The following is a 455,235-nucleotide window of genomic DNA, read 5'->3' on the forward strand; positions in this document are numbered from 1 at the left end:
ATCGCCCCGAGGACTTCCCGATGCTGCGCGGGCAGGATACGCTGCGCGGCATCATCGAACGACACGAATACCGATAAGGCTTTTATGATTTCGCCACGCTGGCTGCTGCCCGCCCTTCTCGTCTCCAGCGCCGCCGTGGCGGCCGATCCCGGTCCCTTGCGCGACACCATGTACGTGCGCGGCGGCTTCAATGCCTGGGGCCTCGATCACGCCCTGCAGTTCAAGGGTAAAGGGATCTACCAGGCCGACATCCTGGTCAGTCCCGGCAACCACGGCTTCAAGCTGGGCAGCCGCGACTGGGCGCGCGAGTGGGTGCCAGGCGTGCGCGCCAGCGTCGCCGTCAAGCCGGACCAGCCGCTGCGCCTGGTCACCCAGGCCGGACCGGAAGCCACGCTGTTCGTGCGCAGCACCGGCACCTACCGCTTCACGCTCGACGCCGGCAAACCCGACGCGCCGGTGCTGCGCATCGTGCGCCTGCTTGATCGCAAGAATGGTCCGGCGCCCGATCCGCACGCGGGCCGCTCGCGCGTGGCCTCGCTGACCTTCCCGACCTGGGACGGCAAGCAGGAAACGGCGCGCTTCTCGGTCGTGGACCCGGAAGCCCCGCTGCGCAGCTACACCCATTCGACGACGATGACCTTGCGCGACCCAGTGGCGCAGCACGCAAGCTATGCCGAGAGCGCGGGGTTGCCCTACCTGCGCAGCGGGAACCTGGCCTTCGACGCCCTGTTCGCGCTCGCTACCAGCGAGATGCGCCAGGATGCGGTGAGCGAAATCCGCGACGGCAACTACAACGCCGGCGCGGCGATTCCGTGCGAGTGCTTCGAGACCGGCGAAAAATGGCATTACGTGTGGACGCGCGACCTGTCGTATGCGGCCGATCTGGGCCTGGCCTTGCTCGATCCGCAGCGGGTGCGCAATTCGCTCGACTTCAAGCTGGCCGCTTACCGTGCGGGTGTACCCAAGGCGCCGCAGGTGGCCGGCACGCCGGACGGCCTGCAGATCGTGCAGGACACCGGCAGCGGCGGCAGCTGGCCGGTCAGCACCGACCGGGTCAGCTGGGCCTTCGCGGCCGAGGAGACCCTGCGCATGCTGCCTGCAAAGGAGCGCGCCGCCTTCGCCGCGCGCGCCCTTGCCGCCCTGACGAACACGATCGAGATCGACCGCATCGCCGCCTTCGACGCGCGCGACGGCCTGTACACGGGCGAACAATCCTTCCTCGACTGGCGCGACCAGAGCTACGCCGGCTGGATCACCGACGACCTGGCCTCGATGGCCGGCAGCAAATCGGTCTCGACCAACGCCGCACACTACCAGGCGCTCAGGCTGACGGCGCGCCTGGCCCGGGAAGCCGGCGACATCGCGCGCGCTACGCGTTACGACACCTGGGCCGCGCAGCTGAAGACGGCGATCAACACGCGCCTCTGGCTGCCGGACGCCGGCATGTACAGCAGCCTCACCGCCGCCCACTTCGACGACGCGCCGCTGCACAAGTTCGACTGGCTGGGTCAATCGCTCGCCATCCTGACCGGCATCGCCAGCGAGGAACAGGCGCGCAGCATCCTGGCGCGCTACCCGCACGGACCGATGGGACCGCCCGTGATCTGGCCGCAGCAGCAGGGCGTACCGGTGTATCACAACCGTGCGATGTGGCCTTTCGTGACGGGCTACGGCCTGAAGGCCGCTGCCTCGATCGGCAACGCGGCGGTCGCCGACGCCGCCTACGATTCGCTGATGCGCGGCGCGGCGCTGAACGTGTCGAATATGGAGAATCTCGAGTGGCTGAGCGGGCAGCCGCTGCTGCTTGATGAGAAGAATCCCCACTTGATCGGCCCCGTCATCAATTCACGGCGCCAGTTATGGTCGGTCGGGGCCTATCTCGGCATGGTGATCGAGAACGTCTTCGGCGTGTCGGCGCTCGATGAAGGCCTCCGGCTGCGGCCTTTCGTGACAAGCAAACTGCGGCGCGAGACCTTTGCGGGAACGAGCCAGGCCACGCTGCACGAGCTGCGCCTGCACGGTGCGCGCGTCAGCGTGCGCCTGCTGCTGCCGGCCGCCAGCCGGGAACAGGGACATCACGAAGTGGAAAAGGTGCTGCTCAACGGCGCCCCGAGCGGCGCCACGATCCCGTGGAGCGCGCTGCGCGACGGCGACGTGATCGAGATCGTGCTCGGCGCCGTCATCAAGGGCGACAGTGGCATCCGCCGCGTGAGCGCCAATCCCTATGTCGAAGCGCCGGCCGTCTTCGGTCCGCGCGAGCCCGTCATCGACACGCTGGAACGCGACGCAAGCGGCCATGCGCAACTGCGGTTCAAGGCAAGCGGCGCCGGCGCCGTGTATCACGTCTACCGCGACGGCAAGCTGGTGGCCGCGAGCATCAAGGCCGGCGCGTGGCGCGACCCGCAGCCGGAACCATCCGCCTGCTACGCCGTCGAGGCCGAATTCACGGCCTCCGGCAACCGCAGCCACCACAGCGTCCCGCGCTGCGTTGGCCCGGCGACGGAGATCGGCGTGACCGATGCGCGCGTGTCCTCGAACCGGAAGCCAGGCGGCGCCGGCAGGCCGCGCCTGGCCGGCTGGGGCGCCCCGCAAGACCGCCTGGAAGTACGCGACGTGCGCATCGAACAGGCGGGCACCTATGCTTTCCAGCTGCGCTACCGGAACGAGGCGAACCAGATCAATCTCGGCATCAGCGGCGGCGTGAAATGGATGACGATCGAGGACGCGGCGGGACGCGCCGTGGCGCAGGGCGTGGTCCAGCTGCCGCACACGAAGCCGGGAGGATCACCGCGGCTGTCGACGCCCCTGAGCGCGCGCCTGCAACCGGGCGCCTACCACCTGCGCCTGAGCGATTTTTATAACATGAGCTACCTGGAGAGCAATGCGAGCTTCACAGGGACCGGCGGCCCAACGGGACCGTCGAACCGCGTTGATCTTTACGGGGTGCGGATGATGCGCGTGCAGTGAGCGAGGCCATTATGCGCCGGCTCTTTCGTTGGCAGCAGCATAACGTAGGGGTCATGGTGGCCAATGGCCGCCATGACGGTTTCACCGGGCTCTCCGAAGTGAAACCGCCGTTGAGGCCATTGGCCTCAACGGCCCCACGCGGGATACGTGACTTCAAGATCGTCGATTACGGCATCGGAGCCGATACGTATCACCGCGTGGGCTCGGAGAGCCCGGTGAACCCGTCCTAGAGGCCATTGGCCTCTAGGACCCCATACGGTGCACAACGGCTAACGTAACAGTTCTCGTACCGACGTGACGCAGTTGTCACGACCCCGGCACCGATTCCGGCGGTCCGGCAGGCTTGAGCAGCTTCAGCCTCCCCTCCACCACCCGAAACTCCAGCGGCATGTTCATGTGCGTGACCTCACCATCGGTCGCCACCTTGATGCGCCGCCGCGGCGACAGCCGCGCGTGCTTCACCGTCAGCCGCTTGAACGAAAACGCGATCACGTTCTCCGCCTCGCCCAGCCGTCCCAGCGCGCCGCGCAGCAGCAGGCCGAGCATGCCGAGCTTGCCGACCGAGCGCGGTGCGATCGCGGCCAGCTCGCCTTCTTCGAGCGTCGTCGCCAGGGGCTCCATGCCGACCTGCTCCATTTGCAGCCGATTGTTCCCGACAAAGAGCGTGGGCGTGCGCAGCTTGCGGTTGATGCCTTCGGTGTCGAGCGTGATACGCAGCGGCCGGTGGCGGCCGAGCGCCGTCTTCAGGGCCGAGAGGATCGCTACCACGCGGCTGCGGCCGTACTGGCGCTTGTCGTGCTCGCGCGCTTCGAGCAGCTGCGGATACAGGCCGACGCTGGCGTTGACGAGGAAGATGCGGTCGTTGACCATTCCGATCTGGACCGGCGTGACGCGCGCATCGAGCAGCGCACGCACGGCCTCGCTCAGGTCTTCGGGAATGCCGTGGGTGCGGCCGAAATAATTGAAGGTCCCCTGCGGCAGCACGCCGAACAGGCAGCCCTGCTGCACCGCCTCGTGCGCCACCGTGTTGATGGTGCCGTCGCCGCCGGCCGCGACGACGACGCCCTCGTTGTCCTTCGCCTGCGTCGCCATGCGGCGCGCGATCTCGCCCAGTTTCGCGGGATCGTCGACGACTTCGAGATGACAGGTGCGGCCCGCCTCCTGCAGCACGTTGCGGATGGTCGATTCGCGCAGCTCGGTTTCGGAATGGCCGGAGCCGGCGTTCATGACGACGTAGAAGGCTGCGTGCGGACCGGGTTCGGCGGAGTACATGGACGTCAGGCTGCTCTCGAGGATGATTGAATTGACAATCTCATCCTACCATTGCCCAGAACGCCATGCTGCACCGCAGCCGGGAGGAAATACCAGCGCTTACTCGTCAGTGGTCGGCCAATGGTCCGGGTCTTGCAACAGCTGGTACATCACATACGCATCGACAAAGCCCAGCCGCTTGTGGCGGAACGCCTTCGGCAGCGTCCCGACGATCGAAAAGCCGAGCTTCTTCCACAGCATGACGGCCGCCGTATTCGTGCTGACGACGTAGTTGAACTGCATCGCGAGGTAGCCCTGGCTGCGCGCCTCGTCGAGGCTGTGCTCCCCGAGCAGGCGGCCGACGCCGACGCCCTGCGCCGCCGGGCTGACCATGTAGGAGGCGTTGGCGACGTGGCCGCCGCGCCCGGTCTGGTTCGGCACCACGCGGTACATGCCGAGCACGCGCTCGCCGAGCGTGGCGACGCGGCTGGTCACGCCGTTCCCGAGCCAGTACATCTGCGCGTTCTCACGCGTGACCTCGGGACCGAAGGGATAGGTCTCGCCGGCGCTGACGTGGGCGCTGAAGATATGCCACATGGCGTCGAAATCGGCGCTGGTGGCGGGACGGATCTGGATGTCTTTCACGGCTGCTCAATACTTGATGAATCGATAAACAAGCTGGCGATTCTAGCACTCGGGTTCGCGAGTTCAGCGTCCGATACGGAAATCGACCGCGCCGGGCCGTCCCGGCAGGTTCAGGGTCGACGCCGCGCGCGGCGCTTCCGCCACCACCGCCCCGCGCCGCACCACGGCCCGCCGCGCCGCGCGCAGGCGGATCGCCTCCACGGGATCGGATGCGTCGAGCAGCACGAAGTCGGCATTGCAGCCGGGTGCGATGCCATAGCCCTCCACTCCGAGGATGCGCGCCGGGGTCTCGGTCACGGCCAGGAAGCACTGGCGCATGGCCGCCTGCCCCGTCATCTGCGCCACGTGCAGGCCCATGTGCGCCACTTCCAGCATGTCGCCGGAACCGAGGCCGTACCACGGGTCCATCACGCAGTCGTGGCCGAAGGCGACGTCGATGCCGGCCGCCAGCAGCTCCGGCACACGCGTCATGCCGCGCCGCTTCGGGTAGGTATCGTGGCGGCCCTGCAGCGTGATGTTAATTAAAGGGTTCGCGATCGCGGCCACACCGGACTCCTTCATCAGCGGCAGCAGCTTGCTTACATAGTAATTGTCCATCGAGTGCATCGAGGTCAGGTGCGAGCCGGCGACGCGTCCCTGCAGGCCGAGGCGCCAGGTTTCGTATGCGAGCGTCTCGATGTGGCGCGATAGCGGATCGTCGGTCTCGTCGCAGTGCATGTCCACGCGCAGCCCTTTGTCCGCCGCGAACTCGCACAGCAGGCGCACCGATTCCGCTCCCTGCGCCATGGTGCGCTCGAAATGGGGAATGCCGCCGACCACGTCCACGCCCATGGCGATGGCCCGCTTCAGGTTGTCGAAGGCGCTCGGACTGCGCAGCAGGCCGTCCTGCGGAAAGGCGACCAGCTGCAGGTCGAGGTAGGGCGCGACCGTGCGCTTCACCTCCAGCAAGGCTTCCACCGCGAGCAGGCGGTCGTCGCAGATGTCGACGTGGGTGCGGATCGCCAGCAGGCCGCGCGCCACGGCCCAGTCGCAATAATGCAACGCCCGCTCGAGCAAGGCTTCCTGCTCCAGCTGCGGTTTCAGCTCGCCCCACAGCGCAATGCCTTCAAGCAAGGTGCCAGATTCGTTGACGCGCGGCAGGCCATAGCTGAGCGTGGAATCCATGTGAAAGTGGGCGTCGACAAAAGGCGGCGTGAGCAGGTCGCCGCCCGCATCGATTTCGCGTATCCCTTGCGCAGACAGGCGCGGCTCGACGGCGACGATGCGTTCATCCAACACTCCGATGTCGATCCCGGGGCGGCCGTCGGGCAGGCTGGCATTGCGAATGACAAGATCCATGGACGCTCCTGTTCAGAACGACCAATTGTAGCGATTTCGCTTCATTTGGCGTGTTGTTTAGCGTGTCAATTTGTAACGGTGCTGCAACGCAATATTACCCTGATGACATAGTGGCAAATTTCGCTTTGCAGCGCTCCGGAACGGCACTACACTAGTTATGTTGCAGTGCGCCATAAACGACAAGCCAAACGATAAGCCGAACGATAAGGAAATACCGATGACCTCACTTCCAGAACAGTTCTCCGCAGCCCGCCTTGCCCAGCTCGACAATGGATTCAAGCTGATGAGCAGCTTCAGCGACCAGGCCTTTGACCGTACCAGCCGCGTCCTCGCCCTCCAGTTCGAGGCTTCGCGCACCGCCATCGAACAATCCTCCAATGCCCTGCGCCAGCTGCTCGAAGTACGCGACCCGCGCGACCTGCTCGCCCTGGGTGCCCAGTCCCAGCACAACCTGCGCACCCTGTTCGACTATAGCCGCGAACTGTTCAGCGTCGCCGCCGGCGCCGGCTCGGCCCCGCTGCGCAGCTACAGCGTCGACGCGCTGAACGCCATCGCCACGGCGAATGCCGCTGCGGCGCAACAAACCGTCGATGCGGCGGTGGCCAGCATCACGCCGGCTGCAGCCGTGCCGGAAGCCCTTGCCGAGAGCATCCCGGTGGTCACTTCCGACGTCGAACCGGAAGCCGAACCCACCGCCATCGCCAAGGCCGCCAGCGAAGTGCTGGACGTGCCGGTCGCGCCGCCGCACCCGGTCGCCGCCAGCGTCCCGGTCGAAGTCTCGGTCGAGATCGAACTGCCGAAGGTCGAACCGGTCGATGCGACGCCGCCGGTCGTGATCCCAAGCACCACCAAGGTCACGGAAATCCGCGGCACCAAGGGCCGCCGCAAGCAGAACTGACGGCGCTTCCCAGGCGCGCAGCAGGCGCGTCTCAAAGACAGTAAACTGGCGGGCTTCGGCCCGCTTTCTTTTTTGTCCCGCGCGGGCGCCAACGCAAGGAATCGTAATGAGTTTAGCGAGCCTGGTCGGCGGCTTTGTGCTGCGCCACTGGAAAGCCTATGCATCGTCGGGCGTGATGCTGATCGGCGTCGCCATCTGCACCGTCTGGATACCGCGCAAGGTCGGCGCCATGATCGACGGCCTGGCTGCGCACTCCCTTTCCAGCCAGGACCTGACCGTCGGCATCCTGCAGCTGCTCGCACTGGGCGTGGCGATCTACGTCCTGCGCGTGAGCTGGCGCATCCGCCTGTATTCGGCCGCCTACCGTCTCGGCGTCGAACTGCGCACGCGTTTATATGCGCGCCTGTCGAACCAGGGCCCGGCCTTCTACCAGAAGCAGCGCACCGGCGACCTGATGGCGCTGGCCACCAACGACATCGACGCCATCGAAATGGCCGCCGGCGAAGCGATGCTGGCCGGCTTCGACGGCACGCTGACGCTGGTCATGGTGCTGGGCGTGATGCTGCTCGGCGTCGACTACCGCCTGGCCCTGATCGCACTGCTGCCCTTCCCGCTCATGGGCCTGGCCTTCTGGTACATCTCGCGCCATATCCACACGGCGGAAACGGATTCCTTGAAACGCTTTTCGGCGCTGAACGACCACGTGCAGGAGTCGCTGTCCGGCGTGCGTACCGTGCGCGCTCTGGGCCTGGAAGCGCGCAGCAGCCAGCAGTTTTCCGAACTGGCCGGCAAGGCGGCCGATGCCAGCCTGAGTGCGCAGAAATGGGAAGCGGCCTACGAGCCGGCCGTCGGCCTGACCCTCACCGCGGCGAGCACCTTAACCCTTGGATTGGGCGGCTACCTTGTCTGGCATAACCAGCTCACCATCGGCGCCTTGACCAGTTTTACGATGTACCTCGGCCAGCTGATCTGGCCGATGTTCGCGGCCGGCTGGGTGCTGTCCCTGATCGAACGCGGACGGGCAGGCCTGGCGCGCCTGCAGCCGATGCTGGACGCGCCGCTGACCGTGGAAGACGAAGGCACGCTGACCCAAATCGAAGACGGCCCGCTGGTGCTGCGCGATGTGCGTTTCAGCTATGGCGGCGCGGAGCGTCCTGCGCTCGATGGCGTCTCGGTGGCGCTGCGCCCGGGGATGACGCTCGGCCTGGTCGGCCCGACCGGTTCCGGCAAGTCGACGCTGCTGCGCGTGCTGCTGCGCCAGGCGACGCCGCAGGCGGGCACGGTGACCTGGGGCGGCCACCCGCTCGACAGCTATCAACTCTCGGCGCTGCGCGCCGCCACCAGCTGGGTACCGCAGGAATCCTTCCTGTTCTCGGCCAGCATCGCCGAGAACATCGCCCTGGCCCGCCCCGGCGCCAGCCGCAAGGAAGTCGAGGAAGCGGCCGACATGGCGGCCATCCACGACGACATCCTGCGCTTCCCGCAGGGCTACGACACGCCGGTGGGCGAAAAGGGCATCACGCTCTCGGGCGGCCAGCGCCAGCGCGTGGCGATCGCCCGTTCGCTGCTGGCCGAGAGCTCGCTGCTGCTGCTGGACGACGCCCTGTCCGCGGTCGACACCGGCACCGAGACGCGCATCCTCGAACATTTGGCCGAACTGCGCGCCGCGCGCCCCGAACTCACCGCCATCATCGCCAGCCACCGCCTGTCGGCCGTCGTGAATGCCGACCTGATCGTCGTGCTGAAGGACGGCCGCATCGTCGAATCGGGCGACCACGACGCCCTCATCGCTTTGGACGGCTGGTATGCCAGCCAGTGGCGCTACCAACAACTGGAGGCCAGCCTTGACGCAGCCTGATGTAAAAGAAAAAGCCGGCCGCGCCCAGGTCACGCAGGCCGCCTCCCTGCTGCGCCGCGCCGCCTGGCCGGACCGCAGGCAACTGGTGCTGGCGACCCTGTGGCTGATGCTGTCGGCCTTCCTGGAGGTGATCGGCCCGATCCTCGGCAAAGCCCTGATCGACGAGCACCTGGTGCCGCGTCACGCCGACTGGACGCGCATGGCCCTGCTGCTGGGCGGCGTGCTGGTGACCGGCTGGGCCGCAAGCTGGCTGCGCTACCTGCAGCTGATCCGCCTGTCCGGCATGGCGATGCGCTCGGTGCGGCGCCTGCGCGAATGGGTGTACGGCCACGTGATGCGCCTGCCGATGGCCTTTTTCGATCGCGCCATCACGGGTCAACTGGTCAGCCGCGTGACCAACGACACCGAAGCGGTCAAGACCCTGTACATCCAGGTGCTGTTCGTGCTGCTCGATTCGACCATCGTCCTGGTCGGCACCATGATCGCCATGGCCTGGCTCGACTGGCGCCTGATGCTGATCGTGCTGGCCCTGCTGCCGGCGGTCCTGATCATCGTCTGGCTCTACCAGCGCCTGTCGGCGCCGGCGGTGACGCGTGCGCGCGCCCTGCGCAGCGACATCAACGGCCAGATGGCCGAATCGATCGGCGGCATGACCGTGCTCCAGGCCAGCAACGCCGCCGGCCGCTTCGGCGAGCGCTTCGCCTCCACCAACGACAAGCACTACCACGCGCGCCTGTCCGAACTGAAGGCCAACGCGTTTCTCTTGCGCCCGGCACTGGACCTGCTGAACGTGATCCTGCTGGCGGTCGTCATCTTCAGCTTCGGCCAGCGCAGCATCGGCGCCGTCGAAGTCGGCATCCTGTACGCCTTCATCAGCTACATCGCGCGCGTGGTCGAGCCTCTCATCCAGATCACGATGCAGTTCAGCGGCCTGCAGCAGGCGGTGGTCGCGACCGCACGTGTGGCCGGCCTGCTGGACGAAGCCGGCGCCGCCGAACACTTGTCTGGCCGTGCGGCCGGATCACGCCTGGAAGCGCGTCCCGACGCCCCCGCCGTGCGCGTGCGCGACCTGAGTTTCGCGTATGTGCCGGGCCAGAACGTCCTGCACGACATCAACCTCGACATCCCCCAAGGCGCCTTCTTCGGCATCGTCGGCCACACCGGCAGCGGCAAGTCCACCTTGTTGTCGCTGCTGCTGCGCTACTACCCGGCCGAAAACGGCCGCATCGAGATCTGCGGCGAACCGATCGCCGGCATCGACAACGAACGCTTCCGCAACGAAGTCGGCCTGGTGCCGCAGGATCCCTTCATCCTGGCGGCATCGGCGCGCGAGAACATCGACATGGGGCGGGGGCTGTCGCTCGACCGCATCGAAGCCGCTGCCCGCGCAGCGCATGCGCATGACTTCATCGCGGCGCTGGAACAGGGGTACGAGACTTCGCTGGGCGAAGGCGGCTCGCGTTTGTCGTCGGGCCAGAAGCAGCTGATCGCGATCGCCCGCGCGCTCGCCGGCGAGCCGCGCATCCTGTTATTGGACGAAGCGACCTCGCGCATCGACAGCGCGACCGAGCAGATCGTGCAGGAGGCGCTGGACGAGTTGCGCGGGCATGTGACGATCATCGCGATTGCGCATCGGCTCTCCACCATTCGGGATGCGGACCGGATCGTGGTGCTGAATCATGGGCGGATTACGGAATCCGGCGCGCATGAGGAGCTGATGCGGATCGAGGGGGGCTTGTATCAGCGCTTGTATTTGTTGCAGCAGTTGGCGGTGTAAGCAAAAAGGACGCATATGTAGTTGAACGGGCAATAATTGAACGCCAACATTGCCCTTTCGACGTGGCATTTTTGCGATACCTGGTCAAAAAAAACGATGTTTCTGTCTTGCAACAAGAATATAATGACAGATGGGCGCGCGTACGTACGCGATACCGACCACCCCATCGAGGACATCTATGCCGGCAGCACGCAAGACCAGACAGCCACGCCGTCGCAGCGCGACGCTAGTGGCCTCGTTGTTGCTGGCGGCGCCCCTGCTGGCGGCCTCCCCTGCCTGGGCCGACGCCACGCCGAGCCTGACCGAGCGCCTGGCCGACATCCGCGAAATCAACCGTTTCACGCCTGAACGTGCTCTGCCGATGCTGCTCAAGATCGAGGCGGAGGCGCGTGCCGCTTCGGTCGAAGAGACGGGCGAGATGCTGGCGCAGCTGTGCGTCGCCTACCAGAAGGTGGGCAAGCAGGAACTGGCGCTGGCCACCTGCGACGAGCTGATCGCCTTCGGCCGCGCGCACAAGGACAATGGCGCGCTGGCCAAGGGCCTGGTGCGCAAGGGCTACATCAAATACGACCAGAACGACCTGGTGGCATCGCATGACCTGGTCTGGGAAGCGGAGCGCCTCGCGAATACGACCGACGACGTCGAACTGCGCGTGCGCGTCGGCGTGTCGGCCGCCGAGTCCTTCGCCGAGGACGGCAACTTCCCGCATGCGCTGGAGAAGATGCAGGCGACGCTGGCCTATACGCGCCAGCATGGCGGGCCGGTCCACCTGGTCATCGTGCTCAATTCGCTGGCGCGCCTGTACCGCCAGATGCGCGAGTACGACAAGGGCTTCGAGGCGCTCGACGAGGCGCTGGTCGCGGCCGAGAAGGCGAATTCGCCGGGCCGCCTGGCGACCCTGAAAGGCACCGAATACGGCCTGGCGGTCGAATCCGGGCAGCTGGAACGCGCGCTGAAGGCGCAGACGGCGGCCCTGGCGCTCGAGCGTCAGATCGGCGCGCACGCGATGGCCGCGCGCTCGCTGATCAACCTGTCGGATTGCTACCTGCGCATGCGCGACTACGCACACGCGGCGGCCTATGCAAACCAGGCGATTGCGGCGTCGGCAGCCATCAATTACGAAAACGGCGTGGCGACGGCCCGCATCAACCTGGGCCAGGCCTATCTGGCCACAGGCCGCCTGGCCGAGGGCAAGCGCAGCTTCGAGGCGGGCCTGGCGTCCTACGAAAAAAGCGGCGACAAGCCCGAACTGCAGACCGTGCTGGCCGAATACGGCGAGGCGCTGGAGCGCGCGGGCGATTATGCCGGTGCGGTCAAGGCTTATCACCGCGAACGCGGCCTGTCGAACGAGCTGTTCGAGAAGCGGCGCCAGAAGGCGATGCTCGAGCTGCAGCAAAAATACGACGCCGACAAGAAGCAGCGCCAGATCGAACTGCTGGAGCGCGAGAACCAGGTCAAGTCGGTCGAGATCGACAACCGCCGCCTGCAGCAGCGCGTCTGGTGGCTGCTGGCCGTGGTGTTCGCGCTGGCCTCGGTCGTGGTCGGCCTCCTGTACCGCAAGGTGCGCCATGCGAATGCGCAGCTGTACCTGAAGAACCAGGAGCTGAAGCAGCAGAGCGTGCGCGACCCCTTGACGGGCCTGTACAACCGCCGCCACTTCCAGGACTTCATGCGCAATCACCGCGCCGACGAGAAGCGCGGCGCCGGCACCTCGGGCGAGGAGATGGTCAGCGCGCTGTTCCTGATGGACGTCGACCACTTCAAGCACATCAACGACACCTGGGGCCACGGCGCCGGCGACGCGGTGCTGATCAGGATCGCCGAGAGCCTGCGCGAGATCCTGCGCGAGACCGACATGATCGTGCGCTGGGGCGGCGAGGAGTTTCTCGCCTTCCTGCCGGCGATCCCGAAGAGCGGCCTGGACGAAGTGGCGCGCCGCCTGCTGAACGGCATCAGCGAGACCAGCATCGAGTTCCAGGGCACGACGCTGAACGTCAACGTTTCGATCGGCTACGCGCCCTACCCGCTGGCGCCGGGCGGCAAGCCGCTGCCGTGGGAGCGCGCGGTCAACCTGGTCGACATGGCGCTGTACATGGCCAAGGGGCATGGACGCAACCGCGCGTATGGCGTGCGCGGGTTTGCGAACTTCGGGAAGACCTCGATGGAAGAGATCGAGCAGAACCTGGAGCAGGCCTGGCGCGCGGGGTTTGTCGAGATGGCGATCGTGACGGGCGGGTATCCGGATTTACGCGCTAGTGCGTAGGGTGGACGGGTCTCCCGTCCACGCGTTCAACGGTCGCACGACCCTTCGCAAACGCATTTCATCCGCTTATTCCCACCACAATCCCATCTCCGCAGGCCCGGCCCAATCCGACGGATATAGCCCCTCCCGCACATACCTGCTGAAACTCGAATACGGCCACAACGATGCATGTGGCACATGCCCATGCTTTACCGGGTTGATGTGTATGTAATCGATATGCCTCTCGAAGTCCGCCTCATCCCTGATCTGATGCTCCCAGAACCGCCGTTGCCAGATAGCCGATTCACCTCGTCGCTTCATGCAAGTCGACATGAGCTCGGAGCCGGCTCGATCACGGCAAACGTATGAGACATGGTGCTTAATTTCCCGCCAACGTTGCGAAAAATTGTTATCGCCATCAGGCAAGGTCCAGATACAGTGAAGATGGTCGGGGAGCTGAACCCAGGCGTCGATCGTAAAGGGCCGTCGTGCCCGCACCGCGCAGATCGCTTGACGCGTTGCACTTAATACGTCAGCTTCGCACAGGATAGGACGTCGCCGCCATGCGACGAGCGTGAAGAAGAAGGTGGTGCCTGCGCGGGCGCGACGAAATCGGGACATCGCGTGATCGTAATGCGGCAGATGTCGCGCACGTTAATCCGGCGAGACGGCGAATGAGGTCGATCAAATGCTGGCAGACGGCGCGGCGACGCAGATGTCTGTTGAACGCGTGGACGGGTGACCCGTCCACCCTACAGCGACTTGCCTCGCAGGCGTTGCGGTTCGCCCTTCCATGCGACGACGGCGACGAACAGTGCGGCCGCGATGCAGCTCCAGCAGACCGTGACGAACTGGCCGTAAGGCGCCAGTAGTACCGGGCCGCCGATCAGTGCGGCCAGGAAGATGCCGTACACGACCCAGCCTTGCCAGACGAGCGGCAGGCCCCATCCCCAGCCGCGCGCTGCGGGACGCACGGGGAACCAGTACTGTTTTGTCATCGCGCCGCGTCCTGCATCTTCTCGCCGGCCTGCTCGACCTTCTCGCCGACCTTGCCGGTCGCCTTCTGCAATCCACGGCCGGCTTCCTCGGTCGCGTCCTTGATCTTTTCGCGCGCTTCCTCGGTGCGTTCGGCGAGCTGGCGCCGTTCTTCCTCGGCGCGTTCGGCCAGTTTTTTCGCGGCCTCGTCCGCCTTTTCCAGCGGGGCGCGCAGTTCGCGGGCGACCTTGTCGCCGGCTTCGTCGACGGCCTTGCCGGCCTTTTGCGCCGGGCCCATGCCGTCTTCCTCGCGCGTGCAGCCGGCCGCCAGGGCCAGGACCAGCAGCGCAGTGAACATGCTCGTCGTCTTCATGCTTTGCTCCTGTGATCGTGTTTGCAACAGCATACACCCGGCGGCACCGCTCAGCGCGTTACCTCATCAGCGCGGCGGTGTTCTGGCGCGCGGGTGTCGATCTCATCTTTCATGGCGCGTGTCTCGTCGTCCTCGCCCCAGCGCTTGGTGAACGCGCGCAGCCTTGTGCGGGCACGCTCGTAGGAGGATGAGGCCATGGCCGCCGCGATGCCCGGTTTCGCCTCGCGCCAGGCCTTGTCGCGCTGGCGCTTGCGGGTGCAGGCGGCGCTGGCCTCGTTGAGCGCCTTCTGCACCTTCTGCAGCTGCTCGGGCGTGGCCTTGGTCTTGCGCAGGGCGATCAGTTCGCTCTGGGCGTCGCGCGCCTTGCACTCGGCCGCCAGCGCGATCGCCTTGTCCATCTGGGCTTCGATGCGGCGGTTCGAGGGTTTCGCGATCAGCCAGATCGCCCACAGCGCGGCCAGCGCCAGCAGCCACCAGCGCAGGCGCACCGGCTCGCGCTTGGGCGGCGGCGTGCCGGTCGTGGGACCACTGCGTGGCGGCGGCGGTGGCGGTGGAACCGGCGGCGGTGGCGGTGGAGCCGGCCGCGGCGGCGGTGGCGGCACCTGTGGAGCCGCTGTCGGCGGCGCGGCCGGCGCAGGCGCCTGCGCGGCGACTGGCTGAACCGGCTCCGCCGGAACGTCGACACGCGCTGGCGTGGGCGCAACCGGCGGCTGCACCGGCGCCGCCGCCGGCGGCACATGCGTCACACGCTCCCCCTGCGGAGCTCCGCAATACGGACAGAACTTCACCCGGCGCGGCAGGCTGTGCCCGCACGCGGCCTGGATGCAGCGGACCATGGCGTCGTCTTGCAAAACCGTCCCCCGCTATTTCGGATCCGGAACGCCGTCGTCCGGATCGGGTATCGATGGCGACTCGGCTACGCCGGCAAGGCCGGGAATGTCGGCTACCGTCCCCCACTTGCCGGTCTTCGGGTCCTGCGCCATGTTCCAGGCGCGCGTGCCGAGGTCGATCTCGCCGCGCGCCAGCTGCCGCGCCACCTCGTCGAGCGCGAACGGCCCGCGCTGGGCGCCCGCCACGAACAATTTATAGCGCTCGCTCGAGGACGCGGGCAGCGGATCGGGAATCGGCACCGTGGTCGAGCCCAGGCCGCGCACCTCCAGCGCCGCTGCGGCGCGCGCCTCGCTGGCCAGGATCTCGGGCTTGACGATGCGCTTGTCGATCGGGCGCTCGACTTCCCAGCTGTAGGCGTCGTGGGCCGAATCGGGCACGACTTCGGTCCAGACCGCGATCGCCGCCAGCGCCGCGTCCACGGCGGCGTTGGAAAGCGTCGGATCGAGCGACTGTGCGCGGCGCAACCAGGCCTCGAACAGGCGGCGCGCCGTGATGTTCGGCAGCGACGGCGACGGCAGCTGGGCGCCGGTTTCGTCCATCTCGAGGCGCGGCTCGTACACGCGCAGCTGGTAGTGGCGCATCAGCGCGGCCAGCAGCAGCAACTGGTGCGGACCCAGTCCCGTCAGACGGTTGCGCACGGCGGCGATCACCTGCTCGCGGTAATACGGCGGCAGGCCGTTCGAGCGGATCGCATACTCGTTCCCGATCTGCAGCCATTCGCCCGAACCCGGTTCGACCTCGAACAGGTATTGCCCGCGCGGCTGGAAGGCGGCTTCGCGGTCGCCCATGTCTCCCTTGCGGCGAATGACGCCGAGCGCGATCGCCTGCAGGAACCACTCGTAATCGTCGGCCAGGCGATTCAGCTCGTCCATCGAGGGCGAGATCGGGTGGCGGAAACGGGTCGAGTCGAAGTGCAGGTGGGTCGGGATCTTCGGGTTCTCGATCTGGTACGAGGCGCGCCAGGTCGGCAGGCCGCGCAGGATCGTCATCGGGAAGCCCGACAGCTCGATGTAGCAGACCGCGCGCCCCGGAATGCCGGTGTTCACCACCGAGACCAGGTCGCCGTGAAAATACCCGGTCGGCACGGCGGCTCGGATCTCCGCTTCCATCCGGCGCCAGGCCGCTACGTCGCCGACGCCGATGAAGCACTTGAACTGGTCGGCATTCGGCGTGAACTCGGCCGAGAAGCGCGCGTTCACCCAGGGCATGGCACTGCGAATCCATTCGGCGAAGACGCGCTGGCGTTCCTGCGGTGTCATCGCATTCAGACGCTCGAGCAGCGGGTCGACGGGTTCGCCCTGCAACTCGCTATTGGACAGCTGGGTCTGCGCGCGCCTGAACAGTTTCAATAACAACTCGGCGCGGGTGCGCTCGTCGCCCAGCTGCGGGAACAGTTTTCCCGAGCCGCCGAATTCGAGCAGCACTTCTTCGCTCCAGGCACTGACGTCGCCGGTCAGGCGCACCGGCGCCGGCTGCAGGTCGCCGGCCAGCTTGATGTAGGTGGCGTGCTCCTGGCGCGCATCCGCGCGCAGCTGGCTGATGCGGCCGTCGACCGCGCGCAGGATGTCCTGCACGTGGCGCCGCCCTTCCTGGAATTCGCCGGCGATGCCGCTCCACTGCGCATTGCCGTATTCGTCGGTCGACTGCGGCTCGCCCAGCCAGGACGACATGCCGCGCATGACCTCGATCGCCTGTCCGGCGCTGACCGCCAGCAGGTGGAAGCGCAGGTAGTCGGCGATGTCGCGCTTTAAGTGGGCCATGACTTCGCGCGCCTGCGCGTCCTTGCCGAACAGGCGGCCGGCCGCCTGCGACAGGTTGTTCAGCGATTCCTCGACCTGGCGCGTCCGCAGCGCATCGCGGATGTCGCGGTAACGGCGGCCATTGCGCTCGGCGTGGGCCAGGTCGCGCTGCTGCAGGCGCGACTTGACCTGTTCCAGCAGCGACAGCACGAATTCGAGCCCGCCCTGCTTGCGGTCGTCGAGCAGCGCATACAGGCGCTCGCGCACCCGCGCCTTCAGGCCATTCGTCAGTTCGATCGTGTGGCGCTTGATGCGGTCTTCGCTGGTCTCGGCGCTGGCGCCAGCTTCGCGGATGGCGTCGCGTTCCAGGTTCGGCAGCAGCTCGGCCACGCGTTCCCTCCACTGCGGCACGTCGAAGGCGGCCATGATGCGGTCCATCTCGAGATTCACCTTGCTCTCGACGCGCTCCAGCAGCGAGCGCCCTTCCTTGTCGCGCAACAGGAGGCCTGTGAGTGCGTATTCCTGGAAGGGCGTGACGTCCACCGTCCCCTTCTTAAAATCGGGGAATTCGTCGAAGGGCAGTTCGCGCATGTCCATGTGCTCGCGCATGAAGCCGTCGCGCTCCTGGTCGCCGGCGCGGCGCGCCAATGCACCGTCGCGCCCGACCAGGCCGAAGAATTCCTTCACCATCAGCGCCGCCAGTTCATACGCCCGGATGTCTTCGCGCAGGCTTTGCTGGGTGTCGAGCACGGACTGGCCGAAAGCCGAATACACCTTCGAGTAGGACAGGCGCATGTCGCCGAAGCGGCTTTCCGGCACGCGCGGGTTGTAGGGGCCAAGCTTGTGCTGCTGCTGGTTGACCGCAACCGAGCGCTTGCGGTTGGCGAAATCGGCCGAGGCGAAATCCTCGAACAGGGTATCGGCCACCATCTGGTAGACGTCCTTCACGTCTTGCGTCGCCTTGTTGGCCAGGTTGGCCGTGTCGACGAAATACACGTCGTCGAAGGGCGCGCCGCGACCCGTGATGCTGTCCGGGTCCATCCATTTTACCTGCGCGTTCATGTCGCGCATGGTGGTCTCCAGCTCCATCATGGTCGCGTAGGCATTCGCCTCGGTGCGCTCCTTGTTGGCCTTGGCGAAACCGGAAGGCATGAACATCACCAGGTCGACCTGGCTGTCGGCCACTTCCTGGCGCGCGATGGCTTTGGCCATCCAGCCCAGGTCGATCGCGCTGCCGGCGCCGGTGCCGCCCGCATTCGAGCCGATGACGACGATGCGGAACTTGGAGGTGTCGACCTGCAGGCCCAGTCTCTGGTAATTCTCCTTGCGCTCGATGCCGGCGTTACTGCCCAGGTAGTTCAGCGCACCCTTGATGCGGCCGCGCAGCTTCGGGTACTTGTCGAACAGGTACAGCCGAGCCACGGCGCGGATCTGCCCTGCGCCTTTCGACGGGTCGATGCCGAGCGAACGCAGTTTTTTCGGACGCAGCGGCATCCACTTCTCGATCAGGGGAAAGCGCGCCAGGCTGTCGTCGGACTCGTGGTATTGAGGGAGATCGAGCGGCTCCACGAGCCGCTCTTCGTCGGTGAGTTTCACCAGTTCGTACCAGGGATCGGTGCGCTGCGACTTGCCCTCGTCGATGACGGCGTTCGAATCGAGGTCGAAGTGGAGGAAGCGCGCCACCGGAAAATCGGCGAGCGATTCGACGCGGGTCGGATGGTGGCGGTTCCAGACGGCCGACAGGATGCGCCGACGGATGCGCATCATGACTTCCATGCCGGTACCTCCGGCGCCGATGAACAGCGTCGGACGCAGGTCGACCTTCAGTTCGGACTTGCGGTTGATCTGGTTTGGGGTGGGGATGTCTGCCATGGCGGTTCCAGTTATTCCAAAATCAACGGCGGCCGATGACGAGCGCTGCGACCAGCGCCACGACGCCGATCACCACCAGCGGCGCGGTGACGCCAAACGTCAGGTACTTGCTCGCGTTGACGACGGCCAGTACGACGGCGGCCGAGATGAAGGCCAGGCCGACGAACAGCATCCAGCCGGCGCTGCCCGCAGTGGACGGCGCCACCCGGCGCACGACCATGTGGTGCACGTAGGCGTTACGCACGAAGAAGTACACGACCAGCAGCACCAGGAACACGGCGCCGCCGATCATCACGTCGCGTGTGGAGGTGTCGGTGGCGGGCGGCAGCGCGCCGGGCACCACCTCCACCGGACCGGTAGCCGTTTCGGGCGTGGTCTTCGGCCGTGGGTCGTCGGGCGCGGCTTTGTCTGCGGGGAGCTTGAATCCGGGATCGGTCTGGGCTTGCATCGTGTTTTATCCTTGAAATCAGCGGCCGAGCCGGACCTGCGCACCTTCGCGCAGGTCGATCAGCTGGTGGCCGAACAGGGTGGTCTTCAGGCGCGCGACTTCGTTGCCCGCCTTGTCGTAAATCGGTTGCACCGTGCCGGTGCGCGCATGCATGGTGCGCTGCTCGTCCTCGACCGTCACCAGCGCGCGGCGCGGACGCATCCAGGCATAAGCCGCCGCTGCGCCTGCCGCCAGCAGCGCCAGCAGGGCGCCGCCCGCGGCCAGCAGCGGGCCGGAGCCGTAATGCACGCGCACTTCGATCGGCAGCACGGCGGTCGACGCCTGCACCTGCGCGGGCGGCGTAAAAATGTCGGGCAGCGGATCGCCGGGGAACAGTTCGCGCATGCGCTCGCGGAAGCCGCCGGAAAGCGCAAGCTGCTGGTCCGCCAGGTGCACTTCGATCGTCCCCGGCAGCACATAGGCCGAGCCGGCAGCCTTGAAGGCTTCCATCGACCATTTGCCGGGCAGTTGCGCCACCGGCAGCTGCAGGGTCGATCCCAGCGGCTGCGGTTTGCCTGGCGCCAGCGCGGCGACCCGCGTGCTGCCCAGCGTGACGGGACGGTTCTCGCCGCCCAGCTTCGAGCGCGCGCTCAGGTTCGCGCTGACGATGGTGTACGGGTACATCGTGTTCTCGAGATGCCAGGCTATCTTCGCATTCGGCGAACGCGCATCCGGTGCCACGTCGGCGCGCAGCACGCCGTTCTGGCCCATGGCGAAGCTGACGCCTGGTGCGTTCTCGACCTTGCGCGGCACCAGGCGCACCGTATCGCGATCCAGCGGTTTCAAACGCGCAGGCGGTTCGGTGATGATGCGGCGCACCGCGCCCGCTGCCAGCAGCTGGTCCAGCGCGCGCGCCCCGCCCTCGCCGATGGCGAAGGCGTACACCATCAGGCCGTTGGCGCTGTAGTGCTGTCCCTTTACCGGCATGCGCAGCGGGAAGGCGAGCGCGGTGCGGATCTTGTCGCCCTGGTGGATCAGCCCGTAGAACTCGCGGTTGCGCTGGGCGGTCGCCTGGTCGTTGTTCGGGCTGTTGCGGTTGTTGGTCACAAGCCAGACGATGCCGTCGCGGCCGCCCAGCGCCTGGGTCATGGCGGCGCCGACGGCTTCGCCGAGATCGGTATCGGCCAGCGCGCCGCCGGCCTTGCGCGCGGTGTCGAGGTCCGCCAGTGCGCGCGACACTGCCGTGCGCGCGCCCTTGTCGACCGTGGTCGAGACCAGCGCGCGCGGCGACGGCGCGTTCGGCTGCGACTGATTGAATGCGGCCAGCACCAGGGCGTCGCCCGGCTGCGTGACGCTGAGCGCCAGTTCGGTCACCAGCGGCTTGAATTGCGATTGCGGGTCGCTGTAGAACGGCTCCATCCAGCCCGAGTTCTGCACGAGGAAGACGTGCGGCGTGGCGCCGGCCACGGCCGCGGCGCACAGCAGCAGGAACAGCGCGAGGATGCGGAGGAAGGCCACCATCACGTCACGGCTTCCAGGCGCCAGCCGCGCACCGCGTTCCAGTCCGGATGGTGCAGCCACAGGGCGCCGGCGTACACGAAGGGCACGCATTCGAGCGGCCGCGCCAGGCGCGCGACTTCGTCGAGGATCAGGTTGCGCTTGCCGATCCATTCGATCGTCGTGCGCGCGATCGTGCGGCCGGCCAGCGCTTCCTCGGCGCGTCCGGTGTAGGCGTGGAAGCGCAGCACCAGTCCGCTCGGCTGGCTGCGGTTGTTGTTAAAACTGCGCAGCAGCGGCAGCACCAGGGTGTCGTCCTGCGCCGCGTCTTCGACGTGCTCGGCCGACCAGGGTTGATCCAGCACCGGATGGCCGCGCCGGAACAGGAAGTTGGCAAAACCCAGGCGGCCGCCGTCGATCGGTTCGACCTGCGGATTCTCGGCGCCCAGTTCGAGGAAGGAATAGGCCTGGCCGTCGTGCCCGATGTGCCACAGGCGGCCGTCGCGGCTTTGCGTGGGACCGCCGAAATCGAGCTTCGGGGTCCAGCCGCGCGGCCACGGCGTCCAGCGCGGCGCTTCGCCCGGACGCCAGACCAGTTGCCCTTGCGGGTGCAGCCAGAACAGGCGGTTGTCGTAGCCGATCGGCCGCATCCAGCCCGAGGTGGGCGCATCCGGGCATTCCCAGGTGGTGCCGTTGACGAAGTCGAGCTGGGCGTCGAGCAGGGTCAGCACGCCGTCCTCGACATACAGGCAGCCGACCTGGCGCCGCATCACGCCGGGACTCGAGGCCAGGCGGCCCTCGAACAATACTTCGAGGCGGTAGCTTTCGTTGACCGGATTGATCCACAGGCGCGACAGGCCGCTGTCGAGCGGCACGATGCCGACTTCGCCGCGCGCCGGATTCAGCGCGGGCAGCCAGTTGTAGCTGCCGCTATTGAAGCGCAGCTCGCTGCCGGCTTCCTCGGCGCCCATCACGTGCCAGAGCTGGGCCAGCGGGTCCCAGTACTGCAGCACGCCGCGCGCCGGGGCCAGCGCCAGCAATCTCTGTTCGGGAAAGCCGTAGCTGCCGGCGATGAAGACGCAATGGGCGTTCGGCGGCGCCGGCATCGACAGCTCCGCGCGGTTCACAAACGGCGCGGCGGTCCGCCCCTCCAGGCGGTCGCCCAGGGCCAGCGAGGTGACCGGCAAGCCGTGCGGCACGTGGCGCGGCAGGGCCTGGTCGCTGGCGGCGCCCCACCAGTCGGGCTGGTGCTGAACGCGGCCTTGCAGGCGTTCGAGCGGCGCGCCGCAGGTCGGGCAAAAGCTGAAACCCTCCGGGTAGATGCCGGCGTGGGTGCAGGCGGTCGGGAGCGAAGCGCCCAGCAGATGGGCGACATCGGGCAGCCGGCCGCGCGCATGCGCCTGCCAGTCGATCGGCCCCAGGCCTTGCGTGGCCTGGAGCGCGAACTGTCCGCTTGCCTCGTCTTCCAGCCAGGTGCTGGTAGGCGTGTCCCATCGTGTTGCCATCGTGCTGCGCCGCTCCCGGAAGTAAGTGAGATATGCATGCCGCCCGGGTACCGCGGGGCGTCATTGCTGTCTAAATCATAACTGCCCCGGCTCTTGCGCGGCGCGCCGTTCGCCCGGTAGCGCCAGCCGGCACCGCCGGGCTCGGATAACGCGCCATCGGGGCGGGAACGGATATGAAAACCGTATAATGGCGGGTCCATCCGTGCCCTCCTCCGCCATGACCGCTTCCGCCCTCGCCCCCACGCCCGACCTGCCCGCGCAGGCCGTCGACGCCGCCGCCGACCACCTGAAAAACATCCTCGGCGTCGCCATCGAACACGGCCCGGACCAGCGCGCGCTGGTGGTCTACGACACCCGCACGGGCCTGGCGCGCGCATTGGTGCAAGCCTACCGGCGCAACCTGCCGCAAGCCGACTTCCTCGACTTCGACGAGGTCGCTCCAGGCGAGGTGCTGGCGCGCTTCCACCAGCTGGCGCCGAAGGACCTGGTGGTGCTGGTCCAGTCGACCAACTTCAGGCTGGAGGCTTTTCGGATTCGCGTCGAGCTGTTCAAGCTGGGGCTGAAAGTGGTCGAGCACGTGCACCTGTCGCGCATGCCGGGGGCGCAGAGCGAGCATTACATCGAGGCCCTGGCCTATGACCCAAGCTACTTCCGCGGGGTCGGCCGGGCCCTGAAAGCGCGCATCGACGCGGCGCCAGAAGCCCGCGTGTGCGGCGGCGGCGAAACCCTCACCTTCGCATCCAGCTTCGAGCCGGCCAAGCTGAACATCGGCGACTACAGCGAGATGCACAACGTCGGCGGCCAGTTCCCGATCGGCGAAGTGTTTACCGAGGCGCTCGACCTGGAAGCCGTAAACGGCCGCGCCCAGATCCACGTGTTCGGCGACACCAGCTACCGCTCGAACCATCCGCAGGTGCCGGTGACGATCGTCGTCGAGCGCGGGCGCGTGGTGGCGGCCGAGAACGCGACGCCGGAATTCCAGGAAGTGCTCGACATCATCCGGCGCGACGAAGGCGAAGTCTGGGTGCGCGAACTCGGCTTCGGCATGAACCGCGCCTTCAGCCGCGCGCGCCGCGTCGACGACATCGGCACCTACGAGCGCATGTGCGGCATCCACCTGTCGCTGGGCGCCAAGCACGGCGTGTATCCGAAACCCGGTTTCAAGAGAAAGGATGCGCGCTACCACATCGACGTGTTCGTCGTGACGGATGCCGTGTACCTGGGCGAGGAGCGGGTCTACGCGGACGGTGGCTGGACCGTCTGATTTAAGGAATTTGACGAACGCGACGCCAACGTGGCAGGATTGTTAGCTGAACAAACATAATAAATTGTCGGGAATCGAATGAAAGAGCAGCTCTCGAAGCGCGTAGCCGAGATCCAGGCGATCAGCGCCGTGCCGAAAATCCTGGAGACGGTCGCCGCCATGACCGGCCTGCGCTTCGTCTGCATCGCCCACGTTACAGACGACTCCTGGATCGCCTGCGCGGTGCTCGACAGGCTCGATTTCGGCCTCGTGCCGGGCGCCCAGCTCGACGTGACGACCACGCTGTGCGAGGAAGTGCGCGACACCGCGCGCGCCGTGATCATCGACAGCGTGCGTGACAGCGACCAGTACCGCGCTCACCACACGCCGCGCATCTACGGCTTCGAAAGTTATTTTTCGATCCCCATCTTCCGCACCGACGGCAGCTATTTCGGCACCCTGTGCGGGCTCGATCCGGAACCGGCGCGCCTGACCGACAGTACGGTCGCCGCGACGATGCACCTGTTCGCCGAACTGGTCTCGAAGCAGCTCGACGCCGACACCGAGCTGGTTGCCGCGCGCGCCGAACTGCTGGGCGAGCGCGAAACGGCGGAATTGCGCGAGCAGTTCATCGCCGTCCTGGGACACGACCTGCGTACCCCGCTCGGCTCGATCCTGCTCGGCACCGAAGTGCTGGCCCTGAAACACCCCGATCCCGCGTCGAAGCCGGTGGTCGAGCGCATCCGCCGCAGCGCCGTGCGCATGGCCGCGCTGGTCGACGACGTGGTCGATTTCACGCGCGGGCGCATGGGCAGCGGCATCACGCTGCGCCTGCGCGACGCCGCCATCGGCGCCACGCTCGAACAGGTGGTCGACGAAATGTGCGGCCTGTACCCGCTGCGCACCATCGAAGCGACGATCGCCCCGGACCTGCGCCTGCGCTGCGATCCCGAACGCATCGCCCAGCTGCTCTCGAACCTGCTCAAGAACGCGCTGGTGCACGGCGGCGAACACACGCCGGTGCGCGTCAGCGCGGCGCTGGACGACGACGAATTCGTGCTGTCGGTCGCCAACGCCGGTCCTGAACTGCCGCGCAGCGTGATCGCCGGCCTGTTCAAGCCCTACTGGCGCGCGGCCTCGCGTTCCGGCAGCGAAGGGCTCGGCCTGGGCCTGTACATCGTCGACCAGATCGCGCGCGCCCATGGCGGCTCGATCGACGTCAGCTCCACGGGCGGCACGACCGCCTTCGTCTTCCGGCTGGGCGCGGCCTTGCCGGACCATCCACCGACCGACCTGCTGACCCATGCTGACTGCTGAACAACGCGCCCGGTACGAACGCGACGGCTTCCTCGTCCTCCCCGGTTTCAAGTCGCCCGACCAGATCGCGGCGCTGCGGGCACGCGCCGAAGCCATCGTCGAGGCCTTCGACCCGAACGAATCGCACGCCATCTTCACCACGCGCGACCAGGAGCGCGCGAGCGACGCCTGGTTTCTCGGCTCGGACAATACTGTCCGCTGCTTCTTCGAAGAGGAAGCCTTCGGGCCGGACGGCCAGCTGCGCCAGGCCAAGGCGCTCTCGATCAACAAGATCGGCCATGCGATGCACGACCTCGATCCGGTGTTCTCCGCATTCACGCGCGACCCGAAACTGGCGGCCGTGGCGCGCGATCTCGGCCTGGAACGGCCGCAGGTCTGGCAGTCGATGTACATCTTCAAGCAGCCGGGCATCGGCGGCGAAGTGCGCTGGCACCAGGACGCGACCTTCTTCGACACCGATCCGATCAGCGTGACTACCTTCTGGTTCGCGCTGGAAGACGCGACGGTGGATAACGGCTGCCTGTGGGCGGAGCCGGGCGGGCATCGCGGCCCCTTGCGCGAACGCTTCCTGCGCGAAGGCGATGCGATCAGGATGGAGAAACTGGATGCGACGCCGTGGCCGGATGACAGCACCGCCGTGCCGCTCGAAGCGGCGGCGGGGACGCTGGTGTGTTTTCACGGGCTGCTGCCGCATTACAGTGCGCCGAACCGGTCGCCGGTATCGCGGCATGCGTTTACCCTGCATGCGACGGATGCAGGGACGATGTATTCGCCGCAGAACTGGATTCAGCGGGATGGCAGTTTGCCGGTGCGTGGGTTTGAATAAGTCGGTATCCGTGCTGGCGCTGTAACGCGTGGAGTCGGGACTCCACCCTACGAATACCATTGAATCGTAGGGTGGAGTCCTGACTCCACGCGTTTACTGACTCACGCAAACCCGCACTGCGCCAGCGCCCGCGTCAGGTCCGCCTTGAACACCCCGTAATCGATCGCCTTCTCGACGAAGTCGCCCGCCCCCAGCATGCGCGTACGCACGCGGTCCACCTCATCGCGCGAACTCGAGAGCACGATGACGGGAACATCGGACAGGAAGGGTTTGGAGGAGATTTCTTTCAGCACTTCGAAGCCGTCCACCTTCGGCAGCTTCAGGTCGAGCAGGACCAGGTCGAAGTCGTGCGCACGGTGCAGCTCGCGCAGCGCTTCTTCTCCGTCCGAAACCACGACGACATCGTGCTCCACGGCGCAGCCCTGCAAGACGCGCCGGGTCAGGGCGACGTCCAGGGGCAAGTCATCGACGATCAGCGCTTTTTTAACCATCCTCCCATCGTACAGGAATACGGCAATGTGTCGAGAATTAACATTGTTGATATTCACTTTCTTTTAGTAATAGCCCGTTGTGACATCGCGACGAAAACGACGACTGTCATAGCCGCACCTTGCAAGCCAAAGGTGTGCATCCGACCCGCCCCGGGCCGCGTATATAGTCATAGACCCGTCACGCGAAAACCGTTCGCCGGGCGGGGCGCAAGCAATCATCAAACGAGCCTGTTTACCGGAGAACGAGATGAGACCAATGCAGAAGTATTCCTTGTGGGCAGCTGCCCTGTTGACGGGAAGCGCGCTGCTTGCGCTGTCCGTGCCGGCCGGCGCCTCGAGCCACCGTGAAGCACCCTTCCTGACCACCGCACCGAAGGTCGACGGTACCGACTTCTACCTGTTCCGCAGCTATGCGCCGGGACGCGCCGGCTATGTGACGATGATCGCGAACTTCATCCCCTTCCAGGACGCCTATGGCGGCCCGAACTTCTTCCAGTTCGACCAGAACGCGCTCTACCAGATCCGCGTCGACAACAACGGCGACGCCAGGGAAGACATCAGCTTCCAGCTGCGCTTCAAGAACACCTCGAAACGCACCGCGCTGAACATCGGCGGCCAGCAGGTCCTGATCCCCCTGATCAACTCCTCGACAATCAGCGGCGTCAATCCGGCCGCGCTGAACGTGCGCGAGACCTACACCATCGACATGGTGCGCAGCAGCCGCCAGGGCCTCACGCGCACGCGGCTGGCCGCGGCCAACGGCGCCACCGAATTCGACAAGCCGGTCGACAACATCGGCGACAAGGTGTTTGGCGGCCCCGGCGGCTACGAAGCCTATGCCAACCAGCACATCTACGATGTCGCCGTGCCGGGCTGCGGCACCGGCCGCGTGTTCGTCGGCCAGCGCCGCGAATCGTTCTACATCGCGGTCGGCAAGATCTTCGACCTGTTCAACCTGAATCCGCTCGGCCCCGAGGCCGGCGGCAACGAGAACGACCTCGACGACAAGAACGTCAGCAGCATCGCACTGGAAATGCCGATCGGCTGCCTCGCCGCCCCGGGCGAACCGGTGATCGGCGCCTACGCGACGGCCAGCGTGCGTCAGGGACGCCTGCTAGACCGCAGTCCGGCTTCGGGCATCAACAACCTCTCCCGTGAAGCCGGTCCCTGGGTGCAGGTATCGCGCCTGGGCATGCCGCTGGTGAACGAAGTCATCATCGGGCTGGACGACAAGGACCGCTTCAACGCCTCCAGGCCGAGGGACGATGCCCAGTTCGCCACCTACGTCACCAATCCGGTGCTGCCGGCGGTGGTCGAGAGCCTGTTCCCGGCAGCCAGGGCGCCGACCAATTTTCCGCGCACCGACCTGGTCACCGTGTTCCTGAAGGGTTTGCCGGGCGTGAACCAGCCCAGGAATGTCGTCGCCTCCGAAATGATGCGCCTGAATACCGGCATCGCGCCGACCGCCCAGGCAGCGCAGAATCCGCTCGGCGTGGCCGGCGGCGACAACGCCGGCTTTCCGAACGGACGCCGCCCGGGCGACGACGTCGTCGACATCGAACTGCGCGTGGCGATGGGCGCGCTGTGCGCACTCAGCGGCAGCGGCGACGCGCTCGGCGTCGGCTGCGGGCCAGGCGATGCTCCGGCCGGCGCCCTGCCCCTGACCGATGGCGTGCGCCTGAACGCCGGCAGCTACAAGGCGGCCTTCCCCTACCTGAACACGCCGCTGCCGGGCAACCAGCCGTGACGCCATGTGCGGCAGGCGCCTGCGGTCCCTACATCAGCCTGACCCAGCCGCCCTTGTAGAGAATCGGCCCGCTCGGCCCGTCCGGGTTGGCCGAACCGCCCTTCGGCTCGAGGCTGACCGCGAGCACTGCGACGTCGGCGCCGATCGCATTTGCGGGCAGCGGCAGGGTCAGTTCGCGCTTCGCTCCGAGCACGCCCAGCGAACGCGGCTTGCCCGCGCGCGGCACCGCCCACAACTGCAAGACCTGCTGCGCCGTCAGCGGCACATCCGCCACCACCTTCACCGTCATCAGCCCGCGCGTGCGGTCGGCCGTCACGACCAGGGCGGGACGCTGCTGCGCATCGAGCAGGCTGGCGATGTCGCTCATGCGCGCCGTGTCGGGACGATCGAGCAGCACCGTCGCCAGCAGCAGCGCGGCCAGCGCGGACGAGGCCAGCCCGAGGGTACGCCACAGCGCCAGCGAACCGTGGCGCCAGAACTGCCAGCGCGGCGCTGCCTGCCAGTGCAGGCGCGCTTCGATCGCGCGCCAGACGCGCCGGTCGGGCGCCACCGGCGGCGCGAATTCGGCCATGGCGCCGAGGCGCTCGCTCCATTCGCGGGTGGTGCGGCGCAGGGCGGCATCGTCCTGCATCAGGCGCTCGAAACGGCGCCGCGCGCCGCCGCGCAGCGTGCCCAGCACGTATTCGGACGCGAGCCGCTCGCGCAGGGCTTCGTTGCCGCGCAGGTTCATGCGGCGCCTCGTGCGCTGAGACAGTCATGCAGGCGCGCCAGGCTGCGCCGGATCCAGGTTTTCACAGTGCCGAGCGGCAGGGTCAATTTATTGGCGACGTCGCTGTACGAGAGGTCGTGGAAAAAGGCCATGCCGATCACTTCGCGGTGCCGTGCTTCGAGCGCCGCCATGCAATCGGCCAGCGCCTGCGCCTCGCTGCTCGTCTGCAGGCGCTCGGCCGGCGTCGCCGCCAGGTCGGCCAGCGAAGCCAGCGCGGCGCTGTCGAGCGCATCGTCCTCGCCCGTGCTGCGTCTGTGCCGCAGGACGTCGAAGGCGCGGTTGCGCACGATCGCCGTCATCCAGGTCATCGGCGCCGACAGCGCGCTCTCGTAGTCGACCGCGTGATGCCAGATCGCGACGAAGCTCTCCTGCAGCACCTCTTCCGCCAGCTCGCGCCGGCCGAGGATGCGCAGCGCCAGGCCGTACAGCCGCGGCGCGCTGGCCTCGTAGAGCGCGCGGAAAGCCAGGCGGTCGCGCCGCGCAGCGCCATGCAGCCAGGCGCGCAATTGCGCCGGATCGGCCTGTGTCGGCGGAGTACTCAATGCAGATCCTTGCATGGATTCATGGCCGTGGCCGAGGTATTAACGCGAAGCAAAATACCATATTTACAGCCGCGCACGCTTGCCATAAAAAATATTGAATCCGATAAGCCCCGGTTCACGTATATGCCCTTACAGCCAGCGCCGAACGCAAGCATTCAATCGCGCGCCACGACTGCAACATACTCAATATCCTCAAATCGCGAACTTAAGCGAAACTTAAACAATACAATTTATCGGAGAGCGAGATGCGACAAGTGCACAAGAAATCCCTATGGACGGCAGCCATTTTGACGGGAACGGCGCTCGCTGCGCTGTCCGGTCCAGCAATTGCTTCGAGTCACCGCGAAGCGCCGTTTTTGACGAATTCACCAAAAGTCGACGGCACCGACTTCTACATGTTCCGCAGCTACGCGCCGGGGCGCAGCGGCTTCGTGACGATGATCGCGAATTTCATTCCCTTCCAGGATCCGCAAGGCGGCCCGAACTTCTACCAGTTCGACCAGAACGCCCTCTACGAAATCCACGTTGACAACAATGGCGACGCCAAGGAAGACATTACCTTTCAGGTGCGCTTCAAGAACACGTCCAAGCGCACCGCCCTCAACATCGGCGGCAAGCAGGTTCTGATCCCCCTGATCAATTCGTCGACCATCAGCGGCGTCAACCCGGCCTCCCTGAACGTGCGCGAGACCTACACCATCGACATGGTCAAGGGCGACCGCCGCAGCGGCACCCGCACCCGCCTGGCCGGCACAAGCGGCGCCACCGAATTCGACAAGCCGGTCGACAACATCGGCGACAAGGTCTTCGGCGGCACGGGCGGCTACGAGACCTACGCCAACCAGCACATCTACGACATCAACGTGCCCGGCTGCGGCACCGGCCGCGTGTTCGTCGGCCAGCGCAAGGAGCCCTTCTATATCGCGGTCGGCAAGATCTTCGACCTGTTCAACCTGAACCCGCTCGGACCTGAAGCGGCCGGCAACAAGAACGACCTGGAGAACAAGAACGTCAGCACGATCGCGCTCGAACTGCCGGTGGGCTGCCTGGCGACCAGCGCCGATCCGGTGATCGGCGCCTATGCCACGGCCAGCGTGCGCCAGGCGCGCCTGGTCAATCCGAACCCGGCCTCAGGCATCAACACCGCCGTCAAGGAAGGCGGCGCCTGGACCCAGGTGTCGCGCCTGGGCATGCCGCTCGTGAACGAAGTCATCATCGGCATGGACGACAAGGACCGCTTCAACACCTCCAAGCCGAAGGACGACGCCCAGTGGGCCAACTACGTCACCAATCCGGTGCTGCCGGCCGTGGTCGAGACCCTGTTCCCATCGGCCAAGGCGCCGACCAACTTCCCGCGTACCGACCTGGTGACCGCCTTCCTGAAGGGGATCCCCGGCGTGAACCAGCCGAAGAACGTGGTCGCCTCCGAGATGCTGCGCCTGAATACCAGCATCGAACCGACCGCCCAGGCGTCGCAGAATCCGCTCGGCGTCGCCGCGGGCGACAATGCCGGTTTCCCGAACGGGCGCCGCCCGGCGGACGACATCGTCGACGTCGAGCTGCGTGTCGCGATGGGCGCGCTGTGCGTGCTGACCGGAGCCAACGATGCGCTCGGCGTCGGCTGCAAGCCGGCCGATGCCCCGGCCGGCGGCCTGTCGCTGACCGACGGCGTGCGCAAGGATGCGAACAGCTTCAAGGCGGCCTTCCCCTACCTGAACACGCCGCTGCCGGGCAACCAGTAAGGAGAGATGCCATGTCTACCTCTCCTTACCTGCGCCTGGCCGCGGCCCTGGGCACGGCCCTGGCACTGAGCGCCTGCGGCGGCAGTCACCACCACGACGGCAAGGACGGCCAGTCCGGCACCGACAAGCCGCCGGTGGCTGCGAACGACTCGTTCTTCGACTACGTGATGGCACGTGTCGGCACGCTGATCGATAACGAGGAACCGGCATCCATCGACGGCGTGACCGAGACCAAGCCCGAGGACACCGAGCCGAAACCGGTCGGCTGATCCGGCGTTTTGCGTGCGGGGCGGCCAGCCGTCCCGCGCGTTTTCTGGAGTACGCATGCTCGGCAAGATCATCGTTTCACTCGCCTGCGCCGCTGCCGTGACGGCCGCCGGCGCGGCGCCTTATATTCCCGCCAGCGGCGCGCAGGTACTCGAACGCCTGCCCGGCGGCCTCGATCCCGCGCGGCGCCAGCTGCAAGGCCTGCGCACGGCCCTCGCCGCCAATCCCCGCAACCTGGACCTGGCAACGGCGCTGGCCCAGCGCTACATCGAACAAAGCCGGCGCGACGGAGACCCGCGCTATCTGGGCTATGCCGAGGCGGCGCTGGCGCCCTGGTGGAGGCAGCCGGAGCCGCCCTCTTCCGTGCTGGTGCTGCGCGCGACGCTGCGCCAGAGCACCCACCAGTTCGGCCCGGCCCTGGCCGACCTCGACACCGTCCTGAAACGCGATAGCGGCAACGCCCAGGCCTGGCTGACGCGCGCCACGGTGCAGCTGGTGACGGGCGACGCGGCAGGCGCGCGCGCCAGCTGCATGCGCCTGTATTCGCGTGCGCCCGAACTGGTGGTGCAGGCCTGCCTGGCCAGCGTGGGCAGCGTCAGCGGCCAGGCCGCGGCCAGCTACGAACGCCTGCTCCAAACGTTTGACTCCCGTGCCGGCAGCCCGGCGCCGCTGCGCGCGTGGGTGGCGACCCTGCTCGGAGAAATGGCCGCGCGCCTGGGCCGGCCGGATGCGACCGAAGCCCACTTCCGCGCAGCGCTCGCCCTCGACCCGCAGGACAGCTACCTGCTGGCCGCCTATGCCGACTTCCTGCTCGAGCGCGGCCGCGCGCCCGAGGTCATCACGCTCCTGAAAGACAAGACCCAGGCCGACGCGCTGCTGCTGCGCCAGGCCATCGCCCTGAAGACGGCGGGCCGGCCCGACGCCGCCCGCGCGACGGCCGAACTGGCGGCGCGCTTCGATGCCGCCATGCTTCGGCGCGACAACGTGCACCAGCGCGAACAGGCGCGCTTCGAACTGGCCGTGCGCGGCGACGCCGCCGCGGCCGTGCGCCTGGCCAAGCTGAATTGGGCAGTGCAGAAGGAACCGGCCGACCTGCGCATCCTCGCGCAGGCGGCCCTGGCCGGCGGCGACGCCGAGGCGCAGGCGCTGGTGCGCGCCTGGCTGAAGAAGAGCCGCATCGAAGACGCAAGCCTTGCCGCAATCGTGGCCCGCTTCGGGAGCGCAGCATGATCGCGCGCTGTCTCCTGCTGGCGATACTGTTCCTCGGCTGCGCCCTGCCCGCGCAGGCGCACAAGGCCAGCGACAGTTACCTCAGCCTTGCCGTGCAGGGCGAACGCATCGAGGGCCAGTGGGACATCGCCCTGCGCGACCTCGAGATGGCCGTCGGGCTCGACGCCGACGGCGACGCGGCGATTACCTGGGACGAAGTGCGGACACGCCACGAGGCGATCGCCGCCTACGCCCTGGCGCGCCTGCATTTGTCCAGCGAGGGCGCGGCCTGCCCGCTGCGCGTGACCGGGCACCTGGTCGACACCCATACCGACGGCGCCTATGCGGTGCTGCGCCTGCAAGGCGCGTGTGCGAAGCCGGTCGCGGCGCTGGGCGTCGATTACGGCCTGCTGTTCGACATCGACCCGCAGCACAAGGGCCTGCTGCGCCTGACCCACGGCGCCGCGACCAGCACGGCCATCTTCGCGCCCGACGCGTCCAGCCAGATGCTGCAGCTGGCCGCGCCCTCGCGCTGGCGCCAGTTCGCCGACTACGTGCGCCACGGCGTCTGGCACATCTGGATCGGCTTCGACCACATCCTGTTCCTGGTGTCGCTGCTGCTGCCGGCGGTGCTGGTGCGCGACGGCGGCCACTGGCGCGAACGCGAGACGCTGCGCGCCTCCATCGTCGACGTGCTGAAGATCGTCACCGCCTTTACGCTGGCGCACTCGCTGACACTGAGTTTGGCCGCGCTGGGCGCCCTGAGCCTGCCCTCGCGCCTGGTCGAATCGGCGATCGCGGCCTCGGTGATGCTGGCGGCCCTGAACAACCTGTGGCCGCTGGCGCACCGCTGGCGCGCGCTGGTCGCCTTCGGCTTCGGCCTGATCCACGGCTTCGGCTTCGCCAGCGTGCTGGCCGACCTCGGGCTGCCGCAAGGCGCCTTGGTGCTGTCGCTGGTCGGCTTCAACGTCGGCGTCGAACTGGGCCAGCTGGCGATCGTCGCCGCCTTCCTGCCGCTGGCCTACCTGCTGCGGCGCGGCGCGTTCTACCGGCGCGTGGTGCTGGGCGGCGGCTCGGCCCTGATCGCGCTGCTGGCCATGGTGTGGCTGGCCGAGCGCGCGCTCGACCTGAAACTGCTGGCCTGAGCTCCTGGCGCCCCTGCCAGCCGGCCCATCCGTGTGGCATATGCATCATGTATCAGGATTTTTACAATTCGGCATCGGATTGCTGGAAAGATACGCTTAGAATACTTTTTCCTAATTCCATATAAAAACAGGGGAAACATGATCCGTTTGCCAATCGCCTTGGCCGCGCTGTGCCTCAGCGTGTCCGCTTTCGCGGCCGAGCCATTCGACGACAAGTTCCGCCAGCTCGACGAGCTGCTGCCGACGGCGTCCACCATCCGCACCGCTTCCGGTGCACCCGGCCACGCCTACTGGCAGCAGCGCGCGGACTACACGATCCGCGCCACGCTCGACGAAGCGAACCGTTCGATCCGCGGCGCCGAAACGATCACCTACCATAACAATTCCCCGGACACCCTCAATTACCTGTGGGTGCAGCTCGACCAGAACATCTACAAGCCGAACTCGGACGCGCGCATGTCGGCCACCTCGGTTTCGCGCGAGGCCTGGGCCAAGCCGCGCAGCCCGGAAGAAGGCATGAAGTTCGACGCCCTGCGCACGACCTTCGAAGGTCTGAGCTTCGACGGCGGCTTCAACATCACCAATGTGAAGTCGGGCAGCCGCAAGCTGGCCTACGTCATCAACCGCACGATGATGCGCATCGACCTGCCGCAGCCCCTGAAACCGGGCCAGCGCTTCTCCTTCGACGTCGAGTGGAACTACAAGATCAACGAGCAGAAGGTGCTCGGCGGCCGCTCGGGCTTCGAGAAGTTCGACGACAAGAACGACCTGTTCGAGATCGCCCAGTGGTTCCCGCGCATGGCGGCCTATTACGACGTCTACGGCTGGCAGCACAAGCAGTTCCTGGGCGCCGGCGAATTCACGCTGGAGTTCGGCGACTACGACGTCGAGATCACGGTCCCGTCCGACCACATCGTCGCCTCGACCGGCGTGCTGCAAAATCCCGGCTCGGTCCTGAGCTCGGCCCAGCGCGAGCGCCTGGAGCGCGCGAAGAAGTCGAACAAGCCGGTGATCATCGTCACCCAGGCCGAGGCCGAAGCGGCCGAGAAGACCCGCGCCACCACGAATAAAACCTGGCACTTCAAGGCGAAGAACGTGCGCGATTTCGCGTTCGCCTCGAGCCGCAAGTTCATCTGGGACGCGCAAGGCATCAAGAGCGGCGACACCGACGTGATGGCCATGTCCTACTATCCGAAGGAAGGCAATCCGCTGTGGGAGAAGTACTCGACCCAAGCCGTCGTCCACACCATCGAACAGTACAACAAGTATTCCTTCGACTACCCGTACCCGACCGCGATTTCGGTGAACGGTCCGGTGGGCGGCATGGAATACCCGATGATCTCGTTCAACGGCCCGCGTCCGACCAAGGACAAGAAGACCGGCGAACTCACCTACGGCAAGCGCACCAAGTATGGCCTGATCGGCGTGATCATCCACGAAGTCGGCCACAACTACTTCCCGATGATCGTCAACTCCGACGAGCGCCAGTGGACCTGGATGGACGAGGGCCTGAACTCCTTCGTGCAGACCCTGGCCCAGGAAGCCTGGGAAGAGCAGTGGCCGGAAATGCGCGGCGAACCGCGCCTGATCACCGACTACATGAAGAGCCGTAACCAGGTGCCGATCATGACCAACTCGGAGTCGCTCCTCCAGTTCGGCAACAACGCCTACGCCAAGCCGGCCGCCGCGCTGACCGTGCTGCGCGAGACGGTGCTGGGCCGCGAACTGTTCGACTTCGCTTTCCGCGAATACGCACAGCGCTGGAAGTTCAAGCGCCCGACCCCGGCCGACTTCTTCCGCACCATGGAAGACGCCTCGGGAACGGACCTCGACTGGTTCTGGCGCGGCTGGTTCTACACCACCGACCCGGTGGACGTGAGCATCGACGGCATCAGCGAGTACACCGTCAGCACCCAGAATCCGGAAATCGAAAAGGCATGGCGCAAGAAGCTCAAGGACGCCGAGCCGATGTCGCTGACCGACCAGCGCAACAAGGGCATGCCGCGCCGCGTCGACGCGCATCCTGAACTGAAGGACTTCTACAACGAGCACGACGACTTCACCGTCACGAATGCCGACCGCAACAAGTTCAACGAGTCGCAGGAAAAGCTGGAAGACTGGGAAAAGGCCCTGCTCGCGTCGGGCAAGCACCTGTACCTGGTGGACTTCACCAACGTCGGCGGCCTGGTGACGCCGCTCGTGCTGGAGATCCAGCTCGCCAGCGGCAAGAAGTACATCGAGCGCATTCCGGCCGAAGTGTGGCGCTACTCGCCGAAGAAGATCACGAAGCTGATCGTCACCGACGAGCCGATGACCGGCCTGACCCAGGATCCGTTCTGGGAAACCGCCGACATCGACCAGAGCAACAACGCCTGGCCGCGCAAGGCGACTCCGTCGCGCCTGGAGCTGTTCAAGTCCGAACGTGGTCAGGGCAATGACATGATGAAGGACTTCAATGCCAAGTTGAAGACCAAGGAAGAGAAGGCGGCTGAAGGCACCAAGCAGGAAAAGGATACGGTGCCGAAGGTGCAGTAATGCTTTTGTAGGGTGGGCACTCTGTGCCCACGCGGTACGGCTGTTCGAGCTGTGATACCGCGTGGGCATGGAATGCCCACCCTACGTTACAGCCGGTAGCTGCGCCAAAAGCGTGGCTGCCGGTTTCGTTTTTTTCAGAACAGGTAACACAAACATGATGATGAAGCAGCTCGCCCGCCTTTGTGCGCTGACCCTGGCCCTGTCCACCGGCGCCCACGCCGCCGACCCATTCGACGACAAGTTCCGCCAGCTCGACGAGCTGCTGCCGACGCCGTCCACGACCCGCAGCGCCTCCGGCGCCCCGGGCCACGCCTACTGGCAGCAGCGCGCCGACTACAAGCTGCGCGCGCGGCTCGACGAAACCAAACGCGCCATCACGGGCGCGGGCACCATCACCTATTACAACAATTCGCCCGACACCCTGCATTACCTGTGGGTGCAGCTGGACCAGAACATGTTCCGCCCCGATTCGGACAACCGCAACATCTCGACCCTGCCCTCGCGCGAAGCCTGGCAGAAGACCGGCCCCGAAGGCGTGAAGTTCGACGCGCTGCGCGCCAACTTCGACAGCCGCGCCTTCGACGGCGGCATCCAGGTGGCGAACGTGAAAGCGCTTGGTGGCGGCGCGCTGCACACCGTCGTCAACAAGACGATGATGCGCATCGACCTGCCGCAGCCTCTGAAGCCGGGCGCGCGCTTCTCGTTCGCGCTCGAGTGGCGCTTCAACGTCCCGGAAGCGAACATCGTCGGCCGCCGCACCGGCTACGAGCGCTTCGATAAAGAGGACAAGAACGACATCTTCGAAGTGGCCCAGTGGTTCCCGCGCATGGCGGCCTACTACGACATCAAGGGCTGGCAAAACAAGCAGTACGTGGGCGACGGCGAATTCACGCTGGAGTTCGGCGACTACGACGTCGAGCTCACGGTCCCGGCCGACCACATCGTCGCCTCCACCGGCGAACTGCAGAATCCGAACGAAGTCCTGAGCGCCGCCCAGCGCGAGCGCCTGGCGCGGGCCCGCACCGCCGGCAAGCCGGTCGTGATCGTCACCCAGGCCGAGGCCGAGGCCAACGAGAAGGACCGCGCGACCAGCACGAAGACCTGGCGCTACAAGGCGAAGAACGTGCGCGATTTCGCCTTCGCCTCGAGCCGCAAGTTCATCTGGGATGCGCAGGGCATCCAGAGCGGCGCCAACAAGGTCATGGCGATGTCCTACTATCCGAAGGAAGGCAACCCGCTGTGGGAGAAGTATTCGACCCAGGCCGTGATCCACACCATCGAGCAGTACAGCAAGTACTCCTTCGATTACCCGTACCCGACCGCGATTTCCGTGAACGGCCCAGTGGGCGGCATGGAATACCCGATGATCTCGTTCAACGGCGGCCGGCCGACCAAGGACAAGAAAACCGGCGAGCTGACTTATTCGAAGGCGACCAAGTATGGCCTGATCAGCGTGATCATCCACGAGGTCGGCCACAACTATTACCCGATGATCGTCAACTCGGACGAGCGCCAGTGGACCTGGATGGACGAGGGCCTGAACTCCTTCCTGCAGTTCCTGGCCGAGGAAGCCTGGGAAGAAAACTACCCGTCGCGCCGCGGCGAAGCGCGCGACATCACCGACTATATGCGGAGTAAAAACCAGACCCCGATCATGACCAATTCGGAGTCGGTCCTGCAGCGCGGCCCGAACGCCTACGGCAAGCCGGCCACCGCCCTGAACATCCTGCGCGAGACGGTGCTCGGACGCGAACTGTTCGACTTTGCCTTCAAGGAATACGGCCGCCGCTGGAAGTTCAAGCGCCCGACCCCGGCGGACCTGTTCCGCACGATGGAAGACGCTTCCGGCACGGACCTCGACTGGTTCTGGCGCGGCTGGTTCTACACGACCGACGCCGTGGACGTCAGCGTGGACGGCATCAGCGAGTACACGGTCAGCACCCAGGATCCGGAAATCGAAAAGTCATGGCGTCGCAAACTGCGCGACGCGGAGCCGATGTCGCTCACCGAGCAGCGCAACAAGGGCACGCCGCGCCGCGTCGACGCGCATCCTGAACTGAAAGACTTCTACAACGAGCACGATGACTTCACCGTAACGAATGCGGACCGCAACAAGTACCAGGAAAGCCAGGACAAGCTGGAAGACTGGGAAAAGGCCCTGCTCTCTTCCGGCAAGCACCTGTACCTGGTGGACTTCAGCAACGTCGGCGGCCTCGTCACCCCACTGGTGCTGGAGATCCAGCTCGCCAGCGGCAAGAAGTATGTCGAGCGCATCCCGGCCGAAGTCTGGCGCTATTCGCCGAAGAAGATCACGAAGCTGATCGTCACCGACGAGCCGATGACGGGCCTGACCCAGGATCCGTTCTGGGAGACGGCCGACATCAACGTCGACAACAACGCCTGGCCGCGCAAGCTGACGCCGTCGCGCCTGGAGCTGTTCAAGACCCAGCGTCCGCAGAACGACATGATGAAGGACTTCAATGCGCCACTGAAGAAGCCTGACGCGGCAATCAAGGAAGCGAAATGATGCTGCGTTTGAAAACCGCGTTCGCGGCCGTCCTGCTGCTGGCCAGCGCGGCGGTATCTGCGCACCGCTTCCACGCGGGGATGACCGACGTCTCCTTCAATGCCCGCACCGGCAATACCGAGATCGTCCACACCTACATGGCGCACGACATCGAGGCCTTGCTGGCCAATTTGTACGGGCGCCAGTTCGACCTGAACGACGAGGAAGACCAGGATGCGCTGCGCAAATACGTCGAGAACCGATTCTGGATCGCCGGCCAGGACAAGGTCAAACTGAAGCTGCGCTGGGTCGGCATGACGGCCGACGCCGAGAAGGTCACCGTGTTCCAGGAGATCGAACAGACCCCGCTGTGGAAGGCGGGCGCCATCCATGACACGGTCTTGATAGACTTCATTGCCGAGCAGGTCAATACCGTCAATCTCAATGAAGGCAATGCCGTGCGCACGCTGACCTTCGACCGCAACAACCTGGAACAGCCTGCGCGCTGAGTCATCAATGTTTTCGATCCGCCCCATCCCGTGCGCGCTGGCCGCGCTGTTTGCCGCCTCCCCCGTTCTCGCCGACGACCTCGTGCTCCAGCGCGTGCTGGTCGAAGGCTCGCGCCTGTCCCAGCTCGGCATCGCCGATTCGGCCAACGCCGGCAGCGTCGGCCAGAAGGAGCTGGCGGCGCGTCCCGCCTACCGTCCCGGCGAAATGCTGGAAGCGATGCCAGGCCTGATCGCCAGCCAGCACAGCGGAGAAGGCAAAGCCAACCAGTTCTACCTGCGCGGTTTCAATCTCGACCACGGCACCGACCTCGCCACCTGGGTCGACGGCATGCCCGTCAACCAGCGCAGCCATGCGCACGGCCAGGGCTGGACCGACGTCAACTTCCTGATCCCGGAACTGGTCGGCCGCCTCGACTACCGCAAGGGCCCGTATTCCGCACGCGACAGCGACTTCGCCTCGGCCGGCAGCGCCGAGATCAGCTACGCCAACCGGCTGGCGAAGGACATCGCCAGCATCACGCTGGGCCAGGACGGTTTCAAGCGCGCCATGATCGCCGGCTCGCCCGAGCTGCTGGGCGGTACCCTGCTCTACGCGCTGGAAGCGCTGGACAACGAAGGACCCTGGACCCGGCCCGACGACTACCGCAAGCGCAACGGCATGCTGCGCTACAGCCGTGGCTACGCCAACAACGGCTGGAGTGTCACCGCCATGGCTTACCGCGGCAAGTGGAACGCGACCGACCAGATCCCGCTGCGCGCGGTGGAAGACGGCACGCTGGGCCGTTTCGATGCGATCGACGACAGCGATGGCGGCAATGCGCGCCGCTACAGCCTGTCGGGGATCTGGCGCCAGACCGGGCAGGAGTCCGCATCGAAAGTCAGCGCCTACGTGATCCGTAACCAGCTCGACCTGTATTCGAACTTCACCTACTTCATGAATGACCCGGTCAATGGCGACCAGTTCGCCCAGCCGGACCGGCGCGTTACCAGCGGCCTGGATGCGACGCACACGCTGCACGTGCACCGCGGCGAGACCATGGCCTCGGACCTGACGGTCGGCGCCCGTCTCCAGAACGACAACATCTTCAACGGCCTGTACGACACGCGCGCGCGCGAACGCATCCGCACCACGCGCGAAGACCACGTCGTCGAGACCAGCGGCGGCGTCTTCATCGAAAGCGCGACGCGCTGGAACGAGGTCGTGCGCACGCTGGCCGGCGTGCGTGCGAACCGCTACCGCTTCGACGTGAAGAGCGACCTGGCCGCCAATTCCGGCCGCGCCAGCGACACGCAAGTAAGCCCCTCGTTCAGCCTGATCGTCGCGCCGCTCGCCTCGACCGAGTTCTACCTGAACTACGGCCACGGCTTCCACAGCAACGACGCGCGCGGCACGGTCGCGGCGATCGATCCGAAGACGCTCGATCCGCTCGAACGCGCGCCGGGCCTGGTGCGCTCGCGCGGCATGGAACTGGGCATGCGCACGGAAGCGATTCCGAAGATGCAGACGGCGATCTCCCTGTACCGCCTCGACTTCGACTCCGAGCTGACCTATATCGGCGACGCCGGCATGACCGAAGCGGGCGATGCCAGCCGCCGTACCGGCATCGAGTTCTCGAATTATTGGCGCCCCCTGAAATGGCTGGCGGTGGACTTCGATGCGGCTTATGCGCGGGCGCGCTCGCGTAACGGCGACCGGATTCCGGGCGCCGTCGAGGGCGTAGGCCAGCTGGCGCTCAGCGTCGATAAAGTCGGTCCGTGGTCGGGCGCACTGCGCCTGCGCTACTTCGGTCCGCGTCCGCTCATCGAGGACAACAGCGTGCGTTCGCAGGGCAGCGCCACGCTCAACGGACGGATCGGCTACAAGGTGGGCAAGAACCTGCAGCTGGAACTCGAAGGGTTTAATCTGACCAACCGGCGCGATTCGGCCATCGACTACTACTATGCCTCGCAGCTGGCCGGCGAGTTGTCGCCGCGCGACGATATCCACTTCCACCCGATCGAGCCGCGCTCGTTCCGTTTGACGCTCACCAAGACCTGGTGATCATCGCGGCCGGTTTTCACCGCCCCCTGTGAAAACTGCTACGCTAGCGGGCATGACACCGAACGAACTGCCCTATACCGATCCGTCCCGCCTTGCCGAAGCCCTGCTCGGCAATGGCTATGCACTGCTGCGCCCACAGGACGTCGCGCGTCTGGCCGGCTGCACGCTGGCCGACCTCGACGCCCTCGTGCCGAGCTGGGACCACCTGGAACTGGATAACTATCTGAAGGACGGCGGCCGCTACCGGCGCCGCCGTCACTCCTGCTTCATCGACGACGGCAAGAGCCTGAACCTGACGCCGCACCGCGCGCACTGGCAGCCGGTCGAGTACAACGCCCTGCACGGCGGCATGCATCGCCTGTTCGCGCCGATCGACCCGGCCACCGTCGCCCAGCCGGCCTGGCAACAGCTGGTGCGTTCGCTCGGCGCGGTCTGCTCGCAGGCCAAGCCTGCCAAACCCTGGTATGTGGAAGCGCACCAGTTCCGCATCGATACCGCCGACGGCATCGGCCGCCCGACGCCGGAAGGCGCGCACCGCGACGGCGTCGATTTCGTTGCCGTGATTTTGATCGGCCGCACCGGCATCAAGGGCGGCGAGACGCGCGTGTTCGACGCCCACGGTCCGCGTGGCCAGCGTTTTACCATGCTCGAGCCGTGGACGCTGCTGCTGCTGGACGATGCTGCGGTGATTCATGAGTCGACGCCGATTCAGCCTCTGGGTGAGCATGGTTACCGCGATACCCTGGTACTGACCTGGCGCGCAGGGGCGTTCCAGGGTGAGGGTGCCTGAGCGATCGTAGGGTGGGCACTCTGTGCCCACGCGGTTCGTGCATTTGCGTTCACCTGCGATGGTGCGAATCATGCGCCTGTACCGCGTGGGCACAGGGCGCCCACCCTACAGTGCGCTTGCGTCCAGAACCAAAAAAAACGCCCGCGTACCTTGCGGTAGCGGGCGGCAATCCAGAATTTCGGAGAAAAACTGGAGGAGACGGGTCCACTATAGCGCGCTTTATGGTGCGTCGCAATACAGTAAAACTACCGGAAAGCTGGGATTACTCCCCCTGATTTCGTAGGCCTGCTCTGACGGCCTATCCTGTATGCCTGAGTTTATGACGCACTGCATCATCGCTGTGCGGAAATGTAGCGCGGTGCATGAAGTTGAAGCACTCGGGCCTCCGCCACTCCTCACCCGCCCTTTTCCGGTGCATCCGGTTTCGCGTCCGCCGGGCAAACGCCTTCTCCGTGTTTTTCCACCTCTGTCGTTTTTTGATCGCGCGCCAGCGCCGCTGCCATCGCACGGCTGGAGGGCGTCACCGTATGGGACGGCACGCGTCCGCTGGCGGCGATGCTGCCGCGTTCCGGCTCGGGGTGAACGGCGGCCCTGGCCGGCAAGGCGCTTGCGGTGCGTGCCGTATCGGCCGGCGCGGCGCAGCGGGGGGATGGGGCGGCAGTCGCGCCAGCTGTTGCGGGCGCTTGTGCAGCGCACCCTGGCAAGCCGGTGCAGACGGCGGCGATCAGCAGCGGCATGTTCATGGAGGCCTCCACGCGTTGTTCGATCGAGACGGCCATTGTAGTCTTCTGCGCTCAGGGCAGCGGCAGCAGCACGTCGCGCGCCGCCTTCACGAGCGCGGCGCCCATGCGTTCGACGCGCTGCGGCTGGATGCGCCAGGCATGCCAGTAGAGCGCCACGTCGACCGGCAGCTGCGGCGCCAGGTCGACCATGCTGCCGTCTTCCAGCATGTGCGCGCACTGTTCGAGCGGCAGCATGCCGTAGCCGAAGCCGAGCCGGATCGCCTGCACGTAGGGGTCGCTGGCGGGCACGTAATGGCAGGGATAGCTGCCCTCCGGCAGGCCGAGGTGCTCGAGCAGGAAAGCCGACTGCAGCGAATCCTTGCGGTCGAAGACGACGACCGGCGCCTGCGTGGCCGCGTCGCGGGTCAGGCCGTCGGGGAAGCGGCGCCGTGCGAAATCGCTGGCCGCCACCATCCGGTAGCGCATCAGGCCGAGCGGCGTCGCGGTGCAGCCGTGCATCGGCTGGGCCTTGCCCGAGATGCAGGCCACGACACGCCCCTCTTCCAGCAAGGCGAAGGTATGGCCCTGGTTGTCGAGCACGAAGTCGACCAGCAGGTCTTCCGCGGCGAGGATGGGGCCGAGCGCCGGCAGCAGCCAGGTGGCGAGCGTATCGTTGTTGACGGCGAGGGCGACGCGCGCCGGTCCCTTGTCTATACCCATCTCGGCCAGGAATTCGGCTTCGAGGAGCTCGCTGCGGCGCAGGTACTGCAGCAGGCGCATGCCGGGAATGGTCGGCCGGCAGGGTCGGCTGCGCACCAGCAGTGGGGTGCCGAGTTCCTGTTCCAGCGTCGAGATGCGCTGGGAGACGGCCGAGGGCGTGAGGCCCAGCCGGCTGGCGGCCAGTTCCAGGCTGCCGGTATCGACGGCGGTGGTGAAGGCGATACTGCGGCGCGGATCGATGTGCATGATTAAGCAGAATTTAATGAGCTTTAATACTCGTAAATATAATTGAATCGGCAGGTGCTGCTTGGGAAAATGTCGGCTTCCCTGTGATGGAGTCCGCATGTTTTCCCAACAAATCTTCCTGCAAGGGCTGGGCCTGGGCGCCAGCCTGATCATGGCCATCGGCGCCCAGAACGCCCACGTGATCCGCACCGGCGTGCGCGGCGAGCACGTGCTGGCCACCGTCCTCACCTGCATCGCCATCGACGTCGCACTGATCGGGCTGGGCATGGCGGGACTGGGCGCACTGATCGCGGCCTCCCCTGTGCTGCTCGCGCTGGCCCGGTTTGGCGGCGCGGCCTTCCTTGCCTGGTATGGCTGGCGCTGCTGGAAAAGCAGCCTGCGTGGCGGCACGGCGCTGACGCTGTCCGGCCAGGACAGCGCCATCAGCCTGCGGCGCGCGCTGGCCATCGTGCTGGCATTGTCTCTGCTGAACCCGCACGTCTGGCTCGACACCGTCGTGCTGCTCGGCGCCGTCGGCAGCAGCCTGGCCGGCGAGCAGCGCGGCGCCTTCGCGGCCGGCGCCATGACGGCCTCGGTGCTGTGGTTCAGCGTCCTCGGTCTCGGTGCGCGGCGCTTCGCCGGGGTGCTCGGGCGGCCCGCCGTCTGGCGCGCGGTCGAGGCCCTGACCGGTACGCTGATGCTGTTCCTGGCCCTGCTCCTGCTGCGCGGCGCCTGAAGGAGGGCGGGACGGCACGGCGGAGCTTGAAATCGCGTCAACTTTTTGTGCCTTTTGATAAACTCCTGCATTGCGCTCAAGGCAACCGCCTTGCCAGACAATGGAATGGAATCCCAGCACATGCCCTCCCCGACCCCACGCCCATCTGCCCTCGCCTGCTCGGCCCTCCTGCTGCTCGCTCTCCTGTCCGGCTGCGGCAAGGACGAGGACAAGAAGAACGCGCCGGCCACCCCGGCGCTGACCGTGACCACGGCGCGCCCAAGCACGGCCAGCCTGCCGCTCAAGCTGAGCGCGAACGGCAACGTCGCGGCCTGGCAGGAAGCGGTGATCGGCAGCGAGTCGAACGGCTTGCGCCTGCTGGAAGTACGCGTGAACGTGGGCGACGTGGTGAAAAAGGGCGAAGTGCTGGCCGTGTTCTCGGCCGATACCGTGAATGCCGACGTCGAGCAGGCGCGCGCGGCGCTGCAGGAAGCGCAGGCGAATGCGGCCGAAGCCGACGCGAACGCCAAGCGCGCCCAATCCCTCAAGAGTTCCGGCGCGATGAGCGAGCAGCAGGTGACGCAGTACGTCACCGCGGCGCGCACGGCACAAGCGCGCGTGGCGGCCTCGAAAGCCACGCTCACCCAGCAGCAGCTGCGCCTGAAGTACACGCAGGTGCTGGCGCCCGACAGCGGCATCATCTCGGCGCGCAACGCCACCGTCGGCGCCGTGGTCGGCGTCGGCACGGAGCTGTTCCGCCTGATCCGCCAGGGCCGCCTGGAATGGCGCGCCGAACTGCCGGCATCCGATATCGGCCGCGTCAAGCCGGGCGCGCGCGTGCGCGTGAAAGGCGCGAACGGCAGCGAGGTGCTGGGCAAGGTGCGCACCGTCGCGCCGACGGTCGATGCGCAAACGCGCACCACGCTGGTCTACGTCGACCTGCCGCCGAACCTGTCGGGCAGCGCGCCCCTGAAGGCGGGCATGTTCGCGGGCGGCGAATTCGAACTCGGCGCCTCGAACGCGCTGACCGTGCCGCAGCAGGCGATCGCCGTGCGCGACGGTTTCAGCTACGTGTTCCGCCTGAACCCGGACAGCCGCGTCAGCCAGGTCAAGATCGGCACCGGACGCCGCCTGGGCCAGCGCATCGAAGTGGTATCGGGCCTGGCGCCGGACGCGCAGATCGTGATCGAGGGCGCGGGCTTCCTCAACGATGGCGATCTGGTGAAGAACGTGCCGGCGCAGCCGGCCAAGGTCGCGGCGCGCTGAGGACGGGACCATGAATTTTTCCGCCCTTTCGATCCGCAATCCGATTCCCGCGATCCTGCTGTTCGCGCTGCTGACGCTGGCCGGTCTGCTCGCCTTCAAAGCCAATAAAGTCCAGTTCTTCCCCGATATCGAGCTGCCGATCGTGACCGTCACCGCCACGCTCGACGGCGCCGCGCCGGCCCAGCTGGAAACCGAGGTCGCGCGCAAGATCGAGGATTCGGTCGCCACGCTGCAGGGCGTGAAAAACATCTATACGAAGGTGCTCGACGGCGTGGCCACGATCACCGTCGAATTCATCCTCGAGAAGAACCTGTCGGACGCGGAAAACGACGTGCGCGGCGCCGTTTCGCAGGTGCGCGCCGACATGCCGCCCGAGATGCGCGAGCCGAGCGTGACCAAGGCGGCCACCGCGGGCCGCTCGATCCTCACCTTCACCGCTTCCGCCAAAAACACCAACGCCCTGGACGACCAGGAGCTTTCCTGGTTCGTCGACAACACGGTGTCCAAGCGCCTGCTCAGCGTGCCCGGCCTCGGCGCGGTGAAGCGCGTGGGCGGCGTCGACCGCGAAGTGCGGGTCGAACTCAATGATGCGCGCATGGCCGCGCTGCGGGTGTCGGCGCTGGACGTGTCGCGCCAGCTGCGCAACGTGCAGAGGGAAGCGCCGGGCGGGCGCGGCGACGTCAGCGGCGCCGAGCAGTCGGTGCGCACGCTGGCCACCGTGGGCAGCGCGCAGGAACTGGCGCGCATGGACATTCCGCTGCCGGACGGGCGCCGCGTGCGCCTGGACGAAGTCGCGACCGTGATCGATACGGTGTCCGAGCCGCGCTCGCTGGCCGAGCAGGATGGAAAAAAAGTGGTCGGCTTCGAAGTCTTCCGCACGCGCGGCGCCAGCGAGACCGAGATCGCCGAAGGCGCGCGCGCCGCGGTGGCCGAACTGCAGAAGGCGCATCCGAACGTGGTGCTCAAGGAAGTGGTCGACAACGCCGAGCCGGTGCAGGAAAACTTCGACGCCTCGATGGAGATGCTGTACGAAGGCGCGGTGCTGGCGGTGCTGGTGGTGTGGTGGTTCCTGCGCGACTGGCGCGCCACCTTCGTCGCCGCCGCCGCGCTGCCGCTGTCGGTGATTCCGGCCTTCCTCGGCCAGTACCTGTTCGGCTACACGCTGAACATGGTAACCTTGTTGTCGCTGGCGCTGGTGGTCGGGGTGCTGGTCGACGACGCGATCGTCGAGATCGAAAACATCGCGCGCCACCTGCACATGGGGAAAACGCCGATGCAGGCGGCGCTGGAAGCGGCCGACGAAATCGGCATGGCCGTGATCGCGACGACCTTCTCGCTGGTCGCCGTGTTCCTGCCGACCGCCTTCATGGGCGGCATTCCGGGGCGCTTTTTTAAACAGTTCGGCTGGACGGCGGTGCTGGCGATTCTCGCTTCGCTGGTGGTGGCGCGCCTGCTGACGCCGATGATGGCGGCCTACATCATGAAACCCGCCAAGCCGCACGTCGAAGAAGACGGCGCGCTGATGAGGCGCTACATGAAGACCATGCAGTGGTGCCTGCGCCACCGCCGCATCACGGCAATCGCCTCGATGCTGTTCTTCGCCGCCTCGATTTCTCTGGTGCCGCTGCTGCCGACCGGCTTCGTGCCGGCGGCCGACCGCGGCCAGACCATCGTCAACGTCGAGCTGCCGCCCGGCTCCACCCTGAACCAGACCCACGCCGTGGCCGAGCAGGCGCGCCTGGCGGCAATGCGCGTGCCCGGCGTGAAAAGCGTGTTCAGCTCGATCGGCGGCGGGTCCAGCGGCGACGCCTTTGCGCCCGGCGCCTCGGCCGAAGCGCGCCGCGCGGTGCTGACGGTGACGACCTCGCACCGCAGCGACCGCGACGAATCGCTGTCCGAGCTGGAGCGCCAGATCCGGACACAGTTGTCCGGCATTCCGGGCGCGCGTTTTAGCGTCGGCCAGGCCGACACCGGCGGCAAGCTGCAGCTCGTCTTGCGCAGCGAAGACCCCCAGGCGCTGGCCGTCGCCGCCCGCCGCGCCGAGCGCGAACTGCGCGGCCTGCAGGGCATCGGCAACGTCAGCTCGAGCGCCTCGCTGGTGCGTCCCGAAATCATCGTGCGCCCCGATTTCGCCCGCGCGGCGGACCTGGGCGTGACGGCCGCCGCGATCGGCGAGACGGTGCGCGTGGCCACCGCCGGCGACTACGAGCAGTCGCTGGCGAAGATGAATCTGTCGGAACGCCAGGTGCCGATCCGGGTGAAGCTGCCCGACGCCGTGCGCGCCGACCTCGACGCCATCGGCCGCCTGACCGTGCCGGGCAAGAACGGGCCGGTGCTGCTCTCGACGGTAGCCGACATCACGATGGAAAGCGGCCCGGCCGAGATCAACCGTCTCAACCGCAGCCGCAACGTCACGCTCGACGTGGAACTGGGCGGGCGCTCGCTGGGCGACGTCAACAAGGAAGCGCGCGCCCTGCCCGCCTTCCAGCAGCTGCCGGCCTCGGTGCAGATCGCGGAACTGGGCGACGCCCAGGAAATGCAGGCGCTGTTCGCCAGCTTCGGCGTGGCGATGGCGATCGGCGTACTGTGCATCTACGGCGTGCTGGTGCTGCTGTTCCACGACTTCATGCAGCCGATCACGATTCTCGCCGCGCTGCCGCTGTCGATCGGCGGCGCCTTCATCGCCCTCCTGATCACCAGCAGCGCGCTGTCGATGCCGACCATGATCGGCCTGATCATGCTGATGGGGATCGTGACCAAGAACTCGATCCTGCTGGTCGACTACGCGATCCTGGCGCGCGAGGCCGGCATGGCCCGCTTCGAGGCGCTGGTCGACGCCTGCCACAAGCGCAGCCGGCCGATCATCATGACGACCATCGCGATGGGTGCGGGCATGCTGCCGCTGGCGCTGGGGCTGTCGGGCGATCCGAGTTTCCGGTCGCCGATGGCGATTGCGGTGATCGGGGGCTTGATTACCTCGACCTTGTTGAGCTTGCTGGTGGTGCCTGCGGTGTTCACGTATGTGGACGATTTCAAGAACTGGATGAATCGTGGGGTGCACCGGTTGAGGAAGCATCCGAAGGAGCCGGTGCGCAAGGCGGAGCCGACGGCGATGAAATAAGGTCGTGGCTACATTGACGGTGCAAACGCGTAGGCATGCCCACCCTACGTCATGCCTCAGCCCGTGGCCGGTGTGTAACGTAGGGTGGGCATGCCCACGCGTTACGGCGTATCCACACCGTCGGCGCCCGCTCAAACCACCGCACCAAACAAAAACGCCGGCACGAATGCCGGCGTTTTCATTTGCTACACAAAGCTCAGAAGATGAGCGCGAGCAGGATGATGATGGGAATCGGAACCCCGATCAGCCACAAAAGAATCGAACGCATACCGTCCTCCTTGATTTAACGATGGGACACATGGGCCACGCCGTCGCGCAGCTTGCCGCCCAGGGTGGCGCACCAGCTGGCCACAAAAGCGCCGATCAGCAGCGCAACCGTCAGCCAGAGCGCCGTACCGGCAGCCGCCTTGCGGGCGGTGTCGGCGGCTTCCTTGGCCGTGGCCTTGGCTTTCGCGGCGGCAGCGGCGCTGCGGGCATAGACGTCGTCGACGCGCTTCTCGGCCGTAGCCTGGTCGAGACCGGTACGGGCGGCGATGCGGCTGGCGAGATAGGCGCGGTCGTCGGCGGCCAGGCTGCCGTTCTTCACGCTGTTGGCGAGGATACGCATGGTTTCCTGGCGCAGGTCGGCGCTGCCGCCGGTCGTGTCGGGCTTGTCGGTGCGCAGCATCATGTCCGAGAAATAGTCGAGCGGATTGCCGCCGGCGCTGTCGCCGTTGTCCTTGGCCGCTGCCGCAGTGGCCGCTGCGCCGCTGGCCATGGTCGCCTTGGCCACGCCGGCGCCGGCGTCGACCGCGGTTCCCGTCATCTTGGCGATCACGCCCGAGAACAGGGCGGCAGCCAGCATGGTCGACACGGCCCAGGTCAGGAAGCCATGTGCGGTATCGCGGAAATAGACTTCGTCGGTGTGCAGGCTCGTCCACTTGGTGCGCAGGCGTCCCGCCATGTAGCCGCCGATGGCCGAGGCCGCCAGCTGGGTCAGCGTGAGCCAGAGGATGGCGCCGATGCCGAAGGCCACGCCGCTGTTGTCGGACCACGGGGACGCGGCCGACAGGCCGAGGCCGGAGCCCAGCAGGTACAGGACGAGCGACAGCGCCGTCGCTGCCGCCGCGCCGGCCAGGATCGCGCCCCAGGAAACGCCTGAGCGCGCCGCTTCGACCGCATCGACACCCTGCGTAGGGACGTGCGCAGCCGAACTCGTTGATTGAGCTTGCATAATTTACCCTCGGATTATTGTTATTGGAACCGGACCCCGGCCGAGCGTCGTGTCGGCCGGGATTTCCGGAGAAGCGCTACCGATCAGTAGTCGCGACGACGGCTGCCGCCGAGCAGCTTGGCCAGGATGTAGCCGGCGCCCAGGGCGATTGCCACGGCGGTGCCCGGCTTGTTGCGCACGTATTCGCGACCCGAATCAGCCAGTTGCTGGTAGGTGTCGTTCATTTGCGCGGAACGGTTGCTGAACTGTTCCGATGCGCCGCTGAGCAGGCCGCTCAGCTTGTCGACGCCGGCGTGAGCCGAAGACACGACGCGCTCGACCATCGGCTGGGCTGCCTCGGCGGCCTTGTCGATCGACTTGTGCATCTCTTCCGGCTTCATCGAGGCCATCATGCCCTGGCTCGAGGACGAATCGCTGCCCGAGCTGGCTCCGGTCGAACCGCCCTGCGCACCCGAGGACGACGAACCGCCAGTCGAACCCGAACCGCCCGTGACGGACGAGCTGCCCAGTGCGCCGGTGCCCGACGACGAGCCCGACGAGCCCGACGACGAGCTGCCCATGGCGCCAGACGAACCAGCGCTCGACGAGCCGCCCTGCGCGCCCGACGAACCTGCGCTCGACGAGCCGCCCTGCGCGCCCGACGAACCTGCGCTCGACGCGCCGCCCGATGCACCCGACGAACCGGTGTTGGCCGAACCGGACAGCGACGAACCCGTGATGGTGGAGTTCGACGAGCCCGAGCTCGACGACGAACCGACCGACGACGATCCCATCGACGACGAGCCGCTCGCGCCGCTCGACGAACCACTCATGCCGCCGCTGCTGCCCGCTGCGCTCGAGCCCATGTTGCCGGAGCTGCTGGCATTGCTGGCGCCGCTGCTCGAACCCGTGGATGGGCTCGCGCTCTGCGACGAGCTGCCCGACAGGCTGCCCGAGGAGCCGCTGCTGCTCTTGTTCAGGCTGCTCGACTTGTCGTCCTTGCCCATGCTGTTGCCGCTTTTGCTGGCGTCAACGCCTTTTCCCTCGCTCGACTTCTGATTATCCATGACTTTTGTCCTTGTAAAATGTAGACCAACGCGGAATAGACCGGTACCCGACCCCACCACATTCTTCCTCGATTCCGCTCGAAACAAAACGGAGGCGCGAAAATGAACTGCGCTACATCAATGGATCAATCGGATCATGCCTTCGGTCAATGATTTGCATCGACGACCTCGGGCAAGCTCAAAAGTTCCTCAACCAGCCACGTCACTTTCGCAACCCGTTTTGCAAGAGTACGCCACTGAGGCGTACCGCACGATTGCAGCTGTCGGGTTACCGCATCGCGATACAAAAAATATAACGTCTGGGGTAGCGGGACCGTGCGTTGACTAACAGAGACACCGGATCGGGGACGTTCGGCGCGAAATAGCGCCCGTTGCGCGGTGTTTCAGTGAATAGAGGAAATTAAAACGGACTGCGAGCAAGATCTCGCTGGATACAGAAAAACTGGCGAAAAAGCGCCGGACGAAAAAAAAGCCCAGCGTGAAGCTGGGCTTTTTTGTAAATCCTTGGTGCCGCTGACCGGAATCGAACTGGTGACCTTCGCATTACGAATGCGCTGCTCTACCGACTGAGCTACAGCGGCTCTACGCCGGGCGATCCCGACGAAGAGCCGTATTCTAGCAAACAACCCGGCGAACTTGCTAGTCCGACTCGGCAATTTCACCAGGAATTTGCCAAAATATTACTTACTCAGCGTGATAGCGGGTGACCAGCTCGACTTCTTCCTTCGAACCGAGGAAGACCGGCACACGCTGGTGCAGTTTCGAAGGCTGGATCTCCATGATGCGCTGGGTGCCGTCGGTGGCGGCGCCGCCGGCCTGTTCGACGATCATCGCCATCGGGTTCGCTTCGTACATCAGGCGCAGCTTGCCCGGCTGCGAAGGGTCGCGCATGTCGGCCGGATACATGAAGACGCCGCCGCGGTTCAGGATGCGGTGCACATCGGCAACCATCGAGGCGATCCAGCGCATATTGAAATCCTTGGCGCGCGCACCAGTCTTACCGGCCAGCATTTCGTCGACATAGCGCTGCACCGGCGGGTGCCAGTGACGCTTGTTCGACATGTTGATCGCGAACTCTTTCGTCGAGGTCGGGATCTGCATATTGCTCTGGGTGCGGACCCACGAACCCATTTCGCGGTCGAGCGTGAAGCAGTGCACGCCGTCGCCGGTGGTCAGCACCAGCATGGTCTGCGGGCCGTAGACGGCATAGCCGGCGGCCACCTGCGCCGTGCCCGGCTGCAGGAAGGCTTCTTCGGTCGGCTCGCCCATGCCTTCCGGCGCCTTTAGCACCGAGAAGATGGTGCCGATCGAGACATTGACGTCGATGTTCGAGGAGCCGTCCAGCGGATCGAAGAGCAGCATGTATTCGCCCTTCGGATAGCGGTTCGGAATCGGGTGGATGCTTTCCATCTCTTCCGACGCCATCGCCGCCAGGTGGCCGCCCCATTCGTTCGCTTCCAGCAGGATCTCGTTCGAGATCACGTCCAGCTTCTTCTGGACTTCGCCCTGGATGTTCTCGGTGTCGGCGCTGCCGAGGATGTCGCCCAGCGCGCCCTTGCTGACTTCGTAGCTGATGCGCTTGCAGGCGCGGGCCACGACCTCGATCAGGAGGCGCAGCTCGGCCGGGATGGTGTTGTGGAGGCGTTGCTCTTCCACGAGGTGTTGCGTGAGACTGACGCGTTTCATGAACTTCCTTTTTGGATTGAATACTTGTAATTAATTGGCCAGAGCCTTGCCGACCACTTCGCGCACGTCGTTCGACAGGCGTTGCTGGCCGGCGACCTGCTGCAGCGCCTTCTTCATATGCTCCTGCAGCTCCGGCGTGTAACGACGCCAGCGGTCCATCGCGCGGGCCAGGCGGCTCGCCACTTGCGGGTTCAGGCCGTCGAGCGTGATCACCTGCTCGGCCCAGAAGGCATAGCCGCTGCCGTCCGGGGCGTGGAATTGCACCGGGTTGCCGGCGCAGAAACTGGAAATCAGGCTGCGCGCGCGGTTCGGGTTGCGCAGGTTGAATGCCGGATGGCGCATCAGGCCGCGCACGGCGGCCACGTCGGTGGTTGCGGCGGAGGCCTGCAGCATGAACCATTTGTCGATGACCAGGGCTTCGTCCTCGAATTCATCGTAGAAGCGCTGCAGGGCCGCATCCGCGCCCGGTGCGCGGGCGTGGATCAGCGCGCTCAGCGCGGCGACGCGGTCGGTCATGTTGCCGGCTTCGTCGAACTGCTTCTGGGCCAGCGCCAGGCCCTCTTCGTCCTGCGCCGCGGTCAGATAGGCCAGGCACAGGTTTTTGAGGGCGCGCTTGCCGATCGACAGCGCATCCGGGCTGTACTCGCCCGGGGTCTGGTTCGCTTCGTACTGCGCCAGCAATTCCGTGCGCAGGCGGGCGCCGATGTTGGCGCGCATGAACTGGCGCGCCAGGTGGATCGACAGCGGGTTCACGACCTCGATCTGCTCGGCCACCATGCCTTCCGAGGGCAGCAGCAGCGCCTGTTCGCGGAAGGAAGGGTCGAGCGTCTCGTCGCTCAGCATCTTGCCCATCGCCAGCAGGAAGGTGTCGTCCAGCATCAGGGGCGCGCCGACGCCGGCTTCGCCCGTCAGTTTCAGCAAGCGGCCCATGGCCAGGCGCTGGCCGGCTTCCCAGCGGTTCACGGCATCGCTGTCGTGATTGAACAGGTGCAGCAGGTCGGCGTCGCCATAGTTGTAGTCGAGGATGATCGGTGCGGAAAAGTCGCGCAGGATCGACGGGGTCGGCTGCTCCGGTACGTTCTCGAAGACAAAGGTTTGCTCGCTCTCCGTCAGCTCCAGCACGGTGGTGCTGCCGAGATGCTCGCCGCCGATGGTGAGCGGCAGGTCGCGCCCATCGGCGCCCAGCAGGCCGACGGCGATCGGAATGTGGAAGGGGAACTTGCTGGTCTGGCCAGGGGTTGCCGGGCAGGACTGGAAGAAGGTGATCGTATAGGTACGGGCAATGTCGTCGTAGCGGGTTTCGGCGCGCACGACCGGGGTGCCGGCCTGGCTGTACCAGCGCTCGAACAGGGAGAGGTCGCGGCCGTTCGCATCAGCCATGGCGCGGCGGAAATCGTCGCAGGTGACGGCCTGGCCGTCATGGCGCTCGAAATACAGGTCCATGCCCTTTCTGAAGCCGTCGCGGCCCAGCAGGGTCTGGTACATGCGCACGACTTCGGCGCCCTTCTCGTACACGGTCACCGTATAAAAGTTATTAATTTCGACAAACGAGTCGGGACGCACTGGGTGGGCCATCGGGCCCGCGTCTTCCGGGAACTGGGCCTGGCGCAAGGTGCGCACCTGGTCGATGCGGCCGACGGCACGGCCGGTCTCGGTGCCGATCATGTCGGCCGAGAATTCCTGGTCGCGGAACACCGTCAGGCCTTCCTTCAGCGACAGCTGGAACCAGTCGCGGCAGGTCACGCGGTTGCCGGTCCAGTTGTGGAAGTATTCGTGGCCGACCACGGCTTCGATGCCCTGGAAGTCGATGTCGGTGGCGACGCGCGGATTGGCCAGCACGAACTTCGTGTTGAAGATGTTCAGGCCCTTGTTTTCCATCGCGCCCATGTTGAAGTCGCCGACGGCGACGATCATGAAGCGGTCCAGGTCGAGTTCGAGGTTCCAGCGCTCCTCGTCCCAGCGGATGCTGTTCTTCAGCGACTGCATCGCGTAGTCGGTCTTGTCGAGGTTGCCCTCTTCCACCCAGACCTGCAGCAGGGCGTCACGGCCGTCGGCCAGGCGGAAAGTTTCTTCCTGGCAGACCAGGCGCGCGGCAACCAGCGCGAACAGGTAAGACGGCTTCTTGAACGGGTCTTCCCACTTGGCGTAGTGGCGGCCGTCGCCGAGATCGCCCTCTTCGACCAGGTTACCGTTCGACAGCAGCACCGGATACTTGTCCTTGTCGGCGCGCAGCATGACGGTGAAGACGGCCATGACGTCCGGACGGTCCGGGAAATAAGTAATCGCGCGGAAGCCTTCGGCCTCGCACTGGGTATAAAAACTGCCGTTCGAGGTGTACAGGCCGTTCAGGGTGGTGTTCTGTTCCGGCACGCAGATCGTCTCGATCTCGAGCGTGACCTCTTCCGGGGTGTCGGGAATGGTCAGCAGGCTGCCTTCGATGCGGTAATCCTGTTCGCTCAGGGTGTTGCCGTTCATGCGCAGCGCCACCAGTTCCAGGTTCTCGCCGTAGAGCTCGATTTCGCGCTGGGCGCTGTCGGGATTGCGCCGCAGCGTCATCCGGTTGGCGACGATGGTGCGCGCGGGATCGAGGTCGAAGCCGAGCTCGACGGTGTCCACGAGGTAGCTGGGCGGGGTGTAATCTTTCCTGTAAATCGTCTGGGGCGTGTCGGTGCGCATGGGATTGTCCGAAAAATACAGTCGAAGAAGGGGCCTTATTTTACCAACAAGATTTCACCGGGCACGCGCGATTTCGGTGTGGCGAAATGTGTCCGCATGTGCAGAGGGTAACCAGGTGTAAATTAATCTGCGAAAATTGATGAAAAGGCGCAGTCTGACGCTAGGCAAAGACCATCTAAAAAATCGGAGAGAAAACGAAATGAAACGCTTGATTGCAGCAGGCATGGCGCTCACGGCGCTGTTGCTGGGCGGGTGTGCCAGCACCATCCGCTCGGACGTGACGACCTTCCACCAGTGGCCGGCCCAGCTCGAGGACAAGAGCTATGTCTTCGAGGCGCCGCCGAGCTTCGACAATACGCTGGAATACCAGAGCTACCAGAACCTGGTGCGCGGGCAACTGGCCCAGCTCGGCTTCAACGAGGCCAACACGGGGGCGGCCGCGCTGAAGGTCGGCATGCGCTTCACCACCACCGACGTGCCGGTGCGCGTGATCCAGCCGGTGACGCCGATGTTCTACGACTACCCCTACTACCGTTTCGGCCCGCGCTACTATTCGCGCTTCGGTCCGCGCGGCCGCCTAGCGGGCTGGTACCACCCGTTCTACGATCCGTTCTGGAGCCCTTTCCCGTCTTACGAGGTCTCGATCGAGCACCAGTACCGGCGCGAGCTGCAGGTGTCGATCAAGGACAAGACGGACAAACGCCTGTTCGACGTTACCGTGCATAACATGAGCCGCGAGCTGTCGACGCCCGTGGTGATGCCGGCGCTGGTGCAGAGTGCGTTTACGGGATTCCCGGGGCCGAATGGCCAGGCGCGGCGGATCGAGTTGCAGCGCAAGGATGGTTAAATCAAATGCCGGCGAGAAGCCGGCATTTTTTATTCCTGCGGCGGTTGCGTAACGTAGGGTGGGCTCTCCGAGCCCACGCGGTACGGGCGTATCCATTCACCCGCGGCCGCGAATCACCGCTCGCGAAATCGGCAAACATTCGAACGGTATGCGATCGTTTTTTTGGATGCCGCGCGGGCGACAATTTACCGATTACGGTGAACGGAGACGTGCGTACCGCGTGGGCGCGGAGCGCCCACGCTACGAAAAATACGCCTCGGAAGCAAACGTAATCACAATAATCAGCAACACCGCCAGCAGCAACACAATCAACAAACGCCCGAACTTCGGCGCGCCGACCGTGTCCGGCTCCTGCGGCTCGTTATCGTCGCTGAACTCCCTCATGGCAGCAGGATGGTCGAGCCGGTGGTGCGGCGCGCCTCGAGCGCGGTGTGGGCGGCGGGGGCGTCGGCCAGCGGGAAGCGCTGGCGGATGTCGATCTTCACTTTGCCGCTCTCGACCATGCGGAACAGGTCGTCCGCGCGCTCTTCCAGCTCCGGACGGGTGGACACATACGCCGCCAGAGAAGGCCGCGTGATGTAGAGCGAGCCGCGCGAAGCCAGCTCGTTCATCGAGAACGGCGGCACGGCGCCCGAGGAATTGCCGAAGCTGACCATCAAGCCGCGCGGCTGCAGGCAGTCGAGCGAGCGGATGAAGGTGTCCTTGCCGACCGAGTCGTAGACGACCGGCACCTTCTTGCCACCGGTGATCTCCAGCACGCGCGCCACGATGTCTTCCTCGTTGTAGTTGATCACGTGGGCGGCGCCCGCCGCCAGCGCCAGCTCCGCCTTTTCCTTGGACCCGACGGTGCCGATGAGGTTCACGCCGAGCGCCCGCGCCCACTGGCAGGCGATCAGGCCGACGCCGCCGGCGGCCGCATGGAACAGGATGGTCTGGCCCGGCTGTACCTGGTACGTGCCATGGAACAGGTACTGGACCGTCAGGCCCTGCAGCATCATGGCCGCGCCGGTCTCGAAGTCGATACCATCCGGCAGTTTCACGAGAATGTCGGCCGGCATCGTGCGCAATTCGCTATAGGCGCCGTTCGGACGACCGGCATAGGCGACGCGGTCGCCCGGCTGCACGTGGGTCACGCCCTCGCCCACCGCCTCGACCACGCCCGCTCCTTCCTGGCCCAGGCCCGAAGGCAAGGGCATCGGGTACAGGCCGGTACGGAAATACACGTCGATGAAGTTCAGGCCGATCGCATGCTGGCGCACGCGCGCCTCGCCGGGGCCCGGTTCGCCCACCTCGACGTCGACGTATTCCAGTACTTCGGGCCCGCCGGTGCGGGTCATGCGGATTGCCTTGGCCATCATGCTGTGGTCTCCCTATTGGTTGAGATGAGGCGGCCCAGTACCAGCCGGGCCGTGGATACGTTGGTCGCGCAGGCGACGTCGTGGACGTCGCAGGCGCGCACCAGGGCGTTGATGTCGGGTTCGTGCGGCTGCGGCGTCATCGGATCGCGCAGGAAGATCACGCAATCGATCTCGCCGGTGACGAGGCGGGCGCCGATCTGCAGGTCGCCGCCGAAGGGGCCGGAATGCATGCATTCGACGGCCAAGCCGAGCTCGTTGATCAGGCGCGAACCCGTGGTGCCGGTGGCGACCAGGTTGCAGCCGGCCAGGAAGTCGCGGTATTCGCCGGCGAAGGCGATCATGTCGTCCTTCTTCTTGTCGTGGGCGATGAGGGCGATGCGTGGTTTCATGGTCTCTTTCCTATTTTTTCAGGGACAGCAGCGCAATGCCCGCCAGCACCAGGCCGGTGCCGAGCAGCTGCACCGCCGTGAGCGGCTCGCCCAGCACCAGGAAGCCCAGGAACAGCGTCGACACCGGGCCGATCATGCCGGCCTGCGAGGCGGTCGCCGCGCCGATGCGCTGCACCGCCGCCATGGTCATGAACACCGGGAGGATAGTACAGAAAACGCCGTTCACGAGCGAGAGGCCATACACGGGCAGCGGCTGCACCAGCAATTCGACAGGCCGCAGGATGAAGAATTGCGCCAGGCAGGCCACGCTGGAAACGCACATCGCATAGGCCACCAGGCGCAGCGAACCGATGCGGCGCACCATCTCGCCCGAGCCGAGCAGGTAAAAAGCGTAGCTGAGCGCCGAGCCGAGCACGAACAGCGCACCGAGGATGGTATTGGCCGCTTCGCCGCCGGCCAGGTCGTGCAGGAAGACCAGCACGATGCCGCAATACGACAGCGCCAGCGCGCCCCACTCGGCCGCGCCGATGCGGCGTTTGAAGAACGTGGCCGTGATCACCAGCACGAAGGTCGGCGTCAGGAACAGGATCAGCCGCTCGAGGCCGACCGAGATGTATTGCAGGCCGAGGAAATCCAGGTAGCTCGACAGGTAATAGCCGATCAGGCCGAGCCCGGTGATGCGCCAGCGGTCCGCCGGGCTGAGCGGCGCTTCGGTGCGCATCTTCCAGAGCGCGACGGCAGCAAACACCGGAAGCGAGAACAGCATCCTGAACGCGATCAATGTCACTGCATCGATGTGGTATCGGTACAGCAGTTTGGCGACCACGGCCTTCGTCGAAAACAAGACCGCACCGCCAATCGCGATCGCGAGGCCGGCGATATAGGCCGGACGTGGCAGGGAGGGGGCAGTGGCGGCGGATTCAGGCTGGCTCATCCGACGATTGTACGTCGTCGTACGGAATCGAGCTCGGCAGGGGCCTGGAACGCAAGGGCGCGCCGCCGGTCCAACCTCGGCAATCTCGATCAACGAGGAGGAACAATGCTGAACTGGAGCATGGGGCGGCTGCCCGGCCGGGGAGCACCTGGATGACGGCCCTGATCCGCGTCGACACCCAGCCCGGCCGCGAACGCCCGCTCGTCATCGCCTGCCTGGCGATGCTGGTGGCGCTCTGCTGGGCCTGCCTCGTGTTTCGCGCCCTGCGCATCGCCACGCTCGAGCCGGTCGTGCTCCCGGCCGGCCCACTGCCCGACAATGGGCTCGGCGCGGCCCCGCTGCCCTACCGCGCGCCGGAACTGCTGCTGCTATTGGCGATGTGGGGTGCGATGCTGTCGGCGATCACCCTGCCGGCAGCCACGCCGGTCATCCTGCTGTTCGCCCGCATCAACCGGCTGGCGCAGACGGTGCGCTTCCCGAACATCGGCACCTTCTTCTTCGTCCTCGGCTACCTGGCCGCCTGGAGCGGCTTCGGCGCCGTCGCCACGCTGGCGCAATGGGCGCTGCACGACGCCGGCGCGCTCGACGCCGGCATGGCCATCGTCAACCCGAGCGTCTGCGGCCTGGCCCTGGTCGCGGCCGGAACCTACCAGTGGACGCCGGCCAAGCACCGCTGCCTGCAGCACTGCCGGGCGCCGCTCTCCTTTGTCGTGGCGGGCTGGCGGCCGGGCCTGCCGGGCGCGCTGGGCATGGGTATTACGCACGGCCTGCATTGCATCGGCTGCTGCTGGCTGCTGATGCTGCTGCTGTTCGCCGCCGGGGTGACCAACCTGGGTGCCCTGCTCGCCCTGGCGGGCCTGATACTGGCCGAAAAGCTGCTGCCGCGCGGCCCCGTGGTGGCCTGTATCAGCGGCCTGGTGCTTGTTGCGTGGGGGACACTGTTGCTGTTTCCATAAGGGCGATGGGGCCTTGGCGGGCGGGTGCGCATGTTAAAATGTCGGCCACTCTTGCATACCGTCTAAGGAATTCTCGACATGGCTGGACACAGCAAATGGGCCAACATCAAGCACAAGAAAGCCGCCACTGACGCCAAGCGCGGCAAGATCTGGACCCGACTGATCAAGGAAATCACGGTCGCCGCACGCATGGGCGGCGGCGATATCGACGCCAACCCGCGCCTGCGCCTGGCGGTCGACAAGGCGGCCGACGCCAACATGCCGAAGGACAACGTCACGCGCGCGATCCAGCGTGGCTCGGGTAGCCTGGAAGGCGTGGACTACGAAGAGATCCGCTACGAAGGCTACGGCATCGGCGGCGCGGCGATCATCGTCGACTGCATGACCGACAACCGCGTGCGTACCGTGGCCGAAGTGCGCCATGCCTTCAGCAAGTTCGGCGGCAACATGGGTACCGAGGGTTCGGTCGCCTTCATGTTCAAGCACACCGGCCAGTTCCTGTTCGCGCCGGGCGTGGAAGAGGACAAGCTGATGGAAGCGGCGCTGGAAGCCGGCGCCGATGACGTGGTGCAGGACGAGGAAGGCGGCTTCGAAGTGCTGTGCGATCCGTTCGCCTTCTCGAGCGTCAAGGATGCACTGGAAAAGGCCGGCTTCAAGGCCGAGGTGGCCGAAGTCATCATGAAGCCTGCAACCGAGACCGTGTTTACCGGCGAAGACGCGATCAAGATGCAGAAACTGCTCGACGCGCTGGAAAACCTGGACGACGTGCAGGAAATCTATACCAACGCCGTCATCGAAGAATAAGGCTTGCGCCCCATGAAGATCCTGGTAGTCGGCTCCGGTGGCCGCGAACACGCCCTGGCCTGGAAACTGGCCCAATCCGAACGCGTCCAGATGGTGTACGTCGCGCCGGGCAACGGCGGCACCGCCGCCGACTCGCGCCTGGTGAATGTCGAGATCACGGACCCGGCCGCGCTGGCCGATTTCGTCGTGGCCGAACACATCGCGCTGACCCTGGTCGGCCCGGAAGCCCCGCTGGCCGCCGGCATCGTCAACCTGTTCCGCGCACGCGGCCTGAAAATCTTCGGGCCCACGCGCGAAGCGGCGCAACTGGAAAGCTCGAAAGACTTCGCCAAGGCCTTCATGCAGCGCCACGGCATCCCGACCGCGAAGTACCAGAGTTTCTCGGATGCCGCGCAAGCCCACGCCTACGTCGACGCCAACGGCGCGCCGATCGTCATCAAGGCCGACGGCCTGGCGGCAGGCAAAGGCGTCGTTGTCGCCATGTCGCTCGAGGAAGCGCATGCGGCGGTCGACCACATGCTGTCCGATAACGCCTTCGGCGACGCCGGCGCGCGCATCGTGATCGAGGAATTCCTGGCCGGCGAAGAAGCCAGCTTCATCGTCATGTGCGACGGCAAGCACGTCCTGCCGATGGCCACCTCGCAAGACCACAAGCGCCTGAAGGACCAGGACCAGGGCCCGAACACGGGCGGCATGGGCGCCTATTCTCCGGCGCCGATCGTGACTCCGGCGATGCATGCGCGCGTGATGCGCGAGATCATCAACCCGACCATCCAGGGCATGGCCAAGGACGGCATCCAGTTCACCGGCTTCCTGTACGCCGGCCTGATGATCGATGCCGACGGCAATCCGCGTACGCTGGAATTCAACTGCCGCATGGGCGACCCGGAAACCCAGCCGATCATGGCGCGCCTGAAAAGCGACTACGTGACGGTGCTGGAACACGCCTGCAACGGCACGCTCGACCAGGTCGAACTCGAATGGGACCGCCGCACGGCAGTCGGTGTGGTGATGGCAGCCGCCGGTTATCCGGACAGCCCGCGCAAGGGCGACGCCATCGAAGGCATCCCGGCCGAGACGCCTGAGTGCGTGACCTTCCATGCCGGCACCCAGGTGGTGGGCGGCACGCTGCAGACCAATGGCGGGCGCGTGCTGTGCGTCGTGGGGCTGGGCGACAGCGTCAAGATGGCGCAGAAGCAGGCCTACGAGGGCGTCGACAAGATCCGTTTCGATGGTGCGCAGTTCCGGCGTGACATCGGGTGGCGTGGAGTCAAATAAGCGCGTTTCGATTTCGGAAGCGTTGTAATGCGTGGAGTCGGGACTCCACCCTACGGTAGGGTGGAGTCCCGACTCCACGCGTTTACACCATTCGCACTGCGGCGCAGTGTACAATCCCCCACTTATTTTTCCGTCACCACGCATTTCAATGTCCACGCCCTCCCCATCCGCCATCAAAGCCTGGCTGCTCGACCTGCAGCAACGCATCGTCGCGGGACTGGAAGCGGTGGACGGCAAGCCTTTCCTGCGCGACAGCTGGGAACGCCCGGAAGGCGGCGGCGGGATCTCGCGCCTGATCGAGGAAGGCAATGTGCTGGAACGCGGCGGCGTGAATTTCTCGCACGTGACCGGGACCAACCTGCCGCCGTCGGCGGCGGCAAGCCGTCCCGAGCTGGCCGGCCGCGCCTGGGAAGCGATGGGCGTGTCGCTGGTGCTGCACCCGCGTAATCCCTACGCGCCGACGGTGCACATGAACGTGCGCTTCTTCGAAGCCACGGCCGAAGGGAAAGACCCGGTCTGGTGGTTCGGCGGCGGCATGGACCTGACGCCCTACTACGGCAACATCGACGACGCCCGCCACTTCCACCAGGTCTGCCACGATGCGCTCGCGCCCTACGGCGAGGGCCTGTACCCGCGCTTCAAGAAGTGGTGCGACGAGTACTTTTATATTAAACACCGCAAGGAAGCGCGCGGGGTCGGCGGCATTTTCTTCGACGACTTCAACGAGCTGCCTTTCGACGAAGCCTTCGCCATGGTGCGCAGCGCCGGCGACGCCTTCCTCGACGCTTATCTGCCGATCCTGGAGCGCCGCAAGGACACGCCTTACGGCGAACGCGAACGCGACTTCCAGGCCTACCGCCGCGGCCGCTATGTCGAGTTCAACCTCGTGTGGGACCGCGGCACCCATTTCGGCTTGCAGTCGGGCGGACGCACCGAGGCGATCCTGATGTCGCTGCCGCCGATCGTAAAATGGCGCTACGACTGGCATCCGGAACCGGGCAGCCCTGAAGCGGTGCTGTATTCGGACTTCCTGCCGCACCGCGACTGGCTACGCAGTGAGTAAATGCGTGACCGCATGCATCGCCCTGCTCGGGGGCAGCTTCGATCCTGTCCACCACGGCCACGTCGCGCTGGCGCGGCTGTTCTGCGCGCTGCTGCAGCCGAGCGAGCTGCGCGTGCTGCCTGCGAAACCCTGGCAAAAAGCGTCGCTGCAGGCCAGCGACGACGACCGCGTGGCGATGCTGGAACGGGCATTCGAAGACACCGGCTTGCCGGTCGTAATCGACCAGCGTGAACTGGTGCGCGGTACGGCCACCTATACGGTCGAGACCCTGCGCGGCTTGCGCGCGGAACTGGGGCCGCAGGCGTCGATCGTCTTCCTGATGGGGGCCGACCAGCTGCAAAACCTCGACAGCTGGCGCGAATGGCAGCAGCTGTTCGAACTGGCCAACATCGGGGTGGCGGCGCGGCCGGGCTACACCCTGGATCAACAAGCGCTGCCGCCGGCGGTAGCGCGTGAACTGGCGCCGCGGCTGGCGCCGCCCGAACAAGTGCGCACCACGGCTGCCGGCCTGGTGTGCCTGGCGCATACCCTGGCGGTCGACATCTCGGCTACCCAGGTACGCGCCCTGCTGCACGGAGCGGGCGAGCCGCGTACAGACGTGAACTCGCTGGTGCCGTCGGTAGTGCTAGACTATATTCAACAACATCATTTATACAAGAACTAATGGATATCAAAAAACTGCAAACGGTCGTCGTCGACGCCCTCGAAGACGTCAAGGGCCAGGAGATCATGCTGTTCGACACGACCGGGCTGACCAGCCTGTTCGACCGGATTGCGGTCGTTTCGGGTACGTCGAACCGCCAGACGAAGGCGCTGGCCGCCTCGGTGCGCGACAAGGTCAAGGAAGCAGGCGGCGACGTCGTCGGCATGGAAGGCGAGGACACCGGTGAATGGGTGCTGGTCGACCTGGGCGACATGATCGTCCACATCATGCAGCCGGCGATCCGCCAGTACTACCGCCTCGAGGAAATCTGGGGCGAGAAGCCGGTCAAGCTGGGCGCGGCCAAGCGCAAGTCGACCCCGGAAGCGGCGGAAGCTGCCGAGCCGAAAACGAAATCGAAGCACCTGGCGGCGAACCAGGATGCGCCGGAAGTCAAGCCGGTCAACGAGCGCAAGCCTGCTGCGAAGAAGGCCGCAGCGACCAAGACTGCCGCTGCGAAAGCGCCTGCGAAGAAAGCGGCAGCGAAAGCCGTCGGCAAGACCGTGCGCGTCGCCCCCAGCAAGACCGAGATCGCCGCCGTCGAGGCGACCAAGGCCAAGCCGCCGAAGCGCACGCCGAAAGTTGCCTCCGCAGCCGAAGGCGCCGCACCGGCCAAGAAGGTCATCAAGCGCGTTACCAAGAAGGTTGCAGAGTAATTTTCCAGCTGAGTTTCAATGCAACTGATCATCGCCGCGGTCGGCCATAAAATGCCGGCCTGGATCGAAACCGGCTTCGCCGAGTACACGAAGCGCATGCCGCCCGAGCTGCGCATCGTGCTCAAGGAAATCAAGCCGGTCGAACGGTCCGGCAGCAAGACGGCCGCCACCGCGATGGCGCTCGAACGCGAGCGCATTGAGGCGGCACTGCCGAAAGGCGTACGCATCATCGCGCTCGACGAGCGCGGCAAGGACCTGACCAGCGTCGGCCTGTCCCAGCAATTGCAGGCCTGGCAGCAGGATGGCCGCGACACCGCCTTTCTGATCGGCGGCGCCGACGGCCTCGATCCGGAACTCAAGGCCCGGGCCGAAGGTCTGATCCGTATTTCCAGCATGACCTTGCCGCACGGGGTAGTACGGGTCATGCTGGCGGAGCAGCTCTACCGGGCCTGGACCATTACCCAGAACCATCCGTACCACCGCGTCTGACGGCATTTATCTTATGAAAGTCCTCGACAAGAAAATCTACCTCGCCTCGAAAAGCCCGCGGCGGCGGGAACTGCTGCGCCAGGTCGGCGTGGACTTCGACCTGCTGATGCTGCGCAGCGACCCTGCGCGCGGCGCCGTCGACGTCACCGAAGACGTGCACCCGGGCGAGCCGGCCCACGATTACGTGGTGCGCGTGGCGCTCGAAAAAGGCGCTTTCGCCTGGCGCGTGCTGCAGCAGCGCCGCCAGCCGCTGCGCCCGGTGTTGACGGCCGACACGACCGTCACGGTGGACGACGAGATCCTCGGCAAACCGGCCGACCCGGCCGAGGCGGCAGCGATGCTGGAACGCCTGTCGGGCCGCACCCACCAGGTCCTGACCACGGTCGCCGTGCACTTCACCGACATGGCCGAACACGTGACGCAGGTGTCGAACGTGCGGTTTACCAAACTCACGCCGCAGGCCATCCGCGCCTATTGCGCCACGCCGGAACCCTACGACAAGGCCGGCGCCTACGGCATCCAGGGCCTGGGCGCGCTGTTCATCGAGCACATCGAAGGCAGCCACTCGGGCATCATGGGCCTGCCCCTGTTCGAAACGGCCGCGCTGCTGCGCAAGGCCGGCGTCGTCATCTGATTCAGGCCAGGGCGCCGCAACGGCGCCTTGTCCGTGCACCCTGAACAGCCGCAAGCGCGGCTGCGTCGCCTTCCCTTTTCCGTTTTTACCAGCGCCTTGCGCGCCAAGCAGGCACGACTGTGGCGTCCGCGCATCGATTGCAAAAATATAAATATATTTTTTTAACATTCGATATCGTGCGCGCGGCCGCACTCGTATGCTTCTTGTCATAAAGCTGTCATCGATCTCGTGTAATGCGAGACGACTGGCCGAGGTCTCGTCCGAGCGGTGACAGCCCAAAAAAATCAAAGGGGCTTGGATGTCAAACTATCAAATTTCAATCAATCGCCATGCGATTGCGCATGCGCTCGCAACCGTGATCGCCCTGCTGGTGGCCGCCAGCCTGCTGGGACAGATTGCCCGCTTCGAGTTCGGACACGATTACGTGTATGGCCTGGTGCATCTGTTCAATGTGGACGGCGAACGTAACATTCCCACCTTCTTCACGGTGCTGCTGGCCGCGCTGGCAGCCGTGCTGCTGGTGGTGATCGGCCTGGCCAGCCGCGAACGCGAAAAGAACGACAGCCGCTACTGGTTCGCGCTGGCCGCCGGTTTCGTTTTCCTCGGCTACGACGAAGCCTTCCAGGTCCACGAGCAGATGGTCGCGCCGATGCGCCAGCTGATGGGCAATACCAACCTGGGCGTGTTCTATTTCGGCTGGGTCGTGCCGGGCATCCTCGGCGTGTGCGCGCTGGCCCTGTTCTTCCTGAAATTCCTGCTGCGCCTGCCGGCCACGACGCGCCGCTGGCTGCTGTTCGCCGGTGCGCTGTACGTCGGCGGCTGCATCGGCATGGAACTGCTCGATGGCAAATATATCGAAGCCTATGGCGAAAACATGACCTACAGCGTGCTGGTGACGATCGAGGAAGCGCTCGAGATGTCGGGCCTGGCCACCCTCATCCATACCCTGCTCGGGCATATCGCCGAAGCCAGCGCCAGGGTCGAGTTCCGCATCGACGCCGCTGCCCAGCCTAGCCTGGTCGCCCAGCCGGAATTCAACTAAGCCTGTTTTACAGGCGCCTTCCCTGCGCGCCGGCCGCCAACGCGGCCGGCGTTGCCGTTTACGCCTGCCCCGAAGATGACCCGGCGGCGGTGGCCGCCTCTCCACGCGCCACACCCCAGCGTGTATCATGACACTCTGAACAATATTCCCCGGCGCAGCGCTCATGAACGAAGACATCCTCATCAATATCACCCCGCAGGAAACGCGCGTGGCGCTGGTCCTGCAGGGCGCGGTGCAGGAGTTGCATATCGAGCGCACGCTGACGCGCGGACTGGCCGGGAACGTCTATTCGGGCAAGGTCGTGCGCGTGCTGCCGGGCATGCAGTCGGCCTTCATCGACATCGGCCTCGAGCGCGCGGCCTTCCTGCACGTCGCCGACATCTGGGAAGCGCGCCCGCACGACAATTCGAACACGCCGCCCACGCCCATCGAAAAGCTGCTGTACGACGGCCAGGTGCTGACGGTGCAGGTGATCAAGGATCCGATCGGCACCAAGGGCGCGCGCCTGTCGACCCAGATCTCGATCGCCGGACGCATGCTGGTCTACCTGCCGCAGGACAACCACATCGGCATCTCGCAAAAGATCGAGAAGGAAGCCGACCGCGAACTGCTGCGCACGCGCATGGCGGGCCTGCTGCCGCCCGAAGAAAAGGGTGGCTACATCGTGCGCACCCAGGCCGAGGAAGCGCTCGATTCCGACCTCGCCGCCGACATCGATTACCTGCGCAAGACCTGGGGCGCGATCCAGCACGGCGCGCGTACCCGTCCGGCCACGAGCCTGCTGTACCAGGACCTGAACCTGGCCCAGCGCGTGCTGCGCGATTTCGTGCACGACGAGACGGCGACGATCCAGGTCGATTCGCGCGAAAACCACGCCATGCTCGTCGAGTTCGCCAAAATCTACACGCCGAGCGTGCTGGCGCGCCTGCAGCATTACACGGGCGAGCGGCCGCTGTTCGACCTCTATGGGGTCGAGGAAGAAATCCTGCGCGCGCTGGGCCGGCGCGTCGACCTCAAGAGCGGCGGCTACCTGATCGTCGACCAGACCGAGGCGATGACGACCATCGACGTGAATACCGGCGGGTATGTGGGCGGCCGCAATTTCGCGGATACGATCTTTAAAACCAACCTGGAAGCGGCGCACGCGATCGCGCGCCAGCTGCGCCTGCGCAACCTGGGCGGCATCATCATCCTCGACTTCATCGACATGGAAAACAACGAGCACCGCAACGCCGTGCTCGCCGAGCTGAAGAAGACGCTGGCACGCGACCGTACCAAGGTGTCGGTGAGCGGCTTCTCGGCCCTGGGTCTGGTCGAAATGACGAGGAAGCGCACGCGCGAATCGCTCGCCCACATCCTGTGCGAGCCCTGCCCGGCCTGCGCCGGCAAGGGGCAGGTGAAAACCTCGCGCACGATCTGCTACGAGATCCTGCGCGAACTGCTGCGCGAAGCGAAGCAGTTCAATCCGCGCGAATTCCGCATCCTGGCCTCGCAGGAAGTGGTGGACCTATTCCTCGAAGAAGAGTCGCAGCACCTGGCGATGCTGGGCGACTTCATCGGCAAGAAGATTTCGCTGCAGGTGGAAAAAGGTTACCACCAGGAACAGTACGACGTGATCCTGATGTAGGAGCATGCCGGCGCCGGCACAGGAGAAATCGACGCTGCCCATGCGTGAACCAAAGGGCGCGGCGAGGTTCAAACTCCTATTGGGATGTCCCGGCGGCGCTACTGCAACAGTCCGAAGGTCTTGAATTGTTTGCAGATCGCTTCTTTTTGTTGACTCGGCCGCTGAATCTGGCTTAGCGTTTCGCAGCCAGCTATTCGTGTCAAAGCGTTCTCCGCAGCCAGCCAAACTGCTTTCGATCATGCCTACAACACCATCCGGCCGCAGCAGCGAGGCGCATGGCCAGCGCCAATCCAGGCAGCCTGAATCACACGACGCGCATGACGGGCTCGCTGTCGACGACGAGCGCGAAGCGCCGATGCTGCGCCTGACCCAGGACCAGATGCTGGTCAACCAGGCCCTGGTGGAAAAAATCTTTGCCTGCGAGCGGGCCGAAATCGCCCTGCGCCAATCGGAACAGAAACTGCACGACCTGCTCGCGCACCAGCACGCCACACGCGAGGACGAACGCAAGCAGATTTCCCGCCGCCTGCATGATTCGCTGGCCCAGAACCTGCTGGCGCTACGCATGGACATCGTCATGATGCACCAGCAAACGACCGGCAAGCATTACCGCCTGCGCGACCGCATCGGCGCCGCGCTCGACAATGTCGACGTCACGCTGCGCTCGGTGAAGGAATTGCTGGGAGAATTGCGGCCGGCCTGCCTCGAACTCGGCTTGCTGGCGACCATCGAAATGGAACTGCGCAAGTTCTCGCGCGCCAGCGGCATCGCCTACGACCTGCGCGCCCATCCCGGGCTGGGCGAGCTGGTGCTGAACGAAGAGGAAGTGCTGACCGTGCACCGGGTGTTGCAGGAAGCGCTGAACAACGTGTGCCGGCATTCGCTGGCCAGCCGGGTCATCGTGCAGCTCGAGACCGGGGCCGGCACGCTGGCCATGACGATCACCGACAACGGCATCGGCTTCGACCAGGCCGCGCCGCGCAAGCCGAACAGCTTCGGCCTGCTCGACCTGGTCGAGCGCGTCGCCGCCCACCGCGGCCACCTGGTCGTGAGCGGTGCGCGCGGACACGGCACCGAAGTGCGCCTGCAGCTTCCCCTCAGCCAGGCCTGCGCGAACGATCCGGTCTAGCGCCGATCGGATAGAACATGCATTGACATCATCTATCCACCGGCCGGAACGTGGCGGCCGATTGCCGGTCGGCGTGCCTTTGCTCATGACTGCTGAACGCTGATGCCCATACCGACCGAGCTGCTCGTGAAGATGACCGGCAGGCTCACACCCGACGATGGTCCCGCGACTGCGGAGGCGGCGCTGCACGTGTGGCGTACGCTGTTTCGCAAACTCGCACCCCTGCTCGGCCCCCTGAGCACGGAACTGATGTTCGCGCGCAGCCTGGCGGCGCGGCACCCCGCCTTCCCCTGGCTGCCCCAGCTCGCGCCCGACGCCGAGCAGGCCGCCTTCGCACGCTTTGCACCCAGTCTCGACGCGCGTTCCCCGGACGACATCGCGGCAGCCAATCGCGCCCTGCTGGAAACGTTCACATCCGCGCTGGCCGACCTGATCGGCATGCAGCTGGCCGTACGCCTGCTGCATGCGGCCTTTCCCGACGACGATGCCAAAAAGAATACTTTGGAGAAAACGGCATGACCGACAAAATCGACCTGCGCGTGCTGGACAGTGGCGTCCCTGGACTCGACACCATCCTTGGTGGCGGCCTGCCCGAGTTATCGTTCAACATCATCGGCGGCGCGCCCGGCAGCGGCAAGACCACCTTCGCCCAGCAGATGATGTTCGGCATGGCAACGCCCCAGCGCAAGGCGCTTTTCTTTACCGCCATGGGCGAGCCGCCGGTCAAGATGCTGCGCTACCAGCAACAGTTCGATTTCTTTGACTTCGACAAGATAGGCAACGAAGTCAACTTCATCAGCCTGGCCGCCTCGGTCGAAAAGGGCAACTACGATGTCGTGCTGACCGAGATCCTGGAGGCGGTGCGCCAGCATGCGCCGGCGCTGGTGTTCTTCGATTCCTTCCGCTCCTTCATCCAGGGCGCGCGCGGCGACCAGCAGGAAGCGGCGGCGCTGCAGATCTTCGTGCAGCGCCTGGTGTCGCACATGACCAGCTGGAACGCGACCAGTTTCCTGATCGGCGAATACCTGGCCGAGGAAGCGGACCAGAACCCGATCTTCACCGTGGCCGACGGCATCTTCTGGCTGACCCAGCACGTGGAACGCAACGCGATGTCGCGCAAGATCCAGGTGGTCAAGATGCGTGGCCAGAAGCAGCGCTCGGGCCTGCACGCCTTCCGCATCGACCGCGGCGGCGTCCAGGTGTTCCCGCGCATCATTCCGGAAATGGCGCCGCAGCGTCCCGCACCGCTGGCCACGAGCGAGCGCCTGTCCTCGGGCGTGCCGGTCCTCGACGAGATGCTCGGGGGCGGCATCCCGCCCGGCTACTCGGTGCTGCTGGTCGGCCCGGCCGGTTCCGGCAAGAGCATCCTGTCCACCGAATTCCTGGATGCAGGTGCGCAAAACGGCGAAACCGGCGTGGTGGCCCTGTTCGAGCGCGCGCCTGATCAGATCATGAATCCCAAGCTGAAGGCCATGGTCGACGCCGGCCAGGTCGGCATGGTGACGGTCCGTGCGCTCGACGTGTCGATCGACGAGATCCTGTATGAACTGATGAACGAGATCGACGCGCGCAAGGCCACCCGCCTGGTGCTCGATTCGCTGACCGGTTTCGAGATGGCCCTCTCGCCCGAGTACCGCGACGACTTCCGCGAGTCGCTGTACCGCATGGCGACGGTGCTGAATGCGAAAGGCGTCACCGTCGTCATGACCAGCGAGCTGGAAGACCGCTACGGCGAACTGCGCTTCAGCCCCTACGGCAGCGCGATCCTGGTCGACGCCGTCATCATGCAGCGTTTCGTCGAATGGGAATCCGAACTGCACACGGTCATCTCCGTCATCAAGGTCCGCGGCAGCAAGCACAGCCGCCAGATCCGCATCTTCGAGATTACCGACGATGGCGTACGCATCAGCGCCACGCCGGCGCCCTTCGAGGGCGTGCTGACCGGGTGCACGCAGGGGCGCACCGGCTGAGCCGTCACCCTGGCCATTGCACAACGCCAGCCTGCGCGCTGGCGTTTTTATTGGGCGATCGGTGCGGCTGCGTTCTGAAAGAACAAGATTTCAAGTCTGAAAACGGTTCATTTCAGTTTGCAAACACATTTGCACAATTTTTCGTTCTTACCGGAAATGCCGATTTGTCGGGATTTTTTACATGTATTTACGAGACTTGATTGAAGTTCCTGTAATCAATTGATTCTTAAGACTAATGTTTTCAGGCACGAGGATTGCTTTACCTAAAGTACCCCTGCCCCCATGACATTTTGTCGAGAGAGTAATAATGAAATTTGTTAAACAACTGATCTGCGCCGCAGCCGTCGTTCTCGGCTCCACCGGTGCCGCAATGGCCGAGCCAGTACTCAACAATTGGGTCTTCAATCCGGTCGGCGGCGGCTTCGCCACGGGCCAGAAGATCAACGAATACCTGGACATCAACGGCAACGCCTTCATCCAGCTGAGCCGGACCGGTGCCACTTCCTTTTCGTTCAAGGAAACCGCCGTGTTCAACATCATTCAGGCGGACAGCAACGGCAAACTGTTCCCGCTGAAATACCGCGGCGGCAATATCACGGCCACCTTCGAGGCCTCCGGCAGCGGCACCTTCAGCGGCGCCTTCAGCTTCAGCAGCGGCACCATCCGCATGTACCAGAATCCGGTCAATGACAAGTACGCCGGCACGGACGGCTTCTACGGGGCCAATCTGGGCGAGATGATCGCCGAGTTCAACGTGCTGGAGGGCGGCGGCGGACTGGTCGATGCCAAGGGCAGCCCGGTGCGCAACGGGCAGGTCAGCGTCTTTGCCGAAGCGGCACCGGGCAAGCTCGACGCCGGGTACTTCTTCAACAGCGCCGGCCGCGACCTGTCGACTTCCTCGGTCCTGGCTTTCGCCTTCACCAACGCCAACACGGTCGGCTCGCCGACCAAGCGCCTGGTGAGCGAAGTGGCCTGCCAGTTCGCCGGCTTCAACGGCCCAGGCTGCACCACCGGAACCTATCGCAATCGTCCGGGCGAGTACTTCTTCCTCGGTACGAATGGCCAGTTCAAGCTGGCCGAAGTGAAAGAAGTGCCGGAGCCGGGCTCGATCGCCCTGTTCGGCATCGCCCTGCTGGCGGCGGGTGCGGTGTCGCGCAAGCGCAAGGCGGCGCAGCAGTAAGCATCGAACTCCGACGCGAAAAGAGCGGCCATCGGCCGCTCTTTTTGTATGTCTTTGCTATTGCGCTTCGCCGTGCTCTCCCTTGTGGGATCGATATTCGAGATGACCGTCGCGCAATTTGAGGCGCCGCACGCCGGGCAGCCCGATCAGGTCGCGGTCGTGGCAGGCCATGACGACCGTGGTCCCCTGCTCCATCAGGGTCGGGATCAGCGCGATCACCTGCTCGCGCGCCGCGCCGTCGAGGTTCGCGGTCGGCTCGTCCAGCAGCAGCAGGCGCGGCTGCAGCACGCGCGCGCGCGCCAGCGCCACGCGCTGCTTCTCGCCGCCCGACAGCCTGGCCGGGTCGGTCTCGCGCAGGTAGGCCACGCCGGCCCAGTCCATCGCCGCTTCCACGACGGCCGCCACGCGCGCCCTGGGCTCGCCGCGCGCCACGAGGCCATAGCCGATGTTCTGCGCGACGCTGGTCGAAAACATGACCGGATGCTGGTGCACATAGACGATGGCGCGGCGCAGTGCTTGCGGATAAGGATGCAGCGACACCGGCTTGCCGTCGAATTCGACCGCCCCCGCCTGCACCGGTTCGAGTCCCGCCAGCGCGCGCAGCAGCGTGCTTTTTCCCACGCCGTTGGCGCCGGTCAGCACGTAGGCGCTGGCGGCGTCCAGGGTCAGCTCGCCGATGTCGAACAGCAGGCGCTCGCCATGGCGCTTGACCAGGCCGCGTACCGTGAGCAGGGCGCTCATGTGCGCCCTCCCGCCGTGTGGGCTTCGCCCTGCAGCAGCATCAATGCGCCATTCATCAGCAGCGCCAGCGCGACCAGCACGATGCCCAGCGCAATCCCTTGCGCGAACTCGCCCTTGCTGGTCTCCAGCGCGATGGCCGTGGTGATGGTGCGCGTCTCGCCTTCGATGTTCCCGCCTACCATCAGGGCGCAGCCGACTTCCGAGATCACGCGTCCGAAGCCGCTGATCACGGCCGCCATCACGCCGTAGCGCGCCTCGTGCAGGACGGTGGTCATGATGCGCCAGCGCGAGGCGCCCAAGGCGCGCGCCGTCTCCGCATAGCGCGCATCGAGCGCCTGCACCGCCGCCAGCGTAAAAGCCAGCAGCACCGGCAGGCCGACCACGAACTGGCCCGCGATGATGCCGGACTGCGAGAACAGCCACTCCAGGGGGCCGAGCGGCCCGCGGCGCGACAGCAGCAGATACAGCAGGAGGCCGATCAGGACCGTCGGCAAGGATAATGCGCACTGCGCCAGCCAGATGGCGATGCGGCGCCCCGGGAAGCGGTGCATGGCGATCGCGTAGCCCAGCAGGACGGCCGGCGGCGTGGCCAGCAGCAGGCCGATGATGCTGGTCTTGAGGGAGACCCAGATGATGCGCCACAGGGCCGCATCGCCCGAGAACAGCAGCCCGAAGGCATGCGCCGTGGCGTCGAACAGCGACATTCAGGCCGAACGTGGCACGGGGGGCAGCTCGAGCAGTTCGGGCTCGAACACGAGCCGCTCCTGCCCGGCCAGCAGCAGGAAGTGCTTGCCGGTGCAGCGCGCCAGCAGCGACATGCCGACCTTTTCCGCCACCATGTGTCCCATCTGCGTGGTGCCCGAGCGCGACAGCAGGAAGGGAATGCCCATCTGCGCGCCCTTGATCACCATCTCGGACGTCAACCTGCCGGTCGTATAGAACACCTTGTCCTCGCCGCGCATCCCCTCCAGCCACATCAGGCCGGCGATGGCGTCGACCGCGTTGTGACGGCCTACGTCCTCGACGAAATACAGCAGCTCGCCCGTGTTCGAGAACAGCGCGCAGCCGTGCACCGAACCGGCCTGTTTATAGATCGACTGCTGGGTGCGGATGGTGTCGACGATGCGGTAGACGACGGATTGGGTCAGGCGCGCACTATCATCCAGGGAAATAGTCTCGACCTCATCCATTAATCCGCCAAATACCGACCCCTGCCCGCAGCCGGTGGTGACGACCTTTTTCGCGGTGCGCTCTTCCACGTCGGCGATGCCGCTGCGGGTGACGACCGCCACCGCATCGACCGACCAGTCGACCTGCACCGAGACCACGTCTTCGATGCTGCGCACCAGGCGCTGGTTGCGCAGGTAGCCAAGGGTCAGGGCTTCCGGCGCGCCGCCCAGCGTCATCAGGGTGACCAGCTCGCGCTTGTCCACGTACACCGTCAGCGGGCGCTCGGCCGGAATCGAGATCGTCGACGCGCGGCCCCGCTCGTCCAGCGCGCTCACCTCGTGGGTTAGGTGGGCGCGTGCATCGGAGAGGAGCGGTCTGTAGCGTGGCAAGTCTTGTTGGTTCATGTTGCCGATTGTGCCATGCCGGCGAGGATTTGGCCGCCACCGTAGCTGCTCTGGTGTGCGACCTCCCCGCCCGGCGTGACCTTGATCGCGCAGTACTTGAACTCCGGGATCTTGCCGAAGGGGTCGAGCGCGGCGTTCGTGAGGCGGTTGATCGCCGCCTCGTAGTAGCAGAAGGGCACGAAGATCGCGCCCACGGGCGAGCTGTCGTCGGCGCGCGCATACAGCACCACTTCGCCGCGGCGCGAGGCGATCGTGATCGGCGCGCCCGGTTTCACTCCCATGCGCTCCAGGTCGAGCGGGTGCACCAGCGCCACCGGATCGGGCTCGATCGCATCCAGCACGGTGGCGCGGCGGGTCATGCTGCCGGTGTGCCAGTGCTCGAGCTGGCGGCCCGTGATCAGCACCATCGGGTACTCGCTGTCGGGACGCTCGTCGGCCGGAATGATGTCGGCCGGGACGAAGCGCGCCCTGCCCCCTTCGCGCGGGAACAGCTCGGTGAACACGACCGGCTGGCCGATGTCGCCCTCGTTCATGCACGGGTAGACGACGGCGCCGTTCTTTTCCAGGCGCTCCCAGGTGATGCCGCCGATGGAAGGCATGGTGTGGCGCATCTCGTCGAACACTTCCGACACGTGGCCGTAGTTCCACGGCAGGCCGAGGCGGTTGGCGATCTGCTGGATGATCCACAGGTCCTGCTTGGCTTCGCCGGGCGGGTCGATCGCCTGGCGGCCCAGCTGGACCAGGCGGTCGGTATTCGTGAACGTGCCGGTCTTCTCGGGGAAGGCGGAGGCCGGCAGGATCACGTCGGCGAGATACGCCGTCTCGGTCAAAAAGATGTCCTGCACCACCAGGTGCTCCAGCGCGGCCAGCGCGGCGCGCGCGTGATTCGCGTCCGGGTCGGACATGGCCGGGTTCTCGCCCATGATGTACATGCCGCGGATCTGGCCGTGGTCGATCGCGTCCATGATCTCGACCACCGTCAGGCCCGGCTTCGGATCGAGCTTCGTACCCCAGGCCTGCTCGAATTTTTCGCGCGCCTGCGCGTTGTCGACGCGCTGGTAGTCCGGCAGCATCATCGGGATCAGGCCGGCGTCGGAGGCGCCCTGCACGTTGTTCTGGCCGCGCAGCGGATGCAGGCCGGTGCCGGGACGGCCGATCTGGCCCGTCATCAGCGACAGCGCGATCAGGCAGCGCGCATTGTCGGTGCCGTGGATGTGCTGCGAGACGCCCATGCCCCACAGGATCATCGATCCCTTCGAGGTCGCGTACAGGCGCGCCACGTAGCGGATGGTCTCGGCATCGATGCCGCAGATCGGCGCCATCGCTTCCGGACTGTACTCGGCGACGTTCTTTTCCAGCTCTTCGTAGCCGATCGTGCGGCTGGCGATGAAGGCTTCATCGACCAGGCGTTCGCTCACGATCACGTGCATCATCGCGTTCAGCAGCGCGACGTCGGTGTCGGGCTTGAACTGCAGGTAGCGGTGCGCGTGGCGGGCGAGCTCCGAGCGGCGCGGATCGAGCACGATCAGCTTGGCGCCTGTGCGCACGGCATTCTTGATCCAGGTGGCGGCGACCGGGTGGTTCACGGTCGGATTGGCGCCGATGATGACGATGACCTCGGCGCGGGTGACGTCCATCACCGGGTTCGACACGGCGCCCGAGCCGATCCCTTCCAGCAGGGCCGAGACCGAGGAGGCGTGACACAGGCGCGTGCAGTGGTCGACGTTGTTCGTGCCGAAGCCGGTACGCACCAGCTTCTGGAACAGATACGCTTCCTCGTTGCTGCCCTTGGCCGAGCCGAAGCCGGCCAGCGCGGCGCCGCCGTGCGTGTCGCGGATCTGGGCCAGCTTGCCGCCGGCCAGTTCTAAAGCTTCTTCCCACGTCGCTTCGCGGAACACATCGAGTACGCGATCCGGGTCCATCACGAAGTCGCCTGTCTTCGGCACGCCGGCGCGGCGGATCAGCGGTCTCGTGAGGCGATGCGGATGGTGCGCATAATCGAAGCCGTAGCGGCCCTTCACGCACAGGCGGCCGAGATTGGCCGGGCCGTTGCGGCCCTCCACGTACAGGATCTTGTTGTCCTTGACGTTGTAGGTCAGCTGGCAGCCGACGCCGCAATACGGACAGACCGAATCGACCTGCTTATCCGGGATGTTCAGCGCCACTTCGCGCGCCGGCATCAGGGCACCGGTCGGGCAGGCCTGCACGCATTCGCCGCAGGCCACGCAGGTGGAGTTGCCCATCGGGTCGTCCTGGTCGAACACGATCTTCGCGTTCTCGCCACGGAAGGCCAAGCCGATGACGTCGTTCACCTGTTCGTCGCGGCAGGCGCGCACGCAGCGCGTGCACTGGATGCAGGCGTCGAGATTCACCGTGATCGCGGCGTGGGTGGCATCAACCTGCGGCTGGCGGCGCGTCGAAGTGAAACGCGGCTTGCCGACGCCGAGCTTTTCGGCCCACAGGTCGACTTCGTTCTTGCGGGTGTACTCGGCTTCCGGCATGTCGGCCAGCAGCAGTTCGAGCACCATCTTCTGCGCGGCGGTCGCGCGGGTGCTGTCGGTGCTGACCTTCATGCCCTGGCTCGGATGGCGGCAGCAGGACGGCGCCAGCGTGCGTTCGCCGTTGATCTCGACCATGCAGGAGCGGCAGTTGCCGACGGCCTCGAAGCCTTCCTTGTAGCACAGGCGCGGGATCTCGATGCCTTCGCGGCCGGCGACCTCGATCAGGGTCTCGTGCGGCAGCGCTTCGACGGCGCGGCCATTGAGTTCGAATGTGATGGTTTGGATCGGAGCGTTCATGATTTGACTGTCTCCAGCTCGTGCGGGAAGTATTTGATGACGCAATCGAAAGGATTTGGCGCCGCCTGGCCGAGGCCGCAGATCGAGGCGTCGCGCATCACCTGCGACAGTTCGCCCAGCAGCGGCACGTCCCACACCGGCTTGTTGATGATGTCGAGTGCTTTCGCGGTGCCGTTGCGGCAGGGCGTGCACTGGCCGCAGGACTCGTCCTTGAAGAAGGCCAGCGTATTGCGGGCGGCGGCGGTGGCCGTATCGTGCTGCGACAGCACGACCACGGCGGCCGAGCCGATGAAGCAGCCATAGGGCTGCAGGGTGTCGAAGTCGAGCGGGATGTCGCCCATCGCGGTCGGCAGGATGCCGCCCGAGGCGCCGCCCGGCAGGTAGGCATAGAAGCTGTGGCCGTCCTGCATGCCGCCGCAGTACTCATCGATCAGTTCCGTGATCGTGATGCCAGCCGGGGCCAGCTTGACGCCCGGTTCCTTGACGCGGCCCGAGACCGAGAACGAACGCAGGCCGCGCCGCCCGTTGCGGCCGAAGCTGGCGAACCATTCTCCGCCGCGCTCCAGGATCTCGCGCACCCAGTGCAGGGACTCGAAATTGTGTTCCAGCGTAGGCCGGCCGAACAGGCCCACTTGCGCCACATAAGGCGGACGCAATCTCGGCATGCCGCGCTTGCCCTCGATCGATTCGATCATGGCCGACTCTTCGCCGCAGATATACGCTCCAGCGCCGCGGCGCAAATGGATCGGCGGCATGCCCTGCACTGGCGGGTCAAGCCGCAGCTTTTCCAGCTCGGCTTCCAGCATGGCGCGGCAGCCGTGGTATTCGTCGCGCAGGTAGATGTAGATGGCCTCGATGCCGACCGCCCAGGCGGCGATCAGGGCGCCTTCCAGGAAGCGGTGCGGGTCGCGCTCGAGGTAGACGCGGTCCTTGAACGTGCCGGGCTCGCCTTCGTCGATGTTAATCGCCATCAGGCGCGGGCCGGGCTCGGCGCGCACGATGCGCCACTTGCGGCCCAGCGGGAAGCCGGCGCCGCCGAGGCCGCGCAGGCCGGAGGCTTCCAGCGTCTTGATCACGTCTTCGACTTCGTGCTGACCGGCGACGCAGGCGCGCAGCAGCTGGTAGCCGCCACCCTCGCGGTAGGCCGCGTAATCGGCATGGGTCGTCACCGCATCGGTCGTGATGCCGGCGGCGGCCTTGGCCACGACGGCATCAAGCGTCGCGTTGGGAATCGCATGCTGCCCCACCATCGCTGCCGGCGCCTGTTCGCAGCGGCCGACGCACGGGGCTTCCAGCAGGCGTACTTCGCGGCCCAGCAGGGCCGGCAGTTTCGCCAGCAGCTCACGCGCGCCCGCCATCTCGCAGGACAGGCCGGCGCAGACGCGCACCGTCAGCGCCGCCGGGGCGGCCTCGCCTTCCTTGACCACGTCGAAGTGGTGGTAGAAGGTGGCGACCTCGTAGACCTCGGTCTGCGCCAGGCGCATTTCCTGCGCCAGCGCGGCCAGGTGTGCGCTCGAGAGGCAGCCGAAATGGTCCTGGATCTTGTGCAGGTGCTGGATCAAAAGGTCGCGCTGGCGCGATTCGGCGCCGAGCAGGGCCTGGACGTCGGCGAGGGCCTGCGGCTCGACGCGGCGGCCCTTCGGGGCTTCGCGCTTGCGCTGGCGGCTGGCGCCGGCGTTGGCGACGGCGATCGGGATGATGGGGTGGTTCATGGTTCGTCCCAGGTTGTGATCTGTGTTGCGTTGGTTTGTTGTGTGGTATGCGAGCGGTGATACCGCGTGGGCACAGAGTGCCCACCCTACAAAACCGGGCAGTCGTAGGGTGGGCACTCCGTGCCCACGCAGTACGACACCCGAACAGCGATTACTTGAAAAGCACCGACGCCTTCTGCAGCGTCACCCACACGCCGAACATCAGCGGAATGCCCACTGCCAGCCAGGCAAAGGCCGTCACCAGCGGGCTGCTGGCCACGGCGCTGCCGCCGCTGCCGCCGCGCGCGGCGTTTACCGTGCTGATGTCGCGCTCCTGCGCCAGCTTCTTTTCGTGCGCCAGTTCGGCATCGGTCATGAAGTGCTTGTCTGCCAGCGGACGGATCATGGCGTTGAGCACGATACCGACGACGATGAGGCCTGCCAGGACGTACATCGTCACGTCATAAGCTTGCGCCTTCGGCACGCCGTGCGCAATCTGGTACTCGCGGATGTAGTTGATCAGGACCGGACCCAGCACGCCTGCGGCGGCCCAGGCCGTCAGCAGGCGGCCGTGGATCGCGCCCACCATCTGGGTGCCGAACAGGTCGGCCAGGTAGGCCGGCACGGTCGCGAAGCCGCCGCCGTACATCGACAGGATGATGCAGATGAAGCCGACGAACAAGGCCAGCTGGCCGGCGTGCGCCATCGACGGGATCGCCGCATACAGGAAGAAGCCGAGGATCAGGAACACGAAATAGGTTGCCTTGCGGCCGATGAAGTCCGAGCACGAGGCCCAGGCGAAGCGGCCGCCGATGTTGAACAGCGACAGGAGGCCGGTGAAGCCGGCGGCGATTGCCGCGATCTGGCTCTTCTGCGCCGCGTCGAGTTCGTTGAACCCGAGGTCGACGCCGATCAGCCTGCCGCCGAAGACTTCCTGCAGCAGCGGCGAAGCCATGCCCAGGATGCCGATGCCGGCCGAGACGTTCAGGAACAGCACGCCCCAGATCAGCCAGAACTGCGGGATGCCCCAGACGCGGCTGGCGTGCACGTGGCGCGTGGTGACCATGGTGTTGGTGCTCTTCGCCGGCGGGGTCCAGCCTTCCGGCTTCCAGCCGTTGGCGGGCACGCGGTAGGCCAGTGCGCCGGCAATCATGAACACGAAGTAGATCGCGGCCAGGGCCAGGAAGGTTTCCCACACGCCGACCGAGGTCGGCGTAGCAAAATGCTTCATCAGCTTGTCGGCCAGCGGGGCGCCGATCATGGCGCCGCCGCCGAAGCCCATGATGGCCATGCCGGTCGCCATGCCGCGGCGATCCGGGAACCATTTGATCAGGGTCGAGACGGGCGAGATGTAGCCGAGACCGAGGCCGATCCCGCCGATCACGCCGGAACCGAGCCACATCAGCCAGATCTGGTGGCTGTAGATGCCGAAAGCGGAAATCACCAGGCCGCCGCACCAGCACAGGGCCGAGACGACGCCGGCCTTGCGCGGGCCCGCATGCTCGAGCCAGCCGCCGAACAGCCAGGCGGCGAGGCCCAGGAAGAGGAAGAAGATCGTGAAGATCCAGCCCAGCATCGAGATCTTCCAGTCGCAGGTGGTCGAGAAGATCTCGGCCATGAAGCCCATCTCGGGCGCGCAGGCGACCGATTCGGTGATGCCGATCGCTTTCGACAGCGGCAGCCAGAACACCGAGAAGCCGTAGGCCATGCCGATGCACAAGTGGATCGCCAGCGCCGCGGGCGGCACCAGCCAGCGGTTGAAGCCGGCGCCCGCGATCGTGCGCTCCTTATCTAAAAAACTGAACAAACCCATTGTCCCCTCCGTTTTATAAGTATGTAATATGCTTTTTAAAGCATATCTATTGGGCATCTTTTATTGCCTGCCGAGGGTAACATGATGTTTTTGACAGCGAAATAGGCTATTTTCAGCATATGCTCACCGTTCATATCCGGCCCCACTGGGAAATCAGCGTCAAGGGAGAGGCGCCGCTCGACACGGCCGACCTGCTCGGCCTACTGCTCTCGATCCAGGACACGGGTTCGATCGCGCAGGCCGCCAAAAGTGTCGGCCTGTCCTACCGTTACGCCTGGGGCTTGCTGCGCTCGGCGGAAAGCCTGTTCGGCGAACAATTGCTGCAAACCGGACGCGGGCGCGGCACGGCGCTCACGCCGCTGGCGCAGAAACTGGTCTGGGCCGACCGCCGCATCGCCGCGCGCCTCTCGCCCACCCTGCACAGCCTGGCCTCGGAACTGGAAGCGGAACTCGCGCGCATCACGGCGAATAAGCTGCGCACGCTGCGCATGGATGCCAGCCACGGCTTCGCGGTCGCCGCGCTGACCGGCTGCATCGACCGCGACGCCCTGCCGCTCGACCTGCGTTACCGCACCAGCACGGATGCCGTGGCGGCACTGGCGCGGCGCGAATGCGACCTGGCGGGCTTTCACATTCCGCAGGGCCGCTTCGAAGCGCAGACGGTCGCCTGGTATCTGCGCTGGCTCGATCCGAACCAGCATTGCCTGGTGCGCGTCGCGGGCCGCCAGCAAGGCCTGATCATGGCGCGCGGCAATCCGCTCGGCCTGCGCGGGCTGGCCGACCTGGCGCGTCCGGAAGTGCGCTTCGTGAACCGCCAGGCCGGCTCCGGCACGCGCATGCTGCTGGAGATGATGCTGGCCGCCGATGGCCCGCCGCTCGAATCGATCAACGGCTACAACAGCGCCGAGTTCACGCATTCGGCGGTGGCCGCCTACATCGCCAGCGGCATGGCCGACGCCGGCATCGGCATGCGCGCCGCCGCCGCCCAGTTCAAGCTCGATTTCCTGCCGCTGGTGCGCGAGCACTATTATTTCGCGCTGCGCCAGGATGCCGTCGACGAGCCTGCCATGCGCCAGTTGCTCGAACTGATGCGCGATCCTGCGTACCACAAGCTGGTCAATGCCCTGCCCGGCTACGACGCTACCGGCACGGGCGAACTGGTGTCGATCGCCGAGGCCTTCTCACTGCCGTCCTGAGCCACCGTTGTTTCCCGGCAGTCCGTTCTGTGCCGGGGATGCGACGGGCTCCGCTCTCGTCATGGTGTCTCCTGCGCTCCCTCAAATAAGCGACCTCGTCCATCGTTAGGCTGGAGTCTTTGCCCTGCGGCGCGCAGGGAAAAGGACGCCATGCCCGACAGATACTTCATCACGCTCGGCGCCGCCACCACGGCGGGGGGCAAGGTCGTATCGGGCAGCCGCTTCGAGACGATCGATGGCGTACCGCTGGCGGTCGAAGGCGATGTCTGCTGGTGCCCGCGCTGCCTGTCGGAAGGCGTGATCCAGCCCGACGGACCGCGCCTGCACGAAGCCATCGACGGCCGCCTGGCCGCCCTGCACGACGACCTGTGCATCTGCAAGTGCACGCCGCCGCCGCGCCTGATTGCCGTCCAGGCCCTGATGTGCCAATCGGTCGACGGCGACTGGTATGCCGGCCAGGTCGCCGCGGCCGCGCAAAAGGTGGCCGACGCCAACGCCGCCGCCATCCCGCCTCCGCCGGACGACTACCTTCCGCTCGCGCTGGTCGACATCGACACGCGGGAGCCCCTGGTCAGCCGCCCTTACCGGCTCGCGCTGCCGACCCGGGTGGTCGAGGGCACGCTCGACCAGAACGGCTGGACCGAGCCCCTGAGCGCGGCCGAACGCGAGGCGGTCCGCACCGGGCGCGCCGAAACGAGCATCGCCTGATCCCTGTTGCATGCCGAGGAGTTTGTCCATGCAGGCCACCTATGTTCCCGGAACACCGAACCCCTGGTTCCCCCGCCACAAGTATCACGGCATTCCCGTCGGCAGGAACGTCAAGTCGGTGACGGAATGCACGCTGCTTCACTGCGTCGGGCCGGCGGCCACGGTGGAGCGGGCGGTTGCCGTTCCGATCCTGACGCCAGAACATTTGTGGGGCACCTTCCAGGCCGAGGCCGAGGAGATTCTCAAGGTGAACGGCAGTTTCGAGGGCAACGACCGCGAGCGGAACAAGCGTATCAACGCGGCCTACGCCAAATTGTGGCTGGCCGATCACCGCTTCCAGTGGGCGGGGCTGGCGGCATTCGCGTCGAAGCAGGTGGGGTGCGGGTTGCTACATTCGGCCGAGGTCAGCGACAAGAACCGCCGCGTGCGCGAGCTGGTGCAGCGGGCCTTCGCTGCGTATCCCGGCGCAGGAGCGTCCACGATGGTGCAGTCCGGTACGCAGGCCGCGGCACAGTACATGTACCGGAAACTGGGCTTCGGGAATGCACACCTGTTTCTGGATATTTATCCGCTGCACAGGTTTTTCATGGAACGGGGGTGGGAGGAATTTAATACTTATCTCGCCAAGCGGCAGAACGATAAGTATCCGGTGCATTGGGCGGTGGACGGGAACACGCTAACGTTCGGTACACGTTTCAACGAAATCGTGCAGGGATTCAAATACATCGAGATGGGAAGCATCCGTGAAAGCGTTGACCAGATCGCGCGGCATGAGCAGGTGAACATCCTGCAAAAGATCATGTACAACGATCCTGTTCTCCAAAGGCTGCTTGCCATGAATCAGTATGCTTGGGCGACCGGATTTCCAACTGGTGACTACGAAGAGATCAAGTTGACCCTGTCAGCAGAGTGCAGGGCCAAAATCGGTTTCACGTCTTGGTTCTCCCGGAATAAGAATGCGGAGCTGTGGGTGGTCGAGCAACGCATGCAGTTCGTGCTGGGCGCCGCCAGACAATTTCACGCACTCCTACACGGCCCCGAACGGCCCTACGTCGAGGCGTCGATTCGCGCAATTGCCGCAGGAGGAGGCGTAGCATGAGGCGCCGCTATTGGCTCCCCGCTGTATTGGCTGGTCTCGCCATCGTTACCGCTTGGTGGCAATCTCGTGGTCCTGTACCAACCGTTCTAAGGTTTACCCTCGGCCAAACCTTCGATGAGGTCGTCAGGAGCTCCAGCTATCCCGCGATGGACCACGCCAACCGGCCTGCCGACGACCCTGATAAAGACCTACAATTTGGAGCGATCTGGGTCACGGAACCGGCAGTCATTATCCGTTTCACCGACCCGAAACACGGATTCACGCTGCCGCCCACAAAATTTGCTGCGCTCTCTTTCTCGAAGAACAAGGCATCCTCGCTTGCCACGTCGCCGATGCTCGAAGCCTTGCCCTTCGACGAAGCCGTTGCAATACTCGAAAACCTGCAGAACCAGTTCAAGGCAGGCGGCTGGGAACCCTGGGAGAAAAACGACAGTGTTTGGTTCGACCTGTCCCCGACGGGCAGGAAGCGTTTACATGCAAGGATGTTCGAACCAGGCTACGCACAGGAGACAACCCTCCGCATCCCCAAGCTGTATGGCATGACCTTCCGGCTGAAGTGCAATGAAGGCTGCGGGACAGGCGAGCCGCCCTACCTGTTCCTCATCGATATCGGACTCAGCGATGACGTATTTGGATGGATGCCTGGCCACCCGACGCAATCTCAGGCGGTCGCTGTCAACAGCGGTGTGAAATGAAGACCTGGCTGCCTCGCATCGTCGTACTGGCCGGCCTTATCGCTGCTGCCATCTGGTGGCATTCGCCTACGCCCGAGCCGACCGTCCTGGCCTTCCGCCTCGGCCAGACTTTCGAACAAGTCGTCAGGGACTCTACGGCTGCATGCACGCATGTTCGAATCGGCCTACTCGCAGGAGGCAACGCTCCGCGTCTCCAAGCTGTACGGCATGATCTTCCGCCTGAAATGCAGCGAAGGCTGCTGGACGAAGGAACCGCCGTATCTGTTTCTCATCGATATTGGATTAGGCAGCGATGTCCATGGCCGGGAGCCCGGCGAGCCGAGGAGGTGGGAGCAACCCGAGAATGCGCTCACCGGAAGCGCCGTGCAATGAGCAAGCGCTATCTCCGCCGCTTCTTCCAGTTGTAATCCGCCCCCGTCACATCCACCCCCGGATGCCCCACCAGGTCCGGGTGTTCCGAACACATCGTGATGAAGCGCACGCCCTCGCCTTCGCGCTGGCGGCGCCGCAAGTCTTCCATGAAGCCCATCGCCTTGACCATCTCGTCGGTGCCGAAAGCCTGGGCGTGCGGACTGCTGGCGGTTTCCTCAATAATTGTCCAATACACCATATACATATGCCGCTCCACCTGTGATTTTGACGAAATTGGCGAACAGACAATAATGTCACCAATTTGGGCGCGCCTGTAAACACGAAGCACGCTATTTCGTTGAAGATAGCATATATTTAGCAGAGGAAATGGATGTAATGGCAAAAAGTAGGACTAGTCCGAAATGTGTCTTATATGTTAGCCGATTCACATAACAGCCTGCGTTGGACCGTTAGTCTAGGGCCTGTCTCATTACTCGCAGGTATTTCTCATGAACATCGACAAGCAGATCCAGCCTGAGACCGCAACCGAGCTGGCGCTTTGGGGCGGACTCGAATGCACGGTCAACCGTGTACGCGACAATTACTTCAGCCAGATGGACCGCAATGGCCACGCCGACCGGGTCGAAGACATCGAACGTTTCGCTTCCCTCGGCATCAAGGCAATCCGTTATCCCGTGCTCTGGGAGCGCACCGCACCGAACGGCATCGAAAGTGCCGACTGGTCGTGGGCCGACGCCCGCCTGCCCGCGCTGCAGCGCCTGGGCGTGACGCCGATCGTAGGCCTGATCCACCATGGCAGCGGTCCCGAACACACGAGCCTGGTCGATCCAGCCTTCCCCGAAAAGCTCGCCGAGTACGCCGGCGCGGTAGCCCAGCGCTACCCCTGGGCCGAGTACTACACCCCCGTCAACGAAATACTGACGACGGCGCGCTTTTCCGGTCTGGCCGGCGTCTGGTACCCGCATGGGAAAAGCCATACGACCTTCATCCGTGCCCTGCTCAATCAGTGCAAGGCCACGGTGCTGTCGATGCGCGCGATCCGCGCCGTGAATCCGGACGCGAAACTGGTGCAGACCGACGACTTGTCGAAGACCTACAGCACGCCCGAGATGGCCTGGCTGGCGAACTTCTTCAACGAACGGCGCTGGCTGGCCTGGGACATCCTGTGCGGCAAAGTCGATCCCGAACACAAGCTGTGGGGCTACCTGCTTGAGTCCGGCGCCACGCCTGAAGAACTGCTCTGGTTCCGCGAGAATACCTGCCCGCCCGACGTCATCGGCGTCAACTACTACATCACCAGCGAACGCTGGCTCGATCATCGTGTCGAGCGCTATCCGCAATCGCATTGCCACGAGTACGACGGCGTCCTGCACGCCGACATCGAGACCCCGCGCGCGCTGGCCACACCGACGCCGGGCATCGGCCCGCTGCTGATGGAAACCTGGGAGCGCTACGGCCTGCCGATCGCCATCACCGAAGCCCACATCGACGCCAACCGCGAAGACCAGCTGCGCTGGCTGCTCGAAATCTGGAATGCGGCGCAGAAAGCCAAGACCCAGGGTGCCGACGTGCGCGCCGTCACGGTCTGGGCCCTGCTCGGCTCCTACGACTGGAACTGCCTGGTGACCGAATGCCGCGGCTACTACGAGCCGGGTCCGTTCGACGTGCGCGGCCCGCAGCCGCGGCCGACGGCGGTGGCCAAGCTGATGCGCGAACTGGCCAGCGGCCGGCCGCTGACGAACCCCGTGCTGCAAGGCCAGGGCTGGTGGCGCCGGCCGGGACGCTTCCTGTGCAAGCCGGTCGCCACGCGCACGGCGGTGGCCGACATCGCGGTGCGCAGCCAGTTCAAGTCGAACCACGTGCAGCCGATCCTGATCACGGGCGCCACCGGCACCCTCGGTTCCGCCTTTGCGCGCATCTGCGAAAAGCGCAATCTCGCGCACCACGTGCTGACGCGCCAGGAGATGGACATCACCGATCCGGCCTCGGTCGAAGCGGCGATCCAGCGCTTCAAACCCTGGGCGATCATCAACGCAGGCGGCTATGTGCGCGTCGACGAAGCCGAGCTTGATGTCGAAGGCTGCATGAACGGGAACACCCATGGACCGACCGTGCTGGCCCTGGCCTGCATCCGCCACGCGCTGCGCTTCATGACCTTCTCGAGCGACCTGGTGTTCGACGGCGGCAAGGGCACGCCCTACGTCGAATCCGACCCGGTGGCGCCGCTCGGCGTGTACGGCCGCAGCAAGGCCGAATCCGAACGCCGCGTGCTGGAAGCCGACCCGCAGGCGCTGGTGATCCGCACCAGTTCCTTCTTCGGCCCCTGGGACAAGCACAACTTCGTCACCCAGGCCCTGGCTGCATTGAAGTCGGGCCAGCCGTTCACGGCCTCGAACGACCTGGTGGTGACGCCGACCTATGTGCCGGACCTGGTGAACGTCAGCCTCGATTTGCTGATCGACCGCGAGCGCGGCATCTGGCACCTGAGTAACGGCGAAGCCGTGACCTGGGCCGAGCTGGCGCGCAAGGCCTGCGAGGTGGCCGGGGTCGATCCGAAGACTTTACAGGAACGTCCGGCGACCGAACTCGGTTACGTGGCCGTGCGGCCGCACTACTCGGCCCTGGGCAGCGAGCGCGGCATGCTGCTGCCGTCACTGGACGACGCGCTGGCGCGCTACATCAAGGCGCTGGAAGAGCATGCGGCGGACGACGGGGAGATGGTGGGGGAAGCGGCGCATTACGCGAGCTGACGCGCGTGTGAGGCCCCGCATGGTTGCGGGGCTGATTCACCGTTGTACCGCGTGGAGTCGGGACTCCGGTGAAACCGTCATCGAGGCCATTGGCCTCGATGACCCCTACGTATAGCAATGAATCGTAGGGTGGAGTCCTGACTCCACGCGCTTTCGTGCGTCAAACTACCCGAATGCCTATCGCGCCAACATCGGCGCCAACTCCTTCCACACGATCGGCGCCTCCATCCGCTCGAGACAATTGTGATGCCCCAGCGGACACTCCCGCTGCCGGCAAGGCGAGCAATCCAGGCGCAGCGACAAGGCCCGCGCCATGTCCGAAAACGGCGGCGCATGCTCCGGATCGGTCGGCCCATACAGCGCCACCACCGGCCGGTTCAGACTCGACGCAATGTGCAGCAGCCCCGAGTCGTTCGCCACCACCGCCGCCGCGCGCGCGATCAGCGCGATCGCCTCATCGAGCTGGGTCTGGCCCGCAAGGTTCAGCATGGCCGGCGCCGCGGCGCCCGCATGCGCAAGCACGTCATCGCAGGTCTCGCGGTCCTTGGGCGAGCCAAGCAGCGCAATCTGCGCATCGCCATGCTGCGCCAGGATCGCCTGCGCCAACGCTCCGAAGTGGCGCGGCGGCCAGCGCTTGGCCGGGCCGAATTCGGCGCCTGGCGCGAACACGACCAGCGGGCGCCCCGCATCGACGCCGTGACCTGCACAGGCCGCGGCGATGCGTTCATCCGGCACCTGCAAACGCGGCCGCGGCGCGGGAGCGAGCGGCGCGTCCGGCGATAACGCGAGCGCCGCATAGAACGGCACCATCGGCCGCGGCGGCGTGTCGTCCAGGTGCATGACGTTCACCAGGCCGTAGCGCATTTCTCCCTTGTAGCCGACCCGGCGCGCGATCCCGGCCAGCCAGGGAATCAGCGCATACTTCAGGGTATTCGGCAGCACATAGGCGTCAAGATAGCCGCGCGCGCGCAGCACGCGGGCGTACTTCCAGCGCTCGCGCAGCTGCAGCGCCTTGTGCCGGAACGGCGTCTCGAGCACCGTGTCGACTTCCGGCGCGGCGCGCCAGACCGGCGCCACCGAAGGCGGCGACAGGACGTCGATCGGGCGCTCCGGATGCCGGGCCTTCAGCCGCTGCAGCAAAGGCTGCGCCATCACGGCGTCGCCGATCCAGTTCGGCGAGATGACCAGCGTGCGCCCGTCCTTCATTGCTCGGCCGCCGTGGCCGCGAACTGCAGGCGGTACAGGTTGGCGTACATGCCGCCCAGGGCCAGCAGCTCGTCGTGGGTGCCCTGCTCGACGATGCGGCCGCCCTCCATCGCCACGATGCGGTCGGCGCGCTCGATGGTCGACAGGCGGTGTGCGATCACGATCGTGGTGCGGCCCGCCATCAGGGTGTCGAGCGCGGCCTGCACGGCGCGTTCGGATTCGTTGTCGAGGGCGGAGGTGGCCTCATCCAGGATCAGGATCGGTGCGTCCTTGTAGATCGCGCGCGCGATCGCCACGCGCTGGCGTTGGCCGCCCGACAGGCGCATGCCGTTCTCGCCGATCATCGATTCGACGCCGTCCGGCAGGCGCGCCACCACGTCGGTCAGGTGCGCGGCCTTGATCGCCGCGGCCAGGCGCTCGTAGTCGATGCGCTCGACGCCATAGGCGATGTTGGCCGCCAGCGTGTCGTCGAACAGCACCACGTTCTGGCTCACCATCGCCAGCTGCGCGCGCAGGCTGCTCAGCTTGATGTCGCGGTAGGGCACGCCGTCGAGCAGGATGCGCCCGCCTTCCGGATCGTAGAAGCGCGTGACCAGGTTGACGAAGGTGGATTTGCCGCCGCCCGAGACGCCGACCAGGGCCACCGTCTGGCCGGGCTGGATGTCGAGCGAGACGTCGTTCAGCGCTAGGCCGGCCGCGTTCGGATAGCGGAAGCGCACATTCTCCAGGCTCAGCTGCCCTTTTACTTGCGCCAGTTCGCGCGTGCCGGTGTCTTCCTCGACGGGCGAGTCGATCATCTCGAACACGGTTTCGGCGGCCGCGATCCCGCGCTGCATCGGGCCGTTCACTTCGGCCAGCGATTTCAGGGGCGTCAGCAGCATCAGCATCATCGTCACGAACTGGGTGAACTCGCCGACCGTCATGTTGGCGCGGATCGCCAGCACCACCACCAGCGACAGCGTCATCGAGGTGGCGATCTGCGTGATCGGCGTGGTGGCGGCAAAGGCGACCGTGCTGCGTTGCGAGAAGCCGCGCAGCGCCTCGCTGCGCGTGTCGAAGCGGCGCCGCTCGTAGCGCTCGCCCGAGAACACGCGGATCACCTGGTGCCCGCGCGCGGCCTCTTCGACCACCTGCGTCATCTCGGCGGTGACGCGCTGGTTCTCGCGGTGCATGTGGCGCAGGCGCTTGGTGGTCGTGCGCACGATGACGGCGGTCAGCGGCATGACGATGATGGCGACCAGGGTCAGCCGCCAGTTCAGGTAAAGCAAGGTACCCAGCAAACCGGCCACCACCAGCACGTCGCGCACGCAGGCGATGAAGACGGAGTTGATCATGTCGACCACCTGGCGCACGTCGCCGATCACGGTGTTGATGATCTTGCCGGTCGACTCTTCGTGGAAGCGCGCCACCGGCAGGCGCAGCAGGCGGTCGAACAGCTGCGCGCGGATGTCGTTCAGCACGCGGCTGATGACCCAGTTGTTCAGGTAGGCGGTGGCGAAGGTGCCGATCCCGCGCAGGACAAAAATCGAGATCAGGACGGCGGGAATCCACCACAGCGAAAATTCGACCTTGTTCTTGAAGCCCTTGTCCAGCAGGAGCTGGAGCGCCTTGCCCAGCAGCGGCTGGGTGGCGGCGGTAAGCGCCATCGCCAGCAGCGCCATGTAGGCGCGGCTGCGGTAGGGTTTGATGAACGCCCACAGGCGTTTGACGATCGTACTGTTTTCCATAAAGTCTTTCGATTCGGGCCTTTAGCGTGGCGCACCCCAGGCGCGCACCTGCGCGGCCACCGCCTGCGGCGTGATCGCGCGCATGCAGGCGCAGGCGGCGGGATCGGCGCATGCGGCGCATGGCTGCGGCGCGACCAGCACCGCGGCTTGCGCGCCGAGCGCGCCCCAGCGCGCCGGATCGATCGGTTTGATCGGCGGGAACAAGCCCAGGGTCGGCCGGCCCAGGGCGGCGGACAGGTGCAGCGGCCCGGTGCCGCTCGCCACCAGGCCGTCGCAGGCGCCGATCAGGGCGACCAGGCCGTCCAGACTGAGCGCTCCGCACAGGTTACTGACGTTTGGCAGCGCCAGCAAGTCCGGCGCGTCGCGCGCGATCAGCGTGCCTTCGGCCGGGCTGCCGGTCACGAATAGCCGGATATCCGGGCTTGTCGCCAGCTCGCGGGCCAGTTCGGTGTAGTGGTCGAGCGGCCACTCGCGGCCGTTGCCGTTCGATTTCGGGTGCAGGATCACGTGCCGCTTGCCCGGTTCCAGCAAGGCGTCGACGGCGGGATCGCGCGGCGCCGCCAGGCCGTACAGGGCCGGGATCTCGGCAAGGGACGGCAGGTAATCGATGCCGAGCGGGCGCAGCAAGGCGAAGTTCAGCTGCGCCTCGTGCAGCTCCGACTTCACGCGGCTGAAGTGGGCCAGCCGGTTGCAGGTGAACCAGTGGTAGACCCGGTGGCTGGTGCCGACCCGGTTCGGCACCCGTGCGCGGCGCGCGGCCTTGGCCAGGCGCCGGTCCGGATAGGCGAAGATCACGGTGTCGTAGCCGCCCTGTTTAAAAAAGGCCTCCAGCTCGCCGGCCTCCTCGACCGCAATCACGCGGTCCAGAAAACGGCAGTGGCGCATCGCCGGCGCGACATAGGCGCGGCACAGCAGGTCGACCTGCGCCTGGGGGAAGCGCGCCTTCAGGTAGCCGGCCAGCGGCAGGGTCAGGACGACGTCGCCGATGTTGTCGGTACGGCAGATCAGGATACGTTCAAGTGCGGGGCGCATGGGAACCTGAAAAAGCAGAGGGTGCGGCCTGCGCCGCCAGGCAGAACCCGGCCAGCACGCAGACCATGGTCGCGTAGAACGCCTGGGTCCTCATCAGCCAGAACATCACGTCGGTGAGACCAAAGGCGACGAAGAGGATCACGAGCAGCATGCCGGCCAGCGCGGGCGCCGCGGCGGCCTGCGGGCCATGGTGCAGCATACGCGAAAAGAAGGCGAACGGCCCGGCGTAGGCCAGCAACAGGAAAACCAGGTCGAGCAGGCCGCCGGTGGCGAGCGTGTGCAGCACGTCGTTGTGAGCACTGCTGTAGGTGAGCGCCATGGTGTCCTGCAGGCGTCCTTCCTGGTGCAATGCCCGCATGGTGGGCTGGAAATTCTCGCGGCCGACGCCGAGCCACGGATGCTCGGCGATCATCATGCCGGCGGCCTGCCACAGTTCGAGGCGGGTGCCGACATTCGTGCTGGCATCGTGGACGCTGTAATAACGCTCGACGTCGGACACGGCGTCCGCCACCCGTTGCGCGATGCCGGTCTGCGGCACCAGATAACCGGCCGCGCAAGCCAGCAGCACCAGACCGACCACCCAGCGCATCGTGTTGCCGTGCATGCGGCTGCCGTATTTGAGCATCGGCCACAGCACCAGCAGGAAAGCGAGCCAGGCGCCGCGCGAACCGGAGAAGGTCGCGGCCAGCATGCCGCACAGCAGGGCCAGCGGCGGCAGCCAGGCCAGGCGCGTGCCGCGAAACTCGGACAGCGCGCAGAAGGACATGACGCCCATCGCCACCGCCAGGTCGCCATAGGTGATCGCGTGGTGGGTGATGCCCGTGACCCGCTCTTCGTGCAGCACCAGGAACTGCCAGCCGCCCTGGACGGCCGCGACGATCGTGCCAATGCACATGCCGATCCAGAACAGGCGGATGTTCGGGCGCAGGATGCCGACGAAGCCGATGCAGGCCAGCGCGAACAGCAGCCGCGAGGGCCCGTCCATGACCTTGATCGAATGGCCGAACCAGAGCATGCGCAGCAGCGTGACCAGCACGAAGCCGCCGAAGCCGATGAAGAGATAGCGGAGCGCACGCGCGTGCGTGCGATGAAAGTCCGCCAGGCCGCGCCGCACCAGCAGGCCGAGCGAGAGCAGCACCAGCAACAGGGCCAGGTGCACGCCGAAATTGGTGGTGAGCGCGGTGGCCGGCAGCAGCAGCATGAGCCAGCTTGCCCAGGTAGTGGCGCGGTCGTTCGCGCGCGCGGGCGCTGCCGGTCTTGTTGTGTCCATCGTCATTGAGCGGCGCCGGGCGCGGCGTGTGGAGAAGGCCGGATTATAGTCGAAGCGCCCGTGCGCAGGGCCTGCACGTCAATACTCGACCGCCACGTCCTTCGCTCCCAGCGTCAGCTCGAGCGCCTGCTTGAGCGCGTCCGACGGCGCCACGCGCCATTCGTCGCCCAGCTGCACGATGCAGTCCACGTTCTGCGGCTTGATGCGCAGGCTGACCGGCAGCCCGTCCGGGTTCTTATACGGCGCCAGCACTTCGGCCAGCTTCGCGGTGCTGGCCGTGCAGGCCAGGTCCATCTCCAGCTTGTGGCCGTAGTGGATGCGCGAAGCGGCGATGTCGAACACTTTTTCGGCCGTGATGCGCAGGCCGCCGTTGAAGCGGTCTTCCGACACCTTACCGACCACCATCAGGAATTCGTCTTCCTTGAAAATGTTCTTGTTGGCCTCGAACACCTCGTTGTAGACCGTGACCTCGACCACGCCGGTCTTGTCGTCGAGCGTGACGATCAGGATCTTGCCGCGCTGGGTCATCTGGGTGCGCACCCCGGTGATCACGCCGCACAGCATGCGCGGATCGCGCGAGGGTTCCAGGTCCTTCAGCTTGGTCTTGGCGAAGCGCCGCACTTCCTGGGCGTAGGAATCGAACATGTGGCCCGACAGGTAGTAGCCGAGCGCGATCTTCTCTTCGGCCAGCTTCTGGCGGTCGGTCCAGGGCGTCGCCTTGACGTATTCCGGCGGCGCCACCAGGTCCGAATCGTCGCCGCCGAACAGGCTGACCTGGTTGGCGGCGGCCGCTTCCTGGCCCGCCACTTCCATCGCGAAGCTGACGGAAGCCAGCAGGATCGCGCGGTCGACGCCGAAGCAATCCATGGCGCCGGAACGGATCAGGGACTCGATGGTGCGGCGGTTGATCTGCTTGCGGTCGACGCGCTTGCAGAAGTCGAACAGGTCCTTGAACTTGCCACCCTCCTTGCGCGCGGCGATGATCGCCTCGATCGCGCCCTGCCCCGCGCCCTTCACGCCGCCCAGGCCGTAGCGGATGTTCGACACCTGCTTGCCGGTGACGGACTTCGGCTCGCCTTCCGGCGTGAAGCGGTAGTGCGATTCGTTGACGTCGGGCGGCAGCAGCGTGAGCTTGCAGACATCGATCGCATCCTCGACCAGGATCTTGATCTTGTCCGTGTCTTCCATCGCCAGCGACATGTTGGCTGCCATGAAGGCGGCCGTATGGTGCACCTTCAGGTAGGCGGTATGGTAGGACAGCAGCGCGTAGGCGGCGGCGTGCGATTTATTAAAACCGTAGCCCGCGAACTTTTCCATCAAGTCGAAGATTTCGTCCGCCTTTTCTGTCGACAGGCCGTCCTTGGCGGCGCCGGCGCGGAAGATCTCGCGGTGCTCGGCCATCTCTTCGGCCTTCTTCTTACCCATCGCGCGGCGCAGCATGTCGGCGCCGCCCAGCGAGTAGCCGCCGACGATCTGCGCCATCTGCATGACCTGCTCCTGGTAGACCATGATGCCGTAGGTCTCGGACAGGATCGACTCGGTGCGCGGATCGGGATAATCGAACTTCTCGCCGTGCTTGCGCTTGCAGAAGTCGGGAATCAGGTCCATCGGGCCCGGACGATACAGCGCCACCAGTGCAATGATGTCCTCGAAGCGGTCGGGACGCGCATCCTTCAGCATGCCCTGCATGCCGCGCGACTCCAGCTGGAAGATTGCGACCGTCTTCGCATCCGACAGCAGCTTATACGACGGCCGGTCGTTCAGCGGCAGCGTCTCCAGGTTGAACTCCGCGTCCGCCGGATCGAGCGCGCGGATGTAGTTCACGGCGCGGTCGAGGATCGTCAGCGTGGTCAGGCCCAGGAAGTCGAACTTCACCAGGCCGACGGCCTCGACGTCGTCCTTGTCGTACTGCGAGACCACGCCGGCGTCGCCGCCCTGGGTGTACAGGGGGCAGAAGTCGGTCAGTTTGCCCGGCGCGATCAGCACGCCGCCGGCGTGCATGCCGATGTTACGGGTGATGCCCTCGACCTGCTGCGCCAGGTCCAGCACCTGTTTCACTTCTTCCTCGTTCTCGAGACGCTCCTTGAGCAGCGGCTCCTCTTCGATCGCTTCGGCGATCGAGACCGGTTTGCCCGGCTTGAACGGGATCAGTTTCGAGATGCCGTCGCAGAAGTTGTAGCCGTAGTCGAGCACGCGGCCGACGTCGCGGATCGCGCCCTTGGCCGCCATGGTACCGAAGGTGGCGATCTGCGAGACCGCGTCGCGGCCATATAAATCCTTCACGTGCTGGATCACCAGTTCGCGCTTTTCCTGGCAGAAGTCGATGTCGAAGTCGGGCATCGAGACGCGTTCAGGATTCAGGAAGCGCTCGAACAGCAAGTTATATTTCAACGGATCCAGGTCCGTGATCTTCAGCGCGTACGCGACCAGCGAGCCCGCACCCGAGCCGCGGCCCGGGCCGATCGGCACGCCGTTGTTCTTGCCCCACTGGATGAACTCCGCAACGATCAGGAAGTAGCCCGGGAACTTCATCTTGATGATGGTCTGGTTCTCGAACTCGAGGCGCGCCTCGTAGCGCGGGCGTTCGGCCTCGCGCTTGGCGGGATCGGGGAACAGCTGCAGCAGGCGCTCTTCCAGGCCCTTCTTGGTTTCGGCGACGAGGAACTCGTCGATGGTCATGCCCGGCGGCGTCGGGAAGTCCGGCAGCTGCGGTTTGCCCAGCGTGAGCACGACGTTGCAGCGCTTGGCGATTTCGACCGAATTGGCGAGCGCGCCCGGCAGGTCGGCGAACAACTCGGCCATCTCGGCCTGCGTTTTAAAGCGCATCTCCTCGTTGAAGCGGCGCACGCGCTTGGCGTTAGCCAGCATCTCGCCCTCGGCGATACAGGTGCGCGCCTCGTGGGCGATGAATTCGTCCTTGCTGATGAACTGCACCGGGTGGGTCGCCACCACCGGCAGGCCGAGGCGGCCGGCCAGCGCCACCGAATGGCGCACGGCCTGTTCCTGGTTCGCTTGCCCGGCGCGCTGGATCTCGATATAGAAGTGGCCCGGGAAGATGCTTGCCCAGCGGTGCGCATTGCGCTCGGCGCGCTCGATGTCGCCGTTGTCGATGGCTTGCCCGACGTCGCCGAAGCAGGCGCCGGAGAGCACGATCAGGGCGTTCGACTGCGGCACGTCCGGCTCCAGCGTCGAGACGGAAGTCGCCAGCGCTTCCAGCCACTCGGCGCGGATTTCGGCCCGGCCCTTGTACTGGTTGGTGAGCCAGGCTTTCGACAGCAGCTCGCACAGCTGCAGGTAGCCGGTGCGGTTCTTCGCCAGGATCAGGAGGCGCGAGGGCTTGTCGCGGTTGTCGTCGTTGGTGATCCAGGCATCGACCCCGACGATCGGCTTGATCCCCTTGCCGCGCGCCGCCTTGTAGAAGCGCACCATGCAGAACATGTTGGCCAGGTCGGTGACGGCGAGCGCCGGTTGCTTGTCCTTGGCGGCGGCGCCGACCAGGTCGTCGATGCGCACCAGGCCGTCCACGATCGAGTATTCGGAGTGGACGCGCAGGTGGGTGAAAGTCGGGGAAGTCATACCGTATTTTAACCCGGCGGCGGCTCATCGGCAGCGCTGGCGGGCGTAGTTGCAATCAGACAACAGCACGCCGCGGGGGGGCGCCTCTTATAATAGTGTCCATGCCATTTGCAACTTCTTCCCTGCCCCGATGACGCTGCCGCCCGCGCGCGAAACCGCGTCCACCACCCTGCTCGACGTGCTGACGGCCGATGCCGCCGCAGGCACGATCGCCGTGCTGCCGCCGCCCCTTCCCGTCGCGCTGCCGGCGAGCACGCCAATCGCCCGCGCCGGCCTCGCCGCGCCCCTGATGCTGGCTGCACGCCTGGTGCTGCGCCGGCCGTGGGCTCGCCAGCTCGCGCTGCGCATCCTGAAACGCTTCCCCGGCCTGTACGCACGCGCCTACCAGGCGATGATGGCGTCCGGCGGCGCGCCGCCCGCTCCCGCAGCGGCCGATCCCGGCCAGGCCGACACCCTGTCGCCGCGCGCGAATGCGATCCTGCGCACCTTGCGCCGCCTGCAGGACGCGCCGCAGCGCCCTGCCGGCGCGCGTCCGCGCCTGGCTTTTGTTGCGCCGATGCCGCCCGAGCGCACCGGCGTCGCCACCTATTCGGTCGAGCTGCTGGCCGAACTGAGCGCCCACTTCGAGATCGAGCTCGTGGTCGCCCAGCCCGAGGTGGCGCTGCCGCCCGCGCTGGCCAACCTGCCGGTGCGCCAGGCCGCCTGGTTCGCCGAACACGGCGCCGAGTACGATCAGGTGCTCTACCAGTTCGGCAACAGCCCCTTCCACAGCCACATGTTCGCCCTGCTGGCGCGCCATCCTGGCGTGGTGGTGCTGCACGACTTCTTCCTCGGCGGCGCGCTGGTGCATGCCCAGATGAGCGGCGCCGACCCGCGCGCCTGGGGCGACGCCCTGCTGCATTCGCACGGCTACGCCGCCGTGCGCGCCACGCAGACGGGGCAAGGACGGGCCCAGGCCCACAAGGACTGGCCGGCCAGCCTGCCGGTGCTGGAAAACGCGACCCGGGTCATCGTCCATTCGCAGCATGCGCGCCAGCTGGCCGCCGACTGGTTCGGCCCCGCCATCACGGCCAGGATCGACGTGATTCCCCATCCGCGCACGCCGCCGGCGCACATTGACCGCGCGGCCGCCCGCGCCGCCCTTGGCATCGATGCCGACACCTTCCTGGTCTGCAGCTTCGGCTTCGTCGCGCCGAATAAACTGACCCACGAGCTGCTGCGCGCCTGGACCGGCTCCAGCCTGCACCTCGATCGCCGCTGCGAGCTGGTGCTGGCCGGCGCCAACCACGACAGCCCGTATGGCGTCGAGGTCGAGGCGCTGATCCGCGGCGCCGGGCCGGACGCCAACATCCGCATCGCCGGCTGGCTCGACGCCGAGGCGTACCGCCAGTACCTGCAGGCCGCCGACGTCGGCGTGCAGCTGCGCACGAATGCGCACGGCGAAAGCTCGGGCGCGGTCCTCGACTGCATGAACTACTGCTTGCCGACGATCGTCAACGCCAACGGTTCGATGGCCGAGTTCCCGCCGGAAGCCGTCTGGCGCCTGCCGGATGCCTTCGAGGTGCCGGAACTGAGCGCGGCGCTGGAAACCCTGCGCGCCGATGCGGCACTGCGTACGGCCCTCGGCCAGGGTGCCGTCAAGCTGCTCGACGCCCGATTCCGCCCCGCCCGCTGCGCCGGGCTGTACCTCTCGACGCTGGCAGCGGCCCGTGCGGCCACCGCGGTGCGGGACGCGGCCTGGCGCGCGGCGCTGGCGAATGACGCCGCGCTGCAAAGCGTCGCCGCGACGCTGGCCGAACAGGAAGACACGGCGCGGCGCCAGCTGCTGGTCGACGTCAGCGCCTGGGCCGCGCCTGGCGCCGTTCCCGATCCGCTGGCCGCACGCCAGCTGACGGAACTGCTGGCACAGGCGCACGCCGGCCTGCGCGTCGAACCGGTGCGCCTCGATACCGGCGGTGCCAGTCCCCGCTGGCGCCTGGCGCGCGGCGCCGCCGGACGCCTGCTGGGCCTGGGCTGGACGGCGCAGGAAGAGCCGGTCGCCGATGTCCACGCCGGCGACATCTTCTATGCGCCCGACGCGGCATCAACAGCCGTGGCCGCGGCCTTCGACGCCGGCCTGCTGGCCGCCTGGCGCAGCCGCGGCGTCAGTATCCAGCTGCTGGTGCGCGGCGCGGACGATGGCGCCTTGCCGCCCGCGGCCGCCGCAGCGGACCGCCTGCTGTGCCCATCGGAGGCGATTGCACAACAGTTGGCAGCGGAACTGGCCAAATGAAGGCCGTCCGAGGCCGTTGCTGCCAGCGCGACAATTTCCGCGCGGGCGCGACCGTCTTATAATAGCGGTTGACCAGAATTGAGCTACTTGGTAATCATGCAAACCACCACCATTGACACGACTGCGGCAAGCGCGGCGCCGGCGACGGGCCCCTACGTCAACATCGCCGCCTACAAATTCGTCAGCTTCGACGACACCGAAGAAAAGCGCCCGGAGTTCCAGGCGATCTGCGCGGATCTGAAGCTGCGCGGCACCATCCTGCTGACGCCGGAAGGCATCAACATGTTCCTGTCCGGCCTGCCGGACGACATCAAGGCGTATCTCGCCTGGCTGCGCCGCGACCCGCGCTTCGCCGACATCGAAGTCAAATACAGCTATTCGGAAGAGCAGTCGCACAAGCGCATGCTGGTGAAGATCAAGAAGGAGATCATCACCATGCGCATGCCGCTGATCAAGCCGGAGCTGGGCCGCGCCCCGTCGGTCGAAGCGGCCACGCTCAAGCGCTGGCTCGACCAGGGCCACGACGACCAGGGCAAGCCGGTCGTGATGGTCGACACCCGCAACGACTTCGAGGTCGACGTCGGCACCTTCGACAATACGGTCGACTACCGCATCGCCAAGTTCACCGAGTTCCCGGAAGTGATCGCTGCCCACAAGGACGACTTCGCCGGCAAGACCGTGGTCACCTTCTGCACCGGCGGCATCCGCTGCGAAAAGGCGGCGATCCACATGCAGAACATCGGCTACGACAACGTCTACCAGCTCGAAGGCGGCATCCTCAAGTACTTCGAGGAAGTCGGCGGCGCCCACTATCGCGGAGACTGCTTCGTCTTCGACTACCGCACCGCGCTCAATCCGAAGCTCGAACCGACCGTCACCACCCAGTGCTTCGCCTGCCGCGCCGTGGTCACGCCGCGCGAGCAGCTGTCGCCGCAGTATGTGTATGGGGTGTCGTGTCCGCATTGCGCGCAATCCGCGGGAAGCGGCCAATGAGCGCTCTGGCCGGACAACGCATCGCCATCCTTGTTCCCTGTTATAACGAAGCCCTGACGATCGGCACGATCGTCAGGGATTTCCGCGCCTGCCTGCCGCAAGCCGAGGTCTACGTCTTCGATAACAACTCGAAGGACGACACGGCCGCGATCGCCCGCGCAGCGGGGGCGACGGTGCGCAGCGTCCCCTTGCAGGGCAAGGGCAATGTGATCCGCCGCATGTTCGCCGACGTCGAAGCCGACATCTACATCATGGTCGATGGCGACGACACCTACGACGCCTCAGTGGCGCCGCAGATGGCGCAGCGCCTGGTCGACGAAGGCCTGGACATGCTGGTCGGTTCGCGCGTGACCGACGAGCAGGAAGCCTATCGCTTCGGCCACCGTTTCGGCAACCGGATGCTGACCGGCTGCGTGGCGACCCTGTTCGGCCGCAGCTTCTCGGACATGCTGTCGGGCTACCGCGTGTTCTCGCGCCGCTACGTGAAGTCCTTCGCCGCCCACGCGACCGGCTTCGAAACCGAGACCGAACTGACGGTGCATGCGCTGGAATTGCGCATGCCGGTGGGTGAAGTCGAAACGCGTTATAAATCGCGTCCGGAAGGCTCGTCTAGCAAGCTGTCGACCTACCGCGACGGCGCGCGCATCCTCTTGATGATCGTGCGCCTGTTCAAGACCGAAAAGCCGCTGACCTTCTTCTCGGCGGGCGCCGCGCTGTGCGTGCTGCTGGCCTTCGTGCTGGCCATTCCGATCTTCGAAACCTATCTGCAGACCGGACTCGTGCCGCGCATGCCGACCGCGCTCCTGTGCACCGCGCTGACCCTGTTCGGGATCATCCTGCTGTCCTGCGGCCTGATCCTGGACACGGTCACGAAGGGCCGGATCGAGCAGAAGCGCTTCGCCTACCTGGCCGTGCCCGCCCCGGTGCGCAGCAATGGGTAAGGCGCCGCGCCAGTTCGCCAGCTTCGCGCTGGTCGGGGTCGCTGGCCTGGTCGTCGACATCGTGGTGCTGTATGCCTGCCTGTCGATCGGCCTGGGCTACTATGGCGGCCGCGTGTGCTCGTTCCTGGCCGCCGTCTGGGCCACATGGGAACTCAACCGGCGGTACACCTTCGCCGGCGGCGCAACCAACGCGCCGCGCCCGCAATGGTGGCGCTACCTGCTGGCCATGCTCGGCGGCGGCGTCGTCAACTACCTGGCCTACAGCGCGGTCGTCTCGCTCGCGCCTGGCCTGCCCTTCCTCCCAGTCGTGGCCGTGGCCGCCGGCTCTCTGGCCGGCATGTTCGTGAATTTTTCGAGCGCCAAGTTCCTTGTGTTTAAGAAATAAGCGAGCGCCGAGCTCGCTGTGATAATGGAGAACGGATGAATCCGCCCAAACCGGCCAGCCTGCCCCGCCGCCTGTGGCAGGGCCTGGACAAGCCTACCCTGCAAGACCGCGCCATGTGGATCGTGCCCCTGCTGTTCGGGCTGATTTCCGTGCTGCTGCGCCAGGACGACAACTGGGACCTGCGCAACTACCACCTGTACAACCCGTTCGCCTGGCTCAACGGCAAGATCGGCTTCGACCTGGCGCCGGCGCAGATGCAGAGCTACTTCAACCCGACGCTGGACCTGCTGTACTACGGCCTGGTCCATGCACTGCCGGGGCCGTTGGCCGGCTTCGTCATGGGCGCCCTGCATGGCCTGAACTTCGTCCTGCTGCTGCTGATCGGACGCGCGCTGCTGCCGCAGCAGCAGCCGCACCGCGGCCGGCTGGCCCTGCTGCTGGCGCTGGCCGGCATGTTCGGCGCCGGCTTCGTGTCCCAGATCGGCAACACGATGGGCGACAACATGACCGCCCTGTTCATCCTCGGCGCGCTGCTGGTCCTGCTGCGTCGCTGGCAGGTGCTCGCGGCGGCCGGCCTCGCCCTGCTGGGCGCGGGCCTGCTCGCCGGACTGGGCACCGGCCTCAAACTGACCAATGCCGTGTACGCGCTGGCGCTCTGCCTGTCCCTGTTCGCGCTGCCCGCCTCCTTCCTGGCGCGCCTGCGCTGCATGTTCACCTTCGGCATCGGCGTGCTGCTCGGGATGGCTGCCAGTGCGGGGCACTGGTACTGGAAGATGTGGACGATGTTCGGCAATCCGCTGTTCCCTCAATTTAATAACCTCTTCCACGGGCCGCTCGCCAGCCCGATGGCAGTGGGCGACACCAACTGGCTGCCGCAGGGCTGGATCGAACGCCTGCTGTGGCCTTTCGTGTTCGCGCTTGATCCGCGCCAGGTCTCGGAGATCCGGCTGTCGCTGCTGGTCTGGCCCATCCTCTACGTCGCCTTCATCCTGCTGGGCATGCACCTCCTGGCCCGCCGCGACCGGACAAGCGCGCCGGACGGGGCGCTGCGCTCGCACCACGCCATGCTGTGGCTGTTCTTCGGCCTCGCCTACCTCGTCTGGATGAACCTGTTCAGCATCTACCGCTACCTGGTGCCGCTGGAGCTGCTCGCGCCGCTGGTGCTGTGGCTGATCGCGCAGCGGCTCAAGCCCGGACCGCAGACGGCCCGGCTGGTGGCCGCCCTGCTGCTGGTCGTGGTCGCCGCGGCGCTCGTGAAGAGCCCGTCCTGGGGCCGCGCCAAGTGGGCGGGAGAAAGCTTCCACGCCGAGGTGCCGGCCATTGCCCAGCCCGAGGAAAGCCTGGTGTTCACGGTGCATGGCGACCCGCCCATGGGCTGGCTGGTGACCATGTTCCCGGCGCGCCTGGCCTTCGTGTCGCTCAGTTCGGGCTTCCCCGAGTCCGACCTGTACCGGGCGCGCGTCGGCCAGATGGTGGCCGAACGCAGCGGGCCGCTCTACGTCATGACCAAGTCCGACGACGCGGATGGCACGACCTTGCAGCGGGCGCGGCAAGTGCTGGACGGCTACGGCCTGTCGCTCGTCCCCGGCAGCTGCCGTCCCTACCGCGCATTCGTCGGAAAAAATCCGTTCGACTACCAGCTGTGCAATGTCAACGGCCGCGCCGGCACGCCACGCTGAAATGAGCGCAAAGCCGGGTCGCCGCCGCTTCCCGGCAGGCGAATCCGGCAATGCTGCATGTTATGATTGCATCTTTTCAACGGCGGCTGTTGGCCGGCATTCCAGGCTTCATCGACTTATGAACAACGCAGCAGGATACCGCTCGCCTTGCCGCCATGCGTAAGCTACGCGCACACCTTACCCGCATGGCCGCACCGGCCGTGCGCCGCCTGATGTCCGCCGCATTGCGCCAGCCCCGGGTCAAGCGCGCGGCACGCATCGTACTGTCGCGCATTCCCGGTCTCCAGTCGCGCCTGCGCTCGCTCTTGTACAGCAATGCCTGGGCCATGCAGTCGGGCGCCACGCCGCCGGAGCCGATGATCGGTGGCGAAGCCCCGGCCAGGACGGCGCGCATTTTCCGCGAATTGAAACAGGCACAGCAGGCAAGGAAAGACCGGTGCGAATAGTCATCGACATGCAGGGCGCCCAGTCCGAAAGCCGCTCGCGCGGCATCGGGCGTTATTCGCTGGCGCTGGCGCTGGCCATCGCCCGCAACGCGCGGCAGCACGAACTGTGGCTGGTCCTGAACGGCGCGCTCGGCGCGGCGATCGAGGAGATCCGCGATGCCTTCGCCGGGCTGGTGCCGCGCGAACGTATCCGCGTCTTCGACATCCTGGCGCCATCGGCCGAAATCGAAACGCGCAACAGCCGGCGCACCCGCGCCAACGAACTGCTGCGCGAATACTTCATCGGCCAGATCCAGCCGGATGCCGTGCTCGTCACCAGCCTGTTCGAAGGCCTCATCGACGACGCGGTGGTGTCGGTCGGCCGCTTCATGCCGGGCACCACGACGGCCGTCATCCTGTACGACCTGATCCCGCTGCTGAACCCCGATGCCTATCTCGGCACCGATGCGCAGCGCCGCTATTACGACAACAAGCTCGCCTCGCTGCGCGAAGCCGGCCTGCTGCTGGCGATCTCCGACTACTCGCGCCAGGAAGCGCTCGACGCCCTCGGCCTGGCGCCGCAGCAGGTGGTGTCGATTTCCACGGCCGCCGACGCCTGCTTCGTGCCGGCCCCGGTGGAGGAAGCGGAACGGGCCGCGCTGCACGCCCGCTTCGGGCTGCGCGGCGAGTTCCTGATGTACGCGCCGGGCGGCTTCGACAGCCGCAAGAACATCGACGGCCTGATCACGGCCTTCAGCCAGCTGCCGGCCGAGCTGCGATCCCGCTATCAGCTGCTCATCGCCAGCAAGACCAGCGAAACGCAGCGCAGCGCGATGGAGCAGCACGCGCAGCGCTGCGGGCTGGCCGCGGGCGAGCTGGTATTCACCGGCTACGTCGACGATGCCACGCTGATCGCGCTGTACCGAAGCTGCGCCCTGTTCGTCTTCCCTTCGAAGCATGAAGGCTTTGGTTTGCCCGCGCTGGAGGCGATGGCTTGCGGCGCGCCGGTCATCGGGTCGAACACGACCAGCGTGCCGGAAGTGGTGGGCCTCAAAGAAGCCCTGTTCGATCCGCACGATCCGGCCGCCATCGGCGCCAGGATCGCCACGGTCCTGCGCGATCCGGCCCTGCTGGCGCGCCTGCGCGAACACGGCCGCACCCAGGCGGCCCGGTTCAGCTGGGACCACAGCGCGCGGCGCGCGCTGGAGGCGCTCGAGCAGCGCCATGCCAGCCTGGCGGCCGGTGTGGAACTGGCGGCGCAGCCCGCGGCCGCAAAACCGCGCATCGCCTTCGTCTCGCCGCTGCCGCCGGCGCGAACCGGCATTGCCGACTATGCGGTGCGCGTGCTGCCGACGCTGCTGCCGTATTTCGAGATCGACCTGGTCATCGAACAGGAAGCCGTCAGCCTGCCGGCGCCCCTCGATGCGCTTCCTCGCCGCGACGCAGCCTGGCTGCGCAGCCATGCGGGCGATTACGAACACATCGTCTACCAGCTCGGCAACAGCCCCTTCCACAGCCACATGCTGGCGCTGCTGGCCGAGCATCCGGGCGTGGTGGTGCTGCACGACTTTTACCTGAGCAGCGTGCTGTCTTACGAACAGATGACCGGCGCCATGCCGGGCGCCTGGTCGCGCGCCCTGTTCTCCTCGCACGGCTATCGCGCCTTGCAGCTGAGCCGGACGGAAGCGGGCTGGGAGCAGGCCAAGCACCGTTACCCGAGCAATCTCGAGATCCTGCAGGATGCCACGCACGTGATCGTGCATTCCGAATTCACGCGCCAGCTGGCACGCCAGTGGTACGGACCGGAGGTGGGCGAAGACTGGACCCTCGTGCCGCAGCCGCGCGCCCTGCCCGCCGTGCACGACCGCGCCGCGGCGCGGGCCGCGCTCGGGATCGCGCCTGACGCTTTCGTGGTCTGCAACTTCGGCTTCGTTGCCGCCACCAAGCACTGCCTCGAACTGGTGCAGGCCTGGGTCGCCGCCGGCCTGCACCAGGATCCCGCGTGCGAACTGGTCTTCGTCGGCCAGAACGACGGCCTCGAGTACGGCGCGCAGCTGTCCGCGGCGATCCGTGCGGCCGCTGCGGGCAAGCGCATCCGCATCACGGGCTGGATCGCGGACGACGATTACCTGCGCTACCTGCAGGCGGCGGACGCCGGCGTGCAGCTGCGTACCGGTTCGCGCGGCGAGACCTCCGCGACCGCCCTCGATTGCCTGGCCTATGGCTTGCCGACGATCCTGAATGCCAATGGCTCGATGGCGGAGTTCCCCCACGACGCCGTGTGCATGCTGCCGGACCGCTTCGGGGTCGACGAACTGGCCGGCGCGCTGGCCCTGCTGCGCGGCGACGCGGCCGAACGGCGCCGGCTGCGCGATGCGGCGCTCGCCTTCGTGACGGCGAAAAACAGCCCCGAGCGTTGCGGCATGCAGTACCGGCAGGCTTTGGCGCGCGCCGGCGCGCGCCGCCGCGGCGGCCGCGGCGCCCTGTACGAACGCCTGCTCGACACGCCCGGCATCGACTTCGACGACGCCGTGCTGCACCAATGCGCGCGCAGCATCGCGCGCGCACGCGACCCGCTGCAGCCGCGCCAGCTGCTGGTCGACGTGACCGCGATCGCCCAGCACGACCTCAAAACCGGCATCGAGCGCGTCGTGCGCACCCAGCTGCGCGAGCTGCTGCAGCTGTCCGGCAGCGCCCTGCGCGTCGAACCGGTGTACTTCCGCCACGAAGACGGCGCCCTGCGCTGCCGCTACGCGCGCCAGTACGCCGCCCGCCTGCTCGGCATCGAAGGCGCGCTGCCCGCCGGCGACGCCCTGGTCGACGTCCAGGCCGGCGACATCTACTACAGCGGCGACCACTCGCCCCACATCGCCATGGAAGCGGCGCGCGAAGGCGTGTTCGCCCGCTGGCGCATGCGCGGCGTCGAGATCAACTTCGTGCTCTACGACCTGCTGCCGGTGCTGCGCCCCGAGTTCTTCCCGCCGAACGCGGACCTGATCCACGGCGCCTGGCTCGCCTGCATCGCCGCCCAGGCGCACAGGGTGATCGGCATCTCGGGCGCGGTGGCCGACGAGTTCCGCGACTGGCTGGCCAGGACGGCCCCCGGCCAGCGCGTGCCGGAGATCACCGCACTGCATCTGGGCGCCGACATCGCCGGCCCCGCGCAGGCGGCCGCCCAGCCCGGCGAACGCGTACGCCAGATCGCAGCGCAGCCGAGCTTCCTGATGGTCGGCACGATCGAGCCGCGCAAGGGCCATCTGCAGGCCCTCGACGCGTTCGAGCTGCTGTGGCAGGCCGGGTTCGAGGCCAAGCTGGTCGTGGTCGGCAACGAGGGCTGGAAGGGCCTGCCCGAGGCCGACCGGCGCACCATCCCGCGCATCGTGGAACGGCTGCGCACGCATCCCGAACTGGGCCGCCGCCTGCTCTGGCTGACGGGCGTCGACGACGACGAACTGGAACAGATCTACGGCGCCAGCAGCTGCCTGCTTGCGCCGAGCGAGGGCGAAGGCTTCGGCCTGCCGCTCATCGAGGCGGCGCGCCACGGCCTGCCGATTCTCGCGCGCGACCTGCCGGTGTTCCGTGAAGTCGGCGCCGGCGGCGTGGATTACTTCAGCGGCCTCGATGGCGCAGCCCTTGCCGATGCCGTGCGCGACTGGCTTGCGCGCAAGGAGGCCGGCCAGCTGGCCCCGGTCTCGGCCCTGCGCTGGATGACCTGGCAAGAGAACGTCCGTCAACTGCTCGCCCTCCTGCATCCGCAGGCCATCCGATGAAAACATTGATCAAGAAGACCGCCCGCCGCGCCCAGACCGTGCCCGTGCTCGGCCGCCTGGTACGCATTGCGATCGCCATCGTCCGCCTGCCGGAGCTGCGCGCCGAAGTCATCGGACTCGCGTCCGGCAGCTACGCGCCAGGCGCGCGGCCGGCCCGGCCGGCACTCTGGCGCGCCGTCGACGAGCTGCGCGAAAACACGGCCGGCGACGCCAACCTGGCGCGTTCGGTGCCGGTCGCCCTGCGCCGCCTGACGCGCGAAGTGCATGCGCTGCGCCAGCGGCTCGATGCGGCCGGCCTGGGCGCGGATGCCGGCATGGCCCCGGCGGACGACCAGGCGCCGCGCCTGTGCGTCGCCCCTGAACATGCAGCTGCCGCGCCGCTCCGGCTCTACCTCGGCCAGGGCGAGACGCCGCCAGGCTACGTGCGCGCGGGCTTCGACGAGACCGCCGGCGCCGTACCACCGGCGCCCGGCGCCGCCGCGGAGATCCAGGTCGCCTGGCTGTTCGAGACCTTGACGCAGGCCGAGCTGCGCGACCACGCGCTGCCGCAGCTGTTCTCCTGCCTGCAGGCCGGCGGCCGCCTGCGCGTGCAAGCCACCGACGCCGGCGCCGCGCTGGCCGCCTATGCGCAAGGCGCCTGCGAGTACGACGCGCTGCGCGACATCCTGTACGGCGCGGCCGATCGCGACGGCCGCCTGCAGCTGAACATGCTCAGCCCGGCCAGCCTGGGTTCGCTGCTGGGTGCGGCCGGCTTCATGGTCACGCACGCTACGGAAACGGGCATGCACGATGGACGCCCCGGCTTCGAGATCCTTGCCGACAAGCCTGCGCCTGCGGCCGCGCACTGAGAGCCGACCATGCCACTGAGCTTTTCGATCGTCATCAACACCCTCAACCGCGCAACGCTGCTGGCGAAAACGCTCGACAGCCTGCGCTGGCTGAAGTACCGCGGCCGCTTCGAAGTCATCGTCGTCAACGGTCCCTCCACCGACCACTCGCAGGACGTGATCGACGCCTGGCTGCCGGCGATCCGCGCCGCCCGCTGCGAGGTCGCCAACCTGTCCGTCTCGCGCAATATCGGCATCTGCATGGCGCGCGGCGACATCGTCGCCTTCATCGACGACGACGCCATTCCCGAGCCGGAGTGGCTCGAGCAGCTGGCCCAGGCCTACGACGACCCGGCGGTGGGCGCCGCCGGCGGCCTGGTGTTCGACCAGACCGGCTACGCGTACCAATACGAATACTCGAGCGCGACGCGGCTGGCGAACGCCAACTGGCGCCTGACCCGCCCGGCCGACCACCTGGCCTATCCGGGCGCTTTCGAATTCCCCTACCTGCAGGGCACGAATACCTCGTTCCGGCGCAGCGCCCTGCTCGAGGTGGGCGGCTTCGACGAGGAAATCGAGTACTACCTGGACGAGACCGAGCTGTGCTGCCGCCTGGTCGACGCCGGCTACCTGATCCGGCAGTTGCCCAACGCTTACGTCCACCACAAGTTCGCACCGAGCAATATCCGGAACGAGCACAAGATCACGCGGTATCGCTATCCGGTCATCAAGAACAGGCTGTATTTCGGGCTCAAGCATGGGCGTGCTTACGTGCCGCTGGCGGACATCCTGGCCGACAACCGGCGCTTCGCCGAAGAGCAGTGGCAGGAAGTCGAGAGCCATATCGCTGCCGGCCGCCTGCCGGCGAGCGAGCGCGCGGCGCTGGCCGGACAGGTAAAGAGCGCGTGGGAGCGCGCGATGGCGCGCGGCTTGTCCGGCACTCGGGAATACATCACGCCGGACAAGCAGCGTGCCTGGCCCGGCGCGTTCCTGGCCTTCGACAAGGTGATCGACGCAGTCGCGCCCAAGGCGCTGGTGCTGGTCGCGCGCCGCCTGTCGCCCGCTGACGAAACCCTGGCCCGCTCGCTGGCGGCGCAAGGACACATCGTGTGCCTCATCACCGAAAGTCCGGACTGCGATCGGGTCGATTTCGAGGACGGCGTCTGGATGCACCGCATTACGGCGCCAGCATCTGTCCGTCCGGCGGAGGCGATCGAAACGGGCGTGGCGCAGGATGCCTGGAACTGGTCGGCCAGCGTACGCACCGAGCTGCAGCGCATCGCGCCGCACCGCCGTATCGACGCCGTCCAGGCATCGCCCGGCGCCGCGGACACGGTGGCCTGGCCGGACGGCGAATGGCCATTGGTGTCCAGTATCGACACCACGCTCCACACAGAATAGAAAGGCGGCCATGCCAGCCCAACCAACTTATAAAAACACCGATATCGAAGCATTGCGCGCATTGGCCATCGTGCTCGTCATCATGGCGCACGTCGCACGGCTGCTGCCTTCCGACCACTGGTACATGAACGTCGTCAGGCAGGCCGGCTTCGGCTTCGGCGTCGACATTTTCTTTTGCGTGTCCGGCTTCATCATCACGCAGTCGCTCGTCAATCTGATGCCGGCCGGGCCGGATCTGCGGCGTTTCCTGGCGATCGCGCGTCCCTTCCTGATACGGCGCTTCTGGCGCCTGATGCCCTCGGCACTGTTCTGGATCCTGGCCCTGCTGCTGGCCGCGGCCGTCCTTGACGGCACAGGCACGCTGCTGTCGTTCCGGGACTCGCTGCAGCCGGCCCTGACGGCGGCGCTGCAGGTCGCCGACTTCACCTTCTCCAGCTGCCGCGATGCCGGCAAATGCGGGGAATTCGGCATCTACTGGAGCCTGTCGCTCGAGAACCAGTTCTACCTCGTGCTGCCGCTGCTGGCCGTCTGCGCGGGGCGCCGCCTGCTGCCTTTCGTGTTCCTGGCCGCGTTCGCCGCGCAGTTCTTCATCGAACGCCAGCTGACGATGCCGACGCCCTTCCTGTGGGCACTGCGCACCGATGCTATTTGCCTGGGCGCCTTCCTCGCGCTCGTCAGCCATACCAGGCTCTACCGCGAGCTTGAACCGACCATGCTGCGCCTGCCGTTGCTGCCGTTGGCACTGCTGGTGTATCTCGTTGCCCTGATGGCCCGGATCAGCGTGCCGCAACCGGCGATTGCGTATGCGATGGGCGTCACTGCACTGCTGTGCGGCATGCTGACCTGGATTGCCAGCTATGACCGCTGTTACCTGACGAGCAACCGCTTTGTGCGTACGCTCGCCGTGTATGTCGGTTCGCGCTCCTACGCGATTTACCTGACGCACATGCTGGCCATGTCGCTGGCGGCCTGGCTCGCGCAACATGGACCGTTAAGCGGGCTCGCACAGGCCCTGGGACCTGGCGTAGCCGTCACGGCCTTTCTGGGATTAACGCTGCTGTTTTCGGAATTGAATTACCGGATGATCGAAACGCCGCTGCGTGCCTACGGAAAGCGCCGCACGGCGCGGATGATGCCGGAAGAAGGCCTACGCGGCCAGGAAGCGTGACGCAGTTCGTTCCTGTCACGGCGCTACGACCACAGATTGGCTCGGAATGCCGATTTTAAAGGATCCAATACGGCGCCTTCCACGTACACGTTCAGGTAGTCGCCTGAGACGACGACTGAGGTGATCGTTCGCGTACTGCCATTCTTGAACCTGACCTGTTTGCCTGGCTGGAAGCGGTTCCGGTAAGACGCTTCGTTTGGCACGAAAAATCCCGCCCATACCCGCGCAATACCCGTAACCCAGTTTTGGTCGGTAAGGAAAAAATCTTCGCGGGTGGCATCCGCCGCACCCGGTGCAGTGTCCAGTACGTCGAAGTTGCCGGGCAAGCCGACTCGTTCGGGATCGAGCGGGGTTCCGTCAACGGTCACGTTGATGTATTGCCCGGATGGAGCGCCCCCGGTAATCATCATCCTGGCATCGCCGTTTTTCGTGCGAATATACCGCCCGGTCTTTGCTCCTGAAAAGGTGCACGATTCGGTACGAAGAATCCGGCATGGTGTCGTCCAATCCCGCGCACCCAATTGCTATCGGTGAGATAGAAGTCTTCCGGCGACGACAGATGCAACACATCGGCGTGCTCGAAGGCGATTTTCTGCGCTTCGCAAGATTCGATGACCAAACGATCTGCCCCCTCGCCGACGATTCTGGAATCGTACACGTTGCCTGATTCCGCGTTGACGAGTACCGGGATGACGGCATGCGATCCGCCGGGCGGAAGCGAGACATAGCAAGTACGCCCCAGCAGGGCACGCATCGTGTGATGTGATAAGACGATGGGGAGCAGCTAGCGAATGACTGCAACTTCAGCTGGATGGCCGTCTGCCGGCAGCAATGGCGGGCCGTCGACCAGCACATTCGTGTAATCGCCGAAGCGGACCACCTTGAGGACGGCGCGATCGCCGGAATGGGCTAGCTTGATCCTGTCGCCCTGGCGCAGCGTCATGCCGTTATCGGCTTTGCTGAAAACAAAACTGTACTCGGCGGGCCGATCGGGATTCGTCCATATCCCGTGCGTCCAGTTATAGTCCGAAATATCGGCCAGGACGATCGTCTTGCCAGAGCTGGCCGGCGAACGCACGGCCCGGTATTTGCCGCTGCTGGCGAAGGAAGCAAAGTCGACATACAGCGTGGCATTGTCGTTTGGCACAGCAGCCGGATTCCCGTGTTCGATCACCGTGATCGTCGCGTCATGCAAAATGTCGAGGCTTTTACGCAGGATGTCGACGATCGCGTGTGCGTAATACGCCTTGATCGACGACTGCAACCCGAACTCGTCGTAGGCCATGGGTGCAGCAGCGGAGTCTGTCCATGCCGAAGGACGTACGAAGATGCTCGAAATTTGTCGGGTGTTGGCATGTTGCTGGAGGTACTGGCTCACGTTGTCTATTTCGGCGACGTTCGGCAACACGAGCGCATGAGATACCGTCTTTTGCGCATGCATCGCCAGGCAGACGATGACAACCAGGCCAGCCAGCATGCCTGCCTGATGGGCCGACCGGCGGCGGTTTTCGGCGCCGTTCCGCGCCACATACCGCGTGACTGGCTCGATGATCACGATGGATACCACCGCGACCACTGATGCCGCGAGGGCGCCGATCGAGCGATACGACGCCCAGTTTTCGGCAGTGGCCAGGTTCGGAAGATAAGCGCCGAGCAGGCACAAAATCGATAAGGCAAGCACGAAGCATCCAGCGCGCGTGCCTTTGCGGATGCAGAGGATGAGCAGGCCGGCGCAGACGAGCGCGACGCACGCCAGGGCTACAGCGTTGTCGGCAGGGACGGTGAACAGCGACAGCGCATTCCATAACGGCTCGCGCAGGAACCATTCGGCCTTGCCCAGCGGGTCATTCAGCAGTCCATAGCGTGACGATCCACTGGGATACAGCCGCTGCCCGATCTTGAGTGCCACGAAAGCGGCCGTCATCGCTACCCCGAAGGCGGCCGCTGCGGATGCGAGCCTGCTCATTGTCCAGTCGCGCAGCGGCTGGGGCGAGGCCATTACCGAGATCAGCACTGCAGTGCAAAAGAACATGGCGGTCGGCTGGTACATCAACAATCCCGTTGCAAGCAGGATGGCGGCTAGCAGGATAGCGTGCACCCTCGGTCTTTCGGCCGAGTGCGCCGGTGTCAGCAGGTATGCCGCGACAAGCGACAGCAGCGCTGCAAAAGGGGTCGTGAAATGCTGCGCCCAGGCGGCATACACTTGGAACGAAGGCAGGAGCGCGACTCCGGCGCCGATCGACACCGACGTTGCCGAACTCAGGCCGTGACGGCGCGCAAACACATACAAGGCAGATGCGAGTGCGGCAATGCCCACCAGGGTCACCAAGCGCAGGAGCGCCAGGTTCTCGATCGAGCCGGCCGCTGCGAAACCGGCATCGAGCAGCAAGGCGTTCAATGGCCTGCCCGCGCCAACCAGCAAATCGAAGGTTGCGTCGCTGCCGGTTATTCCGTTCAGCAGGAATGCATAGTCGTCGAGCAGGCCGAAGCGGCTAGTCAGCGTGATCGAATAGGTGAGGAACACCAGCGCGACGAGAAGCGCCAGCGCAAGCCATTCCCGCGATGCGACTTTGTTCCAGCTGCCGTTTTCCCCAACTGCCTTGTTATCCATTGATTTCTTACCGTTTGATCAGGTTACCGGTTATCCGGCGATGTGTTGTATGCGCCCCTGCACGCCTTCAATAAGACCTTGAACACCTCGAGATTGCCGCGGAAAGCACTGATCTTCGTCGGTACCTCGCCCTTCGGATAACGGCGGATGGTCGGCAATTCGACGCAGCGGTAGCCCAGCAACGGCGCGCGATAAGACAGGTAGGCCAGCAGTTCATAGGTTGCGAACACGTCGCGGAACGGCGCCAGTTTCGGGTCGAGCAGCATCTTGCGGCTATAGGCGCGGAAGCCTTGCGTGGTATCGGTCCATTTGAATCCCGACGCCAGGCTCAGCAAGGGAGCGTGGATGAAGCGGATCGCGAAGTCGCGCGACTTCGGCGTGTTTTCCGCGACGCCGCCATTCAGGAAACGCGAGGCCTGGACGAAATCGACGCCCTCTTCCAGCGCCGTGATGAAGCGCGGGATGGCTTCCGGGTCGTCCTTGTCGTTGCCGTCGATGGTAACGATGCCTTCGTAGCCCTGCTCGAGCGCGAACGAATAGGCACAGCGCAGCTGGGCGCTCAGCTTGCCTGGCCCGGTTTTCACCAGCAGGCCGCGCACGCCGAAGGCCTGCAGCGCGCCGAGTTCGAGCGAACCGTCCTTGCTGCCGCCATCGATGATGATAATGTCCGCCTGCGACGCGATCCCGCAAGCGGCCATGCGCTTGAGAAGATTGCGGATGCGTTCGCCCTCATTGATGACGGGAATGACGACGCAATACGGGTACTGGCGCCCCAGCCACAGCGGCGATTCGAAACTTGGAACTTGCCATCCCTGGCCGATGGGCGCGGACGCCAGATGAGTTGTATTCATTATTTAGGAGAGTCGAGCGGTAATGCGCACGGCACCGGTGAGGACGAGCAGGATGCCGCGCCCGACGGTCCGGTGACATGCTCACGGAAAAATAGATTCGATCAAAATACTGGCCGACGCGTCATTACGATGCAGACGAAGCGAACCAGCCATTGCATTACTGCGCCGCAGGCGCTTGCCGGTAGAAGCTTGCCGCCTTGCCGAGGGCGCGTTCGACCGCGTCGAGGCGAGGCTCGTCTTTGGTGGCGACCATTTCGATCGACACCACGTGGTCCGGGAGGTACTTTTCGAGCGCGGCGCGCATGGCCCGGTGGTCGGTCGTACCATCGCCCAGCGGCACCAGGTTCGGCTCGCTGGCATGCACGTGACCGATCAGGTCGGCGCAATCGCGCAATACCTGCTCCGGGTCTTCGCCGTTGATTGCCAATGCACCCGTATCGAACTGCATCTTGATCGCGGGATGGGCTACCGCGCGTACAACGGCGGCGGTCTCGACAGCGTTGGTCATGAAGTTGGCGCCGTAGCAGGTCGGATTCGGCTCCAGGCACACGATCACGCCGGCAGCGCGTGCGGCGTCGCCGAGCCGGCGGAAGAATGCCGTTGCGATGGTCATCGTCTGTTCGTCGTCGAGCCCGGAGCGGTCGCGGTTCTTCGGCGATCCGAACACCAGGCGCGTGGCGCCCAGCCCGCCGGCGATGCGGCATACCGCCGTCAGATGCTCCAGCATGGCTGCGCGCGACTGCGCATCGCCGAACAGGTTCAGTCCCGTCGTACCGAAGAGCAGCGCCTGCATGCCGGTCAGTTCGATACCGCGGGCGGCCCACCAGTCGCGCACTTGCGCGATCTGCTCGCTCGTCGCTTGCGCAGGCACCGGGAAATACTTGCCCGGTGCAACATCGATGGCGTCGACCCCGTATTGCTTCAGCAAGCGCAGCAAGTCTTCGTCGTCCGCGGCTTCCCAGGCGATGTTGGAAATGGCCAGTCTCATGCCGCGCCTCCGGCTTTTGCCGCGGCGGTCGGCTCCGATTGCGCATAGGCGCGCACGGCCTGGATCGTTTCGCGTGCGCTGTACTGGTGCTTTCCGCTTCCCCCGAACACGGCTGCGTGACGCGTCTGCATGTCGTAGCGGCCGGCCGATGCACCGACCTGCTGGTCGAATACCTTGCCGAAGCCCTGCGCGGACACGTCGGCCACGCTCACCGGTTCCGCCGTCAGGTGGACCAGTTTCAGCCCGGCGTTCACGGCCGTCTGGATATCGAACCACAGGTTGACCATCGGGTAAAACTGGAACACGCCGCGGCTGTCGATGGCGCCCAGGTTGTTCTGGTTCAGGAAGTCATAGATGACATTCTTGCGCAGGCCCGGGCCGACCAGGCCGGGCAGCCTGACGACCAGGTGCCCCGGGAATTTCGACTCCACGAACTTCTCAAGGTAGCGCCGATGCAGGCCGTAGGCATGCAGGCCTTCTTCAGCGACCGGCGTGTCTTCGTCGACCCCGATCGGGCTGCCGAAGACGTCGACGGTACTGATCAGGATGAAGCGCTTGCACTTGACCGTGTCCAGCAAGGCGATCAGGCGGTTGATGTTGGCCAGGTCGGCCTCCGGCTCGCGGTTGGCGATCCATTTCTGCGCAGGTGCGCCGGCGCACACGACCAGGTCGAATTCCTGGCCCTCGATGTCCGCGATATTGGTCGAGCGGTAGAGGGCGTCGAAACTGGCCTGCTTCATCAGCGTGGCACCGACGAATCCCGAAAATCCAATCAAAGCGTTTTTCATTTTTTCTCCGCTGACGCTTGAAACGGCTCTTCATCGAGCTTTTCAAACACGTCGTAAATGTTGTCAATCTTGCCGCCGAGGACCGAATAACAGCCCGGCAATGTAGCATATCGTTCGAACAGGATCGGACGGCCATCGTCCGCCTCGTTCTTCACCAACACGGTCTTGATCTCGAAAAGCGAGTCGGCATGGCGGGCATTCAGGATGGCGGGAACATAGCGTCTTACGTCGCGCATCATGCGGTCCACGCGCGAAGCACGTTCGTATTCGGCAAGTCGTGCATAGGGATCGATTCCCGGCTTGTCTTCCCAGCTCAGGTGCGGGGTATAACGCACGTGCGAGAGCGTATGCAGGCCGCGCGCCGGGAATGGCATGGCAGAGAAAAACGGGCCGTCCATGACCGTAATGCCGATCTCGGCAAGTTCGGGCGGCATCTGCACCAGTCCCATCTCCGAAATCTCGTGCTTGATCGAGGTATGGGTGCCCGGAAAATCACCACCGAACTGGTTGATCCCGCTATAGCAGGTATTGATGACGTAGCGGCAGGAGACGGACTCCTGTGTTCCATTCGTGTCGAGGGCCACGGTCAGCCCGCCACCGGCATCGTTGGAGATCGCCGTCGCGCGCGTACGCAAACGCACGGCAACACCGCTGCTGGCGAGCTCGCGCTTGGCCCAGGCAGCCAGGCTGGTGCTGTCGAAGGCATATTCTTCGACAAGGAAAACGTCCTCGATCAGGCGCTCGTCGAACAGCTTGCGCAGCGAGGCATCGGCCGGGCTGATCTTTGCGCCGATCTCGAGGCAGAAGCGGACGAACTGGCGTGCCGTGACTTTCGAATTACGGCGCGCGATAGCGTAAAGTTTCGTGAAATCCTTCTTGACAGCGAGCGGCCAGTCCTGGACGAACTTGGGCAGGTTGACGCGGCTACGGAACGCGGTCGTGAAACTGCGCGGATAGTGATAACCGTTGTGCACCCGCGCCTGGTTGTTATACGACGCGCGCTGCAACAGGCTGGCTTCGTTTTCCACCAGCAGGACGCGCGGCAAGCCGCGCTGCGTTGCCAGGTAGACCGCAATGGCCGCCCCGTAAAATCCGCCGCCAATAATGACCGCGTCAAACTCGCTCCGGGAACTCATGAACCCTTGCCCATACTCGCGGCGTGTGCGTCGACCGGCAGTGCCACCTCCTCGATATTGAGCTTTTCACGCCGGGTCAGGCGGGCGCTGGTGAATTCCTGGCCGACGTGGTACAGCGGGCCCTCGTTCGACAGGCTGGCCATCTGCAGGATGTACTCGCCGAGCACCATCAGAACCAGCGAGATCAGGAAAAACATCCCCGACTGTTGCAGCGACAGGCTGACCCAGCCCGGCGCCACGTCTTCCTTGAACAGGCCGACGATGACGACGTAGACCGAATAGCCGACGTTGGCCGCGGCCCCGAACAGGGACAGGCTCGTCACGAGACGCATCGGCGTCTGCGTGGTCGACACCAACAGGCGCATGCCCTGGTCCATGCTGGCGGCGAGGCGCTTGGTCTTGGCCGCAAGCGGTGCGGCACTGTACGACATGTTTACGCGGGCAAAGCCGCCAGTCGCCGGAAGATGGCGATAGCTGACGGCGGGCTGAGAGTGCTGGAGAATGAAATTGACGACACGCTTGCTCAGCACCCTGAACTGTGGCGCTTCGTTCGCCAGGTGGACGCCATTGACATATTTGTAAAGGCGATTGAACGCTCCATAGGCCAGCCGATAGGACAGGCTGCGCTTCGGTTTCTGGCTGTTGCGGGCAAAGACAACGTCGGCACCGCTGACCGCCTTGTCGAGCATTTGCGGCAGGAAGCCGATATCGTCCTCGAGCGGATCGATCACGGCCACGAAATCACCCAGAGCGTTTTCCAGGCCAACCCATGAGGCGGTATCCGAATCGACTTCCTTGGTCAGCGCGTAGACCTGCAGGTTGGGCAAGCCGTCCTCGCGCGTCAGGCGCTTGAGCAGGCCGACGCTGCCGTCCTCGGAAGAGTTGTCGACGACGACGATTTCATAGTCGGACACCAGGCCGGCAAGCTGGGCTATGGCCTTACGCAGGAAAGCCTCGAGCATTTCTTCCTGGTTGCGGACGACAAACACAACTGTCAAAAATACCGGGAAATAGTTCATTTCGTAATCTCTCCACCGCGCGAGCGGACAACACTGAATATCTGCAAATTGATCATGGCGTCGACTTCGGCCAGGGAGCGGCTGACGGCACCGCTCCATTCCCATGGCCGCAATCGAGCTGCGCACCAGCCTGCGCCGCGCTCGTTGCTGCGGATTGCGGCCGGCTCACGCCGGCCATATGCGACCGTTCCGTCCTGCCTCAGGCTAGGCCAAGACGGGCATGCGTGCGCCCAAGAACTGGCGCAGGTATGCTTCGAAATCTTGCGCCACTTCCGGGTGGCGCAGGGCGAAATCGACCGTGGCCTTGAGATAACCGAGCTTGCTGCCGCAATCAAAACGAGTCCCACGGTATTTGTAGGCCAGCGTCTGCTCTTCCAGCAGCAAGGACTGGATAGCATCCGTCAATTGCAATTCGCCGCCGGCGCCTGGCTTGAGGGACCGAAGATGCTTGAAGATGGAAGGCTTCAGGACATAGCGGCCAACCACACCAAAATTCGATGGAGCGAGAGCTGGTTGGGGCTTCTCGACGATACCGGTCATCTTGACGATATCGGCCGTGAAGTCGCCACCCGAAATGACGCCATACGACGCTGTATCTTCACGCGCAATTTCTTCCACGCCGATGATGGAACTATCGTGTTGCTCGTACATGTCAATCATTTGCGAGATGACTGGTTGCGGACCGTGCAGCAAGTCATCTGCCAGGATGACGGCGAACGGATTATTACCGACCAATTTCTCTGCGCACAAAACTGCATGTCCCAGGCCCAATGCTTCGGGCTGGCGCACATAGAAGCAGTCCACGTGGCTCGGCTTGATGCTGCGCAGTACCTCGAGCAGTTTTTCCTTGCCGCGCGCTTCAAGTTCGGCCTCCACTTCATACGATTTGTCGAAATGGTCTTCGATGGCGCGCTTGCTGCGGCCGGTGACGAAAATCATTTCGGTAATTCCCGCTGCCATGGCTTCTTCAACTGCATATTGAATCAGTGGCTTGTCTACGACGGGGAGCATTTCCTTCGGACTTGCCTTGGTTGCGGGAAGAAATCGCGTACCCAGGCCTGCGACTGGAAAGACCGCTTTGGTAATTTTCTGCGTTGCTTCTTGTTTAAGGTACATTTGAGTTTTTCTTTCCGACATCACGCAACTTCAGATAAGGCTGTTCGATAGCGTGGTAAGTGATAAATGCGAAACTGTAATAGAAAGCGAAATAAACCAGGTAAATAGCCAGGGTCTGAAGCCGGCCAGCCACAGCCACTCCATACATTTCCAGGGCGCTATTTACCAAGGTTAGCATTGCAATGTGCCCGAGATAAAGCGAGTAGGATATCTTGCTAGTAAATACAATGAAACGATCGAGATAGCCGTTATCGATTCCATGCCATTCAATTGCACCAGGCAACAGGGTTGCGATCATAAGCGAAATGACTGGAAAGAGCAAAGCCTGGGAAACTGCCTGGTTTGGCAATCCCGGCGCGCCACATGCGAAATAAAACGCAATGACGAGCAATGCACCAATGCCAATGGGCGCAAGCTGACCGACAAATTTGAACCAGCGCGCGTGGCATACGCTCAGGTAAGCCATGAGGACGCCGATAAAGATCGAATCCAGTCGGCATGCCACCACCATACGGACGAGGTTATTGAAATCGTTCCAATCACTGACGCGATGCACCTGCCACATGCGGCCAAGCAATGGCAATACAAGGAAAAGCGTACCGGCTATCCAGAAGGCTCGATCGACGGAACGAGTCAGTTTGTGTGCAATCAGCAACAGCAGGGGAAACAGGAGATAGAACCACTCTTCGACCGCCAGGCTCCACGAATGTTCGAAGAAGCGAATAGGTTGCCAGGCAAAGTTTTGCAGAAAGACGAAGAATGGCGCATGCGTGACCATGTTCCCCATTCCGGTATAATCGAAACGGAAATAGATCAACAGGAAAGCAAAATATAGTGGAAGCGTGCGCGCCCAGCGACGCGACAGAAACTGGGTCAAATCCCGCAAATTGTTGAGCTTATTTGCAACCAGCTGCTTGAGGAGGATACGGCCGATCAGAAAACCGCTGAGTACAAAGAAGATTTCAACGCCGAGCGAACCTTGGGCTCCCCAAAACCATTGAATCCAGGCAGGCGGTTTCTGGTGCGCGAGCGTATGCCCTACCAGCACTAGCAACACCGCGAGAGCGCGCAGGGCATCGAGACCGAAAATCCGGCTCGGATGGGCGGATTTCGTCCCGGCTGTGGCAATAGGAGTTACCTGAGTATCGAACATGTGTAATAGGCCATCGTAAAATGAATTGATGGCAGAAGCCGGCAGCAGCGTCTGCCTGCAGCATCGGACTGGCCAGGTGCATGACGCACCTGGCCACGGGCTTTACGACCAGTCGACTGCCACGCCGCAGTAGTAGTTATTCTGCGCCTTGTCGTCCATGCGGACCTCGATGAGCATGTGCGGCAACCACTGTTCCGCGAAGGGCATGGAAAACTTCGTCGCAGTCGGCGTCAGTTCACGCGTTTCGACAGGCTGTTTGGTATCGATCTTGCTGACCACGACATGCACCGGGCTGGCGCAACGCGTGTCCTTCAGACCGATGGTGAGCGTGGTGCCTTTTTGCGAAGCGATACGCAGTATGGTTCGTCCTGCGGCGTTGGGCGGCATGGGAGTCATCGTCACATTGTGGACGAAGTCGCCGCTGAACGAAGAGTAGGAAAGCCCGAGGGCCGCGTCCGTTGCCTTGTCAGGATAAACGACGTAGGCATTTGAACTTACGACGGGAGCGACAGCGCCAGCGTCGGCGCCATGATTCTGTACCTGCGCCTGCTGCATAGGCGCCTGCGATTGCGGTGCGGCCCCGCCCCGTACGAATACCTGGTGACCGAGGTAAGCCAGACCTAATAGAGCAACAAATACTCCCGCGAAGCGATAGATATTCGGATTCATTCTTACTTTCGAAATTGTAAAGAGCGGACGGCGTCGCGCCGGGGCGGCGGCGCACAGTCCAGGTGAGCGTCAAGCATTCATGCGCGCGCGACGGCGGCACAGCCCTCGGTTGCGTGTTCTTTCGCCACAAGCGCAACGTTCTCGCCGAGGTAACCGGGAACGCCCTGGATCGCAGCGGTGAACGCATCCGGCGAATGTCCGGCCTTGACCTGTTGCGCCAGAGCAATAACCCGCGCGTTGCGCAGATCCCGTTCATCGGCCAGCCGCTTGATTTGCTCGACATAGGCGGCCACATTTTCGGGATCGGCAACCAGGGTATTGGATGGAATGAATTCAACGATGCCGCCAACCGCAGGCGCTACGATCGGCAACCCGGCCCTGGCCGCTTCCAGCAGAATATTCGGCATACCATCCCACTGCGTCGTGTAGACCAGCGCCAGGTGATCAGGACGCACGATGGCATAGAAATCGTTGAAGGCGCCGCGCAGGCGCACATTTGGCGCGTTGCGCAGACCGGCCATCGCCGGGCTCTCCTGGTCCATGACCGCTTGGCCATACACGTCGAAGGTCCACTCCGGCATCGCCCGTGCGATCGCCAGCAGAACGTCCGGGCGCTTCTGGCGGTCCAGGCGGCCGGCCCATAGCAGGGTACGGGCTGCCGGATGGGCGGGCAGCAAAGGCTGCGCCGGTTCGCGTACCGGGAACGGCACGACATGGAACAACGAAGGAGAAATCCCCATCGAGCGCGCCCACTCTGCGCCGACCACGCCGTTATCCGAAATCACGCCATCGAGCGCCTCGTAGCAATCCATCAGGAAAGTCTGCGCATAGCCCATCAAGTGGCCGCCTTCGGATACGTCGTCGCAATACAGCGACGCGTAGATTTTGGTGGTGTGACGCAAGGCTTTCGTGTGCATGGCCACCATTTGCCAGCCGAGGTAGGAATTCATCAGGTGAATCGTCTGGGGCGCCAGCTGCAGCATCAGACGCACCATCACCAGGCGGCGCTCGTCGGCCGACAGCGGTCCCATTTCAGTGCCAGCGTCCAGGAACTGCACGCCTTCAGGGAGGCGACTGGCCCAGGGCGAATCGGCGGCTTCGGTACCGATCACAAGCACTTTCTTGCCGAACGTCCCATGCAGCGCCGTGGCGAAGTGGATGGCGCCCAGGTCGGCGCCTCCCTGCTTCAGCCAAGGCACCAGGATGACCACATCAATCTTGCCGGTCACCTGCCGCCGCAAACGCGAATAGACAATGCCCGGATAGTGGTGCTGGAGCGGCATTGCGTAATACTGAAGGTGCGGGGTAATCGGGCCGTCCGCGTGGAAGCCAGGGTCGAGCGTGGCGGCGATTTCCTCGATTTCGCTGGCAGCCCACGACGGCAACGCCGGCGGCACCCAGACACCAGCATTTTCCAGTTCGATCCGTTCTTCGGCACTCATGCCCGTCGTGGAACGCACGCCGCTGAGCGGCTGCGGAACCTGGCCGTTGACGCTGCCATTCGAATTTCGCCGTTCGAGGCGGTGCGCCAGGGCCTGTGAGAGGTAGAGTTCGGTCGTCGCGCAAGAGATGCGGCTTGGAAAAGCGAACTTCGCAATACGGAATGCCGTGCTCTTGACGGTACGCTCGAGTGCAACAGGACCGCGGCGCAGGACGACGCGATCGATCAAACGATAAAGGCGGGTGACGTGTCGATACATCATGTTAAACCTGGTCAAAGAAAGCGGAAGGCCGGATCACAGCGCCTGTGCGCTGGTGAGCGACGTTGAGCGAGCCGTTCGATTTGCGTCGTTCGAAGCGAATGGTCTCGGGTGCCGTGCGGTGCACATAGCCGGCAGCGATCGTATCGCAGTTCCACAGCCAGTCTTCGTAACCAAAGCCCGACTCGCCTGGGCGCGAGACCTGGTAAGGCCACTCGAGATAGACCGAGCGCTTAGCAAACGCACATGCGTTCCACAGGTTCATGGTCAACAGGCATTCAGGCGTGTAGTACTTGCCTGCCTGGTCGGGCTGCCACCAGTAGGCATTGAGCTCGCCGAACGCCACCATCAGTTCAGGGTGATAGATCGTCTTCGACCCGTTTTCCTCAATGCCGCGCACACAGCGCTCGATCCAGTTCTTCGAAAAATAATCGTCGCCGTCGAAAGTGCCGACATATTCGCCGCGCGCTTTCTCGATTGCGAAATTACGCGATAGCGACAGGTCGCGGAAGTTGATCTCGTGGACCTGGTCGTCACTGCGCAGCGATGGATGCGACATGACAACGCGGCGGGTTTCCGCAGTGGCATTGTCTAGCGTGATGACGAATTCGGTACGCAAGCCACGCGCTTCGGCATACTCGCGGCAGCGCTGGATCGACAGCAAGGTACGGTGGGCAAGAATGCCCTCGCCGTGCATCGTGATGACGGCACTGACGACTGGATCGGTATTCATGTTTTTGGTTTTTCTCTCGACTCGCTCGCCAGCGTGCCGGGTTCTCTGGCGGAACCACTAACCTGCTGGCTGTTGTTGGACAGTTTAGTTGATTGTTTCTGTTTCTTACCTGATGGTCTGGCCCGCCGCCCCCCCCGCGTCCTGGCCGCGCGCTTCGATGCGCTCGCGTTGGGTGCGGTGTAGTTCGTCGAGCAAGGCGCTGCTCTGTGCTTCGGCCGTGGCATGGCGCGCGTGCGCCTGGCCCAAGTGTGTTTCGAATGCCTCGAAACGGCTGCGCATCTCGGCCAGGGCCGATTCGATCTCGCCTTGCCGGACCGTCAATTCACGGTAATACGCCTGGCTTTCGCCGACCCGGGCTTCGAGTTCGCCGTGGCGGGCAGCCAGGGCCTGGCCGGCCTGTACAAACCGGGCTTCGAGTTCAGTGTGGCGGGCGTTCAGGGCCGTGCCAGCCTGCACATACTCTTCTCGCAGGCGCTCGATTTCGGCATGCTTTGCCAAAGCGAAACGCAGAGTATCACGCTCGATCCGCAAAGATTCCATTTCTTGTTCGATACGTTCAGTATTTGTCTGGAACCAGCAACGTTCCTCCCAATTTTTGTCTCTTTCGGCAACAGCAGCAGCAAGTTGCGCTTCGAGCTCCGCCAGGTGTTTCTGCTCGCCGTCGACCTTGCGCGACAGAGAACGGGTGGCAGACCACAGGGCCGGATTGCGATGGGGAATGGCTGGATTGCGCACTGGCGTGGCCATTGCCGGCGCCGGCGCCGGCAGCTCGGGCATGGGGGCATCGGCTTGCACCGCGTTGCGCCTGAATACTCCCAGGTGACGCGTAAAACAATCGCGCACGGTCGCGCCTGCAAGGCGCCAACGGTAGTAATCGGGGTCGAACAGGAAAGTGCCAGGCACCAGGTAGGCCAGCAGCAAGGCGTTCAGCAAGAGAGCCGGATCGGCACCCGCCGCCGCGGCCTGCGACGGGGGCAGCGGCGACGACAGCACCGAAAACGGCGTATCGCCGAGCGCCGTGAAGGGAACGCCCCACAGCGCGGCCTCGGCCGCGACGCTCGAGTTGATCGTCACCAGGTGATCGATGCGCTGCAGGAAGGCCACCGAGGTCGCCGAGGCGTCGCGCTCGCCGAGACCGCCGCGGTATCCGAGGCGCGCACCCGGATGCGAGCGGACCAGCACCTGTTCGGGTGCGAAATTGCGTTGCGCCTGGTACAGCAGGCGGATGGCATCGTAGCCGCGGCCGTACACCAGAGTATTCGAATCGTCCTCTACCTGCAGCGCCACGCCGAGCGGGTAGCGTTGCTGCTTGGGGCCGGTTTCTTCGTGCGCCGGCAGTCCGGTTCCGCAAAACAGGAGCTTGCACAAGTCTGCGTGCGCCAGGACTTCCACGCCGTCGAGCTCGGCTGCGAGCGCGGCATGGTCGGTCCAGGCGACGGCCGGGGTCGTGTTTCCGTTCACGCCCTGGAAGTCGAAATACACGGTGTCCTGGTATGCGTGCCCACGAAACGGTCCGAGTTCGTTGTGGATGACGGGCTTGCCGAGCCGCGCGGCAAAGGCGGACAGGCTCGGGCAATTCGACCAGGTCAGGAAGGCTTCGATTGCATCGGACGCCACTGTCAGTTCGTCCAGCGCGGCCGCGATCGCGTCCACCAGCGGCGCGTGCTCGGCCGTCAGCAAGTCCTTGAATGCATCCAGGTGATTGCGTTCGTCGTCGTACAGCGCGGCGACGGCGGCGAAAGGTAGCGACGCCTTGGCGTAGGCGCGATAGCGTTCCCGGCTGACGCAGGTGAAGCGGATCGTTCCGAGCGCCAGCTCTTCGCCGAACGGAATGTGCTCCTCGTCGAAATAGGCATCGTCGCCGAGGAAGCAGATTTCGCCCGGTGCGAACCGGCTCATCTGCAACAGCATAATCAGGTGAAACAATGGACCGGCGCCGCGGTCCACGTGGGGCATGAGGAAGGATACGAACATGGCTCAGTCCAGCGTGTACAAATTCAGCTCGGTCGCCGGATGGATCACGCGGCCGCCGTAATCGCCCCAGCTGAGCGGATTACCCATGATTTCCAGCACCGCCATCGAGAAGCAGCGGTCGTAGAAATACGGGCTGTCGGGTGTCGGCTTGATGCCGCCATGCAGGGAGTAATAGCCGCGCGACAACGGCAGGTGGGCCACGATTTCCCAGACAAAACGTTGTCCCGCCTGCATCGCCGGCAGGTAGCGGTTATGGAAATTCGAATTCAGTCCGATCAGGTCGACGCCGTTGGCGTCGCGGATCAGGATGCCGGGGCAGGCGCCGGCGGGAATATCCTGCGTGGCCAGCATTTCGACACGCAGCTTGACCTCGCCGCACTGCTCGATGGCGTGCACGGCCTTGTCCTGGTGGTCACGGATCTCGATGCCGGTGAACACCAGTTCGCCGCCGCCGGAGCGCTGGCTCAGGCGCTGCTCGAAGCCCGGATCGTTGATGCGTTCGGTACGCCCGGCCGCGCGCACGACGGACTCGCCTTCGGTCGCCCCGGCCATGGCGGCAAAGGCCACGGCTTCGTCGCGCGCCTGGGCCGAGATCGTGGTCAGGGAGTTCTGGTACAGGTCGCATACTTCGTCGGCCGGACCGTCGGCCACGACTTGGCCACCCTGCAGGAAAATGGCGCGGTCACACAGGCTTTTCACGGAGTTCAGCCCATGCGAGACGAACAGCAGGGTGACGCCGCGGCTGAGGATCTCGCGGATCTTGGTGATGCATTTTTGCTGGAAAAAGACGTCGCCCACGCTGAGCGCTTCGTCGACGATCAGGATGTCCGGGTCGACGTGGACTTGCAGCGAGAACGCCAGGCGCACCAGCATACCGCTGGAGTAGCTCTTGGTCGGACGGTCGATGAAGTCGCCGATGTCGGCGAATTGTTCGATCAGCTCGTATTTTGCCTCGATCTCGTCGCGCGTCATGCCGAGCGCGGCGGCGCTCAGGCGCACGTTCTCGCGACCGGTGAATTCGGGATTGAAACCGGCGCCCAGCTCCAGCAGCGCGGACACCCGGCCGCGCACGTGGACACTGCCGCTGCTCGGCTGCAGCGTCCCGGTCAGGATCTGCAGCAGCGTGCTCTTGCCTGCGCCGTTCTTGCCGATCAGGCCGACGGCCTCGCCGCGCCGGATCTCGAAGGAAATGTCGCGCAAGGCGACATGACCGTCCTTCGAGACATTCTTGCGGCGCGGTCCGAACAGGCCCCACCGGTGGCCATGCGTGAAGTCGTACTGCTTGCGCAGGTTCGATACCGAGATGATCGGCGGGTTGGCATCAGACTGCATCGGCGAATCCATCACGGTTCCTGACAAAAGACACCAGGCCGAGCCAGGCGAACAATAGACCGACCACCCAGCCGGCGGCGAGGATGCCGAAATCCGGGGCGCTCCCGTAGATCATGACTTGGCGCGCTTGCTCCAGCACATAGGCCAGCGGATTGAAATCGAAGAGGAAACGCAGGTGCTCGGGAATCGCGGTAACCGGGAAAAACAGCGGCGACAGCAGCATCAGCATCAGCATCAGCATCGGGATCAGGTGTTCGATATCCGGATGAAAGACGCCGGCGGCGGCCAGGAACCAGCAGCATCCGAGCGCGAACATGGCGAATGGAATGACGATCAGGGGCAGCCAGGCCAGCGAGAACGGGACATAACCGCGAATGGCGACGCTGAACACCACCCAGATCAGCAAGCTGACAAAACCGTTGATCAGCGCCGAAAGCAAGGTCGACCACGAGAGCACCTCGAGCGGAAAGACCATTTTCTGCACATAGGGTTTGTTATGCACGATCAGGCCGGGCGCGACTGAAACAACGGCCGAAAAGAAATTAAAGAAAATCAGGCCGGCAAACATAATCAGGGCAAATTCGGCACTGCTGCCGGTCCCTGTACTGCCCCAGCGCGATTTCAGGATGACGCCGAACACCAGCGTGTAACCGGCCAGCAGTAGCAGCGGCTGCAGGACGAGCCATAACAGGCCGCCGCGCGAGCGCTTGAATTTGAAAGTCAGTTCGCGCTCGACGAGCTGACGGATAAGAAAGCGGTGTACCCACAGCAAGCGCAAGGGATCCAGGGGCTTGGGAATTGTTTGACTCAATTGCATTGCATTTGCACAGTTGGAGAATACGCGACGGCGATGGCGACACAGGCCTCGACTTTGATTTGCAGCCATCGACCGCGGCAAGCGTTTCGATCGCTGAAAAGAGAGATGCAAACGCTCTACAGCAGCATGGCAACCGAGCAATTATACAAGGTAATCGCAACACTCCCGTCGTATTTAGGTAGCAGATTGTAACGTAAAGCTTTCATTCCTTGCATCATCACGAGCCGCCGATCTCCGGTGCAAAGCATCGCTCCTACCCGACAGTGATCTTCAGCGGAGCGGGCTTACCGGGCTTGCGCGCCCTCAAACGTGTGCCGCACCGGGCACGGGTTGCGTTCGCGCTTGCGTGAACCGACGCACAGTCGGGCGCCTGCCCGCCACAGTAGTATGGACACCGGTACTGGCCTGTTACAGCCAGTGCAAGCTCACACTCGCGGAAAAAGGCCCCCATGGCAACCGGCTCCACCCCCGAAGAAAACGCAGGCAAACCGCTCGACATCCAGGGTGACGGGCAAAGCGTCGGCGTGCCCGCTTCGGGCGAAGTCGAGGGCAGCGCCTTCAATCCGCTCGGCAATCCGGGCGAAAAACACTGGCAGGCGGGCTATATCCAGGAGCCAGGGCTGGAAGACCGCGGCAATATTTTCTTCGCCGCCGTCGAAATGACGCGCATGCCCATGATCGTCACCGACCCGCGCCAGCCTGACGATCCGATCGTTTTCGCCAACCGCGCCTTCCTCGACCTCACGCTGTACGACGAACAGGACATCGTCGGGCGCAATTGCCGCCTGCTGCAGGGACCGGAAACCAACCGCGACACCGTCGCCGAAGTGCGCAACGCCCTGGCCGAGCGGCGCGCCGTGGCCGTCGACATTCTGAACTACAAGGCCGACGGCACGCCCTTCTGGAACGCGCTGTACATCGGCCCGATCTTCGACCGCGACGGCGAGCTGCTGTACTTCTTCGCTTCGCAGATGGACATCACGCAGCGCCGCGCCAGCGAGCAATCCTCGATGCAGGCGCAAAAGATGGAGGCGATCGGCCAGCTGACCGCCGGCATGGCGCATGACTTCAACAACCTGCTGCAAGTCATCAACGGCAACCTCGAGCTGGCCCTGCTGGCCCTGAACAATACCGGCGCCGCCGCCGATCCGATCCGCCGTGCCCAGCGCGCGGCAATGAAAGCCGGCAAGCTGACCCAGCAGCTGCTGACTTTCGCGCGCAAGCAGCGGCTGGAGCCGAAACGGGTCAACCTGAACGCCCTGCTGGTCGAATTCTCGGAGCTGCTGGTGCGCACCCTGGGCGACCGGGTGGAGATGCAGCTCGACCTGAAACCGGGCCTGCCCTCCTGCAAGCTCGACCCGACGCATTTCGAGATGGCCTTGCTGAACGTGCTGATCAACGCGCGCGACGCCATGCCGGAGGGCGGCCGGGTGCGCGTCAGCACCACCGTCGAGGCGGGCGGCGCGGAAGGCGGGGCCGGCCAGGTGGCCGTCTGCATCAGCGACGAAGGCGAAGGCATGGCGCCGGACGTGATGCGCCGGGCCACCGAGCCCTTCTTCACGACCAAGGGACCGGGCACCGGCCTCGGCCTGGCGATGGTGCACGGCTTCGTGCAGCAGTCGCGCGGCCGGCTCGAGATCGACAGCACGCCCGGGCAAGGCACGACGGTGCGCATGGTGTTTCCGGTCGACGGTGCGCGCTACGCGTCGGCACCCGGGGAGGACGCGCCTGACGCCGCCGCGCAGGAGAGCGCGAAGGCGCGCATCCTGGTGGTCGAGGACAATGAAGACGTGCGCGAACTGGCGGAAACGATGCTGGAATCGGCCGGCTACGCCGTGGTGTCGGCGCCCAGCGGCGAACAGGCCCTGAACGTGCTCGACGAAGGCGCCGAGATCGACCTGGTGTTTACGGATGTGATGATGCCGGGCGGGATGAACGGCTTGCAGCTGGCGGACCACGTGCGCCGGCGGCGTCCCGGCACGCCGATCCTCGTCACCACCGGCTACATGGACGAGTTGCCGGCCGCGCGCGGGCAGCGCCTCGACATTCTCGGCAAACCCTACCGCCAGGAAGATTTATTGGCGCGGGTGCGTGCCATCCTGCCGGCTTCGAACGGCTGAATTCTCATCCGCAGGCTGGAGCACGCCAATGCCGTATCATGGGCATTTGGCCACTACGACCCCATTTCCATGATTCTCGTTACAGGCGGCGCCGGCTTCATCGGATCCAACTTCGTCCTCGGCTGGCTGGCCCAGTCCGACGAGCCGGTAATCAATCTCGACAAACTCACCTATGCCGGCAACCTCGGCAACCTGCAGCCGCTGGCAGGCGACCCGCGCCACATCTTCATCAAGGGCGACATCTGCGACGAAGCGCTCGTCGCCGGCCTGCTGGAACGCTACCAGCCGCGCGCAATCCTGAACTTCGCAGCCGAGAGCCATGTCGACCGCTCGATCCACGGTCCTCGCGACTTCGTCACCACCAACGTCAACGGCAGCTTTGCGCTACTGGAAGCGGCACGCGCCTACTGGCAGGGGATGGGCAAGGAAGACAAGGCCGCCTTCCGCTTCCTGCACGTCTCGACCGACGAGGTCTACGGCACGTTGGGACCGGGCGACGCGCCCTTCACCGAAACCACGGCCTACGCCCCCAACAGCCCGTACTCGGCCTCGAAGGCAGCGTCCGACCACCTGGTGCGCGCCTACCACCACACCTATGGCCTGCCGGTGCTGACCACCAACTGCTCGAACAACTACGGCCCCTACCAATTTCCCGAGAAGCTGATCCCCTTGATCATCGCCAACGCGCGCCAGGGCAAGCCGCTGCCGATCTACGGCGATGGCCAGCAGGTACGCGACTGGCTGTATGTGAGCGACCACTGCGCGGCGATCCGGCGCGTGCTGGAAGCTGGCCGCTGCGGCGAAACCTACAACGTCGGCGGCTGGAACGAGATGGCCAACCTCGACGTCGTGCGTACCCTGTGCGGCATGCTCGACGAACTGGCGCCGAAGGCGGCAGGGAGCTATGCCGGGCAGATCGTGCATGTGCAGGACCGCCCCGGGCATGACCGGCGCTACGCCATCGACGCGCGCAAGATCGAGCGCGAACTCGGCTGGAAACCGCTGGAAACCTTCGAGACCGGCATCCGCAAGACCGTCGAGTGGTACCTGGAACACGACGACTGGGTACGCAATGTGCAGTCAGGCGATTACCTGCGCTGGCTGGACACCAATTACGCGAACCGTGACGCGGGCCACGGCGCCGAAACCAGGACCAGCGCATGAGTACCCAACGCAAAGGCATCATCCTGGCCGGCGGCTCCGGCACCCGCCTGCATCCGATCACGACCACGGTCTCGAAGCAGTTGCTGCCGGTCTATGACAAGCCGATGATTTATTACCCCTTGTGCACGCTGATGCTGGCTGGCCTGCGCGAGATCCTGATCATCACGACGCCTCACGACCTGCCGCACTTCCAGGAGCTGCTGGGCGACGGCAGTCAATGGGGTATCAAGCTCAGCTATGTGGTGCAGCCCTCTCCCGACGGGCTGGCCCAGGCATTCATACTGGGCCGCGATTTCCTCGGCGATTCGCCTTCGACGCTGATCCTTGGCGATAACATTTTCTACGGCACCGACCTCGTGCCCAGACTGCGCGCGGCGAGCGAGCGCAGCAGTGGCGCGACGGTCTTCGCTTACCACGTCAACGATCCGGAGCGCTACGGGGTCGTCGAGTTCGACAAGGAGCGGCGCGCCGTCAGCGTCGAGGAAAAGCCGCGCCAGCCGAAGTCGAACTACGCGATCACCGGCCTGTACTTCTACGACAACACCGTCTGCGACATCGCCGAGCGCATCCGACCTTCCGAACGAGGCGAGCTGGAAATCACGGAAATCAACCGCGTCTACCTGGAGCGGCAGGCGCTGAATGTGGAAGTGATGGGACGCGGCACGGCCTGGCTCGACACCGGCACCCACGATTCGCTGCTCGACGCCGGACAGTTCATCGCCATCATCGAAAAGCGCCAGGGCTTGAAGATTTCCTGCCCTGAAGAGATTGCCTATCGCAATGGCTATATCGACGGTGCCCAACTGCGCCGCCTGGCAGCACCGCTGGCCAAAAGCGGGTATGGGCAATACCTGTTGAAGATCGATCAGGAACGTTCCGATTAGGCACCTGCGCGCTTCGCCCGCGCTACCCTCTTCCAGGCGAAAAAAAACCTGCGGGCCCTCGGGCGCGCAGGTCTTTGGCGCAAGCGCGTGCGCTTACTGCGCCTGCTTCGGCAAGCCGCCCAGCAAGGCCGCGATCTTCTGCTTCGGCTTGGCCGGTGCCGCGCCTGTGCCCGGATTGCTGTCCTGGCGCGGGGCGCTGTTGCTCGGCTCGTAGGGCTTGAGGAACCAGGGATCGACCTTCTCGCGGCGCGGCAGGGCGCCGGCGCCGTAGCTGCGCGGACCACGTTCGCTGCGCTCATTGCGCTCGCCATCGCTGCGGCGCGGGCCGCGCTCGCTGCGCTCTCCGCGTTCGCCACGCTCACTACGCGGGCCACGTTCGCCGCGTTCCGCATCGCGGCCGCGGCCGCGCACCACGAAGCCGTTCAGCTCGCCGCGCGTGATGCTCTGCTTGATCAGCTTTTCGATGTCGGCCAGCAGGCGCTCGTCCTTGTCCGAATACACGGACAAGGCGTCGCCCGAGGCGCCGGCGCGGCCCGTGCGGCCGATGCGGTGCACGTAATCCTCGGCGTTGTAGGGCAAATCGAAATTGATCACGCACGGCAGGTCGGAAATGTCGAGGCCGCGGGCGGCGACGTCGGTCGCGACCAGCACTTCGATGTCGCCGCGTTTGAAGGCGTCGAGCGCGGCCATGCGTTCCTGCTGGGTCTTATCTCCGTGAATCGCCGAGGCCTTGATGCCGGTCTGCTCCAGGTGGCGCGACAGGCGCGACGCGCCGATCTTGGTGTTCGAGAACACGATCACCTGCTTCAGCTCGCGCTGGCGGATCAGGAATTCGACGACGTCGCGCTTCTGCTCGTCCTCGACCTTGTAGACGATCTGGGTGACCTTGTCGGCGGTGGCATTGCTGCGCGCGACTTCGATCAGCACCGGCTGCTGCAGGAAGCTGTTGGCCAGCTTCTTGATTTCCGGCGAGAAGGTGGCCGAGAACATCAGGTTCTGGCGCTTCTTCGGCAGCAGGTTGATGATGCGCTGCAGGTCGGGCAGGAAGCCCATGTCGAGCATGCGGTCGGCTTCGTCCATCACCAGCATCTGCACCTGCGCCAGGCTGACGTTCTTCTGCTCGATGTGGTCGAGCAGGCGGCCAGGGGTGGCGATGACGATCTCGACGCCGCCCTTCAGGATCGTGGTCTGGCCCTTCATGTCCATGCCGCCGAAGACGACGGTCGAACGCAGCGGGGTGTGCTGGGCGTAGGCCTTGACGTTGTCGGCCACCTGCACCGCCAGCTCGCGCGTCGGCGTCAGCACCAGGGCCCGTACCGGATGGCGCGCAGGCGACATGCTGCTGTTGGCGTGGGCCAGCAGCAGCTGGATGATCGGCAGCGAGAAGCCGGCGGTTTTACCGGTACCGGTCTGGGCGGCGCCCATGACGTCGCGGCCCTGCAGCACCACGGGAATCGCCTGGGCCTGGATCGGGGTGGGATGGACGTAGCCCTGGTCGGACAGGGCGCGCAGGATTTCCGGCGCCAGGCCGAAATCGGCAAAGGTCACGCTCGGTTCGACAGCCGCGGCTGCGGTATTCGATGTTTCAGACATTATTCTTTCCGATGAAGGAAGGCTCGACCTGCTCGATGCGGGTGCGCGCGTTTCCTTGGCTCTTAATTGGGTCTACGGGTAAGCACCCACGCGGGCCCAGCAGGCGTGGCCGGCACTGACAACTCCTGGAGGGGCGGGCGAGCCGCCGGCTGGGAACACGGCCCGAGGGCCGGCTTGGTGGGCACGTCGCGTCGGCAAAAACCGGGCGCGCGGACGTAGAGACACACTATATCGCCCACAAGGTTACCTGAAATCCACGGCAGTGTATATGGAATCGTGCGCGACCCCGGCCGCGGGCTTGCCGTTTTGGCATGGCCGGCTTTACCCGGCTTTACATCCCCTGCCCTGCTTTTGCCGCCCCGCGCTGCTGTTAACCGGGACACGACTCATTGCAAAGGACAACACCATGGTTTCATCGATCGGCAGTAACAACCTGGCGCAATCGCTGCCGGCGCGGGTGGAAAGCCGCACGGCCCAGGCGACTGCGCCCGGCGCGGTGGCTGCGGCAAGCATCACGCCGGCGGACGACGGGGACACCGGCACGGCAAGCATGCCGAGCGCGCAATCGGCGGCGACGGCGCGCGTGGGCGGGCAGCTCGATGCCCAGTTCGATGCGGCGCGCGTGCAGCGGGCGCAGGAAGAGATGGCGCTGCCGGAAGGCGTGCCGCCAGGTCCGCCACCGGGCGAGGAGGCGGCCAGCGACGAGGTGCAGGGAACGGACTCGGCCGCAGCCGATACCGTGGCCGCCGCCGCGGCAAAGCCCGCCGGCGGCGCACCCGCAGGCGGCGCATCGGGCAGCAGCGCCGAGGAATCGACCGACTACATCGCGGCAGCCGACACCAACAATGATCGCAAGGTCAGCGAGGAAGAACGCATCGCCTACGAGAAGAAGCAGGCGAGCGAAGCGCAAGGCACTACGGCGCAGGCGCGCGCCCAGGAAGTGCAGCAGGCTTATTTGCCGCAGGACAGCGCCGGCTCGCAACTCGACATCGAAGCCTGATCAGCCTTCCCTGCGCCAGCCGCGTGCCTGGGCGGCACGTTCGGCCGCCGGCCCCAGCGGGGTGCCGGCGATGCGGCTGTCGATCGCATCGAGCACGGCCGGCGGCAAGCCGTTGCCATCCATCCAGGCCGCCCCGGCCGCCCCTTGCGCCAGTACCGGGATCTTCCACTGGCCGCTGTCGCGGCAGGCCAGGCCGGCCGTCGTGTCCATCACGAAGCTGCGGCAATATCTGCCGTCCTTGGCCAGGAAACTGATGCCGATGCGCACCCGCCCCGATGGCCCGGGACTGGCCAGCTGGGCGCTCAGGGCCGAGGCCAGGTGGCCTTGCGCCACCAGCGCGCCGTCGGCGCCGCTGAGGGAGGCCAGTTCCGCTTCGCCCTGCCAGGCTTGCCAGCCAAGGACGCCGGCCAGTACCCCGGCGGCCAGCGCGGCGGCCAGCGCGCCCCAGTGGCGCAGCGTCCAGGCCGGCGTCGAGGACGGCGGCGCGGCCGGCGGCGGAACGCAGCGCGCCGCGCGCACCGTGTCGAGATGCACGACCTTGGCGCCGGAAGCCGGACCGGGGCTGTGCGCATGCCCGTTGCCCTCGCGTCCGCCCGCGACCACGCCGTAGACGCGGCTGCGCCGGGCGCGGTGCTGGGCCACGCGCGCGGCAATGGCGGGGTCGGCGCGCAAGGCGCGTTCGACGGCGGCGCGGGCCGGCTCGGCCAGTTCGCCGTTGACGAATGCAATCAGGAGTTCGTCGGAGAATTTCATGGCAGCCGCTAGGAAGTGATCAAGCCATGTTCGTCCAGCACGTCGTGCAGCAGCTCGAGGCGGATCACCGGATTGTCGAGCATGAGCATGTTGTGCTTCTGGGTATTCGGCAGGGGCAGCAGCTCGCACCAGCGGTTCGCGACCCAGCCGCAGTCCTCGAGCCGGAACGGCGGCTGCACCGGCCAGCGCTCCTGCGGCACGTCGTGCAGGGAGGCGAGCACGCGGTCGAGCGCGTCGGAGGCGCCCTGCAGCTCGGCCGGGATGCGCACCGCGTGGTCGTCCTCGACCAGTTCGACCTCGGCCATCCACAAACCGTTCAATCTCTGCTGCGAGGATTTCACTTCGAAGCGCGCGCCGCCGCGGCAGACCACCTGCAACAGGCCCGGCGTGGTCGCCGTGGTGTCGCAAACGGTGGCCAGGGTGCCGCCTTCGACGAAGCGCTCGGGCGTGCCGCTGTGCGCGCGTACTTCATGGCCCTGGGTCAGCAGAACGACGCCGAAGGGCGTGTCGTCGGTAAGGCAACGACTGACCATCTCGAGGTAGCGCGCCTCGAACACCTGCAGCGGCAGCACCCCGTCCGGGAACAGCACCGTGCTCAGTGGGAACAATGGAAGGGAAATCGTGGCCATGCCCCATCATGACAGAATCGCCGGGCAGACCGCAGCACGATTGCGGATGCCCGGCGCGGCCGCGCAGGGGCGGCTTAAGCGCGTTTTGACAGGCAAGAACTGGGCGGCATGCCCCGAGCAGCGGGCTAGGACCGGGGCGCCACCAGCGGCAGCGTGCGCAGGCCTTGCACCAGCGCATCGAGGCGCCAGCGCAAGCGGTCCCAGCCCGGATCGGGCAGGCGCACCACCCGCACCGTCAGGGTGCCGCCGGCCACGTCCGGACAGGCGTAGGCAAAGCGCCCCTCCTCTTCGAACGGCAGACGGAATTCCTGGCCCGGCAGCAGGTGCAGCGGCCCGAACACATGGGGCCGGCGGTCGCGGTTGCGCAGCAGGAGCACGTCCTGTACGCCCAGGGTCAGGCGTATCTCGCGCGGCAGGGCGATGGCCCGCTCCTTCGCGCCGCCCGCTGCCGGGAAGGTGAAGGCGCGTTCGTGGCTGGGCGTGCGCAGCGGCGCCAGCGCGCCCAGCAGCAGCGCCAGCAGGAGCGCGCCGGCCAGCAGGCAGGCCAGCCGGTGACGGCGCAGGATCGGGTGCAGGGGAAGCATCGGGAACAGGAGAAAGGCGAAGGCGATTTGTCGCAGTGCGGATATTGTATTATGCAAACAAAAACACTGGCCAGCGAGGGGGCAAGCCGGGCATCCCGTGCGCCCGCGCACGACATTGCCGCGTATCCTGAGTACTCCTCGCCGACGTCCGATCATCCCCGCCGCCCCAGGGCCGCGCCCCACTCTCGATTACATGCCGCGTCCAGAACCCGACGAGATCATCCCCGCTTCCGGCACACCCGTCCGCCGGGAGTGGGGTCCCCTGATCCTCGCCGGCTTCGCCTTCCTCGTTTCCCTGCTGCTCACCTATGGCGCCTGGAGCAGTGCGCGGCGCGACGCCGCCGCCGACCTGGCGGCCCAGTTCGACTACCGGGCACGCGACATGGTCACCACCACCGTGCGCCGCATGGCCGTGTACGAGCAGGTGCTGCGCGGCACGCGCGGCTTCATGCGCGGCAGCATCGACGTCGACCGGCGCGACTTCGCCGACTATTTCCAGACCCAGAATCTGCAGGAACATTTTCCCGGCATCGAGGCGCTCGGCATCGCCAGCATCATCCCGGCCGGGCGCCTGGCCGCGCACGAAGCGGCGCTGCGGGCGCAGGGCTTCAGCAGTTACGCGGTGCATCCGCGGCCGACGGGCGACTTCGCCACCTCGATTACCCACATCGAGCCATTTACGGGACGCAACCTGCGCGCCTTCGGCTTCGACATGTACAGCGAGCCGGTGCGCCGCGCCGCGATGGAAGCCGCGCGCGACAACGGCGCCGCCGCCCTCTCGGGCAAGGTGGTGCTGGTGCAGGAAGGGCGCGATGCCCAGCCCGGCTTCCTGATGTACGTGCCGGTGTACCGGCGCGGCGCGCCGACGGGCAGCGTCCAGCAGCGCCGCGCCGCCCTCGTCGGCTGGGTGTACGCGCCGTTCCGGATGGCCGACCTGATGCGCGGCCTCGGCGGCACCCATGCGGCCGACCTGCAGGTGACGATCTACGACGGCGGGCGCCCGCTGCCGGAGGCGCTGCTGTTCCGCTCGCAGGACGCCGTCGCCTGGCGCCAGCCGCTCTTCCGTCAGAGCTTGCCGGCACGTATCTCAGGCCGCCCCTGGCTGATCGAGATCGCTTCCTCGCCCAGCCTCGAGGCGCGCCTCGACACGCGCCGCCCGCAAGTCATCGGCGTCACCGGCATCGGCCTCGGTTTCCTGCTGAGCCTGGTGGTCTGGCTGCTGGCCAGCGAACGCGGGCGTGCGGTGCAGCTGGCGCGCGCGATGACGCTGGAACTGCGCCAGTCCTACGAACGCATCGACGCCGAACGCGTGCGCATGGACCTGATCCTGCAAACCACCTACGACGCCTTCATCGCCATCGACAGCGCGGGCCGGGTCACCGACTGGAATCCGCGCGCCGTCCAGCAGTTCGGCTGGACCCGCGAAGAAGCCCTGGGACGCGAGATCGGCGAACTGCTGGTGCCGCCGGAGCAGCGCGTGGCGCGCGAGCATGGCTTCGCCCAGTTCGCCGCGCTCGACGGCGGCGCACGCGTGCCTGACGCGGCCGGGCGCGGCTTCCCGGCCTCGGTGCACTACGGCGAGCCGGCCGAGGTGATGGCGCGCCACCGCGACGGCCACCTGGTGCCGGTGGAAATCGTGGTCGCCGCCCTGCCCGCTGAAGTCGGCCATGGCGCGTCCGCCTTCCTGCGCGACATCGCGCCGCGGCGCGAAGCGGAAGCGCGCGAGCGCCTGCGCCAGCAACGCCTGGACGAAGCGCGCACGGCCCTGGCGCGCTCGCAAAAGCTGGAGGCGGTCGGCAAGCTTACGGGCGGCGTGGCCCACGACTTCAACAACATCCTGCACATCATCAGCGCCAACGTGCAGCTGCTCCTCAAATCGGCCAGCCAGGTCGAGGGCAACACGAAAATCGAAAAGCGCCTGCACAGCATCCTCGACGCCGTCGAGCGCGGCTCGAAGCTGTCGTCCCAGCTGCTGGCCTTCGCGCGGCGCCAGCCCCTGCATCCGAGCCTGGTCAACGTCGGCCAATTGCTCGAACGCATGGACAGCCTGCTGCACCGCGCCGCCGGCGAATCGGTCGAGATCGCCCTGAGCGGCGCCGGCGGCCTGTGGACTACCCTGGTCGACCCGAACCAGCTTGAAAACGTGATCCTGAACCTCGTCATCAATGCGCGCGATGCCATGGCCGGCAAGGGCAAGGTCGCCATCACCCTCGAGAACCTGAGGGTCGACAGCGCGCTGGCCGCCGCCGACCCGGAACTTGCACCGGGCGACTACGTGCGCATCGCCGTGGCTGACACCGGCGAAGGCATGCCGCCCGACGTCATGGAACGTGCCTTCGAACCCTTCTTTACCACCAAGCCCGAGGGCAAGGGAACCGGCCTCGGCCTGTCGATGGCGCATGGCTTCGTGCGCCAGAGCGGCGGCCATATCCGCATCGCCAGCAGCGTCGGCCAGGGCACGACGATCAGCATCTACCTGCCGCGTGCGGACGCGCAGGCGGATGCGGACCTGCCGCCGCAGGCCCCTCCGGCCTCCGCGGCGCACTGAACGGCAGGCCGGCCTTATGGCGGCCCGTCGCGCGCCGGTCTTCCCGTGACATGGCGAGCAATCGCCGCCACATGGCGCGTGTCGGTCCCGCAGCAGCCGCCCAGTACGTTCATGCGCGGCAGCAATTGATGCAGGACCTGGTATTCCTCACCCAGCGCTTCCGGATCGCCGTCGTCGAGTTCGGTCGCCTCGTCGAGCTCGGCGTGGCTGCGACGCGAAGCGTTCGCGCGCAGGCCGTGCAGGCGCTCGCGCCAGGGTCCATCCTCGGCCAGCGCCGGCTCGACATGGGTCGGATGCGCGCAATTGACCATGTAGTAGGCAGCGCAGGCGCCGGTCTCGGCATCGGTGCGCAGGATGGCCTCGGACAGCGCGTCGCCGGAGGGCAGCCGGCCATCGGTTTCGAGGGTGAAGGAAATTGTCACCGGCATCTCGCAGGCCGCGGCCGCGTCGACGATGCCGATCGCCTCGTCCGGATAGCTGAGCGTAAAGGCGGCCACCATGTCGGCCTCGGTGCCGGCGAAGGTGGCGATCTGGGCCAGGTGGTAGTCGCGCGCGGCAAGCGCGCTCATGCGGCGATCGGCCCGGTAGCCGTCGCCGCGCGGCCCGATGTTGCCGCTGATGACGATGGGCGTGGCCGGTGTTTCCCAGGCCGCGCGCACCTCGGCCAGCAGCGCCACCGCGTCGCGGTCGGCATCGGCCAGCGCGAGCGCGTTGTAGCCGAGCGATTGGCCCCAGTCGGGATTGGCGCGCCAGGTGGGGGTTTCGAGCACCAGCCCGGTGCCGTGCGCACGCGCCAGGCGGGCGAAGGAAGCGAAATAATCGTGCAGCGCCGCGCGGCCGCGCGGGTCCTGCAGCAGCACGAAGGAGGCAAAGGCGGGCAAACTGAAACCCTGCTGGAAGCTGAGCATCGTTTCCAGCCCGGCGTCGGTCAGGAACAAACGGCCATCCAGCTGAGGCAAGCGCTTGCGGTAACGGCTCATGGATTCTCCTGGCAGCGGTGCGTATTGACTCCCCGCTTGCTTGGAACCTCCCAGCCCGCCTCCGGTTCCCCGGCCTCCGTGGAGCGCGCCTGACGCCGCACAAGACGCGGGCCGCCGGTGTTGTACAAAGCGCGATAAGCCTGCCGTACGGGCGCCAGCGCACATTCGGAACAGGCCTGCTCTGGCACACTCGGTGCGAAAGGAGATTGCCCATGAACGCGCCCCACCCCGCCCTGCCCGTGCACCGCGCCATCCTGCAGGCGCCCGGCTTCGACAACACCATCGCGCTGCTCGAGGAGGGCTACCGCTTCATCGGCAACCGCTGCGACGAACTCGGCACCGACATCTTCGGCACCCGCCTGATGCTGCGCCGCGTGGTCTGCGTGCGCGGAGAAGCAGCGGCGCGCATGTTCTACCAGCCCGGACGCTTCACCCGGCGCGGCGCGATTCCCCCGAGCACGCTGGGCGCCCTGCAAGGCCCGGGCAGCGCGCAGACCCTGGACGGCGAGATGCACCGGGTGCGCAAGGCGATGATGCTGTCGCTGCAGTCGCCTGAATCGCGCGCGCGCCTGGTGGCGCTGGCCGAGCGCGAGTGGCGCATCCAGTTCGGGCGCTGGCCGCGCCAGGGACGGCGGGTGCTGATCCAGGAAGCGCAGGCCGTGCTGTGCCGCGCCGCTTGCGCCTGGGCCGGCGTGCCCCTGGCCAATGCCGAGGAAGAGGTGCTGCGCACGGCCGAGTTCTCGTCCATGATCGACGGCGCCGGCTCGATGGGCCCGCGCAACTGGATGGCGCTGGCGCTGCGCCGGCATACCCAGCAATGGGCGCACGAGCATATCGCGGCGGTGCGCGCCGGCCGTCCTACCGATCCCGACAGTCCGCTGGCCGTGATCGCCTTCCACGTCGATGCCGACGGCGAAGTCATGTCGGCGGACGACGCCGCAACCGAACTCATCAACGTACTGCGCCCGGTGGTGGCGGTGGCGCGCTACATCGTGTTCGGCGCGCTGGCGCTGTACGCCTATCCGGAGTGGCGCACGCGCCTGGCCAGCGGCGACGAGGCGGCCCTGGCCATGTTCGTCGAGGAAGTGCGCCGCTACTATCCCTTCTTCCCGGCCGTCGGCGGACGCGCCAACGCGCGCTTCGAATGGCAGGGGCTGGAATTCAGCAAGGGCGACTGGGTGCTGCTCGACCTGTACGGCACCAACCGCCATCCCTCCAATTGGCCGGATGGCGAGGTGTTCCGTCCAGATCGCTTCGAAAGCAAGGAAAGGGGCGAGTTCGAATCGATCCCGCAAGGCGGCGGCGACCTGGCGCTGGGGCATCGCTGCCCGGGCGAAATGGTGACCGTCGAGCTGACCCGCTCGGCCCTGCGCCTGCTGGTGACCGAGGTCGACTACGTGGTGCCGCAGCAGGACCTGACGATCGATTTGTCGCGCATGCCGGCCATGCCGCCCAGCGGATTCGTGATCGAGGACGTGCGCCCGGCCCGATGAGAAGGCGCGGCCTCCTCCGTTCCGCGCAAATCCAGGGTTGCGACGATGAAATTTTATTTCAACAAGTGATACTTGGTGAAATATTGTTTCAACACGCACACTCGGCAATTGTTCGCCGCGTTCGCCCGGTTACCGCATAATCGAGGCACGCACAAGGACACGACATGGAACTGCAATTCCTCGGCACCTCGTCCGGCACGCCCAGCCGCGCACGCAATGTCTCGGGCCTGGCCCTGCATGCGCCGGGATCGAAGCACTGGTACCTGGTCGACTGCGGCGAAGGCACGCAGCACCGCATCCTGCGCACCAATTATTCGCCGATGAGCCTGCGGGCGATTTTCATTACCCACATCCACGGCGACCATTGCTACGGCCTGCCGGGCCTGCTCGCCAGCGCCGGTTTGCTCAACCGCAGCGAGCCGCTGCTGATCGCCGGTCCGCCTGCCGTCGAACGCTTCGTGCGCGGCGTGATGGAGAGCACGGAATTGCGCCTGCCTTACGCGGTCGAATTCGCGCACGTCGCACCGGGCTGGGCCATCTCGAGCTTGCCGGACTTTCGCGTCGAGGTGGCGGAACTCTCGCACCGCGTGCCCTCCTTCGCTTTCACCTTTGTCGAGAAGAGCATCGAACGCCGCCTCGACATCGGCAAACTCGAACGCGACGGCATCGCTTCCGGCCCCGGCTGGGGCCAGCTGCAGCGCGGCGAAGACATCGCTCTGCCCGACTGCCGCGTCGCGCGCAGCGCCGACTACCTGCTGCCGGGCCGGCGTCCGCGCAAGCTGATCGTGGCCGGCGACAACGACACCCCCTCGCTGCTGGCCGCGCAGGCGCAGGACGCTCATGTACTGGTGCATGAGGCGACCTATACCGAGGACGTGCTGCAGAAAGTCGGCCCCGGCTCGCAGCACAGCTCGGCACGCGCGACGGCCGCGTTTGCCGAGGAAGCCGGCATCCCGAACCTGGTGCTGACGCACTTCAGTCCGCGCTACCAGCCGGCCGGCAATGGGAGCCCGTCGATGGCCGACATCGAAGCCGAGGCGCGGGCGGCGTACCAAGGGAGCCTGTTCCTGGCGAGCGACTTGCAGCGCTATACGCTGGACCGGCACGGCGTGCTGGCCGCCGTGCCCTTGCCGAACGCTTCCTGACGGCTTAGCCGACGGCCTGCGCCCCCGCACGCGCAACCTGCGCGTCCTCACCCGGCTTGACGCCGGACACGCCCACCGCGCCCACCACGTGCCCGTCGACGATGACAGGAACCCCGCCCTCCAGGGTCGCCACCATCGGCGCGCTGAGGAAGGCCGTGCGGCCGTTGTTGATCATTTCCTCGTACAGCCGCGATTCGCGCCGTCCCACGGCCGAGGTGCGTGCCTTGCCGGTGGCCGTCTCCGAACTGATCGGTGCGCAGCCATCCAGGCGCAGCAGGCCCAGCAGATGGCCGCCGTCGTCGACCACGGCGATCGCCACCGGCCACTTGTTTTTTTCAGCCTCGGCGCGCGCCGCGTCGAGCATACGCGTGGTTTCGGCGATGGTGAGAAAAGGTTTCGTCTGCATGTTTTTCCTCTAGATTATTGTGGCTGCGCCGCACCGCCGCCGGTCGGTCCGGATCCCGGAGCGCGCGGGAAGAAGCGTGCGCGCAGCGAACCCAGCAGCGACCAGCCGAGCCCGGCGACGGCGAGCGTCATGATGGTGCCGACCAGCCCGTTGCTCCAGAAGACGCCGAGCCCGCCGCGCGAGGCCAGCATGCTCTGGCGGAAGGCATCCTCGGCGCGGTCACCCAGCACCAGGGCCAGCACCAGCGGCGCCAGCGGATAATCCAGCTTCTTGAAGACGTAGCCGACGATGCCGAAGGCCAGCATCAGCCAGATGTCGAACTGCGCGTTATGCACCGTAAAGGCGCCGATCGCGCACACCACCAGGATCGCCGGGGCGATGATGGAGAAGGGGATCCGCAGGATGGCGGCGAACAGCGGCACCGTCGCCAGCACGATGATCAGGCCCGAGATATTGCCGAGGTACATGCTGGCAATCAGTCCCCACACGAAATCCTTCTGTTCGACAAACAGCAGCGGCCCCGGCTGCAGCCCCCAGATCATCAGGCCACCCAGCAGCACCGCGGCAGTGGCCGAGCCCGGGATGCCGAGCGCCAGCATCGGCAGCAAGGCGCTGGTGCCGGCCGCGTGGGCCGCCGTTTCCGGCGCCAGCACGCCGGCGACATTGCCCTGGCCGAAGCTGTCCTGGTCGCGCGCAAATTTCTTGGCCACGCCATAGCCCATGAAGGAAGCGGCCGTCGCGCCGCCCGGCGTGATCCCCATCCAGCAGCCGATCGCCGAGGAACGCAGCAGGGTGGCGAAGTGGCGCGGGATGGTAGCCCAGGTCTTGAACACCACCTTCAGGTCGATCTTGCCGTTCTTGCCGCGGAAGGCCAGGCCCTCCTCGATCGTGATCAGGATTTCGCTGATGCCGAACAGGCCGATCACCGCGACCAGGAAATCGAAGCCGCGCAGCAGCGGCGCCGCGCCGAAGGTCATGCGCAGCTGGCCGGAAATCGTATCCAGGCCCACCGCCGCCAGCACGAAGCCGATGCACATGGCGATGACGATCTTGGCTTTCGATTCCTTGCCCATGCCGATGAAGCTGGCAAAGGTGAGGAAATAGACCGCGAAGAATTCGGGCGGCCCGAAGCGCAGCGCGAATTTGGCCACCAGCGGCGCCAGGAAAGTGATCATCAGCACGCCCACGAGGGCGCCGATGAAGGAGCCGGTGAAGGCGCTGGTCAGCGCCTCGCCCGCCCTGCCCTGCTGCGCCATCGGGTAGCCGTCGAAAGTGGTCGCCACCGACCAGGCCTCGCCCGGGATGTTGAACAGGATCGAAGTGATGGCGCCGCCGAACAGCGCGCCCCAGTAGATGCAGGACAGCAGGATGATCGCCGAGGTCGGGTTCATCGTGAAGGTCAGCGGCAGCAGGATCGCCACCCCGTTCGGGCCGCCGAGGCCGGGCAGCACCCCGACCACGATCCCGAGCAGGATGCCGACGATCATCAGCCCGCCGTTATGCCAGGACAGGACGGTCGAAAAGCCCTGGAGCAGCGCATTGAAGTCATCCATGTGAAGCTCCGATCAGTAACCGAACATCTGTTCGAGCGGGCCCTTGGGGAGCGGCACCGTGAACATGATTTCAAAAATCCAGAACAGGACCAGGCTGACGCTGACGCCCGTGATCGCCGACCTGAGCGGGTTGAACTTGCCGACCAACCACATGAAGATGCCGATGAACAGGGCCGAGGCCACGTAGATGCCGATCAGCTGGAGCGCGCCGATGTAGACCACCAGCGGCAGCAGCACGACCGCCACCAGCCTGAGCTGGTTACGTTCGAGGAAGGCCGAGCGGTCGTTCTTGCGCAGCGCCTGGACGAGCACCACGATGCTGGCCAGCAGGATGGCGATGCCCATGCGCATCGGGAAGTAGCCGGCCTGCGGGCCATCCTCGGCCCAGCCGGCGCCGATCTGGTAATTGCTGACGATGGCCAGCAGCGCGAAGGCGGCGACCACGATGCCGACCACGAGCTCCGCGGTCCGTTTGGTGATGACGGTGGCCGAGGGCGGCACGCCGCCCTGGCTCTGTTCGTGGGTGCTCATGGCCTGCCCCTCACGGCGCCATGAAGCCGGCCGCCTTCATGATCTGGCGGTGGTTCTGTTCGTCTTTACCCAGGTAGTTGCGCAGCTCGTCGCCCACCATCACGGTCGACTTCAGGGCGTTCTTGGTCACGTACTCTTTCCAGTCCGGCGTGGCCACCACCTTCTGCAGCAGCTGGGTGTAGAACTTGGTCACCTCCGGCTGCACCTTGCCCGGCAACATGAAGACGCGCAGCATCTGGTACTGCACGTCGAGGCCTTTTTCCTTGCAGGTCGGCACGTCGGCCCAGCTCTGGGTCTCGGTGACCTTCTCGGTGTAGCTGCTGCGCTTGTCGGCGAACAGGCACAGGGCGCGGTGCTGGCCGGCGCGCCATTGGGCGATCGATTCGGACGGATTGTTCGGGTTCGAATCGATGTGCTTGCCCGAGAGCTGGGTGGCCGCCTCGCCGCCGCCTTTATAGGGGATATAGATGAACTTCACGCCTGCGGCCTTCTCTACCATCGCGGTGATGATCTGGTCTTCGCGCTTGGAGCTGGTACCGCCCATCTTGAACTTGCCCGGCTCCTTTTTCACGGCGGCCAGATAGTCCTGCGGCGTCTTGAAGGGAGAGTCGCTGTTGACCCACAGGATGAATTCGTCCTGCGCCACCATTGCCACCGGCGTCAGGTCGCGCCAGTTGAAGGGCAGCCCGGTCGCCAGCGGCACCGTGTACAGGCCGGAGGACGAGACCACGATGCGGTGGGCGTCGCCCGGCGTGCCCTTGATGTCGAGCAGGCCTTCGGCGCCGCTGGCGCCGGCCTTGTTCTGCACCACGATCGGCTGGCTCATCAGCTTGTGCTTGGCGATGATGCCCTGGATCGCGCGCGCCATGTTGTCGGTGGCGCCGCCGGCGCTGAAGGGCACGATGAATTCTACCGACTTGGTCGGTGCCCAGTCGGCCGCGGCGGCCTGGGTTGTGCCGAGTGCCATGCCGAGGGTCAGGCCGGCGATTGCGAAAGCGTACTTGAGCTTCAGGTTCTTCATGAGCTGTCTCCTGTCGGGCCGCAGCCCTTGTTTTTGATGTTCTACGAGGGTTGCGTCGCCAGGACGCTTATGCCGCCTGTTGCAGGGCCGCGTCGGGCAGGGATGCCTGCAGCGAGCGCATCGCCGCGGCCACCCCGCCGGCCTGGTGCGGGACGCCGGCCAGCGCCAGGCCCATCTCCACGCCAGCCAAGGTGCCCATCAGCGTCAGGTCGTTGAAATCGCCCAGGTGGCCGATGCGGAAAACCCAGCCGCTCAGCTTGGAGAGGCCCTGGCCGAGCGACATGTTGAAATTCGTCAGGATCACCTTACGCAGGGCGTCGGCGTTGTGGCGTTCGCCGTTGGCGCCCACCGGCATGACCACCGCCGTCAGCGCGCCGCTGTATTCGGCTGGGTTCTGGCACAGGATCTCCAGGCCCCAGGCGCGCACGCAGGCGCGGGTCGCCTCGGCATGGCGCTGGTGGCGCGCGAACACGTTCTGCATACCCTCTTCCAGCAGCATGTCGCAGGCTTCCGAGAGGCCGTACAGCAGATTGGTCGCCGGGGTATAGGGCCAGAAACCGTTCTTGTTGGCTTCGATGATCTCTTCCCAGGCCCAGAACGCGCGCGGCAGTTTTGCAGTGCGCGAGGCGGCCAGCGCCTTTTGCGAGACCGCGTTGAAGGAGAGGCCCGGCGGCAGCATCAAACCCTTCTGCGAACCGGCCACGGTAACGTCGACACCCCATTCGTCGTGGCGGTAGTCGAGCGAGCCGAGCGAGGAAATCGTATCGACCAGCAGCAGCGCCGGGTGGCCGGCCTTGTCGATGGCGCGGCGCACGGCGGCGATGTCGGAGGTGACGCCGGTCGAGGTTTCGTTGTGCACCACGCACACGGCCTTGATCTGGTGCTCGCTGTCTTCCCGCAGGCGCGCTTCGATGCGGTCGGCATCGGCGCCGCGGCGCCAGTCGTCGCCGATGAATTCGGGCCTCAAGCTGAGCCGCTCGGCCAGCTTCTTCCACAGGGTGGCGAAGTGGCCGGTCTCGTACATCAGCACCGTGTCGCCGGGCGACAGGGTATTCACCAGCGCCGCCTCCCAGGCCCCGGTGCCGGAGGCGGGATAGATCACCACCGGTTGCGTAGTTTGGAAGACCTGGCCGATCTGGCCGAGGATTTTCTTGCCGAGCTGCTGGAACTCGGGACCGCGGTGGTCGATGGTGGGGTAGTCCATGGCCCGCAGGATGCGGTCGGGGACGTTGGTCGGGCCGGGGATCTGCAGGAAATGCCGTCCGGACGGGTGAGAATTCAGCTTCAACATTGCAACTCCTAGAGAGGCCAACGTAGTCAGAGAGATTCGAGCGATGAGCAACTTTGCATACAATATACGTAAACGCGGCAGTGTCAAGAAAATATCGTGTTGCGCCGCAGCGCGGAAACAAGCGGCTTTCACTCTACATATGCCCCGTGCATGGGCGCAAAATCCTGTTGGCACGGTCTTAAAAGAGTCTTTTGCTCCCGAAAAAATCGTATACAATATATTTTATGATTCACGAACTAACATTTCCCATTCCTGCCCGCCCGGCCGTCATCGACCGCCAGGGCCTGGCTTCCGCCGTCACCGTGCGCCTGCGCGACATGATCATCGAGGGCGTGCTGGCCCCCGGCACCCGGCTCAACGAGCGGGTGCTGTGCGAACAATTGATGGTCTCGCGCACGCCGCTGCGCGAAGCGTTCAAGGTGCTGGCCGGCGAAGGCCTGGTCGAGCTGCTGCCCAACCGTGGCGCCCAGGTGGCCGAGATGTCGGTGGCCGACATCGAGCAGACTTTCGAGGTACTGGGCGCGCTCGAGGCGCTGTCGGGCCAGCTGGCCTGCGAGCGCATCACGGATGCCGAAGTAACCGAGATCCGCGCCCTGCATTACGAGATGCAGGCGGCGCATGCGCGGCGCGACCTGGCGACCTACTACAAGATCAACCACGAAATCCATGACCGCATCAACGCCAGCGCCCGCAACGCGGTGCTGACGACCACCTACCTGCACATGAACGCGCGCATCCAGAACCTGCGCTTCCGTTCCAACTTCAACCAGGACAAGTGGGATGCGGCGATGAAGGAGCACGGCGTCATGCTCGATGCCCTGGAGCGGCGCGACGGCGCCGCCCTGCGCGCCGTGCTCGAGCGCCACCTTCTCTCCAAGCGCGACACGGTCGTGGCCGACCTGCGCGCATCGAAAGCCAGCCAGGAGCCCTAGACGCCATGAACGCACCCGCCGCCGCACCGATCAAGCTGAGCGAACAACTCGCTTCCCGAATGAATGGGCAAGGACTGGCAAGGCGGCTGGTAGCCGAAACCGGGGGCGAAGTCCTGTTCGACGCCGGCTCGCGCGGGCGTTACTCGACCGACGCCTCGATCTACCAGGTCGAGCCGATCGGCGTCTTCGTGCCGCGCACCGAGCGCGACGTCGAAGTGGCGATTGCGATCGCGCGCGAGATGGGCGTACCCATCCTGCCGCGCGGCGCCGGCACCAGCCAGTGCGGCCAGACCGTCGGCGAAGCGCTGGTCATCGACTACAGCAAATACCTGAATCAGGTCTTGGAATTCGATCCGGCCGCAATGACGGTGACGGTACAGCCGGGGATCGTGCTCGACCACCTGAACGCCTGGCTGAAACCCCATGGCGTCTGGTTCCCGGTCGACGTCAGCACGGCGGCCCAGTGCACCATCGGCGGCATGGCCGGCAACAACTCCTGCGGCTCGCGCTCCCTCGCCTACGGCAACATGGTGCACAACGTGCTGGCGATCGACGCCATCCTGTCGGACGGCACCGAGGCTAGATTCCAGGACGAACGCGCGATGCAGGACGCGCCGCCGCGCGTGCGCGAACTTCTTGAAGGCCTGCGTTCGATCGCCGCGCGCGAGCACGAGGAAATCGCGCGCATGGTGCCGAAGGTGATGCGCCGCGTCGGCGGCTACAACATCGACATCTGGCACCCGCAGAGCGAACGGCCCTACACCGAGGACGGCAGCGTCAACCTGGCGCACCTGCTGGTCGGCAGCGAGGGCACGCTGGCGGTCACGAAACGCGTCGTGCTGAAGGTGCTGCCGCTGCCGAAACACAAGACGCTCGGCGTGGTGAACTTCCCGACTTTTCATCAAGCGATGGACCTGACGCGCCATATCGTCAAGCTGGCGCCGGTGGCGGTGGAGCTGGTCGACCGCACCATGATCGAGCTGGCGCGCGACAATCCCGCCTTCCGCCCGGTGATCGAAAAAGCCCTGATCGGCGCGCCCGATGCGATCCTGCTGGTGGAATTCGCCGGCGCATCGATGGACGAGCAGAAGGCCGGCCTGGCCCGGCTGGTGGACTTGATGGCGGAACTGGGACTGCCCGGCAGCGTGGTCGAGATGGTCGACGCCGGTGCCCAGAAGGCCTTGTGGGAAGTGCGCAAGGCGGGCCTGAACATCATGATGAGCATGCGCGGCGACGGCAAACCCGTTTCCTTCATCGAGGACTGCGCCGTGCCGCTCGAGCACCTGGCCGAGTACACCAGCGCCCTGACCGAAGTGTTTGCGCGCTACGGCACGCGCGGCACCTGGTATGCCCACGCCTCGGTCGGCACCCTGCACGTGCGCCCGATCCTGGACTTGCGCCGCGACGGCGCCGAGAAGATGCGCGCGATTGCCGAAGAAGCGGGCGCGCTGGTGCGCAAGTACAAGGGCGCCTTCTCCGGCGAGCACGGCGACGGCCTGGTGCGCAGCGAATGGGTGGCCTGGCAGTTCGGCCCGCGCCTGCTGCGCGCGTTCGAGGAGATCAAGGCGCTGTTCGATCCGGCCGGCCTGATGAACCCCGGGAAGATCGTGCGCAGCACGCGCATGGACGATAAATCCCTGTTCCGCTACAAGCCGGGCTATCAGCCAACGGCCTTGCAGCCGGCGCTGGACTGGTCGGCCTGGAACGTGCAGGTCGATCCGGTCACGGAACAAAGCACGGCGGCAGGCAGCGGCGGCGACCCGGCCGGCGGCTTCGCCAAGGCCGTCGACATGTGCAACAACAACGGCCACTGCCGCAAGTTCGACGCCGGCACCATGTGCCCGAGCTACCGCGTCACGAAAGACGAGCAGCACCTGACGCGCGGGCGCGCCAACACCCTGCGCCTGGCCCTGTCCGGCCAGTTGGGCGAAGACGGTTTTACGTCCGAGACGATGCGCGACACGCTGGACCTGTGCGTCAGCTGCAAGGGCTGCAAGCGCGACTGCCCGACCGGCGTCGACATGGCGCGCATGAAGACCGAGTTCCTCTACCACTACCAGAAGAAGCACGGCCTGTCGCGCAAGGACAAGCTGATCGCCAACCTGCCGCGCTGGGCGCCGTGGGCGGCGCGCCTGCCCTGGCTGGCCAACCTGCGCGATACGGTGCCGGGAGCGGCTAAATTGTCCGAGAAGCTGCTCGGCTTGTCGGCACGGCGCTCGCTGCCGGGCTGGCGCTTGGACACCTTCCTGTCTCGCGTGCAGGCGCCGGTGCTGGCGCCGGAACAGGCCGACGTCGTGCTGTTCGCCGATACCTTCAATAATTACTTCGAGAGCGAGAACGCGGTCGCTGCATTGCAGGTGCTGCAGGCGGCGGGCTACAAGGTGCATGTGGCGCGCCCTGCTTCGCTTGACGCGGAACCTGCGCGGCCCCTGTGCTGCGGCCGTACCTATCTCGCCAGCGGGCTGGTCGACGAAGCGAAGGCCGAGGCGCGCCGCGTGGTGGAAGCGCTGCGTCCCTTCGTCGCCCGCGGCCTGCCGGTGGTCGGGCTGGAGCCGTCCTGCCTGCTCACGCTGCGCGACGAATTCCTCGTCATGGGCCTGGGCCGGGACGCCGAGCTTCTCGGCGCGCAGGCCTTGTTGTTCGAGGAATTCCTGGCGCGCGAGCATGCCGCCGGCAAGCTGAAGCTGGACTTGAAGGCGCTGCCGGAAGCACGCGCCCTGCTCCACGGCCACTGCCATCAAAAGGCTTTCGATGCGGTGCGGCCGGTGCAGACGGTGCTGGGCCTGGTGCCCGGCCTGAAGGTCGAACTGATCGAATCGAGCTGCTGCGGCATGGCGGGCAGCTTCGGCTACGAAGCGAAGCACTACGAGGTGTCGATGCAGATGGCCGAGCTGTCGCTGCTGCCGGCCGTGCGCGCGGCGGGTGCCGACACGGTGCTGGTGGCCGACGGCACCAGCTGCCGCCACCAGATCGCCGACGGCGCCGGGCGCGAAGCCGTCCACGTGGCGCGCGTGCTGGCCCGCGCGTTGTAGGGTGGGCGCCCCGTGCCCACGCGTGACACGTGCACGGTGTTGGCCTCGATCGCGGCCAACAATAATCATCATTCCGCGTGGGCACGGGGCGCCCACCCTACTTGAGCCGGTATTCGCCCAACCCTGAAAGGACAGCATGAGCGAGCAGAATGGCAAGGTACACCTGACGATATCCGATGGCGTGGCCGCCATCCTGATCGACCGCCCCCAGGCGCGCAACGCGATGACCTGGGCGATGTATGAAGAGCTGGGCGCGATCTGCACCAGGATTGCAGCCGACCCGTCGGTCCGCGTGGCCACCATCCGCGGCGCCGGCGGCGAAGCCTTCGTCGCCGGCACTGACATCGAACAGTTCAGCACCTTCAAAGGCGGCGACGACGGCATCGCCTACGAACAGGCTATCGACGAGCGCGTCGGCCAGATCGAGAGCCTGCCGATGCCGACCATCGCCATCGTCGAAGGCTGGGCCATCGGCGGCGGTCTCGCCATCAGTGCCGCCTGCGACTTCCGGATCGCCACGCCCAACGCCAGCTTCGGCGTGCCGATCGCGCGCACGCTCGGCAACTGCCTGTCGATGAAGAACACGGCGCGCGTCGTCGCCGCAGTGGGCGTGCCGACGGCGAAACGCCTGCTGCTGCTGGCCGAGACCATCAGCGCGGCCGAGGGCCTCTCGAACGGCTTCGTCACCAAGGTGGCCGAGCCCGGCGCGCTGGACGACGAAGTGGCGAGCATGTGCAAGCGCCTCGCCGGCCATGCGCCGGTGACGATGCGGGTGTCGAAGGAAGCCATCCGCCGCCTCGTGAACGCAGGCCTGCCCGACGGCGAAGACCTGATCCGTACCGCCTACGGCAGTGCCGATTTCAAGATCGGCGTCAACGCCTTCCTCGACAAACAACGCCCACAGTGGACCGGAGCATGACGACTAAACCAAAACACACCGGGCCGCTGGCCGGCATGCGCGTCCTCGAACTGGCGCAGATCATGGCGGGGCCGACTTGCGGCATGATGCTGGCCGATATGGGCGCCGACGTCATCAAGGTCGAGAAGCTCCCGGGCGGCGACGATGCGCGCGCCTACCGCGAGCCGCGCGTGAACGGCGTCTCGGCGCCCTTCATGATCCTGAACCGGAACAAGCGCGGCATCGCCCTCAACCTCAAGCACGCCGAAGGCCGCGACATCCTGCTGCGCATGGTGAAGGAAGCTGACGTCCTCACCGAAAACTACCGCCGCGGCACCCTCGAAAAACTGGGCCTCGGCTACGACGTATTGAGCAAGGTGAACCCGGGCCTGATCTACTGCGCCGTCTCCGGATACGGCCGCGACGGCCCCGACGCCGACAAGCCCGGCTTCGACCTGATCGCACAAGGCTTTTCCGGCCTGATGTCGATCACCGGCGAGCCGGGCGGCCCGCCGGTCAAGACCGGCAACTCGATCGCCGACACCAACGCCGGCATCCTCGCCATGGCCGGCATCACCGCCGCCTACGTCCATAAGCTCAAGACCGGCGAAGGGCAAATCGTCGACACCTCGCTGATCGAAGCGGCCCTGCAGCAGACCTACTGGCAGGCCGCCATCTATTTCGCGACCGGAGAGTCCGCAGGCCCGACAGGCTCCGCCCACCTGCTGACCGCCCCCTACCAGGCCTTCCAGGCCAGCGACGGCTGGATCAACATCGGCGGCGCCAACCAGGGCAACTGGGAACGCATCGCGGTGGCGCTGGGGCGGCCGGAATGGTGCGAGGATCGACGCTTCAGGACGAATACGGACCGCATGGAAAACCGCGAGGCGCTGGTGTCGATGATGAGCGAGATCGTGGCGACCCGCAGCAAGGCCGAATGGATCGCGATTCTCGACGCGGCGGGCGTGCCGGTGGGACCGGTGCACACGATGGCCGAGGCGCTGACGCACCCGCAAACCCTGGCGCGCGGGATGGTGCTGGAGCTGGAACATCCGCAGGCGGGAACCACGAAGGCGCTGGGCTGCCCGATTCACTTTTCGAAGACGGCGACGCGGGTCGACCGGCCGGCGCCGATGCTGGGTGAGCATTCGCGCGAGCTGCTGCGCGAGTATGGCTACAGCGACGGCGAGATCGATGGCTTCGTCGAGGCCGGCGTCGTGGAGGAAGCGAAGGCCTGATCAGGCCAGCTGCAGCGACTCGATCCGGTCGCGCCCATTGCGCTTGGCCCGGTACATCAGCTCGTCGGCCGCCGCGATCAGGCGCCGCAGCGGCGGCTCGAAACTGAACTGGGCCAGGTCGACGCTGGCGACGCCGAAACTGGCCGTCGCCTTCAAACGCGTCGCGCCGTCGTTGGAGACGACCTCGGTCGCGGCGAAGGTAACGCGCAGGCGCTCGGCCAGGCGCATGCCGCCCTCGAGGTCGGTGCCCGGCAAGACCACCAGGAACTCCTCGCCTCCATAGCGCACCACGCTGTCGACGCCGTCCCGGATCGCCGCCTGCAGGATGCGCGCAAAGCCGCGCAGCACCATGTCGCCGTCGCCATGTCCATGGGTATCGTTGATGAGCTTGAAGTGGTCGATGTCGCACAACACGACGCTCAGGCAGTTCGCTTCCGGCGCCCGGTCGATCCACTGCCCACCCATCAAGTGATCGTGCAGATAGCGGCGGTTGAAGCAGCCCGTCAAGTGATCGCGCTCGGCCGCATGTTTCAGCACCGACCAGGAGCGGAATTCCTCGCGTGAGACGTGGTGAAAGCGGCGCGCGGCCAGGAAGCCGAAGGTGTTCACCAGCACCAGCAGCATGCCCATCGTGAATTCGTCGGCCGGCGTGAACCGGCCATAACGGTCGGCCAGGAAGACGAAGACGACCGTCGTCACCACCGCGATGATCGAGGCGTAGCGCAGGCGGTTCGGAATGTACAGGTAGACCACGACCAGCATGATCGCCAGCGACATCGCGTGCCAGTGGAATTCGGCCGGGCGCAGCACCGAGATGAGCATGAAGCAGGCCAGCGCCACCCCTTCCGAGAGCGAGGCCGCGAGCCGGGTCGCCCGCACCGACAGGGCGCGGCGGTAGGCCAGCCAGGCGCAGCTGCCGGCCGTTAGCCCGACCAGCAGGCGGGCGGCCAGCAAGATCATCGCATCCGGCCCCCAGCCGAGCGCGGCCAGGTCGGTAGCAAAGAAGCCGAGATAGAAGACGGTGCAAAACGTCAGCGTAAAGCCCAGCAGCGACCGGGTCTGTTCCTGCTTGTGGCGCAGGAAGGCGTGTTCGGTCGGCGCGCACACGAACTCGCCAGTCAGCGAATTGATTTCCATGGGGTGGTCTCCAGCACCGCGCCTACTGATGAGAGTTCCATTGTGCCAGTAATTAGAGCGGTGGGAAATCATTGATTGCATGGCGGCTAGGTCATGCTCTGGAGACCTTGCCTGCACAGGCATGGCGAACAGATCAGGATTTCTCCTATCGAGTTCATTAATAAAATCTTATTGTGCTATCGCCGCCGGAAGCCTTAGGCTTGACCTGCTGTTGACAAGTTCTTTCACGATGAGTCCCTACCCGATGGAGACCGACATGTCCGACAAAGAGAATACCCAAAGTGTCAGCGAAAGCGAAAATCCCGCGATGCCCGCCCCGACGCCGAAGGCCGGCCGGCCGCGGCGCAACAAGGACTGGTGGCCGAACCAGCTCGACCTGTCCGTCCTGCACACCCACTCCCACCTGTCCTGTCCGCTGGAAGAAGAGTTCGACTACGCCGAGCAATTCAAGAAGCTCGACCCCGAGGCGCTCAAGCGCGACCTGACCGAGGTGATGACCACTTCCCAGGACTGGTGGCCGGCCGACTACGGCCATTACGGCCCCCTCTTCATCCGCATGAGCTGGCACGCCGCCGGCACCTATCGCATCGCCGACGGCCGCGGCGGCGGCGGCGAAGGCCAGCAACGCTTCGCCCCGCTCAACAGCTGGCCCGACAACGCCAACCTCGACAAGGCGCGCCGCCTGCTCTGGCCCATCAAGAAGAAATACGGCCAGCAAATCTCCTGGGCCGACCTGGTAGTGCTGGCCGGTAACGTAGCGATGGAGTCGATGGGCTTCAAAACCTTCGGCTTCGGTTTCGGCCGGCCTGACGTCTGGGAACCCGAGGATATTTTCTGGGGCCCGGAAGACACCTGGCTCGGCGACGAGCGCTACAGCGGCGACCGCCAGCTGGCCGGCCCGCTCGCCAATGTCCAGATGGGCCTGATCTACGTGAACCCCGAAGGCCCCGGCGGCAATCCCGACCCGCTGGCCGCCGCCCGCGACATCCGCGAAACCTTCGCCCGCATGGCCATGAACGACGAAGAAACCGTCGCCCTCATCGTCGGCGGCCACACCTTCGGCAAGACCCATGGCGCCGCACCGGCGGTCGGCAACGTCGGCCCCGAACCCGAAGGCGCCGGCCTGGAGGACCAGGGCCTCGGCTGGAAGAGCAAGTTCGGCTCCGGCAAAGGCCCGCACGCGATCACCAGCGGCCTCGAGGGCGCATGGACTTCCAATCCCACCAAATGGGACAACGGCTTCCTGGAAAACCTGTTCAAGTACGAGTGGGAACTGACCACCAGCCCGGCCGGCGCCAAGCAGTGGAAACCGAAGAATCCCGAAGCGCAGGACACGGTGCCGGACGCGCACGACCCGGCCAAGCGGCACGCGCCGATGATGCTGACCACCGACCTGTCGATGCGCCTCGACCCGATCTACGGACCGATCGCGAAACGGTTCCACGAGAACCCCGACCAGCTGGCGGACGCCTTCGCAAGAGCCTGGTTCAAGCTCCTGCACCGCGACATGGGCCCGCTGTCGCGCTACCTCGGCCCCTGGATTCCGGAGCCGCAGCTGTGGCAAGACCCGGTGCCGCCGGTCGACCATCCGCTGATCGACGAGCAGGACGTCGCCGTGCTCAAGCGCACGATTCTGAATGCGGGCCTGCCGACGCCCGACCTGGTCTCCACCGCTTGGGGCGCGGCGGCGAGCTTCCGCGGCACCGACAAGCGCGGCGGCGCCAACGGCGCACGGATCCGGCTCGCGCCGCAAAAGGACTGGGAATCCAACGAACCGGCCCGGCTCGACAAAGTCCTGGCCAGCCTCGAGCGGATCCGCAGCGACTTCAACAGCGCCGCCAGCGGCGGCAAGCAGGTCTCGCTGGCCGACCTCATCGTCCTGGCCGGCTGCGCGGCGATCGAGGATGCGGCCGGCAAGGCAGGCGTCCAGATCACGGTCCCGTTCGCACCGGGCCGCACCGACGCCTCGCAGGAGCAGACGGACGAGACTATCTTCGACGTCCTCGAACCGCTGGGCGACGGCTTCCGCAACTACTTCCGCCCAGACGATCCGCTGACGCCCGAAACCCGCCTGCTCGACCGCGCCAACCTGCTGAAACTGACCGCGCCGCAAATGACGGTGCTGGTCGGCGGCATGCGCGCGCTCGGCGCCAATCACGGGCAGAGCAAGCATGGCGTGTTCACCGACCGTCCCGGCACGCTGAGCACGGACTTCTTCGTCAACCTGCTCGACAGCGGGGTTGCGTGGCGGCCGTCGGCGTCGGCCGAGCGTGTGTATGAAGGAACCGATCGTGCGACCGGGGCCGTGAAGTGGACGGCAACGGCGGCCGATCTCGTCTTCGGCGCCCATTCGCAGCTGCGCGCGATTGCGGAGGTCTATGCGAGCGACGATGGAAAGGACAGGTTCGTGCGCGACTTTGTGGCGGCGTGGGACAAGGTGATGATGCTGGATCGGTTTGATTTGCTGGCGAGGAGGAATCCGCGGCGGGCGTTGAAGGTGGCTGCTTAAGTTGACGGCGGTGCTGGAAACGAAAAAGGCTTACGCGGAAGGTGCGCGTAAGCCTTTTTAATCTTGGTAGGCCTCCCCGGAGTCGAACCGGGCACCAACGGATTATGAGTCCGCTGCTCTAACCAGGCATGAGCTAGAGGCCCAGAAATCGGGACAGTGGCTTGAAAAAAAATCTCGCCACCTGCTACAACGGCGCGGTACCGTAAAGCAGAGTGGCGAGAGGATATGGCTTTTGGTGTACAGCAGTCAAGCATTTGCTAAACTCAACCGCTGAACTCAACAACAATCAGCTGCTGCCCTCGAGGAAACTCTTCAGCTTGTCCGACCGCGACGGATGCCGCAGCTTGCGCAGCGCCTTCGCTTCGATCTGGCGAATCCGCTCGCGCGTGACGTCGAACTGCTTGCCGACCTCTTCCAGCGTGTGATCGGTCGACATCTCGATACCGAAACGCATGCGCAGTACCTTGGCTTCGCGCGGGGTCAGCGAGTCCAGCACGTCCTTCACCACACCGCGCATCGAGGCGTGCAAAGCCGCATCCGACGGCGCCAGCGTGTTGTTGTCCTCGATGAAGTCGCCCAGATGCGAATCGTCGTCGTCGCCGATCGGCGTTTCCATCGAGATCGGCTCTTTCGCGATCTTCATGATCTTCCGGATTTTGTCTTCCGGCATTTCCATCTTGATGGCCAGCGTTGCCGGGTCCGGCTCGGCGCCCGTCTCTTGCAGGATCTGGCGCGAGATACGGTTCATCTTGTTGATGGTTTCGATCATGTGCACCGGAATACGGATGGTGCGCGCCTGGTCGGCGATCGAGCGGGTGATGGCCTGGCGGATCCACCACGTCGCATAGGTCGAGAATTTATAACCGCGGCGGTATTCGAACTTGTCCACCGCCTTCATCAGGCCGATATTGCCTTCCTGGATCAGGTCGAGGAATTGCAGCCCTCGGTTCGTGTATTTCTTCGCGATCGAGATCACGAGACGCAGGTTGGCCTCGGTCATCTCGCGCTTGGCCTTGCGGGCCTTCATTTCACCGGCCGCCATCTGGCGGTTGATGTTGCGCAGGTCCGGCAGCGGCAGCACGACGCGCGCTTGCAGGTCGATCAGGCGTTGCTGCAGTTCCTTGATCGTCGGGATGTTGCGGCCGAGGATGGCGCTGTAGGCGTGGCCGGCGTTGACTTCGCCGTCGACCCATTCCAGGTTCGTCTCGTTGCCCGGGAAGACTTTAATGAAGTGCGCGCGCGGCATGCCGCAGCGGTTCACGGCCACATCGAGGATCTGCTTTTCGATGTGGCGCACTTCGTCGACCTGGCCGCGCAGGGTGTCGCACAGCTTTTCGACGACTTTCGCCGTGAAGCGGATGCCCAGCAGTTCGTTGGAGATGGCTTCCTGCGCCTTGACGTAGGCTTTGGAGTTGTAGCCGTCTTTCTCGAAGGCCTTGCGCATCTTGTCGAATTGCTGTTCGATCATGCCGAACTTTTCCAGCGAGGCCGCTTTCAGGGCCTCGAGCTGTTCGGCGGAATAGCCGGCCGCGCCAGGGGTGGCTGCGGCTTCTTCTTCCTCTTCCTCTTCTTCGTCCTCGGCTTCGTCGTCATCCTCTTCGTCGTCGGTGCTTGGGCCGACGGCCGACGGCGACGTTTCTTCGGCGCCCTCTTCCTCGACGAGGCCGTCGACGATCTCGTCGATCTTGATCTCGTCGGCTTCGATGCGGTTGGCGGCGGAGATGATTTCGGCGATCGTGACCGGGCAGGCCGAGATGGCCTGGATCATGTCGCGCAGGCCGTCTTCGATGCGCTTGGCGATCTCGATTTCGCCCTCGCGGGTCAGCAGCTCGACCGAACCCATTTCGCGCATATACATGCGGACCGGGTCGGTGGTGCGGCCGAAGTCGGAGTCGACGGTCGACAGCGCCGCTTCGGCGGCAGCCTCGGCTTCATCGTCGCTGGTGACGGTGGCGACATTGTCGGACAGCAGCAGCGTCTCGGCATCGGGCGCGTGTTCGTACACGGCAATGCCCATGTCGTTGAAGGTGCCAATGATGCCTTCGATCGCTTCCGGATCGACGATGTTGTCGGGCAGGTGGTCGTTGATTTCCGCGTAGGTCAGGAAACCGCGTTCCTTGCCGTTCTTGATCAGCGTTTTGAGCTTCTGGCGGCGCAGCTCGATTTCTTCTTCGCTGGCCTCGGTGTCCGATGCGAAGGCGTCTTTCAGCAAGGCTTTTTCTTTGGCCTTGCGGTCCTTGGCCTTGGCCTTGTCGACGGCCTTCATTTCGGCACGTTCGACCGCGTTGAGGGCAGCGACTTCGTCGTTCTCGGGGGTGAATTCTTTCGGCTTGCGACCGCGGCGCCCCGGGACTTTCACGGATGGCAGCACGTAGCCCGACGTGTCGATGGCGGCCAATGCGGCCGCATCGGTGGTCTGGCTGACGACAGGCGCGGCGCCCGCTGTGCGAACTTCCGCCTTGTCTTGCGCATTGTCCGCCTTGGCGGACGCTCTGGTGGGTTTGGCAGCCACTTTGGGTTCGGGTTTCTTGGTTGGCACAGGCGCTTTCGATGTCACAACGACTAACTTTACGATGGTTAAAGATAAAGTTTTGTTACCTTACATCACGCTGCAAACAGCGTACAACACTGCTGCGCTAACTGAAACTCCACGCCCCCTTGGACACGAAAATCGTTTCAAAGGTTGCAATAGTTAGCGTTTTATTATAGCACGCACCCCTCTTTTTCCAAGTTGCACAAATCCTAACAGCCGACTTCGCAACACACCCTCAGCGAGGGGACATCGCCGCAGCGTCTTCCTGCTCCAGGACCTGCAGCTGTGCTGTAATTTCGCGATAGCGAGTACTCACCTGATCTGGGGTCAGGCCCTTGGAAAACAACTGGTTCGTTTCCTGTTTCAACGCATCTTTCTTGATCTGCCTCACAGCACTAGCTAGCCAGACACGGTCCGCCTCGGGGTCGGATTCCGGCTCCGAGGCGATCTCGGCGATGATGCGGTCGTAGCCGTCGCCGCCCTCTTTCAGCTGTTCGGACAGGGCCGCGAAGTTGCCATACTCGCCCAGGGCCTGGGCAGTGCCGACCAGGTAGCGCAGCGCGTCGCTCGATTCCTGACCGAAGTGGTCGAAGGCTTGCAGCGCCGATTCGTCGAGGCCCAGGGACAGCGACGGATGCGCGACCAGGATGCGCACGATCTGCAATTCCAGGCCGACCGGCTCCGGACGGCCCTGGCGCGGCGGCGCCTGTTTCGCGACCGATACCGGTTTCGACAGTTCGAACAGGCCCTCGATCTCGGCCGGCGTCGATTCCGTCAGGCTGGCGAGGCCGCGCACGATCTGCAGGCGCAGTGCCGAAGGCGTCATGGCCTGCAGCAGCGGCTTGGCGTCGTACTGGGTGGCGGCGCGTCCTTCCGGCGTCGACAGATCATGGTCGCCCGTCACTTCGCGCAGCAGGAATTGCGACAGCGGCATCGCGTCGTTGATTTCCTGGGCAAAGGCATCGGCGCCATATTCGCGCACGAAGCTGTCCGGGTCGTGCTTTTCGGGCAAGAACAGGAACTGGATGGTCTTGTTGTCCGACACTTGCGGCAGGCAGGCTTCCAGCGCGCGGCGGGCGGCGCGGCGACCGGCTTTATCGCCGTCGAAACTGAAGATCACGTTGTCGGTCTGGCGCAGCAGCTTTTGCACGTGGGTGCTGGTGCAAGCCGTGCCGAGGGTGGCAACCGCTTGCGGGAAGCCGAGCTGGGCCAGCGCGACCACGTCCATATAGCCTTCGGTGACGAGCACGTAGCCTGCGTCGCGGATCGCTTGTCTTGCTTCGAACAGGCCGTACAGCTCCAAGCCCTTCTGGAACAGCGGCGTTTCCGGGGAGTTCAGGTATTTCGGTTCACCCTGATCGAGCACGCGGCCGCCGAAGCCGATCACCTGCCCCTTGGTATTGCGGATCGGGAACATGATGCGTTCGCGGAAGCGGTCGTAACGTTTCTTGTTGCTGCCGTCCTCGTCCACCTTGTCGATCACGAGACCGGACTCGACCAGCGCGAGGGCGTCGTAGTCGGGGAAGACGCTACGCAGATTGTCCCAGCCGGACGGGGCGTAGCCCATGCCGAAGCGGGCGGCGATCTCGCCGGTCAGGCCGCGGTTCTTCAGATAGGTGATGGCATTCGTCGCGCCGCGCAGCTGGGCGCGGTAGTAGTCGCAGGCCTGGCTGAGGGCGTCCGTCATCGCCAGCGATTGCGCTTGCTGGGCGGCGCGCTGCAGCGGGGGAATCTTGTCGTCGTTATCCGGGACCACCATGCCCACGTTCTGGGCCAGGTCCTTGACGGCATCGACGAAGCCCATGCCCGAGTATTCGATCAGGAAACCGATCGAGGTGCCATGGGCGCCGCAACCGAAGCAGTGATAGAACTGTTTGGTGGGGCTGACGGTGAAGCTGGGAGACTTTTCGCTGTGAAAAGGACAGAGGCCCATGTAATTGGCGCCGCCCTTTTTCAGCTGGACGTAACGCCCAACGACGTCGACGATGTCGACGCGGTTGAGCAAATCGGTAATGAAGGATTGCGGAATCACGTAGGAGCTCTACACCGTGTTTGTCTAAGGTCAGACTATACCGCAGGGCTCGCTGCAAGTTGATTTACAACAAGCCCGGGCCCGTCCGGCCCTGTTGTGTTGCATCAGGCGCCGGTCAGCGCTTTCTTGACCAGGGTCGAAACGACGGTCATGTCGGCACGTCCCGCCAGTTTCGGCTTGACGATGGCCATGACTTTACCCATGTCCTGCGGGCCGGCGGCGCCGGACGCACTGACTGCTGCAGCGACTTCGGCGGCAATTTCCTCATCCGACAGGCCGGCCGGCATGTAGGCGACCAGCACCTCGAGCTCGGCCTTTTCGATGTCGGCCAGGTCCTGGCGGTTGCCCGCTTCGAACTGGGTGATCGAATCCTTGCGCTGCTTGATCATCTTTTCGACGATGGCGACGGTTTGATCGTCGTTCAGTTCGATCTGCTCGTCGACTTCCTTGCGCTTGATCTCGGCGAGGATCAGGCGGATGGTCGCCAGCTTGCCGGCTTCCTTGGCGCGCATCGCCGCTTTCATGTCGTTGGTGATTTGTTCTTTCAAGCTCATGACTACTCCGAGGCTATGGGGGAAAACAACAAAACCCGCCGGGGTGACAACCAGGGCGGGTTCGCGGGACTTCTCGCAGCTGCCGGGACGAGCGTACCGCTACGTCACCGGATCAAGCGGCAGGACAGTCTTAGTACAGTTTCTTAGGCAGTTGCTGGCTGCGGATGCGCTTGTAGTGGCGCTTCACGGCAGCGGCGAGCTTGCGCTTGCGCTCTGCAGTTGGCTTCTCGTAGAACTCGCGTGCGCGCAGTTCGGTCAGCAGACCGGTTTTTTCGATGGTGCGCTTGAAGCGACGCATGGCGACTTCGAACGGCTCGTTTTCTTTAAGGCGGATAGTGGTCATGTAAAAATGAAACCGTTGGATTTAGAAAGAACGAAAGTCTAGCAGGTTTTGGCGGACAGTGGAAGAGATTACGTCGGTGTGATGAATTTGATACAGGGTTCTTTCGCGTTGGTGAAGCTGCAGCTGGTCCGTTAATGGCCGGTTTGCTCCGCGTGGGCTCGGAGAGCCCGGTGAACCCGTAGTCCAGGCCATTGGCCTGGCCCACCCCTACGGGTAACGCTAACAAATTAAACGCTCTGGCCGGCGACGTAACCGGAAGCCCATGCCCACTGGAAGTTGTAACCGCCGAGCCAGCCGGTGACGTCGACCGTCTCGCCGATGAAGTACAGGCCCGGCACGTCCTTGGCCATCATGGTCTGCTGCGACAGCGCGCGGGTATCGACGCCGCCCAGGGTCACCTCGGCCTTGCGGTAGCCCTCGGAACCGGTCGGGACGATGGCCCAGCGGTTGATGGCGTCGCCGAGTTTGCGCAGCCTGGCGTCGGGCAGGTCGGCCAGACGCGCATCGGGCGCGAAGCCGTTGGCCAGCAGCAGACCTTCGGCCAGGCGCGCCGGCAGCCATTGCGACAGCACGTTGCCGAGCTGTTTCTTCACCGTCGTTTTCGAACCGATCAGCTCTTCGGCGACATCCATTTCCGGCAGCAGGTTCACCACGATCGGCGTGCCCGGCTCCCAGTAGCTGGAAATCTGCAGGATCGCCGGGCCGGACAGGCCGCGGTGGGTGAACAACAGGTCTTCGCGGAACAGGCCGCGCTTTGCATTCTTGCCCTTGCCCGAACCGGTCGAGACTTCGACTTCCAGCGCAATGCCGGCCAGCGGCGCGAATGCGGCCCAGCTCGGACCGTCGAAGGTCAGCGGCACCAGGCCCGGACGCGGCTCGACCAGCGGCAGGCCGAACTGGGTGGCGATGCGGTAACCGAGGTCGGTGGCGCCGATCTTCGGGATCGACAGGCCGCCGGTGGCGATCACGACACTTTCCGCAAGAATATCGCCGTGGTCGGTGGCGACGACGTAGCCGCCCTCTTCCTTCGTTACCTCGTGCACCTTGCACGGCATGCGCCAGTTGACCTCGGCGGCGCTGCATTCGGCCTTCAGCATGGCGATGATCTGTTCGGCGGAATCGTTGCAGAACAGCTGGCCGCGGTGCTTCTCGTGGTAGCCGATGCGGTGCTTTTTCACCAGCGCCAGGAAGTCCTGGGCCGTATAGCGCGACAGCGCGCTTTTGCAAAAATGCGGATTCTCGGACAGGAAATTGGCCGGTCCGGCATTGATGTTGGTGAAATTGCAGCGTCCGCCGCCGGAGATGCGGATCTTCTCGGCCAGCTTTTCGGCGTGGTCGATGAGGACGACGCGCTTGCCCCGCGCGCCGGCGATTGCCGCGCACATCATTCCGGCCGCGCCCGCGCCGATAATCGCTACATCGAATTGTTTTGCCATGAGCTGCTGCCGCCGAAATCCAAACCCGCCATTGTAAACGCTGGGGGCGTTCGCCGCACGGCCGATGGGCGCAGTGTGGTTTTACTGTGAGGCAGCCGCGACCGGGTAGCGCTGCCGCAGCGCGCGCGCCGCCGCCGTCACCCGCGCCACCTGGTTCGCGATCGACTCGGGAACCGGCGCTTCGCCCGCCAGCGCCGCGCGGATCCAGCTTGCTGTGGCAGCCGCGTCGCGCGCTTCCGGCACCTCGGACAGGGTGTCGGCCGGCGGATCGCGCTCCACCAGCAGCTCGCGCTGCCCCTCGTGGAACCAGTCGATCTGCTGGGCGCGGTGCGGATTGGCGACCGTTTCGCCTTCGGTGCCGCGCATCAGGAAAGCGTCGCCGCGCGCATGCGGTGCGGCCGTCAGGAAGTACTCGCTCAGGGCCTGCAGGTATTCGGGATGGGTGTACGAGACCAGGCGCAGCGCCGCGCCCTCGAAGGGCTGCAGGATCTTGACGATCGTGTGAGTGGAATTGCGCACGCCGAGAATGCGCCGCAGCGACAGCATGTGCGCAAGGCTCGGCGCCAGCGTCTCGATCGGCATGAAGGCCGGACGCCCGGCGGCGAAAGCATCGTGCACGGCCGCGCTGGTGGCCGCTTCGGCCAGCCCCAGCTCACCGAGGATCTCGGCCGTGGCGACGCGCCCCGGGTCGCTGCGCACGCCGTGCACCAGGGTCGGCACGCCCTCGCGCGCCAGCAGCAGCGCCAGTAAGGGCGTCAGGTTGGCCAGTTTACGGGCGCCGTTGTAGCTCGGGATCAGCACGGGCGCATAGTCGCCCGGCGGCGCGGGCAGCGGCGCGAACGCCGTTTCGGCCGCGTCCATGAAGCCGGCCAGCTCGTCCACCGACTCGCCCTTGATGCGCATGGCGAGCAGGATGGCGCCCAGTTCGAGGTCGGAGACGCGGCCTTCGAGCATGGCGCCGTAGAGAGCGGCGGCATCGACGCGCGACATGCTGCGTGCGCCTTTGACGCCGCGGCCGATCTCCTTGATGAAGTGGGCGGCGGGGAACGGGGTTGGCTGTAGTTTGGTGTCCATGACGCTAGCTTACACCCTCGTGCGCATGACCCGCTTTTGCGCCATCTGCTGCAAACAAGCATTTTTGGCGCTACACTCGTTGATCCGACCTTGTCCAACGGACCGCATCATGCTGATCACACCAGATATCGAAAACACCAACGTTACCTCGTTCGGGCGCATGCCGACCCCGACCGAGCTGCACGCCAAACTGCCGCTGTCCGAGCGCGCCTTCACCACCGTCATGAACGGCCGCGCCGCGCTGCGCGACATCCTCGACCGCAAGGACGAGCGCCTGTTCGTCGTGGTCGGCCCCTGCTCGATCCACGATCCGGAAGCGGGCCTGGACTATGCGCGCCGCCTCAAGGCCCTGCAGGAAGAAGTGAAGGACACGATGCTGCTGGTGATGCGCGTGTATTTCGAGAAGCCGCGCACGACCACCGGCTGGAAAGGCTACATCAACGACCCATTCATGGACGACTCCTTCCAGGTCGACGTCGGCATGGAACGCGCCCGGCAGTTCCTGATCGACGTGTGCGAACTCGGCCTGCCGACCGCCACCGAAGCGCTGGACCCGATCTCGCCGCAGTACCTGGGCGATTTGATTGCCTGGACCGCGATCGGCGCGCGCACCACCGAGTCGCAGACCCACCGCGAGATGTCCTCGGGCCTGTCGACGCCGGTCGGCTTCAAGAACGGCACCGACGGCGATGTGAGCATCGCGATCAATGCCGTGCTGTCCTCGGCCAATCCGCATGCCTTCCTCGGTATCAACGACAAGGGCGCGGTCTCGATCGTGCGTACCCGCGGCAACGCTTACGGCCACGTCGTGCTGCGCGGCGGCGGCGACCGTCCGAACTACGATTCGGTCTCGGTCACCATCGCCGAACAGGCCCTCAAGAAGGCCGGCCTGCCGGCCAACCTGGTGGTCGACTGCTCGCACGCGAACAGCTACAAGAAGCCGGAACTGCAGCCGCTGGTGATGTCGGACGTAATCCAGCAGATCAAGCACGGCAACCAGTCATTGGTCGGCGTGATGATCGAATCGAACATCGTGGCCGGCAACCAGCCGATTCCTTCGGACCTGAGCCAGCTGAAGTACGGCTGCTCGGTGACCGACGGCTGCATCGGCTGGGACGATACGGTGACGATGCTGCGCAATGCGCACAAGGAGCTGCTGGCGCGTCCTTGATGCTCCGGCTGTGATCACGCGCGGCCGGGCAATGCCCGGCCGTCTGCTTTACAATTGCACCTTCCGCTTTCCCCTTCCTTCTGTTCCCATGATTGTTCTCGGCGTCGAATCCTCCTGCGATGAAACCGGCCTGGCTCTGTACGATACCGAGCGCGGGCTGCTGTCCCATGCCCTGCATTCGCAGGTCGCCATGCACGAGGAGTACGGCGGCGTGGTGCCGGAACTGGCTTCGCGCGACCATATCCGGCGCGCCCTGCCCCTGCTCGAACAGACGCTGGATAAAGCCGGTATCGCCAAGTCCGACATCGACGCCGTCGCCTATACCCAGGGCCCGGGCCTGGCCGGCGCCCTGCTGGTCGGCTCCTCGGTCGCCTGCAGCCTGGCGCTGGCGCTGGATAAACCCGTGCTCGGCGTGCACCACCTCGAGGGTCACCTGCTGTCTCCGCTGCTGGCCAGCGAGCGTCCCGACTTCCCCTTCATCGCCCTCCTGGTCTCGGGCGGCCACACCCAGCTGATGCGGGTCGACGGCGTCGGCCGCTACACGCTGCTGGGCGAAACCCTGGACGACGCCGCCGGCGAAGCCTTCGACAAGTCGGCCAAGCTGCTCGGTCTCGGCTATCCGGGCGGTCCCGCGATTTCGCGCCTGGCCGAATTCGGCGATCCGACTGCCTACACGCTGCCGCGCCCGATGCTGCACTCGAAGGATTTCAATTTCAGCTTCTCGGGCCTCAAAACGGCCGTGCTGACGGTGGTGAAGAACCACGAACAGAAGGTCGTGGCCAACATCTGCGAGCAGGACAAGGCGAACATCGCGCGCGGCTTCGTCGATGCGATCGTCGACGTGCTGACCGCGAAATGCGTGAACGCGCTGCGCCACACGGGCCTGAAACGCCTGGTGATCGCCGGCGGCGTCGGCGCGAACGCGCAGTTGCGCGCTTCGCTGAACGCGGCCGCAGCCAAGCGCAAGTTCCGCGTGTTCTATCCGGAGCTCGAATTCTGCACCGATAACGGCGCGATGATCGCCTTTGCCGGCGCCCTGCGCCTGGAGAGGAATCCCGAACTGGCGACGCGCGATTACGCTTTCAATGTGCGTCCGCGCTGGCCTCTGGACGAGCTCGAAGCCGCCTGATCGCAGGCTCTCGCGAGTGAACTTGCAACGCTGACAACGATCCTACCGTGTGAGCGCCCTGCCCCGAACGGTGGCAAACTCTGGCGGTTCAGTTCTGGGAGGTTCTACATGCGCGTTGTAAGCTGGAACATACACTGGGGTTGCGGGAAAGACGGGCGCATCCGTATCCACGCGATCATCGATGTGCTGCGCAAGCTCAATCCCGACATCGTCTGCCTCCAGGAAGTCGCCGCCAACCACCCCGAACTCGAGGGCAGCGCCACCGCCAACCAGTTCAAGCAGCTGGCCGGCGCCTTCGGCGGCTTCCATGCGATCGAGCATGCGCCCAGCGAAATCTACCGCAACAATGTCCCCCGCCTGTTCGGCAACCTGATCCTCTCGAAGTACCGCATCACCCAAGTCCAGCGCCACCTGCTGCCCTGGCCCGCCGACCCCGAACGCAAACCGGGCATGCCGCGCGGCGCGATCGAGGTCGTGCTCGACACGCCGGGCTCCAAGCTGCGCCTGGTGACCACCCACCTCGAATACCACTCGCCGCTGCAAAGGATGGCGCAGGTACGGCGCCTGCGCGAACTGCATGCGGAAGCCGCCGCTCGCGCGCGCAGCTTCGCCGTGCATCCGGAGATGGATGCGCCCTACCAACTCGGCGAGCGTCCCGCCGCCGCCATCTACTGCGGCGACTTCAACATGGCGCCGGGCGACACCGACTACCAGGCGCTGCTCGCACCCGGCATCGACGGCGCACCCACGTTGGTCGATGCCTGGGCGGCGCGTCATCCGGAGACGGCGCGCGCGCCGACGACCGGGCTGCATGGCTATCCATGGCCGGACAAGCCGGATTGCTACGATTATTTCTTCGTGACGGAAGACCTGGTACGGCGCGTGGCCGCGGTCGAGGTGCAGTCGGAGACGGCGGCGTCGGATCACCAGCCGGTGGTGCTGGAGCTGATTCCGGGGGCGTAGGGGTGGGCGAGGCCAATGGCCTCGCCCACGGTTTCATCGGGCGCCCTGTGCCCACCAAACGCACGCGTCTCGTTTGCGCATCCATGGTGGGCACGGGGCGCCCACCCTACAAAATCACACCTGCGGTACGTCTGACTGCGCTGCAATCTCACGCAACGCGCGCTCGAACACTTCCGGCGGCTGGCCGCCCGAAATCAAATGGCGCTGGTTGATGACGATCGCCGGGACCGAGCGGATGCCGGCGCGCTGGAAGAACAGCTCCGTCTCGCGCACTTCGTCGGCATATTCTCCGCTTTCCAGGATGCGCGCCGCTTCGGCCGTGTCGAGGCCGACCTGGCCGGCCACGCGTACCAGCAGTTCGCGCGAGCTCGGGTCTTCGCAGTGGGTGAAGTAGGCTTCGAACAGGGCCAGTTTCAGCGCATGCTGGCGGCCCTGCTCTTCGGCCCAGTGCAGCAGGCGGTGGGCGTCGAAGGTGTTGTAGATGCGGCCGCGGCGCGCCATGTCGAAGGTGAAGCCGACCGCTTCGCCGCGCTGGCGGATCTGTTCGCGCGACTGGATCTGCTGTTCGAGCGGGGCGCCGTATTTTTCGGTGATGTGCTCGACGATGTCCTGGCCTTCGGGGCCCATGTCGGGATTGAGTTCGAAGGGCTGGAAATGCAGTTCGGCGGTGACGTCCGGCGCGACGCGCTCCAGTGCCTGTTCCAGTGACTTGAGGCCGATCGCGCACCAGGGGCACGATACGTCCGACACGAAATCAATCCTCAATTGCTTGCTCACGCTACACCGCCTTCCTGTCTGGATGCCGGCGCACTGTGCGCCGGCGTGAACAGGTATGTGGGGATGCTTATGAGGGAATCAACAGGAAGCGCGGCGTGATTATTTCTTTTTGGCGCCGGCGGCCTTGCTGCCGATGCGCGATTCCTTGCCGGCGATGAGGTTGGCGATGTTGCTGCTGTGGCGCCACAGCAGCAGCGCGCTCATGGCGACGACGGCGAACAGGATCTCGTCCACGCCGAACAGCAAGCCGTAGTAGAACGGCGCGAACACGGACGCGATCAGGGCGGCCAGCGAGGAGTAGCGGAAGGCATAGGCCACCACCAGCCAGGTGACCAGGGTCGCGAGGCCCAGCCAGACGTTCAGGCCGAGCAGCACGCCCAGCGCCGTGGCGACGCCCTTGCCGCCGACGAAACGGAAGAACACCGGCCACAGGTGGCCCAGGAACACGGCGATCGATACCAGCGCGATGCCGGCGTCGTCGAGGCCATATTGCGGACCGAATTTCACCGCCAGGAAGACTGCCAGCCAGCCCTTGGCGCCGTCGCCGATCAGGGTCGCGATCGCAGCTTTCTTGCTGCCGCTGCGCAGCACATTGGTCGCGCCCGGGTTTTTCGAGCCATAGGTGCGCGGATCGGACAGGCCGAACAGGCGGCTCATCACGACGGCGAAGGAAATGGAGCCGATCAGGTAGGCGGCGACGGTGGCGATCAGGGTGTTCATTGTTGTCTCACTAATATGACCCTCTGGCGGGCGTGTGAATATACACCAGCCCCGAGCTCAGCGGTAGTCAGTCGGCCAGCGCGCACTGGACCGGCTTGGCGCCCAGCACCCCGACCAGCACGCCGGGGGCGATGCCGACCAGGTAGCCGCGCCGCCCGCCGTTGATATAGATCTTCTCCAGTCCCAGGATCGATTCCTCGACATACACCGGCATCGCCTTGCGCGTGCCGAAGGGCGAGGTGCCGCCGACCAGGTAGCCCGAATGGCGCTGGGCCACCTCGGGCTTGCAGGGTTCGACCGACTTGCAGCCGATCGCGCGCGCCAGGTTTTTAGTCGAGACCTTGCAGTCGCCATGCATGAGCACGATCAGCGGACGCGCCGCCTCGTCCTGCATCACCAGGGTCTTGACGACGTCGTGCTCGGGCACGCCGAGGGCGCGCGCGGAGACCGCGGTGCCGCCATGTTCCTCGTAGGCGTAGGGATGCTCGCTGAAAACCACCGCATGCTTGCGCAGGAAGCCGGTGGCGGGTGTCTCTGACACGTGCTCTTTCTTGGCCATGCGTGATACGCTAAACACTGGAATAAAGGGTTTCTATTATGCAGCAAGAAATACGCTTTGCCACCTTCAACGTCTGCAACCTGGCCCCGCCCGGCGTGAAGCTGTACGACAACTTGCTGCCCACCACGCTCGAGGAATACGAGGCCAAGCTGAACTGGACGGCGCACCAGCTCGACCTGCTCGATGCCGACGTGATCGGCTTCCAGGAAATCTTCTCGCAAGCGACGCTGAAGGAAGTACTGGCCCGGACAAAGCGCTACCGCGAGGCTTTCCACCTCGGCTTCGATCCGGACCCGGCCGCGATCCGCCTGACCCCGAGCGTGGCCCTGGTGTCGCGCCTGCCGCTGGCGGCGCCGGCCCGGCAAATGGTCGAGTTCCCACACGGCATCGAGATGCCGGTCGGCAGCCGCGACGCCGCCCGTTTTACGCGCGCGCCGCTGCATGCGGTCATCACCGTCTCGCCCGACGTGCTGGTCGACGTGGTGGTGGTGCACCTGAAGTCGCGCCGTCCCGACTACCGCACCGGCGACACCGGCGAAGACCCGGCCCTGTACGCCCTCGCCTGCCTGCGCTCGCTGATCCGGCGCGGCACCGAAGCGGCGGCGCTGCGCGTCTTGATGACCGAAATGGGCCGCGCCAACCGCCGCCCGCGCGTGCTGCTGGGCGACTTCAACGACGTGGCCGACTCGGTCACCACCAGCATCGTGCTGGGTGCCGGAACGCCGCTGGGCGACCGCCTGTACGACGCCAGCCAGGTGCAGCGCCGCGTCGACCATGCGCGCCACCTCGGCTTTTCGAGCGTGCACGAAGGCCACTACTCGACCATCGACCACATCCTGGTCTCGGAAGAGTTCAATGGCGCGCTGCCGAACGCGGTCGGCGAAGTGGTCGACGTGCTGTACCTGAACGACCACCTCGACCTGGCACTGCCGCAAGCGTCCGATCATGGCCAGGTGCTGGCGCGCATCCGTCTCTACGACGAGGGCCACGGGCTCATGGAGGCGGGGTTGTAGGGGTAGTCGAGGCCAATGGCCTCGACTACGGCCTCATTGGGCATGCCCACGCGTGAAGCTGGCATTGTGTTGGCGAGGTCTTTCCTCAAACGAAGCCAACATGACGCGGCGTTTACGCGTGGGCATGCCCACCCTACGTTCCCTTCCCCGCATAAAACCCCTGGTATTCGTCGCAGCCATGCTGCTGCAGGTAACGCAGCTGCTCGGCCGTCTCCACCCCTTCCGCAATCACCCGCAATTTGAGGCTGCGCGCCAGCGCGATGATGGCCGGGATCATGCCCGCCCCATCCGGTTCGCCTGCGATGTCGTCGACGAAGCTGCGGTCGATCTTGAGTTTCGACAGTGGAAAGCGGCGCAGGCTCGACAGGCTGGAGAAGCCGGTGCCGAAATCGTCGATGGTCAGTTTGACGCCGCGTGCGCGCAGGGCCTCGAGCGTGGCGAGCGTGGCGTCGTCGCCGTGCATGATGGTTTTTTCGGTGATCTCGAGGTCGAGGAATTCGGGCGCCAGGCCGGATGCCGTCAAGGCCTCGTCGACGTGGCCGGGCAGGTCGGCGTGGCTGAACTGGGCATGCGACAGGTTCACGGCCACCATCACCGGAAACCCCGCATCGCGCCAGCGCCGTCCCTGCTGGCAGGCTTCGCGCAGCACCCAGAGCCCGATCGGCACGATCAGCCCGGATTCCTCGGCGGCGCCGATGAAGGCGTCGGGCTTGAGGAGTCCCCGTTCGGGGTCGCGCCAGCGCAGCAGCGCCTCGAAGCCGACCGTCTGGCCGCTGCCGATGTCGATTTCGGGCTGGTATTCGAGCTCGAACTCGTTATTCTCGAGCGCCCGGCGCAGGCGCTCTTCCATCGCAACCCGTTCGAGCACGCGCGAATTCATTTCCTGGCTGAAGAAATGGTATGTGCTGCGCCCGCTTTCCTTGGCGTGGTACATGGCCACGTCGGCATGGCGCAGCAAGGTCTTTTCGTCTTCGCCATCGCCCGGGCAGACCGCGATGCCGATCGACACCGACAGGCTGACGGAGCCGCTCGCCGTGTCGATCGGACGCGCCACCGATTGCAGGATGGTCGCGGCCACGTGCGCCGCCTGGTCGACGCCGCCGAGGTCGGCCAGCAGCACGACGAACTCGTCGCCGCCGAGCCGGCTGACCGTATCGACCCGCCGCACGCAGCGCCGCAGCCGCTGCGCCACTTCCTGCAGCACGGCGTCGCCGACCTCATGGCCGCGGCTGTCGTTGATCGTCTTGAAATGGTCGAGGTCGATGAACATCAGGGCGAACTGGCGCCGGCGGCGCGTGATGGCCGCCATCGCCTGCTCCAGCCGGTCCATGAACAGGATGCGGTTCGGCAGTCCCGTTAGCGGATCGTGCTCGGCCTGGTGGCGCGCCTGCTCGACGGCGCGGCGGCGTTCGCTGACGTCGCTCAGCATCACCATATAGCTGGTCACCGTCCCGTCGCCGTCGATGATCGGCGAGAGGGCGGCGCGGATCGGGATCGTGGTGCCGTCGCGCCGCATGCCCCACAGTTCGCCTTCCCAGCCCTCGTGGCCGTCGAGGTGGTCGCGCAGGCGGTCGTAGAAGGCGCGCTCCTGCATGCCCAGCCGCAGGCTGGGCAGCTCGACGCCGATCACCTCGTCGGCCGGGTAGCCGGTCAGCTCGGTATAGGCACGGTTCGCCGCCAGCACCCGGTGCCCGCGGTCGACCAGCAGGATGGCGTCGCGCGCGTGGTCGAATACCTGGCCGGCCTGGCGCAGGGACTCTTCGAGTTCCTTGCGCGCGGTGACGTCGATTTCCATACAGAACACCTGGCTGGTCTCGCCGTCGCCCGGCACGGGAAAATGGCTCGATTGCAGCCACAGGCGGCGCCCGTCGCTCAGCTCGACATGCCATTCGCGCGCCTTGACCGCCTCGCCGGTACGCCAGACCGCAGCAATGGTGTCGTCGAACTCCTGCTGCTGGTCGAGGTGCCTGACCAGATTCACGAATGGCTGGCCGATCGCCTCAAGTGCGGGAATGCCGGTGAGCGCGGTACAGGCCTGGTTCCAGAAGCGCACGACGCCCTTGCGGTCCTGGCTGTGCACCGCCACCGACGGGCTGAGCTCGATCGCCGCGACGAAGCGGTACAGCCAGTCGAGCACTTCACGCGCCGGCCCGCCGGGCAGGGCGGACAGCGGCGGTTCGGGCAATTCGCTGCTCACGAAAAATGTCCTTTTCTCGAATGAAATGGAAGCGAAAGGGCTCCCCCCAAGCGACTCATTCTTGTCCCCACCGGCGCGAACCCGTTTGCGCACACGCAAATTCATCTCGCCTGCATGCACGGGCGCGGCGGCGCCTCCCTTCTGTCCTCCTTTTCTGCACTTCAGCGTCCAAAAACCCCTGCTTGTCGCATTCCGATGGCGCTGGAACTTGTCAATTTTTATAGTCCTCACCATGCGCACGGAGCTCCGCCTCAGACCAGGTGGAGGACGCGCGCCCCCTATTCCTTCGTGCTCTCAACAATTCGAACAACGGCCGCCATGAAAATCGAGACCCTGCCGCTATCCTCCACTCCTCCCGCATCCGTTCCCACCACCCGCCGGCGCCGCTGGCGTAAACCAGTCATCGCACTGGCGGTGATTGCACTTGCAGGCGGCGGCTGGTATGCGCTGCAGGGCAAGGCGCCGCCCCCGGCACAGGCCGCCGCAGCGAAAAAGGCCGACAAACCAGCCGTCTTCGAACTGGCACAGAACGACGTCGTCACGGTCGAGTCGCGCGAACTGGCGCTGCGCCTGCCGCTGTCGGGTTCGCTCGCGCCGCTGGCACAGGCGACCGTGAAATCGAAGGTCTCGGGCGTAGTGCTCGAGACCGGCGTGCGCGAGGGCATGAAAGTGGCGGCCGGCCAGGTGATCGCGCGCCTGGACGATGCGGACGCGCGCGCCCGGGTCGCCCAGCAGGCGGCGCTGCTGAAGGAAGCCAATGCGCGCCTGGCGATGGCGGCCAAGAACGAAGCCAACAGCCAGGCCCTGCTCAAGCAGAACTACATCTCGCAGAACTCGTTCGACACCACCCGCAACAGCGTCGAGCTGGCGCAGGCGGCGGTCGATGCGGCGCGCGCCCAGCTCGACCTGGCGCGCATCGCCCTCAACGACACGGTCATCCGCGCGCCGCTCACCGGCGTGGTCAGCAAGCGCCACGTGCAGGCCGGCGAAAAGCTCTCGCCCGACAGCCCGGTGATGGCCATCGTCGACCTGCAGCACCTGACGCTCGACGCCCAGGTGCCGGCGTCCGACATCCCGCGCGTGCAGGTGGGCCAGGACGTGCGTTTCAAGGTCGACGGTTTCAACGGCCGCGACTTTCAAGGCAAGGTGGCGCGCATCAATCCGGCCACCGAAGCCGGCTCGCGTTCGATGCTGGTGTATATCAGCGTGGCCAACGACGACAGCAGCCTGCGCGCCGGCATGTTCGCGAAGGGCTCGATCACCACCGAGAAGTCGGATGCGCGTCCGATCGTGCCGCTCGCGGCCCTGCGCAAGGACGGCGCACGCGACGTCGTCTACCGCGTCGACAGCGGCAAGGTGGTGGCGCAGCCGGTCCAGCTGGGCATGAAGAGCGAGGACGAAGGCCTGGTCGAAGTCACGGACGGCGTGCAGGCCGGCGCCGTGCTGCTGGCGGTGCCGCTCGACGGCGTCAAGCCGGGCAGCGCGGTGAAGGTCAACAAGCCGGCCGCGCAAGCCCCGGTCACTCTGGCGAAGAAGGACTGACGCCATGTGGATCACCAAAGTCAGCATTCGCCACCCGGTCTTCGCCACCATGGTCATGGTCGGCCTGATGGTGCTCGGCCTGTTCTCCTATCGCTCGCTGGGCGTGGAAAGCATGCCGAACGTCGAGATCCCGTTCGCCTGGGTCGAGACCCAGTATCCTGGCGCCTCGCCGGAACAGGTCGAGAACGACGTCACGCGGCCGATGGAAGAAGTCATCAATACCGTCAGCGGCATCAAGAACATCCGCAGTAATTCCTGGGAAGGCCGCAGCGGCGTCTCGATCGAATTCCACATCGCCACCAACATGGACAAGGCGATGCAGGACCTGCGCGACAAGGTGGCGCGCGTGCGCCCGAGCTTCCCGAAAGAGGTCAAGGAACCCTTCATGATCCGCGCCGACGGCGAGAACGCGCAGCCGGTGGTGCGCCTGTCCGTCACGTCGAACGAACGCGACATGCGCGCGCTGTCGACGCTGGCGGAACAGGTGATCGTGAAGCGCCTGCAAAGCGTGGCCGGCGTCGGCGAGGTGCGTACCGGCGGCCTGGCGACGCGCCAGATCCTGGTGCACGTCAAACCCGAGCAGCTGCGCAGCCAGAACATCGGCATCGACGAAGTGCTGCGCGCGATCCAGGCCACCAACACCAATCTCCCGGCCGGCAACCTGCAGTACGGCGCCGCCGAGCGCCTGGTGCGGGTCGAGGGCAAGATGCGCGAAGCGCGCGAGTTCAACAACATCATCGTGGCGCGCCGCGCCAGCGGCCCGGTCTACCTGTCGCAGGTGGCCGAGGTGGTCGACGGCGAGCGCGAAGAAACGTCGATTTCGCGCGTCAACGGCGTGCGCGCCATCTCGCTCGACATCACCAAGGTGCAGGACGCGAACACCGTGCAGGTCGGCACCGGCATCATGAAGATGGTCGAACAGCTGCGCAAGACCATGCCGGCCGACGTGCAATTCCGCGTGATGGACGACCAGTCCACCACCGTCCAGCACCAGCTCGACAACGTCAAGCGCACCATCATCGAAGGCGCGCTCCTGACGATGGTGATCGTGTTCCTGTTCCTGCACTCCTGGCGCAGCACGGTCATCACGGGCCTGACGCTGCCGATCTCGGTGCTGGCCTCCTTCATCGCGATGCGCTACTTCGGTTTTACCCTGAACTTCCTGACCTTGATGGCGCTGTCGCTGTGTATCGGCCTGCTGATCGACGATGCGATCGTCGTGCGCGAGAACATCGTGCGTCACCTCGGCATGGGCAAGAGCCACCTGCGCGCGGCCGAGGAAGGCACCAACGAGATCGGCCTGGCGGTGATGGCGACCACCTTCGCGATCGTCGCCGTGTTCGTGCCGATTGCCTTCATGGACGGCATCATCGGCCGCTTCTTCCTGCAGTTCGGCGTCACCGTCGCGGTGGCCGTGCTGGTGTCGCTGTTCGTCTCCTTCACGCTCGATCCGATGCTGTCCTCGGTGTGGCCGGATCCGGTCAAGGACCGTTTTAAATATGTGCCCTGGCTGGGCCGCGTGATGGCGAAGATCGAGGTCGGCATCGAACACGTGCACGTGCTGTACGGCCGCGTGCTGGCGCTGGCCCTGCGCTGGAGGAAATCGACGCTGGCCCTGGCACTGGGTATCTTTGTCGGCAGCCTGTTCCTGATCCCGATGATCGGCGGCGAGTTCGCGCCAAAGACCGACAACGGCTTCATCGAGATGCGCTTCAAGACGCCGGTCGGCTCCAGCCTGGCCTACACCGACGGCAAGGTCAAACAGGTGGAGGATGCGCTGCGCGCCTATCCGGAAATTGAGGCGATCAGCAGCGCCATTGGCGTCTACGAGGGCCATAACAGCGCCCAGGTGGTCTTGAAGCTGACCGACGTGAAGAAGACCCATCGCCGTTCGCAGGAAGAGATGGAGTCGGTGATTCGCGAACGCCTGTCCTCGATCGCCGGCATCACCATGTCGGTCGGTAACAAGCCGATCTTCATCGCGATTCTCGGCCGCGACGAAGCCAAGCTGGACGCCGCCGCACACAAGCTGATGGACAAGATGCGGGCGATTAAAGGCGTGGCCGACATCGAGTACAGCCAGGAAGGCGCCAATCCGGCGACCGTCATCAAGATCAACAACGAGCTGGCGAGCGACCTGGGCCTGTCGGTGGCGCAGGTCGGCGCGGCGCTGCGTCCTTTCGTCGGCGGCGACCAGATCAGCCACTGGCTGGCGCCGGATGGCCAGAACTACGAAGTCAACGTGCAACTGCCGAGGAGTGGGCGCCAGAAGGTCGCCGACCTGGCCGACCTGTCGCTGGCTTCCTCGCGGGTGGATGCGGCGGGCAACCCGATCATGGTGCCGCTGCGCCAGGTGGTCGACTTCGTGCCCTCGTTCAGCCCGCAGGTTTTAAAACGCCAGGCGCTGGAACGCCGCGTGGCGATCTATGCCGGCATCGAAGGCCGTCCGTCGGGCGACGTGAATGCCGACATCAAGAAGGCGATGGACTCGATCGAACTGCCGGAAGGCGTGCGCTTCGACGTCGGCGGCGACGCCCAGCAGATGGCGGAAACCATGGCCAACTTCGGTTCGGCGATCATCATCGCGATCATCTTCATCTACCTGGTGCTGGCCTCGCAGTTCGGCAGCTTCCTGCAGCCGATCGCGATCATGATGTCGCTGCCGATGTCGCTCATCGGCGTGCTGCTGGCCCTGCTGGCGACGGGTTCTACGCTGAACGTGTTCTCGGTGATCGGCGTCGTGATGCTGATGGGTTTAGTCACCAAAAACGCGATCCTGCTGGTCGACTTTGCCAACCACGGCCAGCGCGAAGGCAAGGCGCAGTTCGCGGCGATCCTGGAAGCGGGACAGGTGCGCCTGCGTCCGATCCTGATGACGACGCTGGCCATGATCTTCGGCATGCTGCCGATGGCGATCGGCGCCGGCGACGGCGGCGAGACCCAGGCCCCGATGGGCCGCGCAGTGATCGGCGGGGTGATTACCTCGACCTTGCTGACCCTGGTGGTGGTGCCGGTGGCTTACAGCTATCTCGACAATATCGGCAAGCGGGCACGCAAGTGGTTTGCCAAGGGGCACGAGGAGATTGTGGAAATCGCGCCAGTCATCGCGAAGGAATCCGCGCAGGGCGGGCATGCCCGCGCGTGAACGCGCCGCAGTAACGTAGGGTGGGCACTCTGTGCCCACGCGTGAACACGCCGCAGTGTTAGCTTCAAACGAAGTCAACATTGCGGCGTGTTATCTTTGTCCAAAATCATCACGAGCGACGTTTTAAACCGCGCGAATATTCACCGGTTGGACCGCGTGGGGTTATCGAGGCCAATGGCCTCGATAACGGCTTCACTACGGAGTGCCCACCCTACAAAATCCACATCAAGGCGTCTGCGTCTCCTGCGCATCCGCATTCTGCTCGGCCTCGACATCGATCCCTTCCGATCCCGCCGCCATCATCTCATCCCCCGCCCCCGCCGGATGGTTCTTCGCTTCTGCTTTCCGCTTGGCTTTTTCTTCCGCCTTGCGCTTCTTTTCCAGTTCCCGTTGCCGCTTCTCGTATTGGAAGTTGGTTTTGGCCATGATCACCTCTTGTGCGCTGAAAGGATGTGGTAGTGCGGGACTATTATGCGCCAGATAAGGCTTCGGGTTTTGAATTAACCCCGTGGGTGGTGCTGCGCGTGCAAGTGTTTCAGACGCTCGCGCGCAACATGGGTGTAGATCTGTGTGGTGGAAATGTCCGAGTGCCCCAGCAGCAGTTGCACGACACGCAAGTCGGCGCCGTGGTTGAGCAAGTGCGTCGCAAACGCGTGGCGCAAGGTGTGCGGCGACAGCGGCGCGCGGATGCCGGCTTTCACAGCATGCTTCTTGATCACGACCCAGAACATCTGGCGCGTCATCGGCCCGCCGCGGCTGGTGACGAACAGGGCGTCGTCGACCTGCCCGTTGAGGATGATACCGCGCGCGTCTTTCAGATAGCGCTCGAGCCAGCCGCGCGCTTCGCCTCCAAAAGGGACGAGCCGCGTCTTCGCGCCCTTGCCCGTGATGCGCAGCACGCCATCGTTCAGGCTCACTTCGACCACTTTCAGCGCCACCAGTTCCGACACCCGCAAGCCGCTCGCATACATCAGTTCGAGCATCGTGCGCTCGCGCAGGCCCAGCGGCGTGGCGACGTCGGGCGCGGCCAGCAAAGCCTCGACCTGGGCTTCGGAAAGCGTGTGCACGAAACGCACCGGCTGGCGCGCCGTGGCCATTTTCAGGCAGGGGTCTTCGCTCACCTGGTTCTTGCGCAGCGCCAGCGCATAGAAGCGCTTCAGCACGGACAAACGCCGGTTCGCCGTGCTCGGTTTCGTATCGGGATGCCGTTCGGCGAAGTAGCTGGCGAGATCCTGCGGACCGGCGCCGAGCAGGCCGCGGCCCGGCCGTTTGACGGTGAGCCAGTCCAGGAACATGCGCATGTCGCGCCGGTAGGCGTCGAGCGAGTTCTTCGCCAGGCCCTGCTCGAGCCAGAGCGTGTCGCAGAACTCGTCGATCAGTCCCAGATCGCCTGCTGCTGCCATGGCGATGCGGTAGCGCCTTCGTGGCGCAAAAGCCAGCGCTTGACCGACAAATGAAAACCGTTTTCGTCGTCGTTGTTCGAGAAGCCGCCGAGGCCGCCGGCGGCGGTGACGCGGTGGCAGGGAATGACGAGCGGGAACCAGTTGGCGCCGCAGGCCTGGCCGACCGCGCGCGGCGCCGAGCCGATGTCCTTGGCGATCCTGCCGTAGGTCAGCACCGAACCGCGCGGAATGACGCTGATCGCTTCCCACACGCGTTTCTGGAAGGCGCTGCCGGTCTCGAACAGGGGCAGCTCGAAACGGAAGTCGGGATCCGCCAGGTAGCGTTCGATTTGCCGCGCGGCCTGCTCGGCCACGGCATCCTGCGCATCCTTCTCGTGGAAACGCGGCTGGAGATAGACGAGCTCGCGCACCCGCCCGTCTTCGGTGCGGATGCCCATCGCGCCAAACGGGGCCGCCACGATGGCGGAAAACAGCTCGCTGCCTTGTTGTGTAGTCATCGTGACAGTTTACTCCTCGCGCGGCCCGTCCACCACCTCTTTTTCGTCGGAGAAAGAGTTCCTGCGTGGCGGCTGGCTCATCCGAAAAAGATTATGCTGACGACATCTTCGGAGACATTTCATGCCGTGCGTACACCGCTTCCTGGCCCTGCTTCTCCTCCTCGGCTGCCTTAGCCAGGCGGCGGCCGTGGCGCAGGCGCCGCTGCGGGTGGGCGTCTATCCGAATCCGCCGAAAGTATTCATGAACGAGGATGGCGGCGCCTCGGGCATCCTGGTCGACCTGCTGCGCGAAGTGGCCAGCGCCGAACACTGGGCGCTGGAATTCGTCGCCTGCGAATGGCAGGCCTGCGTGGAAGCGCTGGAAGCGGGCCGCATCGACCTGCTGCCCGACATGGCCTGGTCCGAGGAGCGCTCCCACCGCTATGCCTTCCACCACGTGCCGGTGCTGCACAGCTGGTCGCAGATCTATGCGCGTCCCGGCCACACGATCCGCTCCCTGCTCGACCTGAAAGGCCGCCGCATCGCCGTGCTGGGCGGTTCGGTGCAGGCCCAGGTGCTGCCGGGCGTGCTGTCCGGCTATGGCGCGGTGCTGGTGCCGGCCGTCTCGCTCGAGAGCGCCTTTGCGATGGTCAAGGAGGACAAGGCCGATGCGGTGGCTGCCAACCATTATTACGGCGAGGTCCAGGCCAACGCGCAGCAGCTGGTCGCCACCCCGGTCGTGTTCAATCCGGCGCGCCTGTTCTATGCCGCCATGCCGGGCCGCCAGCCGGCAGTGCTGGACGCCATCGACCGCCACCTGAGCGCCTGGCGTGCCGATCCGAACTCGGTGTATTTCTCCCTGCTGCGGCGCTGGCAGGCGGGCGGACCGGCGGCCGCGGTGCCGCAGACCGTGCTGTGGGTGCTGGCCGCGACCGTCGGCCTGCTGCTGTCGGCACTCGCCGTGGCCAGCTGGCTGCGCACCGAAGTCGCGGTGCGCACGCGCGAACTGCGCGACAGCGAACGCAGGCTGGCGACCATCCTCGACAGCGTCGATAGCCTCATCTACATCAAGGATGCGCAGTCGCGCTACCAGTACGTGAACGGCGCCATGTGCCGCCTGCTGAACCGGCCCGCCCGCACCATTCTCGGCAAGACGGATGCCGACCTGTTCGGTCCCGAGGAGGCGCGGATGACGCGCGCCGGCGACCTCGCCGTCATCGAGGAACACCAGCGTTTCGTGTCGGAAGAACGCCTGAACGACAAGCTGTACCTGACGACGAAAATCCCGCTCGTCGACGGCGAGAAAGTGAACGCGCTGTGCGGCATCACCACCGACATCACGCCGCGCAAGCAGGCCGAGGAATCGCTGCGCATCGCCGCCACCGTGTTCCAGTCGGGCGAAGGCATGTGCGTGCTCAGTCCCGACGCGGTGATGATCGAGGCGAACCAGGCCTGGGCCGCGCTTTACGGCCGCAGCGCCGCCGACCTGCCCGGCACCGCCTTCCCGCTGTTCTCGCTCGAACTCGACGGCGACGACGCGCGCGAACGCATGTGGCAGAGCGTGCGCGAGACCCAGCCCTGGCAGGGCGAAGTCTGGATGCGGCGCGACAACGGCGAACGCTATCCGGCCTGGCTCACGGTCAGCGCCGTGCGCGACGCCGACGGCGTACTCACCAATTTCGTGTGCACCCAGTCCGACATCAGCGAACGCAAGCAGGCCGACGAAAAGATCGTCCAGCTGGCCTATTACGATTCGCTCACCCGGCTGCCGAACCGGCGCCTGCTGTACGACCGCGTCCAGCACTGCCTGGGCCTGCACGGGCGCACCGGCCGCACCGGCGCCCTGCTTTTCCTCGACATGGACAATTTCAAGGACCTCAACGACAGCCGCGGCCACGCCGTCGGCGACCAGCTGCTGCAGCAGGTGGCGGCGCGCCTGCTGGCTTGCACCCGCGAGACCGATACCGTGGCGCGCCTGGGCGGCGACGAATTCGTGATTCTGCTCGAATCGAGCGGCGTCGACGAGCAAGACGCGCAGCAGCATGCCGAGAAGGTCGGACAGAAGATCCTGGACGCCCTGCGCGAGCCCTTCGACATCGGCGGCATCGAGCACCATGCCAGCTGCAGCATCGGCGTCACGCTGTGCCTCGCCGAGAAGGAAGGTCTCGACGACCTGATGCGGCGCGGCGACCTGGCGATGTACGAAGCCAAGCGCCAGGGCCGCAACACGCTGCGCTTCTTCCACCCGTCGATGGAAACCGAGGTCACCTACCGCACCGAGATCGAGACCGAGCTGCGCGCGGCCCTGCAGCACGCGCAATTCGTGCTGCATTACCAGGGCCAGGTCGACGGCGACGGCATCCTGACCGGGGCCGAGGCGCTGGTGCGCTGGCAGCATCCGACGCGCGGCCTGATCGGACCGGGCGGCTTCATCGGCATCGCCGAAACCTCGGGCCTGATCGTGCCGCTCGGCCGCTGGGTGCTGCGCACCGCCTGCCAGCAGCTGGCGCTGTGGGCCGCCACTCCGGCCACCGCTCACTTCACGCTGGCCGTGAACGTCAGCGTGCGCCAGTTCCTGCAGGCCGACTTCGTCGAGGAGACGCTGGCCATCGTGCGCGAAAGCGGCATCGACCCGACGCGCCTGAAGCTGGAACTGACCGAGACCCTGATGATCGAAGGCGTCGAGGAAACCATCGGCAAGATGCGCGCCCTGCGCGAACACGGCATCTGCTTCTCGCTCGACGATTTCGGCACCGGCTACTCGTCGCTGAGCTACCTGAAGCGCCTGCCGCTGGACCAATTGAAGATCGACCAGAGCTTCGTGCGCGACGTGCTGGACGACCCGAACGACGCTTCGATCGCGCGCAGCGTGGTCGCGCTGGGCAAGTCGCTGGGATTGAGCATCATCGCCGAAGGGGTCGAGACCGAGGCGCAGCGGACTTTCCTGGCGGGGATCGGGTGCGATCACTGGCAGGGCTACCTGTTCAGCCGGCCGGTGGATGCGCGGACGCTGGAGGAGCTGGCGGCGTAGGGTGGAGTCCTGACTCCACGCGTTTGGCAGCGTTTCCGTAATCGAAATGCGTTTTCAACCCGCACACGCCGTACCGCGTGGAGTCAGGACTCCACCCTACGTGCACAACCGTCCCGTGACAGAAATACGCCACCAATGATTCAGGCGAAAAAAAAAGCGCACCCTTGGGTGCGCTTCAATCATCAGGCACGTCCCGGCCGTTTGGTAGTACCAACGGCTTCTGTCGAACGTGTGTCTCCTCTCATGATCTCCGGTATGGACTACCGACTTTTTCTGGCCCTCCCCAAGACGTGTGTCCGGGTCGCCTGCACCGCTTTGGTGCCGCTGCGCCCAATCATAACGCAACTGTGCCAACGAAGAATAGTTTTTTATATACGGTTTCCAAATACCAGACATAAGCGAGGCCAGCCAGCCACATTGTCAATACCAGAACACCGGATTACTGACCGCAGCGTCATTATTTTTTGGCCGTTTCGCGCGCAATCGCGTCGAGCAGATCCTTGCCGATGCGGCGCTCCATCTGGCGGTGCACCGGCAGCAGCGCGGCGCGCCATTGCGCCTGTTCCTGCGGGGTCGGATAGTAGATCGTGGTCTTGCCCGCTTTGCGGATCGCCTCCAGGGCGCGGTCGTTGTCGCGCTGGGCGATCGTTTTCTCGAATGCCGTGGCGTCGCGCATGGCGCGTTCCAAAGCAGCGCGCACGTCGGTCGGCAGGCCTTCCCAGAACTTGCGGTTGACGATCACCGCATAGCCGAGATAGCCATGGTTCGATACCGTCAGGTGTTTCTGCACCAGGTGCATGCGCTGGGTGTACATGTTCGAGGGCGGATTCTCGGTGCCGTCGACCAGGCCCGTCTCGAGGGCCTGGTAGGCTTCGGAAAAGGCCATCACCTGGGGCCGGGCGCCGAGCGCGCGCATCTGGGCGTCGAGTACGGTCGAGGACTGGATGCGCATGCGCAGGCCGCGGAAGTCCGCCGGCACGTGCAGCGGGCGATTGGCCGACATCACCTTGAAGCCATTGTCCCAGTAGGCCAGGCCGGTGAGGCCCTTCGACTGCAGTTTCTGCAGCAGCTCGCGTCCGATGGGACCTTCGGTGACGGCGTACAGCGCCGCCTTCGAGGGGAAGATATACGGCAAGTCGAAGGCTTCGAATTCCTTCACGCCGAGCGGGCCGAACTTGGCCAGCGAAGGCGCCAGCATCTGCACCGCGCCCAGCTGCAGGGCTTCGAGCTCCTCCTTGTCCTTGTACAGCTGGCTGTTCGGATACACTTCCACCTTGACGCGGCCGCGCGTGAATTGTTCGGCGAGCAGTTTGAAACGTTCGGCGGCCTGCCCTTTCGGGGTGTCGGGCGCGACCACGTGGCTGAATTTGATAACGATCGGGGCCTGGGCCCAGGCGCTGTTGAAAGTAAAAAGGAAAGCCAGTGCTGCGGCCAGGAATTTGATGGTCATGCTCGATCGACAATATGAAATAAGTGCGCATGCAGCAGTTGCGTCGCTGCGTCAGCAGTTCACAATAGCATCGCACAAGAAAACCTTCCACCATTCATGAAAAACCCGTTCTCGCTGCGCCGCCGCGCCAGCCTGGCCCGTCCCTGGCGCTGGCTGGTGCCGGTCCTGCTGGTGCTGCTCTTCCTCGCCGTATTGTTCTGGCTGCCCTGGCAGGCGCGTCAGATGGAAAGCAATGAGCGCCAGGAGCAATTGATTGCCGATACCTTGTGGGTCGAGCAGACCTTGCGCTTCGAGCTCGCCCGCAGCGAGGAAGCGCTGGCCACGCTCGGCGCCGACCTGGTCGCCAATCCGCCCGCGCCCGGCGTGCTGCAGGCGCGCCTGCAGCAGCTCTTCAAGAACGGTCCCGAACTGCGCCGGGTGCTGTGGCAGGGCCCGCAGGGCGAAGTGCTGGCGCATCAGGGCATCGACCCGGCCGGTCCTTCCCCGGGCCTGGACGAAACCGAGGAGATGGCGCGCCTGATGCGGGCCGGACGCTATACCGAACCGTATGGCGCCAGCCTGCATCTGCCGGGACTGGTCGACTACTACCTGCCCCTGTACCGCAACGGCGCCTATGCCGGCAGCCTGGTCGCGACCTACAGTCTAAAAACGCTGCTGAACGAAACCGTGCCCTGGTGGTTTGCCCAGGACAATGCCCTGTCCCTGCTCGACCGCAACGACCAGCCGGTGGCCGCCCGCGCCGACGGCGGTCCGGGCCGCGGCGTCTACACGCACCGGCGTGCGCTCGACTTGCCGGGCTCGTCGATCGTGCTGGCCACCGACAGCGTCAAGGGCGCGCCGCGCCTGCTGCCGAATTTATTGGTCGGCTCGGTGATCGTACTGGCGCTCGGCCTGCTGCTCAGCCTGCTGACCTTGTGGCGCCACATCTCGCGCACCCTGGCCGCCGAGGCCGCGTTGCGCCAGCAGATGGCCTTCCGCACGGCCATGGAAAACTCCCTGATGACGGGCCTGCGCGCACGCGACCTCGAAGGACGGGTCACCTACGTCAACAAGGCCTTCTGCGAGATCGTCGGCCTGCCGCCGGAAGAGCTCCTGGGCAAGAAGCCGCCGATGCCCTACTGGGCGCCGGAAGCGCGCGGCGAATACGAGGAACGTTTTGCGGGCGTGCTGGCCGGCACGATCACGCCCCAGTTCGAGACCGTGTTCCAGCGCTCGGATGGGCAGCGGGTGCCGGTGCTGGTGTTCGAAGCGCCGCTGGTGGACAGCCGCGGCAATCAGACCGGCTGGATGAGTTCCATCCTCGACATCACCGACCGCAAGCAGGCCGAGGAGCTGAACCGGCAGCAGCAGGAAAAGCTGGAAGCGAGCGCGCGCCTCGCGACCATGGGCGAAATTTCCTCGATGCTGGCGCATGAGCTGAACCAGCCGCTGGCCGCGATCTCGAGCTACACGGCCGGCGCCCTGAACGTGCTGGAGCGGGCCGACAAGGGCGTCGCGATCGAGCCGACCCTGCTGCGGCGCGCGCTGGAACAGGCGCGCCAGCAGGCCCAGCGCGCGGGCCAGATCATCAAGAGCGTGCACGAGTTCGTCAAGAAGAGCGAGCCGCAGCGCGAAACCGTGACGATCCACAGCGTGGTCGAAGGCGTGCGCGCGCTGATCGAGCTGCAGGCCCGTAAGTCCTACGTGGCGCTGCAGATCGACTTGCCGCCGCAACTGCCGCCGGTACTGGCCGACCGCGTGATGCTCGAACAGGTGCTGCTGAACCTGACGCGCAACGGCATCGAGGCGATGGCCGAGGTAGCGCCCGCCCAGCGCATCCTGCGCATCGCCGCCAGCGCCGATGCGGCGCAGGTCTCGGTCTCGGTGATCGACCGCGGCCACGGCATCCCACCCGACGTCGCCGAGCGCCTGTTCTCTCCCTTCTTCTCGACCAAGGCCGAAGGCATGGGCATGGGTTTGTCGATCTGCCGTACGGCGGTCGAGTTCCATGGCGGCACACTGACCCACGCGCCGAACCCGGGCGGCGGTACGATCTTCACCTTCAGTTTGCCGAGGCCGAGCACCGCCACGAACGCGGCCGAGCTAAAATAGCGCACGATTTAGGAGACCCTGCATGCTGCATATCGTCGACGACGAAGACGTGATCCGCGACGCCCTCGCCTGGCTGGCCCAATCGCGCGGGCTGGCGGTGCGCGGCTATGCCGGCGGCCAGGAATTCCTCGACAGCCTAGGCGAGCCCGACCCGAACGGCGATTGCGTGCTGCTGGACGTGCGCATGCCCGATATGAACGGCATCGCCGTATTCGACCAGATCATCAGCCGCGGCTGGCTGGCGCGCATGCCCGTGATCTTCCTCACCGGCCATGGCGACGTGCCGATGGCCGTCGATTCGCTCAAGCGCGGCGCCTTCGATTTCTTCGAAAAACCCTTCAACGACAACCAGCTGATGGACCGCGTCGACCAGGCCCTGGCGAGCGCCCGCGACGCCGCCAGCGCCGCCCAGGTGCAAGCGCGCCTGGCGACCTTATCCGCACGTGAACGCGAAGTGCTCGACCTGATTTTGGCAGGCAAGATGAACAAGGTCGTGGCCGACGAACTCGGCATCAGCATGCGCACGGTCGAAGTGCATCGGGCGCATATCTTCGACAAGATGCAGGTCAAGACGGCAGTGGAGCTGGCGGGCTTGTTGAAGTAAGCCAATGCCCGGTCGTGGGGCTGTTGCCTTTGACGGTATCAGTGTGCACGATCCGCGCGGGCATGCCCGCCCTACGGGATACGTTAACTGATCCGGGTTTACATGCGTGACCGTAGGGTGGGCGCTCCGTGCCCACGCGGATCATGGCGCCCACCCCTTTAAAACTTCCGGTCACAAATCCTCGCGCACAGGACGTGTCGAACACCGTCCCGTTTTTTCGATCGCTTGTAAAATCAATCCGACCGCGTCGCCGCGCGTGCGTCGGCGATGCCAACTTCTTTAGGGAAAGCAGATGAACGAAAAGACAGTTGCAGACAGGATGTTTTTGCGCAACGCGAAATCGATGCAGATCATAAACGGCGGCGTGCACCCGAGCGTGGTGTCGCAGTTGCCGCAGGAATTGATCAAGGAAGGCGACGGCCCCTTCGACGTGATCATGATGTTCTGCATGAACCGCAAGGACCTCGAACAATTCCTGCCGCAAGCCAAGGAGCGCCTGGGCGACAAGGGCTCGCTGTGGATCGCCTACCTGAAGCAGACGGCCTCGAAAGCCACTGATATCAATCGCGACTCAATCAACGCCTATCTGAAGGAAAACGGTATCACAGCCGTGGCGATGATCTCGATCGATGGCGACTGGTCGGCCATGCGCGCAAAACGCATCGAACTATGATTGATGCTGGTGCAGCGCCCACTCGACATGTTCGCGCACCAGCGCGGACGAGTGACTTGCGCGCGCCTGCAATGCCTCCACGATGAGCGGATCGCCGCGGCGTCCGCTCGCGGCATTGCCCAGCCCGACCGCCAGGTTGCGCAGCCAGCGCTCGTGGCCGATACGCCGGATCGGACTGCCTTCCATGCGGCGATTGAACTCCTCTTCTTCCCACGCGAACAGCTCCAGCATGCCTGCATCGCCGAGGCCATTCCTCTCGTCGAAATCCGGCACCGTCGCCTTTTGCGCAAACTTGTTCCATGGACAAGCCAGCTGGCAATCGTCGCAGCCGTAGATGCGGTTGCCGATCAGCGCACGCAGCTCGACCGGTATGCTGCCCTTCAGTTCGATCGTCAGGTAGGAAATGCAGCGCCGCGCATCGAGGCGCCCCGGGCCGAGAATCGCCTGGGTCGGACAGAGATCGATGCAATTGCTGCACGCTCCACAGTGACTGCTGGTCGGCGCATCCACCGGCAGCGGCAGGTCGACCAGGATCTCGCCGATGAAGAAAGTCGAGCCGGCCTCGCGCGACAGCAGCAGCGTATGCTTGCCGCGCCAGCCCAGGCCCGCCTTTTCCGCCAGCGGCAATTCCATCACCGGCGCCGAATCCGTGAACACGCGGTAGCCATATTCTCCGATCTCGGTTTTCACGCGTTCGGCCAGCTGCGCCAGGCGGTTGCGCAGCACCTTGTGGTAATCGCGGCCGCGCGCATACATCGACACCACCGCCGCACCCGGTTCCAGCTGGCGCGCCAGCTCGCGCTCGCGCCAGCCCTCCCGCAACGGCAGGTAATCCATGCGCGCGACGATGGCGCGCACCGTGCCCGGCACCAGCTCCGCCGGCCGGGCGCGCTTCATGCCGTGGCTTGCCATATAATCCATCTCGCCGTGGTGACCCGCCGCCAGCCAGGCGCGCAGGCCCTCCTCGGCGTGCGCGAGGTCGACGTCGGCAATGCGCACGTCGGCAAAGCCGAGTTCGCGGCCCCAGGCCTTGATGGCGCGGGTGAGTTCCTGCAGGTCGGGGGATTCGATGGACATTCGGACTAGCGTAGACAATCGCGGCGTGGATATGCGCCGCCAAACACACCATTTTAATTGATGCAGCCGAATTGATGCAGCCCTTCACAGCCTACCTGCCGGACGAATCGGCAACGCTCGCCCTCGGCGCCGCCCTGGCCCGCGCCGTCGTGCCGGGCCTCGTCATCTACCTGCACGGCGACCTCGGCGCCGGCAAGACGGCCCTCACGCGCGCCCTGATCCAGGCGGCCGGCCACAAGGGAACGGTAAAAAGTCCGACCTACACCTTGTCGGAACCGTATCGGGTGCAGGTCGACGGCCAGGCGCTGAACATCATTCACTACGACCTCTACCGCATGTCCAGCCCCGAAGAATTCCTCGACGCGGGCTTTCGCGAAGACTTCGACGGCCAGAACATCTGCATCGTCGAATGGCCGGAAAAAGGAGAACCGGTGTTGCCTTCACCCGACGTCCGGGTGTTGCTCAATGTCAGCGGCGCCGGACGTGCTGTAGAATTGCAGGCGTTGTCTCCACAGGGCCTGCTATGTCTCGACCGCCTCTCCTTCGCCCCGCCTCCCTGAGCTCTCCCACCCGCCGCACTGTCCTCAAGGCTGGCGGCACGCTGCTGCTGTCGGTGGTCGCCCCGCTGCCTGCAAGCGCCGCGCAGATCCTGGCCGTGCGCGTCTGGCCGGCCGACGACTACACCCGCGTCACGCTGGAAAACGATACCAACCTCAAGGCCGAGCACTTCCTGGTGCCCGATCCGCCGCGTCTGGTGGTCGACATCGACGGCCTGGCCCTGAACGACACCCTGAAAAGCCTGGTCGCGAAAATCGAGTCGAACGACCCGTACATCAAGCAGGTGCGCGTCGGCCAGAACCGCCCGAACGTGGTGCGGCTCGTGTTCGACCTGAAGGAAGAAGTCAAGCCGCAGGTGTTTACGCTGGCCCCGGTGGCCGAATACAAGCACCGCCTGATCTTCGACCTGTATCCGGTGCGCGAAGCCGACCCGATCGCGGCCCTGATCGAAAAGGGAGAGTGGTCGCCCGGCGACGGCACCCCGACCGCCGTGCCGGCCGTGCCGGTGCCGCCCGCGCAGCCGGTCGCGCCCGATCCGGTCGCGCGCCTGGAAGCGGAGATCGCCGCCATGAGCGGCAACGCGGCGCCGCGCGCCACCCAACCGACGCCGGCGCCCGCGCCGGGCAAGCCGGCTACTAAACCGCAGCTCCCCGCCAACAACGTGGTGCGCATGGTGACCATCGCCCTCGACCCCGGCCACGGCGGCGAAGACCCGGGCGCGATCGGCGCCACCGGCACGCGCGAGAAGGACATCGTGCTGGCGGTGGCCAAGAAACTCAAGGCGCGCCTGGAAGCGCTGCCGAATACGCGCGTCATGCTCACGCGCGACGGCGACTATTTCGTCCCGCTCGGCACCCGCGTGGAAAAGGCGAGAAAAGTGCAGGCCGACCTGTTCGTCTCGATCCACGCCGACGCCTTCATCGAGCAGCGCGCCCGCGGTTCGTCGGTCTTCGTGCTCAGCGAAAAAGGCGCCAGCTCGACCGCCGCGCGCTGGCTCGCGACCGACCAGAACAAGGCCGACATGATTGGCGGCGTCAATCTGGCCAAGCACGACCGCCAGCTGGCGAGCGTCCTGTTCGACCTGTCGACGACGGCCCAGATCAACGACAGCCTGAAACTCGGCAAGGCCGTGCTGGGCGAGATCGGCGGCATCAACCGCCTGCACAAGGCAGCCGTCGAGCAGGCCGGCTTCGCCGTGCTGAAAGCGCCGGACATCCCCTCGATCCTGGTCGAGACGGCCTTCATTTCGAATCCCGAAGAGGAAGCCAAGCTGAAGGACGACGACTACCAGGAGCAGCTGGCGAATGCCATCACCAAGGGCATCAAGCGCTACTTCTCGGCCAATCCGCCGATGGCGAAGAGCCGCACGACCTGATCACCCTGCGCCTCAGTTCAGGGTACCGGCGGCGCGTGGCACACGACACACAGCTTGTTGCCGTCGGGGTCTCTCAAGTAGGCCGCATAGTAATCCGCGTGGTACTCCGGCCGCAGGCCGGGTGCGCCTTCCGAGCTGCCGCCATGCGCGAGCGCCAGCCGATACACCGCCTCCACGGTGGCGCGGTCGGATGCCGCGAAGGCTACCATCTGGCCATTGCCGGCCTGGTGCGCATGTCCGTCGTGCGGGGCGCCGAGCAGGAACAAGGGGCGCACCTCCGGATGCGATTGCCAGCCGGCCCAGGGACGCGCGCGGTCGCAAAAACGCAGCGCATTGCCGAGCACCTCCATGATGGGCGAGTAGAAGCGCAGCGCTTGCTCGAAGTGGCTGGTGCCGATGAATATGTGCGAAAACACGGTTTGCTTCCTTATCGTCGAATCCAGGGCTGAGTGTACGGCGAAATCGGTTTGCGCCGCTGGCCATGGCATACTACGCGGCCCAGATCTTGTTAGGCTTTTGCCATGAACCACCAAGACGCCGCCGTCTCCACCACCTTCGGCCAGCTGCCGTCCCTGCTGCTTACCTCGCCCGACGGCGCCCAGGCCAGCATTACCCTGTACGGCGCCCACCTGATTTCCTGGCGCGGCGCCGACGGGCGCGAGCGCCTGTTCTGCAGTGCGAAGTCGGCACTCGACGGTACGAAAGCCATCCGCGGCGGCGTGCCCGTCATCTTCCCCCAGTTCGCCGAGCGCGGCACCGGCACGCGCCACGGCTTTGCACGCACCAGTATCTGGCGCGTGGGAACCCAAGGCCTCGAAGACGGCTGGGCCTTTGCCGTGTTCGCGCTGGCGCCAGGCGACCTGTCGGCGCAGCACGCGCAGGCCTGGCCGCATGGTTTCGAACTGCGGTTGCGGGTGGCGATCCGGGCCAACGAACTGACAATGCGCTTCGAGGTGCGCAACACCGGCAGCGAGGCCTTTCCGTTTGCGGCCGCGCTGCACACCTACTTCCTGGTCGACGACATCGCCTCGGTACGCATCGACGGCATGGAGACGGAGGAACTCGCCATCACCGGCAAGTTCGACCGCGTGTACGACCGCGTGGCGCCGCGCCAGGCGCTGGTCGACGGCGGCGTGGTGCTGACGCTGCGCCAGGAGGGCTTTACGGATGCCGTCGTCTGGAATCCGGGCGCGGAGGATGCGGCCTCGCTGGCGGACATGGCGGACGAGGAGTACCGGCGTTTCGTGTGCATCGAGCCGGCGCTGTTGAATGGCCCGGCGCTGCAACCGGGCCAGAGCTGGACGGGGGAATACCACGTCAGTTGAGGTAGGGTGGGCGCTCCGTGCCCACCGAAACGATGCGCTGACGCGGCGCACACGTTTGGTGGACACGGGGCGCCCACCCTACATAAGGAAAAGCCGCGTTAGTATCGTCAACGATCAAAAAAGCCGGCATCGCCGGCTTTTCCTTTAATTCGATTCCTTCACCATCCGCCCGCCATTTTCCTGAATCGGCCGCGCATTCAGCGGATACAGGCGCGAGAACAGCGCCATCTGCGCCGGCGAGGCCGTCATCGGCTGCTTCATCACCATCCACAGCACGTTCTCGGTGCAGGGCGGCGTCGTCATCGAGCCCATGTAGGTGTAGTACTCGCGCCGGTTCGGCAGCAGTTCGAGCGGGTCGAGGTCGACGCCCGGGGTGCCGAGCGTGCCCTTCTCGAGCGGGATGTTGTTCCACACCGTCTGGATCGCATCGTTCGCCTTGCCGCGCTCGAGCAGCACGGCGACCACGGCCAGCTGCCCCCTGGCGCCGCGGTGCACCAGGTGGACCACCATCTCGGTGCCCTTGCCATTGATTTTCTCTTCCGACGGACGGTGGAAGTGGAACTGCACCAGCTCGTAGCGCTGGTTGCCGACATTGATCGCATTGCCGCCGGCGACATTCACCTGCACCGTGTGGCCGTTGTCGATCTCGCTGAAAGTCGAGGGACGGTAATCGAAATCGATTTCGTCGAGGTTGACCTTCATGCCGTCGCGGATGTCGATCGGCGACTGGCGGTTGCCCTTGCCGCACTGGGCCCAGGCCGGGTTGATCTTGCCCCAGTTCTCGGGACCGAACTCGCCATCGTAATCCCAGTGGTTGCTGATCTTCGGCGCGGCCGCGATCGCCGCTTCCTTCTTGCGCTTGGCCTCAAGCGCCTTGCGGGCTTTGGCCGCGGCGGCCACGCGCGCGGCCTGCTTGGCACGCATTTCGGCCAGGCGTTCGGCGATCTTCACCGACAGGTCGACCTCGGCGTCATCCTCGCTGGCGGAGACCGCGGCGGCCACCTTGTCGGCGGTGGCCGCGCTGACCTTGGACGGCTTTTCCACCAGCGACTTGTCGATGGTCGGCTTCTCGACCAGGGGCGCGTGCAGTTTCGCGGGCTTGTCGTCCTTCTCCGCAGCGGGCTTCTCGGCCTTCTCCGCTTTCTCGACGGCCTTGGCCGGCTTGGCCAGCTCGGCGGCGAGCTTGGCGGCGGCGTCCGTCTTCTTGGCGGCTTCCGGCGCCGGCTTGCTGCCGTGGGCCGGTTCGCTGGCGCTTGCGCCGAGCATGACGATGCTGGTGGCAAACAGGGCAATCAGGTGTCGCATGGAGGTGGGTAGAAGTGAATTCACCTCCTCTTAACGACGCTTCCATGGGGAAACTTGAGGATGTAAACGCAAACGCGCCGGATAAATCCGGCGCGCTGGTCAAGCAATCAACAGACTTGTCGGCGCGTCATCAGCGGCTGAGCACCTTGCGTCCGAACTTGTACAGGCCGCCGATCATCAGCGGCACGATCGCGGCGCTCACGCCGACCAGGACGATTTCCGTCAAGTGGTCGCGCACGATCGGGATGTTGCCGAAGAAGTAGCCGGCAGTCACCAGGCTGGCCACCCAGAGGACGGCGCCGGTGATGTTGTACAGCTGGAAGCGCCAGTGGGTCATGTCCGACACGCCGGCGACAAACGGCGCGAAGGTACGCACCACCGGCACGAAGCGCGCCAGGATGATGGTCTTGCCGCCGTGCTTTTCGAAGAAATCGTGGGTGCGGTGCAGCGCGTCCTTGTTGATCCAGCGATAGTTCTGCGTGAACATGCGCTGGCCGACGGCTTCGCCGATGTAGTAATTCAGGGTGTTGCCGGTCACCGCCGCCACGATGAGCAAGGCCATCAGGAGCGGATAACTCATCTGGCCCGTGGCGCAGAAAGCGCCGGCGATGAAGAGCAAGGTGTCGCCCGGGAAGAAAAACAGGACCACCAGACCCGTTTCGCAAAACACGATCGCGAACAGGACAGCATAGACATAGATACCGTACTCGGCGAGCAGTACTCCCAGTGTCTTATCGACATGAAGAATCATGCCGAAAAATTCCATCAGATCCATAATTTTCCTAAACGGTAACGCCGAATGATACCACCAGACGCGGGCGCCAAACCGCCGGGCCGGCAAGCGCCGCCTCAGTTTTTAAGTGAGTGTTAAGTTTTTTAGACAGGTTTGGATTCACGATTACAATTACTTAACGTTAATAACAAGCGGGAGTGGAGATGAAGGCAGTCAAGATCGCAGCACACGCAGTCGTCACGGCCCTGGTGGTGTCAGCCGTGCAGGCAGCCGCCCTGAAACCGCTGCCGCCGAAACCGAGCGTGGGCGACATCGTCAAGGAATCGAAGGCGGCCGACTGGCGCCCGCTCGATCCCGAGAACACCCTGTACATGGACTTGCCGACGGGCCGCGTGGTGATCGAACTGGCCCCCACCTTCGCCCCGAACCACGCCGCCAACATCAAGGCGCTGGCCCGTGAAAACTACTTCGACGGCCTCGTGATCCTGCGCTCGCAAGACAACTTCGTCGTCCAGTGGGGCGATCCGGACGAGCAGAACCCGCGCGAACCGAAGAAAGCCAGGAAGACCTTGAAAGGCGAATTCACGGTGCCGATGAAGAACGACACCCGGTTCACGCGCCTGAAGGACGTCGACGGCTACGCGCCGCAAGTCGGTCATTCGAACGGTTTCCCGGCCGGGCGCGATCCGAAGACCGGCGAAACCTGGCTCGCGCACTGCTACGCGATGGTCGGCGTCGGGCGCGACACCGATGCCGACAGCGGCGGCGGCACCGCCCTGTACGTCGTCACCGGCCAGGCGCCGCGCCAGCTGGACCGCAACATCACCGTGGTCGGCCGCGTCGTGTCCGGCATGCCGCTCTTGTCGACGGTGGCGCGCGGCCCGGCGCCGATGGGCTTTTTCGACAAGCCGGAGATGCAGGTGCCGATCAAGGCCTTCCGCGTCGCCGCCGACGTCCCTGAAGCCGAGCGCAGCAAATTCGAAGTCATGCGCACCGACAGCGCGACGTACCAGAAAGTGGTGGAAGCCCAGCGCAACCGCGGGGGCCCGTGGACCAAGGTCGCGGCCGGTCACGTCGACCTGTGCAATGCGCCGATTCCGGTGCGCGAGCAGAAATAAGACAGGTGCTGCTTTCGCGGTGGGGCCGCGCGATATAATCGCTGCATGAATGCGCCCGTCCCCACCCACCGTCCCATCCAGCAGCTGAACGACCAGCTGATCTCGCAGATCGCCGCCGGCGAGGTCGTCGAACGGCCCTCGGCCGTGGTGAAGGAGCTTCTGGAAAACGCGCTGGATGCGGGGGCGACCCAGATCACGATCCGCCTCGAAGAAGGCGGCGTCAAGCGCATCGCCATCACGGATAACGGCCGCGGCATCGCGCCCGATCAGCTGCCGCTGGCCCTGGCGCGCCATGCGACCTCGAAAATCGCTTCGCTGACCGACCTCGAGAACGTGGCCACGCTCGGCTTTCGCGGCGAGGCGCTGGCCTCGATCGCTTCGGTGGCCGCGGTGTCGATCACCTCACGGACAGCGGACGCGCCGCATGCCTGGGAAATCGTCGGCTCGCACCAGGGCACCGTTGCGCCTTCCTCCGGCCCCTGCGGCACCACGATCGACGTGCAGGACCTGTATTTCAATACGCCGGCGCGCCGCAAATTCCTGAAGTCGGAACAGACCGAATACGGCCACTGCGCCGAAGTCGTGCGCCGCATCGCGCTGGCGCGGCCCGACGTCTCCTTCAGCCTGACCCACAACGGCCGCACGATCGACCACTGGAACGTGTGCGAGATGGCGAGACGGAGCGCCCAGATCCTGGGCAACGACTTCGCCGAAGCGCGCCTGTCCATCGACGAGGCGGCCGGCCCCTTGCGCCTGCACGGCTATGCCGGCCTGCCGACGGCCTCGAAGGCACGCGCCGACGGCCAGTTCTTCTACGTGAACGGGCGTTTCGTGCGCGACAAGCTCCTGGTGCACGCGGTGCGCGCGGCTTACCAGGACGTGCTGCACGGCGACCGTTTTCCGTCGTACGTGCTCGCGCTGGACCTCGATCCGGCGCTGGTCGACGTGAACGTTCACCCATCGAAAATCGAGGTGCGCTTCCGCGACAGCCGCGCGGTGCACCAGTTCGTATTCCACGCGGTGCAGCGTGCGCTGGCGGCGACTTCGGCCACGGCCCACGGCAGCGTGCCGGCGCCGATCACGGCGGCCGAGATCGCGCCCTCGTCGTCCGACTGGCGCCGTCCGCACGAGCAGACCGGTTTCGGCGCCCAGCTGGCGCCGAGCTTCTCGCCCTCTCCCTTCCCACCGGGCAGCCGCTGGGATGCGCCGGCCACCAATGGCGTCGCCCAGAGCACGGCGGCCTACGGCGCGCTGTTCGCCGCGGAGCCGCGTCCAGTCGCCTCTTCCGCCTCGGTGGCGCCGATGCCGGTGCCGTCCAGCGCGCCCAGCAACGACGACTTCCCGCTCGGCTTCGCGCTGGCCCAGCTGCACGGCATCTACATCCTGGCCCAGAACACCAAGGGCCTGGTGCTGGTCGACATGCACGCCGCGCACGAGCGTATCCTGTACGAACAATTGAAGAACGCGCTCGACGCCCAGGTCGAGGGCCAGGACATGCAGGTGCAGTCGCTCCTGATCCCGGTGACCTTCTTCGCCGATGCGATCGAGGTCGCCACCGCGAGCGAGCACCAGGAGACCTTGAAAGCGCTGGGCTTCGACATCGCCGCGCTCTCGCCCACCACGCTGGCCGTGCGTGCGGTGCCGACCCTCCTGAAAAGCGCCGACGCCCAGACCCTGGCGCGCGACGTACTGCGCGACGTGCGCGAATTCGGCGGCTCGCGCGTGCTGATCGAGCGCCGCAACGAACTGCTCGGCACCCTCGCCTGCCATACGGCCGTGCGCGCCAACCGCATCCTCTCAAACCAGGAGATGAACGCGCTGCTGCGCCAGATGGAACAGACCGAGCGCGCCGACCAGTGCAACCACGGCCGCCCGACCTGGGTCCAGCTCGACATCTCCGCGCTCGACAAACTTTTCCTGCGCGGTCAATAAGATGGGTTTTATCGTACAAGACGCCAAGCCTTTGGCGGTGGCGATCATGGGCCCGACCGCGTCGGGCAAGACCGCGGCGGCGCTGCGCATCGCGCAGGAGATCCCCAGCGAGATCATCTCGGTCGATTCCGCCCTCGTCTACCGCGAGATGGACATCGGCACGGCGAAACCCACGTCCGAGGAACTGGCCGCCGTGCCGCACCACCTGATCGACATCATCGATCCGCTCGACGCCTATTCGGTGATGCAGTTCCGGACCGACACGCTGCGCCTGGTCGCCGAGATCAGCGCGCGCGGCAAGCTGCCGTTGCTGGTGGGCGGCACGATGATGTACTTTAAAGGTCTCACCGACGGTCTGGACGACCTGCCCACCGCCAATGCGGGCGTGCGCGCCGCCCTCGACGAGGAAGCCGCCCGGATCGGCTGGCCGGGCATGCACGCGAAACTGCAGGCGCTCGATCCGCTCACGGCGGCGCGCCTGGCGCCGAACGACGCCCAGCGCATCAACCGCGCGCTGGAGATCATCGAACTCACGGGCCAGCCGATGTCTTCCCTGCTGGCGCGGCGCGAGAAGCCCGAGCTGCCTTTCGATCTCGTCTCGTTCGCATTGGAGCCGTCCGACCGCGCGGTGCTGCACAAGCGGATCGCGCTGCGTTTCGACCAGATGCTGGGCGAGTCGGACGACGAGGGCATCGTGGCCGAAGTGGCGCGCCTGCGCGCCCGCGGCGACCTGTCTCCGAACCTGCCCTCGATGCGCTGCGTCGGCTACCGCCAGAGCTGGGACTACCTGGACGGGAAGATCGACCGTGCGGGCCTGCGTGAAACCGGCATCATCGCCACCCGCCAGTTGGCCAAGCGCCAGCTGACCTGGCTGCGCGCGATGCCGGACCGGATCGTCGTCGATTGTCTCGGTCCAGACCCGACCGGCGAGATCCTGGCCCAGGTGCGCAGCTTGCAAAAATAACAGGTCAGATACAAACTGGTCGGTTTGGCGCACGCAGCCTTGACAGGGATGGCTGCGCCTTGGATAATGTCGTTCGCTTTGGTGATATAGCTCAGCTGGTTAGAGCACAGCACTCATAATGCTGGGGTCGGTGGTTCAAGTCCACCTATCACCACCAGGAATTCAGACGAATGGCTTGGCTCACGCGAGTCGAGCCATTTTGTTTTACAGCTTTTCGGTGATATAGCTCAGTTGGTTAGAGCACAGCACTCATAATGCTGGGGTCGGTGGTTCAAGTCCACCTATCACCACCAAACGCAGTTCGAAAAAGCCACCGCTTCGCGAGAACCGGTGGCTTTTTGTTTAGCGCTTATTGTCGGACGGCGACAGGCTCGGCCTGCATGGAATGCAAGACCTGCTTGTACATCGGCACCAGCAGCGTATTGCCATGCCCGCCGAGATGGTCGTCGTCATAATAGAACGGCACGCCCAAGCGGCTGCCGAAACAGCGATTACCGCGGCACAGGTAGGACGTGACATCGAGGATGCGTGCCCCGCATTGTGCCTGGGCCTCATTTTGGGCTTTCCAGATCCAGTCGTTACGGGCCCGGTAGGCCGCCATCGAAATCGAAATATCTTCCTGTACCCCGAAGCTCATGCGGCGCGCCATGGCCCGCGGTACGTTCGTTCCCATTTCGGGAATTGGCCGCACCAGAAAGACGGGGCGTTCTTTCGCCAACGCGCAAGCCGTACTGGTAATTGCGCTGGCGTATTCGGCGATGAATTCCGGGGTCGGCTGCGCATGGATCTTCGTGAAATAAATCCGCGGAGCGGCGGCTTCCTCGTGGTTTTCGTTCAATCCATAGGCCATGGCTGCATAACGGTTGGCCACGATGACGGGGACCGAGGCCGGTATGGCCGACAACTGTGCATTCACCCACTCGACGAAACCGGAGCATTGGTATCCCTTCGCCTGGATCGCCAGGTCAGCTGGCGTCTTCTTGACACCATTCACGAAAGGACAGCCTGTATACGTCCACTCGGTCACTTCAACCTGTCCGTCGGCCATGGCTTCGACGACGCCGGTAACCAATGCGGCGGCGTGGCTGTCGCCAAGGACGATGACACGCTGCTTGCCGGCGCCGTAGGTGCAGGATGGCGACGCCGCGCCGCTCTGGGCCAGACATTCCGTACGGCGTGGGTTATGGTTCTTCGATTCGGCAGCAACCAGGTCGATTCGGGCCGGGAAGCGGCCATCGATTCCCGCGTACTTCCAGACCAGGAGCGCGGGAACCGCGGCCACGGCAACGACGCATGCAACGCCGGCCAGCGCCGCACCGAGCGAACGACCGCCCAGGAATACCCGGGTATGCTGTTCGACCAAGACATACGACAGGTGCGCGAAGACCAGGGTGGCAAGCAGGCCGGCGCAAATCGCCCACGGTTCGAAGCGCAGTTCGACATACACCAGGGCGACATACACGGGCCAATGCCACAAGTAGAGCGAATACGAGCGGTCGCCCAGCCATTGCGCGACGCGCGTCGATGTAAAAGGCGAAACGCGATTCGCCAGCAGCACCATCATGGTGCCGGCAACCGGCACGATCGCGGCGCTTCCCGGCCAAGCCGACGCCTTGTCGAACAGGGCATTCGCGGCAAGAATCAGGAGGAAACCACCCCATTCCAGGTAACGGCGCGTCATGCTGGACAACACCATGCGTGCGCTCAGCATCCAGACCAGGCCGCCGCACAGCATTTCCCATGCCCTCGTGGGAAGCAGGAAAAATGCCGCCGAGGGATGCGAGCCGGTCAATACGATGCACAGCGCCAGGGACAACACGGCACCGCTGGCCAAGACCCACGCCTGTACACCACGCCCTGGTTTGCAGCGCCATACCAAGGCAAGCGCTACCGGCAACAGCAGGTAGAACTGCCATTCGACGGAAAGTGACCACGTATGCAAAAGCCACTTCTCGTGAGATGCGACATCAAAATAGCCTGCCTCCTGCCAGTATGCGATGTTCGACAGGAAGGCCAGGCTGGAGATGGAATCGAACGCGAGCTTTTTGTAGTCAGGCGGCAGCAAGACGAACCAGCCAAGCGCCGCCAGGCTGGCGCACAGGACCGCCAGCGCCGGCACGATCCGCCGGGCGCGTGCGAGATAGAAATCGATGATCGAGAAGCTGCCCCGCTCGAGTTTCCTGACGACGATACCGGTCATCAGAAAGCCGGAGATTGCAAAGAAGATGTCGACGCCGATGAATCCGCCGCCGAATCCACTCACTCCGAAGTGATACAGAATGACCGCAACGACCGCCCATGCCCGCAGCCCATTGATGTCGCGTCGGAATTCCGGCTGAAGCGAAGCATTCTTGACGGAAACTTCTGCAATGATTGACATTTATAAAATACACCTGAACTAATCAGATTGTATTTTAGTAAATAATCATTCAACCAAGAAATTTTTTATGTAGTGTGTATCGTTTGATCAACACGCAAACTTTTTAGTAGTCTGCATTATCGTCGAGCGCGAATTCGCCACGTTGAAAGGCCTCGATGGTCGCCAGCGCCTGCTGCACATAGGCGGCCGGCACCAGGATGCGCACGCCGCCCAGTGCCGGCGCCAAGAGCAGATCGGCCTGCATCAGATGCGCATCGGCCAATACTGCCGGTATCCCGGACGCTTCCATGCAGCCCTGCATCAGCGCCGCCTCCATCGGAATCAGGTAACGCGCGACGATGAACAGGTCGCGGCCGGGAATCGCCTCGATCTCAGGGTGCGCAGCGAGCCATGCATTGAGTGCCTGTTCCATGGTGCTTCCTCGTGAAGGTTAACGCAGCAAGCTGGGCAGCGACGATAAAAGGTATAAGGTCACGCCAATCAGGCCGCCGACGATCGTGCCGTTGATGCGTATGAATTGTAGATCCTTGCCGATATTCAGCTCGATTTGTTCCGACATCTCGGCACTGTCCCAGTTTTTCACCGTGTCGGCGATATGGCGCGTGAGATAGCCAGCGAATTCCGGCGCCGCCGCCCGCGCCGCCAATTCCAGGTTGTCGTTCAGCGACTGGCGCAGGGCCGGGTCCTCGGCCAGGGTCTTGCCGAGCCAGGCGCCGGTCGCTTCCAGGCGCCGGCGCAGGGTCGAGTCCTCGCTCGCCAGGTCCTTCTTGAGCCAGGTTTTCAGATCGTCCCACAAGGATTTGAGGTAATTGTTGAGCGTGTCGTCGTTGAGCAGGTACTGCTTGATTTCCTCGCTCTTGCTGGAAAACTGGGGGTCGGCTTTCAGACGCTCGATGAACTCGGCGGTGAACTCGTCGAAACGCTGGCGCAGCGGGTGCTGCGGATCGCGCGCCACCCGGTTCAGGATGCCGAAAGCCAGCTTGACCGCGATATCGGCGCCTTTGCGGCCGATGAGTTCGGACGGCAGCATGCGTTCGACGAAAGCATATTCGTCTTTCAGCCAGTCGACGATGCCTTGCGCGATCGTGGCCTGGGTTTCTTCGTTGTCGAGCAGTTTCGCCAGCTGATAGATGCCCTCGTTCAGGAGTTCCTGATGGCGCCCTCCTTTCGTCAGGCTTTCCAGGATAGTGCCGGCCGATTTGGACAGATCGACACTGCCGACCATCGTGTGCACGGCCCTGCGCAGGAAATTCTGGATTGCCGCGTCTTCCGTAAAGTCGAGCATCCAGCCGGCGGTTTTTACCAGATAGCCGCCCATGTGCCGGGTATTGTCCGGTTTGGTGAGCCAGTCTGCCACTTTCTGCGCCGGGTCGTGCTTCTGGATCAGGCGCACGATCGATTCCGTATCGAGGAATTTCTCGTGCACGAAGAGCGCCAGGTTATCGGCGATCTTGGCCTTGTTGTTCGGGATGATGTTGGTGTGACGGGAAACGATCGGGATCGGCACGCGCTTGAACAGGGCGACCACGGCAAACCAGTCGGCCAGGGCGCCGACCATCGCCGCTTCCGAAAACGCTTTTAATAGACCCGTCCACCAATTCTGGGGCAGGAAAAAGCTGAGGACAAACAGCAGCGCGGCGCCGACAAAAAAGCCCAGCGCCAGCCGTTTCGATCGATCGAGTTCGCGTTCCTTGGTCATGTGCTCACGGTATTGGCTCTACCGTGGCAATCCTATATGACGCCGGCGTTTTTCAGCGCTTCGATTGAGTCGTCCTCGAAACCCCAGTCCGCAAGCACGGCGGCGCTGTGCTGGCCCGGCGCGGCGGCGGCCTGCCCTGCTGCCGGCGCCGTGCGGCTGAAACGCGGCGCCGGCGCCGGCTGCACGACACCCTCGATCTCGATGAAGCTGGCGCGCGCCGCGTTGTGCGGGTGGTGCGGGGCCTCCGCCATGTCGAGCACGGGGGCGACGCAGGCGTCGGTCCCCTCCAGCAGCGCGCACCAGTCGTCGCGCGTGCGGGTGGCAAAGAGCGCGGCGAATTTCGCTTTCAGTTCCGGCCAGCGTTTGACGCTCCACTGCTTCTGGAAGTCGGGGTCGCTGGCGCCGCATAGCTCGAGCAGCTGGGCGTAGAACTGCGGTTCAATCGCGCCCACCGACAGGAATTTACCGTCCGCGCAGGCATAGGTGTCATAGAAGGGGGCGCCGCCATCGAGCATGTTCGCTTCGCGCGCATCCGACCAGGAGCCGAAGGCGCGCAGGCCGTACATCATCGCTCCCAGCAGCGCCGAGCCGTCGGTCATGGCGGCGTCGACGACCTGGCCCTTGCCCGAGCTCTTCGCTTCCAGCGCCGCGCAGACGACCCCGAAGGCGAGCATCATGGCGCCGCCGCCGAAGTCGCCGACCAGGTTCAGCGGCGGGCTTGGCGGCGTGCCGGCACGGCCCATCGCGTGCAGCATGCCGGACAGGGCGATGTAGTTCAGGTCGTGGCCGGCCGCTTGCGCCAGCGGGCCGTTCTGGCCCCAGCCGGTGATGCGGCCGAAGACCAGCTTGGGGTTGCGCGCCTGGCAGGCCTCGGGACCGAGGCCGAGGCGCTCCATCACGCCCGGTCTGAAACCTTCGATCAGGATGTCAGCCTGTTCCACCAGTTTGAGCACGACCTCGCGCGCCTCGGGCTTTTTCAGGTCGAGGGCGAGCGAGCGGCGGCCGCGCGCCATGACGTCGAACTTCGTGCCCAGCATCGGGAACGGGTTGTCGGCGCCGGGTTTGGTTTTGCGGTCGATGCGGATCACCTCGGCGCCCATGTCGGCCAGCATCATGGCGGCGAAGGGACAGGGGCCGAGGCCGACCATTTCGATGATTTTGATACCGGTGAGGGGTCCGGGCATGGGCAGGTCCAGTCAAAACATCACAAGGAACGGGCGATGATCTCTTTCATGATCTCGTTGGCGCCGCCGTAGATGCGCTGCACGCGGGCGTCGACGTACATCTGGGCGATCGGATATTCGAGCATGTAGCCATAGCCGCCGAAGAGCTGCACGCACTGGTCGACCACCTTGCACTGCAGGTCCGAGATCCAGTACTTCGCCATCGAGGCGCGCACCGTGTCCATGCGCCCGGCCAGCATGTCTTCCACGCAACGGTCGATGAAGATGCGCGCGACCGTCGCTTCGGTCTTGATCTCGGCCAGCACGAAGCGCGTGTTCTGCATCTCGATCAGGGCCTGGCCGAAGGCCATGCGTTCCTTCGCATGTTCGACCGTCAGCTTCAGCGCGCGTTCGATTGCGGCCACGCCGGCCACGCCGATGATAGTGCGCTCATACGGCAGCTCCGTCATCAGCTGGACAAAACCCCTGCCCTCTTCGCCACCGAGCACGCCATTCGAAGCCACGTGGGCGCCGTCGAAGAACAGCTCGCAGGTGTCCTGGCCCTTCTGCCCGACCTTTTCCAGGATGCGGCCGACGCGAAAGCCCGGATTGTCCTTCGTTTCGAGCAGCATCAGCGAGATGCCCTTGGCGCCGCCCGCCGGGTCGGTCTTCGCGACCACCAGGATCAGGTCGGCCATGTAGCCGTTCGATATAAACGTTTTCGAGCCATCCAGGCGGTAACCGTCGCTGCCTTTGACGGCCGTCGTGCGGATGCCCTTCAGGTCCGAGCCGGCGCCCGGTTCCGACATCGCGATCGCCGCGATCATCTCGCCGCTGGCCAGTTTCGGCAGGTAGTGCCGTTTCTGTTCCTCGGTACCCTGGTTCAGCAGGTAGTGGGCGACGATGGCGTGCACGTGCAGACCGAAGGCCATGTCGCCGGCGTAGCCGAGCTCCTCGAACACGATGGCCATGTGCGCGAAGTTGCCGCCCGAGCCGCCGTATTCCTCGGGGATGTCGGCGGCCAGCAGGCCCATCTCGCCGGCCTTGTTCCACAGCTCGCGATCGACGTGCTGCTGCTGGCGCCAGCGTTCGCCGTGCGGGACGATCTCGCTGGCGACGAAACGGCGTACGGCGTCGCGAAAACCTTCCAGTTCCGGGTTCATCCAGGATGGCGTCATCAAGTCCATGCGCCTCTCCTTATGCTGCCTGGTACATGGTGACGACGCAGGCGCCGCCCAGGCCCAGGTTGTGCTGCAGGGCGGTGCGCGCATTCTCTACCTGGCGCGCGCCGGCGCTGCCGCGCAGCTGGTGGGTCAGCTCGAAGCACTGGGCCAGGCCCGTGGCGCCGAGCGGGTGTCCTTTCGACAGCAGGCCGCCCGACGGATTGGTGACGACCTTGCCGCCATAGGTGTTGTCGCCGTCGCGGATGAATTTGTCCGCGCCGCCTTCCGGGCACAGGCCGAGCGCCTCATAGGTAATCAGTTCGTTGTGGGCGAAGCAGTCGTGCAGTTCGACGACGTCGAGGTCCGCGGGGCCGATGCCAGCCTGCTCGTAGACTTTATGCGCGGCTTCGCGGCTCATCTCGTAGCCGACCAGGCGCATCATGTCGTTCCCCTCGAAGGTGCTGGCGCGGTCGGTCGTCATGGCCTGGGCAGCGATGAAGACGTCGCTGCGCAGGCCGCGCTTGCGTGCAAACTCTTCCGACACCAGCACCGCGGCGGCGGCGCCGCAGGTCGGCGGGCAGGCCATCAGGCGCGTCATCACGCCTGGCCAGATCATCGGCGCATCCAGCACGTCCTGCGCCGTGACTTCCTTTTTAAATAGCGCCAGCGGATTGTTGACGGCGTGGCGGCTGGCCTTGGCGCGGATCTGCGCAAAGGCTTCCAGCGGCGTGCCGTATTTTTCCATGTGGGCCAGGCCCGCGCCGCCGAAGTAGCGCAGCGCCAGCGGAATCTCGGGTTTGCCGACCAAGCGGTCGGTGACGGCGTCGAAGTCGTCGAAGGGCGTCGGACGGTCGGTGAAGACGGAGCCAAGGGCGCCGGGACTCATCTGCTCGAAGCCGAGCACCAGCACGCAGTCGGCCGCGCCGCTGGCGATTGCCTGGCGCGCCAGGAACAGGGCCGTCGAGCCGGTCGAGCAGTTGTTGTTGACGTTGACGATGGGGATGCCGCTCATGCCGACGCCATACAAGGCCTTCTGGCCGCAGGTCGAGTCGCCGTAGACATAGCCGACGTAGGCCTGTTCGATGTCGGCGTAGTCGACGCCGGCATCCTGCAGCGCGGCGCGCGCAGCCTCGGCGGCCATCAGGTGGTAGGGGGCGCTCGCGCCCGGCTTGGCGAAGGGGATCATGCCCACGCCCGTGACGTATGCCTTGTTCATGCTGTCTCCTGTTTGTGTTCGTAGCCTGTGGCTTTTATTGAATCGATTATAGCCAGCCAAAACGGCGCCGGACCGGCGCCGCCGTCGAGGCCCTCCTCTATTTTTCGATCATGTTGCCTACGTCGCTTATACTCATATGATTCCACCTTGATAAGGAGCTGTACTGCATGCATCATGAACTCAGTCTGATCACCACCATCGCCGCCGCCCTGGGCTTCGGCCTCCTGTTCGGCATGATCGCCGTGCGCCTGAAACTGCCGGCCCTGGTCGGCTATCTGGCGGCCGGCATCGTCATCGGTCCCGCCACGCCGGGTTTCGTTGCCGACGTGTCGCTGGCTTCCCAATTGGCTGAAATCGGTGTGATGCTGCTGATGTTCGGAGTCGGCCTGCATTTCTCCTTGCGCGACCTGCTCGACGTGCGGAGAATCGCCCTGCCCGGCGCCATCCTGCAGATCGCGGTGGCGACCCTCATGGGCATCGGCATGGCATACCTGTGGGGTTGGAGCCTGGGTGCAGGCCTGGTGTTCGGCCTGGCGCTGTCGGTGGCCAGCACCGTGGTGCTGCTGCGCGCACTGGAGGCGCGCGGCGTGCTCGATTCGATGAACGGCCGCATCGCGGTCGGCTGGCTGGTGGTCGAAGACCTGGTCACCGTGCTGGTGCTGGTGCTGCTGCCGGCCCTCGCCGGCCCGCTCGGCGGCAAGGGCGGCGACGGCGATACGTCCCTGCTCTACGCCCTCGGCAAGACGCTGCTGCAGGTCGGCGCCTTTGTCGCCTTCATGCTGATCGTCGGACGCAAGCTCTTCCCCTGGTTCCTGTGGCGCGTCGCCAAGACCGCGTCGCGCGAATTGTTTACGCTGTCCGTCATCGCGGCGGCGGTCGGCATCGCATACGGCTCGTCGGAACTGTTCGGCGTCTCGTTCGCACTGGGTGCCTTCTTCGCCGGCATGGTGCTGCGCGAGTCGGACCTGAGCCACCGCGCGGCCGAAGAGTCGCTGCCGCTGCGCGACGCGTTCTCGGTACTGTTCTTCGTCTCGGTGGGCATGCTGTTCGATCCGATGGTGCTGGTCGAAAGCCCGCTGAAGGTGCTGGCGGTGGTCCTCGTGATCATCTTCGGCAAGTCGATCGCGGCCATGCTGCTGGTGCTGGCCCTGCGCTATCCGTTGAATACCGCGATCACGGTCTCGGCCAGTCTGGCCCAGATCGGCGAGTTCTCCTTCATCCTGGCGGCGCTCGGCATTTCGCTGGGCCTGATGCCGCAGGAGGGCCAAAGCCTGATCCTGGCCGGCGCCATCATCTCGATCGCGGTCAACCCGCTGCTGTTCACGGCGATCGAGCCGCTGCAGCGCTGGCTGCGCGCCAATTCGCAGGCCGTGCGCAACATGGAGGCCTCGCCCGATCCGCTGGCCGAACTGCCGATGTCGGTGCCGCACGAGCGCCTGACGGGCCAGGTGGTGCTGGTCGGCTTCGGCCGCGTAGGGCGGCGCATCGCCGACGAGCTGACGGCGCAGGGCGTGCATTTCGTCGTCGCCGAGCAGAACCGCGAACTGGTCGAAGCGCTGCGCCGGCGCGACCAGCCCGCGGTGGTCGGCAACGCGGCCGAACCGGCGGTGCTGATCCAGGCCCACATCGCGCGCGCGTCGGTGCTGGTGATCGCCACGCCCGACACCTTCCACGTGCGCACGATGGTCGAGACGGCGAAGATGCTCAATCCGACGATCCGCTGCGTGGTGCGCACGCATAACGAGGAAGAGGCGGAGCTGCTGCGCAAGGAGACCGGCGGCAAGGTCTTCCTCGGCGAGCACGAGCTGGCGGGAAGCATGTCGCGTTATGTGATGGAGACGCTGGAGAAGAAGGAGCACGCGCACTGAGGGAGCGCGTGTTTTGGTGGGCACGGGGCGCCCACCCTACCGTAGGGTGGGCGCTCCGTGCCCACCATGTCGTACGTATCGGTCGACGAAAAAAAGCCCGCTGGCGTGTAACGCACAGCGGGCTTTTTATTCAGCGATGCCGGATCAGGCGGCGACCATCTCGCCGGTCTCCGAGCACAGCTTCAGGTTCGCATGTTTCGGTGCGAAGTGCAGCAGCTCCTTGCGCTCTTCCAGCAGCGCGAACACGGCATCCTTCGACAGCACGTACTGGTCGAGCAGCGTGTCCTTCAGCGACTCGATCATCGCGCGGTAGTCGCGCATCGCGCCCAGCGTGTAGCTGTAGAGTTCATCGGCCTTCTCTTCCATCTGGCGCAGCGTGTGCTCGCCGCTAGCGTCGTTCTGCAGCTGGCTGTAGTCGATCTTCGAACGCGAGTACATCGACAGGCGGTTCACCATCAGGTTGAGCATCTTGGTGACCTTCTCGATGTCGTTCTGGGCGCCGACCGAGATGCCGCGGGCGCCGTAGAACAGCTCTTCGGCCGCCATGCCGCCGTACAGGCCGACCACGTCGCGCTCAAGTTCTTCCAGCGTGCGCAGCGACATGTCGTCGCCCGACTGCAGCACATAACCGAGGGCGCCGATCTTCGACACGGCTTCGGTCGAGATCTTCAGCAGGTGCGACTTTTCCTTCACTTCGGCCAAAGACAGGCCGGCGCGCAGGTGCGGATCGATCTGCATGAAGAAGTGGCCCAGTTCGTGCAGGGCGATGCGTTCGCGCTGCTTGTGCTTCTCGGCGGTGGTGGCGCGGTCGGTCAGGCCGATCGTGGCACGCTCGTAGGCACGGAACAGCAGGTCGGTATTGATGATCGTCTTTTCCTGGATCGACAGCATCGAGGCGCGTTCGACCACGGTTTCCAGCAGCGCCGGGCTCAGGTTCTGGGTGATCTCGGCCACCTGGTCCAGGTCGAGGTCGTCGTAGTCGACCAGGCCTTCCTTCTTACGTGCCAGGAAGCTGCGCAGCAGTTCGCGGCGCTCGGTCTTGTTCGGCAGGCGGAAGTTGATCTTGACCGAGAAGCGGCGCAGCATCGCTTCGTCCATCTCGGTCGAGGCATCGTCGAAGTTCGAGGCGACGACCCAGATCACGCCCTGGCCCTTGTCGCTTTTCACGCCGTCCAGCAGGCCCAGCAGGGTGTTGGCGGTATCGTCTTCCCATTTCTTTTCGCTGCGGCCGCGCGGCATGAACAGGCTCTGCGCCTCATCCAGGAAGATGATGCATTTACCTTTGGCGCAAGCCTTGCGGTACAGGGCGTTCAAGGCCTTCGAGCCGCCGCCGACGTAACCCGATTCCAGGGCCGAGCCCGAAGCCGAGATCAGCGGCATGTTCAGGCGCTTGGCCAGGTAGCCGACCAGCTTGGTTTTACCGGTACCGGCAGGACCGGTCAGCATCACGTTGAAGGGCTTGTCGATGTTGTGCGAGGCGTATTCGTCGCGGTTGCGGATCATGTCTTCCAGGTGCAGCACTTCCTGCTTGATGTCTTCCATGCCGATCAGGTCGTCCATGCTGCCCTTGAGCTTGTCCGGGGTGATCATGGTCGCGCTGGCACCCATGCCCGGGATGCCGAACTTCAGGCAGTACACGATCAACAGCAGCAGCACGATCTCGAATGCGTGACGCTTGAGGAAGTCGCCGGCAGCGGCGCCCATCGAACCGCCCTCGTCGAGCACGGCCTTGTGCGAAGCCAGGTACTCGTCCTTGGCGATCGAATATGGAATCGCGTTCTTGAGCAGCACTTCGCGCTCCAGGCTCAGGTGCGAGGTGCTCGGCACCTTGACAACGTGCAGTTCCGGCGCGTTCTTGAACTTGAAGACGTAGCGCGGCGATTCCGACAGCGGCTTGGCCACCATCAGGTAATCGAGCTTGTCTTTCTGCCCGGCCAGGCGGGTGATTTCAGAGATGTCTTGCGAATGCACGACCGGGCTCGGATCCTGCGGCGCGTCGGCCGTATAGATCGCGATACCAGTCACCGCGCCGAGCAGGACAGCGGCGGCGATGCGTACATAAACGTTCTTGAAGGCAATCTGAAGTCGGGCAAAGTTGGGCATTATCGGTACTCTACAAATGTATGGGTGCGCGTATGCGACAGTGCAAACAGCGGTTGCGTTTCCGAGAAGCTCGATCGGAGCGGCGGCGGCTCTTGAAGGCCGGTGGCGTGTCGAACATATGGGTTCGACATCAATTTGATGCTCTGGGGCAATGGGATAAAGAGACTATACCCGTAAAAAAATCGCAGATGTATACGCCAGGCTTAAAATTTCTTGATCGATGTCATAGCTGGAAATCCTGATAACGCTATTCGTTGCAGGGTTGGCAAAAAACACGTAGACAGGTGCACAACAATGAGCAAGGCGGCAACAAACCGGGATGAAAAACGTGACGGTTTGTCATTGCTGGTTTGCCCGGGTGTCGCATTTCTTTCACATGCCGCTTTGGCATCGCGCCCCCGCAGCGCTTACTTGCCGCAGAGCTGTTTTCAACCCGTATCGAACGTCAGCTGGCGACAGCGTTTTGCTATTCTGGGTCGCACCGGTGTCGCCTGCGATGCCCTCTGCTTTCCTGGATCCGCTCGGCAAGGAAGGAATCATCGTGAACAGAATCGCACTCGCAGCAGCGCTCGCCTTCGGGTTGAGCGGGATTGCACACGCCAAGGTCATCGACCTGGTACCGGTACCGGCGGGCACCGTCCAGTCCGGCGCGACGGTACAGAGCGGTCCCTGGTCGGCGTTTTCCCTGCCTTCGGGGATCTCCGAATTGCCGGAACCCGAGGTCTTCGCCATGATGCTGGTCGGCCTGATCCTGCTCGGTTACCGGGCGCGGCGGGACAGCAGCGAAAAGTTCAAGTAATGGCAGGGCCTTGCGTTCTCAGGTGCCTGGTGGTGCGACTGCGGGCTCGTTGCACAGCGCGTACAGTTTGCACAAGGTATTCCAGTTGCGCGAAGTCGTGGTGTCGCCCAGCTGCTTGCCAAGCGCGGTCGCCGCCGCGCTGCTGAGTACGCCGTCCGGACACCAGACATAGGCCGCGCGCTGGCCAAGCGCCAGCGCTTCCTCGCCCCATGCCTGCTCGCACAGCGGCGCGAGCGCGTCGCGCAGGGCGGCGTCCCCCAGGATGAAGACCAGCAGGCGCGCGTGGTCGCTCGACTGTTCCACCAGGGTATTCTCGGCCAGCACGGTGGCCAGCTCTTCGCGGCTGAGCACGAGGACGCGGGCCGCCACGCCCAGTTTCAGTACCAGCTGTTCTTCGATCGCGGCGGCAGCCGTGCCTGGCGCCACCCCGTCGGCGGCGAACACGAGGTTCCCGCTATTGAGAAGGCTGCGCACGTCGCGGTAGCCTAGATCGGCGATCAGCTTGCGCAGGTCGGCCATGGCCACGCGCTTGGCGCGGCCGACGTTGATCCCGCGGATCAGGGCGATGTAGCGTTGACTCGTCATGGGGCCATGGTAGCGCCCACCGGACGGTGGGCGGCTTATGCTTACTTTCTGTTACTTGATCAGGCCTTCCGCGCGCAGCGCCTGCTGCACGGCAGGACGGGCGGCGACGCGGGCACGGTAATCGGCCAGCTGCGGCCAGTTGGCCAGGCTCACGCCCACGCGGTCGGCCCAGCCGAGCACCGTGAACAGGTAGGCGTCGGCCACGCTGAAGCGCGCTTCCAGGAATTCCTGCTTGCCCAGTTGCGCCGCGACGGCTTCCAGGCGCAGCGCCAGCATCTTGCGCGCATGGGCTTTCATGTCCTCGCTGGCAGCCGGATTGAACAGGGGGCTGAAGTTCTTGTGGATTTCCGTCGAAATATAGTTGAGCCAGGAAATGACGCGATAGCGTGCGGCGTCGCCCACGGGCGGCAGCAGGTTCGCGCCTGGAACGCGGTCGGCTAGGTACTGGACGATGGCCGGGCCTTCGGTCAGCAGGCTGCCGTCGTCCAGCGCCAGCGCCGGCACGTAGCCTTTCGGATTGATGGCGCGGTAGTCGTCACCGCTGGCCGTCTTCTTTTCGCGCAGGTCGACGCGCTCGGACGTGAAATCGAGGCCGGTCTCGAGCAGGACGATGTGGGGAGACAGCGAGCAGGCGCCAGGGCTGAAGTACAGTTTCATGAAAGTCCTTGATCTGATGAGGATAGACACCGGCATGCACGGGCAGGTCCGGCGGAGCATGGCGAGAATACAATAATCGGCGTGCCGATGCTTGGGACGGCGCAGAAAAGGGATGCGGTACGGGCGGTGCCGGCGGCGCGGACCAGGTCCGGGGCGTCAGGAAGGGAAGAGAATGAAACGGCAACGCATCCGGCAGGCAGGCGCCGGCAGGACGCGAAAAAAGAAAAGGCAGCGGGCAGCGTCGCTCAGGACGCCGGGCCGCTGCCTGGCTTTACCGAGGGCATGGCAACAACTGCCATGCCGCCGGCATTAGTGCGCATAGTTACCAGTGGTCGAGGGCGTTGCCTCGTTGGTCTGCGCTTGCTGCTGTTGCTGCTGCTGTTGCGCGGCGGCGGCTTGCGCTGCCTTCTCTTCTGGCTTTGGACGGCCTTGCGCGTCGGACAGACGATATTTGGTGCGGCGATCGCCCATCAAATCGCGCAGGTCGCGAATGCTCATGCCGGTTACTTCGTGCATGCGGATCAGCAACGAAGCGCCGACCGGCAGGCGGTGGTGGCGGATCTTGCTGATGACCGGTGGGGCCACCTCGAGCATGCGCGACAGGGCCGCGTCATTCTTCAGCTGCATCTTGCCCAGCAAGATGTCCAGCAGGTGGTTCGGGTTATAGCTTTCCTGCGATGACAAAGCATGGTGTGCCATGATGTTTACCTCGTAAAGTGAATGAAATAGTTCCGTTACGAACTTTGAATGACTACCTTTCGTCAACCTAAGTTCCCGGACACGCTCCTGGGCCATTAAACAGAACGAGTCTGAGTCCTAGCTTAAAAACAATGCGGACGTACATCCGTCCTGCTTAACACTCCCCGAACGCACTTGTCTTTCAAACAAATTATCAGACCCTTACGAACCCTTCGTGTCCGTCCTGAGCACATGAGTCATTGTTGGAAATCAAGCTATCGTGTGGAAAGCTTGTCACATAAGCATTTCAACACATGGGGATAATTTGTGGCGCACGCAAGAGATTTTTTTTAGTAATTTATGTAAAAGAATTCATAGGGAAGCCTTTGATTTACAACAGGAAACATATTGAGCAAACGCTGACTCTACCTTAGTTCCAGCGATTTAATTCCTGAGTGCAATTTAACAATCTGAATAGATTGGCAATCGTTTCGAGGGATGCAACAATCGATTCCCAGGCGCATTGAATCTCGCCCGTTTGCATGTCCTTTTTTGGTCAGCAAGAGCGAATTACGGTAAACTCCCTTGTCGCCTTGTCACAGCCCCGCCCTTCTTTTCCCACCAAGCATTTATGCAGAAAAAAGTATTTATCAAGACCTTTGGTTGCCAGATGAACGAGTACGACTCGGACAAAATGGCAGACGTCCTCGGCGCGTCCGACGGGCTCGTACGCACCGACACGCCCGACGATGCCGACGTCATCCTCTTTAATACTTGTTCTGTACGAGAAAAGGCTCAGGAAAAAGTATTTTCCGACCTGGGCCGCCTGCGCGCCTTGAAACGCGAGCGTCCCGACCTCATCATCGGTGTAGGCGGATGCGTGGCCTCGCAGGAAGGCGAAGCGATCGTCAAGCGCGCACCGCATGTGGATATGGTGTTCGGGCCGCAAACCCTGCACCGCCTGCCGCAGATGATCCGCGAACGGCGCAGCACGGGATCGGCCCAGGTCGACATCAGCTTCCCGGAAATCGAGAAGTTCGATCACCTGCCTCCGGCCAAGATCGAAGGCCCGGTGGCCTATGTGTCGATCATGGAAGGCTGCAGCAAGTATTGCAGCTACTGCGTCGTGCCCTATACCCGTGGCGAAGAAGTCTCGCGCCGCTTCGAGGACGTGCTGACGGAAGTGGCTGGACTGGCCGCCCAGGGCGTGAAGGAAATCATGCTGCTGGGCCAGAACGTGAATGCCTTCCGCGGCACGATGGAAAATGGTGACGTGGCCGACTTTGCCTTGCTGCTCGAATACATTGCCGCGATTCCCGGCATCGAGCGCCTGCGCTTCGTCACCAGCCACCCGAAAGAGTTTACCCAGCGCCTGATCGATGCCTACGCGAAGATCCCGCAGCTGGTGAATCACCTGTACCTGCCGGTGCAGCACGGCTCCGACAAGATCCTCGGCGCCATGAAGCGCGGCTATACGGGCCTGGAGTACAAATCGATCATTCGCCGTATCCGCGCCGTGCGTCCGGACATCGCGATCTCCTCGGATTTCATCGTCGGCTTCCCCGGCGAGAGCGACGCCGATTTCGAGGCCATGATGAAGCTGGTGGAAGATGTCGGCTTCGATAACAGTTTTAGCTTTATTTTCAGCAAGCGCCCCGGTACGCCGGCCGCGAACCTGGAAGACGATACCCCGCACGAGGTCAAGCTGGCGCGCCTGCAGCGCCTGCAAGCCCTGATCGATGCCAACACGCGCAAGTACAGCGCGGCCATGGTCGGCACGGTCCAGCGTGTGCTCGTCGAGGGACCGTCGAAGAAAGATCCGTCGGAACTGCAAGGCCGCACCGAGAGCAACCGTGTGGTCATTTTCGCGCCGGGCGCCCTGGGCGCCGCGCTGATCGGCCAGCTGGTCGATGTGCGCGTCACCGAGAGCCTGGATTACTCATTGCGCGGCGAGCTCGTCGCCAATCTCGATACGATTGCCAAAGCCAGTTGAAAACACAAGCAACCCAGCCGTCCTACTTCATCCCCGAGCCGCTCGATAACACGCGGCTCGCCCACCTGTGCGGTCCGCTCGACGAGAACCTGCGCCAGATCGGCGCGGCGCTCGACGTGACCATCTTCCGCCGCGGCGAGAAATTCATCGTCAGCGGCGCCAATGCCGAGCGCGCCGTCGAGCTGCTCGAGCGTTTCTATGCCGTCGCCAACAAGGTCGTCCCGATCGAGGAAGTGCAGCTGGCCCTGGTCGAGCAACGCGCCGGCCTGAAGCCGAAAATCGAGGGCGCCGACGAGCCGGCACAGGACAAGGAGGCCGGCGAGGCCGCGGCAGGCGTCGACGAGTCCGAACTCGTCAGCCCGACGCTGAAAACGCGCCGCAGCGACCTGCGCGGCCGTACCCCGCACCAGATCCAGTATCTGAAGGCCGTGCTCGAGCACGACATCAGCTTCGGCATCGGCCCGGCCGGTACCGGTAAAACCTACCTGGCGGTGGCTTGCGCGGTCGATGCGCTCGAACGCGACGCCGTAAAACGCATCATCCTGACCCGTCCGGCCGTCGAGGCGGGCGAACGCCTGGGTTTCCTGCCGGGCGACATGAGCCAGAAGGTCGATCCTTACCTGCGTCCGCTGTACGACGCGCTGTACGACCTGCTCGGCTTTGACCGCACGCAAAAGCTGTTCGAGAAGCAGGTGATCGAGATCGCCCCGCTTGCCTACATGCGCGGCCGCACGCTGAACCACGCCTTCGTCATCCTCGACGAGGCGCAGAACACGACGGTTGAGCAGATGAAGATGTTCCTGACGCGTATCGGTTTCGGCAGCAAGGCCGTGGTGACGGGCGACGTCACCCAGGTTGATCTGCATAAAACCCAGCGCAGCGGCCTGGTCGACGCCATGCATGTGCTGAAGGACGTGCGCGGGATCGCCTTCTCGCAATTCTCGAGTGCCGACGTGGTGCGCCATCCGCTGGTGGGCCGTATCGTCGATGCTTATGAAAAGGCCACAGCCGTCCAGGAAATGGGCGCTTTACCAAAACCAACCACTGTTCGCAATGCAAGAAAAAAATCATCCGCTTGACCTCGACGTCCAATACCCGGACGCCCGCCTCGAAGCCACCATCACGCCCGAACTGGTGGAGCGCTGGGTGCGCGCCACCCTGCTGGGCCCGGCCGAACTGACGATCCGTTTCGTCGACAGCGCCGAGGGGCAGACGCTGAACCGCGATTACCGCGGCAAGGATTACGCCACTAACGTTCTTACGTTTGCCTACAACGAAGGCGAGGAACTGGCGGACGACGAGCCGACCCAGGCCGACATCATCCTGTGCACGGACGTGCTGCAGCGCGAGGCGGACGAACAGAAGAAGACGGTCGAGGAGCACGCGGCGCACCTGATCGTGCACGGCGTGCTGCATGCCCAGGGTTACGACCACGAGCACGACGAGGAAGCGGAAGAGATGGAACAGTTCGAGCGCGACATCATGGAAGTGCTCGGATATCCGGATCCGTACGCGGGCGAATAAAATCCGCCACAAATAATAAACGCCGGCGCGGACCACATCCGCGCCGGCGTTTTTTTATGCCTTCAATTGATCCCCGATCGGCAGCTTGCGAATCCGCTTGCCGGTCGCCGCGAACACGGCATTCGCCAGCGCCGGCGCAATCCCCGCCGTGCCCGGCTCGCCGATGCCGCCCGGCTCGTCGTGGCTGCTCACGATGTGCACTTCGACTTTCGGCGCCTCGTTGATGCGCATCATGCGGTAGTCGCCGAAATTGGTTTGCTGCACGCGGCCCTTGTCGAGCGTGATCTCGTTCCACAGCGCCGCCGTGGCGCCGAAGACAATCCCGCCCTCCATCTGGGCAATGATCGTATCGGGATTCACCGCCTGGCCGCAGTCGACCGCGCACACGACGCGGTGCACGCGCACGTCGCCGTCCGGGCCGACCGAGACTTCCGCCACCTGCGCCATGTAGCTGCCGAAGGCAAACTGGGTCGAGATGCCGCGCCCGACCTTGCGCCCGGCGATCGGCGCCAGCGGTTTGCCCCAGCCGGCCTTCTGCGCCGCCAGGTTCAGCACGCCCAGGGTGCGCGGCGATTTGTCGAGCATGGCGCGGCGAAAGGCCACCGGGTCCTGCTTCGCCGCCTGCGCCAGCTCGTCGATGAAACTTTCCACCACGAAGACATTGTGGGTCGGACCGACGCCGCGCCAGAATGCGGTCGGCACGCCCGGCGGTTCGTGGCGCACGTATTCCACGCGCATGTCGGGGATCGTGTACTGCAAGTCGGCCGCGCCTTCGACCGCGTCCGGATCGACCCCGTTTTTCACGGCCGGCGGCGCGAAGCGCGCCATGATGGACGAGCCCGTCACCCGGTGGAACCAGGCGGCGATGCGGCCCTTGTCGTCCAGGCGCGCGGCCAGGCGGTCCACGTAATACGGACGGAACATGTCGTGCTGAATATCTTCTTCGCGGGTCCAAATGAATTTCACGGGACCCTTGGTCAGCTTTGCGAACGCCACCGCCTGGATCACATAATCGACTTCCAGGCGCCGGCCGAAGCCGCCGCCCAGATAATAGTTGTGGACCCTGACCTTCTCGACCGGTATGCCGGCCACCTTGGCCGCCGCGCCCTGCGCCAGCGCCGGCACCTGCGTGCCGACCCAGAGGTCGCAACCGTCGGCGCGTAAATCCACCGTGCAATTCATCGGTTCCATGGTCGCGTGGGCCAGGAAAGGCATTTCATAGACGGCCTCGAGCTTGCGGCCGCCCTCCTGGCCGAGCGCCTTGATGGCGTCGCCGGCGTTCTTGGCGACCGCGCCGCCGCCTTCCGACACTTTCATCATGTCGCCGACGATACCGCTAAGGGACACCTTGCCGTTGGCGCCATCGTCCCAGCGCGGGCTTGCGGCCGCCAGGCCCTGCTTCGCCGCCCAGAAGTGGTCGGCCACCACGGCCACGGCGCCTTCCAGGCGCAGCACCTGGCGCACGCCCTTGACCGCCATCGCCTTGGCTTCGTCCACGCCGGCGAGCTTGCCGCCCGTCACCGGCGACGCGGCCACGGCCGCGATGCCCATGTTGGGCAGGCGCGCATCGATGCCGAACAGGGCTTCGCCATTGGTCTTGGCGGCCGAATCGAGGCGCTTCATCGATTTGCCGATCAGCACAAAATCTTCCGGCGCCTTCAGCTTGACGTTCTTCGGCAGCTCCATTTTAGAAGCCGCATCGACCAGCTCGCCGAAGTGGGCCGAACGGTTGGAGGCCTGGTGGCGCACGCTGCCGGCTACGACCTGCAGCTCGCTCGTGTCGACGTTCCAGTTCTTGGCCGCAGCGGAAACCAGCACGCTGCGCACCATGGCCCCTGCTTCGCGCAGCGGCTTCCAGGCGCCGCGCACCGAGGTCGAGCCGCCCGTCACCTGGCCGCCCAGCAGCGGATCGGCATACAGTTCGTTGTTCGCCGGTGCCTGCTCCAGCTTGACTTTCGACAGGTCGGCGCCAAGCTCCTCGGCCAGCAGCATCGGCATCGAGGTGAAGGTGCCCTGTCCCATTTCGACCTTGTGGATGATCAGGGTGACGATGCCGGCGCGGTCGATGCGGATGAAGGCGTCGCGCGCGAGGCCGGGCGGGGTGTCGGAATGCTCGGTCGAGGCCTGGCCGACCGCCTTTTCCGAAGGCGGCTCCTTGCGGCTGTCGTCCTTCTGGCAACCGAACAGCGAGAAACCGAACAGCAGGCCGCCGCCGGCGGTCGCCCCGAGTTGCATGAAACGGCGGCGCGAGTTCGGGACGCGGGTTTCCTTGATTTGGCTCATGCACGCGCTCCTTATTTGGCCGCGGCGATCTTGATCGCCTGGCGAATACGTCCATAGGTGCCGCAGCGGCAGATGTTGCCGGACATGGCGTTGTCGATGTCGGCGTCGCTTGGTTTCGGCGTTGCCTGCAGCAGGGCCGTGGCCGACATGATCTGGCCCGACTGGCAATAGCCGCACTGCACCACGTCGATCTGGCGCCAGGCTTCCTGCACCTTGGCGCCGACCGGGTCCTGGCCGATGGCCTCGATGGTGACGATCTTCTTGCCCGCGGCGGCCGAGACAGGGGTCACGCAGGAGCGGATCGGCTGGCCGTCGAGGTGGACGGTGCAGGCGCCGCACAGGGCCTGGCCGCAGCCGAACTTGGTGCCGGTCAGGCCGGCCACGTCGCGCAGCACCCACAGCAGGGGCATGTCGTCGGGAACGTCGAGGGTGGTAGCGGTGCCGTTGATGGTGAGGGCAGGCATGGTCGATTCCTTTGCTTTTTGGCCAATTAATCAATCATAAAGCAAGCGTGGCCGACGCGCTGAGCTCCCTGCCGAAAGGGCTACCGCGCTCTGGCGGGTCCGCTTTTGGTGTATGCTACGTCCATCGCAACAACGGCTTCACGCCAACTATGCCCGAGTATCCCAGTGACGTCCGATCGGACGCCAAACCCCACCGGTCGCTCTTCGAACGACTGACCGCACTCATCTCCCCTGAGCCAGAAAACCGCACCGAGCTGCTCGAAGTGCTGCACGAAGCACACGAGCGCAACCTGATCGACGCCGACGCCCTGTCGATGATCGAGGGTGTGTTCCAGGTCTCCGACCTCTCCGCGCGCGACATCATGGTGCCCCGTTCCCAGATGGACGTGATCGACATCACCGATCCGATCGAGGAATGGCTGCCGATCGTGCTGGAAACCCAGCACTCGCGCTTCCCCGCCATCGAAGGCGAGCGCGACAAGGTGGTCGGCATTCTGCTGGCCAAGGATTTATTGCGGTATTACGCTGAAGAATCGTTCGACGTGCGCGCCATGCTGCGTCCGGCGATTTTCATTCCTGAATCGAAACGCCTGAACGTGCTGCTGCGCGATTTCCGCGCCAACCACAACCACATGGCCATCGTCGTCGACGAGTACAGCGGCGTGGCCGGCCTGATCACGATCGAAGACGTGCTGGAACAGATCGTCGGCGACATTGAGGACGAATACGACTTCGACGAGGAAGAAGACAACGTGTTGTCGGTCAAGGAAGGCCAGCTCGGCCCGCGCTGGCGCGTGAAAGCCCTGACCGAGATCGACCAGTTCAACGAAGAAATCGGCGTCGACCTGCCGGAAGACGAAGCCGACACCATCGGCGGCTTTGTTGCCGGCCACCTGGGCCGCATGCCGCACAAGGGCGAGGAATTCACCTTGCGTAACCTGCGTTTCGAGGTGCTGCGCGCCGATGCGCGCCAGATCCACGTCCTGCTGGTCGAAAAGCTGCCGTCCTCGCAGCACGCCCGCGACGACGACGATTGATGCTGCGCCGCCGTCCCGCCAGCGCGCCCGTGGCCACCGTGCGGGGCGCGCGTCCTTCCCTGCGTGAACTGGTGCTGGCGGCCCTGGCCGGCGGCGCCTCCCTCTTTTCCTTTGCCCCATTCGGCTGGTGGCCGCTGCAGTTCCTGCTGCTGGCGTATTTCTTCTACCGGGTCGGGCTCGGCCAGTCGGTGAAACGCGCCACCCTGCTCGGCTGGGCCTTCGGCTTCGGCTGGTCGGTCGGCGCCATGCACTGGCTGTACATCCTGATGACCCGCTTCGCCCACTTGCCGGCGATACTCGGCGCCATCGGCATCGTCCTGCTCGGCCTTTACATGGGCCTGTTCGGCGCCCTGGCCGCGGGCGTCGCCACCTGGCTGCGCCGGCGCTGGTCGCTGCCGCTGATTACGTTCGTCCTGCTGGTATTGCCGGTGACCTGGGGCGTGTCCGAATGGATGCGCGGCTGGGTGTTCACGGGCTTCCCCTGGTCGGTCTCGGGTTATGCCCACGTCGATGCGCCGCTGGCGGGCTATGCTCCGCTGATCGGCGTGTACGGCATCGGCGTGCTGGTCGCGCTATGCGCCGGCTGCCTCGTGATGCTGACCCAGCGTAGGCGGCCATGGGCGATCGGCCTGTTGGGCGCCGTGCTGATGGCCGGCTTCACGCTGCGCTACGTCGAGTGGACTGAGGAAACCGGTTCGCCGATTACCGTACGCCTGTTGCAAGGGAATGTTCCGCAGGACCACAAGTTCGACTATGCCTTCCTGTCGAGCATCCTCGACAAGTACCGCGCGATGATCGCGGCCGCGCCTGCCGACCTGATCGCCACGCCGGAAACGGCGATCCCGAGCTTCCCGCAGCAATTGCCGCCGGATTACCTGGCGAGCCTGCAGCGCTTCGCCACCAGCAGCGGCAGCACACTTGCCGTCGGCATTCCCCTGCTCGACGGTCCGCGCCAATATGCCAACAGCGTGATCGCGCTGATGCCGCAACCGGCATCCTACCGCTACGACAAGGCGCACCTGGTGCCCTTCGGCGAATTCATTCCGCCGGGCTTCCGCTGGTTCACCGACATGCTGAACATTCCACTGAACGACGCCACGCGCGGCAAGGTCATGCAGGCGCCCTTCCCCGTCAAGGACCAGATGATCCTGCCGAACATCTGTTATGAGGACGTGTTCGGCGAAGAGATCGCCTATCAGCTTCGGAATGCGCCGCGCCCGGCGACGCTGCTGCTGAACATGTCGAACCTGTCCTGGTACGGCCAGTCCTATGCGATTCCGCAGCATCTGCAGATTTCGCGCATGCGTACCCTGGAAACCGGCCGCCCGATGCTGCGCTCGACCAACGATGGCGCCACCGCCGTCATCGACGGGCGCGGCCAGGTGAAGCACGTGCTGCCCTTCTACACCGAAGGGACCTTGAGCGCGACCGTGCGAGGCACGACCGGCATGACGCCCTTTATCCGCTTCGGCAACTACGCCTTCCTGCTGCTGGGCGCCCTCGCCTTGCTGGGCGCATGGTTTTCCGGGCGCAATTACCGTAAGAAAAAGACCAATGCTGAATAGTTGAGGTGAATCCGGTCCCCAGAGGCCGGTCAAAACCCGCTAGAATTGGTCATTTAGCAAACTATCCGCGTTCGCGCCTGGCGCGCCACTCCAAGATGCTCACATTCCAACAAATTATTCTGACCTTGCAAACCTACTGGGACAAGCAAGGTTGCGCCCTGCTCCAGCCTTACGACATGGAAGTGGGCGCCGGCACCTTCCACACTGGCACCTTCTTGCGCGCGATTGGACCTGAGCCATGGCGCGCCGCCTATGTGCAGCCTTCGCGCCGTCCGAAAGATGGCCGCTACGGCGAGAACCCGAACCGTCTGCAGCACTATTACCAGTACCAGGTGGTCCTGAAGCCGGCCCCGGAAAACATCCTGGATCTGTATCTCGGCTCGCTCGAGGCGCTGGGCCTGGACCTCAAAAAGAACGACGTCCGCTTCGTCGAGGACGACTGGGAAAGCCCGACCCTGGGCGCCTGGGGCCTGGGCTGGGAAGTCTGGCTGAACGGCATGGAAGTGACCCAGTTCACCTATTTCCAGCAAGTCGGCGGCCTCGATTGCAAGCCGGTGCTGGGCGAGATCACCTACGGCATCGAACGCCTCGCGATGTATCTGCAGGGCGTGGAAAACGTCTACGACCTGGTCTGGACCGAGTGGGAAGAGAATGGTGTGAAGAAGAGCCTGTCCTACGGCGACGTCTTCCACCAGAACGAAGTCGAGCAGTCGACCTATAACTTCGAACACGCGAACACCGATTTGCTGTTCCAGGCTTTCGCGAATCACGAATCGGAAGCCAAGCGCCTGATCGAACTCGAGCTGACCCTGCCGGCCTACGAGCAGATCATGAAGGCTTCGCACAGCTTCAACATGCTCGATGCGCGCGGCGCCATCTCGGTGACCGAACGCGCCGCCTACATCGGCCGCGTGCGCACGCTCTCGCGCCTGGTGGCCCAGGCCTATTACGACTCGCGCGAGAAGCTCGGCTTCCCAATGGCGCCAGGCGCCGCCCAACAAGCCGCATAAGCGCTTAGGAACAGACAAGAACAGAACCCATGAATCAAACACTCCTCGTCGAACTGCAGACCGAAGAACTGCCACCGAAAGCGCTCGTCAAACTGGGCGCCGCCTTTGCCGCCGGCATCGCCAACGGCCTGAAGGCGCGCGACTTCCTGGAAGCCGACAGCGTCGTCACCCCTTACGCCACGCCGCGCCGCCTGGCCGTCTCGATTACCAAGGTGCGCGCGACTTCGCCGGATAAATCGATCCGCGAAAAAGTGCTGCCGGTCTCGGTGGCGCTGGACAAGGACGGCAACCCGAGCGCGCCGCTTAGCAAAAAGCTGGCCGCGCTCGGCTTCCCGGAACTGCGCATCGCCGACCTCGAACGCGCCCAGGACGGCAAAGCGGAAAGCTTCTTCTACACCTATACCGCACCGGGCAGCGCCCTGGCCGGCGGCCTGCAGGACGTGCTGGCCGATACGGTGGCCAAGCTGCCGATCCCGAAAGTCATGAGCTACCAGCGTCCCGACGGCGCCACCGTGCAGTTCGTGCGTCCGGTGCACCTGCTGCTGGCCCTGTTCGGCGAACAGGTGCTGCCATTGACCCTGCTCGGCCTCGATGCCGGCCGCCAGACCATGGGCCACCGCTTCCTGTCGCACGGCCAGGCGATCGCGATCACCCACGCCGACCAGTACGCCGCCATCCTCGAGAACGAAGGCAAGGTGCTGGCGGGCGCCGAGGCGCGCAAGGAAAGCATCCGCAAGCAGCTGCTGGAAAAAGCGGGCAGCGACCAGGTCTTGATGCCGGAGTCCCTGCTGGACGAAGTCGCGGCCCTGGTCGAATGGCCGGTCGTGTACGAATGCCGGTTCGAGGAAACCTTCCTCTCCGTGCCGCAGGAATGCCTGATCCTGACGATGCAGACGAACCAGAAATACTTCGCGCTGACGGACGCCGAAGGCAAGCTGCGTTCGCGCTTCCTGATCGTCTCGAACATCGCCACCGACGACCCGCAGCACATCGTCGGCGGCAACGAGCGCGTCGTGCGCCCGCGCCTGTCGGACGCCAAGTTCTTCTTCGAGCAGGACAAGAAGAAGACCCTGGAATCGCGCCTGCCGCAGCTGGCCAACGTCGTCTATCACAACAAACTGGGCACCCAGGCCGAGCGTACCGAGCGCGTGACGAAACTTGCGAGCGCGATCGCCAAGCGCCTCGGCTACGACGTGGCGCTGGCCGAACGCGGCGCGCGCCTGGCCAAGGCCGACCTGCTGACCGACATGGTCGGCGAGTTCCCCGAGCTGCAAGGCATCATGGGCACCTATTACGCGCGCCACGACGGCGAGGCGGATGAAGTCGCGCTGGCGGCCTCGGAGCATTATCAACCGCGCTTCGCCGGCGACAAGCTGCCGTCGACGAACACGGGCGTCGTGGTTGCGCTGGCCGACAAGCTGGAAACCCTGGTCGGCATCTGGGCCATCGGCCTGCAGCCTACCGGAGAGAAAGATCCGTTCGCGCTGCGCCGCCACGCGCTGGGCGTGATGCGCATGCTGGTCGAGAAGCGCCTGCCGCTGGCGATTTCCGAGCTGCTGGCCGACGCGACAAACGTCTTCGCAGGCCAGGCCGCGTTCAAGGACCCGCGCGAGGAAGTCGGCGCCTTCATGCTGGACCGTCTGCGCGGCATGCTGCGCGAGCGCGGCTTCACCCCGAACGAAGTGGAAGCCGTGCTGGCCCAGAACCCGGACCGCGTCGACGACGTGGTGGGGCGCCTGGAAGCGGTGCAGGCCTTTGCCGCCCTGCCGGAATCCGCCTCGCTGGCCGCCGCCAACAAGCGCATCACCAACATCCTGAAAAAGACCGACGCCGCCATCGGCAGCGTCTCGCAAGACCTGCTGCAGGAAGAGGCCGAGCGCAAGCTGGCCGCTGCAATCGAACGCGTGCGTCCGCAGGTGGATGCCGCTTTTGCGGGCGGCGACTTCGCCGGCACCCTCAAGACGCTGGCCCAGTTGCGCGACGACGTCGACGCCTTCTTCAACGACGTGATGGTGATGGCCGAAGACCAGCTGCTCCGCAACAACCGCCTGGCCTTGCTGTCGTCCCTGCACGGCATGATGAACCGCGTGGCCGACATCTCGAAGCTGGCCGCGTAAGGGTGTTGTCATGAAGCTGATCATTCTCGACCGCGATGGCGTCATCAACCACGACTCGCCGGATTTCATCAAAAGCCCGGCCGAGTGGATTCCGATCCCCGGCTCGCTCGAGGCGATCGCGCGCCTGAACCAGGCCGGCTACCGCGTCATCATCGCCTCGAACCAGTCCGGCATCGCGCGCGAACTGTTCGACATGCCGACCCTGAACGCGATCCACCAGAAGATGCACAACCTCGCCCAGCAGGTCGGCGCCGACATCGACGCCGTGTTCTTCTGCCCGCACGCGGCGATCGACAACTGCGACTGCAGGAAGCCGAAGGCCGGCATGTTCGAGGAGATCAGCAAGCGCTTCAAGGTCAGCCTGAAGGGCGTGCCGACGGTAGGCGACTCGCTGCGCGACCTGCAGGCCGGCTACGTCAAAGGCTGCCTGCCCAACCTGGTCCTGACCGGCAAGGGCGAGAAGACCCACCAGACCGGCGGCCTGCCGCCCGGCACCCAGGTCTACCCCGACCTGGCCGCGATGGTCACGGCGCTGCTCAAGACGCCGCGCGTGCAGCCCAACTAAAACCAAAAAAGAGAGACCTTCTTGCGTACCGTCGTCCCGTTCCTGCGTTCCCTGCTGTTTGCCGTCGTGATGGTGGTCGCCACCGTGATCTGGGCCTGCGTCTGCTTCCTCGTCGCGCCGCTCCCCTACAACAAGCGCTTCTGGGTGACCTCGCGCTGGAACGTCTTCATCATCTGGTGCGCGAAGGTCATTTGCGGCATTCGCTACCAGTTCAAGGGCTACGAGAACCTGCCGGACGCGCCGGCGATCGTGCTCTCGAAGCACCAGTCGGCCTGGGAGACCATCTTCCTGCTGCCGAACCTGACGCGCCCGCTGGTTTTCGTCTTCAAGAAGGAGATCCTCTACATTCCCTTCTTCGGCTGGGCGATGGCCTTGCTGCGCATGATCCCGATCGACCGCAGCGAGGGCAAGAACGCCTTCGCCCACGTGGTCCGCCACGGCAAGCGGCGCCTCAATGACGGCCAGTGGATCATCATGTTCCCGGAAGGGACCCGCATCCCTGTTGGAAAAAAGGGAAAGTACAAGAGCGGCGGTGCACGTCTTGCGGTAGAAACCCAAGCCGTCGTCGTGCCGATCGCGCATAATTCAGGTGAGTGCTGGCCGAAGAATTCCTTCATCAAGCGGCCAGGGCTCGTGACGGTCTCGATCGGCAAACCGATCTCGCCGCAACACCATACTCCCGACAGTCTGATGCAAGAGGTCGAAAATTGGATAGAATCAGAAATGCGCGTCATTTCGCCCCACGTCTACACCGATGGCTGAACGAAGTCGGCGCGCAGATCAAAGCACCTCCACCTCTGCACGCCATGACTTCCCCCAAGATTGCCGGGTCCCAGCTGGACCTGTTTAGCCAGGGCCCTGCCACGCAGGACCCGTTCGCGGTACTGGCGCCGGCCGCAAGGCCGGTCGCCTTGCCGCCGGCTCCGCCGCCTCCGCAGCCGCTGTTCAAGGCGCCGCCCGCGCCGCCGCGCATCACGCTGCCCTCGCCTCCCCGCAGCCCCGACGATCCGCCCCTGCGCCGCATCGTGCTGGGCCACTACGCGGTCGACTACGAACTGAAACGCTCCTCGCGCCGTTCGATCGGCTTCATGATCGACGACGACGGCCTGCACGTGACGGCGCCGCGGCGCGCCATCCTGACCGACATCGACAACGCGATCCGCGCCAAGCAGCGCTGGATCCTCACCAAGCTGCATGAACGCGGCGAACGCCGCGCCAAGCGCGCCGAGCGGCCCCCGGTCAAATGGGAAGACGGCGCGCGCCTGCCCTACCTTGGTGGAGACATCACGCTGCGCCTGCAGCCGGCCGCACGCAGCCACTGCGTGTTCGATGGCGAGACGCGCGAGCTGAATGTCGGCGTCACGCCCGGCCTGTCGGAGTGGCAGCTGAAGGAGCGCGTCAAGTTGTGGTTCCAGGCCGAGGCCAAGCGCCTGTTCGTCGAACGCCTGGACTTCTATGCGCCGCAGCTGGACGTGCGCTACAGCTCCCTGACCCTGTCCTCGGCCGGCACGCGCTGGGGTTCGTGCACGATCGGCGGCAGCATCCGCCTGAACTGGCGCCTGGTGCACTACGCGCTGCCGCTGCTCGATTATGTGGTGGTGCACGAACTGGCGCACCTGAAGGAGATGAACCACAGCCCGCGCTTCTGGGCGGTGGTGGGGTCGGTGTATGCGGATTACGATGGGGCGCGGCTGGAGTTGCGGCGGCGCTCGCATGAGATGCCGGTGTTGTTTACCGACTGATTGGGTAGTGTGCGGCAGTCACAGCGCCCACTGAACGCGTGGGCGGAAGACCCGCCCACCTTACGTCCCTTCGTTCACGTGTGGCTATGACCTGTAGGGTGGGCGGGGGATTTAGTCCGGGGGACTAAATCCCGCCCACGCGTTCAGCGCACGTCAGCCCTACCTCAGCACGTGATCCCGCCGCGCCTCCGCCAGCCCGCGCATCGCGCCGCGCTGCGCCTCGTCCAGGCAGCGAAACGGAATCGGAAGCGTGCCGCGTTTCAGCACCATCATGAAGCCGCGCGAATAGGTGCGCACGGCCGTCACGTCGGACCACCCGATCAGGGTCACGCCGCCGCTGGTGCGCACGATGCCGTGTTCGTCGATGGTGAATTCGTAGGTGCGGCGCCCGCGTCCGAGCAGGACGAAGTTCAGGGCCGCGCTGGCAGTGCTCTTGATGCGCAGGTAGAGGCTGGCCGGCCAGCGGATGCGGCGGCGGCGGATCAGGAAGCCGCCGTGCTGCCACATGAAGCCGATGTACTCGCGCAGTGAGTAGCGTACGAAGAAATGAAGGTCGCCCAGCTTGGTGCCGACCGTCGGCAAGGAGGACGTGTTGGCGGAACCATAGAAGCCCTCGCCGCCATCGGTCGCACCGTGCGCCACCATGGTCATCGGCTTGTTGCTACCGGCCGGTCCCGGGTGATTTAACGACGACATGCGCATCCCCTTTTTCTGCCGAACTCAAAAAGCAATGGTATCAAAACCTAATCGAATTCCTGTTGCAAGAGTTCAACAGTGCGCAGGGTCGCGCCACGATGACGGCTTGCGAAAGCGGCCGCGGCGGCGCCCATCTGCGTGCGCGCATGCGCGTCGCATAGCAGGCGCACGGCCTGCGCCGCCAGGCTATCCGCATCGGGTACGCGCAGCGCCCCGCCGGCCGCGACCGCTTCCTCGGTCGCATCGAGGAAATTGAAGGTGTGCTCGCCGACCAATACCGGCTTGCCCAGCGCGCAGGCCTCGATCAGGTTCTGTCCGCCCAGGGGCAGCAGACTGCCGCCGATGTAGGCGCAATCGCAGGCAGCGTAATACGCGAACATTTCGCCCATCGAGTCGCCGAGCAGCACGTCGGCATCGACGGCAGCGCCGGTCATCTCCGAACGCCGCTGCAGCGACAGGCCGCGCGCGCGCACCAGCTGCGCGACCTCGTCGAAGCGCTGCGGATGGCGCGGCACGATGGCCAGCAGCGCGCGCTGCGGCTTGTCCTGCAGGCGCGTCCAGGCGTCCAGGATCAGAGACTCTTCGCCTTCGCGCGTGCTGGCGCACAGGAAGACCGGGCGCTCCTTGAAACGCTCGCGCAGTCGGGCGCCGGTATCGAGCACGGCCTGCGGCGGCACCACGTCGAACTTGATGCTGCCCGTGACCACGACCTTCGGCGCGCCGAGCGAACGGATGCGCGCCGCGTCGTCCCCGGTCTGCGCCGCGACGACCGTGATCGCGCGCGCCGCGCCCGACATCAGGGTGCCGAAACGCTGGCCGCGGCGCAGCGAGCGTTCCGACAGGCGCGCATTGACCAGCGCCACCGGCACCCGCTGCGCGGCACAGCCGGCAATCAGGTTCGGCCACACTTCGGTCTCCATCAGGATGCAGATGCGTGGCGCAAAATGGCGCAGGAAGCGGCGCACCATGAAGCCGGTGTCGTAAGGCAGGTAGGATTGAATGACGCGTGCGCCATGCTGCGCGAACAGCGCGCGGCCGGTGGCGCGGCCGGTCGGGGTCATGTGGGTCAGCAGCACGCGGCTGTCCGGCCATCGCGCCAGCAGGGCTTCGACCAGGGGCTGCGCGGCGCGCGTCTCGCCCACCGAGACCGCGTGCACCATGAAGGTCAGCGGCACGCGCGGCACGCCTGGATAAAAGCCGAGGCGCTCGGCCCACTGCGCGCGGTAGCCGGGCTCCTTGCGTCCGCGCCACCACAGGCGCGCCAGCACGATGGGCAGCGCCAGCCACCACAGGAAGGAGTACAGCGTGCGGTTCATTGCGCTTCCAGCAGGCGGCGCGCGGCGGCGATCACCTCATCGCTGGAAGGCGGCGCGCCCTTCTCGCCCAGGTTGAGGATGCGCGGCGACCAGTTGCCTTCGGTCTTCCATTTCGGCGAGTCGGCGTAGATCTCCACCGTCGGCCGGTAGAAGGCGGCCGCGATGTGGGTCAGGCCGGTATCGACGCCGATCACCAGCGCCGCCTGCTGCGCCAGCGTCACCGCATCCATCATCGACAGCTTCGGCAGCACGCGCGCGTTCGGCAGGTGGGCGGCGAGCGCCTCGGCTTCGCGCTTTTCTCCTTCGGAACCCCAGGGCAGCAGCACCGGCATCGGAGACAAGGCGCGTCCGGTGGCGATCCAATTTTCAGGCGCCCATTTCTTGGCGTCGCGCGCGGTGCCATGGAAGAAGACGGCGTACGGCTCGCGCGGCAGCCAATCGGGACGCTGCGCGGTGTCAGGCGGCGGCAGGCCGAAGTCGGGCGGGGTATCGACGGCGTAGCCGAGCGCCGCACCGGCCACCAGGCGCCCACGCGCGACCGCGTGCGTGCGCGGATCGAGCGGGATGCTCTCGGTATGGAAGATGCGCGAGATCCCTTCGTAGCCGGAGCCCTCGCTGCCGTTGGCCAGGCCGACCTTGCGTCCGCCCTTGCGCACGCGCGCGGCGCCCATGATGATCCCGGTCTTCAATAAACCCTGGGTGTCGAACACGAGGTCGTATTCCTCTTCGCGCAGGGTGCGGAAGAAGGCCTTGATCTCGGCGCGCACGGCGGGATTGCGCAAGCCCTTGCGCCAGCGCCGCAGCGCGAACGGAATGACCTTGCGGACGTGGGGATTGAGGCGCACGAGGCTGACATAGCCCTCTTCCACTACCCAGTCGATCGTCGCCTGCGGGTGGCGGCGCAGGAGGTCGGCCACCATCGGCAGGTTGTGCAGGACGTCGCCCAGGGACGACACCCGCACCAGCAGAATCTTCATCTCTTTAAATCGCGTCAGAACGGCAGTTTGGCATCCGGCTTGGCGGCCAGGATCACGCTGCGGAACTCGTCCTGGATGCGCGCCAGCGCTTCCGGGTTCTCGCCTTCGAAGCGCAGCACCACGACCGGGGTCGTGTTCGACGAGCGGGCCAGGCCGAAGCCATCCGGGTACTCGACGCGCAGGCCGTCGATGTCGTTGATCTTTTCCGAGCTCGGGAATGTTGCGTCGGTACGCAGCTTGTCGATCAGCGCGAAGTTCTCGCCCTCGTTCAGGTGCAGGTGCAGTTCCGGCGTGCTGATCGCCATCGGCAGCGCGTTCAGCAGCGCCGACGGATCGTCGGTTTTCGTCAGCAGCTCGAGCATGCGCGCGCCCGAATACAGGCCGTCGTCGAAGCCGTACCAGCGGTCCTTGAAGAAGATGTGGCCGCTCATTTCGCCGCCCAGCGGCGCACCGGTTTCCTTCAGCTTGGCCTTCACCAGCGAGTGGCCGGTCTTGTACATCAGCGGACGGCCGCCGTGCTGTTCGATGTACGGCGCCAGGTGGCGCGTGCACTTCACGTCGTAGAGGATTTCGGCACCCGGGTTACGCGACAAGACATCGGCCGCAAACAGCATCATCTGACGGTCCGGATAAATGATGTGGCCATCCTTGGTGACGATGCCGAGGCGGTCGCCGTCGCCGTCGAAGGCCAGGCCGATCTCGGCGTCGCTGGTCTGCAGCGCGCGGATCAGGTCCTGCAGGTTTTCCGGATGCGCCGGGTCCGGATGGTGATTCGGGAAGTGCCCATCGACTTCGCAGAACAGTTCCATGACCTCGCAGCCCATGCCGCGGTACAGGTCGCCCGCGAAGGCGCCGGCGACGCCGTTGCCGCAGTCGACCGCGATCTTGATCGGACGCGCGATCTTGACGTCCTTGATGATGCGTTCGAGGTAGGCGGCGCGGATGTCGTGGGTGCTATAGCCGCCCTTGACCGCTGCGCTGCCGCCGTCGTGCGCCTGGATGCTGTCGTAGAGGCCGGTGATGGCCTCGCCGTAGATCGCCTCGCCGGCGAGCACCATCTTGAAGCCGTTGTAGTCCGGCGGGTTGTGGCTGCCGGTGACCATGATGCCCGAGCGGGTGCCTTCCAGCACATTGGTGGCGAAGTAGACCATCGGGGTGGCAACCATGCCGAGGTCGACGACGTCGACGCCGGCGGCCTGCAGGCCTTCGGCCAGGGCTGCAGCCAGGCTCGGGCCCGACAGGCGGCCATCGCGGCCGATTACGACCTTGCGCTCTCCCTTGGCCAGCGCCGCCCGGCCGAAGGCCTGGCCGATGCTGCGTGCCACGCCGGCGTCGAGCGTGCTGTCGATCACGCCGCGAATGTCATAAGCCTTGAAAATCGTTTTTGAGAGAGCAACCATGTTCTACCTTGAAAAGTCGAGCGCCGCCATGCTTGCCGGCCCGCGCAGTCGAACAGCGCGAAGAGCGGCCAACGCCAATGATGAGAGGATGACAAAACAGGGGGTATTGTAGCGGCAAGCGCGGCCATCGGGGAAACCGCTGGCCGGCCAGGGTGCGTTACCCGCGAGCGCCGGTAACGATGGGTAAAAATTTAAACGCGCAGCTTGTCCAGGGATTTGCCACCCTCGACCCATTCTTTCACCCATTTCGGCTGGCGGCCGCGGCCAGTCCATTGCTGCGACGAATTGTCCGGGTGACGATAACGCACTGCGACCGAACCCGTTTTGCTTCCGCGCGCAGGAGTATTGATCAGGTCTTTCAGCGGCACGCCCACCTTTTGAGCAATTGCCAGGATCTGCTCGCGTGCCTGCTGCACTTCCTGGTGCTCGCGCTGTTTCATTTCCTGTTTGATTTGCTCCTGCAGGTTGCGCAAATCGCCAATCGACATATTTGACAGATCCATCATCGTTCCTCGAAAGTTGGGTTTAGTCCAATTCAGGTGAATTCTCACCAAATGTCGCAATATACTACATTGGCAATTTATTGCCAGTCCTTCTTGCGCGAAATCAGCCATCTAGGGGACTTGAATCGAACAATACGCGCATACAACCACAGATAGCTGATTACGAACAATAAACAGAATACTATCAAGACGATTGTATTTTTCCAGAACAATGTAGCAGGGATGACGGCCATCAGTGAAAACAACCACAAATAAGGTGATGTCCTTGCATTTCGCTGCAGCAGAGCCCGCGCTTCTTTTTTACCGACAGTCCACCTGACAATACGCCTGAAAATAAGGCTGTGCAAGTGAATACCGTCGGGAACCGCAGGAGATTTTCCGCGCACAAACATACGTCGGTAAGCGGAAAAGATTGTTTCAAATGCAGGATAAATCAAGAGCAATGCCGCGTACCAGGTCGACACTTCCGGGTTGCGCATTACCAGCAGCAGGGCCAGCTCGCCGAGCATGAATCCAATGAAATAGGCGCCGCCGTCGCCAAGGAAAATCAGGCCGACCGGATAATTCCAGATCAGGAAGCCGGCCGTGGCGCCGGCGACCATCAAGGCCGTAATCAGGATGAACATGTCGTCCACCTGCAGCGCCACATAGGCCAGCGACAGCAGCATGCAGATCGTGACCATGCTGGCCAGGCCATTGAAGCCATCGATGATATTCACGGCATTCGCAATCCCCGCCACCGCCAATACCGTCAGCGGGAAGGCAATCCAGCCTGAGGCGAGGATGACGAGGCCGAATGGCAGGTCGATGCGTTCGATCTTCGCATCGAGCATCAGGTAGGCCAGCATGGCGCCGGCCATCGTCAGCAACAGCCGGCGCGAAGGACGCACCGCCCCCGTATAGTCTTCCAGCACGCCGCCGAGAAAGGCGATGAAGGCGCACAACAGCAGCAAGGGCAGCGTTTGCAGCGGCACCGGCTGGCGCGCGATCGAGATCGCGGCGGCCAGCACCACCGACAGATAGATCGGCAAGCCGCCGATCCGGGCCACCAGGTGCATATGCGCCCGTTGCACGCCCTTGTAGTCGGTATCGAGAGCGAGGCCGCGCAACTTCGCCTGCTTGATCACAAGCAGGGTCAGCAGGGCCGAGCAGACGAAGCTGACGAAGAAGGAAAACATGGGTATCCCGCGGTTCCACAGCGCATCAGGCGGCCGCTCAGGCGCTGCGGCAGCGGTAGACGATGCACGTTAGCGTGCATGCATAGAGGCTGGTTCTATTCTAACCGGATAAGCATCCTCATCACGGGCACGTCAGTGTAGCGTCTGCACAGTGTTGGAAATTGCGCCAAATCGCGTGTGGCGGCGTGGCTGCAACGCAAAATGCGGCGCCGTCGCAACGCCCATGGCGGCCGGTTTATTTCAGTACGCCTTCCTCAGGCAATGGCAGCAGGTATTGGCGATATCGGGTATGCCGCACCGGTCCGGCATTGCAGCTGCGCCGCGTCGATTCAGCCCATCTGGAATGCCATTTCTTCGGGCATCGCGCCTTTCAGCCCTGGCGTCCCATCAGTCCGAGCTGCAATCGCCCGCCCGACAGATAAGCCTGGTTAATATCGGTGATTTCGCGTGAGCCTCAGGCCGAGAGAAGCAGGCTGGCCGCAATGGCGCATACCCCGCCATCGCCGAAATACGGCCCGGTCACCGTATAATGCGATTTCAGGACCTGCGGCTTTTCCTCGATCGACAAGGCCTTGCCGCCGGACTGGATTCGCTTACGCCATAAAGCAGGCGCGTTTGCCCGGGAGCGCGCTGCATGGCCTAATGCGGGGACAAACTCCATTGCGCTCCATCGCCCGGCAATTGCCGGAAGCAGTAAATTCCCGCGGTCGAGATAATCGGGAACCACCGAATTCCCGTCTGCATCAGCGTGGTCAGCCGATAATAAATCGTCGGCTGTTCATACACCGGCAATCGCCGCTTCGGATTCTGGCGCCGTCGTCGGATACGGCGCGTCTCCGCTCCGCGGCACGACGCCCCCCGGCAAAATCATTTAGTATGCCCCCACGGCACATCCGTCCGCATTACTGCGAGGGCGGCATTATCGAACAAAAATATCCGCCGCGGCAGCCATGCCCCAGGCGGCAGGAAACGAGCTTATGAAAACCTATGTCATCGGCGACCTGCAGGGTTGCGCCCACGAGGCCGAAGCCCTGCTCGACAAGATCGCCCGGGACGCCAGGGGCGACGCCCGCATCCTGTTTGTCGGCGACCTGATCAACCGCGGCCCGGAGTCGCTGCTGGCCCTGCGGCGCATGAAGGCGCTGGCCGAAAGCAGCGCCGGCCGCGTGGAGGCCCTGCTCGGCAACCACGACCTGCACCTGCTGGCGGTGGCCGCCGGCGCCCAGCGCGCCAGCAAATCCGACACCCTCGAGGAGATCCTGGCCGCGCCCGACCGCGACGAACTCATGGCCTGGCTGCGCCAACGCCCGCTGGCGATGTTCGTCGATGCCCACCTGCTGGTGCATGCCGGGGTCGCGCCGCAGTGGGATGCGGCGCAGACGATGGCGCTGGCGGGCGAGATCGAGGAGGTGCTGCGCGGCCCGGGCTGGATCGACTTCCTCGCCAACATGTACGGCAACCAGCCCGACCGCTGGGACGACAATCTGCAGGGCATTGAGCGCCTGCGCTGCATCGTCAACGCCCTTACCCGCATGAGGCTGTGCCTGCCCGACGGAACCATGGATTTCGCGCACAAGGAAAGCGAGAGCGGGCCGATCGGCTCCGGCCTGCTGCCCTGGTTCGATTTGCCGGGACGGCGCACCACCGACGTGACGGTGGTGTTCGGCCACTGGTCGGCGCTGGGCCTGATCCTGCGCCCCAACCTGGTGGGCCTGGACAGCGGCTGCGTCTGGGGCGGCAAGCTGACCGCCGTCTGCCTCGACGACCGTGGCCTGCTGCAGGTCGATTGCCCCGAGTACCGGCCGCACGCCGGCAAGACCTAGGCCTGCTCCGTGGCGGCTCCCGATAAGGCCGCCTGGATCGCGTCCTGTGCCGCCTGTGCCAGTTCGCGGCGATGGGCGCCGCTGCCCTCCAGGGGCGCCAGGCAGGCTACGCGCGCGCGCACCGGCGCGCCTTTCAGGATCGTGAGCAGGCTGTCGACGAAGGTCACCTCGCCCATGTAGTCGACGCTGCGGTGCCAGCCGCCGTTTGCATCGAGATAGGCCAGCGCGCAGGGCTGCAGCGCCACCTTCGCGTCGATCGCGGCCTCGAACAGGTTCGCATGGAAGGGCAGCACGCCGCCCTGCTGGCCGACCGTCCCCTCGGGGAAGAAGGCGACGCGCTCGCCCTGCTCCAGCACCGAAACGATCCCTTTAAAAATGTGGCGCAGTTCGCGCCGGTTGCCGCGCGCAATGAAGACCGTACCGGCGGCGCTTGCCAGCCAGCCGAGCACCGGCCAGCTGCGGATCTCGGCCTTGGCGACGAAGCGGCAGGGATGCAGCGAATTGAGGACGAAGATGTCGAGCCAGGAGATGTGGTTTGCCACGAACAGCGCATGTTCCAGCGCCGGCGCGCCGGGCGCGCTTTCCACGCGCACGTTGCAGATCGCCAGCAGGCGGCGCGACCAGCGCCGGGTCGCCTTGTCGCGCAGCGTGCGGCTGGCCCAGGGGAAGACGAGCGCGCAGGTCGCCAGCCCGGCCAGCAGGTGGACGGTCACGCGCGCAAGGCGCCAGGCGAGGCGAAGTCGGGTCATGAATGAAAAGCGGGGCTTTCGCCCCGCGCTTTGAACGCTGATGTTAACGCTGGTAGGCGATGCGTCCGCCGACGATGGTCGCCTGCACCTGGCCGCTCAGCTCATAGCCGAGGAAAGGCGTGTGCTTGCCCTGGCTGGCCAGGGCCGCGCCTTCGACCTTCCAGCGCGCGTCCGGATCGAAGACGACGATATCGGCTTGCGCGCCCACGCCCAGGCTGCCCGCATCCAGGCCGGCCGTACGGGCGGCGCTGGAGGTGATCAGCGCCAGCGCGCGCGGCAGCGCATCCTGGCCGCGCTGCTCCTGCGCCCATTTCAGGGTGAGCGACAGCAACAGCTCCAGGCCGGTGGCGCCGGGCGAGGCTTCGGCGAAGGGCAGCAGCTTCTCGTCGTCGTCGACCGGAGTGTGGTCCGAGCAGACGGCGTCGATGGTGCCGTCGAGCAGGCCGGCGGTGATCGCATCGCGGTCGCGGCCACTCCTCAGCGGCGGCGTCAGGCGCGCGTTCGAATCGAAGAAGCCGATGTCGGCGTCCGTCATGTGCAGGTGGTGCACGCCGACGTCGCAGGATACGGGCAAGCCTTCCTTCTTGGCGGCGCGTATCAGCTCGAGGCCCGCGCTTGACGAGATGCGGCACAGGTGGACCCGGGCGCCGGTCGAGCGCACGAGTTCGAAGATCGTGTGCAGCGCGATGGTCTCGGCCATGACGGGCACGCCGGACAGGCCCAGGCGCGACGCCAGCGGGCCGCTGTGGGCCACGCCGCCGCGGCCGATATGCGCATCCTGCGGACGCAGCCAGACCGTGTAGCCGAAGGTTTTCGCGTACTGCAGAGCGCGCAGCAGGACGTTGGTGTCGAGGATCGGCACCTCGGCCTGGGCGAAGCCGATGCAGCCGGCTTCGGTCAATTCCGCCATTTCCGTCAGCGCTTCGCCTTTCAGACCCATGGTCAGCGCGCCCAGCGGGTGCACGTGGGCCAGGTCCAGGTTGCGCGCGCGGTGCTTCAGCATCTCGACCAGGCCGGGTTCGTCCAGCACCGGGTCGGTGTCGGGCGGGCAGACCAGGGAAGTCACGCCGCCCTGCACCGCTGCGCGCATTTCGGATTCCAGCGTCGCCTTGTATTCGTAGCCCGGCTCGCGCAGGCGCGCCGAGAGATCCACGAGGCCGGGCGCGACCACGAGATTGGTGGCGTCGATGGTCTCGTCGGCGGTGAAGCCGGCCGGCGCGTCGCCGATAGCGGCTACCTTGCCGTCCACGACGAACAGGTCCGCCACGCGGTCGATGTTGTTTGCCGGGTCGATCAGGCGCCCGTTCTTGATATGTAGTTTCATCCGTGCGAAGTTCACGCCCTGCCTCCCGCCAAAATACTCATCACCGCCATGCGCACCGCAATCCCGAAGGTCACCTGCGGCAGGATCACGGCCTGCTTGCCGTCGGCCACCGCCGAGTCGATCTCGACGCCGCGGTTCATCGGCCCCGGGTGCATCACGATCGCGTCCGGCTTGGCCAGCGCCAGGCGCTCGGGCGTCAGGCCGTAGCTCTTGAAGTACTCCTGGGCCGAAGGCAGCAGCGCGCCCGACATGCGTTCGTTCTGCAGGCGCAGCATGATGATGACGTCGACATCCTTCAGGCCTTCGTCCATGTTGTTGAAGACCCGCACGCCCATGTGTTCGAGGCCGCCCGGCAGCAGGGTTTGCGGGCCGATGGCGCGCACTTCCGGCACACCGAGCGTCGTCAATGCATGGATGTCCGAACGCGCCACGCGGCTGTGCAGGATGTCGCCGACGATGGCCACGCGCAGGTTCGTGAAGTCCTGCTTGTAATGGCGGATCGTGTACATGTCGAGCAGGCCCTGGGTCGGGTGCGCATGGCGCCCGTCGCCGGCGTTGACGACGTGGATGTCGTTCTGGCCGCTGTCGTTCAGGTGCTTGGCGATCAGGTAGGGCGCGCCCGACTGCGCGTGGCGCACCACGAACATGTCGGCGTGCATGGCCGCCAGGTTGTCGATCGTGTCGAGCAGCGACTCGCCCTTGGTGGTCGAGGAAGCCTGGATGTTCAGGTTGATGACGTCAGCCGACAGGCGCTTCGAGGCGATCTCGAAGGTGGTGCGGGTACGCGTGCTGTTTTCGAAGAACAGGTTGAACACGCTTTTGCCGCGCATGAGCGGCACCTTCTTGACCTCGCGGTCGGAGATGCCGACGAAGCTCTGCGCCGTGTCGAGAATGTGGTTGATGATGGCCTTGGGCAGGCCTTCGATGGTGAGCAGGTGCTGCAGCTCGCCGTGTTTGTTCAGTTGCGGGTTATTGTGCAGAATCGGCATTGTCTTCTTCGATCGTGAGCGAGAGTTGGCCGGACGCGTCGCGTGCCAGCGACAGCAGTTGCGCGCCTTCGAGCGTGGTGGTCACGCCGACGAAGTCGGGCGCCACGGGCAGTTCGCGCCCGCCGCGGTCGGCCAGCGCCGCCAGCTTGATGCAGGCCGGGCGGCCGTAGTCGAACAGCACGTTGATCGCCGCGCGCGTGGTGCGGCCCGTGTAGAGCACGTCGTCGACCAGCAGGATGGTGGCGCCGTCGACGTTGAAGCCGATGTGGGTCGGCTTCACGTCCGGATGCAGGCCCTTCTTCGCGTAGTCGTCGCGGTAGAAGGAGACGTCGATGAAGCCGAGCCGGCTTTTCAAATCGAGGTCGCCGGCCAGGCGTTCGGCCAGCCAGGCGCCGCCCGAATGGATGCCGACGATGGCGGCGTCCGGCACGTCGGCCAGGCCCGCGCGCACCTGTTCGAGCAGGGCGCGATACAGCGCCTCGGCATCGAAGTCTTGTTTAGTTGTTGGCATGATCGTCAAAGTACTGTTGCAAAATGATGGCGGCGGCCTTGGCGTCGATGATCTCGCCGCGCTTGGCGGGGATCACGGCCGACGAGTAGCGCTCGTCGACCAGCTCGACCGGCAGGTTGAAACGGCCGTTCAATTGATTGGCGAAGCGGCGCGCACGCAGGGTCATGTCGTGCTCGGCGCCGTCGGGATGGCGCGGCTCGCCGACGACGAGGCGCGCCGGGCGCCATTCGTCGATCAGCTTGCCGATGGTGCTGAAACGGGTGGCGTTGTCGATGGCCTTGATGACCGTGAGCGGCTGCGCCTGCCCGGTCAGCGTATTGCCCATCGCGATGCCGATCCGCTTGATGCCGAAGTCGAAGCCTAGAACGATATCAACCATCGATATCAACCAACATCACGCATGGCCGGCCTCGGTGGCGAGCATCATCGGGTCGATGCCCAGGAGTTTGATGGCGGCGGTGTAGCGCTCCTCGATCGGCAGGTCGAACAGGACGTGGGCGTCGGCGCCGACGGTGAGCCAGCCGTTGCGCGAGATTTCTTCTTCCAGCTGACCGGGGCTCCAGCCGGCATAGCCGATCGACACCAGCATGCGCGCGGGACCGGCGCCGCTGGCGACCGCCTCGAGCACGTCGATCGAGGTGGTGAAGGCGACTTCTTCGGTCACGTTCAGCGAGGAGGAATAGCGTCCGCCCGGGCTGTGCAGCACGAAGCCGCGGTCGTCCTGGACCGGGCCGCCGAACATGATCGGCTCGTCCACCACCTGCGCGCGCAGGCCTTCGGCCACCTTCAGGTCGATGCGGTCGAACAGCACCTCCATCGTCATGTCGGTCGGCTTGTTGATGACGACCCCGAGCACGCCTTTCTCGTTGTGCTCGCAGATATAGACCACCGCGCCGCCGAAGATCGGGTCATCCATGGAAGGCATGGCGATGAGGAAATGATTGGCCAAATTCAAGCCTGATGGCGCCGGGCCGATATTGCCGAGCGTTTCGCTTGCCTGCGGCAGGCCGGCCATGGGCAGAGTTGTGCCGATTTTACTTTTCTTCATACGCTGACTCTCTGTTGGCTCGCTCTACAAGTATCCAGACAACAACATTGGACTTTTCGATAGTTTACACTGAAACGCGCCAGCGGCCATTTTGGGGCCGTTGCGCGCGCGGCGAATGACCCGCTATTCGGCACAAACGAAGACGCAACCCTTCGATCCTAGCCCGTAAAATGGGGCGCCCTGTTGACTGAAAACACGATGATTCCGAAAAGCAAGAGCCTGGTCTGGTTCCGGCGCGACCTGCGCGCTTTCGACCATGCCGCCCTGCATCACGCCTTGCGCGATGCCGTCCAGGACGGCGGCAGCGTCGCCTGCGTCTTCGTGTTCGATACCGCCATCCTGGCCGGCCTGCCACGCGACGACCGCCGGGTGCGCTTCATCCACGCCAGCCTGATCGAACTCGACACCGAACTGCGCAAGCTGGGCGGCGGCCTGATCGTGCTGCACGGCGCGGCGCGCAGCGAGATCCCGCGCCTGGCGGCCCAGCTCGGGGCTGGCACGGTGTACGTCAACGAGGACTACGAACCGGACGCGATCGCACGCGACGCCGAGGTGGCCGACGCTTTGCAGGCCGAGGGACGCACGCTGCTGCGCTTCAAGGACCAGGTGGTCTTCGAAAAAAGCGAAGTGCTGACGCTGGCCGGCGGCATCTACGGCGTGTTCACCCCGTACAAAAATGCCTGGCTCAAGCGCCTCGAGGCGCAGCCGGACAGCATCGCGCCTTGGCCGATCGAACCGTATGCGGCGGCCCTGGCGCCGGTCCCGTTGACGCCCTTGCCCACACTTGCCGCGCTCGGCTTCGACGACGGTCCCCTGCCCGCCGCGGCCGGCATGAGGGGCGCAAGCGACGCCTTCGAAAGCTTCCTGCCGCGCCTGGCCGACTATGGCACCGCGCGCGATTTTCCGACGCTGGACGCGACTTCCCGCCTGTCGGTGCACCTGCGCTTCGGCACCACCTCGGTGCGCCACCTGGTGCGGACATTGCGCCAGATGATGGCCAATGGCGCGGGCGGCGCCGGCGCGCCGGTGTGGCTGTCGGAACTGGTCTGGCGCGACTTCTACGCGATGGTCCTGTTCCACCATCCGCACATCGCGCAGGCTTCGTTCAAGCCGGCTTTCGACGCGGTCGCATGGGAAGCGGGCGACGCCGCCTCGGCGCTGTTCGCGGCCTGGTGCGAGGGATGCACCGGCTATCCGCTGGTGGACGCGGCGATGGCGCAGCTGAACACGACGGGCTTCATGCACAACCGGCTGCGCATGGTGACGGCCAGCTTCCTGGTGAAGGACCTGGGCATCGACTGGCGCTGGGGCGAGCGTTATTTTGCGCGCCGGCTCAATGACTACGACCTGGCGTCGAATGTCGGCGGCTGGCAGTGGGCGGCGTCGACGGGCTGCGATGCGCAGCCGTGGTTCAGGATTTTTAATCCGACCACGCAGTCGCAGAAGTTCGATAAGAACGGAGAGTTCATCCGGCGGTATTTGCCGCAGCTGAGCAAGCTCGATGCGCGCGATGTGCACGCGCCGTGGCTGGTGCCGGAGGATGAGTTAAAGGCGTGCGGGATCGTGCTGGGGGAGGATTATCCAAGGCCTGTCGTGGATCATGCGGAGGCGCGGCAGCGGACCTTGGAGCGGTTTGCCGTTGTTAAAGGCGGGTGACGCGGTCGGGTGTGCGTGGGCACGAACGCGTGGAGTCGGGACTCCACCCTACGCATAGAGTGAATCGTAGGGTGGAGCCCCGACTCCACGCGTTACAGCGTACGCAGACCGATCACGCCTCCGGCATCTCGCCATTCAACAACCCCGCAATCGCCCCCAGCAGCACCGGCTCCTGGAACGGCTTGCCGAAATACGCATTCACACCCAATCCGAGCGCGTAGTTGCGGTGTTTATCGGCCGTGCGCGAGGTGATCATGATCACCGGCAGATTGGCCGTCGCCGCATCGCCGCGCACATGCCGCACGAGGTCGAACCCGTCCATGCGCGGCATCTCGATATCGACCAGCATCAGGTCGGGATGCACTTGCGGCAGCTGCGCCAAAGCGTCGACGCCATCCTTGGCCAGCGCGACACGGTAGCCCTCACGCTCGAGCAGGCGCTGGGTCACGCGGCGCACCGTCAGCGAATCGTCGACCACCATCACGGTCGGACGGTGCACCGGGGCCGGCTGGGCCACCGCAGGCGCCGTGTTCAGGCTGCCGGCATTGCGGCCCAGCGCCAGGGGATTCAAAATCAGGACGATGTCGCCGGTGCCGAGCACGGTGGCGCCGGCAATGCCCGGCACGCGGGCCAGCTGCGGCCCGAGGTTTTTGATGACCACCTCGCGGTTGCCCAGCACCTCGTCCACCTGCAGCGCGATGCGCTCGCCCGCGCCTTGCAGCACCAGCACCGGACGCGAACGCAGGCCCGGCTCGAAGCGCTCTCCCTCTCCCAGCAGCGCCGGCAGGTAGTGGAAAGGCAGCAGCTCGCCGTTCGCTTCCAGCGTGCCGGCCTCGAACGCAGCGGCCAGGTCCGGCTCGCGCACCTGCAGCACCTGCTCGACCAGGGTCGAAGGCAACGCATAGGTGCGGGCGGCGCTGGCCACCAGCACCACCTGGGTCACGGCCAGGGTCAGCGGCAGGCGGATCGTGAAGCGCGTGCCCTGCCCGGCCCTGGTGTCGATCGTCACGCGTCCGCCCAGGGCTTGCGCTTCGGAGCGTACCACGTCCATGCCGACGCCGCGGCCGGCCAGTTCGGTCAGCGTGTCGGCGGTCGAGAAGCCCGGCGCGAAAATCAGTTCGGCGGCCTGCTCGTCGCCCAGTTCGGCATCCGGTGCGACCAGGCCAAGTGTTACCGCCTTCTCGCGGATGCGCGCCAGGTCCAGGCCGGCGCCGTCGTCGCTGAACTGCAGCACGACCTCGTTGCCTTCCTGGCTGACCTGCACCAGCAGTTCGCCCGTATCCGGCTTGCCGCCCGCCGCCCGTTCGCTGCGCGCTTCGATGCCGTGCACGATGGCGTTCCTCAGCAGGTGTTCGAAAGGCGCGGCCATCTGTTCCAGCACGCTGCGGTCGATCTCGACGGCGCCGCCGCGGATGTCCAGGTTCACGCGCTTGTCCGTCTCCTTGGCCGTCTGGCGGGCGACGCGAAACAGGCGCTCGGACAAACTCGCGAACGGCACCATGCGCACCCGCATCAGGTCGCGCTGCAAATCGCGCGTCATGCGCGACTGCGCCGCCAGCTCCTCGCCCGCGCCGTCCACCGTGCGCGAGAGCGACTCGTGGAAGGAGGCGACATCGTTGACGCTTTCGGCCATCATGCGCGTGAGTTCCTGCAGGCGCGTAAAGCGGTCGAATTCGAGCGGGTCGAATTCGCGCTCGCCGGCGATCGACATGCGCGAGGCGATCTGCGATTCGGCCTGCATCTCGACTTCGCGCAGCTGGCGCCGCAGGCGGCCCAGGTTGTCCGAGAACTCGGCCAGCGCGCCTTTCAGCACGCCCATCTGGTTTTCCAGCTTCGAACGCGTGATCGAGACTTCGCCGGCCTGGGTCACCAGGCGGTCGAGGATGTCGGCGCGTACCCGCACCAGCGGCGTACGCGTCTCGCTCGGCGCCAGCGCTTCCACGGCCGGGGCGGCAGCGTCCTGCGTGGCCGCATCGGCTTCCGGCGCCTGCGCCGGCTGCACCAGCTGTTCGAACAGGGCCAGCGCCGTGTCGTAGTTGGCCATCAGCTCGTCGAACGCGGCCGGCGCGGTGGTCCCCGCATGGACCATGTTCTCGACCTGCGTTTCCAGCTCGTGCGTGTGCTGGCCGATGCGCATCGCGCCGGCCATGCGCGCGCTGCCCTTGACCGTGTGCAGGGTGCGCAGCAGGCCCTGGGCCGGCGCCGGATCCTGCGGATTGTGCTGCCACTGGCGCAGGCCGTTGCCGATCTGCGGCAGCAGGTCGGCCGCCTCTTCCAGGAAGACCGGCAGCAGGTCGGGATCGAGTTCGTCGTGCAGCACCGGCTCGGGGGCGAGCGCATCGGCGGCCAGCGCGACGGGGCGTTCGATCGCTTCCGGTTCGGGTTCCGGTTCCGGTTGCAGCTCTGGTTCCGGCTCTGGTTCCGGCTCGGCTTGCGCCACCGGCTCCTGTTGCGGCACGGGCGCTTCTTCCTGCGCCTGCGGCGCATCGAACAGCGCGTCCATATCGAAGTCGAACGGATCGGCCGCAGGTTCCGTAGATGCAGCGGGCTCGGATTGCACAGTCTCCGGCGCGGCAGGCGGCTCGGCCAGCAGGCTGTCGTAAGCTTGCGCAAACAGGTCGTCGAGCTGGCGCGCCAGGTCCGGCGCGGCGTCGCCATACGCGGCGGCGGCCTGCTGCTGCGCCAGTTCCTCGCGCAAGGCGTCGAGGGCGGCCAGCATGTCGGGCTGCTCGGGCGCCAGTTCGTCGCGTCCAAAAGCCTGCAGCATCTGGCGCACGCGCGCCAGCACGGCATCGAGGACGTCGTGCTGGGCCGGGTTCAGCACCAGGCCGGGCGCGGCCAGCATCTCGAGCATGGTCTCCAGCGCCTGCGCCAGGTCGCGCAGGGCGAGGAAACCGACCGTGCCCGAGGTGCCCGCCAGCGTGTGCACGGCCTTGAGCGCTTCCGCGCTGACCGGGCGGCCCGCCTCGTGGCGCCACTCGCCGACGTCGCGCTCGAGCAGGCGCAGCAGCTCGTCGGTTTCGGCCACATAGATGTTGTACAGGGCCAGCGGGATCTCGAGCGTGCCGACGCGGTGCAGGTTCTCGTCGGCGCTCGGCGCGGGACGGGTGGCCGTCGGCAGCGCGAACACATTGCTGGCCGGCTCGCGTTCCGGTTCCGGCGCGGGCGCTTGCGGAGCCTGTGGCGTCTCGACGGCGAAGCTGCCGCCGTTCTGCACGCGTTCGGCCGCGGCGATCAACCCGGCGCTGCCGCGCGCCGAGGCGCCATTGGCCGCCAGTTCGGCAACCCAGGGCGTCAGCTCGGCATGCGCGTGTTCGGCGAGATCGAGCAGATCCGGCGTGGCGGCGCGGCCATCGGCCAGCCAGACGTTCAGCACGCGCTCCAGCGCGGCGGCGCCAAGCGCGAAGTCCTCGAGGCTGACCATGCGCGCGCTGCCCTTGAGCGTATGGAAGGCGCGCCGCACGATGGTCAGCGCATCCTGCGCCTGCGGGTCGCGCCGCAGTTCGGGCAGCGTGGCGGCGATCGTGTCGAGCACCTCGCCCGCCTCGATGACGAAGATCTCGAGCAGCTCGGCATCGATGCCGGCATCCTCTTCGGCCGTGGGCGCCTCAGTTACGTCAACGGCCTCGGGCGCCGGCACGTTCTCCTGCGCCGCACCGGCCTGCTCGAAGCTCAGTTCGCGCAGCAGTCCCGCTTCCTCGTCGAAGACGAAGCGGCCCTTCGCGCTGTCGCTGTTCTGCGCCAGCATGTCGGTGAAAAAGCCGAGCGCGCCGATGTTGCGCGCGATGTTGTGCAGGGCGCCGGCCTGGGCCTGGACGTCGCCGTCGCCCGCGGCCAGTTCCGCCACCGCCTCGCGCACGTGGTGCGCGGTGCGCGCCGCCGCTTCCTGGTCGAGGATGGACAGCGCGCCCTGGATCTGGTGCAGCACGGGCGCGGCGGCATCCAACGCGCCGCGCTTGTGCTGCGGTTCGTCGTAGTACTCGTCGAGCAGCTTTTCGACCTGGCGCAGGCCGGACTTGATCTCGCCCGCCAGCACCGCCACGGTCTGGCCCTGCTGGATCTGCTGCGCCAATTCGTTCTGCCAGTCGGGCGCCTGCGGCGGCGTCTGGCCGGCGGCCAGGGCCAGCAGGCGCTGGCCCACCACTTCCGCGTGCTGGCCGAAATCCTCGGGCAGCTGGCGCACCTGGTCCAGGCCATGTTCGACGAACAGCATCGCGGTCGCCATCTCGAGGCCGAACTGGTCGTTGCGGCCGGAGGCGATCGAGGCGTTGGCGGCCTGGCCGAGTTCGCGCAGCAGCTGGGCCAGCGCCGGCGCGCCGAGCTTGTCGCTGGCGCCGGCCAGGGTCGCCAGCGCGTCGTTGAAGTCCGCCTCGCGCGTATCGTCCGGGTGCACGGCCAGCTGGTCCCAGTCGGACTTCGACCGGGCCAGCGCCTCCTTCGCTTCCTTCAGCGCGGCCGGGTCGACCTTGCCGTAGCGGCGTTCCGTGTAATCGGCAGGCACGGCGCCATCGAGCCGGAACGCTTTTCGCAATGCTGCCGCCTCGCCGTTGGCAGCGGGTGCCACGGCGATGAAGAACAGCGCATCGCGCAGCATGGTGTCCGGCAGACCGGCCTGGCCCTGCGCCAGGCGGCGCAGCTGCAAATTGATCTGGCCGAACAGCTGCTTCACATACAAATCGCCCGCCAGGCTGCCGTCTGCGACCAGGGCCGCGACCGTGTGCAGCGCGCGCCAGGCGGTGCCAGTGCCGGCCAATGGCGCGATGGCGGCGGCGAGCGCGCCCGCATGCGTGCGCTGGGCGGCGGCATCCGCGCTCTTCAGGTATGGCAGCAGCGCCTTCTCGAACTGGGCGCGGCAGGCCGCGTAATCGGGGACGACATCATTGACGACTTGCGCCGCCGAGGTATCCACATCCAGCAGATCCGACGGATGGATGCGCTCGGCGCCCAGCAGTTCCTGCAGCGCGCGGTAATACGGAAACAGGCGCAGCGGCTGCGGTGCGCTGCCCGCCACCAGTTCGTCCAGGTATTCGCCGATCGCATTAAAAGCGTCGCGCACGGCCTTGACGGTCTCCGGCGTGCAGTCCAGCGTACGCTCCTTGAAGCGCTCCAGCGCGCGCTCGGCGGCGCCCGTGAGCAGGCCCACGCCGGCGACGTCAACCATCTGCAGCGCGCCGTGCGCCTGGTGCAAATGCGTCTTCGCATGCAGCAGCAGGGTCGGCTGGGCTTCGCTCGAACGCGTGGCGGCGTCCTGCAGGGCGGTGCTGGCGCGTTCGAGCGCGCCGCGGATCTCGCCGATCACCCAGGACAGGGGACCGGTGTCAAAGGCGGGCGCGGGCTGGGATGAAGTCATCGTCGTCTTGATATATCAAAGTCCGGCTCAGGCGGCGACGCGGAAGCGCGACACCGAGTTTTTCAGTTCCTGCGCCAGCACGGCCAGCTGGCGGATCGATTGTGCGGTCTGTTCGGTGCCTTGCTGGGTGTGCTCGGTCACCGACAGGATGTGCTGCATGTTGTGCGCGACGCCATTCGCGGACGTCGCCTGCAGGGCGGTCGCAAACGAGATCCCCTGGATCAGTTCCGCGAGGCGGTTCGAGACGCGCGAGATGTCGGCCAGCGCGGCGCCGGCGGCGTCCGACAGGCGCGCGCCCTCGACCACGCCCTGGGTCGATTTTTCCATCGCCGCGGCGGCGTCGTGGGTGTCGGTCTGAATCGTCCGCACCAGCGCGCCGATCTGCTTGGCCGCTTCGCCCGAGCGTTCGGCCAGGCGCTGCACCTCTTCGGCCACGACCGAGAAGCCGCGGCCCGCTTCGCCGGCGGACGCCGCCTGGATCGCCGCGTTCAGCGCCAGCACGTTGGTCTGTTCGGTAATGTCGGAAATCAGTTCGGTGATCTCGCCGATCTCCTGCGAGGATTCGCCCAGGCGCTTGATACGCTTCGAGGTTTCCTGGATCTGTTCGCGGATCTCGTGCATGCCGAGGATCGCGTTCTGCACCGCGGCCGAGCCCTGCTCCGCCGCAGCCACCGACTGGCGCGCCACCTCGGCCGATTCGTTGGCCGACTTCGACACGTCGGTGATCTCGCCGGCCATGCGCCGGACCGTGGATGACGCTTCCTCGATCTCGCGCGACTGCTGCTCGGTCGCGCCCAGCAGGCCTGTGGAAATCAGCTGCGCCTCGTTCGAGGCCAGCGTCACCTGCTCGGCGGTGGTGGTCACGCGCAGCACCAGGCCGCGCAATTCCTCGACCGTGTAGTTGACCGAGTCGGCGATCGCGCCGGTGATGTCTTCGGAGACGGTGGCGTGCACGGTCAAATCGCCGTCCGCCACTTCCTGCAGTTCGTTCATCAGGCGCAGGATCGCGGCCTGGTTCTGGCTGTTGGTGGCCTTGGCTTCTTCTTCCTGGGCCTGCGCCAGCTGGCGCTGGCTTTCCGCTTCGCGGCGGCGGCTTTCCGCGCCGCGGGTGCGATTACGCGAGTCCTGCAGCATGACGCGGCTGATCGAACCGGCGGTGGCGAGGGTGAAGATCGAAGCGACCACCAGCAGCCAGAACCAGCCGTTCTGCGAGGATTGCTGGTCGCGGTAGCCGGACTGCAGCGCCGCCACTTCCTTTTTCACGTCTTCGTTGTCGCGGTGGATGGTGCGGGCGGCGGCGCGCGCCTTCGAGTAGGCGGCCGGGTTGTCGAGGAAGGGCGAGAAGTCCTTGCGGAAGGCATTGAAGCGGGTCTGGACCTGCACCAGCTTGTCGCGCAAGTCCGGGTTGCGCTGGGCGGCGCCGCCACCGAGCAGCACGCCGAGCGCGTGCTCGAAGGCCGCGCTGTCGGCGCCGATGCGCACGGCGGCGTCGTCGTCGGGCACGCCGATGGCGAAGAACTGGTTGGCGCCGCGCGCCAGGCGCTGGGTCAGCATCATCATGCGGCCAATCGCCGCCAGTTCGCCGGCGCTGGCGCCGCGCTCGACGTTCTGCGTCATCAGGTCTTCGGTGAGCTTGAGCATCTCGGAAGCGAGGCCGTCGAGCTGGCGCACGCTTTTATCGAAGGCGATCAGCGCCGGCTTCATTTTCAGGATGTTGGCCGCGCCCTGCTCGGACGCACTCCAGGTATTGCGCACGCGCGCGAGCTGGGCGGCCTGGCGGCCGCTGGCGCCGGGGATGGCGACCTCGCCCAGGTCGCCGCCCTTGGCCAGCAGGCGCATGTTGCGGTCGACTTCGGTGCGGCTTTCGTCGAGCTGGCCGAAAGAATCGGCGCGTCCGGCGAGTGCGTTCGGCGCCGCCTTGCCGGCACGCTGGGTGTGCATCAGGAGGTCGCCGGCGACCTGGATTTGCGCCGCGACCTTGGCGTTCTCCGCCGCGTTCTGCCACATCCCGAGAATGGTCAGCAGGATGCCGGCGCCGAAGGCGGCCAGCAGGATGCGCAGCTGGCGCGGCAGCGACAGGTGGCCGATCAAGGGCAGGCTGAGTTTGTCGTCCTCGTCCTCGTCTTCCACCTCGGCCGAAGGAGAAGCGGCGGAGCGGCCGCGCATCACGTTCCCGAGGCGCTGCATGGCTTCCTCGGCCGAACCGCCGGCGGGCGCGCTCGCCGTCTCGTCAGGCGCCGCGGCCGTCAGCACGTCGGCGCCGAAGCGCGTGTCGGGCGACGCCAGCACGGTGTCGTTCTCGACCTTCCCTTTCGGGAGGAAATTCAAACTCATCTTGGAAGCGATTCCCATTGCGGCTCCTGATGCTGCGGTTTTTATAAGTGTGTGTTATCGGCGTGGGGCCAGTGCGACGTGCAGGAAGCGTTCGTCCCGCACCAGTGCCGCCAGCGACAGCGGCGTCCAGGCATGGCCCTCGGCATCGCGCAGCCGATTGCCTTCTTCCTGCATCGCGCCCGGGCGGCGCAGGCCGTGGACGCGCGTGACGAGCAGCGCGCAATTGATGCCCAGGCGCGGCGCCAGCGACACCAGGCGCGCGTCAGGCCCGGCGGCGCTCGTATCGGGATCGAGATAGCGTGCCAGGTCGATCACGCCCATCAGGCTGCCGCGCACGTTGGCCAGGCCGAGATACCAGGGCTGGGTCAGCGGCACGACGGCCAGCGCGGGCGGCGGCACGATCTCGCCGGCTTCGGTGAGCTCCAGCAGGTAACGCTCGCCGCCGATCGCCACGCCCAGCTGGTGCAGGGTCGCGCCGCTGCCGCTTTGCGCGGCCTGCATGCGCTCCAGGAGCTGCGCCTGGTAGTCGCGCAGGCGGGTGCGGCGCGCCGCCTGCGGCGCCAGCATGCCGGCATCAAGGGCGGCGTTCATCAGGCGCCCAGCGCGGCGATGCGCGCCAGCAGCTGGCCTGGATCGACCGGCTTGACGAAGTAATCCTTGGCGCCCTGGCGCATGCCCCAGATGCGGTCGGTTTCCTGGTTCTTGCTGCTGCAGATGATGACGGGGACGGCGGCCAGGTCGGGATCGCGCGCGATCGCACGCGTCACCTGGAAGCCGTTCGCGCCCGGCATGACGACGTCCATCAGGATCAGTTCGGGGCGGTCGGCGCGCATCTTGACCAGCGCATCCTCGCCGTTGTCGGCGGTCGAGACGGCAAAGCCGTTTTTCACCAGGATGTCGGTCAGGTAGTAGCGTTCGGTCGGGGAGTCGTCGACGATCAGGATCTTGTTAATGGCCACGGGGGCTCCGCAATGTCAGTATCAGGCCTTCGGGGCCGTGTGCTCGCGGACGGCCGCGAGCAGGGTGTCTTTGGAAAACGGCTTGGTGAGATAGGCGCTCGAGCCGACCATCGCGCCGCGCGCGCGGTCGAACAGGCCGTCTTTTGATGAGAGCATGACGACCGGCGTCGCGTGGAAGCGCGCGCTTTTCTTGATCAGGGCGCAGGTCTGGTAACCGTCCAGGCGCGGCATCAGGATGTCGCAGAACACGAGGGCCGGATGGTGGTCGTTGATCTTGGCCAGCGCGTCGAAACCGTCCTCGGCCAGCACCACCTGGTAGCCGGCTTGGGTGAGGAAAATCTCGGCCGAACGGCGGATCGTGTTGCTGTCGTCGACCACCATGACCGTGAGGCCATTTGCTCCCTGCGATGTCGTCGTCATATTCGTTTCACTTCAGCATGGACCGCCAAGATAGCATAGGGCGATGGGCTTGTGCGGGAAGTGTTGCACAGAGTCAACTAAGGGCAAACGGGAGGGGGGAAAGCTTGTTGGAAGGGCTAGAAATTACGTTATCGACCAGAGTTGGTTTGATAACTTGATTGCCAAGTAAGCATCAGAATTGCTGCATTTGTAGGGTGGGCTCCGCCCACGCGGTGAACCATGTGCACAGTCGCAGCGTGGAATACCGTCAGTAGTGTGCAGAGGTACCATATCGCGTGGGCGGAGCCCACCCTACAACGGCGACCGCAGATCAGATTGCGGTCATCTCGAAATCGTCTTTGCGTGCGCCGCACTCGGGGCACGTCCAGTTCATCGGCACATCGGCCCAGCGCGTACCAGGCGCGATCCCGTCGTCCGGGGCGCCTGCTTCTTCGTCGTAGACCCATCCGCAGATCAGGCACATCCAGGTCTGGTAAGCGGTCGCCGTCGTATCGTTACTCACGTTGTCGTTCCTTCGATCTAGTAAAATGGGGAATCAGGTATCTTAATCTACCCGTCGTGCAAAACCAACCGTCTCCGCTGATTCTCACATTTGGGGTGTCCGACCCGGTCGGGGCGCTCGGCGTGCAGGCAGATGTCGCCACCTTCGCCGCCCATGGCTGCCATGCCCTGTCGATCACCACCGCCATGCTGGTGTCGGACAGCGCGCGCGTCGAGGAGTGGCATGAAGTCGATACCGGCGTCATGGCCGACCAGGCGCGCCAGGTGCTCGAAGACATGCCGATCGCCGCGGTGAAAATCGGCGCCATCGCTAGCATCGAGCAGGCCGCCGCCATCGCCGAAATCGTCTCGGACTACGCCGAGGTGCCGCTGATCGTCGATCCTTTCCTGTCCGCCCTGCCCGACTCCGGCATGTCGGACGAGGACATTGTGGCCTCGATCCGCCAGATCCTGGCGCCGCAGGCAACGATCCTGCAACTGTCGCAATCGGAACTCGGGCGCATGGCCGAACTCTGGCGCGAGGCCGGTGCCGACGGCTCGCTCGAAGCCGACGTGGCCGAACTCACCGCGCGCGGCTGCCAGTACGTGCTCGTCACCGGCACCTCGAGCGAAGGCCACAAGCGCGCCAACAGCCTGTTCGACCGCGACGACGGCGTGACCATCCTCGACTGGCAGCACCTGCCCGGCCATTTCGTCGGCGCCGGCACCACGCTCTCGGGCGCGCTGACCGCCTGCATGGCGCGCGGCATGGACGCTATCGAGGCCCTGCATGCCGCCCAGGCATACACCTATGGCGCCCTCCAGCACGCCCAGCGCTTCGGCATGGGCAAGCTCGTTCCCAACCGTTTTTATCGCATCCTGCCGCAGGCCGGCAGCACGAAAGCATCCATCCAATGACGACTGAACAATCTGTTTCCCGTAACGACACCCTGTTCGCCCGCGCCCAGGAAAGCACCCCCGGCGGCGTCAACTCCCCGGTGCGCGCCTTCCGCTCGGTCGGCGGCACGCCACGCTTCATCACCCGCGCCGAAGGCCCGTATTTCTGGGATGCCGACGGCAAGCGCTACATCGACTACATCGGTTCCTGGGGCCCGGCCATCGTCGGCCACGCGCACCCGAAAGTAATCAAGGCGGTGCAGGATGCGGCCGCCAACGGCCTGTCGTTCGGCGCGCCGACCGAAGGCGAGATCGAAATCGCCGAGGAAATCTGCAAGCTGGTCCCGTCGATCGAACAGGTGCGCCTGGTGTCCTCGGGCACCGAAGCGACCATGAGCGCGCTGCGCCTGGCGCGCGGCGCCACCGGCCGCGACAAGATCGTGAAGTTCGAAGGCTGCTACCACGGCCACGCCGATTCGCTGCTGGTCAAAGCCGGCTCCGGCCTGCTCACCTTCGGCAACCCGACCTCGGCCGGCGTACCCGAAGATTTCGTCAAGCACACCCTGGTCCTCGACTACAACAACGTCACCCAGCTCGAAGAAGCCTTCGCCTCGATGGGCGACACCATCGCCTGCGTGATCGTCGAGCCGGTCGCCGGCAACATGAACCTGATCCGCGCCACGCCGGAATTCCTCACGCGCATGCGCGAGCTGTGCACCGAGCACGGCGCCGTGCTGATCTTCGACGAAGTCATGTGCGGCTTCCGCGTGGGCCTGGGCGGCGCCCAGGAAATGTATGGCATCACCCCGGACCTGACCGCCCTCGGTAAAGTCATCGGCGGCGGCTTGCCGGTCGCGGCCTTCGGCGGCAAGACGGAACTGATGCAGAAGATGGCGCCGATCGGCCCGGTCTACCAGGCCGGCACCCTGTCGGGCAACCCGGTGGCGGTGGCCGCCGGCATGACGACCCTGAAGATCATCCAGGAACCGGGCTTCTACGAGAAGCTGACGGCCGCCGGCGAAAAGCTGGTCGCCGGCCTGACAGCTGCCGCGAAAGAAGCCGGCATCGCCTTCTGCGGCGATGCGGTCGGCGGCATGTTCGGCTTTTATTTCAGCGAGACGGTGCCGGCAAGCTACGGCCAGATGATGGCTGGCGACAAGGCACGCTTCAATGCCTTCTTCCACGGCATGCTGGACGAAGGTGTGTATTTCGCACCGGCCATGTTCGAAGCGGGTTTCGTGTCCGCCGCGCACGACGATGCGGTGATCGAGGAAACGATCGCGGCGGCGCGCAGGGTATTCGCCCGCCTCGCATGATCCAGCAAGGGAGCCGCCGGCTCCCTTTTTTTTCGCCCGACATAGACCAGGGAGCCGCATGCCACTGTTCCAGCGCCTGACCGACAACGCCACCCTGAAGTCGCTCGGCCCCGGCCTGATTTCCGGCGCCGCCGACGACGACCCGTCCGGGATCGCCACCTATTCCCAGGCGGGCGCGCGCTTCGGTTTCAATACGCTCTGGACGCTGGTGCTGACCTACCCCTTCATGGTCGGGATCCAGGCCGTGTCGGCGCGCATCGGCCGCGTCACCGGGCTCGGCCTGGCCGGCAACATCCGGCGCACCTATCCGGCCTGGCTGCTGTACACGCTGGTGCTGCTGCTCCTGGTCGCGAACATGATCAATATTTCGGCAGACATAGCCGCCATGGGCGAGGCGGCGCGCATGGTCGCGGGCGCCGGTTCGGCGCACATGTATTCGCTCGGCTTCGGCCTGCTCTGCCTGGCCTTGCAATTGTTCCTGCCCTACACCCGCTACGTGCGTTTCCTGAAGTGGCTGACGCTGGGCCTGCTGGCCTATGTGGCGACCGGTTTTGCCATCGACATTCCCTGGCGCGAGGTGGCGGCGCGCACCGTGATGCCGCATTTCTCGTTCACGAAGGAATCGATTGCCTTGATCGTGGCCATTTTTGGCACCACCATCAGTCCCTATCTCTTTTTCTGGCAAGCGTCGCAGGAAGTCGAAGAGATCCGCGCCGACGACACGACCCACGCCCTGCGCATCAGCGCCGTCGATGCGACGGAACAATTGAAACGCGTGAAGACCGATACGATGATCGGCATGGGCTTTTCGAACACGGTCGCTTTCTTCATCATGCTGACGGCGGCCGTGACGCTGGGCGCCCATGGCGTCACCGACATCCAGACGTCGGCCCAGGCCGCCGAAGCGCTGCGTCCGGTGGCCGGCGATTTCGCGTTCTGGCTGTTTGCCCTCGGCATTGCCGGCACCGGCCTGCTGGCCGTACCGGTACTGGCCGGCTCGGCCGCGTTCGCCGTGACCGAAAGCCTGCGCTGGAAAAATGGCCTCGAACTCAAGGTGCAGGAAGCGAAAAAATTCTACGGCATCATTGTGCTGGCGACAGTCGGCGGCATGCTGCTCGACTATGCACCGATCGACCCCATCGAAGCGCTGATGCTGTCGGCCCAGATCAATGGTGTGATCGCTGTCCCGGTGATGACCATCATGATGCTGCTTGCGCAGAACCGCAAGATCATGGGTGAGTACACGCTGTCGCGACGTCACCTCGTGCTCGGCTGGGGCGGCGTGGCGATCATGGCGGCTGCAGTGGTGGCGATGTTCGCTACGCTCTAAGAGCGCTCCAGCCGGCCGCTAATCGGGTGCTTTCCAGCCAGGAAGGGGCTGACCATGGCACGATCGAGACGTTCTCCTCCCGGCGCGCCCCGTTCGCGGGTGCCGCGCTCGCAAGCACCGCTGCCGCCATCGCCGCAGCCGGTGGTCACGCTCGCCCTGCTGCGCGCGGCCGACGCTTCCAATTCCGACGCGTACTACGCCGGCATCGTCGACGCGCTGAACGATGGCGCGCGCCGCTACGCCGTGAACACGCCCCTGCGCCTGGCCCATTTTTTGGCCCAGATCGGCCATGAAAGCGGCTTTCGCGCGCTGGAAGAAAACGGCCGCTATTCGGCGCCGCGCATGCGCGAGATTTTTGGATGCCGCGGCGGCCCGGCGCGCTACGACCGCGCGCTCGACGATTGCCGCCTCGACGCCGAGGGCCGGCCCGATAGATTACGTCCGAAACTGTGGCTGGAAGCGGACAGCTACGCCGGCAACCCGGAGCGACTGCTGTCCTATGTCTACGCGAACCGCCTGGGCAATGGCGACGAAGCCTCGGGCGACGGCTTTCGCTACCGCGGGCGCGGCCTGATCCAGCTCACCGGCAAAGACAATTACGCCGACTTTACTGCGGCGCATAACGCCCGCAACAGCCTCGATCCGCGCGATTTCGTGGCGGAACCGGAACTGCTCATGAGCGAACTCAAGTACGCAATCGAATCGGCTTTCTATTACTGGGATGCGCGTACAGTAAACCCGCTTGCTGACCAAGATGACCTCGAGCAAGTGACCCGCGCTATCAATGGCGGATTGAACGGACTGGAAGATCGCGGAGCGCGCCTTGCGAGCATCAAGAAAGTACTGGGTATCTGAATGCGTGTTCGCCGCGGCGTGCTGCGTGACCATGCCGGCGCAGGCCGCTTCGCTGTGTGCGCCCGATGAACCCGTCGTGTTCGCCTGCCACGTGGGCAGCAAGCAGGTAGCGTTGTGCCGCCCGGCCGGCGACCGCGGCATGCTGAGCTACCGCTTCGGCCGGCCCGACAGTGTCGAGTTGTCGTATCCAGAGCCGGGCCGCCAGGCCAGCGCGGCCTTCACGGTGAAATCGGCGCCCTTGGTCGGCGGCGGAGAAACGACGGTCGCCTTCCGGCGCGGCGCCTACACCTATACCGTCTACAGCAAGGTGGCGCGCGGCGCCGACGGCACGACGCCGGAATTCGAGGATGGGGTGATCGTCGCGCGGGGCGGCAAGGTGCTCAGCCGGATGCGCTGCGAGGATGGGGGAGAAGGCTTTCGCGAACCGGTAGCCTCGGTGGCCGTGAAATAAAATTTCACACCGACCGCTTCGTTGAAATTTTATTACGCCATTGTAGGGTGGGCGCCCCGTGCCCACCAATGGCGTGCACTTAGTTTGCGCATCGTTTTGGTGGGCACGGGGCGCCCACCCTACACTCGTGGAATTTTATTACGCCAGCTTCAGCCAGCCGCGGCGGCGGAAATACCACAGCGGCGCAATCGCGCTCGCCACCATCAGCCCGATCGCGAACGGATAGCCGTAATCCCAGGTCAGCTCGGGGAACCACTTCTGGAAGTTCATGCCGTAGATGCTGGCGATCAGCGTCGGCGGCAGGAAGGCGACCGAGGCCACCGAGAAGATCTTGATGATCTTGTTCTGGTTGATGTTAATGAAACCGACGGTTGCATCCATCAGGAAGTTGACCTTGTCGAACAGGAAAGAGGTGTGGCCATCCAGCGATTCGATGTCGCGCAGGATCTGGCGCGCCTCGTCGAACTGTTCCGAGTTCAGTAATCGGCCGCGCATCAGGAAGCTGACGGCGCGCCGGGTGTCCATCATGTTGCGGCGGATGCGGCCGTTCAAGTCTTCCTCGTGGGCGATCGCGTTCAGCGCGGCCGCCGCGTCCTGGTCGGTGAATTCCTTCTGCAGCACGCGCTGGCTGACCTCTTCCAGGCTCTCGTAGATGCCCTCCAGGGCGTCCGCCGAATACTCGGCATCGGTCGCGTACAGGTCGAGCAGCACGTCCATGTAGTCGGCGATCGAACCGGGACGCGAACGGGCGCGCATGCGCACCAGGCGGAACACGGGCAAATCGTCCGAGTGCACCGAGAACAGGCGCTTGCCCGACAGGATGAAGGCGACCGTCACCACCCGCGACGGACCGTCTTCTTCCTCGAGCAGGAAGTCGGTGCGCAGGTGCAGGTCGCCATTCTCCGCTTCGTAATAGCGCGCCGAGGCTTCGATGTCCGAGACTTCGTCTTCGCCCGGCAGCGTCACGCCATATATCGTCTTGACCCACGCGCGTTCGTCGTCATCCGGATCGGTGAGATCGACCCAGACAGGCGTGGCATTCTCCAGGTCCGCGCGCGAGGCGATGGGCACCTGGTTCAGTCGGCCATTTTGTAGGACAAATACGTTGATCATGCGCTTTCTCGGCCGGAATCAAAACTGACGCAAGTGTACCCGTTAGCCCCGAGCCCGGCCACCCCGAAACAACAGTTTTGCGGGGCATTCAGCTGTTTTTCGGCGATCGGACTTACGGCAACTCGGCCGAGGCCATGCGGCGCTGGATCAGCACCGTACGCTTGACCAGGTAATTGGTGCTGCGGTGGCGGTCGTAGTAGCGTGGATTGGGCAGCATCACGGCCAACCTGGCGGCCTGGAAGGGCGCCAGGTTGGCGGCCGGCACCTTGAAGTAATAGCGCGCCGCCGCTTCGGCGCCGAACACGCCGCGGCCGAACTCGACCACGTTGAGGTAGACCTCGAGGATGCGCCGCTTGCTCATCACCGTTTCCAGCATGAAGGCGATGATCATCTCCTGCCCCTTGCGCAGGTAGCTGCGGTCGCCCGACAGGAACAGGTTCTTGGCCAGCTGCTGCGTGATGGTCGAGCCGCCGCCAACGACCTTGTGCTTGCGGTTGTTGCGGTTGTAGGCGCGTTCCAGCGCATCGAAGTCGACGCCCGGATGGTCGGCGAAGTTCGCGTCTTCCGAAGCGACCACGGCGCGTTTCAGGTTGTTCGAGATGCGCTCGTAAGGCACCCACTGGTGCTTCAGTTCGGCATTCGGGTTCTTCTCGCGCAGCACGGACAGCTGCTGGCGCATGAAGCTGGTCGAACTCGGATTGAAGTAGGCGAACCAGCAGACCTGGATGAAGAAATACAGCTGGAGCAGGAAGACGGCCAGGATCGGGCCCAGGAAAATCCATTTGATCCAGCGCCGGCCGCCCTTGGCCGCGCCCGATCCATTACCTCGTTTTGCCATCGTTATACTTATTTTAGGTTGAGCAGATTGTTCAGCACCTCGGCCGTTGCCGGCCGCACGCCGCGCCAGACCGTAAACGCTTCGGCGGCCTGTTCGACCAGCATGCCGAGGCCGTCGCGCGTGTCGGCGCCCTGCTGCGCCGCAAACGCCATGAACGGCGACGGCGCGCTGCCGTACATCATATCGAAAGCCAGCGTGCCTTTGGCAAAAGCCGAGGCCGGCACCGGCGGCATGTCGCCCGCCAGGCTGCTCGAAGTCGCGTTCACGACGATGTCGTAGGGTCCGGCGATCTCGTCGAAGCCGCAGGCGGCCACTTCCACGCCGTGGCCGGCGAAGGCGGCGGCCAGGCTGTCGGCCGTGGCGCGGGTGCGGTTCGCCACCAGGATAGACGCCGGCTTCTCTTCGATAAAGGGCAGCATGACGCCGCGCGCCGCGCCGCCCGCCCCCAGCAGCAGGATGCGCTTACCCGTCAGCGACACCCCGGCATTCCTGACGATGTCGGCGACCAGGCCGGCGCCGTCGGTGTTGTCGCCGACGATCTCGCCATCGACGAAGCGCAGGGTGTTCACAGCCCCGGCCGCGCGCGCGCGTTCGCTCAGGCGCGTGGCGATCGTCGCCGCTTCCAGTTTGAAGGGTACGGTGACGTTGGCGCCCTGGTAGCCCTGCTTGACCAGGGTGCGCACGAGGTCGAGAAATCCGTCGAGCGGCGCCAGGCAGCGCTCGTACGCCATGTTCTGGCCGGTCTGCGCGGCAAAGGCGGCGTGGATCTGGGGCGATTTGCTGTGGGCGACTGGATTGCCGATCACGCAGTATTTGTCCATTACGCCTGCTCCTGCAGTTCGGCCTTCACTTTTTCCTCGCGGGTAAAAGTAAAACGGGTGATCACGATCCACAGGTCATCCTTGCCGGCCGTGCGCATGTTCTGCGGGAAAGCGCCGAAAGGCGCGGCACGGCGCACGATTTCCAGGGCCGCGCGGTCCAGGGCCGGATTGCCGGACGAGCGCTCGATGCGCGGGCCGCCTTCCTTCTGGTACAGGCTGCCGTCCTGGAACACGGGAATCGACACCACCAGCTCGCCATACAGTTTCTTGCCGTTTTGCTGGGGGAAGTTCAGCGTGCCGACCTCTTCCACCTGTTTCTGCATCGCCTTGTAGTACAGCGCGTAGCCGACCTGGCGCGTGCTGGGCGAGATGTGGGTGCGCTTCGGGCGCTTGTTCTGGTCCTCGATCGTCTGCGTGATTTCCGCCGTCATGCGCGCGATCTGTTTCGCGGTGTCGACCTCGTCGTTGCCGGTCCGGGTCGGATCGGGCTTGTCCTTGTCGGTGACGGGGGCGGCGACAAAAGCCGACTTCTGCACCCGGGTCAGCACGTTCTGCTGCAATTGCTCGAGTTCGACGATGCGCTTTTGCAGGGCCTTGATGCTGTCGCCGTTTTCGGTCTTGCGCAGGTCGGGCAGCGGCGACTTCGAGCGTCCCGCGTCCGCCGTGCCGCCGCCTTCCAGGTTGGCCTGGGCCAGCGCCTCGGCTTTACTGGGCGCCTTGGCATGTTTCGCGTTGACGAGGATGACTTCCAGGCCCGGATCGGCCGGCTCGAAGCGCAAGGCATCGGGCGCCGCGAAACGGATGGCGAGCAGGACCGCGTGAGCCAGCACGGAGGCGGCCAGGGCAATCGTCAGGGGGCGGTTTTCTCGGGAGTACTTCACACGGGCGGCCGAACGGCTTTGAATCTGGGAATCCAAGCATTCTACCGTGCGAAGCGGTCGTGTGGGATGTCACTGCGGAAGCGTGGTGGCGGCGCGGCAACGTCCCAGAAAAATTGTTGGCACATGCATAACGCGCGGCCAACCCTCATTACTTCGGGCAGACCAGCTTCAACGCGTGCCCATCCTTCTCCGCGTAATACTCGACGCACTTCTCGCCCTGCTTGTAAATCGTGCGCATGCCGAAGGAGGACACGTAATCGGCCTCGTCGAAGCTGACCGAGCCATCGTGGTCGAGGTCGATCGCTTCATAGGGCATCGGCGCCCGGTAGACCATCCAGCCAAAGGCGCCCCAGTACAGCAGCATGAGCGCGGCCGTGGCGAGCACGAGCGCGCGCAGCGAGCGGTGCCCGCGGCGCGGCGGGGAGCCTGCCTCGATTCTTGCCGCCATCAACCGGCAGCCGGGGCCGGGTCGTCGGTGCTGACAGCGGCAACCGCGCCTTCGGCTTCGACAACTTCCTCGACCGCGGCTTCCCCGGTATCGGCCACTTCGCCCTCTTCCTCTTCGAAAGCGATGTCCTCGCTCGGCGCCGCCGCCACCTCAAGCAGGCGTGCCTCCAGCGACAGGTCGACCTCGTCCCAACGCACGATGTCGAGTTTGACTTGCGCGCCGCGCGCCACCTGCGGCATGCCGGCCAGGCGGATCACCAGCGGCACGTCGGAGAGGCGCAGCACGTCGTCCTTCAGTACGACGGCGTCGGCCTGCTTGACGCCTTCCTGGCCCAGCCAACGCAGGCACCAGTAGCGTTCCATGGTCTGCTGGAAATCGTTGTACGCGGCATAGGCCGCGTCGAAGGCCGAGACGATCGAGAACAGGGTCGCGTCGCGCGGTTTAAAAGGCGCGACCAGCGGCGCCGTCACGCCGTGCTCGGCGCAGGCGATGATCTGCCACTGGTTGACCAGGTCGGTATAGCGGCGCAGTGGAGAAGTGCTCCAGGCATATTGATCGACGCCGAGACCCTGGTGCGGCGCTGCGTGCGTGACCATGCGCACCTGCATCTTGGCCGCCCAGCCCGCACCGCTGCCGGCGCCCTGCGAACGGTAGATGCCCGGCACGCCGGAGTCGTGCAGCAGCTTGCCCCAGGTGCTGTTCGCGAAAATCATGAGTTCCGCGACGATCTTGTCGAGCGGCGCACCGCGCTTGCGGCGCACGATCGAGACCACGTCGTCTTCGACATAGAAATTGAAGTCGACGCGATTGGCCTGCTCCGGCTTCAATCCAAACGCTTCGCGCTTGGCCATGCGCCCCGCTTCCAGCTTCAGGGCCCACTTCCACAGCAGCGCCAGTTCCGCCTTGTGCGGATATTCTCCAACACCATTTTCCAGCGTCTCTTCGTTGACCAGCTCGTCGAGATCGTTGTGGCGCAGGTTGCTCTGGATCGGCACCAGCTCGGCGCGCGTCGTGGTCGAGACGGTCGACCAGTCGGCCGGGTTCAAGGTCGCATACAGCGACAGCGCCGGGCAGGTATTGCCTTCGGCCAGGGTGAACGCGTTGACCACCTCGTCCGGCAGCATGGTGATCTTGTCGCCGGGCATATAGACGGTCGACATGCGGCTGCGCGCGATCTTGTCGATCTCGTCGTCCGGCTTGATGGCCAGGCCCGGCGCGGCGATGTGGATGCCGACGCGCACGTTGCCATCGTCCAGTTGCTCGACCGAGAAGGCATCGTCGATCTCGGTAGTGGTGACGTCGTCGATCGAGAAGGCGGCGACCTTCGCGACTGGCAGCGCCGTCGGCGCGCTCGGCACGGCCACTTGCGGGAAGCCGGCGCCGCGCGGGAAGTTCTCGAACAGGAAACGGCCCATGTGCAAATCCTTGGGCGAACCGATGCCTTTCGTCGCCAGCATCAACCGCGGCGCGGTCGTCTGCAGCTCGTTGGCCGCCGCTTCCAGCGCCTTGTACTCGATGGTGTTCTTGTCCGGCTTGAACAGCAGTTGGGCAACAATCGGCTGCATCGCCGCCGGCAGCGTGCCTGCCTTCAATTCTTCGACATAGGCTTGCTGGATCAGCCCCTGCTGCTTCTTCTTTTCGATGCCGGCCTGGGCCGCGCGCAGCGACTGCTCGGGCGCGGCCTTGTAGCGTCCGCGTCCCTTTTTATAGAAATAGATCGGGGCGTTGTGCAGGGCCAGCACCAGGCCGGCCGCTTCCGCCGGCAGCGGCGCGTGGCCGAAGTATTCGGCGCCCAGTTCCGCAAAGCCAAATTCTTCCTGCCCTGCCACTTCCCACAGGAAGTCGAGATCGACTTCGGCGGCGATACCCTTCGCTTCCTCCAGCAGCGCTTCCGGCGCCGGTTTTTCGAACTGGAGCAGGACGTCCTTGGTTTTCACCTTGGACCGCTTACCGCTCGACAGTTCGACCTGGTAGGCCTCACCGGCCGTCGACAACACCGTGCCGACCTTGAAGTCGCCCGATTCCTCAAAAAATACGTTCATGTTATTTCGCTATCTTTTATTTTGTTGCAGCTGCCGTCAGGTTCATTACAGCCGGCAAGAATACTTCGGTGACCATCAGCAGGCCTTGATGGCGGCGGTAGACACAGCGCCGCGCATGGAAATTAGTTGCGTCCGCATCAGCCCCGAGCGCGGCACGTACACGCGCCAGCAGCCGGTGACCGGGACGCAGCCGGGCAAATTCAAGCAGCCCGCGTTGCACCTTCGGGTCATAAAACAGGGTGCTGCCGAGCGAGCGTTCGCCCAGCGCCGAAAACAGCGGCCAGTCGCTTGCCGTCGCCGACATCGGCACGACCGTATGGCCGAACACCACCGGCACGCCGTCGCACAGCAGCAGCACTTCGCGTTCCCAGACCCCTCCGCGACGCGGCAGCGCGATGCACGCCGCCTCCTCGATCGAGCACGGCGCCAGCTTCTGGTGCAGGCGCCGCACGCGGAAGGCCTCGCTGCTTGCGACCAGGCGCGCCGTCAGCGAACCGGTCGTCTCCAACCAGTCGCGCATCGCCGGTTCGGCGCCAACAGCGCCGGCATTCTCGTGCCACTTCGCCAGGCGCAGCGATTGTCCCCTCACCTAGGCGCGCCTGACCAGTCCACGCCTGGCTGGCAAAAGGCCAACACTTCATCGACATACTGCGGAAATTCCGAAATCGCGTGATCGCTGCCCTGGATCACGTGCTGGCGCGCACCTTGGTAGTGGTTCACCATGTCGCGGTAGTCCAGCACTTCGTCGCCCGTCGCCGCGATCAGGAAATAGCGCTCAGGCTTGGTAATCTGCGCCACTTTCAGCTCGGCCAGTTCGTCGATGTATTCGCGCTTGAACTCGAAGGGTTCGTCCGAATGCCAGCCGGTCGTCACGCCGACGTGATGCTCGAGATTCTTCAGCGGATCGACCGAGGGATTGAGCAAGACCGCCGGCACGTCCAGGCGCTCGGCGAGCCAGGTGGCATAGAAGCCGCCCAGCGAGGAGCCGACGATGGACAGATTGTGCGGCGCATGGCGCTCGGCCAGCAGCAGGGCCAGTTCCATCGCCGCTTTGGGCGAGGCCGGCAATTGCGGACAGATCAGGTCGCCGGCGCGGCCGGCCGCCGTCATGCGCTCCTGCATCACCCGCGCCTTGAACGAACGCGGCGACGAACGAAAACCGTGCAAATACAGAATCATTTCGCCAGCGCCTCGAGCAGCTTCTGGTGCACGCCGCCGAAGCCGCCATTGCTCATCACGAGGATGTGGTCGCCCGGCTGGGCCGCCTGCACGATGGCCTGCACCATGTAGTCGATCTGGTCGAAACTGTGCGCAATCGTCCCAAGCGGCTTTAATGCATCGGCCAGCGACCAGCCCAGCGCCTGCTGGCTGCCGAATCCGAACACCAGGTCCGCATCCTTCAGGCTGCCCGGCAGCGCGTCCTTCATGGCGCCCAGCTTCATCGTGTTCGAACGCGGTTCCAGCACGGCCAGGATGCGGCCCGAGGTGCCGATACGCTGGCGCAAGCCGCCGACGGTGGTCGCGATCGCGGTCGGGTGGTGCGCAAAATCGTCGTAGACGGTGACGTTGTTGACCACGCCGCGCACTTCCATGCGGCGCTTGACGCTCTGGAAGCGCGACAGCGAATCGACGGCTTGCGCCACCGGCACGCCGACGTGGCGGGCAGCGGCGATCGCGGCCAGCGCGTTCGAGCGGTTGTGCTTGCCGGTCAGTTCCCAGTGGACCGTGCCCTGGTTTTCGCCATTGAATAAAACATCGAAGCTGGCGCCGCCCGGATGCTCGACCATCGCCCAGTTCACGCCCTCGGACGAACCGAAGGTTTCCTTGTCGCTCCAGCAGCCGCGCTTGATCACACGTGCCAGCGAGGCTTCGTCGCCGTTCACCACCAGGCGGCCCACGCCCGGTACGGTGCGCACCAGGTGGTGGAACTGGGTTTCGATGGCGCCGATGTCCGGGAAGATGTCGGCGTGGTCGAATTCGAGGTTGTTCAGCACGGCGGTTTTCGCGTGGTAGTGCACGAACTTGCTGCGCTTGTCGAAAAAGGCGGTGTCGTACTCGTCCGCCTCGATCACGAAGAAGTCCGATTCGCTGTCGCCCTGCAGGCGCGCCGAAATGCCGAAGTTCATCGGCACGCCGCCGATCAGGAAGCCCGGCGAATAACCCGCGTCTTCCAGGATCCAGGCCAGCATCGACGAAGTCGTCGTCTTGCCGTGGGTACCGGCGACAGCCAGCACCCATTTTTCACGCAGAATATGTTCACCGATCCACTGCGGGCCCGACACGTAGGGCAAACCACGGTTCAGGATTTCCTCGATCAACGGATTACCGCGCGTCATCACATTGCCGACCACATACAGGTCGGGATTCAGCGACACCTGTTCCGGACCATAGCCCTGGATCAGTTCGATGCCCTGGGCCTCGAGCTGGGTGCTCATCGGGGGATAGACGTTGGCGTCGCAACCGGTAACGCGGTGACCGGCTTCTTTCGCCAGGACCGCCAGGCCGCCCATGAAGGTGCCGCAAATGCCGAGGATGTGAATGTGCATGATTGTGAGGAATAAAGCGAATACGCGATTCTACCCGACGCGATGCCATTTTCCGTTCAAGAGTATGATCGACAACATGATGCCAACCCAGAATAATGACCTCCAGCAGTTGCGCGCCCAGATCGCCGCAACGGCTGCGCGCATGATCGCGCAAGACGGCGCCGACTACCCGACGGCGCGTAAAAAGGCGGCCCGCCAGGTGCTCGGCGTGGACCAGCCGCAACCGAATCTCATGCCCGACAATACCGAGATCGAGGACGAGGTGCGGCGCTATCTGACCCTGTTCGGCGGCGCGGCGCATGCCGAGCGTCTGCAGGCCCTACGCGAGACCGCGCTGCAGGTGATGGATGCGCTGGCCGACTTCCGGCCCTATCTCACCGGCGCCGTGCTGAACGGCACGGCGGGCGAGCACGACGACATCCACCTGCAGCTGTTCGCCGACAGCGCCAAGGAGGTCGAGATCTTCCTCCTGAACCGCAACGTCAATATAGACCTCTCGGAAACCCCGCATTTCAAGGGGGCGCGCCATGAACCCGTTGAAACGGTGAGCTTCCTGTGGCATAAGGAAGCCGTGCATGCCGAGTTGTATGATTTTCATGATCTGCGCGGCGCACTGAAACCCCGGGGCGATGGCCGCCTGCAGCGTGTCGACGCCGCCGGCCTGCGCGCCCTGATGACCACCGACCAATCCCTGGAACAGGACGAATGAAGAAAAACAAGAAGCTGGGCGCGCTGATCGCCGTGGCAGTGATTTTTTGCGCCCTTGGCGTCGTATTCGGCAACAAGACGACGCCCGTGGCGGCGCCCGCCGCCGCCCCCACCGCAGTGGCCGATGCCGGCCCCGCCGCCGGTTTATATAGTCAAACCCTGAACGACCTGTCCGGCAAGCCGCAATCGCTGGCCCAATGGAAAGGTAAACCCCTGCTCGTGAATTTCTGGGCGACCTGGTGTGGCCCCTGTGTGCAGGAAATGCCGGAGCTGTCCGCCATCGCCGATGAGGAAAACGGCAAGCGCTTCAACGTGGTCGGCGTCGGCATCGATTCGCCTTCGGCCATGAGCGAGTTCGCCGCCAAGCACAACATCAAGTACCCGCTGTATGTCGGCGGCATGGGCGGCACGGAATTGTCGCGCGCCTTCGGCAATACGAATGGCGGCCTGCCCTTCACGGTCTTGATCGGTGCCGACGGACAAGTGCGCAAGACTTATCTCGGGAAATTGAAATTCGACGAGCTGAAAGCGGACCTCGCAACACTGTAGAGCTCACGAACGGTCGTTCTTTTCCGATCTCCGCTCAAGTCGCAGGTATCCACAGAGAATTTTATCGCTTGCCAATAGCTGACGTTGGCGGCAAAATGCGACACTTTCGAGCATAGACTCTAGAATACAATGGCGAAAAAGCTACTGCTGCTCAACGGTCCCAACCTGAATTTATTGGGCACCCGCGAGCCTGCGGTGTATGGCGCGGCAACGCTGGCCGACATCGAAAGCGCAGCCACGGCGCAGGCCGAGGCTGCGGGCGGGTCGCTTTCCTGCTTTCAGAGCAACCATGAAGGTGCGCTGATTGACCGCATCCACGCCGCCCGTACCGAGGGCGTGGACGCGATCGTCATCAATCCTGGCGGGCTGACCCATACGAGCGTGGCCTTGCGCGATGCGCTGGCTGCGGTGGCGATCCCGTTCATTGAGGTCCATATCTCAAATATTTATCAGCGCGAAGAATTCCGCCATCACTCGTACCTGTCGGCGCTGGCCCGCGGCACCATCTGCGGACTCGGCATCGACGGCTACCGGTTTGCCATCGACTTCGCGCTTAAATAGCGTTAATCTACGACAACTTCACGCATCATCCTCGGCTGCGCCCTCTTTTTGCGCGCTGATTTACTCTTCTAATACACAATAATTCCAAGGGGTTTCACATGGATCTACGTAAACTCAAGACTTTGATCGACCTCGTCGCCGAATCGGACATCGCTGAACTCGAAGTGACCGAAGGCGAGAGCAAGGTCCGCATCGTCAAGTCGTCCGCCGCGCCCCAAGGCCAGATGGTCATGATGCCGCCTGCCGGCATGCAGCAATACTCGGCGCCTGCCCCTGCCGCCGCCCCTGCTGCACCAGCCGCCGCCCCTGCCGCGCCGGCCGTCGCCGCCGAAACCGGCCACGTGGTGAAATCGCCGATGGTCGGCACCTTCTACCGTTCGTCGGCGCCAGGCGCACCGGCTTTCGTCGAAGTGGGCGCCAACATCAAGGAAGGCGATACCCTCTGCATCATCGAAGCGATGAAGCTCCTGAACGAAATCGACGCCGACGTGTCCGGCGTGGTGACCAAGATCCTGGTGGAAAATGGCCAGCCGGTCGAATTCGGCCAGCCGCTGTTCGTGATCGGCTAAAGACCTTCTCCGGCCGTGACTTCTTCCCGGCCGCATGATCCCGAACCCAGGCCGGCGCACGACGCCGGCTCTCTCATACACCGAAGCTAACCATGTTTGAAAAAATTCTTATCGCCAATCGTGGTGAAATCGCGCTGCGCATCCAGCGCGCGTGCCGCGAAATGGGCATCAAGACGGTGGTCGTCCACTCGGAAGCGGACAAGGACGCCAAGTATGTGAAGCTGGCCGACGAGTCCGTTTGCATCGGCCCGGCCCAGTCTTCGCTGAGCTACCTGAACATGCCGGCCATCATCAGCGCCGCCGAAGTGACGGACGCCGAAGCGATCCACCCCGGCTACGGCTTCCTGTCGGAAAACGCCGACTTCGCCGAGCGCGTGGAAAAATCGGGCTTCGTCTTCATCGGCCCGCGTTCCGACTCGATCCGTTTGATGGGCGACAAGGTCTCGGCCAAGCAGGCGATGATCCGCGCCGGCGTGCCTTGCGTGCCGGGTTCGGATGGCGCCCTGTCGGACGATCCGAAGGAAATCATCCAGACCGCCCGTAAAATCGGCTATCCGGTCATCATCAAGGCGGCCGGCGGCGGCGGCGGACGCGGCATGCGCGTCGTGCACACCGAAGCGGCCCTGCTGAACGCCGTGCAGATGACCAAGACCGAAGCGGGTACCGCCTTCGGCAATCCGGAAGTCTATATGGAGAAGTACCTGGAGAATCCGCGTCACGTGGAGATCCAGATCCTGGCCGACGAACACAAGAATGCCGTCTGGCTCGGCGAGCGCGACTGCTCGATGCAGCGCCGCCACCAGAAGGTGATCGAGGAAGCGCCGGCGCCGGGCATCCCGCGCAAGCTGATCGAGAAGATCGGCGACCGCTGCGCCGAAGCCTGCCGCAAGATCGGCTACCGCGGCGCCGGCACCTTCGAATTCCTGTACGAAAACGGCGAGTTCTATTTCATCGAGATGAACACCCGCGTGCAGGTCGAACACCCGGTCACCGAAATGATCACCGGCATCGACATCGTGCAGGAACAGATCCGCATCGCCTGCGGCGAGAAGCTGCGTTTCAAGCAGCGCGACATCATGCTGGCAGGCCACGCGATCGAGTGCCGCATCAACGCGGAGGATCCATTCAAGTTCACGCCGTCGCCGGGCCGCATCACCAGCTGGCACCCGCCGGGCGGTCCTGGCATCCGTGTCGATTCGCACTCGTATGCGGGATACTATGTTCCACCTCATTACGACTCGATGATCGGCAAGGTAATTTCCTACGGTGCTACTCGGGAGCAAGCCATCCGCCGCATGCAGATCGCGCTCTCGGAAATGGTGGTCGAGGGTATCCTCACCAACATCCAGCTGCACCGCGAACTGATGGTCGATGCCCGCTTCATCGAAGGCGGCACCAACATCCATTACCTGGAACAGAAGCTGGCCAACCGTCCCGACACGAAAGTCGTCGTGAACCCTGAGAACAAGGCTGACGCATGAGCTGGACCGAAGTCATCATCGAAATCGCACGCGAGCACGCGGAGGCCCTGTCGGACGCCTTGATGGAAGCGGGCGCGCTGTCGGTTTCGGTGGAAGACGCCGACGAAGGCACCGACCAGGAAAAGCCGCTGTTCGGCGAACCCGGCATGGAGCCGACGGAAGCGGCCTGGGACCACAGCCGTGTCGTCGCCCTGACGGATACCGATGCGGACCAGGCGGCGATCGTCGCCGAAGCCGCTGGCGCCATCAAGCTGGCGCAAGTGCCGGCCTTCACGACGCGCTCGGTGGCCGATGCCGACTGGGTGCGCCTGACACAGTCGCAGTTCGAGCCGATCCACATCGGCACCAACATCTGGGTCGTGCCGAGCTGGCACGAGGCTCCTGATCCTGACGGGTTGATCCTGGAACTCGATCCGGGCCTGGCTTTCGGCACCGGCAGCCATCCGACCACCCGCCTGTGCATGGAGTGGCTGGAAGCGCATCCGAAGCCGGGCAAATCGGTGCTCGATTACGGCTGCGGTTCCGGCATTCTCGCCATGGTCGCCAAGAAGGTCGGCGCCGGCGACGTGGCCGGGGTCGACATCGACCCGCAAGCCATCGAATCGGCACGCGCAAACGCCGAGCGTAACGCTTGCGAGATCGCCTTCTACGTGCCGGACGAATTCGCCGTCTCGCCGAACGAGCGCCATGCGAAGGGCCAGTTCGACATCGTCGTCGCCAACATCCTGTCGAGCCCATTGAAGCTGATGGCGCCGATGTTGTCCGGCCGCGTGGCGCCGGGCGGTTCGCTGGTGCTGTCGGGCGTGCTGGCGCGCCAGGCCGAGGAAGTGGCCGCCGCCTACGCACCTTTCATCAAGCTGGGCGTCTGGGCCGAGCAGGACGGCTGGGTCGCCCTTCACGGGACGCTCGGCCAGGACACGGTACCGGCCCCGCGCTCCGCTTCCTAAGGAGAGCGCATGGCGCTTGCCACCCAATGCCCCCACTGCGGCACGATGTTCCGGGTCGCCTCGGACCAGCTCAAGCTACGTGGGGGCATTGTCCGTTGCGGCTCCTGCCAGGAGATCTTCGATGGCAGCGCCACCTTGGTCGATCTCGATGCGCTGCCGGCCAAGGCGCCGGTAGCGGCCAAGCCTGAGCCTGTTCCTGAGCCCGCAGCGTCCGTAGCCGCTGCTTTGCCTGAACCCGAACCGGAACCCGTGCCAGCACCGGCCGAGGCTTCCGTCGAAGCACCCTCCCCTGCCGTCCCCGAAGACGAGCCGCTCGCACCGCTCGAAGTGGCCGTCGAGCTGCCGAATTTCGACGACCAGCCGGTCTATACGCTCGACTTCGATCACACCTTCGATCCCTTCGGCATCCTGCCGAAAGTCGATGCGCCGGAAGCGGCCGCGCCCGAGCGGGTCGAGCCGGTCCTGATCGATCTCGGCACGGAGCCGGTGGACGAGACGCCGCCTGCTCCCACTGAAGAAGCGATCGAGGAGCCTTCGCAGCCGGTGCTGCCGCCCTGGTCGCAGCTGTTGAAAGATCCCGAGCCGGTCGCCGACATGGCGCCACCGGCCGCGCCCGAGGCGATCGATCCGGTCCCGGCGGCACAGGAAAGCCGTATCGAACCGGCCTTCGGTTTGCCGGTCGACGAGGAACTGGTGGCCGCGCCCCTGCCCGGCCACGAGCCGGAACCGGAACCCGCCGCGCCCGAGCCTCCCATTAAAACGCCTGCCGCCGACGCGCCGCCGCCCCTGCTGCGCGAATCGACCGCCAGCGTGGTCACGCCGCCGGCCGCAGCCCATATCCCGCCGGTCGCGCGCACGCCGGCCGCCAAGCGTGCCGAAAAAGCGGCTGCGCGGCGCTCCAAGCTGACGCCGACCCGGATCGAGCCGCAGCCGAAGCTGCGCGCCGCCGAAATCGACGAGCCCGAGTTCGTCAAACGCGGCCGCCAGCAGGAGCAAAGCGGACGCACCCGCAAGATCGCGCTGATCGCCGGCAGCATCGCCCTGCTGGTGCTCCTGTTCGCGCAAGGCGTGCTCACCTTCCGTAACGCGCTCGCTGCCCGCTATCCGGCCGCGAAGCCGGCCCTGGTCTCGGGCTGCGCCGTATTCGGCTGCCGCGTCGAGCTGCCGGCCCAGGCCGACAACCTCGCCATCGAAACGGGAGAACTGACCACCCTTGGCGGCGGCGCCTATTCGTACACTACCGAACTGCGCAACACGGGCACGACGGCCCAGGCCTGGCCCAGCCTCGAACTCGCGCTGACCGACGCCAACGACAAGCCGCTGGTGCGCCGCGTCTTCGCGCCGCGCGACTATCTGGCTGCCGGCACGGCGCTTCCGAACGGCATCGCGCCCCGCACCGAACACGCCATCAAGCTCCACTTCCGGGTGGACGACCTGAAACCTTCCGGCTACCACATCGCCGTCTTTTATCCTTGAGCCCTACATGACCCAACCTACCCTGATCTGCGGATCGCTCGCGTTCGACAAGATCATGCAGTACCACGGCCGCTTCGCCGAGACCCTGCTGGCCGACCAGCTGCACCGCGTGAACGTGTCCTTCCTGGTGCCGACCCTGCGCACCGAGTACGGCGGCTGCGCGGCGAACATCGCCTACAACCTCCAGCTGCTCGGCGGCGAACCGCTGATCATGGCGACCCTCGGCCAGGACGGCGCCGACTACCTCGAGCGCCTGCGCAACTTCGGCATCAAGACGCGCGCGATCAAGACGATCCAGGACGCCTACACGGCCCAGTGCTTCGTCACCGCCGACCAGGACAACAACCAGATCAACGCCTTCCACCCGGGCGCGATGCAGTTCTCGCACGAGAACAAGGTCGCCGAGCAGGGTCCGCTGCGCCTGGCGATCATCGCTCCCGACGGCCGCGACGGCATGCTCCAGCACGCGCGCGACTGCGCCGCGCAAGGCGTGCCCTTCATGTTCGACCCGGGCCAGCAGCTGCCGATGTTCAGCGGCGAAGAACTCTTGCACTTCATCGAGCAGGCGACCTACCTGGCCGCCAACGACTACGAATTCGAGATGGTGATGGACCGCACCGGCCTCACCCTGGAGCAGATCGCTTCTCGCCTGGACGCGCTGATCGTCACCCGCGGCGAAAAGGGTTCCGAGATCTACGCCGGCGGCGAGCGCCACGACATCCCGGCCGTCCCCGCCAGCGCCATCGTCGACCCGACCGGCTGCGGCGACGCCTACCGCGCCGGCCTCCTGTACGGCATCGCCCAGGGCTACGACTGGCCGACCACCGGCCGCCTCGCCAGCCTGCTCGGCTCCATCAAGATCGCCCACCAGGGCGGCCAGAACCACAGCTTCACCCCCGCCGAGATCGCGACCAAGTTCGAATCCGCCTTCGGCTATAGTTTTAAGTAAGTTAGCAGACGCGCACCGTAGGGTGGGCTCTCCGAGCCCACGCGGTCCGGCGCCAAACGTAGCCACAAAAAAAAGGGCAGCCCAAGCTGCCCATTTTCACATCTAACGTCTCCGCTTAAATCGGCACCACCGTCCTCAGCAAATACAACGCAATCTGCAACAACAACACCGCCACCAGCACCGACAAATCCAGCCCGCCGATCGGCGGCACCACCTTGCGGATCGGCCGCAGCAGCGGATCGTTCAGCGCATGCACGAAGGGCGCCAGCGGCGCATGCGGATTGACCCAGCTAAAGATGGCTTCGATGATCAGCAGCGCAATAAACCCGTAAATGATCCACTTCACGAAGCGCGCCAACGCCAGCAGGAATACCTGCTCGGCCGAGGCCCCGACGATGAACAGGATCGAGGTCGCCAGCAGCACCACCAGGAAGGCGCCGATCAGGCTTGCCCAATCATAGCCGCCCGCCCCCGGCACGATGCGGCGCAGGGGTTTGACCAGCCAGTCGCTCAGCGTGAAGATGAATTGCCCCACCGATGACGGCGGACGCACGCGGATGGCCTGCATCCAGAAGCGCAACAGGAGCACCCCGCCCAGCACGCTGGCAATGGTATCGACGATCAACTGAAGAATGGGCAGCACGAGAACTCCTTGAGATAAAAAAAACCGCTGTGTGAACGCTTCACACAGCGGTATTTTGCCCTAAAGCGGGCCAGACCGGATTACGGACGGCTGCTGGTCGGGAACGGCCATGCGGCGGCTGGTGCCAGCACGGTCTTCGCGGCTGGCGCCGGTGCGGCCGGCTTGGCTTCGGTTGCCTGGGCTGGCTTGGCTTCGGCGCTCGCTTGCGGCACTGCCGAAGCTTGCTTTGCGGCCGGCTTCTTCGCAGCCGTTGACTTCTTCGCTGCAGGCTTGGCTGCCGCTTCCGGCTTGGCTTCCGCCTTCACGGCTGCTGCCTCCGGCTTGGCTTCGGCCTTGGCGGCTTCCGGCTTGGCTTCGGCTTTCATCGCTTCCGGCTTCGCTTCGGCCTTCATGGCTTCCGGCTTGGCTTCGGCTTTTGCAGCTGGCTTGGCGGCTGGCTTGGCGGCGGTTTTTGCTGGCGCTTTGGTAGCGGTCTTGGTAGCGGCAGCCTTGGCTGGAGCTGGGGTGGCAGTCTTAGCGGCTGACTTGACCGGCGCCTTCGTGGCAGCGGCTTTCGCCGGTGCCTTGGCAGCCGTTTTGGCGGCGCTCTTGGCGGACGGCTTCGCAGCCGTCCCCTTAGCTGCCGACTTGGCTGGCGACTTGGCGGGTGCCTTCGATGCGGTCTTGGCGGCCGACTTGGCTGGACCCTTCGAAGCCGACTTGGCTGCGGTCTTTGCTGGTGCCTTGGCTGCCGACTTGGCTGGTGCCTTAGCTGCCGACTTGGTCGCTGCAGCTTTTGCTACCGGCTTAGCGGCTGCGGTCTTCTTGGCCGCTGGCTTAGCTGCTGCCTTGGTCGCGGTCTTCTTGGCCGCTGGCTTGGCTGCTGCCTTGGTTGCAGTTTTCTTGGCTGCTGGCTTGGCTGCTGCTTTGGTCGCGGTCTTTTTCGCTGCTGGCTTAGCTGCTGCCTTGGTTGCGGTTTTCTTGGCCGCTGGCTTGGCTGCTGCTTTGGTCGCGGTCTTCTTAGCGGCTGGCTTAGCTGCTGCCTTGGTTGCGGTCTTCTTGGCCGCTGGCTTGGCTGCTGCTTTGGTCGCGGCCTTCTTCGCCGCTGGCTTGGCTGCTGCCTTGGTTGCGGTTTTCTTAGCGGCTGGCTTAGCTGCTGCCTTGGTTGCGGTCTTCTTAGCCGCTGGCTTGGCTGCCGACTTGGTTGCGGCCGCCTTTGCTACTGGCTTGGCTGCTGCTTTCTTTGCAGCTGGCTTGGCTGCCGGCTTGGCTGCTGCCTTCTTCGCTGCTGGTTTCGCTGCCGGCTTGGCAGCGGCTTTCTTCGCTGCTGGCTTAGCTGCGGCCTTTGCCGGCGCCTTCGATGCAGCTTTCGCTGCCGGCTTGGCGGCGGCTTTGGTTGCGGTCTTCGCTGCCGACTTCGCGGCTGGTTTCTCTGCGGCGGCAGACTTGGCTGCCGGTTTTGCTGCTGGTTTCTTAGCTGCTGTTGCCATTTTAGTTCTCCTTCTCTGCGATGAGAAAATACGCTACAAGGTTGAAACCCGTCCGTCCGACATGGCCAGGCGGGTTATTCATCGGCATAAACCTGGATGGTTACTGCCAATGAATCCGGCACCAGCTGAACTGCTGCAACTCCTCACAATTGCAGCGCTTCAGCCAACGACGTCGGGACACCTGCTTCATTACTTAGCTGCGCTTTCACATCGCTGCCCTTACGAGCACGAAAAGAAAAAGCCGCCTTGCCTGAATACGATCAGGCAGTGCGGCTTGTTCTTTTCGTTACGCTTATGTGCATGCTGGCTTGAATCAGCGTCCCATTACGGAAGTCTCGAAGCTCACTACGCGCCGCATTTGCTGCGCTGCCGAGGCTGTTTCGACTCCCTTTTTTCGATCGGTTTTGTCTGCCTGAGAGCATGCGAAAAAAGCCATGTTCACGTTTTGACAAATTCAATCACGTAAAGTACACGAAAACCTTGTCACTCCGCAACCCACGCACAACAAATTCGTAGCTGAATCGCGATTACAACAAGCCCGGCGCAGGAACTCCGAGCCGATCCGACGCGCTTCCATTTCAAAGCGCGCCTTATTCCATCAGGCTCGCTTTGAAATGACCACGCCTTGTGCGGAGCTTTGCGCAGCGACGCACAAAAACGACCTGCCCCCTCCATTTCAATCGTGCGCGCGTACGCAATCCGCCTCCTATCTGCTTTGACCATCGATGTCGCCATATGTCCCATCGCATCGCACATGCGCTCGATGCAGACGAAAAAAAAGCCCGATGATTTCTCATCGGGCTTCCTGATTCGAACAGGCTGGAATCAATCCCAGTTCAGCGCACCACCGGTCTGGTACTCGGTCACGCGCGTCTCGAAGAAGTTACGCTCCTTCTTCAGGTCGATCATTTCGCTCATCCATGGGAATGGATTTTCTTCGGCCGGGAACAGCGGATCGAGGCCGATCTGCACGGCGCGGCGATTCGCGATGAAGCGCAGGTAGCCTTTGAACATGGTGGCGTTCAGGCCCAGCACGCCGCGCGGCATGGTGTCTTCGGCGTAGCGGTATTCGAGTTCGACGGCCTGCAGGAACAGGGCCTTGATCTCGTCCTTGAACGCCTGGGTCCACAGCAGCGGGTTTTCCATCTTGATCGTGTTGATCAGGTCGATGCCGAAGTTCACGTGCATCGACTCGTCGCGCAGGATGTACTGGTACTGCTCGGCGGCGCCGGTCATTTTATTTTGACGACCGAGCGCCAGGATCTGGGTGAAGCCGACGTAGAAGAACAGGCCTTCCATCATGCAGGCGAAGACGATGATCGACTTCAGCAGGGTCTGGTCGGCTTCCAGGGTGCCGGTCTTGAAGTCAGGGTCGGTCAGGACGTTGATGTACGGGATCAGGAACTGGTCCTTGTCGTGGATCGACGGGATCTCGTTGTAGGCGTTGAAGATCTCGCGCTCGTCCAGGCCCAGCGACTCGACGATGTACTGGTAGGCGTGGGTGTGGATCGCCTCCTCGAAGGCCTGGCGCAGCAGGTACTGGCGGCATTCCGGGGCCGTGATGTGGCGGTAGGTGCCCAGCACGATGTTGTTGGCGGCCAGCGAGTCGGCGGTGACGAAGAAGCCGAGGTTGCGCTTGACCAGGCGGCGCTCGTCTTCCGACAGGCCGTTCGGGCTCTTCCACAGCTCGATGTCGCGCTGCATGTTCACTTCCTGCGGCATCCAGTGATTCGCGCAGCCGGCCAGGTACTTGTCCCAGGCCCATTTGTACTTGAAGGGCACCAGCTGGTTGACGTCGGTCTGGCCGTTGATGATGCGCTTGTCGTCGGCGTTGACGCGCTTGGCGACTTCCGCGGCGGCGGCTTCCGGCTGGGCGCCGGCTTGCGGTGCGCGCGCTACCGGCGCGCTGCTTGGTTCATCGTCCCATGACAGCATGATCGTTCCTCTTGAATTCTTTGACGGCAGCGCCCGGCACTTGGCCGGGCGTGGATTAATTAGTTAAAAAGCGGCTTATTGGCAAGCTTCGCATTCGTCGAAGCCGGCATCGCCCGGACGCAGGTAGCAGGCCGCGCCTTCCACCACGTCCGGCGTTGCTGCAGGAGCCGCAACCGGGGCCGCAGGCGCCGCGTGACCGGCCGCCAGGCCGCCCGAGACCGGCACCGCGTTCAGGGCGCCGGTGCGGGTGGTCGACTTCTCCATGTGCGTCGCCGCGATGGTGCGCAGGTAGTAGGTCGTCTTCAGGCCGCGCAGCCAGGCCAGTTTATAGGTTTCATCCAGCTTCTTGCCCGAGGCGCCGGCCATGTAGATGTTCAGCGACTGGGCCTGGTCGATCCACTTCTGGCGGCGCGATGCCTGCTCGACCAGCCACTTCGGCTCGACTTCGAAGGCGGTGGCGTAGATGTCGCGCAGGTCTTGCGGCACGCGGTCGATCTTGGAAAGCGAACCGTCGAAGTACTTCAGGTCGGCGATCATGACCTCGTCCCACAGGTCGCGTGCCTTCAGGTCGCGCACCAGGTAGGAGTTGATCTCGGTGAATTCGCCCGACAGGTTCGACTTCACGTACAGGTTCTGGAACGTCGGCTCGATGCAGGCCGAGACGCCGATGATGTTCGAGATCGTCGCGGTCGGGGCGATCGCCACGCAGTTCGAGTTACGCATGCCGAACTGTTTGATACGCTCGCGCACCACGGTCCAGTCCATCGATTCGCTGGTGTCCTGCTCGAGGTAGCCGCCGCGTTCTTCCGCCAGCAGCTTGATCGAGTCTTGCGGCAGGATGCCGCGGTCCCACAGCGAACCGGTGTACGACTCGTAGCGGCCGCGCTCTTCGGCCAGCTCGGTCGAAGCCAGGTAAGCGTAGTAGCAGACGGCTTCCATCGACTTGTCGGCGAATTCCACGGCTTTATCGGACGCGAACGGCACGCGCATCATGTGCAGGCAGTCCTGGTGACCCATGATGCCCATGCCGACCGGACGGTGGCGCAGGTTCGAATTACGGGCCTTTTCGACGGCGTAGTAGTTGATATCGATGACGTTGTCGAGCATGCGCATCGCGGTGCGGATCGTCTTCTGCAGCTTCACGTGGTCCAGGCCATCGCCCTTCATGTGCTGCGGCAGGTTCACCGAACCCAGGTTGCAGACGGCGATTTCGTCGGCGCTGGTGTTCAGGGTGATCTCGGTGCACAGGTTCGACGAGTGCACGACGCCGATGTGCTGCTGCGGCGAACGGATGTTGCACGGATCCTTGAAGGTGATCCATGGGTGGCCGGTTTCGAACAGCATCGACAGCATCTTGCGCCACAGGTCGAGCGCTTCGATCTTCTTGAACACGCGCAGTTCGCCGCGCTCGGCCTTGGCTTCATAGGCCAGGTAGGCTTGTTCGAAGGCCTTGCCGACCAGGTCGTGCAGGTCTGGCGTTTCCGACGGGGTGAACAGGGTCCAGTGGCCCTTTTCCATCACGCGCTTCATGAACAGGTCGGGAATCCAGTTCGCCGTGTTCATGTCGTGGGTGCGGCGGCGGTCGTCGCCGGTGTTCTTGCGCAGGTCGAGGAATTCCTCGATGTCCATGTGCCAGGTTTCCAGGTAGGCGCAGACCGCGCCCTTGCGCTTGCCGCCCTGGTTCACGGCCACTGCCGTGTCGTTGACCACTTTCAGGAACGGGACCACGCCCTGCGACTTGCCGTTGGTGCCCTTGATGCGCGAACCGAGCGCGCGGACCGGGGTCCAGTCGTTGCCCAGGCCGCCGGCGAATTTCGACAGCAGCGCGTTTTCCTTGATGGCGTCGTAGATGCCTTCCAGGTCGTCGCCGACGGTGGTCAGGTAGCACGAGGACAGCTGCGAGCGGCGGGTGCCCGAGTTGAACAGGGTCGGGGTCGAGCTCATGAAGTCAAAGCTCGACAGCAGGTTGTAGAACTCGATGGCGCGCTCTTCGCGCTCGCTTTCGCGCAGGGCCAGGCCCATCGCGACGCGCATGTAGAAGGCCTGCGGCATCTCGATGCGGGTTTCGCGCACGTGCAGGAAGTAGCGGTCGTACAGGGTCTGCAGGCCGATGTAGCCGAATTGCAGGTCGCGGTCGGCGACGATGGCTTTCGCCAGGCGCTCGAGGTCGTAGGTGCCGAGCTGTTCGTCGAGCAATTCGTTGGCGATGCCCTTGGCGATGTACTGTGGGAAGTACGTGACGTATTCGGCGGCGGCCTTGGCTTGCGCGACTTCCTTGCCGAAGACTTCCTTGCGGATCGTGTGCAGCAGAATGCGGGCGGTGACCTGGCTGTAGGCCGGATCGGTTTCCATCAGCGCGCGTGCGGCCAGGATGGCCGACTTGTGCAGTTCTTCGACCGGCACGCCGTCGTACAGGTTGCGCAGGGTCTCGGCGACGATGGCGTCGGCGTCGACGTGCTTTTCCAGGCCGGCGCAGGCGGCGTTGACCAGGGCGTGCACGTCGTTGATGTCCAGCGGCAGGCGCTGGCCGTCCACCACCACGTGGATCTGCGGTGCGGCGACCTGGGCGGTGCCGGCGGCTTCCTTGGCGGCGCGGCGCTCTTCCATCTGCTTGGCGCGGTACAGCACGTAGGCGCGCGCGACATCGTGTTCGCCCGAGCGCATCAGCGACAGTTCCACCTGGTCCTGCACATCTTCGATGTGGAAGGTGCCGCCGTTCGGCTGGCGGCGCATCAGGGCGGCGACGACGTTGTTGGTCAGCTCTTCCACCAGCTCGCGGATGCGGGCCGAGACGGCGCCCTGGCCGCCGGCGACCGCCAGGAAAGCCTTGGTCATGGCGACCGAGATTTTATTCGGCTCGAAGGGCACGACGGCGCCGTTGCGGCGCAGGATGCGGTAGTCGGCGCGGGCGGCCAGTTCGGCGGCGCTGTTCGCGGTGGCCGTTCCTGGTGCCGCGTGCGGGTGGATGGAAATGTCTTGAGAAGTCTGCATGGGGCCTCCAGGAGGGCAGTCGAACTGCCGCCTAATGTTGATCGATCGCCCGCGCACGGGCAGCCTTTTATTTACAAAATGTTCAGGCAAAACGCACCCCTGCCAGCCTGGAGAACCGGGCTGGACAACGCTGCTGCCGATGGATTTAGTTTTGCTTGGAGCAAATATAGGCAACTGTAAACTATTGTTGCCCTGCTACACAAATGTCTTTGATGCTTGAGTCCGCTACCACTAGATCTAGTGCCGTGGTTTGACAATGGACTAATTGTAGTACTTGGTCGGCGCAAGTCGCAAGTGATTAAATTTTCAAATCCGGGTGTTTTTTATGCCCCGAACTCTTGACTTCCCGCCGCTCGACATCGAATGCGCCGTCGCCGGTAAGCGAGCACTAACCTGCTGCTCAAGCCTTGATCAGCCAACCGTGGCCCTGCCCAATCGCAGTGCAGCGCGCACCGTTTTGCACTGGCGAAAAGGCAACGCTTTTTGACAAGATCGGGGTTGAGATGACACAAACTCAGGTCGTGGCGACCGGCGCGGGTGCCGGTGTTGCCGCCGGCACGCAAGCATTGGTACCGGCATCCCACTGCCCGCCCGACTTGCGGCAGGCATCGGCGGCCTTTTCGTGGCGCATCCACATGAAGGCGGCGATCAGGGCGATCGCCAGCGCGGCATAACGTAACAGTTTCGGCATGATCAATTCTCCGGAGCCTGGATATCGAGTTTCTGCATCTGGTAGCGCAGCTGGCGCACGCTGATGCCGAGCAGGCTCGCGGTGCGGGTGCGGTTGAACTGGGTCTGCTGCAGCGCGCGCTGGATGATGTCGCGTTCGACCTGCTCCAGGTAAGCCGGCAGGTTGCTCGGCAGCGAGGCGGGACCGAGCGGCGTAGCTTCCGGCGCGACCGGCGCCGCGGCGGGCATCGGTGGCGCGGCGGCCGGCGTGGGCGGCGTCGCCACGACTGGCGGCGGCTCCACGCGCGCCGTCTCGGCCACGCGGGCAGCCTTCAGCGACAGGTCCTCGACCTGGATCACGCCGTCGTTGGCAAAGGCGAGCGCCCGCTCCAGCACGTTTTCCAGTTCGCGCACATTGCCGGGGAAGGAGTAGGCACGCAGGGCCTCGAGCACGCCCGGCCCGAGCGAGGCGCCGCCGGGACCAGCCAGGCGCGCGAGGATGGCATTGGCCAGCACCGGCAGATCGTCGAGCCGTTCGCGCAGCGGCGGCAGCGCCAGTTCGATCACGTTCAGGCGGTAGAACAAGTCCTGGCGGAAGGCGCCGGTCTCGACGCACTTGGCCAGATCCTTGTGCGTGGCGCTGATGATGCGCACGTCGACCGGTTCCTCGGCCGTGGCGCCGATCTTGCGCACGCGCCGCTCCTGGATCGCGCGCAGCAGTTTCACCTGCATCGCCAGCGGCAAATCCGCCACCTCGTCCAGCATCAGGGTGCCGCCGTTCGCGGCCTGGAAGAAGCCGTCGCGCTCCTCCCCCGCTCCCGTGAAGGCGCCCTTGCGGTGGCCGAAGAATTCGGACTCCATCAGGTTTTCGGGGATCGCGCCGCAGTTCACGGCGACGAAGGGCTTCGCGGCGCGCGAACTCTGGGCGTGGATCTCGCGTGCGGCCAGTTCCTTGCCGGCGCCGGATTCGCCCGTGATCGCGATCGGCGCCATCGAACGCGCCAGGCGTCCGATCTGGGCGCGCAGCGCCTGCATCGCCTGCGAATGGCCGATCAGGCGCGAGCCCGTGCCTCCGCCTGCATCCTGGGCGGCACCCGGGTCCGACAGCTTCAGGGCCGAGCGCACCATCACGCGCAACTCGTCCAGCACCACCGGTTTGGAGACGTAGTCGAAAGCGCCGGCCTTGAGCGCCACCACCGCGTTCTCGGCGCTGCCGAAGGCCGTGATGACGGCGATCGGGGTCTTGCTGGTGCTCGACACTTCGCGCACCAGCTCCAGGCCCAGGCCGTCGGGCAGGCGCATGTCGGTCAGGATCAGGTTATACGCATTGTCGTCGGCCAGGCGGCGCGCTTCGCGCAAGGTCGCCGCGCAATCGACGTCCAGGCCCATTTTCAGGAGCGTGATCTCCAGTAGTTCGCGCAGGTCGGCTTCGTCGTCGACGACCAGGATGCGGGGTGAAGCCATACACTCCTCTATATTAGACAGCAGCCGCCTGCGGCTGGGCGAAGGTGATGACGAAACGGCCGCTGGCCTTGCGCGGGCCGAGCGCGCTCGTATCGAATCGCGATTCGTAATCCAGTTTAGCCCCATTGTTCAGACACAGCTCGCGCGCCAGGTACAGGCCCAAACCGGTGCCCTTGCTCGAGGTCGTATAAAAGGGCTCGAACAGGTGGGCGCGCACCTCCGGCGTGATGCCGGGGCCGTCGTCCTGCACGTGCAGCTCCAGCGTGCCGAAGGCGTCGAGCTCGGGCCAGATGCGGATGCTGGCCGGCTTGCGGCTGGCGTAGCGGATCGCGTTGCCCAGCAAATTGACCAGCACCTCCCGCAGGTGCAGGGCATCGAAGCGCACCTCGATCGCGCCGGCGCCGCCCAGCCACACCATTTCCTCGGGCAGGTCCTGGGTTTCGCAGAATTCGTTCTTCAGCTCCAGCAGGAACGGCGCCAGCTGCACCGGCTCCGCATACGGCTGGGCCTTGCGCGAGAGCTGCAGGATGTCCTCGACCATGCGGTTCACGCGCGCCACGTTGTCGCCGATGATTTTTAAAAGCCGCACCTCGGCCTTGCCATGCAGGTCTTCGGCCAGCAGGGCCGTCGCGTGGCCGATCGCCGACAGCGGGTTCCTCACTTCGTGCGCGATGCTGGCCGTCAGGCGGCCCATCGAGGCCAGTTTCAGTTGCTGCGCCTGGTTTTCGATGGCGCTCACGTCCTGCAGGAAGATCACGCTGCGCGCGGGCGCACCGCCGCCGGCGGCGACACTGGCGAAGCGCAGCTTCAGGTGGGCCGGCTGGTCGCGCCGCGCGCGCAGGCCCCCCTCGCCCACCGCCGTCTCCTGGTAAGGTTTTAATATGACCCAGGCTTCGTCCGGCCCCGCTTCGCCGGATACCGGCTCGACCGCGGCCAGCGCCGGCGTCGCCGCCGTGCCCATCCAGGCCGAGAAAGCGTGGGCCACCGGTTCCAGCCCCGGCAATTCGTCGAGGCGCAGGCCGGCCGCCGCTTCCATGCCCAGCATGCGCCGCGCCGCCGGATTGGCCGTGTGGATGCGGCCGTCGGTCCCGACCACCAGCACGCCGTCGCCGACGTCGGCGATCACGATCTCGTTGATCGCCTGCTGCACCTGCAGGTCGGCGCCGCGCTGGGCCGCCAGTTCTTCCTGCCCGATCAGGCGCGCCGCCAGCCGGTTGACCAGCCAGACGACGGCGAAAAAGGCGATGCCGTACATTCCCGCCTGCATCAGGGCCGGTTCGCCGTCGCGTGTAAACAGCTGCCAGGTCGATTCGAACAGGACGAACAGGGTCGCCAGCGCCGCCGAGAACAGGGCCGGCACCAGCGGCGCCAGGATCGCCGCGCCCGCCAGCGGGAACAGGTACAGGATGCCCAGGCCGCTGCGCACGCCGCCGGCGGCCAGGTAGAGCAGCGAGATCACGGCCAGGTCGACCGCGATCTGGCTGGTCAGCTGGACCGCGAAACGGCGGCGCCAGGACAGGGTCAGCGCGCCGAACACGAAGGCGGCGCCCAGATAAAAGAAGCAGATGCGCGCGTACGCCGGGGACGCCTGGGCGCCGCCGTCGCGCACGTCGAAGGCCAGGTACAGCATCAGCACCAGCGCGATCACGATGCGCGTGACGGTCAGCGCCCCCAGCGAACGCCAGAAGGTCGCGCGCGAGTGGGTGGACAACACCTGCCAGCCCGTCTTCAAAGCCTGGTGTTGGCCGGCAGATGGGCCGGGCTGCAGTAGTCGCGCCCGTCGGCGTGCAGCGCTTCCGAGGCCGGGAAATGCAGGCCGCACTGGGCGCAGCTGGTCATGTCCTCGATCGCGGCCGGCGGTGCAGCATGCGGCGGCTGCGGCGGGGTGTGCATCTGCTGCTTGCGCAGGGCCGCGCGCAGTTTCGAGCGCAGGGCGAAGAAGACCAGCACCAGCAGGGCGATCCAGAATACGATGCGGCTCATGCGATTCCCCGGTGGAGCACGACTTCAAGGACAAAACGGCTGCCGACATAGGCCAGCGCCAGCGTGGCGAAGCCCGCCAGCGTGAAGCGCAGCGCCGTCTTGCCGCGCCAGCCGCGCAGGTAGCGTCCGGCCAGCAGGGCCGCGAACAGGATCCAGGACAGCAGCGCGAACACGTTTTTATGATCCCAGCGCAGGGCGCGGCCGAACAGCTGTTCGGAGAACACCACGCCCGACAGCACGGTAAGGCTGAGCAGGACGAAGCCGATCCAGATCAGGCGAAACAGCAGCTTTTCCATGGTCAGCAGGGCCGGCAGCTGGTCCAGGGCGCCGCCCAGCCAGGTCCCGCCGGCCGGCACCGCGCGCGCATGCAGGCGCGACTCCTGCAAGGCCATCAATACGGCGTGGAAGGCGGCGATCGTCAGCGTGCTGTAGGCCAGCACCGCCACCGCCACGTGCCAGCCGAAGGCGCTCGACTGGTTTTGCAGCGGCATGACCGCACCCGGGAACACCAGCGGCAGCAAGGCCACGGCGCAGGCGCAGGGCATGACCAGGCGGCGCAGGCCGTCGAGGGCGAAATTGCGGTTCTCGATCCAGTAGGCGCCGACCGAGACCCACAGCGCGGCCGAGAGCATGATGGCGAAACCGATGCGCAGGCCGTTCGGTGCGAACGCGTCGCTCCACAGCGCCGCGCCGTGCACCGCCCAGGCCAGCGCGGTGACGCCGGAAATGAGGGCGCCCCGCTTTGAATCCAGCAGGGCGCAGGCCGCGTACAGGATCGCCGCGGCAAGAAATAGGGTGTTGTGCATAGCGCGAGTCTACACCATCGCGGCATGCGGGTGACAGGCCCCGGCCCGGCCTGCCTGGCGTTTCAATCGACCACGGCCATCCTTCGTTCGGCCTGGTGGTGGCGCTGCTGCTCTTCCATGACGAGATGGCCCAATTCGCGTTTCAGATCGTTGAACGCGGGCGCCGCCGGATCGCGCGGGCGCGGCAGGTCGACGAGGATGTCGCGCTTGACCGTGCCCGGCCGGTAGGTCATCACGACGATGCGGTCGGCCAGGTAGATCGCTTCCTCGATGCTGTGGGTGACGAACAGGATGGTTTTATTCGTCTCGCTCCAGATGCGCAGCAGCTCGTCCTGCAGGTTGCGCCGGGTGAGTGCATCGAGCGCGCCGAAGGGCTCGTCCATCAGCATGACCGGCGAATCGAGCGCCAGCACGCGCGCGATCGCGACGCGTTGGCGCATGCCGCCGGACAGGTCTTTCGGATAGCGCGACCGGAACTCGATCAGTCCCAGCATTTTTAAAAGCTGTTCGACCGTAGCCGCGATGCGCTCCTTGTCCTGTCCCTCGATCTCGAGGCCGAAGGCGATGTTGCGCTCGACCGTCATCCAGGGAAACAGCGCATACTCCTGGAACACCATGCCGCGCTCCGGCCCGGGCCCGGTCACCGGCGCGCCGTCGACCGTGATCCTGCCGCTGCTGGGATGGGAAAAGCCGGCGACGGCGTTCAGCAGGGTCGACTTGCCGCAGCCCGAGGGGCCGAGCAGGCAGGTGAACTGGCCGTGCGGGATATGGAGGTGGATGTCCTGCAGCGCCACGACCTGGCGCCGGCCGCTGACGAAGGTTTTGTTGACGCCGTCGATACGAATGTGAGTTGCCTTGCTCATCTCAGTGCTCCAGGCCGCGGTGCCAGCGCAGCAAATGGTTGTTCAGGCGGTTCATGCCGATGTCGATCGCCAGGCCCAGCATGCCGATGCTGACCATGCCGGCGATGATCTTGTCCGACCAGAAGTACTCGCGCGCTTCCAGGATGCGGTAACCGAGTCCGCTGTTCACCGCGATCATCTCGGACACGATGACGACGATGAAGGCGGTGCCGATGCCGATCCGGACACCCGACAGGATGTAGGGCACGGCGGCCGGCAGGATCACGCGCAGGAACTTGGTGCCCGGCCCCGCGCCCAGGCTGCGCGCCGCGCGCAGATAAATGCCGTCGACCTGGCGCACGCCGGCGATGGTGTTCATCAGCACCGGGAAAAAGGCGCCCAGCGCGATCAGGAACACGGCCGGCGGATCGCCCAGGCCGAACCACAGGATCGCCAGCGGGATGTAGGCAATCGGCGGGATCGGGCGCAGGATCTGCACCAGCGGATTGAACCAGGCATACACGGCGGCGTTCGCGCCCATCGCCAGGCCGAGCGGCAGCGCTAGTCCGGCGCCGATGGCAAAGCCCACCACCACGCGGTACAGGCTGGCCGCCGTATCGACCACCAGTTCGCCCGACAGTGCCCAGGCCAGCCAGGCGCCCTCCTCCGTCATCGGCTGCAGCGGCAGCAGGTACTCGACCCATTTGCGCCAGACGGCCATTGGTGCCGGCAGCACCTGGGGATTGACCAGGCCCGCCGCGGCGACCCATTGCCAGAGTGCGATGGCGAGGATCGGCACCACCATGCCGACCCCGAGTTCACGCCAGTTCCGTTTGTCCATGCTTGCTCCTTATTTGATCTGCAGGCTGGTCTTGGCCCCGGCCAGCAGCTCGGTGCGCACCCAGTCCTGGGCCCGCGGCGGCGTGCGCATGCGGCCGACGCCCGTCTTGACCATCATGTCGGTGGTGGCCTGGATGTGCTGGGGCGTGATGTCGTAGGAGAAGGGAGAATTGGCGATGGCGTCGTCGAAATCGTCCGCCGAGATCTGGCCCTTGAAGACGATGTCGCGCACGTATTTCGAGGCCAGCGCCTTGTCGTCGATGAAGGATTTCGTGGCCTGTACGAAGCAGCGCATGAATTTTTCGGCGACGGGTTTGCGCCCCCGGTAGAACTGTTCGGTCATGACCATGGTGCGCACCGGCTCGCCGATCGCGGTGCCGTAGGGTTTCATTACCTCCATGCCGAAGCCGCGGTTGATCGCCTGCGAGGACTGGGGTTCGGACTGCATCATGGCGTCGATCTGCCTGTTCAACAGGGCGCCGTTCAGGTCGGCGAAAGGCAGGTACACCAGCTGCACGTCCTTGCCGGGCATGGCGTCGGCACTGAGGCCATGGCGCGCCAGTTCCGCCATCAGGAGCACTTCCTGGATCGCGCCGCGGGTGACGCCGACCTTCCTGCCCTTCAGTTGGGCCACGCCCGTCAACTTCAAATCCGGCCGCGCCACCAGCCGCGCCCCGCCGCGCGCGAAGCCGGCGACGACTACGATCGGCGCGCCGCCGGCGCGGCCCGAGATCGCCGCTTCCGAGGCGGTGGCGCCGACGTCGAGTTCGCCGGCGATGATCGCCTGCATCACGTCCAGGCCCTTGGCGAAGATTTTTTCCTCGACCCGGATGCCGCAGCGCGGCGCGATTTCCTTGATATACGAGACGGCGCCGAAATGCGCCAGTTTCAGGTTCCCGAGCCGCACCACGTCATCGGCCTGGGCGCCGGCCGCCGCCGCCAGGGCCAGCGCGACCAGGGTTTTGCCAATTAAGCTCCTCATGCCAGTCCTCCCAAAAATAATTCCACACGGAAATTTTTCTCTGCGAGTGCAGAATGTGCCGGATAAAGCAAACCCGGTTTTTGAGAAGGCGCAGGACCGCGCCCAAAAATTCACGTAATGCAAGCAGCATCGGCGGGCGGGCGAGCTGTACGCAGGGTAAAATGACGGATTACCGAATGCTGTCCCCTATTTATATATAGTCAGGTGCAAGAACATGCTAGATAACCTTACCCAACGCCTTGCCAAGGTCGTCAAGACGATGCGCGGCGAGGCCCGCCTGACCGAGGCGAATACCGCCGAGATGCTGCGCGAAGTGCGCCTGGCCCTGCTGGAGGCCGACGTGGCGCTGCCGGCGGTGCGCGAGTTCATCGCCAAGGTCAAGGAAAAAGCACTGGGCGAAGAAGTCATCGGCTCGCTCAGCCCCGGCCAGGCCCTGGTCGGCGTGGTGCAGCGCGAGCTGGCCGCCCTGATGGGCGCCGACCTCGGTCCGGAAGCGACGCAGCTCTCGTTCGCGCAGCAGCCGCCCGCGATCATCCTGATGGCCGGTTTGCAGGGTGTCGGTAAGACGACCACCACCGGCAAGCTCGCCAAGTACCTGAAAGAGCAGAAGAAGAAAAAAGTGCTGACGGTGTCCGCCGACGTGTATCGCCCGGCCGCGATCGCCCAGCTCGAATCGGTGACCAAGCAGGTCGGCGCCGACTTCTTCCCTTCCCACTCGACCGACAAGCCGGTCGACATCGCCCTCAATGCGCTGGACTGGGCGAAGAAGCACTACCACGACGTCCTGATCATCGACACCGCCGGCCGTCTCGGTATCGACGAAGCGATGATGCAGGAAATCGCCGCCGTCCACGGCGCGGTAAAACCGATCGAAACCCTGTTCGTGGTCGACGCCATGCTGGGCCAGGATGCGATCAACACGGCCAAGGCCTTCAACGATGCGCTGCCCTTGACCGGCATCGTGCTGACCAAGCTCGATGGCGATTCGCGCGGCGGTGCGGCTCTCTCCGTGCGCCACGTGACCGGCAAGCCGATCAAGTTCGCCGGCGTCTCGGAAAAGCTCGATGGCCTGGAAGCCTTCGATCCGACCCGCATGGCCAGCCGCGTGCTGGGCATGGGCGACATCATGGCGCTGGTCGAAGAAGCCCGTAAAGGCGTCGACGAAAAGGCCGCGGCCGACATGGCCAACAAGATCAAGGCGGGCGGCCGCTTCGACATGAACGACTTCAAGGCGCAGCTGACGCAGATGAAGAAGATGGGCGGCATGTCCGGCCTGCTCGATAAACTGCCGGCGCAGTTCCAGCAGGCGGCGGCCGGCGCCAACATGGACCAGGCCGAGAAGCAGGTGCGCCGCATGTGCGGCATCATCGATTCGATGACGCCGCAGGAACGCGCCAAGCCGGAGCTGATCAAGGCCAACCGCAAGCGCCGCATCGCCGCCGGCGCCGGCGTGCAGGTGCAGGAAGTCAATCGCATGCTGACCCAGTACGACCAGATGCAGACGATGATGAAGAAGCTGAAGGGCGGCGGCCTGATGAAAATGATGCGCGGCATGAAGGGAATGATGCCCGGCATGCGCTGATTTTCCGGACGGTTTTGCCCTCTTCGACGCCGCGCCCGGCCCCAAGCCGGCGCGGCGTTTTTTCATGTGTTTTCTACCGGTTTTGAAGCCTATGCGAACGCGTTGCGAATAAACCCTGTTTTTTGGGCTTGTCAGAGTGAAAAAATGGCGAAAAAGACTTGCAGGAACAGTAAAACGCCACCAATATAAGCTGTGCGATGAATAGCGCAATTTCTCATTTTGTCCGTTTAGGAGGCTCGAAGATGGCAACAGCCAAGAAATCCCCAGCAGCGCCAGCAAAGAAAGCAGCCGCCAAGCCGGCCGCAGCGGCAAAGCCTGCAGCGAAGAAGGCAGCGGCTCCTGCCAAGGCAGCAGCACCGAAAGCGGCCGCCGCAAAGAAGCCGGCAGCAGCGCGCAAGCCAAACGCCGCGTTCATGAAAGAACTGACGCCGTCGGCCGAACTGGCTGCAGTGGTCGGCAACAAGCCGCTGCCACGTACCGAAGTGACGAAGAAAGTCTGGGAATACATCAAGAAAGCGGACCTGCAAGCTGCAGACAACCGCCAGATGATCAATGCCGACGACAAGCTGAAAGCCGTCTTCGGTGGCAAGGCCCAGGTCTCGATGTTCGAAATGACCAAGCTTATTTCGAATCACCTGAAATAAAATATTTGGCTTTCCTGGCCGAACGTTAAAAAGCCCCGCTCGTGAGATCGGGGCTTTTTGTTTTTGGGGCGTGCATCGAATATGCTGCGTCGGGGAACTGCCCCGTAAGGTGGGCGGGTCTCCCGCCCACGCGTCGATTGTTATCGGCGCCAATATCGTGCCGGATGATCTTGCTGCCAACGATCACCGCGTGGGCGGGAAAACCCGCCCACCTTACGGCCTACTAACCGCTTCGCAGGCAATCACAATCCCGCTGCCGCTTTCATCAGGTTGAACACCTGCGTGTTCTCGATCGTGCCGCGGAATGGCGCCGACCCTGCTCCCGCCGCATACAGCTTGACGTCCCCGCCACCGTGCGACTCGCTCGACCATTTGATCCCGGTCTCCTGGTGATAATCCGCGCTCAGCGCCTGCGCACTGTCCACATCCGCCCGCAGCTCCGGCCGGTTCGGCCCATTGCCGAAAACGAGCGTCGTAAACGTCTTGCCGTCCGCATCGCGCGTCGGCTCGCCGTTGCCGTAGCCACGCACGATGTCGAGCACCGGATTGCCGCGCTTCGGATAGCCGTTCAAAACCATCGTGTGGTCGTGGTCGGCCGTGACGACGATCAGGGTGTGGTCCAGGCCCGGATCGATGGCGCGCATCTTGTCCAGCGCGGTCTGGATCGCCTCGTCGAAGGCCACCGTCTCGATCAGCGCGTTGCGCGCATTGGTGTCGTGCAGCGCGTGGTCGATCTTGCCGCCTTCGACCATCAGGAAGAAGCCGTTCGGATTGTTCGACAGCAGCTCGATCGACTTGGCCGTCATCTCGGCCAGGGTCGGCTGGGTCGGCGAGCGCTTCGAGGCGTAATCGAGATGGCTCTCGGCGCTATACAGGCCGAGGAACTTCTTGCCCGGCCGGCTCGAGGCCATGTCGGCGCGCGTGTTGGCAATGAAGTATCCCTGGCGCTCGAATTCCTCGACCAGGTTGCGCCCGTCGCCGCGGCCCTTCGGATTGCGCTTGGCGTCATACGGCGTGAAGTGGTTGCGCCCTCCTCCCATCAGCACGTCGACGCCGTCTTTCAGGCGCGCGTTGTAGCCCGCGCCGCCCGGTACGATCTGCTGCGCGATCGTATAGGCCATGTCGCGGTCGCAGACGTGCGAGAAGGTCGACGCCGGCGTGGCGTGCGTGAGTTCGGTGGTGGTGACGGCGCCGACCGACTTGCCGGCGGCCTTGGCCAGTTCCAGGATCGTCATCGGCGAGCTGCCGTTGCCGGCGCCGCAGCGGTCGATCGAAGCGATGCCGTTGGCGTCCTTGCCCGGCGCGACCGGTTTCGCGTCCTTCATCGAGATGACGTCGTTGTTGATCTTCACGCCGGTCATGTAGGCGCCCATCGAAGGCGCGCTGTCGGTGACTTGCGCATCGGCGGAATAGGTCTTGATGCGCGCGGTGCGGTCGAGGCGCTCGAAGTTCAGGAGGCCGTCTTCGCCTTCCTTGAAGATGCGCGCGGCCGTGATCGTGGTCGGGCCCATGCCGTCGCCGAGGAAGAAGATGATGTTCTTCGCTTGCGGCGTCGGCGCCAGGCGCATGGTCGCCGCGGTCTGGGCCTGGGCGCCGCAGCAGGCTGCCAGCAGCAGCGTGGAGAGAATCGTTCTGGTCATCGTGTGCTTTCTGCTGGCGCTCATAGTCCCGCCGCGTTCTTGATCAGGTCGAACACGCGGGTGTTGTCGATGGTCCCGCGGAACAGTTCGGCGTTGGCGCCGGCCGCGCCGAGGTAGACGTCGGCGCCGCCATGGGTCTCGGCGCCTGCGCGCGTACGCACCACGGCTTCCTGGTGGTAGTCGTCACCGGCCGCGATCTCGTCGGTGAGCTTGACGTCCTTGCGGCTGCCCTGGATGCGGTGTTCGCCGGTGCCGAAACCGAGGATCGTGAACGGTGCGCCATCCTTGTCGAGGCGGACCTTTCCGTCCGGGAGGCTGCGCACCAGGCCCAGCACGCCGGGATTGGTCGGCGTGGTCCTGCCGGTGCGCGGCGAGTAGCCGTTGATCAGCAGGGTGTGGTCGTGGTCGGCCGTGGCGACGATCAGGGTGTTTTTCAAACCCGGATCGAGCTTGTTCATCTTATCGAGCGCGGTCTTGATGGCCGCGTTGTAGGCGACCGTCTCCTGCAGCGCGCGCTTGGCCAGTGTGGCGTGCAGCGCATGGTCGATCAGGCCGCCCTCGACCATCAGGAAGAAGCCGTTCGGATTGGTGGACAGGATGTCGATCGCCTTGGCCGTCATCTCGGATAATGCCGGCTGTTTGGCCGGATCGCGCGCCGCTTCGTACGTAAAGTGGTTCTGGGCGAACAGGCCGATGGCCGGCTGGCTGTTCGCGGCCAGCGCCTGCAGCTGCGCGGTGTCCGATGCGACGCGCCAGCCCTTACTCTGCAGCTCGCCGACCAGGTTGCGCCCGTCGCCGCGCTTGCCGCCGGCGTCGACGGACGTGAACTGCTGCAGGCCGCCGCCGAAGACCAGATCGAGGCCCGCGGCACCCAGCGCCTTGTTGTAGCCGGCGCCGCCCGGCACCAGGGCCGCTGCGATGTCCTGTTCCAGCTTGCGGTGGCAGGCGTGGGCGTAGGTGGCGGCAGGCGTGGCGTCGGTGACGCTGGTGGTGGTGACGACGCCGGCCGCCATGCCGCGCGCCTTGGCCAGTTCGGCCAGGGTCGGCACGGCCTGGCCGTTGTTGCAGCGGCTGACCGTGCGCTTGCCGTCCACGGTCGGCGACAGCGCGCGCGTATCGCTCGACATCGAGATCACGCCATTGTTCTGCTTCACGCCGGTCATGTAGGCCGACATCGAGGCGGCGCTGTCGGTCACCTGCGCGTCGTTCGAGAAGGTTTTCACGAAGGCCGATTCAGGCAGCGTGTCGATGGTCAGTTCGCCGTCTTCGCCGACGGCGTAGATGCGGGCGGCGGTGAGCGTGTTGATGCCCATGCCGTCGCCGAGGAAGAAGATGATGTTTTTCGCCTGTCCGTCAAGGGCGGCGCGCGGCTTGACGGCGGCCGGGCCGGTCGCGGCGCAGCCGGCGAGCGCCGCCAGCAGGCCGGCGGCGGCAAGAGGTGTGATTCGCATGATGAGTGTCGTAGCGGGAAAACGATGAGTGTATACCGCAACCGCCCAACGTGGATCAGGATGTTGACGCGTGCAGCAGGACGTAAGGTGGGCGGCTTTGCCGCCCACGCGTTCAATGTACGCGTGAATAGTCGCGAGGTTTCGTAGGCTGGCTGAACGCGTGGGCGGCAGAGCCGCCCACCTTACATGTGAAGCACGTGCATTATCGAGACGCGACCGATACGGGATTGAACTCCCACTTCTTCCACGCCGCCAGCACCGCATTCGGATACTGCGGCTTGCCGCGGCTGCCGTTGTAGCGGCCGAGCGCGAGGTAGAGGTTGCCGCGTTCCATGTCGATGTACATGCGCAGGATTGAGCAGCCGTAGCGCAGGTTCGTCTGCATGTGGAAGAGTTTGCGGCGGTCGTTGTCCCCGATGACCTTGGTCCAGAAGGGCATCACCTGCATGTAGCCGCGTGCGCCGACGATCGACACCGCGTACTTGCGGTAGGCCGATTCGACCTGGATCAGGCCCAGCACCAGTCCCGGATCGAGGCCGGCCCGCGTCGATTCGTACCAGACCGATTCGAGGAACTCGGTGCGCGAGAGCTCGTCCGGCAGGCGTTTTTTCAGACGCGCCGACATCTCGGTAAACCACGTTTGATAGCGCACGCGCGCCGCCTCGTCGCGGAAGCTCGGCTTGGGCGGACGCGTGTCTGCGATGGCGTTCGACAGCGCCAGGCGCACTGAATCGGCCATCGCCTCTTCTTTCTGGTTGCCGGCGTGCGCGCTCCCGCCCGCGGCCAGCGCGGCCGCAAGAAAGAGGCTGCCCAGCCAGGCCGCAGCCCGGCTGTGGAAACCCGGGCGCATCACTGGCTCAGCTTGCCCTTGATGAAGCCGACGATGTCCGCTACCGGAACCGCGGTCGCCTCGCTCTCGCGGCGGCCCTGGTATTCCAGGTTGCCTTCCTTAAGGCCGCGCTCGCCGATGACGACGCGGTGCGGCACGCCGATCAGTTCCCAGTCGGCGAACATCGCGCCCGGACGCAGGCCGCGGTCGTCGAGGATGACGTCCACGCCGGCGGCTTCCAGCTCGGCGTACAGCTTCTCGGTTTGCTCTTTGACCAGTTCGCTGCGATCCAGGCCCATCGGGCACAGCACGAGCTGGAACGGCGCCAGCGCATCCGGCCAGACGATGCCCTTGTCGTCGAAGTTCTGCTCGATCGCCGCGCCCAGGATGCGGGTCACGCCGATGCCGTAGCAGCCCATCTGCAACGGGGCCGGCTTGCCGTTTTCATCCAGGTAGGTCGCGCCCATCTTTTCCGAGTAGGCGGTACCGAGCTGGAACACGTGACCGACTTCGATGCCGCGCTCGATCGCGAGTACGCCCCTGCCGTCCGGCGAAGCGTCGCCTTCGACCACGTTGCGCAGGTCGGCAACGATCGGTTCCGGCAGGTCGCGGCCCCAGTTCACGCCCGTCAGGTGGGCGTCGACTTCATTGGCGCCGCAGACGAAGTCGCTCATGTTGGCGACCGTGCGGTCGGCAACCACGGTGACTGCCTGTTTTGGTGCGACAGGACCGAGGTAGCCCGGCACGCTGCCGTAGACTTCCTGGATTTCCTCTTCGGTCGAGAAGCGGTGGTTCGCCAGGCCCGCGACCTTGCCGACCTTGACTTCGTTCAGCTCGTGGTCGCCGCGCAGCAGCAGCATGAAGTACTGCTTGGTCACTTTACCGCCGGCTTCGTTCTCGACGGTCAGCGCGATGGTCTTCACGGTGCGCGCCAGCGGCAGGTTCAGCAGCTCGGCGACCGTTTCGCATTTCGTCTTGCCCGGGGTCGGCACCTTCTTCATGTCCTCGGCAGGCGCAGCGCGCTCGCCGATTGCCATCGCCTCAGCCGCTTCCATGTTGGCCGCGAAATCCGAATCCGGGCAGTAGACCAGCGCGTCTTCGCCGGTCGAGGCGATCACGTGGAATTCGTGCGAGCCCGTGCCGCCGATGGCGCCGTTGTCGGCCGCCACCGCACGGAACTTCAGGCCGAAGCGATTGAAGATGCGCACGTAGGCGTCGAACATGATCTGGTAGGACTTCTGCATGCCTTCCAGGTCACGGTCGAAGGAATACGCATCCTTCATCGTGAATTCGCGGCCGCGCATCAGGCCGAAGCGCGGACGGCGCTCGTCGCGGAACTTGGTCTGGATGTGATAGAAGTTCAGCGGCAGCTGGCGATAGGATTTCACCTCGGTGCGCACGACGTCGGTGACGACTTCTTCCGAAGTCGGCTGGATCGCGTAGTCGCGGCCGTGGCGGTCCTTGACGCGCATCAGTTCGGCCCCCATCTTGTCCCAGCGGCCGGTTTCCTGCCACAGCTCGGCCGGCTGCACGACCGGCATCAGGAGTTCGAGCGCGCCCGACTTGTTCATTTCTTCGCGGATGATCGCTTCGACCTTGCGGATCACGCGCAGGCCCGTCGGCATGTACGTATAGATGCCGGAGCCCAGGCGCTTGATCATACCGGCGCGCATCATGAGCTTGTGGCTGACGATCTCGGCGTCGGAAGGCGCTTCTTTAAGAGTTGAAATAAAAAATCGTGAGGCGCGCATATCGATGAATTCTTTTTAAAAAGAGAGAGTTATAATCGACCTAATTTTAAAGGATTAGCTGGCTGATGCGTCCAATCTTTGTACAAATGGGTCTTGAACACGCAGCGTCCGCCGTTTTCGTCGTGCACGAGGGAAGCTGACGTGTGGATTTGTAGGTAAAAATGTAAGGGACACAAAAGCCGGCAGAAAGTTTCGAGGTGCTTTATGCTCGATCGGGAAGGGTTCCGCCCCAACGTCGGCATCATCCTGCTTAACGCCAATAACGAGGTGTGGTGGGGCAAGCGGGTGCGCGAGCACTCGTGGCAGTTTCCGCAAGGGGGTATCAAATACGGCGAGACGCCGGAACAGGCGATGTACCGCGAACTCGAGGAAGAAATCGGTTTGCGCCAGGAGCACGTCAAGATCGTGGGCCGCACCCGCGACTGGCTGCGCTACGAGGTGCCGGATCACTTCATCAAGCGCGAGATCCGCGGCCATTACCGCGGCCAGAAGCAGATCTGGTTCCTGTTGCGCATGGTTGCGCGCGACAATGACGTCAATCTGCGCCTGACCGACCATCCGGAGTTCGACGCCTGGCGCTGGCACGATTACTGGGTGCCGCTGGACGTGGTCATCGAGTTCAAGCGCGATGTCTACCAGCGCGCATTGCAGGAACTGTCGCGTTTCCTGACCAGTCCGGCCCACGGCGGACAGGGCGAGCGGCGCCACAGCGCGCGCTACCTGCGCCAGCCGCGCAGCAGTAGTGCAGGCTCGGCCAAGCCGGCCGCCAAGGCGCCGCTGGCGGGGAGCGAACCGCAGTTAGCGCAGTTAATATTGGCGCCGGAAAAGTAACATCTAGCCAGGAGCAGGCACACCACGCAGTGGTGGGGCCTGCTTTTTTTTCGTCCCTGCGCGCCAGGACGGCGCACGCTACAATGGCGGTCTACGCCAACGTTTCACATTCCCCCCATGTTCACACCCTCCTCGCACGACGTGCGCCGCTTCTTCTGCGACGCCTTCCGCAAGCAGCGCGCTGGAGAGATCCTGACGCCGATGGACGCCATCGCCGCCGACTGGATCGTCCAGCACCCCGAATACCACGACGCCCTGATGGACGCCGACGAAGCCGTCGCGCGCGACTATTCGGTCGAAGGCGGCCAGCCGAATCCTTTTTTACACCTGTCGATGCACCTGTCGATTGCGGAACAGGTCTCGATCGACCAGCCGCGCGGCATCAAGGCGGCGCACGACCAATTGGTGGCGCGCATCGGCGAGCACGACGCACACCATGAAATCATGGAGTGCCTGGGCGAGATGATCTGGAAGTCGCAGAGAAATGGCGTGCCGCCGGATACCGAGGCGTATATCGAATGCGTGCGCAAACGCGCGACGCGCTGATATGGCGATGAAAGCGATACGAAAATGCGGCACATGCCGCATTTTTTGTATCGTATCCAAACTGCATGATTTTCGTCGGGAAACTTTACATTCAACGCGTAAATAAATCACCGATTTTTTGTAAGTACATGATCTTTCAGAAATAATTCCTAATGGCAAGAAAGTTGCTAAAACTGCAGCGTCACTGCTTGTAAAGCGCTATTCATGGCTGCATTGCAGGACCAAACCAATAACAAGCACTGCAATCCAAAACGGAGCAATCATGAAAAAGAAACTTGGTGTCGCCCTCATCGCCATGCTGGCCTCGCTGTCCACCCAGGCAGCTGTCCTGACCTTCACGGACCGCGCCGCTTTCGAGGCAGCCGTGTCGGCTCACACGGTCGACCGCCTGGATGACCTGTTCGATGGCCCAACCAACATGATCGATCGCAACGCCTACCAGATCAATATCCAGGCCTATCGCTGCAGCAGTGGCCCGTTCCAGTGCGGAGACAACTCGGCGCAGGGTTTTCAGTATCCTGCCTATGTGTGGACCTACAGTGGCGGCACATTCGATTTTGCGAATGCCATCAATGCCTTCGGTATCGATTTCGGCGACTACCAGCGATCGACGGCAAAGGTCTCGCTGAACGGGCAAGAGTATTCGAGCGCCAACGGCGGCTTCTTCGGCATCGTCGATACCGAGAACATGTTCACCAGCGTCAGCTATGCGGCCAACGGGTCGGGTTCGTTGTTCGACAACGTGACCTTCGGAACGGCAGGCGCCGCCGAAGTTCCTGAACCGGGCTCGATCGCCCTGTTCGCGATCGCGCTGGCCGGCGCCGGCTTCCTGCGCCGCCGCGCCGCGTAAGCACCGGCTGCTTCAATAAAAAATCCCCGGCCAGCCGGGGATTTTTTGTATCCCGTCCTCGGCCTGCTTCAAGCGAGCTTGTCGTCGGCCACCCGGTAACGCGGGTCTTCCAGCACGTTCACCTCGATCATGTCGCGCGCCTTCTCCAGCAGCTCGCGGCAGTCCGGGCTCAGGTGGCGCAGGTGCAGGCGCTTGCCCAGCGCCCGGTAGCGTTCGGCCAGCGCGTCGATCGCCTGGATCGCCGAGTGATCGACCACGCGCGCGCGGCGGAACTCGACCACGACATCCTGCGGATCGTCCTTCGGCGCGAACAAGCCATTGAAATGCGCGACCGAGGCGAAGAACAGCGTGCCGTCCAGTTCATACACTTTCCAGCCCTGGGCATCGACGCTGGTCGCGACCTTGATCTGCTTGGCGTGCTGCCAGGCGAAGACCAGGGCCGAGACGATCACGCCGGCCAGCACCGCGACCGCCAGGTCGAAGATCAGGGTGACCGCCGCCACCAGCACCACGACCAGGGTGTCGGCGCGCGGCACCTTGCCGATGGTGCGGAACGTGCCCCACTCGAAGGTCTTTTCGCAGACCACGAACATCACGCCGATCAGCGCCGCCAGCGGGATCTGCTCGATCCAGCTCGAGCCGAACAGGATGAAGGAGAGCAGGAACAGCGAGGCTGACATGCCCGACAGGCGGCCGTAGGCGCCGTTGTTCACGTTGATCATCGACTGGCCGATCATGGCGCAGCCGCCCATGCCGCCAAACAGGGCCGTGACGACGTTGGCCGCGCCCTGCGCCATGCACTCCCGGTTCGGCTGGCCGCGCGTTTCCGTGATCTCGTCGACCAGCGTCAGGGTCAGCAGCGACTCGATCAGGCCCACGCCGGCCAGCACCAGAGAATATGGCAGCACGATGCGCAAGGTCTCGAAGTTGAACGGCACGCTCGGCAGCGCAAACTGCGGCAGGCCGCCGCCGATCGAACCCAGGTCGCCCACGGTCTTCGACTCGATGCCCAGCAGCGCCGCGCCAGCCGTCACCACCAGGATCCCGATCAGGGTCGCCGGCACGGCCTTGGTGATGCGCGGCGTGACGTAGATGACGGCCATGGTCGCCGCCACCAGTCCCAGCATCGTGGCCAGCTGCGCGCCCTGCATCCACTGTCCATTGACCTTGAGGTGACCGAACTGGGCGATGAAGATGACGAGAGCCAGGCCGTTGACGAAGCCCAGCATCACCGGATACGGCACCATGCGGATGAATTTACCCAGCCGCGCGGCCGCGAACAGCATCTGCCACAGGCCCATCAGCACGATCGCCGCGAACAGGTACTGCACGCCGTGTTCGACCACCAGCGCCACCATGACCACGGCCAGTGCCCCGGCCGCGCCCGAGATCATGCCGGGTCGGCCGCCGAAGGCCGAGGTGATGAAGGAGACCAGCACGGCGGCGTACAGGCCGGTGAGCGGAGAGACGTGGGCGACCAGCGCAAAGGCGATCGCTTCGGGCACCAAGGCCAGCGCGACGGTCAATCCGCTGAGCAGGTTGGTCTTTAAATAGGCGGGTGAGACGGACTGCAAGAGACAACTCCAATAAAAATAAAATCCCCCGGAACCGACTTCGAAAAGCCGGGTCCGGGGGACCGAATACGATGCTGCAGCTAGGCTGGACCTACTTGCTGACCACCAGCTGCGACGGCAGGCTATGCAGGTAGGCGCCGATGTCGATCATGTCCTGGTTCGACAGCGGCTTCGCGAAACCGGCCATGATCGGGTTGCTGCGGCCGTTGGCCTGGTCGCCGCCGCGCTTGTACGCGTTCAGGGCATGGGCGATGTAGTCGGCGTGCTGGCCGGCCAGCTTCGGATAGCTCGGGTCGATCGGCTTGTTGAAGTCGGCGCCGTGGCAGGAGGCGCAATTATACTTCTTGGTCAGCTCTTCGCCGCGCTTGACGTCGGCGGCGGCGGAGCTGAAGGAAACGGCGCCGAGGGCCAGCGCGATGATCAGTTTTTTCATGGCGTGGTCCTTATTTGCGGCTCTGGGCGTTCTGCTGCGAGTAATAGGCGGCGACGTCGGCGATGTCCTGGTCCGACAGGCTGGCGGCGATGCCGCGCATCGATGGATGCTTGCGGTCGCCCTTCTTGTAGGCGTGCAGTGCGGATTCGATGTACTTGGCCGACTGGCCGCCGATCATCGGCACCTGGTAGACCTCGGGGAAGCTGGCCTTGTAGCCGGGGATGCCGTGGCAACCGATACACATTTCGATCTTGTTCGGGGCTGCCTTCGGGTTGCCGACGACGTCCGCGGCCATCGCGGCGCTGCCGCAGGCGGCCAGCACGAGTACTGCCAAAAGTTTTTTCATGGTGGGAATCGCAAAATTTTTAATCGAATACCGCTACCGCACAAAACATTAGCTATCTACTACCAACTGAAGGATTCTAGCCCAACAAAAGGTTGCAGTCTACCAACCTCGTGCGGCCCTTCAGCCAGCCTTGAACTTCTGGCATATACTCAGGATTTCCCTCTTTACGATCGCCACGTATGCAAGCCCAACCCCGTTTCGAAGGCACCGAAAGCTATGTCGCGACCAGCGACCTGAAGCTGGCCGTGAATGCCGCCCTGACCTTGCAGCGCCCGCTCCTGATCAAGGGCGAGCCCGGCACGGGTAAAACCATGCTGGCCGAGGAAGTGGCCGCCGCGCTGGACATGCCGCTCTTGCAGTGGCACGTGAAGTCGACCACCAAGGCCCAGCAGGGCCTGTACGAATACGACGCCGTCTCGCGCCTGCGCGATTCCCAGCTGGGCGACGAGCGCGTGCGCGACATCCACAACTACATCGTCAAGGGCGTGCTGTGGCAAGCCTTCACGGCGCCGGAACCGGTCGTGCTGCTGATCGACGAGATCGACAAGGCCGACATCGAATTCCCGAACGACCTGCTGCGCGAACTCGACCGCATGGAGTTCTACGTCTACGAGACGCGCGAGATGGTCGTGGCCAAACACCGTCCGCTGGTGATCATCACCTCGAACAACGAGAAGGAACTGCCGGATGCTTTCCTGCGCCGCTGCTTCTTCCACTACATCAAATTCCCGGACCGCGAGACGATGGCGGAGATCGTCAAGGTCCACTACCCGCGCCTGAAGCAGGAGCTGCTGAGCGCCGCCCTGCAAAGCTTCTACGACGTGCGCGACATCCCCGGCATCAAGAAGAAGCCGTCGACTTCCGAATTCCTCGACTGGCTGAAACTCCTGATGGCCGAGGACATCCCGGCCGAAGCCCTGCACAGCAAGGACAACAAGACGGTCGTCCCGCCGCTGCACGGCGCGCTGCTGAAGAACGAGCAGGACGTGCACCTATTCGAGCGCCTGCTGAACATGTCGAGGATGAACCGATGATTGCAGTCGAGCCGGTCGCGCTCGAATTCAACGGCGTGCACCTGGAGCCCCTGAGCCTGGAGCACGTCGACGGCCTGCGCCTGGCCGCAGCTGACGGCGATCTGTGGAACCTGCGCGTGACCTCGGTGCCGGAGCCGCACCGCACCCAGGCCTACGTGCACGCCGCGCTGGAGATGAAGGACCGCGTCGCCTTCGCCGTCGTCGATTCCTCGAGCGGCAATGTGATCGGCACCACCAGCTACCACGACATCCTGCCTGCCGTCGACCGGGTCGAAATCGGCTACACCTGGTATGCGAAAAGCGTCCAGCGTAGCCACGTGAACACCAGCTGCAAGCTGCTCCTGCTGTCGCACGCCTTCGATACGCTCGGCTGCGCCGTGGTCGGCTTCCGGACCGATAATTTCAACTACGCCTCGCAAAAGGCCATCGAACGGCTGGGCGCGAAAAAGGATGGCGTGATCCGCCACCACGCGCCGCGGCGCGACGGCACCGTGCGCGATACCGTCATGTACAGCATCGTGCGCGGCGAGTGGCCCGAGATCAAATCGCACCTGCACTACCAATTGAGCCGACACGCATGCTGATCGACTTCTTCTTCGCGCTGCGTAATGCCAAGGTCCCGGTCTCGATCAAGGAATTCCTGACCCTGCTCGAAGCCCTGGAAAAGGCCGTCATCGCCCCGTCGCTAGACGAGTTTTACTATCTCGCGCGCCTGACGCTGGTGAAGGACGAGGCCCACTTCGACAAGTTCGACCGCGCCTTCGGTTCCTACTTCAAGGGCATCGAGGCGGTGTTCGACACCTCGAAGGGCGAGATCCCGCTCGACTGGCTGATCAAGCGCATGGAGCGCGAGCTGACGCCCGAGCAGAAGGCGGCTTTGGCCAAATTCGGCTACGACAAGCTGATGGACCGCCTCAACGAGCTGCTCAAGGAACAAAAAGAACGCCACGAAGGCGGCAGCAAGTGGATCGGCACCGGCGGCACCTCACCCTTCGGCCACGGCGGCACCAATCCGGAAGGCATCCGCATCGGCGGCGCCGGCCGCAACCGCACCGCGGTGAAAGTGTGGGACCAGCGCTCCTACAAGGACTACGACGACGAGCGCGAGCTCGGCACGCGCAACATCAAGGTCGCCCTGCGCCGCCTGCGTCGCTTCGCCCGCACCGGCGCGCTCGACGAATTTGCGCTCGACGAGACCGTGCGCGCCACGGCCAGCAACGCCGGCTACCTCGACATCAAGATGCAGCCCGAGCGCAAGAACCGGATCAAGGTGGTGATGCTGCTGGACGTGGGCGGCACCATGGACGACCACATCGAGCGTACCGAAGAGCTGTTCTCGGCGGCGAAGAGCGAATTCAAGAACATGGAGTTCTACTACTTCCACAACTGCGTCTACGACTACCTGTGGAAGAACAACCGCCGCCGCCACGCCGAGCGCTTCGACACCTGGGACGTGCTGCGCAAGTACCCTGCCGATACCCGCCTGATTTTCGTGGGCGATGCCACCATGAGTCCCTACGAGGTGCTGGCGCCCGGCGGCTCGGTCGAATACAACAACGAGGAAGCCGGCGCCGAGTGGCTGGCGCGCTTCTGCCGCGCGTTTCCCAAATTCGCCTGGCTCAATCCGGAGCCGGAGCACCTGTGGCAGTACCGGCAGTCGATCGCGGTGATCCGGCAGATCATGAATAACCGGATGTTCCCGGTGACGCTCGAGGGACTGGAGCGGGCGATGCGCTTGTTGAGCAAGTAAGCCGCGGGCTGCTCGACATTCGGCGTGGGCACGGGGCGCCCACCCTACGGGTCTGGCAATCGCTGGCCGATGCGTAACGTAGGGTGGGCGCCCCGTGCCCACCCATTTTCACCGCTCGATCCGCCCCCCTTCCCTCCACCACTCCGCCCGTGCTATACACCTACGCATGAGCACCTATCGCGTCCTGGTCATCGGCGGCTACGGCTTCTTCGGCAGCCGCCTGTCCACCCTCCTGTCCCGCCAGCCCAATCTGCACATCCTCGTCGCCGGCCGCTCCCGCACGCAAGCCCAGGCGCTGGTCGACAAGCTCGCCCCCGGCGCCGCCTCAGGGCTCGAAGCCACGGCGCTCGACATCGCGTCCCCATCGCTCGCCGCAGCACTGCGCGCCCTGCAAGCGAACGCCGTCATCCACACCGCCGGCCCCTTCCAGGGCCAGGACTACGGTGTCGCCGCAGCCTGCATCGCCGCGCAAGCCCATTACATCGACCTCGCCGACGGCCGCGATTTCGTCGCCGGCATCGCCGCCCTTAATGACGACGCCGCGCGCGCCGGCGTGCTGGTCACCAGCGGCGCCAGTTCGGTTCCGGCCCTGTCCTGCGCCGCTGCCGACGCGCTGGCCCAGGGCATGCCGCGGGTGACGAGCATCGACATCGGCATCAGTCCCGGCAACCGCACAGACCGCGGCCTGTCCACCGTCCAGGCCATCCTCGGCTATTGCGGCAAGCCGCTGCCGGGCGGCGCGATCGGCTGGCGCGGCACCCGCAGCCACGACTACCCGGCCCCGGTCGGGCGCCGGCTGCTGTCGGCCTGCGACGTGCCCGACCTGGTCCTGCTCGGCCCGCGCTTTGCCGGCACGCCGGCGGTCCGCTTCGGCGCGGGACTCGAACTGCATGTGCTGCATTGGGGGATGAATGTCATGGCCCTGCTGGCGCAGCGCGGCCTGGTGCGCAACTGGGCGGCTCATGCGCCTTTACTGAAACGGATCGCCGACTGGTTCCGCCACCTCGGCTCCGATGCCGGCGCCATGCACGTGCGCGTCACCGGGACAGGCACGGACGGCAGCGCGCACACGCGCAGCTGGTCTCTGGTCGCAAGGGACGGCGACGGACCCTTCGTTCCCACCCTGGCCGCGGCGGCGCTGGTACGGCGCCTGGCGGCCGGCGAGACCTTCGCGCCCGGCGCCCGGCCCTGCCTCGGACTCTTGTCGCTGCAGGACTTCGAACGCGAAGCGGCCGGCCTGGCCATCACCATGAAAGCCGAAGCATGAACGCACGCTCGATGTATGAAACCGTGATGGGACCGGCCTTCACGGAACTGGCCGAACCCGTGCAGGCCTTTCACCGCACCCGCGGCCGGCGCGAGCTGCACGGCTGGGTGGAGACCGAAGCGCCCGCATCGCTGCCGGCCCGGCTGCTGGCCCTGTGCCTGGGCACGCCCCTGAAAGCCTCGTCCGGCGCGATCCGCTTCGAACTCGATGCGCGGCCGGATGAGGAGCTGTGGGTGCGGTACTTCCCGACGCAGACGATGCGGTCCCACATGCGCCTGGTGGAAGGCGAGCTGACCGAGCGCCTGGGACTGACGCTGCTGCACTTCCGGCTCAGCGCGCGCGACGGCCGGCTGGCGATGCATTTAAACGGCCTGAAATTCCTCGGCATCCCCTGCCCGCGCTGGGCCTTGCCGCGCATCGTGGCCGAAGAGGAAGGGCGCGACGGCCGCCTGTATTTCACGGTGCGCGCCGCGCTGCCGCTGGTGGGACAGGTGGCCGGCTATACCGGGCACCTGGTGGTGCACGAAACGGCGAACGCCTAGGCGCGCGCTCCCCGCAGCGTATTGCGGACCACATACAGCCCGATCACGTCGAGCGCCGTGTGCACCATCATCGCCGCCAGCAGGCCCACGTTCTGGTAGATGAAACCCAGCGCCACGCTGGCGCCGAACACGCCGGCCGCCTGCACCAGGGTCGCCTTGTTCAGGCGGCGGAACTGGTACACCGGCGTATGCGTCAGCAGGAAGACGATCGAGGTGATCCACACGCCCAGCAGCGGCTGCAGCGCCGCGCGGAACAGCAGCTCTTCGCCGATCGCGGCGGCAAGGCTGATCCAGACCGGATTCAGGCCCGACAGGTCGAGGCGGCCATAGGCCTTGATCGTGTTGGCCGTCGCTTCCGATTTCGCCGTCAGGCGAAAGCTGACATACGAAGCCACCGCCGCCAGCGCCGACAGCACCAGGCCGCACAGCAGCTGCGTCGCGACGCCCATCGGGCCGCGGATGACGGATAGAAAATCGTCCTGGGCCACGAAAATGATCAGGCAGGCGATCAGGGAAAAGCCGACGCAGGTCAGCACCTGGGCGGTCAATCGAATCGGGGCACGTGCCTGGGCCTGCGGTTGCGGTGGAATCGGTTGAGACATGAAAACGCATGAAGAATGGCGGTGCGCCATTCTAGCAGCGGCGTCCGCCCAATCGTGCGCGGGTCGCGGCGCATCGCTCTTGTAAAATCGACAAAAGACCAGCCGATGTGTTCACGAGGAGCCCGCATGCCCGATTTGTTGCCGATCCTGACCAGCCTTGCCTGGCCGCTCGCGATCGCCATCGCCTGGATCGCGGGGGAATTCGGCCAGCGCTGGACCGGCCTGCCGCGCATCAGTTTCTATGGGCTGGTCGGCTTCGCGCTCGGCAGTTCGCAGCTCGGCGTGCTGCCGGCCCCCGACGCCGGCGCCGCCTCGATGCTGGCCGACGTCGCCTTCGGCCTGATCCTGTTCGAACTCGGCTACCGCATCAACCTGCGCTGGCTGCGCACCAATCCCTGGATCGGCGTCAGCGGCCTGGTCGAATCCCTGTCCACCTTCGTTGCCGTCTATTTCATCGCGACTGCTTTCGGCACGCCGCAATTGACGTCCCTGATGCTGGCCGCGCTGGCCATGGCGACCTCGCCGGCGACCGTGGTGCGCGTAATCAACGAGCAGCGCAGCTCGGGCCAGGTGACGGAACGGGTGCTGCACCTGACCGCCCAGAACTGCGTGCTGGCCGTGTTCGCCTTCAATGTCGTCGTGGCTTTCTGGATCTTCCGCACCTTCGAAGACCTGGGCGACGCCATCTGGAACAGCCTGGTGCTGCTGGCGGTGTCGATCCTCACCGGCGCCGTATTCGGCCTCGCCGTGCCGGCGCTGCTGCGCGGCTTCAAGAACCCGAGACAGGACGCCACCGTCGCCTTTGCGCTGGCGGTGATCCTGCTGGTGGCGCTGTCGTACGCGGGCGGCCTGTCGCCGGTGGTGGCGACGCTCGCCTTCGGGCTGGTCGCGCGCCACCGGCGCGTCGCCTACAGCCAGGCGCAGCGCGGCTTCGGGGCGCTGGGCGAACTGCTGACGGTACTGCTGTTCGTGTTCGCCGCCTCGACGCTGGACTGGGAGAAGGTCGCCGCCGGCAGCGTGCTCGCCGTCGTGATCGTGCTGGCGCGCCTGCTCACCAAAACCCTGGGTGTGATGGCGTTTGCCCACCTGTCCGGCATCTCCTGGCGCAAGGGCGCGCTGGCCGGGGTGGCGCTGGCGCCCTTGTCCGTGTTCGTGATCCTGCTGCTGGAACACGCGCGCCTGCGCGGCGTGCACGTGGTCGAGGAGTTGCGCTCGGTGGCGGCGGTGACGATGCTGCTGGAGGTATTCGGCCCGATCATCATCCAGCGCGCCCTGGTCTGGGCCCGCGAAGCCCCGGAGCTGCGCCATGCCGCTTGAACCCTTCAGCCAGTCGACGCCGCTGACCTTCGGGGTCGAACTCGAACTGCAGCTGGTCAGCCTGTCGGACTTCGACCTGACCGCCGCCAGCCCCGACCTGCTGCACCTGCTGTCCCGTAAGCCCTTCCCCGGCAATGTGACGCCGGAGATCACCGAGAGCATGATCGAAATTAATTCGAGCGTGCACTCGCACTATCCGGCGCTGCTGGCCGAACTGCAGGAAATCCGCGACACCCTGGTGACGGCCGGCGACGTGCTGAACATCGGCATCGCCGGCGGCGGCACCCACCCCTTCCAGCACTGGTCGGAACAGAAGATTTTCCCGAAGCCGCGCTTCGAGCACCTCTCCACGCTGTACGGCTACCTGGCCAAGCAGTTCACCGTGTTCGGCCAGCACGTGCACATCGGCTGCGGCGACGGCGACAACGCGATGTACCTGCTGCATGCGCTGAGCCGCTACATCCCGCACTTCATCGCCCTGTCGGCCTCCTCTCCCTTCGTGCAGGGCCACGACAGCCTGTTCGATTCGGCGCGCCTGAATTCCGTGTTCGCCTTCCCGATGAGCGGACGCGCGCCCTTCATGCTGACCTGGTCCGAGTTCGAATCGCACTACTACGCGAAGATGGAGCGCACCGGCATCGTCAAGAGCATGAAGGATTTTTACTGGGACCTGCGGCCGAAGCCCGAGTACGGCACGATCGAACTGCGCGTGTGCGACACGCCGCTCAGCGTCGAACGGGCGGCGGCGCTGGCGGCCTATCTGCAGGCGCTGTGCAGTTATCTGTTGGAGCGCTTCGACGAGCCGCCCGTCGAGGACGATTACCTCGTCTACAACTACAACCGCTTCCAGGCTTGCCGCTTCGGGCTGGAGGGGGCGATCACGCATCCGAAGACCTACGAGACGGTGTCGCTGCGCGAGGATATCCTGGCGACGCTTGGCAAGATGGAGCCGTATGCGGCGGCGCTGGGTAGTCAGGAGGGTTTAAAGCACCTGGCGGCCGCGGCGGCCAACGGGAGCGATGCGGCGCTGTTGCGGCAGCAGTACGAGCAGCAAGGGAGCGTGGAAGGGATGGTGCATGCCGCCATTAACTGGTTCCGCGGCGAGCGGAGATTTCGGCGCAGGTAGGGTGGAGTCCTGACTCCACGCGTTTGGAACGGATGACCATTTGAAACGTATCCCACCTTGGATGCGTATCCGATCATGCGTTTCGATTGCTCACCCGTTCCGCGCGTGGAGTCAGGACTCCACCCTACATATCCCGCAACTCAGCCGCTACCTCATCAAGCCGGGCTCGCCCCTGCCCGGCTGCTTCGCATGATCCGCTCGATGAAATTACGCTTGACCGGCCGCGGCATCCCTTCGTCCACCAGCGCCGCCCAGCGTTCGCACAGCTGCTCGCAGGTCGCGCGCAGCACCGGGTCGATGTCCGGCAGCCGCGCCAGCGCGCTCAGGTGGCGCTCGATCACCGAGGCCAGGCGCACGCAGGGTTTGTCCTTTTCGTCGCGCGCGGTGTAGTGCGACATCAGGTGCAGGACGGAAGCGAGCATGACGACGTCGCGCTGGGGCATGGCGGGCGACGGCGCGGCGCTGCCGATAAGTGGATCGTTCATAACAGTCCCTTCGATCATGTCGTGAATGAGAATGATTCTCATTCATTATGATCAAGAGAGATGGCTGATGCAAGCGGTTTTGCAAGCGTGTGAACATAACCAGGCGGTCATTGTCCAGACGCCGCAAGACGTGGAGTCGGGACTCCACCCTACGTCAGCTGCGATTCGTAGGGTGGAGTCCTGACTCCACGCATTTCTACAATATGAACATAGGCGGTGCGACTTAGAGCCGCGTCTCGCGCGCCGCCCGTAAAAATTCGTCCAGCACAGGCGTGCAGTCGAGCAGGTCGGTGCCGCCCGCCCGGTGAAATTCCGGATGCCACTGCAGCCCCATCACGAAATCCGCCTTGTCGTAGCGGATCGCCTCGACGATCCCGTCCGGATAGGACATCGCCTCGATGCGGATGTCGCGTCCCAGCTCCTTGACCGCCTGGTGGTGGATCGAATTCACGATCGGCCGCCCCGCGTTGGGGAACATGCGGCCCAGCGAGGAACCCGCCGGGAATTCGATCGCGTGGCGGTGGGCGTCGTAGTCGGTGTGCACGTGGGCGAGCGCGGCCGGCACGTTGGTCGCCACGTCCTGGTACAGGGTGCCGCCAAAGGCGACGTTGATCAGCTGGCAGCCGCGGCACACGCCCAACACTGGTTTGCCGGCCTCGACGAATTCGTGCAGCAGTTCCAGTTCGTATAAATCGCGGGCGCGGTCGCCGCTCCATTCGGGCCGCGTCGGCGATTCGGAATAGGTCTGGGGCGAGACGTCAGCCCCGCCCTGCAGCACCAGGCCGTCCAGGTGGCGCGCGTAGTGGCGCAGGGTGATATTGCTGGGGTGGAGCAGGCCGTTCGTGTTCACCGTCGGGATCATGAACACCAGCACGTCGCGCGACATCACCCACTGGGCGATCGATTCCTCGAGATATTGCAGGTTCTTGCTGCGCAGGCCGGTAGCGCCCGGTTCGGGGTGAAAGATGCGGGCCGACACGCCGATGCGCAGGGTGCGGCGCATGAAGTCGCGGCTGAAGCGGTCGCGCAGGGCGCGCCAGCGCGAACTGAGGACGCGGCCGGCCAGGGCGAAAGGCGTGTCGCCGGGACGCTGGTAGCGCGGCGCGCCATTGCCTGCGCGGCGGTCGGGAATGCGCTGCGGTGTTTCAGTGCGGTTTTCCTGCGGCGGACCGGGCGCCTCGCCGCGCTGCTTCACTTGTTCGTCTGCCATGGGACCAATATAGCCCCGCTACGCTCGCGCACGATTCAGAGTTGTAACAAAGTGACACCGGATGAGTTCAGATCACGCCGGCATCTCGGGAAGCGACGCCAATCGTTGAAGCATCGCCACCAGGCTGCGGTCCCCCACCGGCTTGTCGAGCAGCCCGCGCACCCCGGCCCCATGCGCCAGCGTGCTGTCATAGTTAAAAGTGCGGCCCACCAGCAGCACGACCGCCGTCTTCTCCGCTCCTTGCTGCGCCTTGATGTCCCGGCTCAGGCCGTAGGGATCGATACCGGGCGCGGCGGTATTGATCATCGCCAGCGACACCGGCGTCTCGTCGCACAGGCGCACCGCCATCGGCGCGCTGTCGGTCCAGGCGATCGCGAGGCGGCTCGGTCCCACCAGGCCGGCCAGGTGGTCGCGGAAGGCGCCGCCCTTGTCGACGATCAGCACCTTGCCGTCGCGCGGCGGCTGGCGTTCCGAGGGGCAGCCGGCATCTGGTCCGAGCCTGGGACGGCGCCGGCGTTCAGCCAGCAGCGGTTCGCCGCGCGCGCTGAGCAGCATCAATGCACGCCGCCGCTCGGCCAGCAATTTCACCATGCAGGCATACAGTTCGTCCGGTTCGAAGGGTGGAGATAGTTGGGTGTAGCTGGCGCGGGCCATGCCGCCGATGACCAGGGCCGGCGGCGGACAGCGCATGCCGTCGAGCCAGGCCAGGGCAGCGGGACTGGTGCCGTCGGCCAGGACGATGTCGGGCTCCTGCAGGCTGTCCTCATGCAGGCAGGCATACAGCGGTCCCGAGCGCGGGGCGCTGGCCAGCAAGGTCGCCAGGTGCGCGGTGGCACAGGGCGAGAATCCGAGCAGTCTGACTGCGGTCGGCGTTTTTTGTGCATGCATGATCATTATCCGGTGCGTGCGGCGGTCACGAGTCCGGACCTGTTGCAGATCAGATTGCGGTAAGATGGCGAGTCTTGCGATTATTACTGTATGCATGTACAGTAGTAGTCTCAATACATGCCTTCCGCTCAACGGTTCTCGGGGCCGCTTGACGTAGCAAGCTTGCGTACCAATCTAGTCACGTTTCCGCGCGTTGACAAGAACAATCCGCGCATTTGCCGGCGGCCCCTCCTGCTTTTTCCTCCCGACAAGATATAGAATGCGCAGGCTTTCGATAAAACACTGATCAGCATGGCAACCAAGAAACCCGCACCCGATTACAGCGAATCATCCATCCGCGTCCTGAAAGGACTCGAGCCCGTGAAGCAGCGTCCGGGCATGTACACCCGGACCGAGAACCCGCTGCACATCATCCAGGAAGTGATCGACAACGCCTCGGACGAAGCGCTGGGCGGCTACTGCAGCAACATCGGCGTGACCCTGAACGTCGACGGTTCCGTCACCGTCGAAGACGACGGCCGCGGCATCCCGGTCGGCATCCACCCCGAAGAAGGCGTGTCCACGGTCGAAATCGTGTTCACGCGCCTGCACGCCGGCGGCAAGTTCGACAAGGGTTCGGGCGGCGCCTATGCCTTCTCGGGCGGCCTGCACGGCGTCGGCGTGTCCGTCACCAACGCGCTCTCGAAGCGCCTGGAAATCACCGTCTGGCGCAAGGACGAGGACGGCAACGGCATCCACAACCTGGTCTTCGCCGATGGCGACGTCATCGAGCCATTGAGTTCGGTTCCCTTCGAGCGCGGCGGCAAGAAGAACGGTACCCGCGTCACCGCCTGGCCGGACGGCAAATACTTCGACACCCCGAACATCCCGATGACGGACCTGGTGCGCCTGCTGCGCTCGAAGGCCGTGCTGCTGCCGGGCGTGACCGTGACGCTGACCAATGCGAAGACCGGCGACGTCCAGACCTGGCGCTACGACGAAGGCCTGCGCGGCTACCTCACCGAAGCGATGGCGCAGACCTCGAGCGGCCAGACCGTGATCCCGCTGTTCGAAGGTGCGCAATACGCGCCGGCCGGCGACGAAGCCTTTGCCGAAGGCGAAGGCGCGGCCTGGGTCGTGGCCTGGAACGAGGAAGGCGGCCTGGTGCGCGAATCCTACGTCAACCTGATCCCGACCCCGAGCGGCGGCTCGCACGAGTCCGGCCTGCGCGACGGTTTATATGGCGCCGTGAAGGGCTTCGTCGAACTGCACGGCCTGCTGCCGAAAGGCGTCAAGCTGCTGCCGGAAGACGTGTTCGCACGCGTCTCCTTCGTGCTGTCCGCGAAAGTGCTGGACCCGCAATTCCAGGGCCAGACCAAGGAACGCCTGAATTCGCGCGACGCCGTGAAACTGGTCTCGACCTTCACGAAACCGCCGCTCGAACTGTGGCTGAACCAGCACGTCGAGCACGGCAAGAAGCTGGCCGACCTCGTCATCAAGCAGGCGCAGTCGCGCATGCGCTCGCTGCAAAAAGTCGAGAAGAAAAAATCCTCGGGCGTGGCCGTGTTGCCGGGCAAACTGACCGATTGCGAATCCTCGGACATCACCCGCAACGAGCTGTTCCTGGTCGAGGGCGATTCGGCGGGCGGCTCCGCGAAAATGGGCCGCGACAAGGAATTCCAGGCGATCCTCCCGCTGCGCGGCAAGGTGCTGAACACCTGGGAAACCGACCGTGACCGCCTGTTCGCGAACAACGAGATCCACGACATTTCGGTGGCGATCGGCGTCGATCCGCACTCGCAGGGCGATTCGCCTGACTTGAGCGGTCTGCGCTACGGCAAGATCTGCATCCTGTCGGACGCGGACGTCGACGGCTCGCACATCCAGGTCCTGCTGCTGACCCTGTTCTTCAAGCACTTCCCTGCCCTGTTCAAGCATGGCCACATCTGCGTGGCGCGTCCGCCGCTGTACCGCGTCGACGTCCCGCCGCGCGGCAAGAAGCCGCTGCAGAAGCTGTACGCGCTGGATGACGGCGAGTTGCTGGCGATCGAGGACAAGCTGAAAAAGGATGGCCTCAAGGAAGGCAGCTGGAACATCTCCCGCTTCAAGGGCCTGGGCGAGATGAACGCCGAGCAGCTGTGGGAAACGACCATGAACCCGGACACCCGGCGCCTGCTGCCGGTGGCCCTGGGCGGTTTCGACCACGGCGAATCGAGCGCGCGCTTCAATATGTTGATGGGCAAAGGCGAAGCCGCCGCCCGCCGCGCCTGGATCGAAGAACACGGGAACGAAACGGAAGCGGATATTTGATGCGTCGTAAACGCGTGGAGTCGGGACTCCACCCTACGCACACCACGATTCGTAGGGTGGAGTCCTGACTCCACGCGTTGCACCGCCAAGAGAATCGAACAAACTGAATATGACTACGCAAGCAAACCTCTTCGAACAAGCTGCCGAGCCAAGCGACGACATCGAAACGCTGACCCTGTCGACCTTCGCCGAACGCGCCTACCTCGACTACGCGGTCTCGGTCGTCAAAGGCCGCGCCCTGCCCGACGTCTCCGACGGCCAGAAGCCGGTCCAGCGCCGCATCCTGTACGCAATGAACGAACTGGGCCTCGGTCCCACCGCCAAGCCCCGTAAATCGGCGGCCGTGGTCGGCGACGTGCTCGGCAAACTCCACCCGCACGGCGACCAGTCGGTCTACGACGCCTTGGTCCGCATGGCCCAGGACTTTTCCTTGCGCTATCCGCTGATCGACGGCCAGGGCAACTTCGGCTCGCGCGACGGCGACGGCGCCGCGGCGATGCGTTACACGGAAGCCCGCCTGACCCCGATCTCGCGCCTGCTGTTGGATGAAATCGACATGGGCACGGTCGACTTCCAGCCGAACTACGACGGTTCGACGCTGGAGCCGCGCACCCTGCCGGCGCGCCTGCCGATGGTGCTGCTGAACGGCGCCTCCGGCATCGCGGTCGGCCTCGCCACCGAGATCCCCTCGCACAACCTGCGCGAAGTGGCCGACGCCACCGTCGCCATGATCCGCAATCCGAAGATCTCGAACGCGGAACTGATCACCCTGATGCCGGGTCCCGACTTCCCGGGCGGCGGCCAGATCATCACCCCGGCCTCGCAGATCGCCGACATGTACGCCAGCGGCCGCGGCTCGCTGAAGGTGCGTGCGCGCTGGAAGATCGAGGAGCTGGCGCGCGGCCAGTGGCAGGCGGTCGTCACCGAACTGCCGCCGGGCACCTCGGCTGCGAAGGTGCAGCAGGAAATCGAAGAGCTGACCAATCCGAAGGTCAAGCTGGGCAAGAAGACGCTGACGCCGGAACAGATCGCGCTGAAGCAGACGATCCTGAACTCGCTCGATACGATGCGCGACGAATCCGGCCGCGAAGCGCCGGTGCGCCTGGTGTTCGAGCCGAAGTCGAAGAACCAGGACCAGAACGAATTCATGCTCCTGCTGCTGGCGCATACCTCGCTGGAGACCTCGAGCCCGATCAACCTGGTGATGATCGGCGGCGACGGCCGTCCGCGCCAGAAGGGCCTGAACGAGATCATCCAGGAGTGGATCGATTACCGCTTCACGACCGTGCGCCGCCGTACCGAGCACCGCCTGGGCAAGGTCAACGACCGCATCCACATCCTGGAAGGCCGCGAGATCGTCCTGCTGAACATCGACAAGGTGATCGCCATCATCCGCAATTCGGACGAGCCGAAGGCGGCCCTGATCGCGGAATTCAAGCTGTCCGAACGCCAGGCCGAAGACATCCTCGAGATCCGCCTGCGCCAGCTGGCGCGCCTGGAAGCGATCAAGATCGAGCAGGAGCTGTCGCAGCTGCGCGGCGAGAAGGAAAAGCTGGAAGACATCCTGGCCAATCCGTCGACCATGAAGCGCACGATCATCCGCGAAATCGAAGCGGACGCGAAGCAGTTCGGCGACGCGCGCCGTACGCTGATCGAAGAAGCGCAGAAGGCGGTTGCAGAACAGAAGATCATCGACGAACCGGTCACCGTGATCATCTCTGAGAAGGGCTGGGTGCGCGCGCGTACCGGCATCGGCCACGACCCGGCGCAGTTCACCTTCAAGCCAGGCGATACGCTGCTCAACGCCTTCGAGTGCCGCACGGTCGATTCGCTGGTCGGCATCGGCGACAACGGCAAGACCTATTCGGTGCCGGTGTCCGCCCTGCCGGGTGCGCGCGGCGACGGCGTGCCGATCACGACCCTGGTCGACCTGTCGGGCGGCGTGCGCATCCTGCACTACTTCGCCGGCACCGCCGACACGCGCCTGCTGCTGGCAACGTCGAATGGCTTCGGCTTCATCGCCAAGGCCGGCGACATGGTCAGCCGCCTGAAGGGCGGCAAATCCTTCATCACGCTGGACGACGGCGCCCTGCCGCTGCCGCCGCGGATCGTCTCCGACGCGGCCGGCGCGATCGCCTGCCTGTCCGAGAAGGGCCGCGTGCTGGTGTTCGGCATCGACGAGATGAAGGTGCTGACCAACGGCGGCCGCGGCGTGACGCTGATGGAACTCGAGCCGAAGGAAAAGCTGCTGGCTGCACAGCCGATCAGCCAGAAAGGCGTGAACGTGATCGGCACCTGGGCCGGCTCCAAGCCGCGCACGGTGGAGCTGTATGCATCGGGCCTGGAGCCGCACTTCGGCAAGCGGGCGCGCAAGGGCAAGCCGCTGTCGCAGAAGCTGAAGGCGACGGATCTGGCGATGCGTTCCACCGGGGAGTGATGTAGGGTGGACGGCTCCGCCGTCCACGCGTTCAACGCACGGATGCAAATCGAATCGCGGTTTTCACATTCCGGTTGAACGCGTGGACGGGGAACCCGTCCACCCTACGGTTGCGTACCGCGCGATCAAAAAAAATGCCGGCTCGATGCCGGCATTTTTCGTTGACGTCGACCCGATTACTTCTTGGCCGCCGCCTTGTGCACATCGGCCATCGCTTCGGCGCGCACCTGTTCGGTCTTGGCCGCTGCCGTGGCCTTGTCAGCCGCCGCATCGACCTGCTGCTTGAGCGCCTTCTCGTCGGCCTTGATCATGGTCTTCTCGGCCTTCAGGTTCGCTTCCGACACCTTCTCTTCGGCCTTGGCGACTGCCTTGGCGCGGTCTTCCGGGTCGGCCTTGCTGACCTTCTCGGCGGCGTTCGCGTGCGCCTTCACGGCCTTGGCGTGGGCTTTGGCTTTCTTTTCCTGCGCGTCGGCGACGGCCTTGGCGGCTTTCTCGTCGGCCTTGGCGGCTGCCTTCATTTCCTTCGCTTCGGCCTTGGCCACGTCGGCTTCGGCGCGGGCCTCGGCCTTCACGACGGCTTCGGTGTTGGCCGTCGTGACCGGCGCCGTGGTGGTGGTCGTGGTCGTGGTGGCGGTCTGCGCATAGGCGCTGGTGGCGACGAGACCGGCGATCAGGGTGGCGAGCAGTTTGTTCATGATGTTGTCCTTTCGATGCATATGGTGGGTGCGGGTTCTCTCCCGCTTGTTTAACTTTTTATTAACGACGAGCCCAGAATATGCCTCCATGCACAACGGGTCTGTTCGCCATCACACACACCGTTGTTGCGCAACATCAAGCGATTTTTAGCGTGCCGCCGCCCCCGCGTACAGGTCGATGATGTCCGTGATCCCGTCCTGGCACACGGGGCAAAACGCCTCGCTGCGGTCGAACATGATGCACTGCATCGCCGGCCGGTAGTAGCCCTTGGCCTCGTAGTTGGCGCCCTCGAAGGCGCCGATCGTGTGGCGGTGCGGCTGCTTCTCGAACAGGGCTTTGGTACGCGCCAGGTCTTCCCTGAACAGCGCATTCATTTCGCTTTCCGGACGGTTCTCGGCACGCAGCGCGGCGCGCCGTTTCTGGTAGGCGCGCGAGTACTCTTCGTACTCCGCCTTCGGCCACGGCGTCGGCAGCGGCGTGCCCGCCTTCACGTGCTTTGCCCATTTCAGTTTCGACGGGTCGCGCAGCGCGGTCGCATTCGGCTCCCACGGTTCCATGCGCGTGCTGCTGGCCGCGTACGCCACTGGAGACGTGTAGTACTCGTCGGCCAGGCCCGCGAAATGGTGGCCGAACTCGTGCACGAACAGGTAGTTGGCCCACTCGTTGGATGCCGCCGCGGTGCTGAACTGGCCGAAGATGCCGCCGCCGCCATAGGTCTCGTTGTTCACCAGGATCTCGATGAATTCGTAGGGCGCGTACTGGGCGATGTCGCGCAGCGCGCGGTTGTCGAGCGTGAGCACGTAACGTTCGCTGCCGAAGATGTCGTAGCGCGTGCCCAGCCTGGAGGCGTGGTGCACGCCGGTCGAAGGACGCGAGACGCCCGATTCGACGGTCGGCACGGCCAACGCCCAGACGTTGAAGTCATTCGCGCGTTCCTTGAACGGCGAGACCGTGAACAGGTGCTGCGACAGGCGCCGCGCATCCGCCTCGAACTTCTTCATGTCGGCAGCCGTGTAGCCGTCGCCGAGGATCAGCAGGTCGACCTTCTGCGGCGACGGGCCGCTGACTTTCACCGGAATCGGCGTGGCCGGTGCCGGCGGCTGCTTCCTGACGACATCCGGCGCATCGGTATCGATCTCCACACTCCAGGCCACCGAAAAGGCATTGCGCTCGTCGCGCTTCAGGATGCGCACGCGCACCGGACGGTCCGGCTTCGGGAAGCGCACGGACTCGTGAAAACTGCGGCTGATTTTATTGGCCTCGTCGGTCGTACGCCACTCGCCGAAGATGGTGGAAAAGTCGCGCGAGTACAGCAAATCTCCCGTCTTCGCATCGGCCACCTCGACCCGGTTCTGGCCGCGGTTGGTGTTGTCGAAACTGCGCGCGCTGTCGCCCGGCCAGGGCAGCGGTTCGACCAGCACCTGCTCCAGCGCGTAGCTGTCCGAGAGCGCGTTGCCGCTGTGGGTGTAGTCGACGCGGATGGTGGCCGGTTGCGCCGCCTGCGCCAGTGCGGATGCCAGCAGGGAAGCGGCAACGAGCAGGCGCGAAAGAGTACGAAGCATGGGGAATCCTCGAGAAAACGAATCCCGGCATTGTAATCCTGACACAGGCGATTCCGGACAGCGGCGGTGCATACCCGATTCTTGTTGACGCCGGCGCAGCGCCCACCGATGATTACTGAACGACAAGATTCGGAGAACCGATGCGCACCTTGCACCTCCTCGCCGGCGCCCTGCTGGCCCTTCCCTTCGCCTGCATGGCGCAGGCATGCACGTCACCGGGGCAGCGCGTCGACCAGCAGGGTTTCGTGCGCATCAACGGCATCGAGCAATGGGTCACGATGCAGGGCGACAGCTGCGCCAATCCGGTCATCCTGATCGCCCACGGCGGGCCGGGCAATCCGCAAAGCCTGTACGCGAACGGCCCCGACGCGGCCTGGCGCAAGGACTTCACGGTCGTCCACTGGGACCAGCGCGGCGCCGGCATGACCTATGGCCGCAACAAGCCAAGTGAAGACGAGAAGCTGACCGTCGAGGGCTTGCGCGACGACGGCCTGGCCGTGGCGCGCCACGTGCGCGAACGGCTCGGCAAGCGCAAGCTGATCCTGATGGGCGGTTCCTGGGGTTCGGTGCTGGCGGTGAACATGGCCAAGACTGACCCGGACCAGTTCTGCGCCTACCTCGGCACGGCGCAATTCGTCGGCCACCACCAGAACACCGACGGCCACGCGAAACTCATCGAACTGGCGCGCGCGGCCGGCGACAGCGCGACGGTAGCGACCATCGAGGCGCTCGGCCCGCCGCCCTGGAAGAATCCGCGCTCCTTCGGCATCGAGCGCCGCGCCATGCGCAAGTACGAGGCGATGACGACCGATCCGATGCCGAAGGCATGGATGGCGCCGGGCGCGCTGTACGCGACGCCGCAGGCGCTGGCCGACTACGAAGGCGGCGAGGATTATTCCTTCATCCAGTTCGTCGGCATGCAGGACGACGGCATGGCGTCCACGATCGACTTGTATAAACTCGGCACCGACTTCAAACTGCCGGTCTACCTGGTGCAAGGGACCGAAGACCTGCTGACCACGCAGGCCGTCACCCAGCGCTACTACGATGCGATCAAGGCGCCCGTGAAAAAGCTGGTGCTGGTACCGCGCGCCGGCCACGATCCGAATCCGCCGACGGCCGACGCGCAGACCAAGCTGCTGCGCGAGGACATCCGGCCCCGCTGCCTGTGACGAACGCAGGCCTAGTCGAATCGCACCGCAGCAAACTGGTATAAGCCTCAGTCGATCCGGCAAGTGACATCTGCCGGTAGCGCAAGAGCGCAGCACGGTGCACGAATGGTCAAAGTCCGCTCGCAGGGCGGGCGCCGCTTCGGTCGATAGACGGGTTAGGGAGCACGTCTGCGTCGTGCGTTACCTGGTCCGGCGTCCACACCAGTTCGCGAGCCCACACGAGCTTGATTTCACCCGGCTTCGTTGCGGCTTCCAGCCGACAGACGAGGATGTAAGCGAGCTTGTCTTTGACCACGAAGTGGGCCTGGAGCTCGCTGCAAGTGTGCGGTTCCATCACAGCAGTCGGCCAATGCGCCCAAGACCATCGTTCGTCTCGTTTGACGACATTGCCCAATCTGGGACCGATCGGACCTGGCGCGGCGGTCGCCGGCACCTCAAACACGGTAAATCCCGTTGTCTGGGTATTCACCGGAAGCGGCACGGGACTCGTGTTCTTCCACCTGCAACTGACGGTCAGCACTACAAGCCCCTCGGCCAGGGGAACGGCCCGTGCGAACATCTCGCCCTCGAACGATGGAATCTCCCGCCGCCGCCGCAAGTACTCCGACAGCGACCAGCGCCAGAATGCCCACGCTCCAGCCAGCACGATCCCGGCCGCTGTCGTCAGGGCCTGAATTGTCTCCGCAGTGCCGTGTGAGGGAAAATCCATATCGCTTCCGCCGGCCTCTTCACTTGTACTGGTACAGCGGCCTCCTCACCACGATCGGCCGGATATCCAGCCGCACGTTGTAGACCGAATACGCCTCGGTCGTGGCCGACATATAGCCCACGCTTTCCCCCGTGCGCGAGAACTTGAATTCGAAGCCGAGATCCGGCTGCACCGAATTGGCGCTGTCGAGGGTGAGGCCGATGGCTTCGGGCTGGTCGCTGTCGATCAGCTTGCCCATCAAATCGACCACGGTGCTGTTGCCGAGGATGTCGGCCGAGAACAGCGGCTCGCGGTAGTAGGGCCGGGCCGGGTCGAGCCGCCCGTCGGCTTTATCGGGTGCGGGCGTAAAACTGTGGCTGGCGATATTGAAACGGTCGCCGTTGTCGAGGTAACTCAGGCGCACGTTGCTGACGTTGAAATCGCCCTGCTTCGCGTTCGCGGCGGACAGGTCGACCACCAGCGCGCCCTTGTAGCCGATCACCTCGACCTCGCGGTTGGGGCCGACGATCATCGCCGTGTTCTCGTCGATGCCGAGTCCTAATTTGTAGCCCTTCTTGAGCATCGCCGGCAGCATGCGCGCGAAGCGGCCGCGTACCAGCAGGTGTTGGTCGACGAAGACATCGTCGCCGATGAAGCCGAGGCCGGGCGTGATTTCCTGGCCGTCGGTCAGGCCCAGTTTCAGTGTCGCGAGCACGGGCTTCGGATGGCCGAACATGGTGCTGCTCATGATGGCGGCGCCGGCGCTGGTGCCGGCGATCACGCCGCCGCGCCGGTACAGGTCCCACAGGGCGTCGAGCACCATGGTGTTGGAGCCGTCGGTGCGGCGCAGCGCGCGCGTGATGCGCGCCTGGTCGCCGCCGGCGAAGTAGGCACCGCCGGCGCCGCGTACGGCAGCGGCCAGTTCGGGATTGTCGGCGGCGGCCTGGTAGTCGGTGCCGGTCAGGCGCACGGCGACCGGCACGAAGAAGGCGTTGGCGCCGTATTTGTTCAGCCGTTCGACCAGGGCGGCGCCGGATTTTTCGGGATTGGCGGAGGCGGAAGCGAAGACGGCGATGCGCGCGCCTTTTCCGCCGGACAGCTGGACGATACGCTCCCAGACGGCAGCGTTATCCGGGCGCAGGGCGCCGCCGATGATGACGAGCGAGCCCTTGGCTGCTGCTCCCGCAGCCGGCACCTCGGCGGCCTGGGTCGAGGTGGAAAGTAGAGCAACGGCAAGCGCAACGGAACCGGCGATCGGCCACATGAGACACTCTCCCTCTTCAAGCTAAATCCTAAGCCTGATTCGGGAGGGGTGGCGCCGTGTTGAGCTTTCTCAGGAGAGATAAATGTTCGGAAAGTAACGCTCCATCAGTGTCTCGGGATTGCGCGGCGTGGTGAAACCGAAGCGTTCATACAACCCTTGCGCATCGGTGGTCGCAAGCATGAAACGGCGCAGGCGCTGCAGGCTCGGATGGCGCAGCACGGCGGCCACCAGCTGCTTGCCGTAGCCGTGGCTGCGGTACTCCGGCACCACGAACACGTCGACCAGGTTGGCGAAGGTGGCGAAGTCCGTGATCACGCGGGCAAAAGCGATCTGGCGGCCGTCGAGGTAGCCGCCAAAGCAGAGCGAATTTTCGATCGCGCGCTCGACGATCGGCCGCGAGATCCCCACTGCCCAGCTCGACTGCTCGCTGAGGAAGCGGTAGATCATCGGGATGTCGAGCCGCGACTGGTCGGTGCTGACCTCGAAGCTGGAATCGTTGGTAGTCATGTGACTGGCGAATCTGGCAAAAAAGCCAATTCTACGCCGTTTGCACAAACGTCAAGATTCGATTGCCTCGCGTTTATTGGCGGTTCTGCAGATAGCGTTCCGGCAGCGCCAGACCCGCATCTTCGGCACGCCAGACCAGGTTGGCGATCCACCAGCGCTTGCCGTCGTGCGCCAGCTGGATGCTATTGATGCCGCGCATGAAGGGCTTCGGATCGTTCGGCGAGCGCAGCAGTTCATAAGTGCTGAACACGTGCACCAGCTGGCCGAAGGCGTCGGTGGTGCGCGCGATCTCGCGCTCGTAGAAACCGTTCGTATTGAAGGCGCTCATGTTGCGGCTGATGTAATCCTCGACCGTCATGCTGCGCAGGGCGAAGCCGCCGCCTTCGCGGTTGGGCACGACGACCATCAGCTTGGCGTCCGGCGCGAACAGCGCGCGCATGCGGTTCCAGTTGCGCGGCGCGCCGGCCGGGCCGGAAATCACGTCGTAGAGCGCGGCGACGATGCTGTCGACCGAGGCGCCGTCGGCTTCCTTCGTCACCGTGGGCTGGGCCGGCGCCGTATGCACCTGCGGCACCGGCTGGGCTGCTGTCTGTGCCGACTGCGCCTGCTGGGCGGCGCATGCGGCACCGCTGCACATCGCGGCTGCAAGGCCGACGCTGAGCCATCGTTTCATCGCTTCTCCTCGATCAGAATCTGTTAACAGTCGAATAATCAACGATTTCGGCCGGCTTGTCATCCGGGAGGGGCTTCGGCGAGGCTGGCGGAGCGCGGTTTATAATCGAGCAAATCCAACGGAACCTCCCACCATGACCGAACAATTCTCCAAAAAAGCCGAAGCCTGGTCGGCACGCTTCTCCGAACCCGTGTCGGACCTCGTCAAACGCTACACGGCCTCCGTCTTCTTCGACAAGCGGCTGGCCATGTTCGACATCCAGGGGTCGCTCGCGCACGCCGAGATGCTGGCCGCACAAGGCATCATCAGCGAGCACGACCGCAGCGAAATCGAGCGCGGCATGGCGCAGATCAGGAGCGAGATCGAAGCCGGCAGTTTCGAATGGCTGCTCGACCTGGAAGACGTGCACCTGAACATCGAAAAGCGCCTGACCGAACTGGTCGGCGATGCCGGCAAGCGCCTGCACACGGGCCGCTCGCGCAACGACCAGGTCGCAACCGACATCCGCCTCTACGTGCGTGCGGCGATCGACGACGTGGTAGTGCTGCTGAACCAGTTGCGCAGCGCGCTGCTTGAGGTCGCCGAGCGCCACTTCGACACCATCATGCCGGGCTTTACGCATTTGCAGGTGGCCCAGCCGATCACCTTCGGCCACCACATGCTGGCCTACGTCGAGATGTTCGGCCGCGATGCCGAGCGCATGCTCGATGCGCGCCGCCGCGTGAACCGCCTGCCGCTGGGCGCCGCCGCGCTGGCCGGCACCACCTTCCCGATCGACCGCCTGCGCGTGGCCAAGACCCTCGGCTTCGAGGACGTCTGCCACAACTCGCTGGACGCCGTCTCCGACCGCGACTTCGCGATCGAGTTCACGGCCGCCGCGTCCCTGATCATGATGCACGTCTCGCGCATGTCGGAAGAACTGGTCATGTGGATCAGCCCGCGCATCGGTTTCATCGACATCGCCGACCGCTTCTGCACCGGCTCGTCGATCATGCCGCAAAAGAAGAACCCGGACGTGCCCGAGCTCGCCCGCGGCAAGACCGGCCGCGTGTATGGCCACCTGGCGTCGCTGCTGACCCTGATGAAAGGCCAGCCGCTGGCCTACAACAAGGACAACCAGGAAGACAAGGAACCGCTGTTCGACACCGTCGACACCGTGCTCGATACCCTGCGCATCTTCACCGACATGGCCGGCGGCATCACGGTCAAAGCCGAGAACATGCGCGCCGCTGCGCTGCAGGGCTATGCGACCGCGACCGACCTGGCCGACTACCTCGTGAAAAAGGGCCTGCCCTTCCGCGACGCGCACGAAGCCGTGGCGCATGCGGTGCGTGCCTGCGACCAGGCCGGCGTCGACCTGTCAGAGATGTCGCTTGAAACGTTAAAAGGCTTCTCGCCGCTGATCGAGGACGACGTGTTCGCCGTGCTGACGCTGGAAGGGTCGGTGGCCGCGCGCGACCACGTGGGCGGCACGGCGCCGAACCAGGTGCGCAAGGCGATCGAGCGCGTGCGCAAGCAGCTGGCTGAGTAATGTCCCGGTGGGCGGCGTGCGCCGCCCACCTTCGCCGTCCTAGCCGCCGCGTTTCTCGCGGCCGCGCTGCCTTGCTCCCTTCATCAGCACCTTCCACTTCCCCCTTTCCGCAATCCGCTCGAGCGCCGTCTGTTCGGCGCGCCGCACCTCGCGCAGCAGCTTGCGGTAGTTCTGCAGGCGGTCCGTATCGACCATACCGCGCACGGCGCATCCCGGTTCGCTCTCGTGCGCGCAGTCGCGGAACTGGCATTGCTGCGCGAGCGCGGCGATGTCGTCGAAAGCCAGTCCCAGCTCCTCCTGGTCCGCATCCGGCTGCCAGGCGCGCAGCCCTGGCGTGTCGATGATGCAGGCGCCGCCCGGACAGCGGTGCAGGGAACGCGCCGTGGTCGTGTGGCGGCCGTGGTCGTCGCCCTGGCGGGTGCCGCCCGTCGCCTGCGCACTGCCGGTCAGTGCATTCGTCAGCGTGGACTTGCCGACGCCCGAGGAACCCAGCAGCACCAGCGTCTGTCCCGCTCCCAGCCAGGGCGCGAGCGGCCCGCTGTCGATCTGCTCGGCCGGATGCAGGGATAGCACCGGCACGTCGTCCGGAATCCGTTCGCGCAAGCGGACGATCTTGTCCGCAGCATCGAGACCGACGTCCGACTTGGTCAGCACCATCACCGGCGCCACCCCGCAGGCACGCACCACGGCGATGTAGCGTTCCATGCGGCGCGGATTGAAATCCTGGTCGAGGCCCATCAGCAGCAGCGCCGTGTCGACGTTGCTGGCCAGCGTTTGCCGGCCCGAGGGCGTGCGGCGCGTCAGCCGGGTGTCCGGCTCCAGCACCGTGTCGATCCAGTATTCTCCGCCGGCGGCGGCGAGGAGCACCCAGTCGCCGACGACGGCGGGTTCGCCGTGGCGCAGGTGGCGCGCATGGAAGGCCTCGATGCCGTCGTCGACGGCGAGCCAGTCGCGCTGGACGGCGGTGACGCGCGCGAGGCGCTGCTGCGGCGACGCGGCCGCCAGTTGCGAAACGACGTGCTGCTTGAATCCGATCCCGTGCAGGGTGGGGAAATCGATAGCGATCATGACGATGTGGTTTTCCAGTTCGATGGGCGCAACAGGCGTGCGCAGGCCGCTGCGATGGCAGCGTGCTTCGAGAGTGGAAGGTCGGCGCTAAGGCGCCCGGGACATCGCCGGGATGGACGAGCGGAACGAGCGGATCAGGCGGCCGACCGGAGGGCGGTATCAGGCTGGTGCATGTTGGTCTCCCCGGGGCGTGTGAATGAATGGCCATTCTGGCGGGGTCCTGCCGACAGGTCAAGGAGCGCGCGGATTCTCCGCTTGCGCCGGCCACTTCCAAGCGTAGCGCTCGGCGCCATGGTAACTCATTGATAATTACAAACTAGCAACTTCGACCTGTAAATGGGTTAAAATGCCGGCGGTCTGCTGGACGATTCCTGGTGCAGCTGCGCGAGTCAATCCATACCGAAAGATGCCGTGTCGCTTCACTACCTGCCTCCCCTCCCCCTGACGATCGACCGCCGGCGCGCCGAATTCACGGACCGCGCATTCGAGGACCGCTTCGCCCGCCACTGCCTGCCCGAGCGCAATGCCCAGCTCAAAGCCAGCCTCCTGTTTTCGGCAGGCTTTTATGTGCTGTTCGGCCTGACCGATATCGCGACGCTGGGTCCCACCGCCACCGCCTGGGCCATGGTCGCGCTGCGCTTGCTTGTCGCGCTGGCCGCGCTGGGCGCCTGGGCCGCGATTTCCCGCTATCCGGATTCGGTGGCCGTCTCGCTGCGGTCCACCTGCATTGTCCTGGGCATCGGCGTCGGCGTCTTCCCGATCCTGTGCTGGTACCAGCCCGAGGCGATGGCATGGAACCTGATGTCGCATGCATTGATCCTGATGGCGATCTACGTCATCTTCCCGAACCGTTTTATTTATGCGCTGGCGATCGGCATCGGCGCGAGCGCGGTGTTCGGCGCGATGCTGCTGGTCCAGGGCGGCCTCAGGCTGGACGACCTGGTGGCGCTGGTCCTGATGCTCATCCTCGGCAATGCCCTCGGCTATATCGCCGCGCGCCGCTACCACCTGGCCCAGCGCGAGCAGTTTCGTTCGACCATGCTGCTGCAGGAGCTGGCCGACCGCGACCCGCTGACCGGCTGCCTCAACCGCCGCGTGTTCCAGAGCGGCCTGCTCGACGCCGAGCTGGCGCGCACCCGCCGCTACGGCACCGCCCTGTCGGTGATCCTGTGCGACATCGACCACTTCAAGCGCATCAACGACACCCACGGCCATGCCGCGGGCGACCAGGTGCTGGGCGAATTCGCCGGCCTGCTGCGCTCGGTGGCGCGCGAGGGGATCGACAGCGTGATCCGTTACGGCGGCGAGGAATTCCTGCTGGTGCTGCCGCAGACCGAACTGGCCGGCGCGCAAGTCCTGGCCGAACGCATCCGGCATGCCTTCGCCGATTCCGCCACGTCGACGGCAAACGGCAGCCTCGTGTCGACGACCGCCAGCTTCGGTGTTGCCGCGGTGGCGGCAAACCATTCTTTCCTGCCTGCCAGCTTCGAGGCGCTGATTGCTGTCGCCGATGAGCAACTGTATGCGGCCAAGCGCGGCGGACGCAATAGCGTGCGCGGGACGGTCGTCACGGCTCACGGATGCCCTGGGCAATCCCGTTCGATGGCACCAGCGGCGTAAGCGCCGGGCCTTCACTTTTTCTCACATCAGAAGTGAATTGCGGTGAATAATCGGATGCATTGCCGGCATTAATCTGTGTTGCTATCGACTCGATGCGTCGGCAGAGGCTTTTCTGCCCGCGACGTCCATGGTCCACGCACACCGGCAGCAAGACCGGTACGGCTGTAGAGGTAATCCCGTTTTACCCCACTTCACGGAGACAACAGCATGAAGACCGCATTCCCGACCTCCCTTCTCTGCCTTGCGCTGGCCGCAAGCCCCGCCTCACATGCGGCGGGTTACCCGGACAAGACGATCACGATGATCGTTCCCTTTGCAGCCGGCGGCCCCACCGATACCATCGCCCGCCTGCTGGCCCAGGCCATGGGTAACGACCTGAAGCAGCAGATCATTGTCGAGAATGTGGGCGGTGCGGGCGGCACCCTGGGCGCAGCGCGCGCGGCCCGGTCCAATCCCGATGGCTACACCATCTTTCTCCATCACGTAGGGCATGCCACGGCACCGAGCCTGTACCGCAAGCTCTCCTACAGCAGCATCGACAGTTTCGAACCGGTCGGTCTCGCCACCGACGCGACCTCGACCCTCATTGCCCGCAAGGACTTCCCGGCGAAGGACATGCCGGAGCTGCTTGCCTACCTCAAGGCGAACAAGGAGAAAGTGACGCTTGCCAACGCCGGGATCGGCGCGGCATCGCACCTGTGCGGCATGCTCTTCATGAGCGCCGTCGGCACCGAGCTCACCACCGTCCCCTACAAAGGCACCGGGCCGGCGATGAACGATTTATTGGGTGGACAGGTCGACCTGATGTGCGACCAGGCTACCAATACGATGGGCCACATCAAGACCGGCAAGGTCAAGGCCTATGGCGTCACGTATAAGAATGCGGTCGCCAGCCTGCCGGGCTTGCCTCCACTGGCGAGCAGCGGTTTGCCCGGCTTCGAGCTGTCGGTCTGGCACGGCCTGTATGCCCCGAAGGCGACACCCAGGGATGTGGTCACCCGGCTGAGCACTGCCTTGCAGCACGCCGTCACGGACCCGACCGTCAAGCAGCGCCTCGCCGACCTCAGCACCGATCCGGTGGCCCCGAACCGCGCGACGCCCGAGGCCTTGCGCGCGCATTTGAAGGCGGAAATCGACAAATGGGGGCCGATCATCAAGAAATCAGGCACCTACGCCGACTGATCGGCACTTGGCTGCCGGCAGCGCGCATTGTGGGAAGCAGCACAGAGCGCGCGTCTTTTCATGCCTACAATCCTCGCACCACTTCAGCACGGGGAACGGCATGCAACGCTACAAGAACCTGAGCGGCGAATCGGGCGTGGTCGCCTACGAGATCGGCGACCGCGCGATCACCATCCGCTTTAGCGGCGGCGACCGCTACCTATATACCGACCAGAGCGCCGGGGCGGACAACATCGCGGAAATGCAGCGGCTGGCGACGCTGGGCAGCGGCTTGTCGACCTTTATCAGTCAGGTCGTCAAGGAGCGCTACGCGCGCAAGCTGGATTGAGGCGCGCCATGAGCATGTTTCCACACGAGCGCACGTTCGCCGCCTTCCTATTCGACATGGACGGCACCATACTCACCTCGATCAAGTCGGCCGAACGCGTCTGGACCGCCTGGGCGGAAAGCCATGGCCTCGACGTCCACACCTTCCTGCCGACCCTGCACGGCAAGCGCACCCACGACACCATCCGCCAGCTCGGCCTGCCCGGCGTCGATCCGATCGCGGAAGCGGCGTGGATCACGGCGGCCGAGATCGAGGACGTCGCCGACATCGAAGCCATCCATGGCGCGGCCGACTTCCTCGCCAGCCTGCCGCCGGAACGCTGGGGCATCGTCACTTCGGCGCCGCGCGCGCTGGCCAAGGCGCGTCTTGCCGCGGCTGGCCTGCCTTCGCATCGCTTGCTGGTGGCGGCCGAGGATGTCGAGCACGGCAAGCCGGCGCCGGATCCCTTCCTGCTGGGCGCGCGCAAGCTGGGGTTTGCGCCGGCGGAGTGCCTGGTGTTCGAAGACACGCAAGCCGGTCTGCAGTCGGCCAAGGCGGCCGGAATGGACAGTATTGTCGTGACGCTGACGCATACGCATCCGATGGAGACGGATGTGTTCGGGGTGCTCGATTACGCGGATTTGCGGGCCGTACGGACCGCGGATGGCCGCTTGAAGATTGCCTGCGGCGGTAAAGCACCGTAGGGTGGGCACTCCGTAGTGAAACCGTAATTGAGGCCATTGGCCTCAATTACCCCACGCGGTACGGCGCATGCAATTCGAAAAGCAGAACGCAGCCGGTAGCGGCCGTCCGAAACCGTAGGGTATGCAACGGTACGACCGCGTGGGCATGAATGCCCACCTACGTTATTCGTGGCGATACACCCGCGGCTCGAGCGTATGCTCTTCCACCGGCGGCTGAGGCGCAGCCGCGTTCGCATCCCGCTTCGGATACGGCGTCCCATCCTTGTGCAAATAACTGCCGGTCGCGCCGTCGTACATCAGGTCGATGTCCGGATAGGTCGCCTTGTCGGCCGGGATATTCGGCCCGACCGCGACGAACAGGGCGTTGCCCCAGCTGCGGTTGACCAGGTGGTGGCCATTGGGGCGGCCTGCCGGGAACGCGGCGCAGTCGCCGGCGCGCATCAGCGTCTCGCCCTCGTCGGTGACGAGCATCAGCTCGCCCGACACGACCATCACGAACTCGTCCTCATGGCTGTGCCAGTGACGCTGCGACGAAGCCGCGCCCGGTTTCAATTCGACCAGGTTGACGCCGAACTGGGTCAGGCCGCCGGCCTCGCCCAGGGCCTGCCGGCTGCGTCCGTTGACGATCTCGGCGAAGGGATCCGGATAACCGGTTCCGGTCAGTACGGGGATACTGCTCAGGTCTAACCGCGACATACGCTTTCCTTCCTAGTTTTTGGGGGAGCTGCAAAATCTGCCGGCTCCCCTTACTTGCAGGGAACTCAGCTCGCGCGTTTCTGTACCAGCGTCAGGATATCGTAACTTGCCACCAGTTCGTCGTTCTGGTTCGTTACCTGCACGTCCCAGGCGACGACACCCTGGCCGCGGCCCTGCTCGTCGGTACGGTTGCGGTCGACCTTGCGCTTGCAGGTCAGGCGCGCGCGGATGGTGTCGCCGATCGCGACCGGCGCCACGAAGCGCAGGTTGTCGAGGCCGTAGTTCGCCAGCACCGGACCCGGCGCCGGCGACACGAACAGGCCCGCCGCCGCCGACAACACGAAGTAGCCGTGCGCGATGCGCTTGCCGAATTGCGTGTCCTTGGCCGCGATCTCGTCGAAGTGCATATAAAAATAGTCGCCCGAGACGCCGCCGAAGTTGACGATGTCCGCTTCGCTCACGGTGCGGCGGTGCGTCAAGAGAGAGTGGCCGATTTCCAGCTCTTCGAAATGACGGCGGAACGGGTGCACCTCGGTCTCCTTCACCGCGGCGCCGCGCACATACTCTCCCGTAACGGCCGTCAGCATGGTCGGCGAGCCCTGCACCGCCGCGCGCTGCAGGAAGTGCTTCACTGCGCGGATGCCGCCCAGCTCTTCGCCGCCGCCGGCGCGGCCCGGACCGCCGTGCTTCAGCTGCGGCAGCGGCGAGCCGTGGCCCGTGCTGTCCACCGCCGATTCGCGGTCGAGGATGTGCACGCGGCCGTGCGAAGCGGCCGCGATCGGCACGGCGTGCGCGGCGATCATCGGGTCCTTGGTCGCCAGCGTGGTGACCAGGCTGCCGCGGCCGAGCGCGGCCAGGTGCAGGCCTTCGTCGATGTCGCGGTAGGTCATCATCGTGCTGACCGGGCCGAAGGCTTCGATATCGTGCACGGCCGTGTTGATCGAGGCGTTGCGGCACAGGAGCAGGGTCGGCGAGAAGAAGGCGCCATTTGCTGCGTCGTCGCCGACCGGGTTGAAGCCGTGGTGGGCGCCGAAGATGACCTCATTGCCGCGCGCGAGCATCTCGACGCGTTCCGACACGTCGCGGTGCTGGTCCATCGAGGCCAGCGCGCCCATGCGCACGCCTTCCATCTTCGGATTGCCGACCACGACTTTCGCGAGACGGTCGCGCAGGCGCTCGCCCAGCGCGTCGACGTGCTGTTCGGGGACGATGATGCGGCGGATCGCCGTGCACTTCTGGCCCGCCTTGCCGGTCATCTCGCGCGCCACTTCTTTTACAAAGAGGTCGAACTCGGGATCGTCCGGGGTGACGTCCGGCGCCAGGATGGCGGCGTTCAGCGAATCTGCTTCGGCCGTGAACGGGACCGATTCACGGATCAGGTTATGGTTGGCGCGCAGCTTGGCGGCGGTGTCGGCGGAACCGGTGAAGGTGACGGCGTCAAAGCCGGTCAGACGGTCCAGCAGGTCGCCGGTCGAGCCGATGACCAGTTGCAGCGAGCCCTCCGGCAGCAGGCCGGATTCGTGCATCATCTTGACGACGGCATGGGTCAGGTAGCTGGTGGCAGTAGCCGGTTTGCCGATGCAGGGCATGGCGGCCAGGAAGCTCGGTGCGAACTTCTCGAGCAGGCCCCAGATCGGGAAGTTGAAGGCGTTGATGTGGACGGCCAGGCCGCCCTTCGGCACCAGGATGTGGGTGCCGGCGAAGCCGCCGCGCTTGCCGAGGTTGAGCGCCGGGCCCTCGTGCAGCACGTTCGAGGACGGCAGCTCGCGCGAGCCCATGCTGGCATAGGCGAACAGGGTGCCGATGCCGCCTTCGACGTCGACCCAGCTGTCGGGACGGGTGGCGCCGGTCAGGTGCGAGATTTCGTACAGCTCTTCCTTGCGCTCCATCAGGTAGAGGGCCAGGGCTTTCAGGCGCTGGGCGCGGGTCTGGAAGTCGAGCTTCATCAGGCCGGGGACGCCGGTCTTGCGGGCGTAGGTGACGGCTTCGTCGAAGTCGATCTTTTCGGCGTGGGTGTGGTAGACCAGGCGGCCGTCCAGAGCGCTGTGCAGGGGGGAAGCGGCTTCCTGGCCGATCCAGCGGCCGGCGATCCAGCTTTGCAGGGTGCTTGGGTTTGCCATTTGTTGTCTCCTCAGGATATGTTTGAGCAGGTGGTGTGCAAGCGCCGCACCGCGTGGGCATGGAATGCCCACCCTACGTATAGATTATTTTTTGGGTGCGTGGCCGCCGGTGCCGCTGAAGTCGAAGACCGGGCGGTTTGGTTCGATCTCGGTAAAAGCTTCGACTTCGCGCATGGTGGCCAGGGAGCGTTCGGTCAGCTGGTGGTACTGCTTGGTACCAAAACTCTTCCACTTGACGTCTTCGTCCTTCAGCTCGCGCATCACCTTGGCGGGCGTGCCCATCACCATGCTGCGCGGCGGGATGACCATGCCGGCTTTCACGAAGCTCATGGCGGCGACGATCGATTCTGCTCCGACGACGGCGCCGTCCATGACGACGGCGTTCATGCCGACCATGGCGTTGCGCCCGACGCGGCAGCCGTGCAGGACGGCGCCGTGGCCGATATGGCCGTCGACTTCGATGACGGTTTCGCCGTCCTCGAAGCCGTGCATCACGCAGCAGTCCTGGACGTTGGCGCCTTCTTCCAGGATCAGGCGGCCGAAGTCGCCGCGCAGCGAGGCCAGCGGGCCGATGTAGCAGCGCGGGCCGACGATCACGTCGCCGATCAGCACCGCCGTCGGGTGCACATAGCTGGTCGGGTGCACCACCGGGCGCACGCCGTCAATTTCATAGACCTTGACCATAGTTTTTTATACCCGTTCGATGATGAGGGCGATGCCCTGGCCGACGCCGATGCACATCGTGCACAGTGCGTAGCGGCCGCCGGTACGCTGCAACTGGTAGACAGCGGTGGTGACCAGGCGTGCGCCCGATGCGCCCAGCGGATGACCCAGCGCAATCGCGCCGCCGTTCGGGTTGACGTGTTCGGCGTCGTCGGCCAGGCCGAGGTCGCGCATCACGGCCAGGCCCTGGGCAGCGAAAGCTTCGTTCAGCTCGACCACGTCCATCTGGCCGATCGTCAGGCCGGTCTGCGCCAGCACCTTCTTCGTCGCCGGCGACGGGCCAAAACCCATGATCCTCGGCGGCAGGCCGGCAGTGGCCATGCCGATGATGCGGGCGCGCGGCGTCAGGCCGAAGCGCTCGGCGGCGCTGCTTGACGCGATCAAGAGCGCGCAGGCGCCGTCGTTCACGCCCGAGGCGTTACCGGCGGTGACGGTGCCGTCCGGCGATACGACGCCCTTCAGCTTGGCCAGCGCTTCGATGGTTGTGTCCGGACGCGGATGCTCGTCGGTGTCGAACACGCGCGACTCGCCTTTTTTGCTATGCAGCGTCACGTGCACGATCTCGTCCTTGAACAGGCCGGCGGCATGCGCGCGCGCCCAGCGCTGCTGGCTGCGGATCGCAAAAGCGTCCTGGTCGGCGCGGTTCACGTTGAAATCCTTCGCCACGTTCTCGGCCGTCTCCGGCATCGAGTCGATGCCATATTTTGCCTTCATCAGCGGATTCACGAAGCGCCAGCCGATGGTCGTGTCCTCGATCTTGGCGGCGCGCGAGAAGGCCGTATCGGCCTTGCCCATCACGAAAGGCGCACGGGTCATGCTCTCGGAACCGCCGGCGATGATCAGGTTGGCCTGGCCCGACAGGATGGCGCGGGCGCCGATGCCGACCGCGTCCAGACTGGAGCCGCACAGGCGGTTGATCGTATTGCCCGGCACTTCAGGCGGCAGGCCGGCCAGCAAGCCCGCCATGTGGCCGACGTTGCGGTTGTCTTCGCCGGCCTGGTTGGCGCAGCCCCAGTACAGGTCGTCGACCATGGCCCAGTCGACGTCCTTGTTGCGCTCCATGAGGGCGGCGATCGGCAGCGCCGCCAGGTCGTCGGCGCGCACGCTCGCCAGCGAACCGCCATAGCGGCCGAAGGGGGTGCGGATGGCGTCGCAGATGAATGCGTCATTCATGTCTGTCTCCTCTTATGTATTCTTTGGACGCTTGTCGACCACGCGCCGGGCTTTGCCGGTCATCGTGCGTTCGATGCCCATCGGCGGCGTGAGCGTCACCTTGGTGGTCACGCCGACATAGGTCTTGATGCAGTGCTGCAGTTCGCGGGCCAGGGCTTCGATGCTGTCCGGGGTGTGCGTGTTTTCCTTCAGCTCGCCGAAGACTTCCAGCGTGTCCAGGTGGCCGTCGCGCGCGACGACCAGCTGGTACTGCGGCGCCAGCGCCGGCATCTTGAGCACGAGTTCCTCGATCTGGCTCGGGAATACGTTCACGCCACGGATGATCAGCATGTCGTCCGAACGGCCCGTGATCTTGCCCATGCGGCGCATCGAGCGCGAAGTCGGCGGCAGCAGGCGGGTCAGGTCGCGGGTGCGGTAGCGGATGATCGGCAGCGCCTCTTTCGACAGCGAGGTAAAGACCAGCTCTCCCTCTTCGCCGTCGGGCAGCACTTCGCCCGTGTCCGGGTCGATGATCTCGGGATAAAAATGGTCTTCCCAGATGACCGGGCCATCCTTGCTCTCGATGCATTCGCTCGCCACGCCCGGCCCCATGACTTCGGACAGGCCGTAGATGTCGACGGCGTCGATGCCCGCCTCGGTTTCAATGGTGCGGCGCATCTCATTGGTCCAGGGTTCGGCACCGAAGATGCCGACCTTCAGCGACGAAGCAGCCGGATCCAGGCCCTGGCGCTTGAACTCCTCGACGATGTTGAGCATGTAGGACGGCGTGACCATGATGATCGAGGGCTGGAAATCGCAGATCAGCTGCACCTGCTTTTCGGTCTGCCCGCCCGACATCGGGATGACGGTGCAGCCCAGGCGCTCGGCGCCGTAGTGGGCGCCCAGGCCGCCCGTGAACAGGCCGTAGCCGTAGGCGACGTGCACCATGTCACCCGGACGGCCGCCGGCCGCACGGATCGAGCGCGCCACCACGTCGGCCCAGGTGTCGATGTCCTTTTGCGTGTAGCCGACCACGGTCGGGCGTCCGGTGGTGCCGGACGAGGCGTGCACGCGCACCACCTGCTCGCGCGGCACCGCGAACAGGCCGAACGGGTAGTTGTCGCGCAGGGTCTTCTTTTCGGTGAAGGGGAACTTCGCCAGGTCGGACAGGGTTTTCAGGTCGCCTGGATGCACGCCGGCTTCATCGAAGGCCTTGCGGTAGTGCGGCACGTTCTCATACGCGTGCTGCAGCGACCATTTCAGGCGTTCCAGTTGCAGCGCCTGCAGCTCGTCGCGGCTGGCGCGTTCGATCGGTTCCAGATCGCCGGGCGATGGAATACGTTGGACCATGTTGTGCCTCCTCTAGCTTTGGATTTAAGCCGCGGCGTCGGTCACCATCCCGCTCACGCGATGGGACTTGCCGCGGAAGAGCGCGATCGTGCGCCCCTCTTCGTTTTTCACCGTGACGTCGTAGACGCCGGTTTTGCCGGACAGGGCCTGCTCGACCGCCTCGGCGATCAGGAGGTCGCCTTCGCGTCCCGGCGCCAGGTAGTCGATCGTGCAGCCTGCGCCGACCGTATTGAAATTGTGCGAGTTGCAGGCGAAGGCAAAGGCGCTGTCGGCCAGCATGAACGTAAAACCGCCGTGGCAGGTCTGGTGCCCGTTGAGCATGTCGGCGCGCACGCGCATGCTCATGCGCGCGTAGCCCGGACGGATTTCGTCGAGCTTCATGCCCAGCGCCTGGCTGGCCGGGTCGCGTTCGTACATGGTCTTGCCGGCCAATTCGGCCAGGGCCTGGGGATCACTGTGCATGGAAACGGGCTCCGAATGGGTTGGCGGCGAGCTTGCGGCGCAGCAGGGGCGATACGCGGTAGCGGTCTTCGCCGTAGGTGGCGGCGAGGTTCGCCAGCACGGTCACGATGTGAGGGATGCCGACCGTATCGGCCCAAGCCAGCGGCCCGCGTGGATAGTTCACGCCCTTCTGCATCGCGATGTCGACGGCGATCGCGCTGCACACGCCCTGGTTCACGGCATCGGCCGCTTCGTTGGCGAGCATGGCGGCGGTGCGCATCACGGCCATGCCGGGCACGTCGTCCAGGCGCGTGACCTGGAAGCCGGCCGCCTGGAACAGGCCGACGGCGGACTGGTAAGCCTCTTCGCTGCACTGGTCGGCGCGCGCCAGCGCGATGCGCGTGGCTTTCGCATGGTCGAACAGCAGGTCGTAGACGACCGTGTTCGGGTGATTGTTGTCGGCGGCGCGCTCGGTGGCGGTGCGGCCGTCGGTCAGGAAGATCGCAGCGCCGTTGGTGTGCAGGGCCGGCGCTTCGTGCTTCTCGGCGCCCTGCAGCGGCTCGCGGTGGGCGACGGTGAAGCTGGCGCTGCTCAGGCGCGCTTCCATCGGGGAGAGCACGCTGCTGGTGACCTCGCGCGCGATGCTGATGCCGACCGATTGCGGACGCACCGCATGCGGCTCGGTCTGCACGACCGGCTTCACGGCATCGTCGCCGTAGCGGTAGAAGCCGCGTCCGGATTTACGGCCGAGGAAGCCGGCATTCACCAGCTCCTGCTGCAGCACCGAGGGCGTAAAGCGCTGGTCGCCGTAATAGGCGGCGTGCACCGATTGCGTGACCGAGAAATTCACGTCGTGGCCGATCAGGTCCATCAGCTCGAAAGGGCCCATGCGGAAACCGCCGCATTCGCGCATGACGGCGTCCAGCGTCGGCGCATCGGCTGCGCCTTCCTGCAGCAGGCGCAGCGCTTCGGCGTAATACGGACGGGCGACGCGGTTGACGATGAAGCCGGGCGTCGACTTCGCATGCACCGGGTCCTTGCCCCAGGCTTGCGCGGTGGCGTAGACGGTGTCGGCGACGGCTTTATCTGTTGCCAGGCCGCTGATCACCTCCACCAGCGCCATCAGCGGCACCGGATTAAAGAAGTGCATGCCGACCAGGCGTTCCGGATGGCGCAGCTGCGCGGCGATCGCGGTGACGGAAATCGAGGAGGTGTTGGTCGCCAGGATGCAGCGTGCATCGACGATGGATTCGAGGTCGGCGAACAGCTTGCGCTTGGCTTCGAGGTTCTCGACGATGGCTTCCACGACCAGCGCCGCATCCTTGACTTCGCCCAGCGTGTTCACGGGCTGCAGGCGTTCGCGCGCGAGGTCGGCTTCGGCCGCGCCCATGCGGCCCTTCTCGACCAGCTTGGCGTAGACCTTGCCGATCTCGATGATCGCATTCGCCGCCGCGCCTGCGCGCGTATCGAACAGGCGCACCTGGTGGCCGCTGGCGGCCGCCACCTGGGCAATGCCCGAACCCATGGCGCCGCTGCCGATGACGGCAACGACGCTGTCCTTTGCCAGTGCCTCCATCACTCCCCCTTGAACTGGGCGGGACGCTTGGCGACAAAGGCGGCGACGCCCTCGCGGTAGTCGTGGCTGTAGCCGAGTTCGCGCATCATCTCGCCTTCCAGTTTCAATTGGTCAGGCAGGGTGTTGGCGTAGCTGGCTTGCAGCGCCTTCTTGGTAAAGGCGAGCCCTTTGGTCGGCGCGGTCGCGAAGTGCTTGGCCATGGCCATGGCCTCAAGCATGAGCGCATCGTCGTCGACGGCGCGCCAGATCAGGCCCCATTGCTCGGCTTTTTCTGCGCTCAGCTTCTCGCCAAGCATGGCGAGACCCGTGGCGCGCGCCATGCCGATCAGGCGCGGCAGATGCCAGGTGCCGCCGGTGTCCGGGATCAGGCCCAGCTTGCAGAAGGCTTCGATGAAGCTCGCCGATTTCGCAGCCAGCACGATGTCGCAGGCCAGCGCCAGGTTGGCGCCGGCGCCGGCGGCCACGCCGTTGACGGCGCAGATGACCGGCATCGGCAGATTACGCAGGGTGAGCACCAGCGGCGCATAGAATTTTTCGACGGATTCGCCCAGGTCGACGCCCGGTGCGCCCGGTGCGACGGCGCGGTCGCCCAGGTCCTGGCCGGCGCAGAAACCGCGGCCGGCGCCGGTCAGCACCAGCACGCGGACGGATTTATCCGCTTGCAGCTTGTCCAGCGCGTCGCGCACTTCGAGGTGCATGGCTTGCGTGAAGCTGTTCAGGCGGTCGGGGCGGTTCAGGGTGAGGACGGCGACGCCCTCTTCCACCTGGTATTGAATCGATTCGTAGCTCATGGGGTGTCTCCTCCGTTTTTATTTATTCGTGCTGGTCGAAATCGATGATCACGTTATCGGTGATCGGGAACGCCTGGCAGCTCAGGACGAAGCCGCGTGCGACCTCGTAGTCTTCGAGTGCGTAGTTCACGTCCATCTCGACATTGCCTTCGACGACCTTGCAGCGGCAGGTCGAGCACACACCGCCCTTGCAGGAATAGCGCATGTCGATGCCGGCGCGCAGGCCAGCGTCCAGGATCGATTCCTTGTCCTTGTCCATCGTAAAACTGGCGGCGCTGCCGTCCATGATCACGGTGACTTCGGTCTGGTGGCGCGTGCCCTCCGCCACCGGGCGCGGCTTGTGCTCGTGCTTCGGAATGCTGGCCGCGAACAGCTCGATGCGGATCTTTTCCTTGGCCATACCGGCATCCTGCAGCGACTTGGAGACGCCGTGCATCATGTCTTCCGGGCCGCAGATGAAGGCGACGTCGATGTCTTCGGCATTGATCCAGCTTTTCAGGAAGGCCGTGCACTTCTCGCCGGTGATGCGGCCGTTGAAGAGTTCAATGTCCTGCTGCTCGCGGCTCATCACATAGACCAGTTTCAAACGGCCCATGTAGATGTCTTTCAGATCCGTCAGTTCGTCGCGGAAGATGACCGACGAGGAGGCGCGGTTGCCGTAGACGAGGGTGAAACGGCTCTTCGGTTCGGCCAGCAGGGTGGTCTTGATGATCGACAGGATGGGCGTGATGCCGCTGCCGGCCGCGAAAGCCAGGTAGTGGCGTTCGCTGCTTGGATCGAGCGGCACGTTGAAGTGGCCCATCGGCGGCATGACTTCGAGCGTGGTGCCGGGTTTCAGGCTGTCGTTGGCCCAGTTCGAGAACAGGCCGCCCGGGGTCTTCTTGATCGCCACGCGCAGCTGCTCGTCCTGCACAGCCGAGCAGATCGAATAGGAACGGCGCACGTCTTCGCCTTCGATCATGGCGCGCAGGGTCAGGTGCTGGCCCTGCTGGTAGGCGAAGGTGGATTTCAGTTCCGGCGGCACGGCGAAGGTGACGGCGACCGCGTCGCGCGTCTCGTGCTTCACCTTGGCCACGGTGAGTGGATAGAATTTGCTCATGGTGTACTCAGTGACACTTGAAGTAATCGAAGGGTTCGCGGCAGTCCAGACATTTATACAAAGCCTTGCAGGGAGTCGAACCGAACTGGCTGGTGAGCTGGGTGTGCTTGCTTCCGCAGTTGGGGCAAACGATCTCCGGCTCTTTAAAAGTGCCGCGCTTGACGCCGCCGCGCAGGCCGCTGATGTCGATCGCCTGCTGCACGGGCGGCGCGATACCGTAGCCTTTTAAAGCCGCCTTGCCGGTCTCGCTCATCCAGTCGGTGGTCCAGGCCGGGGACAACCGGTTCACCAGTTTGACCTTTTCCAGGCCGTGCGCATGCAACGCCTCGCTCACGGCTTCGCTGATGACCTGCATCGCCGGGCAGCCCGAATAGGTCGGTGTGATCGTCACCACGCACTCGTCGCCCTCGAAGGCGACGTCGCGCACGATGCCGAGATCGACCACCGAGATCACCGGGATCTCGGGATCGGGCACCTCGCCGAGCCAAGTCCAGACCTGATCGAGGGTGACGCTCTGGGCGCTCATTGCCATCTCCTTACCACTCCGCTCCCGGATAGGCGCGCTGCAGGAACTGCATCTCGGCCAGGATGTAGCCCAGGTGCTCGCTGTGGCGGCCCTGCTTGCCGCCGCGCTGCATCCAGGCGTCCGGCGACGGCATGGTCAACGTCGCCTCGGTCAGGATGTCGTTCACGTGGTCGAGGAAGGAGGCGCGCAAGCCCTCCACTGCGGGCGCCACGCCCTGCTCGACCATCGCGTTGTCGATCTCGTCGTAGAGGAAGACTTCGCCGCTGTACATCCACAGGTCGTCGAGCGCGGCCTGCATCTTGCGGTGGCTGAGCTCCGTGCCGTCGCCCAGGCGCACCATCAGGTCGCCGCTGCGGCGCAGGTGGTAGGTCACTTCCTTGAACGATTTCTCCGCGATCTCGGCGATGCGCGGGTCGCTCGATTGCAGCAGGCCCTGCATCAGGAAGTAGTGCCAGGTATCGAACAGGAACTGGCGCACCATCGTTTCGGCGTAGCTGCCGTTCGGCTGCTCGACCAGCAGCACGTTGCGGAAGTCATGGGCGTCGCGGTGGTAGGCGAGCTTGTCCTCGTCGCGGCCTTGTCCCTCGAGTTCGCCGGCGTAGGTCAGCCACATGCGGGTCTGGCCGAGCAGGTCGAGCGCGACGTTGGTGAGGGCCATGTCTTCTTCGAGGGCCGGGCCCTTGCCGCACAGTTGGCTGAGCTGCTGCGAGAGGATCAGGGCGTTGTCGCCCTGGCGCAGCAGGTACTGGATTTTTGCGTCATCCATGGCCGCGCTCACAGGTTTTTGACTTCTTCCGGCATCGGGAAGAAGGTCGGGTGGCGGTAGACCTTGCTGTTGGCCGGCTCGAACAGGGCTTCCTTGTCGGAGGGGCTGCTGGCCACGATGTCCTGGGCGCGCACGACCCAGATCGAGACGCCTTCGTTGCGGCGCGTGTAGACGTCGCGCGCGTTGTTGACGGCCATTTCGGCGTCAGGGGCGTGCAGGCTGCCGACGTGCTTGTGGGCGAGGCCGTGCTGGCTGCGGATGAAAACTTCCCACAGGGGCCATTCTTTGCTCATGATTGTCTCCGGTGTTTCAGGATGTTGGTGACGGTGTTGGGTCACCGTTTCGATATGCGGGCGTGACGCGTGGGCGGGAGACCCGCCCACCTTACGATCCTGCGGCCTACGCAGCGGCTTTGCGAGCTGCGGCCTTGTCGGCGTGGGCGACGAGGGCGTCGCGGAACCATTCGCCGTCGTCCCAGGCTTTTACGCGGGTGCGCAGGCGCTCGCGGTTGCAGGGGCCGTTGCCCTTGAGGACGTTGTGGAATTCGCTCCAGTCGATCTCGCCGAATTCGTAGTGGCCCGTTTCTTCGTTCCACTTGAGGTCCGGGTCGGGGATCGTCAGGCCCAGGTATTCGGCTTGCGGCACGGTCTGGTCGACCATGCGCTGGCGCAGTTCGTCGTTCGAGAACAGCTTGATGCGCCACTTGCTCGACTGCGCGCTGTTGACCGACTCGGCGTCCGACGGGCCGAACATCATCAGGGAAGGCCACCACCAGCGGTTCAGCGCATCCTGCGCCATCGCCTTCTGTTCCGGCGTGCCCTTTGCAAGGCTCATCATGATGTCGTAGCCCTGGCGCGCGTGGAAGGACTCTTCCTTGCAGACGCGGATCATGGCGCGCGCGTACGGCCCGTACGAGCAGCGGCAGAGCGGCACCTGGTTGATGATCGCGGAGCCGTCGACCAGCCAGCCGATCGCGCCCATGTCGGCCCAGCTCAGGGTCGGATAATTAAAAATGCTCGAATACTTGGCCTTGCCCGAGTGCAGGGCCGCCAGCAGTTCGTCGCGCGACACGCCCAGGGTTTCGGCGGCGCTGTACAGGTACAGGCCGTGCCCCGCTTCGTCCTGGATCTTGGCCAGTAGGACGGATTTGCGTTTCAGCGTCGGTGCGCGCGTCACCCAGTTGCCTTCAGGCAGCTGGCCGACGATTTCCGAGTGCGCGTGCTGCGAGATCTGGCGCACCAGCGTCTTGCGGTAGGCGTCCGGCATCCAGTCTTTTGCTTCAATTTTCACGCCGGCATCGATGCGAGCCTGGAAGGCCTGCTCTTCGGCACTCATGTCTTCATTCGTCTGGACCTTTTTCAGGCCCGTTTCCACCATCTGTGCGTACATGGTCAGTCTCCCATTGCAAACATCGTCCAACAATAATACGATACAGAAAACGAGATGTACACCAAAATTTTGAATCATATTGCGAAGTAAATTGAAAGTGGACGGCATGACACAACTGACCAGCAACGAGTGGATCGCGCAGGAACTTTCCGCTGAGCCATTGCGCTCAAAATCCCTCGTGATGACGGTGATGGGCGACGCCATCGCGCCCCACGGCGGCGCCGTCTGGCTGGGCAGCCTGATCGAGTTGCTGGCCCCGCTCGGCGTTACCGACCGCCTGGTGCGCACCAGCGTGTTCCGGCTGGTGCAGGAAGGCTGGCTGAACGCCAGCCGCGAAGGCCGGCGCAGCCGCTACGCTTTCGAGCCGCGCTCGCTGCCGCGCTTCCTGCGCGCCGACCGCCGCATTTATGCGCCGCCCGGCCTGCACTGGGACGGCCGCTGGACCCTGGTGCTGGCGCCGAACGGCAGCATCGACGGCGATCTGCGCACCGCGGTGCGCAAGGAACTCGAGTGGGAAGGCTTTGCGATGCTGGGGCCGGGCATGCTGGCGCATCCGGGGGCGGATGCCGAGGGGCTGCTCGACGCGTTGGACCGCACAGGCGGGCGCGACAAAGTGTTCGTGCTGAGCGCGGCCGAGCTGCCGGAGGTCGGATCGCGGCCGCTGGGCGAACTGGTCGGCGAAGGCTGGGACCTGACGGCCGTGGCGCGCAGCTATGTCGATTTCATTGCCCGCTTCACGCCGCTGCTCGAACTGCTGCGCGCCGGGCCGGCGCTGGGGCCGGCGGATGCGTTCGCGGTGCGCTCGCTGCTGATTCACGCTTACCGGCGATTGCAGCTGCATGATCCGATGCTGCCGATCGAGCTGCTGCCGGATCCGTGGCCGGGGTCGGATGCGTATGCGGTGGCGCGGGCGATTTATTTGCTGGTGTATGCGCAGGCGGAGGTGCATATCGATGCGGTGCTCAGGCGCGAGGATGAAGGGGCGCCGGCCGCCGATGAGGCGTTTTATCAGCGCTTTGGGGGACTGCGCGGCTGAGCGGGGTTTTAACCCCCGTGGAGTCGGGACTCCACCCTACGATTATCTCGGTTCGTAGGGTGGAGTCCTGACTCCACGCGTTCACAAAGCGAGCGGTGAGTCCGCGTGCGCATGAATGCGCACCCTACGCGCTGACTCCACGGGGGTTTTATCATATGAATATCAACATGAACCGAGTATGATCTCGGCTTTACGCCTTCAATCTACAGGACACACCATGTCTATCAAGATCAGCAGCCAGTTCGACGCTGGCGCGATCGAGGTCGTGAACGCCACGAGCGCGAACGCCATCGATCTGAACATCCGCAAGGATTCGCACGCCGACATCATCCAGTGGTTCTACTTCCGCCTGCAAGGCGCGGCAGGCCAGCCCTGCACCATCCGCTTCCTGAACGCCGGCCAGGCCGCGTATCCGGCCGGCTGGGAAGACTACCAGGCAATGGGCAGCTACGACCGCATCAACTGGTTCCGCGTGCCGACGTCCTACGATGGCCAGGTCATGACGATCACCCACACGCCGGGCATGGACAGCGTCTACTACGCCTACTTCGAGCCCTACTCGTGGGAACGCCACCTGGAGCTGCTCGACCGCGCCCAGATGAGCGAACAGGTGCGCATGGTCGACCTGGGTTCGACCGTCGATGGCCGCGACCTGAACATGCTGGTCATCGGCGAGCCAGCCGAAGGCAAGAAGAAGGTCTGGGTCATCGCGCGCCAGCACCCGGGCGAGACGATGGCCGAATGGTTCGTCGAAGGCATGCTCGACGCCCTGCTCGATCCGGCTCACCCGTTCGGACGCCAGCTGCTAAACGAGACCGTGTTCTACGTGGTCCCGAACATGAATCCGGACGGTTCGGTGCGCGGCAACCTGCGCACGAATGCCGCCGGCGCCAACCTGAACCGCGAATGGCTGAACCCGACCATGGAGCGCAGCCCGGAAGTCTTCCTCGTGAAACAGAAGATGCATGAAACCGGCGTCGACCTGTGCCTGGACGTGCACGGCGACGAAGGCCTGCCGTATGTCTTCGTGGCCGGCAGCGAGTCGCTGCCGAACTTCACGCCCGAGCAGGCCGCCGCCCAGAAGCGCTTCTCCGACAACTTCATGATCGCCAGCCCCGACTTCCAGGACGTGCATGGCTACGGCGCGACGCCTTACACCGAAGAGACGCTGACCATGGGTTCGCCCCACATCACGCACGCCTTCGGCTGCCTGTCGTTGACCCTGGAACTGCCGTTCAAGGACAACGCCAACGATCCGGACCCGCAAGTGGGCTGGGACGGCGCCCGCAGCGCGCGCCTCGGTGCGGCGGTGCTGCAGCCGGTGCTGCAATCGATCCGCGCACTGAAGTAACGCTCTCAACGCCCCGCCAGCCGGGGCGTTTTTCACTCATCAACGAATCCATATCATGAGCATCTTTTCCGCCCCCGTCTTCGACGCCACCGTCATCTACAACGGCCAGGAACTGTTCAAGGGCCAGGGCGCGGCCCGCGGCTGGGCCGAGAAGGTAGCCAAAGAACTCGAAACCGAGATCACGGTCGAGAAGATCGGCACCGGCTGGGCGCTGCGCGGCACGGTCGACGGCGTCGACGCCACCTGGGGTATTTACGGCCAGCGCCTGGCGCGCATCGAGGCGTCCTGAAGAGCATGTGTGTGGGCTTGTCGCGACGGCAAATCGCACTATAATCGCGTCATCAGCAATGCCGGATTTGACGGCCTTGCCCCCACACCCGGTCGGAAATCCGGCCACTCGATAGGCCGTTTCGATGAATTCCGTACCCGCGCTGCATACCGCAGAGTCCAATCCTCCTCCGCGCATGTCGACCGGCATCGCCGGCCTCGACGACATCCTCGGCGGTGGTCTGACGCCGCAGCGCGTCTACCTGGTCGAAGGTTCGCCCGGCGCCGGCAAGACCACGCTCGGCCTGCAGTTCCTGCTCGACGGCGAGGCGCGCGGCGAGCATGGCCTGTACATCACCCTGTCCGAAACCACCGAGGAACTGAAAGCCGTCGCCGCCAGCCACGGCTGGTCGATCGAGGCGCTGTCGCTGTTCGAACTGGCCGGCGAGACGGCGCTCGACATCGATGCCCAGCAGTCGGTGTTCCACCCGTCCGAAATCGAACTGGGCGAAACGACCCGCAACGTGATGGACCAGGTCGACCTTGTCAAACCGGTGCGCGTGGTCTTCGACAGCCTGTCGGAGATGCGCCTGCTGGCCCAGAACCCGCTGCGCTACCGGCGTCAGATCCTGGCCCTGAAACAGTTCTTCACCGCGCGCAACTGCACCGTGCTGCTGCTCGACGATAAAACCGCCGCGTCGGACCAGCACCTGCACAGCATCGCCCACGGCGTCATCAGCCTCGAGCAGATCGCCAAGGAATTCGGCAAGGAGCGCCGCCGCGTCAACATCCTCAAGATGCGCGGCATCCGCTTCCGCGGCGGCTACCACGACTATGCGCTCGACACCGGCGGCATCACGATGTATCCGCGCCTGGTCGCTGCCGAACACATGCTCGACTTCACCCCAAGCATCCGCTCGACCGGTTCGGAAGGGCTCGACAAGCTGCTCGGCGGCGGCATGGTGCGCGGCACGAATACCCTGATCGTCGGCCCCTCCGGCATCGGCAAGACTACCCTGTCGGCGCGCTGCCTGCTGTCGGCGCTCGAGCGCGGCGAGACCGCCTCGTTCTACCTGTTCGACGAAGGCCTCGGCACCTTCTTCGCCCGCAGCGCCTCGCTCGGCATGGAACTGCGTCCCTTCGTCGACAACGGCCGGCTGCGCATCCAGCACATCGATCCGGCCGAACTGTCGCCGGGCCAGTTTGCCCAGATGTTGCGCGACGCCGTCGAACAGCACGGCGTGTCCTTCATCGCCATCGACAGCCTGAACGCCTATCTGCAGGCGATGCCGGGCGAACACTACCTGACCCTGCAGATGCACGAACTGCTGTCCTACCTGAACCAGCAGGGCGTAACCACGGTGCTGGTACTGGGCCAGCACGGCCTGGTCGGCGAAGTACACAGCGAGGTCGACCTGAGCTACCTGGCCGACTCCACCGTGCTGCTGCGCTTCTTCGAGGCGAACGGCCGCTTGCGCCGCGCGATCACCGTCATCAAGAGCCGCACCACGAGCCACGCCTTGACCATCCACGAGCTGCTGCTCGGGCACGACGGCGTGCGCGTCGGCGAGCCGCTTGAAGGCTTCGAAGGCGTCCTCACCGGCCTGCCGAGCTACCACGGCACGACCCCGATGATGGTCCCGACTCCGCATGGACAAGACTGAACCGCACGACGAGCGCATCCTGATCTTCGCGCCGCGCGGACGCGACGCCGAGGTCATGTGCGCGGTGCTGACGCGCGACGGCTTTCGCTGCGAGACCGTGGCCAGCTTCGCGCGCTTCGTCGCCGAGATCGCGGCCGGCGCCGGCGCGGCCATCGTCGCCGAGGAAGCGCTGCAGGGCGAGGACAACGCGCCCCTGCTTGCCTGGCTCGAGCACCAGGAGCACTGGTCCGATTTTCCCTTCGTGGTGCTGCTGACGCGCCTGGTCGGGCTGCCCGCCGACGGCGCGCGCGAACGCCTGGGGGAACTCGGCAACATGATCCTGCTCGAACGCCCGCTGAACGCGCAGACGCTGCGCAGCGCAGCCCTCTCGGCCCTGCGCGCGCGGCGCCGCCAGTACCAGGCGCGCGACGTGTTGTTCGACCGCGAGCGCACTGCCGCCAGCCTGCGCCAGAGCCAGGAAGCGCTGGTCCACCTGAACGAAACCCTGGAAGCGCGCATCGACGAACGCACGCGCGCCCTGGCCCAGGCCAACGACCGCCTGATGAACGAAGTGATCGAGCGCGAGCGGGTGCAGCAGGCCATGGTCCAGTTCCAGAAGCTGGAAGCGGTCGGCCGCCTCACCGGCGGCATCGCCCACGACTTCAACAACCTGCTCAACGTCGTGCAGGGCAGCATGGACCTGATCCTCCTGCTGTCGAAGGACGAGGTGGCGAAACAGCGCGCCGAAGTGGCGCGCCGCGCCTGCCAGCGCGGCGGCAAGCTGACCAGCCAGCTGCTGGCTTTCTCGCGCAACCAGAGCCTCGATTTGCGCCCGCTCGACGTCCATACCCTGTTCGAAGGCGTGCGCGAACTGGTCGCCACCTCGCTCGGATCGAGCGTGCGCCTGCAGTTCGAGGTCGACGATGCCGGCGCCAGCGTGGTGGCCGACACCAACCAGATGGAGATGGCGCTGCTGAATCTCGCCATCAACGCGCGCGACGCAATGGACGGCGGCGGCGAATTGCGCTTCACGGCCGGCCGCGCCGAGCCGCCGGACGGCCTGCTGCCAGAGGGAGAGTATGTACGCATCGCGGTGGCCGACAACGGCTCGGGCATGCCGCCCGAAATCGCGGCGCGCGTATTCGAACCCTTTTATACGACCAAGGGCGTCGGCAAGGGGACCGGTCTCGGCCTGTCCCAGGTCTACGGCATGGCCCAGCAATCGGGCGGCGCCGCGCGCATCCTGAGCGAACAGGGCGTCGGCACGACGGTGGAAATCTGGCTGCGCGCGGCCGGCAGCGGGACGGCGCAAGCACCGGCCGCGGCGCCCGCGCTGGCGGCCACGCCGCTTCCGGGCGCGCACATCCTGGTGGTCGAAGACGACGATTTTGTGCGCGACTCGATGGTCGAATCGCTGGGCGCGCTCGGCTACACGGTGTCGCATGCCTCCGACGGCGAGGCGGGCCTGCGCGAGCTGGAACAGGGACGCCCCGACCTGATCATCACCGATTACCTGATGCCCGGAATGACGGGTGCGGAACTGGTGCAACAGGCACGCCTGGCCTTCCCTGACGTCCCGACCATCATCGCCACGGGTTACGCCGACATGCACGCGATCGAACAGGTGATCGGCGAAGACATGGTGCTGCGCAAGCCCTTCCAGCTGGCCGAACTGGCCGCCAGCGTGGCACGCGCGCTGCACAAGGTGGATAAGGCGACGGCCCGGACCTGAGCCGCACAGGGTTCAGGCCTGCGCGGAGCCGTACAGCGCCTCGGTGGCGGCGATGGACTCGCGCACCAATTGTTCCAGCACCGTCACGTCGACCTCGTCGAGCCTGCGCACATACAGGCAGGACTTGCCCATCTTGTGATGGCCGAGTTGCGCCAGCAGGTCCGCGCGCGCTCCCATGTCGCAGCTGAGGTAGATGCTGATATCGCCCTTGCGCGGCGCGAAACCGGCCAGCGGCGCATCGCCTTCGCGCCCGCTGGCATAGCGGTAATGGTAGCTGCCGAAACCGACGATGCTGGCGCCCCACATGACCGGCGGCGCGCCCGTGATCCGCTCCATCAAGCCGCTCAGGGCCTGGCAGTCGGCGCGCCGCACCGGGTCGTCGATGGCGGCCAGCCAGGCGTGCGCATCCACCGGGGTCGGCAGCGTCTTGTTGGCAGCCATGGCTGCGGCTTAAAGCTGCACGTCCAAGTGTTTTTGGACCCACGCGTGCGCATCCTCGACGCTGTCGAAGTGCACGGTGGCGATCACCGTCTTGTCATGCGCCAGGCAGCTGAGGTAGACGCGCTTCTCGTCGGCTGAACTGAGCAGGTCGGACTGAGGCGAGAGCTCGACCGATGCCACCAGGTCGAGGTTCAGCAGCTGGGCCTTCTTCGGATTGTTTTCCTTGTCGATGCGGACGAATTTGCTCATGGCTGTTCCTTGGGTTTAGTTACCTGCCACGACCATCTTCTCGATCAGGATGGACCCGGTCGATTTATTGCCGCGTGCCAAAACGTCGTTGCCGACGCCGACGATCTGCTGGAACATCTCGCGCATGTTGCCGGCGATCGTGATTTCCTCGACCGGATACTGGATGACGCCGTTCTCGACCCAGTAGCCCGAGGCGCCGCGCGAGTAGTCGCCGGTGACGTAGTTCACGCCCTGGCCCATCAGTTCGGTGACCAGCAGGCCGGTGCCCATCTTGCGCAACATGCCTTCGAAGGTGTCGGCCAGTTTCGTGTCGTCGGAGGTGATGCTGAGGTTGTGCGAGCCGCCGGCATTCCCCGTGGTCTTCATGCCCAGCTTGCGCGCCGAGTACGAGGACAGGAAGTAGCCCTGCAGGACGCCGCTGTCGATGACCTTGCGGCGCACGGTGCGCACGCCCTCTTCGTCGAAGGGAGAAGAACCGACTTCGCCGATCACGTGCGGGTCTTCGATGATCTGGATGTGGCTCGGGAAGACCTGCTTGCCGAGGGTATCGAGCAGGAAGCTCGACTTGCGGTAGAGCGAGCCGCCCGAGACGGCCTGGACGAAAGCACCCAGCAGGCCGGCGGCCAGCGGCGCCTCGAACAGCACCGGGCAAGTGCGGGTGTCGAGCTTGCGGGCGTTCAGGCGCGCCAGCGCGCGTTCGGCGGCGTAGCGGCCGACCGCCTCCGGCTTGGCCAGCTTCTTCGGATCGCGCGCCGAGGTGTACCAGTCGTCGCGCTGCATTTTATTGCCCTTGCCGGCGATCGGCGCGATCGACATCGTGTGGCGCGAGAACGGGTAGCCGCCCATGAAGCCGCGCGTGTTGGCAGCGACGAAGTGGGACTGCTGGACGTAGACGCTGGCGCCTTCGCTGTTGGTGATGCGGCGGTCGACCTCGAAGGCGGCGTTCTCGCAGCGCTGGGCCAGCTCGACGGCTTCCTCGGTCGATATCTGCCATGGGTAGCACAGGCGCAGGTCGCGCGGGTTCATCTCCAGCATGTCGGCGTCGGGCAGGCCGGCCGCGTCGTCCTCGGCGGTGAAGCGGGCGATGTTCCAGGCCGCCTCCACGGTCGCCTTGAGCGAAGCTTCCGAGAAATCGGAGGTGCTGGCGTTGCCGCGGCGCTGGCCGGCGTACACGGTCACGCCGATGCCCTTGTCCTTGTTCTGCTCGATCGTTTCGATCTGGCCGCGACGGACCGACACCGACAGCCCGCTACCCTCGCTGATCTCGACCGAGGCATCGGTCGCGCCCTGCTCCCTTGCGAAGGCAAGCACGCTCTGCGCCAGCGCTTTGAGCTGGTCCTGGGTGTGGGTAAAAACGGAGTCGTTCATGTCGTGTTTTTCGTGGCGAGCCCTAAAACAGTTATCATAGCAGCCGTTTACTGTTTTTACTGATCGGCTCCTTGCCAATCGGATCACCCAATACCATGCCTAATCCAAACCGCGGCTCCGTGGGCTTCCAGTCCAACGAGTTCGAGCAAGAATACGAACGCCCATCGAAGTCCGAACTCAAGCGCCAGATGGACGAGCTGCAGAAGCTCGGCGCACAGCTCGTGGCCGAGCCGCGCGACCGCGTCAAGCGCGTGCCGATGCCGGAAGACGTCAAGGACGCCATCCTCGAGTGCCAGACCATCACCAACCACGAAGGCCGGCGCCGCCAGCTGCAGTTCGTGGGCAAGAAGATGCGCACGCTCACCGAAGAGGAAGTGGCCGTCATCCAGCGCACCATCGACAGCTGGAAAGGCGCCTCGAAGGCCGAGACGGCCGCCCTGCACGCGCTGGAACGCCGCCGCGAGAAGCTCCTGAGCGACGACAAGGCACTCACGACGCTGCTCGAAGAACACCCGGAACTGGACGTGCAGCACCTGCGCACCCTGATCCGCAATGCGCGCAAGGAGCAGGCCGAGAACAAGCCGCCGAAGGCCTACCGTGAACTGTTCCAGATTTTAAAAGAGCTGGGCAAGAAGCCGGCGGCGCCAGCGGAAGACGAACTGGAAGACGATGAGTCCGCAGACGACTAACGAAGTGATGCTGGTGATCGGCCTGGTGTCGGTCTCCGACCGCGCCAGCGGCGGCATCTACGAGGACCAGGGCATCCCTGCGCTGCAGGACTGGATCGCCTCGGCCCTCACGACGCCTTACCGCATCGAGCCGCGCCTGATTCCCGACGAGCGCACGCAGATCGAGAAGACCCTGGTCGAACTGGTCGACGTGGTCGGCTGCCACCTGGTGCTGACCACGGGCGGCACGGGACCGGCGCGGCGCGACGTCACGCCCGAGGCCACGCTGGCCGTCGGCACCAAGGAAATGCCGGGCTTCGGCGAGCAGATGCGGCAGATCAGCCTGCGCTTCGTGCCGACCGCGATTTTGTCGCGCCAGGTCGCGGTGATTCGTGAGACCGCGGACCACGCGGCCCTGATCATGAACCTGCCGGGCCAGCCGAAGGCGATCAAGGAAACGCTGGAAGGCCTCAAGGACGCGGACGGTAACGTGGTCGCCGGCGGCATCTTCGCCGCCGTCCCCTACTGCATCGACCTGATCGGCGGCCCGTATATGGAAACCAATCCGGCGGTGAGCAAGACCTGGCGTCCGAAGACGGCGCTGCGTCCGGCCACGCCACAACCCCAGGACAACGCATGAGCGATTTGCTGCAAACCATCGATATCGAAACCGCGCCGAATCCATCGGTCGCGATCATCTGGCTGCACGGCCTGGGCGCCGACGGCAACGACTTCGTGCCGCTGGTGCGCGAACTCGATCTGGCGGGCCTGCCCGCCATCCGCTTCGTCTTCCCGCATGCGAAGACGATCCCCGTGACGATCAACGGCGGCTACGTCATGCGCGCCTGGTACGACATCACCGGCGCCGAACTGACGCGCCGCGAAGACGAGACGGGTCTCCGCGACTCGCAGCGCGACGTCGAGGCCCTGATCGCGCGCGAAAAGGCGCGCGGCATCCCGGCTTCGAAGATCGTGCTGGCCGGCTTCTCGCAAGGCTGTGCGATGACCCTGCAGACCGGCCTGCGCCATCCGGAAAAGCTGGCCGGCATGCTGTGCCTGTCGGGCTACCTGCCGCTCAACGAAAAGGTCGTCCACGAGCGCACCGAGGAAAGCATCGACACCCCGATCTTCATGGCGCACGGCCGCCAGGACCATGTCGTGCCCTTCCTGCGCGGCGAGCAGTCGCGCGACATCCTCAAGGAACTCGGCTATACGATCGACTGGCACGCGTATCCGATGCAGCATTCGCTCTGCTTCGAGGAGGTGCAGGACATCTCGGCCTGGCTCAAGAAAGTACTGGCTTAGCAAGCCTCAACCAACGGGAGCTGCGGCTCCCGTTTTACATTGGAGGTCCTTAACATGGCCAAGAAAGAAGAACTCGACGAAGAGACGCTGGCGCTGATCAACTGGTGCATCGAGGTTGAAGGTTTTCTCGTTGCCGGCGGTGCGACGCAGAAGCAGGCGCAGGAGCATATCGAGGAACAGGTCGAGTGGTTTACGGACTTGTTCTATGACGGTTTGAGCCCGGAGGAGGCAGCGAAGGAAGCGTTGGCTTGAATTCACGCTCTGTACCGCGTGGAGTCGGGACTCCGGTGAACCCGTCATTGAGGCCATTGGCCTCAAAAACCCCTACGTAGACCACTGACCGTAGGGTGGAGTCCTGACTCCACGGGGTTTGGGTTTATTTCGGCAAAGGCGCCGCGCTCGACACCGGCACCTCGGTGCGCGCGGTGTTCATCACCATCGCCAGAAACGTGTAGTAACCATTCAGCCCCATCAAATCGACCACGCCCTGCTCCCCGAACAGGGCCACTGCCTCGCCATAGGTGCGGTCCGACACCTCCTTGTTCTGGTGCAGTTCGACGCAGAAGTCGTGCACCACCGATTCGTCCACCAGCATGCCTTCCGGCCGTTCGCGCCGCGCGATGGCATTGATCACGTCCGGCGGCACGCCGACCTGGGCCGCAATCGGCGCGTGAATCGCCCATTCGACGCCCTGGTTCCACTGGCGCGCCGTGACCAGGATCGCCAGTTCCGACAACCTGACGCCGATGGCGCTGCGGTAGCGCAGATACTCTCCCATGCGCTGGGCGTTTTCCAGCAGTTCCGGGCTGCGCAGCAGGGGGACGAAAGGGCCGTAGAGGGCGCCGCGCGGGCCTTCGATGACGGCCTGGGCGGCCCGGCGCTGGGCTTCGGTCATCTCGCTGGGGGGAATCGGACGAAGGCGGTCGGTCATGGTCGGCGTCCCGAGTGTCTTAACGGAAAACTGTCTTTACAAAAATATTCGCACAGCTTCCAGTAAAGATCAAAGGAATCCGGGCACGGCGAGTTTATTGTCAACCGTCAACTATTTGCCGGAGGGAAATTCCATGAGCAACATCATCCACCGCAGCCTGCGCCAGACGCCGCCGATCGCCACCCATGCTTCGGGCATCACGGTCTTCGACAATGCCGGGAATGCCTACCTCGACGCCAGCGGCGGCGCCGCCGTTTCCTCGCTCGGGCATGGCCATCCGGACGTGATCGCCGCCATGCACCGCCAGATCGACCGCTGCGCCTATGCCCACACCGCCTTCTTCACCACCGAGGTGGCCGAAGAGCTGGCGCAGACGCTGGTGGCCAAGGCGCCGGCCGGCATCCAGGGCGTGTACCTGGTCTCGGGCGGCTCGGAGGCGATGGAAACGGCGCTGAAGCTGGCGCGCCAGTACTTCGCCGAAGCCGGCGAGACGGGCCGCTCGCTGTTCATCGCGCGGCGCCAGAGCTATCACGGCAACACGCTGGGCGCGCTGGCCGTCGGCGGCAACGAATGGCGCCGTAAACCCTTCGCGCCGCTGCTGATGGAGGTGCCGCGCGTCTCTCCCTGCTACGAGTACCGCGACCGCCGCGAAGGCCAGAGCGTGGATGCCTACACGGCCTGCCTGCTGGACGAACTGGAGACGGCCATCATCAAGGCCGGGCCGGAGAAGGTGATCGGCTTCGTGGCCGAACCGGTGGTGGGCGCGACCGGCGGCGCGATCCCGCCGACGCCCGGCTATTTCAAAGGCGTGCGCGCCATCTGCGACCGCTACGGCATCCTCTTCATCGCCGACGAGGTGATGTGCGGGATGGGCCGCACCGGCACCCTGTTCGCCGTCGAGCAGGAAGGGGTGGCGCCCGACATCATCACGGTGGCCAAGGGCCTGGGCGGCGGCTACCAGCCGATCGGCGCGGTGCTGGCGCAGGGCGCGATCGTCGATCGCCTGCGCCACGGCAGCGGCGCCTTCCTGCACGGGCATACGTATATCGGCCATCCGGTGGCGGCGGCGGCCGCACTGGCGGTGCAGCAGGTGATCGAGCGCGACAATCTGCTGGAGCAGGTGCAGCGGCGCGGCGCAACGCTAAAACGCATGTTGGGCGACGTGTTCGGCAAACATCCGCACGTGGGCGACATCCGCGGGCGCGGGCTGTTCCTTGGGATCGAGCTGGTGCAGGACCGCGCGACGAAAGCGCCGTTCGCGCCGGAGCGCAAGCTGCATGCGGCGATCAAGAACGAGGCGATGGCGCGCGGATTGATGGTGTATCCGATGGGCGGGACCATCGACGGCCAGCGCGGGGATCACATTTTGTTGGCGCCGCCGTTCATCGTGTCGGCCGGCGAGCTGTCGGAGATCGTGACGCGCCTGAGCGAAGCGGTTGACGCCGCATTACTGAAGTAAGCGTAGGGTGGGCGCCCTGTGCCCACCATCACGATGCGCCAACGCGGCGCAAGCTTCTGGTGGGCACGGGGCGCCCACCCTACCGCATCATTTCGGGAATGCAACCACTTCCGCCTGCTGTTCTCCCAGCCCTGCAATCCCCAGCCGCAGCTTGTCGCCCTTCTTGAGGAAGCGCTGCGGCGTACGCCCCAATCCCACGCCCGGCGGCGTGCCGGTGGTGATGATGTCGCCCGGCTCCAGCGTCATGAAGCGCGAAACGTAGCTGACGATCTGGGCCACGCTGAAAATCATGTTCGAGGTATTCCCGGTCTGCATGCGCTTGCCGTTCAGTTCCAGGTAAAGATCGAGGTCCTGCACATCGTAGACGTCGTCGCGCGTGACGAGGAAGGGGCCGACCGGACCGAAGGTATCGCAGCCTTTACCTTTGTCCCACTGCGAGCCCATCTCGAACTGGTAGGCGCGCTCGGAGACGTCGTTGACGACGCAGTAGCCGGCCACGTATTTCAGCGCGTCCTCTTCGCTCACGTACTGGGCGCGGGTGCCGATCACGACGCCGAGTTCGACCTCCCAGTCGGTCTTTTTCGAGCCTTTCGGCAGCTGGATCGGGTCGTCCGGACCGTTCAGGGAGCTGATCGCCTTGGTGAAGAAAATCGGTTCCGTCGGCACCGCGGCGCCCGTCTCGGCGCAGTGGTCAACGTAATTCATGCCGATGCCGATGAACTTGCCGACGCCTTTCACCGGCACGCCCAGGCGCGGATTGCCGCGCACCAGCGGCAGGGTCTTGGTATCGATCTTGGCGAGTTTGCGCAGCGCGCGCTCGTTCAGCATGGCGGCATCGATATCGGCAATCACGCCGGACAGGTCGCGCAGGCGCCCTTCATCGTCGAACAGGCCCGGCCTTTCCTTGCCCGGGCGGCCATAGCGCACCAATCTCATGTTGTATCCCTTCGTGTTCTGCCGCTGCCGGCGCCACCATGGCGCGCGGCGGGCCCGCATGATACCAATTATTCTTTGGCCGTCAGCAGCCAGGCCGTCATGTCGAGGGCATCGCGTTCGCTCACGCCCAACTTGGGCATCGCCGTCTGCGGATCGATCGATTGCGGGTCGCGGATCCAGCGCACGAGATTAGGCTGGTTGTTCGGCAGGCTGCCGGCGACGAAGCGGCGTTCGGCGAGACCGGCCAGAGAGCGCCCGACGTGGGTCTCGGGACCGGTCAGGCCGGGAATCATGTGGCAGGCGCGGCAGGCATGCTGGGCCAGCGCGATGCGGCCGCGTTCGGGGTCGCCCTGCACCGTGTTCGACGGCGGCTTGCCCTGGCAGCCGGCCAGCAGCGCCAGCACGCAGAGGAGCAGGCGCGCGCTCATCGCGTGGCTCCTTCTGCGACAGGCGCCCGCGCGGCGCGTGTCGCCTGCGCGTAATCGCGCGCCGACAGCGTCGGCAGCACGCCCATGAAGGCGACTACCGCCCATAAATCGGATTCGCTCATATGAAACTGCCAGGCCGGCATGCCGCTCATCTTGATGCCGTGCTTGGTGATCCAGTACAGCTCGCGCGGCTGCCAGCGCGCACTGGCGTCGACCAGGGGACCGGGCAGCGGCTGCATGCTCTGCCCGATCTTGGCCTGGGCGAAGCCCGGTGCGCCGTGGCATTGGGCGCAATGGGCGGCGTACACCAGCGCGCCCTGCTTCACCTGCTGCGGCGCGCCCAGCGGCGGCACCTGCACTTCGCTCGAATGATTGCGCACCGAATAGCGCATGCCCTGCTCGAGCAGCGTAAACACGGGCTGCAGGTGCTGGGCGGTGGCCGAGGTGTCGTACCAGCCGGCGCGCAGCACGACGAAGCCGCCGATGGCGCCCGCCAGCCCCGCCAGCGCCAGCGTGGCGGCAGCGGTTTTCAGGATCAGGCGGGTACGGGTGGATGGCATCGTTCGTCGCTGTCAGGGGGTGCGCACTGTTGAAAAAATGATATTGCTTCTCTTGTATTATATAGAGCCATTGGCCTTATCGAATTCAATTGTGCGCTATCACTTTATTCTTCCCGCGCTGCCCCGTGCCGCCTGCCTTGCCGGGCTCTGCCTGGCATTCCTGGCCGGCTGCGGCAAGCAGGAGGCACCGAGACAGGTGAGCGGCGGCGATCCGGCCCGGGGCCAGCGCCTGATGGCGCAATACCAGTGCACGGCCTGCCACGCGATCCCCGAGGTGCCGGGCACGCCCGGGAATGCGGGACCGCCGCTGGATCAGTTCGGGCTGCGCAGCTACATCGCGGGGGGCTTCCCGAATACGCCGCAGCAGCTCACGGCCTGGCTCGACAACCCGCAAGCCATGAAGCCCGGCACCGCCATGCCCGACCTGGGCGTCTCGCCAAGCGAAGCACGCGACATGGCCGCTTACCTGTACACCCTCCGATGACGGCTGCGACAACGACACCGCTGCAATCGGTCCTCCACCCCGCCGGCCCGGACGCCGCCATCATCGCGCACCTGTCCTGGGTGCTGTTCGGCGGCGCCGCCCTCATCTTCGTCGCCGTGATGGCCTTGATGGTCATTGGCCTGCGCAGCAAGGGAGGTCGCCAGGTCCCGGCGCGCTGGTGGATTGCCGGCGCCGGCATCGTGTTCCCGGTCGTGGTCCTGAGCGCGCTGCTGGTCTGGAGCACCTGGCGCAGCGCGGACCTGTCGCCGCAAACCTCGCGCGGGGCGATGAGCATCGGCGTGACGGCCAAGATGTGGTGGTGGGAAGTGCGCTACCACGATCCCGCCAGCGGACGCGAAGTGGCGAGCGCCAACGAGATCCGGATTCCGGCCGGACGTCCGGTCTATATCGGCCTGACGTCGACCGACGTGATCCACAGCCTGTGGGTGCCCGCCCTGAACGGCAAGATGGATACGGTGCCGGGACGCGTCAACGGCCTGACCCTGCAGGCGGATAAACCCGGCATCTACCGCGGCCAGTGCGCCGAATACTGCGGCGAGCAGCATGCGCGCATGGCGCTGCACGTGATTGCGATGGCGCCGGCCGACTTCGAGCGCTGGCTCGCCAACGAAGCGCAGCCGGCCAAGGCGCCGGACAATGCGCTGGTCGAACGCGGACGCGCCGCCTTCCTCGAACAGCGCTGCCAGAGCTGCCACACGATCCGCGGCGTCGCCGAAGGATCGCGCCTCGGTCCCGACCTGACCCACGTCGGCGGGCGCATGCACATCGCCGCCGGCACGCTGCGCAACCACCGCGGTTCGCTGGCCGGCTGGATCGCCGACCCGCAAGCCATCAAACCGGGCGCGCGCATGCCGGCCGCGCTCGACATCGACGGCGAAACGCTGCGCGCCCTGGCCGTGTACCTCGAACAGCTGAAATGACGACATGACGGACCACGCCATCGAACAACGCCTGCCCAGTTCCCTCCCCCGTCCCGAGGGCGAGCTGGAGCGGCTGGAAAAACCCTGGCAACGGCCGACCGGCTGGCGCTTCCTCAAGCGCGTCGACAACACCAGCATCGGCCTGCTCTACATCGGCACCGCGCTGCTATTCTTCCTGCTGGCCGGGATCCTCGGCCTGATGATGCGCACCCAGCTGGCCGTGCCCGACAACGATCTGATGAGCGCGTCGGTGTACAACCAGGTCTTCACCATGCACGGCACGGTGATGATGTTCCTGTTCGCGATTCCCATCGTCGAGGCAATCGCCGTCTACCTGCTGCCGAACATGCTGGGCGCGCGCGACCTGCCCTTCCCGCGCCTCTCGGCCTACGCCTACTGGGCGTATGCGATCGGCGGCCTGGCCTTCTTCTGCACCCTGTTCTTCGGCCTGTCGCCCGACGGCGGCTGGTTCATGTACCCGCCGCTCACCGGGAAGCAGTATTCGCCGGGGCTGAATGCCGACTTCTGGCTGCTCGGGATCGGCTTCATCGAGATCTCGGCGATCGCCGGCGCCATCGAACTGATCGTCGGCATCCTGTTTACGCGAGCGCCGGGCATGACCCTGGCGCGCATGCCGGTGTATGCCTGGGCCATGCTGGTGGTGGCCGTGATGATCGTGTTCGCCTTCCCGGCCATCATCGCCGGCACCGCGCTGCTGGAGATGGAACGCGCCTTCGACTGGCCCTTCTTCATCGGCGAGCGCGGCGGCGATCCGATCCTGTGGCAGCACCTGTTCTGGTTCTTCGGCCACCCCGAGGTCTACATCATCTTCCTGCCCGCCGCCGGCATGGTCTCGACCATGATCCCGACGATCGCCGGCACGCCGCTGGTCGGGAGAAAAGCCATCATCGTGGCGCTGGTGATCGTCTGCTTCTTCAGCTTCGCGCTGTGGGCGCACCACATGTTCACGGCCGGCCTGGGCGTGATGACGATGAGTTTCGTGTCGGCCGCCAGCATGGCGGTGGCCGTGCCGACCGCGATCCAGGTGTTCGGCTGGATCGCGACGCTCTGGCGCGGCAAGGTGAGAATGACCGGACCGGCCCTGTTCCTGGGCGGCTTCATGTTCATTTTTGTCCTCGGCGGCCTGACCGGGGTGATGGTCGCCGTGCTGCCCTTCGACTGGCAGGCCCATGACACGTATTTCATCGTCGCCCATTTCCATTACGTGCTGGTCGGCGGGATGGTGTTCCCGGTGTTCGCGGCCATGTACTACTGGCTGCCGCTCCTGAAGGGCCAGCGCCTGTCCGAACGCGTGGCCAAATGGGTGTTCTGGCTGATGTTCGGCGGTTTTAATATTGCCTTCTTCCCGATGCACATCACGGGGCTGCTGGGCATGCCGCGCCGGGTCTACACTTATCCGGGCGAGATGGGGTGGAATGGGTTGAACATGGTCTCGACCGTGGGCGCCTTCGTGCTGGCGGCGGGCGTGCTGCTGTTCCTGGTCGACGTCGTGCGCACCCTGCGCCGGCCCGAGCAGCCGGTCGGCAATCCGTGGAATGCGTCGACGCTGGAGTGGCTGCCGACGGAGGCCTATAACGCGCGCAGCATTCCGGAGGTGCGCTCGGCCGATCCGCTGTGGGACCAGCCGAACCTGTGCGAACAGGTGGAGGCCGGCCAGCATTACCTGCCCGGTACCGAAAGCGGCCAGCGCGAAACCCTGGTTACCAGCCCGGTCGCGGCCACACCGCGCCACCTGCTGGTGCTGCCGGCCGACAGCTGGCTGCCCTTCCTTGCCGCGGCGGGCACGGCAGGCTTTTTCCTGCTGCTGACGGTCAAAATGCACGTCGTGGCCTGGGCCTGCGGCCTCACCGCCATTGCCGCAACCGTCGCCTGGCTCTGGGACGCGGACCGTCCGCCGCCGATCAGCCAGGCGAAGGTCTCCGACACGCTGGTGCTGCCGGTCGGCGCCCGCGGCAGGGCTTCGCATTCGTGGTGGGCGACGATCATCATGCTGGTGGTGGACGCGACCGTGTTCGCTTCCTTCGTGTTCGCCTACATCCATATCTCGATGCGCCTGGAAGTCTGCCCGCCGCCGTCCGCCAGCCTGCCGGCGCTGCGCTGGTCGCTGTTTTCCGGCGCCCTGCTCGTCCTGGGTTCAGGCCTGATGCTGTGGGCCGTGCGCAGCCTCGGCACGCGGCGCCTGCCCTGGCTGGCGCTGGCGGCGACCGGCTGCGCGATCGCGGCCTTCCTGGTCGACCTGCACGGCTACCAGCTGGCGGGACTGGCGCCGCGCGACCTGGCGTGGAGCGCGGCGATCGCAGCCCTTCTCAGCTACCAGGGCCTGCATGTGGTCGTGCTGACGCTGGCCGGGATCTACCTCGCCGCGCGCGCCTGGAGCGGCCGCCTGTCGCCCGCCAGCCGCGCGACCCTCGACAATACGGCGCTGCTCTGGCACTACACGACGCTGCAGGGCATCGTGCTGGCCCTGGCGGTGCATGGCGTGCCCTTGCTGATGGAGTGATCGATGCGCGAACGGTTCTTCGGAAAGCTCATGCGCGGCACCCTGCCGCTGCTGGTCTGGGCCGCGCATTTCGCCGGCAGCTATGTGCTGGTGGCGGCGCAGTGCAGTCCGGCGGGTTTTGCGCCGGGCAATCCGCACCGGCTGCCGCTGGCCCTGATGACGCTCGTCGCGCTGGCGGTCTGCGCGGCGCTGATCTGGCGTGCGCGGCGTGCGTTCGGCGGCGACGAGCGCACGGCGCTGCTGGATTGGGCGGCGGCGCTGACGGCCTTGCTGGCGTTTGCGGGAATTGCGTGGACCTCGGTGCCGCTGTGGTTCGTGGATAGCTGCGCGTGACATGGTGGGCACGGGGCGCCCACCCTACGGACTGATCTGAGGCTGGTTGAACGCGTGGGCGGGGAACCCGCCCACCTTACGTCCCTTCGGCAAATCGTGGTTCGTCGATAGCTGCGCTTGGCACCCTACTTAACTTTATCTCGCTGCGGGACGCACCCGCCAGACCACGTTTCCGACGTCGTCCGCCACCAGCAAGGCTCCCGTCTTGTCGATGGCCACACCCACCGGGCGCCCGAGGGCATCGCCGTTCCGGTCGACGAAGCCGGTCAGCACGTCGACCGGCTGGCCATTCGGCTTGCCGCCGGCGAAGGGAACAAACACGACCTTGTAGCCCGACAGCGGCTTGCGGTTCCAGGAGCCGTGCTCGCCGATGAAGGCGCCGCTGCCGAACGTCGGGCCCAGTTTCGCGCCCTCGGCGAACGTCAGGCCGAGTGCGGCGACGTGGGCGCCGAGTGCGTAGTCGGGCGCGATCGCCTTTGCCACCATGTCCGGGCGCGGCGGTTTTACACGCTCGTCGACGTGCTGGCCGTAGTAGCTGTAGGGCCAGCCATAGAAGGCGCCCTCCTTCACCGAGGTCAGGTAGTCGGGCACCAGGTCGCTGCCGATCTCGTCGCGCTCGTTCACGACCGTCCACAGGGCGCCGGTCTGCGGCTCCCAGGCCATGCCGTTCGGATTGCGCAGGCCGGAGGCGAACAGGCGCGTGCCGCCGGTTTTCAGGTCGACCTCGAGGATGGCGGCGCGGTCGACTTCGTTTTCCATGCCGTTTTCGGCGACGTTGCTGTTCGAGCCGACGGTGGCGTACAGCTTGCTGCCGTCGCGGCTGGCGATGATGTTCTTGGTCCAGTGGTGGTTGAGCGTCCCGCCCGGCAGAGGCGCCACCTTCTGCGCTGCGGCGGTGATCTCCGTGACACCCTCCTTGTACGGGAAGCGGACAATGCCGTCCGCATTCGCCACGTACAGGGTCTCGCCCACGAGAGCCATGCCGAAGGGCGAATAAAGGTCCTTCAGGAAGACGCTGCGCACGTCGGCCACGCCGTCGCCGTCAAGGTCGCGCAGCAGCGTGATGCGGTTCGCGCTCGGGACGGCGGCGCCGGCCTTCGCCATCACCTTGCCCATGATGTAGCCTTTGATGCCCTTCTTGTCGTCCGGGCGCTCGGGCGCGTTCGTCTCCGCGACCAGCACGTCGCCGTTGGGCAGCACGTGCAGCCAGCGCGGGTGATCCAGGCCGCTGGCCATGGCGCTCACTTCCAGGCCCTGGGCGGCCGTCGGCTTGCCGCCGTTCCAGCCCTTGGCGGGCGCGATGTCGACCGTCGGGATCAGGCTTTTCGCCGGTGGCGGCAGGAAGGGCGCAGGACCGACGCCGGCGCCGGCAGAGAGGGTGGATTTGTCGCCGCAGGCGGACAAGACAAGCAGGACCGCGGCAGCCACGAGGGAGGAAGAGCGAACGCGCATGATGTCTCCTGGACGGATCGAACCAACGGATCAAACGATTGTAGCGAGAAAGAAAATGCCGTTCCGCTCGATTCCGTCCAGCAAACAATGCGCCGCTCAGGCGGGCGTGTGCGCCTCCTCGATGCTGCTTTCCGCCTGTGCCCGGGCATTGAGGCGCCGCCGCGCGTAGCCGAACAGGCCGGGCAGCTGCAGCGCGACCAATATCCCGAAAGCCACCTGGTATGCCAGCGCCGGATAGCGTCCGCCGCCGTCCGGCTGCCACAGCCCGACCACCAGCCCGAACCCGGCCTGCACCAGGAAGGCGCCGACGAAGATCAGAAGGTTCAGGCAGGTGGCGGCGCGTCCCGTCAGTTCGCGCGGCATGCTCTGGGCGACGATCGCGTATTCGATGCCGGTGATCGTGCCGACCAGCGTGAACAGCACCGACAGCAGCTGGAAGCTCGGCTTGTAGCCGACCACGAAGGCCGCCTGCACCAGCACGAACACCAGGATGCCGGCGCCGGCGACGTCGAGCGGCGTGACGCCGCGCTTGCCCGCCCACTCGGTGATCATGCCGACCGCGATCGCGCCGAAGATGACGGCCGCCATGCCCAGGTACAGCAGGTAGGCCACGGCGTCGTCCGGAAAGCGCGCCACGTCCGACAGCCAGCGTCCGATCCACAGGCCCTGGATCCCGAAGAACACCGCATGCGGCAGCAGGATCAGCGAGATCGTCGAACGGAAGGCCGGCGTGCGGTACACGCTCAGGATCGAGGACAGCATGGGCGCGCGCGCGCTGGTGGGCGTAGCGCAGCGCGGCGCGAACAGCCAGATCAGGGCGCCGCTGGCGGCGATTCCCGCGGCCAGCAGCAGGAACAGGCCGCGCCAGTCGGTGTACTGGAGCGCCATCCGTACCGGCATGGTGGCGGATGCGGCGCCAAGCCCGCCGACCGCGATCAGGTAGCCGTGCACCGAAGGCAGCTTGCCAGGTGCGATCCAGGTCGAAATCGCCTTCACCGCCGACATGAAGCAACCGCCCAGTCCCAGGCCCATGATCGCGCGCGCCAGCACCAGCTGGCCGAAGCTCGTGCCGCGCGCGAACAGCAGCGCGCCCAGCGCCGCCACCAGCATCAGCGCCAGCTGCACCTTGCGCGGCCCGTAGCGGTCGAGCGCAATCCCGACCGGCAGCTGCACCAGCGCGAATGCAAAGAAAAAGGCGCTGGTGAGCAGGCCCAGCTGCCCCGGCGTGAGCGCGAGCGAGCCGACCAGGTTCGAGGCCAGCACTGCATTTACGTTGCGCAGCAGCGAGGACAGGTAGTGTCCCAGCGCGAAGGGCAGGAACACGTAGAAGAAAACCGCCACGCCTGACAGGCGTGGCGAGCTTTGGTCACCCATGGCGGGGCCGGATCAGGCTGCGCTGGGCTGGTTGTCGCTGGCGCGGCGGTCGTGCGTAGCCTGCACGATCGGGATCACGCGGCCGGCGGCTGCGTGCAGGCCGTGGTCCCCGCTCTCTTCCTCGAAGAAGAATTTCTTGCGCCCGAAAGCGGGTTTCAGGTGATCGAGCCAGGTGGCGTCCGGATCGTATTTTGCGAAGAAGGGTTTACGGACCCACTCCGGATTGCGCGCTTGCAGGAACTGCAGCGCGAACAGCTTTTCGCCATTGATCGTCACCACGCCGTCGATCACGACCTTGCCGGGGAAGGCGCTCATCGACGGGCCGCGCACGGTGCGCGACAGGCCCGAGACCATCGAGTAGGCCGACTGGAAGATCTCGTGCGCTTTCGCCAGCGGCAGCGAGAAGTACTCGCTCGGGCCGGTGTCGCGCTCGACGAACATGTAGTACGGGATCGCGCCCAGGCGCACGCCGGTGGTCCACAGTTCGGCCCAGCTCTTCGGGTCTTCGTTGATGTGGCGGATCAGCGGGCCCTGCATGCGCAGCGTGGCGCCGGTGCCGACGATGCGCTTGACCGCGGCTTGCGCGATCGGATGGCGCAGCTCGACCGCGTGGTTGTAGTGGCCCATGATGGCCAGGTTCTTGCCGGCCTTGACCACCCGCTCGAACAGGCGCATCAGGTCGTCCGAATCCTTGTCCGACACGTAGCGCTGCGGCCAGTAGGCGACCGACTTGGTGCCGATGCGGATGTTCTGGATGTGGGCCAGTTCCGGCGCCAGCAAGGGTTCCAGGAATTCGGTCAGCGAGCGCGTATTCATGATCATCGGGTCGCCGCCGGTGATCAGGACGTCGGTCACGTCCGGGTGCGTCTTGAGGTAGGACACCAGCTCGGTGCATTCGCGCGCATCGAACTTCATGTCGTCCATGCCGACGAACTGCGGCCAGCGGAAGCAGAAGGTGCAGTAGGCGTGGCAGGTCTGGCCCGAGCTCGGGAAGAACAGCACGGTCTCCTTGTACTTGTGCTGCAGTCCTTTCAAAGGCGCGTCGTTCACGCGCGGCACGTTGTGGGTCATCTGGCCGGCCGGGTGCGGGTTCATGCGCATGCGGATCTGGTGCACCAGTTTCGCGATCGCGGCGTCGTCCTTCTTGTGCAGCACCAGGTCGCGCAGCTGCTCGTACTCGCGCGCCGGGAGCATGTCGCGGTGCGGGAAGGTGAGCCGGAAGATCGGGTCGTCGGGAATCCTGTCCCAGTCGATCAGCTGGTCGAGCACGTATTCGTTGACGCGAAACGGCAGCACATGCGAGACGACCTGGGTTGCTTCCTGCAACTCCGGGCTCATCCATTGCCACTGGCGGGCAAGCGCGATGGTCTGGCGTGTATAGGGCTTGAACTTGGCGGGCGTCGAATCGGTGGTGGTCACGGCATGCTCCTGAAAAGGAAAGATGGTGGGGGGCGGCGACGGGCGAATTCTTGAGTAAGAAATTGCCGACGGGAACTCATCTTATGGCCCATGCGTGACGCGGAATTGCACACAATCAATCAAAGCGACACAAAATTTCCGCTAAGCACTGAATGTTTGCTGCGCGACATGTGGCGCAACGGTCGCACAGATTTTATGCACTTGAGTTAGCGCAAGTTGCCTCTTGGAAGTGCAGCGTACATTTCCCAATGCACTTAGGAAAGTTTCCCTCCTGCTGACCCACCGAAAGGATTGTTCTCATGAAGCTGCTCGCCACTGCCACCGCCCTGTGCCTCGGACTCGCCTGCTCCGGTGCGCTGGCCAATGAACCGACCGAAAAGGATGCGATCGCAATGGCCGAACGCGGCGCCGCCCTGATCAAGGCCAAGGGCAAGGAAGAAATGATGAAACGCATTAACGCCAAGGACGCAGACTTCGTCCAGGGCGAACTGTACGTCGACCTGCGCGACGTCAAGACCGGCATCGTGCTGGCCCACCCCTACAACCCCTCGATCGTCGGCAAGGACCTGACCGACGTGCCTGACGCGAACGGCAAGAAATACCGCCGCGAGATCATCGAACTGGCCGCCGCCAAGGGGAAAGGCTGGGTCGACTACATGTACAAGAACCCGACCAGCGGCAAGATCGAGCCGAAGACGACCTACATCCTGCTGGTCGACGGCGTCGTGCTGGAAGCCGGTCTCTACAAGAAATAAGCACAGCGTGATGCGGGGGCGGCTTCGGCCGCCCTTTTAATTTGCAATGGAGAAAAGCATGCTGAAAAAACTACGGATTGGCCCGAAGCTCCTGCTGGCGCCGGGATTGGTGCTGGTGCTGCTGACGCTGCTCTCCGGCGCCGCCTATTACGGCATGGTGCGCCAGCATGCCTCGCTCGAGAACATGGTGCAGGTGCGCGCGGCGCGCCTGCAGGACACGGCCGACGTCGCCGGCGACGCCAAGTACGCGCACGCGAACATCTATCAATTGCTGGCCTGGGTCAGCGGCAGCTTCGCCCAGAACCGGCTCGATGCGCTGATCAAGGAAATCAAGCAAAAGCACGAGGCCATCAAGACCCGCCTGGATGCGCTGGCGCAGGTCGCCGAGCCTTCCGAGCGCAAGCTGATCGACGCCTCGAAGACGGCACTCGGCGCCTACCGCAAGGCGGTCCTGGACACCATCGAGATGGCTTCGGTCGACCAGTCGATCGCGACCAATTCGATGCAAAAGGCTGAAAAGGAATTCGTCACCCTGAATACCCAGCTGGCCCAGCTGGCGGCGCTGGAACGGCGCCTGAGCGAAGAAGCCTATGCCGCCGCCGGCGCCGAGTTCCGCACGCTGGGCATTTCGATGGCGGTGCTGGTCGTGCTGTCGATCGCGCTGTCGCTGACGGTGACGGTGCTGGTGCGGCGCGCCATGCTGCTCGATATCCGTGCGATCTCGGACGTGGTGTCGGAACTGGCCGAAGGCCGCCTGGCCAGCCCGACGGGCAGCACGGGCCGCGACGAGATCGCCGACACCTCGCGCGCGCTCGACCACACGATCGCCACCCTGAACACGACGCTGCATTCGATCCTGACCTCGGTGCGTTCGATCGATACGGCTTCCAAGGAAATCGCAACCGGCAACCTGGACCTCTCGACCCGCACCGAGATGCAGGCCGGCTCGCTCGAACAGACCGCCAGCGCCATGGAAACGCTGACGGTGGCGGTGAAGGACAACGCGAATAATGCGCGCCTGGCCACCGATCTCGCGGCCGAGGCGGCGCGCCTGGCCGATCACGGCGGCCAGGCCGTCGACCGCGCGGTGACGACGATGGAATCGATCAAGGCCAGTTCGCGCAAGATCGTCGAGATCATCGGCGTCATCGACGGCATCTCCTTCCAGACGAATATCCTGGCGCTGAACGCGGCGGTGGAAGCAGCGCGCGCCGGCGAGCAGGGGCGCGGCTTTGCGGTGGTGGCGTCCGAGGTGCGCACGCTGGCGCAGCGCTCGGCGGCGGCGGCCAAGGAAATCAAGGCCCTGATCGCCGATTCGGTGGCGATCATCGACGGCGGCGCCGCGTCCGTCAACGAAGCGGGCAGCAGCATGGGCCACATCGTCGCCTCGGTGAAGCAGGTGAACGACATCATCGAGCGCATCAGCGTGGCCAGCACCGAGCAGGCCGACGGCATCGCCGAGGTCAATCGCGCGGTCGGGCAGATGGACGACATGACCCAGCAGAACGCGGCCCTGGTCGAGGAAGCGGCAGCCGCCGCCGAAAGCCTGCATGAGCAAACCGTGAACCTGGCGCGCGCGGTTTCCGTCTTCAAGATCGAGGGCTTCGAGACGCTGGCCGAAGCGGAAGAATCCGCCGATTTCCAGGATCCCCTGGAGCGCCGCGCGCCCGGCAGCCCGATGCGCGGCGCGCCACGCGCCCTACTCGATGCCGGCAGCGCAACCGCGCCGGACCGGTTCAGCGGAACGGACGGCTGACGAAGCGCGATCCGGCGAGACCAAAGCGCCAGGGCACGTCCATCGCCTTGGAGATGCCGATGCGCGGGCCGGCAACGATCTCCAGTCCCGGCGGCGCGGCTTCGAGCACGAACGGCGGCTGCGCCAGCGAGCGTCCGTTGAAGGCGCGCGTCACCTCCAGGGCCTGGCACAGCTTGCCTGGCCCGGAACACAGCGCCGTGACATCCTGGGCGTCGCGGCGCGCGCGCATCACGTCCAGTCCCGCCAGCGGCTCGATCGCCCGGATCAGCACCCCGGCGCCATGTCCTTCTTCGCGGCAGACGAAGTTCAGGCACCAGTGGATGCCATAGGAGCGATAGACGTAGCAGTGCGCCGGCGGCCCGAACATCGCCATGTTGCGCTCGGTAGGACCGGAAAAAGCATGCGAGGCCGGGTCTTCGCGGTCGTAGGCCTCGGTCTCGACGATGCGCCCGCCGACGCCGTCGACCAGCACCACCACCCCGATCAGCTGGCGCGCAACGATCTCGCTCGGTGCATAAAAATCAATTCCTGCAAGCTTGGCTGAATTCATGGAGGCGATTTTAGGCGTTCCGACAACACCCTTCTGTCCGTTTTGCCACACAAGCCACAAGGAAAGCGGCCTGTTGCTGCAAGGAAATGCAGCATCGTTTATCATGGCGGTCTTCGCTTTTATTTCCCATAAGCACCTTCTTCCCATGAGTACAGTTGCCGCAAAAGCAATTCCTGCGCGTAGCGCGCCGCGCGCCCCGCTGCGTGCCGCCGCGTCTGCGGCTCCTGCTGCCGCCGATCCTGTCGACGAGCTGATCAAGTCGATCCGCATTCCTCCGCGCCCTAGTCTGCTGGCCGACCTGCAGGCCGAACTCGCCTCCAGCGACCCCTCGCCCGAGCGCATCGGCCACATCGTCGCGCGCGACGTCGGCATGGCCGGCGCCCTGTTGAAACTGGCGAATTCCTCGCTGTTCGGCGGCCGCCGCGCCAAGTCGATCGAACAGGCCATCCTGTTCCTGGGCATTAACCAGGTGGCGGCGCTGATGACCGGCCTGCTGGCGCGCCAGGCGATTCCCGTCGAGAGCGCGGCGCTGGCGAATTTCTGGGACGTGTCGACCAAGCGTTCGCACGCGATGATGTTCCTGTCGCGCCGCCTGCGCATCGGCGCGCCCGACATCGCCCATACCTTCGGCCTGTTCTGTGATACCGGGATGCCGCTGCTGGTGAAACGCTTCCCCGACTACGAGACCACCTTCCTCGACGCCGGGGCGCAAGCCGAACGCGCCTTCACCGCGCTCGAGGACGAGCGCCACAGCACCAATCACGCGGCCGTCGGCACCCTGCTGGCGCGTAACTGGGGCCTGTCGAGCGACGTATCCTGGGCCATCCTGCACCACCACGATTACGCCGTGATCGACGACGAGAACACCGACGACGCCGTGCGTTCGCTGGTCGCCCTGTCGCTGCTGGCCGAGCGCGCGATCCGCCGCTACCAGGGCCACGCCGGCTCGCCCGAATGGGACAAGGGCGGCGAACGCGCATGCGCCTATCTCTCGCTCGACGAGGATGAAACGGCCGAATTACTGGACGAACTGGAAGAAGCGCTGCACGACGATCACTAGTTTTTGACAGGCCGCCCGGGCAGGCAGATACTGAAGTATCGCTACCGGCTTGGGAGGCATGATGAAAACCTGGATTTTGTCGCTGCTCGTATTCTTGTCCGGCTGCGCCCATGTCGGGCAGCCATCGGTACCGGACAGCGAGGTGACCGCCCTGCTCAACGACAGCGCCTTTCCCACCCCCAGCCGGCCGGTCGACGCCAGCAAGCTGTTCGACCTCAGCCCGGCCATGCGCAGCCACCTCACCAGCGCGCGCTTCCAGGCGCTCCTGCGCGAACATGGACAAACGCTGGGCCTGGTCCACGCGCTTTACGACGCGAGCGACCTCAAGCTCGACTACGATTCCAGCTATACCGGCACCGCAGCCGAAACCTATGCTTCGCGCCAGGGCAACTGCCTATCGCTGGTGATCATGACCGCCGCCTTCGCGCGCCAGCTCGACCTGAACGTGCGCTTCCAGGACGTGCAGATCGAAGACACCTGGAGCCGCGACCACGCGCTCTACATGGTCAGCTCGCACGTCAACCTGAGCCTTGCACCGCGCGCACCGCGCACCGACGACTACGACGCCTCCGCCATGCTGACGATCGATTTCATCCCGGGCATGGCAAACAGCCGCCAGCGCGTACGCTACCTCAGCGAGACGGACATTGTCGCCCTGTACATGAACAACCGCGCCGCCGAGGAACTTGCGCAGGGTCGCCAGGCCGACGCCTACTGGTGGGCGCGCGGCGCCTTGCTGAAGAAGCCGACGCTGGCCGCCGCCTACAACACGCTGGCCGTGATCTACCAGCGCAGCGGCCACCCCTTGCTGGCCGAGCAGGTCTACCGGGTCGCCCTCGAACGCGAGCCGGACAGCCTGGTCGTGCTGCAGAACTTCGCGCCCCTACTGGCGGCCAACGGCAAGAACGAAGAAGCGGAACAGCTCAAGCAGCGCGCCGCGCGCCTGTATCCGGCACCGCCTTACCACTTCTTCAACCAGGGCATGGACGCCTACAAGGCCGGGAACATCGCCCAGGCACGCGCCCTGTTCGCGCGCGAGGTGGCACGCGCGCCCTACAACGACGAATTCCATTTCTGGCTGGGGATCGCGAACCTGCAGCTGGGAGAACTGAAGGTCGCCGAGAAACAGCTGGCGCTGGCGCGCGACATGAGCGTGCGCAGCGATACGCGCGAGCGCTATTCGGCCAAGCTGGCGCACCTGCGCGGGATGACGGGCGGGCCGCGCCGTAATTGACAGGCCTTGCGCCTGTCGATCGCGGCCGCGGGGATGGATCAGCGGCGGCGCTGGAAGCCGCCGGTGCGTGGCGCCGGGGCGCCGCGCGTTTCGATGTGACGGAACACGATGCGGCCCTTGTTCAGGTCGTACGGCGACAGTTCCAGCGTCACCTTGTCGCCCGCCAGGATGCGGATGTGGTTCTTCTTCATGCGGCCCGAGGTATAGGCAACGAGCTTGTGGCCGTTGTCCAGGTCGACGCGGAAGCGCAGTTCAGGCAGCACTTCGGTCACGAGGCCGTTCATTTCGATGAGTTCTTCTTTTGCCATGTTGTTCTTCCTTTAAGTTGAAGCCGCGAGCCGGCGCATAACAGAAGCGCGATGACGATGCCGCCGGTTGCCAGCGCCCGCGTGGACTGGACCGGAGAAAACGGTGAAAGGGCCGCTTGTAGCGGGAGTGTGGCGGCGGCTTGTATCCGGGCCTGCAACCGGACGCCGACCTGCGCGAGGAGAGAAAAAGCCCGCTTGTTGCGGGCCTTGTTTCGATGCCATGGACATCGCCACGACAGGGAGCAGTATACCACCGAACCCAAATCGGCGTATGGACGAGCTCTTGTTACAGCAAGGAGCCTTGTGCCGGCACCCCCGCATCCTGCGCGAGCAGCTGGCGCCATGCGGCCAGCTTTTGTTCGAAACTCATCGCCATGTGCGCCGGTGAGCTTGACGGCAGCACCACGGTCCGGTAGCCGTTCGCCGCGAACTGCGGCGCGAATTTACCGGAGGCTTGGCCGTTGAAGCCGACCGTTTCCAGGGCGGGACACAGGATGTGCAGGCGCGCGAAATCGTTGGCGGCCGGCTTGCGGATGGCGGAATCGAGGCTGCCTTCGCGCTCGCAGGCGCCGAGCACGTCCCACAGGCCGATGCCGTGTGCCAGCAGGCGCGGCAGGCGCTCGGCGTAAGGCATGGCATATAGCTCTTCGTCCACCAGGGCGCCGACCAGCTTCCAGAACTGATTGCGCGGATGGGCGTAGTATTGGGCGGCGGCGAGCGACTGGGCGCCCGGAAAACTGCCGAGGATCAGGATCCGGATATGGGTGTCCAGAACCGGGGCCAGGCCGGTCAGCAAGGTGGAATCGGTGCTCATGCCGCGATTGTAGCCCTGCCGGGCTCACGCGGGCCGCACATAAAAAAACGGCGGACCGCACCAGGTCCGCCGCAAGGGGCAGCTCTCTATAAGGCTTAGCGCGCAGCCAGCGGCGTGGAAGCCGCCGGCGCATCCCAGCCGCCACCCAGCGCCCGGATCAGTGCGACGCTGGTCAATACCTGGTTGCCGCGCAGCTGGACCGCGCTGCGCTCGACGGCCGCCAAATTGCGCTGGGCGTCGAGCAGGTCGAGGTAGCTGGAGCGGCCGGCGTCGTAGAGTTTGCGGGCCAGCTCCGCCGAGCGGCGCGCCGAGCGCACGGCATCGTCGACTTCCACACCCTGCTCGGCCAGGATGCGCACGCCGGCCAGGTTGTCCTCGACCTCGGCAAAGGCGACCAGCACGCTCTGGCGATACGCCGCCACCGCTTCCTCCAGCGCCGCTTCGCTGCGCGTCACGTTGGCCTTGTTGCGGCCGCCGTCGATGATCGGCAGCGACAGCAGCGCGCCCAGCACCCAGGAGCGGCTGCTCCAGTTGAACACGTCCGCCATGCTGGCGCCGACGCCGCCGCCGGCCGCGTTGATGTTCAGGGCCGGGAACATGGCCGCACGCGCCACGCCGATGCGCGCGTTCGCCGCTTCCATCGCGCGCTGGGCGGCGGCGATATCGGGCCGGCGTTCGAGCAGGGTCGAAGGCAGCCCTGCCGGAATCGCGGGGAGCGCCAGGTCCTCCGGCAAGGGGCTGGACGTGGCCGCGAAGCGCGCGGCCGGGCGGCCCAGCAGCACGGCGAGTGCATGTTCGGCCGTCGTACGCTGGCGCTCCAGGCCGATCGCCTCGGCGCGCGTGGCGGACAGCTCCGTCTTCGCGCGCGTCAGGTCGAATTCGCCGATGTCGCCCAGGTCGAACCTGCGCTGGTTCACGCGCACGCTTTCCTCGCGCAGGCGCACCGCGCTGTCGACGGTCGCCAGTTCGGCGTCCAGCGCGCGCAGGCGGAACCATTGCTGCGCGACGTCGGCCTGCAGCGACAGCAGCACCGAGCGGTAGCTGGCCTCGCTGGCGCCGGCATCCTGGCGCGCCGCTTCGACGCTGGAACTGACGCGGCCGAACAGGTCGACTTCATAACTCGCGCTCAGGCTGGCGCTGTAGCTGTTCTGCGGCGCGAGCGAACCGCCCGCTTCCAGCGGCGCCGGACGGGCGCGCTGGGCGCCGACGCCCAGCCCGACCTGCGGCAGGCGGTCCGCCTGCGCAATCCCGGCGATCGCCCTTGCCTGCTTGACCCGCGCAGCGGCCACGGCCAGGCTGGCGTTGTTCTTCGTCGCCTCGTCCACCAGTTCGGTCAACCGCGGATCCTGGAAGGCGAGCCACCATTGCCCGCGCGGCTGCTGCTCGGCCTGGCGGGCCGGGGCCCAGCGGCTGCCGTCGGCAGCGGTGAGGACCGGCGCCGCCTCCTTGAACGCGGCCGGCGTATCGAGTACCGGCTGTTTGAAGGCCGGCGCGGCGCAGGCGCTCAGCAGCAGCGCAGCGAGAAGCGGTGCAACACCGCGTGCAATCATCGATTTCATTGTGCGACTCCTTCCACCGCCACCACGACAGGGGCGACGGCTTTTTTCTCGAAACGTTTGGCAAAGCTGCGCAGCAGCACGTAGAACAGCGGCGTCAGGAACAGGCCGAAGAAGGTCACGCCCAACATGCCGGCGAATACGGCGACGCCCATCGCATGGCGCATCTCGGCGCCGGCGCCGCTGCTGAACACGAGCGGCACCACGCCCATGATGAAGGCGATCGAGGTCATCAGGATCGGACGCAGGCGCAGGCGGCTCGCTTCCAGTGCCGCGGCAACGACGCTGCGGCCATGGTGTTCGAGTTCGCGGGCGAATTCGACGATCAGGATCGCGTTCTTCGAAGCCAATCCCACCAGTACGAACAGGGCGATCTGCGTGAAGATGTTGTTGTCGCCTCCGGTCAGCTTCACGCCCACCAGCGCGCACAGGATCGACATCGGCACGATCAGGATCACGGCCAGCGGCAGGGTCCAGCTTTCGTACTGCGCGGCCAGCACCAGGAACACCAGCAGCACGCACAGCGGGAAGACGAAGACCATGGTGTTCCCCGACAGGATGTCCTGGTAAGTCAGGTCGGTCCATTCGTAGGCGATCCCTTTCGGCAGCGTCTCTTTCGCGATCTGCTCGAAGATGGCTTGCGCCTGGCCCGAGGATACGCCGGCTGCCGGACCGCCGTTCATGTCGGCCGCCACATAGGCGTTGTAGCGCTGCACGCGGTCCGGGCCATAGCTGTCCTTCACCTGCATCAGGGACGACAGCGGGATCATCTCGCCTTTTACGTTACGCACCTTCAGCTGCGCGATCTGCTCCGGCTGCGAGCGGAACTGGGCGTCCGCCTGCACCCGCACCTGGTAGGTGCGGCCGAACTGGTTAAAATCGTTCACGTACAGCGAGCCGAGGTTCACCTGCAAGGTCTGGTAGATGGTCTGCAGCGGCACGCCGAGCTGCTTGGCTTTCACGCGGTCGATGTCGGCGAACAGCTGCGGCACGTTGATCTGGTAGCTCGAGAACACGCCAGCCAGGCGCGGATCGGCCCAGGCCTTTGCCTGCATGGCCTGCGCCGCCTTGTACAGTGCGTCGTAGCCGAGATTGCCGCGGTCTTCCAGCATCATCTTGAAGCCGCCGGTGGTGCCGAGGCCATTCACCGGTGGCGGCGGCAGCACCATCACGAAGGCGTCTTCCACGGCGCCCATACGCTTGTTGATCTCGGCGGCGATGGCTTCGGCGGACTGCTCCTTGCCATGGCGCTCGCTGAACGGTTTCAGGGTCGTGAACACGATGCCGGCGTTCGGCGCATTGGTAAAGCCGTTGATCGACAGGCCGGGGAAGGCGACCGAGGAATCGACGCCGGGGATCTCCTTCGCGATGGCCGACATGCGGCGGATCACGGCGTCGGTGCGGTCGAGCGAGGCGGCATCCGGCAGCTGGGCAAAGCCGATCAGATAGGCTTTATCCTGCTGCGGCACGAAGCCCGGCGGCACCGCCTTGAACATGAACAGCGCGGCCACGCCGAGCACCGCATACACGGCCAGCGAGATCGTCTTGCGGCGCAGGACCGTCTGCACGCCGCCTTCGTAGCGGTGTGAGGCACGGCCGAAGAAGCGGTTGAAGGCGGCGAAGAAGCGGCCGAAGATAGTATCCATGGCGCGCGTCAAGCGGTCCTTCGGCGCGTCGTGCGCCTTGAGCAGCGCGGCCGACAGCGCCGGCGCCAGCGTCAGCGAGGCAAAGGCCGAGATCACGGTGGAGATCGCGATCGTCAATGCGAACTGGCGGTAGAACTGGCCGGTCAGGCCCGATACGAAGGCGATCGGCACGAACACGGCGCACAGCACCAGCGCGATGGCCACGATCGGGCCCGACACTTCCTTCATCGCCTGGATCGTCGCGTCGTGCGGGCTCAAGCCGTTGGTGATGTTGCGCTCGACGTTCTCGACCACGACGATCGCGTCGTCGACCACGATGCCGATCGCCAGCACCAGCCCGAACAGCGACAGCGTGTTGATCGAGAAGCCGAACATCAGCATCACGGCGAAGGTGCCGACCACCGACACCGGCACGGCCAGCAGCGGAATGATGGATGCGCGCCAGCTTTGCAGGAACACGATCACGACGATCGCGACCAGCACCACTGCCTCCAGCAGCGTATGGATGACGGAGTCGATCGACTCGCGCACGAATTGGGTCGGGTCGTACACAATGCTGTATTCGACACCTTCCGGAAACTCTTTGGACAGCTCGGCCATGGTGGCGCGCACGTCCGTCGACAGCTGCAGCGCGTTCGCGTTCGGCGCCTCGAAGATAGGGATGGCCACCGCCGATTTGTTGTTCAGGAGCGAACGCAGGGCATAGGAATTCGAGCCCATCTCCAGGCGTGCCACGTCCTTCAGCAGCGTGGTCGAGCCATCCTCGCCGGTCTTGACGACGATGTCGCCGAACTCCTCGACGGTGGACAGGCGCCCCTGCGTATTCACGGTCAGCTGGAACTCGGCGCCCTTGGCAGGACCCTGGCCGATCACGCCGGCCGCCACCTGCACATTCTGCTCGCGAATCGCATCGACGACGTCGCCGGCGACCAGGCCGCGCGCCGCCACCTTTTGCGGATCGAGCCAGACGCGCATCGCGTAGTCGCCCGAGCCGAACAACTGCACTTCGCCCATGCCCTCGATGCGCGCCAGGCGGTCCTTGATGTTCAGGGTCGCGTAGTTGCGCAGGTACAGGTCGTCGTAGCGGCCGTCCGGCGAATTCAGGTGCACCACCATCGTCAGGTTCGGCGAACTCTTGACCGTGGTGACGCCGATCTGACGCACCTCTTCCGGCAGGCGCGGCAGCGCGCGCTGGACGCGGTTCTGCACCTGGGTTTCGGCCTGCTCGACATTGGTGCCGATGGCGAAGGTCACCGTCAGCATCAGGGCGCCGTCGGAGGTGTTTTGCGAGGACATGTAGAGCATGTTCTCGACACCGTTGATCTGTTCTTCGAGCGGCGCGGCCACGGTTTCGGCGATGACTTTCGGGTTGGCGCCCGGGTACTGGGCGCGCACCACGATCGAAGGCGGCACCACGTCGGGGTATTCCGAGACCGGCAACTGGAAAATCGCAATCAGGCCGGAGACGAAGACCAGCACCGACAGCACGACGGCGAAGATCGGTTTGTCGACAAAGAAGCGTGAGAAGTTCATGGCTTACTCCTTCGCGTTCGCGGCCAGCGCCAGCGGTGCGCTACTGTCCATCGGGACGATCTGCGGCGCCACCGGTGCGCCAGGGCGCACACGCTGCAGGCCGTTGACGACGATCTTTTCGCCCGCCTTGACGCCGCTGCGCACCACGCGCAGGCCGTCGACCACGGGGCCGAGCGTGACCGGACGGTATTCGGCCTTGCCATCAAGCCCCACCACGAACACGAACTTGCGGCTCTGATCCGTACCGACGGCGCGCTCGTTGATCAAGACCGCCTTGCGGCTGTCGGCCGCGCCCAGCTGGACGCGTGCGAACAGGCCCGGCACCAGCGCGCCATCCTTGTTGTCGAAGGTGGCGCGCATGCGCACGCTGCCCGTGCGGGTGTCGAGCTGGTTGTCGACGAATTCGAGCTTGCCCTCGTGCGGGAAGCCCTCTTCGTTGGCGAGACCGACGCGCACCGCCACCGGCGCGCCATCTCTCGCCTTGGCGCCGACGCGCAGATAGGTTTCCTCGTCGCCGTCGAAGCTGGCGTAGATGCGGTCGAGCGAGACGACCGAAGTCAGCGCGGCGGCCGGGTCGACCAGGTTGCCGATCGTGATCTCTGCTTTCGAGACGCGGCCGTCGATCGGCGACACCACGCGGGTGTAGGCGAGATTCAGGCGTGCGGCTTCGTACGCGGCTTGCGCGGCGGCCGCATTCGCTTCGAGTTCCTTCTGGCCGGCGGCGGCTTCGTCGAATTCGCGGCGGGCGATGGCTTTATCGGCCATCAGGCTCTCTGCGCGGGCCAATTCGCGTTTGGCCAGATCGGCCTTGGCGCGGGCCGAGGCGGCGGCGGCCTGGGCACGGGTGGCTTCGGCCTGGTAAGGACGCGGATCGACCACGAACAGCACGTCACCTTTTTTGACTTCGCTGCCCGGCTTGAAGTTGACGGCGGTAATAAAACCGCTGACGCGCGAGCGGATCTCGACCCGTTCGACGGCTTCCAGGCGGCCGGAGAATTCCTGGGTTTCGGCGACCGGCTTTTCGAGCACGATGGCGGCCGAGACGGGTGGCGCGGCAGGTGCGGCCGGTGCGGTCTTGCCGGTCGCGTCTTCGCAGCCGGCGAGCGACAGGCCGACCAGGCCAGCGGTGGCCAGTGCGGCGATCAGCGGCTTTGCGGCGCTGGTGAGTTGTGCCAGATTTCTCATGTTGACCCCTTTTTCTTGTGAGAATGTTAATTTTTGGCGACACCCGTCCCTCCCGCAGAAAATGGCAGGAAAAGCGGGTCCCGCCGCACCACGATGGTGCGGTTGCCCAGTTCGTTTCAGAGTTGGAAAATCAGGGAGGTGCTGACTTAGGCTTGAGGGGCCTCCTGCCCCTCGAGGTCAGCGATAAAGGAAGCGATCTCCGCCAGCGCCGGCCGTTCGCAGGCGCATTCGTTGCGGTCGTCCGCCAGTTGCGGCGCCGGCAGCATGCGGCGCACGGTGGTCTGCACGCCGAAGCTGGCGAGCTTGGCGCCATAGGCTTCGGCCTCGTCGCGCAGTGGGTCGTCGTCGGCCGAGAGGATCAGGGCCGGCGGCAGGTTTTTCAGGCGGCTCGACTGCAGCGGCGAGGCGTACGGATGGGTACGGTCAGCCGCGTTCGGCAGGTAGCCGCGGTAGGCGGCGGCGCAGCCATCGGCCAGCCTGGCCTGGTCGACGCATTGCGGCATTTCGCGCATCGAGCAGGTCGACAGCCCCGGGTCGAGCATCGGCATGATCAGGATCTGGCCGGCCAGTTTCGGCGCGCCGCGGTCGCGCGACATCAGGGCGCAGACGGCGGCGAGATTAGCGCCAGCTTCGATGCCGGCCACCAGCAGGTGCTTGCCGTTCCAGCCGAGCTTGGTCTTGTTCTTTTTCGCCCACAGCAGTACGGCGTGGGCATCCTCGACCGCGGCCGGGAATGGGCGCACCGTGGCCAGCGTGTAGTTCGATGCGAGCACGACCGGGGTATGGCTGACGCCGGCAAGGCGGCGCAGGAAGCCGTCCGATTCGTCGAGGTCGTCGACGATGAAGCCGCCGCCGTGGAAGAACACGACCAGCGTATCGCGCTTGCCTTTCACGGGGCCGGCGGCGTACAGGCGCGCCCTCAAGGGCCCCTGCTCGCCGCTCACTTCCATTTCGCGCACCCGAACCTCGTCGGCAATCGCGTTCATGGTATCCAAACGGTCGTTCATCGCGTCACCTCCGGCGCGACGGCGGCCAGGGTCACAGCTTCGGTGCACAGGGTATGCGCCATGATGGTCGACAGCGCATGCACGCCGCGCGCCTCGGCGCCCGCCGCCTGCGCATAAGCGCCGCTGCCGACGACCCCGGCCATTGCCAGGGTGCTGACCGCCACTGCGATCGTTGCCACCACGCTGTCCCGAATGTTCATGTCCTGCTCCCGATTGCCACGTTATTGATGCTCCAGTACGCACACTATAGACATCAACTACAATCTGATAAAGACGGCAATTCCGAATCCATTGTTCGGATATTGCGAACAATACGCTTAAAAGTGGATTAAACGGGTCGAATCGAGGCATCATGAACAAGCTGCAGGCAATGGAAGTCTTCGTGCAGGTGGTCGACACCGGCAGTTTTACGCGCGCCGCGCAGCTGCTCGACCTGCCCAAGGCCAGCGTCTCGACCCTGGTGCAGGCCCTGGAGGCTTCGCTCTCGGCCAAGCTGCTGCACCGGACCACGCGCATGGTCACCGTCACCTCCGACGGCGCCGCCTATTACGAGCGCTGCGTGCGCATCCTGGCGGATGTGCGCGAAGCCGAGGAATCGCTGTCGCGCATGCGCATCAACCCGAGCGGGCGGCTGCGCGTGGACACGCCGACCGGACTGTCGAGCGAGATCCTGGTGCCGGCGCTGCCAGGGTTCTTCGAGCGCTACCCCGACATCACGCTGGAACTGGGCAGCACCGACCGGCCGATCGACCTGGTCGAGGAAGGCGTCGACTGCGCGGTGCGCGGCGGGCCCCTGCTGGACACGAGCCTGATCGCGCGTCGGGTCGGCATCATCAATTTCGTCACCGCGGCCTCCCCCGCCTACCTGGCGCGCTACGGCATGCCACTGCACCCGAACGAGCTGTCGCAGCACCGCTGCGTGAACTATTTTTCGGCCAAGACCGGTAAAGTCTACGACTGGGACTTCAACCGCGACGGCGAGCGCATCGAGGTGCCGATGCCGGGCGTGATCGCGCTGAACGATTCGAATACTTATGTGCAGGCTGGCCTGGCGGGCCTGGGTATCGTGCAGATGACCGATTATCTGCTGATGCGGCACGTGGAAGAAGGACGGATGGTGCAGGTGCTGCCGGATTGGGTCAGCGATCCGCTGCCGGTGCACATCGTCTATCCGCAAAACCGCCACATGTCGGCCAAGGTGCGCGTGTTCGTGGAGTGGGTGGCGGAGGTGTTCGCGAATCATCCGCACATGCGCCTGGGCGCAGCGCCCGCGTTTGCGCCGGCAGCGAGCGCGGCGGCCTGATTTTTTGCGCGCGTCCCGGTGTAGAATCGTTCGCATAACAATCAAGCCGGAGACTCCCATGACCGCCCCCTCGCGCGACATTCACCTCTTGCTCGCCCAGTACAGCGAGAGCCACCGCAACCCGACCAACGAGCTGATCCATTTTGTCTGCGTGCCGGTCATCGTGTTCTCGCTGCTCGGCATCCTGTGGGCGATCCACCCGGTGGTGGCGCTGGCTGCCGTGATCGGGTCGATGTGGTACTACCTGCAGCTGTCGAAACCTTTCGCGGTCGGCATGCTGGCGATGTCGATCCTGATGCTGGCGATTTTGGCGGCGATGCCGCCGCTGACCGTGCTGCCGCTGTCGATCGCGATCTTCGTCGTCGCCTGGATCGGCCAGTTCATCGGCCACAAGATCGAGGGCAAGAAGCCGTCCTTCCTGGACGACCTGCGCTTCCTGCTGATCGGGCCGCTGTTCGTGCTGGGTTTCCTGTACCGGCGCTTGAATCTGGCTTATTGAACGTGAATGGCGCCGCATCACGGTGTGGCGCCTTCTCTGCTCCGGGAGTGAGCTCTCCGAAACGTCTCACGTTTTTGGAGGCTGTCATGAAAGCCCCTTCCCTCTTCCTCCTTGCAGCCCTGCTTGCCGGCTGCGCCACCGCACCGCCCTCCGGCAACGTCTACCGCGCCTACCAGACCCAGAGCGAGCAGGTCGTGCGTATCGGCACGGTCGAGTCGGTGCGCAATGTGGTGATCGTCAATCCGGACTCGGGCGTCGGCACCATGGGCGGCGCGGCGCTCGGCGGCCTGGCCGGCTCCACGGTCGGCCACGGCAGGGGATCTGCCGCGGCGGGCATCGTCGGCGCCATCGCGGGTGGCGTGCTCGGCCATCACACCGAAGCGAGCGTCAACAACCGTCCCGGCTTCGAAATCACTGTCCGGCTCGACAGCGGAGAATTGCGCGCCATCACGCAGGCGGCCGATGAATTGTTCCGTCCGGGAGAGCGCGTGCGCCTGCTGAGCAATGGCTACATGACGCGCGTCACCCACTGAGCGATCGGCTGCATTTGCGGCACCGCCACACCGTGGCGTGGCCTCCTGTTTTTCCAATCTATAGACGGCAGGAAACGGGGAAAGCACGTATACTTCCGCGATGCCTTCTTCCGTCCTGTTTACCATTGCCTCGCTGATCTGGGGCTCGACCTTCTGGGCCATTACCTTGCAGCTGGGCGAAGTACCGCCGGCGGTGTCCGTCGTCTACCGCTTCGCGCTCGCCTCGAGCGTGCTGTTCGTCCTCTGCATCGGGCGCGGCTATAAATTGCAGCTGCCCTGGCGCACCCAGAAGTGGGTCATGCTGCAGGGCGTGGCAACCTTCGGCCTGTCGTACATCTGCACCTACCAGGCCGAGGAAGTCGTGGTGTCGGGCTTGGTGGCCGTGCTGTTCGCGCTGATGGTGTTCTGGACGCCGGTGCTGAGCCGGGTGTTCTACGGCACCCCGATCGCCCCGCGCACCTGGGGCGCCGGCGCGGTCGCCACCGGCGGCGTCGCCCTGCTCTTCTACCACTCGATCGGCACCGCCTGGCGCGACGTGCAGGCGGGCGGCAGCGGCCACTTCCTGCTCGGCGTCATTCTCGCCCTGGTGGCGACGATCGCCAGCTCGGCCGGCAGCATCGTGGTCGGCAAGGTGCGCGAGCAATCGGGCAACGTGATGCTGACCACGGCCTGGTCGATGTTCTGGGGCACGGCCCTGGTCGCCGTCTATGTGCTGCTGACCGGCCAGCGCTTCGTGCCGCCGCCGACCGCTTCCTATACGCTGGGATTGCTGTACCTGTCGGTCTTCGGATCGGTGATCGCCTTCCTCGCCTACTTCACCCTGATCAACCGCATCGGACCGCAGAAGGCCGTCTACATCGGCGTCATCACGCCGGTCCTGTCCGTGCTGCTGTCGATTAAACTCGAACATTACCGCCCGGGTCCCGTCGAGTTCCTGGGCATGGTCCTGTGCCTGGGCAGCGTGGCCTGGGCCCTGCTCGCACCCGCAGCCAAAGCCGTGCAACCTGTCACCTTGAACAACGCAACCGAAACCCAATGAGCTCTGCCACCCACTTTTCCGTCCGTCCCGCCGAACCGGCCGACGTCACCCACATCCACTCGATGATCGTCGAGCTGGCCGTGTTCGAGAAACTCGAGCACATGGTCGTCGCCACCGAAGAGCTGCTGCACGAGGGCCTGTTCGGCACCCGGCCGGCCTGCGAAGCGATCATCGGCGAGGAAAACGGCGAAGTCGTCGCCTTTGCCCTGTTCTTCCATAATTTCTCGACCTTCCTCACCAAGAAGGGCCTGTACCTGGAAGATTTATACGTGCGCCAGTCGCACCGCGGCAAGGGTTACGGCACGGCGCTGCTGTCGAAGCTGGCGCAAATCGCCGTCGAACGCCAATGCGGCCGCTTCGAATGGTCGGTGCTGGACTGGAACGAGCCGGCGATCGGTTTCTACCAGACCATGGGCGCCGAAATCCTGCCGGAGTGGCGTATCTGCCGCGTGACCGGCGAGGCGCTCGATCACCTGGCGCGCCGCGCGGACTGATCGCGCAATAAAAAGCCCACGGGACCGAAAGGCGCCGTGGGCGAACCCATTTTGTCAATGGGGAGGGGAGACTGGAAATCAACGATTTCACTATAGCCCGATGAAACCGCTGGAAGTGGTTGTTCTTACAATTGCTTACCTCTCTTACGGATTCTCCAATACCTATCATTACCGAGCTGGAAATGCGTGAGTTGACGCTGATCAAGCTTCGATAGGGGCTGTCGCACGATTGAGTGATCACAAATGCAAGGGAGTGGCGTGCTTGAAAATGTGCTCTTCGCACAAGGGGAGACACCATGGCACCCATCTTCCGGCCGATCACGAGGCGGCTCTATAAAGCCTGGCTGCGTTCACGCCTCGACAATTACAACCGCAGCCTGACGGCGATCGCCGCCCAGCGCGAGAACGATTTTCATGCGGAGAGGATGCTGCACCGGGCGGTGTCGGCAACACGATCGAAGTTGCAGTCGCTTTGAGAGGTAGGGAGTACCCGGCAGATCAGCGACAAGCCCGTGTCTTGTCAGCCGATCTTGTCCAGTTCGTTTAAAACCCCGCCGGCAGCTCGATATCCCGCGCCCGCATCACGCCGCCATTCACCACCGCCTGGCAGGGATTGAAGCCGATCGCATACGCCAGCTCGGACGGCCGCTTGATGTCCCACAGCGCAAAGTCCGCGCGCTTGCCCACTTCCAGCGTCCCGATCTGCTCCTGTAGGCCGAGGGCGCGGGCGGCGTTGATGGTGGCGCCGAGCAAGGCTTCGCGCGGGGTCAGGCGCCACAGGGTGCACGCCATGTTCATCGCCAGCAGCAGCGAGCTCAGAGGCGAGGTGCCCGGGTTGCAGTCGGTCGCCACCGCCAGCGGCACGCCGGCAGCGCGCAGGGCGGCAATCGGCGGGGCCTGCGTCTCGCGCAGGAAGTAAAACGCTCCGGGCAGCAGCACGGCGACCGTGCCGGCGGCGGCCATGGCGTTGATGCCGGCCGGCGTCAGGTGTTCCAGGTGGTCGGCCGAGAGGCCCTTGTAGCGCGCCACCAGTTCGGCGCCGCGCTGGTCGGACAATTGCTCCGCATGCAGTTTCACCGGCAGGCCGAGTTTTTTCGCAGCGGCGAATACGCGTTCGGTCTGGTCATAGCTAAAACCGATGTGTTCGCAGAAGGCGTCGACGGCGTCGACCAGGTTTTCCTTTACCAGCAGCGGCAGCATGCGCTCGGCGACTTCGGCGATGTAGTCGTCGGGGCGGTCGGCGAACTCGGGCGGCAGCGCGTGGGCGCCGAGGAAGGTGGTACGCACCTTGATCGGCAGCAGTTCGCCGATGCGGCGCGCGGCGCGCAGCAGGTTCGCCTCTCCTTGCAGGTTCAGGCCGTAGCCGGACTTGATCTCGAGGGTGGTGACGCCTTCGGACAGCAGTTGCGAGATGCGCGGCGCGCTGGCCCGCAGCAGCTCTTCGACGCTGGCGGCGCGGGTGGCGCGCACGGTGGACATGATGCCGCCGCCGTTACGCGCGATGTCTTCGTAGCTGGCGCCCTCTAAACGCGCTTCCCATTCGTCGCTGCGGTTGCCAGCGTGGACGATGTGGGTATGGCAGTCGACCAGGCCGGGCGTCAGCCAGGCGCCGTCGCAGTCGTGGATGACGGCGGCGCGCGGCGCCTCGCGGCGCGGACCGAGCCAGGCGATGCGGCCGTGGTGCACGGCGATCGCGCCATCCTGGATTTCGCCATAGCCGTCGACCATCGTGGCCAGGTTCACGTTCGCAAATAGCGCATCAAAGCGCGGCCCGTGGCGCTCACTCATCTTCGTAATCCTCGTCTTCTTCGTTGTAATAGAAAATATCGACAATGAAGATCACCGCCTGGGTCGCTTCGATCGACCAGATGGTGCCCGGATCGAACAGCACGGCGTCGTAGCGCACCAGGTTGATGCGCTCGGCGTCGCTGGCGATTTCCAGGGTATCGCCCTCGGCCAGGAACATCAGGGTCAAGTCGGCGCGCGCCACGAAACGCGACTTACCCGACAGGCGGCGGCGGCCGAACTGGTGGTAGCAGCGCTCGCTGCGCGTCATGACGTTGAAGTCGGTGGTCGGGCCGCGATTGAGCTTGGCAGTGACGTCGGAGTCGCCATCGAAAGCCAGCACCGGGCCGCTCTCGCAGATGATGACGCGTTCGCTGCCGTCGATGTCGAGCGTCATGCCGTGGCCGTCCACCAGGGCGAGGGTGCGGTCCACGCCCGGGAAGCGCGAGAACGGGCCGTCTTCGGCAATCGTCGCCAGGCTGACGCGCCAGTCGAAGTCGTCGAAGCCGGCCTCGGGCGGGCCGATCGCGATCGTGGTGGTACTGCCGCCGCCGTTCTTCCACGGGACCGCCGACAGGCCGGCAAACGGGATCAGGATGTTCATGCTCATGCCTCGCTCATGCTTAAGCTTCGCGCAACTGTTGGAGGGCTTGCCGGTAGCGGCGCCCGATCGCTTCCTGCGCCATGTGGCGCCCGCCCTGCACCACCCAGCGCCCGCCCGCCAGGACGTCGCGCACCAGGTTGTCGTTCCCGCAGAATACCAGACGGCCGAGCACGTCGGCGTCGAGTACCCCGTCCAGGTTCGGATGGGCGGCGTCCAGCACCAGCAGGTCGGCCCGGCGCCCCTGCACCAGCGCCCCGACCGGCCGTCCGGCCGCTTGGGCGCCGCCAAGGAGTGCATCCTGCCACAGGTTGAGCGCCACGTCGCGCCGCGCTGGCGTGGCGGCGACGTTCCGGCGCTGGTGCAGCAGGCGCTGGCCATATTCCAGCCAGCGCAATTCCTCGACCGGGCTCTGCGACACGTGGCTGTCGCTGCCGATGCCCCAGCGCCCGCCTTGCGCCAGGTAGTCGCCGAGCGGGAACAGGCCGTCGCCCAGGTTGGCCTCGGTGGTCGGGCACAGTCCCGCCACGGCGCCGCTGGCGGCCAGCTGCGCGATCTCTCCCTCGTTCAGATGGGTGGCATGCACCAGGCACCAGCGCGCATCGACGGCGAGCTGGTCGAACAGGTATTCCACCGGGCGGCGGCCGCAGAAATCGAGGCTCTGCTGGACTTCGCCCTGCTGTTCGGCGATATGGATGTGCAGCGGACGCTCCTTCGGCAGCGCCGCCATCAGTTCCTGGATCTGCCTGACGCTGACCGCGCGCAGCGAATGCGGCGCCGCGCCGACCTCGAGCTGGCCGTTGCGCAGCGGCGCCAGCGCCTCGACGATGCGCAGCACCGTGTCGACGTCCGTCTGGAAGCGCTGTTGTTCCGGCTTCAGGGGCTGCTCGCCGAAGCCGCTGTGGCTGTACAGGACCGGCAGCATGGTCAGTCCGATGCCGGACTGCTGGCCGGCAGCCGCGACCCGCTCGGCCATCTCGGCCGGGCGCGCGTACATCGAACCGGCCGGATCACGCTGGATATAGTGGAATTCGCACAGCGCCGTGTAGCCATGGCGCAGGCATTCGGAAAACAGCTGAGCCGCGATGGCCTCGACCTGCTCGGGCGTGATGTGCTGCGCGAAGCGGTACATCAGCTCGCGCCAGGTCCAGAAGCTGTCCGGCCCATCGCCCGCCTTTTCGGTCAGGCCGCCCAGCGCGCGTTGAAAAGCGTGCGAGTGCAGGTTGACCATGCCCGGCACCACATACTCGGCACGGGCCACGCCGATCGGCGGCCGCGCCTTGGGCTCCACCCGCGTCAGGTTGCCGCGCGCATCCCATTCGATCAATACGTCGCCCTGCCAGCCCTCGGGCAGCAGCGCGTGGCGCGCGAACAGGGCGTTCATGCGCGCACCCAGTCGAGTGCCGCTCCCATCATGTCTTCCAGGAGCGGCTGCACCTCGGCCGCGACCTCGGGGCGATAGGCGAAGGGCGGCGCCTCGTCCATGTACAGGCACTGGCACATTTCGAGCTGGATCGCGTGCACGCCCTCTTTCGGCTGGCCGTAGAAGCGGGTGATGTGGCCGCCTTTAAAACGGCCGTTCACGGCGATGCTGAAGCGGTCCTGGGCGCGCGCCACATTTACCACCGCATTCTCCAGGCCTGGATCGCAGGATTTACCCTCGGCGGTGCCGAAATTCAGGTCCGGCAGCCGGCCCTCGAAGAAGCGCGGCACCTTCGAGGCGATCGAGTGCGCATCCCACAGCACCACGCGGCCGTGCAGCGCCAGCAATCTCGCCAGCTCGGCGCGCAGCTGGTTATGGTAGGGGCGCCAGTAGCGCTCCAGGCGGCGCTGCACCTCGGCCTGGTCCGGCACTTTCCCCTCCTGGTACAGGCTTTCGCGCCCAAAAGTATCGACCGGGCACAGGCCCGTGGTATCGAGGCCCGGATACAGGTTCGTGTTCTCGGGCGGCCGGTTCAGGTCGATGACGTAGCGCGACCAGCGCGCGGCCAGCGTCGAGATGCCGAGGCGCTCGGCGCTTTCGTAGAGTTCGGCCAGGTGCCAGTCGGTGTCCGCCTTGGCCAGCGCGCAGGGCGCCAGGTGCGCGGCCACTTCGTCGGGAATGTCGGTGCCCACGTGGGGCATCGACAACAGCATCGGTGCATCGCCTGCCTTGAACCGGAAATCCATCACGACTCCTGTTGAAATTAAGGGTGCAGTACGGTGAACAATTCCTTGCATGAAGCCGACAGCTCGCCAGTCACCACCATCTGGCGTGCGGCCTCGATGTCGGGTGCGAAGAAGCGGTCGGCGTCGAACGGGGCCACGCGGCGGCGCAGCTGCGCGTGCACGTGCTCCAAGTGTTCCGAGCTCGCCAGAGGACGGTGAAACTCGATCCCCTGCCCCGCCGCCAGCAGCTCGATCCCGACAATAACCGCCGTATTGTGCGCCATCTGGTCGAGGCGGCGCGCCGCGAAGGTGGCCATGCTGACGTGGTCTTCCTGGTTGGCCGACGTTGGCAGGCTGTCGACGCTGGCCGGATGCGCCAGCGACTTGTTTTCGGAAGCCAGCGCGGCGGCCGTCACGTGGGCGATCATGAAGCCGGAATTCAGGCCCGGCTCGCGCACCAGGAAGGCGGGCAAGCCGGACAGATTCGCGTCGATCAGCAGCGCGATGCGGCGTTCGGCCAGGGCGCCGATTTCGGCGATGGCCAGCGCCAGCGTGTCGGCGGCAAAGGCGACCGGCTCGGCATGGAAGTTACCGCCCGAAACAATCGCGCCATCGTCGGGGAACAGCAAGGGATTGTCGGTGACCGCATTCGCCTCGATCAGCAGGGTGCGGCCGGCATTCGCGACGAGGTCCATCACGGCGCCCATCACCTGCGGCTGGCAGCGCAGGCTGTACGGATCCTGCACGCGTTCGTCGCCGACCAGGTGCGAGGCACGGATCGCGCTGCCTTTTACCAGTTCACGATAGATCGCGGCGGCCGCGATCTGGCCTGGCTGGCCGCGCACCGCGTGGATGCGGGCGTCGAAGGGCGCGTCGCTGCCGCGCGCGGCGTCCACCGACAGCGCGCCGGTGACCATCGCCGCTTCCACCAGGCGCTCGGCCATGAACAAGCCGTGCAGGGCCAGCGCGGTCGAGACCTGCGTGCCGTTGATCAGGGCCAGCCCCTCCTTCGCGGCCAGCGTCACGGGCTCGATGCCGGCCGCGCACAAGGCGTCGGCCGCTTCCATGATCTCGCCCTTATAGCGCACCGGACCGACGCCGAGAATGGCCAGGGTCATGTGCGCCAGCGGCGCCAGGTCGCCCGAGGCGCCGACCGAACCTTGCGAAGGAATCGCCGGCATGATGCCCGCGTTGTAGATCGCGATCAGGGTGTCGATGATCACCGGGCGCACGCCCGAGTAACCGCGCGCCAGGCTGCCGATCTTGGTCAGCAGGATCAGGCGCACGACGGCGTCCGAAATCAGCTCGCCGGTGCCGACCGCATGCGACAGGATCAGGTTGCGCTGCAGCTGTTCCAGCTGGTCGTTCGGGATGTGGGCCTTGGCGAGGATGCCGAAGCCGGTATTGATGCCGTAAGCCGGGTCACCCTTGTCGACGATGGTTTTCACGAGGGCCGCCGACGCGGCGATCGGTTCCGCCGCTTCAGGTGACAGCGCGATCGGGAAGTGATCGGCCCAGGCCGCGCGCAGGTCGGATAGCGTCAGGGCGCCGGGGTTCAGGGTCCAGCCGTGGTGTGCTTCGTGGTTCATGTTCGTGCTGCCTCTTACTTGATCATCGGGAGATTCAAACCGGTGCGCTTGGCACAGGCGATGGCGGATTCGTAGCCGGCGTCGGCGTGGCGCATGACGCCCGAGCCGCTGTCGTTGACCAGCACGCGCGCCAGGCGTTTCGCCGCCGCGTCGGTGCCGTCGGCCACGATGACGACGCCGGAGTGCTGCGAGTAGCCCATACCAACACCGCCGCCGTGGTGCAGCGAGACCCAGGTCGCGCCGCCGGCGGTATTGAGCATGGCGTTCAGCAGCGGCCAGTCGGAGACGGCGTCGGTCCCGTCGCGCATGCTCTCGGTTTCGCGGTTCGGGCTGGCCACGGAACCGGTGTCGAGGTGGTCGCGCCCGATTACGATCGGCGCTTTCAGTTCGCCGTTTTTCACCATCTCGTTGAAGGCGAGGCCGGCGATGTGGCGCTCGCCCAGTCCCAGCCAGCAGATGCGCGCCGGCAGGCCCTGGAAGGCGATGCGTTCGCGCGCCATGTCGAGCCAGCGGTGCACCTGGGCGTGGTGGGGGAACAGTTCCTTGATCTTGGCATCCGTTTTATAGATGTCTTCCGGGTCGCCCGACAGCGCCACCCAGCGGAAGGGTCCACGCCCTTCGCAGAACTGCGGGCGGATGTAGGCCGGCACGAAGCCGGGGAAGTCGAAGGCGTTCTCGACGCCCTCGTCCTTCGCGACTTGCCGGATGTTGTTGCCGTAGTCGACGGCATACGCGCCCAGCGCCTTGAAATCGAGAATGGCTTGCACGTGGGCGGCGCAAGAAGCGGCGGCGGCCGCCTTCAGGCGGGCGTGCTGGGCAGGATCGGCCTGGGCCGCCTTCCATTCCTCGACCGTCCAGCCTTGCGGCAGGTAGCCGTGGATCAGGTCGTGGGCCGAGGTTTGGTCGGTGACCAGGTCCGGCACCAGGCCGCCGGCGCGGGCGCGGCGCACCAGTTCCGGCAGCACGTCGGCGGCGTTGCCGAGCAGGCCGATGGAAATCGCCTCGCGCTTGCCCGTGTGTTCCTTGATCAGGGCCAGCGCCTCGTCGATGTCTTTCGCCTGCTTGTCGAGGTAGCGCGTGCGCAGGCGGAAATCGATGCTGGTCTGCTGGCATTCGATGGTCAGCGACACGGCGCCGGCGAAAGTGGCAGCCAACGGTTGGGCGCCACCCATTCCACCTAGCCCGGCGGTCAGGATCCAGCGTCCGCCCCAGTCGCCCTTGAAATGCTGGCGGCCGGCTTCGGCGAAGGTTTCATAGGTGCCCTGCACGATGCCCTGGGTGCCGATATAGATCCAGCTGCCGGCCGTCATCTGGCCGTACATGAACAGGCCTTTACGGTCGAGTTCGTTGAAATGCTCCCAGTTGGCCCACTTCGGCACCAGGTTCGAGTTCGCCAGCAGCACGCGCGGGGCGTTCTCGTGGGTCTGGAACACGCCGACCGGCTTGCCGGACTGGATCAGCAGGGTCTGGTCGTCTTCGAGGGTACGCAAGCTCGCCAGGATCTGGTCGTAGCACTCCCAGTTGCGCGCGGCGCGGCCGATGCCGCCGTACACGACCAGGCGCTGCGGGTCTTCGGCCACCTCGGCGTCGAGGTTGTTCTGCAACATGCGATAGGCGGCTTCGGTGAGCCAGCTCTTACAGTTCAGTTCGGTTCCGCGCGGGGCGCGGATGGTGCGCGTCGGATCGAAGCGCGGATCGAAGGACGATTCTTGGGTCATGGCAGCTCCTGGGAGTGAGGAAGGGCCGGCTGTTACCGGCCTTGGCATGCGCAGAGTCTAAGTTGTCTATACAAGCCAGTCAATCCATTTTGTCAGTAGCTGCAAACACTGCTCACCATTCCGCGTGGGGCCATTGAGGCCAGTGGCCTCAATGGCGGTTTCACTACAGAGTGCCCACCCTACCTGCTGTACACCGCCTTGCCGGCTACCCAGCTGTAGGGTGGGCGCCCTGTGCCCACCAGAATGCAGCGCAAGCATTTGGTGGGCACGGAGTGCCCACCCTACCTGCTGTACACCGCCTTGCCTGCCACCCAGGTCTGCAGAACACCGGTTTTATAGATGTCGTAGGGCGAGACCTTGAACAAGTCCTGGTCGACGACAATGAAATCGGCCCATTTGCCCGGCTCCAGCGAGCCTAAGCTGTTTTCGGCGTGGCCCGCATAGGCTGCGTCAAGCGTGAAGCAGCGGAAGGCTTCCTTCAGCGACATCGCCTGGTTCGGATACCAGCCGGCAATTGGCTGGCCCGACGCGTCCTGGCGCGTGACGGCGGCGTGGATGCCGAAGAAGGGGTTCGGCGACTCGACCGGGAAATCTGAACCGCAGGCAATGCGCGAACCCTGGTGCAGGAAGCTGCGCCAGGCGTAGGCGCCCTTGATCCGCTCGGGGCCGACGCGGTTCTCCGCCATGTTCTTGTCCGAGGTGGCGTGGGTCGGCTGCATCGATGGAATGATGCCGAGCGTCTTGAAACGGCCGATATCGGCCTGGGTCACGACCTGCGCGTGTTCGATGCGGTGGCGCTGGGCCGCGCTCTTCGTTGCCGCCAGTTCCTTCTGGTAGATGTCGAGGATTTGATGGTTGCCGGCGTCGCCGATGGCATGCACGTTGACCTGGTAGCCGCGCGCCATCGCCTTCTTCATCATCGCGTCCATCTCGGACGTTTTATAGAACAGCAGGCCGTGCGAATGCGGTTCGTCGGAATACGGCTTGATCAGGGCGGCGCCGCGGCTGCCCAGCGCGCCGTCCGAATACAGCTTGACCGCACGCAGCGCATACATGTCCTTGCCGTAGGTTTTCAGGGGGCCGTTCTTGGCCAGCGCGTCGAAGTCGCCCCCGGTGCCGCCGATCATGCCGTAGATACGCGCGGTCAGTTTTCCTTGGTCTGCATAGGCGCGGTACAGGCGGTCTTCCGCTACGCCGAGGCCCGCATCGTGGGCGCCGGTCAGGCCGACCCGCGCCATCTCGGCGAGTGCGCGGTCCAGTACCTTGCGGCCTTCAGCCTCGGTCTGGGCCGGCAGGACTTTCACCACCAGTTCCTTCGCCGCGTCGACCAGCACGCCGGTGGCCTTGCCATTCGCGTCGCGCATGATCTTGCCGCCGGCCGGGTCCGGGGTTTTATCGGTGATGCCGGCCGCCTCCAGGGCGCGGCTGTTGGCCCAGCCGGCATGGCCGTCGACGCGTTCGAACCAGACCGGGCGGTCGCTGACGACGGCATCCACATCAAGCGCGGTCGGGAAGCGGCCCAGCTTCCAGTTTTCCTGGTTCCAGCCGCGGCCGCGCAGCCAGCCAGTGCCGGGATTGGCGCGCGCATAGTCGCCGATCGCCTTCAGGGCATCCGGTAGCGAGCTCGTTTGCGACAGGTCGAGCTGAGTCAGCATCTGGCCGAGGCCGAAGACGTGGCCGTGGGCGTCGATCAGGCCCGGCAGCACGGTGCGCCCTTGCACGTCGACCTGGCGCGCGCCCGGCGCCTTGGCCGCCACCTCGGCGGCGCTGCCGACAGCGAGGATCTTGCCCTGGTCGTCGAAGGCGAGTGCGGCGAACTGGACCAGCTCACCCTTGGTGTTCAGCGTGTATCCGTTGGCATTCACGATGACGGTATCGGCCTGGGCGCCCGCCATGGCGAGGGCGGCAAGGACGAACGCGGAACACTGTTTCAGGGTGGGCTGCATGGACTCTCCAATGACGTTTATGAAATGCAAAACATGAGTGTAGCGAAGTCCTCCCGGCTTGGACACAGGCGCCGGCCCCGTGCACCTGTTTTTTCGTTATGATTTCACCGCAGCAATCCAACCACTGAATAGGGAATCCCCGTGAAACGCATCGCCGCCCTCCTGTCCTGCCTTCTTGCTGTCCCCGCCTTGTCCGTCGCGGCCGAGTGGGAGGGTCCGCAAGATCCCTTCAAACTCTACGGCAACAGCTACTACGTCGGCACCGCAGGCCTGAGTTCGGTGCTGATCACCACGCCCGCCGGACACATCCTGATCGACGGCGCCACGCCGAAGGCGGCCGTGCAGATCGCCGCGCACATCCGCCAGCTCGGCTTCAAGCTGGAAGACATCCGCTACATCCTGACTTCGCACGAACACTTCGACCATGTAGGCGGCGTCGCCGAACTGCAGCGCCTGAGCGGCGCGACCGTGCTCACCAGCGTGGCCGCGAAACCGGTGCTGGAAACGGGCAAGACCGACAAGGGCGATCCGCAGTTCGGCAACAACATGCCCGACATGACGCCCGTCGCGAAGGTAACGGCCGTGCGCGATGGCGAGTCGGTCGAACTCGGGCCCGTGTCGGTCAAGGCGCACTACACGCCCGGGCATACCAAGGGCGGCATCAGCTGGACCTGGATGGCGTTCGAAAACGGCAGGCCGATGAACATGGTGTATGCGGACAGCCTGAATGCGATCACCGGGCCGGGCTTCCGCTACAGCGGGAATACGGTGTATCCGAATGCGAAGGCCGACATCGAGCGCTCGATCGCGCGGGTGGCCGCCCTGCCCTGCGACATCCTGGTGACGGCGCATCCGGAGGCCAATGATTTGATAGAGCGGCAGGCGAAGGGGAAGCTGGCCGATGCGAATGCGTGCAAGGCGTATGCCGAGACGGGACGTGTGCGCCTGGCGAAGACCTTGGCGCAGGAGGCGGAAAAGCGTTGACCCGTAGGGTGGGCGCCCCGTGCCCACGCGGACGCATGCACCACGTTGGCGCGAAAACCGGTGGGCACGGGGCGCCCACCCTACGATTTCTCGCGCGCGATCAGCGCCGCCTTTCTCTCGATCCCCCACCGGTAGCCAGACAAGCCGCCATCGTTGCGCACCACCCGGTGACAGGGAATCGCCACCGCCACCGGATTCGCCGCGCAGGCCCCAGCCACCGCGCGCACAGCCGCCGGCGATCCGATACGCTGCGCCAGCTCCGTATAACTGACCGTCTCTCCGGCCGGAATCGCCCGGAGCGCCGCCCACACGCGCTGTTGAAAGGCGGTGCCGCGCACGTCGAGCGGCAGATCCAGGCCGATGCGCGGCGCCTCCACCAGGCCGATCACCTGCGCCACCGTGCGCTCGAAACCGACGTCGGCGCCGATCAGGTTCGCCTTCGGGAAGCGGTCCTGCAGGTCGCGCACCAGCGGCTCCGGATCGTCGCCCATCAGCACCGCGCAGATGCCGCGTTCGGTGGCCGCGACCAGGATCGCCCCCAGCGAGCAGGCCGCCACCGCGAAACGGATCTCCTCGCCGGCGCCGCCCGCCTTGAAACGCGAAGGCGCCATGCCGAGCATCGCCTCGCTGCCGGCATAGAAGCGCGAACTAGAATTGAAGCCGGCCGCATACACGGCATCGGTGACGCTGCCGGTATCCAGCAAGGCTTCGCGCACGCGCGCAGCCCGGCGCGCCGCCGCATAGGCTTTCGGCGTCACGCCGGCATGCGTTTTGAAGACGCGCTGAAAGTGGAAGCGGCTCATGCCGACCGCGCGCGCCACGGCGTCGAAGTCGGGCGTGTCTTCTGCGGCGTCGATGAGGCGGCAAGCCTCGGCCACCAGCTGCGCCTGGCGCTCGGGCAGCGGCGGCTGGTCCGGCTTGCAGCGCAGGCAGGGCCTAAAGCCGGCGGCTTCGGCCTCAAGGCAGCTGGCGTGGAAGGCGACATTCGCGCGTAGCGCGGGACGGGCGCCGCAGGAAGGCCGGCAGTAGACGCCAGTCGTGCGCACCGAGTAATAGAAGACGCCGTCGGCCGCGCGGTCGCGGCTTTGCACGGCGGCCCAGCGCGCATCAGGGCTGGCATACGGTTCGGCAAAGGTCTCGATCTTCATGGCGCTTATTCTCCGTGGGTGAATGACGTCATCCTGCCAGCATGGCCGGCGCCGCGCACCTTGCTGCTTGCTTTCGAATTCGCAGTGCTAGAATCCGCACAGAGAACAGTCATCATTATCCCCTTTCGGAGAGCAGTTTGGACGAATCCAGCGCGCAAGCGAGCACCCCCATCTTCCAGCGCATCAAGGACTACCTGGTCGGCGAAATCGCCACCGGACGCTGGAAGGAAGGCGACCTGGTGCCCTCCGAGCAGGCGCTGGTGCGCCAGTTCGGCGTCTCGCGCATGACCGTCAACCGCGCCGTGCGCGAGCTCACCGCCGAGCAGGTGCTGACCCGGCGTCAGGGCTCGGGCACCTTTGTCGCGCCGCGCAAGTACCAGGCCACCCTGGTCCAGATTCGCAACATCGCCGACGAAGTGCGCGCCCGCGGCCACCGCCATGCGAGCCGCCTGCACCTGCTGGAAAGCGCGCCGGCCAGCGAAGCGCTGGCCCTGCAGTTCGAGCTGGCGCCGGGCGCCCCGCTGTTCCACTCGCTGATCGTGCACTTCGAGAACGAAGTGCCGATCCAGCTCGAGGACCGCTGGGTCAATCCGGCCTGCGCGCCGGCCTACCTGGAACAGGATTTTTCCAGCATCACTCCGAACGAACACCTGATGGTGGCCGCGCCCCTGCAAGGCGCCACCTACAGCCTGGAAGCCCTGGGGGCGCCGCGCGAAGTGGCCGAGCTGCTCGCCATCGACGCGCGCTCGCCCTGCCTGGTCCTGAAACGCAGGACCACCTCGCAAGGCGCCGTGGCTTCGGTGGTCACGATGTGGCATCCGGGCCACCTGATCCAGTTCAACGGCAGCGTCTGAGCTTCATTCGGCAGAAAATTTTGGACGGCATATGCCGCTGAGGCCGGTTCTCGCCCATAATCGCTGACAGTCAATTATTCGCCGGAACCAACTGTATGAATCACCTCGCCGCACCAGGCGCAGGCCAGCTCCCGCGCGTGCTGGTGCTCGACGACGACAATTTCATGCTCGAGATGCTGAAGGACATGCTGCACGCCATCGGCGTGCGCGACGTCTTTACCGAAGCGAGTACCCGTCATGCCCTTTCAACCCTGGCAGAGGCCGGGCCCAACGTCCTGATCTGCGATTTGGCTTTACCCGACATGGACGGCATCGAGTTCCTGCAGGCCGCCGCCGCGCGCGGATTTCGCGGCAGCGTGATCCTGTTGTCGGGCATGGATTCGGGCGTGCGCGACGCCGCCGGCGAGCTGGCGCGGGTGCTCGGATTACGCATAGCGGGTATCTTCCGCAAGCCCATTGCGCTGGACCAGTTGCGCTCGGCCGTAGTGTGCTGACGGCGTGTTAAGATTTTGTACAAACGCCCGAACACTTTTTTGGAAATTCAGGTATTATTCGGCCTAAATCCCCCGCCTGACGTCCTCCAGACGCCCTTCCCATTGAGTTCGCGCACATTGCCTCCACCATTGTGTTGCAACTGATCTTACAACAAGCGGAAGCCGGACGAGCCAGAACATCGGCCTTGTCTCCAGGCGTACATTGATCCTTACCTCTCTTTGAGGAAAACATGAGCGAAAACATTAAACACATCAGCGATGCTTCTTTCGAAACCGACGTGCTCAAGTCCGAGCGTCCGGTACTGGTCGATTTCTGGGCCGAGTGGTGCGGTCCGTGCAAGATGATCGCCCCGATCCTCGAAGAAGTCGCGAAAGAATACGACGGCAAGATCACGATCGCGAAGATGGACGTCGACGCCAACCAGGCTGTTCCAGCCCAGTTCGGCATCCGTGGCATCCCGACCCTGATCCTGTTCAAGAACGGCAGCGTCGCTGCACAGAAAGTCGGCGCCCTGGCAAAGGGCCAGCTGACCGCCTTCATCGACAGCAATATCTGAAGTAAAACGCATAGCGGCGGCAGCGCGCCCGCACTGCCGCCATTGTCCGGACGGGATCCGGTCGGCTCCGGCCGTTTCCCCAACGTTTAACTAAGCCACGCAGTTCCCTCCCCTACCTTTATTTCCCGTCACGGGACACCCACACAACATGCACTTATCTGAACTGAAGGCAATGCACGTCTCCGCGCTGCTGGAGATGGCCATCGGCCTCGACATCGACAACGCAGCCCGCCTGCGCAAGCAGGAACTGATGTTCGCGATCCTCAAGAAGCGCGCCAAGTCCGGCGAGCAGATCTTCGGCGACGGCGCCCTCGAGGTGCTGCCCGACGGCTTCGGCTTCCTGCGCTCGCCCGATGCCAGCTACATGGCCTCGACCGACGACATCTACATCTCGCCGTCGCAGATCCGCCGCTTCAACCTGCATACGGGTGACTCGATCGAAGGCGAAGTGCGTACCCCGAAAGACGGCGAACGCTACTTTGCCCTGGTAAAGGTGGACAAGGTCAACGGCGAATCGCCGGAAGCCTCGAAGCACCGCATCCTGTTTGAAAACCTGACGCCGCTGCACCCGCAAGAGCCGCTGCGCCTCGAGCGCGACATGAACGGCGCCGAGAACATCACCGGCCGCATCGTCGACCTGATTTCGCCGATCGGCAAGGGCCAGCGCGGCCTGCTGGTCGCGTCGCCGAAGTCGGGCAAGTCGGTCATGCTGCAGCACATCGCCCACGCGATCACCGCGAACCACCCGGACGTGACCCTGATCGTCCTGCTGATCGACGAGCGTCCTGAGGAAGTCACCGAGATGCAGCGTTCGGTGCGCGGCGAAGTCGTGGCCTCGACCTTCGACGAACCGGCCACCCGCCACGTGCAGGTTGCCGAGATGGTGCTGGAAAAGGCCAAGCGCCTGGTCGAAATGAAGAAGGACGTCGTGATCCTGCTGGACTCGATCACCCGCCTGGCGCGCGCCTACAACACCGTGATCCCGGCCTCGGGCAAGGTGCTGACCGGCGGTGTCGACGCCAACGCGCTGCAGCGTCCGAAGCGTTTCTTCGGCGCCGCCCGTAACGTCGAAGAAGGCGGCTCGCTGACCATCGTCGCGACCGCCCTGATCGAAACCGGCTCGCGCATGGACGACGTGATTTACGAAGAGTTCAAGGGCACCGGCAACATGGAAGTGCACCTCGAGCGCCGCCTGGCCGAGAAGCGCGTCTACCCGGCGATCAACCTGAACAAGTCGGGCACCCGCCGCGAAGAATTGCTGATCAAGCCGGACCAGCTGCAAAAGATCTGGATCCTGCGCAAGCTGCTGTACTCGATGGACGAGATCGAGGCGATGGAGTTCATCCTCGACAAGATGCGTGCGACGAAGACGAATATCGAATTCTTCGACATGATGCGCCGCGGCGGGTAATTACCGTTAAAAGCATCCATAGGGGCAGCTGCGGCTGCCCTTTTTCATTCCCCGCAGTCGAAACGCACCGTTTACGCGCGGGCATGCCCGCCCTACGGCGCCGTTCGTAGGGCGGGCATGCCCGCCGATAAACGTCACAACACCCCCACGGTTGCCTTGAACCCGCAACCGTTTTATAATCGTGGGTTCAGCAGTACCTCAACCCCTGGCAAGTGATCGGCAATCGGGTCAAGAAGCAAGACGACCGACGAAGTGCTGTTTGGCTACCAAACATACCCAAGGCAAGAAACATGAAAACCGATACCCATCCAGATTACCGTGAAGTCGTCTTCCACGACGTGTCGTGCGACTTCAAATTCGTGACCCGTTCGACCATCGCCACCCGCGAGACGATCACCCACGAAGGCAAAGAATACCCGCTGATCAAGATCGAAGTCTCGGCTGAATCGCACCCGTTCTTCACCGGCAAGCACAAGATCGTCGACACCGCTGGCCGCGTCGAGAAGTTCCGCCAGAAGTTCGGCGCCGTCGGTTCGAAGACCTCGGTCGCGAACGGCTAAGTTGTATCCGCATGGGAGCCGAGTGCTTCCACGCAGCCCAAGAAGAAGCCGGTTCCCGGCTTCTTTTTTTTTCGCCGCTATACTAGCGCGACATTCATTTCAGCATCAGACTTATCGATGAAACCAGTCCGTCTCCCCGCCGCCGCCACGCTGGCACTGCCGCGCTGGGCCCTGTTCGCGCTCGGCCTGCTGTATATCCTGCCGGGACTGATCGGCCGCGACCCGTGGAAGGACGACGCCGGCAGCTTCGGCATCATGTGGACGATGGCACGCGGCGGCTTGCACGACTGGCTGTATCCGAACATCGCCGGCCTGCCCGCGCTCGAGGACGGCCCGCTCACGTTCTGGCTGGGTGCGCTCTGCATCAAGCTGTTCGGCTGGATCCTGGGCGACGTGCTGGCCGCGCGCGTGTCGAACGTCGGCATCTTCGTGATGGGCGGCATGTCGCTGTGGTACACCGCCTTCCACCTCGGCCGCCGGCCCGAAGCCCAGCCGCTGCGCCTGGCCTTCGGCGGCCAGCCGGAACCGGACGCTTATGGCCGCACCCTGGCCGACACCACGGTCCTGATCTACCTCGGCTCGCTCGGCCTGCTGCTCTACAGCCACGAAACCCTGGCCGTCACCCTGCAAGGTTCGCTGGTCGCCTATTTCCTCTACCGCGCGGTGCGCTACATCGAGACGGCCAGCGTGCGCAACGCGGCCCTGGTCGGCCTGTCGCTGGGCGCGCTGACGCTCACGCGCGGCCCGCTGTCGCCGATCGTCCTGCTGCTGGCGCTGCTGCTGTGCACGCGCTTCTTCCGCGTCCCGCCGGGCGATGCGCTGCGCCATATGGGTGTCGCCGCCGCCGCCGCGCTTGCGCTCACCCTGGCCTGGGTGCTGCCGGCCGCGCTGATCCAGCCCTACGGAGAATCGCCGGTGGCGACCTGGTACGGCACCAACATGGCGCAGCTTGCCATGCCGGGCTGGACCTCGATCAAAGCCTTCTTCCGCATCGGCGTCTGGTTCTTCTGGCCGGCCTGGCCGTTTGCCGGCTGGGCGATCTGGGCCTGGCGGCGCCAGCAAAACATGCTGCACATCGTGCTGCCGCTGACCTTCCTGGGCGCCCTGACCCTGCTCTTCCTGTGCGACCCGACGCCGGAAAACGGCGACTTGCTCAAGCTGCTGCCGCCGCTGGCCCTGATGGCCGCCTTCGGCCTGCCGACCATGAAGCGCGGCGCGATCAATGCCATCGACTGGTTCTCAGTGATGGCGCTGACGACCCTCGCGGCCCTGGTCTGGCTGTTCTGGATCGCCAAGCTCACCGGCTGGCCGGCCAAGCTGTCGCACAACGCACTGAAACTGGTGCCGGGCTTCGTGCCCGAGTTCGGCATCGTCGCGTTCACCGTGGCGGCCGCCGTCTCGATCGGCTGGATCTGGCTGGTCCGCTGGCGCGTGTCGCGCCAGCGGACGGTGCTGTGGCGTGCCGTCGTGCTCTCGTCGAGCGGCCTGATCCTGCTGTGGGTCTTGCTCATGACCCTGTTCCTGCCGGACTTGAACTACAGCAAGAGCTACGCCGGCGTGGCGCAGGCGCTCGCCGCCAAGCTGCCGCACGACGCCAACTGCATCGACAGCAATGTCGGCCCGGCCCAGCGCGCCTCGTTCGCCTACTATGGGCGCCTGCCCTTCCCCGGTGTCGAAGGCGGCCAGGGTGCTCAGGGCGCTGATCAGTGCGACTACGTGCTGCTGCACGACAGCTTCAGGACGCGCGACGACCGCAAGCTGTCGCGCACCTGGGGCATCCGCGGCGCCACGCTGCTGTGGGAAGGCCGGCGCGCCTCCGACCGCGACGAGCGCTTCCGCCTTTATCGGCGCGCACCCTGAACCATCCCAAGCCGCCTCTTTAGGCGGCTTTTCTTTTGCGCGGGCGCCGGGCCAGCGCCCCGCAGGCCGCCAGGCCGCCCAACAGCAGCGCATACGCCGGCGCATCCGGCACCGGCGACACCGTCAGGTCGGCGCCGAAACTGCCGCCCGACGCGCCCACCACCTGGCCGTCGACCCGCAGCGCGTAGGCACCGCTGGCGAGGTTGAGTCCGGACACTGCCCAGGAATCGACCGGATTGCTGCCGAAGCCCGTCAGGTCGACGCCGGCGATTGCATTCCCGATCACCGCCAGCGTCTGCGGATCGTAGCGGTACAGCGAGAAGCCCGTGATCAGGAGGTCCTTCGAGCCCGGTGAATCGAGGAAGGACGAGGTCACGGAAGCGGCCGCATCGAAAGGCGTGCCGTCGACCGAGAAGGTAAACAGGTCGATGAAGGCGCTGCCGCTTTGCGCACCGGTGAACGTGTCGCCATAGAAGGCGTTGAAGCCGCCGGCGCCGTCGGGTACCGTATTCAATGGCGTGCTGCGTTCGATTGCCTGCGCCTGCGCCTGCGGCGCGCCCGCGAGGGAGGCCGAGAGCACGGCGGCAAGCAGGACTCCCTGCAGGAACAATGATCGTTTCATGGTGTCTCCATCGGCAATGTGGCGGTGGTTCGGCACGTTGACGCACGCCGGCGCGGAACGCAGCCGCCAGGCTGGCGTTCCCGCCAATTTCCTTGAGTCACGTCAACTCCAGGGCGCAAGCGGAGCCGACAATGACAAAAGCCACGCCGATCGCAGTGCCCCATAGAGGAGACAACATGAAAAGCGTAATGTTCTCGGAAATCGTCGGTGCACCGCGTCGCGCCGGCCTGCGCGGCCTGTCTCCGCTGGCTGCCTACGGGATCACCATGGCGATCGGCCTACCGCTGCTGGTACTCGTCCTGCGTCTGGTCGACCCCGAGGCCCCGCTCGCCTGCATCGTGCTGCCGGTGCTGGCCGGCCTGGCCCTGCCGCTGTGCACGAGCGCCCCCGGCCGCCTCGACGTCAGCACCCGCTTCGACGCCCGCCACATGCGCACCACCCTCGACAGCGCCCTGGGCGGCCTGGGCTTCTCGGAAGTCTGCGCCGGCCCCGACGGCATCCGCTACGCCAAGGCGGGCGTCAGTTCCTGGCGCACGCATTCGGTCAGCGTACGCATCCGCCCGCACGTGCTCGAAGTCGTCGGCCCGATCCCGACCCTGCGCGCCCTGCAGGTGGTCCTGGCCGGCCCGGCCGCCGCCCCGCCTCCTGCACCTCTTTCAGACCGGGAAACTGTTGCCGGTGCAATCCAAATCAGCGATAATGCGGAGCGCGTTGCCGGGATGGCGGAATAGGTAGACGCACGGGACTCAAAATCCCGCGCCGCGAGGCGTACCGGTTCGATTCCGGTTCCCGGCACCACAATTTTGTAGTAGCAAGGCTCATGACCCGCATGTTTTCTGACATCGCGGGTTTTTTGTTGCGCGGAACAATGAGGCAGCGCAGATGACCACCCATACCCACAGCTTCGCTTCCTGGCCTTTCGCCGATCCAGTCGACACGGTTAGCTATTGCACCGCGAAGGTGGCGCATGAGCGCCTGCCGGTCCTGCAAGTCGCACATGACTGGGACGGCGACTGGCAATTTCTCGATGCGACGACTGAAGAACCGGGGGAATGCGTGCTGCTGTGCCTTGGATGCGTGGTCGAACGCGATGCAACGCTGGCGGAAATCAGTGATCTGCCGCGTGGCCACGGCGCCTTCCGACCCTTCGTTGGGGCGCCCTGGGAGTGTTGGGAAAAACCGCACGAAGCCGATCCAGGGGAAGAAAAGGCACTGTCCGATATCGCCGAGCATGGCCTACACATTATCAATGTGTGCGGAGAGGATGATTTGCCACCCTTTTCCTATTCACTCGGTATCGAACAGTCGTTGAACTTGCCTGAACTGATCGTGGTCGGACTCCGTGCGGAAGTCGGCCAGTCCGTGATCAACGCTTGCTATGAGCAGATGCGGTCCGGGACACCAATCGCGTCAGGTATGCGCGTGAGCGGCCTGCTTGGAGGCGATTTCGAATGCCTGCTTGGTGAAGTCTCGGATACCAACCGCAAGCAATATATGGGCTGGACGTCCTGGCTGTACAAGGACGCCGGGTTCCGCGCCTACCAGATCATTTTCCCGAATACGTCGGGCGTGTTTCCTTGGGAAGCAGAAGCCAGCAACTGGTTCAGGAACTGGCAACCGTTATTGGCCGATTGAGGCAGGCAATTACGCGGCAACAGCATAACTATTGTCGTCAGCTGCCTTCACTTCGCCAAGTAGTTCAGGATGTTTATCCAGGAGTCGGAGCAGTTTTATTAGTGACACAGGAGGTTCAGCCTTTCCGTTTTCATATCGCGAGAATGCATTGACGCCGCCTCCAAAGATCATTCCTGCCTCTTTCTGTCCAATTCCAAGCTTCTTTCGTATCGAGCGGATGAACGCGGGCACCCCAGCTTCACCGTTCACTTGCTTATGGAAATCTTGTGCAATTGATCCAAATCGATCTATCGCTGCAGGAGCAAGAATGCCTTCATCACATGCAGGACAAAAGTCACCCTCAATGCCTTTGATAGTCGTTGACTTACCTTTGTAGGTGTAAGGGAGATCCCGCGTTTCATGGACGAGATCTGCCCCTCCGCAGATTGGGCATTTCATAATTACAGCTCCTTAAACGAAACGATCAGCACATCGTCAACAACGGTCAGCTTCACGTAGAGGCGAGTCCCGTTGACCTCGCCGTGGTACACGTCCTGCCACACCGTGTGGTCAGCGTGAGTGGTCATACTCTTGTAGAAATTGCGAGTGGTCAGCGACAGGATAAGCTTGCACATCGCTTCGGTACCCAGGACACCCACTGCTGCAGCCGTCATGGTGGCACTCACGGTGGCACGCACCTTGCCGGCTTTGATCATCGACTGAACGACAGTCAGTTTACAGTGCGGGGTCTTTTTTTCCATGGACCGATTCTAACCTAGAAGGTTATTTTAACCAAGTAGGTTACTCATGTGTGGCCATTGAATACAACATTAACCCGCTAGTCGACCACCATCGTCCTGACCGAAGCATCGACCGTTCGCACGAACTGCCGCACCGCATCCGTCGTCACCGTATCAATCTGCCCCGCCATACGCCAGTCGAACGGGTGATCATCGAAGGCAACGTTCGCGCGGAACATGCGCGCGCCCAGGCGCGTTGCGGCCGGGACCTCGACCGTGGGCGGCTGGTAGCGCATGCTCTTCAGCCAGGCCTGCGCCTCTTCCCGTGTTTCGACCTGGCCCGCCGGCGCGCTGGCCGCGGCCAGGGTTTCCAGCACCCACTGATTCGAATTCTGGTAGCGGGTCGAATAGACGTAGGCCAGCATGTTGTAGTGCGCCTCGTGCATGCGCAGAGGCGTGCGCGTGGCGAACAGGGCCGCCATGCGTTCCTGCAGGGCCTCGCCGGGAATGAGGATTTGCGCCTCGAAACGGTACAAATCGGTCAGGAAAAAATTGCCCATGCCTTCGTAGTAGAGGCCGGAGGCAGACGTTCCGCAATCGTTGAGTTCATGCACGACGGTCCAGCGTCCGCGCGGATGGTCGCGTACGGCGACGCCCATGTGCGAATAGCGCAGGCCGTAGCGGCTCAGATCCTGGCCGGCGCGCGCCACCAGCGCCATGCGCGCGCCGCTGGCCTCCAGGGCCTGCACGGTGCGCTGGGCCAGGTCCATCGAGCGCACGACCTCGCCCGGCGTAAGCGGCTTGTCGGCGCAGGCCTGGCCGGCGTGAGCCCGGCAGGCCGCGAGCAGCAAGGCGCCCGCGAGAAATTTAAATGGCGCGCGCATGATGGAGCAGCGCCTTGCCTGCTTCGTTCGGCAGGAAGGCAATCGCCTTGCCCGACATGACCAGCACCTGGCCGGTGGAGGCCGTCACCACTTCCAGTACGGTGCCGGTGGCCAGCGAGAGGCCGCCGACGGCCTTGCTTGATACGCGCACGGTGGCGCGGCTGGCGCCGGCTGCGCCCTCGAGCACGATCTCGAGCACCTCGCCGACCGTGCGCACGCTGGCGACGACGACGCTGCCGGCGGCGGCGACCGTGAGGACCGAGCCGCCGACCACGACGGCCGAGAGATTGGCACTGGCCTGCGACGGCGCCGACAGGTCGCTTGCCGGTGCCGCGCCGGCCGGGGCGCAGGCAAAGGCAAGGCTGACCAGGGAAACGATTAATACACGCTGCATGATGGCCTCCGTAATGGACGGGGCCATGTTGGCAAACGCTGTGCCGCGCCGCAACGGCGCCAGATAAAGTACTGCCCGGCGACCGTCCAGGTAGCGTGCGGCGCCACCGGGGCTGGTTTGCCTTCTATTTGCCCTGCTGCCGGACCGACCAGTTATCGTAGGCGCGCTCGATCTTGCGCATCGTCCCGTCGCGTTCGAGCCCGTCGAAGGCGCCGTTCAGGCGCGCGATCAGCTCGTCCGGCACGGCGCGGTTGCAGGCGAGATAAACATCGATCCGGTTGAACACGAGCACCGGGACGATTTGTCCGGCCCAGCCGTTCTGTTCGAGCACGGGACTGCCGACGCGCAGGGCCGCGGCCCAGAGGTCGATGCGGCCCAGCAGCAGCTTGCGTGGATTGGTGAGATCGTTGGGCGCGGAGTCGACGCGGAAACCGCGGCTGCGCAGGAACTGGTCGCGCGCGTCGCCGTTATAGGTGCCGATCCGGTAGGGACGCGCGTCTTCCAGGGTGCGCAGTGCGAAGCGGCGGTTGGCGGGCGCCATCAAGACCCATTCCGCGCTGTCGATCGGCCCCACCCATTTAAAATGCGCCTCGCGCTCGGGGGTGCGGCTGGTGGAATACACGCAGGCGTCGCCCCGGGCGGCGGCGGCGGCATAGGCCCGCTTCCAGGGCAGCAGTTCGATGGTATGGGCCAGGCCGGCGCGCTCGAAGGCGGCGCGCACCTTGTCGGTGGAGATGCCGACGACCTTGCCTTCGCCGTCGAGCATGCTCGACGGTGCCGCAGCTTCGGTCGTGATGTAGAGGGAAACCGGGCGGCGCGGCGCCTCACCCGCCATGGCGCGCACGTCGGCCAGCGCCGGAGCCGCACACAGTCCTGCCAGCGTTGCCAGCGCCATCCATCGGAATTGTCGAATCAGCATGTCGTGCACCTCTCTGGGGCATCGTGAAAAGCGTCCCGCATGCTTACAGCATACCGCATCGGCATGCCGGGCCCGGTGCCGCAACGGCGTGCTCGTCCATATGGTGGCAAAGCCGCGACAGAATGCTTGTGCTTTCAGTAATTTCAGCAAATTCCGACAAGACTTTCCACATGGAAAATGTCATACTGACGATAACGCCGCCCGCCCTGGGCGCTTCTTCTTTTGCTGGAATCCCCATGTTGCTCTTCATGTTGCCCGATGACCCATCGATGCTTAGCTACGGCATCTACGACCCGAAACTGGTCGTGCTGTCGCTGCTCGTGGCCATTTTCGCCTCATGGATGGGCCTGCAGATCGCCGGCCAGGCGCGCCAGCAGACCAACCAGCGCACCCTGTTCCTGTTCACCGGCAGCCTGGCGCTCGGCGCCGGCGTGTGGGCCATGCACTTCATCGGCATGCTGGCCTTTAATTTGTGCACCCAGGTCGACTACGACCCGATGATCACGATCCTGTCGAACCTGCCGAGCATCGGCGCCTCCTTCGTGGCCCTGAGCCTGATCGCGCGCGAGCGCATCGGCACCGGCACCCTGGTCGTGGGCGGCGTGCTGCTCGGCGCCGGCATCGGCGCGATGCACTATTCCGGCATGGCCGGCATGCGCACGAGCCTGGACCTGCGCTACGATCCCCTGATGTTCGGCCTGTCGATCGTGGTGGCCGTCGTGCTGGCCACGCTGGCGCTGTGGGTGCGTTTCGGCCTGGCGCGCCTGCGCAACCTGAGCGAAGGCAAGCGCCTGCTGCTGGCGGCCATCGTCATGGGCTGCGCCGTCACGGGCATGCACTACACCGCGATGGCGGCCGCCCGCTTCGTCGGCACGGTCGACCCGAACCTGCCCTACACTTCCAACACGACCTACCTGGCGCTCGGGATCTCGCTGGTCACGGTGCTGTTCACGGTGGTCGTGCTTGCCGCAAACGGCCTGCTGCGCTACCGCCAGCTGTATCTCGAACTGTCGCGCAGCGAAGCCTGGATGCGCGCCCTGCTGACCACCACGGTGGACGGCGTGATCACGATCGACCGCGAGGGCACGGTCCTGGAATTCAATGCCTCGGCCGAGAAGATCTTCGGCTGGAAGCACGACGACATCGTCGGCGGCAATATCCGCCTGCTGATGACGGACGCCGAACGCAGCAACGAAGGCGGCCTGCTCGGCTACCTGCGCGACAGCAGCGCCCACGCGGCGCCGAACAACGAGGAAGTCGACGCCGTGCGGCGCGACGGCAGCCTGGTGCCGATCCGCGTCGCGGTCGGCCACGCGCGCCTGGGCGACCAGGAGCTGTTCGTCTGCTTCGTCACCGACATCACCGAACGGCGCGAGATGGTGGCCGCCCTGCGCGCCAGCGAACAGCAGTTCCGCTCCCTGATCGGCACCATTCCCGGCATCTCCTACCGTAGCCGCATCGAAGGCACGCATCCAATGGTCTTCATCAGCGATGCCGTCGAGCGCGTGGCCGGCTACCCGGCGCGCGACTTCATCGGCGAGCCGCCGGGCACCGCGGCGCGCCGCAGCTTCGGCGCCCTGATCCACGCCGCCGACCGCGTGCGCGTATCGGAAGCGATCGAATCGGCGCTGGCCGAGGACCGCCCTTACCTGGTCGAATACCGCCTGCTGCATGCCGACGGTTCGACCCGCTGGCTGTGGGAAAACGGCACCGGCGTGCGCGACGATGAAGGCAAGCTGGTCTGGCTCGACGGCGTGATCCTCGACATCAGCGAGCGCCGCACGATGGAAGACGCGCTGCGCGATGCCAAGGACGCCGCCGAGCAGGCCGCGGCGGCGCGCGCTTCGTTTGTGGCCAACATGAGCCACGAGATCCGCACGCCGATGAATTCGATCCTCGGCTTCACCGACGTCCTGCTCGACGGAGAGCTGGCACCGGAACAGCGGCGCCACCTGGATACGGTGCGCAGCAACGGCCGTTCCCTGCTGCGCCTGCTGAACGAAATCCTCGACACGGCCAAGCTGGAAAAGGGCGCGGTCGAACTCGAGATCAACGATTTCAACCTGCTGTCCCTGATCGACGAGCTGTCCTCGACCCTGGCGGCCAACGCACGGGCAAAAGGCCTGCAGGTCGACATCCACTACGATCCGGCCCTGCCGACCAATCTGCGCGGCGACGAGCTGCGCATCCGCCAGGTGCTCACCAACCTGCTCGACAACGCGATCAAGTTTACCGCCGCCGGCAGCGTCACCCTGCGCGCCGAGCAGCAGGACGGGCAGCTGCATTTCAGCGTGAAGGACACCGGCATCGGCATCGCCCAGGACCGCCTGCAGGCGATCTTCGACCCGTTCACCCAGGCCGACGCCTCGATGACGCGCCGCTTCGGCGGCACCGGTCTCGGCACGACGATCAGCAAGCAGCTGGTCGAGCTGATGGGCGGGACGATCTGGGCCGAGAGCGTGATCGGCGAAGGCACCACCTTCCACGTGGTGCTGCCGCTGGTGGTGGCGCGCTTCGCGCCGCAGCAGGCGCGCGTGCGCACCGCCGCCGCCCTGCCGCCGCTGCGCGTGCTGGCGGCCGACGACGTGCCGCAGAACCTGGAACTGCTGCAGCTGCTGCTGGCGCGCCGCGGCCACACGATGACGGCGGTGTCCGACGGCGGCGCCGTGGTCGAGATGTGCGCGCGCCAGGAATTCGACCTGGTCCTGATGGACTTCCAGATGCCGGTGCTGGACGGCCTGACCGCCACGCGCCGCATCCGCGAACACGAAGCGGCGACCGGGCGCGCCCGCGTCCCGGTGATCGCGATGACGGCCAGCGTGCTGCCCGAGCACCGCCGCGCCAGCGCGGAAGTCGGCATGGACGGTTTCGCCTCGAAACCGGTCGACTGGATCACGCTGTCGCACGAGATCGCACGCGTGCTGGGCCTGGGTTCGGGCCAGGCGGGTCTTGAGCCGGCGCCGGTGCTGGAGCGCCACGTCCTGAACCGCACCGCGGGCCTGAACCGCTGGGGCGGCAAGGACGACGCCTACCGCGACGCGCTGGAACACTTCCACAGCCAGCACGCGATGCTGCCGCAGTTCCTGCGCGGCTTCCTCGAAGGCGCCGACTACCCGTCGCTGCGCATGCTGGCCCACAAGGCACGCGGCGTGGCCGCCAACGTCGGCCTCGAACTGCTGGCCGATGCGCTGGCCGAGCTGGAACAGCTGGCCGAAGGCGAGAAAGGTCAATTGCTGGCCGGCGTGGCGCTGCTGCCGGAAGCGCTGGTAAAAGTCGACGCGGCGCATGCCGCGGCGGTGCTGATGATCCGCGCCGAACGTCCGGCGCAAGCGCCGGCCCTGCCGTCTTCCGAGAGCGCCGCCGACCTTCCGCGCGCCCTGCGCGCCGGCCAGGCGCTGCGCGACGCGCTCGCCCGCGGCGCCCTCGACGACACCGCACTGGCCGCCCTGGCGGCCGCGCTGGCCGGCCACCCGGCCGCCGCCCGCGTCACCCAGGTCCAGGCGGCACTTGCCGATTTCGACTTCGACCTCGCGCAGCAGCAGCTCGACGCCGCGCTCGAGGCACTGGGCGAACACGGTGCCTGACCCGACAACCCGCATAAGCACGCAACAGGAAACGACGTAATGAGCATGACCAGTAACCGCCCGCTGATCCTCGCGGTCGACGATGAAGCGAGCAACCTGCAGCTGCTGCGCCAGATCCTGCAGGACCACTACCGCCTGCTGTTCGCCAAGGACGGCGCGCGCGCCCTCGAGCTGGCGAACAAGGAAAAGCCAGACCTGATCCTGCTCGACGTGATGATGCCGGGGATGAACGGCTATGAAGTGTGCGCGGCCCTGAAGGCCAATCCGCTGACGGCGCCGATCCCCGTGATCTTCGTCACCGCCCTGTCCGACACGGCCGACGAACTGGAAGGCTTCGAGGCCGGCGCGGTCGACTACATCACCAAGCCGGTCAGCCCGCCGGTGGTGCGCGCGCGCGTGCGCACCCACCTGTCGCTGGTGCGGATGGAAGAACTGAAAGCCTCGCGCCTGGCGATCGTCCAGCGCCTCGGCCTGGCGGCCGAGTACAAGGACAACGAGACCGGCCTGCACGTGATCCGCATGAGCCACTTCGCCCAGATCCTGGGCCTGGCCGCCGGCATGACGGAACAGGAAGCGGACGACCTGCTGCACGCCGCGCCGATGCACGACGTCGGCAAGATCGGCATCCCCGACCGCATCCTGCAAAAGGCGGGTCCGCTCGATCCGGAAGAATGGAAGGTCATGCAGAGCCACGCGACCATCGGCGCCGAGATCATCGGCGAGCATGGCGACGGCATGCTGCAGCTGGCGCACCAGATCGCGCTGACCCACCACGAGAAGTACGACGGCAGCGGCTACCCGAACGGGCTGGCCGGCGAAGCGATCCCGCTCACGGGGCGCATCGTGGCGATTGCCGACGTGTTCGACGCCCTGACCTCGGTCCGGCCCTACAAGCGCGCCTGGAGCGAAGAGGAAGCGGTGGACTACCTGGTCCAGCAAAAGGGCAAGCACTTCGATCCGGCCCTGGTCGACCTGTTCGTCGCCCAGCTGCCGGCGATCCGCACCGTGCGCGTACGCTGGGCGGAGGCGCCCGTGGAAGCGCCGGTAGCAGTGGCTGCCTGAGCTTACTCCGGCCTGGCAGGATCGGTGCCGGGTTCGATACCCGGCACTAGCAGGCCCGGCGTGGCAGCGCGGCGCGCCATCACTTCGCGGTACAGCGCCGTATAGTCCTGCGCCATCTGCTCGGCCGTGAACACGTCCTGGAAACGCTGCCCGGCGCGCACGCCCATCCGGCGCGCCATGTCCGGGTTGTCCCATAAGGTGCGCATGGCCGCGCGCAGGGCCGGGGCGTCGGCCGGCGGCGTCACCAGGCCGGTCTCGCCGTCGATGTTGATGTAGGTGGTGCCGCTGCCGATGGCGCAGGAAATCATCGGCTTGCCGTACATCGCCCCTTCCAGCAGCGAGATGCCGAAAGCCTCCGAACGCAGGTGCGAGGGGAAGGCCAGCGCATGGCACAGGGTCAGCAGGGCGACCTTGTCCGCCTCGTTGACAGCGCCCACGAAGATCACGTTGCTCAGGCCGAGACTGCGCGCCTGCGCCTTCAGGCGCTCCTCTTCCGGCCCGGCGCCGACGATCACCACCGGATAATCGGTGCCGGCCACGGCCTCGAGCAGCACGTGCAGGCCCTTGTAATAGCGCAGCACGCCGACGAACAGGAAGAACTTCGGGCCGACGCGCTCGCGCCAGTGCGCCAGCAGCGCCGGATCCGGCTGCGGATAGGTGCTCTGGTCCAGGCCGTAGGTGATGACGCGCGTCTTGTCCGGGTAGCGCGCCAGCACCGCCGAGGATTCCACGTAGTCGGGCGAAGCGGCGACGATGGCGTCGACGCTGCGCAGGAAGCGGTGCTTGAGCGGCTGGTACAGGCGCAGCAGGCGCTTCTGGCGCACGATGTCGGAGTGGTAGCTGACCACGGTCGGCTTCTTCACGCGCGCCACGAAGTGGGCCAGGTCCATGAACGGCCACGGGAAGTGGTAGTGCACGACGTCGGCCTCGCGCGCCAGGCGCGCCAGCGCGCCCAGGGACGCCACCGAGCAGGCGTTGGACGCGACTTCGAAGTCGAGCGGCACGCGGTGCACGGTATGGCCTTCGAAGGCGATCGGCGCCAGGTTCTTTTCGCGCGACAGCGACAGCACGGTATTGGTCACGCCGAGGCGGCCGGTGCCGACGCACAGCTGGCGGATGACCTGCTCGATACCGCCGACGGAATCGGGATAATAGGTCTTATAGAAGTGGAGAACGCGCATAGAATCGGAAAAGGGACGCCTGTCTTCAGGCGGCGTCGGGGCCCGGCCAGCCGGGGAAGGCGCCACGCGGGTTCACGCGCCGTACATCCAGCGCAGCGTATCGTACAGGGGCTGCTGCGCGACGGCGCCGATCGTGCGCACCAGCTTGGCGTTGCTGCCCGACAGGGTCAGCACGTCGTTGGCGCGCACGAAAGCCGGGTTGACCTCGACCTCGATACGGTAGCCGGCGATTTCGGACATCATCTCGATGACCTCGCCCAGCGAATGGGTGTGGCCGGAACAGACGTTGAACGCTTCGCCGGCCGGCGCCGCCGCCAGCAGGCGCCGGTAGCTCAGCGCGACGCTGCGCACGTCGGAAAAATCGCGTGCGATCGCCAGGTTGCCCAGTTCGATGCGGCGTGCGCCGCGTCGGAAATGGCCGACGATCTTCGGCAGCAGGAAGTGTTCGCTCTGGCCGCGGCCGGTGTAATTGAAGGGACGGGCCAGGACGATCGGCAGCTTGTCCATCCACAGCCGCGCCATGTATTCCATCGCCAGTTTGCTGACCGCATAGTCGTTGGCCGGGGCCGGGGCGACCTGCTCGTCGATCAGGGGGACGTCGGCATTGCCGTAGATGTTCGCGGACGAGGCCAGCAGCACGCAGGACGCCTTGTGGCGCGCGCCGGCCAGGGCCTCGAGCAGGTTGCGCGTGCCGGCCACGTTGACCTGGTAGATCTGGCCCGCGTCGCCGTACACTACCGAGGCGATGCCGGCCAGGTGCACGACCACGTCCGGCTGGACTTCCTCAACCAGCGCGGCCACCACGCCACGCTCGCACAGGTCGGCGGCGAAGACGTCGCGGCCGGCTGCGTCGCCGGGCATGACGGTGCCGTAGACGCGGTAGCCGGCCGCCGTCAGCTCGTCGGCGACATAGCGGCCGGTAAAGCCGCCCAGCCCGGTAATGAGGGCACGCTTGCCCTCGCCCTCGCGCACAGCGGCGGGAGCGGAACCGGTCTCGGTGCCCAGGGAACGCATATCAGAACGAGGCGCCCTGCCGGTTACGGCGCAGGTCGGCTTCGACCATCATCTGGCACAGGGCTTCGAGCGTCGTCTGCGGCTCCCAGCCGAGTTCGCGCTTGGCCTTGGCCGCATCGCCGATCAGCAGGTCGACTTCGGCCGGACGGTAGAAGCGCGGCGACACGCGCACCAGCGCCTTGCCGCTGCGGGTGCAAACACCCGTTTCGGCTTCGCCGCTGCCCTGCCAGTCGAGCGTGACATCGACCGACTTGAAGGCCATGGCCACGAAATCGCGCACGGTCTCGGTGCGGTTGGTGGCCAGCACATAGGTGTCGGGCCGTTCAGCCTGCAGCATGCGCCACATGCCTTCGACGTATTCGCGCGCATAGCCCCAGTCGCGCTTGGCGTCGAGGTTGCCCAGTTCGAGCACCTCGAGCTTGCCGAGGGCGATCTTGGCGACCGAATCGCTGATCTTGCGGGTGACGAATTCGCGCCCGCGCAGCGGCGACTCGTGGTTGAACAGGATGCCCGACGAACCGAAGATGCCGTAGCTCTCGCGGTAGTTGATCGTCATCCAGTGGGCGTACAGCTTGGCCACGCCGTAGGGGCTGCGCGGATAGAACGGGGTCTCCTCGACCTGCGGGATGGCCTGCACCTTGCCGAACATTTCCGAGGTCGACGCCTGGTAGAAGCGGATCTTCGGGTTCACGATGCGGATGGCTTCGAGCAGGTTGACGGCGCCCAGGCCGGTGATCGATGCCGTGGTCAGCGGCTGGTCGAAGGAGACGCCGACAAAACTTTGCGCCGCCAGGTTATAGACCTCGTCGGGCGCGGCATTCTGGATCAGGCGCAGGCTGGAAGCGAGGTCGGTCAGGTCGAATTCGACCAGGGACAGGTTCGGATGGGTATCAATGCCGAGCTCTTCGATACGCCAGAAATTGGTGGAGCTGGCACGGCGGAAGGTGCCCGTCACGTGGTAGCCCTTGTCGAGCAGCAATTGCGCCAGGTAGGCGCCGTCCTGGCCGGTAATGCCGGTAATTACGGCTCTTTTTGTTGGTTGTTGCATGATGCGAAATCCCGGATGAATGGACTGAAGCTAGACGAGCTGATGGCAACCCAATATTGTAGCAGAACATTCTTGCCGCACCTCAGGAAGGACAGGAAAAATTGCCGCCATAGCAACATCGATACGACAGTATCGGTCATCGCCGCCGGCCTGCGCCCCCTGCTTACGGATTGTTACTTGTGTCCGCCCAAAAAAACAGGCGAGCACGCTCGCCTGTGAGTCCACTCAATGGATCATCAGTCGGGCTGAACTTTCGTCAGCCCGGTCGTTCAAATCATTTCACCGGTTCGACACCGCATCGACCACGCACAGCGCCGTCATGTTGACGATGCGGCGTACGGTCGCCGACGGGGTCAAAATGTGCACCGGCTTGGCGCAGCCGAGCAGGACCGGACCGACCGCGATGCCGTTGCCGGCCGCCGTCTTGAGCAGGTTGTAGGCGATGTTCGCCGAGTCGATGTCCGGCATCACGACCAGGTTGGCGTCGCCCTTCAGGGTCGATTGCGGCATGATCTTGCTGCGCAGCTTGGAATCCAGCGCGGCGTCGCCGTGCATCTCGCCGTCCACTTCCAGGTTCGGCGCCTTCTGCTGCACCAGGGCCAGCGCCTCGCGCATCTTGCGGGCCGACTCGCTGTCGGAGGTGCCGAAGTTCGAGTGCGACAGCAGCGCCACGCGTGGGGTGATGCCGAAGCGTTCCAGCTCCTCGGCCGCCATGACCGTGATCTCGGCCAGCTCGCAGGCCGTCGGATTCTCGTTGACGTGGGTGTCGACCATCGCCAGCTGGCGCTCGTCGGTGATGACGAAATTCATCGCCGCGTACACCTTGGCGCCGGCACGCTTGCCCAGCACCTTGTCGATGAAGTCGAGGTGGGTCCAGGTGGTGCCGTAGGTGCCGCAGATCATGCCGTCGGCGTCGCCCTTGTGGATCATCATCGCGCCGATCAGCGTATGGCGGCGGCGCATCGCCAGCTTGGCCATGTCCGCGGTCACGCCGCGGCGCATCACCATCTGGTGGTAGGTCTGCCAGTAGTCGCGGTAGCGCTCGTCGAAGTCGGGATTGATGACGTCGAAGTGCACGCCCTGCTTCAGGCGCAGGCCGAATTTTTCAATACGCTGCTCCAGCACGGCCGGACGGCCGACCAGGATCGGGCGCGCCAGCTTTTCGTCGACCACCACCTGCACCGCGCGCAGCACGCGCTCGTCCTCGCCCTCGGCGTAGACGATGCGCTTGAGTTCCGGCGGCGCGCTCTTGGCGACCTGGAACAGCGGCTTCATGAAGGAACCGCTGCGGTACACGAACTGCTGCAGGCTCTCGGCGTAGGCGTCCAGGTCCGCGATCGGACGGGTGGCGACGCCGCCTTCCATCGCGGCCTTGGCAACGGCCGGCGCGATGTGGGTCAGCAGACGCGGATCGAAAGGCATCGGGATCAGGTATTCCGGACCGAAGGCCAGGTTGTTGATGCCGTAGGTGGTCGCGACCACGTCCGACTGCTCGGCGTGCGCCAGGTCGGCAATCGCGTGCACCACCGCGATTTCCATTTCGCGCGTGATGGTGGTCGCGCCGCAGTCCAGCGCGCCGCGGAAGATGTAGGGGAAGCACAGCACGTTGTTGACCTGGTTCGGGTAGTCCGAACGGCCGGTGGCGATGATGACGTCGCTGCGCACGGCTTTCGCGTCTTCCGGCAGGATTTCCGGATTCGGGTTGGCCAGCGCCAGGATGATCGGGTTCGGCGCCATCTGCGCGACCATCTCGGGTTTCAGCACGCCGCCGGCGGACAGGCCGAGGAAGATATCGGCGTTCGGCACGATGTCGGTCAGGGTGCGGTGCGGCGTGTCTTGCGCGAAGCGTTCCTTGTCCGGGTCCATCAGTTCGACGCGGCCCTTGTAGACCACGCCGGCCAGGTCGGTCACGAAAATGTTCTCGATCGGGAAGCCGAGGTCGACGATCAGGTCGAGGCAGGCCAGGGCCGCCGCGCCGGCGCCGGAAACGACCAGTTTGCAGTTCTTGATGTCCTTGTTGACAACCTTTAAGCCATTGAGGATGGCGGCGCCGACGATGATCGCGGTGCCGTGCTGGTCGTCGTGGAAGACCGGGATCTTCATGCGCTCGCGGAGTTTACGCTCGATGTAGAAGCACTCGGGAGCCTTGATGTCTTCCAGGTTCACGCCGCCGAAGGTCGGTTCCAGCGAAGCGATGATGTCGACCAGTTTATCGGGGTCGCTTTCGTTGATCTCGATGTCGAAGACGTCGATGGCTGCGAACTTCTTGAACAGCACGCCCTTGCCTTCCATCACCGGCTTCGAGGCCAGCGGGCCGATGTTGCCCAGGCCCAGCACGGCGGTGCCGTTCGAGATCACGGCCACCAGGTTGCCGCGCGAGGTGTACTTGTACGAGGCCGCCGGGTCCTTGACGATTTCTTCGCAAGGAGCTGCGACGCCCGGCGAGTACGCCAGGGCCAGGTCGCGCTGGTTGAGCAGGCCCTTGATCGGGGTGACGGCGATCTTTCCCGGACGTGGGAACTGGTGGTATTCGAGCGCTGCAGCACGCAGTTGTTGGCGCAGTTCTTCTTTTTTGTCCGATGACGAATCCATGCTATGCAGCCTTCCTGAACTTAGAGGGGAACCTCCAATTTTATCAGACTGACTCTTTCATTCGGCTATCAATTGGCTACGTATTTTCCACGCATGGAGAACCATAAGCTTAACCAATACGATGCGTCATCGTATAAGCAAATCCGATAAATACCAATATTGCCGCGATGACAATCATTCGATATGGGGACGCGGACGGTAGAATTGACCCATGCTTTCCGAATTCGACCTCATCAAACAATACTTCCGCCGTGCCCGTACCGGCCACGCCGTCCTCGGCATCGGCGACGACTGCGCCCTGCTCGCTCCGACGCCCGGTATGCAGACGGCGATCTCGACCGACCTGCTGATCGAGGGCCGCCATTTCTTCGCCGGCGCCGATCCGCGCATGCTGGGCCATAAATGCCTGGCCGTGAATTTATCCGACCTGGCCGCAATGGGCGCCAAACCCATCGGGTTCACGCTCGCGCTCTCGCTGCCCGGCGCCGACCCCGAGTGGCTGGAAGCCTTTTCGAACGGGATGTTCGCGCTGGCCGATGAACACGACTGCGAACTGATCGGCGGCGACACGACGCGCGGGCCGCTGGCCATCTGCATCACCGTCTTCGGCGAGATCGCGCCCGGCCACGCGCTGCGGCGCGACGCCGCGCGCGCCGGGCACGACATCTGGATCTCGGGCACCCTGGGCGACGCGCGCCTGGCGCTGGCCGGCTACTGGAAGGAAGTCGCGCTGGACGCCGACGACCTGGCGCTGGCCGCGCCGCGCATGCACCTGCCGACTCCCCGGGTCGAACTCGGGCGCGCGCTATCGGTGCTGCCGCTGGCGCACGCGGCGCTCGACATCTCCGACGGCCTGGTCGGCGACCTGGCGCACATCCTGGACGCCTCGAAGGTCGGCGCCACGCTCGACGTCGATGCGCTGCCGGCCGGTCCGGCGCTGGCGCAGCAATCGCTGGCGCTGCGCCGCCGGTTTACGCTGGCCGGGGGCGATGACTACGAACTGTGCTTCACGGCGCCGGCGGCTCAACGCGAGGCCGTGATCGCGACGGCGGCGGGAGTCGGGGTGCCGGTCACGCGCGTGGGCAGGATCGAGGCCGAGCCGGGATTGCGATTCGTGGATGCGGCCGGGAAGCCTGTGGAGATGGATGTGCAGGGGTGGGATCACTTCAGCGGCGAGTGATTGTTCGACGTTTTGCATGCATCTTACGGCGTGGGCACAGAGTGCCCACCCTACGAACGGCGCCGGTTTTGTAGGGTGGGCACTCCGTGCCCACGCGGACGCCGGCATCGTGCTCACCTACCCCGTCCGCGGCACCTTGCGGTCGTCGTACGGCCCGTGCTCCATCCAGTAATGCCGGAACGCCAGCCGCACGTTGTCGCGCAATTCCGCGTCGTTCCACGGCTTCGTATAGAACTTGTAGATCGCCCCGCGGTTGATCGATTCGAGCACTGTCTGCACGCCCGTGTAGCCGGACAGGATGATGCGCATCGTATCCGGGTACATTTCCTTCACCTTGCTCAGGAACTCGGTGCCGCTCATGACCGGCATGCGCTGGTCGCACATCACGACCTGCACGTGGTACAAGGCCAGCAGCTCGAAGGCCTCGGTCGGCGTCGCCGCCGTCAGCACGCGGTAGTTATCGCGCCGTAGCAGGCGATGCAGCGTGCTCAGGGTGTCGACGTCGTCGTCCACCACCAGGATGGTCTGCACATTGCTGTCGTCCGAAGTCGGGCGGGTCGGCGTTTCGCGGTTCTCGCGCACCAGCTGGGCCAGCTGGCTTGCCGACAGCGCGCGCGAAAAATGAAAACCCTGGATCTCGTCGCAGCGGTGGCGGCGCAGGAAAGCCATCTGGGCGCGCGTCTCGACGCCTTCCGCGATCACCTGCATGTGCAGGCTGTGCGCCATGCTGATGATGGCCAGCGCAATGGCCGCGTCGTCCGGATTGGTGACGATGTCGCGCACGAACGCGATGTCGATTTTGAGCTTGTCGATCGGGAAGCGTTTCAGATAGGCCAGGCTCGAGTAGCCGGTGCCGAAGTCGTCGATCGCGATGCGGATGCCCAGCTGCTTGAGCCGTTCAAGCACCTCGATGGTGCGCCCGGCATTCGTCATCAGCGCGCTTTCGGTCAGCTCCAGTTCCAGCATGGACGGTTCGATGCCGTGCGTCTGGATCGCGGCGCGCACCACGCCTTCCAGGTCGCCCTCGACGAACTGGCGGCTCGATACGTTGACCGCCACCCGCACGTCGCGCACGCCCTGCTCGTGCCACTCGGCGATCTGGCGGCAGGCCTCCATGATGATCCACTCGCCGATGCGTACCACCATCCCCGTCTCTTCGAGCACCGGCACGAATTCGGCCGGGTACACCAGGCCGTGGCCCGGGCGGAGCCAGCGCAGCAGCGCCTCGACGCCGCACACCCGTCCCGTCGACAGTTCGAGCTTGGGTTGATAATGCAGTACGAACTGATCCCCCTCCAGGGCGCTGCGCAGCGCCACCTCGAGGTCGAGCCGGGCCAGCACCTGCACGTTCATGCCGGCCGTGAAGAAGCGGTAGCCGTCGCGCCCCGCTTCCTTGGCGCGCACCATCGCCGTATCGGCGTATTTCACCAGGGTCTGCGGCTCGGTCGCGTCGTCCGGATACATGGCGATGCCGATGCTGGCGGTGAGCACGGCCTGCTGGCCGTTCAGGTCGAAAGGCGCGCGCAGCGATTCGCGGATCTCGTTGGCCAGGTGCGCCGCCTCGTCCTGCTGCTCGCGCGTCATGCTGAGGATGACGGCGAATTCGTCGCCGCCCAGGCGCCCGACCGCGCCGCGCTGCCCGCGCACGCGCACCAGGCGGTCGCTGAACTGGCGCAGCAGCTCATCGCCCAGCGCCGGCCCCAGCGAATCGTTGACGATCTTAAAACGGTCGAGCGTGATGAACAGCACCGCCACGCGCCAGGCTTTATCCTGCGCCAGCTCGATCGTCTCGCGCAGGTTCTGGAAGAACAGGGTGCGGTTCGGCAGGCCGGTCAGCGCATCGAAACTGGCCAGGTGCTTCAGGCGCTGCTGCGCCAGGCGCCGCTCCGAGATGTCGCGCGCGACCGCGATCAGGAGTTTACTCGTCCCTGCCTCCTGCCACTGCCAGCTGATCTCGACCGGCACCGCGCCCTCCCCGCCGGCGCGCAGCAGTTCGGTCTCGTTGATGTCGGCTTCGTGTGCCGCGCCATTCGTCGCCAGGTGGCGCTCGAGCTGGGCTTTGGTCGTCAGGCCCAGCGCCACCGGATCGATGCGCAGCAGCGCCTCGCGCGAAAAGCCCAGCATGCGGCAGGCGCCGTCGCTCACGTCCACCAGGGCCAGGCTGGCCGCGTCGATTAGGAAGATGCCGTCGGTGGTGGCGTCCATCGCGCTCCTGAAGCGCCCCAGCGCCGCGGTGCGCTCGCGCACGGTGCGTTCCAGGTGCACCCCGTATTCTCGCGACTCGCGGTGCATCAGCCGCACTTCCAGCAGGTTGCGGATGCGCGTCATCACCTCGACCGTGTCGAGCGGCTTGCCGATGAAGTCGCGCGCGCCCGCTTCCAGCGCCGCCAGCTTCTTGTCCGGTTCGGCCGTCACCACCAGCACCGGCAGCCAGGATTCGCTCTCCAGAGGTTTTAATGCCTCCATCACCTGGAAGCCATCCATGTGCGGCATGTGCAGGTCGAGGATGATCAGGTCGAAGCGGTGCTTCAGGTGCAGCGACACCACCTGGCGCGGGTCGCTCGTGCTGTGCACGTTCTCGTAGCCGGTGGTCTTTAACAGGTATTCCAGCAGCTGGACGTTGACCGGCTGGTCGTCCACCACCAGGATGCGCGCACGCCGCACGTCGGCCTGCGTGATCATGAGGCGGCTCCTTTCTGCGCGCGCAGCTGCGCCAGCGTCAGGTCGATCGCCTCGTTGAACTTGTCGATGTCGATCGGTTTCGTCAGATAGCGTGTGAAGCCGGCCGCGATGCCGCGCTCGATATCGCGCGGCATGGCGTTCGCCGTCAGCGCGATCACGGGGATGTCGCGCATGCCGGGCTCGCGCCGCAGCTGCGCCAGCACTTCCAGTCCGCTCATGCCGGGCAGGTTCAGGTCCATCAGGATGATCTCGGGGTGGTGCGCGCGCGCCATCGACAGGCCGAGCGGCCCGTCGCCGGCGGCGATCAGGCGCAGGTCGGGGCGGAAGCGCACGATCTCCTCGACCAGTTTCAGGTTGGCCGGATTGTCCTCGACGTAGAGCAGCAGGTGCGGCGTGCCCTGGTCATCGGCGGCGAGCGCCGGCGCGGCCGCCTCGAAAGCGCCGGCCTGCGAGACCTGCGGCGAGGTCGCGCCCAGTTCGATCGTAAACACGCTGCCCACGCCCGGGCTGCTGCTGACCTCGATGGTCCCGTTCATCAGTTCGACCAGGCGCCGCGTCACCACCAGGCCGATGCCGGTACCCTCCTGCGCGCCCGCTTCCTGGCCGAGGCGGTTGAAGGGCTGGAACAGGCTGTCCAATTGGTCGGGACGCAGGCCCATGCCGGTGTCCTGCACCGCGATGCGCAGGCGCTCGCGGCTGACCTGCTGGCAGCCGAGCACCACGGCGCCGGCATCGCGGTTGTACTTGATCGAGTTCGACAGCAGATTGAGCAGCACCTGCTTCAGACGCGTGCGGTCGGCCAGCAGCACCACATGGTCCACCTGCGCCTGCTGCGGGAACAGCACCCGGATGCCGCGCGCCGCCGCCAGCGGTTCGATCATGGTCTGGCATTCGGTCAGGATCTCGCCCAGCGCCACCGGTTCCATCGACAGCGTGATGGTGCCCGATTCGACTTTCGCCAGGTCGAGGATCTCGTTGATCAGGGTGAGCAGGTGCCGTCCCGATTTGAGGATGTGGCTGGCGAATTCCTTCTTCTGGGCCTCGGTGGTGGGCAGCGACTCGGAAGTGAGGATCTGGGCGAAGCCGAGGATCGCGTTGAGCGGGGTGCGCAGCTCGTGGCTCATCGAGGACAGGAAGGCGGACTTGGCCTGGTTGGCTTTTCTCGCCTCGTCGATCGCATTGGCCAGCTCGGCGTTCGCCAGCGCCAGCTGCATGGTGCGCTCGTCGACCCGGTGTTCGAGCTGCTCGTTCAGGCGCATCACTTCCTGCTGGGCGCGCGAGCGCTCCTGGGCTTCGCGCACGATTTCTCCGTTCGAGTCTTCCAGCTCGCGCGTGCGCTGCTCGATCTCGGTCAGCATCGCATTGAAGGAGTCGGCCAGTTCCGCCGCCTCGTCGTTGCCCAGGCGCGGCGCGCGGCGCGAATAGTCGCGCGTGGCGACCACGTCGCGCGCGATCTCGGTCACCGCCACGATCGGCACCGTGATGACGCGGCCCATGCGCCGCATCAGGAGGTAGGCGGTCCCCATGGCCAGCAGCATCACGCCGAGCGCGATGGCGAGGTAGTCGAGGGTGCGCGCCAGCATCCGGTTCTCGGCGCGCAGCCAGACCGTGCCGATGGTTTCGCCGTTTTCCACGATCGGGCGGAACAGCAGCACCGCATTGCCTTCGGTGCGGGCGCCCGCCGCTTCGGGACGCGACGGGAAGGTAGTTGCTTCCTTGCCCGCCGAATAGGAAGCGAACAGTCGCCCGTTCTCGTCGAAGATGGCGGCCGCATTCACGGTCGGGCGGGTGCGCAGCAGGGCCAGGTTTTCGCCGGCCAGGCGCGGGTCGTCGAAGGCCAGCGCGGCCGAGGTCATGTGGCCGACCAGTTCGGCCTGGGTCGACAGGTCGTTCACCAGCGAGCGCTGGTAGTTGCGCAGGTCGTAGGCGATGATCAGGCCGACCGAGACCAGCAGCGCGGCGAAGGTGGTGGCCATTACCACCCGCACCAGCTTCTTGCGGATCGAGGAGCTGGCGTTCATGAAGCCCCCGTCACGCGCAGGGCCGCCGCCAGCAGGCGCGCGCTGATTTTCAGGCCGCTCGGCGCGACCGGGCCGAGGGCGACCTCGAAGCGCAGGTGCTGGTCGACCATGACGAAGCGGATCATATTATTGGGCAGGTCGGCGGCCTCGCCGACGGTCAGCAGCGGCAGGCCGCGCGCGCCGGCCAGCAGCTCGCTCCAGGCGCCCGGATCGGCACCGGCGCCGCCCACATACAGCACATGCAGACCGGTGGGCGCATCGCCGCGGCGCAGGCGGCGCACGGCCAGCGGATGGCCGCCGACGCTGCGGTTCACTACCAGCTGCTCGAGCTGGCCGGCCAGTTCGTCGTTGCCGGCCACGCCGATCACGAGCGGGCTGTCGGGGCGGGCGAAGGCGCTGGGGGGCCAGTCGACGAAGCCGGCGAATTTATACAGATAGGCGGCCTTGACCGCGACTTCCTTCGCCGCCTCGGGACGCACAGGCTGCGCATGGACGGTGCCGGCCAGCAGCCACAGGGCAAACAGGACGAGCGGGGCCGAACGCGCGACCCGGACGGCGAAGGCCATCACGATTGGACCGGCCCTACCCGGCAGCACGTGGATAATGCATGCGGCATAAACATGTCTGTTGAAAAAAAGAAACGCGGCCTTAGCGCCGCGATGCAGGATAGCAGCTCGGATTCCCGTCGTGTCGCACGGGACATTTTTCGGGACATACATATACTTTACCGCTGCATGTCGCGTTTGGGTAGCTTGCGCGTCCGGGACGGCCATCGCATGCAAGTTTGCCACACCGATCCGGGCCGGGCCGCGCTAGAATGAATCCACGCGCGACCACCCGCTGTCGCGCCGCCGGCCGAGTCCGGCCCCACCTGAAGGAGCTGCACGTGACGAACGATTTGATCGATCTTGCAACGAAAGTGGGCATGGCGCTGCAAGCCAGGCGCCTGGTGCTGGCCACCGCCGAATCCTGCACCGGCGGCGGCGTGTCGCAGGCCGTCACCGAGATCGCCGGCTCGACCGGCTGGTTCGAATGCGGGTTCGTGACCTATTCGAATGCCTCGAAAACCGAGCTGCTCGACGTCTCGGCCGCGCTGATCGCCCAGTTCGGGTCGGTGAGCGAGGAAGTGGCGGGCGCGATGGCGGAAGGGGCGCTGGCCAACAGCAACGCCGACGTCGCCGTCTCCACCACCGGCATCGCCGGCCCGACCGGCGCGGTGCCGGGCAAACCGGTCGGCACCGTCTGTTTCGGCTGGTCGCGCGGCGACACCACGTTTACGGAACGCCTCGTGTTCCAGGGCGACCGCCAGGCCGTGCGCGAGCAGACCGTGGCGCACGCACTGCGCGGGCTGCTGCGCTTCATTGAATAGCGAGGCGCGAATCGTGAGGCGCGCCGGGGCGCTGCCGCTTGCCTGCGCGCTGGCGGCTTGCGCCACGACGAATGCTCCCACCCCTGCGCCGGCGCCGGACGGGCTTGACATCCAGACCGTGTACGCCGTCGGCGACATCGCCCGCTGCGCCCACCCCGACCCGCGCTGGTCGGGCGCGGCCGACACCGCCGCCGTGGTCGCGGCCGGCCTGGCCGCCGACCCGCAAGCCGTCGTCTTGACCCTGGGCGACCACACCTATCCGCGCGGCACGCAGGCGGAGTTCGAAGGCTGCTACGGCCCGACCTGGGGCCGTTTCAGGGAGCGCACCTGGCCCTCTCCCGGCAACCACGAGTACTACAGCAAAGGCGCGGCGCCCTACTTCGCCTATTTCGGCGCCCGCGCCGGCCGCGGCTACTACCGCCTGGAACTGGGCGCCTGGCGCATCTACTCGCTCGACAGCAACCTGGCCGGCGAGGCCCAGGCCGCCCAGCTGGCCTGGCTGAAGACGGAACTGGCGCGCGACGCGGGCGAAGCCGGCGAGGACACGCCGCCCTGCACGCTGGCATTCTGGCACCATCCCCTGTACAGTTCGGGCGGCCACGGCAGCGTGCCCGTCATGCGCGACGCCTGGGCGCTGCTGCAGCAAGCCGGCGCCGAGCTGGTGCTGTCCGGCCACGACCACGACTACGAACGCTTCGCGCCGCAAAATGCGGATGGACAAGGCGATCCGCGCGGCCTGCGCCAGTTCGTGGCCGGCACCGGCGGCGCCTATCCGACGCCGTTCCTGGTACCCAAGGCAAACAGCGAGACGCGCGACGCCAGCCGCAACGGCGTGCTGCGCCTGCGCCTGGCGCCGGGACGCTATGACTGGGAATTCCTGGAAGCGACCCCACCTCAGTTACCGAACGCATCGCCACCCGACCACGGCAGCGCACGCTGCCACTGACGCATCTGCATGATTAGCCGCATGAGCTTATTTTTCTGGAGTATCACATGAACACCCGCCCACTCGTTGCCGCATCGCTGCTGATGGCCGCCCTGAACGGCGCCGGCGCGCAGGGCGGGGGCGCCGCGGCCGCGAGCCCCGCATCGACGACGCAGCTTCCCGGCATCCCGAACATCGCTTTCGACAAGTACGTCCTGCCCAATGGCCTGCAGGTGATCCTGGTCGAAGATAAACGCCTGCCGCTGGTGGCGGTGAACGTCTGGTACCACGTCGGCCCGGCCAACGAGGCGCCGGGCCTGACCGGCTTCGCCCACCTGTTCGAGCACATGATGTTCGCGGGCAGCAAGCACCTGCCGCGCGGCCTGGCCGACCGCCTGATGGAGGGCGCCGGCGCCAGCGACAGCAACGGCAGCACCGACTACGACCGCACCAATTACTACGACACCGTGCCCTCGAACCAGCTGGAGCTCGCCTTGTGGGTGCACGCCGACCGCATGGGCTACCTGCTCGACGTGCTGGACCAGAAGTCGCTGACCAACCAGCAGGACGTGGTGCGCAACGAGCGGCGCGACACGGTGGAAAACGAACCCTACGGCATCGTCGAGGAAGCGCTGAACCATGCGCTGTTCCCGCAGGACCACCCGTACCGGGCCTCGGTGATCGGCTCGCACACCGACATCCAGAACGCGAAACTGGAAGACGTGCGCGAGTTTTTTACGCGCTACTACGGTCCCAATAACGCCAGCATCGTGATCGCGGGCGACATCGACAAGGTGAAAACCCGTGCCCTCGTCGCGAAGTATTTTGGGAGCCTGCGCCGCGGTCCGGCCGTGGTGCGCCCGAAAGTCGTCACCCCGCCGATCACGAGCGAAAAGCGCCTGGTGGTGCCGGACCGGGTCGAGCTGCCGCGCGTCTACATGGGCTGGCTCACGCCCTCCGCCTACCAGCCGGGCGACGCCGAACTGGCGGTCGCGGCCCAGATCCTGGCCGGCGGCAAGTCGAGCCGCCTGTATAAATCGCTGGTCTACGGGCGCCAGATCGCCCAGGACGTCGACGCCGACCAGGATTCGCGCGCGCTGGCCTCCACTTTCCTGATCGAGGTCACGGCGCGCGCCGGCCACACGCCGGCCGAGATCGAGGAAGCGATCGATGCCGAACTGGCTGCCCTGCGCGACCACGGCCCGAGCGAGCAGGAAGTGGCGCGCGCCCGCAACCAGATCGAGACGGCGATCGTCAGCTCGCTGGAAAAACTGGGCGGCGACGGCCTGGCCGACCAGCTGAACCACTACAACCAGTACACGGGCGACCCCGGCTATCTGGCCCAGGACGTGGCGCAGCTCCGTAAAATTACCGCCGCCGACGTCCAGCGCGCCGCGCGGACCTGGCTGCAGAAAAAATCGCGCGTGGTGGTGGCCGGCGTGCCCGGCATTCCCGAGCTGCCGCCCGATCCGCCGGCCCCGAAGCCGCCGAAGGCGCGCACCAAGGGCATCCCCGGCGGCATCAATGAAGCCGAAGCCTGGCGCGCGCAGATGCCGAAGGCGGGACCGGCGCCGCGCATGCAACTGCCGCAGGGCGAAGCGTTTACACTCGAGAACGGCCTCACCGTCATCCACCACTACAACCCGGCGCTGCCGCTGGTGTCGGCCGACCTGGTGGTACGCAGCGGGTCGGACGCCAATCCCCCTGCCCTGCCCGGTCTCGCCGGCTTCACGGCGCAGATGCTGACCGAGGGTACCGCCACACGCAGCGCGCCGCGCATCGCCGACGAGATCGCGCAGCTGGGCGCCTTTCTGGACACCGGCAGCAGCACCGGCGCGTCCAGCGTCTCGCTGCTGGCGCTGCGCGCCAACTTCGGCGCGGCCCTTGCCGTGCTGGCCGACGTGGTCCAGCATCCGGCCTTCCCGACCGCCGAAGTCGAGCGCCAGCGCGCCAGCCGCCTGGGCGACCTGATGCAGCAGCGCGACGATCCGGAAACCATCGCCGCCCTGGCCGCCGCCGGCGCCCTGTACGGACCGCGCCATCCTTACGGATACGGCCAGCTGGGCACCGAGCCGGCGATCCGCGCCGTCACGCGCGAGGACCTGGAAGGCTTCTGGCGCCGCCATTATGTGCCGGGCAATGCGGCGCTGGTCGTCTCAGGCGACATCTCGCGGTTCGAACTGAAAGCCCTGGCCGAAGCGCAGTTCCGCGACTGGAAGCGCGCGCCGGTGCCGCCGTTTGCGCCGGGCACGCCGACCACGACGAAGGCGCGCGTGGTGCTGGTCGACCAGCCAGGCGCGGGCCAGACGGCGCTGCGTTTGACGATGCTGGGCGCGGACCGCAAGACGCCGCAGTTCCCGGCGCTGGAAGTCATGAACGCTGCCTTCGGCGGCCTGTTCACCAGCCGCATCAACCAGAACCTGCGCGAAGACAAGGGCTATACCTACGGCGTGTACTCGGGCTTCAGGTACGACCGCACGCCGGGCCCCTTCATCATCGCCGGCAGCGTGCGCGCCAACGTGACGGGCGCTTCGGTATCGGAACTGCTGCGCGAAGCGCAAGCCATGATGGACAAGCCGCTCGGCGCGGAAGAGCTGGCCGGCGCGCGCAATGCCCAGCTGCTGTCGCTGCCGAACCATTTCGAGACCAACAGCGACATCGGCGCCAGCCTGGCCGAGGCGTTTGTCTTCGACCTGCCGCTCGATTACTACACCCAGCTGCCGGCGCGCCTGGAAGCCGTGACCGCGGCGGACGTGCAGGCCGCTGCAAAACGCTACCTCGATCCGCAGCGCCTGATGGTGGTGGCGGTGGGCGAGCGCAAGAAGATCGCGCCGCAGCTCGACAAGCTGAAGCTGGGGCCGGTCGAAGTGCGCGACACTGAGGGCCAGCTGCGATGAGCGCGCTGACGGACGAGCGCATCGTCGACGCCTGGTCGCGCAACGTCGATCCGTGGACAGCCGCCGTGCGCGGCCGGGAAATCGCCAGCCGCGCGCTGGTGACGGACGCCGCGATCGTCGAGGCCGTGCGTTCCTGTTCGCCCCGCACGGGCGTCGATCTCGGCTGCGGCGAAGGCTGGCTGATCCGCGCCCTGCCGGACGTGCAGATGGTCGGGGTCGATGCGATTCCCGGCCTGGTCGAAGCGGCGCGGGTGTCGGGCGGCGGCGAGTTTCGGGTGATGTCGTATGAAGAGATCGCGGCGGGCGGCCTGCAATTGTCGGTGGATGTCGCCGTCTGCAATTTCTCGCTGATCGGGGAGGAGGCAACGGCGAACTTGCTGCGCGCGGCGCCTTCGTATTTGCGTCCCGGCGGCACCTTGATCGTGCAGACCGTGCATCCCTTGATGGCCTGCGGCGAAGCGCCTTATGTCGACGGCTGGCGGGAAGGCAGCTGGGCCGGGTTCAGCACGGATTTCCAGGATGCCCCACCGTGGTATTTCCGTACCGTGGGGAGCTGGGTGACGCTGTTCGTCGACAGCGGGCTGCGCGTGACAGCGCTGCGAGAACCGGTGCATCCGCACACGGGCAAGCCAGTCTCGCTGATTCTGATGGGCCAGCTGCCCGGATGATTTGTAGGGTGGGCGCTCCGTGCCCACCAACGGCATGCGCCCCCTCTGCTCGTCCTTATGGTGGGCTCGGGGCGCCCACCCTACAACACTCAACCCAGCGGATCGATCACGAACGCCGGCATCTGCGACTTGTCGCGCGCCGACTCCAGGAATTTATCCGCCGTGATCAGTGCCTCATTGATCGTCACATCCATATCCAGGTAACGATAGGTGCCCAGACGCCCAACGAAAGTCACGTTCGGCTCCTTCTTCGCCAGATTCACGTACAGCTCGAGCTGCTTCTTGTCGCGCGCCAGGCGGATCGGATAATAGGGGATGTCCTTCTCTTCGCACTGGCGGCTGTATTCCTTGTAGCAGATCGTCTTTTCGTGCTTTTCCCACGGCGAGAAGTGTTTATGCTCGGTGATGCGGGTGTAGGGCTTGGCGTCGTCGCAGTAGTTGATGACGGCATTGCCCTGGTAGTCGCCGGTGGCGCGGAAGGTTTCGAAGTCCAGCGTGCGGTAAGGCAGGCGGCCTTCGGCGTGCTTGAACCAGGCGTCGATCGGGCCACTGTAGAACACGTGTTCGTACTCGGACTTCAGGTCCGGGTCGAAGCGGGTGTTCAGGTGCACGGTCACGCCCGGCACGTTGATGATGTTCTCGACCAGCGCCGTGTAGCCCTCGGCCGGCATGCCCTGGTACTTGTGGCTGAAGTAATTGTCGTCGTAGTTGAAGCGCACCGGCAGGCGCTTCAGGATGCTGGCCGGCAGTTCGCTCGGCTGCAGGCCCCACTGCTTGACGGTATAGGTCTTAAAGAAGGCCTCATACAGTTCGCGGCCGACGAAGCGCAGCGCCTGCTCTTCGAAGGTCTGCGGGTCGACGATCGACTTGTCGCCCAGCGACGCCAGGAATTCTTCCGCCTCGGCCGGACCCATGGTCTTGTTGAAGAACTGGTTGATGGTGAGCAGGTTGATCGGCAGCGTGAAGACCTGGTTCCTGGTGATGGCCTTGACGCGGTTCACGTAGGGCTTGAACTCGGCGTAGCGGTTGACGAATTCCCAGGCGCGCTCGTTGTCGGTGTGGAAGATGTGCGGACCGTAGACGTGCAGCATGACGCCGGTTTCGGCATCGCGTTCGGAGTGGCAGTTGCCTGCAACGTGGGAGCGCGCTTCGAAGACTTCGACGGTGTAGCCGGCTTGGGCCAGCTGGTTGGCAATCACAGCTCCGGAAAATCCAGCGCCGACAATGGCGATTTTCTTGTTCATGTGTCTATATCCTAAAGTAGCTTGTGATGTTCTCGAGGGACAGTCCCGTGTGGCCGCATATCCGTTTGCGGGCCAGAACGACGGCGGGGAATGCTGAGCGTTGGATATATTCTTGTTGCACGCTTGGCAAACCAAAACCGTTCCATTTCTTAATACAAGAACAATTATATGACGCGCTTTCCGTTAACCCCCGTTCAATTGAATGCTTGCCTGTAGTACTTTCCCGACAAGAAAAAACGCGCCCTTCGCTCTGCTGCAAGGCCGCTGGCTTGCTGAAATATCGAACTTGATCTAACATGTGAACAACTATTCACATGTTAGCGATGAGCAAACTCGACCATCCCGATCACGCCATTGCCCAGCTGGCGGACCTGTTCCACCTGCTGGGTGATGCAACCCGCCTGCGCATCGTGCTGGCCTGCCTGAATCAGCCGACCTCGGTGGGCGACATCGCCGCGACGCTGGCGCTGTCGAGTTCGCTCGTCAGCCACCATTTGCGCCTGCTGCGCGCCGCGCGCATCTTGAAGGCCGAGCGCCAGGGCAAGCAGGTGTTCTATTCGGCCGCCGACGCCCACATCAGCATCCTGCTCGCCACCATGTTCGAGCACATCGCCGAACCCCTTACCGCAATGGATGCCGCATGAGCCACGACCACCACGATCACGACCATCACCACGGCCACGCCCACGGCCACCATCACCACCACATGCCGGAACCCGGCCACGGGCGCGCCTTTGCGCTGGCGATCGGGGTCAACACCCTGTTCGTCGCCATCGAATTCGTCTACGGCTTCCTGGCCAACTCGACGGCGCTGATGGCCGACGCCGGCCACAACCTGTCCGACGTACTCGGCCTGGTGCTGGCCTGGGGCGCGGCCGTGCTGGCCAAGCGTGCGCCCAGCGCGCGCTATACCTATGGCCTGCGCAGCTCCTCGATCCTGGCGGCGTTGGCCAACGCCATTTTGCTGCTGCTGGCCTGCGGCGCGATCGCCTGGGAAGCCCTGCACCGCTTGACGGTACCGATGCCGGTCGAAGGCGTGACGGTGTCGGTCGTGGCGGCCATCGGCGTGGCGATCAACGGCTTCTCGGCCTGGCTCTTCATGGCCGGCAGCAAGGACGATCTGAATGTGCGCGGCGCCTACCTGCACATGGCGGCCGACGCCGCGATTTCGCTGGGCGTGGTGGTGTCGGGCCTGGTCATCATGGGCACCGGCTGGACCTGGCTCGACCCGGCGGTCAGCCTGGTGATCGTGCTGGTGATCGTGTACGGCACCTGGTCGCTGCTGCGCGAATCGCTGCGCCTGGTGATGGCGGCCGTGCCGGACAATGTCGATGCGGCGGCGATCCAGCGCTTCCTGAACGGCCAGCCCGGCGTGACCGGTGTGCACGACCTGCACATCTGGGCGATGAGCACGACGGAGACGGCGCTGACGGCGCACCTGGTGATGCCGCAGGGTTATCCGGGCGATGCGGCGATCGACGCCATCGTGGCGAAGCTGCGCCACGATTTTTCGATCGGGCATTGCACGCTGCAGGTGGAGGAAGGGACGTCGCAGCATCGCTGCGCGCTGGTGGCGTAATCACGTTTGGTGGGCACGGGGCGCCCACCTTACGGCATCGTAGGTCGTAGGGTGGGCGCTCCGTGCCCACCATAAAGAATCAACCGGCCAGGTTCGCAAACAGCGCCGTACTGAGATACCGCTCACCAAACGACGGAATAATCGTCACGATCAATTTCCCCGCATTTTCCGGCCGCTGCGCCACCTGCATCGCCGCCCACAAAGCGGCCCCCGAGGAAATCCCGACCAATAAACCTTCTTCGCGCGCCGCGGCACGGGCCGTCTCGAAGGCATTCTCGTTACTGACGGTAATGACCTCATCATAGATGCCGGTATTCAGTACCTCCGGCACGAAGCCGGCGCCGATCCCCTGGATCGGGTGCGGGCCTTTCGTCCCTTTCGACAGCATCGGCGAGGCTTCCGGTTCGACGGCGATAATCTGGAAGCCGGGCTTGCGTTCCTTGATGACTTCGCCCACGCCGGTGATGGTGCCGCCGGTGCCGACGCCGGCGACGACGATGTCGACTTTGCCGTCGGTGTCGCGCCAGATTTCCTCGGCGGTCGTGCGGCGGTGCACTTCCGGGTTGGCGGGATTGTTGAACTGCTGGGGCATGAAGGCGCGCGGCTCGCTGGCGACGATTTCCTCGGCGCGGCGGATCGCGCCCAGCATGCCCTCCGAACCGGGCGTGAGCACCAGTTCGGCGCCATAGGCACGCAGCAGCATGCGCCGTTCGTTGCTCATGGTTTCGGGCATGACCAGCTTGCAGCGATAGCCGCGCGCGGCGCACACCATGGCCAGGGCGATGCCGGTGTTGCCGCTGGTCGGCTCGACGATGACAGTGTCGGGCCCGATCCGGCCGGCCTTCTCCGCCGCCTCGATCATCGCCAGGCCGATGCGGTCCTTGACGCTGTGCGCGGGATTGTAGAACTCGAGCTTGGCAAGGATCTCCGCCCCGCCGGGAGACAGCTTGCGGATCCTGACGAGGGGGGTGTTACCGATCAGTTCAGTGACATCGTTCGCGATACGCATTGCCGTCTCCTAAAGATGAGGAATTATTTAACGCCCACCAGCTCCACGTCGAAGATCAGGTCGCTGTCCGGCGGAATCATGCCGCCCGGCGCGCCGCGCTTGCCGTAGGCGAGCTGGCTCGGAATGATCAGGGTGCGCTTGCCGCCGACCTTCATGCCGGCGACGCCCTGGTCCCAGCCCTTGATGACCTGGCCGGCGCCGAGGCGGAATTCCAATGGATCGCGGCCGCCCTCGAGCGAGGAATCGAATTTCTTGCCCTTGCCGGTAGCCGACAATGGCTTGTGCAGCCAGCCCGTGTAGTTGACGCGCACCAGGCTGCCGGCGCTGGCTTCGCGGCCCTTGCCGACAACGCGGTCGATGATTTCGAGCTGGGGGCCCGTATTTGCTGGCTGTGCCGGCGGCACCGGCTGGGCTGCCTGGGCGGCGGCGGCAGCCGCGGCGGCGCCGGTGTCGGCGGTGGTCGTGGCGGCCTGGCCGGCGGCCTGCTGCGAGGTGTCGGCGGCCTGGTCGGCCGCGCTCTGCACGCCCTGCTGGCGCACGGCGGTGGCGGCCTGGTCGGCGGTGGCCGGCGCATTCGCCGGGGTGACCGGGGCCGGGGTGGATTGCTGGGCGGTGGCAGCGGCGGCTGCGAATAGCATGGCCGCCGAGAAAATGGTACGACGCATCATGAGGACTCTTTCAATGACAGGATTTCAATCGATATCCCATGATAGCAAGCCCGGACCATGATGCACAGCGGTGACTCAGGCGTCGGCAAGCTCCGGCTGGGCCGCAGGGACTGCGGCAGCATTCGCCGCCTCGGCCAGCTTGCGCAGGATGTGGGCCGCGGCGATCATGCCGAAGCTGGCCGTCACCACCATGCTCGAACCGAAGCCGGCGCAGTTCAGGCCGGTGATGCTGGACTCGATTTCGCAGGCATCTTCCGCCTCCGGATAGCGCAGCGGTTCCATCGAGAACACGGCGTCGATATGGTATTTCTGCTTTTCGCCGCGCGAGAACCCGTACTGCGCGCGCAGGACCTTGCGCACCTTTTTCAGGAGCGGCTCCTGCTCGGTACGGGCCAGGTCGCGCACCTCGATTTTCGTCGGGTCGAGCTGGCCGCCGGCGCCGCCGCTGGTCAGCAGCGGAATCGCATGGTCGCGGCAATATGCGATCAGGGCCGCCTTGGCCTTGACGCTGTCGATGGCATCCACGACGTAATCAAACCCCTTGCCGCCGATCATCTGGACGATGTTGTCCACTTCGACGAAATCCTCGACCAGGTTCACCTTGCAGTAGGGATTGATCTGGGCGATACGGTCGCGCAGTGCCTCGATCTTGGGCTGGCCGATGGTATCGGTCAGGGCCTGGATCTGGCGGTTGATGTTCGATTCGGCCACGTTGTCGAGGTCGATCAGGGTCAGTTCGCCGACCGCGCTGCGCGCCAGCGCCTCGACGATCCAGGAGCCGACGCCGCCGACGCCGATCACGCAAACGTGCGCCGTTTTAAAACGTTCCAGTGCACGCTCGCCGTAGAGGCGGCCGATGCCGCCGAAGCGGCGTGCAAAGTCGATGTCGTCGCCCTGGGGCGCTTGAGTGAAGGAGGTGTCGATCGAGTTCATCCGGACATTTTACCGGACCGATCTTTCGCATCCGCACTAAAATAACGCTCTGTCAATCAAAAAACTTCCCTCTGTCAAAAATACGCACATGAACGATTTCCTTCCTGACACCGCGCCCGGTTTCGACCAGCCGATCGCCGTGCTCAAGCATTGCCACGGCCGCATCCGCAAGCAGCTGGCCACGCTCGAGCGCCTGCTGTCGCACCTGCCCGAGCACGGCGCCGACGAGCAGGCGCGCCAGGCGGCCGGCGCCGTGCTGAAGTATTTCGAGAAGGCGGCCCACCTGCACCACGACGACGAGGAGCAAGACCTGATCCCGATGCTGCGCGCCGTGGCGCAAGGCGAGGATGCCGCCACGCTGCAGGCGCTGGCGCCGATCATCCTGCAGGATCACAAGGAAATGGATGCGCTCTGGCAAGACCTGCACGAGCAGCTGACGGCGGTCGCCGACGGCAGCGGCACCAATCTGTCGAGCACCAACGTGCAGCGCTTCGTCCAGCGCTACACGGCGCACATGGAACGCGAGGAAAGCACGATGGCGCCGATGGCCATGCGCCTGTTTACGCCCGAACAGATGACGCAGCTGGGCACGGCGATGCAGCGCCGCCGCGGAATCGAGCAGGAACCGGCGCCGTCGATCGGCGATGCCGTCGCCGGTTTGCGCAAGGATTATGGCCAGGCCAGCCTGAACGAAGACGATGTGCTCGAGGACCCGATGCTGCAGTTCACGCGCTGGTTCGAGCAGGCGCTAAAAGCGCAGGTCAACGAGCCGAACGCGATGAACGTGGCGACCGTCGATGAAAATGGCCGGCCGAGTTCGCGCATCGTATTGGTAAAACAGTTCGACGAGCGCGGCTTTACCTGGTACACCAACTATGACAGCCGGAAAGCTCAGGAATTGCGCGCCAATCCTTATGCAGCACTGCTATTCTTCTGGAGCGAGCTTGAACGCCAGGTTCGCATCGAAGGCCGGGTCGAAACGACCTCGGCCGAAGAAAGCGACAAGTATTTCCACAGCAGGCCGTTGAAGAGCCGCCTGTCGGCGATTGCTTCCCAGCAAAGCGCGCCGATCGAAAACCGTGCGGCCCTGGAACGGAACTACGAAGCGGTCGCCGCCACAGCCGGCGACGCACCGGCGCGCCCCGTCAACTGGGGCGGCTTCCGCCTGGTGCCCGAGCGCATTGAGTTCTGGCAGGGGCGCCGGTCGCGTTTCCATGACCGCATCGTCTACGAGCGGCAGGAAGACGGAAGCTGGGCACGGCAGCGTTTGCAACCGTAAGACCTGTCCTTCCAGGATGGTGGGACGGGTCGACGCCGGCCGCCTGGCCGGTGTGCCACCGGCTGGAGGAAACCGTGTTCACCGAAATGAAGCTCAGCGCCTGGAGCACAGGCGTGCGCAGCAAACTGTCGCTGCCCTTGCGCGTGGAACTCTGGAACGGAGAACACGTCGACCTGTCCTCCGATCCGCCGCGCGTCACCATCCGCGTGCCCAAGCCGGCCAGTCTGCGCTACCTGCTCTCCCCCACCCTGTACAACCTGGGGCGCGCCTATGTCGAAGGCGCGCTCGAGATCCGCGGCCGCGCCGCCGACATGATCCGCATCGGCAGCGAACTGGCGGCCGCCGAAGGCAAGGCGGAGCGCCGTTCCAATCCCCTGCGCCTGCTCTCGCCGCACACGCGCCAGAAGGATGCCGAGGCGATCCGCTACCACTACGACGTCTCCAACGATTTCTACGCCGCCTGGCTCGACCCGAACATGGTGTATTCCTGCGCCTATTTCGAGAACGGCGACGAAGACCTGGCGAGCGCGCAGGTGAAAAAGATCGACCACATCCTGCGCAAGATCGATGTTCGCCCCGGCCAGAGCCTGCTCGACATCGGCTGCGGCTGGGGCGCGCTGGCGATTCGCGCGGCGCGGGAATTCGGTGCGCGCTGCGTCGGCATCACGCTGTCGGAAAACCAGGCGGCGCTGGCGCGCGAGCGGGTGGCGCAGGCGGGACTGGATCAACAGGTGGAGATCCGGCTGCAGGATTACCGCGATCTGACCGGCCAGTTCGACCGCATCACCAGCGTCGGCATGTTCGAGCACGTGGGCGTGCAGCATTTGCCGGAATACTTTTCCAAGATCGACAGCCTGCTGGCGCCGGGCGGCGTGGTGATGAACCACGGGATCACCACCACCGACGTCGCCCACCGCTCCACGCCCTATGGCGGCGGCGAATTCATCGACCAGTACGTGTTCCCGCAGGGCGAGCTGGCCCACTTATCGGCGGTGATCAAGGCGATGCAGCAGGGAGGACTGGAAGTGCGCGACGTCGAAAACCTGCGCCGCCACTACGCACGCACCTGCGCGCTATGGACCGAGAATTTCGAAAGCCATTTCGATACGATCGGGCGGCTGACCGACGCCAGGAGGCAGCGCATCTGGCACGTGTATCTCGCCGGCTGCGCCTATGCGTTTGCGCATGACTGGATCAGCCTGTACCAGATCGTGGGGGCAAAGGCGGGAGAAGACCCGGCGCAGATGCCGTGGTCGCGGCGGTACATGTATCCGTAGGGGTGGGCGAGGCCAATGGCCTCGACCACGGCTTCACCGGGCGCTCCGTGCCCACCAAACGATGCGCTAACGCGGCGCATGCTCTTGGTGGGCACGGGGCGCCCACCCTACGTTACGCATCCGCCGCGGATCATTTCATCCAGTGCGAAAACGTCTTGCGGAATTTGGCCACCTTCGGCGCGACGACGAAGGCGCAATAGCCCTGCATCGGATGCTGCGCATAGTAATTCTGGTGATATTCCTCGGCCTTGTACCAGGTCTCGCTCGGCACCAGCTGGGTGACGATCGGCGCGTCCCAGACCGAGGCCATTTCCGCCATCACCTGGCGCGCGGTCGCTTCCTGTTCCGGGTTCTCGAAGAAGATCACGGAGCGGTATTGCGGGCCGACGTCGTTGCCCTGGCGATCCTGGGTGGTGGGATCGTGGATCGTGAAGAAGATCTGCAGGATGTCGCGGTAGCTGATGACGTCGGGATCGAATTCGAGCCGCACGATTTCCGCGTGCCCGGTGCCGGCGCCGCAGACCTGTTCGTAGGTCGGGTTCACGACATGGCCGCCCATGTAGCCCGATTCGACGCGCGTCACGCCGCGCACTTCGAGATACACGGCCTCGACGCACCAAAAACATCCGCCGCCAAGAATCGCTACCTCGGTCCTTCCTTGCTCGCTCATCGCATGCCTCGCCTGTTGTCCTGGATGGCTTGATGCTAACGCAAAGCGCCGCTTGCTGCTGGCGCGATAGAGAGTCGGGCGCGCCGTGGCGACGGCCGGCCGGCCGCGGTGGCATAATGAGCATGCAAATATTCAAGGGTCCGATGAACACACGCTCTCCCCGCGCCACCGAGCGCGGTTTCGACTCGGCGCATTTTCGCCAGGCACTGTCGCAATTCGCCACCGGCGTGACCGTGATCACGACGCGGCTTGCCGACGGCAGCTTTCGCGGACTGACCGCCAGTTCCTTCAATTCCGTCTCGCTTGATCCGCCGCTGGTGCTGTGGAGCCTGGGCACGCGCGCCAACAGCCTGCCCGTCTTCAGCGGCAATTCGCACTACGTCATCAACATCCTCTCGGCCGGCCAGGAAGAGCTGGCGCTGCGCTTCTCGCGCCGCACCGACAACCCGTTCGAAGGCATCGACTACGAACTCTCGCGCACCGGCCTGCCGATTCTGAAAGGCGTGGCGGCCTGGTTCGAATGCCACAACCGCAGCCGCTATCCGGAAGGAGATCACGTGATCTTCGTCGGCGAAGTCGAGGACTGCGCGGTGCAGCCGCAGGCGGGGCTGCTGTTTCATGGCGGGCGCTTCGGCACCACCGGGTAAATATGAAATTGGCTGTCGCAGTTTGAAAAGATAGCCAACTCTCTCCTTTCTATAATGGCCTGGCCCGCGTGGGGCCAGCGACGGCCCACGCTCTCCAACAAGAACTGACTGAGACCAGGACCGCCATGAACCATTCCGATTCGCCACGCAAAGCCGCCTTCCACTGGGACGATCCGCTGCTGCTGAACAGCCAGCTGACCGACGACGAGCGCATGATCCGCGACGCAGCAAGCGCCTACTGCCAGGACAAGCTGCAGCCGCGCATCCTCGAGGCTTTCCGCCACGAGCAGATGGACACGAGCATCTTCCGCGAGATGGGCGAGCTGGGCCTGCTCGGCCCGACCATCCCCGAACAATACGGCGGCCCGGGCCTGAACTACGTCGCCTACGGCCTGATCGCACGCGAAATCGAGCGCGTCGATTCCGGCTACCGCTCGATGGCGAGCGTGCAGTCGTCCCTGGTCATGGTCCCGATCCACGAGTTCGGCAATGAAGCAACGAAGCAGAAATACCTGCCGAAACTGGCGACCGGCGAATGGATCGGCTGCTTCGGCCTGACGGAACCGAACCACGGATCCGATCCGGGTTCGATGGTCACCCGCGCACGCAAGGTCGACGGCGGCTACGCGCTGACCGGCTCGAAAATGTGGATCACGAATTCGCCAGTGGCCGACGTGTTCGTCGTCTGGGCGAAAGATGACGAAGGCGCGATCCGCGGCTTCGTTCTCGAAAAAGGCTGGGAAGGCCTGAGCGCCCCGGCGATCCACGGCAAGTTCGGCCTGCGTGCCTCGGTCACCGGCGAGATCGTCATGGACAACGTGTTCTGCCCCGAAGAAAACGCCTTCCCCGACGTGCGTGGATTAAAAGGTCCGTTCACCTGCCTGAACTCGGCACGCTACGGCATCGCCTGGGGCGCGCTGGGCGCCGCGGAAGCCTGCTGGCACACGGCGCGCCAGTACACGCTGGACCGCAAGCAGTTCGGCAAGCCGCTGGCTGCGAACCAGCTGGTGCAGAAAAAGCTGGCCGACATGCAGACCGAGATCACGCTCGGCCTGCAAGGCTGCCTGCGCCTGGGCCGCATGAAGGACGAAGGCACGGCGGCGGTGGAAATCACCTCGATCATGAAGCGCAATTCCTGCGGCAAGTCGCTCGACATCGCCCGCACCGCACGCGACATGCTCGGCGGTAACGGCATTTCGGACGAGTTCGGCATCATCCGCCACATGGTCAACCTGGAAGTCGTGAATACCTATGAGGGCACGCACGATATCCATGCGCTGATTTTAGGCCGCGCCCAGACCGGTATCGCGGCGTTCTGAGGCGTTTTCCGGCAACCCGGCCCGGATTGTTACCCGGGCCGGGTGGAACTGTAAAATATACGTGTTTGAGTGACAACAGGTAGAAGAAAGCGTTGTTAGGGTAACGAATCGACGCAACTTTCGCGTTACCATGTGTGCTAGATCAAGCATCGCCCTGCTGGTGTTCCACCTATCTCAAACACGCGGAACATGCACACATCCGGCCATCCAGTCTCGACAAATTTGCGGTCCCATGACGCCTCCGCCTTGTCGCTCGATTTATTGTTGAGCAACCTGCCGGGCATGGTCTACCGTTGCCTGAACGATTCCACCTGGACCATGCGCTTCCTCTCCGCCGGGGTCGAGAAGCTCACCGGCTATCCGGCCTCCGCCTTCATCGGCGAGGATGCGATGTCTTTCGCCAGCCTGATCCATCCCGAAGACCGCGCCCAGGTGGCCGACGACACCAATGCGGCGATCCGCGAACGCCGTCCTTTCCAGCTGAGCTACCGCATCACGACCGCCTCCGGCAAGATCCGCTGGGCCTGGGAACAGGGCTCGGCCGTGTTCGACGCGCACGGCAACGTGGAAGCGCTGGAAGGTTTTATTGCCGACATCACCGTGCTGCGCCGCGCCGACATGCTGGCGCTGGAACAGGCGTCATTGCTGGACAAGGCGCGCGACGCGATCTTCGTGATCGACATGGGTTCGCGCATCACCTACTGGAACAAGGGCGCCGAGCGCCTGTATGGCTGGGAAGCGCAGGAAGCCGTGGGCCAGCGCATGTCGGACCTGCTGTGCGACGACCACGCGGCCTATAGCGAAGCCTACAAGGCCGCGCTCGTCGAGGGCGAGTGGGCGGGCGAGCTGTCCCAGCGCCGGCGCGACGGCAGCAACCTGCACGCCGACTCGCGCTGGACCGTCGTGCCGGCCGATCCGGCCTCGGGCATCCCGCAGAAGATCCTGGTGATCAGCACCGACATCAGCGAGCGCAAGAGCAACGAGGCGCGCATCCACCGCCTCGCCTATTTCGACGCATTGACCGAGCTGCCGAACCGCGCCAGCCTGCTCGACCACCTGCGGCGCGCCTTGCTGGGTAGCGCGCGCTCGCGCAAGTTCGGGGCCCTGATGTTCCTCGACCTCGACAACTTCAAAACCCTGAACGACACCCACGGCCACGCCGCCGGCGACATGCTGCTGCAGGCGGTGGCGCGCCGCCTCGAACACAGCGTGCGCGAGGCCGACATGGTGGCGCGCCTGGGCGGCGACGAATTCGTGATCCTGGTCCAGCCGGAAGAAGACAAGCTGGAAGCGGCCGCGCACCAGGCCGAAACGGTGGCCGCGAAGGTGGTGGCCGCGATGCGCTCGCCCTTCCAGCTGGCCGATTTCATGTATGCGGTCTCGACCAGCGTGGGCGTGACCATGATCAGCGGCGCCACCGACACGGTGGAATCGGCCCTGAAGCAGGCCGACACGGCGATGTACCAGGCCAAGGCGGCCGGACGCAATACCTTCCGCTTCTTCGACCCCGACATGCAGGCCAAGTGGACCGCGCGCTCGGAACTGGAAACCGGGCTGCGGCGCGCGCTACGCAACCACGAATTCATGCTCAACTACCAGCCCCAGCTCGACGGCGACAGCCGCGTGATCGGGGCCGAGGCGCTGCTGCGCTGGCGCCAGCCGAACGGCGACATCCTGTACCCCACAGACTTCATCAAGCAGGCCGAGGAAACCAGCCTGATCGTCGACATCGGACGCTGGGTGCTCGGTACCGCCTGCCTCGAGCTGGCCTCCTGGCAGCGCAATCCGGTCACCAGGCATTTGACGCTGTCGGTCAACGTCAGCGCGCGCCAGTTCGTCGAGCCGGACTTCGTCGCCATGACCCAGGAAATCCTGGCCGCCACCGGCGTCGATCCGCACGGCCTGAAATTCGAGCTCACCGAAACCCTGGTGGTGACCGATTTCGCGCACACGGTCGAGACCATGGAAACCCTGCGCCGCCTCGGCATCACCTTCTCGCTCGACGACTTCGGCACGGGCTACTCGTCGCTGGCCTACCTGCGCAAGCTGCCGCTCGACCAGCTGAAGATCGATTATTCCTTCATGCGCGACGTGCTCACCGACCGCAACGACGCCTCGATCGTGCGCTCGATCATCGCGCTGGGCGGCAGCCTCGGTTTGCAGGTGATCGCCGAGGGCGTCGAGACGCAGGGCCAGCGCGAGTGGCTGTCGCAGGCCGGCTGCTTCGTCTACCAGGGATATTTATACGAACGCGCCCTGAGCGGCGAGCACTTCGCGCGCTACGCTTCCAGATTGCATTAGCTTTGCTGATAACTGAGCCGCTCGTATCGGCAAAGCTTATGGATGAGGACGTAAAAAAACCGGCAAGGCCTGCGCCCTGCCGGTTTTTCTTTGCGCCGTCCGGGCCGCTATTTAAAACTTGTAGCCGACGGCAACCACGACAGCAACCGGGTCCAGCTTCATGTGCTGGTTCTGGCCGGTCGAGAAGTGCACGTCGGTGCGCAGGCGGCTCTTGTTGACGGTCACGTCGGTGAACCAGCGCTCGTTGATGTTCATCGCCACGCCGACTTGCGCCGTGTAGGTGAACTTGTTGTCGATGTTGAAGGTGGTCGGCGCGCCGCCCGGATTGGTGAGCGCCGTCAGCTTGCCCGAACCGGTTTCCTTCATGAAGTAAGCGTAGGTCGCGCCGATGCCGACGAAGGGACGGAAGGTCGCGGTCGGCGAGAAGAAGCGGTACTGCGCGAACAGGGTCGGCGGCAGCGCCTCGACCGTGCCCAGCTCGCCGGTGCCGGCGATGGAACCTGCGCCCTTGATGACGTGCTTGTACGGGGTACCCAGCGCGCCTTCGAGCGAGATGTTGTCGGTGAGGCCGTAGGCGATGATCACCACCGGCTGGATGTCGCGCTCGACGTCGGCCTTGGTGAACGGCAGTGCCGGCGCCGAGATGTCGCCGCTCTCGACTTTCGGGGTCAGCTGGTTGAAGCCGAACTTGGCGGTCCACTGGCCGGCCGACTGGGCCGAGGCGCTTGCGGCGCAGACCAGCGCGCTTGCTGCGACCAGCGTCTTGACGACGCTATTGAAACGTACTTTCATCATTTCTCCTGGATTCTTGTGCAAGCAGTCGCACCGGCCCGCCTCGCAGGCTGGTGTGACTGAGCTTTTCTTTATCGATTACAGCCAGCCCTTGACCGCCATGTCCTTCAGGACGTAGCGGGTCACCAGCCAGTACTCGTATGGAGTCGGGTGGATGTCGTCGGCGAACATGTAGTGGCTCACGTCCGGCGCCGAGGTGGTCTTGATCGTGCAGGTCAGCGACGATTCGGTCGTGCAGGCCTTCTGCGTGGTGTTGGTCAGGCCGTAGATGGCCGGGTTGGCCACCTGGTCGCGGCTGACGGTGAACAGGTCGACGTAGGCGATCGCAGGATCGGTGCTCAGGTTGGCCTTCAGCTGGTTGTTGAAGGCATCGACCATGGCCATGATCAGCTGCTGGGTCGCGGCCGATTGCGCCTTGCCCGACGGGGTGCTGGCGACGTCCGGCAGGTTGTTGACGATGATGTACTTCGCGCCCTTGGCCAAGATCTGGGTGTTGACGATGGCGGCCAGTTCGGCGCCGGCCTTGCCCAGTTCGGCGACCAGCTTCGGACCTTCGGTCGCGGCGTACTGGTTGCCGGCAGCGGTGCCGGCCGCTTGCGCGTCGGCGCCGGCCTTGGCGGCGGCAGCTTGCGCGGCGGCCAGCGGTGCGCCCAGCTGGGCGGCGGCCGTCACGGCGGCGGTCGCGATCTGGGTCTGGGAACCGCCACCGGCCGCGGTGGTTTGCACGGCGGTGGTGATGTTGGTCTGTGCGGTCGCCTGGTTGGCCGCTGGCACGGTGGCGACGAGGCCGCCGATCAGCAGCGCCGGGAAGGCGGCTGCACCGGCACGGGTGCCGGCCGCGGTGGCGCCGGCGCTCAGGGCGCCCAGCTGCATCAGCACGTCGTTACCGCCGGCCATGATGGTGACCAGTTCGGTGCCGGTGAACTTGCCGCCGGTCTTAGCCAGGTGGTTCGCGACCTGGGTCACGACCGGCACGGTCATTTCGCCCAGTTCAGGCTTGACGGCGCGGTTGCCCGGGCCGATCGGGTTGGTCACGCGGGCGCCGCCCTGTGCGTAGTTGAAGCAGTTGGCGTTGTTGACGATCGCGACGTTGAAGTCGAGCGCCGGGTTCGCATTGTCGGCGCCCTGCAGGCCGGTCTGGGCGGCGCATGGCTTCGGCAGGCGCAGTTCGGCTGCCAGGACTTCGGTCCAGTTCAGGCCGGTCAGTGCCGGGTTGGTGCTGGTGCTGTCGCCGTTGATGGTGAACTTGCCGCCGCCAGCTGCCGTGACGGCGCCGACGTTGTAGCTGCCGACGTCCGACAGGCTGTCGCCGAAGGTGACTTGCTGGGTGAACGCCACCTTGTGCGTTTGATCGCCACCGCTGCTACCGGTGCCGCCGCATGCAGCCAGCGCAGCTGCGGTCAGCAGCGCGAGCGCGAAATTCATTTGACGCATTGTGTCTCCTAAAAGGATAAGATTTTTTTCTGTGAAACGAACGCTCGTGCTATTCGCATCCCAAACTAATATGCCAGTGTTCTTTCCTCTTGTATAGAAATATTGATTGTCATAGCGTCAACCAAAGCCAACAAGGAGAAAGGCTGGCAAGCTGGGGCGATTATATCAAGCATTGCCTTTCGTAATATCTCAAAAGGTAACGGCTAGATGGGAAATTGCAACGGCGCACGAATAGCCATGCAGGAGGGAAGCGAGGAGCGGTCCCGGACCGGGAGCCGCTCGATGGTATTACACGCCCGCGTCGCGATTGAGCAGGCCGTGGACGATGCCGGTCGACCCGTGCGCCGCGCGGCGCAGGCGGTCGTTGACTCCCAGCCAGGCGCCCTCTTGCGGCGGCGCCTCGACCAGGATCACGTCGGCGCCCTGCCCGTCCATCGCGCGCAGCGCCGCGTACAGGGCGTGCGCAAACCCTTCCGGCGTGGCCGGCAGGCGCTCGGAAGCATGCGCATTCCACAGGTCGGAATAGTGAATGAGCGCGACCTTGCGTCCCGCCGCCGCCATCTGCTCGAGAGTGCGCACCAGGGTGGCCGTATCCTGCATCGCCACCGGCGTGTGCGGCGCGTAATGCGATTCGAGCGTGCCGGATGCGCGCGGCGCGGCGACGTCGGGCGCACTCGGCATGCGGTCGATCACGGCGGCAATCGCTTCCGCGCTGACGTGCCCCGGACGCAGCAGCACCGGACCGTGCGTCGCCAAGCGCGACAAATCGACGATGGTCGACTCGATGCCCACCTGCGAGGCGCCGCCATCGAGCACCAGCGCCACCGAGCCGTCGGCGCCGAATTCGTCGCGCACGTGCTGGGCCAGGGTCGGGCTGACATGGCCGAATTTGTTGGCCGAGGGCGCCGCGACGCCACCCTGCCCGCCTTTGAAAGCACGCAGCAGCGCGATCGCCACCGGGTGCGAAGGGCAGCGCAAACCGACCGTGTCCTGGCCGCCGCTGACCGCATCGGGAATGCCCGGCGCGCGCTTTAAAATCATCGTCAGCGGACCGGGCCAGAAGGCGCCGGCCAGGGCATGCGCTTCCTGCGGAATCTCGCAGGCCCAGTGCGCGAGCTCCGCTTCCGGCGCCAGGTGCACGATCACCGGGTGATCCTGCGGACGGCCCTTGGCGGCGTAGATGGCGGCCACCGCCGCCGGGTTCTCGGCGTCGGCGCCGAGGCCGTACACGGTCTCGGTCGGGAAGGCGACGAGCTTTCCTGCTTCCAGCGCACGCGCTGCCGCGGCGATGGCGTCCTGATCGAACTCGCTCATGGCGCGATTCCCAGGATGGCGCAGGCGGCCTGCAACTGCTGCTGCGCCTCGGCCAGCGTCGGCGCCACAAACGTAACGTGGCCCATCTTGCGGCCGCGACGCGGGTCGTCTTTGCCGTACAGGTGCAGGTACGCGCCCGGCAACGCCAGCACGCGGTCCCAGGCTGGCTCGCGGATCGTGTCGCCGTCGAACCAGACATCGCCCAGGATGTTGAGCATGACGGCCGGCGAATGCTGGCGCACGTCACCCAGCGGCAATCTCGCCATCGCGCGCACCTGCTGCGCGAACTGGCTCGTGACGCAGGCGTCGATCGTGTAGTGGCCGCTGTTATGCGGACGCGGCGCCATTTCGTTGACGACCAGCGAACCATCATCGAGCACGAAGAACTCGATGCACAGCACGCCCACATAGCCCAGCTCGGCGACGATGGCGCGCGCCGCATCCTGGGCGCGCTGTGCGCATTCCGCCGTCACGTTCGGCCCCGGCACGGTAGTCGTGAACAGGATGCCGTCGCGGTGCACGTTCTCGGCGATCGGATAGACAACGGATTGGCCATCCGCGCCGCGCGCCGTCAGCACCGAGACCTCGTAGGCCAGCGGCAGCATTTTTTCGAGCAGGCAGGTGACCCCGTTCATGCCATCGAAGGCGGCGCGCACGTCTTCGCGCGTTTTCACGCGCACTTGCCCCTTGCCGTCGTAGCCCATGCGCACGGTCTTCAGGATGCCGGGCAGCAGCGCATCCTCGATGGCGTCGATGTCCGCATGCGATGCGATCACCTTGTGCGGCGCCGGCATCACACCCGACTTGTCCGCGCATTCGACGAAGAAGCGCTTTTCCAGCACGCGGTCCTGGGCGATCGAGACGCAGCTGCCGGCGGGCGCGACAAAACTGCCGTGCGCCAGCAGGTTCATGCTGTCGGCCGGCACGTTCTCGAACTCGGTGGTGACGGCCGCGCACAGGGCCGACAACTGGCCGAGGGCGATGCTGTCGTTGTAGCCGGCATTGATCAGGCGCTCGGCCACCTGCCCGGCCGGGCAGTCTTGCGCCGGCTCGAGCACGGCTACCTTGTAGCCCATGGCCTGGGCGGCGTGGGCGAACATGCGGCCTAGCTGGCCGCCGCCCATCACGCCGAGCCAGGTCGGCGGATTGGCGCTGGGGAGAAAGGCTGGATACTGCGGATTACTCATAAAGATCAGACAGGTAAGGTCATGGCCTGGGCCGCGGCGGTCTGGTCCAGGCGGAACTGTTCCAGCTGGGTAGCCAGGGCATCGTCGTTGGCGGCCAGCAGCGCGACCGCAGTCAGCGCGGCATTCGCGGCGCCCGCTTCGCCGATGGCGAAGGTCGCGACCGGCACGCCCTTCGGCATCTGCACGATCGACAGCAGCGAATCCTCGCCGCGCAGGTATTTCGAGGGCACCGGCACGCCGAGCACCGGCACGATGGTCTTCGCCGCGATCATGCCCGGCAGGTGGGCCGCGCCGCCGGCACCGGCGATGATCGCGCGCAGGCCGCGCGAACGGGCTTGCTCGGCATAGCGGAACATTTCGTCCGGCATGCGGTGCGCCGAGATCACCTGCGCCTCGAACGGCACGCCGAACTGTTTTAACACGTCGACCGCGTTCTTCATCACGTCCCAGTCGGACGAGGAACCCATCACCACGCCGACCAAGGGCTTTACTTGCTCAGTCATCTTATTCGGCTTTCAGCTTTTCGCCGGTCAGGCGTTCGATGGCTTCGAAGTACTTGGCCTGGGTTTTGGCGATCACGTCCTGCGGCAGCGCTGGCGCCGGTGCGGTCTTGTTCCAGTCCGACAGGGTTTCCAGGTAGTCGCGCACGAACTGCTTGTCGAAGGACGGCGGCGAGATGCCCGGCGCGTACGAATCCGCCGGCCAGAAGCGGGAAGAGTCGGCCGTCAGCACTTCGTCCATCAGGTGCAGCACGCCGTTTTCATCGAGGCCGAATTCGAACTTGGTGTCGGCGATGATGATGCCCTTGGTCGCCGCGTATTCGGAGGCGGCCGTGTACAGGGCGATCGAGACGTCGCGCATCTTGGCGGCCAGTTCAGGACCGATGCGCGACTCCATGTCGGCAAACGAGATGTTCTCGTCGTGCTCGCCGATGTCGGCCTTTGCTGCCGGCGTAAAGATCGGCTGCGGCAGTTTATCGGCCTGGCGCAGGCCCTGCGGCAGTTCGATGCCGCAGATGGATCCGCTTTGCTGATAATCCTTCCAGCCGGAACCGATGATGTAGCCGCGCACGACCGCTTCGACCAGGATCGGCTTCAGGCGCTTGGCAACGACCGCGCGGCCGCGTACCTGCTCGACCTCGTCGGGCGCCACGACGCTTTCCGGCGCGACGCCGGTCAGGTGGTTCGGCACGATGTGGCCGAGCTTCTCGAACCAGAAATCGCTCATCTGGTTCAGCACCATGCCCTTGCCCGGAATCGGCTCGTTCATGACGACGTCGAAGGCCGACAGGCGGTCGGTGGTGACGATCAGGATCTTGTCGTCGCCGACGGCGTAGTTGTCGCGTACTTTGCCGACGCCCAGCAGTGGCAGGGACTTGATCGTGGTTTTATAAAGGCTGTTCATGGGGAGGAATATCAGGAAAACAGAGTCGGCAGAAAGCTTCGCCACTAAAGAAACACGGGCTGCCGCAGCAGCCCGTTCACACATACGGATTATTTCACGACTTGCGCAAGCTCGCCGGCCTTGTAGCGCTCGGCCATCTTTTCCAGCGGGATCGGCTTGATCTTCGAAGCCTGGCCCTCGCAGCCGAAGGAAATATAACGCGCCTTGCACACTTCCATCGCCGCTTCACGCGCCGGCTTCAGGTAATCGCGCGGATCGAACTTCGACGGGTTCTGGAACATGTACTTGCGGATCGCGGCCGTCATCGCCAGGCGGATGTCGGTGTCGATGTTGATCTTGCGAACGCCGTGCTTGATGCCTTCCTGGATCTCTTCGACCGGCACGCCATAGGTTTCCTTCATGTCGCCGCCGAATTCGCGGATGATCGCCAGCAGCTCTTGCGGCACCGACGAGGAACCGTGCATCACCAGGTGGGTGTTCGGAATGCGCGCGTGGATTTCCTTGATGCGGTCGATGGCCAGGATGTCGCCGGTTGGCTTACGCGTGAATTTGTAGGCGCCGTGCGAGGTGCCGATGGCGATGGCCAGCGCGTCGCACTGGGTGCGCGCCACGAAGTCGGCCGCCTGGTCGACGTCGGTCAGCAGCTGTTCGCGGGTCATGGTGCCGTCGGCGCCGTGGCCGTCTTCCTTGTCGCCCTTCATCGTTTCCAGCGAACCGAGCACGCCCAGTTCCGCTTCGACGGTCACGCCGATCGAGTGCGCGAACTTCACGACTTCCTTCGACACTTCGACGTTGTACTCGTAGGAAGCGACCGACTTGCCGTCGGCTTCGAGCGAGCCGTCCATCATCACGGAACTAAAACCCGAGCGGATCGCGGCCATGCAGACTGCCGGCGACTGGCCGTGGTCCTGGTGCATGACGACCGGGATGTGCGGGTAGGCTTCGACGGCGGCGTCGATCAGGTGGCGCAGGAAGGCTTCGCCGGCGTATTTGCGCGCGCCAGCCGAGGCTTGCATGATGACCGGGCTATTGGTGGCGTCGGCCGCGGCCATGATGGCTTGCACCTGTTCCAGGTTGTTGACGTTGAACGCCGGCAGGCCGTAGCCGTTTTCAGCAGCATGGTCCAGCAGTTGACGCAGAGATACGAGTGCCATGGTAGTACTCCAATTTAAAAAAATTCTTGTCTCAGGACTTCGACAACGCGAAGCCGTTTTTAATCTTTATAAGTCTCGCCGACACGCACGATTTTCAGTGCATTGGTACCGCCCGCTTCTCCCATCGGCGAGCCCCAGGTCACGACGATAGTGTCGCCCGGACGCACCATGCCTTCGCTGATCAGGAGCTCTTCCGCCTTGCGCAGCACGGCGTGGCTGCCGCCTTCCTGCAGCAGGTGGAATGCTCGCACGTTGCGATACAGGGAGGCCTTGCGCTGCGTCGTTTGTGACGGGGTCAGGGCGAAAATCGGGGTGTCGATGTTATGGCGGCTCATCCACAGCGCCGTCGAGCCCGATTCGGTCAGCGCCACGATGGCCTTGACGGCCAGGTGATGCGCCGTGAACAGGGTGCCGTAGGCGATCGACTGGTCGATGCGGGTGAATTCCACGTTCAGGAAGTCGGCGTCGAGCTTGTTGTATTCGGATTGCTCCGCTTCCAGGCAGATCGCGGCCATCATCTCGACGGTTTCGATCGGGTACTTGCCCGAGGCCGTTTCGGCCGAGGTCATCACGGCGTCGGTGCCGTCCAGCACGGCATTCGCCACGTCCGAGACTTCGGCGCGGGTCGGCACGGCGTTCACGATCATCGACTCCATCATCTGGGTCGCGGTAATGGCCAGCTTGTTCGAAGCGCGTGCCATGCGGATCATGCGCTTTTGCAGGGCCGGGACGGCGGCATTGCCCACTTCCACCGCCAGGTCGCCGCGCGCCACCATGATGCCGTCCGACGCGTCCAGGATTTCCTGCAGCACGGGAATGGCTTCGGCGCGCTCGATCTTGGCGATCATCATCGGCTTGTGGCCATAAGGCTCGCCCGCGATGTTCGCCAGCTGGCGCGCCATTTCCATGTCGGTCGCGCTCTTCGGGAAGGAGATCGCGAGGTAGTCGGCCTGGAAGCTCATCGCGGTCTTGATGTCTTCCATGTCCTTCGCCGTCAGCGCCGGCGCGGTCAGGCCGCCGCCCTGGCGGTTGATGCCCTTGTTGTTCGACAGCTCGCCGCCCACTTTGACCGTGGTGCAGATTTCGTGGCCGGCGACCTTGTCGACGACCAGCACGATCAGGCCGTCGTTCAGCAACAGCTTGTCGCCCGCACGCACGTCGCGCGGCAGCGCCTTGTAGTCGAGGCCCACGCGTTCCTGGTTGCCCAGTTCGCCATTTTCTCCCCACCTGGCGTCGAGGATGAACTTGTCGCCATTGTTCAGGAAGATCTTGCCCTCTTCGAATTTGCCGACGCGGATCTTCGGACCCTGCATGTCGGCCATGATCGCCACTTCGGTGCCGCATTCGGCGGCGGCGCGCCGTACCAGCGCGGCGCGGTCGATGTGGTCCTGGGCTTTACCGTGCGAGAAGTTCAGGCGCACGACGTCCACGCCGGCGCGGATCATCTTGACGAGGATGTCGAAGTCGGTCGAGGCCGGGCCGATGGTGGCGACGATCTTGGTGGCGTTGTACAGAGGACGCATGTGGTGGCTTTCCTTGTTTCTGAAAAGAGAAGCGCAGCCCCGGGGCTGCGCTGGCACTCATTACTTGGCGTTACGCTGCAGCAGGATCTCGACTGCCGGCAGGGTCTTCCCCTCCAGGAACTCGAGGAAGGCGCCGCCGCCCGTGGAAATGTAGCCGATCTGGTCGCCGATGTTGTACTTGGCAATCGCCGCCAGGGTATCGCCGCCGCCGGCGATCGAGAAGCCCTGCGAGGCGGCAATCGCCAGCGCCAGCGTCTTCGTGCCTTCGGCAAACTGGTCGAATTCGAACACGCCGACCGGGCCGTTCCAGACGATGGTGCCGGCTTTCGTGACTTGCTCGGCCAGCATGGCTGCCGTCTTCGGGCCGATGTCGAGGATCATGTCGTCATCCGCCACGTCAGCCACATCTTTTACCGTCGCGGCAGCCGTCGGCGAGAACTCTTTTGCGCAGACGACGTCGACCGGGATCGGCACCGAGGCGCCGCGCGCGCTCATCATGTCGATAATCGACTTGGCTTCAGCGACCAGGTCGTTTTCCACGAGCGACTTGCCGATGTTCAGGCCGACGGCCTTCATGAAGGTATTCGCGATGCCGCCGCCGACGACCAGGTTGTCGACCTTGCCCGCCAGGCTCTGCAGGATCGAGAGCTTGCTCGACACCTTCGAGCCGGCGACGATCGCCAGCAGCGGACGCGCCGGCTGGCCCAGGGCTTTACCGAGGGCGTCGAGTTCGGCGGCCAGCAGCGGACCTGCCGCGACGACTGGCGCAAATTTTGCGATGCCGTGGGTGGTCGCTTCGGCGCGGTGGGCGGTGCCGAAGGCGTCGTTCACATACACGTCGCATAGCTTGGCCATCTTCTGGGCCAGCTCGTCCGAATTTTTCTTTTCGCCCTTGTTGACGCGGCAGTTTTCCAGCAGCACGACCTGGCCCGGCGCGACGTCGACGCCGTCGACCCAGTTCTGCTTCAGTTCGACCGGCTGGCCAAGCAGTTCGGACAGACGCTTGGCGACTGGCGCCAGCGTGTCTTCCGGCTTGAATTCGCCCTCGGTCGGACGGCCCAGGTGCGAGGTCACCATGACGGCGGCGCCGGCTTTCAGGGCAGCCTGGATGGCGGGGACCGACGCGCGCACGCGCGTGTCTTCGGTGATGTTGCCATTGTCATCCTGCGGCACGTTCAGGTCGGCACGGATGAAGACGCGCTTGTTGTTCAGCGCGTCGCGATCGATCAGGTCTTGCAAGCGGGTGAAACTCAGAACGGCGTCCATGTCGGCTCAACAGTGAAATAGTGAAAAAACGATATTCTACCTTAGGCGGACCCACCGAAAACGTGTAATAGCCGCAACAGTGTGAAGGCAAGCATGCCGAATACGATGGTCTGCAGCATGTTGCGGCGCCAGAGGTAGAAGCCGAGCGCGGCGATACCGGCCAACAGTTTCGAATTCGCCAGTTCCAGATGGACGCTGCCGCCGGCGTCGACCAGCAGGTCGGGGCCGATGATGGCTGCCAGCGCGCAGGCCGGCGCATAGCGCAGCATGCCCTGCACCCGCGGCGGGATCGAGACCCGGTGCCCGATCAGCCAGAAGCCGCTGCGCGTGAGCGCCGTCGACAAGGACAGCACGGCGATGATCGCCCAGATTTCCCAATCAGCCATGGCGGCCCTTTCGTTTTTCAAGGAGGCCCTCGGCGGCCAGCGCAGCCAACATGCCGGCCACGACCGCCGCCAGCAGGCCGAGTTTATAAGGCAAGCCATAGGCCGCCACCGACACCGCCCCCGCGACCACGACGCCGCACAGCGCCGCGCTGTTGACGATCAGCGGCACCGTGATGCAGAGAATGGCCAGCGTGCCGGCAAAGCCGAGGCCCCAGGCAGCCGGCACCGCGCTGCCGAGGAAGATGCCGATCAGCGAGCCCGCCTGCCAGGACAGCCAGTTCGGGAACATCAATCCCTGCAGATAGGACAGCTTGCCGGGAATCGGCGCCGCGGTCGGGAAACGCTGCAGGAACAGGGCGATCGTCAAGTCGCCCGAGATATAGCCGTAGAACAGGCGCTGCTTCCAGGGCAGATGCGAGAAATGCGGTCCGAGCAGGGCGGAAAAGATCACGAAGCGCAGGTTGACCACCAGGCCGGTCGCGAACACGACCCAGATCGGCGCATGCGCCATGATCAGGGGCAGCGCCGCCAGCTGGGCGGAACCGGCGTACACGAGCAGGGTCATGCCGGTGGCCTGCAGGGCGGTCAGCCCGGTTTTCACCATCGCAATGCCGACCACCATGCCCCAGGCGGCAATGCCGAACAGGGTCGGCAGGCCGGTTTTCAGGCCTTCCTGCCAGAGCGCGGGATCGTGGCGCTCGACGACGGATTGCTGCACAGGTTCAGGCGCGTTCATGTCGCCTTCCTGCAACAGACGAGAATGGGGATGTGTCGATGTAACGAGGACGGAGAGGCATGAAACGGATGTGTGATTGGTCGAACGACGCCTGATCATCTTGGCATGATCAATCTGCCATTCTACCGATCATTCCGAACCGCCGCTCTTATCCGTTAAAATCCTGTCTTTGCCCAACTTTGTGTACCGGAGAATTGTAATGACTGACAAGACGATGCCTGTGGTGGAACTCGAGGCCAAGGATCTGCCGGCCCACTGCCCGAACCCGGCGATGCCGCTGTGGTCGTCGCACCCGCGCGTCTTCCTCGACTTCGACCATGACGGCGAAGCCAAATGCCCCTACTGCGGCACCCGCTACCGCCTGGCCCCGGGCGTGGCGTTCAAGCACCACTGATCTGACAAGAGGCGCATGAGCTATCGCGCCCCGAAGTGGCTGCCCGGCGGCCACCTGCAAACCATCTATCCCGCGACCCTCATCGCCAAGCCGGCGGTGCAGTACCGGCGCGAGCGCTGGGAAGTGCACCACCCCGAGCTGGGCGAGGATTTCGTCGACGTCGATTTCGTCGACGGCGAACCCGGTAAACCCTTGGTCGTGCTGTTCCACGGACTGGAAGGCTCCTCGCACAGCCATTACGCGCGCGGCCTGATGGCGGCCTTGAAAGCGCGCGGCTGGTCGGGCGCGGTGCCGCATTTCCGCGGCTGCTCGGGCGAACCGAACCGCACGGCGCGCTTCTACCACTCCGGCGACGCGCTGGAAATCGACTGGATCATGGCGCGCCTGCGCGCACGCGCTCCCGGCCCGCTGTATGCGGCCGGCGTCTCCCTCGGCGGCAACGCCTTGTTGCGCTGGCTCGGCGAATCCGGCAGCCGCGCGGATTTCGTCACGGCCGCGGCGGCGATTTCCGCCCCGCTCGACCTGGCGCGCGGCGGCGAAGCGCTCTCTTCCGGCTTCAACATGCTGTACACCCGCATGTTCCTGCAGACCCTGAAACCGAAATGCCTGGCCAAGCTGGAGCAATTCCCCGGCCTGTTCGACCGCGATGCCCTGCTGGCCGCACGCGACCTGTATGCCTTCGACAACGTCGTCACCGCCCCGCTGCACGGCTACCGCGACACCGACGACTACTGGCACCGCGCCAGCGCGCGCCACGTGCTGCACGACATCACGGTGCCGACCCTGGTGCTGAACGCGCGCAACGATCCTTTCCTGCCGGGCCAATATTTACCAGGCAGCGCTTCATCTGCCGTGACGCTCGAATATCCGGAAGAAGGCGGCCACGTCGGCTTTCCCGCCGGTCCCTTCCCGGGCCGCATCGACTGGCTGCCGCAGCGGATTCTTTCCTTCTTCGATCAGCCTATCTGCGCGCCAACGAAGGCCGAACTGTGCGAAGCTGGCACCCATGGATGACATCGTAAAACAGGCAATGGCCAAGTGGCCGAACGTGCCGCACTGCTACGGCTGGCTGGCGCTCGATGCACGCGGCGGCTGGCGCATGCGCGACGAGGCGGCCCAGCAGGCGAACGCCGCCGGCGACAAGCTGAACAACCCCACGCTGCTCGGCTTCATCAACCGCAACTACGCGCACGACGACGCGGGACGCTGGTATTTCCAGAACGGTCCGCAGCGCGTCTACGTGAACCTGGAAGCGACCCCGTATATCGCGCGCACCGACCCGGCCCAGGGGCTGGTGCTGCACACGGGCGCCGCGCTCTCGGACATCGAACGCTTGTATCTCACAGAGGCGGGCGTGGCGGTCGTGCAGGCGGGCGAGGTCATCGCCCAGCTCGACGACCGCGATGTGGCGCAACTGTTTGAAATGTTGGAACTCGATGGCCAGCCTGCCGGCGACGAGGCATTGATGCGCTGGCTCGAAGGCGGAGATGGCGCGCTGACCCTGCGCTGGCGTGGGCAGGCGGTGCCGGTCGAACGCATTCCCGGCGACGGTATGCCGCAACGCTTCGGCTTCGTGCCCGCGCCGGGCGCCTGACGTAGGGTGGGCATGCCCACCCTACCGCTCCTTCTCTTCTTCCTTCTCTTCCTTCTGCCGCGCCTTGATCTCGCGCTCGCGGGCATCGATCACGGACTGCTCGTAGAACGAGACGTCGCTCGCCTTGCGCGCAAAATTCAGCTGGTCCACCGCCGCCGGCAGCGCTCCGGCCAGCACATAGGATTCGGCCAGCGCCATGTGCTGCAGCGCGATCTTGCCCTGCTTCGAATACGCTTTCGCCATCAGGTCGTACAGCTTCGGATCCTCGCGGTACTGGCGCACCTGTTCGCGCAGGTAGCGCGTGGCGTCGTCGAGCTTGCCGGCATTGATCATCGCGTCGGCGTACTGGCGCGCCAGCGCGCGCGACAGGGGGTAACGATAGGTCGCCTGTTCGGCATCCTTCACGGCCTGCCGGGCCACTTCGGCCGGCTGGCCCGCCGCCAGCTTGATCTCCAGGTCGAGCACGGCGAACATGGCGCCGCCGTCGCTTTGCGGCGCCGCCGAGAACGCGCCCTCCTTCGGTTTCAGGGTCGCGCGTGCCTTGTCGTACCAGCTACGTGCACCGGTCAGGTCGCCTTCCTTCAGGGCCAGGTAAGACAGGCCGTACTGCGCGGCCGCCTGCTGCTGGCGGTGCTGCTGGTCCAGCTGGGATTGCAGGGTCGTGCGCGTATCGCGCCGTCCGGTCGTGCTCTGGTCCTGCAGCACCCGCGCGCGCGCCTTGGCGATGTGGAATTCGATCGAGTCGGGACGCTGCCGGTAAGGCGTTTCGCGGATGCGCGCCTGGATGTCGACGATGCGCTCGCTCGTCAGCGGGTGGCTGCTGAGGAAGGCAGGAATTTCTCCATATACTTTCGTTGCCCCCTGCAGGCGCCTGAAGAAAGCCACCATGCCCGAGGTATCGTAGCCGCCCGCACCCATGATCTGGAAACCGACGCGGTCGGCTTCGCGTTCGGCATCGCGGCTGAAGCTGAGCTGGCGCGACACGGCCAGGCCCTGCCCGCCCATCACCACGCCCATGGCGGCGTCCGGACTGGCCTTGGCCGCCAGCGCCGCCAGGATCAGCGCGGCGATCGGCAGCAGCGCATCCTGGCGCTGCTGGCCCAGCATGCGCGCGATGTGGCGCTGCGAGACGTGGCCGATCTCGTGCGAGATCACCGAGGCCAGTTCCGATTCGGTCTGGGCGGCCAGCAGCAGGCCCGAGTGGACGCCGATGAAGCCGCCCGGCAGCGCGAACGCATTGATCGCCCCGTCGCGCACGGGGAAGAAGGTAAAGTCGGCATTCGTTTCGCCGCGCGTGCCCGGCATCGCATCGACCAGGGCGCCGCCGAAATTGTTCAGGTATTCGGAGATCGCATCGTCGTCGAGGTAGTCGCGGTCGCGCCGCACCTCGCGCATGATCGCCTCGCCGAGTTTGCGCTCGACGATCGGCGACAGGTCTTCGCGCGCGGTGTCGCCCAGGGTCGGCAGGCGCGTGGCGGGCGCATTGTTGAACGATTGGGCAGGCGCCAGGGCTGGCGCGAATCCGGTCGCGGCGGCCGTGAACAGCACGGCCAGCGAACGGCGCCAACGGGCGGCAGCAGGATGAGAGGTCGAGTTCACGATGCTATGATAACCCCATCCGCAGGCGCTTTGCCGCAGCCCGAAACACTTTCTTACCCAAGCATACCGAGCCCACCATGACTCCATCCGATCCGACGCCCGGCCCCGGCAACCTCACCCATTTCGATCACGCCGGCCAGGCCCACATGGTCGACGTCGGCGCCAAGGACGAAACCCACCGCGTCGCCGTCGCCGCCGGCACCATCCGCATGCAGCCGGCAACGCTGGCCCTGATCCGGTCCGGCAACGCGAAAAAGGGCGACGTGCTCGGCATCGCCCGCATCGCCGCCATCATGGCCGCCAAGCGCACCAGCGACCTGATCCCCCTGTGCCACCCGCTGGCGCTGACCCGCGTCGCCGTCGATTTCGAGATCGACGAGGCCGCCAGCAGCGTCCACTGCCGCGCACAGGTGGAACTGCGCGGCAAGACCGGGGTCGAGATGGAAGCGCTGACCAGCGTGCAGATCGGCCTGCTGACGATCTACGACATGTGCAAGGCGGTCGACCGCGGGATGGTCATGACGAATGTGCGGGTGCTGGAAAAGCACGGCGGCAAGTCCGGCGACTGGACGGCTGCCCCGGCCATGTGAGTTGATCGCTGCATTGAGCGTCATGCCTTGGTCTTGCGGCGACGCGACCAACCGAGTGCTGCCAGTGCAAGTCCCATCAGGGCGACGGAACCCGGTTCGGGTATCTCCTGGCCATCCGATACGCGTGTAAATAGAACGTAGTTGTAATTATCGAAATCGCTTGCCAACGTCTCTTCCGCGAAGACCATTTCATTAATGACGTCACTACCGTCGGCATTGTTCACGACATCCTGAATCGCAATAAGACCGTCCATATCAACTGTTTCGATGAATTGATGAGGGATGAAGGAATGACAGTTTTGCAGATTCGTGCAGCCGAATATGGTGTCCGGCCGGCTGTCGAACTGGCCTGCCGGACCATCGACGAATACCTGTTCCAGCAAGGCTTCGCCAGCTGCCAATGCCTCCGCCGCATTTGCGAATGCAAATAGTCGCTGGTCACATCTTCCTCCAAACAAGCTATTACAGGAGCCTTCGGAAAAGCTGATGTCGTACAGTGTGCCCGCGATATCAACACCATTGGCCCCCGTCAAGATGCCCTCCTCATTGACGAGAAGGACAGGTACGGCATTGGCTTCCGCAGCAGCAGAGATAGCGCAAACTGCAAGAAGCTTGCGCAAAGAATGGGAGATATTCATGGCATTCCTGATCTGCAAGGTTGTAAAAACTGGAAAGGCCAGCCAACAGCTCAGCAATGACCTGTTGAAGGTCACTATCAAATGCATGCATAGAGCGTACCCGAAACGGGTTTTCCTGTAATTACAGCAGCTTACGGGCATACCGGAAGCCGCCGCCAGTCACAGTGTCAAAAATCCCGACAAGCTGCGGATCGAAGCACATTGCCGGGTGCAGGTGGGAATCTGACAAGAGCGGAGATTGGACGCGACGGTATAAAACAGTACAAGTACAGCAACTCAAGAATCTGGAAAGAACCAGCAATGAAAATCCAGCATTACCTGGCCGTTGTGTTCTTGTATTTGCTGGTCCTGGTCCTGGTCATGGCCGTGGTAGCCGGCAGCGAACTGTCGAAAGGGGTGACGCTGCTGCGTTCCGGTGTCAGCGTCTGGGAAGGCCGCTCCCAGAGCGCCGCGGGTTTGCTGAGCCTTGGACTGGCTTGTTTCCTGTGGCGCTGGGCCGGCAGCGTCAGGGACAATGCACGCATCAGCCTGCAACTGAAGAAGCGGCTCGACGGGCAGGCACGCGGCTGATGCCGGTAGCCGCGCATTGGACTGTGATGCGGTAAAGCGCGCCTCCCTCAGGCGCGCCCGTCCTGCGCGCTGACGGGCACCAGGTCCTCGTCCGCCACCTGCCCCGCGCGCCGGTTCGCAGCCCGCGTGTAGCGCTTCTTCCAGTCCAGGAAGGGCTGCTCGAAGTAGCGGTAGGACAGCGGGGCGACGATGACCAGCAGCGCCACGCCGGTCGCCGGGCTCGGCGGCCACATTTCTCCCGCCACCCGCCTCGGCCCCGTGGTCAGGAAAAATCCTTGCCACATGTAGATGCCGTACGAGATGGTGCCCAGGTAGCGCAGCGGACGGATCTCGAGCATGCGCACCAGCATGCTGGCCTGGTTCAGGTAAATCCAGAGGATCATCAGCAGGATGCCGGCGGCGCGGATATAGCCGCACGCCACATTCTGGATGAACCAGGACCCCGAATCGATATACAGCGTATTCGCGTATAGCAGCAGGCCCAGCAGGAAGGCGCCGGGGCCGGCGAACATGCGTGCGCTCTCGCCCTTGCCCACGGAATTGGTGACGAGCAAGGCGCCGATGCAGCCCAGCGCGATGTTGTAGCCGGCCAGGAAGGACCAGCGTGAAATCGCGTAGCCGTCCGCGAAGGGCTGGCGGACCAGCACCGCATGCAGCAGCAGCGAGCCGATCACGAAGGCGCACAGGCCGAGCAGCAGGCCGCGGCGCCGGTTCACGAAACCGAACGCAAAGACGAGCGGCCAGACCAGGTAGAAGTGCTCTTCGACGGCGAGCGACCAGGTATGCCCGAGCAGCGGCAGGTAATCGGTCTGCGGCACGAAATTATAGGAATACAGGAAGGCGTAGCTCAGCGCGCGTGTCGGCATCTGCCCGTTCAGGAAAACCAGCGCCAGCGTGGCCAGGATGCAGAACAGCAGGTACAAGGGAAAGATCCGCAGCGAACGCCGCACCATGAAGGCGCCGATCGAAATCCTGCCCGTCGTGCGCTTTTCCTTGATCAGGAGGATCGTGATCAGGAAACCGGACAGGATGAAAAAGGCTTGCACGGCGGTCGTACCCGACAACAGCGGGAACACGCGCTGCGCAATGGCGCCGGCTTCCTCGGCGGGGCCCCAGATGCCCAGGTGGTGCACGACGACGGCGATGACGGCCAGGGCGCGGATTCCATCGAACCCGGCAATTCTACGATTCAATAACATACTCGACTCCGATCCGGCATCGCGCCGGCTCGGTACAGCCCTGCCGCGACCCTCGCCACAGCAGCGCTGCACACGCGTTAAGATAACCGTCAGATATTTATCTGTACGTACGGAAACATGACACCTTACCACAGCTTTCGCGTTCGCCTCAATTTTAAGCAGATCAGCCATACGGATTTGCTGCAATGCAGCACCTGCCGTGCATGGTACATTGCTGGCTTTGCGCCGGCTTTGCCGCGCAGGACCGATCGACGTTCGAAGAGGATGCAATGAATTTACGCTTGCTCGTACTGGCGGCGGCCGTGGCCGCCTCCAGCGCCACCGCCACTGCGGCCCCGCGCGGCTTCACCGTGGAAGACCTGGTCAACCTGGAACGGGTCGGCAGCCCGGCGGTATCGCCCGACGCCGGCCGCGTCGTCTACACCGTGCGCCGCA

General features: G+C 65.2%; 406 protein-coding genes and 5 tRNA genes (2 of these 411 running past the window's edge). 186 read left to right on the forward strand and 225 right to left on the reverse strand.

What is annotated here, in order from left to right; genetic code table 11:
* Positions 1-77: the end of an amylo-alpha-1,6-glucosidase gene (locus tag ACFPQ5_RS17400; protein ID WP_379758459.1), read on the forward strand. Its footprint begins 2,248 nt before the window's first position; 77 of the gene's 2,325 nt are visible here — the last part of the coding sequence; its start codon lies beyond the left edge, outside the window; its stop codon occupies positions 75-77.
* 7 nt (positions 78-84) lie between these two features.
* Positions 85-2,967: an MGH1-like glycoside hydrolase domain-containing protein gene (locus ACFPQ5_RS17405; protein WP_379758462.1), complete on the forward strand. Its 2,883-nt coding sequence runs from the start codon at positions 85-87 to the stop codon at positions 2,965-2,967.
* 306 nt (positions 2,968-3,273) lie between these two features.
* Here ACFPQ5_RS17405 and ACFPQ5_RS17410 read toward each other — a convergent pair whose 3' ends face one another.
* From ACFPQ5_RS17410 to ACFPQ5_RS17420, 3 genes are all read right to left on the reverse strand, one after another.
* A complete protein-coding gene (locus ACFPQ5_RS17410) occupies positions 3,274-4,239 on the reverse strand; it encodes a diacylglycerol/lipid kinase family protein (RefSeq protein ID WP_379758465.1) in 966 nt (321 codons plus the stop codon).
* 99 nt (positions 4,240-4,338) lie between these two features.
* Positions 4,339-4,863 (reverse strand): GNAT family N-acetyltransferase, encoded by a 525-nt coding sequence (locus ACFPQ5_RS17415; protein ID WP_379758468.1) that lies wholly within the window; start codon positions 4,861-4,863, stop codon positions 4,339-4,341.
* Between the two features lie 63 nt (positions 4,864-4,926).
* Positions 4,927-6,201 carry an amidohydrolase family protein gene (locus ACFPQ5_RS17420; RefSeq protein WP_379758471.1) on the reverse strand — a complete coding sequence of 425 codons (1,275 nt, stop codon included), beginning with the start codon at positions 6,199-6,201 and terminating at the stop codon, positions 4,927-4,929.
* A gap of 217 nt (positions 6,202-6,418) precedes the next feature.
* On the opposite strand from ACFPQ5_RS17420, the gene ACFPQ5_RS17425 reads away from it, so the two are divergent.
* The 4 genes from ACFPQ5_RS17425 to ACFPQ5_RS17440 all read left to right on the forward strand — a co-directional run bounded on the left by ACFPQ5_RS17425 (position 6,419) and on the right by ACFPQ5_RS17440 (position 12,997).
* Positions 6,419-7,099, forward strand: a complete 681-nt coding sequence (locus ACFPQ5_RS17425; RefSeq protein WP_379758474.1) for a phasin family protein — start codon at positions 6,419-6,421, stop codon at positions 7,097-7,099.
* Between the two features lie 106 nt (positions 7,100-7,205).
* Complete coding sequence (locus ACFPQ5_RS17430) at positions 7,206-8,957, forward strand: ABC transporter ATP-binding protein (protein ID WP_379758477.1); 1,752 nt, start codon at positions 7,206-7,208, stop codon at positions 8,955-8,957.
* Positions 8,944-10,734 (forward strand): ABC transporter ATP-binding protein, encoded by a 1,791-nt coding sequence (locus ACFPQ5_RS17435; RefSeq protein ID WP_379758480.1) that lies wholly within the window; start codon positions 8,944-8,946, stop codon positions 10,732-10,734. Before ACFPQ5_RS17430 ends, ACFPQ5_RS17435 begins: the two co-directional genes overlap by 14 nt.
* A 229-nt stretch (positions 10,735-10,963) precedes the next feature.
* The gene (locus ACFPQ5_RS17440; RefSeq protein ID WP_379758483.1) at positions 10,964-12,997 is read left to right on the forward strand and encodes a tetratricopeptide repeat-containing diguanylate cyclase; all 2,034 of its coding nucleotides are present in this window, start codon (positions 10,964-10,966) and stop codon (positions 12,995-12,997) included.
* 66 nt (positions 12,998-13,063) lie between these two features.
* Here ACFPQ5_RS17440 and ACFPQ5_RS24795 read toward each other — a convergent pair whose 3' ends face one another.
* The 8 genes from ACFPQ5_RS24795 to ACFPQ5_RS17475 form a co-directional block, all read right to left on the reverse strand.
* Positions 13,064-13,597, reverse strand: coding sequence for an REP-associated tyrosine transposase (locus tag ACFPQ5_RS24795; protein ID WP_417568522.1), 534 nt, complete (start codon positions 13,595-13,597; stop codon positions 13,064-13,066).
* 131 nt (positions 13,598-13,728) lie between these two features.
* The gene (locus ACFPQ5_RS17445; protein ID WP_379758486.1) at positions 13,729-13,974 is read right to left on the reverse strand and encodes a hypothetical protein; all 246 of its coding nucleotides are present in this window, start codon (positions 13,972-13,974) and stop codon (positions 13,729-13,731) included.
* Complete coding sequence (locus ACFPQ5_RS17450; RefSeq protein ID WP_379758489.1) at positions 13,971-14,324, reverse strand: hypothetical protein; 354 nt, start codon at positions 14,322-14,324, stop codon at positions 13,971-13,973. Before ACFPQ5_RS17450 ends, ACFPQ5_RS17445 begins: the two co-directional genes overlap by 4 nt.
* Positions 14,325-14,374: 50 nt before the next feature.
* On the reverse strand, positions 14,375-15,070 hold the full coding sequence (locus ACFPQ5_RS17455; protein ID WP_379758492.1) for a hypothetical protein: 696 nt from the start codon (positions 15,068-15,070) through the stop codon (positions 14,375-14,377).
* A 117-nt stretch (positions 15,071-15,187) separates the two neighbouring features.
* The gene (locus ACFPQ5_RS17460) at positions 15,188-18,826 is read right to left on the reverse strand and encodes a tubulin-like doman-containing protein (protein WP_379758495.1); all 3,639 of its coding nucleotides are present in this window, start codon (positions 18,824-18,826) and stop codon (positions 15,188-15,190) included.
* A 22-nt stretch (positions 18,827-18,848) separates the two neighbouring features.
* Positions 18,849-19,274, reverse strand: coding sequence for a hypothetical protein (locus ACFPQ5_RS17465; protein ID WP_379758499.1), 426 nt, complete (start codon positions 19,272-19,274; stop codon positions 18,849-18,851).
* Between the two features lie 18 nt (positions 19,275-19,292).
* A complete protein-coding gene (locus tag ACFPQ5_RS17470) occupies positions 19,293-20,774 on the reverse strand; it encodes a hypothetical protein (protein WP_379758501.1) in 1,482 nt (493 codons plus the stop codon).
* Positions 20,774-22,255 (reverse strand): hypothetical protein, encoded by a 1,482-nt coding sequence (locus tag ACFPQ5_RS17475; RefSeq protein ID WP_379758504.1) that lies wholly within the window; start codon positions 22,253-22,255, stop codon positions 20,774-20,776. The genes ACFPQ5_RS17470 and ACFPQ5_RS17475 overlap by 1 nt, the downstream gene beginning before the upstream one ends.
* Positions 22,256-22,472: 217 nt before the next feature.
* On the opposite strand from ACFPQ5_RS17475, the gene ACFPQ5_RS17480 reads away from it, so the two are divergent.
* The 3 genes from ACFPQ5_RS17480 (at position 22,473) to ACFPQ5_RS17490 (ending at position 25,641) form a co-directional block, all read left to right on the forward strand.
* Complete coding sequence (locus ACFPQ5_RS17480) at positions 22,473-23,519, forward strand: M29 family metallopeptidase (protein ID WP_379760147.1); 1,047 nt, start codon at positions 22,473-22,475, stop codon at positions 23,517-23,519.
* Positions 23,520-23,597: 78 nt separating this feature from the next.
* Entirely contained in the window at positions 23,598-24,815 is a 1,218-nt protein-coding gene (locus ACFPQ5_RS17485; RefSeq protein WP_379758507.1) for a sensor histidine kinase, read from the forward strand.
* The gene (locus tag ACFPQ5_RS17490; protein ID WP_379758510.1) at positions 24,802-25,641 is read left to right on the forward strand and encodes a phytanoyl-CoA dioxygenase family protein; all 840 of its coding nucleotides are present in this window, start codon (positions 24,802-24,804) and stop codon (positions 25,639-25,641) included. The genes ACFPQ5_RS17485 and ACFPQ5_RS17490 overlap by 14 nt, the downstream gene beginning before the upstream one ends.
* A gap of 101 nt (positions 25,642-25,742) precedes the next feature.
* On the opposite strand, the gene ACFPQ5_RS17495 is transcribed toward ACFPQ5_RS17490, so the two are convergent.
* A complete protein-coding gene (locus tag ACFPQ5_RS17495) occupies positions 25,743-26,132 on the reverse strand; it encodes a response regulator (RefSeq protein ID WP_379758513.1) in 390 nt (129 codons plus the stop codon).
* A gap of 247 nt (positions 26,133-26,379) precedes the next feature.
* Here ACFPQ5_RS17495 and ACFPQ5_RS17500 point away from each other — a divergent pair, with 247 nt between their 5' ends.
* Entirely contained in the window at positions 26,380-27,879 is a 1,500-nt protein-coding gene (locus ACFPQ5_RS17500) for a DUF4331 domain-containing protein (protein ID WP_379758516.1), read from the forward strand.
* A gap of 28 nt (positions 27,880-27,907) precedes the next feature.
* On the opposite strand, the gene ACFPQ5_RS17505 is transcribed toward ACFPQ5_RS17500, so the two are convergent.
* A complete protein-coding gene (locus ACFPQ5_RS17505) occupies positions 27,908-28,609 on the reverse strand; it encodes an anti-sigma factor (RefSeq protein WP_379758519.1) in 702 nt (233 codons plus the stop codon).
* Positions 28,606-29,190 carry a sigma-70 family RNA polymerase sigma factor gene (locus ACFPQ5_RS17510; RefSeq protein ID WP_379758522.1) on the reverse strand — a complete coding sequence of 195 codons (585 nt, stop codon included), beginning with the start codon at positions 29,188-29,190 and terminating at the stop codon, positions 28,606-28,608. The genes ACFPQ5_RS17505 and ACFPQ5_RS17510 overlap by 4 nt, the downstream gene beginning before the upstream one ends.
* Positions 29,191-29,435: 245 nt before the next feature.
* On the opposite strand from ACFPQ5_RS17510, the gene ACFPQ5_RS17515 reads away from it, so the two are divergent.
* From ACFPQ5_RS17515 to ACFPQ5_RS17555, 9 genes are all read left to right on the forward strand, one after another.
* The gene (locus ACFPQ5_RS17515; protein WP_379758525.1) at positions 29,436-30,932 is read left to right on the forward strand and encodes a DUF4331 domain-containing protein; all 1,497 of its coding nucleotides are present in this window, start codon (positions 29,436-29,438) and stop codon (positions 30,930-30,932) included.
* Positions 30,933-30,943: 11 nt separating this feature from the next.
* Positions 30,944-31,201, forward strand: coding sequence for a hypothetical protein (locus tag ACFPQ5_RS17520; protein WP_379758528.1), 258 nt, complete (start codon positions 30,944-30,946; stop codon positions 31,199-31,201).
* A gap of 55 nt (positions 31,202-31,256) precedes the next feature.
* A complete protein-coding gene (locus ACFPQ5_RS17525) occupies positions 31,257-32,429 on the forward strand; it encodes a tetratricopeptide repeat protein (protein WP_379758531.1) in 1,173 nt (390 codons plus the stop codon).
* Complete coding sequence (locus tag ACFPQ5_RS17530; protein ID WP_379758534.1) at positions 32,426-33,553, forward strand: HupE/UreJ family protein; 1,128 nt, start codon at positions 32,426-32,428, stop codon at positions 33,551-33,553. The genes ACFPQ5_RS17525 and ACFPQ5_RS17530 overlap by 4 nt, the downstream gene beginning before the upstream one ends.
* Before the next feature lie 138 nt (positions 33,554-33,691).
* Positions 33,692-36,088, forward strand: a complete 2,397-nt coding sequence (locus ACFPQ5_RS17535) for a M1 family metallopeptidase (RefSeq protein ID WP_379758537.1) — start codon at positions 33,692-33,694, stop codon at positions 36,086-36,088.
* Between the two features lie 154 nt (positions 36,089-36,242).
* On the forward strand, positions 36,243-38,615 hold the full coding sequence (locus ACFPQ5_RS17540) for a M1 family metallopeptidase (protein WP_379758540.1): 2,373 nt from the start codon (positions 36,243-36,245) through the stop codon (positions 38,613-38,615).
* On the forward strand, positions 38,612-39,103 hold the full coding sequence (locus ACFPQ5_RS17545) for a DUF6702 family protein (protein WP_379758543.1): 492 nt from the start codon (positions 38,612-38,614) through the stop codon (positions 39,101-39,103). The genes ACFPQ5_RS17540 and ACFPQ5_RS17545 overlap by 4 nt, the downstream gene beginning before the upstream one ends.
* Positions 39,104-39,110: 7 nt before the next feature.
* Positions 39,111-41,144: a TonB-dependent receptor gene (locus ACFPQ5_RS17550; RefSeq protein WP_379758546.1), complete on the forward strand. Its 2,034-nt coding sequence runs from the start codon at positions 39,111-39,113 to the stop codon at positions 41,142-41,144.
* Positions 41,145-41,196: 52 nt separating this feature from the next.
* Entirely contained in the window at positions 41,197-41,934 is a 738-nt protein-coding gene (locus tag ACFPQ5_RS17555; protein ID WP_379758549.1) for a 2OG-Fe dioxygenase family protein, read from the forward strand.
* A 395-nt stretch (positions 41,935-42,329) separates the two neighbouring features.
* Here the strand turns inward: ACFPQ5_RS17555 and ACFPQ5_RS17560 are convergent, their stop codons facing one another.
* Both ACFPQ5_RS17560 and ACFPQ5_RS17565 read right to left on the reverse strand, forming a co-directional pair.
* A complete protein-coding gene (locus ACFPQ5_RS17560; protein WP_379758552.1) occupies positions 42,330-42,713 on the reverse strand; it encodes a hypothetical protein in 384 nt (127 codons plus the stop codon).
* A 15-nt stretch (positions 42,714-42,728) separates the two neighbouring features.
* Positions 42,729-43,622, reverse strand: a complete 894-nt coding sequence (locus tag ACFPQ5_RS17565; RefSeq protein WP_379758555.1) for a LysR family transcriptional regulator ArgP — start codon at positions 43,620-43,622, stop codon at positions 42,729-42,731.
* A gap of 97 nt (positions 43,623-43,719) precedes the next feature.
* On the opposite strand from ACFPQ5_RS17565, the gene ACFPQ5_RS17570 reads away from it, so the two are divergent.
* The 3 genes from ACFPQ5_RS17570 (at position 43,720) to ACFPQ5_RS17580 (ending at position 48,703) form a co-directional block, all read left to right on the forward strand.
* A complete protein-coding gene (locus ACFPQ5_RS17570; RefSeq protein ID WP_379758558.1) occupies positions 43,720-44,337 on the forward strand; it encodes a LysE/ArgO family amino acid transporter in 618 nt (205 codons plus the stop codon).
* A gap of 120 nt (positions 44,338-44,457) precedes the next feature.
* Positions 44,458-45,582, forward strand: a complete 1,125-nt coding sequence (locus tag ACFPQ5_RS17575; RefSeq protein ID WP_379758561.1) for an efflux RND transporter periplasmic adaptor subunit — start codon at positions 44,458-44,460, stop codon at positions 45,580-45,582.
* A 10-nt stretch (positions 45,583-45,592) separates the two neighbouring features.
* Entirely contained in the window at positions 45,593-48,703 is a 3,111-nt protein-coding gene (locus tag ACFPQ5_RS17580; RefSeq protein WP_379758564.1) for an efflux RND transporter permease subunit, read from the forward strand.
* A 283-nt stretch (positions 48,704-48,986) separates the two neighbouring features.
* Here ACFPQ5_RS17580 and ACFPQ5_RS17585 read toward each other — a convergent pair whose 3' ends face one another.
* Together ACFPQ5_RS17585 and ACFPQ5_RS17590 are read right to left on the reverse strand one after the other, a co-directional pair.
* Entirely contained in the window at positions 48,987-49,916 is a 930-nt protein-coding gene (locus ACFPQ5_RS17585) for a hypothetical protein (RefSeq protein ID WP_379758567.1), read from the reverse strand.
* A gap of 83 nt (positions 49,917-49,999) precedes the next feature.
* Positions 50,000-50,308, reverse strand: a complete 309-nt coding sequence (locus ACFPQ5_RS17590; protein WP_379758570.1) for an ElaB/YgaM/YqjD family protein — start codon at positions 50,306-50,308, stop codon at positions 50,000-50,002.
* On the opposite strand from ACFPQ5_RS17590, the gene ACFPQ5_RS17595 reads away from it, so the two are divergent.
* Complete coding sequence (locus tag ACFPQ5_RS17595; protein ID WP_379758573.1) at positions 50,307-50,954, forward strand: hypothetical protein; 648 nt, start codon at positions 50,307-50,309, stop codon at positions 50,952-50,954. The two genes, ACFPQ5_RS17590 and ACFPQ5_RS17595, sit on opposite strands and share 2 nt — an antisense overlap.
* Positions 50,955-51,467: 513 nt before the next feature.
* Here the strand turns inward: ACFPQ5_RS17595 and ACFPQ5_RS17600 are convergent.
* The 3 genes from ACFPQ5_RS17600 to pepN form a co-directional block, all read right to left on the reverse strand.
* Positions 51,468-51,543: transfer RNA gene (locus ACFPQ5_RS17600), tRNA-Thr, on the reverse strand.
* A 103-nt stretch (positions 51,544-51,646) separates the two neighbouring features.
* Positions 51,647-52,648 carry a class 1 fructose-bisphosphatase gene (locus tag ACFPQ5_RS17605; protein WP_379758576.1) on the reverse strand — a complete coding sequence of 334 codons (1,002 nt, stop codon included), beginning with the start codon at positions 52,646-52,648 and terminating at the stop codon, positions 51,647-51,649.
* A 30-nt stretch (positions 52,649-52,678) separates the two neighbouring features.
* A complete protein-coding gene (pepN, locus tag ACFPQ5_RS17610; RefSeq protein WP_379758579.1) occupies positions 52,679-55,324 on the reverse strand; it encodes an aminopeptidase N in 2,646 nt (881 codons plus the stop codon).
* 199 nt (positions 55,325-55,523) lie between these two features.
* Between pepN and ACFPQ5_RS17615 the strand changes: the two genes are divergently transcribed.
* Positions 55,524-56,171 (forward strand): DUF4136 domain-containing protein, encoded by a 648-nt coding sequence (locus ACFPQ5_RS17615; protein WP_379758582.1) that lies wholly within the window; start codon positions 55,524-55,526, stop codon positions 56,169-56,171.
* Positions 56,172-56,411: 240 nt separating this feature from the next.
* Here ACFPQ5_RS17615 and ACFPQ5_RS17620 read toward each other — a convergent pair whose 3' ends face one another.
* Genes ACFPQ5_RS17620 through ACFPQ5_RS17635 form a run of 4 tightly spaced genes read right to left on the reverse strand, consistent with a single transcriptional unit; the run spans position 56,412 to position 58,852 of the window.
* On the reverse strand, positions 56,412-56,555 hold the full coding sequence (locus ACFPQ5_RS17620; protein ID WP_168709999.1) for a hypothetical protein: 144 nt from the start codon (positions 56,553-56,555) through the stop codon (positions 56,412-56,414).
* Positions 56,552-57,526 carry a quinone oxidoreductase family protein gene (locus ACFPQ5_RS17625; RefSeq protein WP_379760149.1) on the reverse strand — a complete coding sequence of 325 codons (975 nt, stop codon included), beginning with the start codon at positions 57,524-57,526 and terminating at the stop codon, positions 56,552-56,554. The genes ACFPQ5_RS17620 and ACFPQ5_RS17625 overlap by 4 nt, the downstream gene beginning before the upstream one ends.
* A complete protein-coding gene (locus tag ACFPQ5_RS17630; protein WP_379758585.1) occupies positions 57,526-57,918 on the reverse strand; it encodes a methylglyoxal synthase in 393 nt (130 codons plus the stop codon). The genes ACFPQ5_RS17625 and ACFPQ5_RS17630 overlap by 1 nt, the downstream gene beginning before the upstream one ends.
* 10 nt (positions 57,919-57,928) lie before the next feature.
* On the reverse strand, positions 57,929-58,852 hold the full coding sequence (locus ACFPQ5_RS17635) for a DMT family transporter (RefSeq protein WP_379758588.1): 924 nt from the start codon (positions 58,850-58,852) through the stop codon (positions 57,929-57,931).
* Positions 58,853-59,004: 152 nt separating this feature from the next.
* On the opposite strand from ACFPQ5_RS17635, the gene ACFPQ5_RS17640 reads away from it, so the two are divergent.
* The 14 genes from ACFPQ5_RS17640 to pepA all read left to right on the forward strand — a co-directional run bounded on the left by ACFPQ5_RS17640 (position 59,005) and on the right by pepA (position 72,380).
* Entirely contained in the window at positions 59,005-59,808 is an 804-nt protein-coding gene (locus ACFPQ5_RS17640; protein WP_379758591.1) for a DUF2182 domain-containing protein, read from the forward strand.
* A 78-nt stretch (positions 59,809-59,886) separates the two neighbouring features.
* Positions 59,887-60,612, forward strand: a complete 726-nt coding sequence (locus ACFPQ5_RS17645) for a YebC/PmpR family DNA-binding transcriptional regulator (protein ID WP_379758594.1) — start codon at positions 59,887-59,889, stop codon at positions 60,610-60,612.
* 12 nt (positions 60,613-60,624) lie between these two features.
* Complete coding sequence (gene purD, locus ACFPQ5_RS17650; protein WP_379758598.1) at positions 60,625-61,890, forward strand: phosphoribosylamine--glycine ligase; 1,266 nt, start codon at positions 60,625-60,627, stop codon at positions 61,888-61,890.
* A 148-nt stretch (positions 61,891-62,038) separates the two neighbouring features.
* Positions 62,039-62,953: an oxygen-dependent coproporphyrinogen oxidase gene (gene hemF / locus ACFPQ5_RS17655; RefSeq protein WP_379758601.1), complete on the forward strand. Its 915-nt coding sequence runs from the start codon at positions 62,039-62,041 to the stop codon at positions 62,951-62,953.
* A 4-nt stretch (positions 62,954-62,957) separates the two neighbouring features.
* Positions 62,958-63,617 (forward strand): nicotinate (nicotinamide) nucleotide adenylyltransferase, encoded by a 660-nt coding sequence (gene nadD / locus ACFPQ5_RS17660; RefSeq protein ID WP_379758604.1) that lies wholly within the window; start codon positions 62,958-62,960, stop codon positions 63,615-63,617.
* Positions 63,617-64,309 (forward strand): ribosome silencing factor, encoded by a 693-nt coding sequence (rsfS, locus tag ACFPQ5_RS17665; RefSeq protein WP_379758608.1) that lies wholly within the window; start codon positions 63,617-63,619, stop codon positions 64,307-64,309. Before nadD ends, rsfS begins: the two co-directional genes overlap by 1 nt.
* An 18-nt stretch (positions 64,310-64,327) precedes the next feature.
* Entirely contained in the window at positions 64,328-64,798 is a 471-nt protein-coding gene (rlmH, locus tag ACFPQ5_RS17670; protein ID WP_136218855.1) for a 23S rRNA (pseudouridine(1915)-N(3))-methyltransferase RlmH, read from the forward strand.
* Between the two features lie 13 nt (positions 64,799-64,811).
* Positions 64,812-65,432 (forward strand): Maf family protein, encoded by a 621-nt coding sequence (locus tag ACFPQ5_RS17675; RefSeq protein WP_379758612.1) that lies wholly within the window; start codon positions 64,812-64,814, stop codon positions 65,430-65,432.
* A 298-nt stretch (positions 65,433-65,730) separates the two neighbouring features.
* Complete coding sequence (locus tag ACFPQ5_RS17680) at positions 65,731-66,474, forward strand: hypothetical protein (protein WP_379758615.1); 744 nt, start codon at positions 65,731-65,733, stop codon at positions 66,472-66,474.
* 163 nt (positions 66,475-66,637) lie between these two features.
* Positions 66,638-68,101, forward strand: coding sequence for a ribonuclease G (gene rng, locus ACFPQ5_RS17685; protein ID WP_379758619.1), 1,464 nt, complete (start codon positions 66,638-66,640; stop codon positions 68,099-68,101).
* Between the two features lie 238 nt (positions 68,102-68,339).
* Positions 68,340-69,230, forward strand: coding sequence for a sensor histidine kinase (locus ACFPQ5_RS17690; RefSeq protein ID WP_379758622.1), 891 nt, complete (start codon positions 68,340-68,342; stop codon positions 69,228-69,230).
* Positions 69,231-69,332: 102 nt separating this feature from the next.
* Positions 69,333-69,749, forward strand: a complete 417-nt coding sequence (locus tag ACFPQ5_RS17695; RefSeq protein WP_379758625.1) for a hypothetical protein — start codon at positions 69,333-69,335, stop codon at positions 69,747-69,749.
* Positions 69,746-71,200 carry an RAD55 family ATPase gene (locus ACFPQ5_RS17700; RefSeq protein ID WP_379758628.1) on the forward strand — a complete coding sequence of 485 codons (1,455 nt, stop codon included), beginning with the start codon at positions 69,746-69,748 and terminating at the stop codon, positions 71,198-71,200. The genes ACFPQ5_RS17695 and ACFPQ5_RS17700 overlap by 4 nt, the downstream gene beginning before the upstream one ends.
* A 307-nt stretch (positions 71,201-71,507) precedes the next feature.
* A complete protein-coding gene (pepA, locus tag ACFPQ5_RS17705; RefSeq protein ID WP_379758631.1) occupies positions 71,508-72,380 on the forward strand; it encodes a flocculation-associated PEP-CTERM protein PepA in 873 nt (290 codons plus the stop codon).
* A 57-nt stretch (positions 72,381-72,437) separates the two neighbouring features.
* Here the strand turns inward: pepA and ACFPQ5_RS17710 are convergent, their stop codons facing one another.
* The 6 genes from ACFPQ5_RS17710 to ACFPQ5_RS17735 all read right to left on the reverse strand — a co-directional run bounded on the left by ACFPQ5_RS17710 (position 72,438) and on the right by ACFPQ5_RS17735 (position 80,997).
* Positions 72,438-73,121 carry an ABC transporter ATP-binding protein gene (locus ACFPQ5_RS17710; protein WP_379758634.1) on the reverse strand — a complete coding sequence of 228 codons (684 nt, stop codon included), beginning with the start codon at positions 73,119-73,121 and terminating at the stop codon, positions 72,438-72,440.
* Positions 73,118-73,825, reverse strand: a complete 708-nt coding sequence (locus tag ACFPQ5_RS17715) for an ABC transporter permease (RefSeq protein WP_379758637.1) — start codon at positions 73,823-73,825, stop codon at positions 73,118-73,120. Before ACFPQ5_RS17715 ends, ACFPQ5_RS17710 begins: the two co-directional genes overlap by 4 nt.
* Positions 73,826-74,695 carry a formate dehydrogenase accessory sulfurtransferase FdhD gene (locus ACFPQ5_RS17720; RefSeq protein ID WP_379758640.1) on the reverse strand — a complete coding sequence of 290 codons (870 nt, stop codon included), beginning with the start codon at positions 74,693-74,695 and terminating at the stop codon, positions 73,826-73,828.
* Positions 74,692-77,493 carry a formate dehydrogenase subunit alpha gene (gene fdhF, locus ACFPQ5_RS17725; protein WP_379758643.1) on the reverse strand — a complete coding sequence of 934 codons (2,802 nt, stop codon included), beginning with the start codon at positions 77,491-77,493 and terminating at the stop codon, positions 74,692-74,694. The genes ACFPQ5_RS17720 and fdhF overlap by 4 nt, the downstream gene beginning before the upstream one ends.
* Entirely contained in the window at positions 77,490-79,205 is a 1,716-nt protein-coding gene (locus ACFPQ5_RS17730; RefSeq protein WP_379758645.1) for an NAD(P)H-dependent oxidoreductase subunit E, read from the reverse strand. Before ACFPQ5_RS17730 ends, fdhF begins: the two co-directional genes overlap by 4 nt.
* A 151-nt stretch (positions 79,206-79,356) precedes the next feature.
* Positions 79,357-80,997 (reverse strand): OFA family MFS transporter, encoded by a 1,641-nt coding sequence (locus ACFPQ5_RS17735; RefSeq protein WP_379758647.1) that lies wholly within the window; start codon positions 80,995-80,997, stop codon positions 79,357-79,359.
* Between the two features lie 119 nt (positions 80,998-81,116).
* Between ACFPQ5_RS17735 and ACFPQ5_RS17740 the strand changes: the two genes are divergently transcribed.
* The 5 genes from ACFPQ5_RS17740 to ACFPQ5_RS17760 all read left to right on the forward strand — a co-directional run bounded on the left by ACFPQ5_RS17740 (position 81,117) and on the right by ACFPQ5_RS17760 (position 85,067).
* Positions 81,117-82,193: a substrate-binding domain-containing protein gene (locus ACFPQ5_RS17740; protein WP_379758650.1), complete on the forward strand. Its 1,077-nt coding sequence runs from the start codon at positions 81,117-81,119 to the stop codon at positions 82,191-82,193.
* A 150-nt stretch (positions 82,194-82,343) separates the two neighbouring features.
* Entirely contained in the window at positions 82,344-82,901 is a 558-nt protein-coding gene (locus tag ACFPQ5_RS17745; protein ID WP_379758653.1) for a PAAR domain-containing protein, read from the forward strand.
* A gap of 28 nt (positions 82,902-82,929) precedes the next feature.
* Positions 82,930-84,000, forward strand: coding sequence for a DUF2515 family protein (locus tag ACFPQ5_RS17750; protein WP_379758656.1), 1,071 nt, complete (start codon positions 82,930-82,932; stop codon positions 83,998-84,000).
* Positions 83,997-84,695, forward strand: a complete 699-nt coding sequence (locus tag ACFPQ5_RS17755; RefSeq protein ID WP_379758659.1) for a hypothetical protein — start codon at positions 83,997-83,999, stop codon at positions 84,693-84,695. Before ACFPQ5_RS17750 ends, ACFPQ5_RS17755 begins: the two co-directional genes overlap by 4 nt.
* Before the next feature lie 150 nt (positions 84,696-84,845).
* Entirely contained in the window at positions 84,846-85,067 is a 222-nt protein-coding gene (locus tag ACFPQ5_RS17760; protein WP_379758662.1) for a hypothetical protein, read from the forward strand.
* 7 nt (positions 85,068-85,074) lie between these two features.
* Here ACFPQ5_RS17760 and ACFPQ5_RS17765 read toward each other — a convergent pair whose 3' ends face one another.
* Positions 85,075-85,311 carry a hypothetical protein gene (locus ACFPQ5_RS17765; RefSeq protein ID WP_379758665.1) on the reverse strand — a complete coding sequence of 79 codons (237 nt, stop codon included), beginning with the start codon at positions 85,309-85,311 and terminating at the stop codon, positions 85,075-85,077.
* Between the two features lie 244 nt (positions 85,312-85,555).
* On the opposite strand from ACFPQ5_RS17765, the gene ACFPQ5_RS17770 reads away from it, so the two are divergent.
* On the forward strand, positions 85,556-87,817 hold the full coding sequence (locus ACFPQ5_RS17770; RefSeq protein WP_379758668.1) for a family 1 glycosylhydrolase: 2,262 nt from the start codon (positions 85,556-85,558) through the stop codon (positions 87,815-87,817).
* A gap of 177 nt (positions 87,818-87,994) precedes the next feature.
* Here ACFPQ5_RS17770 and waaF read toward each other — a convergent pair whose 3' ends face one another.
* From waaF to dnaE, 5 genes are all read right to left on the reverse strand, one after another.
* Entirely contained in the window at positions 87,995-89,023 is a 1,029-nt protein-coding gene (gene waaF, locus ACFPQ5_RS17775) for a lipopolysaccharide heptosyltransferase II (RefSeq protein WP_379758672.1), read from the reverse strand.
* Positions 89,020-90,750, reverse strand: coding sequence for a lipid A export permease/ATP-binding protein MsbA (gene msbA / locus ACFPQ5_RS17780; RefSeq protein ID WP_379758675.1), 1,731 nt, complete (start codon positions 90,748-90,750; stop codon positions 89,020-89,022). Before msbA ends, waaF begins: the two co-directional genes overlap by 4 nt.
* 21 nt (positions 90,751-90,771) lie before the next feature.
* Positions 90,772-91,782: a glycosyltransferase family 9 protein gene (locus tag ACFPQ5_RS17785; RefSeq protein WP_379758678.1), complete on the reverse strand. Its 1,011-nt coding sequence runs from the start codon at positions 91,780-91,782 to the stop codon at positions 90,772-90,774.
* A complete protein-coding gene (locus tag ACFPQ5_RS17790; protein WP_379758681.1) occupies positions 91,766-93,052 on the reverse strand; it encodes an O-antigen ligase family protein in 1,287 nt (428 codons plus the stop codon). Before ACFPQ5_RS17790 ends, ACFPQ5_RS17785 begins: the two co-directional genes overlap by 17 nt.
* 78 nt (positions 93,053-93,130) lie before the next feature.
* On the reverse strand, positions 93,131-96,628 hold the full coding sequence (gene dnaE, locus ACFPQ5_RS17795) for a DNA polymerase III subunit alpha (protein ID WP_379758684.1): 3,498 nt from the start codon (positions 96,626-96,628) through the stop codon (positions 93,131-93,133).
* A gap of 130 nt (positions 96,629-96,758) precedes the next feature.
* Between dnaE and ACFPQ5_RS17800 the strand changes: the two genes are divergently transcribed.
* The 10 genes from ACFPQ5_RS17800 (at position 96,759) to ACFPQ5_RS17845 (ending at position 110,489) form a co-directional block, all read left to right on the forward strand.
* On the forward strand, positions 96,759-98,900 hold the full coding sequence (locus ACFPQ5_RS17800) for a glycosyltransferase family 4 protein (RefSeq protein WP_379758687.1): 2,142 nt from the start codon (positions 96,759-96,761) through the stop codon (positions 98,898-98,900).
* A 96-nt stretch (positions 98,901-98,996) separates the two neighbouring features.
* Complete coding sequence (locus ACFPQ5_RS17805; RefSeq protein WP_379758690.1) at positions 98,997-99,893, forward strand: sulfurtransferase; 897 nt, start codon at positions 98,997-98,999, stop codon at positions 99,891-99,893.
* Complete coding sequence (locus ACFPQ5_RS17810) at positions 99,890-100,834, forward strand: glycosyltransferase family 2 protein (RefSeq protein WP_379758693.1); 945 nt, start codon at positions 99,890-99,892, stop codon at positions 100,832-100,834. Before ACFPQ5_RS17805 ends, ACFPQ5_RS17810 begins: the two co-directional genes overlap by 4 nt.
* A complete protein-coding gene (locus tag ACFPQ5_RS17815; RefSeq protein ID WP_379758696.1) occupies positions 100,827-101,219 on the forward strand; it encodes a GtrA family protein in 393 nt (130 codons plus the stop codon). The genes ACFPQ5_RS17810 and ACFPQ5_RS17815 overlap by 8 nt, the downstream gene beginning before the upstream one ends.
* A gap of 35 nt (positions 101,220-101,254) precedes the next feature.
* The gene (locus tag ACFPQ5_RS17820; RefSeq protein WP_379758699.1) at positions 101,255-102,898 is read left to right on the forward strand and encodes a hypothetical protein; all 1,644 of its coding nucleotides are present in this window, start codon (positions 101,255-101,257) and stop codon (positions 102,896-102,898) included.
* Between the two features lie 155 nt (positions 102,899-103,053).
* On the forward strand, positions 103,054-103,344 hold the full coding sequence (locus tag ACFPQ5_RS17825) for a hypothetical protein (protein WP_379758702.1): 291 nt from the start codon (positions 103,054-103,056) through the stop codon (positions 103,342-103,344).
* Positions 103,335-107,093: a glycosyltransferase gene (locus ACFPQ5_RS17830; protein WP_379758705.1), complete on the forward strand. Its 3,759-nt coding sequence runs from the start codon at positions 103,335-103,337 to the stop codon at positions 107,091-107,093. The genes ACFPQ5_RS17825 and ACFPQ5_RS17830 overlap by 10 nt, the downstream gene beginning before the upstream one ends.
* Entirely contained in the window at positions 107,090-107,941 is an 852-nt protein-coding gene (locus ACFPQ5_RS17835) for a hypothetical protein (protein ID WP_379758708.1), read from the forward strand. Before ACFPQ5_RS17830 ends, ACFPQ5_RS17835 begins: the two co-directional genes overlap by 4 nt.
* A 9-nt stretch (positions 107,942-107,950) precedes the next feature.
* Positions 107,951-109,321 carry a glycosyltransferase family 2 protein gene (locus tag ACFPQ5_RS17840; protein WP_379758711.1) on the forward strand — a complete coding sequence of 457 codons (1,371 nt, stop codon included), beginning with the start codon at positions 107,951-107,953 and terminating at the stop codon, positions 109,319-109,321.
* A 10-nt stretch (positions 109,322-109,331) separates the two neighbouring features.
* Positions 109,332-110,489 (forward strand): acyltransferase family protein, encoded by a 1,158-nt coding sequence (locus ACFPQ5_RS17845; RefSeq protein ID WP_379758714.1) that lies wholly within the window; start codon positions 109,332-109,334, stop codon positions 110,487-110,489.
* Between the two features lie 23 nt (positions 110,490-110,512).
* Here ACFPQ5_RS17845 and ACFPQ5_RS17850 read toward each other — a convergent pair whose 3' ends face one another.
* The 16 genes from ACFPQ5_RS17850 to ACFPQ5_RS17925 form a co-directional block, all read right to left on the reverse strand.
* Complete coding sequence (locus ACFPQ5_RS17850) at positions 110,513-110,899, reverse strand: hypothetical protein (protein WP_379758716.1); 387 nt, start codon at positions 110,897-110,899, stop codon at positions 110,513-110,515.
* Positions 110,896-111,243: a hypothetical protein gene (locus tag ACFPQ5_RS17855; protein ID WP_379758719.1), complete on the reverse strand. Its 348-nt coding sequence runs from the start codon at positions 111,241-111,243 to the stop codon at positions 110,896-110,898. Before ACFPQ5_RS17855 ends, ACFPQ5_RS17850 begins: the two co-directional genes overlap by 4 nt.
* A 30-nt stretch (positions 111,244-111,273) precedes the next feature.
* Positions 111,274-113,100, reverse strand: coding sequence for a glucosyltransferase domain-containing protein (locus ACFPQ5_RS17860; RefSeq protein WP_379758722.1), 1,827 nt, complete (start codon positions 113,098-113,100; stop codon positions 111,274-111,276).
* A gap of 23 nt (positions 113,101-113,123) precedes the next feature.
* Positions 113,124-113,951, reverse strand: a complete 828-nt coding sequence (locus ACFPQ5_RS17865; RefSeq protein ID WP_379758725.1) for a glycosyltransferase family 2 protein — start codon at positions 113,949-113,951, stop codon at positions 113,124-113,126.
* Between the two features lie 157 nt (positions 113,952-114,108).
* Positions 114,109-114,939 carry a sugar phosphate isomerase/epimerase family protein gene (locus tag ACFPQ5_RS17870; RefSeq protein ID WP_379758728.1) on the reverse strand — a complete coding sequence of 277 codons (831 nt, stop codon included), beginning with the start codon at positions 114,937-114,939 and terminating at the stop codon, positions 114,109-114,111.
* Entirely contained in the window at positions 114,936-115,727 is a 792-nt protein-coding gene (locus tag ACFPQ5_RS17875) for an NAD-dependent epimerase/dehydratase family protein (protein ID WP_379758731.1), read from the reverse strand. The genes ACFPQ5_RS17870 and ACFPQ5_RS17875 overlap by 4 nt, the downstream gene beginning before the upstream one ends.
* On the reverse strand, positions 115,724-116,863 hold the full coding sequence (locus ACFPQ5_RS17880) for an FAD-dependent oxidoreductase (protein WP_379758734.1): 1,140 nt from the start codon (positions 116,861-116,863) through the stop codon (positions 115,724-115,726). Before ACFPQ5_RS17880 ends, ACFPQ5_RS17875 begins: the two co-directional genes overlap by 4 nt.
* Positions 116,860-117,882, reverse strand: coding sequence for a glycosyltransferase (locus ACFPQ5_RS17885; protein WP_379758737.1), 1,023 nt, complete (start codon positions 117,880-117,882; stop codon positions 116,860-116,862). Before ACFPQ5_RS17885 ends, ACFPQ5_RS17880 begins: the two co-directional genes overlap by 4 nt.
* 204 nt (positions 117,883-118,086) lie before the next feature.
* Positions 118,087-118,998 carry a UTP--glucose-1-phosphate uridylyltransferase GalU gene (galU, locus tag ACFPQ5_RS17890; protein WP_379758740.1) on the reverse strand — a complete coding sequence of 304 codons (912 nt, stop codon included), beginning with the start codon at positions 118,996-118,998 and terminating at the stop codon, positions 118,087-118,089.
* A complete protein-coding gene (locus ACFPQ5_RS17895) occupies positions 118,988-120,151 on the reverse strand; it encodes an acyltransferase family protein (RefSeq protein ID WP_379758743.1) in 1,164 nt (387 codons plus the stop codon). The genes galU and ACFPQ5_RS17895 overlap by 11 nt, the downstream gene beginning before the upstream one ends.
* A 102-nt stretch (positions 120,152-120,253) precedes the next feature.
* Complete coding sequence (locus ACFPQ5_RS17900) at positions 120,254-120,820, reverse strand: hypothetical protein (protein ID WP_379758746.1); 567 nt, start codon at positions 120,818-120,820, stop codon at positions 120,254-120,256.
* Between the two features lie 77 nt (positions 120,821-120,897).
* Positions 120,898-122,523 carry a glycosyltransferase family 4 protein gene (locus ACFPQ5_RS17905; protein ID WP_379758749.1) on the reverse strand — a complete coding sequence of 542 codons (1,626 nt, stop codon included), beginning with the start codon at positions 122,521-122,523 and terminating at the stop codon, positions 120,898-120,900.
* Position 122,524: 1 nt separating this feature from the next.
* Positions 122,525-123,253, reverse strand: a complete 729-nt coding sequence (locus ACFPQ5_RS17910; protein WP_379758752.1) for a glycosyltransferase family 2 protein — start codon at positions 123,251-123,253, stop codon at positions 122,525-122,527.
* 105 nt (positions 123,254-123,358) lie between these two features.
* Complete coding sequence (locus ACFPQ5_RS17915; RefSeq protein WP_379758755.1) at positions 123,359-125,200, reverse strand: GT99 family glycosyltransferase N-terminal domain-containing protein; 1,842 nt, start codon at positions 125,198-125,200, stop codon at positions 123,359-123,361.
* A gap of 30 nt (positions 125,201-125,230) precedes the next feature.
* Entirely contained in the window at positions 125,231-126,571 is a 1,341-nt protein-coding gene (locus ACFPQ5_RS17920) for an ABC transporter ATP-binding protein (protein WP_379758758.1), read from the reverse strand.
* The gene (locus tag ACFPQ5_RS17925) at positions 126,549-127,376 is read right to left on the reverse strand and encodes an ABC transporter permease (protein WP_379758761.1); all 828 of its coding nucleotides are present in this window, start codon (positions 127,374-127,376) and stop codon (positions 126,549-126,551) included. The genes ACFPQ5_RS17920 and ACFPQ5_RS17925 overlap by 23 nt, the downstream gene beginning before the upstream one ends.
* A 449-nt stretch (positions 127,377-127,825) precedes the next feature.
* Here ACFPQ5_RS17925 and ACFPQ5_RS17930 point away from each other — a divergent pair, with 449 nt between their 5' ends.
* From ACFPQ5_RS17930 to rfbA, 3 genes are all read left to right on the forward strand, one after another.
* Positions 127,826-129,496, forward strand: a complete 1,671-nt coding sequence (locus ACFPQ5_RS17930; RefSeq protein WP_379758764.1) for a histidine kinase famiy protein — start codon at positions 127,826-127,828, stop codon at positions 129,494-129,496.
* 69 nt (positions 129,497-129,565) lie between these two features.
* The gene (rfbB, locus tag ACFPQ5_RS17935; RefSeq protein ID WP_379758766.1) at positions 129,566-130,660 is read left to right on the forward strand and encodes a dTDP-glucose 4,6-dehydratase; all 1,095 of its coding nucleotides are present in this window, start codon (positions 129,566-129,568) and stop codon (positions 130,658-130,660) included.
* Positions 130,657-131,544, forward strand: coding sequence for a glucose-1-phosphate thymidylyltransferase RfbA (gene rfbA, locus ACFPQ5_RS17940; RefSeq protein WP_379758769.1), 888 nt, complete (start codon positions 130,657-130,659; stop codon positions 131,542-131,544). Before rfbB ends, rfbA begins: the two co-directional genes overlap by 4 nt.
* 93 nt (positions 131,545-131,637) lie before the next feature.
* Here the strand turns inward: rfbA and ACFPQ5_RS17945 are convergent, their stop codons facing one another.
* A complete protein-coding gene (locus tag ACFPQ5_RS17945) occupies positions 131,638-133,137 on the reverse strand; it encodes a DEAD/DEAH box helicase (RefSeq protein ID WP_379758772.1) in 1,500 nt (499 codons plus the stop codon).
* A gap of 406 nt (positions 133,138-133,543) precedes the next feature.
* Between ACFPQ5_RS17945 and ACFPQ5_RS17950 the strand changes: the two genes are divergently transcribed.
* Positions 133,544-134,137 (forward strand): hypothetical protein, encoded by a 594-nt coding sequence (locus tag ACFPQ5_RS17950; protein ID WP_379758775.1) that lies wholly within the window; start codon positions 133,544-133,546, stop codon positions 134,135-134,137.
* Here ACFPQ5_RS17950 and ACFPQ5_RS17955 read toward each other — a convergent pair whose 3' ends face one another.
* The 3 genes from ACFPQ5_RS17955 to ACFPQ5_RS17965 form a co-directional block, all read right to left on the reverse strand.
* The gene (locus tag ACFPQ5_RS17955; protein WP_379758778.1) at positions 134,138-134,890 is read right to left on the reverse strand and encodes an anti-sigma factor family protein; all 753 of its coding nucleotides are present in this window, start codon (positions 134,888-134,890) and stop codon (positions 134,138-134,140) included.
* Between the two features lie 8 nt (positions 134,891-134,898).
* Positions 134,899-135,519, reverse strand: coding sequence for an LON peptidase substrate-binding domain-containing protein (locus ACFPQ5_RS17960; protein ID WP_379758781.1), 621 nt, complete (start codon positions 135,517-135,519; stop codon positions 134,899-134,901).
* A gap of 125 nt (positions 135,520-135,644) precedes the next feature.
* On the reverse strand, positions 135,645-136,103 hold the full coding sequence (locus ACFPQ5_RS17965; RefSeq protein ID WP_379758784.1) for a cupredoxin domain-containing protein: 459 nt from the start codon (positions 136,101-136,103) through the stop codon (positions 135,645-135,647).
* A 193-nt stretch (positions 136,104-136,296) separates the two neighbouring features.
* On the opposite strand from ACFPQ5_RS17965, the gene ACFPQ5_RS17970 reads away from it, so the two are divergent.
* The gene (locus tag ACFPQ5_RS17970; RefSeq protein WP_379758786.1) at positions 136,297-138,651 is read left to right on the forward strand and encodes a CHASE domain-containing protein; all 2,355 of its coding nucleotides are present in this window, start codon (positions 136,297-136,299) and stop codon (positions 138,649-138,651) included.
* Between the two features lie 14 nt (positions 138,652-138,665).
* Here ACFPQ5_RS17970 and ACFPQ5_RS17975 read toward each other — a convergent pair whose 3' ends face one another.
* Positions 138,666-139,631, reverse strand: coding sequence for a homocysteine S-methyltransferase family protein (locus ACFPQ5_RS17975; RefSeq protein ID WP_379758789.1), 966 nt, complete (start codon positions 139,629-139,631; stop codon positions 138,666-138,668).
* A gap of 212 nt (positions 139,632-139,843) precedes the next feature.
* Between ACFPQ5_RS17975 and ACFPQ5_RS17980 the strand changes: the two genes are divergently transcribed.
* Entirely contained in the window at positions 139,844-141,124 is a 1,281-nt protein-coding gene (locus tag ACFPQ5_RS17980) for a cytochrome P450 (protein WP_379758792.1), read from the forward strand.
* A gap of 164 nt (positions 141,125-141,288) precedes the next feature.
* A complete protein-coding gene (locus ACFPQ5_RS17985) occupies positions 141,289-142,269 on the forward strand; it encodes an MBL fold metallo-hydrolase (RefSeq protein ID WP_379758795.1) in 981 nt (326 codons plus the stop codon).
* A 4-nt stretch (positions 142,270-142,273) separates the two neighbouring features.
* On the opposite strand, the gene ACFPQ5_RS17990 is transcribed toward ACFPQ5_RS17985, so the two are convergent.
* From ACFPQ5_RS17990 to ACFPQ5_RS18010, 5 genes are all read right to left on the reverse strand, one after another.
* Positions 142,274-142,675 (reverse strand): heme-binding protein, encoded by a 402-nt coding sequence (locus tag ACFPQ5_RS17990; RefSeq protein WP_379758798.1) that lies wholly within the window; start codon positions 142,673-142,675, stop codon positions 142,274-142,276.
* A 14-nt stretch (positions 142,676-142,689) separates the two neighbouring features.
* On the reverse strand, positions 142,690-144,228 hold the full coding sequence (locus tag ACFPQ5_RS17995; RefSeq protein ID WP_379758801.1) for a tripartite tricarboxylate transporter permease: 1,539 nt from the start codon (positions 144,226-144,228) through the stop codon (positions 142,690-142,692).
* A 12-nt stretch (positions 144,229-144,240) separates the two neighbouring features.
* Positions 144,241-144,759, reverse strand: coding sequence for a tripartite tricarboxylate transporter TctB family protein (locus tag ACFPQ5_RS18000; RefSeq protein ID WP_379758804.1), 519 nt, complete (start codon positions 144,757-144,759; stop codon positions 144,241-144,243).
* Between the two features lie 10 nt (positions 144,760-144,769).
* The gene (locus ACFPQ5_RS18005; RefSeq protein WP_379760151.1) at positions 144,770-145,726 is read right to left on the reverse strand and encodes a Bug family tripartite tricarboxylate transporter substrate binding protein; all 957 of its coding nucleotides are present in this window, start codon (positions 145,724-145,726) and stop codon (positions 144,770-144,772) included.
* 121 nt (positions 145,727-145,847) lie between these two features.
* A complete protein-coding gene (locus tag ACFPQ5_RS18010) occupies positions 145,848-147,071 on the reverse strand; it encodes a pyridoxal-phosphate-dependent aminotransferase family protein (RefSeq protein ID WP_379758807.1) in 1,224 nt (407 codons plus the stop codon).
* Between the two features lie 224 nt (positions 147,072-147,295).
* Between ACFPQ5_RS18010 and ACFPQ5_RS18015 the strand changes: the two genes are divergently transcribed.
* The 4 genes from ACFPQ5_RS18015 (at position 147,296) to ACFPQ5_RS18030 (ending at position 153,171) form a co-directional block, all read left to right on the forward strand.
* Complete coding sequence (locus ACFPQ5_RS18015; protein WP_379758810.1) at positions 147,296-148,003, forward strand: GntR family transcriptional regulator; 708 nt, start codon at positions 147,296-147,298, stop codon at positions 148,001-148,003.
* 59 nt (positions 148,004-148,062) lie between these two features.
* Positions 148,063-151,035: an FAD-binding and (Fe-S)-binding domain-containing protein gene (locus ACFPQ5_RS18020; protein WP_379760153.1), complete on the forward strand. Its 2,973-nt coding sequence runs from the start codon at positions 148,063-148,065 to the stop codon at positions 151,033-151,035.
* A gap of 136 nt (positions 151,036-151,171) precedes the next feature.
* Positions 151,172-151,954, forward strand: a complete 783-nt coding sequence (locus ACFPQ5_RS18025) for an enoyl-CoA hydratase/isomerase family protein (protein WP_379758813.1) — start codon at positions 151,172-151,174, stop codon at positions 151,952-151,954.
* Positions 151,951-153,171 carry a CaiB/BaiF CoA transferase family protein gene (locus ACFPQ5_RS18030; RefSeq protein ID WP_379758816.1) on the forward strand — a complete coding sequence of 407 codons (1,221 nt, stop codon included), beginning with the start codon at positions 151,951-151,953 and terminating at the stop codon, positions 153,169-153,171. The genes ACFPQ5_RS18025 and ACFPQ5_RS18030 overlap by 4 nt, the downstream gene beginning before the upstream one ends.
* Here the strand turns inward: ACFPQ5_RS18030 and ACFPQ5_RS18035 are convergent, their stop codons facing one another.
* The gene (locus tag ACFPQ5_RS18035; protein ID WP_379758819.1) at positions 153,172-154,308 is read right to left on the reverse strand and encodes a GGDEF domain-containing protein; all 1,137 of its coding nucleotides are present in this window, start codon (positions 154,306-154,308) and stop codon (positions 153,172-153,174) included.
* A 307-nt stretch (positions 154,309-154,615) separates the two neighbouring features.
* On the opposite strand from ACFPQ5_RS18035, the gene katG reads away from it, so the two are divergent.
* Positions 154,616-156,817: a catalase/peroxidase HPI gene (gene katG, locus ACFPQ5_RS18040; RefSeq protein WP_379760155.1), complete on the forward strand. Its 2,202-nt coding sequence runs from the start codon at positions 154,616-154,618 to the stop codon at positions 156,815-156,817.
* 64 nt (positions 156,818-156,881) lie between these two features.
* Here katG and ACFPQ5_RS18045 read toward each other — a convergent pair.
* The 7 genes from ACFPQ5_RS18045 to ybiB all read right to left on the reverse strand — a co-directional run bounded on the left by ACFPQ5_RS18045 (position 156,882) and on the right by ybiB (position 164,789).
* Positions 156,882-156,960 (reverse strand) — tRNA-Ile (locus ACFPQ5_RS18045).
* Positions 156,961-157,103: 143 nt separating this feature from the next.
* Complete coding sequence (rpoD, locus tag ACFPQ5_RS18050; RefSeq protein ID WP_379758822.1) at positions 157,104-159,329, reverse strand: RNA polymerase sigma factor RpoD; 2,226 nt, start codon at positions 159,327-159,329, stop codon at positions 157,104-157,106.
* A gap of 256 nt (positions 159,330-159,585) precedes the next feature.
* Positions 159,586-161,382 (reverse strand): DNA primase, encoded by a 1,797-nt coding sequence (gene dnaG / locus ACFPQ5_RS18055; protein ID WP_379758826.1) that lies wholly within the window; start codon positions 161,380-161,382, stop codon positions 159,586-159,588.
* Between the two features lie 104 nt (positions 161,383-161,486).
* Positions 161,487-161,936 (reverse strand): GatB/YqeY domain-containing protein, encoded by a 450-nt coding sequence (locus tag ACFPQ5_RS18060; protein WP_379758829.1) that lies wholly within the window; start codon positions 161,934-161,936, stop codon positions 161,487-161,489.
* A 130-nt stretch (positions 161,937-162,066) separates the two neighbouring features.
* The gene (rpsU, locus tag ACFPQ5_RS18065; protein WP_005665410.1) at positions 162,067-162,279 is read right to left on the reverse strand and encodes a 30S ribosomal protein S21; all 213 of its coding nucleotides are present in this window, start codon (positions 162,277-162,279) and stop codon (positions 162,067-162,069) included.
* A 227-nt stretch (positions 162,280-162,506) separates the two neighbouring features.
* Positions 162,507-163,715, reverse strand: coding sequence for a BaiN/RdsA family NAD(P)/FAD-dependent oxidoreductase (locus ACFPQ5_RS18070; RefSeq protein WP_379758832.1), 1,209 nt, complete (start codon positions 163,713-163,715; stop codon positions 162,507-162,509).
* Positions 163,716-163,796: 81 nt separating this feature from the next.
* Positions 163,797-164,789: a DNA-binding protein YbiB gene (gene ybiB / locus ACFPQ5_RS18075; RefSeq protein WP_379758835.1), complete on the reverse strand. Its 993-nt coding sequence runs from the start codon at positions 164,787-164,789 to the stop codon at positions 163,797-163,799.
* 112 nt (positions 164,790-164,901) lie between these two features.
* Here ybiB and ACFPQ5_RS18080 point away from each other — a divergent pair, with 112 nt between their 5' ends.
* From ACFPQ5_RS18080 to ACFPQ5_RS18090, 3 genes are all read left to right on the forward strand, one after another.
* Positions 164,902-165,960 carry a 3-deoxy-7-phosphoheptulonate synthase gene (locus ACFPQ5_RS18080; protein WP_465263136.1) on the forward strand — a complete coding sequence of 353 codons (1,059 nt, stop codon included), beginning with the start codon at positions 164,902-164,904 and terminating at the stop codon, positions 165,958-165,960.
* Between the two features lie 88 nt (positions 165,961-166,048).
* Positions 166,049-167,089 carry a tRNA (adenosine(37)-N6)-threonylcarbamoyltransferase complex transferase subunit TsaD gene (gene tsaD / locus ACFPQ5_RS18085; protein ID WP_379758841.1) on the forward strand — a complete coding sequence of 347 codons (1,041 nt, stop codon included), beginning with the start codon at positions 166,049-166,051 and terminating at the stop codon, positions 167,087-167,089.
* Between the two features lie 108 nt (positions 167,090-167,197).
* Positions 167,198-168,052 carry an endonuclease/exonuclease/phosphatase family protein gene (locus tag ACFPQ5_RS18090; RefSeq protein WP_379758844.1) on the forward strand — a complete coding sequence of 285 codons (855 nt, stop codon included), beginning with the start codon at positions 167,198-167,200 and terminating at the stop codon, positions 168,050-168,052.
* 114 nt (positions 168,053-168,166) lie between these two features.
* Here ACFPQ5_RS18090 and ACFPQ5_RS18095 read toward each other — a convergent pair whose 3' ends face one another.
* From ACFPQ5_RS18095 to ACFPQ5_RS18105, 3 genes are all read right to left on the reverse strand, one after another.
* Complete coding sequence (locus tag ACFPQ5_RS18095; protein WP_379758847.1) at positions 168,167-168,829, reverse strand: DsbA family oxidoreductase; 663 nt, start codon at positions 168,827-168,829, stop codon at positions 168,167-168,169.
* Between the two features lie 99 nt (positions 168,830-168,928).
* The gene (gene plsY, locus ACFPQ5_RS18100; RefSeq protein ID WP_379758850.1) at positions 168,929-169,549 is read right to left on the reverse strand and encodes a glycerol-3-phosphate 1-O-acyltransferase PlsY; all 621 of its coding nucleotides are present in this window, start codon (positions 169,547-169,549) and stop codon (positions 168,929-168,931) included.
* Positions 169,550-169,616: 67 nt separating this feature from the next.
* Entirely contained in the window at positions 169,617-170,108 is a 492-nt protein-coding gene (locus tag ACFPQ5_RS18105) for an aminoacyl-tRNA deacylase (protein WP_379758853.1), read from the reverse strand.
* A gap of 38 nt (positions 170,109-170,146) precedes the next feature.
* On the opposite strand from ACFPQ5_RS18105, the gene ACFPQ5_RS18110 reads away from it, so the two are divergent.
* Positions 170,147-171,121: an endonuclease/exonuclease/phosphatase family protein gene (locus tag ACFPQ5_RS18110; protein WP_379758856.1), complete on the forward strand. Its 975-nt coding sequence runs from the start codon at positions 170,147-170,149 to the stop codon at positions 171,119-171,121.
* Between the two features lie 133 nt (positions 171,122-171,254).
* On the opposite strand, the gene ACFPQ5_RS18115 is transcribed toward ACFPQ5_RS18110, so the two are convergent.
* The gene (locus tag ACFPQ5_RS18115; protein WP_379758859.1) at positions 171,255-173,318 is read right to left on the reverse strand and encodes a putative bifunctional diguanylate cyclase/phosphodiesterase; all 2,064 of its coding nucleotides are present in this window, start codon (positions 173,316-173,318) and stop codon (positions 171,255-171,257) included.
* Positions 173,319-173,636: 318 nt separating this feature from the next.
* On the opposite strand from ACFPQ5_RS18115, the gene ACFPQ5_RS18120 reads away from it, so the two are divergent.
* Both ACFPQ5_RS18120 and ACFPQ5_RS18125 read left to right on the forward strand, forming a co-directional pair.
* Entirely contained in the window at positions 173,637-174,860 is a 1,224-nt protein-coding gene (locus ACFPQ5_RS18120) for an efflux RND transporter periplasmic adaptor subunit (protein ID WP_379758862.1), read from the forward strand.
* Positions 174,861-174,864: 4 nt separating this feature from the next.
* Positions 174,865-178,005, forward strand: coding sequence for an efflux RND transporter permease subunit (locus tag ACFPQ5_RS18125; protein ID WP_379758865.1), 3,141 nt, complete (start codon positions 174,865-174,867; stop codon positions 178,003-178,005).
* A 225-nt stretch (positions 178,006-178,230) separates the two neighbouring features.
* Here ACFPQ5_RS18125 and ACFPQ5_RS18130 read toward each other — a convergent pair whose 3' ends face one another.
* From ACFPQ5_RS18130 to ACFPQ5_RS18140, 3 genes are all read right to left on the reverse strand, one after another.
* Positions 178,231-178,431: a hypothetical protein gene (locus ACFPQ5_RS18130; protein ID WP_379758868.1), complete on the reverse strand. Its 201-nt coding sequence runs from the start codon at positions 178,429-178,431 to the stop codon at positions 178,231-178,233.
* A 74-nt stretch (positions 178,432-178,505) separates the two neighbouring features.
* Positions 178,506-179,408, reverse strand: a complete 903-nt coding sequence (gene xerD / locus ACFPQ5_RS18135; protein ID WP_379758871.1) for a site-specific tyrosine recombinase XerD — start codon at positions 179,406-179,408, stop codon at positions 178,506-178,508.
* A complete protein-coding gene (locus tag ACFPQ5_RS18140) occupies positions 179,381-179,905 on the reverse strand; it encodes a methylated-DNA--[protein]-cysteine S-methyltransferase (protein ID WP_379758874.1) in 525 nt (174 codons plus the stop codon). The genes xerD and ACFPQ5_RS18140 overlap by 28 nt, the downstream gene beginning before the upstream one ends.
* Positions 179,906-180,026: 121 nt before the next feature.
* On the opposite strand from ACFPQ5_RS18140, the gene ACFPQ5_RS18145 reads away from it, so the two are divergent.
* Positions 180,027-182,915: an EAL domain-containing protein gene (locus tag ACFPQ5_RS18145; protein ID WP_379758877.1), complete on the forward strand. Its 2,889-nt coding sequence runs from the start codon at positions 180,027-180,029 to the stop codon at positions 182,913-182,915.
* Between the two features lie 457 nt (positions 182,916-183,372).
* Here ACFPQ5_RS18145 and ACFPQ5_RS18150 read toward each other — a convergent pair whose 3' ends face one another.
* Entirely contained in the window at positions 183,373-184,365 is a 993-nt protein-coding gene (locus ACFPQ5_RS18150) for a TRAP transporter substrate-binding protein (protein WP_379758880.1), read from the reverse strand.
* Positions 184,366-184,461: 96 nt separating this feature from the next.
* On the opposite strand from ACFPQ5_RS18150, the gene ACFPQ5_RS18155 reads away from it, so the two are divergent.
* The 3 genes from ACFPQ5_RS18155 to ACFPQ5_RS18165 all read left to right on the forward strand — a co-directional run bounded on the left by ACFPQ5_RS18155 (position 184,462) and on the right by ACFPQ5_RS18165 (position 187,733).
* A complete protein-coding gene (locus ACFPQ5_RS18155) occupies positions 184,462-186,456 on the forward strand; it encodes a sensor histidine kinase (protein ID WP_379758883.1) in 1,995 nt (664 codons plus the stop codon).
* A 22-nt stretch (positions 186,457-186,478) separates the two neighbouring features.
* Positions 186,479-187,060: a response regulator transcription factor gene (locus tag ACFPQ5_RS18160; RefSeq protein ID WP_379758886.1), complete on the forward strand. Its 582-nt coding sequence runs from the start codon at positions 186,479-186,481 to the stop codon at positions 187,058-187,060.
* A 343-nt stretch (positions 187,061-187,403) separates the two neighbouring features.
* Positions 187,404-187,733, forward strand: coding sequence for a DUF3052 family protein (locus tag ACFPQ5_RS18165; RefSeq protein ID WP_379758889.1), 330 nt, complete (start codon positions 187,404-187,406; stop codon positions 187,731-187,733).
* Here ACFPQ5_RS18165 and queG read toward each other — a convergent pair.
* Positions 187,728-188,810 (reverse strand): tRNA epoxyqueuosine(34) reductase QueG, encoded by a 1,083-nt coding sequence (gene queG, locus ACFPQ5_RS18170; protein ID WP_379758892.1) that lies wholly within the window; start codon positions 188,808-188,810, stop codon positions 187,728-187,730. The genes ACFPQ5_RS18165 and queG overlap by 6 nt on opposite strands.
* A gap of 74 nt (positions 188,811-188,884) precedes the next feature.
* Here queG and tsaE point away from each other — a divergent pair, with 74 nt between their 5' ends.
* A complete protein-coding gene (tsaE, locus tag ACFPQ5_RS18175; protein WP_379758895.1) occupies positions 188,885-189,370 on the forward strand; it encodes a tRNA (adenosine(37)-N6)-threonylcarbamoyltransferase complex ATPase subunit type 1 TsaE in 486 nt (161 codons plus the stop codon).
* Positions 189,334-190,743 (forward strand): N-acetylmuramoyl-L-alanine amidase, encoded by a 1,410-nt coding sequence (locus ACFPQ5_RS18180; RefSeq protein WP_379758898.1) that lies wholly within the window; start codon positions 189,334-189,336, stop codon positions 190,741-190,743. Before tsaE ends, ACFPQ5_RS18180 begins: the two co-directional genes overlap by 37 nt.
* Positions 190,744-190,760: 17 nt before the next feature.
* Here the strand turns inward: ACFPQ5_RS18180 and ACFPQ5_RS18185 are convergent, their stop codons facing one another.
* Positions 190,761-191,159 carry a VOC family protein gene (locus ACFPQ5_RS18185; protein ID WP_379758901.1) on the reverse strand — a complete coding sequence of 133 codons (399 nt, stop codon included), beginning with the start codon at positions 191,157-191,159 and terminating at the stop codon, positions 190,761-190,763.
* Between the two features lie 105 nt (positions 191,160-191,264).
* Between ACFPQ5_RS18185 and ACFPQ5_RS18190 the strand changes: the two genes are divergently transcribed.
* On the forward strand, positions 191,265-192,068 hold the full coding sequence (locus ACFPQ5_RS18190; protein ID WP_379758904.1) for a D-hexose-6-phosphate mutarotase: 804 nt from the start codon (positions 191,265-191,267) through the stop codon (positions 192,066-192,068).
* Positions 192,069-192,212: 144 nt separating this feature from the next.
* Here ACFPQ5_RS18190 and ACFPQ5_RS18195 read toward each other — a convergent pair whose 3' ends face one another.
* Both ACFPQ5_RS18195 and ACFPQ5_RS18200 read right to left on the reverse strand, forming a co-directional pair.
* Positions 192,213-193,373, reverse strand: coding sequence for a carbonic anhydrase (locus tag ACFPQ5_RS18195; RefSeq protein WP_379758907.1), 1,161 nt, complete (start codon positions 193,371-193,373; stop codon positions 192,213-192,215).
* Between the two features lie 130 nt (positions 193,374-193,503).
* A complete protein-coding gene (locus ACFPQ5_RS18200) occupies positions 193,504-194,148 on the reverse strand; it encodes a VTT domain-containing protein (protein WP_136221281.1) in 645 nt (214 codons plus the stop codon).
* Positions 194,149-194,309: 161 nt separating this feature from the next.
* Here ACFPQ5_RS18200 and ACFPQ5_RS18205 point away from each other — a divergent pair, with 161 nt between their 5' ends.
* The 5 genes from ACFPQ5_RS18205 to ACFPQ5_RS18225 all read left to right on the forward strand — a co-directional run bounded on the left by ACFPQ5_RS18205 (position 194,310) and on the right by ACFPQ5_RS18225 (position 198,413).
* On the forward strand, positions 194,310-195,224 hold the full coding sequence (locus ACFPQ5_RS18205; protein ID WP_379758911.1) for a peptidylprolyl isomerase: 915 nt from the start codon (positions 194,310-194,312) through the stop codon (positions 195,222-195,224).
* A 45-nt stretch (positions 195,225-195,269) separates the two neighbouring features.
* On the forward strand, positions 195,270-197,156 hold the full coding sequence (gene mutL / locus ACFPQ5_RS18210; RefSeq protein ID WP_379758914.1) for a DNA mismatch repair endonuclease MutL: 1,887 nt from the start codon (positions 195,270-195,272) through the stop codon (positions 197,154-197,156).
* Between the two features lies 1 nt (position 197,157).
* A complete protein-coding gene (gene miaA / locus ACFPQ5_RS18215; protein ID WP_379758917.1) occupies positions 197,158-198,120 on the forward strand; it encodes a tRNA (adenosine(37)-N6)-dimethylallyltransferase MiaA in 963 nt (320 codons plus the stop codon).
* Positions 198,121-198,200: 80 nt separating this feature from the next.
* Positions 198,201-198,277, forward strand: a tRNA-Met gene (locus tag ACFPQ5_RS18220).
* 59 nt (positions 198,278-198,336) lie between these two features.
* Positions 198,337-198,413, forward strand: a tRNA-Met gene (locus ACFPQ5_RS18225).
* A gap of 56 nt (positions 198,414-198,469) precedes the next feature.
* Here ACFPQ5_RS18225 and ACFPQ5_RS18230 read toward each other — a convergent pair.
* The 6 genes from ACFPQ5_RS18230 to ACFPQ5_RS18255 form a co-directional block, all read right to left on the reverse strand.
* Positions 198,470-200,500, reverse strand: a complete 2,031-nt coding sequence (locus tag ACFPQ5_RS18230) for an acyltransferase family protein (protein ID WP_379758920.1) — start codon at positions 200,498-200,500, stop codon at positions 198,470-198,472.
* A gap of 103 nt (positions 200,501-200,603) precedes the next feature.
* Complete coding sequence (locus ACFPQ5_RS18235; RefSeq protein WP_379758923.1) at positions 200,604-200,912, reverse strand: putative signal transducing protein; 309 nt, start codon at positions 200,910-200,912, stop codon at positions 200,604-200,606.
* An 18-nt stretch (positions 200,913-200,930) separates the two neighbouring features.
* Positions 200,931-202,199 carry a DUF445 domain-containing protein gene (locus ACFPQ5_RS18240; protein ID WP_379758926.1) on the reverse strand — a complete coding sequence of 423 codons (1,269 nt, stop codon included), beginning with the start codon at positions 202,197-202,199 and terminating at the stop codon, positions 200,931-200,933.
* A gap of 32 nt (positions 202,200-202,231) precedes the next feature.
* Positions 202,232-203,383, reverse strand: coding sequence for a CaiB/BaiF CoA transferase family protein (locus ACFPQ5_RS18245; RefSeq protein ID WP_379758929.1), 1,152 nt, complete (start codon positions 203,381-203,383; stop codon positions 202,232-202,234).
* Between the two features lie 20 nt (positions 203,384-203,403).
* A complete protein-coding gene (locus ACFPQ5_RS18250; RefSeq protein ID WP_379758932.1) occupies positions 203,404-204,549 on the reverse strand; it encodes an acyl-CoA dehydrogenase family protein in 1,146 nt (381 codons plus the stop codon).
* A gap of 10 nt (positions 204,550-204,559) precedes the next feature.
* The gene (locus ACFPQ5_RS18255) at positions 204,560-205,741 is read right to left on the reverse strand and encodes a lipid-transfer protein (RefSeq protein WP_379758935.1); all 1,182 of its coding nucleotides are present in this window, start codon (positions 205,739-205,741) and stop codon (positions 204,560-204,562) included.
* Between the two features lie 167 nt (positions 205,742-205,908).
* Here ACFPQ5_RS18255 and ACFPQ5_RS18260 point away from each other — a divergent pair, with 167 nt between their 5' ends.
* Complete coding sequence (locus tag ACFPQ5_RS18260; protein ID WP_379758938.1) at positions 205,909-207,609, forward strand: cation:proton antiporter domain-containing protein; 1,701 nt, start codon at positions 205,909-205,911, stop codon at positions 207,607-207,609.
* Positions 207,610-207,753: 144 nt separating this feature from the next.
* On the opposite strand, the gene ACFPQ5_RS18265 is transcribed toward ACFPQ5_RS18260, so the two are convergent.
* A complete protein-coding gene (locus ACFPQ5_RS18265; protein ID WP_379758941.1) occupies positions 207,754-209,712 on the reverse strand; it encodes an AAA family ATPase in 1,959 nt (652 codons plus the stop codon).
* Between the two features lie 541 nt (positions 209,713-210,253).
* Between ACFPQ5_RS18265 and ACFPQ5_RS18270 the strand changes: the two genes are divergently transcribed.
* Positions 210,254-210,511 (forward strand): hypothetical protein, encoded by a 258-nt coding sequence (locus ACFPQ5_RS18270; protein ID WP_379758944.1) that lies wholly within the window; start codon positions 210,254-210,256, stop codon positions 210,509-210,511.
* Between the two features lie 18 nt (positions 210,512-210,529).
* On the opposite strand, the gene ACFPQ5_RS18275 is transcribed toward ACFPQ5_RS18270, so the two are convergent.
* The 3 genes from ACFPQ5_RS18275 to ACFPQ5_RS18285 all read right to left on the reverse strand — a co-directional run bounded on the left by ACFPQ5_RS18275 (position 210,530) and on the right by ACFPQ5_RS18285 (position 212,452).
* Positions 210,530-211,096, reverse strand: a complete 567-nt coding sequence (locus ACFPQ5_RS18275) for a DUF1697 domain-containing protein (RefSeq protein WP_379758947.1) — start codon at positions 211,094-211,096, stop codon at positions 210,530-210,532.
* Positions 211,097-211,147: 51 nt separating this feature from the next.
* A complete protein-coding gene (gstA, locus tag ACFPQ5_RS18280; protein WP_379758950.1) occupies positions 211,148-211,753 on the reverse strand; it encodes a glutathione transferase GstA in 606 nt (201 codons plus the stop codon).
* 309 nt (positions 211,754-212,062) lie between these two features.
* Positions 212,063-212,452 (reverse strand): hypothetical protein, encoded by a 390-nt coding sequence (locus tag ACFPQ5_RS18285; protein WP_379758953.1) that lies wholly within the window; start codon positions 212,450-212,452, stop codon positions 212,063-212,065.
* A gap of 610 nt (positions 212,453-213,062) precedes the next feature.
* On the opposite strand from ACFPQ5_RS18285, the gene miaB reads away from it, so the two are divergent.
* From miaB to ybeY, 3 genes are read left to right on the forward strand one after another with little or no spacing between them, the layout of a single operon-like run.
* The gene (gene miaB, locus ACFPQ5_RS18290) at positions 213,063-214,424 is read left to right on the forward strand and encodes a tRNA (N6-isopentenyl adenosine(37)-C2)-methylthiotransferase MiaB (RefSeq protein WP_136221267.1); all 1,362 of its coding nucleotides are present in this window, start codon (positions 213,063-213,065) and stop codon (positions 214,422-214,424) included.
* The gene (locus tag ACFPQ5_RS18295; protein ID WP_379758957.1) at positions 214,421-215,503 is read left to right on the forward strand and encodes a PhoH family protein; all 1,083 of its coding nucleotides are present in this window, start codon (positions 214,421-214,423) and stop codon (positions 215,501-215,503) included. Before miaB ends, ACFPQ5_RS18295 begins: the two co-directional genes overlap by 4 nt.
* A complete protein-coding gene (gene ybeY, locus ACFPQ5_RS18300; RefSeq protein WP_379758960.1) occupies positions 215,478-215,948 on the forward strand; it encodes an rRNA maturation RNase YbeY in 471 nt (156 codons plus the stop codon). Before ACFPQ5_RS18295 ends, ybeY begins: the two co-directional genes overlap by 26 nt.
* Positions 215,949-216,002: 54 nt before the next feature.
* Here the strand turns inward: ybeY and ACFPQ5_RS18305 are convergent, their stop codons facing one another.
* Complete coding sequence (locus ACFPQ5_RS18305; protein ID WP_379758963.1) at positions 216,003-218,231, reverse strand: xanthine dehydrogenase family protein molybdopterin-binding subunit; 2,229 nt, start codon at positions 218,229-218,231, stop codon at positions 216,003-216,005.
* Between the two features lie 11 nt (positions 218,232-218,242).
* A complete protein-coding gene (locus tag ACFPQ5_RS18310) occupies positions 218,243-218,695 on the reverse strand; it encodes a (2Fe-2S)-binding protein (protein WP_379758966.1) in 453 nt (150 codons plus the stop codon).
* Positions 218,696-218,844: 149 nt separating this feature from the next.
* Between ACFPQ5_RS18310 and ACFPQ5_RS18315 the strand changes: the two genes are divergently transcribed.
* From ACFPQ5_RS18315 to ACFPQ5_RS18345, 7 genes are all read left to right on the forward strand, one after another.
* On the forward strand, positions 218,845-219,732 hold the full coding sequence (locus ACFPQ5_RS18315) for an HlyC/CorC family transporter (RefSeq protein ID WP_379758969.1): 888 nt from the start codon (positions 218,845-218,847) through the stop codon (positions 219,730-219,732).
* A complete protein-coding gene (lnt, locus tag ACFPQ5_RS18320) occupies positions 219,732-221,297 on the forward strand; it encodes an apolipoprotein N-acyltransferase (protein WP_379758972.1) in 1,566 nt (521 codons plus the stop codon). The genes ACFPQ5_RS18315 and lnt overlap by 1 nt, the downstream gene beginning before the upstream one ends.
* Positions 221,298-221,392: 95 nt before the next feature.
* Positions 221,393-222,307 carry a glycine--tRNA ligase subunit alpha gene (gene glyQ, locus ACFPQ5_RS18325; protein WP_379758976.1) on the forward strand — a complete coding sequence of 305 codons (915 nt, stop codon included), beginning with the start codon at positions 221,393-221,395 and terminating at the stop codon, positions 222,305-222,307.
* 29 nt (positions 222,308-222,336) lie between these two features.
* On the forward strand, positions 222,337-224,424 hold the full coding sequence (gene glyS / locus ACFPQ5_RS18330) for a glycine--tRNA ligase subunit beta (protein ID WP_379758978.1): 2,088 nt from the start codon (positions 222,337-222,339) through the stop codon (positions 224,422-224,424).
* Between the two features lie 10 nt (positions 224,425-224,434).
* The gene (gene gmhB / locus ACFPQ5_RS18335) at positions 224,435-224,989 is read left to right on the forward strand and encodes a D-glycero-beta-D-manno-heptose 1,7-bisphosphate 7-phosphatase (RefSeq protein ID WP_379758981.1); all 555 of its coding nucleotides are present in this window, start codon (positions 224,435-224,437) and stop codon (positions 224,987-224,989) included.
* Positions 224,990-225,058: 69 nt separating this feature from the next.
* Positions 225,059-225,751: a lysophospholipid acyltransferase family protein gene (locus ACFPQ5_RS18340; RefSeq protein WP_379760157.1), complete on the forward strand. Its 693-nt coding sequence runs from the start codon at positions 225,059-225,061 to the stop codon at positions 225,749-225,751.
* Positions 225,752-225,795: 44 nt separating this feature from the next.
* Positions 225,796-226,731, forward strand: coding sequence for a M48 family metallopeptidase (locus ACFPQ5_RS18345; protein WP_379758984.1), 936 nt, complete (start codon positions 225,796-225,798; stop codon positions 226,729-226,731).
* A 159-nt stretch (positions 226,732-226,890) separates the two neighbouring features.
* Here ACFPQ5_RS18345 and ACFPQ5_RS18350 read toward each other — a convergent pair whose 3' ends face one another.
* From ACFPQ5_RS18350 to ACFPQ5_RS18380, 7 genes are all read right to left on the reverse strand, one after another.
* Positions 226,891-227,427: a YcxB family protein gene (locus ACFPQ5_RS18350; protein ID WP_379758987.1), complete on the reverse strand. Its 537-nt coding sequence runs from the start codon at positions 227,425-227,427 to the stop codon at positions 226,891-226,893.
* Positions 227,428-227,474: 47 nt separating this feature from the next.
* Entirely contained in the window at positions 227,475-228,743 is a 1,269-nt protein-coding gene (gene waaA / locus ACFPQ5_RS18355) for a lipid IV(A) 3-deoxy-D-manno-octulosonic acid transferase (RefSeq protein ID WP_379758990.1), read from the reverse strand.
* Positions 228,740-229,720 carry a lipopolysaccharide heptosyltransferase I gene (waaC, locus tag ACFPQ5_RS18360; protein WP_379758993.1) on the reverse strand — a complete coding sequence of 327 codons (981 nt, stop codon included), beginning with the start codon at positions 229,718-229,720 and terminating at the stop codon, positions 228,740-228,742. Before waaC ends, waaA begins: the two co-directional genes overlap by 4 nt.
* A 14-nt stretch (positions 229,721-229,734) precedes the next feature.
* The gene (locus tag ACFPQ5_RS18365) at positions 229,735-231,120 is read right to left on the reverse strand and encodes a phosphomannomutase/phosphoglucomutase (protein ID WP_379758996.1); all 1,386 of its coding nucleotides are present in this window, start codon (positions 231,118-231,120) and stop codon (positions 229,735-229,737) included.
* Positions 231,121-231,311: 191 nt separating this feature from the next.
* Positions 231,312-231,623 carry an H-NS histone family protein gene (locus ACFPQ5_RS18370; RefSeq protein ID WP_379760159.1) on the reverse strand — a complete coding sequence of 104 codons (312 nt, stop codon included), beginning with the start codon at positions 231,621-231,623 and terminating at the stop codon, positions 231,312-231,314.
* Between the two features lie 77 nt (positions 231,624-231,700).
* On the reverse strand, positions 231,701-232,801 hold the full coding sequence (locus tag ACFPQ5_RS18375; protein ID WP_379758999.1) for a glycosyltransferase family 4 protein: 1,101 nt from the start codon (positions 232,799-232,801) through the stop codon (positions 231,701-231,703).
* Positions 232,802-233,255: 454 nt separating this feature from the next.
* Positions 233,256-233,462: a hypothetical protein gene (locus ACFPQ5_RS18380; protein ID WP_379759002.1), complete on the reverse strand. Its 207-nt coding sequence runs from the start codon at positions 233,460-233,462 to the stop codon at positions 233,256-233,258.
* A gap of 316 nt (positions 233,463-233,778) precedes the next feature.
* Here ACFPQ5_RS18380 and ACFPQ5_RS18385 point away from each other — a divergent pair, with 316 nt between their 5' ends.
* Positions 233,779-234,624 (forward strand): symmetrical bis(5'-nucleosyl)-tetraphosphatase, encoded by an 846-nt coding sequence (locus ACFPQ5_RS18385; RefSeq protein WP_379759005.1) that lies wholly within the window; start codon positions 233,779-233,781, stop codon positions 234,622-234,624.
* On the opposite strand, the gene ACFPQ5_RS18390 is transcribed toward ACFPQ5_RS18385, so the two are convergent.
* From ACFPQ5_RS18390 to ACFPQ5_RS18415, 6 genes are read right to left on the reverse strand one after another with little or no spacing between them, the layout of a single operon-like run.
* Entirely contained in the window at positions 234,621-235,373 is a 753-nt protein-coding gene (locus ACFPQ5_RS18390) for a lysophospholipid acyltransferase family protein (protein ID WP_379759008.1), read from the reverse strand. The genes ACFPQ5_RS18385 and ACFPQ5_RS18390 overlap by 4 nt on opposite strands.
* Positions 235,374-235,416: 43 nt before the next feature.
* Complete coding sequence (locus ACFPQ5_RS18395) at positions 235,417-236,697, reverse strand: dihydroorotase (protein WP_379759011.1); 1,281 nt, start codon at positions 236,695-236,697, stop codon at positions 235,417-235,419.
* A gap of 11 nt (positions 236,698-236,708) precedes the next feature.
* Entirely contained in the window at positions 236,709-237,686 is a 978-nt protein-coding gene (locus ACFPQ5_RS18400; protein WP_379759013.1) for an aspartate carbamoyltransferase catalytic subunit, read from the reverse strand.
* The gene (gene pyrR / locus ACFPQ5_RS18405; protein WP_379759016.1) at positions 237,667-238,197 is read right to left on the reverse strand and encodes a bifunctional pyr operon transcriptional regulator/uracil phosphoribosyltransferase PyrR; all 531 of its coding nucleotides are present in this window, start codon (positions 238,195-238,197) and stop codon (positions 237,667-237,669) included. Before pyrR ends, ACFPQ5_RS18400 begins: the two co-directional genes overlap by 20 nt.
* Positions 238,184-238,576, reverse strand: a complete 393-nt coding sequence (gene ruvX / locus ACFPQ5_RS18410) for a Holliday junction resolvase RuvX (protein WP_379759019.1) — start codon at positions 238,574-238,576, stop codon at positions 238,184-238,186. Before ruvX ends, pyrR begins: the two co-directional genes overlap by 14 nt.
* Positions 238,577-238,591: 15 nt before the next feature.
* The gene (locus ACFPQ5_RS18415) at positions 238,592-239,245 is read right to left on the reverse strand and encodes a YqgE/AlgH family protein (RefSeq protein WP_379759022.1); all 654 of its coding nucleotides are present in this window, start codon (positions 239,243-239,245) and stop codon (positions 238,592-238,594) included.
* Between the two features lie 198 nt (positions 239,246-239,443).
* Between ACFPQ5_RS18415 and ACFPQ5_RS18420 the strand changes: the two genes are divergently transcribed.
* Positions 239,444-240,901, forward strand: coding sequence for a cryptochrome/photolyase family protein (locus tag ACFPQ5_RS18420; protein WP_379759025.1), 1,458 nt, complete (start codon positions 239,444-239,446; stop codon positions 240,899-240,901).
* Between the two features lie 112 nt (positions 240,902-241,013).
* Here the strand turns inward: ACFPQ5_RS18420 and ACFPQ5_RS18425 are convergent, their stop codons facing one another.
* From ACFPQ5_RS18425 to ACFPQ5_RS18450, 6 genes are all read right to left on the reverse strand, one after another.
* A complete protein-coding gene (locus tag ACFPQ5_RS18425; protein ID WP_379759028.1) occupies positions 241,014-246,251 on the reverse strand; it encodes a hybrid sensor histidine kinase/response regulator in 5,238 nt (1,745 codons plus the stop codon).
* Positions 246,252-246,278: 27 nt separating this feature from the next.
* Entirely contained in the window at positions 246,279-248,603 is a 2,325-nt protein-coding gene (locus ACFPQ5_RS18430; RefSeq protein ID WP_379759031.1) for a methyl-accepting chemotaxis protein, read from the reverse strand.
* 36 nt (positions 248,604-248,639) lie between these two features.
* A complete protein-coding gene (locus ACFPQ5_RS18435) occupies positions 248,640-249,176 on the reverse strand; it encodes a chemotaxis protein CheW (protein ID WP_379759034.1) in 537 nt (178 codons plus the stop codon).
* The gene (locus ACFPQ5_RS18440) at positions 249,176-249,544 is read right to left on the reverse strand and encodes a response regulator transcription factor (protein ID WP_379759037.1); all 369 of its coding nucleotides are present in this window, start codon (positions 249,542-249,544) and stop codon (positions 249,176-249,178) included. The genes ACFPQ5_RS18435 and ACFPQ5_RS18440 overlap by 1 nt, the downstream gene beginning before the upstream one ends.
* Positions 249,545-249,565: 21 nt before the next feature.
* Complete coding sequence (locus tag ACFPQ5_RS18445) at positions 249,566-249,964, reverse strand: response regulator (protein ID WP_379759040.1); 399 nt, start codon at positions 249,962-249,964, stop codon at positions 249,566-249,568.
* 310 nt (positions 249,965-250,274) lie between these two features.
* Positions 250,275-250,427, reverse strand: a complete 153-nt coding sequence (locus ACFPQ5_RS18450; RefSeq protein WP_136221333.1) for a rubredoxin — start codon at positions 250,425-250,427, stop codon at positions 250,275-250,277.
* 95 nt (positions 250,428-250,522) lie between these two features.
* Between ACFPQ5_RS18450 and thiD the strand changes: the two genes are divergently transcribed.
* Genes thiD through ACFPQ5_RS18475 form a run of 5 tightly spaced genes read left to right on the forward strand, consistent with a single transcriptional unit; the run spans position 250,523 to position 255,293 of the window.
* Entirely contained in the window at positions 250,523-251,362 is an 840-nt protein-coding gene (thiD, locus tag ACFPQ5_RS18455) for a bifunctional hydroxymethylpyrimidine kinase/phosphomethylpyrimidine kinase (RefSeq protein ID WP_379759043.1), read from the forward strand.
* A complete protein-coding gene (gene hemL / locus ACFPQ5_RS18460; protein ID WP_379759046.1) occupies positions 251,359-252,657 on the forward strand; it encodes a glutamate-1-semialdehyde 2,1-aminomutase in 1,299 nt (432 codons plus the stop codon). Before thiD ends, hemL begins: the two co-directional genes overlap by 4 nt.
* 58 nt (positions 252,658-252,715) lie before the next feature.
* A complete protein-coding gene (locus tag ACFPQ5_RS18465; RefSeq protein WP_379759049.1) occupies positions 252,716-253,987 on the forward strand; it encodes an NRAMP family divalent metal transporter in 1,272 nt (423 codons plus the stop codon).
* A 54-nt stretch (positions 253,988-254,041) separates the two neighbouring features.
* On the forward strand, positions 254,042-254,842 hold the full coding sequence (locus tag ACFPQ5_RS18470) for a glycoside hydrolase family 19 protein (RefSeq protein WP_379759052.1): 801 nt from the start codon (positions 254,042-254,044) through the stop codon (positions 254,840-254,842).
* Positions 254,811-255,293, forward strand: coding sequence for a hypothetical protein (locus ACFPQ5_RS18475; RefSeq protein WP_379759055.1), 483 nt, complete (start codon positions 254,811-254,813; stop codon positions 255,291-255,293). Before ACFPQ5_RS18470 ends, ACFPQ5_RS18475 begins: the two co-directional genes overlap by 32 nt.
* Positions 255,294-255,431: 138 nt before the next feature.
* On the opposite strand, the gene corA is transcribed toward ACFPQ5_RS18475, so the two are convergent.
* The 9 genes from corA to mpl all read right to left on the reverse strand — a co-directional run bounded on the left by corA (position 255,432) and on the right by mpl (position 263,982).
* Complete coding sequence (gene corA / locus ACFPQ5_RS18480; protein ID WP_136221233.1) at positions 255,432-256,406, reverse strand: magnesium/cobalt transporter CorA; 975 nt, start codon at positions 256,404-256,406, stop codon at positions 255,432-255,434.
* Positions 256,407-256,518: 112 nt separating this feature from the next.
* Complete coding sequence (mtgA, locus tag ACFPQ5_RS18485; RefSeq protein ID WP_379759059.1) at positions 256,519-257,244, reverse strand: monofunctional biosynthetic peptidoglycan transglycosylase; 726 nt, start codon at positions 257,242-257,244, stop codon at positions 256,519-256,521.
* An 8-nt stretch (positions 257,245-257,252) separates the two neighbouring features.
* Positions 257,253-258,065, reverse strand: coding sequence for a shikimate dehydrogenase (aroE, locus tag ACFPQ5_RS18490; RefSeq protein ID WP_379759062.1), 813 nt, complete (start codon positions 258,063-258,065; stop codon positions 257,253-257,255).
* A complete protein-coding gene (locus tag ACFPQ5_RS18495; RefSeq protein WP_379759065.1) occupies positions 258,065-258,946 on the reverse strand; it encodes an energy transducer TonB family protein in 882 nt (293 codons plus the stop codon). Before ACFPQ5_RS18495 ends, aroE begins: the two co-directional genes overlap by 1 nt.
* A gap of 148 nt (positions 258,947-259,094) precedes the next feature.
* Positions 259,095-259,394, reverse strand: coding sequence for a hypothetical protein (locus ACFPQ5_RS18500; protein WP_379759068.1), 300 nt, complete (start codon positions 259,392-259,394; stop codon positions 259,095-259,097).
* On the reverse strand, positions 259,394-261,436 hold the full coding sequence (locus ACFPQ5_RS18505) for a ribonuclease catalytic domain-containing protein (protein WP_379759071.1): 2,043 nt from the start codon (positions 261,434-261,436) through the stop codon (positions 259,394-259,396). The genes ACFPQ5_RS18500 and ACFPQ5_RS18505 overlap by 1 nt, the downstream gene beginning before the upstream one ends.
* Positions 261,437-261,452: 16 nt before the next feature.
* Positions 261,453-262,025, reverse strand: a complete 573-nt coding sequence (locus ACFPQ5_RS18510) for a chorismate--pyruvate lyase family protein (protein ID WP_379759074.1) — start codon at positions 262,023-262,025, stop codon at positions 261,453-261,455.
* On the reverse strand, positions 262,022-262,615 hold the full coding sequence (locus tag ACFPQ5_RS18515; RefSeq protein WP_379759077.1) for a YqiA/YcfP family alpha/beta fold hydrolase: 594 nt from the start codon (positions 262,613-262,615) through the stop codon (positions 262,022-262,024). The genes ACFPQ5_RS18510 and ACFPQ5_RS18515 overlap by 4 nt, the downstream gene beginning before the upstream one ends.
* Positions 262,612-263,982 carry a UDP-N-acetylmuramate:L-alanyl-gamma-D-glutamyl-meso-diaminopimelate ligase gene (gene mpl, locus ACFPQ5_RS18520; RefSeq protein ID WP_379759080.1) on the reverse strand — a complete coding sequence of 457 codons (1,371 nt, stop codon included), beginning with the start codon at positions 263,980-263,982 and terminating at the stop codon, positions 262,612-262,614. The genes ACFPQ5_RS18515 and mpl overlap by 4 nt, the downstream gene beginning before the upstream one ends.
* 76 nt (positions 263,983-264,058) lie before the next feature.
* Here mpl and ACFPQ5_RS18525 point away from each other — a divergent pair, with 76 nt between their 5' ends.
* From ACFPQ5_RS18525 to ACFPQ5_RS18560, 8 genes are all read left to right on the forward strand, one after another.
* The gene (locus tag ACFPQ5_RS18525) at positions 264,059-264,691 is read left to right on the forward strand and encodes a hypothetical protein (RefSeq protein WP_379759083.1); all 633 of its coding nucleotides are present in this window, start codon (positions 264,059-264,061) and stop codon (positions 264,689-264,691) included.
* A complete protein-coding gene (locus ACFPQ5_RS18530) occupies positions 264,688-265,239 on the forward strand; it encodes a TlpA family protein disulfide reductase (protein ID WP_379759086.1) in 552 nt (183 codons plus the stop codon). Before ACFPQ5_RS18525 ends, ACFPQ5_RS18530 begins: the two co-directional genes overlap by 4 nt.
* 129 nt (positions 265,240-265,368) lie before the next feature.
* A complete protein-coding gene (gene aroQ / locus ACFPQ5_RS18535) occupies positions 265,369-265,800 on the forward strand; it encodes a type II 3-dehydroquinate dehydratase (RefSeq protein ID WP_379759089.1) in 432 nt (143 codons plus the stop codon).
* A gap of 98 nt (positions 265,801-265,898) precedes the next feature.
* Positions 265,899-266,369, forward strand: a complete 471-nt coding sequence (gene accB, locus ACFPQ5_RS18540) for an acetyl-CoA carboxylase biotin carboxyl carrier protein (protein WP_136221221.1) — start codon at positions 265,899-265,901, stop codon at positions 266,367-266,369.
* Between the two features lie 92 nt (positions 266,370-266,461).
* On the forward strand, positions 266,462-267,850 hold the full coding sequence (gene accC / locus ACFPQ5_RS18545) for an acetyl-CoA carboxylase biotin carboxylase subunit (RefSeq protein WP_379759092.1): 1,389 nt from the start codon (positions 266,462-266,464) through the stop codon (positions 267,848-267,850).
* Positions 267,847-268,797 (forward strand): 50S ribosomal protein L11 methyltransferase, encoded by a 951-nt coding sequence (prmA, locus tag ACFPQ5_RS18550; protein ID WP_379759095.1) that lies wholly within the window; start codon positions 267,847-267,849, stop codon positions 268,795-268,797. Before accC ends, prmA begins: the two co-directional genes overlap by 4 nt.
* Positions 268,798-268,806: 9 nt before the next feature.
* Positions 268,807-270,273 (forward strand): DUF3426 domain-containing protein, encoded by a 1,467-nt coding sequence (locus tag ACFPQ5_RS18555; protein WP_379759098.1) that lies wholly within the window; start codon positions 268,807-268,809, stop codon positions 270,271-270,273.
* Between the two features lie 7 nt (positions 270,274-270,280).
* Positions 270,281-271,222: a carbohydrate kinase family protein gene (locus tag ACFPQ5_RS18560; protein WP_379759101.1), complete on the forward strand. Its 942-nt coding sequence runs from the start codon at positions 270,281-270,283 to the stop codon at positions 271,220-271,222.
* 115 nt (positions 271,223-271,337) lie between these two features.
* On the opposite strand, the gene ACFPQ5_RS18565 is transcribed toward ACFPQ5_RS18560, so the two are convergent.
* Both ACFPQ5_RS18565 and ACFPQ5_RS18570 read right to left on the reverse strand, forming a co-directional pair.
* Positions 271,338-271,865, reverse strand: a complete 528-nt coding sequence (locus ACFPQ5_RS18565; RefSeq protein WP_379759104.1) for a YggT family protein — start codon at positions 271,863-271,865, stop codon at positions 271,338-271,340.
* An 80-nt stretch (positions 271,866-271,945) separates the two neighbouring features.
* Complete coding sequence (locus ACFPQ5_RS18570; protein ID WP_379759108.1) at positions 271,946-272,257, reverse strand: histone-like protein 2; 312 nt, start codon at positions 272,255-272,257, stop codon at positions 271,946-271,948.
* Between ACFPQ5_RS18570 and ACFPQ5_RS18575 the strand changes: the two genes are divergently transcribed.
* A complete protein-coding gene (locus tag ACFPQ5_RS18575) occupies positions 272,256-273,800 on the forward strand; it encodes a hypothetical protein (RefSeq protein WP_379759111.1) in 1,545 nt (514 codons plus the stop codon). The two genes, ACFPQ5_RS18570 and ACFPQ5_RS18575, sit on opposite strands and share 2 nt — an antisense overlap.
* 359 nt (positions 273,801-274,159) lie before the next feature.
* On the opposite strand, the gene ACFPQ5_RS18580 is transcribed toward ACFPQ5_RS18575, so the two are convergent.
* The 10 genes from ACFPQ5_RS18580 to ACFPQ5_RS18625 form a co-directional block, all read right to left on the reverse strand.
* The gene (locus ACFPQ5_RS18580) at positions 274,160-275,269 is read right to left on the reverse strand and encodes a ribonucleotide-diphosphate reductase subunit beta (RefSeq protein ID WP_210736020.1); all 1,110 of its coding nucleotides are present in this window, start codon (positions 275,267-275,269) and stop codon (positions 274,160-274,162) included.
* Between the two features lie 75 nt (positions 275,270-275,344).
* A complete protein-coding gene (locus tag ACFPQ5_RS18585) occupies positions 275,345-278,260 on the reverse strand; it encodes a ribonucleoside-diphosphate reductase subunit alpha (RefSeq protein ID WP_379759115.1) in 2,916 nt (971 codons plus the stop codon).
* Positions 278,261-278,774: 514 nt separating this feature from the next.
* Entirely contained in the window at positions 278,775-278,951 is a 177-nt protein-coding gene (locus ACFPQ5_RS18590) for a hypothetical protein (protein WP_379759118.1), read from the reverse strand.
* Between the two features lie 2 nt (positions 278,952-278,953).
* Positions 278,954-280,393: a sigma-54-dependent transcriptional regulator gene (locus ACFPQ5_RS18595; RefSeq protein ID WP_379759121.1), complete on the reverse strand. Its 1,440-nt coding sequence runs from the start codon at positions 280,391-280,393 to the stop codon at positions 278,954-278,956.
* 13 nt (positions 280,394-280,406) lie between these two features.
* The gene (locus tag ACFPQ5_RS18600) at positions 280,407-282,107 is read right to left on the reverse strand and encodes a sensor histidine kinase (RefSeq protein WP_379759124.1); all 1,701 of its coding nucleotides are present in this window, start codon (positions 282,105-282,107) and stop codon (positions 280,407-280,409) included.
* A 14-nt stretch (positions 282,108-282,121) separates the two neighbouring features.
* Positions 282,122-282,376 (reverse strand): PP0621 family protein, encoded by a 255-nt coding sequence (locus ACFPQ5_RS18605; RefSeq protein WP_379759127.1) that lies wholly within the window; start codon positions 282,374-282,376, stop codon positions 282,122-282,124.
* Positions 282,373-283,182 carry a cytochrome C assembly family protein gene (locus ACFPQ5_RS18610; RefSeq protein WP_379759130.1) on the reverse strand — a complete coding sequence of 270 codons (810 nt, stop codon included), beginning with the start codon at positions 283,180-283,182 and terminating at the stop codon, positions 282,373-282,375. Before ACFPQ5_RS18610 ends, ACFPQ5_RS18605 begins: the two co-directional genes overlap by 4 nt.
* 62 nt (positions 283,183-283,244) lie before the next feature.
* On the reverse strand, positions 283,245-284,045 hold the full coding sequence (locus ACFPQ5_RS18615) for an ABC transporter ATP-binding protein (RefSeq protein WP_379759133.1): 801 nt from the start codon (positions 284,043-284,045) through the stop codon (positions 283,245-283,247).
* 1 nt (position 284,046) lies between these two features.
* Positions 284,047-284,865: an ABC transporter permease gene (locus tag ACFPQ5_RS18620; protein ID WP_379759136.1), complete on the reverse strand. Its 819-nt coding sequence runs from the start codon at positions 284,863-284,865 to the stop codon at positions 284,047-284,049.
* 9 nt (positions 284,866-284,874) lie between these two features.
* Positions 284,875-285,846: an ABC transporter substrate-binding protein gene (locus tag ACFPQ5_RS18625; RefSeq protein ID WP_379759139.1), complete on the reverse strand. Its 972-nt coding sequence runs from the start codon at positions 285,844-285,846 to the stop codon at positions 284,875-284,877.
* 214 nt (positions 285,847-286,060) lie between these two features.
* Here ACFPQ5_RS18625 and ffh point away from each other — a divergent pair, with 214 nt between their 5' ends.
* Complete coding sequence (gene ffh, locus ACFPQ5_RS18630) at positions 286,061-287,428, forward strand: signal recognition particle protein (RefSeq protein WP_136221208.1); 1,368 nt, start codon at positions 286,061-286,063, stop codon at positions 287,426-287,428.
* Between the two features lie 242 nt (positions 287,429-287,670).
* The gene (locus ACFPQ5_RS18635; RefSeq protein WP_136221207.1) at positions 287,671-288,072 is read left to right on the forward strand and encodes an SWIB/MDM2 domain-containing protein; all 402 of its coding nucleotides are present in this window, start codon (positions 287,671-287,673) and stop codon (positions 288,070-288,072) included.
* 242 nt (positions 288,073-288,314) lie between these two features.
* Here ACFPQ5_RS18635 and ACFPQ5_RS18640 read toward each other — a convergent pair whose 3' ends face one another.
* The 4 genes from ACFPQ5_RS18640 to ACFPQ5_RS18655 form a co-directional block, all read right to left on the reverse strand.
* Positions 288,315-289,712 (reverse strand): alkaline phosphatase, encoded by a 1,398-nt coding sequence (locus ACFPQ5_RS18640; protein ID WP_379759143.1) that lies wholly within the window; start codon positions 289,710-289,712, stop codon positions 288,315-288,317.
* 20 nt (positions 289,713-289,732) lie between these two features.
* Positions 289,733-291,163, reverse strand: a complete 1,431-nt coding sequence (locus ACFPQ5_RS18645; protein ID WP_379759146.1) for an alkaline phosphatase — start codon at positions 291,161-291,163, stop codon at positions 289,733-289,735.
* A 202-nt stretch (positions 291,164-291,365) separates the two neighbouring features.
* Positions 291,366-292,013: a lytic transglycosylase domain-containing protein gene (locus tag ACFPQ5_RS18650; protein WP_379759149.1), complete on the reverse strand. Its 648-nt coding sequence runs from the start codon at positions 292,011-292,013 to the stop codon at positions 291,366-291,368.
* Positions 292,013-293,743 carry a proline--tRNA ligase gene (locus ACFPQ5_RS18655; RefSeq protein ID WP_379759152.1) on the reverse strand — a complete coding sequence of 577 codons (1,731 nt, stop codon included), beginning with the start codon at positions 293,741-293,743 and terminating at the stop codon, positions 292,013-292,015. The genes ACFPQ5_RS18650 and ACFPQ5_RS18655 overlap by 1 nt, the downstream gene beginning before the upstream one ends.
* Before the next feature lie 204 nt (positions 293,744-293,947).
* Between ACFPQ5_RS18655 and ACFPQ5_RS18660 the strand changes: the two genes are divergently transcribed.
* The 3 genes from ACFPQ5_RS18660 (at position 293,948) to ACFPQ5_RS18670 (ending at position 295,970) form a co-directional block, all read left to right on the forward strand.
* Entirely contained in the window at positions 293,948-294,574 is a 627-nt protein-coding gene (locus tag ACFPQ5_RS18660; protein ID WP_379759155.1) for an RNA pyrophosphohydrolase, read from the forward strand.
* 117 nt (positions 294,575-294,691) lie between these two features.
* Positions 294,692-295,120 carry a DUF1841 family protein gene (locus tag ACFPQ5_RS18665; protein WP_379759158.1) on the forward strand — a complete coding sequence of 143 codons (429 nt, stop codon included), beginning with the start codon at positions 294,692-294,694 and terminating at the stop codon, positions 295,118-295,120.
* A 262-nt stretch (positions 295,121-295,382) separates the two neighbouring features.
* A complete protein-coding gene (locus tag ACFPQ5_RS18670; protein ID WP_379759161.1) occupies positions 295,383-295,970 on the forward strand; it encodes a PEP-CTERM sorting domain-containing protein in 588 nt (195 codons plus the stop codon).
* Positions 295,971-296,038: 68 nt separating this feature from the next.
* Here the strand turns inward: ACFPQ5_RS18670 and ACFPQ5_RS18675 are convergent, their stop codons facing one another.
* From ACFPQ5_RS18675 to ACFPQ5_RS18685, 3 genes are all read right to left on the reverse strand, one after another.
* Positions 296,039-297,544, reverse strand: a complete 1,506-nt coding sequence (locus ACFPQ5_RS18675; RefSeq protein ID WP_379759164.1) for a SulP family inorganic anion transporter — start codon at positions 297,542-297,544, stop codon at positions 296,039-296,041.
* Positions 297,545-297,635: 91 nt separating this feature from the next.
* Positions 297,636-297,977 carry a c-type cytochrome gene (locus ACFPQ5_RS18680; RefSeq protein WP_379759167.1) on the reverse strand — a complete coding sequence of 114 codons (342 nt, stop codon included), beginning with the start codon at positions 297,975-297,977 and terminating at the stop codon, positions 297,636-297,638.
* A gap of 10 nt (positions 297,978-297,987) precedes the next feature.
* Positions 297,988-298,323: a c-type cytochrome gene (locus ACFPQ5_RS18685; RefSeq protein WP_136221198.1), complete on the reverse strand. Its 336-nt coding sequence runs from the start codon at positions 298,321-298,323 to the stop codon at positions 297,988-297,990.
* A 179-nt stretch (positions 298,324-298,502) separates the two neighbouring features.
* On the opposite strand from ACFPQ5_RS18685, the gene ACFPQ5_RS18690 reads away from it, so the two are divergent.
* From ACFPQ5_RS18690 to ACFPQ5_RS18710, 5 genes are all read left to right on the forward strand, one after another.
* Positions 298,503-299,357: an AAA family ATPase gene (locus tag ACFPQ5_RS18690; protein ID WP_379759172.1), complete on the forward strand. Its 855-nt coding sequence runs from the start codon at positions 298,503-298,505 to the stop codon at positions 299,355-299,357.
* Positions 299,354-299,941, forward strand: a complete 588-nt coding sequence (locus ACFPQ5_RS18695; RefSeq protein WP_379759175.1) for a GNAT family N-acetyltransferase — start codon at positions 299,354-299,356, stop codon at positions 299,939-299,941. Before ACFPQ5_RS18690 ends, ACFPQ5_RS18695 begins: the two co-directional genes overlap by 4 nt.
* The gene (locus tag ACFPQ5_RS18700; RefSeq protein ID WP_379759178.1) at positions 299,935-301,107 is read left to right on the forward strand and encodes a vWA domain-containing protein; all 1,173 of its coding nucleotides are present in this window, start codon (positions 299,935-299,937) and stop codon (positions 301,105-301,107) included. The genes ACFPQ5_RS18695 and ACFPQ5_RS18700 overlap by 7 nt, the downstream gene beginning before the upstream one ends.
* Before the next feature lie 166 nt (positions 301,108-301,273).
* Positions 301,274-302,374, forward strand: coding sequence for a saccharopine dehydrogenase NADP-binding domain-containing protein (locus ACFPQ5_RS18705; RefSeq protein ID WP_379759181.1), 1,101 nt, complete (start codon positions 301,274-301,276; stop codon positions 302,372-302,374).
* The gene (locus tag ACFPQ5_RS18710) at positions 302,371-302,916 is read left to right on the forward strand and encodes a DUF4166 domain-containing protein (protein WP_379759184.1); all 546 of its coding nucleotides are present in this window, start codon (positions 302,371-302,373) and stop codon (positions 302,914-302,916) included. The genes ACFPQ5_RS18705 and ACFPQ5_RS18710 overlap by 4 nt, the downstream gene beginning before the upstream one ends.
* On the opposite strand, the gene ACFPQ5_RS18715 is transcribed toward ACFPQ5_RS18710, so the two are convergent.
* Positions 302,913-303,518, reverse strand: coding sequence for a CPBP family glutamic-type intramembrane protease (locus ACFPQ5_RS18715; protein ID WP_379759187.1), 606 nt, complete (start codon positions 303,516-303,518; stop codon positions 302,913-302,915). The two genes, ACFPQ5_RS18710 and ACFPQ5_RS18715, sit on opposite strands and share 4 nt — an antisense overlap.
* A gap of 126 nt (positions 303,519-303,644) precedes the next feature.
* Between ACFPQ5_RS18715 and ACFPQ5_RS18720 the strand changes: the two genes are divergently transcribed.
* Together ACFPQ5_RS18720 and ACFPQ5_RS18725 are read left to right on the forward strand one after the other, a co-directional pair.
* A complete protein-coding gene (locus ACFPQ5_RS18720) occupies positions 303,645-304,835 on the forward strand; it encodes a cation:proton antiporter (RefSeq protein ID WP_379759190.1) in 1,191 nt (396 codons plus the stop codon).
* Complete coding sequence (locus ACFPQ5_RS18725; RefSeq protein WP_379759193.1) at positions 304,825-305,961, forward strand: YbdK family carboxylate-amine ligase; 1,137 nt, start codon at positions 304,825-304,827, stop codon at positions 305,959-305,961. The genes ACFPQ5_RS18720 and ACFPQ5_RS18725 overlap by 11 nt, the downstream gene beginning before the upstream one ends.
* A 155-nt stretch (positions 305,962-306,116) precedes the next feature.
* On the opposite strand, the gene ACFPQ5_RS18730 is transcribed toward ACFPQ5_RS18725, so the two are convergent.
* The 3 genes from ACFPQ5_RS18730 to ACFPQ5_RS18740 all read right to left on the reverse strand — a co-directional run bounded on the left by ACFPQ5_RS18730 (position 306,117) and on the right by ACFPQ5_RS18740 (position 308,544).
* Positions 306,117-306,446, reverse strand: coding sequence for a hypothetical protein (locus ACFPQ5_RS18730; RefSeq protein WP_379759196.1), 330 nt, complete (start codon positions 306,444-306,446; stop codon positions 306,117-306,119).
* Between the two features lie 223 nt (positions 306,447-306,669).
* Positions 306,670-307,656, reverse strand: a complete 987-nt coding sequence (locus ACFPQ5_RS18735) for a gamma-glutamyl-gamma-aminobutyrate hydrolase family protein (protein ID WP_379759199.1) — start codon at positions 307,654-307,656, stop codon at positions 306,670-306,672.
* Positions 307,657-307,728: 72 nt separating this feature from the next.
* The gene (locus ACFPQ5_RS18740; protein ID WP_379759202.1) at positions 307,729-308,544 is read right to left on the reverse strand and encodes a response regulator; all 816 of its coding nucleotides are present in this window, start codon (positions 308,542-308,544) and stop codon (positions 307,729-307,731) included.
* A 291-nt stretch (positions 308,545-308,835) separates the two neighbouring features.
* Between ACFPQ5_RS18740 and ACFPQ5_RS18745 the strand changes: the two genes are divergently transcribed.
* Both ACFPQ5_RS18745 and parC read left to right on the forward strand, forming a co-directional pair.
* Positions 308,836-310,833 (forward strand): DNA topoisomerase IV subunit B, encoded by a 1,998-nt coding sequence (locus ACFPQ5_RS18745; protein WP_379759205.1) that lies wholly within the window; start codon positions 308,836-308,838, stop codon positions 310,831-310,833.
* Positions 310,834-310,942: 109 nt separating this feature from the next.
* Positions 310,943-313,270, forward strand: coding sequence for a DNA topoisomerase IV subunit A (parC, locus tag ACFPQ5_RS18750; RefSeq protein WP_379759209.1), 2,328 nt, complete (start codon positions 310,943-310,945; stop codon positions 313,268-313,270).
* A gap of 176 nt (positions 313,271-313,446) precedes the next feature.
* Here the strand turns inward: parC and ACFPQ5_RS18755 are convergent, their stop codons facing one another.
* Both ACFPQ5_RS18755 and ACFPQ5_RS18760 read right to left on the reverse strand, forming a co-directional pair.
* The gene (locus ACFPQ5_RS18755) at positions 313,447-313,965 is read right to left on the reverse strand and encodes a hypothetical protein (protein WP_379759212.1); all 519 of its coding nucleotides are present in this window, start codon (positions 313,963-313,965) and stop codon (positions 313,447-313,449) included.
* A gap of 147 nt (positions 313,966-314,112) precedes the next feature.
* Positions 314,113-315,528 (reverse strand): IgA Peptidase M64, encoded by a 1,416-nt coding sequence (locus ACFPQ5_RS18760; protein ID WP_379759215.1) that lies wholly within the window; start codon positions 315,526-315,528, stop codon positions 314,113-314,115.
* Between the two features lie 140 nt (positions 315,529-315,668).
* Between ACFPQ5_RS18760 and ACFPQ5_RS18765 the strand changes: the two genes are divergently transcribed.
* A complete protein-coding gene (locus tag ACFPQ5_RS18765) occupies positions 315,669-316,700 on the forward strand; it encodes an alpha/beta fold hydrolase (RefSeq protein ID WP_379759218.1) in 1,032 nt (343 codons plus the stop codon).
* A 109-nt stretch (positions 316,701-316,809) separates the two neighbouring features.
* On the opposite strand, the gene ACFPQ5_RS18770 is transcribed toward ACFPQ5_RS18765, so the two are convergent.
* From ACFPQ5_RS18770 to ACFPQ5_RS18785, 4 genes are all read right to left on the reverse strand, one after another.
* Positions 316,810-317,409, reverse strand: a complete 600-nt coding sequence (locus tag ACFPQ5_RS18770; protein ID WP_379759221.1) for a hypothetical protein — start codon at positions 317,407-317,409, stop codon at positions 316,810-316,812.
* Between the two features lie 19 nt (positions 317,410-317,428).
* Complete coding sequence (locus tag ACFPQ5_RS18775) at positions 317,429-318,652, reverse strand: cyanophycinase (RefSeq protein WP_379759224.1); 1,224 nt, start codon at positions 318,650-318,652, stop codon at positions 317,429-317,431.
* A gap of 69 nt (positions 318,653-318,721) precedes the next feature.
* Positions 318,722-319,159, reverse strand: coding sequence for a GNAT family N-acetyltransferase (locus ACFPQ5_RS18780; protein WP_379759227.1), 438 nt, complete (start codon positions 319,157-319,159; stop codon positions 318,722-318,724).
* A 73-nt stretch (positions 319,160-319,232) separates the two neighbouring features.
* Positions 319,233-319,832 carry a hypothetical protein gene (locus ACFPQ5_RS18785; RefSeq protein WP_379759230.1) on the reverse strand — a complete coding sequence of 200 codons (600 nt, stop codon included), beginning with the start codon at positions 319,830-319,832 and terminating at the stop codon, positions 319,233-319,235.
* Between the two features lie 133 nt (positions 319,833-319,965).
* On the opposite strand from ACFPQ5_RS18785, the gene argH reads away from it, so the two are divergent.
* Entirely contained in the window at positions 319,966-321,363 is a 1,398-nt protein-coding gene (argH, locus tag ACFPQ5_RS18790) for an argininosuccinate lyase (protein ID WP_379759233.1), read from the forward strand.
* 39 nt (positions 321,364-321,402) lie between these two features.
* On the opposite strand, the gene rsgA is transcribed toward argH, so the two are convergent.
* The gene (gene rsgA, locus ACFPQ5_RS18795) at positions 321,403-322,431 is read right to left on the reverse strand and encodes a ribosome small subunit-dependent GTPase A (RefSeq protein ID WP_379759236.1); all 1,029 of its coding nucleotides are present in this window, start codon (positions 322,429-322,431) and stop codon (positions 321,403-321,405) included.
* 411 nt (positions 322,432-322,842) lie between these two features.
* On the opposite strand from rsgA, the gene ACFPQ5_RS18800 reads away from it, so the two are divergent.
* The 4 genes from ACFPQ5_RS18800 (at position 322,843) to ACFPQ5_RS18815 (ending at position 326,244) form a co-directional block, all read left to right on the forward strand.
* Complete coding sequence (locus ACFPQ5_RS18800) at positions 322,843-324,051, forward strand: GGDEF domain-containing protein (protein ID WP_379759239.1); 1,209 nt, start codon at positions 322,843-322,845, stop codon at positions 324,049-324,051.
* A 207-nt stretch (positions 324,052-324,258) separates the two neighbouring features.
* A complete protein-coding gene (locus tag ACFPQ5_RS18805; RefSeq protein WP_379759242.1) occupies positions 324,259-325,233 on the forward strand; it encodes a tripartite tricarboxylate transporter substrate-binding protein in 975 nt (324 codons plus the stop codon).
* 100 nt (positions 325,234-325,333) lie between these two features.
* Positions 325,334-325,561 (forward strand): hypothetical protein, encoded by a 228-nt coding sequence (locus ACFPQ5_RS18810; protein WP_379759245.1) that lies wholly within the window; start codon positions 325,334-325,336, stop codon positions 325,559-325,561.
* Positions 325,562-325,569: 8 nt separating this feature from the next.
* A complete protein-coding gene (locus ACFPQ5_RS18815) occupies positions 325,570-326,244 on the forward strand; it encodes an HAD-IA family hydrolase (protein WP_379759248.1) in 675 nt (224 codons plus the stop codon).
* Between the two features lie 162 nt (positions 326,245-326,406).
* Here the strand turns inward: ACFPQ5_RS18815 and ACFPQ5_RS18820 are convergent, their stop codons facing one another.
* The 13 genes from ACFPQ5_RS18820 to paaA all read right to left on the reverse strand — a co-directional run bounded on the left by ACFPQ5_RS18820 (position 326,407) and on the right by paaA (position 338,873).
* The gene (locus ACFPQ5_RS18820; RefSeq protein WP_379759251.1) at positions 326,407-326,940 is read right to left on the reverse strand and encodes a cupin domain-containing protein; all 534 of its coding nucleotides are present in this window, start codon (positions 326,938-326,940) and stop codon (positions 326,407-326,409) included.
* Between the two features lie 65 nt (positions 326,941-327,005).
* Complete coding sequence (paaZ, locus tag ACFPQ5_RS18825) at positions 327,006-329,060, reverse strand: phenylacetic acid degradation bifunctional protein PaaZ (RefSeq protein WP_379759254.1); 2,055 nt, start codon at positions 329,058-329,060, stop codon at positions 327,006-327,008.
* A gap of 84 nt (positions 329,061-329,144) precedes the next feature.
* Positions 329,145-329,744 (reverse strand): phenylacetic acid degradation protein PaaY, encoded by a 600-nt coding sequence (locus ACFPQ5_RS18830; protein ID WP_379759257.1) that lies wholly within the window; start codon positions 329,742-329,744, stop codon positions 329,145-329,147.
* A gap of 6 nt (positions 329,745-329,750) precedes the next feature.
* Entirely contained in the window at positions 329,751-330,956 is a 1,206-nt protein-coding gene (gene pcaF, locus ACFPQ5_RS18835) for a 3-oxoadipyl-CoA thiolase (RefSeq protein ID WP_379759260.1), read from the reverse strand.
* Between the two features lie 12 nt (positions 330,957-330,968).
* Positions 330,969-332,285 (reverse strand): phenylacetate--CoA ligase PaaK, encoded by a 1,317-nt coding sequence (paaK, locus tag ACFPQ5_RS18840; RefSeq protein ID WP_379759263.1) that lies wholly within the window; start codon positions 332,283-332,285, stop codon positions 330,969-330,971.
* A 24-nt stretch (positions 332,286-332,309) separates the two neighbouring features.
* Positions 332,310-332,747 carry a hydroxyphenylacetyl-CoA thioesterase PaaI gene (paaI, locus tag ACFPQ5_RS18845; protein WP_379759266.1) on the reverse strand — a complete coding sequence of 146 codons (438 nt, stop codon included), beginning with the start codon at positions 332,745-332,747 and terminating at the stop codon, positions 332,310-332,312.
* Positions 332,737-334,302, reverse strand: coding sequence for a 3-hydroxyacyl-CoA dehydrogenase PaaH (gene paaH, locus ACFPQ5_RS18850; protein WP_379759269.1), 1,566 nt, complete (start codon positions 334,300-334,302; stop codon positions 332,737-332,739). Before paaH ends, paaI begins: the two co-directional genes overlap by 11 nt.
* On the reverse strand, positions 334,302-335,093 hold the full coding sequence (gene paaG, locus ACFPQ5_RS18855; RefSeq protein WP_379759272.1) for a 2-(1,2-epoxy-1,2-dihydrophenyl)acetyl-CoA isomerase PaaG: 792 nt from the start codon (positions 335,091-335,093) through the stop codon (positions 334,302-334,304). Before paaG ends, paaH begins: the two co-directional genes overlap by 1 nt.
* Before the next feature lie 22 nt (positions 335,094-335,115).
* On the reverse strand, positions 335,116-336,192 hold the full coding sequence (gene paaE / locus ACFPQ5_RS18860; protein WP_379759274.1) for a 1,2-phenylacetyl-CoA epoxidase subunit PaaE: 1,077 nt from the start codon (positions 336,190-336,192) through the stop codon (positions 335,116-335,118).
* 7 nt (positions 336,193-336,199) lie between these two features.
* Positions 336,200-336,718, reverse strand: a complete 519-nt coding sequence (gene paaD, locus ACFPQ5_RS18865) for a 1,2-phenylacetyl-CoA epoxidase subunit PaaD (RefSeq protein ID WP_379759277.1) — start codon at positions 336,716-336,718, stop codon at positions 336,200-336,202.
* A 10-nt stretch (positions 336,719-336,728) separates the two neighbouring features.
* Positions 336,729-337,484, reverse strand: a complete 756-nt coding sequence (gene paaC / locus ACFPQ5_RS18870; protein WP_379759280.1) for a 1,2-phenylacetyl-CoA epoxidase subunit PaaC — start codon at positions 337,482-337,484, stop codon at positions 336,729-336,731.
* Between the two features lie 8 nt (positions 337,485-337,492).
* Positions 337,493-337,777 (reverse strand): 1,2-phenylacetyl-CoA epoxidase subunit PaaB, encoded by a 285-nt coding sequence (gene paaB / locus ACFPQ5_RS18875; RefSeq protein ID WP_225240117.1) that lies wholly within the window; start codon positions 337,775-337,777, stop codon positions 337,493-337,495.
* Positions 337,778-337,883: 106 nt separating this feature from the next.
* On the reverse strand, positions 337,884-338,873 hold the full coding sequence (paaA, locus tag ACFPQ5_RS18880; RefSeq protein ID WP_379759283.1) for a 1,2-phenylacetyl-CoA epoxidase subunit PaaA: 990 nt from the start codon (positions 338,871-338,873) through the stop codon (positions 337,884-337,886).
* A 106-nt stretch (positions 338,874-338,979) separates the two neighbouring features.
* Here paaA and paaX point away from each other — a divergent pair, with 106 nt between their 5' ends.
* The 5 genes from paaX (at position 338,980) to ACFPQ5_RS18905 (ending at position 344,902) form a co-directional block, all read left to right on the forward strand.
* Positions 338,980-339,909, forward strand: a complete 930-nt coding sequence (paaX, locus tag ACFPQ5_RS18885) for a phenylacetic acid degradation operon negative regulatory protein PaaX (RefSeq protein WP_379759286.1) — start codon at positions 338,980-338,982, stop codon at positions 339,907-339,909.
* A 217-nt stretch (positions 339,910-340,126) separates the two neighbouring features.
* On the forward strand, positions 340,127-341,260 hold the full coding sequence (locus tag ACFPQ5_RS18890) for a M14 family metallopeptidase (RefSeq protein ID WP_379759289.1): 1,134 nt from the start codon (positions 340,127-340,129) through the stop codon (positions 341,258-341,260).
* Positions 341,261-341,315: 55 nt separating this feature from the next.
* Positions 341,316-341,549, forward strand: a complete 234-nt coding sequence (locus ACFPQ5_RS18895) for a hypothetical protein (protein WP_379759292.1) — start codon at positions 341,316-341,318, stop codon at positions 341,547-341,549.
* Positions 341,550-341,673: 124 nt separating this feature from the next.
* Complete coding sequence (locus ACFPQ5_RS18900; RefSeq protein WP_379759295.1) at positions 341,674-343,191, forward strand: ATPase domain-containing protein; 1,518 nt, start codon at positions 341,674-341,676, stop codon at positions 343,189-343,191.
* Positions 343,178-344,902 carry a response regulator gene (locus ACFPQ5_RS18905; RefSeq protein ID WP_379759298.1) on the forward strand — a complete coding sequence of 575 codons (1,725 nt, stop codon included), beginning with the start codon at positions 343,178-343,180 and terminating at the stop codon, positions 344,900-344,902. Before ACFPQ5_RS18900 ends, ACFPQ5_RS18905 begins: the two co-directional genes overlap by 14 nt.
* Positions 344,903-344,914: 12 nt before the next feature.
* On the opposite strand, the gene ACFPQ5_RS18910 is transcribed toward ACFPQ5_RS18905, so the two are convergent.
* The 3 genes from ACFPQ5_RS18910 to pmbA are packed head-to-tail and all read right to left on the reverse strand — an operon-like array spanning position 344,915 to position 346,960.
* Positions 344,915-345,343 (reverse strand): DUF1801 domain-containing protein, encoded by a 429-nt coding sequence (locus ACFPQ5_RS18910; protein WP_379759301.1) that lies wholly within the window; start codon positions 345,341-345,343, stop codon positions 344,915-344,917.
* A gap of 9 nt (positions 345,344-345,352) precedes the next feature.
* On the reverse strand, positions 345,353-345,592 hold the full coding sequence (locus tag ACFPQ5_RS18915; RefSeq protein WP_379759304.1) for a hypothetical protein: 240 nt from the start codon (positions 345,590-345,592) through the stop codon (positions 345,353-345,355).
* A gap of 15 nt (positions 345,593-345,607) precedes the next feature.
* Positions 345,608-346,960, reverse strand: a complete 1,353-nt coding sequence (gene pmbA / locus ACFPQ5_RS18920; RefSeq protein WP_379759307.1) for a metalloprotease PmbA — start codon at positions 346,958-346,960, stop codon at positions 345,608-345,610.
* A 95-nt stretch (positions 346,961-347,055) separates the two neighbouring features.
* Here pmbA and yjgA point away from each other — a divergent pair, with 95 nt between their 5' ends.
* From yjgA to ACFPQ5_RS18940, 4 genes are read left to right on the forward strand one after another with little or no spacing between them, the layout of a single operon-like run.
* Positions 347,056-347,649: a ribosome biogenesis factor YjgA gene (yjgA, locus tag ACFPQ5_RS18925; protein WP_379759310.1), complete on the forward strand. Its 594-nt coding sequence runs from the start codon at positions 347,056-347,058 to the stop codon at positions 347,647-347,649.
* Entirely contained in the window at positions 347,630-348,268 is a 639-nt protein-coding gene (mog, locus tag ACFPQ5_RS18930) for a molybdopterin adenylyltransferase (protein WP_379759313.1), read from the forward strand. The genes yjgA and mog overlap by 20 nt, the downstream gene beginning before the upstream one ends.
* Positions 348,265-348,933, forward strand: coding sequence for an alpha/beta hydrolase (locus ACFPQ5_RS18935; protein WP_379759316.1), 669 nt, complete (start codon positions 348,265-348,267; stop codon positions 348,931-348,933). Before mog ends, ACFPQ5_RS18935 begins: the two co-directional genes overlap by 4 nt.
* Before the next feature lie 54 nt (positions 348,934-348,987).
* Complete coding sequence (locus ACFPQ5_RS18940; protein ID WP_290422061.1) at positions 348,988-349,185, forward strand: hypothetical protein; 198 nt, start codon at positions 348,988-348,990, stop codon at positions 349,183-349,185.
* Between the two features lie 124 nt (positions 349,186-349,309).
* On the opposite strand, the gene ACFPQ5_RS18945 is transcribed toward ACFPQ5_RS18940, so the two are convergent.
* A complete protein-coding gene (locus ACFPQ5_RS18945; RefSeq protein WP_379759319.1) occupies positions 349,310-349,864 on the reverse strand; it encodes a carboxymuconolactone decarboxylase family protein in 555 nt (184 codons plus the stop codon).
* A 133-nt stretch (positions 349,865-349,997) separates the two neighbouring features.
* On the opposite strand from ACFPQ5_RS18945, the gene ACFPQ5_RS18950 reads away from it, so the two are divergent.
* Positions 349,998-351,323: an aspartate aminotransferase family protein gene (locus ACFPQ5_RS18950; protein ID WP_379759322.1), complete on the forward strand. Its 1,326-nt coding sequence runs from the start codon at positions 349,998-350,000 to the stop codon at positions 351,321-351,323.
* Between the two features lie 87 nt (positions 351,324-351,410).
* Here ACFPQ5_RS18950 and ACFPQ5_RS18955 read toward each other — a convergent pair whose 3' ends face one another.
* From ACFPQ5_RS18955 to ACFPQ5_RS18965, 3 genes are all read right to left on the reverse strand, one after another.
* On the reverse strand, positions 351,411-352,259 hold the full coding sequence (locus ACFPQ5_RS18955; RefSeq protein ID WP_379759324.1) for a fumarylacetoacetate hydrolase family protein: 849 nt from the start codon (positions 352,257-352,259) through the stop codon (positions 351,411-351,413).
* Between the two features lie 68 nt (positions 352,260-352,327).
* Positions 352,328-352,687: a c-type cytochrome gene (locus ACFPQ5_RS18960; protein ID WP_379759327.1), complete on the reverse strand. Its 360-nt coding sequence runs from the start codon at positions 352,685-352,687 to the stop codon at positions 352,328-352,330.
* Positions 352,684-353,247 (reverse strand): c-type cytochrome, encoded by a 564-nt coding sequence (locus ACFPQ5_RS18965; RefSeq protein ID WP_379759330.1) that lies wholly within the window; start codon positions 353,245-353,247, stop codon positions 352,684-352,686. Before ACFPQ5_RS18965 ends, ACFPQ5_RS18960 begins: the two co-directional genes overlap by 4 nt.
* A gap of 91 nt (positions 353,248-353,338) precedes the next feature.
* Between ACFPQ5_RS18965 and ACFPQ5_RS18970 the strand changes: the two genes are divergently transcribed.
* From ACFPQ5_RS18970 to ACFPQ5_RS18985, 4 genes are read left to right on the forward strand one after another with little or no spacing between them, the layout of a single operon-like run.
* A complete protein-coding gene (locus ACFPQ5_RS18970) occupies positions 353,339-353,731 on the forward strand; it encodes a c-type cytochrome (RefSeq protein ID WP_379759333.1) in 393 nt (130 codons plus the stop codon).
* Positions 353,728-354,672 (forward strand): cytochrome c oxidase subunit II, encoded by a 945-nt coding sequence (gene coxB / locus ACFPQ5_RS18975; protein WP_379759336.1) that lies wholly within the window; start codon positions 353,728-353,730, stop codon positions 354,670-354,672. Before ACFPQ5_RS18970 ends, coxB begins: the two co-directional genes overlap by 4 nt.
* A gap of 4 nt (positions 354,673-354,676) precedes the next feature.
* Positions 354,677-357,193, forward strand: a complete 2,517-nt coding sequence (gene ctaD, locus ACFPQ5_RS18980; protein WP_379759339.1) for a cytochrome c oxidase subunit I — start codon at positions 354,677-354,679, stop codon at positions 357,191-357,193.
* Between the two features lie 3 nt (positions 357,194-357,196).
* Positions 357,197-357,526: a hypothetical protein gene (locus ACFPQ5_RS18985; RefSeq protein ID WP_379759342.1), complete on the forward strand. Its 330-nt coding sequence runs from the start codon at positions 357,197-357,199 to the stop codon at positions 357,524-357,526.
* Positions 357,527-357,661: 135 nt separating this feature from the next.
* Here ACFPQ5_RS18985 and ACFPQ5_RS18990 read toward each other — a convergent pair whose 3' ends face one another.
* The 3 genes from ACFPQ5_RS18990 to ACFPQ5_RS19000 form a co-directional block, all read right to left on the reverse strand.
* Positions 357,662-358,978, reverse strand: a complete 1,317-nt coding sequence (locus tag ACFPQ5_RS18990) for a PQQ-dependent sugar dehydrogenase (protein WP_379759345.1) — start codon at positions 358,976-358,978, stop codon at positions 357,662-357,664.
* A 96-nt stretch (positions 358,979-359,074) separates the two neighbouring features.
* Positions 359,075-360,352: an MFS transporter gene (locus ACFPQ5_RS18995; RefSeq protein WP_379759348.1), complete on the reverse strand. Its 1,278-nt coding sequence runs from the start codon at positions 360,350-360,352 to the stop codon at positions 359,075-359,077.
* 12 nt (positions 360,353-360,364) lie between these two features.
* The gene (locus ACFPQ5_RS19000) at positions 360,365-361,771 is read right to left on the reverse strand and encodes a KamA family radical SAM protein (protein ID WP_379759351.1); all 1,407 of its coding nucleotides are present in this window, start codon (positions 361,769-361,771) and stop codon (positions 360,365-360,367) included.
* 299 nt (positions 361,772-362,070) lie between these two features.
* On the opposite strand from ACFPQ5_RS19000, the gene ACFPQ5_RS19005 reads away from it, so the two are divergent.
* On the forward strand, positions 362,071-362,526 hold the full coding sequence (locus ACFPQ5_RS19005) for a cache domain-containing protein (protein WP_379759354.1): 456 nt from the start codon (positions 362,071-362,073) through the stop codon (positions 362,524-362,526).
* Between the two features lie 58 nt (positions 362,527-362,584).
* Complete coding sequence (locus ACFPQ5_RS19010; protein WP_379759357.1) at positions 362,585-364,282, forward strand: methyl-accepting chemotaxis protein; 1,698 nt, start codon at positions 362,585-362,587, stop codon at positions 364,280-364,282.
* On the opposite strand, the gene ACFPQ5_RS19015 is transcribed toward ACFPQ5_RS19010, so the two are convergent.
* A complete protein-coding gene (locus tag ACFPQ5_RS19015; protein ID WP_379759360.1) occupies positions 364,263-364,832 on the reverse strand; it encodes a DNA-3-methyladenine glycosylase in 570 nt (189 codons plus the stop codon). The genes ACFPQ5_RS19010 and ACFPQ5_RS19015 overlap by 20 nt on opposite strands.
* 145 nt (positions 364,833-364,977) lie before the next feature.
* On the opposite strand from ACFPQ5_RS19015, the gene ACFPQ5_RS19020 reads away from it, so the two are divergent.
* Both ACFPQ5_RS19020 and ACFPQ5_RS19025 read left to right on the forward strand, forming a co-directional pair.
* Positions 364,978-365,892, forward strand: a complete 915-nt coding sequence (locus ACFPQ5_RS19020; RefSeq protein WP_379759363.1) for an HDOD domain-containing protein — start codon at positions 364,978-364,980, stop codon at positions 365,890-365,892.
* 61 nt (positions 365,893-365,953) lie between these two features.
* The gene (locus ACFPQ5_RS19025) at positions 365,954-367,126 is read left to right on the forward strand and encodes a tetratricopeptide repeat protein (protein WP_379759366.1); all 1,173 of its coding nucleotides are present in this window, start codon (positions 365,954-365,956) and stop codon (positions 367,124-367,126) included.
* Positions 367,127-367,164: 38 nt separating this feature from the next.
* Here ACFPQ5_RS19025 and infA read toward each other — a convergent pair whose 3' ends face one another.
* The 7 genes from infA to ACFPQ5_RS19060 all read right to left on the reverse strand — a co-directional run bounded on the left by infA (position 367,165) and on the right by ACFPQ5_RS19060 (position 375,375).
* On the reverse strand, positions 367,165-367,434 hold the full coding sequence (gene infA, locus ACFPQ5_RS19030) for a translation initiation factor IF-1 (RefSeq protein WP_136220888.1): 270 nt from the start codon (positions 367,432-367,434) through the stop codon (positions 367,165-367,167).
* Between the two features lie 286 nt (positions 367,435-367,720).
* Positions 367,721-368,248 carry a DNA-deoxyinosine glycosylase gene (locus ACFPQ5_RS19035; protein ID WP_379759369.1) on the reverse strand — a complete coding sequence of 176 codons (528 nt, stop codon included), beginning with the start codon at positions 368,246-368,248 and terminating at the stop codon, positions 367,721-367,723.
* 95 nt (positions 368,249-368,343) lie between these two features.
* Complete coding sequence (locus ACFPQ5_RS19040) at positions 368,344-369,807, reverse strand: efflux transporter outer membrane subunit (RefSeq protein WP_379759372.1); 1,464 nt, start codon at positions 369,805-369,807, stop codon at positions 368,344-368,346.
* Positions 369,804-372,983 (reverse strand): efflux RND transporter permease subunit, encoded by a 3,180-nt coding sequence (locus ACFPQ5_RS19045; RefSeq protein WP_379759375.1) that lies wholly within the window; start codon positions 372,981-372,983, stop codon positions 369,804-369,806. The genes ACFPQ5_RS19040 and ACFPQ5_RS19045 overlap by 4 nt, the downstream gene beginning before the upstream one ends.
* A 3-nt stretch (positions 372,984-372,986) precedes the next feature.
* Entirely contained in the window at positions 372,987-374,168 is a 1,182-nt protein-coding gene (locus ACFPQ5_RS19050) for an efflux RND transporter periplasmic adaptor subunit (protein ID WP_379759378.1), read from the reverse strand.
* 146 nt (positions 374,169-374,314) lie between these two features.
* On the reverse strand, positions 374,315-375,175 hold the full coding sequence (locus tag ACFPQ5_RS19055; protein ID WP_379759381.1) for an alpha/beta hydrolase: 861 nt from the start codon (positions 375,173-375,175) through the stop codon (positions 374,315-374,317).
* Positions 375,172-375,375, reverse strand: a complete 204-nt coding sequence (locus ACFPQ5_RS19060; protein ID WP_379759383.1) for a hypothetical protein — start codon at positions 375,373-375,375, stop codon at positions 375,172-375,174. Before ACFPQ5_RS19060 ends, ACFPQ5_RS19055 begins: the two co-directional genes overlap by 4 nt.
* Positions 375,376-375,527: 152 nt before the next feature.
* On the opposite strand from ACFPQ5_RS19060, the gene ACFPQ5_RS19065 reads away from it, so the two are divergent.
* From ACFPQ5_RS19065 to ACFPQ5_RS19090, 6 genes are all read left to right on the forward strand, one after another.
* Positions 375,528-376,478, forward strand: coding sequence for a LysR family transcriptional regulator (locus ACFPQ5_RS19065; protein ID WP_379759386.1), 951 nt, complete (start codon positions 375,528-375,530; stop codon positions 376,476-376,478).
* Positions 376,479-376,536: 58 nt separating this feature from the next.
* Entirely contained in the window at positions 376,537-376,977 is a 441-nt protein-coding gene (locus ACFPQ5_RS19070; protein ID WP_379759389.1) for an Mpo1 family 2-hydroxy fatty acid dioxygenase, read from the forward strand.
* 86 nt (positions 376,978-377,063) lie between these two features.
* Positions 377,064-377,510 carry an outer membrane lipoprotein gene (locus tag ACFPQ5_RS19075; RefSeq protein ID WP_379759392.1) on the forward strand — a complete coding sequence of 149 codons (447 nt, stop codon included), beginning with the start codon at positions 377,064-377,066 and terminating at the stop codon, positions 377,508-377,510.
* A 100-nt stretch (positions 377,511-377,610) separates the two neighbouring features.
* Positions 377,611-378,549, forward strand: a complete 939-nt coding sequence (locus ACFPQ5_RS19080) for a DMT family transporter (RefSeq protein ID WP_379759395.1) — start codon at positions 377,611-377,613, stop codon at positions 378,547-378,549.
* Positions 378,546-379,043, forward strand: coding sequence for a GNAT family N-acetyltransferase (locus ACFPQ5_RS19085; RefSeq protein ID WP_379759398.1), 498 nt, complete (start codon positions 378,546-378,548; stop codon positions 379,041-379,043). Before ACFPQ5_RS19080 ends, ACFPQ5_RS19085 begins: the two co-directional genes overlap by 4 nt.
* A gap of 296 nt (positions 379,044-379,339) precedes the next feature.
* A complete protein-coding gene (locus tag ACFPQ5_RS19090; RefSeq protein ID WP_379759401.1) occupies positions 379,340-379,519 on the forward strand; it encodes a hypothetical protein in 180 nt (59 codons plus the stop codon).
* Positions 379,520-379,586: 67 nt separating this feature from the next.
* Here ACFPQ5_RS19090 and hutI read toward each other — a convergent pair whose 3' ends face one another.
* The 7 genes from hutI to ACFPQ5_RS19125 all read right to left on the reverse strand — a co-directional run bounded on the left by hutI (position 379,587) and on the right by ACFPQ5_RS19125 (position 388,830).
* Positions 379,587-380,831 (reverse strand): imidazolonepropionase, encoded by a 1,245-nt coding sequence (gene hutI, locus ACFPQ5_RS19095; protein WP_379759404.1) that lies wholly within the window; start codon positions 380,829-380,831, stop codon positions 379,587-379,589.
* Positions 380,824-381,438, reverse strand: a complete 615-nt coding sequence (locus ACFPQ5_RS19100) for a HutD/Ves family protein (RefSeq protein WP_379759407.1) — start codon at positions 381,436-381,438, stop codon at positions 380,824-380,826. The genes hutI and ACFPQ5_RS19100 overlap by 8 nt, the downstream gene beginning before the upstream one ends.
* A gap of 13 nt (positions 381,439-381,451) precedes the next feature.
* On the reverse strand, positions 381,452-382,813 hold the full coding sequence (locus tag ACFPQ5_RS19105; protein ID WP_379759410.1) for a formimidoylglutamate deiminase: 1,362 nt from the start codon (positions 382,811-382,813) through the stop codon (positions 381,452-381,454).
* Complete coding sequence (hutG, locus tag ACFPQ5_RS19110; RefSeq protein WP_379759413.1) at positions 382,810-383,598, reverse strand: N-formylglutamate deformylase; 789 nt, start codon at positions 383,596-383,598, stop codon at positions 382,810-382,812. The genes ACFPQ5_RS19105 and hutG overlap by 4 nt, the downstream gene beginning before the upstream one ends.
* Positions 383,599-383,615: 17 nt before the next feature.
* The gene (hutH, locus tag ACFPQ5_RS19115; protein ID WP_379759416.1) at positions 383,616-385,166 is read right to left on the reverse strand and encodes a histidine ammonia-lyase; all 1,551 of its coding nucleotides are present in this window, start codon (positions 385,164-385,166) and stop codon (positions 383,616-383,618) included.
* Positions 385,167-385,180: 14 nt separating this feature from the next.
* On the reverse strand, positions 385,181-386,884 hold the full coding sequence (gene hutU / locus ACFPQ5_RS19120; protein WP_379759419.1) for a urocanate hydratase: 1,704 nt from the start codon (positions 386,882-386,884) through the stop codon (positions 385,181-385,183).
* 281 nt (positions 386,885-387,165) lie between these two features.
* Positions 387,166-388,830, reverse strand: a complete 1,665-nt coding sequence (locus ACFPQ5_RS19125) for an amidohydrolase (protein WP_379759422.1) — start codon at positions 388,828-388,830, stop codon at positions 387,166-387,168.
* A gap of 141 nt (positions 388,831-388,971) precedes the next feature.
* Between ACFPQ5_RS19125 and bla the strand changes: the two genes are divergently transcribed.
* Complete coding sequence (bla, locus tag ACFPQ5_RS19130) at positions 388,972-389,814, forward strand: subclass B3 metallo-beta-lactamase (RefSeq protein ID WP_379759425.1); 843 nt, start codon at positions 388,972-388,974, stop codon at positions 389,812-389,814.
* An 80-nt stretch (positions 389,815-389,894) separates the two neighbouring features.
* Here the strand turns inward: bla and ada are convergent, their stop codons facing one another.
* Positions 389,895-390,962 carry a bifunctional DNA-binding transcriptional regulator/O6-methylguanine-DNA methyltransferase Ada gene (gene ada, locus ACFPQ5_RS19135; protein WP_379759428.1) on the reverse strand — a complete coding sequence of 356 codons (1,068 nt, stop codon included), beginning with the start codon at positions 390,960-390,962 and terminating at the stop codon, positions 389,895-389,897.
* A 137-nt stretch (positions 390,963-391,099) separates the two neighbouring features.
* On the opposite strand from ada, the gene hutC reads away from it, so the two are divergent.
* From hutC to ACFPQ5_RS19165, 6 genes are all read left to right on the forward strand, one after another.
* Complete coding sequence (gene hutC / locus ACFPQ5_RS19140) at positions 391,100-391,816, forward strand: histidine utilization repressor (RefSeq protein ID WP_379759431.1); 717 nt, start codon at positions 391,100-391,102, stop codon at positions 391,814-391,816.
* A 95-nt stretch (positions 391,817-391,911) separates the two neighbouring features.
* A complete protein-coding gene (locus ACFPQ5_RS19145; RefSeq protein WP_379759434.1) occupies positions 391,912-392,310 on the forward strand; it encodes a response regulator in 399 nt (132 codons plus the stop codon).
* 230 nt (positions 392,311-392,540) lie between these two features.
* Positions 392,541-392,867 (forward strand): thioredoxin TrxA, encoded by a 327-nt coding sequence (gene trxA, locus ACFPQ5_RS19150; protein ID WP_136220911.1) that lies wholly within the window; start codon positions 392,541-392,543, stop codon positions 392,865-392,867.
* A gap of 148 nt (positions 392,868-393,015) precedes the next feature.
* Positions 393,016-394,278: a transcription termination factor Rho gene (gene rho / locus ACFPQ5_RS19155; protein WP_136220912.1), complete on the forward strand. Its 1,263-nt coding sequence runs from the start codon at positions 393,016-393,018 to the stop codon at positions 394,276-394,278.
* Between the two features lie 290 nt (positions 394,279-394,568).
* Entirely contained in the window at positions 394,569-394,838 is a 270-nt protein-coding gene (locus ACFPQ5_RS19160) for a type B 50S ribosomal protein L31 (protein WP_136220913.1), read from the forward strand.
* Between the two features lie 117 nt (positions 394,839-394,955).
* Positions 394,956-396,698 carry an ArnT family glycosyltransferase gene (locus ACFPQ5_RS19165; RefSeq protein ID WP_379759439.1) on the forward strand — a complete coding sequence of 581 codons (1,743 nt, stop codon included), beginning with the start codon at positions 394,956-394,958 and terminating at the stop codon, positions 396,696-396,698.
* Positions 396,699-396,717: 19 nt separating this feature from the next.
* On the opposite strand, the gene ACFPQ5_RS19170 is transcribed toward ACFPQ5_RS19165, so the two are convergent.
* Positions 396,718-397,320: an FxDxF family PEP-CTERM protein gene (locus ACFPQ5_RS19170; RefSeq protein WP_379759442.1), complete on the reverse strand. Its 603-nt coding sequence runs from the start codon at positions 397,318-397,320 to the stop codon at positions 396,718-396,720.
* Between the two features lie 176 nt (positions 397,321-397,496).
* Between ACFPQ5_RS19170 and ACFPQ5_RS19175 the strand changes: the two genes are divergently transcribed.
* The 3 genes from ACFPQ5_RS19175 to ACFPQ5_RS19185 all read left to right on the forward strand — a co-directional run bounded on the left by ACFPQ5_RS19175 (position 397,497) and on the right by ACFPQ5_RS19185 (position 398,955).
* Complete coding sequence (locus tag ACFPQ5_RS19175) at positions 397,497-398,051, forward strand: hypothetical protein (protein WP_379759445.1); 555 nt, start codon at positions 397,497-397,499, stop codon at positions 398,049-398,051.
* Positions 398,034-398,118, forward strand: a tRNA-Leu gene (locus ACFPQ5_RS19180). The genes ACFPQ5_RS19175 and ACFPQ5_RS19180 overlap by 18 nt, the downstream gene beginning before the upstream one ends.
* A gap of 84 nt (positions 398,119-398,202) precedes the next feature.
* Complete coding sequence (locus ACFPQ5_RS19185) at positions 398,203-398,955, forward strand: DUF4262 domain-containing protein (RefSeq protein WP_379759449.1); 753 nt, start codon at positions 398,203-398,205, stop codon at positions 398,953-398,955.
* A gap of 9 nt (positions 398,956-398,964) precedes the next feature.
* On the opposite strand, the gene ACFPQ5_RS19190 is transcribed toward ACFPQ5_RS19185, so the two are convergent.
* From ACFPQ5_RS19190 to ACFPQ5_RS19215, 6 genes are all read right to left on the reverse strand, one after another.
* Positions 398,965-399,393 (reverse strand): type II toxin-antitoxin system MqsA family antitoxin, encoded by a 429-nt coding sequence (locus ACFPQ5_RS19190; RefSeq protein WP_379759452.1) that lies wholly within the window; start codon positions 399,391-399,393, stop codon positions 398,965-398,967.
* Between the two features lie 2 nt (positions 399,394-399,395).
* Positions 399,396-399,695 (reverse strand): type II toxin-antitoxin system MqsR family toxin, encoded by a 300-nt coding sequence (locus ACFPQ5_RS19195; protein ID WP_379759456.1) that lies wholly within the window; start codon positions 399,693-399,695, stop codon positions 399,396-399,398.
* Between the two features lie 77 nt (positions 399,696-399,772).
* Positions 399,773-400,558 carry a DUF2145 domain-containing protein gene (locus ACFPQ5_RS19200; protein ID WP_379759459.1) on the reverse strand — a complete coding sequence of 262 codons (786 nt, stop codon included), beginning with the start codon at positions 400,556-400,558 and terminating at the stop codon, positions 399,773-399,775.
* Positions 400,542-400,952 (reverse strand): hypothetical protein, encoded by a 411-nt coding sequence (locus ACFPQ5_RS19205; protein ID WP_379759462.1) that lies wholly within the window; start codon positions 400,950-400,952, stop codon positions 400,542-400,544. Before ACFPQ5_RS19205 ends, ACFPQ5_RS19200 begins: the two co-directional genes overlap by 17 nt.
* Positions 400,953-401,076: 124 nt before the next feature.
* Positions 401,077-401,871, reverse strand: coding sequence for a substrate-binding periplasmic protein (locus ACFPQ5_RS19210; protein ID WP_379759465.1), 795 nt, complete (start codon positions 401,869-401,871; stop codon positions 401,077-401,079).
* 43 nt (positions 401,872-401,914) lie between these two features.
* Positions 401,915-402,121: a hypothetical protein gene (locus ACFPQ5_RS19215; RefSeq protein ID WP_379759468.1), complete on the reverse strand. Its 207-nt coding sequence runs from the start codon at positions 402,119-402,121 to the stop codon at positions 401,915-401,917.
* On the opposite strand from ACFPQ5_RS19215, the gene ACFPQ5_RS19220 reads away from it, so the two are divergent.
* Together ACFPQ5_RS19220 and ACFPQ5_RS19225 are read left to right on the forward strand one after the other, a co-directional pair.
* The gene (locus ACFPQ5_RS19220; protein WP_379759471.1) at positions 402,108-405,455 is read left to right on the forward strand and encodes an MHYT domain-containing protein; all 3,348 of its coding nucleotides are present in this window, start codon (positions 402,108-402,110) and stop codon (positions 405,453-405,455) included. The two genes, ACFPQ5_RS19215 and ACFPQ5_RS19220, sit on opposite strands and share 14 nt — an antisense overlap.
* A 39-nt stretch (positions 405,456-405,494) precedes the next feature.
* Positions 405,495-406,517, forward strand: a complete 1,023-nt coding sequence (locus ACFPQ5_RS19225) for a response regulator (RefSeq protein WP_379759474.1) — start codon at positions 405,495-405,497, stop codon at positions 406,515-406,517.
* A gap of 2 nt (positions 406,518-406,519) precedes the next feature.
* On the opposite strand, the gene ACFPQ5_RS19230 is transcribed toward ACFPQ5_RS19225, so the two are convergent.
* From ACFPQ5_RS19230 to ACFPQ5_RS19245, 4 genes are all read right to left on the reverse strand, one after another.
* Positions 406,520-407,698 carry a glycosyltransferase family 4 protein gene (locus ACFPQ5_RS19230; RefSeq protein WP_379759477.1) on the reverse strand — a complete coding sequence of 393 codons (1,179 nt, stop codon included), beginning with the start codon at positions 407,696-407,698 and terminating at the stop codon, positions 406,520-406,522.
* Positions 407,699-407,770: 72 nt separating this feature from the next.
* On the reverse strand, positions 407,771-408,712 hold the full coding sequence (locus tag ACFPQ5_RS19235; protein WP_379759480.1) for a GDP-mannose 4,6-dehydratase: 942 nt from the start codon (positions 408,710-408,712) through the stop codon (positions 407,771-407,773).
* Between the two features lies 1 nt (position 408,713).
* Positions 408,714-409,760, reverse strand: coding sequence for a GDP-mannose 4,6-dehydratase (gene gmd / locus ACFPQ5_RS19240; protein WP_379759483.1), 1,047 nt, complete (start codon positions 409,758-409,760; stop codon positions 408,714-408,716).
* Positions 409,761-410,039: 279 nt separating this feature from the next.
* Entirely contained in the window at positions 410,040-412,352 is a 2,313-nt protein-coding gene (locus ACFPQ5_RS19245; RefSeq protein WP_379759486.1) for an NADP-dependent malic enzyme, read from the reverse strand.
* A gap of 211 nt (positions 412,353-412,563) precedes the next feature.
* Between ACFPQ5_RS19245 and thiL the strand changes: the two genes are divergently transcribed.
* Positions 412,564-413,532 (forward strand): thiamine-phosphate kinase, encoded by a 969-nt coding sequence (thiL, locus tag ACFPQ5_RS19250; protein ID WP_379759489.1) that lies wholly within the window; start codon positions 412,564-412,566, stop codon positions 413,530-413,532.
* Between the two features lie 117 nt (positions 413,533-413,649).
* Here the strand turns inward: thiL and ACFPQ5_RS19255 are convergent, their stop codons facing one another.
* The 3 genes from ACFPQ5_RS19255 to ACFPQ5_RS19265 are packed head-to-tail and all read right to left on the reverse strand — an operon-like array spanning position 413,650 to position 418,801.
* The gene (locus ACFPQ5_RS19255) at positions 413,650-416,214 is read right to left on the reverse strand and encodes an EAL domain-containing protein (protein ID WP_379759492.1); all 2,565 of its coding nucleotides are present in this window, start codon (positions 416,212-416,214) and stop codon (positions 413,650-413,652) included.
* Positions 416,211-418,235, reverse strand: coding sequence for a sensor histidine kinase, YfiR-like protein-associated (locus tag ACFPQ5_RS19260; protein ID WP_379759495.1), 2,025 nt, complete (start codon positions 418,233-418,235; stop codon positions 416,211-416,213). Before ACFPQ5_RS19260 ends, ACFPQ5_RS19255 begins: the two co-directional genes overlap by 4 nt.
* Positions 418,232-418,801 carry a TOL_0243 family YfiR-like periplasmic protein gene (locus ACFPQ5_RS19265; protein WP_379760161.1) on the reverse strand — a complete coding sequence of 190 codons (570 nt, stop codon included), beginning with the start codon at positions 418,799-418,801 and terminating at the stop codon, positions 418,232-418,234. The genes ACFPQ5_RS19260 and ACFPQ5_RS19265 overlap by 4 nt, the downstream gene beginning before the upstream one ends.
* A 320-nt stretch (positions 418,802-419,121) precedes the next feature.
* Between ACFPQ5_RS19265 and ACFPQ5_RS19270 the strand changes: the two genes are divergently transcribed.
* The 4 genes from ACFPQ5_RS19270 to ACFPQ5_RS19285 are packed head-to-tail and all read left to right on the forward strand — an operon-like array spanning position 419,122 to position 424,094.
* Positions 419,122-419,604 (forward strand): CinA family protein, encoded by a 483-nt coding sequence (locus ACFPQ5_RS19270; protein ID WP_379759498.1) that lies wholly within the window; start codon positions 419,122-419,124, stop codon positions 419,602-419,604.
* 13 nt (positions 419,605-419,617) lie between these two features.
* Positions 419,618-420,550, forward strand: a complete 933-nt coding sequence (locus ACFPQ5_RS19275) for a metallophosphoesterase family protein (RefSeq protein ID WP_379759501.1) — start codon at positions 419,618-419,620, stop codon at positions 420,548-420,550.
* A 47-nt stretch (positions 420,551-420,597) separates the two neighbouring features.
* Positions 420,598-423,426, forward strand: coding sequence for a M16 family metallopeptidase (locus ACFPQ5_RS19280; RefSeq protein WP_379759504.1), 2,829 nt, complete (start codon positions 420,598-420,600; stop codon positions 423,424-423,426).
* Positions 423,423-424,094, forward strand: coding sequence for a class I SAM-dependent methyltransferase (locus ACFPQ5_RS19285; protein ID WP_379759507.1), 672 nt, complete (start codon positions 423,423-423,425; stop codon positions 424,092-424,094). Before ACFPQ5_RS19280 ends, ACFPQ5_RS19285 begins: the two co-directional genes overlap by 4 nt.
* An 89-nt stretch (positions 424,095-424,183) precedes the next feature.
* Here the strand turns inward: ACFPQ5_RS19285 and glf are convergent, their stop codons facing one another.
* Positions 424,184-425,338, reverse strand: coding sequence for a UDP-galactopyranose mutase (gene glf, locus ACFPQ5_RS19290; protein ID WP_379759510.1), 1,155 nt, complete (start codon positions 425,336-425,338; stop codon positions 424,184-424,186).
* Positions 425,339-425,652: 314 nt separating this feature from the next.
* Here glf and ACFPQ5_RS19295 point away from each other — a divergent pair, with 314 nt between their 5' ends.
* On the forward strand, positions 425,653-425,982 hold the full coding sequence (locus tag ACFPQ5_RS19295; protein WP_379759513.1) for an ArsR/SmtB family transcription factor: 330 nt from the start codon (positions 425,653-425,655) through the stop codon (positions 425,980-425,982).
* On the forward strand, positions 425,979-426,917 hold the full coding sequence (locus ACFPQ5_RS19300; protein ID WP_379759516.1) for a cation diffusion facilitator family transporter: 939 nt from the start codon (positions 425,979-425,981) through the stop codon (positions 426,915-426,917). Before ACFPQ5_RS19295 ends, ACFPQ5_RS19300 begins: the two co-directional genes overlap by 4 nt.
* Positions 426,918-426,996: 79 nt before the next feature.
* On the opposite strand, the gene cysK is transcribed toward ACFPQ5_RS19300, so the two are convergent.
* The 3 genes from cysK to tcdA form a co-directional block, all read right to left on the reverse strand.
* On the reverse strand, positions 426,997-427,926 hold the full coding sequence (cysK, locus tag ACFPQ5_RS19305) for a cysteine synthase A (RefSeq protein ID WP_379759519.1): 930 nt from the start codon (positions 427,924-427,926) through the stop codon (positions 426,997-426,999).
* A 23-nt stretch (positions 427,927-427,949) separates the two neighbouring features.
* Entirely contained in the window at positions 427,950-428,594 is a 645-nt protein-coding gene (locus tag ACFPQ5_RS19310) for an FKBP-type peptidyl-prolyl cis-trans isomerase (protein ID WP_379759522.1), read from the reverse strand.
* Positions 428,595-428,669: 75 nt separating this feature from the next.
* A complete protein-coding gene (gene tcdA, locus ACFPQ5_RS19315; protein ID WP_379759525.1) occupies positions 428,670-429,527 on the reverse strand; it encodes a tRNA cyclic N6-threonylcarbamoyladenosine(37) synthase TcdA in 858 nt (285 codons plus the stop codon).
* A gap of 88 nt (positions 429,528-429,615) precedes the next feature.
* Between tcdA and pdxH the strand changes: the two genes are divergently transcribed.
* Both pdxH and ACFPQ5_RS19325 read left to right on the forward strand, forming a co-directional pair.
* Entirely contained in the window at positions 429,616-430,806 is a 1,191-nt protein-coding gene (gene pdxH, locus ACFPQ5_RS19320; RefSeq protein WP_379759528.1) for a pyridoxamine 5'-phosphate oxidase, read from the forward strand.
* A 74-nt stretch (positions 430,807-430,880) separates the two neighbouring features.
* Positions 430,881-432,083: a class I SAM-dependent methyltransferase gene (locus ACFPQ5_RS19325; RefSeq protein WP_379759531.1), complete on the forward strand. Its 1,203-nt coding sequence runs from the start codon at positions 430,881-430,883 to the stop codon at positions 432,081-432,083.
* A 130-nt stretch (positions 432,084-432,213) separates the two neighbouring features.
* Here the strand turns inward: ACFPQ5_RS19325 and msrA are convergent, their stop codons facing one another.
* Entirely contained in the window at positions 432,214-432,753 is a 540-nt protein-coding gene (msrA, locus tag ACFPQ5_RS19330; RefSeq protein WP_379759534.1) for a peptide-methionine (S)-S-oxide reductase MsrA, read from the reverse strand.
* 143 nt (positions 432,754-432,896) lie between these two features.
* Here msrA and ACFPQ5_RS19335 point away from each other — a divergent pair, with 143 nt between their 5' ends.
* The 3 genes from ACFPQ5_RS19335 to ACFPQ5_RS19345 all read left to right on the forward strand — a co-directional run bounded on the left by ACFPQ5_RS19335 (position 432,897) and on the right by ACFPQ5_RS19345 (position 437,020).
* A complete protein-coding gene (locus tag ACFPQ5_RS19335) occupies positions 432,897-433,400 on the forward strand; it encodes a flavin reductase family protein (RefSeq protein ID WP_379759537.1) in 504 nt (167 codons plus the stop codon).
* Positions 433,401-433,525: 125 nt separating this feature from the next.
* Positions 433,526-434,719 (forward strand): acyl-CoA dehydrogenase, encoded by a 1,194-nt coding sequence (locus ACFPQ5_RS19340; protein ID WP_379759540.1) that lies wholly within the window; start codon positions 433,526-433,528, stop codon positions 434,717-434,719.
* A gap of 222 nt (positions 434,720-434,941) precedes the next feature.
* Complete coding sequence (locus ACFPQ5_RS19345; protein WP_379759543.1) at positions 434,942-437,020, forward strand: putative bifunctional diguanylate cyclase/phosphodiesterase; 2,079 nt, start codon at positions 434,942-434,944, stop codon at positions 437,018-437,020.
* Positions 437,021-437,131: 111 nt separating this feature from the next.
* Here the strand turns inward: ACFPQ5_RS19345 and ACFPQ5_RS19350 are convergent, their stop codons facing one another.
* The 11 genes from ACFPQ5_RS19350 to ACFPQ5_RS19400 all read right to left on the reverse strand — a co-directional run bounded on the left by ACFPQ5_RS19350 (position 437,132) and on the right by ACFPQ5_RS19400 (position 448,216).
* Positions 437,132-437,812 carry an OmpW/AlkL family protein gene (locus tag ACFPQ5_RS19350; RefSeq protein WP_379759546.1) on the reverse strand — a complete coding sequence of 227 codons (681 nt, stop codon included), beginning with the start codon at positions 437,810-437,812 and terminating at the stop codon, positions 437,132-437,134.
* A 78-nt stretch (positions 437,813-437,890) separates the two neighbouring features.
* On the reverse strand, positions 437,891-439,246 hold the full coding sequence (locus ACFPQ5_RS19355; RefSeq protein ID WP_379759548.1) for an SGNH/GDSL hydrolase family protein: 1,356 nt from the start codon (positions 439,244-439,246) through the stop codon (positions 437,891-437,893).
* Positions 439,247-439,534: 288 nt separating this feature from the next.
* Entirely contained in the window at positions 439,535-440,560 is a 1,026-nt protein-coding gene (locus ACFPQ5_RS19360; RefSeq protein ID WP_379759551.1) for an L-threonylcarbamoyladenylate synthase, read from the reverse strand.
* Entirely contained in the window at positions 440,557-441,747 is a 1,191-nt protein-coding gene (locus ACFPQ5_RS19365) for a 5-(carboxyamino)imidazole ribonucleotide synthase (protein ID WP_379759554.1), read from the reverse strand. Before ACFPQ5_RS19365 ends, ACFPQ5_RS19360 begins: the two co-directional genes overlap by 4 nt.
* Positions 441,748-441,752: 5 nt before the next feature.
* Positions 441,753-442,250, reverse strand: coding sequence for a 5-(carboxyamino)imidazole ribonucleotide mutase (gene purE, locus ACFPQ5_RS19370; protein ID WP_379759557.1), 498 nt, complete (start codon positions 442,248-442,250; stop codon positions 441,753-441,755).
* A 1-nt stretch (position 442,251) separates the two neighbouring features.
* Positions 442,252-443,151, reverse strand: a complete 900-nt coding sequence (locus tag ACFPQ5_RS19375; RefSeq protein ID WP_379759560.1) for a phosphoribosylaminoimidazolesuccinocarboxamide synthase — start codon at positions 443,149-443,151, stop codon at positions 442,252-442,254.
* A gap of 89 nt (positions 443,152-443,240) precedes the next feature.
* Entirely contained in the window at positions 443,241-444,305 is a 1,065-nt protein-coding gene (fba, locus tag ACFPQ5_RS19380; protein ID WP_379759563.1) for a class II fructose-bisphosphate aldolase, read from the reverse strand.
* A gap of 59 nt (positions 444,306-444,364) precedes the next feature.
* Positions 444,365-445,819: a pyruvate kinase gene (gene pyk / locus ACFPQ5_RS19385; protein ID WP_379760163.1), complete on the reverse strand. Its 1,455-nt coding sequence runs from the start codon at positions 445,817-445,819 to the stop codon at positions 444,365-444,367.
* Between the two features lie 69 nt (positions 445,820-445,888).
* Positions 445,889-447,094 (reverse strand): phosphoglycerate kinase, encoded by a 1,206-nt coding sequence (locus tag ACFPQ5_RS19390; protein WP_379759566.1) that lies wholly within the window; start codon positions 447,092-447,094, stop codon positions 445,889-445,891.
* A 41-nt stretch (positions 447,095-447,135) separates the two neighbouring features.
* The gene (locus ACFPQ5_RS19395) at positions 447,136-447,480 is read right to left on the reverse strand and encodes an AzlD domain-containing protein (RefSeq protein ID WP_379759569.1); all 345 of its coding nucleotides are present in this window, start codon (positions 447,478-447,480) and stop codon (positions 447,136-447,138) included.
* Complete coding sequence (locus ACFPQ5_RS19400; protein ID WP_379759572.1) at positions 447,473-448,216, reverse strand: AzlC family ABC transporter permease; 744 nt, start codon at positions 448,214-448,216, stop codon at positions 447,473-447,475. Before ACFPQ5_RS19400 ends, ACFPQ5_RS19395 begins: the two co-directional genes overlap by 8 nt.
* A 199-nt stretch (positions 448,217-448,415) precedes the next feature.
* Here ACFPQ5_RS19400 and ACFPQ5_RS19405 point away from each other — a divergent pair, with 199 nt between their 5' ends.
* Genes ACFPQ5_RS19405 through ACFPQ5_RS19415 form a run of 3 tightly spaced genes read left to right on the forward strand, consistent with a single transcriptional unit; the run spans position 448,416 to position 450,204 of the window.
* Complete coding sequence (locus tag ACFPQ5_RS19405; protein WP_193688200.1) at positions 448,416-448,610, forward strand: zinc-finger domain-containing protein; 195 nt, start codon at positions 448,416-448,418, stop codon at positions 448,608-448,610.
* Between the two features lie 15 nt (positions 448,611-448,625).
* Positions 448,626-449,624, forward strand: coding sequence for a YheT family hydrolase (locus tag ACFPQ5_RS19410; protein WP_379759576.1), 999 nt, complete (start codon positions 448,626-448,628; stop codon positions 449,622-449,624).
* Complete coding sequence (locus ACFPQ5_RS19415; protein ID WP_379759579.1) at positions 449,617-450,204, forward strand: DUF2946 family protein; 588 nt, start codon at positions 449,617-449,619, stop codon at positions 450,202-450,204. Before ACFPQ5_RS19410 ends, ACFPQ5_RS19415 begins: the two co-directional genes overlap by 8 nt.
* Positions 450,205-450,225: 21 nt before the next feature.
* Here ACFPQ5_RS19415 and ACFPQ5_RS19420 read toward each other — a convergent pair whose 3' ends face one another.
* Positions 450,226-451,803: a M48 family metalloprotease gene (locus ACFPQ5_RS19420; protein WP_379759582.1), complete on the reverse strand. Its 1,578-nt coding sequence runs from the start codon at positions 451,801-451,803 to the stop codon at positions 450,226-450,228.
* Between the two features lie 77 nt (positions 451,804-451,880).
* Between ACFPQ5_RS19420 and moaC the strand changes: the two genes are divergently transcribed.
* Positions 451,881-452,393 (forward strand): cyclic pyranopterin monophosphate synthase MoaC, encoded by a 513-nt coding sequence (gene moaC / locus ACFPQ5_RS19425; protein ID WP_379759585.1) that lies wholly within the window; start codon positions 451,881-451,883, stop codon positions 452,391-452,393.
* A 20-nt stretch (positions 452,394-452,413) separates the two neighbouring features.
* Here the strand turns inward: moaC and ACFPQ5_RS19430 are convergent, their stop codons facing one another.
* Entirely contained in the window at positions 452,414-453,031 is a 618-nt protein-coding gene (locus ACFPQ5_RS19430; RefSeq protein WP_379759588.1) for a PEP-CTERM sorting domain-containing protein, read from the reverse strand.
* 300 nt (positions 453,032-453,331) lie between these two features.
* Between ACFPQ5_RS19430 and ACFPQ5_RS19435 the strand changes: the two genes are divergently transcribed.
* Positions 453,332-453,601 (forward strand): hypothetical protein, encoded by a 270-nt coding sequence (locus tag ACFPQ5_RS19435; RefSeq protein WP_379759591.1) that lies wholly within the window; start codon positions 453,332-453,334, stop codon positions 453,599-453,601.
* Between the two features lie 47 nt (positions 453,602-453,648).
* Here the strand turns inward: ACFPQ5_RS19435 and ACFPQ5_RS19440 are convergent, their stop codons facing one another.
* On the reverse strand, positions 453,649-454,800 hold the full coding sequence (locus tag ACFPQ5_RS19440; protein ID WP_379759594.1) for an acyltransferase family protein: 1,152 nt from the start codon (positions 454,798-454,800) through the stop codon (positions 453,649-453,651).
* 269 nt (positions 454,801-455,069) lie between these two features.
* Between ACFPQ5_RS19440 and ACFPQ5_RS19445 the strand changes: the two genes are divergently transcribed.
* Positions 455,070-455,235, forward strand: the start of a protein-coding gene (locus tag ACFPQ5_RS19445; protein ID WP_379759597.1) for a S9 family peptidase. It continues 1,892 nt past the right edge of the window; the window shows 166 of its 2,058 coding nt (coding positions 1-166); its start codon is at positions 455,070-455,072; its stop codon lies beyond the right edge, outside the window.

The sequence above is a fragment of the Massilia suwonensis genome, assembly GCF_042655665.1.
GTDB classification, from domain to species: domain Bacteria; phylum Pseudomonadota; class Gammaproteobacteria; order Burkholderiales; family Burkholderiaceae_D; genus Telluria; species Telluria suwonensis.

Coding starts and splice junctions, on each gene's coding strand:
- ACFPQ5_RS17405 (WP_379758462.1), top strand. CDS start 85: ATGATTTCGCCACGCTGGCTGCTGCCCGCCCTTCTCGTCTCCAGCGCC.
- ACFPQ5_RS17410 (WP_379758465.1), bottom strand. CDS start 4,239: ATGTACTCCGCCGAACCCGGTCCGCACGCAGCCTTCTACGTCGTCATG.
- ACFPQ5_RS17420 (WP_379758471.1), bottom strand. CDS start 6,201: ATGGATCTTGTCATTCGCAATGCCAGCCTGCCCGACGGCCGCCCCGGG.
- ACFPQ5_RS17425 (WP_379758474.1), top strand. CDS start 6,419: ATGACCTCACTTCCAGAACAGTTCTCCGCAGCCCGCCTTGCCCAGCTC.
- ACFPQ5_RS17430 (WP_379758477.1), top strand. CDS start 7,206: ATGAGTTTAGCGAGCCTGGTCGGCGGCTTTGTGCTGCGCCACTGGAAA.
- ACFPQ5_RS24795 (WP_417568522.1), bottom strand. CDS start 13,597: ATGTCCCGATTTCGTCGCGCCCGCGCAGGCACCACCTTCTTCTTCACG.
- ACFPQ5_RS17445 (WP_379758486.1), bottom strand. CDS start 13,974: ATGACAAAACAGTACTGGTTCCCCGTGCGTCCCGCAGCGCGCGGCTGG.
- ACFPQ5_RS17450 (WP_379758489.1), bottom strand. CDS start 14,324: ATGAAGACGACGAGCATGTTCACTGCGCTGCTGGTCCTGGCCCTGGCG.
- ACFPQ5_RS17460 (WP_379758495.1), bottom strand. CDS start 18,826: ATGGCAGACATCCCCACCCCAAACCAGATCAACCGCAAGTCCGAACTG.
- ACFPQ5_RS17465 (WP_379758499.1), bottom strand. CDS start 19,274: ATGCAAGCCCAGACCGATCCCGGATTCAAGCTCCCCGCAGACAAAGCC.
- ACFPQ5_RS17470 (WP_379758501.1), bottom strand. CDS start 20,774: ATGGTGGCCTTCCTCCGCATCCTCGCGCTGTTCCTGCTGCTGTGCGCC.
- ACFPQ5_RS17475 (WP_379758504.1), bottom strand. CDS start 22,255: ATGGCAACACGATGGGACACGCCTACCAGCACCTGGCTGGAAGACGAG.
- ACFPQ5_RS17480 (WP_379760147.1), top strand. CDS start 22,473: ATGACCGCTTCCGCCCTCGCCCCCACGCCCGACCTGCCCGCGCAGGCC.
- ACFPQ5_RS17485 (WP_379758507.1), top strand. CDS start 23,598: ATGAAAGAGCAGCTCTCGAAGCGCGTAGCCGAGATCCAGGCGATCAGC.
- ACFPQ5_RS17490 (WP_379758510.1), top strand. CDS start 24,802: ATGCTGACTGCTGAACAACGCGCCCGGTACGAACGCGACGGCTTCCTC.
- ACFPQ5_RS17495 (WP_379758513.1), bottom strand. CDS start 26,132: ATGGTTAAAAAAGCGCTGATCGTCGATGACTTGCCCCTGGACGTCGCC.
- ACFPQ5_RS17500 (WP_379758516.1), top strand. CDS start 26,380: ATGAGACCAATGCAGAAGTATTCCTTGTGGGCAGCTGCCCTGTTGACG.
- ACFPQ5_RS17505 (WP_379758519.1), bottom strand. CDS start 28,609: ATGAACCTGCGCGGCAACGAAGCCCTGCGCGAGCGGCTCGCGTCCGAA.
- ACFPQ5_RS17515 (WP_379758525.1), top strand. CDS start 29,436: ATGCGACAAGTGCACAAGAAATCCCTATGGACGGCAGCCATTTTGACG.
- ACFPQ5_RS17520 (WP_379758528.1), top strand. CDS start 30,944: ATGTCTACCTCTCCTTACCTGCGCCTGGCCGCGGCCCTGGGCACGGCC.
- ACFPQ5_RS17525 (WP_379758531.1), top strand. CDS start 31,257: ATGCTCGGCAAGATCATCGTTTCACTCGCCTGCGCCGCTGCCGTGACG.
- ACFPQ5_RS17530 (WP_379758534.1), top strand. CDS start 32,426: ATGATCGCGCGCTGTCTCCTGCTGGCGATACTGTTCCTCGGCTGCGCC.
- ACFPQ5_RS17535 (WP_379758537.1), top strand. CDS start 33,692: ATGATCCGTTTGCCAATCGCCTTGGCCGCGCTGTGCCTCAGCGTGTCC.
- ACFPQ5_RS17540 (WP_379758540.1), top strand. CDS start 36,243: ATGATGATGAAGCAGCTCGCCCGCCTTTGTGCGCTGACCCTGGCCCTG.
- ACFPQ5_RS17545 (WP_379758543.1), top strand. CDS start 38,612: ATGATGCTGCGTTTGAAAACCGCGTTCGCGGCCGTCCTGCTGCTGGCC.
- ACFPQ5_RS17550 (WP_379758546.1), top strand. CDS start 39,111: ATGTTTTCGATCCGCCCCATCCCGTGCGCGCTGGCCGCGCTGTTTGCC.
- ACFPQ5_RS17555 (WP_379758549.1), top strand. CDS start 41,197: ATGACACCGAACGAACTGCCCTATACCGATCCGTCCCGCCTTGCCGAA.
- ACFPQ5_RS17560 (WP_379758552.1), bottom strand. CDS start 42,713: ATGGCCGTCTCGATCGAACAACGCGTGGAGGCCTCCATGAACATGCCG.
- ACFPQ5_RS17565 (WP_379758555.1), bottom strand. CDS start 43,622: ATGCACATCGATCCGCGCCGCAGTATCGCCTTCACCACCGCCGTCGAT.
- ACFPQ5_RS17570 (WP_379758558.1), top strand. CDS start 43,720: ATGTTTTCCCAACAAATCTTCCTGCAAGGGCTGGGCCTGGGCGCCAGC.
- ACFPQ5_RS17575 (WP_379758561.1), top strand. CDS start 44,458: ATGCCCTCCCCGACCCCACGCCCATCTGCCCTCGCCTGCTCGGCCCTC.
- ACFPQ5_RS17580 (WP_379758564.1), top strand. CDS start 45,593: ATGAATTTTTCCGCCCTTTCGATCCGCAATCCGATTCCCGCGATCCTG.
- ACFPQ5_RS17585 (WP_379758567.1), bottom strand. CDS start 49,916: ATGCAAGCTCAATCAACGAGTTCGGCTGCGCACGTCCCTACGCAGGGT.
- ACFPQ5_RS17595 (WP_379758573.1), top strand. CDS start 50,307: ATGCCCTGGCTCGAGGACGAATCGCTGCCCGAGCTGGCTCCGGTCGAA.
- ACFPQ5_RS17590 (WP_379758570.1), bottom strand. CDS start 50,308: ATGATGGCCTCGATGAAGCCGGAAGAGATGCACAAGTCGATCGACAAG.
- ACFPQ5_RS17605 (WP_379758576.1), bottom strand. CDS start 52,648: ATGAAACGCGTCAGTCTCACGCAACACCTCGTGGAAGAGCAACGCCTC.
- pepN (WP_379758579.1), bottom strand. CDS start 55,324: ATGCGCACCGACACGCCCCAGACGATTTACAGGAAAGATTACACCCCG.
- ACFPQ5_RS17615 (WP_379758582.1), top strand. CDS start 55,524: ATGAAACGCTTGATTGCAGCAGGCATGGCGCTCACGGCGCTGTTGCTG.
- ACFPQ5_RS17620 (WP_168709999.1), bottom strand. CDS start 56,555: ATGAGGGAGTTCAGCGACGATAACGAGCCGCAGGAGCCGGACACGGTC.
- ACFPQ5_RS17625 (WP_379760149.1), bottom strand. CDS start 57,526: ATGGCCAAGGCAATCCGCATGACCCGCACCGGCGGGCCCGAAGTACTG.
- ACFPQ5_RS17630 (WP_379758585.1), bottom strand. CDS start 57,918: ATGAAACCACGCATCGCCCTCATCGCCCACGACAAGAAGAAGGACGAC.
- ACFPQ5_RS17635 (WP_379758588.1), bottom strand. CDS start 58,852: ATGAGCCAGCCTGAATCCGCCGCCACTGCCCCCTCCCTGCCACGTCCG.
- ACFPQ5_RS17640 (WP_379758591.1), top strand. CDS start 59,005: ATGACGGCCCTGATCCGCGTCGACACCCAGCCCGGCCGCGAACGCCCG.
- ACFPQ5_RS17645 (WP_379758594.1), top strand. CDS start 59,887: ATGGCTGGACACAGCAAATGGGCCAACATCAAGCACAAGAAAGCCGCC.
- purD (WP_379758598.1), top strand. CDS start 60,625: ATGAAGATCCTGGTAGTCGGCTCCGGTGGCCGCGAACACGCCCTGGCC.
- hemF (WP_379758601.1), top strand. CDS start 62,039: ATGTCCACGCCCTCCCCATCCGCCATCAAAGCCTGGCTGCTCGACCTG.
- rsfS (WP_379758608.1), top strand. CDS start 63,617: ATGGATATCAAAAAACTGCAAACGGTCGTCGTCGACGCCCTCGAAGAC.
- rlmH (WP_136218855.1), top strand. CDS start 64,328: ATGCAACTGATCATCGCCGCGGTCGGCCATAAAATGCCGGCCTGGATC.
- ACFPQ5_RS17675 (WP_379758612.1), top strand. CDS start 64,812: ATGAAAGTCCTCGACAAGAAAATCTACCTCGCCTCGAAAAGCCCGCGG.
- ACFPQ5_RS17680 (WP_379758615.1), top strand. CDS start 65,731: ATGTCAAACTATCAAATTTCAATCAATCGCCATGCGATTGCGCATGCG.
- rng (WP_379758619.1), top strand. CDS start 66,638: ATGAACGAAGACATCCTCATCAATATCACCCCGCAGGAAACGCGCGTG.
- ACFPQ5_RS17690 (WP_379758622.1), top strand. CDS start 68,340: ATGCCTACAACACCATCCGGCCGCAGCAGCGAGGCGCATGGCCAGCGC.
- ACFPQ5_RS17695 (WP_379758625.1), top strand. CDS start 69,333: ATGCCCATACCGACCGAGCTGCTCGTGAAGATGACCGGCAGGCTCACA.
- ACFPQ5_RS17700 (WP_379758628.1), top strand. CDS start 69,746: ATGACCGACAAAATCGACCTGCGCGTGCTGGACAGTGGCGTCCCTGGA.
- pepA (WP_379758631.1), top strand. CDS start 71,508: ATGAAATTTGTTAAACAACTGATCTGCGCCGCAGCCGTCGTTCTCGGC.
- ACFPQ5_RS17710 (WP_379758634.1), bottom strand. CDS start 73,121: ATGAGCGCCCTGCTCACGGTACGCGGCCTGGTCAAGCGCCATGGCGAG.
- ACFPQ5_RS17715 (WP_379758637.1), bottom strand. CDS start 73,825: ATGTCGCTGTTCGACGCCACGGCGCATGCCTTCGGGCTGCTGTTCTCG.
- ACFPQ5_RS17720 (WP_379758640.1), bottom strand. CDS start 74,695: ATGAACCAACAAGACTTGCCACGCTACAGACCGCTCCTCTCCGATGCA.
- fdhF (WP_379758643.1), bottom strand. CDS start 77,493: ATGAACGCTCCGATCCAAACCATCACATTCGAACTCAATGGCCGCGCC.
- ACFPQ5_RS17730 (WP_379758645.1), bottom strand. CDS start 79,205: ATGAACCACCCCATCATCCCGATCGCCGTCGCCAACGCCGGCGCCAGC.
- ACFPQ5_RS17735 (WP_379758647.1), bottom strand. CDS start 80,997: ATGGGTTTGTTCAGTTTTTTAGATAAGGAGCGCACGATCGCGGGCGCC.
- ACFPQ5_RS17740 (WP_379758650.1), top strand. CDS start 81,117: ATGCTCACCGTTCATATCCGGCCCCACTGGGAAATCAGCGTCAAGGGA.
- ACFPQ5_RS17745 (WP_379758653.1), top strand. CDS start 82,344: ATGCCCGACAGATACTTCATCACGCTCGGCGCCGCCACCACGGCGGGG.
- ACFPQ5_RS17750 (WP_379758656.1), top strand. CDS start 82,930: ATGCAGGCCACCTATGTTCCCGGAACACCGAACCCCTGGTTCCCCCGC.
- ACFPQ5_RS17755 (WP_379758659.1), top strand. CDS start 83,997: ATGAGGCGCCGCTATTGGCTCCCCGCTGTATTGGCTGGTCTCGCCATC.
- ACFPQ5_RS17760 (WP_379758662.1), top strand. CDS start 84,846: ATGTTCGAATCGGCCTACTCGCAGGAGGCAACGCTCCGCGTCTCCAAG.
- ACFPQ5_RS17765 (WP_379758665.1), bottom strand. CDS start 85,311: ATGTATATGGTGTATTGGACAATTATTGAGGAAACCGCCAGCAGTCCG.
- ACFPQ5_RS17770 (WP_379758668.1), top strand. CDS start 85,556: ATGAACATCGACAAGCAGATCCAGCCTGAGACCGCAACCGAGCTGGCG.
- waaF (WP_379758672.1), bottom strand. CDS start 89,023: ATGAAGGACGGGCGCACGCTGGTCATCTCGCCGAACTGGATCGGCGAC.
- msbA (WP_379758675.1), bottom strand. CDS start 90,750: ATGGAAAACAGTACGATCGTCAAACGCCTGTGGGCGTTCATCAAACCC.
- ACFPQ5_RS17785 (WP_379758678.1), bottom strand. CDS start 91,782: ATGCGCCCCGCACTTGAACGTATCCTGATCTGCCGTACCGACAACATC.
- ACFPQ5_RS17790 (WP_379758681.1), bottom strand. CDS start 93,052: ATGGACACAACAAGACCGGCAGCGCCCGCGCGCGCGAACGACCGCGCC.
- dnaE (WP_379758684.1), bottom strand. CDS start 96,628: ATGACTTCCCCGACTTTCACCCACCTGCGCGTCCACTCCGAATACTCG.
- ACFPQ5_RS17800 (WP_379758687.1), top strand. CDS start 96,759: ATGACGCTGCCGCCCGCGCGCGAAACCGCGTCCACCACCCTGCTCGAC.
- ACFPQ5_RS17805 (WP_379758690.1), top strand. CDS start 98,997: ATGCAAACCACCACCATTGACACGACTGCGGCAAGCGCGGCGCCGGCG.
- ACFPQ5_RS17810 (WP_379758693.1), top strand. CDS start 99,890: ATGAGCGCTCTGGCCGGACAACGCATCGCCATCCTTGTTCCCTGTTAT.
- ACFPQ5_RS17815 (WP_379758696.1), top strand. CDS start 100,827: ATGGGTAAGGCGCCGCGCCAGTTCGCCAGCTTCGCGCTGGTCGGGGTC.
- ACFPQ5_RS17820 (WP_379758699.1), top strand. CDS start 101,255: ATGAATCCGCCCAAACCGGCCAGCCTGCCCCGCCGCCTGTGGCAGGGC.
- ACFPQ5_RS17825 (WP_379758702.1), top strand. CDS start 103,054: ATGCGTAAGCTACGCGCACACCTTACCCGCATGGCCGCACCGGCCGTG.
- ACFPQ5_RS17835 (WP_379758708.1), top strand. CDS start 107,090: ATGAAAACATTGATCAAGAAGACCGCCCGCCGCGCCCAGACCGTGCCC.
- ACFPQ5_RS17840 (WP_379758711.1), top strand. CDS start 107,951: ATGCCACTGAGCTTTTCGATCGTCATCAACACCCTCAACCGCGCAACG.
- ACFPQ5_RS17845 (WP_379758714.1), top strand. CDS start 109,332: ATGCCAGCCCAACCAACTTATAAAAACACCGATATCGAAGCATTGCGC.
- ACFPQ5_RS17850 (WP_379758716.1), bottom strand. CDS start 110,899: ATGATGATTACCGGGGGCGCTCCATCCGGGCAATACATCAACGTGACC.
- ACFPQ5_RS17855 (WP_379758719.1), bottom strand. CDS start 111,243: ATGCGTGCCCTGCTGGGGCGTACTTGCTATGTCTCGCTTCCGCCCGGC.
- ACFPQ5_RS17860 (WP_379758722.1), bottom strand. CDS start 113,100: ATGGATAACAAGGCAGTTGGGGAAAACGGCAGCTGGAACAAAGTCGCA.
- ACFPQ5_RS17865 (WP_379758725.1), bottom strand. CDS start 113,951: ATGAATACAACTCATCTGGCGTCCGCGCCCATCGGCCAGGGATGGCAA.
- ACFPQ5_RS17870 (WP_379758728.1), bottom strand. CDS start 114,939: ATGAGACTGGCCATTTCCAACATCGCCTGGGAAGCCGCGGACGACGAA.
- ACFPQ5_RS17875 (WP_379758731.1), bottom strand. CDS start 115,727: ATGAAAAACGCTTTGATTGGATTTTCGGGATTCGTCGGTGCCACGCTG.
- ACFPQ5_RS17880 (WP_379758734.1), bottom strand. CDS start 116,863: ATGAGTTCCCGGAGCGAGTTTGACGCGGTCATTATTGGCGGCGGATTT.
- ACFPQ5_RS17885 (WP_379758737.1), bottom strand. CDS start 117,882: ATGAACTATTTCCCGGTATTTTTGACAGTTGTGTTTGTCGTCCGCAAC.
- galU (WP_379758740.1), bottom strand. CDS start 118,998: ATGTACCTTAAACAAGAAGCAACGCAGAAAATTACCAAAGCGGTCTTT.
- ACFPQ5_RS17895 (WP_379758743.1), bottom strand. CDS start 120,151: ATGTTCGATACTCAGGTAACTCCTATTGCCACAGCCGGGACGAAATCC.
- ACFPQ5_RS17900 (WP_379758746.1), bottom strand. CDS start 120,820: ATGAATCCGAATATCTATCGCTTCGCGGGAGTATTTGTTGCTCTATTA.
- ACFPQ5_RS17905 (WP_379758749.1), bottom strand. CDS start 122,523: ATGATGTATCGACACGTCACCCGCCTTTATCGTTTGATCGATCGCGTC.
- ACFPQ5_RS17910 (WP_379758752.1), bottom strand. CDS start 123,253: ATGAATACCGATCCAGTCGTCAGTGCCGTCATCACGATGCACGGCGAG.
- ACFPQ5_RS17920 (WP_379758758.1), bottom strand. CDS start 126,571: ATGGATTCGCCGATGCAGTCTGATGCCAACCCGCCGATCATCTCGGTA.
- ACFPQ5_RS17925 (WP_379758761.1), bottom strand. CDS start 127,376: ATGCAATTGAGTCAAACAATTCCCAAGCCCCTGGATCCCTTGCGCTTG.
- ACFPQ5_RS17930 (WP_379758764.1), top strand. CDS start 127,826: ATGGCAACCGGCTCCACCCCCGAAGAAAACGCAGGCAAACCGCTCGAC.
- rfbB (WP_379758766.1), top strand. CDS start 129,566: ATGATTCTCGTTACAGGCGGCGCCGGCTTCATCGGATCCAACTTCGTC.
- rfbA (WP_379758769.1), top strand. CDS start 130,657: ATGAGTACCCAACGCAAAGGCATCATCCTGGCCGGCGGCTCCGGCACC.
- ACFPQ5_RS17945 (WP_379758772.1), bottom strand. CDS start 133,137: ATGTCTGAAACATCGAATACCGCAGCCGCGGCTGTCGAACCGAGCGTG.
- ACFPQ5_RS17950 (WP_379758775.1), top strand. CDS start 133,544: ATGGTTTCATCGATCGGCAGTAACAACCTGGCGCAATCGCTGCCGGCG.
- ACFPQ5_RS17955 (WP_379758778.1), bottom strand. CDS start 134,890: ATGAAATTCTCCGACGAACTCCTGATTGCATTCGTCAACGGCGAACTG.
- ACFPQ5_RS17960 (WP_379758781.1), bottom strand. CDS start 135,519: ATGGCCACGATTTCCCTTCCATTGTTCCCACTGAGCACGGTGCTGTTC.
- ACFPQ5_RS17965 (WP_379758784.1), bottom strand. CDS start 136,103: ATGCTTCCCCTGCACCCGATCCTGCGCCGTCACCGGCTGGCCTGCCTG.
- ACFPQ5_RS17970 (WP_379758786.1), top strand. CDS start 136,297: ATGCCGCGTCCAGAACCCGACGAGATCATCCCCGCTTCCGGCACACCC.
- ACFPQ5_RS17975 (WP_379758789.1), bottom strand. CDS start 139,631: ATGAGCCGTTACCGCAAGCGCTTGCCTCAGCTGGATGGCCGTTTGTTC.
- ACFPQ5_RS17980 (WP_379758792.1), top strand. CDS start 139,844: ATGAACGCGCCCCACCCCGCCCTGCCCGTGCACCGCGCCATCCTGCAG.
- ACFPQ5_RS17985 (WP_379758795.1), top strand. CDS start 141,289: ATGGAACTGCAATTCCTCGGCACCTCGTCCGGCACGCCCAGCCGCGCA.
- ACFPQ5_RS17990 (WP_379758798.1), bottom strand. CDS start 142,675: ATGCAGACGAAACCTTTTCTCACCATCGCCGAAACCACGCGTATGCTC.
- ACFPQ5_RS17995 (WP_379758801.1), bottom strand. CDS start 144,228: ATGGATGACTTCAATGCGCTGCTCCAGGGCTTTTCGACCGTCCTGTCC.
- ACFPQ5_RS18000 (WP_379758804.1), bottom strand. CDS start 144,759: ATGAGCACCCACGAACAGAGCCAGGGCGGCGTGCCGCCCTCGGCCACC.
- ACFPQ5_RS18005 (WP_379760151.1), bottom strand. CDS start 145,726: ATGGCACTCGGCACAACCCAGGCCGCCGCGGCCGACTGGGCACCGACC.
- ACFPQ5_RS18010 (WP_379758807.1), bottom strand. CDS start 147,071: ATGTTGAAGCTGAATTCTCACCCGTCCGGACGGCATTTCCTGCAGATC.
- ACFPQ5_RS18015 (WP_379758810.1), top strand. CDS start 147,296: ATGATTCACGAACTAACATTTCCCATTCCTGCCCGCCCGGCCGTCATC.
- ACFPQ5_RS18020 (WP_379760153.1), top strand. CDS start 148,063: ATGAATGGGCAAGGACTGGCAAGGCGGCTGGTAGCCGAAACCGGGGGC.
- ACFPQ5_RS18025 (WP_379758813.1), top strand. CDS start 151,172: ATGAGCGAGCAGAATGGCAAGGTACACCTGACGATATCCGATGGCGTG.
- ACFPQ5_RS18030 (WP_379758816.1), top strand. CDS start 151,951: ATGACGACTAAACCAAAACACACCGGGCCGCTGGCCGGCATGCGCGTC.
- ACFPQ5_RS18035 (WP_379758819.1), bottom strand. CDS start 154,308: ATGGAAATCAATTCGCTGACTGGCGAGTTCGTGTGCGCGCCGACCGAA.
- katG (WP_379760155.1), top strand. CDS start 154,616: ATGCCCGCCCCGACGCCGAAGGCCGGCCGGCCGCGGCGCAACAAGGAC.
- ACFPQ5_RS18060 (WP_379758829.1), bottom strand. CDS start 161,936: ATGAGCTTGAAAGAACAAATCACCAACGACATGAAAGCGGCGATGCGC.
- rpsU (WP_005665410.1), bottom strand. CDS start 162,279: ATGACCACTATCCGCCTTAAAGAAAACGAGCCGTTCGAAGTCGCCATG.
- ACFPQ5_RS18070 (WP_379758832.1), bottom strand. CDS start 163,715: ATGGCAAAACAATTCGATGTAGCGATTATCGGCGCGGGCGCGGCCGGA.
- ybiB (WP_379758835.1), bottom strand. CDS start 164,789: ATGGACACCAAACTACAGCCAACCCCGTTCCCCGCCGCCCACTTCATC.
- tsaD (WP_379758841.1), top strand. CDS start 166,049: ATGATTGTTCTCGGCGTCGAATCCTCCTGCGATGAAACCGGCCTGGCT.
- ACFPQ5_RS18090 (WP_379758844.1), top strand. CDS start 167,198: ATGCGCGTTGTAAGCTGGAACATACACTGGGGTTGCGGGAAAGACGGG.
- plsY (WP_379758850.1), bottom strand. CDS start 169,549: ATGAACACCCTGATCGCCACCGTCGCCGCCTACCTGATCGGCTCCATT.
- ACFPQ5_RS18105 (WP_379758853.1), bottom strand. CDS start 170,108: ATGGCCAAGAAAGAGCACGTGTCAGAGACACCCGCCACCGGCTTCCTG.
- ACFPQ5_RS18110 (WP_379758856.1), top strand. CDS start 170,147: ATGCAGCAAGAAATACGCTTTGCCACCTTCAACGTCTGCAACCTGGCC.
- ACFPQ5_RS18120 (WP_379758862.1), top strand. CDS start 173,637: ATGAAAATCGAGACCCTGCCGCTATCCTCCACTCCTCCCGCATCCGTT.
- ACFPQ5_RS18125 (WP_379758865.1), top strand. CDS start 174,865: ATGTGGATCACCAAAGTCAGCATTCGCCACCCGGTCTTCGCCACCATG.
- ACFPQ5_RS18130 (WP_379758868.1), bottom strand. CDS start 178,431: ATGGCCAAAACCAACTTCCAATACGAGAAGCGGCAACGGGAACTGGAA.
- xerD (WP_379758871.1), bottom strand. CDS start 179,408: ATGGCAGCAGCAGGCGATCTGGGACTGATCGACGAGTTCTGCGACACG.
- ACFPQ5_RS18140 (WP_379758874.1), bottom strand. CDS start 179,905: ATGACTACACAACAAGGCAGCGAGCTGTTTTCCGCCATCGTGGCGGCC.
- ACFPQ5_RS18145 (WP_379758877.1), top strand. CDS start 180,027: ATGCCGTGCGTACACCGCTTCCTGGCCCTGCTTCTCCTCCTCGGCTGC.
- ACFPQ5_RS18150 (WP_379758880.1), bottom strand. CDS start 184,365: ATGACCATCAAATTCCTGGCCGCAGCACTGGCTTTCCTTTTTACTTTC.
- ACFPQ5_RS18155 (WP_379758883.1), top strand. CDS start 184,462: ATGAAAAACCCGTTCTCGCTGCGCCGCCGCGCCAGCCTGGCCCGTCCC.
- ACFPQ5_RS18160 (WP_379758886.1), top strand. CDS start 186,479: ATGCTGCATATCGTCGACGACGAAGACGTGATCCGCGACGCCCTCGCC.
- ACFPQ5_RS18165 (WP_379758889.1), top strand. CDS start 187,404: ATGCAGATCATAAACGGCGGCGTGCACCCGAGCGTGGTGTCGCAGTTG.
- queG (WP_379758892.1), bottom strand. CDS start 188,810: ATGTCCATCGAATCCCCCGACCTGCAGGAACTCACCCGCGCCATCAAG.
- tsaE (WP_379758895.1), top strand. CDS start 188,885: ATGCAGCCCTTCACAGCCTACCTGCCGGACGAATCGGCAACGCTCGCC.
- ACFPQ5_RS18180 (WP_379758898.1), top strand. CDS start 189,334: ATGTCTCGACCGCCTCTCCTTCGCCCCGCCTCCCTGAGCTCTCCCACC.
- ACFPQ5_RS18190 (WP_379758904.1), top strand. CDS start 191,265: ATGAACCACCAAGACGCCGCCGTCTCCACCACCTTCGGCCAGCTGCCG.
- ACFPQ5_RS18195 (WP_379758907.1), bottom strand. CDS start 193,373: ATGCGACACCTGATTGCCCTGTTTGCCACCAGCATCGTCATGCTCGGC.
- ACFPQ5_RS18200 (WP_136221281.1), bottom strand. CDS start 194,148: ATGGATCTGATGGAATTTTTCGGCATGATTCTTCATGTCGATAAGACA.
- ACFPQ5_RS18205 (WP_379758911.1), top strand. CDS start 194,310: ATGAAGGCAGTCAAGATCGCAGCACACGCAGTCGTCACGGCCCTGGTG.
- mutL (WP_379758914.1), top strand. CDS start 195,270: ATGAATGCGCCCGTCCCCACCCACCGTCCCATCCAGCAGCTGAACGAC.
- miaA (WP_379758917.1), top strand. CDS start 197,158: ATGGGTTTTATCGTACAAGACGCCAAGCCTTTGGCGGTGGCGATCATG.
- ACFPQ5_RS18230 (WP_379758920.1), bottom strand. CDS start 200,500: ATGTCAATCATTGCAGAAGTTTCCGTCAAGAATGCTTCGCTTCAGCCG.
- ACFPQ5_RS18235 (WP_379758923.1), bottom strand. CDS start 200,912: ATGGAACAGGCACTCAATGCATGGCTCGCTGCGCACCCTGAGATCGAG.
- ACFPQ5_RS18240 (WP_379758926.1), bottom strand. CDS start 202,199: ATGACCAAGGAACGCGAACTCGATCGATCGAAACGGCTGGCGCTGGGC.
- ACFPQ5_RS18245 (WP_379758929.1), bottom strand. CDS start 203,383: ATGCCCGGACCCCTCACCGGTATCAAAATCATCGAAATGGTCGGCCTC.
- ACFPQ5_RS18250 (WP_379758932.1), bottom strand. CDS start 204,549: ATGGACTTGATGACGCCATCCTGGATGAACCCGGAACTGGAAGGTTTT.
- ACFPQ5_RS18255 (WP_379758935.1), bottom strand. CDS start 205,741: ATGAACAAGGCATACGTCACGGGCGTGGGCATGATCCCCTTCGCCAAG.
- ACFPQ5_RS18260 (WP_379758938.1), top strand. CDS start 205,909: ATGCATCATGAACTCAGTCTGATCACCACCATCGCCGCCGCCCTGGGC.
- ACFPQ5_RS18265 (WP_379758941.1), bottom strand. CDS start 209,712: ATGCCCAACTTTGCCCGACTTCAGATTGCCTTCAAGAACGTTTATGTA.
- ACFPQ5_RS18275 (WP_379758947.1), bottom strand. CDS start 211,096: ATGACGAGTCAACGCTACATCGCCCTGATCCGCGGGATCAACGTCGGC.
- gstA (WP_379758950.1), bottom strand. CDS start 211,753: ATGAAACTGTACTTCAGCCCTGGCGCCTGCTCGCTGTCTCCCCACATC.
- ACFPQ5_RS18285 (WP_379758953.1), bottom strand. CDS start 212,452: ATGGCACACCATGCTTTGTCATCGCAGGAAAGCTATAACCCGAACCAC.
- miaB (WP_136221267.1), top strand. CDS start 213,063: ATGCAGAAAAAAGTATTTATCAAGACCTTTGGTTGCCAGATGAACGAG.
- ybeY (WP_379758960.1), top strand. CDS start 215,478: ATGCAAGAAAAAAATCATCCGCTTGACCTCGACGTCCAATACCCGGAC.
- ACFPQ5_RS18305 (WP_379758963.1), bottom strand. CDS start 218,231: ATGAGCCAAATCAAGGAAACCCGCGTCCCGAACTCGCGCCGCCGTTTC.
- ACFPQ5_RS18310 (WP_379758966.1), bottom strand. CDS start 218,695: ATGCCTGCCCTCACCATCAACGGCACCGCTACCACCCTCGACGTTCCC.
- ACFPQ5_RS18315 (WP_379758969.1), top strand. CDS start 218,845: ATGCCCGAGTATCCCAGTGACGTCCGATCGGACGCCAAACCCCACCGG.
- lnt (WP_379758972.1), top strand. CDS start 219,732: ATGCTGCGCCGCCGTCCCGCCAGCGCGCCCGTGGCCACCGTGCGGGGC.
- glyQ (WP_379758976.1), top strand. CDS start 221,393: ATGCTCACATTCCAACAAATTATTCTGACCTTGCAAACCTACTGGGAC.
- glyS (WP_379758978.1), top strand. CDS start 222,337: ATGAATCAAACACTCCTCGTCGAACTGCAGACCGAAGAACTGCCACCG.
- gmhB (WP_379758981.1), top strand. CDS start 224,435: ATGAAGCTGATCATTCTCGACCGCGATGGCGTCATCAACCACGACTCG.
- ACFPQ5_RS18340 (WP_379760157.1), top strand. CDS start 225,059: ATGGTGGTCGCCACCGTGATCTGGGCCTGCGTCTGCTTCCTCGTCGCG.
- ACFPQ5_RS18345 (WP_379758984.1), top strand. CDS start 225,796: ATGACTTCCCCCAAGATTGCCGGGTCCCAGCTGGACCTGTTTAGCCAG.
- ACFPQ5_RS18350 (WP_379758987.1), bottom strand. CDS start 227,427: ATGTCGTCGTTAAATCACCCGGGACCGGCCGGTAGCAACAAGCCGATG.
- waaA (WP_379758990.1), bottom strand. CDS start 228,743: ATGAACCGCACGCTGTACTCCTTCCTGTGGTGGCTGGCGCTGCCCATC.
- waaC (WP_379758993.1), bottom strand. CDS start 229,720: ATGAAGATTCTGCTGGTGCGGGTGTCGTCCCTGGGCGACGTCCTGCAC.
- ACFPQ5_RS18365 (WP_379758996.1), bottom strand. CDS start 231,120: ATGGTTGCTCTCTCAAAAACGATTTTCAAGGCTTATGACATTCGCGGC.
- ACFPQ5_RS18370 (WP_379760159.1), bottom strand. CDS start 231,623: ATGGATCTGTCAAATATGTCGATTGGCGATTTGCGCAACCTGCAGGAG.
- ACFPQ5_RS18375 (WP_379758999.1), bottom strand. CDS start 232,801: ATGTTTTCCTTCTTCGTCAGCTTCGTCTGCTCGGCCCTGCTGACCCTG.
- ACFPQ5_RS18380 (WP_379759002.1), bottom strand. CDS start 233,462: ATGGAGTTTGTCCCCGCATTAGGCCATGCAGCGCGCTCCCGGGCAAAC.
- ACFPQ5_RS18385 (WP_379759005.1), top strand. CDS start 233,779: ATGAAAACCTATGTCATCGGCGACCTGCAGGGTTGCGCCCACGAGGCC.
- ACFPQ5_RS18390 (WP_379759008.1), bottom strand. CDS start 235,373: ATGACCCGACTTCGCCTCGCCTGGCGCCTTGCGCGCGTGACCGTCCAC.
- ACFPQ5_RS18395 (WP_379759011.1), bottom strand. CDS start 236,697: ATGAAACTACATATCAAGAACGGGCGCCTGATCGACCCGGCAAACAAC.
- ACFPQ5_RS18400 (WP_379759013.1), bottom strand. CDS start 237,686: ATGCCGATTCTGCACAATAACCCGCAACTGAACAAACACGGCGAGCTG.
- pyrR (WP_379759016.1), bottom strand. CDS start 238,197: ATGCCAACAACTAAACAAGACTTCGATGCCGAGGCGCTGTATCGCGCC.
- ruvX (WP_379759019.1), bottom strand. CDS start 238,576: ATGGTTGATATCGTTCTAGGCTTCGACTTCGGCATCAAGCGGATCGGC.
- ACFPQ5_RS18415 (WP_379759022.1), bottom strand. CDS start 239,245: ATGAAGAAAAGTAAAATCGGCACAACTCTGCCCATGGCCGGCCTGCCG.
- ACFPQ5_RS18420 (WP_379759025.1), top strand. CDS start 239,444: ATGATTCCGAAAAGCAAGAGCCTGGTCTGGTTCCGGCGCGACCTGCGC.
- ACFPQ5_RS18425 (WP_379759028.1), bottom strand. CDS start 246,251: ATGACTTCATCCCAGCCCGCGCCCGCCTTTGACACCGGTCCCCTGTCC.
- ACFPQ5_RS18430 (WP_379759031.1), bottom strand. CDS start 248,603: ATGGGAATCGCTTCCAAGATGAGTTTGAATTTCCTCCCGAAAGGGAAG.
- ACFPQ5_RS18435 (WP_379759034.1), bottom strand. CDS start 249,176: ATGAACGCCGCCCTTGATGCCGGCATGCTGGCGCCGCAGGCGGCGCGC.
- ACFPQ5_RS18445 (WP_379759040.1), bottom strand. CDS start 249,964: ATGACGACGACATCGCAGGGAGCAAATGGCCTCACGGTCATGGTGGTC.
- ACFPQ5_RS18450 (WP_136221333.1), bottom strand. CDS start 250,427: ATGTGCCTGATCTGCGGATGGGTCTACGACGAAGAAGCAGGCGCCCCG.
- hemL (WP_379759046.1), top strand. CDS start 251,359: ATGACGACTGAACAATCTGTTTCCCGTAACGACACCCTGTTCGCCCGC.
- ACFPQ5_RS18465 (WP_379759049.1), top strand. CDS start 252,716: ATGCCACTGTTCCAGCGCCTGACCGACAACGCCACCCTGAAGTCGCTC.
- ACFPQ5_RS18470 (WP_379759052.1), top strand. CDS start 254,042: ATGGCACGATCGAGACGTTCTCCTCCCGGCGCGCCCCGTTCGCGGGTG.
- corA (WP_136221233.1), bottom strand. CDS start 256,406: ATGATCAACGTATTTGTCCTACAAAATGGCCGACTGAACCAGGTGCCC.
- mtgA (WP_379759059.1), bottom strand. CDS start 257,244: ATGGCAAAACGAGGTAATGGATCGGGCGCGGCCAAGGGCGGCCGGCGC.
- aroE (WP_379759062.1), bottom strand. CDS start 258,065: ATGGACAAATACTGCGTGATCGGCAATCCAGTCGCCCACAGCAAATCG.
- ACFPQ5_RS18500 (WP_379759068.1), bottom strand. CDS start 259,394: ATGGCGGCAAGAATCGAGGCAGGCTCCCCGCCGCGCCGCGGGCACCGC.
- ACFPQ5_RS18505 (WP_379759071.1), bottom strand. CDS start 261,436: ATGAACGTATTTTTTGAGGAATCGGGCGACTTCAAGGTCGGCACGGTG.
- ACFPQ5_RS18515 (WP_379759077.1), bottom strand. CDS start 262,615: ATGATTCTGTATTTGCACGGTTTTCGTTCGTCGCCGCGTTCGTTCAAG.
- mpl (WP_379759080.1), bottom strand. CDS start 263,982: ATGCACATTCACATCCTCGGCATTTGCGGCACCTTCATGGGCGGCCTG.
- ACFPQ5_RS18525 (WP_379759083.1), top strand. CDS start 264,059: ATGATGCCAACCCAGAATAATGACCTCCAGCAGTTGCGCGCCCAGATC.
- ACFPQ5_RS18530 (WP_379759086.1), top strand. CDS start 264,688: ATGAAGAAAAACAAGAAGCTGGGCGCGCTGATCGCCGTGGCAGTGATT.
- aroQ (WP_379759089.1), top strand. CDS start 265,369: ATGGCGAAAAAGCTACTGCTGCTCAACGGTCCCAACCTGAATTTATTG.
- accB (WP_136221221.1), top strand. CDS start 265,899: ATGGATCTACGTAAACTCAAGACTTTGATCGACCTCGTCGCCGAATCG.
- accC (WP_379759092.1), top strand. CDS start 266,462: ATGTTTGAAAAAATTCTTATCGCCAATCGTGGTGAAATCGCGCTGCGC.
- prmA (WP_379759095.1), top strand. CDS start 267,847: ATGAGCTGGACCGAAGTCATCATCGAAATCGCACGCGAGCACGCGGAG.
- ACFPQ5_RS18555 (WP_379759098.1), top strand. CDS start 268,807: ATGGCGCTTGCCACCCAATGCCCCCACTGCGGCACGATGTTCCGGGTC.
- ACFPQ5_RS18560 (WP_379759101.1), top strand. CDS start 270,281: ATGACCCAACCTACCCTGATCTGCGGATCGCTCGCGTTCGACAAGATC.
- ACFPQ5_RS18575 (WP_379759111.1), top strand. CDS start 272,256: ATGGCTTCCGGCTTGGCTTCGGCTTTTGCAGCTGGCTTGGCGGCTGGC.
- ACFPQ5_RS18570 (WP_379759108.1), bottom strand. CDS start 272,257: ATGAAGGCCGAAGCGAAGCCGGAAGCGATGAAAGCCGAAGCCAAGCCG.
- ACFPQ5_RS18580 (WP_210736020.1), bottom strand. CDS start 275,269: ATGCTGTCATGGGACGATGAACCAAGCAGCGCGCCGGTAGCGCGCGCA.
- ACFPQ5_RS18585 (WP_379759115.1), bottom strand. CDS start 278,260: ATGCAGACTTCTCAAGACATTTCCATCCACCCGCACGCGGCACCAGGA.
- ACFPQ5_RS18590 (WP_379759118.1), bottom strand. CDS start 278,951: ATGCCGAAACTGTTACGTTATGCCGCGCTGGCGATCGCCCTGATCGCC.
- ACFPQ5_RS18595 (WP_379759121.1), bottom strand. CDS start 280,393: ATGGCTTCACCCCGCATCCTGGTCGTCGACGACGAAGCCGACCTGCGC.
- ACFPQ5_RS18605 (WP_379759127.1), bottom strand. CDS start 282,376: ATGAGCCGCATCGTATTCTGGATCGCCCTGCTGGTGCTGGTCTTCTTC.
- ACFPQ5_RS18610 (WP_379759130.1), bottom strand. CDS start 283,182: ATGCACAACACCCTATTTCTTGCCGCGGCGATCCTGTACGCGGCCTGC.
- ACFPQ5_RS18615 (WP_379759133.1), bottom strand. CDS start 284,045: ATGAGCAAGGCAACTCACATTCGTATCGACGGCGTCAACAAAACCTTC.
- ACFPQ5_RS18620 (WP_379759136.1), bottom strand. CDS start 284,865: ATGGACAAACGGAACTGGCGTGAACTCGGGGTCGGCATGGTGGTGCCG.
- ACFPQ5_RS18625 (WP_379759139.1), bottom strand. CDS start 285,846: ATGAGGAGCTTAATTGGCAAAACCCTGGTCGCGCTGGCCCTGGCGGCG.
- ffh (WP_136221208.1), top strand. CDS start 286,061: ATGCTAGATAACCTTACCCAACGCCTTGCCAAGGTCGTCAAGACGATG.
- ACFPQ5_RS18635 (WP_136221207.1), top strand. CDS start 287,671: ATGGCAACAGCCAAGAAATCCCCAGCAGCGCCAGCAAAGAAAGCAGCC.
- ACFPQ5_RS18640 (WP_379759143.1), bottom strand. CDS start 289,712: ATGACCAGAACGATTCTCTCCACGCTGCTGCTGGCAGCCTGCTGCGGC.
- ACFPQ5_RS18645 (WP_379759146.1), bottom strand. CDS start 291,163: ATGCGAATCACACCTCTTGCCGCCGCCGGCCTGCTGGCGGCGCTCGCC.
- ACFPQ5_RS18650 (WP_379759149.1), bottom strand. CDS start 292,013: ATGCGCCCGGGTTTCCACAGCCGGGCTGCGGCCTGGCTGGGCAGCCTC.
- ACFPQ5_RS18655 (WP_379759152.1), bottom strand. CDS start 293,743: ATGCGCGCCTCACGATTTTTTATTTCAACTCTTAAAGAAGCGCCTTCC.
- ACFPQ5_RS18660 (WP_379759155.1), top strand. CDS start 293,948: ATGCTCGATCGGGAAGGGTTCCGCCCCAACGTCGGCATCATCCTGCTT.
- ACFPQ5_RS18665 (WP_379759158.1), top strand. CDS start 294,692: ATGTTCACACCCTCCTCGCACGACGTGCGCCGCTTCTTCTGCGACGCC.
- ACFPQ5_RS18670 (WP_379759161.1), top strand. CDS start 295,383: ATGAAAAAGAAACTTGGTGTCGCCCTCATCGCCATGCTGGCCTCGCTG.
- ACFPQ5_RS18680 (WP_379759167.1), bottom strand. CDS start 297,977: ATGAAAAAACTGATCATCGCGCTGGCCCTCGGCGCCGTTTCCTTCAGC.
- ACFPQ5_RS18685 (WP_136221198.1), bottom strand. CDS start 298,323: ATGAAAAAACTTTTGGCAGTACTCGTGCTGGCCGCCTGCGGCAGCGCC.
- ACFPQ5_RS18690 (WP_379759172.1), top strand. CDS start 298,503: ATGCAAGCCCAACCCCGTTTCGAAGGCACCGAAAGCTATGTCGCGACC.
- ACFPQ5_RS18695 (WP_379759175.1), top strand. CDS start 299,354: ATGATTGCAGTCGAGCCGGTCGCGCTCGAATTCAACGGCGTGCACCTG.
- ACFPQ5_RS18700 (WP_379759178.1), top strand. CDS start 299,935: ATGCTGATCGACTTCTTCTTCGCGCTGCGTAATGCCAAGGTCCCGGTC.
- ACFPQ5_RS18705 (WP_379759181.1), top strand. CDS start 301,274: ATGAGCACCTATCGCGTCCTGGTCATCGGCGGCTACGGCTTCTTCGGC.
- ACFPQ5_RS18710 (WP_379759184.1), top strand. CDS start 302,371: ATGAACGCACGCTCGATGTATGAAACCGTGATGGGACCGGCCTTCACG.
- ACFPQ5_RS18715 (WP_379759187.1), bottom strand. CDS start 303,518: ATGTCTCAACCGATTCCACCGCAACCGCAGGCCCAGGCACGTGCCCCG.
- ACFPQ5_RS18720 (WP_379759190.1), top strand. CDS start 303,645: ATGCCCGATTTGTTGCCGATCCTGACCAGCCTTGCCTGGCCGCTCGCG.
- ACFPQ5_RS18725 (WP_379759193.1), top strand. CDS start 304,825: ATGCCGCTTGAACCCTTCAGCCAGTCGACGCCGCTGACCTTCGGGGTC.
- ACFPQ5_RS18730 (WP_379759196.1), bottom strand. CDS start 306,446: ATGAACGATCCACTTATCGGCAGCGCCGCGCCGTCGCCCGCCATGCCC.
- ACFPQ5_RS18735 (WP_379759199.1), bottom strand. CDS start 307,656: ATGGCAGACGAACAAGTGAAGCAGCGCGGCGAGGCGCCCGGTCCGCCG.
- ACFPQ5_RS18740 (WP_379759202.1), bottom strand. CDS start 308,544: ATGCATGCACAAAAAACGCCGACCGCAGTCAGACTGCTCGGATTCTCG.
- ACFPQ5_RS18745 (WP_379759205.1), top strand. CDS start 308,836: ATGGCAACCAAGAAACCCGCACCCGATTACAGCGAATCATCCATCCGC.
- parC (WP_379759209.1), top strand. CDS start 310,943: ATGACTACGCAAGCAAACCTCTTCGAACAAGCTGCCGAGCCAAGCGAC.
- ACFPQ5_RS18755 (WP_379759212.1), bottom strand. CDS start 313,965: ATGAACAAACTGCTCGCCACCCTGATCGCCGGTCTCGTCGCCACCAGC.
- ACFPQ5_RS18760 (WP_379759215.1), bottom strand. CDS start 315,528: ATGCTTCGTACTCTTTCGCGCCTGCTCGTTGCCGCTTCCCTGCTGGCA.
- ACFPQ5_RS18765 (WP_379759218.1), top strand. CDS start 315,669: ATGCGCACCTTGCACCTCCTCGCCGGCGCCCTGCTGGCCCTTCCCTTC.
- ACFPQ5_RS18770 (WP_379759221.1), bottom strand. CDS start 317,409: ATGGATTTTCCCTCACACGGCACTGCGGAGACAATTCAGGCCCTGACG.
- ACFPQ5_RS18775 (WP_379759224.1), bottom strand. CDS start 318,652: ATGTGGCCGATCGCCGGTTCCGTTGCGCTTGCCGTTGCTCTACTTTCC.
- ACFPQ5_RS18780 (WP_379759227.1), bottom strand. CDS start 319,159: ATGACTACCAACGATTCCAGCTTCGAGGTCAGCACCGACCAGTCGCGG.
- ACFPQ5_RS18785 (WP_379759230.1), bottom strand. CDS start 319,832: ATGAAACGATGGCTCAGCGTCGGCCTTGCAGCCGCGATGTGCAGCGGT.
- argH (WP_379759233.1), top strand. CDS start 319,966: ATGACCGAACAATTCTCCAAAAAAGCCGAAGCCTGGTCGGCACGCTTC.
- rsgA (WP_379759236.1), bottom strand. CDS start 322,431: ATGATCGCTATCGATTTCCCCACCCTGCACGGGATCGGATTCAAGCAG.
- ACFPQ5_RS18805 (WP_379759242.1), top strand. CDS start 324,259: ATGAAGACCGCATTCCCGACCTCCCTTCTCTGCCTTGCGCTGGCCGCA.
- ACFPQ5_RS18810 (WP_379759245.1), top strand. CDS start 325,334: ATGCAACGCTACAAGAACCTGAGCGGCGAATCGGGCGTGGTCGCCTAC.
- ACFPQ5_RS18815 (WP_379759248.1), top strand. CDS start 325,570: ATGAGCATGTTTCCACACGAGCGCACGTTCGCCGCCTTCCTATTCGAC.
- ACFPQ5_RS18820 (WP_379759251.1), bottom strand. CDS start 326,940: ATGTCGCGGTTAGACCTGAGCAGTATCCCCGTACTGACCGGAACCGGT.
- paaZ (WP_379759254.1), bottom strand. CDS start 329,060: ATGGCAAACCCAAGCACCCTGCAAAGCTGGATCGCCGGCCGCTGGATC.
- ACFPQ5_RS18830 (WP_379759257.1), bottom strand. CDS start 329,744: ATGGTCAAGGTCTATGAAATTGACGGCGTGCGCCCGGTGGTGCACCCG.
- pcaF (WP_379759260.1), bottom strand. CDS start 330,956: ATGAATGACGCATTCATCTGCGACGCCATCCGCACCCCCTTCGGCCGC.
- paaK (WP_379759263.1), bottom strand. CDS start 332,285: ATGGTCCAACGTATTCCATCGCCCGGCGATCTGGAACCGATCGAACGC.
- paaI (WP_379759266.1), bottom strand. CDS start 332,747: ATGCACAGTGATCCCCAGGCCCTGGCCGAATTGGCCGGCAAGACCATG.
- paaH (WP_379759269.1), bottom strand. CDS start 334,302: ATGGAGGCACTGGCAAAGGACAGCGTCGTTGCCGTCATCGGCAGCGGC.
- paaG (WP_379759272.1), bottom strand. CDS start 335,093: ATGAGCTACGAATCGATTCAATACCAGGTGGAAGAGGGCGTCGCCGTC.
- paaE (WP_379759274.1), bottom strand. CDS start 336,192: ATGAGCAAATTCTATCCACTCACCGTGGCCAAGGTGAAGCACGAGACG.
- paaD (WP_379759277.1), bottom strand. CDS start 336,718: ATGAGCGCCCAGAGCGTCACCCTCGATCAGGTCTGGACTTGGCTCGGC.
- paaC (WP_379759280.1), bottom strand. CDS start 337,484: ATGGATGACGCAAAAATCCAGTACCTGCTGCGCCAGGGCGACAACGCC.
- paaB (WP_225240117.1), bottom strand. CDS start 337,777: ATGAGCAAAGAATGGCCCCTGTGGGAAGTTTTCATCCGCAGCCAGCAC.
- paaA (WP_379759283.1), bottom strand. CDS start 338,873: ATGTACGCACAGATGGTGGAAACGGGCCTGAAAAAGGTCCAGACGAAT.
- paaX (WP_379759286.1), top strand. CDS start 338,980: ATGACACAACTGACCAGCAACGAGTGGATCGCGCAGGAACTTTCCGCT.
- ACFPQ5_RS18890 (WP_379759289.1), top strand. CDS start 340,127: ATGTCTATCAAGATCAGCAGCCAGTTCGACGCTGGCGCGATCGAGGTC.
- ACFPQ5_RS18895 (WP_379759292.1), top strand. CDS start 341,316: ATGAGCATCTTTTCCGCCCCCGTCTTCGACGCCACCGTCATCTACAAC.
- ACFPQ5_RS18900 (WP_379759295.1), top strand. CDS start 341,674: ATGAATTCCGTACCCGCGCTGCATACCGCAGAGTCCAATCCTCCTCCG.
- ACFPQ5_RS18905 (WP_379759298.1), top strand. CDS start 343,178: ATGGACAAGACTGAACCGCACGACGAGCGCATCCTGATCTTCGCGCCG.
- ACFPQ5_RS18910 (WP_379759301.1), bottom strand. CDS start 345,343: ATGGCTGCCAACAAGACGCTGCCGACCCCGGTGGATGCGCACGCCTGG.
- ACFPQ5_RS18915 (WP_379759304.1), bottom strand. CDS start 345,592: ATGAGCAAATTCGTCCGCATCGACAAGGAAAACAATCCGAAGAAGGCC.
- pmbA (WP_379759307.1), bottom strand. CDS start 346,960: ATGAACGACTCCGTTTTTACCCACACCCAGGACCAGCTCAAAGCGCTG.
- yjgA (WP_379759310.1), top strand. CDS start 347,056: ATGCCTAATCCAAACCGCGGCTCCGTGGGCTTCCAGTCCAACGAGTTC.
- mog (WP_379759313.1), top strand. CDS start 347,630: ATGAGTCCGCAGACGACTAACGAAGTGATGCTGGTGATCGGCCTGGTG.
- ACFPQ5_RS18935 (WP_379759316.1), top strand. CDS start 348,265: ATGAGCGATTTGCTGCAAACCATCGATATCGAAACCGCGCCGAATCCA.
- ACFPQ5_RS18940 (WP_290422061.1), top strand. CDS start 348,988: ATGGCCAAGAAAGAAGAACTCGACGAAGAGACGCTGGCGCTGATCAAC.
- ACFPQ5_RS18945 (WP_379759319.1), bottom strand. CDS start 349,864: ATGACCGACCGCCTTCGTCCGATTCCCCCCAGCGAGATGACCGAAGCC.
- ACFPQ5_RS18950 (WP_379759322.1), top strand. CDS start 349,998: ATGAGCAACATCATCCACCGCAGCCTGCGCCAGACGCCGCCGATCGCC.
- ACFPQ5_RS18955 (WP_379759324.1), bottom strand. CDS start 352,259: ATGAGATTGGTGCGCTATGGCCGCCCGGGCAAGGAAAGGCCGGGCCTG.
- ACFPQ5_RS18960 (WP_379759327.1), bottom strand. CDS start 352,687: ATGAGCGCGCGCCTGCTCCTCTGCGTGCTGGCGCTGCTGGCCGGCTGC.
- ACFPQ5_RS18965 (WP_379759330.1), bottom strand. CDS start 353,247: ATGCCATCCACCCGTACCCGCCTGATCCTGAAAACCGCTGCCGCCACG.
- coxB (WP_379759336.1), top strand. CDS start 353,728: ATGACGGCTGCGACAACGACACCGCTGCAATCGGTCCTCCACCCCGCC.
- ctaD (WP_379759339.1), top strand. CDS start 354,677: ATGACGGACCACGCCATCGAACAACGCCTGCCCAGTTCCCTCCCCCGT.
- ACFPQ5_RS18985 (WP_379759342.1), top strand. CDS start 357,197: ATGCGCGAACGGTTCTTCGGAAAGCTCATGCGCGGCACCCTGCCGCTG.
- ACFPQ5_RS18990 (WP_379759345.1), bottom strand. CDS start 358,978: ATGCGCGTTCGCTCTTCCTCCCTCGTGGCTGCCGCGGTCCTGCTTGTC.
- ACFPQ5_RS18995 (WP_379759348.1), bottom strand. CDS start 360,352: ATGGGTGACCAAAGCTCGCCACGCCTGTCAGGCGTGGCGGTTTTCTTC.
- ACFPQ5_RS19005 (WP_379759354.1), top strand. CDS start 362,071: ATGAAGCTGCTCGCCACTGCCACCGCCCTGTGCCTCGGACTCGCCTGC.
- ACFPQ5_RS19010 (WP_379759357.1), top strand. CDS start 362,585: ATGCTGAAAAAACTACGGATTGGCCCGAAGCTCCTGCTGGCGCCGGGA.
- ACFPQ5_RS19015 (WP_379759360.1), bottom strand. CDS start 364,832: ATGAATTCAGCCAAGCTTGCAGGAATTGATTTTTATGCACCGAGCGAG.
- ACFPQ5_RS19020 (WP_379759363.1), top strand. CDS start 364,978: ATGAGTACAGTTGCCGCAAAAGCAATTCCTGCGCGTAGCGCGCCGCGC.
- ACFPQ5_RS19025 (WP_379759366.1), top strand. CDS start 365,954: ATGAAAACCTGGATTTTGTCGCTGCTCGTATTCTTGTCCGGCTGCGCC.
- infA (WP_136220888.1), bottom strand. CDS start 367,434: ATGGCAAAAGAAGAACTCATCGAAATGAACGGCCTCGTGACCGAAGTG.
- ACFPQ5_RS19035 (WP_379759369.1), bottom strand. CDS start 368,248: ATGAGCACCGATTCCACCTTGCTGACCGGCCTGGCCCCGGTTCTGGAC.
- ACFPQ5_RS19040 (WP_379759372.1), bottom strand. CDS start 369,807: ATGAAATCGATGATTGCACGCGGTGTTGCACCGCTTCTCGCTGCGCTG.
- ACFPQ5_RS19045 (WP_379759375.1), bottom strand. CDS start 372,983: ATGAACTTCTCACGCTTCTTTGTCGACAAACCGATCTTCGCCGTCGTG.
- ACFPQ5_RS19050 (WP_379759378.1), bottom strand. CDS start 374,168: ATGAGAAATCTGGCACAACTCACCAGCGCCGCAAAGCCGCTGATCGCC.
- ACFPQ5_RS19055 (WP_379759381.1), bottom strand. CDS start 375,175: ATGAACGACCGTTTGGATACCATGAACGCGATTGCCGACGAGGTTCGG.
- ACFPQ5_RS19060 (WP_379759383.1), bottom strand. CDS start 375,375: ATGAACATTCGGGACAGCGTGGTGGCAACGATCGCAGTGGCGGTCAGC.
- ACFPQ5_RS19065 (WP_379759386.1), top strand. CDS start 375,528: ATGAACAAGCTGCAGGCAATGGAAGTCTTCGTGCAGGTGGTCGACACC.
- ACFPQ5_RS19070 (WP_379759389.1), top strand. CDS start 376,537: ATGACCGCCCCCTCGCGCGACATTCACCTCTTGCTCGCCCAGTACAGC.
- ACFPQ5_RS19075 (WP_379759392.1), top strand. CDS start 377,064: ATGAAAGCCCCTTCCCTCTTCCTCCTTGCAGCCCTGCTTGCCGGCTGC.
- ACFPQ5_RS19080 (WP_379759395.1), top strand. CDS start 377,611: ATGCCTTCTTCCGTCCTGTTTACCATTGCCTCGCTGATCTGGGGCTCG.
- ACFPQ5_RS19085 (WP_379759398.1), top strand. CDS start 378,546: ATGAGCTCTGCCACCCACTTTTCCGTCCGTCCCGCCGAACCGGCCGAC.
- ACFPQ5_RS19090 (WP_379759401.1), top strand. CDS start 379,340: ATGGCACCCATCTTCCGGCCGATCACGAGGCGGCTCTATAAAGCCTGG.
- hutI (WP_379759404.1), bottom strand. CDS start 380,831: ATGAGTGAGCGCCACGGGCCGCGCTTTGATGCGCTATTTGCGAACGTG.
- ACFPQ5_RS19100 (WP_379759407.1), bottom strand. CDS start 381,438: ATGAGCATGAACATCCTGATCCCGTTTGCCGGCCTGTCGGCGGTCCCG.
- ACFPQ5_RS19105 (WP_379759410.1), bottom strand. CDS start 382,813: ATGAACGCCCTGTTCGCGCGCCACGCGCTGCTGCCCGAGGGCTGGCAG.
- hutG (WP_379759413.1), bottom strand. CDS start 383,598: ATGGATTTCCGGTTCAAGGCAGGCGATGCACCGATGCTGTTGTCGATG.
- hutH (WP_379759416.1), bottom strand. CDS start 385,166: ATGAACCACGAAGCACACCACGGCTGGACCCTGAACCCCGGCGCCCTG.
- hutU (WP_379759419.1), bottom strand. CDS start 386,884: ATGACCCAAGAATCGTCCTTCGATCCGCGCTTCGATCCGACGCGCACC.
- ACFPQ5_RS19125 (WP_379759422.1), bottom strand. CDS start 388,830: ATGCAGCCCACCCTGAAACAGTGTTCCGCGTTCGTCCTTGCCGCCCTC.
- ada (WP_379759428.1), bottom strand. CDS start 390,962: ATGAAGATCGAGACCTTTGCCGAACCGTATGCCAGCCCTGATGCGCGC.
- ACFPQ5_RS19145 (WP_379759434.1), top strand. CDS start 391,912: ATGAATCACCTCGCCGCACCAGGCGCAGGCCAGCTCCCGCGCGTGCTG.
- trxA (WP_136220911.1), top strand. CDS start 392,541: ATGAGCGAAAACATTAAACACATCAGCGATGCTTCTTTCGAAACCGAC.
- rho (WP_136220912.1), top strand. CDS start 393,016: ATGCACTTATCTGAACTGAAGGCAATGCACGTCTCCGCGCTGCTGGAG.
- ACFPQ5_RS19160 (WP_136220913.1), top strand. CDS start 394,569: ATGAAAACCGATACCCATCCAGATTACCGTGAAGTCGTCTTCCACGAC.
- ACFPQ5_RS19165 (WP_379759439.1), top strand. CDS start 394,956: ATGAAACCAGTCCGTCTCCCCGCCGCCGCCACGCTGGCACTGCCGCGC.
- ACFPQ5_RS19170 (WP_379759442.1), bottom strand. CDS start 397,320: ATGAAACGATCATTGTTCCTGCAGGGAGTCCTGCTTGCCGCCGTGCTC.
- ACFPQ5_RS19175 (WP_379759445.1), top strand. CDS start 397,497: ATGAAAAGCGTAATGTTCTCGGAAATCGTCGGTGCACCGCGTCGCGCC.
- ACFPQ5_RS19185 (WP_379759449.1), top strand. CDS start 398,203: ATGACCACCCATACCCACAGCTTCGCTTCCTGGCCTTTCGCCGATCCA.
- ACFPQ5_RS19190 (WP_379759452.1), bottom strand. CDS start 399,393: ATGAAATGCCCAATCTGCGGAGGGGCAGATCTCGTCCATGAAACGCGG.
- ACFPQ5_RS19195 (WP_379759456.1), bottom strand. CDS start 399,695: ATGGAAAAAAAGACCCCGCACTGTAAACTGACTGTCGTTCAGTCGATG.
- ACFPQ5_RS19200 (WP_379759459.1), bottom strand. CDS start 400,558: ATGCGCGCGCCATTTAAATTTCTCGCGGGCGCCTTGCTGCTCGCGGCC.
- ACFPQ5_RS19205 (WP_379759462.1), bottom strand. CDS start 400,952: ATGCAGCGTGTATTAATCGTTTCCCTGGTCAGCCTTGCCTTTGCCTGC.
- ACFPQ5_RS19210 (WP_379759465.1), bottom strand. CDS start 401,871: ATGCTGATTCGACAATTCCGATGGATGGCGCTGGCAACGCTGGCAGGA.
- ACFPQ5_RS19220 (WP_379759471.1), top strand. CDS start 402,108: ATGTTGCTCTTCATGTTGCCCGATGACCCATCGATGCTTAGCTACGGC.
- ACFPQ5_RS19215 (WP_379759468.1), bottom strand. CDS start 402,121: ATGAAGAGCAACATGGGGATTCCAGCAAAAGAAGAAGCGCCCAGGGCG.
- ACFPQ5_RS19225 (WP_379759474.1), top strand. CDS start 405,495: ATGAGCATGACCAGTAACCGCCCGCTGATCCTCGCGGTCGACGATGAA.
- ACFPQ5_RS19230 (WP_379759477.1), bottom strand. CDS start 407,698: ATGCGCGTTCTCCACTTCTATAAGACCTATTATCCCGATTCCGTCGGC.
- ACFPQ5_RS19235 (WP_379759480.1), bottom strand. CDS start 408,712: ATGCGTTCCCTGGGCACCGAGACCGGTTCCGCTCCCGCCGCTGTGCGC.
- gmd (WP_379759483.1), bottom strand. CDS start 409,760: ATGCAACAACCAACAAAAAGAGCCGTAATTACCGGCATTACCGGCCAG.
- ACFPQ5_RS19245 (WP_379759486.1), bottom strand. CDS start 412,352: ATGGATTCGTCATCGGACAAAAAAGAAGAACTGCGCCAACAACTGCGT.
- thiL (WP_379759489.1), top strand. CDS start 412,564: ATGCTTTCCGAATTCGACCTCATCAAACAATACTTCCGCCGTGCCCGT.
- ACFPQ5_RS19255 (WP_379759492.1), bottom strand. CDS start 416,214: ATGATCACGCAGGCCGACGTGCGGCGTGCGCGCATCCTGGTGGTGGAC.
- ACFPQ5_RS19260 (WP_379759495.1), bottom strand. CDS start 418,235: ATGAACGCCAGCTCCTCGATCCGCAAGAAGCTGGTGCGGGTGGTAATG.
- ACFPQ5_RS19265 (WP_379760161.1), bottom strand. CDS start 418,801: ATGGCCTTCGCCGTCCGGGTCGCGCGTTCGGCCCCGCTCGTCCTGTTT.
- ACFPQ5_RS19280 (WP_379759504.1), top strand. CDS start 420,598: ATGAACACCCGCCCACTCGTTGCCGCATCGCTGCTGATGGCCGCCCTG.
- ACFPQ5_RS19285 (WP_379759507.1), top strand. CDS start 423,423: ATGAGCGCGCTGACGGACGAGCGCATCGTCGACGCCTGGTCGCGCAAC.
- glf (WP_379759510.1), bottom strand. CDS start 425,338: ATGAACAAGAAAATCGCCATTGTCGGCGCTGGATTTTCCGGAGCTGTG.
- ACFPQ5_RS19295 (WP_379759513.1), top strand. CDS start 425,653: ATGTTAGCGATGAGCAAACTCGACCATCCCGATCACGCCATTGCCCAG.
- ACFPQ5_RS19300 (WP_379759516.1), top strand. CDS start 425,979: ATGAGCCACGACCACCACGATCACGACCATCACCACGGCCACGCCCAC.
- cysK (WP_379759519.1), bottom strand. CDS start 427,926: ATGCGTATCGCGAACGATGTCACTGAACTGATCGGTAACACCCCCCTC.
- ACFPQ5_RS19310 (WP_379759522.1), bottom strand. CDS start 428,594: ATGATGCGTCGTACCATTTTCTCGGCGGCCATGCTATTCGCAGCCGCC.
- tcdA (WP_379759525.1), bottom strand. CDS start 429,527: ATGAACTCGATCGACACCTCCTTCACTCAAGCGCCCCAGGGCGACGAC.
- pdxH (WP_379759528.1), top strand. CDS start 429,616: ATGAACGATTTCCTTCCTGACACCGCGCCCGGTTTCGACCAGCCGATC.
- msrA (WP_379759534.1), bottom strand. CDS start 432,753: ATGAGCGAGCAAGGAAGGACCGAGGTAGCGATTCTTGGCGGCGGATGT.
- ACFPQ5_RS19335 (WP_379759537.1), top strand. CDS start 432,897: ATGAACACACGCTCTCCCCGCGCCACCGAGCGCGGTTTCGACTCGGCG.
- ACFPQ5_RS19340 (WP_379759540.1), top strand. CDS start 433,526: ATGAACCATTCCGATTCGCCACGCAAAGCCGCCTTCCACTGGGACGAT.
- ACFPQ5_RS19350 (WP_379759546.1), bottom strand. CDS start 437,812: ATGAAAGTACGTTTCAATAGCGTCGTCAAGACGCTGGTCGCAGCAAGC.
- ACFPQ5_RS19355 (WP_379759548.1), bottom strand. CDS start 439,246: ATGCGTCAAATGAATTTCGCGCTCGCGCTGCTGACCGCAGCTGCGCTG.
- ACFPQ5_RS19360 (WP_379759551.1), bottom strand. CDS start 440,560: ATGAGCGAGTTCGATCAGGACGCCATCGCCGCGGCAGCGCGTGCGCTG.
- ACFPQ5_RS19365 (WP_379759554.1), bottom strand. CDS start 441,747: ATGAGTAATCCGCAGTATCCAGCCTTTCTCCCCAGCGCCAATCCGCCG.
- purE (WP_379759557.1), bottom strand. CDS start 442,250: ATGACTGAGCAAGTAAAGCCCTTGGTCGGCGTGGTGATGGGTTCCTCG.
- ACFPQ5_RS19375 (WP_379759560.1), bottom strand. CDS start 443,151: ATGAACAGCCTTTATAAAACCACGATCAAGTCCCTGCCACTGCTGGGC.
- fba (WP_379759563.1), bottom strand. CDS start 444,305: ATGGCACTCGTATCTCTGCGTCAACTGCTGGACCATGCTGCTGAAAAC.
- ACFPQ5_RS19390 (WP_379759566.1), bottom strand. CDS start 447,094: ATGGACGCCGTTCTGAGTTTCACCCGCTTGCAAGACCTGATCGATCGC.
- ACFPQ5_RS19395 (WP_379759569.1), bottom strand. CDS start 447,480: ATGGCTGATTGGGAAATCTGGGCGATCATCGCCGTGCTGTCCTTGTCG.
- ACFPQ5_RS19400 (WP_379759572.1), bottom strand. CDS start 448,216: ATGAACGCGCCTGAACCTGTGCAGCAATCCGTCGTCGAGCGCCACGAT.
- ACFPQ5_RS19405 (WP_193688200.1), top strand. CDS start 448,416: ATGACTGACAAGACGATGCCTGTGGTGGAACTCGAGGCCAAGGATCTG.
- ACFPQ5_RS19410 (WP_379759576.1), top strand. CDS start 448,626: ATGAGCTATCGCGCCCCGAAGTGGCTGCCCGGCGGCCACCTGCAAACC.
- ACFPQ5_RS19415 (WP_379759579.1), top strand. CDS start 449,617: ATGGATGACATCGTAAAACAGGCAATGGCCAAGTGGCCGAACGTGCCG.
- moaC (WP_379759585.1), top strand. CDS start 451,881: ATGACTCCATCCGATCCGACGCCCGGCCCCGGCAACCTCACCCATTTC.
- ACFPQ5_RS19430 (WP_379759588.1), bottom strand. CDS start 453,031: ATGAATATCTCCCATTCTTTGCGCAAGCTTCTTGCAGTTTGCGCTATC.
- ACFPQ5_RS19435 (WP_379759591.1), top strand. CDS start 453,332: ATGAAAATCCAGCATTACCTGGCCGTTGTGTTCTTGTATTTGCTGGTC.
- ACFPQ5_RS19440 (WP_379759594.1), bottom strand. CDS start 454,800: ATGTTATTGAATCGTAGAATTGCCGGGTTCGATGGAATCCGCGCCCTG.